Below are 430,054 nucleotides of genomic sequence, written 5' to 3'. Positions count from 1 at the left end.
GAAGGTAATAACCCTGTAATCGAAATGGCCGTCTCTCCGAGACGTACCCTGAGTACCGCGAGACACGTGAAACCTCGTGGGAAGCTGGGAGGACCATCTCCCAAGGCTAAATACTACCTGGCGACCGATAGTGAACCAGTACCGTGAGGGAAAGGTGAAAAGCACCCCGGGAGGGGAGTGAAAGAGAACCTGAAACCGTGTGCCTACAACTAGTCGGAGCACATTAACTGTGTGACGGCGTGCCTTTTGTAGAATGAACCGGCGAGTTACGGTTGCGTGCGAGGTTAAGGTGAGAAGCCGGAGCCGCAGCGAAAGCGAGTCTGAACAGGGCGAGTGAGTACGCAGCCGTAGACCCGAAACCGTGTGATCTACCCATGTCCAGGGTGAAGGTGCGGTAACACGCACTGGAGGCCCGAACCCACGCACGTTGAAAAGTGCGGGGATGAGGTGTGGGTAGCGGAGAAATTCCAATCGAACTCGGAGATAGCTGGTTCTCCCCGAAATAGCTTTAGGGCTAGCCTCGGATTTACTGTACCGGAGGTAGAGCACTGATTGGATGCGGGCCCCTCGCGGGGTACCAAATTCAGTCAAACTCCGAATGCCGGCTACAGATATCCGGGAGTCAGACTGCGAGTGCTAAGATCCGTAGTCAAAAGGGAAACAGCCCAGACCACCAGCTAAGGTCCCTAAATCTTCACTAAGTGGGAAACGATGTGGAGTTGCCCAGACAACCAGGATGTTGGCTTAGAAGCAGCCACCATTTAAAGAGTGCGTAATAGCTCACTGGTCGAGTGACTCTGCGCGGAAAATGTAACGGGGCTAAGTGAAGTACCGAAGCTGTGGCTTGACACCGTAGGTGTCAGGGGTAGGGGAGCGTTCCTGCAGCGGTGAAGCTCGACCGGAAGGACGGGTGGAGCGGCAGGAAGTGAGAATGCCGGTGTAAGTAGCGAAAAGAAGGGTGAGAATCCCTTCCGCCGAAAGCCTAAGGGTTCCTGAGGAAGGCTCGTCCTCTCAGGGTTAGTCGGGACCTAAGCCGAGGCCGAAAGGCGTAGGCGATGGACAACAGGTGGAAATTCCTGTACTACCTCTACTTCGCCCAGCCCTTTATATAATGAGGGGCCCCATGAAAGTAAATGAATCTGCTTCAAAGCCTTTTCATCACTTTCATGGGTATAGTGACGGAGGGACGCAGGAGGGTAAGGCAAGCAGACTGCTGGTTATGTCTGTCCAAGCAATGAGGCGTGTGTATAGGCAAATCCGTACACTGTAACGCCGGGTTGTGATGGCGAGGGAAATTTAAGTACCGAAGTTCCTGATCTCACACTGCCAAGAAAAGCTTCTAGCGAGAAGTAAGGTACCCGTACCGCAAACCGACACAGGTAGGCGAGGAGAGAATCCTAAGGCGCGCGAGAAAACTCTTGCTAAGGAACTCGGCAAAATGACCCCGTAACTTCGGGAGAAGGGGTGCCCCGCTAGCGTGATAAGCGTGAGGGGGCCGCAGTGAAAAGGCCCAAGCGACTGTTTAGCAAAAACACAGGTCTCTGCGAAGCCGCAAGGCGAAGTATAGGGGCTGACGCCTGCCCGGTGCTGGAAGGTTAAGGGGAGCGGTTAGCGCGCAAGCGCGAAGCTGTGAACCGAAGCCCCAGTAAACGGCGGCCGTAACTATAACGGTCCTAAGGTAGCGAAATTCCTTGTCGGGTAAGTTCCGACCCGCACGAAAGGCGTAACGACTTGGGCACTGTCTCGGCAAGAGACTCGGTGAAATCATACTACCTGTGAAGATGCAGGTTACCCGCGACAAGACGGAAAGACCCCATGGAGCTTTACTGCAGCTTGATATTGAATGCTGGTATGATTTGTACAGGATAGGTGGGAGCCTTTGAACCCGGACCGCCAGGTTCGGTGGAGGCATCCTTGGGATACCACCCTGATTATGCCGGCCTTCTCACTCGCATCCCTTATCGGGATGGAGGACCGTGTCAGGTGGGCAGTTTGACTGGGGCGGTCGCCTCCTAAAGTGTAACGGAGGCGCCCAAAGGTTCCCTCAGAATGGTTGGAAATCATTCGCAGAGTGTAAAGGCACAAGGGAGCTTGACTGCGAGACCTACAAGTCGAGCAGGGACGAAAGTCGGGCTTAGTGATCCGGTGGTTCCGCATGGAAGGGCCATCGCTCAACGGATAAAAGCTACCCTGGGGATAACAGGCTTATCTCCCCCAAGAGTCCACATCGACGGGGAGGTTTGGCACCTCGATGTCGGCTCATCGCATCCTGGGGCTGAAGTAGGTCCCAAGGGTTGGGCTGTTCGCCCATTAAAGCGGTACGCGAGCTGGGTTCAGAACGTCGTGAGACAGTTCGGTCCCTATCTGTCGTGGGCGCAGGAAATTTGAGAGGAGCTGTCCTTAGTACGAGAGGACCGGGATGGACGCACCGCTGGTGCACCAGTTGTTCCGCCAGGAGCATCGCTGGGTAGCTATGTGCGGCCGGGATAAGCGCTGAAAGCATCTAAGCGTGAAGCCCCCCTCAAGATGAGATTTCCCACAGCATAAGCTGGTAAGACCCCTTATAGATGATGAGGTAGATAGGTTCGGGGTAGAAGTGCGGCAACGCATGGAGCTGACGAATACTAATCGGTCGAGGGCTTAACCCAATTTTTAAGGAATTCCTAACGCATCGTTCCTTCCAATTCAGTTTTCAAAGTGTGAAATTTTGTCCCCGGAAGGTTACTCTCCGGGGTTTTTTTATGTCTTGGTTTGTTAGATGTTTATAATCATATAACAATTACTCATTAATCATTCTTTTAATTTAATAGGATAAATCCGACTATAAAAATAACGAAAATTTACTATTTTCAATACGATAATAATTGGATAAATGTTTTTGGGGGAGATAATGATGAGAATCTTAATTGTTACCCATCATTTAGATGACTTTGCCGGTTCAGAAACTTAACCTTTCGTTGATTTAGGCATTCGGAAAGTCGTTGCTGTGAGCACTGAGGTAAAACATCACCTTCAAAGGGGAATATTGGAAAGCATGGCTTGCGGGCGGTCTGTCATGGTCTACGACATGCATGGAGCTGATGGATTATTAACCGAGGAACTATTTTGGTTAAGTATGGAATGTAATTGTTCAGGAAGAAAATTTGCCCATATATTAAATTTTAAAGATATCGTTTATGAATTTAGTAAATATGATGCCAAGATGGGCGAAATTAACCGAACGATTATCGAGAACCACTTTACTTTAGAAAACCATGTGGACCAGATGTTAAGGGTATATGAGAATGCTATTAAATAAGTGCAATTTGGGCCGGTAAGTACTTACGTGTAATAAAAGCATAGGTGGCGATATTTCCGCCAGAGTTTGGCATACTAATCCCTGTGTCTTTTATTACGTGGACGAGGTGAACTTAGGTGATGAATAATTATAGGGATGCCGTGCAGGATTATAGGCAGAGCGTTGGAAATTTTGAGGAGATAAGCCCCGATTTTACTCAGGCATACAATGATTTTACAGGCATGTGTTTCAAAGACGGAACCATTTCTGAGAAAGATAAGCATCTGATCGCACTCGGAATCAGCCTGGCTTCGCAGAATGAATACTGCATTTTGTACCATACGCTTGAAGCGCTCCATAAAGGTGCAAAAGAGCAGGAGATATACGAAACACTCCAGGTTACAGCAGCACTGCGCGGCGGTTCGGCATTCTCCCAAATCACACTGGTCCAGAATGCGCTGGCAGAATTCGACAATACCGTTCACTAACGCTAATGGTTTGGCCTTCATGGAGGAAAGGGTATGAAGAAGTAAAGGATCATGAAGGAGGCCTGACAAATGGCTGATACAGATAAAAATCTGGATGAACAAAAAAATAGTGAAGATAGGCAGTGGGATCCACTAAATACTCCGCAGATCGCCAATTCCAAACGTGCGCAGCGCCGATTAGGACGTGGCGCACCCATGCCGGGCGTATATATCGGCAATGATAACCATGAAGGTGACGACGAGGAAGATGCTACGATAGATGAAAGGTTGTCATCCATTCAGAAAAACATGCAGCAGATTAGACAGGGAATGTCGGAAGAAGCGGAAAAAGCGAAAGATATCCTAGAAGAATTCCAGACCGCAGTAAAACGTGATAACGGTGAAAATACCGAGTAAATTCAGGCAGGGATGATGGATCCCTGCTTTTTTTTGATGCATAAAAACCACAAATTATTTTGGCGGGTTATGCCCTTTTTTTTGGCAGTGCAAAGCTAATTTGCACACTTCAACAGCTTCACTTGTCTGTTTTTCTTCTGTGCATGCGGTGCTCAGAATTGGCATATTTCTTGCATTTGATTAAAAGAAAACCTAACGGATAAAAAGAGCGGGAAAAACGAATAGTTTTCCTTGCCGCTTACTATATTGCAGGGGGGAATCCATATGCGTCAAACGAACAAGATTATAGAAAAAACAGAGAAATTCGGGGCCCACAACTACCATCCGCTGCCGATTGTCATTTCAAAAGCAGAAGGTGTATGGGTAGAAAGTCCGGAAGGTACGAAATATATGGATATGCTGAGCTCGTATTCTGCGCTTAACCAGGGACACCGCCATCCCAAAATTATTCAGGCACTCAAGGACCAGGCTGATAAAGTCACGTTGACGTCGCGGGCTTTCCACAGTGAAACGCTTGGCGATTTCTATGAAAAAGTAGCAAGCCTTACCGGCAAAGATATGGTGCTTCCGATGAACACAGGAGCCGAAGCGGTGGAAACAGCCGTTAAAGCCGTGCGCCGCTGGGCTTATGATGTAAAGAAAGTACCTGATAGCCTGGCAGAGATTATTGTCTGTGAGGGAAACTTTCACGGCAGAACGACAACGATCACATCCTTTTCTTCAAGCGAAGAATACAAAAGGGGATTCGGCCCCTTTACACCCGGCTTTAAAATTATTCCTTACGGTGATATTCAAGCGCTTCGGCAGGCTATTTCGCCGAATACGGCAGCTTTTCTTGTTGAACCCATTCAGGGTGAAGCAGGTATTGTGATTCCGCCGGAAGGCTTCCTGAAACAGGCAGCTGCGCTATGTCAGCAAAATAACGTTCTGTTAGTAGCGGATGAAATTCAAACCGGGTTTGGCCGTACAGGACGCCTTTTTGCGAGCGATTGGGAAGCGGTGACACCGGATATGTATATCATGGGCAAAGCGCTCGGAGGCGGTGTGTTCCCGATATCGGCAGTCGCAGCTAACAGGGACATACTCAGCGTCTTTGAGCCTGGTTCCCACGGCTCCACTTTTGGCGGAAACCCGCTTGGGTGTGCTGTTGCGATTGCCGCACTTCAAGTAATTGATGAAGAAAAGCTTGCAGAGCGCTCACTTGAGCTGGGGGCTTACTTTACCTACAAACTGCGTGCGATCCAAAATCCGCTGATTAAAGATGTGCGCGGGCGCGGCCTGTTCATTGGGGTGGAACTAACATCTCCGGCACGCCCGTACTGCGAGCAGCTTAAAGATCTGGGGCTTCTTTGCAAAGAGACCCATGAGAATACCATTCGCTTCGCACCTCCGCTCGTGATTACGAAAGACCAGCTCGACTGGGCACTTGAGCGCATTGTGCAAGTGCTGGGCAAGGCTTAAGTATTCCATACTTGAAAAAAAACGTATGTCGTTGTACGCTAATAAAAATGGTATACGGCGCAATAGGTGCCCTGATTTTCAGGGAGAATAGGGAAGTAATCACGCGGGCCCGCCACTGTAACCGGGGAGCTGCCGCAAGCCACTGGCTAAACGCTGGGAAGGCTGCGGCATAAAAGCTAGGATCCGGCAGCCAGAAGACCTGCCTATTGCAAGAAAAGCGTTTTTTGCGTGGACAAAAATCGCCGCCTATCTCTGGAAAATGGCAAGTCCAGGTCTTTTTTGGCCTGGGCTTTTTTGCGTCGGACACTCATTTTTCCATATTAAATAATGAATAATGGAGGAGAGACGATGATTGACAGTAAACATTCTATCCGGGAAGCACTTGAACGCATTGCCCCGCCTGATGCCAGCATCATGCAGATTGTCCAGGCCAGGGTGGACAACTTAACCAAACCCCCGGGAAGCCTGGGTGAATTGGAGCGAATGGCTGTGCGGCTCGCCGGCATTCAACAGAATGAACACCCCGTGCTTGATAAGCGGGCTGTCGTCGTCATGTGCGGAGACCATGGCATTGTAGAGGAAGGCGTAAGCGCTTTTCCAGCAGATGTAACGGGTATGATGATGGGAAACTTTGCGCGGGGCGGGGCGGCAATTAATGTGTTTTCCAGGCTGATGAACGCAGATGTACGTGTTGTGGATATCGGAAGCAAGCTTGAAGAACTTCCGGAAGGGATAATCCCCGCTAAAGTAAAAAAGGGGACCGGCAATATGGCTAAAGGTCCGGCGATGAGCCGGGAAGAGGCGCTAGCCGCAATCGAAACGGGGATTCAAATTGCGGAAGAGCTTGCGGATGCCGGGTACAAGGCCATTGCGCTTGGTGATATGGGGATCGGCAATACAACGCCAAGCGCAGCCATTATCGCTGCCATTACAGGTACGAGCGTTCCAGAAATTACGGGAAAGGGGACAGGCATTGATGAGGCCAGGCGGCTTGCTAAAGCGAAAACAATCGAGCGATGCCTTGCTGTCAACGGACTGGAAATGGGATCGGCAGCCTGTAAAGATGGTTTACAGGTGCTGGCCAAAGTTGGCGGACTTGAGATCGCCGGCTTAGTCGGCTTAATCATCGGCGGGGCCGCCAACCGTCAGGCGGTTATCGTAGATGGTGTGATTGCCGGAGCAGCTGCACTGGTAGCGTATGCAATGTGTCCAGAAGTAAAAGGATACTTATTTGCTTCACACCTGTCACAAGAGCCGGCGCACCTTGCAGCGCTTTCGTATATCGGAATTGACCCTGTGCTGCATTTAGGAATGAGGCTTGGCGAAGGATCCGGGGCCGTTCTGCTGTATCCGCTGCTGGATGCGTCGCTCCATATGCTCAATGAGATGGCGACATTTGCCGATATTGGGTTATAACAAACCATTCGTGTGACCCCCCGCTCGATTTGAGCAGCACAGCCCGCAACGTTTTTTCAGGCTTGGAGGTATGGACTAGATGAAGGAAAACAACGGCACATCGAATACCGGCGCATTTTATCCTATCCTGCTTGCTGTTGATCAGACAAAATGCGTCATCATCGGCGGAGGAGAGGTTGGTTCCAGAAAGGCTGCCGCTCTCGTAGAAGCGGGGGCTTGCCATGTTGTTGTTATAAGCCCGCAAGGAACCCAGAAGCTTCATATAATGGCTCGGAATGGGAGCTTGCAATGGAAGCAAAAAAAGTTTTCAGCTGATGATTTGATTGGGGCGGCTCTCGTTTTCGCTGCTGCGGATGACCCCAAGGTAAATATGGAGGTATACTGCGCTCTTTCACCGGGGCAGTGGATTAATATGGCGGACAGGCCGGATTTAAGCACGTTCACAGTACCGGCACATTTTAGGCGTGGAAAGTTGACAATCGCGGTATCGACAGGCGGGGCCAGCCCCGGCCTTGCCCGCAAGATTAAACAAACGCTTGAGCGCCAGTTTGGCGATGAGTTTGAACGCTACATTGCCTTTCTTGAAGAATGCCGGGCAGACGTACTTGCACGGGTCGGCAATCCCGGGGTGCGCCGCCGGATTTTCCAGCGGCTGCTCGATGAACGCTTTTTGGATTCTTTTCGTGCGGGTGATGAAGATAAAATAGAAGCTATGCTCAGAAGAATTTTGGACGAAGAAACATAGCAGAAGAGGAACTGGGGACTGATTGCTTATGAGAATTGAACAATATGGGCATGGCGGAGACCGGATAACCGCTGCGGAGGCTTTTAATAGAAGGGAAGACGAGTTTCTGGATTTCAGCGCCAACATTAACCCGCTCGGTCCGCCGCCCCATGTGCTAGCGCGAATTCAACATCACATTTCATCTATCATTCATTATCCCGACCCGGCCCACCGCTTGTTTAAACAACGGCTCGCGGATAGACTGCAAGTAGACGAATCCAGTCTGCTAGTTGGCAATGGGGCGGCTGAGTGCATGGCCTTGGCGCTTCTCGCATTCCAGCCTAAGAAGGTCGGCGTGATGGATCCATGTTTTTCGGAATACCGCAGTCTGGCAGAACAGTTTGGTGCGCAGGTGGAAAGCGTTCAGGGCCTGCCAGAGGAAGGATTTCTCCCTGAGCTTGAGCAAGTACATCCGTTGTTCTCCAGATGTGATCTGATTTTTGTGGGCCATCCTAATAATCCAACAGGGATGATGTACACCCTGGAAAGCCTGCAAACGATGGCGAGATGGGCAGAGGCATCACATACCTGGCTCGTTATTGACGAGGCATTTATTGATTTCTTGCCGGAAGCGCAACAACTAACGCTGCTTCATTCGCTGGATGTCTATACAAAGGTGATCCTGATTCGGTCCTTGACAAAATTTTATGCGATACCTGGCCTGCGCCTTGGCTTTTCGGCCGCGCACCCGGAGGCGATCCGCCGCATGAAGGGTGTACAGGTAACGTGGAGCGTGAACAGTCTGGCCCTGGCGGCTGGAGAGGCATGCCTTCAGGAGACTGACTATCACCAAAACACTCGTGAGCTTATCGCAACAGAACGCGACTACCTGTCCGGTAACATTCAAGAAGAGCTTGGCTGGAAGGTGTGGCCCGGCAAAGCAAATTTTCTGCTGGTGCGCCTTCCGGATGGCCTGACTGCAGAAGAGCTGCAACTTCGGCTGGGCCTGCAGGGGATTTTGATTCGAAACTGCAGCATGTACCGGGGGCTGACCGCCCATGATTTCCGGATCGCTGTCAGGAACCGGGAAGATAATGAAAAGCTCCTGCATGCTTTCATACAAACGGTGAACGAGCGGGCAGAGGGGGAAGCAGAATGAAGCTTATTGTGGTCACCGGCGGTGTGAGATCCGGCAAAAGCCTGTTCGCCGAACAACTGGCCGCCAGCAGTTCTGCACCTGTTCTTTATGTAGCAACCGGAGTGGTTACCGATAAAGAAATGGCCCACCGCATTGAGCGGCACCGTCTCCGAAGGCCTGATGAATGGGGAACGCTTGAAACTCCGGATAGCCTTGGGACGGTGCAAGTGTTCAGCAGCTATCACACCGTTCTGATAGACTGTCTGAGCACATGGATAACGAATCGGCTTGTGGACACCCCGGAAGCGCAAATTCGGAATGCTCAGGTTACACAAAGCATTCTGACTGATTTAAGGGAATGGCTGGAGGCTATGAAGAAGTATTCAGGCACGGTTATCCTTGTTACGAGTGAAACGGGCCTGGGAGGTATCGCCATGTCCCGCCTGGGGCGCTGGTTTCAGGACGTTCTCGGCGAAGCAAACCAGCTGCTGGCCGGACAAGCCAATGAAGTGTATGCGGTCCTCTCAGGGATTCCGTTAAAAATTAAAGGGGACCATGCTGTATGAATGCGTTCTTTCACGCGCTTGCGTTTCTCACCCGCATTCCGGTTCCGCATCTCTCGCAGTCAGCTCATCATTGGCAGAAGAGCGTTATTTTTTATCCGCTTGTTGGCGCTTTAATGGGCGGGCTGCTCTGCCTTTGCGGAATGGCCGCGTGCTTTCTTTTTCCCCGCGCTGTAGCTGCTGTCCTCATTCTCGTATGCTGGGTGTTCCTTACTGGAGGGCTCCATCTGGATGGGTGGATGGATCTGGCTGACGGAATCGGAAGCAGCCGTCCCAGGGAGAAGATTTTTGAGATTATGAAAGATAGCCGTGTAGGGGCCATGGGTGTTATCGCGGCTGTTCTCCTGCTGCTGGTAAAGGCAGCCGCATTGTATGAAATAATGGGCGAACAGCACTTAAGCTGGCTGATTGTTCCTCCGCTAATGGGGCGACTCGAACTCCTTATTGCGATCCGGTTCTGGCCTTACATAACAGAGAAGGGTCTAGGAACCGGGCTGCGGATGGGCTTAAGCAGATCGGCGTTGCTTGTCAATTTACTACTGGCCGCATGTGTGCTTTATGCGCTTAACGGGGCAGCAGGGCTCGTTGTATACGTGATGGCACTCGGTTTCACTGTTCTATTTATTCGGATGATTGTAAAAAAACTTGGCGGTTTAACCGGGGATTGCTATGGTGCCGTCGTAGAATGGACGGAAGCGCTATCGCTTCTGCTGATTGTGGCGGCAGGGAGGTGGATGTAATGAAGTGGATATGGGTCAGGCACGGGCAAACCGATATGAACGCGTCAGGAAAATATCTTGGGCATTACGATGCTTTTCTTAATCAAGAAGGGAGCAGGCAGGCCGAAGCCGCCGCGCAGCAGTTAGCAACGGTACACTTCCAGCACTTCTACTGCAGCGATTTAACGCGCTGCACCCAAACGGCGGCTATCGTTGGCGCCGCCCACGGCAAATCTGCTTCCCCTGTGCCCGCGCTGCGGGAACTTCACTTCGGGGAATGGGAGGGCAGGACGTATGATGAAGTATTGGAAATGGATGCGGAGAGGCTCAAGCAGTGGTATGCCCGGCCGCATCTGATCAGCCCGCCAGGAGGGGAGATGCTGCGCCATTTGCAACAACGGGTCGATGGTTGGTTGAATTGGCTGAAATGTGGCATGAAGCAGGATGAAACTGCGGTGCTTGTCAGCCACGGCGGCCCTATTCGCTGGTTTGAAGCCAAATGGCTGGAGGGTGATGCCGCGGCCTTCTGGAAAGTGGAAGGCGTGCGCCATGGCCGAATTCTTGCAGCAGAATGGGACGGGCATACATGGAGGGCAGAGCGTTTGTGAGAGGTTATGAGGATGAAAGGGGTGAGTGAGATGAAAGTAGGAGAGGGGCGTGCCTGCTATACATTTGGCGAATTGCTTCAGGGCCAGATTTGGGGATACCCCATGCTGGTATCTTTGCCTGTCGAGAGTTATGCGCATGCCGTCTTTTATCCGAGCTCATCTGCAGAGTTGCTCACTCCGGCCACTAAAGTAAAAGTGCGTCAGGCCGTCAATCAACTGATGCGGGACTATAAAATGGATTCGGGCGGAGTGTTCTTTATCGAATCCCCACTGCCTGAAGGTAAAGGTTTCGCGACGAGTACAGCCGATATGATAGCGGCCTGCCGCGCGGTGGCCAGCGTACATAACTTACGAATCTCTCCGCACTACCTTTCTTCTTTAATTGCGGAGATTGAGCCGACAGATGGAACGATGTACGAGGAAGTGGTAGCGTACAGGCATAGGCAGGGCAGACTGCTTGCCCGCCTCGGCCACCTTCCGCCCATGAAGGTAATTGGAATAGATCGGGGCGGCCATGTTGATACCCTTATATATAATGATCAAATGGTGGCCTACACGCAGGCAGAAGAACAAGTGTGCAGCCACCTATTGAAGCAACTGCAGAAGTCCATCGCTCTAGGGGATTGCCGGGGAATTGGAGCGGTTGCAACGCAGAGCGCGATCATGCATGAGCCCCGCTTATCCAACCCGTTCCTCCCAGCTTTGCTAGAACTTATGGAGGAGACAGGTGCGGCAGGCGTCGTCACCGCTCACAGTGGGACGGTTTCAGGGCTGTTGCTGGATGCAAGTTCTCCGTTTTGCGAAACACAGGCTAGCTACATTGTGAAGATAATGGCTGAATGGGGCTGTCAACTTTATAGCTTTGACACCATCAGCCGCACAGAAAGGGGAGTGGAAAATGACACAGCCGTTTCGGACGGGCAGCCTGTATATGCCTCGCATCTGGCCAGGCTTGTCGATTACACACGCTGACAGCCATTTGCTTATCCGCTCAGACCGCGCTCTGCAAACGGTCAGCAGTGCTTTATGGAATGGAGGTTCTGCCAGCGCAACCCACTTTGTTAATTGGCGGGTGCCGCTCACCTACCGCAGCGATGATCCGGTTGATATGGTGGGCAAGCAACTTGATAAATGGGGATACCCGGTGGATAAGACCATAGGGCTGGCAACAGCCGCTAAACTGGAACTTGGTTCGGTTATCGAAGAGATTGGTGATGAATTCGACATGGTGTGTCTGGCGACAGCCGGTACAGGAAACAGCTCACGGGCAGGGACCAGACGAAAGACATTCTCCGCTTACCAATGCTGTACGATCAATGTGTTTATTTTCATAGAAGGCAGCCTTTCTCCAGCGGCTATGATCAATGGGATTATTACAGCAACCGAAGCGAAGGCAGCCGCTCTGCAGGACTTAGCAATCCACGAAGAGAGCGGTGCGATTGCGACAGGCACAACGACCGATTCTGCGGTGCTGGCAGTAAGTCAAAATCCACAGCGCCCGGTCCATCCGTTCGCCGGGCCTGCGACAACGGTTGGCAATGCCATTGGCCGGCTTGTTTACGGGGCGGTATATGAAGCGGTTTCCGGCCAGTTCCAGAGAGAGGAGTCCATATGATACACGCATACCTCCTGCTGGCCGCTTATATCATAGACCTGATTGTAGGCGATCCACGGTTTATCCCCCATCCGGTTATTGTGATAGGCAGGGGGATTACATCTGTAGAGAAGATCATTCGCCGGCTGGCAGGAGAGCAGATGTTCAGGCTCGCCGGGGTCCTATTTCCGCTGATTTTTGTCGGGGGCAGTTATGTATTGACCGCTGTGCTGCTGAAAGTGCTGGCGGCCATTCACCCGTGGCTTGGATGGGCTGCGCAAGCCTGGCTTATCTCGACAACCATCGCCATCAAAGGGTTGGCCCAAGCTGGCATGGTAATTTATAGACACTTAACGAAAGGAAACCTTGAAAAGGCGCGCCGTTCATTGTCGATGGTGGTTGGCCGCGATACAGACTCGCTGGATGAAACAGAGGTGGTGCGAGGAGCGGTGGAGACGGTGGCTGAGAATATTGTGGATGCCATTATTTCACCTCTATTTTATGCGGCGATCGGCGGGGCTCCACTTGCCATGGCTTACCGCGCGGCGAATACGCTTGATTCGATGGTTGGCTATAAAAACGAACGGTACCGCCATCTGGGGTGGGCTTCAGCCAGATTTGATGACCTCGTCAATTACATACCGGCCCGGCTTTCAGCGGTTATTCTGGTGATCGTTGCTTGTTTATTGAAGCTTGACTGGCGGAGAAGCTGGAAGATTATCAAGCGTGACGCGAGGCTGCACCCAAGCCCGAACAGCGGTTTTACAGAGGCCGGTGTTGCAGGGGCGCTTGGCATCCAACTTGGAGGCCTTAATTACTATCAGGGAGTGGCTTCCAAACGGGCCAAAATGGGAGACAGGCTCCGTCTTATGAAGGCAGATGACATAAAAAAAACTGTCGCTATTATGCATGGTGTGGGCGGGGTTTTTTTGTTGATTTGTCTGGTATGTGCGATTTTCTTTTATCGTTTGTAGGCTGGCTGCATGCTGCCAGGCCGGACACTATGGTGCATACGCAAGATGGCTAGGCCTGCCACCTCTCTTATCTTCCTAGAATATCGTTGCGGTGTTGGTAAGCCCTCTCAAACAATTCAATCGATGAAAAGACGATGTCCCTGTAATCCGCGTACAGTTTTTCCACCATCCTCAGCTTTTCCGTGTCGTCTGCCTGTTTGATGTGGTTGAGACGCTCACGATCTTCTTCAGACAGGTTTTCTTTGGCTTCCATTTTATCTGTGAAAAAGATTTCATTCATATGCGTTATAAAGAAATTAAGCATATATTTCTTTGTTATTTCATGGGCATACTGCTCAGAATGCCCCTTGTCTCTCCTGTTGCAATATACGCCCAGCAAGTCGGCTTCATCGTCTCTATACATACCGTCACTCCTTCCTCCGTTTACCTTTCCTTCAATTATCGTTTAAAAAAGAAAATTTTTAAATATCCGATCACGAAAAGTGGAGCGACTTTCCTGTACCGAGTGCGTCAAATATTGGTAAGAGTAAAACTTTATGAAGTGCAGGTTCAGGAGGAGAGACAGGTTGGATAATAAACAAAAGATCCGCTATGCGCGGGAAGATGATAAGAAGACATCAGGCGCCGTCATTTACCGCTTGCCTTATGATCAAGTAGAACAGAAAAAAATCCGAGCTTTGCTTCCCGGAAAGAAAACAATAAAGAAAATTCGCAAGGGCGTTATTATGGCGGTTATCGCTATCTTGCTAATGGCAGGCGGCGGTATAGCGGGCAAGTTGCTTCCTGTTTCCTCACCCGTAGACAGCCAGACGATTATTCAACAAGTCAGGCAGTTATCTTACCTTACGACAGCTGAAGCCGTTATGACGACTACATTAGAGGAAGAGCAAGATTACACGTGGAATAACTTGAAAATTCCGGGGACAAATCGTTTCTACCATATGGATGTACCCGCCAAAATTCTTGCTGGCGTTGATTTATCCAAACTTAAGCCCGGCGATATCAGTATTGACCAGGACAGCAAGCAGATTACGATTGTGCTGCCGCACGCCCAATTTCTCCAGGAACCAAACATAGACATAAGCAAAGTCAAAATAATTACACAGCAGGGGATATTCAGCAAGCGGTTTACACCTAACGAAGAAAAACGTTTTCTTACAGAAGCGAGGGATAAGCTGCGCCAGGAAGCAGCGGCCAACGGAATTCTTCCATCTGCCGAAGACAGAGCTGTAAAAGTGCTTCAGCAGATCTATAAACCGCTGAATTACTCTGTAAACGTGGCTTTTAAATAATGATACTGAGGCTGCAGACGCACATTACAGCGACTGGCCTTTACTTTTACCTCGATGTTCAGTACTTGAACCATCGGGGTTTTTCTTTTGCATATAAGTATGAGAGATAAACTTACACACTAGCGGTATGAATTTATTTATTGTGTAACAATTAATTTTACTAAATCGAATAGGTATAGAATATTGCCACTTCTAATTATTTGAATATCATCGGAAAAGGAGTGTTTAACGTGAAACAACAAAAATTGTTGATTAATGGAGAGCGGTTAAAGAACGAGCTTGAACGATTTGCAAACTTTGGCCGTACAGAAAACAATGGCGTAACAAGGTTATCGTTATCAGAGGAAGATCGTTTAGCTAGAGATTATTTTTGCTCTTGTTGTGAAGAATTAGGTATGTCCATCAAGATAGACGACATGGGGTGTATTTATGCCACCCTTGAAGGCGTGGAAAATAAAAATCCTATCGTTATCGGTTCACATCTGGACACGGTAAAAAAAGGCGGCCGATTTGATGGCGTATTAGGAGTAGTAGCTGGTTTAGAAGTGGTCAGAGTGCTGGTAGAAAATAATATTCAAACCCAGACACCGATCACGATCGTTAATTTCACAAATGAAGAGGGGGCAAGATTTGAACCTTCTATGATGGCCTCTGGTGTGCTCTCAGGGAAATTCAAGAAATCTGAAATGCTGAAAAAAATGGATTCAGGTGGGATTACATTTGAGCAAGCTTTAAACCAGAGTGGGTATGCAGGTGATAGAGACAACCGCCTTACAGATGCTTCAGCGTTTTTAGAATTACATATTGAACAAGGTCCGATTCTTGAAAAGGAGTCTACTTCCATTGGCATTGTTGAATGCGTACTTGGCATGGTGTGTTATGAGATAGAAATTACAGGAGAATCCGATCATGCAGGGACAACTCCTATGGATATGAGAAAAGATGCCCTTTTTACGGCAAATAACTTAATAACTGAAATTCGGAAAAGATTGAGTGGCCTTGATAGTGAATTGGTGTACACCATTGGAAGAGTAAGCGTTCTTCCCAATATACACACCGTTATACCCAATCAAGTGAATTTTTCGCTAGAAGCAAGACATAAGAATCCAGACACAATCAGGTTGGTTGAGGAAATCATACAAGGGCTCCCTCAATCAGAAATGAAAGAAGGCTGCGAGGTCAAGACGACAAAACTATGGGATCGGGAGACCGTTTGGTTCAACGAAGAAATTTATCATTTGTTACAACAATCGGCGGAGTCATTAGGCTATTCGTATAAAAGAATGGTTAGCGGTGCAGGACACGACGCCCAGTTTATCGCAAGCTTTATACCGTCTGCGATGGTTTTTGTTCCAAGCATGAACGGAAAAAGCCATTGTGAAGAAGAGTTTACACATTGGAGGGATTGTGAAAAAGGCGTAAATGTACTATTAGAAGCGGTTCTTACGATGTTAGGTAACGAAAGGCAAGTTTAAGTTTAACTCCATAGCAAAAAAGAACAGTCAGGCAGAGCTCATTATCTGCCTGGCTGTTTTTCTGGGACTAAATCGGTCTATCAATCTCCCGATTTTCACACCACAACTATCTTACAAGTTCGATGTCAGCCTGTTTTGTTGTGTTGGTTAAATGAGGTGGAGCTTCCATAATGGTAATCTTCTCGTATTCACCCTGACTTAGAACACTTTTGTCGTCTTTCATTAGATAGGTGTAGGCAACAATCGCCGCGAATAAGCCAATTGTCCAAGCGTTATCCCATAAAAAATGAAGGCCGGGAATAAATACACCAAGTAGAGGGATGGCTACCCCGATCAAAAGCGCATAAACGCCATGTTTGTTAAACCCAGTCGTGTAATTGTAGCGGCCGTTTGGTTCATATAATTCTTTGAGGCTCATTTGTTTCCGGCGAACAAGCCAGTAGTCTGCAATAGCAATGCCATCAATGGGACCAAGTAATGCTCCATATGTTCCAAGCCATCCGAAAATATAGTTTCCAAAGTTGGACATGATGTACCACGGCTGCATCAAGATGGCGAATACCCCGGTGATCAGAGCGCCGATACCAAATGTAATGCGTTTTGGGTATAAGTTCTCGATCGCGCGGGCAGGCGCTACAATGTTAGCCCCCACGTTAATCGTTAAAGAGGATATGACAATCACGATGGTCCCCAAAAATATAACGAACGGTGGAAACTTAGCCAGCAATTGCACTGGATCCCAGATCGCCTGGCCGAAAACGACTACAGTTGCGGATGTAACGGCGATACCAATGAAAGAAAAGATACTCATGGTGAGGGGAAGGGAAAAGCTTTGCGCAATCATTTGTGATTTCTGGTTTTTGGCGTAACGACAGAAGTCGGGTATATTCAAGGCAAGTGTAGCCCAGAAAGCGATAACCCCTGTAAGCGCCGGAAAAAATACTTTTAAAAACTCAGCCGTGGTTTTAAATTTTGATGGTGTTGATAGAATAGGTCCCAAACCTCCCGAGTGGGTATATGCCCAAACGAAGAGTATGATGGAGGAAATACCTACTACAGGGGCGGCAATGAGGCCTAAAATTCTAATTGCCTCGGGGCCTTTATAGGCAACGCCGACATTTAGCGCCCAAAAAAAAGCAAAGACAATGGCCGTATGGCCGGAGAAGTTGCCCCAAATAGGGAATGAGGCTGTTAATAAAGTATCGATGGCACCCGTTCCAATCCACGTATTAATGCCGAACCATCCGGCAGCCACAATCGCACGGGCTAAAGCCGGAATATGCGCGCCTTTGGCTCCGAACCAGAGTCGTGCAAAAACAGGATACGGGATTCCGAATTTTGTTCCGGCATGTGAATTTAATAAAATCGGCACGAGGACAATGGCATTGCCGAGAAAAATGGTCAGAATAGCTTGCCACCAGTTCATTCCTAAAGAAATCATACCGCTGGCCATCGTGTAGGCCGGGATGCATAGACACATCCCGATCCACAAAGTAGCGAAGTTTAACCCTTTCCATGAATGTTCTGTAAGGGTTGTAGGCCGCAAATCATCATTCCACAATTCACTGCCACTCAATCTTGCCGTCACTTCTTGCGTTAACGTTACGATACCATTTTGTTCGATCTGTGTTTTCATAAAGCAGCCCCCTTTTCTGGCGCACTAAATCATTTGCAGTCCGGTGTATGTACCGGGAAGATGAACTGGACCTGTTGCTGGCGTGTTCCCATACATCGAATACTTGTGACGCTTTACGTACTTTCCATGTCCTTCTTTGCCAACAAATGTTTTGTTTCGAATAATACAGGTACCGCGTGAGAGAACGGTAATGACTTCTCCCTGGACTTCCATTCCCTCAAATGGATTGTAATCGACATTCATATGGTGGGTTTGTGCAGAAATCGTTCGCGTTACAGATGGATCAAACAGAACAAGATCGGCGTCTGATCCTATAGCAATGGTGCCTTTTTGCGGAAATAATCCAAATATTTTTGCTGCTTTTGTAGAGGTCATATCTACGAATTGGTTCAGGCTTAATCGCCCGGCTGCAACTCCTTCCGAGTACATGATGGACAGGCGATCTTCAATCAGCGGTCCACCGTTAGGGATTTTCGCAAAATTTCCTCTTCCCAGCTCTTTTTGGCCATTGAAATTGAAGGAACACATATCTGAACCAACTGTTTGTAAAATGCCGCTTTTTAACCCGTTCCATAGTACATCCTGGTTCCGCTTTTCCCGTAGAGGTGGTGACCAGACATATTTTGCACCTTCAAAATCCGGCTTTTGCAATGCTGTCTGGTCCAGTACAAGGTATTGTTGGCACGTTTCACCGTATACATCAATCCCTTTTTTTCGAGCTTCAGCAATCTTATCAACAGCTTCCGCGCATGATACGTGAACGACATAAAGCGGCGCACCTGCCAGAGCGGCTAATTCGATGGCTCTTCCTGTTGCTTCCCCTTCTGCTGCAGTTGGGCGGGTTAGGGCATGATAAATGGGCTCCGTTTTCTCTTCTTCCAATGCCTTGTTGACCAGGTAGTCAATCATATCTCCGTTCTCTGCATGTACTTGTACGATTGCGCCCAATTCTTTAGCGCGGACAAGTGTTTTGAACAGCGTTTCATCATCTGCTTGAAAAACGTTTTTGTAAGCCATGAAAACTTTAAAAGAGGAAATGCCCTGTTCCACTATGTCTGCAAGTTCAGCTAATACCTGCTCATTAATCTCTGAGATCATCATGTGGAAACCGTAATCGATCAATGCTTTGCCTTCTGCTTTTTTCCTCCAGATCTCGAGGGCATCATGGAGAGACTGTCCTTTGCTTGAAAGACAGAAATCGATGATTGACGTTGTTCCCCCGAACGCGGCTGCTTTCGTTCCTGTTACAAAATCATCTGCCGTTACTGTACCGCCAAATGGCATATCGAGATGGGTGTGCGGATCGATGCCACCGGGGAAAACGTATTGTCCTGATGCATCAATAATTTCAGCATCCGGGTCAGTCAAATGTTGGCCAATCGCGACAATTTTTTCCCCTTCAATTGCGATATCGGCGTTATAGATATCTGCAGCTGTTACAATGGTACCGCCTCGAATAATGGTTTTCATGATTATCCCTCCATTAATTAGTAGATAACAGTGCCTGTCTTTCATTCCAGGTAAGCGGTTTTTGATCAGTCGTTACTTCTACCATTTCAAGTGCCCCATCGACTGGGCATACGAGAGCGCACAGATTGCATCCTACACAGGTGTCTTCGTTAACGACTAGGGTGTCTTTCTTCTTTCCTTCTTTTTTAATCTTTAGAATACTCTGGTGGGAAGCGTGGTCACAGGAGACATAGCATTTATCGCAAAGGATACATTTATCTTCATTGATTTTTGCAACCACTTTGTAATGCAAGTTTAGATCTCCCCAGCTTCCATAACGTGGAACGGAACGGCCTACGATATCCATAACAGACGCGGTGCCTTTTTCATCTAAATAGTTATTCAGCCCTTTAATCATTTTTTGTACAATGCCAAAGCCATGGTGCATGACCGCTGTGCATACTTGAACACCGGTGGCTCCCATGAGAAGAAACTCCACCGCATCTTTCCAGTTGGAAATGCCCCCAATTCCGGAAATCGGAATTCCCACAAGAGGATCGCTCGCACATTCTGCCAGCATCCCTAAAGCAATTGGTTTGACGGCTGGGCCGCAGTAACCGCCATGTGTGCCTTTTCCGTTCACAGAAGGGATGGTTTCCCCCGTGTCAATATTCACACCCATTAAACTATTAATCGTGTTGATGAGGCTTATGGAATCGGCACCACCTTCACGTGCTGCCCGGGCCGTGTACCGAATGTCTGTGATGTTGGGCGTTAGTTTAACGATAACAGGGGTTTGCGCTACCTCTTTAACCCATTCCGTTTGCTGACGGACTAATTCAGGCTGTTGCCCGCTTGCGGCCCCCATGCCGCGCTCAGCCATCCCGTGCGGGCATCCAAAGTTTAACTCTAGGCCATCAACTCCGGCTGCCTCTACTTTCTTTACGATTTCGTGCCATTTGTCGCGAGTGGGCTCGACCATTAAAGAAGCGACAATGGCGTGATTGGGAAACATCCTTTTTGTTTGTTCAATCTCTTGTAAATTTATCTCTAGAGGCCGGTCGGTGATCAACTCTATGTTGTTGAGTCCTGCCATTTTGCGTCCCATATAGTTGAGAGCGGCAAAACGAGAGGAAACATTCATAATAGGTTCCCCTAGTGTCTTCCAAACAGCGCCGCCCCAGCCAGCATCAAACGCTTTTTGTACTTGATATCCAGAATTGGTAGGCGGAGCGGAAGCCAACCAGAAAGGATTCGGCGCAACAATTCCACCCAGATTAATTTGCAAATTTGCCATAATCTCACCATCCTAGTTTTTTAATAAGTTACTTTCCCTCCAATTATTCACGCTTTAATAACCTTTTGATGTATTGCGTACGATCAGAATAAAACAAAAACAATACAGCAAGACACTGTATTGTCAAATTATCTTACCTATAATTTTTTAAAAAAGGTAAATCACCGTTTTAAGTTCGAAACTCATCAAAGTAGAACATGATTGGCAAGTTTCTCAAATTAAAGAAGCGGTGAAAGGAGACGGGCGACAGATTCAAACAGCCGGTGATACCAGGGGCGGCTATGGAAATCTTCCAGCGTCAGCTCTTTGCTGTCCCTTAGGTCGAGGAGGAAGTCTTCCTCTAATTTATAAACAGAAAGTGTATTATAGAGAATAGCGTTTACTTCAAAGTTATGCTGGAAACTGCGAATATCCATGTTGGCGGTTCCAATAGAAGCAACCGTACCATCCACAAGCAGAATTTTTGCATGAATAAAGCCTGGCTGGTACATAAAGAAGCGGACGCCTGCCTCCAGTAGCTCCTGAATGTAGGAACGAGAAGCCCAGAAAACGGTATAATGGTCTGGACGGCTCGGCAGTAGAATGCGAACATCAAGGCCACTGAGCGCTGCAGTTTTTAGTGCCATGCTTATCGAATCATCCGGAATAAAATAGGGCGACGTAATATAGATCTTGTCCTGGGCTGTGGCGATAATGGAGAAGTACATCTGCCAGATGGATTCCCAGTCTGAATCTGGCCCGCTGGAGGCGATTTGAATCAGTTCTTTCCCGGCTTCCTCCTTAAATTCGGGAAAATATTGTTCCCCCTTAATGGTTTCATCTGTAACAAAGAACCAGTCCTTCAAAAAAATATTCTGCAGAAGATAAACCGATTCCCCTTCAATCCGAATATGGGAATCACGCCAGAAACCAAACCGGGTGTCTTTGCCCAAATATTCATCCCCAATATTCAAACCGCCCACAAATCCGATTTTCCCATCTATTACAATGATCTTGCGATGGTTTCGGTAGTTCACCTTATTGTTGAGAAACGGAAGGATAACAGGGAAGAAGCTTACCACTTCCACTCCCGCTTCCTCCAGCTCGGCTATATAGCGGTTATCAAGCGATATGCTGCCTACCCAGTCATAAATAACACGCACTTTTAGACCTTCCCGCGCTTTATCGATGAGAACCTGTTTGAACTGCTGTCCGGTTGCATCGTGGCGTATCGTATAGAATTGAAAATGAATATGATTTTTTGCTTCGGATAAGTCCTGAATCATCTGCCGGAATGTTTCGCTGCCGTTCGTAAGTACTTCGGATTTGTTATTGAGCGTGAATGGTGATTGGGAGACGTTAACCATCAGTTTCATTAACCTGCGTTTAGACGTAAGATCCGGATACTTCCACAGTTCATTCTCTTCCCAGAGAACCGTCTGCTGTTTTCCCAGATTCCGCAGCACTTCTGTATTATTAATGTATTTATTGCTAAATAGCTTGCGCTTGCGTACATTTCGCCCAACCAGCAAATAAAAAATAAAGCCTACAATAGGCTGGAAGTTAAGAATGAACAGCCAGGCAACCGTGCGTGATGGATTCCGGTTCTCAAGCACGATCAGGATGGCAAGTAAAAATACGCATACGGAAAAGACGAAAGTAAGATAAGGTTTAATCGCCCGCCATATAATGGCTGCTTCTTGTGTGTTTTGCTGGATAGAGTCCGGCATATGAGTCGGGAAAGATAAAAAAGCCGTCCATAAAATCTCGCTCATTGCACACCAACTTTACATGTTATCATGGTTATATTATATCCTTTTATAGCAGGAGAGGCGCTATTTTTTTCGAACCGTATAGATAAATTCCCCTATCCTACTGCCACTGAAACGCTAAAAATGTACCAGTAACAGCTTCGTCTAATGAAATATGCACAGAAAGGAAGTCCTATATGCTTCAGCGTTATCTAACTGTACGGCCCAGCGGGGAAGCCGAAATTGAAATCAACCGTTCCCGTTTTATCAGTTCTGTAAAACGTGTTGAATCACCTGAAGAAGCGATCAATTTTATTCAAGAAATAAAAAAGAAATATTGGGATGCTACCCATAATTGTTCCGCTTATATATGCGGGGGCAATGACCAATTTCAGAAAATGGATGATGACGGGGAGCCAAGCGGCACAGCGGGAAAGCCGATTCTTGAGGTCATCAAGCGCAACTCTGTCAAGGATACAGCTATTGTTGTTACCCGTTATTTCGGCGGCATTAAGCTGGGGGCGGGTGGCCTTATCCGCGCTTACGGCAAATCGGCCAGTGCAGGGCTTCGCTCAGCCGGTATCGTTGAACGCATTTTAACCCGCCAGCATCACTTTTCTTTTGATTATACATTCCTTGGCAAAATCGAAAATGAACTCAACGCGGCCGATGTTCAGATAATCGGCATTGAATATACGGATAAAGTAACCGTAACCGTTGGGGAAGAAGAAGGGAAAGAAGCCTGCCTGATTGAGCTTATTAACAATCTTACAAGCGGTCAGGCCACCTATGAGCCCGGGGATCTCGCATATATTGAGAAGCTTAAGAATGGCATTAACGAGGAGGAAGAGGAATAAAAAATTTTTGCAATCCTATGACTAATTTTGTGAAAAGGGGTATGCTTACCTGGGAGCCCTTTGTGCTTGCAAAAAATCATCTCAATCGGATAAAGTAAGGAGAGGTTGCAAAATGAAATTTGTTGCATTGTTGACTATTGTGGATCAGGAGAAAAACAAAGAAGTCAGACCGGCGCATCTTGATTATATTAATGGCCTTTTTAAAGAAGGCAAGGTTACGGCGGCCGGTCCGTTCACAGATGGAAAAGGCGGAATGGTTATTTATGAAGCGGATAGTTATGAGGCGGCCTTACAACTGGCGCAGAACGATCCGGTAGTAGTAGAGCAGGCTCGTACGCTTGAACTGCGAGAATGGAGCGCTCTTTCCTTTCCGCTCGATTGAATTAATATACTTACCAGAGTGGGGGTACAAGCATGGAAGTAATCAAAATATCGCCCCGCGGTTATTGCTATGGAGTAGTGGACGCTATGGTGCTCGCTCAGCAGACGGCCAGAAACTTTGACTTTCCGCGGCCGATCTATATACTCGGCATGATTGTGCATAACAGCCATGTAGTCAAAGCGTTCGAAGATGAAGGGATTATTACCCTTGATGGTGCAGATCGCATGGAGATCCTTGAAAAGGTTGACAAGGGAACGGTTATCTTCACCGCGCATGGTGTTTCTCCCGATGTGAAAAGGCGGGCAAGGGAAAAAGGTCTCACAGTAGTCGATGCCACCTGTCCGGATGTGACGAAGACACACGATCTAATCCGGGAGAAAACGGCGGAAGGCTATCAGGTAATATATATCGGCAAGAAAGGGCATCCCGAACCGGAAGGAGCCCTCGGCGTTGCTCCCGAATCCGTTCACCTCATCGAGCGTGAAGAGGAAGTGGATGCACTCGACATTGCCACAGACAAGATTATCGTGACAAACCAGACAACGATGAGCCAGTGGGACATTAAACACATAATGAACGCGGTTATTAAAAAGTACCCGCATGCCGAAATTCATAATGAAATCTGTATGGCAACCCAGGTTCGCCAGGAAGCGGTCGCGGAGCAGGCGGGCCAGGCAGACCTGCTTATTGTTGTGGGTGATCCGCGAAGCAATAATTCCAACCGGCTAGCTCAGGTTGCACAAGAAATTGCAGGCGTCCCAGCCCATCGCATAGCCGATGTAACGGAACTGGATATCGAATGGCTGAAAGGGAAGAAGAAAGTAGCCGTTACATCCGGCGCTTCCACCCCTACCCCTATTACAAAAGAGGTTATCCGGTATCTGGAACAGTTCGATGAGGCTGATCTTGACACATGGGCTATTGTAAGAACCGTTAACCCTAAAAAAATTCTGCCTGTATACAAAGGGTAGGTATAAAGTGGGCAAGCCTTACACAAGGTTTGCCCACTCTTTCGTTGTCATAGAAAGTAGATTTCGCTTTAAAATATGAAGTGATTTTCTGCTGGCACCGATAGGTCCCTTTCTCTTTGTTATATGTAAAGTTTATGTGCTTCACAGTGTTGAAGTGCCGTGAACGATTTTTTAAAAGGGACCTCCGGTCCCGAAACACCCAACAAAAACATCGTGAGGCGCATGTCCGCACCTTTCTTTCCCCCAGGCCGAAAGGTGTTTCGATTTTACCTTTCGGCATAAGTGCAACTTAGGTTGCTGCCTGCGCTATAGCTTGGCCGCAACCTAGTTTTCTAATGGAGCGTGTGGAACAGAGGGAGAAAAAGACCGGCAACTGTCTCCATCATTGATATACCCAGATGTTGCACCTAAACGGTATAAGCGCAGCTAAGGCCATCAGCAGCGCTTCGCTCGCAGCTGGCCAAGCTTTGCTAATGCCGGTCCGTCCGTCGTTCCACAAAGCGGCCGTAAAAACTTCCTGAGGGGAAAGGAGAGAGCGGCATGGCCCGCGATGTTTTTCTCAATAGGAGAGGTTGAATAAGCATGAAAAATACACAGGCTGCTGAAGCGATACAAATAAACGGTATGTTTACTTTTATTTATTTTTCTCTCGGTGCTATGTATCCGCTTCTGTCGCATTACCTCCAGAGTATTGGCATGAACGGAACCCACATTGGGCTAATTGTATCCGTGGGGCCTATCATAGCCATTGTAGCCGAGCCGTTCTGGGGAATGATGTGTGATCGCTTCCGAATCCCCAGGCAAATTCTAATGGGGATTCTCGCCATGACGGCTGTTATGTCTGTCATCATTCTCGACGGGAAAACATTTCTTTCCTTCGCTCTTTTATATGCCGTTTTACATTTTTTCCAGAGCGGGGTTGTTCCCATATCAGATGGAATGGCTCTTCGCTATGCTGCGCGGGAGGGGATTGATTTTGGGCGCGTCCGCCAGTGGGGCGCCATCGGTTTTGCCCTTGCCACGCTGATTGTAGGGTTATTAGCTCAGAAGTATTCTTTTCTGGTTATTTTTTATGTGTATGGCCTGGCCCAGTTAATCGCCCTGCTTTTTCTTTATCGCATGGATGTCGCTCAGGCGGGGGAGAAGGTCAATATTTGGAAAGGCCTTCTGCATCTTATCCGAATTCCCCGTTATATCTTGTTTTTGCCCAGCGCTTTTTTAATCTTTGGGCCGATAAACGCCCACAACGTTTATTTTGGACTGTTATATGACAAACTTGGCGGGAATATCGCGGGCATTGGCCTGGCTTTTCTCCTTTTTGCCGGCAGTGAAGCGCCCTTTATGAAGTTTTCGGGCTTTTTTATTAGAAGGCTTGGGCTGGAGCGTACGATTTTGCTGGCCGGCCTCATTTCATCGGTTCGCTGGTTTTGGTATGGCACAAGCCCAACGCCTGCGGCGGTACTGGCGCTGTTCTTTGTCCAGGGGCTCTCGGTCGGTTTGTACCTGGCTTCAGCCACCCAGTTTGTGAAGGAGAATACACCCGATTCGCTGCGCGTTACCGCCATTGCCATCTACACTTCGATGGGGCTGGGTCTCGGCTCGATGGCGAGTAACCTAATTGGCGGGATGATCCTTGACAAATGGGGGATCTTTGCAACCTACAAATTCTTCGGCCTGTTAACTGCGGTAGGGCTGATTCCGCTGTTTTATGTGTATATAATTGGCCGAAAACAGCAGGGAACTGTATTGCTATAATTTTCGAAAAACTGCTTGCTGTTCTATTACAGGCTGTGTTATACTACAAACAAGAAAAAATACGGCCTGGAGGGATTGTGTTATGAAACAGTATGTAGGGAATCAATATCGCATTTCACGAGAAATGAAAGCATTCCGTGTAGAGGAAGCGGATCGCCTGTTTTTTGCCTGCCGGTATGAAGGGTCGAATGAAGGCTTCGTTATCGAGAGAGATGTGTTTCACCGCCAAATGAATCGCGGCCGCATTGTGCCATCTATGAACGCTGATTCCGTAACCATTTAGGTAAAGGCGGAGCACCATCTGTTCACACCTTTTTTTCTCTGGCATATCCTGTGGAAAAAAGGGATGGTGGCGGATGGGAACAAGAAGTATGGGCAGTTGGCGCCAGGACCCCTGCAGACAGGTGCATACGGGGCATGTAGCCGTGCCGGAAGATTTTATTGCTATACAGCATTATGTTGACCGGGGAGGAAATCCCTGGAGACACGATCCTGTGCAAACAGCAAGAATAGTGGGAATGGCGCACCTCGGATTTACAGCTGACTACGTCTTTCGGTTTCGTCAGTATTATCGCGACTATGATTCCGGGCTTATGCACGCACTCGTTGATGCTACTAACGGGCCCTGTTTGTTTTTAGTGGAGCTTTATCAGCCTGTTAAACAAGGACGGGATGGAATCTGGGCGGTACTGAGTGTTACGGATTTAAGGTGATCGCTTAAGCATTGCAATAGGAAAAAAAGCACGGTACATAAAGTACGGTGCTTTTTCTCTGCCAACTAATTAACAATCAATTCACCCTTATATCCGGGTTCGGGGAATCCTGGAGTATCGGATATAATGGGAAAGGTTCCTTTTTTCACAGCCTTGAATTCCATGGTCGTCACTTCACCGGGCTTCAGGTCACGTGAAAAAATATAGTAATCCCGAATGATAAAATTATGTGTTTTGGAATCGATATTATGAACGGAGAGCGACACGGTGCCGCCTTGCCGGTAAACCAGTTTATTTGGGCTAAACCCTGCAGCTGTTATCGCAATTGCCTGCGGGGTGCTGGCATGCGTCTGCACGCGCTGAGCATGTTCCCGGCTGTATACGAAAAAAGCGGCATTTAGCACCAGGAGCATAACGGGCAGGATTAATTTTTTCTTCATACTTATCTGGCAGGGCTTTCCGGACCTGCTCCTGGTTGGGTTTTGCTGCGGAACTGTTCAGCAAGGTTAATCGTAAACAGGCGGTGTGTTGGATAGAAGTATACATACGGTTCAATGCGGCGGGACTGCGGATCAATCCGAATCATATACATATCGACAGTTGTCAGTATCCGTTCATTCATGCGAACGTTGAAATAGATGGTGTCCCTGTATCCGTTTTTATAGGAGAGAAGCGTGAGTTGCCCGTGCAGCCTGGCCAGCGTTTCGGTATAGCGCGGATCACGAATAACGGGTGCTGGAAAAGCCGGCGTGCGGCCGTTTGCATCTGTTTTTACCCGGTATCCATTCTCGCCCAGTACAACCTCGGTATTAGGGAGCGGAGCTCGTGTGTGAAAATCAAGAACACGTACCTGAAGCATCGCCCACTTGTCCCATTTCTTTGCCCCGGGAATATCAGGGCCTGGCTTAACCTCAGGCAAATAATTCAGTGCGCTGTTGCCCTGGCGCTTCTGAACCTCGTATTTATATTCCGGAAGCGGTGCTTTTTCAGCGTTTGCTGGTTTGGTGAATCCCTCAAAGCAAATCAGGAAAAGGCAGATGGTTAATAACACAAACCAAATTTTTTTTGTTTTCGGTATCATGGAATTCTCACCAGCTTTCGTCCTTCGTAGTAGAATTGAAGAATCTGCAGCATATTTTGGCCACGCTTATCGGCCAGGTACTGGGAACCGTTCTGGGACATTTTCTGAGCATTGCGGTACTGGTAATTCGGGTCATTCGGATATCCGGCGCGGTAGTTAAGCTCGATGATTTCATCGTTGGCCTTTACATACGCCAAATTTTCCACATCATCGAATGCTGCGTTTGTGCGGGGCATATCCGTACCCTCCCGGAATACCTGGAAGTTTACCGTGTTGTCCACATCAAATCTCTGGTTTTCCAGCGTAATCGGGTTCAGATGGTGGTACCAGGCAAACATTTTGATTGCAATGGCTCCTGCTTTAAGAGCTTCCGGTTCCCACGATGGCAGCCACTCATTTGGCAGTACATTACGCAGATACGTCTCTGTGGGGACCTCCTCCACGTACAGGATTCTTCCGCGCGGATTGGGCTCTCCCCCTGGCCTGCTTTCACGGATGGCGACACGGATGGAGCCGGGAAAAGGAGTTTCCCCAACCTTCGCTGTCTGCTGAGCCTGAGCTTTAGGAGCGGTTGTTAAAAAAACCTGAACAAGCAGCAGTCCGGTCAGCAGTACCGTTGCTAAAGTAATCATAGAAAAACGCATGAACTTTCCTCCTTTAATCCATTTGTAGCGCATGTCTACAGGGATAGTATGAGGAATATGCCAGAAATTGTTTCGTGTAAAAATTGGAAAATTGTTAAAGACAAATGAGGAGGGGTAGAAATTGCGGATTGAGATAAATGAGCACACGTTCATTCAGGATATTGAGGAAGAAGATGCTAATGAAATTTTTGCCGTGATTGATAGGGATCGGCAATACCTGCGAACTTTTCTCGGCTGGGTGGACTTCAACCAGAGCGTGGAGGATATAAAAGAATTCATTGAAATAGGCAAAAGAATGGAGAGGCTAAATAGTGGGGGAAACTATCTTATCCGCTATAATGGGAAGTTTGCTGGCATTGTCAGTTTGAATCAGATTAACTGGACAAACCATTATACAAGCATAGGGTATTGGCTGGCGAGCCATGCGCAGGGAAAAGGCATCATGACTGAATGTGTTAGGCAATTGATTCGGTACACGTTTGACGATTTGGGATTGAACCGGGCGGAGATACGCTGTTCAACGGCCAACCACCGGAGTGAGGCGATTGCAATCCGCCTCGGCTTTAAATGGGAAGGCAGAATACGAGAGGCTGAGTGGCTTTATGACCATTATGTGGACCACCAGGTGTATGGTTTGCTAAAAAGAGATTGGGTTCTTACCTAGAACAGCAGCCCTCGCTTGAGCAGGATGGGTAATCTCTTCAAGCCGTCCAATGGGAAAAGCTTTTTCCTCTTCGGATGTACGGAAGTGACCCCAGGCCATTACACCATTTAGATACCGGACGTAGAACGGCTCATCGTAGCCAATTACGCTATATTCCTGGCCGCTGAAATAATCGTCGGGATTAAGAAGATAGGAGCGTGCCATGAAAAACTTGGTTTCCAGGATGGATGCTTCTGATATATAACCGGCCTGGTATTTACGCATACCTTCTGCGCGGAGTTTCTGCATTTCGGATTGTATTTCGTCATGGGTCATTTCGCTGTAGCGTTTCGTCATATTAATACCTTCTTTCCTTTGATAAGCTATGTAGATTATAACATATTCAATTTATATTCAGGTTGATGATAGGCCGCAATAGGTTAATAATATAAGAAACATAAGTATGGAGGTAACTTAATGAACAACGAGGGTAAGGGAATACCGGATTTAGATGGTCTTCTGTACAAATTTACAGAGCTGCTAACCGGGGAGGCGGATGAACAGCGAGTTGAGATGGTTAAAGCTTGGGCCATCTACAGCCATTTGCTAAAAGTGATGCCGCCCGTTGTGAAGCATTGGACAACTGAACATCCGGAGGGAAAACAGGGGATGCGTAGCATATTTGAGCAAATTCAGGAATGGAATCAGGCGAATAAGGTTAAAATCCGCGAGCAGCAGAGCAAGTTTAATGCTGCCCAGGACCAACATAAGTGATCAGAAAAACATCGCAGGGATGACCGCGATGTTTTTGTGTTAAAGTGCTTTCAGCCATTTCTTAAATGGGGACCGCATGGTCCCCAAAACGCTAAAGAAAAACATCGTGAGGCGCATGTCCGCACCTTTCTTTCCCCTTGTGGAGCGTCTGGAACAGAGGGCGAATAAGACCGGCAACCGTCTCCATCATTGAGATACTTAAATATTTTGCCGGTCCGCCCGTCGTGACAGAAAGCGGCCGAAAAAACTTCCGTGGGGGAAAGGAGAGAGCGGCATCACCCACGATGTTTTTCTCATTGAAGTGGACTGGTATAGGGGAACTGGGAAGAATAGTTACTGAACTGGTTGAAGGTTTGGGTTAGTTTGGATTGGTCTTCTGCTTCGATTTTATACCAGCCTTTTTGGAACATCATTTCAAATGCATCGCGCGTGCATTGATGGGTTTCATTCAATATGGTCATAATATCCCGGTGAAGCTGGGCATGGCTTGCCTCGCGTGCGGCAATGTTGAACCCATCTGTGAGATATTTTTCGGTAGCCAAAATATCGTTCATGCGGTCGCGGTCATTCATCTGCGGCCCTTTAACTTTTGGCTCATTGGTAGGTTTTGGGTTCCCAATCATATTATTTTGCTGTGGCATGGCATGGCTCCTCCTTACTGTTGAGGCTGCGGCACGCTGGCCATTGCCTGTGTATTGTTATTCTGGCAGTGCTTGAGCAGCATGTTGTAATGCCGCTGGTGCATTTGTCCTGCTTTTGTGATGGCCTGTTTAATATCGGTGTCTGTACATTCACCGGCAAAATGGGCACATTTTTTCATAGCGAGAAGCAACCAGGACATTTGGTCTTTTAAGTAATTTAAATCCTTGGTTGAAATAATCTGGGGAGGGGCCATCATCAGCGGTTGCTGTTGCTGCTGGCCGATTTGTCCCATCTGCTGCTGCATGTAGAAAACTCCTTTCATATTCGAGTGATTACGCCCTTTAGTCTGCACACAAAAAAACCGGAGCATTCAGGCTCCGGCAAATGTCAGTTTGCTGATTCGCACATTAATGGCGTCCAGCTCTATATTCAAATGGTTAATATAGGCGTTATATATGCTATCAATAATCGTGTCGCTAAGCATGTGCAGCGATATCTTTTCATTTACTGTTACATGAATATCCACGTCTATATGCGGCAGATCGTTTAGCACAACGTCAATTTTTGAAAGTTCAATCCCGGTTATGTTGCGGCAGCTGAGCGATACAATTTTCCGCAAAACGTTCGGTGTCACGTGAATTCGGCCCGCCTGGAAATCCGGTTGCACGATCGTTGTCTCTCCGATCATCTCTTTCTTAGCGGAAAAAATTTTTTTGCCCTGAGATACAAGCCGCTGGAAAAAATGCTGATCGACCTCAATGTGCGGAATCGGAATGACATGTTTTCCTTCTGTTCTGCGCGTGTAGAGAGCAGCGCGGATTTCACTCGATGAACGTATATCTTCGATTGAAATATACGTATTTATCGGCCCTATACATAGTGCGTCTGCGATACGGTTCACCATCTTTTTGGACGTGCCTATAAGGAGAATTCTCGGTATATCTAACTGATTGATTGTTTTTTTGACATCTTCAGCATGCTCGTTATAGAAAAAAATGGCCCGTTTTACAGCCTGGATCGTGGTTTTCTCATACTTGGCGGATGTTCCCGCTATTTTTCTTCCTTTATAAATTAATAAACCATCATCGATAATAGCGGGAATATTGTATTTATGAGCAACCGCGAGCGCGCTGGTACTTTTTCCTGTTCCGCTGGGCCCATACAGTCCGTAAACATCCATAACGTTAGCTTCTCCTTTGGCTGGGTGTATTTTCAGCGGGAGGAAGCATGGGCAGAACTGTGGGCTGTATCTGCCCCCATTTCTTCCGAGCGTTCCACTGCGCGCCGTATACAGGCGTCCATCGCTTCTTGAAAGCGGTAGCGCTCCAGTATTTCAATCCCTGCTGCTGTTGTCCCATTGGGGCTTGTAACCTGCTTTCTAAGTACGGCTGGTTCTTCATTGGTCTCCTGCAGCATATGGGCGGCCCCGATAATCGTCTGTAGAATAAGACGGCGCGCGGTTTCTGGCGGAAGGCCAATTTTGTCCCCGGCAGCCTCCATAGCTTCTACAAGATAGTATACATAAGCGGGGCCGCTCCCGGAAAGACCTGTTACAGCATGCATTTCATTTTCAGTAACAATTTCCGCAATGCCAACGGCTTCAAACATGGCCAACGCATGTTCCAGGTCATCTCTTGAAGCATATTTGCCCGGTGAAATGCCAGTTGCCGAAAGCCCAATGGCCGCAGAAGTGTTGGGCATGGACCGGATTACAGGTGCATGATGGCCCAGGGAACGGGAAATCGCGTCGGTTGAAATACCTGCAAGTACAGAAATAAATAATTGATCAGGGCGGGTCCACTGCTTAATCTCTTCAATGGCTGTTTCGATATCTTTGGGCTTAACGGCAAGCACAATGATATCTGCTCTCGATACCGCTTCTTCTCTTTCCACGACTGCAATGCCATACTTGGCGGATAATTGCTCTAGCTTTTCCCTGCTGCCTCTGTTTAGCGCGCAAATCTGGCGCGGGTTGATTAGCTCTTTTGAAATCAGCCCGGAGATAAGGGCCTGGGCCATCGATCCGGCACCTAAAAAGCAAATGTTTTTGTCTTGAAGCATAATCGATCCTCCTCAGCGTATTTGGCCGGTGCCATAGATGACATATTTAGATGAAGTAAGCGCCGGGAGACCCATTGGGCCGCGGGCATGGAGCTTTTGTGTGCTGATGCCGATTTCAGCTCCAAATCCAAATTCAAATCCGTCAGTAAAACGGGTGGAAGCATTATGATATACGGCTGCTGAGTCAACCTGGCGAAGAAATTTATCTGCATTCTCCTTAGAACTTGTAACAATAGACTCCGAGTGGCGAGTGCTGTAGCGTGCGATATGTGTGATCGCTTCGTCTACAGAGTCCACGACGCGCACAGCCATCGTATAATCCAAATATTCGGTTTTAAAGTCGTCTTCCACAGCCGGAATAATGTCTATATCGGGAGCAAGCGCTCTGGAACGCTCACACCCATGCAGTTCTACACCCTTTTCTTTTAAAGCTGACAGAAGAGATGGGAGGTGCTGCTCTGCCCAGTTGTGATGAACCAGCAGTGTTTCTGCTGAATTGCATACAGCAGGCCGCTGTACTTTAGCGTTCACCGTAATCCGTTTCGCCATTTCGGGCTCTGCGGTTTCATCGATGTAGATGTGGCAATTGCCGGATCCTGTCTCAAGCACTGGCACTGTGGCATTGTTGACCACCGATTTGATAAGGCCGGCGCCTCCCCGCGGGATAAGCACATCAATGTATGCATTTAGTTTCAGCATTTGGTTAACTTCTTCGCGCGTGCCTTCCTCGAGAAGCTGCACAGCATCAGCGGGCAGTGTGGTGGTCGAAAGCGCTTGATGCAGTACCTCCACTATCGTCTGGTTGGAATGGAGGGCAGATGAACTTCCTCTTAGCAGCACGGCATTGCCGGTTTTCAGGCATAAGCCGGCAGCATCCACGGTTACATTCGGGCGCGCTTCGTATATGATACCGATGACGCCTAACGGCACGCGGACTTTCGTAATGTTGAGCCCGTTTGGCCTAACCCATGATTCAAGCTGTTCTCCAATTGGATCGGTCAGGCCAGCTACCTGGCGCAGTCCGTCTGACATATCCTTAATCCGCGCTTCCGTAAGCAGCAGGCGATCGACGAGGGAAGGCGACGTTCCGTTCTCCCTGGCAGCCCGGGTATCCGCCTCATTGGCTTCGAGGATTTTGTCCACGTTGTGTTCCAGTGCGCTTGCCATACTGAGCAGGGCTCTGTTTTTATCGTCTGTAGAGATAAGTGCCATTGTAGCCGCGGCCTTTTTTGCGCGTGCCGCTTTGTCAAGCAATGTCATTTAACCATCTCCTCCTTGTTTTCGTCTACATACAGTGTCACCCAGTTATCGCGGTGAACCACTTCATCGCGATCGATTTGGAGCAGTTCCCTGCTAGCGGCGGTTGATTTTCCTTTTATTTTCTGAAGCTGTGCGGATGAAAAATTGATTTCGCCTTTTCCAAGAAGCCGTCCATCCAGATCGGTTACTTCCACCACCTGGCCGGCTGAGAAGGTTCCCTGGACGCCAATGACACCGGATGGAAGCAGGCTTTTTCCCCTGTGAAGCAAAGCGCTTTCGGCACCGCTGTCTACCTGCACCATACCACTGCTTGGCGCATGAAACGCAATCCACTGTTTGCGGGATTTGAACGTTCCTTTTATGTCATTGCGAAAGTAGGTTCCAGCCCCACTTCCATTTAAAATATGAATCAATTTATCGGGTCCGCTGCCCCTGCCGACAAACACGTCAATGCCGAGCGATAGGGCAAGTTTCGCCGCGTTGATTTTCGAGCGCATGCCGCCTGTTCCGACGCTTGAACCTGCGCCGCCCGCCAGCTCTTCAATCTCCGGCGTGATTTCCTCGATAAGGTTGAATTTAACGGCATCGGGATGGGTTCGTGGGTCTGCAGAATACAGTCCGTCCGTATCGGTCAGAATGATTAGCCCGTCTGCATGCAGCAGTCCGGCTACGAGGGCCGAGAGCATATCGTTGTCCCCAAATGTTAATTCATCGACGGCAATGGTATCATTCTCATTAATAATCGGAAGGGCTCCTTTTTTTAAGAGGACCTGCAGCGCGCTGTATGCGTTATGGTAGCGATCTCTTCTGGAAAAGTCATTGCGTGTGAGCAGGATTTGTGCGCCGATTAAGCCATATTCCTGCAAACATTCATTATAGGCCTGGATAAGCATTCCCTGGCCGACCGCCGCTGCGGCCTGCTTGCCGTCAATGGATACGGGGCGTGCGGGAAAGCCAAGCGCTTTAAACCCCGCTGCTACTGCACCGGAAGAGACCAGAATCACTTCATGGCCTGCCTCCCGAAGCTTAGCCAGTGCAGCTGTATGGCCTTTTAATTCATCGAATGAAAGGCCGCCGGTCGGATTCGTAAGCGAGCTGCTGCCTATTTTGACTACTATGCGATTCTTCCGGGAACTGTCCACAGTTAACGCCACCCTTTAATTTCTTTATCGATAAAAAAAGCCTTTCATCCTTTTAAAAACAAAGGACGAAAGACTTTTAGCTTCCGCGGTACCACCTTCATTGGCGTTCAACAGGAACGCCCGCTCGTTTCTTTTTTGGTAACAGGGAAAGAAACCCTGGCCGGGTTATCGGCACTCCAGAGCGGGTTCCGTCAGTCCGTGCGGCAAATCTTCCACCATGTGATTTGCTCTCTGAACGCAGGTTTCTCACGTACTATTCTCCATCAACGTTTTTTTAATTATGATGAACCTTTACACTTTTGTCAATCTGTATGAAAAAAATTGCACTGCATATTTTACCAGTATATGCACAGCATAAAACTGATAGCAGGCAGGGGGGATTGCAGTGGCATTTCAGACACAAAAGGAACTGAAGAAACGAAAAGCTTTGCAGCTTCTTGACAAACCGCTTGAAGAAGTTGGCATCGATCCAGACACAGAAATAAATATGGAACTGCTGCAACAAATATTCCATGATATCGATGTTTTTATAACCCATCCGTTACTGATAGAGCCAAAACAGGAGCAAGTGGGTGATGGGCCGAACAAAACGCTCAAAGGGTCTGTTTTTTTTATGGACGACCTGGTGGACGAAAAAATTATTGATTTACATGTAATTCGTCCTATTTTAAACATGGATCCTGCCAAATTCGATGGACATCTTGAAGACACGATTATATCGGCTAAGAAACTAACTAAAATAAAGACGATAAAAGAAGCTGTACAATTTATCTCCATGGGTGTCACGTTTGTGCATGTAGATTCCATGGATTACGCGGTCGGCGTTATCGCCCCTTCGCTGCCAGCGCGTTCCGTAAGTGAGCCGGAAGCGGAACCGCTTGTGCGCGGCCCGCGTGAAGGTTTTACGGAAAAGCTGCAGGACAACACAGGCCTTGTTCGCAAAAGAATTCACTCACCTGATTTAAAATCCGAAACCATGAGAATTGGCCAGCGCAGCCAGACCACTGTTGTGCTCATGTATATGCGAGACCTTGTTGATGATGGCGTGCTTAAGGAGGCGAAGCGGCGCCTCAAGAATGTGGATTTGGATGTATTGATCGAAAGCGCTCAAATTGAAGAGGTGATAGAGGACAATGGTTTATCCCCTTTTCCACAAATCATGAACACGGAGAGGCCTGATAAAGTCGCGGCTGGTCTGGCGGAAGGGCGAGTGGCCATTTTGATGGAAGGAACGCCCTTTGCATTAATTATACCGAGCGTTTTCTCAGACTTTCTTCAGGCAAGTGAGGATTACTATCAACGCTTCTGGTTTTCCAGCGCGCTTCGGCTTCTCAGGATTTTTACTTTTCTTGTCGCTCTAACAGGGCCATCGCTTTACATCGCCATTACAACTTTTCACCAGGAATTAATTCCAACCCCGCTCCTTTTTACACTCGTGTCAGCGCGCAGCGGTGTTCCATTTCCAGCGTTGACTGAGGCACTTATTATGGAAGTTTCGTTTGAAATACTCAGAGAGGCAGGCGTACGGCTTCCTAGACCTGTAGGTTCTGCGGTTAGTATCGTAGGCGCACTCGTTGTAGGCCAGGCCGCTGTCCAAGCGGGTATTATCTCTCAGGCGATGGTGATTGTTGTGGCTTTTACCGGGATTGCGTCTTTCACGATTCCCGCTTTCAACCTGGCTATGACTACTCGTCTGCTTCGTTTTGCCATGATGCTTGCGGCAGCTGTACTTGGGCTGTTTGGGATAGCGTGCGGGCTGATGATCATTGGCCTGCATATGTGCGGTCTTCGTTCTTTTGGAGTTCCTTATATGGCCCCCCTAGCTCCAACCGAATTCCGTTCCTGGTCCAGTGAGGTATTTCTAGCCCCTTATTCGTGGCGAAAATACAGGCCGGGGTATCTGCAGCGAAAGGACATCCAGGAGCGCAGTGTCCGGGACAACGGGGAAAAAGAGAAGGACGGTGAGTAGCATGAAAAGAAAGTGGATCTTCATCGGCCTGTGTTGTTTGCTCATTCTCACTGCGATTACAGAATACGGATCGGCACAGAGCGGAAATCCTGTGAGAGAACTAAATGAGCTTAACATCGTGATGACTACGGGAATCGATTATAACCCAAACACAAAGAAATTTACGCTCACCATTCAATCTCTCAAGCCTGGCCGGTCCAAAGGCACAGCGCTATCCGAGGATAATATCTTTGTAGCCAGCATGGATGGACCCACCATCATGGAAGCGGCCAGAACGATGCGATCGAAAACATCCGGCAAACTTATCTGGTATCACAGCAAAAGCATTGTTCTGGGCCGGCGCCTAATTGACAGCAATAAGTTGAAAGAGGTGGTTGATTTCTTCGCACGAAACCGCGAAATACGGTATTCAAGCTGGGTGCTGATCGCCCAGAAAGATGCCAAAGATATATTAAATGCCAAGCCAATTAGTGAGGTCACCATTGGCGATGAGATATTAGGCATTATAAACAACCAGTCAGAGTGGAGCCGGACCGCTGTGCTCACCTTGCGGGAGATGATTAACCGCTTTAACGATCCAACCAGCGCTTTTATTACAGGCAGAGTGGTTCAGACCCCTACCAAGGATAGAAAGAATAAACAGATTGCAATAGAGGGCGCAGTTGTGATCCATAATGCCAAATATGCAATGGATTTAACCGGAAATGAAGTTCGCACGCTGCGACTGATTAATAAAATTACACCGCAGGAACCTGAAGTGCTTTACTCCATTGAGGAAGATACAAAGGCGGATGCTCCCGAGAATAATACCGCGGTTCAGGTAAAGATTCGGGATCGTACGGAAAATGTGACGATCAAAAACAATCTTCCTGCGATTCGCTTAAAAGTAACCATCGAAGGTACAATTATGGAAACCGGTACGGAGAAAAATTTAATGAGTAAGCAAGCAACAGATGAATTAAAGAGGAAAGTTTCAAACAAGGCCCAGGAAGAGGTATTATCTCTTACTAAAAAGTCAAAAGAGGCAAACGTGGATATCTTTGCGTTCGGCTCTCTCATTCATCGAAAGCAAAAAGATTATTGGAACGCCAATAAAACGCAGTATGGTTCGATATATCCCAGGATGCCGGTTAACGTGTCATTCGAATGGAGAGTTATTCGAAACGGAATGATCAATCAGCTGGGAGCAGGTGAAGCAAGGTGAAAGAATTTTATTTGATTATCGCCGCAGTTTTGATCTACTTGATATGGCAGGGAAATGAACTACACAGGGCGAAACGGCTAAAGGAATTTTGGCTATTTGCCCTGTTAAGTGCAGTTGCTCTCTATTACTTTATCGGCAGCAGGTATGTCTGGAACCTGTTTCACCCCATGCTTTATGTAAAGGAGTTTAGTGAACCACTCTCCAGATGGATGATCCGCTATGTATTCGGTGTAAACGTGTAACCCGGAGGTGAAAGGCATGTCAGACGACAAAATTTCCGCTGCACAATTTTTAATTCTGATACTTTTGTATATGACTTCCACTGCCAGCGTTTCGAATTTAGATATTTATTTCGCAAAGCAGGATGCGGTTTTCGCAAGTTTGTTTGCGATTCCTTTTGGATTGCTATCCTATTATATCATCGTCCAGCTGCAGAAACGGTATCCGGGAAGGACGCTTTATCAGTATAGCGAAGACATATTGGGACGCTGGGGCGGGAAAATTATTGGGCTCGTCTACATCTATCTTATGCTTGAAATTTCTGTCCTTTTTGTCAGGGCGTTCAGCGAGTTTATGGTATCGGTACTGAGTCCGGAGATGTCAACAGATGCTTATGCGCTTGCGATTATTATCATAAGCGTTTACGCCATGTTTAAAGGAATCGAGGCAATTGGGCGGATCGCACAGCTCATTTTTCCGTTTTATCTCTTCATTCTTCTGTTTATTGGTATTCTTCTTATCGGACAATTTCGGACGGAGAATATTTTTCCTTTGCTGGATACCCGGATAGGGAATGTGGCATTTGCCTCTTATTTGCAATATATTTTGCCGATGGGTGAAATTGTGCTTTTTTCCTGTGTATTGCCCTTTGTGAAAGATTCTAAAAATATTTTTTCATTAGGTGCGTTAGGCGTTGTGCTTTCCGGGTTGTTCCTGACGCTTCGGGCGTTCATTTCCTTAGGTGTGCTGGGGAGAGAAACAGCGGCCATTTCCAATTACCCATTTGTTTCAGCCATTCGTTTTATTAGAATAGGTGAGTTTGTCGAACGGATTGATATTCTCTACCTTGGGATTTATGTGATGGTAGGGCTTATCGAATTTATTATCGTGTTTAACATGTTTGTCAGAGGCGTTGCCACCTTATTTGATGTGAAAAATGAAAAACCATTGGCTGTTCCGCTAGGCTTGCTTGTAGCAGGTTTAGCCGAAACGGTTCTGCGCAGTACAGTGGACCTTGGAGATTACATTGTAAAAGTCAGAACAATAACCTCTCCGCTGTTTATGCTTGTGATCCCGCTGCTGCTTCTGTTCGTAAGCCGGATGCGCCATGGTAAAGGCCCTGTAAATAAAGTAAAATAGTCTGGTGTCCAATGAAAGGTAAGGAGGAATATCCGTGCATCGGACAGCTTCATCTGGCTACCGTTTTTTGATTCTCATACTGGTTGTTATTGTAGCAGGTGCCAGTCAAGGGCTGCTTCTGCCGCTGCTGACGATCTTGCTTGAGAAGTCCGGCGTTTCGTCCGGAACCAACGGGCTTAATGCCGCGGCTCTATATATAGGTACATTTCTGGCCATGTTGTGGATAGAAAAGCCTGTAAGACGACTGGGATATAAGAGAATCATCGGGGCGGGTATTACGCGCCGTGCCGTTAGCCGGCAATCATCCCTGCAGCTGTTTTCGTCCTGTTTTTGCTGGCGGGTGGGCTTGCATTTTACAAATTAACGATTTTTCCTTACAATGAAACAAAATAGCGGTGTTTGGGGAAGGAGCACTATTGTTGATCATTCAGGTAAAGAACTTGCACAAAAACTTTGGTGATCTTGAGGTTCTCAAGGGAATTGACTGTATAATCAATGAAAAAGAAGTAGTCAGCGTAATCGGCCCTTCCGGCTCCGGAAAGAGTACGTTTCTTCGATGCTTGAACGGCCTCGAAGAGCTGACCAGCGGGCAAATTATTATAAACGGGCATGATTTGTCAAATCCGAAGGTGGACATTAACCAGGTGCGCACAGAAGTGGGTATGGTATTCCAGCGTTTTAATTTGTTCCCGCACAAAACGGTAGTTGAGAATGTGATGCTCGCACCGATGAAAGTGCTAAAGGAAAATAAAGAAAGCGCTCGTAAAAAAGCGCTTGAGCTGCTGGAGAAAGTTGGCCTGCGTGATAAAGCTGACGTATACCCTGAGAAGCTGTCTGGGGGCCAGATGCAGCGGGTGGCCATTGCGCGGGCACTGGCCATGAATCCGAAAATTATGCTGTTTGATGAACCGACGTCGGCGCTTGATCCTGAGCTTGTAGGGGAAGTGCTCGCAGTTATGAAGGATCTGGCGCGCGAAGGGATGACGATGGTCGTTGTTACGCATGAAATGGGCTTTGCGCGTGATGTGTGCGACCGGGTGATTTTTATGGATCAGGGGATTATTATGGAAGAGGGGAAGCCGGAAGATGTATTCACACATCCGCAGAATGAGCGGACGCGTGAATTCTTGCGCAAAGTGATCGAGCTTCCTGAAGAAGTGAAGTAAACAGATAAACATCTGTTCCGGGAGAGGAAATCGTGACATATAAAGGGTTTTTACAAGGATTCAAGCACCGTTACGAGAATCCTGTTCAATATGTGCTGCCGCTCGGCGAACAGCAGATAAACATGAATGAATACATCGGCAACAAAGTGCGTTTGGCTTTTACAGGTAAGATGGAGTGCGTGAATTGCGGGCGTAAAATTAAAAAGACGTATAACAGTGGATACTGCTACCCATGTTTTACAAAACTGCCGGAAAATGATTTATGCATTGTTAAGCCCCATGAATGCCATTATCACTTAGGGACATGCCGTGATCCGGAATTTGCAATTTCCCACTGCATGATTCCGCATTATGTGTATCTCGCTATTAGCAGCGGTGTAAAGGTAGGACTCACTCGAAAAAATAATGAAAAGAAACGGTGGATAGACCAGGGAGCTGTACGGGCCATCCCCATTGCAGAAGTGCCGGACCGCAAAACCGCCGGTGAACTTGAAGTTTATCTGACCCAATTCCTTGCGGATAAAACAGATTGGCGTAAAATGCTTAAAGGCCAAATAGAATTAGTCGACCTTATAGAGCTTCGTGAGGAAATCCAGCAGAAATTCCCGGAGCGATTTCAGCCTTTTATCCTGAAAGAAGACGAATGGAATGAATTCGTGTACCCTGTGGCGGAGAAGCTTGATAAAGTCAAAGCTTATAATCTGGACAAGCAGCCGGAGATCGAAGATGAATTAATCGGAATCAAAGGTCAATATCTCATGTTCAAGAACGGGGTGCTAAACCTCAAAAAGTATTCCGGTTACGAAGTGGAATTCTCCGAAGAGTGACTGGTGCCTGTGCCCCAATGCGGGCCCAGGCGTTTTTTTAGTTGATAGGAAAGTATGCTTTCCTATCAACATAAGCGCAACTAAGGCTGTCGACCTTCGCCTGCGGCTTGGCGTCAGCCAAGTTTTCTAATAATGGAAAGGGGAAGAGAGTAGACGATGACAGGAAAAATGGGAGCACTATTCGTAATTCCGCTTGCAGCTGCCACTCTTGCTGGCTGTGGCAATCAAACACCTGACAAGCCAGCGCCACAAAGTCAACCGGCGGCATCTTCAAACGCGCAGGGCGGATTTCCGATGGTGATTAAAGACAGCACAGGCACAGATGTGAAAATTAATAAAAAGCCCGCGCGCATTGTGTCCATCATGCCGAACACAACGGAAATCGCCTATTCATTAGGACTGGACAGGGAAATTGTCGGAGTCTCTAATTATGATGATTATCCGCCACAGGTTAAATCCAAACCAAAAGTTGGGGATTTAAATGCAAGCGCAGAAAAAATAGTAGCGATGCAGCCGGATTTAATACTGGCGGATACCGGCAATGGAAAAACCATTCAATCGCTTCGCAAACTGGGGCTCCCCGTACTTGTTACAGGTGCCCAGAATATAGATGGCATCTATCAATCGATTGAAGAAATCGGACAGGCGACTGGAACTAAGAGCAAAGCAGATGGACTGGTAGGCAGGATGAAAAAAGATGTTCAATATGTTACGGATAAAACACGTGCACTGCCGGCCAACAAAAAACCAAAAGTATGGGTGGAAGTGGATCCAAACTTGTACACCTCCGGCAAAGGCACGTTTATTGACAGCATGATTAACATGGCCGGCGGCGTAAACATTGCTTCAGATATTAATGGCTGGAAGCAGATGTCAGAGGAGAAAATTATCCAGAGCAATCCGGATATAATACTGGAAACATACGGTTATTACATGAAAGGAGCGGTCGATAACATTAAACATCGCCCCAAATGGCAGAACATAACAGCTGTTAAAAAAGGGCAGGTGTACGAAGTGGATTCGAACACCGTCACACGCCCAGGAACGCGTATTACCGAGGGTCTCAAGCAAATTGCCGGCGATTTACACCCGGAACTTTATAAGAAATGAGCTATCCGCATAAAAACAGGAGGCATGCAAACTGGGCTGTGCGTCTTGCTTTCTGGGCTGTAATCATGCTGGCTGTACTTATCGTTGCGGTAGTGGCGAGCGTTTCATTTGGAAGCGTCCGCCTGCCCGTCGACGCAGTGTGGCGAATCATCTTCATCCATTCGAATGTGTTTTCGAATGGGGTGCAACAACCAGCCACGGCGGCGGATACGATCGTGTGGAGTATTCGAATGCCCCGCATACTGCTGGCTATGCTGATTGGTTCAGCTCTCGCTTCTTCCGGCGCTGTTTTCCAGGGTGTGCTGCGCAATCCCCTGGCTGATCCCTATATCTTAGGCGTATCGTCCGGGGCCTCTCTGGGTGCAGCGCTGGTGATAATGTTTAGCTCACAACTCGGACTTACCTGGAACGGGGTGCTTCCTCTTGTTGCTTTTCTCGGTGGCGTTTGTACATTGTTCGTGGTGTACAGGCTTGCCTCAGCTGGGAGCAAAGTCAGGATGGAAACGTTGCTTCTTTCCGGTGTTATCATTCAGGCCTTTCTTGGGGCCGGCCTGTCACTCGTTCTGGCTATGTCTCACGATAAAATGCAGCAGATTATCTATTGGCTGATGGGCAGTCTGACACTTAGCGATTGGTCGTCAGGAGCGGTGATTGCGCCTTATTCGCTTGCTGGGTTTGTCATCATGTACGGCTTTTCCCGGGAATTAAATATTTTGTCACTTGGGGAACGTAATGCCCACCATCTGGGGATGAATGTAGCCGCTGTCCGTTTTATTCTTCTTGCAGTTGCCTCGCTCACAGCAAGCGCGGCGGTTGCCGTTTCGGGTGTGATTGGTTTTGTCGGGCTGATTGTTCCGCATATAATGCGCTCACTGGTTGGCCCTGATTACCGTGTGCTGCTGCCTGTATCTGCGCTGGGCGGTGCCATTCTGTTAATTGTTTCAGACACGCTTGCCCGCACGGTTATGCAGCCGCAAGAACTGCCCATTGGCGTGATTACGGCTTTTCTCGGTGCTCCTTTCTTTGCGTATCTGCTCCGTACAAGAAAGCTTCAGCAATAGCAGGAGGTATCGGTAAACATGATCCATGTAAAAAACGTTCATTCCACGATTGGCGGCATAAGTATTTTGCGTAATGTTTCCTTTTCGATTGGGAAGGGGGAAATGGTCGGAGTCATCGGGCCTAACGGTTCTGGAAAATCAACGCTTATTCATATCCTCTCCCGCCTGCTTAAACCTGACTGCGGTGAGATTGAAATTGACGGAAAGCCGCTTCAAGCTTATTCGGTAAAAAGCCTGGCTCGCAAGCTCTCTGTCGTTTCCCAGGGCGGCTTTGAGCCGCTTGCGCTGACTGTGCAGGACGCTGTTGCGATGGGCCGCTATCCTCATCAGCATTTTTGGCGGCGCGACACAGCGCATGACAGAGCCATCGTAGAGGAAGTGCTAATAAAAACACAGCTTACAACTTTAGCGGACAAAAGGCTGGAGGAACTCAGCGGGGGTGAACGGCAGCGAGCAGCGATTGCCTGTGCATTTGCCCAGGAACCAGAGATTCTGCTTCTGGATGAACCGACTACCTACCTGGATATCGGCTATCAGGTGGCCATTCTTGATCTGGTGCGGGATTGGCAGAAAACCACCGGCGGAACCGCTGTGCTTGTGCTGCATGATTTGAATCTGGCCGCTCAATACTGCGAGAAGCTGCATCTTATGCAGCAGGGTACTTTAACATTTAGCGGATCGGCGGAACAAGTAATGGATGCTGGTCTGATCACACACATATACGGCACAGAGCCGCTCGTAGTAAGGCATCCTACGCTGGATATTCCACAGATTCTGCTGCAGCGGTCATCCTAAATCCCGCCATATTGTGTCTTCAGGCAGTTCGTTGTTGTGTTATTCTTTTGCGACTAAAGGAGAAGTGTATGATGACAGAAATTAAAGCGTATTTGTATAACAAATGTGGCACATGCAGAAAAGCAAAAAAGTGGCTCGATGAACAGGGAACCGACTATAAAGAAATTCCGATTGTCGAACAGCCCCCATCAGCGTATGAATTGCGCCAATATTGGAAGCAAAGCGGGCTTGATTTGAAGAAGTTTTTTAATACGAGCGGCCAATCGTACCGGGAGCTCGGCCTTAAAGATAGACTAAAGGAAATGTCTGAAGAAAAGATGCTTAACCTGCTTGCGTCTGACGGTAAACTTATCAAGCGTCCGCTGATCGCAGGAAACGGAAGGGTAACGGTGGGTTTTAAAGAAGAGGACATGGAAAACAATTGGAGTTCCCGCTGATTCAAAAAGCGGGCGTAGTGGTAATACCAAAGAGTGCCTATGGCCTGCCATGGCAAAGATAACTCCGAATCTTCTTTGTTAAACCGGCAGACGTGTTAGGAAAAGTTGCGCCGAACGGAAGAATCGGAATACTTCCCCGATAACGTGGCTAAACTATATAGCGGGTTTGAAGAAAACAGCTTAATTATAATAGTTGTTAGTTTATATTGACTATTATATGTTTACTTGTTATGATTTCTTCGGAAAGACTTTCCAGACCTTCGTGTTATGTTTTCCGGTTTCACCGGAAGTTTTAAATACTTTATGGGAGGTAGTTACATATGGCACAACGTTTTGTTGGCTTACCTGCACCAGATTTTGAAATGGAAACAGCATTGGGTGACGGGGAGAACTTTGGAACAGCTAAGCTCTCTGATTACAAAGGCAAATGGTTAATTATGTTCTTCTACCCGCTTGACTTCACTTTCGTTTGCCCGACAGAAATCACAGCAATGAGCGATGCCTACGATCAGTTTAAAGAGCTCGACGCTGAACTGCTGGCAGTTAGCACAGATAGTAAGTACTCCCATCGCGCCTGGATCAATACGCCTCGTGATGAAAATGGTCTCGGCAAGCTAAACTTACCAATCGCATCTGACAATACTCATAAAGTTTCTCAAGAATACGGTGTTTATATTGAAGAACAAGGTGTGGCGCTTCGCGGTCTGTTTATCATTGACCCAGAAGGTGTTGTTATGTACTCCGCTATCCACAACCTTGATGTTGGCCGCAGTGTTGATGAGACGCTCCGCGTGCTTCAGGCATTCCAATCCGGCGGTCTTTGCCCGGCTAACTGGAGACCTGGTCAGGCTCTCCTTAAAGGGTAATAAAAAAAACGGAGAGTTCTTCGTTTGTTTATACTCCAGGAAGGACCTAACCCATTGTTAGGTCCTTCTTTTCCAATCCAGTCAATCAGGGGGGCCGTACTGCGTGAAATTGCAAGAGGATATGCCTGAATTTTCAGGGGTTTCACAGTGGGTCAATGGAGAAGTGAAAAAAGCTAGTTTAAGGGGAAACCCTGTGCTTGTTCACTACTGGTCTATTAGCTGTCACTCGTGCAAAGAGACGCTTCCGCAGTTAATCGAATGGCGAGACCGTTACAAGCCTAAGGGGCTGCAGGTGATCAGCATCCATAAGCCCCGGTCGGACAAAGATACGAACATCTCGGCGATTAAGGAAGCAATCCAGCGCTATAAATTGACGCACCCGGTAGCGATTGACAATTCCTACAAGCTTGTCGATGCTTATCAGAACCAGTATGTGCCTGCTTATTATTTGTTTGGCGCAGATTTGAAACTTCGCCATTATCAGGCGGGGGAAAAAGGGCTAAAGATGCTTGAGAAGAGACTGGACAGAGTCTTTCACACTGATGCAGCTGAATAACAAATAGATAAATGAAATGTGATAAGGAGGGCCAGCCAGTCATGAACACACCGGGTAATCTTAAATACAGCAAAGAGCATGAATGGGTTCGTGTAGAAGGAAATAAAGCGTATATCGGCATATCTGATTTTGCCCAATCTGAGCTTGGGGATATTGTATTTGTAGAACTCCCATCAGTCGGTGCCGAAATCAAGCAGGATGATCCATTTGGCAGTGTCGAATCAGTAAAGACGGTATCTGAGCTATATGCTCCATTGAGCGGAAAAGTCGTAGAGGTAAACGGCGAACTCGAAGATTCTCCTGAACTGGTGAATGAATCCCCTTATGAAAAAGCGTGGATGATTGCCGTGGAAATCTCCAATGAAGCAGAGCTGCAAAAGCTAATGGATAGTGCGGCTTATGAAGAACTGGTAAAAGAATAACAACTGCCGAAAGGGGTGTTCATTTTGGGGCACTCCTTTTTTGCTACCCTTGCCGCTGCATGATGCATTCGCTGCCTGATAATTTAAGCAGGAGGATAAAATCTGCCGTGATACGGTAAAATAACATTATTATCATTTATCCTTAACTGAGGTGATCCTATGGCAGACGTATCCCGAATCGATATTACAAATCATGTTCGCGGTGAAATGACCGATGACTGCATTGTGCTCACTCATAATGGTGAGGAAATTGGCCACATTCCTTATGATAGCACCAATTTTGCTATGAATGCCGGGTTTGAGATGGATCAGCAGCGCATTTTCCGCATGAATAATGCGGACATTGTACAAGTAGACAGTTATGTAGAACATTGTGATGGAGGGTGGTGCTAACAGCACCTCCTCTTTTTTTGATGTGCCACCCGCTTTGCATAGTTACTCTTGTGTAGGTCCAGACACGCGGTGGTAAAAATTAAAAAACAAGCGTACCATATTTTAGGGCTGTTAAAAGTTATAAATAACGTTACAATAGGGTATGGGCGTTTAGAGGAGGAATCGAGATGAGTTTTTGTTGCGGAGCTAGCATGATTGGAACGTTTGGCAGTTTGCGCCATTTTAAAACGCAAATCCATAACGTACCCATTATGTATTGTCCGGTTTGCAGCCGGGTAGAAGTTCATCCCGAGATTGCAGAAGAGTATGATATTTTATCAGAGTACGCACATGCTGACATGGCCCCTGAAGTAGATTTTCGAGAGTATGTTTCCGGTGAAACTGTGGCCCAGATTTTTGAGAACTGCGTTTCAATAGATAACGGCAATTTATTGTTTATTCTTCGCAATCAGATTGATAATGCGCTTGATTTAATGACGATGGCCAAGCAATTGAATGATGAAGAATGGGTTGCTGCCTTAAAGGAACGACTGACCAAATTGAGCGAACGCTTAACGAGATGGGAAGCTCAACTAAATAAATAAACAGCCCTTACAATATAGAAAAGGCGGCCTGAGATCAGTTGCAGGCCGCCTTTTGTTGTTGTCACCCCCAAAAGCTGGGATAGAACTTCGAATACCTTTTTAGCGAGGTGAAAAAACAGTTGTTACTTACACTTTTTCTTGGAAAGAGAAAGCAAAAAGAGAAACCTCTGCAAATGGATCACAATAACTCTCTCCTACGGGCTGTAGCGCAAATTCAGGGAGGAGATGAACGGCTGCGCAATGAATTGCTGGATAACTATAAGCCGTTTATTGGAAAATGTGTGGCGGCAGTCTGCAAACGTTATATTTCTCAATCCAGTGATGAGGAATTCAGTGTGGGGCTGGAGGCTTTTAACGAGGCGATAACGCGGTATGACAGCACAAAAGGCAGTTTATTTCTTTCGTTTGCGGGTTTGGTTATTCGCAGGCGGGTGATTGACTATATCCGAAAAAATAAACGAAAAAACCTTCTGGTTCCCTTGGATAACGCTTTTGATAGCACATTTACAGACCGCGATCAGGAGTCAAATGGATGGGACGCCCGGCTATCACTGGAGGATTACCACAGACAACTGGAAGCGGATTATAGGCGGGAAGAAGTGCAGCACTACAAGGATCGGCTGGAGGAATTCGGGATTGAACTAGAGGATTTGCCTTATGATACACCTTCTCACACAGATGCACGGCAAAATATGATTCAAATAGCTGCCGTTATTGCAGAGCTTCCGGAACTACGGGAATTCTTTTTGCAAAAAAAGAAAATACCCGTAAAGCGCCTCATGGAACATATTTCATTTTCCAGGAAGACCATTGAAAGAAACCGAAATTACATAGTAGCCATCACGATTATTTTACTGGAAGATTACCGTTATTTACGTTCTTATATTCAGCCTAAGTCAGCAGGAAGGGAGGATGGGGCACATGATGAAGGGAGTTGTGCTAAAGACAGGGAAGCATCATTTGACCGTGATGGCGGCAGGAGGGGAATTTTATAAGGTTCATGCAGTTAATGGTTCCAAGAGAGAGGGGGATACCATTGAATTCTTTGCTGAACAAATTGTCCAAGGCCCGCGTCCCTTGAAGAGAACGGCCGCCATCCACTCTAAATCTTTTCTTACAGTTGCGGCCGTGGTTTTACTGCTGTTATTTAGCATTCCAATGTGGAATCGGGCTGAACCGGTATCTGCAGCGGTGTCTATCGATATAAACCCAAGCGTACAACTTGAAGTAGACAGTAGAGACCGCGTTATGGCAGCAACAGGAGAAAATGCTGATGGCAGCAGCCTGTTAGCCTCCATTGATTGGAAAAATCGCCCGATATTAGAGGTGACAGATCTAATCATCAATCAGGCCCAACGGGAGGGTTATCTGACGAAGGGGACCCATGACATACTCATCGTCCCCGTCGCAGTAGCCGACAACAAAGATGCAGCCAGTATAAAAAAGCTCTTTCAATTATCACTTCCCGGCCTTGCTGCTAAATTGGGCGATGGGACGACCATAACCTTTATGGAAGGCAATAAGGAAGAGCGAGAGCAAGCCGGTCGTGAAAAAATATCGATTGGAAAATATAAACTTTATGAACTGGCAAAACAAAAAAAGATTAACATGAGCAGCCGGCAAATGGCACAACTCAGTATTTCTGAGATTTCTTCCCGTCTGGGCGGCATCTCGGCAATCACTGGTGCCCTACAGTACACCGGGAAACAAGAGGCAAGCCCAGCGCTCAATCAAAAAAAAGCCAGCCAGCAGCACAAACGGACGGCAACCACAAAGCCTTTGGAGCATGTTCCTGTGAAAACGCCGCACCTGGTTAAGCCAGAGCCATCTGCCATATCGCCGCATCCTATTCAGGCTTCTGATGGCGCCGCTGTTAAGCCGGTTCATAATGCGCACGTTCATCCATTGCAGGGAGCAAAAGAGACGATGCCTGGGAAGAAACAAGAAGAGAGAAACAGCAGGGAACCGCAAGAGCATAGCTCGGGCAAAATCCAGCACGGCCGCGGGAAGGGAGAAGGTCGTCAGAAAAATGGCCATCTGCAAAGTGAGCATCCACAAAACGATCATGAACAAAGGCATCATGAACAGACTGATACTCAACAAAATCGCCATCATGATTAACTAAAATATTCACATAAAACAACGGTAAGGGAAAAATTCCTGCTAAAAATGACAATAAAACGGGAAGAGAGTAAAAATCTCTTCCCGTTTTATACTATGATGTAATAAAGTATCTAGTTTGTAAACGCAGCTATACTTTTTAAACAAAATTGTTTAAAAAATATAGTTATAGGTCTTTCGTTGATTTGCAAGTGTGTTATACTATATAGTATAAATGATATGCATGGTCAACTTGGACATAAATATGAAAATTTTATGGCAAGTTCAGCAGACAAACGGTAATGGAGGAATGTATTCATGGCTGGAACACCGCATTTAAAAATAGAAAATCTACATGTAGCAATCGATAGCAAGGAAATCTTAAAGGGCCTGAATCTCGAAATAAAAGGCGGAGAAGTGCACGCCATCATGGGACCGAACGGAACAGGGAAATCCACGCTTGCTTCAGCTCTGATGGGCCACCCGAAATATGAAATTACTGAGGGAAAGGTAAGCTTCGACGGCGAAGACTTATTAGAGATGGATGTAGACGAACGCGCGCGCAAAGGCTTATTCCTGGCGATGCAGTATCCAAGCGAAATAAGCGGTGTAACAAACGCTGACTTCCTCCGCAGTGCACTTAATGCCCGCCAGGAAGAGGGCAAAGAAATATCACTCATTAAGTTTATCCGGCAGATGGATAAACAAATGGATTATCTTGAAATGAACGAATCTTTCGCACACCGCTATGTAAATGAAGGTTTCTCCGGCGGGGAGAAGAAGCGGAACGAAATTCTCCAAATGATGGTGCTGAAACCTCGCATTGCCATTCTGGATGAGATTGACTCCGGTCTCGATATAGATGCTCTGAAAGTTGTAGCCAAAGGCGTTAATGAACTGCGCAGCCCTGAGATGGGCGTACTTATGATTACCCACTATCAGCGCCTGCTTAACTATGTAAAACCTGATTTTGTACACGTTATGATGCAGGGCCGCGTTGTTAAATCCGGCGGTCCAGAACTGGCTCAGAAGCTTGAAGAAAATGGATACGATTGGGTTAAGGAAGAACTCGGCATCAAGGACGAAACAGTAGGCGCGGAAGCGTAAGGCAGGGGGGAACGTAATGAGCGTAGAAGCCAACGTGCAATTCGATATTGAGACGGTTAACCGTATCTCTCAGGAAGGGCAGGAGCCTGAATGGGTGAACCAGCTTCGTGCTGACGGCCTAAATGGATATGAACAGCTCCCTCTGCCCAAACTTGAAAAAACGAAAATTGACAAATGGAACATTGACCGGCTTGTCCCTTATAAAAAGGAAGAAGCGGTAAATACCCTTGAAAAGCTGCCGGAAGAAATCAAACAGCTGCTTGATGAGGCGAATAAAAACGTAATCATTCAGAAACATTCATCCGTTATCTATTCCGGGCTTTCCGATTCCCTGAAACAACAGGGTGTCCTGTTCATGCCGCTTGCTCAGGCGGTTCGGGAGCAGGAAACGCTCGTAAAAAAATACCTATTCCAAAGCGGAGTAGAACAGCATAAAGTAACCGCTTTGCATCAGGCATTATGGAATGGCGGCGTTTTTGTTTATGTACCGCGGAATGTGGAAATTACCGAACCGCTTCAGATTGTCCTCTGGGCCGCAGAGGAAGAGGTGGCTCTGCTGCCTCACATTATTGTGGCAGCCGGAGTCAACAGCTCCGTAACGATCGTAGAGAACGTTGCCGGTATTCAGCATGAGAAACCTGTGGTAATGAACAGCATGGTTGAACTATTTGCAGAAGATGGAGCGAGAATCAGTTATTCATCTTTGCGCAACCAGTCGGCCAATGTTACAGATTATACGCACCGCCGCGCCATTGCGGCAAAAGATGCACGCATTGAGTGGCTGCTCGGCGAAATGAACAGCGGCAATACCGTATCCAATACGACCACAGTACTGGATGGAGACGGCTCGAATGCAAGTCTTAAATCGGTCGCAATCGGAACCGGAACCCAGAAAGAAAACTTTATGGCTCGCGTTCTGCATAAAGGAAAATCTACCGACAGTGATATCCTGGTCCGCGGCGTTATGCTTGATGAATCCACCGCCATTTTCAATGGACTGACGGAAATGAAAAAAGGCTGTGAGAAGGCAAATGGACAGCAGGCAGAAAACATCCTCATGATTGGCGATCGCGCCCGCGGAGATGCCAACCCGATGCTTTTGATTGATGAAGATGATGTAATGGCGGGACATGCCGCTTCAGTCGGACCGGTTAATCCGGAACAGGTGTACTATTTAATGTCCCGCGGGATATCACGGCGACAAGCTGAACGCCTTGTTATTATCGGATTCCTGTCACCTGTGCTCGATCAGCTGCCCATTGAAGGTGTGCAGAAACGACTTCTAGCTATTACAGAAGGGAAGTTATCCTAATGAATGCGAAGGAGATTCGGGAACTGTTCCCTATTTTGAAACAGGAAGTCAACGGACACCCGCTCGTGTATTTAGACAGTGCGGCTACTTCTCAGAAGCCGGTACAGGTGATCGAAGCCGTTGACCGCTATTACCGCGAATACAACTCTAATGTACATCGCGGTGTTCATACGCTCGGAACACTTGCTACGGATGGGTATGAAGGTGCCCGGGAAAAAGTCCGAGCGTTTATCAACGCACGTGCAATGGAAGAAATCGTCTTCACGCGGGGTACGACTACTGGATTAAACCTTGTAGCGTGGAGTTATGCCCGCAGCGTGCTTAAAGAGGGAGATGAGGTTGTAATCACTCAGGTTGAGCACCACAGCAACCTCATTCCCTGGCAGCAGGCTGCAAAAGCCATCGGCGCAACGTTAAAATATATTCCGTTGCAGCCTGATGGAACGATCACCCTCGAAGCTGCAGAACAAACCATTACGCCGAAAACCAAGCTGGTTGCCATGGGGTATGTGTCCAATGTTCTGGGAACGGTTAATCCGGTTAAAGAAGTGGCAGATATCGTCCACCGCAATGGCGGTGTTATGGTCGTCGATGCCGCGCAGGCTGCCCCGCACATTCGTGTAGATGTGCAGGATTTAGACTGCGACTTCCTCGCCTTCTCCGGCCATAAAATGGCGGGACCGACCGGAATTGGTGTACTCTATGGAAAGCAAAGCCTGCTTGAATCCATGGAGCCGATTGAGTTCGGCGGAGAAATGATTGACTTTGTTGAACTGTACGATTCAACCTGGAAGGAACTGCCCTGGAAGTTTGAAGGCGGGACGCCTATCATCGCCGGGGCAATCGGTTTAGGGGCAGCGATAGACTTTATCGAATCGATCGGCCTGGACGCTATCCGTGAGCATGAATTGAAGCTTGTAAAATATACAATGGAACAAATGCGTGCCATTGAGGGCATGACGATATATGGACCGGAAGAACGCAGTGGTCTTGTTACCTTCAATATTGAAGGGGTTCACCCACACGACCTTGCCACTGTACTGGATACGGAGGGCATTGCAATTCGCGCCGGACACCATTGTGCTCAGCCGTTGATGAAATTCCTTAAAGCTTCGGCAACCGCACGCGCAAGCTTCTATCTCTACAACACGGAAGAAGATGTGGATACTTTCGTTAAAGCATTACTTAAAACAAAGGAGTATTTCGGCAATGTCTTCTCTTGATGATCTGTATCGCCGCGTCATTATGGATCATTACCAAAACCCCCGCAACCGGGGTGCTTTTGAAGATGACGCGCTTACAATAAATATGAACAACCCAACCTGCGGAGACCGTATCTCTCTGCAGCTTAAAATAGACAATGGCAAAGTAAGGGATGCTAAATTTACCGGTGAAGGATGTTCAATCAGTATGGCTTCGGCTTCCATGATGACGGATGCCATCAAAGGGGTGGACGTTGATAAAGCGTTAAATATGGCGGACCTCTTCTCCCGCATGATGAAGGGCGAAGATGTAGAGGATGAACTGGACGAGTTAGACATTGGTGACATTGAAGCTCTTCAAGGCGTATGCAAGTTTCCAGCCCGGATCAAATGTGCTACGCTTGCCTGGAAAGCCATGCAAAAGGGCGTTAGTGAGACGGCAGATCACGACAAGGCGTAAAGGCGCCTTATAGGAGGAGATGCAAAGTGAGTAAAAAAGCTCCAGAATTGCAGGAATACCAGTATGGTTTCCATGATAGGGATATATCTGTATTCCGTGCCAAAAAGGGATTAACAAGGGAGATAGTTGAAGAGATTTCACGGATTAAGGGTGAAGAACAGTGGATGCTTGATTTTCGCCTGAAATCGCTTGAAATTTTCCAATCCATGCCTATGCCAACATGGGGCGGGGATTTAACTGAACTTGATTTTGAAACCATCACTTATTATGTAAAACCGTCTGAAAAACAAGGCCGCGATTGGAATGAAGTTCCGGAAGAAATTAAAAACACGTTCGACCGTCTCGGTATTCCGGAAGCCGAGCAGAAATTCCTTGCCGGTGTATCCGCGCAGTACGAATCAGAAGTTGTGTACCACAATATGCAGAAGGACCTGGAAGATATGGGTGTTATCTTCTGCGATATGGACACAGCCGTGCGTGAATATCCGGAGATTGTGAAAGAATACTTCAGCACGGTTATCCCGCCGACTGATAATAAATTTGCGGCATTGAATAGCGCAGTTTGGTCTGGAGGCAGCTTCATCTATGTTCCGAAAGGTGTTAAGTGCGAAACACCACTTCAGGCGTACTTCCGCATTAACTCAGAGAACATGGGCCAATTCGAACGCACGCTTATTATTGCCGATGAAGATAGCTTTGTTCACTATGTAGAAGGCTGTACAGCACCAATATACAGCACGCATTCTCTGCACAGTGCAGTAGTTGAAATCGTGGTGAAAAAAGGTGCGCGCACCCGCTACACAACCATCCAAAACTGGGCGCCAAACGTATATAACCTTGTTACGAAGCGTGCCGTTGCGGAAGAGGATGCCACAATGGAATGGATCGATGGCAACATCGGAAGCAAGCTAACCATGAAATATCCTGCCGTTATTATGAAAGGCCCTCGCGCCAAAGGCGTGGTTATTTCAATTGCGGTTGCCGGCAAAGACCAGCACCAGGATACCGGCACGAAAATGATTCACCTGGCTCCTGATTGCAGTTCAACTATTATTTCAAAGAGCATCAGCAAACATGGCGGTAAAACAACATACCGTGGATTAACTACTTTCGGCCGCAAGTCTGAAGGATCAAAATCCAATGTAAAATGTGATACCATCATTCTGGATAAACTCTCTACTTCGGATACGATTCCTTACAATGAAATCCTGAACAACAATATTACACTCGAACACGAAGCGACTGTATCAAAGGTAAGCGAAGAGCAGCTCTTCTACCTCATGAGCCGCGGCCTGAAAGAAGAGGACGCAACGCAAATGATTATTATGGGCTTCATCGAGCCGTTTACCAAAGAACTTCCAATGGAATACGCTGTGGAAATGAACCGCCTGATCAAATTTGAAATGGAAGGTTCAATCGGATAATAGCTTCCACATAAATGACGTGCGAACTTGAAACAGTTCAGCACGTCATTTTTTTTGCTGGATAAAAAAATCAAAGATGACTTCGAACATCCAGTGCTTGCCATTGTGCTTTCTTTTATTGTGGGAATCGTATCAAGTATGTTTGGTATTGGCGGGGGGACATTATTTTGTGGTTCTTTTATCTCACATAGGATACAATGATGAAAAGACGGCGTGATTTTAACACAGGGGGTAACACTGTTGAAACTTATTGAGGATATTTTCAACCTATATAGAGACCGGTTTACCGGAAACGATGATGATGTGATGACAGTTGTGATGGGCATTCTTCAGGAACAGAATAAAGAAGCCATGATCGACTGGATCAGTGACATGCAGGAGAGCGAAATTTATCAAATGCTAGGCCTTTATCTGATGGAGATGCTGCGCATTAAATTGTTGGAAGAAGGAATCGAGGCTCCCCAATCAACAGATAAATCGCCGTGGTATCACTAAACATTAGCGTAACCAAGCGCTGGTTGCCTTCATAGTATAGGGAGGAGCACACCCTTGTATGAAACATTTTACGGATGTTTGATACAGAATGAGGAGGCAGCCGTGTATGATAGAGATGAAGCCTATTGAGATGAATGGCAAACAGGTTATTGCCATATCTGTGCAGTTACCGAAGACCACCCTGCTTGTTGTAACAACAGATAAGGGATATATCATGTGCGGGGCATTGGATATTGCCCTGCTTAATGAGCGTCTCGCAGACCGAAACATTATTGCAGGCCGGGCCCTAGGGGTTCGGACAATTGATCAACTGCTGGAAGCACCGCTGGAATCGGTTACGTTTACAGCTGAACAGATGGGAATTGTACCGGGCATGAAGGGGAAGGATGCTATTCTTGCCATGCTTTGAAAGAAGGAGTTCCCTATTCAGGAACTCCTTTTCTATAAACACAGAGGATGAGGGTAGAGAGATGAGACTGATCGCTACAACTAAGTGCGAACCAGGGATGATACTAGCAAAGGCGTTATATACGGAGACAGGCTCTGTACTGCTTGCTAAAGATGTTGAATTGACGGGTAGTTTGCTAAAAAGGATAAAGCAGCTTGGCATTGATACATTATACATACGCGATAAGGCAACAGAAGATATTATCATAGGAGACCCCATATCCGATGAAACGCGCAGAGTGGTCTTGCATGCTATTTACGACAGTTTTACAACTTTGGTCAGGTCCGATAAGAAGTGGAAAGCGCGCCTTTCACCAACACATGTCAACAGTTTCCGTCAGGCTTTTGAAGGGATTTTGCAGGATCTTAAGACAAATAAAAACGCGATAAACCTGCTGACTAATATTTGTACATACGACCATTATATATACGCCCATTCTATGAATGTCGCTGTTTATTCCACTGCGCTTGGCATTCAGCAGGGCCTAAACGATAAAGAACTGGTGGAACTTGGCATGGGGGCAATGCTTCACGATATTGGAAAAATGTTGATTCCCTCTGAAATTTTACATAAAGAAGACCGGCTTACTGAAGAGGAATATGAAGTCATTAAAAGGCATACAGAATATGGGTTTGAAATGCTGCGCGCGCAGGAAGGCATATCGCTTCTATCCGCGCACTGTGCTTTCCAGCATCATGAAAAAATCGATGGGACAGGATATCCACGCCAGTTAAAAGGCGAAGAGATTCACAAGTATGCAAGACTCATGGCAGTGGGTGATGTGTTTGACGCTTTGACTACACACCGGGTGTACCGAAAGGCTATGCTGCCCCATGAGGCGATGGAAATATTGTATGGCGGGGCAGGGAAACACTTTGAAAGTTCATTCGTTGAAGGCTTTGGAAAAACCATTGCAATATACCCTATCGGTATTACCGTTACGCTGAATACCGGGGAAACAGGCGTTGTGGTGGATTATAATCGGCATCTTTCATCGCGGCCAATAGTCCGTATTATAAAGAATCCGGATGGAACCGATGTAGAGGAGTTGTACGAAATTGATCTATCCAAGGCATTAACTGCGTTTATCGTGAATTGCGAGTCAATTATTTAGTCTTATAAAAGGTGAGGGTATAGCATGGACGGATTAAAAAACTATGTAACGAGTACAGAGGATAACGTATACGCAATAAAAAATGTGCCAACCGAAGTGGCAGGTGCGGTTTTTGCCAAGGTAAGCCGCAGCCCGAAAAGCTTTCGGGATAATCTGTTTGACCTTATTAAGGAGGATATGCTCCGCCTGCCGGATGTCGATATGATTGCGATGTTCAAGGATTCCGCGGCACACGCCGGGGGCTTTATGAAGAAATGGGGCGTCGATTATGGCCATTCAAGCATCAAGGAACACGCCTTTGCCCAATTCTGTATTGAGGGTGTATCCCGGTGGTTTACGGAGGCGCTTGAAACCGTGCAGGCTGCTAAATGGCTATCTTTTACGGAATTCTCACTTCGTTATCAGAAGCCACAAGATTTTGTAGTACCGGCAGAGCTGGACATGCATCCTGAGTTAAAACAGAAATTTGTTTCTTTCGGCGAAAGCTGCTTTCAGAAGTACGAAGAACTGGTTCCCCTTTTTTTCTCTTTAATAAAGGCGAAAAATCCGGATATGAAGGATGGGGCAGCTGAAAAGCTTGCATATGAGAATGCCCGAAATGTACTGCCGCTGGCAACTAAGTCTAATGTTGCAGTAACAGGAAATGCCCGGGCCATCTCGGATGCCATCGCGGAGCTGCTTTCGCATGAAGGGTTTAACCAGGAATTTGTGGTGACGGCTGAAAAAATTAAAAAGCATACAACGGATGTGCTGCCTTCTCTTATCAGCCATACCGAAGCGACGCCTTTTATGCGTTCCTATACAACCAACTTTTATCGCCGCAGGCACACAGCGGCTGATCTTCCAATCTATAGTGGGCCTTTTCTTGAGGTGCAGGAAAATGCCGCCCACCTGGAATACCAGGCCGATGCAGAATTGAATCTGGGGGAACTGGGCGAAATGAACCGCTTTAGTGAGCTTCCTGCTACAATGCGGGCATTCGGTAAAATGGTGGCTGTTACCTGCTCAGAAGGATGCCACCATCAAATTATTCGGCATAGGGCGTTTGACTTTCAAATTCAGCTGCCGGATACAGCGTACGGTTTTATCCTGCCTATTGAAACAGTCGGAGCAGCCGGTAAGGCCGCCGCTGACCAGATCAATGAAATCCTTCTGACAATGAGAGCCCGTTCCCATGAACTTTATGAGGAGCTGCATGCTGTGGGCCTGCCCGGAATCGCCCCTTATGCTGTCCTTAATGGAAATGCGCGCCGGCTGCCATTCTATGCCAACATGTATGGACTGGCCCACTTTGTATCACTTCGGAAAGAAGAGTATGCCCAGGACGAAATCCGGAGTGTAGCAGCACAGCTTGAGAGAGTTTTCGCAGAGGAAGAAGCGAAGCTGGCCGGGTTCAACTTGGACCGCCATTTGAGAAAATAACGATTTAGGGATATGATGACTCTAGACAACCAGGTTGGTTGTCTTTTTTCTAACTGAAAGATGGGGAGAAAGATGATAACAAAACAAAATGTACTATTGGCCATTGTTACCCTGTTGGTTTTAGGTGTGTGTGCCTTGTCAGTTTTCTATATGTATTCATTTACTAACCAAAAAACAACGGTCCATCATTTTATCTATGAAGACCAACCTTATTTAGGTAAAGAAAATGCGCCTGTGCAAATCGTTGAATTTGGTGATTTTAGGTGTCCGGATTGTGCAACTTGGGAAAGAAGTTATTTTCCTCAATTAAAAAGAGAATTTATTGACACAGGAAAAGTGAAATTTACGTTTATGAATTTTCCGATTCTTGGCCCTGATTCTTATACGGCGGCCTTGGCCGGAAGAGCGATTTATCATCAAAATCCCAAAGCTTTTTGGCTGTTTTATTCTACCGTTTACAACCAGGGGAGCAAGGCTGAGAAGTGGACTACTCCGAAGAATTTAACGGGCATCAACTACAATCAGCTGCAAAAAGACATCATGAACCAAACATACCGGCGCGAAGTAGACCGGGATAAGGCGCAAGGCCAGGCGGCTTCGGTTCCAGGTACACCCGCCTTTTTTATCAACGGAAAGTTAGTAACGTCTATTAACTATACCGACTTTAAGACACTTATAGAAAGAAATTGAGAGTAACAAATAAATTTACATGCATTCTTAAAGTTCGTCGAATAGACGAACTTTTTCAGAGTGTGGAGTTCTTTACCACCATTAAATCTTTCAGATGCTGCGGAGTATTGGGGACATGCATTGAACCCCGAAGTGATTCTATTTGTCGCTAAAATAAACAATCAGATAGTTGGAAGTGTACAGCTACATTTATGTATAAAGCAGAACGGTGGTCACAGAGCGGAAATTGGTATCTAGTTATTTATATCTCCTCGCAACAAAAAATTCAGATAAAGGTCGCAGGACCAGTGTAAAACAAAGAATAACAAACAACGTTACATTTCCGAAATCATTCGCTCTCATAAAAATAATTCGATCTGCAATCCAAGCGAGAAACATCGTAACAATTAAAATATAATAAACGGACAGTTTAATTTGGTTAAGAAATCAGGCTATACTGAATGAGACAGCTGTAACAAAAATTGAAAGAGGGATTATTTAGCGATGAACAACCTTACGAAAATTAAAATATTCAAGCCAGCTCATGAAGTATTTGAAGCCTTCGTAGACCCTGTAAAAATCGGGAATTTTTGGTTCTCATCGAGTTCTGAAAGATGGGAACAAGGAAAGACGATTACATTGAGATATGACGAATACGATGCGCAAGGGGATATAAAAATATTGGAGATCGAAGAAAATAAGAAAATCGTTTTCCAGTGGGGTACAGATGGAAAAGGACATATTGTTACGATTACACTGAAAGAGTTGGATAACGACAGTACAATTATAGAAGTTAACGAAGCAGGTTTTAATGAGAATGATGAACAACTAATTGGTATTTTGTTAGATAACAAAGAAGGATGGGTTTATATGTTAACCTGTTTGAAGGGTTATTTGGAATTTGGCATTAATAAATTGAGAGCAGGATTAGTAAAGGATTGACACGTAAGGGAGCCATTCGGCTCTTTTTTTATGTAGTTTCTTCTTCAACTAAAGGGGCTCTCTACCTCGATAAGTTGGGCTGTTTCGGCGGTCCTTTTTTAATCCGGAAAAGGACAGGATAGCATATGTGGTAGGCTTATACTTACTTAAATAACTTATATTGGTTAAACTTGAGGAAAATAGGAGCATTATCCGAACAAGGGGCGGAGCTATTCTTCCTTCATTAACGAAGGAAGTCCTCAATTATGAACAACGATTACTTGATGAACCTAAAGGGAAAAGAGAAATTGGACGGTTAGCTGCCACCCTCATTAAGGACAATGAGTATTTAACATGAGGGGTTGTCCATTCCCGATGCAGAAGAAGCCTATTGGGTGAGAGAAATGATCCGAAGAGTTGACCAAGTTATCGTATTAGCAGATACTTCAAAGTTTGGTCGCAAACTTTTTCAGAATGTTTGCGGTTGGGGTAGCGTTGATATTTTGATAACAAATAATGAACCTGACTTTGAAATGAATGAAGTGTTAAATCGTCATGAAATAAATGTAATGGTGGTTGGATCTACGAATGATGACTAACTCTTTTGTCTCATTAATCGGGTAAACTTTATCAACCTAAAGGAAATAAAGATAATAAAAGATTGGAGTGAAAGGTATGATTCATAAAGAGTTAAAGTCATTTCCGACAAATTTTCTGTGGGGATCTGCATCAGCAGCATACCAGATCGAAGGTGCTTGGGATGAGGATGGCAAGGGGCCTTCCGTTTGGGATGTGTTTACTAAAATTCCCGGTAAAACATTTAAGGGATCGAATGGAGATGTAGCGGTAGATCATTACCACCGTTATAAAGAAGATATTGCGTTAATGGCGGAAATGGGTTTAAAGGCATATCGATTTTCTGTAAGTTGGCCCAGAATCTATCCCAAAGGAAAGGGCGAGGTTAATGAGGCGGGGTTACAATTTTATGATAATCTTATCAATGAGCTATTAGTTCATCATATTGAGCCAGTTTTAACGCTTTATCATTGGGATGTACCATACGCTTTAATGGAGGAATATGGCGCATGGGAATCCAGGCAAATTGTTGAAGACTTCAATAACTATTGTATTACTCTATATAAGCGATTTGGGGATCGTGTTAAATACTGGGTATCATTAAATGAACAAAATTATAACACGAATCATGGTTTTATCACGGCTATGCACCCACCGGGTGTAACAGATCGAAGGAGATTTTATGAAGCGAATCATATTGCATTTTTAGCAAATGCAAAAGCGATTGAATCATTCAGGAAGTATGTACCTGATGGGAAAATTGGACCTAGCTTTGCTTATTCCCCAGCGTATCCTCTAACCAGTGATCCAAAGGATATATTGGCTTATGAGAATGCGGAAGAATTTACGAACAACTGGTGGCTTGATGTGTATTCGTGGGGAAAATATCCGAAAATTCCATACCAGTATTTACTGGAACAGGGACTAGCCCCTACCATACAGAAAGGTGACCTTGAGTTACTTCAAAAAGGAACACCTGATTTTATAGGGGTCAATTATTATCAAACCATTACGTACGAATTTAACCCAATTGGTGGTGTGGCAGAGGGAAGATTCAATAGGACTGGAAAAAAAGGGAGTGGTGAAGAAACAGGAGTGCCGGGATTATACAAAACGAAGCGTAATCCTAACCTAGAAACTTCAAATTGGGATTGGGCAATCGATCCTATCGGTTTACGAGTAGGACTGCGACGGATTACTAGCCGATATCAACTCCCCATTTTTATTACTGAAAATGGTCTTGGGGAGTTTGATCTTCTAGATTCAAATCATTCAGTTGACGACGATTATAGGATTAACTATCTCCATTCCCACCTTGCGCAATGCAAACAGGCGATAAACGACGGTGTTGATCTGATTGGTTACTGTAGTTGGTCATTTACGGATTTGTTAAGCTGGTTAAATGGTTATCAAAAACGTTATGGATTTGTCTATATAAATCGTGATGAAACCGACGAACGAGATTTAAAACGTATCAAGAAGAAAAGTTTTTATTGGTATCAAGACATAATTAAAACAAACGGAGAGAAAATTTAACTCTACTATTATTATTGGAGATAGCTTTACCCTTAGTGGCAGATTTTGATCTGTCACTTTATTTTTTTTCAACTCGCGTTTTTCATCTTTTTGACATATTTATCGAAAAATTGTCATTCGGAATAACTAGACAGCGAAGTATAATTTAACTATAAATAACAAATCAACAGGTAATAAGTCCCTTATGAAAGGGGGAGATATACACGTTACAGAAAAGTGAAGTACAACTCCGTTTGCTTATTGCCAAGGTTTTCGAAAATTCGAGTGACGGCATCATGATTACAGATGCCCGGGGCGTTATTTTGTGTGTGAATCATGCTTTTACGCGTGTGACCGGATATGCAAGTGAAGAAGCCATTGGCCGAACCCCCCGCATGCTGAAATCAGGCAGGCAAAGCCAGGCATTTTACAAAAATATGTGGGCGTATCTTCTTAAAACAGGGAGCTGGCAGGGGGAAATCTGGAACCGGCGGAAATCCGGTGAGATCTATCCAGAGTGGTTAATGGTCGACGCGATAAAAGATGAAAAAGGAAGTGTCACCCATTATCTTGCTGTTTTTATGGATATAACCGAGAAGGAGCAGTTAAAGAAGGAATTGATACTTGCCGGAAAAATACAGGCAGAACTGCTGCCGCTTGATTTTGAAGAGAGAACTGCTACAGTTCGCACGATCTATCAGCCGTACCGTTATGTAAGTGGGGATTTATATGATTACAAGTGGAAAAAAGAAAGAACCATTCTCTTCGGTTATTTAATGGATGTAATGGGGCACGGTCTTGCAACAGCCTTGCAGACATCGGCCTTGCGCGTATTGTTTCACCAGATCATGAGTAAGGATGATTCGCTGACAGATAAGCTGTTCTATATTAATAATGAGGCTCTCCGTTTTTTTACAGATGATACATTAGCGGCGGCCATTTGCTTTGAATTTGACTTTGAGAAGCACACGCTAACGTATGCATCTGCGGGCATCAATTATTTCATCTCTTCAGCAGAACACCTTATTAAGATAGAGGGGACTTTTCTAGGCGTAATGGAAGATGTTTGCTTTGAACAGCACGTGCTTCATTTTAATGCAGGGGATTGTTTTTACTTTATGACAGATGGCTTATTCGATGCTCTCCCGCAATCTTTCCGCGGCACAGATAGTTTTGAAAGGACGGTTAAGGATTTATGCACGTATGCGGCCAATAAAGGATGCAAAGACGATGCGTCGGCAATTTGTTTAAAAGTAAACGACAATCACGTTGTACGAAGGAGCGGGTGAACCACGGTGTACGAATTACAATTTAGGTTTAAGGATCTTGGAGGATTTTCCTGTATCCGCCGCTGTATAAGTGAATATATACGGCAGGTGCTGCCAGAAGAAGGCTGTATGATGGATGTTGCTGTTAATGAAGCGGTTAACAACGCAATCAACAACGGCAGGCGGTCCGGCGAGAAATTTATCACCCTAAAAATGAGAATTATGAATGGAAATAAACTGATAATCCGGGTTAAGGACGAGGGCCCAGGTTTTGCGGCCAGGCGTACTGTAGAAACCTTTTCAAAACAGGGTTCCAGATTATTCGATAAAGGGCTCTTGGATGAATCAGGACGGGGGATAAAAATCATGCTTACCGTTGCGGATTCTATTCTTTACAACCGTATAGGAAATGAAGTAATGATAATTAAAAGAGTCCCTGCTGCCATCTTCCCATATATCCCGACCACCATGAGAAGAGAACAAAAAATGAGAGGATAAACATCATGAACAAGAAAATAACAGTAAAGTTAGTCCTGTCTTATATGGTCATTTCAACTTTGATTCTGATTGTTGGAATTTATTCTATTTTGTCGGTTGGACGTATCAATGCAAATGGCGAAAACATGTATCAAAACCGCGTAATTCCGTTGACCCAGCTTGCAAGCATTAGCCGACTTTCTGAAAATACACGGGTCAACATGCTTACCGCGGTAAATACAAAGGATCCTTCCTTTACAAATAAGGCTGAAGAAGATATAAACCAAATTACAAATGCCGTTGCGACGTATGGGCGAGGGCAAATGACCCCTGAAGAAAAACAGGTATTTGAAAACTTCAAAAAAGACTGGGGTGATTTTACGCAGATTGTAGCCGACAATATTCGTTTAATTAGAAGTGGCAATTACCCGGCAGCAAGCCAGGGCCTTAAAAAAGGTGGGGTACCTTTTACTAAGGCAAGTACGGAAGCACAACAGTTAATCCAAATCAACCAACAGGTAGCCGAACAATTGAAGGTGGACAACAGCAATGCCTATGCGTTTACACGCATGATTCAAATCGTTATGATGCTTGCGGCTACCGCCCTTGCTATCGCGATAGGCCTTCTATATGGAAGAGCCATTGGCCGCCCGCTTCGCGATCTCGCCAAGCATGCCAATTCGGTGGCTGAAGGAGACTTAACCGTTGATCCCCTAACTGTTAAAAGCAGCGATGAGATAGGCCAGCTGTCAGAAGCCTTTAATAAAATGGTGGAGAATCTGCACAGAATTGTGGCAAATGTGGAAAGAGCGGCAGATGAACTCGCCGCTACTTCGCAAGAAATGGCCGCTTCTACAGAGGAAGTTACTGCCGCAGTAACGGAGGTATCGTCCAGCATTTATACAGTTTCGGTAGATGCGGAAACAGGAAGTCAGTCGGTAGTGGATGCTTCTAAGGTGCTGCTTGAACTCTCCTCTCTGATTCAAATTGCAAAGGGAAAAGCAGCTTCGGCAGCAGACAGTTCTGAACTAACAATGGCCACCGCCTCGAAAGGAAAGGAAATTGTTAATGAAACCATTCAGCTTATGGAAAATGTGAAAACCCAGACCCGTGATACCGAGAGTCTCATGGCAACGCTGAATGACTATTCCACAGAAATAGGCTCGATAACCGATACCATTACGCAAATCGCTACCCAAACCAATCTTCTTGCCCTTAACGCTGCCATCGAAGCCGCCAGGGCCGGTGAAGCGGGAAAAGGGTTTGCTGTGGTAGCCGATGAAGTCCGTAAGCTGGCTGAACAGTCGAATGAGGGGGCCGGGCAGGTTGCGGAAATTGTTAGAAAGATTGCCCAGAGCACAGGGGTGGCGGCAGACTCTACCCGCCAGTCGCGGGAGGAAGTTGAAAACAGCGTAACGATTGTTTCTAAGGCAGGGCAGGCACTTGATGATATTCTATCGGCTGTAGACGGTACGGTTAAAGAAATTCGAAGTATTGTAGAAGTGACAGATGAGGAAGTAGCCGGGTCAGATAAAATTGTAGCTTTAATTCATTCACTTGCCTCTGTTGTCGAACGGACTTCTCATAACGCAAGCGAGGTGTCAGCTTCCGTCGAAGAAACGTCTGCAGCGATGGAAACCATTGCCGCCAGCTCACAGGAGACGAGTGCGATGGCTAACGAACTAAAGATAAGTGTGGAGACATTTAAAATTTAAACGACGAGAGGAAAGATACAGACATGATTCGGGATGTTAAAGTGTCCAATAACCAGGTTCTCGTTACACTTTCAGGAGAGATATATGTTGAAGAATCGACAGTTCTTCGAGAGCAACTCCTTCAATGTCTCGAAAAAGGGCTCAGTCATTTTGTTTTTAATTTATCAGAAGTGAACTACATTGACAGCTCAGGTCTGGGAGTTCTTGTGGCTATTCACAAACGGGCGCTGCAGAATAAAGGTCAAGTAACTATCCAGGGACTGAACGGATCGGTAAAAGAACTGTTTGAATTAACCCGGTTAACGAAGGTGTTCCCAACAGAATAAACACCTGTTATCAACAGGCCGTTGTTTAAAAAACAGCGGTTTTTTTCCATATGGCAACGGAGGCTTTCGTACACGCTGTCGCGCGGCGCAAACGCCGTGGTTTATGGTATAATTAGTTCAAAAAAAGAACAGGTCAACTTTTGTTCACATATTTATCTTTTCGTAGACTGAATCGGTTGATTTTTTGTAAAATAAGAGTAAGCAATGTGGATGCATTATTCGGAGGTGAGTCCCAAGCGGGCTGTAGATGGGGAGTATAATCAATTTACTGGGATCGGTTGGCCGATTGATAGGAATAAATCCGACAAAGGATGATGAAGAAGGGCAGCCGGAAGAGGAATTGCGTTTTATCCTGGATCAAAGCCTGGATAGAGGGGAGATCAACTCTAACCAATACACCTATCTGATGAATATTTTTAAATTTGAGGAGCGGGTCGCACGGGAAATCATGGTTCCGCGAACGGAGATGGTATGCCTTAACGTGGATGCTCCGCTTGAAGAAAACATCGTTGCCATAAAAAAAGAGGGATACACCCGTTTTCCCGTTATTGAGGGAGATAAGGACCACATCATAGGCATACTGCATACGAAAGACTTGTTTTTCCACTACCTAGACAATCCGCGCATCGATATAAAAACCTTAATTCGCCCGGCTATCTTTGCAAACGATGGGAGTCCGCTCCAATCACTTCTCCAAAGAATGAAAGAGGAGAGAGCATCGCTGGCTCTGCTTGTGGATGAATATGGCGGTACGGCAGGTTTGGTGACGATGGAAGATATTCTGGAGCAAATCGTCGGTGAAATTCACGATGAATTTGATCAGCATGAGACTGATCCGATTCAAATCATCGGAAATGACCATTTTCTGGTGGATAATAAAGTTCTGTTATCGGAAATAGAAGATTTGACAGGCATTGCGGCCGATCCGGAGTTTGATACGATTGGAGGATGGGTCGCGGCACAGGTTATGGACATTCAAGAAGGAAAGCAGGTTAAAGAAGACAACTGGCTGATTACCATAAAAAAAACCCGCGGTCTCACAATTAAACAAATCGAAGTCAAGCGGCTTGCAGAAAGCTGATGAACGGACAAAAGGCATACCCTGAAGGGCATGCCTTTTTCACATGTAAAAAAAAGACTCCCAATACGGGAGTGAGGGGAGGTGTAATCAGTTGTTCAAAGGGAGTTACTTATAATATTCCCTGTATAGAACTTGTTAAAACAACTTTTTTAAAAATTTTTTTGTTCTGTTCCTTTAATATGTCAGGTATAATAAGAAAGTTTTATAGGGTCAAATGAATAGGACATCAGGTTTCGGGGGTCTACTATGTATTACGTTACAGCCTATCTCGTGTTGCTGTTGGCCGTTCTGGTCAGTTTTTTCGGGGTCCGCAGGATTGTTGCCTATCGGAGGATGAAGAAACAGAAGCTATCATTCAGCCAGCCAAAGGATAAAGGCGATCTGGCTGTTGATATTCTAATCGTTGTCAACGCTGTTCTATGCATGTTTTTTATTGTTCATAATGTACTGCATGTTGTGTAGACAGCATACAGATGTGGGTTAAGCCGTACGATCACAGAATCTGCGGCCTTTTTTGCGTTTTTTTTTGCGCGTAGCTTTATAAAAAAATTTCTGGCGAATGTTTTTAAAAGATAAGCGGTATGTAACCAATAAATAATGGTCGGCAGCGCTTATTTTTGTGGCGGCATGAGAAAATTTGTCCGTTTATGTTAAAATATAAGGTAGAGGGAAAATATCCTTACTGTGTAGAATAGACCGAGGTGCGTTTATGATTGTAATTAAGACGAAAGAAGAAATTGCCCGGATGCGAGAAGCCGGTAAAATACTTGCAGCTTGCCACCAGGAGATCGCCCAACGGATTAAGCCGGGAGTGACGACACAGGAGATTGACCAGTTTGCGGAGCAGTTCATCCTTAAGCATGGTGCTACCCCTGAACAAAAAGGATATCATGGGTATCAGTATGCAACCTGCGCTTCTGTCAATGACGTGGTCTGCCATGGATTTCCAGGTAAGTACGAACTAAAAGATGGGGATATTGTGACCATTGATATGGTCGTTAATCTAAATGGCTGGCTTGCTGATTCCGCTTGGTCATATGGTGTCGGAAATATTTCTCAGCAGGCAAGGCACCTGCTGGACGTGACAAAGAAATCTCTTTTTCTAGGAATTGAGCAGGCGGTTGATGGAAACCGGCTTGGCGATATTTCGCATGCGATTCAGGTATATGCGGAATCGGAGGGCCTGTCAGTTGTCCGGGATTTTACTGGGCACGGAATCGGCCAGGAAATGCACGAGGACCCCTATGTGCCCCATTTTGGACCGGCCGGCAAAGGACCACGTCTGAAAGAAGGCATGGTCATCACCATTGAGCCGATGCTTAACACAGGCAAATTCCATACTAAAGTAGATGAAGACGGGTGGACAGCCAGGACCCGCGATGGCAGCCTTTCCGCTCAATACGAGCATACTATCGCGATTACGGCCGATGGCCCGGTCATCCTGACGGAATTGTAAACAATACGAAGAAGCTCCCGTTTGAATACCGGGGGCTTCTTTCATTCTTGCAGAGCAGAAGATGTTCTCACTGGGAATTGGCTACCTTACTATATAGATCTTCAAGTGTGTTAATATCCTTCCGGCGGCACTCCTCCAGTACATATAGCCATAATCGGCCTGTCATTTTCGCATCTCCCAGCGCAGTGTGCCGGTTTTCTTTGTCAATTCCAAAGTAATCCAGCGTTTCATCGAGATCTGTAAAAGTGCGTTCCCACATTTTTTCTACAATATTTTTTATTTCAATGATTCGCTGCGTTATACGAGTCCTGTGATGGTACCACAGATACGCGTTAAGGAACGTAATGTCATGGCTGATGTGATAACCTGCGATAACCCCACCGCTTACAAAGTGGAGAATGTCGTGGATTACATCGCGCAGACGAGGGGCATCCTGCAATGAAATATCGGATAAACCGGTAAGCTCTGTGATGTGTGCGGGAACAGAGGTAGAGGGTTTGACTAGCGTCTGATACACGTTGGTTGTCATCTCCCCGAAAATCACTTTCACAGCTGCAAGCGATATAATCTCATCTCCATGATAGGGATGAAATCCGGTTGTTTCCGTATCAAGGATAACAAAGGGAATCTCCTGCAGGGGCGTGCTTAATTTTATCTGATTTTTGTTTGCTTCTTTCATAAGGCTGCGGATAAGCGCTTCGATGTGAAAATTAGGGGAGCTGCCTTCGCTTCCTACGGGAATCTGATTTCGCTGTAAACCAAGTGACAACATACGGGAAATAAATTGTTTCCAGTTGCCCTGGTCCGGCGGTTGAGGATTCATCATGCTCACCCCTTATGAACGTTAAATGCGATTTTCGCTTTGCGCTGGAGAGCCCGGGCTGACTTTAAGGCGCGCTTCAGCGTGCTCATATCTCCTCTGGATAAGTGATTAGGGTTGATGTGATTGCGGTGTAGTCTATTATCTTGCTTCTGATTTAGATGATTCATAAGGCGTAAATACATCACATCCGTAAATGCTATTTCGGCCTCTTTCGCTTCTTCAGCCCGCCAGATATGCGAATCTTTCAGTCTGCTTATTCTGGAAAGGGTAGCTGTATCAGCAATTCCATTAGACAGCGACCAGAGACGCACACAGTTGACGAACTGAACATACGCGGCATATTTAATGTTTAACATCCCTGCATGTATTCCCCATTGCTCTGTAAAGATTTGCCCAAATAATCCGGTTGGAACGGTAGGCAGGGCCGCGTGTTTCGCAATAAGCTGAAGCAGATGAGGTTCATGCTGGAATAAGTTAAGAAATGACAGCTTTACTCTGTTTCCGATCGCCTTATTGCCCCGGAGTACCCGGAAATCAGCGGCTATCAGTAAAAATCGAACCGCTTCATCCGTTAAGGATCGAGCCCATGTTTCAAACGTGGTGATCCAATGTTCTTCCGGTCCGCACCATTTTTTATTCGTAGCCATAACATTGCCAGGGCATAAAGGGTATCCGATTTGCTCCAGGCAATCGACAGCGATCCTGGCCATGTGTTCCATATAGGCATCCACTTGCCGGGGGTTTTGATCCGGTGGATAGCTGTAAATAAGCCCGTTATCCTGGTCCGTCCATAAGGTTTGTTCCTTTCGGCCACCGCTGCCCATTACTACCCAGCAGAACTCCGGATGCTCTCCTGGAATCGTTTCTCTTACAAGGGACTCAGCATATTGTAATGCCTGCTGCATGAGTGCATCATGGATTTGGCTCACCTGTTGATATAACTCGATTGTTTTATCGCGGGTAAAAGAAACCGATCGTAAGTAATCAGGCAATGAATCATGAATTTTACGAAGCTCGTCAGGAGAGTTGGCCTGCCGAATTTTTGCCTGCAAGGAATCATAATTTTGGGTGTGTTCCATCGGGCACCTCATCCCTGAATAAATAAGCCGGGCTCTGCAACAGGGCCCGGCTTACAGTAAGACAGCTGCTAGACAGCTGATTTATTGGCGGAATCAGCCTGAAGTTGTTCAGGATAACCGTATGCGCCATGCTCGCTTAGATCAAGTCCAGTGATTTCCTCCTCAGCTGTAACCCGCAGTCCAATTGTCTTCTTTAAGAGGTATAGGATGACAAAACACACAACGGCCACGTACACGGAAGCTCCTACTACCCCGACTATTTGCACCCATAATTGATGCACACCGCCGCCGTAGAATAGGCCGGCTTGCCCAACACCTGTCTGTTTAACAAGGCGAGGTGAAGCGAAGAAGCCCGTTGAAAGCGTCCCCCATATTCCGGCAATTCCGTGAACAGAGAATGCGCAGACCGGATCGTCGATACCCCGGCGTTCGAAATAGATAGAAGTAAAGAAAGTTATAATGCCAGCGAGTGCGCCTATCACAACAGAAGCCCATGGTTCAACAAAAGCACAGGATGCAGTGATAGCCACCAGCGCGGCAAGCACACCGTTTAACATATACGTAATATCAGCCTTACCCAGAACCGTCCATGCCATAAACATAGCCGCAATGGCACCAGCCGCTGTGGCCAGGTTGGTTGTGAGCGCCACGTATCCAAAAAATCCATCCTTTACACTCATGGTGGAACCGGGGTTAAACCCAAACCAGCCTATCCAGAGAATGAGCACGCCAATAATCGAGTAAACCTGGTTGTGCCCCGGCAGAAGATTCGGTTTTTTATCTTTGGTGAACTTTCCAATGCGGGGCCCAAGCAGCATGGTTGCGATTAAAGCCGCGATCCCGCCCTGCAGATGAACAACCGTCGAACCTGCGAAATCCTGCATGCCCATTTGGCCCAGCCAGCCGCCACCCCACACCCAATGGCCGATGACGGGATAAACAAGGGTGGTAAACAAAGCGCCGAAGATAAGATATGCGGAAAGTTTTGCCCGTTCCGCGAAGCCACCCCAGGCGATAGCGATGGAGACTGCTGCAAAGGACAGCTGAAAAAGAAATTTAAGGGATAATGGCACGCCTGCCCAGGCAAGCGAAGCGAATACTTTATCTACCTGAGTATCCGGAACCTGCAGCGCCCAGCCGCTCAGCCCCATAAAGCTGTTGCCTTCCCCGAATGTAATGCCGAACCCAAACAGCCAAAAACATAGGCTGACAACAGCGAAGCTGATGACCTGTTTGCCGGCAACATGCCCCGCGTTTTTCATTCGGGTTGATCCGGCTTCCAACAGCGAGAAACCGATTTGCATGGAGATGACGAGCAGAGCTGCTACAAAAACGTAGAACGGGTCGATAAGCGTTAAGACCTCTTCCTTTTTCATTGTTCTCTCCTCCTGATTGTTAACTTTTATCACATTATAATAAAGGAGTTGAGCAGGTACATTTATATTGTGAGGAAATCTAACATACTTTTTAACAAATCTCCGTTCAACGTGATAGAGGCAGCTCTGTCAGCCAGTGGGCTTTTGCCCAACATTAAAGAGACCTTCCGGCCAGCGATGGCGGAAGGTTACATTTTGCGGGAGGGGAAAGCAGCGTTAAGCTGTCCTGCAATCATTTTGTCCCGGATTTGGGCATTCGTTTCTTTTAAATCCTGTTTTCTGATCTCTGAGGTTTGCCAGCCGTCCTCTATCTGATTGGCAATGCGGACGAGTTTTTCCACATCGTCAAAAGAGAATTTTCTTGTACCGCCCTTCGATCTGTCCGGGTGAATTAAGCGGCGCTCTTCGTAATAGCGGATCTGGCGTTCCGACAGACCGGTTAACTCTCGCATCAGAAATATTCAGTTTTTCGTAAAATTACTCTTGTCTTTTCCTATTATACTGTTACCCATCCACTTAAGCGGTCTATCGGTTTCGAATATTAGACTGAATTTAAACGGTCTATGTCCTAATTCAATTAAAACATACGTATTTGAAATTCAACAATTTTATATTGAGAGTAAAAATTAAATAATAATTCATTAATATAAATATTTTTTGAATATTGCGTGGCCGCGGACGCCACGGTTCACAGACCCCTTGCGTATCTCCGGGGAAATGTTGTCCTCTATGCATGAAGGGGGGGGATAGGCTATCGCCGGAGCGTATGTAAATATTTTCCATAATTCCGTTGGCTTTAAGGTTGGGGATGCTTTTGAGTGGATTTTCACATTGGGTTCAATTGGTTGATGTAGAAATCGATAAAAACATTATAGCATACTGGGAGGAGAATATGGTACGTCTAAAATTATATGATCCTACATTGGTAGGGAAAACGAAATGTGAAATTTTCGAGGTTAAAGGGGGTGAAGAAATTTCTCTAGGGTACTGCTTGCTAGATTTAAAATCTAAGAAAAACTTGATATTACTAATCGCTTGGATTGACGGTTACAGGGGGAAATCAAACGGGAAGATTTGGTCTCCGTTTAGGGGGAGGTTCCTTCGCACGTACAAGCTTGAGTCAGGATATAGAGTATTTAATTGCAAAGGCACTCAAATATCTGTACACCGCTTCAATTATCAATGCAAAGCAATAAATGAGCTAGAGGATGGGTTACGTTTGGCATCTGATGTGCAGAGCAAAAAGAAAGTGAAAAACAAATTTGTTAAACAGCTAAAGGAATTATTTGATAGTGAAAATTGCGTGGCCCATACAGGAGACACCAAGCATAATTATTACAGTGTTCTCACAGTGAAAACTAAAAAGGCTAACAGGAAAGAGCAAAGAAACCGCAGGAAAAGTAAAAGATTTACATTTTAATTTTGCGAGCCGTCCTCGCGGCGGCTCTGCGAGCCTACTGGTGCCTCTGCCAATCCGTTCGATATAATAGGTGCATTCCTTTAAGGAAGGAGGGGGGCGGAAAAAATTGACAATGGAAAATATTGGAATTTAAAATTAGGATAAGATGCTGACGGAAGGTTGAGTACAGGATGCTAAGAAAAAAAGATTTTTCCCGAATTCTAGGGGTAAGCTTGAATACAGTACAGTTCTACTTTGAGAAGGGACTTCCTCATTATGTACTTTCCAAAAATATAACTGTAATAAATCCTCAAGAAGCAGCTGAATGGTTCAATAAGTCGGCAAAATTTAGCAAGCATGCTCATGTACTTAAACAAAAACTAAATTCCTTACCCACCTGGCGGGGTGGGCAAGGAGGGAAGGAAACTAACAAATGAGTACTATTTCTATTGTAAATCAAAATAATAATCATGAACAAGAAGTAAAAGAAAAACATCAAGGAACAATGGTTGATTTGTTACAGGAAGAGGAGGCATTGCAACATAGTCAGGTAAGAATAAGCTCAGTCCTTCCCAATCATCCTATAAACATAGATTTAATCATCCCGGAAGGGTTTATGTTAAATCCAGCCAATGGTATTGTTCAACAAAAATTTGTTGAAGGAAAAATATATTCTAAGATAGCTTACCCTTCAATTGTACTGCCTTATCAAATAATTAAAGATTCTGCAGATACAACTGGGGACAAGCTAATAAAATTAATAAAGTATGATGCTGAAACTGGGACTTGGGAGCACCATCCATTTCCAGTGTCAATTAAACATTTGGTCTCTTCCAAAGAAATTATCAGAGTAGACGGTGCTGGTATTATCGTGTTTGGTGAAGACTATAAAAAACCAATGGCAAGTTTCTTTTTAAAGCTAATTCATAGTAATAAAATGCTCAAGGGCTTAAAAGTTGAAGAAGCAGTGTCAGTATGCGGCTGGACAAGCAAGGGAGATTTTTTCCCGTTCACTACTAAATCTGACATTACGTTTATTGGCGAAAAGGGAACAACTGTTTTTGAGATTGATAAAACTGTTAAAACTCTTCCAAAAGGAAATTATGTAGAGGCAATAGATGTTTTAACGGAATTACGTGATAATGCAGTTTTTCTCATAATGCTAGCTGGTTGCTTAGCTTCACCTCTTGTCTCTAAGTTAGAAGGTGTGCTTGATGAAAATATAGGTATTGACCTGTATGGAAAAACAACATCGGGTAAAACCACGATCCAAACCATAGCCATTAACCTAGTGTACGGGTTAGGAGATGCTCTCAAAAAAAGGTGGGGTAAGTCCACTCAAGCTGGAATATGGGGGTTTGCAAAAGAAGTTAATAACTTACCCTTTGTGCTAGACGATTCACACCGCATGAATGAAAAAAGGTATGAAGGGGTTCCGCACGATTTGATCAACGGAAATGAGGGTAGCAAGCAAGTTGAAACTGGAAAAGGAAGATGGCAGAGCAGGGCTTCTGGAGGTAGGGATTTTAACGGGGTAATTTTTTTTAATGGCGAGATATCAATTGCAACAAAAGTTGAGGCTACTTCTGCTGGCATTTTTGGTCGAATTTTGTTAGTAAATGAACCTCCTTTCCCCAAGGAATTTGACGCAAAGAAGGTAGAGGCTTTAAGCCTAAAGTCACTTCGTAATGGTGGACAGTTTGCAAAGACGTGGCTGAAGGAAATTGGAAAGTTAGACTCTGATGCGCTCATCAATCAGGTGCAAGAAGTTTCTAAATTGGTCTCTCAAGATGACGATGAGTCATTGGTGCAACGTCTTCGAATAAAAGCAGCTTTACTTATTTGGTCGTTGGAAAAATTTAAAGCGATGGTTGGCGTACAACTTAATGTCGAAGCTGCTGTAGACCTACTAAATCGGTCAATGAGAGCAGAAACAAAACAGGTAAATATTGCTGACCGCATTATGCGAGAAATTATCGAAAGGATATGGGGGATAATTACCGCTTTAAGTCCAAATATTAAAGATAAAGATTATATGATAGCTGTTAAAAATGATCTTAGCGTGGATACAATTGTATTCAATGGGATTCCTACCTTATATTACAAGACTGGAGAATTTCTTGTATTAAAACAAGAAATTGTTGAGTCCATACTTCAGAAAAAATATGGAGATATGACTCAAGTAAGACAGCTTCTGTATGTGGCTGGATTTATAAAAAGTAATAAATTACAAACAACACAGCGGCCTCGTGTAGAGGGAGAGACAGCACAAAATCCTAGAATTACGGGTATCAAATTCTTTTTTGACAGCTTTGAAAAATTCATCCCTAGAGATGAAGATGAGAATGGTAGTAGTAATGTACAGCAAGAAAAAGTAGATAACTAATAACCGTGGACTCTCTCCGGCATTGGAGGGAGTTCTTTTGTTACCATGTTTCTGTTTGGAAAAACCTTTCACATTTCTTATGTAACCATCCATAAACAAAGTAATCAACCGCCAACCCTTAGGCTTCTTCCACGTTTGTGTAACCTTCCTCAACAGTATCTTTATTCTAAACCCGGTTAACTTACCTGTCATGTGACTCCTCCTGTTTAACCCTTTAAAGACCAAAACTTTAAAATACCAAATGTTAAGCGTGTTTACCCAGCCACAGTAAAAATAGTTCATGTAACCAGAAGACTCACTTTCCTTGTGTCAGTTTAACTATTTACTTCTCCTCATTCCACAGATCCTACATGCGTTGTTCCTATCCTTACCGAGGCCAAACCAATGTTTCGAATCCAGCCACAACCCAACACCAAACAGCCTGATGATCATGTGTCCATCCACGAGCAATGACTAAATCAGATGCCCATCCACATGACATGGGCAGAAACATGTCAAAGATCCAGCCGCCATCATGGATGCAAAGATGGGCAGGTACAAATTGGTACAAGGTTAGTACAAAGCGAACGTTTGTTTGTATTGATATGTGTCTTTGACCTTGGGAGGACGGAAGACAGTTAAAGTACAAGGGTACAAGTAAGTACAAGTAAAAAGTAAAGGTTTTTGTGTTTGGGGATACGTATATTTGGTGGGATGGGGCTGAAAGAGGGGGGGTTTAGTTTCGGGCTTGTACACTTGTACCTCGCAAGATCCATCTTCTTAGCGTGTGAGGGAGTGTTGTACCCTACCTTGTACTACACTTGTACTAACTGTCCGTTGCCTCGTTTACATACTTGAGTGTTCTTGTAGATGAGAAGATGGAGGAGCAGCGGATCTATAGCCGGAGGCAGTGTGAGAGAGGCGCAACGGTGGTGCTGTGGTGGTTGAGTTTAAAAGCAAATCCAACAGAGGTTTTGACTAACTGGTGCGCATCATGAGTACCCAGGCACTGGAGTAGACTAGAGTGTGGCTGGGTCCACATAAAGTAAAATTCAAAGTCTTTTAGTTAAGCTAACTGGAGTATCCCGGTTTGATGTTACAGAAGCTACTGGAGAGGGAGATTTTAGGAAATACTCAAGATTAGGAGATCAATTGTTGGTAGCAAGGGAATCAATGTTTACACTAACGCTAGTAAAACCAATACCTTTCTGCACCAACTTAAGAATTACTTCTGCATGATCTGAGATTGTTTTCGCTCCATGTGTTTAACTGTTGCCAATCCATCCCAAGTATCTACACTTGACCCCCCATTTCTATCCGCATCCAGGCAGCTGGCTTGGTTAGGATTTACAAACTGAACCGCTGTTGTTCCATTCCGCTGTGTTCTTGTTGCTTTGTGGATGAGTTTAAAAGCAATACAAATTCCAAGGATGCTTTGATCAAACGAAGTGGCTCATGATTCTATATGTTGGTTAGGTTACTTTAGAGTGTGGCTGGGTTAACATCAAGTTTAAATTTAAGGTGTGTTAGCAAAATGACTGAAGTATCCCATTTTGTTGTCACAAAAGCATTCTAAAGGGGAGATTTTAGGAAATACTCAAGATTTGAGACTAGTTGTTGGACACAAGCAAAATCAATGTTTACTCTAACTCTAGTAAAACCAATACCTTTGAAGACTCACCATCAACTCAGTTTAACTTTCCCATAAGAAAATTTACTCAATCATCCCAGAATTGTGATATGGTAATTATAACCAGTTCCGTTGGACCTTTTTGAAATAAATCACAATGTCAAAAGGCAATGCTTATTAGGGATAAGGGGAGTTTATTTTTGTATTGACAGGAAGAGGTGTAACTATTGTTCGATAGATACATAGGAATTGATTATTCTGGAGCTGGTAACCCGCATAAATCAAATGAAGCTATTGCGGTAGCTGAAAATGATGCACACAATAATATACAAATAATTCCAAACCCAATAAAGAACAGAAAATGGTCTAGAGAAGACATTTATATATATTTAGAACAAGAATTCAAAACTAATAAAAAGCGCATTATTGCTGGAATAGATCACGGTTTTTCTTATCCAATCTCAATGCTTAAAGGATTTGCCAATTGGGATAAATTCTTAAAATGGTTTGATAGCCAATGGCAGACTTCGGAATATAGTGTAGCCGAATGTATGAAATCAAACGGTTATAAAAATTCCAATTACAGAAGATTGGTTGAAAAGGCTTATGCGACGAAAGCAAAAAGTGTTGTTGATCTTGATAGAAAGGTGCACGGGATGGTTTCTTATTCAACTCATGCAGGAATTCCTTGGCTATCGCGCCTAAGGAAATTAAAACATGCAGGGCATATAAAGCTTCATTTTTGGCCATTTGATGGAGTTGTAATTCCGGAGAATAGTCATGTACTGTTTGAGGCATATCCTTCTTTATATAAAAAGACAGTACAAATAACGGGCTGGTCAAATGAGCATGAGCGAGATGCTATGGCTATAGTCAGTTGGTTAAATTATCACGATCGACATAACACTTTAATAGATTACTTAAGTCTAAAAACATTAACACCGGCTGAAATAAAAATAAGTCAATTAGAAGGCTGGATTCTTGGTTGCTTGTAACCGGATAGGTATTGTAAGTGTTCTTAAAGGCTAGTTCAACACGGATACCAAGGAATGGCGTCGTTGGGTTTTTAAAGAAAAACAAACTTCAAAGAGGCTCTGGCCAACTCGAGCAGATCAGCAGTCTGCAACTGAGAGAGTATCTGGAGTGTGGCTGGGTCCGCATCAAGTTTAAATCCCAGGTCTTTTCGTGAGCTAATTGAGATATCCCAATTTGTTGTTTTAGAGGCACTTTTGCAGGGGGGATTCGAAGAAGTAGGAAAGGTTTAAATGTATCAGTTAGAAAATCAATCTTTGAGACTAACGTTGCTAAAACAACAACCTTTCTGTGCCCAGTTGAAATTCCTTTCTGTGTCAGTTAAAAATGTTTAACTTTTTCGTTCTTACATACCCCAAAATAAACTTTTCTTATAAGCGTTTAACTTTTAAGTTGTCCCTATTATGCCAGTTTAACCCTTTCTTCATTCAAATAGGTACATTCTAATCTGTCGCCAACCGACTGATAGGTGACTGTCGGATCAGCATACCTGTCTTAACTACACGAGTTTAACCAAAACTCATCGATGGCCAACAACCTGGGTTGTGCTTGTTTAAATATTTATTTGTGTTCTGATACCAGTTGCGTGTTTTTCGTTTATAAATTTTGCACGACTGGATTCGGTCTGTGGATGGGAAATTTTAAGGGGTAAATATGCTTCATATGCGAAAGCAAAACGAGATATTGCAAATGACTTTAATGTATGGTGTGTGGCTCAGCTTACAGGTAATAAAATCTTTTGCACTTTTGTGAGCTGGATTGGATCCTGAGATTAAAATTCGACGGAGAGGTGTAGGCTATGGTGGGTCGACTTGAAGTTGAGAATGAAACCTTTTAAGTGAGCAATGTGGGATGGCCTAATTTGATGTGCAGAAGCATTTGATAGGTAAGGTGTGAAGAAGTGGCCAAGATGAAAGGGTAATAGCCCCAAACTAAATTGAAGAATGTTTACGCTACATGACACTAAAGCAACACCAGTTCCAGTTTCCTGGCCCTCCTTTCATCCAAACATTTTTCACTTTGTCACGCGCACATGTCACCCTGTTAACCTAGTCCCACCGTAACTTTTTCAGTATCCGTGATGCTGTTTATCTTTCCTGATGGAAAGCGTAATTTGTAACACTGATCCTAGATTTTTTCCCACCCACATGCCATGTTGAGTACATGGCAAGGCTATATTTGAAGGGGTAGTTTTTGGTACCAATAGATTTTGCAGACTATAGTATAATGTTAAAGTGTGTTTTTGTTCCCTCGGACTAATGGTTCGAGGGATTTTTTGACCCCCGGGGTCTTAATTTTACGCGATAATAAAGTAGAATTTATACGACATTATCTGTAAAATTATTGTAAGAACATCTGTAAAACAGTACGAAATATGCAAAGTTATTTTAGTTGTTCAAGTTATAGTTGCGAAGCTAATTCAGAAATAATAGAGAACGCATTATTAAAAAAAGCTTTACCTGGAATGATTAAATGCATGGGGTGATGTGAAGGTATGGTTAATCAGAATCCAGAACAAATAGCTAGAGATAAAATTGATTTTATGTTAAAACAAGCAGGTTGGATTGTGCAATCAAAAAATAAGGTAAACTTGTCTGCTGGATTAGGCGTTGCTGTTCGAGAATATCCAACAGATGTAGGTCGGCCTGATTATGTTTTGTTTGTAGAGAGAAAACCAGTGGGTGTTATTGAAGCAAAAGAAGAAAAAGAAGGCCAAAGACTAACAGTTGTTGAAGACCAGTCAACAGGTTATGCAAATGCTAAATTAAAATATAACCTAAATAAAGAACCGCTGCCTTTTGTCTATGAAAGTACAGGAGTACTGACCAGATTTACTGATTATAGAGATCCCAAACCACGTTCAAGACCTTTGTTTCATTTTCATCAACCTTCAACACTGTTGGAATGGTTTGGTCAGAGTTCAACACTTCGAAGCCGCTTACGGAACCTTCCTAAATTAGATATAGAAGGGTTGCGTCCGGCACAAATAAAAGCAATTGAAAATCTCGAAACCTCTTTTAAAAACAACCGTCCTAAGGCGTTAATTCAAATGGCTACTGGTGCGGGTAAAACATTTACTGCATGTACCTTTGTATATAGACTATTAAAACATGCAAACGCTAAACGAATCCTTTTTCTTGTAGACACTAAAAACCTAGGAGAACAGGCAGAACAAGAATTTCTAAAATACCAGCCTATTGATGATAATAGAAAATTCACCGAATTATATAATGTACAGCGCTTAAGTTCCAGTTATATTGCTTCCGATAGTCAGGTATGTATATCAACCATTCAAAGGCTGTACTCCATATTAAAAGGGGAAGAGTTAGACGAGTCAGGAGAAAAAGAGAACCCTAATGAGAAAGGATGGCAGTGGCAAAAGAAAGAACCTTTGCCTGTAGAGTATTCACCAAAAAACCCTATTGAACAGTTTGATTTTATAATTATTGATGAATGCCATCGATCTATTTATAACTTATGGAAACAAGTACTTGATTATTATGATGCTTTTTTAATTGGCCTTACAGCAACCCCAGATAAACGAACATTTGGTTTCTTTAATGAAAATGTTGTAAGCGAATATACTTATGAAGAATCAGTAGCAGACGGCGTAAATGTGCCCTATGATGTGTTTACCATTGAGACAGAAATTACAAAGGCTGGGGCAAAAATTAAGGCGAAAGAATACGTTGATAAAAGAGAAAAACTAACTCGTAAAAAAAGATGGGAACGACTTGATGAGGATTACGAATATACAGCTAACAAGCTTGATAAGGATGTTGTTAACCCAAGTCAAATTAGGCAAGTTATAAAAGCCTTCAAAGAGGCACTGCCAACGATTTTTCCCGATCGCTTTGATGAAAATGGTGAATTTGAAGTACCTAAAACTTTGGTTTTTGCCAAAACGGACAGCCATGCAGACGATATCATTCAGATCATTCGGGAAGAATTTGACGAAAGCAATGACTTCTGTAAAAAGGTTACTTATAAGATTGATGAAGACCCTAAGTCGGTGTTGAACCGCTTTAGAAACTCATGGGCACCTAGAATGGCTGTAACGGTAGATATGATTGCAACAGGTACCGATGTAAAACCATTGGAAACTCTGCTCTTTATGAGGGATGTGAAAAGCATCAATTACTTTGAGCAGATGAAAGGTCGCGGAACACGAACTATAGGTTTTGATGATCTTAAACGAGTAACCCGTACTGCCAAACATACCAAAACCCATTTCGTAATCGTTGATGCTATTGGTGCTACTAAATCTAAAAAAACAGATAGCAGACCGCTTGAACGAAAACCAAGTACACCACTAAAGGATCTTTTGGGTGCGGTAGCTATGGGAGTACGAGATGAAGATTTGTTTACATCCTTAGCAAACCGATTGACCCGTTTGGAAAAACAACTTACAGACGATGAAAAGAGTAAATTTAAAGAACTAAGCGGTGGTAAGAATATAAGTACAATTGTAAAAGATCTACTAAATGCTTATGACCCAGATATTATTGAACACAAAACAAAAGCATTGGTTAATGAAGTTCCTGTGCAAGAATGGTCTCCTGTCAAAGAGGAAGAGTGTAAAAGGCAGGTTCAGGATGAACTTACAACTAATGCAGCTAGAACTTTTTCCGGGGAACTGAACGCGTATATTGAAAATGTCCGGAAGGTACATGAACAAATTATGGATACATTAAATATAGATAGGGTATTGCGCGCAGAATGGGATAGTTTTACAAAAGAAAAGGCAGAAGATATTGTAAAAAACTTTAAAGAATACATTGAAGCAAACAAAGATGAAATCGCTGCATTAAGTATTTTTTACGACCAGCCCTTTCGTAGAAGAGAAATAACATTTAAGATGATTAAGGATTTACTTGAAAAACTGAAATTGGAAAAACCTTTGTTGGCTCCGCATTATGTATGGGATGCATATGCTCAATTGGAAGAAGTCAAAGGTGATAGCCCTAAAAATGAGTTAGTAGCATTAGTATCATTAATCCGTAGAGTAACCGACATTGACCAACAACTCACTCCTTATAATAAAGTAGTGGATAAAAACTTTCAGGATTGGGTGTTTGGTAAACAGGCAGGGGCGTTAAAATTTAACGAAGAGCAGATGAACTGGTTAAGAATGATTAAAGATCATATAGCTACTAGCTTTCATGTTGAATTAGATGATTTGGACTATACACCCTTTGATGGACAGGGTGGAAGAGGTAAGATGTATCAACTATTTGGAGATAATATGAATGAAATTATTAATGAACTAAATGAGGTATTAGTGGCATGATGAGAGAAGGTTGGTTTGAAGTTAAGTTAGGGGATGTTTGTTTCACAACTTCAGGAGGAACACCAAGTAGGAAGATACCTGATTACTACAATGGTAATATTCCCTGGGTAAAATCAGGTGAACTTAACTACAATGTAATCAGAGATACAGAAGAACACATTTCAGACGATGCAATAAAAAATTCTAGTGCAAAGGTATTTCCTGAAGGCACACTATTGATAGCTCTTTATGGAGCGACTATAGGTAAACTCGCTATTCTAGGAATTCCGGCTGCAACTAACCAAGCAGTATGTGGTATTTATCAAAATGACCATTTTGAAACAAAATTTTTGTTTAATTACCTATTTCACAAAAAGCAGAAGTTAATTGAACAAGGAGCAGGCGGAGCACAACCCAATATCAGTCAGACAATCTTAAAGAAACTTTCTGTCCCGATTGCTCCCCTCCCAGAGCAACGGGCTATTGTAGCCAAAATAGAAAAGCTTTTTAGCGAGTTGGATAATGGTATCACCAATCTTAAGAAAGCTAAAGAGAAGCTTAAAATTTATCGCCAAGCTGTACTGCAAAAAGCGTTTGAGGGGGAATTAACGAAAGAATGGAGGCAGAAGAAGCCTAATTTGCCCACAGCAGATGAGCTATTGGAACAAATTCAAGAAGAACGGTTAAAACGGTATGAAAATCAACTCCAAGATTGGAAAGAAGCGGTTAAACAATGGGAAGATAATGGTAAGGAAGGAAAACGCCCTACGCGAATCTCAAAACATAATACATTAGATGGGCTCACTGAGACTGAGATTGAAAATTATGGTTGTTTGCCTGAAAAATGGAGTTGGACAAGGTTTTGCAACGTAACATATAAAATCGGTGATATAGATCATAAAATGCCAAAAGATTACCCCGATGGCATGCCCTACTTGTCAACTGGTAATTTGAAAGCGGATGGAACTATTGATTTTGATAATGCTAAAACCATTTCTCCTGAGGATTTTTATAGGCTATCATTGAAAATCAAACCTGAAAAGGGTGATATTATCTTCCCGCGATATGGTACTATCGGAAGAAATATATTGATTAATACTGAGAAAAAGTTTTTAGTATCTTACTCTTGTGCTATCATCAAGAACATCCTGAATTTTATGGATGAAAAGTTTGTTTATTACTATTCCGTATCTCCAATAGTTAAAAAAGAAATTAAAAGATATACAGTACAGACAACACAAGCAAATGTTGGAATATCGTCTATAGAAATGTTTGTTTTTCCACTTTGTTCAAAACAAGAGCAGATTGAAATCGTTAAAGAAATCGAAACTCGTCTTTCCGTTTGTGATAATATTTTAACTAATATAGAAGCTGGGCTTGAGAAAGCCGAGGCTCTTCGTCAGAGTATATTAAAAAAAGCATTTCAAGGTAGGCTACTAAGTGATGGTGAATTGGAAGCTTGTCGAAACGAGCCGGATTGGCAACTTGCAGAAAAGCTTTTAGATAGAATAAAACATGAAGGAAAGGGAATGGAGAAGTTAAAAGCATGAGTAATGAAACAAGTATAGTATCAAAAGTTTGGGGTTTTGCGAATATTCTTCGAGATGACGGAGTAAGTTATGGAGATTATTTGGAACAGCTTACCTATTTATTATTTCTTAAAATGGTCAATGAATTTGCGAAGCCTCCGTACAATCGTAAAATCAATGTGCCCGAAGGTTGTGATTGGGAAAGTTTAAAAAGTAAAAGAGGCGCAGATTTAGAATCAAGTTATACTGAAATTTTGAAACAACTTTCCAATACCAAAGGAATTTTAGGTCAAATATTTATCAAATCTCAAAACAAGATTCAGGATCCTGCTAAGCTTTATAAAGTTATTGATATGGTGGACAAAGAAAAGTGGAGTTTGATGGGAGCTGATCTTAAAGGGAAGATTTATGAAGGGCTTTTAGAAAAAAACGCCGAAGATACCAAAAGCGGAGCTGGCCAATACTTTACACCAAGATCACTTATAAAGGCAATGGTTTCTTGTATGCAGCCGGAACCAATGAAAACAATTGTAGACCCGGCTTGTGGTACGGGCGGTTTCTTCTTGGCAGCATATGACTATATTACAGATTATCATCAGTTAAATCGAGAACAAAAAGAATTTTTAAAGAATAAAACTTTTTATGGAAATGAGATCGTTGCCAATACACGTAGACTTTGTTTAATGAACATGTTCCTCCATAATATTGGTGAAATTGACGGAGAAACTTTTATTTCTTCTGCAGATGCTTTGGTAGCTGATGAAGGAAAACGATATGATTATGTACTTGCAAATCCGCCTTTTGGTAAAAAATCTAGTATGACAATTACCAACGAAGAAGGAGAACAGGAAAAAGAAGATTTGGTTTATAACCGACAAGACTTCTGGGTAACAACTTCAAACAAACAGTTAAACTTTTTGCAACATATCAGAACACTTTTAAAAGAGACTGGTGAAGCTGCAGTTGTTCTACCTGACAATGTCCTTTTTGAAGGCGGTGCAGGGGAAACCGTTAGAAAACAATTACTTGAATCAACAGAGCTACATACCATAATACGTTTACCAACCGGTATATTTTACAGACCAGGTGTAAAGGCAAATGTGCTTTTCTTTGATAACAGGCCTGGAGCAAAAGATGCTTGGACAAAAGAGGTTTGGTTTTATGATTATCGAACCAATGTACACCATACATTGAAGAAAAGTCCAATGACACTTGATGACTTGAAGGATTTTATTCGGTGCTATAATCCATCTAATCGTCATGACCGCACAGAAACCTGGTCGGAAAATAATCCCGAAGGAAGATGGCGTAAGTTTACTTATGAAGACATTGTAGCAAGGGATAAGACAAATCTTGATATCTTTTGGATTAAAGATAAAAGCTTGGCCGATTTGGATAATCTGCCTGACCCAGATCTTCTAGCAAATGCGATTATTGAAAACATTGAAGCCGGATTAGAGAGTTTCAGGGAGATAGTGGCGACTTTAAACGACAGTTCTGAAGATAAACAAGAAGAAGTACGTCTGAGACTGCTTAGCTAAAAAGGCACTTTGGAAACATGAACATGTATTTGATGATAAACCAACGGCTATTCTGAATGTACAAGAACAGGCAAAGGTACAGGCTGCTAATATGTAGGTGTTATAAATGGAAATTCAAAGGTCTATGATTAAGGCACTCACTTAGGGTGTCTTTTTCATTAGAGTAAAGACAATTGGTTCGTTGTATAATCTCTGCTGGATGAGCACTTTTTGGTAATGCGGGTTAAGACTATGAAAAAGACCTACCCCTGTCTCAAAACTGAAATGGATCCAACGACAGAGGAAGTAATATTTTATCAAAGGATGAAACTTTTAGTGCAAAGCTGGGAACCCGATGATGCTGCTGTATAGACGTGGTCTCTTTTTCTTGAGAAAAACAGTGATAAGAAGTAATAAATATCAACTTAATACGCAAGAGTTTAGCTACCTGTTGTATAATACTTAAATTTAACTAATCGAAAGAGTGAGCGGCTGAATTGAGTCATCCTTTTAATATCTTATGTTAGATCCCAGTAATAAGCTGAATACAATTTTTCGGTATGGAAAAAGCTTGTTCAACACTTTCGCTGAAAAACAAAATAAACTAGTCACCTATATTCATCGTAAATATACAGTGCAAATTTATATTCGTCGGGATAATTAAATATAATAATTGTCGGCTGTTTAACTGCATGGTAAAATTTTACTAGAGATATATTGATTGGAGGTATAGGAAGGTGAAGCTACTCAAAAAAAGGAATTGGCTACTGCTTTAGGTGTGCATCCTCGTACAATTGCTCGTTGGGTTAAACAACGATCATTGCCGGTTAATATAGGCAAGAACCATACATATTACTTTGACTTTGAGAAGGTTCAACAGTGGATGAGAAATGAATCAGAAGAAAGGCAAGGTGTTTACAAAAGTGAAAATATCTAAGATTGATGAGATAGTTCGACATGTAGGTGAGGAATATAAAGAAGTTTTAGAGTACTACTTAACTAGATTAGATGATGAAGACAAACGAAACAGGTACGAGCAAAAGGAATTCCTACATATATTTGTTGAGCTGGAAAATTTGAAGAATGTTAATTTTGACGAAAGCTTCGCTGTGTCAATAAGAGATTTAGGTAAACAAGATGATCCTGATCGTAAGGAAATTTTACTCCACATAGTTCATGGTGAAGGGCAAAAATTTATAAAAATTTATTCTCTAAACGATGCAAAAATCCAACCTATGATAGACAAAGTCATGGTGGATTATGCTAATAAATGGCACGATAATATGAAAAGAATGCTAGCACTTGAAACTGTAGAAGATGTAAGTCGAAAGAAAGTAAAACAATGAGAATGAAATCAGGTTGCCACTTGGAGTGGTAACAGCCGCAAAGCTAGCAGGGGCCCAAGTTAGTCCAGCCACTGTTGTTATAGTGGCTGGACTTTTTTCTTTTTAAGCCTAGATGTTTTTTTCAATAACCAAAAATAAATCATTCCCACTACGCTTCATTCCAAAAAGTTGCTAATGTTTTTCATGTATTAACCTTATATAATAGAAAGAAAACTCACCTCTTGCTTTGTGCTTGTTGAAATACACTTCGTAAGCACAACGGAGGAGGTGACAAAAGTGAAATTTACACATTTAATGCTTTATAAAGTGTTTTATTTCCTTACTACTTGGTATGGCACTGAGTTATCTGTAGTCCTATTATGGATGATTTTAATTCTAACTCGGTGATTAGTAAGGGGATGCTTTCTACCTTGTTGTAGAATGCATCTTATGATAACAATAAAACATTGTATAAAGTATTAAAATAAATGGGCAAAAACCTTGACCGCTGCCATTTATGGTGGCGGTTTTCTATGTTTTATGTAAAATCTCAAGCTTCTCCTTTTTACTAATCCAGGATCTCACTTAAATAAAAACACAATGTAAACGAAATGTTGAATACAACAAATACTTGCAACCAACCTCTTTGTTCTTTGTCCTAGTTGTAAAAAACTAATTAATCATAATTTTTAAGTCCATTCACAACAATATTGTTGTGAATGGACTGTATTTAGGATGAAATTCACTAGGGGATAGTAGTTGAAAAGAACCTTTGTTGGCTTGTTTTCTGTGACTAACTAAATGCTTTGTAACAAATTTGCCCAAGAATATTTTTGGCACGAGTAGGACCGGATTTCCACCCGAAATGCTTTGCTATGTCTATTAAATCGAGCCCCTGGATGAAAAACATATCATATACTTTAGATTCAAGTGTAGTTAGATTGTTTGGTTTTGGCATAAGTGAGAATCCTCCTGGTTACTTTTTTAGTGGCTGGACACCTACTGGAATGATTGTAGGAAAAGTGTTTGAAATAAACAATGAATGCCTTTGGACCCAACCACATGCCCTGTCAGGGGCCGCCTGCGCGGAAGGGAACCTCTTTTTAAAAGGCAAAAATATATCTATAGTTCTATGCTGTTTTGAAAATGTAACTCCAATTTACTTCTGAAAAGTAGGGAGTACGGATATTGTTCATTTTCATGAAAATTAAAGGAGACATCTAACTGATCGGACAAAAGGGGAAAATAATGGGCTCATTGAGCTTAGTAGATGCAAATTGATTTGTGATGAATCCTTCCGAAAAAAGCTATCGGTTTTTTGATTTTATTACGAGGCTTAACCGAGCTATATTATGAATAAGGAGTATGTTACAATTGGATATAAAAGGAATCAGTTATGATAGTGTAGAAGTAGTTTTAATACGAACTAATGGTTTATTCTCAACCACGAATTGCTTTAGGCAATTCTTACAGATAACACTTAGGTCTTTTTTTATGATTCACATTCAACATAAATACCCTACCTCAAAGAAAAAGGCCAATAGTAATTGCAAACTATCATCCATAATATATTAAAAAAAACATTATTTTTTATAAGGAGAGATAACCTTGCTAATTACACCAGGAACTATTGTATATGATGAGGAAGAAAACCTGTATGAAGTAAAAAGTTTTATAGGGAACGGAGCTTTTGGGCATGTTTATCGGATTGAGAAAAAGGATGATCAATCCCAGTGGGCTCTAAAAACTTTACCATCAACGTTTGCTTCCAATTCCAGTGTACAAAGTTTTATTAATGAAAGTAAGATGGCAATGCAAATTTGTCATGACAATGCCATTTCATACTTGTATGTTCACGATGGGCAAAGGTACAATAACCTTCCGCCATACATAATAATGGAATTCGCTGAAAATGGTACTTTGTTAGACATAATCAGGAATCATAAATCAACTGGTGAATTTATTTCAAATGGACAATTGAAAGATTATTTCATGCAGTTAATTAATGGAATGGAGCATATTAACAGTCATATAATTCACAGAGATATTAAACCGGATAATATACTGGTACAGAAAGATTGCCTCAAAGTATCTGACTTTGGTTTATCAAAAATTGTCTCAGAACAAACAAGAACTATGACCTTCAAAGGTGTTGGTCATATTCGTTATCAAGCACCGGAAGGTTGGAAGATGGACCAAAACACTATACAAATGGATATATATGCAATGGGAATTGTGTTTTATGAACTGGCTACATTAAAACATCCACTCTCCGTACAGCAGGAAGGTGATATTCAAGCATGGCGGGATGCCCATTTGTTTCAGAATCCAGTATCGCCACATTCTATTAATCGAAGTTTAACTTCCGTTATGAATCAAGTGATCCTAAAAATGATGGAAAAGAATACAACGCAACGTTTCCAAACTTGGGACCAAATTAGAACTCAATTATTAAAGGATGACGACCAACATACACCCAATACGACCATTGTAGATAATTTAATTAACATAAGGGTTCAAAAAGATAGTGCAAAAAAGGCCAAAGAATTAGAAGAACAAAAGAAAAATGAAGAAATGGTGGAGGGTTACAAGCTTGTACATTACCAATTTTCTAATTTTGTATATCAACCAATCAAGGACCTTATCGAAGAATTTAACCATAAATACGATGGAGGTCAAACTATTAGTATAACTACCTTTAATCCCTACAAAATGAACAATAAGAATTTTACTGTTCGTATCAACCTTATCTCAGGAAAATATCTAGAAATACGCATACAATGTCTGGTTGATGAGGATTTTTATAGAGATGTACCAAGTTATCCGTTTGGCAACATGGTAAAAAAATTATGTAGACCTACTTTAAACAATAAGAAAATACTTGCTTGGGGTTACTTAAAAGACATTGAAGATGGTGGTTTTAATATCATTCTTGTGCAAAACGAAGGAGAACTGTATGGGGAATGGTATACTTTATATAACACAAATAGCGGAATTACAAATCGCCCACGTCTTCCACAACCATTCTATTTTGACTTTAATGAAATAGAAAAAGAGTTACCATTAATTTATGCAACTCACATTTACAATACTGAGGTTAAGCCTTTACAAATGGACATGTTTTTGAGATTTCTCGCTCAGGAGATGTAGTTTGAACCCTAGATAACACCCCGTTCTTCTAAAAAAAAAATCGTTGTTTAAAGCTCTGGTTTGCAGCAAATGCTGTGGGTTGGAGCTTTGTTTATGCTTATGACCATATGCCTCGAAATGCAGCAAAAACCTACATATATCTGGATATGACAAAAAGGTAAAATTATACACCCGTAGAACTTTGAAACTTCAAAGCGATATATTAAGAAGTATTCTGATGAAGGAAACTGTCATCAAGCACAGCCACATACCCCAATTTGTCGGAGTACTAACTATGATTAATTCGAAACCAAAGTCTATTTAGTTTTCGTATGTATCTGGAAAATAATCCTTCCGAATTTTAGATGATGTTTGTCTGGCGTTTGTTGGCTAGTTCCAGGTCAACATTTTTAGCTTGGTTAGTGTAAAAGCCCGCCATTTTTCACGACTTCAAGGGCAAATTTTGCTCATGAACCCCCGAGCCAGGTTCACAAATCGGCCTGAGCCGCACCCTTGGAACAGAAGGTCTAGTAACTAAAAGTCTAAACTTACAAGCTGTATGCCTCAAAGTAGCGTGAAACTACAATTATGCAAACTTGAATAAGCCTCGGCATTCCTCCTGCTCTAGTACATTTGCAATCTTTAAAATATACTTTACTCCCTTGCTTGCTAACGTGTTTGGAATTGGAACTCGAATTGTACCGAGCCATACCTCCAAAGCTCTTCATCAGATTGCAAACCTATGGCGCTATCTGACTCACCAACTGGTCAAAAACTTTTAAACTCACACACAATATACTTTAAAGTGTCTCTGTGAAATGTGCTTTTGCTTGCTCATGTCCTTCAAATTTGCCCATCCACAAATATACTAGGAAATTGTGCGAAATTTGTAGTCGAAACCAAGTGCAAAAGGTACAAGCATGGTACAACTTAGGGTACAACAGCCTCTCAGCCGCAGACAAGGCGAATCAGGACATGTACAAGGGTATAAGTCGAAAACAAACATACCCATCCACAAACATCATCTATACGTAGCTCTACCACTCCAAAGAGTTTAATTTTTACTTGTACTTACTTGTCTACTTGTACTTTAACTGTCTTACACCCTGCCAAGGGCGCTTAGGCCAATATATACAAACGTTTGTTTGTATTGTACTAATGTTGTACCATCTTGTACCTTATCTTCTTTGCATCCATGATGGTGGCTGGATTGAAGTTTGGTATGTCTACTTGCTGTCTACTACTGTTCAGGACATAAGAGGCCCGTTGACAAGGCGATGTCTAGCTTCTGCCTTTTGCGCTCTCATTGCTACGTATCCTCTTTAAAGCAAGAAAAAACATTATTTTTAACTGGACAGACTACACAAGTAGACAACTTGTCTCTTGATCCCTTGTAGAATGAACAACCACAAAGTAGAGAACGAATGTTTGCCTAGACATGTACTAGACATGTACTAGACATGTACTCGACAAAGCTAGACACAACCTTAACAAAAAAGCGATGCACTTGTTGCTCATTGCTTGTGGCTGTGTAAAGTCTCTTTTTTGCATTGTTTGTGGTTGGGTTAATTCTTCTTGTTTTCCTAGTTGTCGGTGGACCATCTGATTGTCATTGGCTAATATTTGCCCCGTAACAGGGCCTTTTAGGAGATGGAACTCGACAGTACATTGTTACACTCAACCGGTTGAGGTAAAATTTGGATATAAATGGGATAGGAGGAAGTATATGAGACTAATTGGCAGGAAAACTATCGCAGCGTTTTTTGGAGTAAGTACAAGAACAGTTTCTGACTGGATGAAGATGGGGATGCCATACACAGAAGTTTTAAAAGATAGGCTTCTGTTTGTTGTAGTCGATTCTGATGAAGTAACAGCTTGGAAAAATTCAGGAGCACGCTTATCGCGACCACGTCCAGACAAGTTAAAAAGAAGAAACAAAAAGGGAGTTGGAAAACGATGAAGATCAAAAAAACCGTGCTAGTAGGAATGGGAACAGTAATTTTGCTAAGTGGGGCTGTATCTGCATCCGCAGCTAGTTTCAAAGATGTGAAGCAAAACGCTTGGTATGCATCTGCGATCAGTTGGGCAGAAAACACTGGGATAGTGGCTGGGTATCCTGACCATACCTTTCACCCTAACGCGCCTGTAACGGAAGCGGAGTTTGTGACGATGCTTCTCAAGTCTTACCCGTCAATTTCGATCCCTAAGACACAGTGGCCCCAAAACGTGTTCACTACAGCGAAGTCATTTAACTATCCGGTGCAAGCCTCTAACAGGCCGGTAAGTCGTCTGCATGTGGCTGAGCTAGTTGCTGCATCGCAAGGAGTTCTTTACCAAGGACGTGAAGCAGAGCAGTACATCCTGCAACAGGGTTTGGCTAACGGTAAGACTGGACTACTGACAATCAAGGGCTATGCAGGGTTTGACACTCTAACCCGAGCAGAAGCAGCACAATTCATCAAAACACTGGTAACAAAAGGTTTGCGTACTCCAACTCCGGCAGTTGCGCCTACCGAGCAGCTTACTCAAGTAACTGACACTCAGGTAATCGGAACCCCACATCCAGCGCCTTCTCCTGCGCCTAGCAGATCGAGTGACCTATCTATTGAACAGATGCTCCAACAGCTTAACGACAGCGTATACGATACTAAGCCGACTCTTCCTGCAGACCCAGCAACACAGCCTGTAGTAGACGCATTCGTAAAAAGCTTGAAAGTCGTTGGCGATAAAGTAACAGGTAAACTGCCAACTGCTTCACAAGGTTACACTTGGACAATTAACTACGTATTAGGAAACCAATATACTGCGTGGGGCAGTGGTGATGGCAAGAAAGGTCAGGATTTCAGCATTCCTCTTAATGCTAATGGAATCACATTGGGTATCTTCGACAACAGAGAGAATGGAGTTAACGGAGTGTCCGTCAAGTTTCCATCAATGAAAGTGGTATACGATGCTAAACAGTAAGCATCAATAGGAAGGGGAGTACACAAGCAATATGTGCAACATAAAAAACAGAATATCATCCGTATTGATCTCCGGTGTTCTCATGGCACAAGTGGCGTCACCTGCTTTTGCAGTGCAGCAAGACTATGGACCCGCATTCACCAACACCAAGGACACAGCATTGCCAACAGTGAAGGGAGATCTTTCCGGAGCGGGCTTGCAAGGTCAAGGCTCCTTCCGGAAGGCTATGCCAACATTTCATGGTCTGTCTTACTTCGATTACACAGCAAATGATGTAAACTTCAAGCCAGTTAATCCAAGTAAGTCTTCCACTATTGATGGTAGTGCTATGACCACTGCAGCAACGTATAATCTGGTAAAGAACGGACCAAATGACAATCTCCACACTGCTACTAATGGGTTCTTTGCAATGCCAGTGACAGAGGTTCCGCGTTACGTCGCCAGTGCGAAGGGCAACCCACAATTTGTCATGAGTAAGCTATTGGCTGCTCACTACAAGCTGCAGGCATCTGGAACCGCAACTGGATCGGTTAGCTATGATGGAGTCACATGGCGTTTCTACACAGTCAGCAACATTCTGTATGTAGACGTCCCATCAGTGATATGGGAAAGTGCCGGTACTAACTTGGCTAGTGATAGGAAAGGTGCGGAGAAGGTTCTCGATTACGTTGGTGGCGATGGGGTAAACACTCCTCAATGGTGGGCAACTTTCCCAACTACTGTTGCACCAACAATAGAAACCTATGCGCCAGTTATTCTTGGTCAACATGTTGACTACTCAACAGGCAATGTGAAGATCCCACCTATGAGCCAGAGCGATTATATTGATTTTTCTGGAACAACTTGGGGCTTCCTACGGAATACTGCTACTCTCACTTTGTGGACAAGTCCAGGAAAGCCAAAAAAATTATGGTCACCGGGCAATGGCCCAGCCAGCATCGGGCCAATGAAGGCAGGCAAATGGGCAGGGGTTGACACAGTACCGGGCAAAATTTACTTGCGAGATATTCAAGACATACTTCTACCCGGTAAGAATGTTGTTACTGTCAAATTGGATGATGCATTCGGACGATCTGTTACTAAGTCACTGGTGATCATGTACCAGCCTAAAAACAATCTTTGGGCAAAAAATATTTGGTATGCACCGGCCACAGTGAAGTCCGGTGCTAAAGTTACCATTTCTGCCGAATTGGGCAGTGACATGGGCGACACAGCCAGTGCACTCCAAGTATACGTGGATAAGAATGGTAACGGTAAGCTTGATCCTAGTGACATTATCGCTGCACCAAGCAATATAACAATTGAAGCTAATGGAACAAGGACAGCTGGATATTCGTTCTTTGCTCCAACAGACAAGCAGCAAATTCTCGTGGCGTTCAAGGTTAACCCAGGCAAAACCAAGCCAGATAACGAAAGTGACTGGAAGGATAATCTGGTAGCGAAAGAAATTCCAATTGAAATGCCTTGGGTAACGCCACCGATTGACGTTAACAATATCGATTACAACAATGCCACTCCGTACTGGGCATCCGTAGCGCAACCTCAGCGACTTGATCGTTACATTGTTGACTGTGGTACAATCAATGGTCCACTTTCGCAAAAGTACGTTGGCAAAGACCGGAATTTCCGATTAACTGGGCTTAGCCCAGGAACGACTTACAAATGTCAGATTCAGGCAATCTCAGTCACCAATCAAATTGGTGGAACTAAATCGACTACGTTCACCACACCTGACATACCAGCCAACACTGGAAGTGGGTACTGGGATGACTACGGAATAGTTCGCGAAAATCCGACTCCCCATGGTACTGCTCAGTCTATCAACTCGATTCCGGCACGTGGATACAATTACTACCAAGGTGCACCACAGAATATGAGGTCAATGGCAAATAGTTATAGTCCATACTTTGGCGAAGAAGTCTCGACTTGGGCGAAGCCAGTGATTAAGACCACATGGCATACTTGGAAGTTCTACTACACTTGTGGTAAAAGGACTTGCGTTGGTACAGACTCTTGCCCGATCTATTTCCCAGGCGCAGCCCCAGAAGCTTGGGCAGGTATCAGACAGAATCCATCTGGATTAACCATCAATGTGACAGGAAGTTGGACAGGCAGCACGTCTAAAATGGCAGTGACTGATTATCAGATGAAGCCATGTAGAGGATCGAATTCACTCGACCCCACACCATTCCAGTTCAATTACTATGTTCCAACAATGTACAGGGCAGTGCCAAATCTGCTGATTAACAAAGGATTTATTCCGCAAACGCAGACCATTGACCCTACTTTCCAGCACATGAACTTGAAGATTTACTCTAAAGCTATCTCCATTGATCGTAATGCTAACATGAGTGGCACTAGCATTACATCACCAGTTCCTTTCTCAATGTTATGGAGCAGGTACGGTACATTCTCAAGCGGTAGATAGAAGGAGGCCCATCCAGAACAACTCCTGTGGATGGGCCTCGCTCTTGGTGTGAAGCTTATTCCGAACGTTAAAGCAATTGCTCTGTTTGTCCTTTAGTGCCCAATTGATTTTTATGTTTTGGGCGCTAGCATTTCTTCAGTTATCAACCCTGTTAGTTGATTTTACTTCGGAAGTAGTTTGACTATACTTGACTATTGGACAAGATATCCAGTATACTAATGAAAGGAAAATGGAAAAAGGATGCAAAAGGTAGCCCTTTCCCATCCTTGGTGTTACTTATGTATTTTTGTTAATGTAGCAGTTATCATGATACATGAGATTACAGAGTAAATCAAGTTGGCTAACACATAGGAAAACAGATGGGGTCTTTTACAGACTTATCCACTTCCATCACATTGTAAAAAGGAGTGGTAAGGATGAGCCACAATGGAAACCATGGGATTGATCCTCGTCCCGACAAAGGTAATGACGGCAAAGGACATCAGGACAGCGGGAACCACGGAAAGCCTCACGTGAACCCTGTAGTCCCACACCCATCGCACGCGGCGGCTCCCGATGTTCGAATCCCTCGTCGATAAACTAGCGAGGGAGTACGACATCATCGGCACGAAACAAGAGGGTTGGTTTGTTGTGCGAATCAACCCTTTTCCTTCGCCCGAGGAACTCCCTCTAGTCGTGTCAGATATTGAGCATGTTCGTGTGGTCGGCGTGTCTGGTCAAGAGGTGTTACATTGGGAGCATTGCCAGTTTGAACATGATTTACCTGAACTGATAGCCCAAGTGTTACCTGCTCTTAAAAGTAGAACTTATACCCTTGCTGTGTATCCCTATGAAACCAGCGAACAGTTTCTAAGGAAGCAACCTGTCATCATTAGCTTAGATCCGGAGATTTCATACCGTAAGTACCCGGATCATCCTCACTTAAACGTACCGTTCACCGATACAAAGACAGGCTTTCATATGCCAGCTTCGTTCTGTTATACTGACAATCCAGATTTACTGGGCGATGACAACTATTCTCGGGTAAAATCGTCTTTGCAACAAGCGACGTTATGGTTGTTAAGGCATGAGGTTTGGTTGGAAACAAGGAAACGTGTGGCCAAAGGAGTTTGGATTGGTCCGAATGCTGAGTTACTGCCCTCTTGGGCATATCCAGGTATCATTGATACGGAAGGGAAGTGTCATTGTGGCAGTGGCAATCTTTATAAGCTCTGTCACTATGAACGAGACCTCAAAGAAAGGGAAGAACTATTATTTAAGGACTCCCCTGAACAAATGCATAGCATTAAGTACTTGAAAGACGATCCTCATTTATTTTGGTGTAAAGTAACGAATATACCATCCAGAAAGTCTCTGGATTGGCTTAGGTCATAGTGGTTAAAGACGCTACCGGCTGGTAGCGTCTTTACAGAGTGTTGAGAAACTTGCTTTTTTCGAATTTATATTAATTAAAGATAAACCCGTCTACCTAAGACGGTTTTTTTACTTGTGTTTTTGCTATTCAACTATCTGGCAGTTATCTCCAATAACTGTAAATGGATATGGGGAAAAAATGGGGTATCAATTGTTTGCAATTTTATATTGTCATCGTTTTATTAGAACACAGGCTCTTGACCATTATTGCGCATTTTGCATCCCTTTAAATAGGCAGTTGCATAGGATAAAGCGGTAAACAATTATGAGAGGGGAATGCATATGTTCAGTAATTCCTGCTGTCACTATCAATGGCATAATCCAATGCATAACAACTGGAATAACAATTGGAGTTATAATTGGAACCCTTATTATTACAATTGGAACCATAACAATTGGAATCCCTATTATGGAAACATCGAATTAGGAGATTATGGAACAAGACCATTTGTAGTGAATATTCACCAAGTAACTATGCGAAACAATACTTACCGCACCGCTTTATGGACAGGGAAACATCTTCAAGTGACTTTGATGAGTATTAATGTTGGAGATGACATCGGTTTAGAAGTACATCCAACAACTGATCAATTCATACGGATTGAAGCAGGTCAGGGACTTGTTCAAATGGGTGATAGAAAAGATAATTTAGATTTTCAAGAAATGGCGTATGATGGCTATGCAATTATGATACCTGCTGGAAAATGGCACAATGTAACCAACACGGGTAGTCAACCACTTAAAATTTACGTTATTTATGCACCGCCTCAGCATCCATATGGTACAGTTCATGAAACGAAAGCAATCGCAATGGCTTCTGAAAGAAACTACTGACATTAATCGATTGAAAAATGTATATAAGGATAGGGTAAAAGTTTTATTGTTTCTTGATATTCAACTAAAGGGAATCAATAATGGAGGAGTCAGTGTACTGGCTCCTTTTTTCGTTGTTCAACTACTGGGCAGTTATCTTCAATAACTATGTAAAGAAAAATTTATTTATTTGAGGGGACTGCAAAAGAAATGCCAGTATAGATATGACTTTTTTACTGATAATGTTGCATGAAGATGTTTCTGCGTTTGACTATATACCCCATGGAGTATACAATTGATTTGTAGTACACGTTGAGGAAGTGAGCAATTTGTTGTATTTATTTATCTTGTTAAACGTAGTTATAATCACCAGTCTGATTTACAACCGATATGCTCCAGTTCGAGGGATATCTTGTATAAAGATTGAAAACGCATTGGTTAATAAAAAGGTTGTATTAGTTGATTTGAGGGATTATAACGAAGCGGCAAAACAACCAGTATTCCAAGCGTTAAATATACCGTCTGCTTATTTAAAACGATATTATCACTCCATTAAAGATCAGGATATAATAATCATTACTGCGGATGAAATATCAAAAAATACAGGTATTCGTTTCCTGCGTCGTAAGGGATGTCACGTCGTCGCTTATTCATACGCGGTTAAAAGTGAAAAGCGACGTATAAATAAAAGTTGTCTGGAAGGCGGAATTGCAAGTGGAATATAATCAGCAGATGCGAAATCGATTAAAGCGGATTGAAGGGCAAATTAGAGGCATTATAGCTATGATGGAACAAGGGAAAGACTGCAGAGACCTTGTCACCCAATTATCAGCTGCACGCAGCGCCATTGATCGTACAATCGGCGTTATTGTGAGTTCCAATTTGGAACAGTGTATTCGTGAACAAATTGAAAAGGGTGAAGATACAGAGCAGCTAATTAAAGAAGCAGTCAATTTGCTCGTAAAAAGCCGATAGAAACGGCGAAATTTACCTGCTGGACAAATTTTTATTTACCATGTAATATACCCATGAGGGTATTTGATAATAAAAAATTTACATCGCGAAATACCCGTATGGGTATATGTGGTGCAACAAGCAGCCCGATAGTACGAAGGACATTTTTATTAAAGAAAAAACCTAAAGGGGAAATTAAAGGTGAGTCAGCAGAAGAAAAAAACAAACATTATCTTGTTTAGCGGTGATTATGATAAAGCGATGGCTGCCTATATCATTGCAAACGGTGCAGCAGCTTATGATCATGAGGTAACAATCTTTCATACGTTTTGGGGATTAAATGCGCTCCGTAAAGATGAATGGGTCCCGGTTAAAAAAGGATTTCTTGAGAAAATGTTTGGGAAAATGATGCCACGTGGCGCCAATAAAATGACTCTTTCCAAAATGAACTTTGTTGGAATGGGTCCCCAAATGATCAAACATGTGATCAAGAAACACAATGCTTTAACGCTGCCTCAATTAATTGAAATGGCACAAGAACAAGATATCAAACTAGTTGCATGTACAATGACGATGGATCTTCTAGGGTTGCAAGAAGCAGAGTTGCTTGACAATATCGTATATGCTGGTGTCGCTGCATATCTAGCGGATGCAGAGGATGGTAGGGTTAACTTATTTATTTAATGATATCCAACCAATTTTTTGAAACCTTTAATACCCTTTGGGGTATCAACTTAAAGCAGGGACAAATAGCCATGAAAGGAGCATTAACATGAGTGAAAAACAGCGAGAACTTTGGATCAATATTTTGCCTGAAGACGTTGAGAAAATGTTAGAAGACAAAGGTAATTTTCAACTAATTGACGTTCGAGAAGTGGATGAATATAAAGCAGGGCATATCAAGGGAGCTGTCCTAATTCCTCTTAGTCAATTAGATGTTCGACATTTTGAAATTGACCGTGATAAAGAAACGGTTGTAGTATGCCGCAGTGGTGGTCGCAGCACAAAAGCGTGTGAATACCTTTCGAGTCGTGGTCATTCCCGACTTAAGAATATGACGGGCGGCATGTTGAATTGGAAAGGCGAAACAGAGTAAAGGAGGAATGGTTATGGAAATTTCAGTGGATAAAATAGTGGATGCTAAAGGATTAGCTTGTCCGATGCCGATTGTCAAAACTAAAAAAGCGATGGACAGTATAGATGCTGGGCAGGTCTTAGAACTGCAGGCAACCGATCGAGGTTCTTTAGCTGACATCCAGGGCTGGGCAAAAAATACTGGACATCAGTATTTAGGTACAAGGGAAGAAGGTGATGTGTTAAAACACTATATTCGAAAGGCAAGGGCAGAAGAGACAAAAGAAGAAACCAAATATCCTCATACCATTCAAAATGAAGAATTGGAAAAGAAACTTCTAGAACATCAAGATATTACGGTACTGGATGTACGTGAACCTGCGGAATACGCGTTTGGTCGAATTCCCGGTGCGAAATCTCTTCCTTTGGGGGAATTAGAAAGCCGTATCCACGAACTTAATCCGGAAGAAAAAATACATGTCATTTGTCGCACAGGCACCCGCAGCGATTTAGCGTGCCAATTGTTAACTGAAAGAGGGTTTCTACATGTGACAAATACACTGCCAGGTATGTCGCAGTGGAAAGGGAACCTCGAAAAAGATTAAATAAACGGAGGAAACAAAAATGAGTACAAAAGTAGCGATTATTGCAAGTAACGGAAGTTTATTCGATGCGTATAAAGTCTTCAATATTGCAACTGCTGCCGCAGCCACAGACGCAGATGTGGCAATCTTCTTCACATTTGAAGGCTTAAATCTTATTCATAAGCAAGCGTACCAACAGCTTCCTATACCAGAAGGCAAAGAACATTTTGAAAAAGGCTTTAAAGCAGCGAATATTCCTTCGATCCCAGAATTGGTTGCCACCGCTCAAGAAATGGGCGTTAAAATTATTGCCTGTCAAATGACGATGGATGTCATGAATTTAAAGAAGGAAGATTTTATTGATGGAATTGATGTAGGCGGCGCTGTAACCTTTTTAGACTTTGCTAAAGATGCTAATACAACAGTAACCTTTTAAATAAGGGAGGGGCGTTTTATGAATGTTGTTAATAAGCTAACACCTATGTCCTCTGGAGAATTAATGCAGATTGTTTTAAATAAAGAGGAACTTTTTATCCTGGATGTCCGCAATGAGGATGACTTTAACGATTGGAAAATTGAAGGGGAAAGTATTGAAATCATTAACATACCCTATTTCGATTTGTTAGATGGTGTAGAATCTGCTCTAGAAAAAATCCCCGAAGATAAAAAAATCCTTGTGGTTTGCGCGAAAGAAGGCTCTTCAAAGTTTGTAGCTGAACAAATAGTGGAAGCGGGAAGAGGAAATATTTCTTACCTTATCGGGGGAATGAAATCCTGGAGCGAACATCTCGAACCTGTGAAAGTAGGAGATTTAAACGATGGCGGGGCGATTTACCAATTTGTCCGCATCGGCAAAGGCTGCTTATCCTATATGATCATATCAGATGGTGAGGCAGCCATTGTTGATACAGCGAGAATGACAGACGTTTATGAATCATTTGCTGACCAGCATCAAGTCAAAATAAAGCATCTGATCGATACACATCTGCACGCTGATCACATTTCCGGTGGTAGAAAACTTGCAGAGCAAATTGGAGCCTCCTATTGGTTACCGCCTAAAGATGCAACTGATGTGACGTTTACCTACAATCATCTTGAAGCTGGGCATCAAATCACAGTAGGAAATACGAAAGTAAAAATTTATCCGATTTATTCGCCAGGTCATACAATTGGAAGCACATCGTTAATTGTGGATGAACGTTATCTTTTCACGGGGGACATCCTGTTTGTTAGCTCTATCGGTCGACCCGATTTGGCAGGCAAGGCAGAGGATTGGGTTGCAGATTTAAGAAATACCCTCTACAATGTGTATTCCTCACTTTCAAAAGAGTTGGAGGTTTTACCCGCGCATTTCGGTACTGTAAAGGAATTAGGGGAACATGGAAGAGTATCTGCAAGACTAGGCGACCTCTATAAACAAAATCCTGGACTTAATATTGCGGTTGAGGAAGCATTTAGAAAGGCTGTAACCGAGAATTTACCTCCACAGCCGAATGCGTATCAGGAAATACGTCAAACAAATATGGGGAAGTTGGAACCAAACGAAGACGAACAACGCGAAATGGAAATTGGACCAAATCGCTGTGCTATACACGATAAATAAGGAGGACAACACGATGAAAAGTGACAAAATTCTAGATGCCAAAGGTTTAGCTTGCCCGATGCCAATAGTTAAAACAAAGAAAGCAATGGATGACCTGCAGAGTGGTCAGGTTTTAGAAATTCATGCTACAGACAAAGGCGCTAAAAATGATCTTGTTGGCTGGTCGAATTCTACGGGACATAAATTACTTGATAGCAAAGAAGAGGATAATGTCCTTAAATTTTGGATTCAAAAAGCATAATATAAGGCACCCCATATGATGGGGTGCTTGATTTCTTGTTTTAGTTTTTATAAATAATCCGTACTCCTAAATGATGATAAGTTTCTTCCGTGAAATGCCCATTTGGACAGGATTTTGTATAAAAAAGATGATTGCTGCTGTAGTTTAACGCATGGTTACACTCAGGGCAATTATCGATAAATAGTTTTTTAAATGAACGGAGCATAAGTTCCTCCTTCAAATCGCATTTGTTTACTTGGTATTATACTCCGTTTGTTGTTTTGAATACAATCTATTTTTTTACAGGACAGGCTAACTTTTGTAAAAGGGGGTGACCCTGTGACATTAATAGAGAACATTGTCTCACTGCTTATTGGCTTGGTGGGTTCCTTTTTTTCAGGCTTACTTGGGATAGGCGGCGGTATAATCAATTATCCTTTATTATTATATGTCCCTCATTTGTTTAGGTTAACGGGATATACACCTCATGAAGTCTCGTCGATAAGTATGTTTCAGGTTTTCTTTGCATCCTTAGCCGGAGTGCTTGCTTTTCGTAAACAAAAACAAAGTGGTAGCTCCCTGGTTCATAAAAAACTCGTTTTGGTAATGGGAGGCAGCATTTTATTTGGTAGTTTATTCGGTGGATGGGTTTCTGCACTTTTACCAAGTTTTGTGATTAATATTATCTATGGAACAGTTGCCATCGTTGCTGCTATTCTCATGTTGATTCCAAATTGTGGATCTGAGGGAGACACTGAGATAAATACCATTCCTTTTGATAAATGGGTCGCTTCTGTTTCTGCCTTTTTAGTAGGCATGATATCTGGAATTGTCGGTGCAGGAGGAGCTTTTATTCTAATTCCCATTATGTTAACGGTGCTAAAAATACCGACGAGGGTTACGATTGCTTCTTCTTTAGCCATCGTGTTTATATCTGCAGCAGCTGGAATTGTCGGAAAATTGACTGCTGATCATATTCCGATTTGGGCAACGTTATACGCGGTTGTAGGTAGTCTTATTGGCGCCCCCATTGGTTCATATCTAAGCCGCCGTATCAGTGCCAAGGGTTTAAGGGTTGCATTAGCCGTATTAATTGCTTTAACTGCCCTAAAGATATGGACGGATCTATTGGGGTAAAGCATTCTAAAATAGGTCAACATAAACGAAACGCATGTGTTGTTTAAAAGTCCCCAATTTAAATCCAAGGAGGGTTAACTGTGGATTTTCACTATACAGTGAGTACAACTAAAACCATTGAGGAAGCAATAATGACACTTGAGCAAAATTTAAAGCAACATAAATTTGGTATACTATGGCAACTGGATCTTCCTGCAAAATTGCAGGAAAAGGGAGTCCAAACTTTTTCTGCCCCCTATCGTATCCTTGAAGTATGTAACCCACATGAAGCAGCGAGAGTCCTAAATATAAACAAACAAGCCGGGTATTTTCTCCCTTGTAAAATCACGGTTTATGAAGAAGGAGAGACAACCTATATTGGGTTGCCTAAACCCACGGCTATGATTAATTTGTTGCATGATGCGCAACTCAAGGCGATTGCTGAAGAAATTGAACGGACGCTGATTAAAGTGGTGGAAGATAGTAAGTGAATTCATTAGGGGAATTTTGTTAGAATAACGTCCTAGTCGAATAGTGATCACAGTCTTAGCAATTGTATTGACTGCGATTACTATTCATGACCGGATGGAACATGGATCCATTTTATAATTGATTAAAAAGTGCATTCGTAAACTATATGATGCAAAAGGGAACTTGTGATTTATGGAATTTACTAGTTACTAAGCTAACGGGGATCAATAGTTCGATAAAACAGATATTGACAATAGCTTTTATGAAAATGGATTTTGATGGAATTTTATACATCGCTATACACTTAAATGTACAGTTTCTGAGAACCTGCAAAGACGCTACACGCTGGTAGCGTCTTTGATTTTCTATTTCCCAAGGATCACCTGCCCGAGTCCGTTGAAGATATGGCAGCTTCTTGCATAGGGTGAAAGGACAAAATCTGCACCCCTGCGACAACCTCAATGCCCATCCAGACAGTAATGTGGATGGGCTGCTTTGCGAGTGGTATAAATTTTGAGTATATATGTGTACTTTACAATTGAACTATGTCTTTCATGACTTGTTTTTCAACATAAGGGTGGATGCCAGTACCTACGTCTACCTTTCGCCCCAGCAAACTCTCTACTTCATTTTTAAAAGCGATGAGATCAAATAAGCTTTTTGTTTTCTCTATATCAACCAACAGATCCACATCGCTATCGGCAGTTTCTTCTTGTCTTGCCGCTGAGCCGTATATTCGAATGTTGGATACACCGTATTCACCAGCTATTCGAAGAATCTCATTTTTCTTGTGCCGGAGTTCATCTAGCAGACTCATGTGGGATCAATCTCTTGATTCCGATTGTTTGTCGCAACCATGGTACTAATGGCTTTAAGAGTCATTTTCAATTCGTTAACCTCATTCCTGATATCTTCAATTTCAGATTCCAATTGGGTGTATCTTTCAGCCTGTTCTCTGATCGCGAGACCTTTCAGTGTGGAATCATACTTTTCAAACGCTTCATTGATTCCTGCAATGAATGTTTCGTGAAAACTCGATTTTTGTGTACCAGAATTCACATGGAAAATCCTCTTTATGAATCTACCGATCTCTTCAACCTTATTATCTGGAATTTTTTCCAGCAGTTCCTGAATGTCCTGTCTAGTCATACGCATTGCTTCAGCCTCCTTATATTCGGTAGCATTAGTTAATTCTCCGCTAGAGAAATGAAGTGTAATTCCCTCACGTTCTACCTTTCGTTTAAGGAAGGGATTGACTTTTTTAGCTTGGACCCAGTCATGTTCGTTAAAATATAGGCAGCTTAGGCTCACACCATGTTTAACATTTATCTCAGCCGATAGATCAGACAACTTCCACTTGTTGTCATTTGTGTATAGGAGTTTTCCTAAAACAAGCAAATTGACGTCCGAGTACTCTGTGGCCTCGCCTCTAGCCCTTGATCCAAACAAAATAATTTTAGTTACATCCAATTCAGTGTGGGATTTTACAAATAGTTCTTCAATGGCCCGCTTTTGCAACCTATCAATCTGCATACAACATGCACCTCTATATGCTCTATGTCGCACAAATCCAAGTATTGTTTTAACGCCTAGACAGACCATCCACTTCACTTTTTATATGAAGTGGATATGCCCGTTCTATAGTACAAAAGTCAAAATACCACTTTCCAATCAGATGCTATTGTTTTGTGGTAAGCAAGAATTTTAATGAATAACCGTGTAATATGAGCATCACTGAGTGTCCCAGGAGGGACACTGTTATATAGACTGATTAAGCCGGCGAAAGCTCTAACCCTGATTGTTTGACCATTCCCAGCATTTCCACTAAGCTGTTTAATTTCATACAGATCACCCTCACCCAAGTAACTTATCCTAAACCATACACCTAATATTTTCCATTTTACTATGTGTTCAGCAAAAAATGGTAACTTCTGTTGGGAAAGTGTTTCTTGATCTAAATCAAGATTAATACCTTCCTTACGAATAGTATTTATTAGTTTGCTAGTGCGTCGTCCACCTTCGATAGTTTGCCAGGTCATAAAATGATTCAGGTAATTGAAATCAAAAAGAGCTGTTTTTTGACTAATGCGCCCAAAGAAGGATTTAATAACTATTGTCGAAGTTGCGTATTGATCCACTTCACATCCGGCGACAATCTCTCCATCTAGTGCCATGCAGTTGCGGCCGATTAATTCTATCCGTTCCTGTTCCCCAAGATACTTATTAATAAGTACTTCCAATGTGTGTCTGTCACTAACAAATGGTCCCACGCGCTTATTCCATTCATCAAATGCATGTGGAGATACCTTGATACATCTACATTTTGTGATAGTTGAGTAGTTTAATTCTGAAAATTTTACTGCTTTTTTTGAGCGCATGTTGAACATCTCCGCTTCATTAGGTGTACTGTAGATAAACATCACTGTTTTTTGCTATTGATCGTTGCTTTTGATTAAGATATCTTTTACAATTTGATAGAGTGTTATATTGTTGTAGACCCCCAGAAATAATTCCATATTTTGGGGTTAATCCGACGCAGATATCCGTCAAAACCGGGCCTACCTTTCTTACGCTCATAATCTATTAGCTGACGCATGGCTTTTAAGGCTAGGGGTGTTGCCAAAGTGTCTAGTTCTTTCATTAAAATGGTAAACTTCCATTTAGGTTTTTTCATTTTTTAAACCTCCTTAACTGTTTAGGACTTTATTCTAAACCCTTCTGTAAAGGAGGTAAAATTCGATATTGGTTCATTTTTGACCGTCATATTGGATCAAATTATTTGCAAATATTACCTTTCTACATCCGCTTACGTCCCGCCCGCGTCTGTCTCTTTATTGTAGAAACTTTTAGGAATTTTCTGTTATGTCTCCAATTCTTAAAATATCGCCCTGATTCCTCCGAAGTCCATGGCTTGCTTTGAAATCTATCAATTGCATTGTATTATCATTCGTTGAAGAGAGTTTGAACGTAGAATCTAATTTCAGAATCATCATCTTCAAATGTAATGATTAACGCTAGTTGTTGATTGTCTTGGTTGGGAACAGAAGTTGTTACCTCGCTAGGAAGAAGGACTTTTGCATTTTTCCAAAATTTAAATTTTACGCTGTTTTGAGTACCTTCAACCTCGAAACTTTCGTTGGTTCCGATTGGATCAACTCGATTGACTACTCCTAATATAAATTCAGCTTCGATAGGACCCTTAAGTTTGACATATATATCTTTCCCTTCTAACCCAAAGATCCTTGAAGCATAAAATAGTTCTTCTGCATTGTACATCCACAAGCAACTCCTTCATTTGTTAGTTGATTCTATAGTAGCCGTTTCATTTAAGAAAAGAAATTTTGATATTCGGGCATTTTTAACTGTTACAAAGGATTATCATAATGGGTGTTCACAACCTCTCTCGTCCCGCGAGCGTGACGCTTATAAATTCAAGACTCTATTTGAATTGCCTATTTCGTAATATTTAGGGCTAACTCTATTATTGACAGGAGTCTTACAATTGTGGTGGTCATGTAATTTAAAACTTTCCTGTGCCTGCGTCCGTATTTGTATGTTCTAAATGGATCGGGAAATATATCACTACCTTCCTCAAGGTGGTAACCCGAGAATATTTAAGAACTATTTAGGGAGCAAAATTAAGAAAGTATTTAAAACTCCCAGCTTTTGATGCCCCCCAATGTATCTTTGTAACAATCGGTTAAATTCTCCCAACGCAAGATTTAAAAGTGACTTTGTAAATTTTAGTTAGGTAATTCAAATTATCGTACACCCCTTTTAAACGTAGGTTCTTCCCAGGTTAAAAGCCCTGCACGTTAACTTCAACAGGGCTTTATGTATTTACATACCGGCAAGAGGGCTATTTTTCTCATGTTGTTCTATCAAGTCATTTTCGTTCATCTGAATGTATTTCCTTACCATGCTTAAGTCGTGATGTCCCAAAATCTTTTGCAAGGTAAAAGGATCACCCCCATTAAGAATGTATATTTTTGCAAAGGTATGACGGAAGGTGTGAGGGGAGATTCGCTTGTTTTGAATCTTAACCTTTTTTCCATATTTTTTAAGACGATTGTATGTTTGGTGATACTGTAACCTTTCCCCATAAACAGACAAGAAGATAAAGTTAGAGGACTTTTCAAAAGTCTGTTCATTGTTTTCCGTAATGAGCGTTGCTAAAAGTTCACCTGTCTTTTGGGTAAAAGGGACATTTCTGGCTTTACCGTTTTTAGCTTGCTCAGCAGGGATGTGGATGAGGTTATTGTTAAAATTAACATGATCAACTTTTAGGTGTAATACTTCACTAATTCGCATGCCCGTATCAAATAAAAGGTGCATCAGTACATAATCTCTGAACCCACAATATGTTCGTTGGTTAGGAGCTGAGAGGAGAGAAAAGATCTCTTCTTTTGAAAAAGATTCGATTGTATCTTCGGGCACACGTTGAAGTTTTATTCGCTCAGCCACATTATTTTTGAGATGTCCTTCACTGTGCAGAAAATGTAAGAAGCATTTGAGGGACTTTGTCCTAATGTTTACTGTACCTGGGGAAAGACCAACTTGGGAGTTGAATTTGTAGGCATCAGGGTGTCCTTCAAAGTGCTGATGTTCTTTTAGCATGTAATGAATGTATTCACGTATATGGTCAGCTGTTAGTTCTTCAAGTGATAGGAAAGGGTAACGTTCAACCAGCCATTGCTGCAGATATTTGTAATGATTTTTGTGATCCTGAATGGTTCGTGGTTTAAGGCCTTCAACTTGCTTTGCTCGAATGAAAAGGCCGAAGTAGTAATCAAATGGATGGAGGAAAGAAGTATTTACTTTGGTCATTCTTCCTTTGGCATACGTTTTATTGGTTTGTGGTCTGGACATTTACTTTACTCCTTACATTAAATTGTAAGGACATAAACGGCTTTAAAACGGTCTTAAATTGTGGATGGGTAATAGGTCAAGCGACAATATTAGGTTATTTTTGTTGATCCGGCTTCCAACAGCGAGAAACCGATTTGCATGGAGATGACGAGCAGAGCTGCTACAAAAACGTAGAACGGGTCGATAAGCGTTAAGACCTCTTCCTTTTTCATTGTTCTCTCCTCCTGATTGTTAACTTTTATCACATTATAATAAAGGAGTTGAGCAGGTACATTTATATTGTGAGGAAATCTAACATACTTTTTAACAAATCTCCGTTCAACGTGATAGAGGCAGCTCTGTCAGCCAGTGGGCTTTTGCCCAACATTAAAGAGACCTTCCGGCCAGCGATGGCGGAAGGTTACATTTTGCGGGAGGGGAAAGCAGCGTTAAGCTGTCCTGCAATCATTTTGTCCCGGATTTGGGCATTCGTTTCTTTTAAATCCTGTTTTCTGATCTCTGAGGTTTGCCAGCCGTCCTCTATCTGATTGGCAATGCGGACGAGTTTTTCCACATCGTCAAAAGAGAATTTTCTTGTACCGCCCTTCGATCTGTCCGGGTGAATTAAGCGGCGCTCTTCGTAATAGCGGATCTGGCGTTCCGACAGACCAGTTAACTCGCTTACAACGCCAATCGTGATCACCTTTTTATCCCGGTAGGACACCATACCAGCTCCTTTGTCGATTTTCTCTATGGTAAGAATATAACATGAATGTTAAGAAAAATCTTATGTATTGTTAGATTACCTGACATTGGATGCACCAGCGTCCTAATGGGTGCAGCTTTCGCATATAGTAGCACTATGGGAGGTGGAAGAATGATGAGAAACCGCCGAACAAGGAACAAGGCTCCAATACCTGCGAAATATATGTTTTTGTTTTCTATCATTATTTTTATTGGCCTGAGTCTGCAGACATTCTATTATGTGGAACGCAATTTAGCACCCGTTATTAAAGATATCGCCAGAATCCGTACAGAGCAGCTGGCCACCCAGGCCATTAACGACGCCATCAACAAAAAAATCGCCCAGAGTATCAACTTTAAGGCGCTGGTGGATTTCCAAAAAGACAAAAACGGCAACATACAGGCCGCAACGTTCAATTACAACGAATACTCAAGAATTGTAGGGGAAGCTACCATTACCATAGACCAATATAAAAAGGAGCTTAGTTGAACACCAGCTCCTTGATGTGTACGGTTTTAATTCGTTTTAATCGTTCTTCATTGTCTATTTCGATCGCCATCCGATTCACTAGGATGGATACGAGTTGTTTCTTCTCAAGTTTGGTTGCATGCGGCCAAACCTTTTTTATATTCATGATGATACTATGGATATCAGTGGGCGACAACGCCTTATCCTGAACTGTAAACTCGTTCAATTGTTCTTTTAGATAATTCTCCTGCTCACGAAGTTCATTGATACGGTCACGCAGTTCATCGATTTCAATTAATCCCTCAGAAAAGGCAATTTGCATCCTCTTCCTCTTATCTGTTATTTTGCTTAGTTCCTTTTCAATTTGCGAACGATTACCCTCGACCTTTTCCTTCTTAGGTTTTTTGCGAGAAGAAGTCTGAGCTGCTGATTCAAATTCATTAGCAAACTCTGTTAGGCGCTCGATAAAATACTTTTCTAGTAAATGCTCAGGCACCATGGGGGCATCGCACTTTTTCTTTCGCACGTTTACACAAACATAGTGATACATAGCATAATCTTTACTTTGATGCCGACTTGTCTTGCCGTTCATCTGCCCACCACAACGAGCACAATAGGTTTGCCCTGAAAATACAAAATCAGAGGCCAATGCACGCGGATGCTTGAGTTTACGACTACCGATGATAAACTGTACTCTTTCCCAGGATTCGCGGTCTATAATGGCGGGATGTACGTTATCGATGATTATCCACTCATCTTCAGGTTTTACTTTATTTCCCCGGCCACCGACACGGGTGTTCCACCTGAGGGCACCGTAATAGCTTTGGTTCTGAAGAATGTTCATGATCGTAGTTTTACTGAATTCAGCCCCGTTTCCGGTTCGGAAACCGAGTTGATTGCACTCTACAGCTGTTCCGTCGAATCCCACACCCGACAAATACCGGTCAAATATAAAGCGGACGATTTTAGCCTGGTCCTCGTTTATTTTCAGTTCACCATCTACTAGGTCATAGCCAAATGGGGGACGGCCACCCGGGCGTTTTGCCTGGTGCACCATTTGTTCCATACCGAATCGGACGCGTTCTGCTAGATTCTCGCGTTCCCATTGTGCCAAAGCAGCCACCAATGTAAGGAATAATCGTCCGATTGCAGATGTTGTATCGTAAACTTCGGTTGCTGATTTAAACTTAACATCGTATCGTTCGAATTCCTGCAGAATACTGTATAGGTCAAGCACAGACCGGGTTAAACGGTCCAATTTATAAACAAGCACGACATCTATTTTTCTCTGCCTTATATCGTTCATCAGTCGCTGCAGTTCAGGCCGGTTGGTATCTTTGGCGGACACACCTTCATCGATGTAGTAATCGAAGATATCCCAGTCCTGCGATTGAACATACTGAGTGAGACGTTCCTTTTGAGCAGGGATGGAGAAGCCTTCCTTGGCTTGTTCGTCTGTGGATACGCGAATATAGATTGCGGTTCTCATTTTGCACCTCCTTGTGGATATTGTGAATGTGGATAACCATGTGAATAACAGGAATGTATGTTCGAACTTTGTCGAAAAAAGAAAAGCCCTAAATAGGGCGTAGCTAGGCAGAACGGTTTGCTGGTGTTTCTGTTTCTGTTGCTTTGTTATCAAAACTAAGCGACTGTAGCAAAGCAATTATAGTAATGCAAAAGGCAGCGATTATGGCAACGATAAAGAAAAAATAAATTATGAATTGAGATGGGAAGGAGTTTGCGATATGGTTAGAAACATTAAAAGTGTACATGAAATATATGAATACTCCTAAACCGCCATACATAAGAAACATTACAGCAAAAACCGGCCCAAGTATTTTAGCAACCTTTAGAATTGTGTCGATAGCTTTGTCTGTATCCACTAATTAATGAACCTCCTATAAAGCTTATCTACAGAAAACAAAAAACCGGTTATTGAACACAAGATAAATGCAAAGAAAGAATCGGTTCGAGCAAGGGCAACTCCAAACATACATAATATGAGAAAAATTGTTGCGCTACTAAGGAAAAGGATGGTTGCAACATTCAAAGTCAAATTTATATAATTCAACGGAATCTTCATACCCGCTTTGTCTTCCTCCCTTCCTCTGTCTAATATACTAGGTTTTATTATACTATGGGAGGAATGGGGATTGTGTTTTATTTGCATCAGGTTGATCTCTGGTTCAATCACGACATCTTTTTCTATTTTCAGTATCCAGGTAACTTTCTCATCTGGATTAAGAGTTATCGACGGAAATTTAACAGTCTTATTTTCTCCTCCTGCCCGCACCGTAAATTGTTGATCGGTTGCAGCTTCTAAAATATTAACAGTTTGGGTAACTTCATCGTCTTTCTTTTTGAAAGTCTCTACTTTACCAAAGGGTTTAGTTTCATTAACAGGAGCATAAATTTTGTTTCGCTCCTGAAATTTAACAGGTTTCGTAGTATCGGATAATTGCCAAGCCAATTTAACTCTCCACTCCTTTTAGATAACGTTTTACATTATCGTTAAGAAACGTATCAGTATCAGTGAAAAGATTTTGTAATCGATTTTTATTAATATTACTTCTAAAAGAATCAATATCAACCAGCAAATTGTGATATAACGTTTCGATTTGACCTGTATTTGCTGCAGCTTCAAGTACTTGTTGATACCCAACAGTCATATTAAAGTGAACTTGACCCTTACGTCCTGAAAATTTAATTGCTGGGTTAGATATCTCATCGGCAATTAACGATGTATCTCTAGCATTTGAAGAAAAATATTTTTGGAAGATATATTGATTTATTTCATCGGCACTATTTATTTGTGCAGTTAAGAGAGAACGGATGCCTACACGAATATATGAGCCAATTTGAAGGATTTTAGATATGGTATTAACAACTGGCAAAGTGAAATTTGAAAAGTCTTTAAAAGAAATGGGGGCATCCCAATCTATAACCATTCGATTTATCTCTATATGTATTTGAAATCTTTTTTCAGTATTTAATAGGGAAAGCACCTCCGCTTGATCAGCATTGTAAGCTGTGTATTTATTTTTGAGGGCTTCTAAAATTTCGTATTTTTTGGTAGGGAGCGTAAATGCTTCACCATATCGGAGCTCGATAAAAATTTTACTAAAGTTCAAATTATCAATATCTAAATGCAACAAAATTTTTCACCTCGTTAACCATATTTTTTTGAAAAACAAAAATGCAAACCCTTTTCATTTGATCCCTGGTAAAAACGCGAGGGAAAGCTGTGTTGTTTGCGATAATTTTTTTATTTAAGCCCATCTGCGGCAGTTTCGCCAAAAAAATACATTTTTTATTTAACTACTTCACTAGGAACCCATACTTCTGCTCCTGCATATGGTCCCTCTGTAATCTTAGCTTCAGTTGTGATTAAACCTCGGTCTACGAGGAGAACTTTTGTTCCTTCGGGTAACATCAGTATTTCTCCGTTAACCACCATCTGTTTTACTGCATCTTGATTATTTCGCGCTATTACTTTGCCCATTAAATCATATGATTCCTGGCTCGTAGCTGCCAGTCCAGAAATCGTAGCATTGTCACCTGATATTTTTGGCGAAGAAGCTTGAGATGATTGATCAGTTGCATTTTGCGTATCTGGTTGAGAATTGGGTACCTTTGTATCGCTAGTTTGAGCTGATGGGCTGGATGCTTCTTTTGTATCGGTGGTTTTAGATTGGCTGCTTGATGTTTGTTCAATGTCGCCAAAAGTTGTGTGTACATAAGTTTTGGCTGGTTGCTCTGTAGTTGTACAACCAATTAATCCTACAGGAAAGATTAATGCACAAGTTAAACAAAATCTTTTCATTTTATTTCTCCTCCATTTTTTCAAATGTTTATTGTTTATCTGTAAACATTTCACGGTAAAACGTGTTCAAACCATCTTTATCATCCCAACACGGCCTTCGCCTCGAACAAGCATATCGGAAAACGGCTTGTAATACCCAACCAGCTCGACTGGAACCTCAGCTTTATTAGCAATGATGTGGTTGGTATCTCTTATTTCTATTAATGAGCTATCGATTAATAGAGCAGCGGCAAACTCATTCGCTTCTCGTTCAAAACGGCCAGGCGAGAATAGGGAATGCTCCTCGATAAAGCGGTAGCTGCTACCAGGGTGAAGAAAATGATGCCCCAGTTCATGCGCGCACACAGCACGCTGCTCGAAGTGATGCATTTCTTGATTCAGGATTATGTATTTTTGTCTTAATGCTTTTACAGCCATCCCCCTAATGCTACTTGGCAATTCTGAAAACTGTATATGTATTTTTTTATACTCTGCAATTTCGAAAGGATTGCGCGTTTTATACTGGGTGATTAGTTTTTTCACAACCTTCCCCACATCCATTGCCAATACCCCCAAGCTTTTCCAACCAAATGGTGTAAAAAAATGCGACACTATTTTAGTGCTTACAGTGTCGCTATTTTCTCTTGTTGCGCTTCTTTGCATCCATAAAGACAGCGGCCAAAACATTTTTCACTTTTTCCTTGTCCTCATCGGTAAGAGGAACACCCTGGAACATGACTTCTTCCCTGTCGAGGAATTCGGCCATATCCTTTGGACGAGGAGTATTTGCGCTTGTCCCGGCAGGATCGTCTGTAAATCCGCCGAGGTAGTCTGGGGTCACCCCAAGCAGGTTGGCTAAATTAAAGAGGGTAGTGGCACCCGGGAGTCTTTTAGGTTCATTCATAAGTTGTGTTATGTATTCAGGTGAGACGTCGCATTCTTCTGCAGCCTGTTCAATCGTTATGTTTTTATCATGAAACCCGTTTTTTAGGCGGGAGGAGAAGGTATGGAGGTTTATTTTTTGATCGTCATCATTGGATTTCGCATTAGATTCTCCGTTTAGAAGCCAGTCGTAACTTACTTTATATAATGCGGCCAATGTTTTTAGAGACTCCAAGTCAGGTTCGCTAACTCCGTTTTCATATCCACTAAGAGTTTTGTTATTTATACCAGTACGTTCCTTTACTTGGATTTGCTTAAGCCCTACTTTTTCGCGAGCAGAACGCAATCTATTTCCTAAATCAGACATTTTATTCTCACCTCCTAAGAAAAAGATAGCATGTTTCTTATTATTTTAGATAATTTTCTTAGATAATTAGAATTTCTTGTTGACTTCTTAGAAATTAAGAATTATTATATAAACATAAAGTTCTTAGATTTTAAGAATGGCGGTGATGCACATGAAAATGTATGAAAGAATTAGAAATTATGCAGAAGAAAATGGCCTAAGATTTAATCATCTTGCTGATAAAGCAAACATAGAGAGGAAAAGATTTTATCGAATTATTAATGGCCAAACGGCGATGACAGCAGAAGAGTTTGAAAAAATATTCATCAATGGGCTTTCTTTAGAAGAAAGAGATTTTTTTAACAAAAAGTTCTTAGTTTCTAAGAGTATAATGAATGATTCAGCCTAATTTTTTTATCTATCCTCGCTGGAATAACCATCCTCAACTGGAAGGGGGTGAGAAGGATGAATGAAATCGAGCAAACGATTGCCAGTTTAAATATGTGGATTCGTCGGTGTGTGGAAGAAGGTTCCTCCAGCGAAGAATTGAAAATCTTGCCGGAGGTTATTAAGGCAACAGCGGAATTACTAAAAGCTTCTAGATAACTATTCTTGGTTTCCCACAGTGTCCTTAATGGTTTGGTAAACGTTTTTGAACACTCTTACTGTAAATTCTTCAGCTGATTCTTTGGAGTAATTTAAGTTTGTTTTCTCAAGGATGTGCAAAGTTAATTCCTTAGCAGATTCAAGTATTTTTTCATCCATATGTCATTCACCACCTTCTGTCTGTGCCATTGGAAGAACGCCAACTCGCCAAAGTCCGGTTCTTCCGAATCTAATCATTCGACAGGTAAGTGGAAAATCCTACAAATTACAAGCCAGTAAGGTTGTCCGATCCCTTCCGGAGCATATCCATATACAAAGCGAAAGGGGAGAGGGAAGAATGAATAAACCAAAACAAAAGGTTGTGACTCACGAAGATGGTTCAATCACCGTTTTGCCAACAGAAGAAACGATGATTCGTTTTTTTGATTACATTATCGAAAACATCCTGCCCCGAATTGTAGCAGCAGAAAAGGAGGCACAAAGTGAAACGCCAGCTTGACCCAATAGCAGAGTCATCATTTCTACTGAAAGAAAAATGCAGCGAAGTAATTGACCTTCCTGCATCGGAACGGAAGCTGCAAGAACTCGACAGACTTGAACAATACACAACCAGCTTCGCGCACCACATACAACGCAAGAAGGGAGGTGAAGAAGTATGAATGAACTCCCCTTTGGTGTACAGCTAGCACTTCTCCATGGAACAAGAATGATGCTAGAGTGCTTTAACTCTTCGCTTTACCTAGCTGAAAACTCTTTGAAAGAGAAAGATTTCTACCGGCTTTATCTTGATGAAAGCTACAGAGAATTAAACGAAGCGTTAGAGTACCTAAAATCCTTGAACAATCTTGCTTATAAAGAGCAAATTAAAGGATTCGAGCCACTTCAGCAACGCTATCTAAAACTAAAAGAATCTTTGTTGACCGAGAGAAAGGCAGGTGAGCCAATTGGATCCCGTTGAAACCACCATCGCCGAAATGCGAAAAAAGCAGTTCTACTGGCAAAATTATTCGGACATGCAGCAGCTTACGATCTGCGAAATGATGTCTCTTGAACGTTGGCTTTATGTAGCAGAAATTGCTCCCGATCTAGTTGCTGTAAGTCAATCGTAACATGGCTGCTGTTCAAATTTGTTGACAAAGGAGGCCGGTAACAGTGTCTATCGGTGACAAAATTCGAAGCTATCGTCACAGCAAACGCCTAAGCACTCGTGAGTTTGGAGAACTGGTTGGTTATGACTATTCAACGATTTCGAGATATGAAAACGGAACGAGATCTTGGCAGGAAAGTAGTGACGCGCAGCTGGCTGCAGTAAGTTGGCAATTTGCCTTGGCGCTAGCTGATGAACGAACACATGGCTTTATCATTGATGTCCTGAAATACATAAATTTAGATTTGCATCCTGGGAACGTAAAGGACATGGCCATGAAGGAGTTGGAAGAGGGGCTTCAAGCCTTAGATGAGTATCGCGTTTCTGGCGTTTATCGAAAGCGGATCGTGAACGATCAGAAGGTTTGGCAGGAGCTAAAAGACGCGGCAATTTTTGCCCTCATCATGTGCGGTGTAATCGAAGAACGATATACGGCTACTGAAATTGAATCATGGAATAGGGAATACATTGAACGGATTAAATCCGGAACATTTTGAGGAGTGAACAAGGGTGCTCATAATTGCAAAAGATTGGTTAAGCATTCCTAAAAAGACACGACTGCTGATGCTTAAAGCAGTATCCGAACATCAAGCTAAAAATAGAAAAACCGCCTGCAGCGAACAGACGGCTTAAGCAAAAATATCGTTACTTGAATATTATCACAAAGTCGGATAAATGTCGAAACCTGCGCCCATTTGGGCGCGCGGTCCACCGGAGGTAGCCTACCGGTGCTGATGAGACAGGCGTAGAAAGAAGGTGAATAACATGAGCGTAAATTTTGGTACAAGCTATCCTCCCGGCGTTGAGACACTACCGTTTGACCCAGTCGGAAAGCTTACTAGATTTGGTCAGAAAATTGCTGATGTTGCCGACCAGGTTGCCGAGATCCTCTCAAAACGCTTGGCTGTGAATCTGCCCATTAGTGAGAGGGTGTTTACCCGGGTGCTTATCGACCTGGTAGGCATCAATGATGCGGAAGAGATTGGTGATCGGGTATACCGGCATCAAGTGATTCAGGATACATTCGACCAATACTTTGCGGAACTGGAGGAAATTCCTGAGACACCATACAATCCTTGGTACGAAACGGGAATGAGCCAGAGTGATTTTATATAAAAAATGACCTGCTCGCAACAGGTCATCTAATGCACAAATATATTTACCACTTTTAATCTACCACGGTTGAACTTTGAAAATCAAATAGGGAGTGATTCACATGCAAGCAAATGTACTGGTGTCCACATTAAACATGGACAGGCAATCATGGCTTGAAATCCGGAAGGGTGGCATCGGTGGATCCGACGCTGCAGCTATTGCCGGCCTGAGTAAATACAAATCACCGGTTGTTGTTTATCTTGAGAAAACGGGTCAGCTGAAACAGGACGAGCCCGGGGAAGCAGCTTATTGGGGCAATGTCCTTGAGGATATTGTCGCAAAGGAATTTTCCTCTCGTACAGGGCTCAAAGTAAAGCGCCGTAACGCAGTTCTGCAGCATCCAGAATATCCGTTTATGCTCGCCAATGTGGACAGGCTCATCGTTGGTGAACAGGTAGGCTTGGAGTGCAAAACGGCCTCTGCTTACCTCAAAGAACTGTGGGAAGGCGATGAGGTTCCCATTCAGTACCTGATTCAGTGTCAGCACTATATGGCGGTCACGGGCTTCCAATCTTGGTGGATTGCCGTTCTGGTCGGCGGCAACACGTTTATCCATAAAAAAATTGATCGTGACGAGGAATTAATCGCACAGCTCATCGATATTGAGAAAAACTTCTGGGAAAATCATGTGCTTGCACAGGTTCCCCCGGTTCTCGATGGTTCCGAGGCATCTACCGAACTGTTGAAGAAAATTCACCCGGTCGGAGAGCCGGAAAGTGAAACGGAACTTCCTCTCGAAGCTGATGATTTGCTTGAGAGACTCGACTATGCCAAGAGCGAGGCGAAGGCTGCTGAAGAGCGCGTGGCCGAGATTGAGAACCAGCTGAAAGCCATGATTGGTGACTTTGAAACAGGAATCGCTAGTCAGCATATTATCACCTGGAAAAACGTCGAAAGCCGGCGCATCGATTCAAAGGCGTTGAAAACTGAACACCCGGATATCTACGAAAGATTTGCTAAAGTATCCACCTCGCGCCGTTTTAGCGTGAAGGTAGCGAAATAGGAGGGCTGGATAATGGAATTATCAGTGATGCAACCGGCATTCAACCCGGAACTGCTAGGTAAAGCGGTTCGTATCAAGGGGCATGACGAGGAAGGGCAAATAATTGATAGCCTGTTTTTAGTGAAAAACATTGTAGCAGATAAACTCATTGTCACAGGTGTTTATGTAGAGGAAAGAAATTTTTATCTTTTCGAGTTTGACCAAGAAAGAGAATGGTTTTTAACACTTACTGTTTTGGAGGAAAACCTGAATGGCGACAAATAACGATGCAAAAAACGCATTAGCAAACAGGCAAAACGCCGCGGCAACAAAGCCGGCTACACCGGAGCAAACAATAGCAGCTTATCTAAAGAAGATGGCGCCGGAGATTGAGAAGGCCCTACCAAGTCACCTCAATGCTGAACGTCTTGGTCGAATTGCCTTAACAACGATTCGAACCACACCAAAGCTTTTGGAGTGTAACGTGCCCTCTCTCTTAGGTGCTGTTATGCAGGCTGCACAGCTTGGCCTTGAACCTGGATTAATTGGTCATTGCTACATCATTCCTTACGGACGAGAAGCGCAGTTCATTATCGGCTACAAGGGCATGATTGACCTAGCTCGTAGGTCCGGCCAGATTCAAAACATTTACGCACATTCAGTCTATGAAGCTGATGATTTTGATTATGAGCTGGGCCTTAATCCTAAGCTGGTACATAAGCCGGCTCCTGGACGCCGTGGTGAAATGAAATACGTATACGCCGTGGCTCATTTCAAGGATGGTGGCTATCAATTTGAAGTAATGGATACAGAAGAGATAGAGAGACGCAGACAGCGCTCCAAGGCGTCCAAGAACGGCCCCTGGGTGACGGACTATGAGGAGATGGCCAAGAAGACGGTTATACGGCATATGTGGAAGTACTTGCCGATCAGCATCGAGATTCAACAGCAGGCTTCCCAGGATGAAACGGTTCGTAAAGATGTAACCAGTGAGCCCCAGAGCGTTTACAGCGATGCAATTGATCTTGAACCGGCAGCTGCAGAGGATATTCGGGAGCCAGAGGTTGGACAGGTACCTGCTAACTCGCAGGAGCACAAACCGAAGGATGAATTGGATGAAGCTGCACAATTGAATTTTGACTAAGGAGCGCCTAAGCGCTCCGCTCTATCAATCTAATAGGGGGAGTAGGCTATGAAACAAGGGAAAAGGCCAACACGAAAACAGAAAGAAGCCATGCTGCTTGTACGTTTAAATCCTGAAAACTGGCTTGTTACCAAAAACGTATCGGACAAGCTGCACCTCGTTCATCGTGAGACTGACCGGGAACGTATTATACCGGCGTAGGGGCGAGCTACATGGAAGGGTGGATAAAACTTTACCGTAAAACTTTACGTAGCCCGATGTATAGACAGTTAAACAGCAAGCAACGGGATGTCATGATGACGGTTCTCTTGTTGGCAAATCACCAGTCAAACACATGGGAATTCAAAGGTGAAATCTATCAGGTGAAGCCAGGACAGTTTGTTACATCGCTAGAAAATCTGAAAGAAAACTGCGCTTCTGACGTCTCAATTCAAAACATAAGAACCGCATTAACCAAACTGGAATCACACGGTTTTCTAACAAACGTATCAACAAAGCGAAATAGGCTGATAACCGTTGTGAACTGGGCGTTTTATCAAGGTGATGATGAACCTGCTAACAAAGAGATTAACCATCAACTAACAAACAATCAACAGACAACTAACAGACAACTAACAACTAACAAGAATGAAAAGAATTTAAAAGATCTTAATACTACTACTCCTACACAAACCAGCGCACATGAAGATCTGAATCCAATAGTTGTTTATGAACAGGAGATAGGACGTTTTACAGACACCATTCGAGACAAAATGATTGATTGGTTAGACGGAGGTTACTTCGATGAACCAGATGCAATTGTGATAGCTGCCATTCAAGAAGCAGCCATTTACGAAAAGAGATCATGGGCTTACCTGGACAGGATTCTACAGGAATGCTTAGTGAAAAACATCCGGACAGTTGAGCAGTTCCGGCAGAAAAAAGCCGAAGCAGCTGCCTTGAAGGATAAAAAGCTGATTCATCTTCCGAAAGGAGAGCGAAATGAAAAGCCTGAAAGAGATTCTAAAGACTCCAAATACGAGTATAAGTGGTGAACAACTCGAGGCCTTTAAACGCCAGCGAGAAGCAGAGGAAAGGGAGATGCTGCAGCAAATCATGCGGGAAAATTTAGCTGCTCGCCAAACGAACCTGGAGCGAATCTTTGACGAAAACAGCCTAATCCCCCTAGCGCTCCGGAACGCAACTTTCGAAAACTACGAGTCAGCTAACATACACCTGAGAAGGGCAAAAGAAATGGCATATGGCTATGCGGAGACGTTTAAGGCTGACGAATCGAAAAACCTTTTACTCACAGGAGATTACGGAGTAGGCAAGTCTCATCTGGCTGTATCGGTTCTCAAGCGACTCATCAAACGGGACTTCACCGGCATCTTTATCACGGTACCTGAGCTGCTGACGAAAATCAGGTCCACCTACAACAAGGAAAGCAATCATACAGAGCTTCAACTCCTTGAAATTATCAAAGGCGTGGATTGCCTGGTACTCGACGACATTGGTACCGAGAACGGCAGCGATTGGGCAGTGTCCAAGCTGTTTGAGGTAGTGGATGGCCGGCTGGGCAAACATACGATTTACACCACCAACTTAGACAGTAAGGCCACGGAAAAGAAGATTGGTGAACGTAATTTTTCCCGGCTGATGTTTGATACGGTACCGGTTGTAATGACTGGTGAAGATTATCGGCGCCGTGGATTCGGGAGGGATGGACAGTGAACGAAGCAGAATACAGCATCCCGGCTAATGTACAGCTCGAGGAGGAAGTGCTGGCCAGCATGATTTTTGAGCCCGAGACAATCGGGGAAGTTGCCGGTACCCTTCAACCCGAACAGTTCTACTCGGTACCCAATCGCAAGCTTTACCAGGCGATTGTAGAAAACTGGGAAGAAGACTCTAACTCGATAAACCTAGTAAAGCTGGTACCGACATTTGAACAGCTTGATATTAGCGCCAGCCACTTAACTGATGTCGCAGGCTCCATCGCTTCGTTCTGGGAAATCAAACAGAGGGCTGAAAGGTTACAGCAGCTGGCCACACTGAGAAGCGCGATGAGGGCCGGCAACCAACTAATTGCTAACGCTCGTAATTGGCAGGCGATGGACCAGGCTGATATCCAAAAGGTTGTGGTAGACGCACAATCTTCACTAGAAAAAATCGGTGACGACAACGTTCGGAACACAATGCATAAGATTCGTGATGTGGTGATGGACTACGTAGACCGAATTGGTGAGAGATTGGACAACCCCGGTCCTGTGAGTGCGCTGGCAGGGATACCAACTGGCCTGAATGATCTGGACAAGCTTCTGGGTGGCTGTTCACCCACTGAGCTTATAATCTTAGCGGCTAGGCCATCAATGGGAAAAACGGCGTTGATGAATCAGTTGGTACTCAATATGGCCGGGAAAAGCTCAGGGGCAATACCGATCTTCTCACTTGAAATGTCAGCCGATAAGCTGGTGGCTCGGATGATTGCTAATCTCGGTAATCTGTACAATCTGGAAGGGCGAGAGATCACCGAACAAGATTACTTGAAGCTGACCATGGCTGCAGTTGATCTAGCAGAACGGAACATACTCATCGATGATGAGCCCCGACAGACGGTGGCCAAAATTAAAGCGAAAGCGCGAAGAGTTCAGCAGGAGCATGGCCTAGCTGCCATCTTCATCGACTACCTGCAGTTCATCGAATCGCCAGTAAGGGGCATGACCCGGGCAGAGGCCGTGAGTACGAATACAAAAGCGTTGAAGAACATGGCGAAGGAGTTTGGGGTTCCAGTGATTGCACTAGCGCAGGTTGGCCGCCAGGTTGAACAGAGGCAGGACAAGCGCCCGATGATGTCCGACTTGCGCGAATCGGGTGAGATCGAACAGACGGCCGACAAGGTCGCTTTTCTCTACCGCGACGATTATTACGACAAAAGCAGCGAGAAGAAAAACATCGTGGAAGTCATCGTGGCCAAGAATCGGGACGGAGCAGTAGGAACTGCTGAACTGGCTTTTCTCAAGGAGTACGGGAAATTCTTAAACCTGGAGGGACACCATGCTGAACAAATGGCATGTTTATAACGAGCTGATTGAACACTATCAGGCAACCAGGGAAGTGATGGATCCAAATACTTTTCAAAAGCGATTTTCCGGACAGGTATTGAGCAAAGATGCCATTGAGGCGTTATACGAGTTTGATAGATTTTTAGAAAAAAGCCGGGTGGTTACACAATGATTTGTCGGGTTTTGTTTCCAGAGAGAGCATGTGCTTCTCAGTTAGCCGTCTCTTTATCAAGTTTGGCTAACCAACTAGCAAAAGTAGACGCGCGGAACCGGCGTGTTACGGGGATGCGATTTAATAAGCAAGATAAAGCCATCGAAGTACAACTGGAGGAGATACCGGATGCCCAACTTTTATGACCGAGGACGTAATAGAACGCTGGTTCCTCGGGAGATTCGTGAAAATAACGCGCCGGGTGTTGTTCTTGAATACAAATTATCGCCGGCTGAATTAGAGAATTACCGGACGTTGCCAGTACCGAAAGGAAAGAAGCCAATGACGCTAGGGAGAGGAAGGAAGAAAAATGAACAAAAACTTAATGCGTGATGCAAATGCCAAGTTGCAGCTGCAGGTAATCGAGCTAAAACAGCAACGGACTGAAATACAGCGGAAACTGAATGATGCAAATGGAATGATAGAAAAATTGACGATGGAAAACAAAGGATTACTTGCTACCATCCGGGATACGGCAAGGCGAGAAATTCAACTTGGCAGGCAAATAGATTTGCTACAGGAGGAGATTCGAAAATTGGCCGGTGCTTCAAATGAGCAAGGCAGCCTGATGGAAGCTTACCGGAAAGTGCTCGGTGCCGAAATGACCCGGCAACCTCAACCAGTCCCTGTACATATCCTTTGGACCAAGCATGGAGGCGTAAACCATTGAGTCGGCGCTACATCGGGATTGACCCCAGCACCAAAACCGGATTTGTAGCCCTCTCGCCTTCTGGTAGCTTGCTGGATGCTCGGGAGATCGAAGGGAAGGGCAATGACCCCCGACGCATGTACAGCATCATACAGGCCGTTTCTGAGGCTGTTAAGCCGGATGATGTTATCTGCGTTGAAGGGTTTGGGTTTGCCTCTCAATCTGGCTTCCTGCTGGGTGGTATAGGCTGGGGGATTCGGATGGAATTGTACCGACGCGACCTAACTTATACAGAAGTAGCACCAGCTGCTTTGAAGAAATTCACAGGATCCGGGGGCAATGCCAGCAAAGAACAGGTTGCTGTTCATACTTGGAAATCATGGGGGTTTGAATGTAAATCCAATAACGTTACAGACGCTTTTGTTCTTGCCAGGATCGCTTTAGCCATGCATGAACCTGTGATGTTAAGAAAACATCAGTCACAAGTAATTGACGTAATAAAAAATCCACCACAGAAGATGAAAAAGGAGAGAAAAAAAGCATGAACGCAGATTTTAGAGCCCGAGTAGCCGGTCTGAATGTTACCGATAAAAAGCTGAAGTTAACACTAGAACTGGATGTTGAAATTAGACCGATAGCTCTTTCTTCCATCACACAGATGATTGGTGAGGACGTCACCGTCAACCTCGGCAGCCCGCAGATGGAAATGGATTTTGATGGACTTGACAATCATGAAATGGATTTTCAACCACATGAAGAACGGACAACCTACCAAACCGATGCATCTGGTGTAGTGGTTCATGTATTTCCATTGCCAGAATCCAAGCAAGAGGAGCAACAGAAAACAGAGGGCGAGAACATCATCGAGGGTGAATTTACAGTGATAACGGATGGAAAGGATATGGAACAATCGCCATCCGAAGAAGAAATCGAAGAGTTTATCCTCAGCGGTCATGCTCCTCTTTTCGATGACATCCCATTCGATTTTCCGCAGTTGCTGCACACTAAGAAAAATTTAGGCAGCTGGACGAAGGTAGCGGCCCACCTTGGGGAGTCTGTAGGCAAACTGCGACGTGATTACAACACTTATAAGGAACGCATCGCTGAGGAAATGCGTCGCGGGGATACGGCGTAATAGAATCGGTTGCCTGCCGGCGTCCTCCGGGGCGTTGGTGGGTACCTGCATCAAAGTTAAATTAGCCTGCATCAAAGTTGGGAGGGAGAAGAAGAAATGAGGATGCTAGATTTATTCTCAGGTATTGGTGGGATAAGCCTGGCAGCTGAATGGGCCGGAATTGAAACAGTGGCCTTCTGCGAGATTGAATCTTTCCCTCAGAAAGTGCTAAGGAAAAACTGGCCAGATGTACCGATTTTTGAAGATGTAGAAAAGCTATCAAAAAAAGCATTGATAGACGAAGGGGTGATAGACGATGAGCGAACAATTGACATTATTTGCGGAGGATACCCTTGCCAGCCTTTCAGTCATGCCGGGAAGCGAGGAGGCAAGGAAGATGACCGTCACCTCTGGCCAGAAATGTTTAGGCTTATTAAAGAGATCAGGCCCGCTTGGATTGTTGGAGAAAATGTTGCTGGACACATCTCTTTGGGGCTCGACGATGTACTTGCTGACCTGGAAGGTGAAGGCTACCAAGCAAGGGCGTTTGTACTTCCGGCTGCATCCGTCGGTGCTCCACATCGAAGAGACAGAGTGTTCATTGTGGCCGACTCCGAGAGCCAACGATGCACTGAAGCGAGGGAACATCAATGTCACCGATCCAAGGAACGGGCTTCCAGCAGCAGTGAAGAAGGCTTGGCCGACTCCAAAAGGAACGCTGAGAGGGGATTGTCCCTCGGAACGCGGGAGAAGGACGCCAGATTTGCATGCTGCAGTAAAGATGTGGCCAACTCCAGCGGCTCAAGATGGAAAGAACAGCACGTTTCCACCGAGTCAGATAGCAAGGGATACATTACCGGGTGCTCTGCTAAGGGCATGGCCGACACCCCAAGCTTCAGACAATCGGGACCGAGGGAATTTATCAAGCCCTTGCATTCAGAAAAGAGTAGAGAATGGAAAGCAGGTCGGTCTATCGATGTGCGCATCAGAAAAGAGCGGCCAACTCAATCCAGAATGGGTGGAATGCTTGATGGGATTTCCGAATGGCTGGACAGACATCAGTGGCCTGCAGGATTAGGGCAAGAACAATTTGGATGGGAGCCTCCAAGAGTAGCTACTGGAGCAAAAGATCGGGTCGGAAGGTTAAAAGGATTAGGAAACGCTGTAGTACCCCAACAAATTTATCCATTTTTCTTGGCGATAAAAACAATAAATGACATAGAAGTAAGGGGATTAGCATGATAAGCCAAATGACAAGTGAACAACTCAAATCACTGCGCTGGGAACTTTCCCAGCCATGGTGTCCGGATGTTAAGGCTGCTGTTGCATTAAGTCTTGTGGATGAAGTTGAGAAATTACAGGCATCGCGTGCAAAGATTATACATCTTAGCCAACTGTCTGCACTGCAACGAAATATGAAAGGGGAGAATGGAATGAACGTGAGTAATGCGGTATATGAAGCAACCAAGGTGCTAGCAGAGTGGAAGGAAAGCCAAAATAAATAACCCTTCTGTTGAACAGAAGGGAATCAGGGGGAGTAAGTTCTAGGGTGTTGCTTTACTATTACCCCTAAATATCTCACTTAAACAAAAAACGCCCCTTCCGGTCGGCCAACCGGTGAGGGGTTCCCTGCTTACTATCTAACAAGAATATTTTACCATGAGCAGGGGGAGTAGGTCATGCAAATCTCTTTTCTTCCTAAGATAAACAGAAAAGAAACACAACGACGGGTAGAGGAAGCACTGGACACTGCGAGGATTTATAGACGGATTGGATTTGTGCGGCGTGAGATTAAGAGTACTCCTTCATATGACCCTCGATATCACGGCCCTACCAATTTAACAAGCGATTCGGTTGGAGATAATGCTAGCTGGAACGTAGACGCCGAGGAGCGCATAAAGGAGCTCACTGAACGTGTGGAGCGAGCAGTAAATAAGCTGCCGAAGAGACAACGCGAAATTATTAAGCTGCGCTACCTGAACGATGATGTCGAGGGAAACTATGATTATATCGTCTGCATGGAGTTGGAGATATCGGAGCGCACTTATGGCCGTGAGAAATCTCGGGCTGTATATACTTTGGCCTTTATGTTGAAGCTGGAAGTTTTGGATGAAAGCCCGGATCCAGTGTCAGCATAAAAATAAGTGGCAGACTTTTGGCGGGAATATGGCGTGAAATTGGCTGGATTTTGGCAAGGTTTTGGCGCGGTGTTTGGAGGTGAACGTGTTACGATGGTAGTGTCAAAAGATAAGCGAAAGCGAAGGGGCCGTTCCTAAAAGGAGCGGTCTTTTTGTTTGCTTGAAAGTGGTGAGAACGATGTGAAGCGCACCAGATCAGAGAAAAAGGAACATAAGCAGCAGTTGGAGAAATGCCGAACATGCCCTTGGGGAACGAAGTTGGCTGGGAAGATTATGTGTATTCGGATCACATGCGTGAAGGGGGGTGAAAGCAAATGATAGGTTATGCATACATGAGTAAATCAGGTACGCTTCATATCGTGGACAAGCGATCAGACGCAGAGGAATTCAGTGTGAGTGGAAAAATTGTGGAGACTGATCTACCACATCGTGGGGGTTATGAAATCGATGCAGCCGGCGAAAATCTTATCGCGGAGGATGGCGTGGTACATATTGATGATGCACACGCAGCACCGGTGAGTCTGGATCGTTTCCCTGAATTAAAAGCGTTGTATGAGCAAGTAAAATAATTTTTCGAGTGTATGAGTGCACGTCAGGCCCTCCAGCCTGGCGTTGACTGCTCAACCAAATTAACTAGTGGTCGGGTTGAGTGGTCAACGGTTGGTTGAAATAATTCTTTGTAATCATCAGTTTCTAAGAAAGGGATGTGAGGCATAGGAAGCGAATAAATTAGACGAAGAGGTGAAAAATGGATACTTTTTTAGGTACTTTAATATTCCTGCTTCCGGGGTTAATGCTTTATTTTTGGCTACAATCATTTGGAATAAATCCAGTAGTAAAACATAATCCAACAGAATTTACAGCAGTCACAATACTTTTATGGTTTCCTGTTTCCCTTACGTCTTTATTAATTTTTAATGTATTATTAAAACATCAGATTATCCCTCAAACTCTAAAGCAGATCTGGACAATTACACAGTTTAAATCTGAATCTGATAACTTGTTATTTTTAATTTTATTCTTAGGAATAAGTTTATTAGTAAGTATTATTTATGGAACGATATGGGCTTTATGGTTAAATTCTATTCTTTTAAAGTGCGTTAATAAAATAAGGACCTGGAGAGGGATTGCTCCTCTATCCAAGACTGCTTCTGTATGGGATGAAGTATTTTTAAATAACGATGCACAGGTTATTGAATTTGGTAAGATAGATAAAGAGAACCATATGATTGGTGAAATAAAAAAAGCGTCCCGGCCATTTGAGCCTGAACGCAATCTATACCTTGAAGAAGTAGAGTTTTTTACAGATCTGGTCACAAAATACAAAATTCCAGTTTCAAATGTTTTTTATGACATAAAGTCGGGAACATATGTAAAGATATTTGATCCTGAATCTATAAAACAAGCTCAAATTGAGAATTTGAAAGAGAATGGCTCTACTTCTTCTGATCAGACGGAGAAGATTGACTGACTTTTGCTGAGGGTTTGTTAACTGAATAATCTTGTTTATAAATTTTAGCAGAAGGTTTTTCACAAGAATCAGTTACAGGCCTTTCTTTACTACTCATATATCCCACCTCCTTTTCAGAGATATCTTTTATTTTACTTTTTCTTTGTTGGCGGGGGTTTTAACCTTGCTGATGGCTTATCCACAGATCCGGTAACGCGTGCTGAAGGTTTATCAACTGATTTTCCTAAATCTTTTCCAATGAGCTTTGGATTAAATTTTTTATTCATCACTGTTCCTCCCTTCTTTGTTGTACGGTCTCAAAATTCGACGAATATAGGTGCATTTCCTTTTTAAGTAATAGGACAAAAGAAGAGATAGTGAGAGCAGGGGAGGTGATAATAGATGGAGCATCTTGATCAGGCTGATTGGGAAGGTATCCGAGGATACCGTGATCAAATATTTATGGTTGAAGCGGAAGGCATTGGAGGATATACACAGTTAGATGCGGTAGATAGAAATGCTCTCTTGTATGTGAGCAAATATGTAAGTTACGTAAACAAATCCTTTGTTCACGTACATGAAATTATTGACCGTGTTATTGATCAAAACAATAATCTTATCCTCTTTGTTAAAACAAACGGAATAGATTTAGATTTTAAGCCGCTCTTTTAGAGTGGTTTTTTCTTTTATTTTGCCTTAGGAGGTGGGTGATATGACATGAGCGACCAAATAAACGCCCGATCCTTTCAGAATAACATGCCAGAAACCGTAAAGGTATCAGTCGAAGTCAAGCCTGGCGAGTCCATTAAAGCATTCCGACCACGAATCTTTAAAAACTTCGACTTCACGATGGTTTTCCATGCTAATAACCGGGAACTGGTCCGCAATAAGAAGTTAAGCGATGACGAAAAGTCATTGCTTTTTTCTTTGCTCATTTATCTAGATTATGACCAGTATGTGAAGGACGAGAGCGCAATGTTCTTTAATGTAGGCCGGGTAGCTGAGCTTTTAGGATGGAGTAGGCAGCGTGCCGGCCGGGTTCTGGAGGGTCTGTGCAGCCACTCAAAAAGGCTACTTGCTTACACAAAAATTGGTCGAGAGAAGTATTACATGCTTAATCCTCATTTTATCTTCCGTGGCGATACTTCCAGCATGGATACGGCCATTAAACTTTTTGAGCAGTCGGCTATTGACATTGCTGAAAGTGACGTTCTCTAGTTTGGAAGCAGAATCCAATATGTTACGGTAACATAACTTATATGTTACGCTGGCATAACATATTTTTTGGCCAAAATGCAGTAATGACGAGGCTTCTGGCACTTTACCCTTTCTTATCCCCTATTGATGGGGGTTATTAAAATGCTGTAGAGCCTTAAAGAACTCTAAAAAGCACTAAAGAAACAGCCGTCGTCAGAAGAAAAATGGAGCCAACGAGGCCGAAGAAAATATTTTCTTTCAAGGCTGAGGAAGGCTAAAGCAAGCGAAGCGCGGTAGAAAAACGCGGCGCTTATTTTATTTCGGGTGGTGGTGATGATGTAGTGGCCAAGTGGACAGATGAGCAAAAACAAAAGGCACTGGAATTGGCTGCAGCTGCAACAATCAAACAGGCATCTGAAGAATTAGGCATTCCGGAAGGGACGATAAAACGGTGGCGGAATGAGACGCAATCTAAGCGAACCGAACCACAGAAAAATCAGCCTAAACCGAACCGAACCAAAAGCGAACCGAACCATGATAAATCGGAGCCGTTAGATGATTCTGGCTTAACACCCAAGCAGCGTCTTTTTGTGCAGGAATACTTAATAGACTTGAATGCTACTCAGGCAGCAACAAGGGCCGGTTATGCATCTGATTCGGCTCATGTACAGGGCGCACGCCTGCTAACGAATGATAAGGTTAAGCTAGCAATCGACGTGGCGCAGGAAGCCCGTCAGAAACGCACAGGCATCACGGCTGATCGAGTCGTTGAACAGATAGCCAAGATCGCCTTTGTGGACATTCGAGACATCGTAACTTGGGAGGAAGGAAAGATTCGAATTCGTCCCAGTGATGAGATTGACGGTACCGTTCTGGCCGAGATCAGCGAGACGATCTCTGAAGGTGGGGCTGTTTCTAAAAAAGTGAAAATCAATGATCGAATGCGTGCGCTTGATATGCTGGCTAAGCATACAGGGCTTTTGGATAGCCATCGGCGCAAATTGGAAGAGTCGAAAGAGAAAAGGGCCACTGAGAAGCACGCTTTGGATATGGCCAAAGCCAATGTGGACCAGGACACCGGAGATGTCGTGATAGTCGTGGACCTCGAGGATGATGACGATGAAAGTTAACGTCAAAATCAAAAAGAGTGTGTTCAATCCCTGTTACGTGCCGCTGCTTGAAGACCAAAACCGTTATCTGATTCTATACGGCGGTGCTGGTTCTGGTAAATCGGTATTTGCTGGCCAAAAAATTTTATATCGTCTGTTGTGTGAAGAAAAACACCGTTTCCTGGTGCTGCGGAAAGTAGCGCGTACTATTCGGAACTCGGTGTTTATGCTTTTTAAGGACACAATCAATGCCTGGGGATTGCAGAAGCTTTTCAAAGTCGTAGAGTCTAACATGGAAATTCGCTGCGCGAATGGTAATAGCATTATTTTCGCGGGGATGGATGATCCGGAAAAGCTAAAATCTATTACCGGCATCACTGGTATATGGGTGGAGGAAGCTTCTGAATTTGACCAGGCAGACATTCAGCAGCTGGACTTGCGTTTGCGGGGCAAAACGCGCAACTACAAACAGATGATTATCAGCTTTAACCCTATATCCCATCTGCACTGGTTGAAGCGCGTCTACTTCGACAGTCCAAAGGAAAACGCAACGGTAAAGCATACGACTTACCTGGACAATAAATTCATTGATGAAGCATATCGCCAGGTACTTGAGGACCTTAAAACGCAGGATTACACCTATTACATGGTGTACGCAATTGGACAATGGGGTGTGCTTGGGAACCTCATCTTTACGAATTACGAGGTTAAAGAGATTCCGACGGATCCGGAGTATTACAATGCCCGTTCAAACGGTCTGGACTTCGGGTTCGTGCATCCGAGTGCGTTCCTAAAGCTCGCATACAAAGAGGATGCCATTTATATTTTCGATGAGGTGTACGAAAGTCAGCTGACAAACCAGCAATTAATACAGCTGATAAAGCCCAAGAGTGGCAATGAATACACGATTGCTGATTCTGCCGAACCTGACAGGATAGCGGAGTGCCGGCAGTCTGGCATGCGGGTCGTTCCGGCTACAAAAGGGAAAGACAGCGTAAAAAACTCAATAGATTGGTTAAAGCGGAAGAAGATTTACATTCATCCACGCTGCATTAATACCATTCGCGAGATTCAGATATACAAATGGCGTGAGGATGCCAAGGGGAATGTGCTGGACGAGCCGGTAAATGTGAAAGACGATGCCATGGCTGCCCTGCGATATGGGTCAGAGCATTGGAGGAAGCAAGAAATGCTCACGAGTCAATCAGGCAAGCCATCTGCAAAAGTATCAGGTAGGATAACCACTGCCGATGTTGATTGGTAGTTTTGTTAGGAGGTGAAACAAGTGGAAAAATATCATCCGTTAATCGGGCAGATCGGTTCGCAGCTGTATACGACCTTCTTCATGTTCGACAACTGTATTTTAAATCCGGAGACCGTGCCAATTGATGAATACGAACGAATGGTTGATACGGATGAAACGGTGGCGGTCGGCATTCAATTTGTGATCTCGAGTGTTCTGATGAAGCTAGGAGAATATCAGCATTCAAACAAAAAGATAGCAGACTTTGTAAATGAAAACTTTGAGGAGATGAAGGGAAATCTTCATACTGCCTGTGAGGACATTTTATCTGCGCTTTGGTCTGGTTATAGTGGTACAGAGATTGTTTGGAAGAGTAGTGGCAGCCATATCGTGTTAGATCGGCTGGCTACTTACCATCCAAAAACCATTTACATTATGGTAGACCGTGAGACAGGGGAGTACCAAGGCTTTAAGCAATGGCGCTGGTTCGCTGGTAGCCCGATTGATATTCCTCCAGAAAAGGCCATTCTCCACACGTATAACCCACGTTTCGGGAACTTGTATGGCCGGAGCATATTAAAGCCGATCCGAAAAAACTGGCTACTAAAGGACCCTGTTCTTAAAATGTGGACCCGGGCACTTGATCGATATGGCACACCCCTTGTAGCCCTTTTCCTACCAGATGAGCAGATTGAGGACCCGGAAAACCCAGGAATCATGATCAATCAGATGGAATGGGGAAATCGGGTTTTAAAGGATATGCAGAACGGGACGGGATTCGTGTTCCGTAGCGGTTCTAAAGATTATGGTACCGAAACGAAAGCTGAAGCAATTACAGCTGGTGGTAGTGGTATTGGTGATGCCTTCGAAAAAGCCGTATCCTATTTCAATAAAATGATTTTGAGAGGCATGCTGGTCCCCTCGTTGGTATTTGATGAGGGTGGCAAAGGTAGCGGAAGTTATGCGCTGGGTCAGAGTCACTTTGGCATTTTCAATCTTGGTGTTAGCAACATGTATAACTCCATTACAGAAACGTTGCTTGATCAATTGGTTCGACGTCTGGTTGATATTAACTTTGGTCCACAAAAAGATTATGGATCATTCGTTGAAAACGAGATTGAATCAGAAGATATGAAACTGCTTTATGAGGGATTCATCGGACTAACAAATTCCGGGTTTATCGATCCGACTATCCAAGAAGATTTTGACGAGGTGCGCCATAAGATGGGGCTTCCTCAACGCAAGGTGGTGACACCGGATGAGAAAGTGGCTGCCGTGGCAGAGAACGAATATGCTCGCTACACGCAAGACGGTCGAGATATCGGAGACCCGCTTGCACAGACGAATGATGCGGGATCTGATGCAGCGGGAGAAGGAAACGCTCAAACGGCTTAAAATAGCCCTCACAGCGTTCATTCATCTTCCTGTTGTCTTTACTCATGAACAAGTCGTTTCGTGGTATCCTGCCCAGGCTGGAACGCTAGGTAAGATTTTAAAATTATACATCCATGACACATTCGGATATGGGCAGGCTCACGGGGATGTGCTGGTTCGAGATCTACATCGTCGATTTGATAAACGGATGTTGGCCAGTTGGCAGCCGTCTATTCGCTTAGCCGAAGATGACGAGCTCCCGTACTGGCAGGAAGATACCTGGTTTAAGCCAGAGAGGGCGATTAAGGCCTTAGAAGCTAGGGAGTTGGTGCTCGCCGGTTCATGGGAGTCCGATATCATAACAGCCGTTAAGCAGGTTGCTATTCAGGTACTGCACGGGATGCCACGAAAGGATGCGCAAGCGCAAATTCAGGACCTGCTTCAAAAAAATATCAATCGGGCATCGCTGATTGTTACAACAGAGACGACTTATGCGTATAATCGCGGTCGTCTTTCTTCGTTTAAAGCGAATCAGGTGGATTACGTAAGGTTTTCAGCGATTATGGACGCCAGAACAAGTCCACAATGCAGAAGCCGGAACGGATTGGTACTGTCAATGGATTCACCAGAACTTGGTGCCAATACACCTCCGTTGCATGGCCGTTGCCGGTCTGTGTTAACGCCAATTTATTCAGCTTATCAGCCAGAGCTTATCACACCTCAATTGCTGGATTGGTCAACAGTTAAACCGTTGCCGAAAGGCTGGAGGACAGCCTGAATTAATTATAAGAACTGAATTTGCCTTCTTTATACTCTTTTACCCAGCGATAGATTATAAAGCTGTTTAGCTGGTGTTTTCTTGCTACAGAGCTGGGTTTAGTCTCAAGCGCTTGCCTTATGATCTCGCGTTTAAACTCAACTGTATAGTGTTTTTTATGCATAGAAAGAACCCCTTTCGATAGTCCGGCCATCATAGTTGCGAACCTTAGATCCGTGACTTTGTGTCCTCACCTTTCGATGAGTTTACCTTTTCGATGGTTAAAATTTCATAGAAAAATATAACAAAAGAATGTTAATACAATGTAAATAGTGAAAAAGCTTATTTATTCGCAAAATTAACTCATCACTTTATATTACCCAGAAGGGAGGTGAATGAATTGGGAGTCTTAAAAATACCGTTCTTCCGTTTGGGAGAGTGGAAACACCCGGTATACGGAAAGCTTGAAGGAACGCAGCAAATGTTCTCGCAGATGATAGATAACTTCCGTCAGAATAAGCTTGGCCGTCCGCCATATGTGCGAATCGGCCATGACAAGGGCAATGAAACAACCTTTGGCGGAGTGGAAGCCCTTGGCTGGGTGCAGGACCTTGTAGAAGAGGATGGAGTGCTATATGGTCTTGCTGATCCAACCACACCACAGGCGGAAGAGTTTGTACGCGATAAGCGGTATCGTTTTGCTAGTGCTGAATACAACTCGAACTACACCGATAAAGAGACCGGGCTTTCTATTGGCCCTGTACTTACTGCAATTTCACTCACAAATGAACCGTTTTTAACCAGGCTGCCAGAAGCTGTTGTGCTATCTGAGCAGCCTGATTTATTTATCATGGATTATCAACTTGCGGATCCACCGCAAAAGAAGGAGGATGAGCCAAAAATGGGCGATGAAAGCAAAGGAATTTTAACAAAGCTGTCTGATATGTTTGCGGGATTTATGAAAAAGACGGAGGAAGTACAAACTGCGACCCAGACGCAGCTTGCGGAAGTGAACAAGCGTATGGAAGAGCAAGTGAAGTTGGCCCAACAACAGGCGTCTTTTTTTGAAACACAAGCCAAAGAGGCAGAGGCCAAACGTTTGCTGGCTGAAACAGACAAAGCAGCTGCAGATATGGTTGCGCAGGGAATACCTCCGGTGATGGTGGAGCAATGGAAACAACTTGCGTTTTCCGATCAAGGTAAAGCAATGGTGAAGCTTGCTGATAACAAGGAAGTCAGCACGGCTGAAAGCATGAAGCAAATGTTGCTGGCTATGCCAAAAGAAAGCCGTATTCCAATGGGCCAAGCCGGTTCACAAAGCACTGTCACTGAAGCAGAGAAGGTAGCTCTGGCAGCCCGTGAAGACATTATGGCGCTTGGCGGCAAAGTCTCAGAAGACGGTAAATTCATCATTTAAGGAGGAATTAACCAATGCCTAATACACCAGGTAGTTCAGATATTTATTCTTACCAGCGGAAAGAGATACGTGCCGTCCTTAAAGAGGACGTGCGATTGGGGATCACTATAGCCCCAACAGCTGCAGCCATTGATGTCGGCACAGTTTTAGGACTGGTGACAGCAAGTAATCACTATGTTCCCTATAACAATACGAATACCGATGGAAGTGAAGTGGCGCGTGTAATTCTCGCAGAACCGGTTGAAGCTTCTACAGGAACCCAAAACGTATCGGCCTTTGTTGAAGGTGTTTTCTATAAAGATCGATTAATCGGCCTGGATCCAGACGCGATCACAGACCTCAAAGCCCGCGAACCGATTCCAAATATTTTACTCATGTCTTAATCGTTTATAAAAAAAGGAGCGTGAAATTACGTGACATTACAATTTCCGACTACACAAGAGATTACCCACATTGTCCGAAACCGGGTTGTAGACCCTTCGATGTTTATTGGGCGTCAATTTTGCCCAATTGTTCCCGAGTATGTGCTGGATATTCAGTATGATGTGCTTTATCCATCCTTCGGTATGACTAAGCCGCATCAAATCGGTACCGAGCCGAGTACCATTAACGTGCCGGTAATGGATACGAAGCGTTTTGGTACGGCTTATTGGAAGGAAACATACCGCATTAATGAGCAGGAACTCCTGTATGCACGCCAAGCGGGATCCTACAACCAGCGTGCAGGGCGCGACCTTGTAGCTCAGCGCTCAATTCACATGGATACACGGCTGGAAACACGCCTGGAGTGGTTAACATGGCAGGCTGTAATCAACGGAACCCTAAACATTGACGATAATGGTGTGCAATACGCTGTGGATTATAAGATTCCTGACAGCAACAAGAAAGACATTAGTGCGGTGACAGGGCAAAAATGGAGTGATACCAAGAACTCCGACCCGATCGCGGACATTAACGACTGGATTCTGCTTTACAGGGGAACCGGGGCCAAGCCGCGCAAAGCGTATTTCAACGCATCGGTGGCAAAACTTCTGAGCACCAATGCCAACTTCCGTGAGCTACTGAAACGTTATAACGTACAGTTAACTGGCCTGTCTAATGTGGCCGAAGGTTTGAAAATCCTTATTCCGAACCTTGAATTTGAAATGTACGACGAGGGATACCTGGATGAGAGCAAGAACTTCCAGCTGTTTATCCCGGATAATCAATTTATCATCATTGGTGATTACCCGGGTGAAAAAATGATGGACTTCGTTTCAACAATCACACTCCACAATGGTGGTGTAGGAAATCCACAGCCAGGTAAATTTGCGTTGATTGAGGATAAATCACAGGCGGAGAAAAACCCACACCTTGACTTAACGGTTGGTATCTATGGCCTGCCTCGCATGTTCCATCCGAACTGGATTGTAACGGCGAAAGTAGCGTAGGTGAAGTGGGATGTACTGCCTACCAGCTGATGTAGAAGTGCTGAGTGAATTGTTTAGGGATGAAAATGATGATTACTTTACCTGGGCGATTAAAAAGGCGACTGATTTCATGGATAGTCGCCTGTCGCGACGGTATGTTACTCCCATTACGGCCCCTATTCCAGGAGTAATAGCAGTTGTATGCGCGGATTTAGCAGGCAGCTATATTTTAGATAAGTATACCGGCGAGCGGTCCAAGGAGCAGACCTATTATGGTGATTTACTCTTTAAGCGTGCTGTTAACACCATGGAAAGAATTATGGATAATGGGGAATTGGATTTTAATGTTCCCCTGTCCGCAGGTAAAGGGTCATCTAGCTATCGTCCGGCTGTTCGTTCAACCAACTATGGACAAAAAAGTTTGATAGATGAAGCCCTTGGAAGGTGGAACCATTGAATCTTCGTATTGTAGTTGAAGGCTTAACGGCTGTGCAGCTGCAGCTGGAGGAAATGGCTAGGCGTGGAATGAATATGCGTCCAGTGATGGGTGTTATCGGCCATATTATGCAGCAAAGTATTATGAAAAACTTTGAGCATCAGGGTAGGCCGGGGTGGAAACGACTTAGTTCTTTTACCCAAATGATTTATGAAGGCCAGGCAATAGATAAAGCCCGAAGCACGAAAGCTTGGCAGAAAGCTGGGGCAAAAGGGAAACAGGGGATTGAAAATAGAAAGATCGCAAGGGATGTAAGCGGGGGGAAGATTTTACAACGCTCGGGTGATTTGAAAAAGAGCATCACGGTTGGCAATGTCACCAATTCATCTGTAGAAGTCGGTTCGCCTCTGGTATATGCGAGAATACACCAAATAGGTGGCACAGTACGGCCCAAACGTTTTGATGCGCTATACATTCCTACGAGTAGGGGATATATACGTAAGATGCAGTCTGTGATACCTGCACGACCTTATCTGATGCTGCAAAATGAGGATCAAACATTTATCCTGCGGGCAGTTCAAGCCTACATGATTGGGGGTGATCAGGCATAGAAATCGTGGATCTTATTTATGATCACTTGAAGTCAGACCCAGCTTTTTCGGAAGTGAAGGACTGGAATAAAGCGAACGGGTTTATTTCGCTGAAAGATTCCGGGATTAGTCTGGGTATTCCCAAAGAAAAGTATGAATCTCTGAACCGTGATGAAGATACGAACAATACAACGGTAATGATTGTCTGCTGGCTTAAAAATAAGGATCAGGCAATCGGAGAGAAGTTAATCCGACAGCTGGCAAAAGAGATTCGCTTATCTCTGGGAAGTGACGATGGAAGGCTCCTTAATGGCGGTGTAATAGGCGGGTTTGTGAGTGAAATCAACTATTTAACAACCGAAGCACAAAACAGCTTACTTCTTCATCTTGCGGAAATCACATACGAAGTTGAGTATTACGAAAGCCGTATGCGCCCCGAACAGGCCAATACGGTTCTTTCTATTAGCAATGACATTGATATAGAGAGGTGATAGTAAGTGACACTAGATTATATCGTTCCTCGCGTAGGAATCGACGAATCAAACACAGGACCACGGCCTACGCCGGGTGTAAGTCTATCAAAGATTAGTATCGTCGGCGCTTTTCCAAAAGGTCCGGTAAACCAGCGCATTTCAGTCGGTTCTGCCGAGCAAGCGGCGTCCTTAATTGGTGAATATGACCCAGCTTTTAGTGGCTGGCTTTCCTTACAAGGATCCCTCAACCAAGGTGCTGCAGATTTCGACGTGGTACGTGTTGGCGGAACCGGAATAGCAACAGCAAAATTGACGCTGAAAGACGCAACGGGGGCTGACAGTGTAACCTATACGGCCAGTTCTCCTGGTAAGTGGGCCAACGGAACGGAATCAACGGGCATTAAGATTGCTGTAGTCAGCGGCACGTCAAATGGAACCGTAAAACTAGTTGTGATTTCAGGAGGTCAAAGTCGTTCCTATGACAACATTGATTTAACCAATGTAGATGGACTGAAAGATGGCCAAGATGGTGTATTTACACCACCCGGCCCGCCCCCCCTCCCTTCCCCCCTTTCTTCCCCCCCCCCCCCCCGGGGGTGGTTGAACCACCCCCCCGACGTTGACATCCTTAGTTCCATCGGGTCTGATGGGAGTCGAACAGGAGTGAGGATCGTTGAGCCGTGTAACACGTCCCTCGTGTTGGCGGCTCAACAGTCAAGTGCCGCCGTTCAAGCGGCCCTGCAGACTCATGCGGCTAACGCTGGACTTGAGGAAGGCCTGCGGATGGTAATTATTAATCCGGCGAAGGGGACAGCTCCTAATGATGCGGTTTCTTCAGTTGCAACCATGGACACCATGCGCGCCATTATGCCGTATCCTTGGCTAGAACCTCAGGAATACCAAGGAAACTATGTGGCTCCAGATGGGTATCTGGCGGGTCGCCTTGCAACACTGGCGGCTCATAACAGCCCAAGTAATAAAGAAATTACCGGTATTCTTTCCACTGAACGGCTTCTGACAGGGGCTGAATTGAAAACATTAACCACAGGGCGCATCATGCCGATTACCCCGGTTAACGGCCGTGGCTTCCGAATCCGTAATGGGGTCACACTTTCGAGTGATCCAGCGTGGAACCAGGTTAACATCCGTCGCATCTTTGACAAGATCGAAATGCAGGTGTACAGCGGCACACAGTGGGCCATCTCGGAAGATAATACTCCTGCTTTATGGGCAGCTATTGCGGATCAAATTGATATTATGCTCGCTATTATGAAAAGCAATGGTGAAATCTACGATTTTAAGCCAACCATTTGCGATTCGACTACCAACACACCCGAGCTGGTGCAGGCGCGCATTTGTAAATCAAAAATCCGTGTTCGCCCGATTTATGCGGCTGATTTTATCGACCATGGCATTACCCGCTTAGTCGGGAATGAATAGTAGGTGACCAAATGATTACAATTGGAGAACTTTGTACCGGATGCTGGGCATGTCTTGATTCTTGCCCGGTTTCTGTTTTGGTAGCAGATGGAGCAAAGGTCAAAGTTGAAGGAAATTGCATCGACTGCGGGCTTTGTATTCCAACATGCCCGATTAATGTAATTAGCATGGCACCGGTTGAAAAGGAAACAGTGACTGCTGGAAAGGTAGAGCCAGTGCCTCTAGGTATTATTAGCAAAGCAGTAGATCAGGTGAAGGAGGAGAAGCCGAATGAGCCAACAACCAATTCAGGGGTATGATGTTTCCGTTACTCTTGTCGGTCCAAACGGGCCGGAGCTCGTTGGAGAATTTCAGGAGTGCGACATCAATATTAAAAACGATACAGAGACCTACCTAGAGATGAATGAACGTATCTCTATGATTCTAGATGGTGAGATTACGATTGATGGCAAGCTGAAAAAGGGTTGGATTAACATGGACATTGTTCAGCGTGTTTATGGAACGCCTAGCATGCAACGTGGGGTGAAAATTCCTCAACAGCCTCGTTTCACCATGACAACATTGGTTGATGCACCTCAAAAGGGTTTAAACGGCCAAATTAAATTATTAAACGTAATCATTCCAGAACTAAGTCTGACAATGAAATCTGGTAAAGCTGTCGTCGATAGTGACTTTACGTATAAAGCCGAAGGTATTGCTTAATCTCAAAAACTAAAATCTACTAACTTTGGAGGATGAATAAACATGGCAGATCAAAAAGTATACGGACCACTCACATTACCATCTGGAGCAGAAGTTTATTTTCGACGCCCTACCGGATTAGACCGAGCAAACGTAATGGACGCCATTGAGATTAATGATGAGCAGTTTACCAAAGGCTCAATCCAAGTAGAGAACGGTATTCGAGCAAAATGTCTGGTGAAAGTGAACGGTGCGGATCCGGATGTAAACTTTAAAAATGTATTTAATGCCTGGGATGATGGAGACGTTCAATTTTATACAGAAGTTTTTGTTCAGATGTTTGGTATGACTGATGAAAAACGCTCATCTGCCAAGCAAGCTGCAGCTTTTTTGCTGGGGAGCTCGACCTCTACCGATTTATCCAACTCGACGGCCGGATCGACTACGACTGCTGGTTAACGCTTCCTGAGCAGCAAAAGGAAGCGATATGGGAATCATTCGAGTGGTTGTGTGAGGAAGAAGCAAAGCAGATAGAAAACGCGAAGGACGCCAATTGAGCGTCCTTTGTTTGTTTGAGCATTCATGTTCTGAGTGCTGAAGCAAGCAGTGGAGAAAGGAGGGACAGTATGGCAAGAGATTTTACCGTTTCACTTGTGCTACAGGCGAGGAATAATATGTCTCCATCGATTCGCCAGGCTGTTAACGATATAAGAGGTCTGAGAGATTCTACACGTAGTATGAGCAGTGAGATGGGAGGAAATAGCCCTTTTAAATCATGGCAGCAAGATATAAAAGAGGCTGGAAGTTTGCTGAAACAAGCATTTGCCGGTGTCGGCTTGGCATGGACCGGAAAAGAAATGCTCGGAGGCCTTTCAGAGCTGGCTAAAAAAGCAGGCGAAGTTCAGATGCAAATGGTCCAACTCAGCAGTGTGTATGGCTTAAATATTGATGATTCTAAACTGCAGGAGATTACAAAAACTGCACAGACGCTTTCCCAGCAAACTTTGTTTTCGCAGAAAGAAACATTGGGAATCGGGGTTGAACTGGCTCATGCCGGTATTTCGCGTCAAGCACTCCCTAAAGTAATGAAAGAATCTACCTACCTGGCAGAAGTAGAGGTAGGGATGGGGAAATCCTCATCGGCGAATCAAACGGCTTATAACTTTGCGAGGATGGCTGAGGACGCACGAATAACGAATAGCGAAGCTAGAATGGCTAAGTTTGCAGATACCATGAGCCGAGTCATTAGTGTTACCCACGCTTCTTCTGAATCGCTGGGTGAAACATTTAAATATTCCATGCCGGTAGTGAAAAACTTAGGGTGGAATGAAAATGATTTGCTAATGGCATCCGGTTTGGCGGCGCGCGCCGGTATGGAAGGGTCAATGGCCGGTACCCATATCAAAGATTTTGCGGAACGGATTAATCCCTACAAGTACCTAAATACTAAAGGTGGTCAAAAACAGTTAGGGGCCATGTATGAGGCGGGACTAATCGATAATGTTACTTTTGCAAAAGATAAAAAAGGTAAGTTAACCAACAATATTATTGGTTTTGGTAGTGCTGCCCTTCTTAAAAATCACGATCAACTTAAATCGTATGAAAGTATGATTCCAATACTGTCCCAAAAGCATGATGCCTACATAAAAAAGGGGCATGGCGAACTGGAATGGGCGGCTTTAATGAATAAAATTTACGGTGAACAAGGGCAAGATTTTGCTATTATTTCGTCTCATAAAGACATGTTTGAGAAGTTAAAACAGCAAATGAATGTTCAAAAGAGTCTCCATCAGCAAATTGCAATGATTCGCGGAACCTTTGTTGGTCAATCCCATATTGCACAATCTCAGCTTCAAACATTAGGGTTGCAGTTAGGTCAACCACTCATGCAGTGGGCAACACCGGCGCTAAAGACATTCACAGATGGTCTTTCGAAACTAATAAATGTTCTTCAAAACCACCCTGCCATTGCAAAATTCGCAGCGGCAACTGCTGGTGTCGTGGCCGGATTAGTGACCCTGACAGGAGTAGCTTTAAGTGTAGTAGCAAGCATTAAAGCCATTAAGTTGGCAGCTAAACTACTTAATCCAGTATCCTTGTTCAAAAGGCAGCCAGCTTCATCGGGTGGGCAGCGTGGCGTCAGACAGATGACTCGCAACCGTTTGACAAGCATGTCAGTAAATGCGGCTCGTGTTTATGTTAATGGTCCTGTATCTAGTGCGGTTGGCGCAAATAGGGGGAGAAACGTTGGTGGATCCGGACGCCGTGGTGCTGCTCAGCGTGAACCTATTACTTATCGTGAAAGGCGTCGTTTTACCGTGAGCCGTCCTCCTGAACCTCCACAAAGACGAACTCTTGCACAGCGTATCTTTCGAAGGAGGTCGGCTGTTCCCACCACAGGACTCGAGGCAAGGCAAATATCACGAGTTGCTAGAGCCGGAAGAGTTGCTGGTGTAGCAGGTGCAGTAGTAGGGGCTGGTATGACTGCTTACGGTGCCTACCAGGATTATAAACAAGGAGGATGGAAGCAAGCCATTTCCAACAATGGCGCGGCTGCCACGCTGGGTCTTATTGGCGGCGGAGTGGGCTTGCTCGGTGGACCGGTTGTATCAGCCCTCGCTGGCATGGCAGGTCAATATATTGGCTCCATGATTGACCAGAGTGGATTTACTAAGAAAATAGTAGACTCCATATCTGGCTGGTGGACCAAAGGGAGCAAAGATACCAAAGACGCTTCAAAGGACATGACACAAGTCCGCTTATCCACTGGACAAACTGCATCCTTCACCAAACAACAAGTGGTACAGCTGGCACAACAGTTTCACATGTCCACCGAACAAACCAAAGCGGCAATGAACCAGGTTTCACAAATATCTTCCCAGGGTAATGCATGGGGAACAAAGATGATATCCGGCATGACAAGTGGCGTTTTGGCAGGCCTTCCAGCATTTGAAGCAGCTTTGAGAAAGATGCAGGAAGCGGCGAATATTCACATTCAAATGCCAAGTTTCTCTACTTCGGACCCTGCATTAAATACACCAGCTCCTATGGCAGCATCAGCGTTTTATCATGGCGTGACGAACAAACCAACCGGTCCTTCTTACTTTCCAAAGATGCCGCGAATGAATGCCAACGGGAATATTCTTGGGTCTCATGGCGGCATTATTAACTCTGCTCATTGGGTTAGTCCTTATGATATTGCTGGGGAAGCCGGACCTGAGGCCGTGATTCCCCTGTCTTCAGGTCGCCGTTCTAGAGGGATCCAATTATGGCAGCAGGCCGGCCATTACTTAGGTGCCTTTAATAGCAAAGTCAATTACCACGCAAATGGTGCTATATTACGAGCAAGCGGACTGGGAAGCACAACGCTTATTGGCAGACAGACGGAGGGTTACACGAATCAACAGCAATATGACTGGAAAGACACCGTTTCCGGTCTTGTAGATGCCGCAAAAGAAGTGAGCGAATACGTGGGGCATGCTTCTTATGCCATGCTGAAAAGAGCCTCCATGCCTGTTGCAATCACCAGTGAGTTCATGGATATTGCGCAAGCCGGTAATAAGGCGAAAGCTGCGCTGGAATCCGTGTTCAGTCTTGGTGGTGCCCTGGCAGGAGCTCGGTATGGCGCTTCTCTTGGATCTAAATTTGCTCCTAATCCCATTTTAGGAACGGCTGTTGGAAGTATTCTAGGTGGAACAATCGGAGGAATAGCCGGTCGACTTGGCACACGGACAGCTGCTTCTGCTGCTATGAAACCGAAGGCAGCAAACAAGCAATTCGTTCCACGTGCACAGGCTGTTCACCATGACAACCGGAAGATTTCAATTGCGATTCACCCCACCAACGCCAAGGAAGCGGAAGAAGGCGTAGAAAAGGCGCTTATGCTTTCTCCCAAATATATTGCTTCCAGAGGTAAGAAAAAAGCTGCATGGGAGTTTTGATAAAAATGAGTACATTCCCTCAAGCAGGAATCCTTACGTCGCTTAATGTTGATTCAGCAGAAGCGAAGGTAGCGATTCCTCTTTTTAATTTTGAAACGGACTGGTGCCCGATAAGTACCCACTTGCTTTACCAAACAGATGTGGAGTTGAGTAATGTAACGCTTCAGAACGTTCAAATTGGTACGGTCAGTAGTGAATCCGGCACTATTGAGAGTTTAAAAGCCGAAAAAATCAAATTTAGTACGCTAAAAGTCGGTGATGAAGTCTTGCTGACCTTCTTAAACGGCGACATTCACCGGCCAATAGTAGTGGCTCGATTGTGAGGTGAAATAGATGGCTTCTGTTGTCTGCAAAGTTGGTATTTTCGTGTTTCCTCTGTCTCCAGAGCGTGAAATAGACATCAATGATAGTCGGGAAGTGGCCAAGCTGGATATTCCGGGCGCTCCCCCTAAGTACCAGGACATGGGCAAAGGGGAGAAAACCATTAGCTGGGACGGCGCGTTGGTGGGGGATAGCGCGATGGCTTATGCTACGGGGATCCAATTGGAGATGCACAAAGGGACTCGGCTCCATTTTACCTATGGTCCGTTAAACACAATGGTTCGAATTAAAAACTTTGACAAAAAAGTCCGGCGTTTTGATTACATCCGCTACTCCATTCAGTTGGTTGAGGATTTAATGGATCCTGTACAGCATACGGCGGGAACGGCGAATAATGTGATTAAGCCTAAAACGCCAACAGCTGTTAAAAAGGCCATTACTAAACCAAAAACGGTTCAGATTAAACAAGGAGAAACCCTTTCCTTGCTTGCTAAACGGTATCATACCACCTGGCAGACCCTCGCAAAGTTAAACGGCATCGTAAATCCTCGTAAAATACCGACAGGAAAGATTATAAAGCTGCCATAGTGAGGTGAAAAAATGAGTTATGAGAATCCAAGGGCCATTGTGGAAGTGGCTGGGGTTGATGTGCGTTGGTCAGAGCTGCAGACATTGCAGGTTGAAAATAATCTTTATATGGCAGCAGATTCCTTTGAAGCCACTTTCGACAACAGTGCAATGCTTTCGGATTGGTTTCGAAAAGAGCACGAAGTAAAAATTTATCTAGGATACGTTAAGGATCCGAATCAGTGGAGCAAAACAGAACTGACCCATGTGTTCACCGGTAAAGTGGATGGGGTTAAACCGAATTTTGGCAACCCAAATGTCGTTCAGTTAGTAGGGCGAGACTATGCTTCACGAATGATAGATACGCAGAACACAATGGCATTCAAAAATCAAAAGTCCGGTCAGGTAGCACAATATTTCGCGAAGAAGTATGGCCTTAAATTCGTTGGCCAGATGGGCGAGGCAGATTTAGATCAACAGCTGATCGTAGATAAAAAAGAATGGGATGTCCTACAGGCGCTCGCAGATCGCGAGGGCTTTATTTGTTATGTGGATAAAAACAAAAATCTTTATTTCGGCCCTCGTCAGGTCAGTGATGAAACATCTGTTGCAACATTTAGCCGGGTTGCTGGTCGGATTAATTGCAAGATTGATTATGATGACAGTTCTGTGGGGGTCATCACGAAAGTTACGGTGAAGCACTGGTTAAAGAAAAAGCTTATTCAGGCAAGCTCTGAAAACAAGGCATTGTCTAAGAGTCTAGGCCAGGTTAAGGAGCGCGTTGTTTACGATTCCAAAGCAAAGACGCCGGCGGCTGCGAAGAATATAGCGGATCAGAGACTAAAAGAATGGAGTCGCGACGTGGTGACCGCTAATGTCACCAGTGTTATGATCCCGGAGCTCATTGCAGAGAAAAAAGTTACTACCGAGGGTACAGGACGGTTTAACGGTCTTTATTACATTGACCATGTGACGCATAACATTTCAAAATCCGGAGCGACATCAGAAACCGAAATTACAAATCTGCGGCCGGACACCGCGGAGCAGTACCGCCAGGATCTATACAACACAAATGCTAAAACAATGTGAGGTGAATAGAAATGGAGGATGATTGGGCGGGAACCGATTTTTTATTAACCGATGACCTAAGTACTTCTAATCAGGGAGACTACGTGCTGATTGCGGATACGGATAATGTGGATCAAGCCGTTATTAGAAGGATCATGACGCCGTTAGGTTCCCTCTTTTATGATGATACCTATGGAAATGGCGTTTACGATATTCTGAGCGATCCCATGACCCCTGCTTGGGCAGCAGATGCACAGCAAAAGATGCAGGATTGTCTTTCTTATGAGGTACGCATACAAGTGATATCTGTGCATGTGGTCCTTTTAAATGAACAAAGAAAGGCCTTTTTTTCTATCATTTATCAATACGCCAATGGGGGAACCAATACACTGCAAGGAGGGATAACCGATGCCGGACTTTCAATTCAAAACGGCGGATGACATTACGGCTGATATTCTACAGTACCTGACAGATGCCGGAACTCCTGTTACCGATTGGTCATCCGGATCCTCAAACCGCACTTTTTGGGAATTGGTTGCGAAATTAGGTTCAGATCAGCAGTATATGTTGGAAAGACTGCTTAATCTTTTCTTTGCGGATAGCGATGAATTAACGGATAGTTACCTAGATCGTCGGGTCATGGAACGTGGTCTTACAAGGAAAATTGGAACACAGGCGTCGGGAAGTTTGACATTATCACGGTCAACTCCGGCGCCTTTTGATATTTTGGTACCTGCAGGAACCGTTTTTTCCACTGTTGATCGAACAGTTTCAGTAGAAACTTCACAGGATGTAACAATGGTAAACGGACAGCAAAGCGTCACGGTAAATGTAACGGCTTCTGATATTGGTGCAGCGGGAAACTTGGTAACAAACACCTCTTTGATTCAATCGGGCGTCGCTATCATGGGGGTTGAATCCATTGTTGTCGCTTCTCCAGGTCTATCAGGAGGTGCCAATACGGAAACAGACGATGAGCTGCGTGCTCGATATATTGAAGATATTCAGCATCCGGAAAACGGAGGCAGCATAAGTGACTATATCCGCTGGGCAAAACAAGTTTCCGGTGTAGAATCAGCAAATTGTATTGAGTTGGCCCGGGGTCCTGGCACCACTGATGTCGTCATTTTGTCAGCTAATGGGCTGCCATCCAGCGACCTCATTACTTCCGTTCAAAATTATGTAAACACAAAAAAACCGACCTGTGCGGATGTCCTTGTAAGAGGTCCGCAAGCTGTGGTGGTAGATATTACACTCACCTATTGGACAGACTCTGTTTCTCCGCTTGAACAAACGATTACGGATGCCATTCAGAAATATATTACGAGTGTGGGTGTTGGTGGAACGGTGCGCGTTTCTCAAATTTACAATATTGTCATGGATATACCTGAGATTAAGGATATGACGCTTACTGCTCCCACTCAAAATCTGGTTCTTACTCAGGATCAAATCGCAGAATTAGGCCATATCACGTTAACAAAGGGGACTTAGCTGCATGGATGAAAATATAAGCATGCTTGATTATATTCGCACCCTTTGGCCAGATGTGCCTGATTACTTTGGGGATACCACAAATGATACAACCCTACGAAAAAAGCTTTCTGTTCTCGGTAAAGTTTTTGAAAACAACGAAACCATGATTGAACAGGCCTTTGACGAAATCTTTGCTCGTTCTGCCTATGCGCTGCTTCAAAGGTGGGAGATTTTTGTTGGGCTTAACTCACAAAATGGACTGCCCGATGCAAACCGACAGGCTCGTATCTTGGGTAAAACGAGGGGGTCAGGGACAACAACTCCAGCATTAATCCAGTCCGTTGCTGAGGCATACAGCAATGGAGAGGTGCAAGTGATTGAGTACCCGGCTGAGTATCGTTTCGTTGTAAAGTTTACCGGGACACGAGGTATTCCCCCAAACCTAGATGATTTAAAAAAGACACTTCAGGAAATTAAGCAAGCTCATCTTGTAATGGATTTTGCATTCACATACACCGTTTGGAGCGAAGTAAAAGCTACCACATGGGGCAATTTAAAAAATTACACATGGAATGACGTGAAAACAAGGAGTTGGAGCTGATGCCAGATTTAACACCTAATATTGGATTAAAAAAGCCATTAGATACAGAGACAGCTGATATAAGCGTTGTGAATGGAAACATGGATATTATCGACACAAAACTCCATGATGCTCAACAGCAAGCAGCGGGAGCTATTCCTGCAACTGGCGGGGCGATGACCGGACCTCTGACACTAAGCGCGGATCCGACAGAGGCAATGCATGCCGTAACAAAACAATATGCGGATCAAAAGTTGAGTAATGCAGCGGGGGCCGTTGGGGATACCAACATTGGCGAACGCACAGCTGATCCGGCACAAGCACCAAGCGGGTTAACGGGCACACTGACCAATTGGCTTTCGTGGTTCACGAACCGAATTAAAGCCATTCTCGGCACAACTAACTGGTATGATGCACCTCCAACGACACTGACAGCAGCAAATAACCATATCAACAATACAAGCAATCCGCATAACGTTACACCTGCGCAAATAGGCGCTGCTACTGCTGCGCAAGGAACCAAGGCCGATAATGCACTCCCGGCATCCAGTTATACAGCAAGTGATGTACTAGCGAAAATCAAAACAGTTGATGGTTCTGGTAGTGGATTGGACGCAGATCTAGTACACGGATTAAACCTAAGTATAACTAATACACCCAGTACAATTCCTGTACGTGATTCAAACGGCAACATTGCTGGTGAGGAGGTTTTCTCTAAGTTCGCTGATATTTGGAATGATTTGGTTGTATCCGGCTTACTGCCTACTACAAGTTCCAATCTTACGACAACAACTCCTGCTGGATTGGCATATGTTTTAGGAAAGCGTGTAACTACGGGCAATGATTCGCATACCTATGCTGCTTCTTCGGACACCTATATTGACCTTAGTAATGCTGGTGGATTAAATTACATTGGAGTAGCAAACGGAGCGACTACGCCTGCTGTAACGGCAAATTCAATGCGTATTGCGAAAGTGGTTACTTCTGCAACCGCGGTAACTGGTGTAACGGATTTATCGAATAGGTTTATGAAAGTTAATGGAAAACTATCTACTCCATATAATGTGCTTGATGATGGCACCGGAAACATGGGGCTTGGTATTACCCCGACCTACGGACTACACCAACTCGGCGGAGGTGCTCGGGTACAGGCCCTTGTAGATCCGGCTGCTCCAACGGTAACAGCGTCGGGAACAACTGGCACGACTTCCTATACCTACTACATTGTGGCAAAAGATCGAAACGGAAGGACGACAAATGTTTCTCCTGCTACCACCATCGCAAACGGAAACGCAACACTAGGCGGAAGTAACTACAATCACATTACATGGACTGCCGTTCCGGGAGCCGTTTCCTATGACGTTCTAAAAGGGAGTACATCAACCGCATTGACAACTGGGTACTCTGGTGTTACAGCTTTTAATGACATCGGGCAGGCGACTTCTGCTTATACGGCTCCGACAAGGAATACAACGGGCGACGCGGCGATTGACGGTTCGCTATTTACACAAAATAACCATCTTGATGATGGAACTGTTAACGGTAATGCCTTTTTTAAAGGTGGTATTGCTTGGAACAATGGTAATTTAGGTGCGATTAATGCACCTGCCCTTACTACAGATCAGGGCGGCTCTATAGAGATCGGTAGCATAGGAACTACTGCCGTAACTCCTTATATCGACTTCCATACTGGTGTCGGGCAAAATGATTATGACGCAAGGATTCAGGCTACTGGAGGTACTAGCGGTAGTAATGGAGCAGGAAACATAACTATTGTTGCTAAGGTGCTACAACAAACCCTATTTGCCAGCGGAACAGCTGATGGCTTTAAAACGGTTGCCCCTGATAATAGACAAGTATTATTAGTTCCTAGTGCGGCTGTAGGCAACTATAACCCGATTACACTGGCAGGGGATTCACTAATCACAGGTGGACAAGGAGCGGCAGGTGGTGGACCAAACGGAACGAGTAGTATTTTAACAATTGCCCCTTGGTCTACTGCAAAAAGTGGTATACGTTTAGGCGGCGGGGGTACGGTTTACACAGCTAATAACACACTAGACGATGGGACAGGTAACGGCGTTGATCTTGGATGGGTACACATTGTGCCTAAAGGAGTGGCAGGTGCACCAGTTTCCCCTTCATTGGGGCAAGGTGCGTATCTGTCCTGGAACCATAGTGCAGGAACAGGAGAGACGAACTTCCTTAACCATCCGGGTACAGGTGGTGGCGGCTGGTATTTCAAACAAAGTGCCAACTCTACGACTTCGTCCTTTACTACCGAAGCCTATATTACAGGAACAGGCCAGGGGTATTTTAATGGAACGTATTCTATCTCTGATGAACGATTAAAAAAGGACATCGTACTGATTGATAACGCACTGGAGAAAGTAAAACAAATCCAAGGCGTGCATTATCGTTGGAATGAGAAGTACCTCGAAGCCTATCCATCCAGAGAAAATGCACTTCAAGTCGGGGTGCTGGCTCAGGAAGTCGAGAAGGTCCTGCCCGAAGCTATTACGGTCATGGAAGGAATCGAAATAGACGATGGAGAGGAATACAAAACGGTTGATTATGCTCGCCTTGTTCCTCTTTTAATCCAGGCTGTGAAGGAATTGAACGACAAAGTAGATAAGCTGACTAAAGAAGGAGGAAGTTAAATGGCTGATGCAACGATTTCTCTTTCTGTCACAGAATCTACAACGCAGGTCAGCGCATTAATTGTTACTGCTGAAACAAGTGACGGAAAGGACTACGCGCTGTCTTACACCATTGGGGAAACAAACGGAACGGTACAAACAAGCGCCGGTAAGGCTTCTCTCACACTCCAACCGGACGAATCCGTAGGTATGTTTTCTGTGCTTTTCACCGGGACCGGATTGACCGAAGCCTCTATCATGCTAAATCAATCATCTGCAAGCCCAGCTATTGATGTTAAGTACGTAACCAATGCTGATGGTTCTCTATGGGTGGTGCCGCAAGATCCCATCTATATGAAAACCTATTTCCAAAGGCAGCTTTCAAACGATACGTATGATTTAATTTCTGAGCTTACTTATGCTGTTCACATGCTGTATGACTGGATGATTATAAAAGACAGCGGCGCAACACCAACAGCAAACCAGCAGGCCACCATTGACGATATTAAAGCCAATTACGCTCCACTTTTATCCTTGACGCTGGAAAAAGCCATGCAAGCAACTGAGTGGAGGTACACCAAAGCATTAAAACCAACCACGCAGCTGATGAACCAGGTGCAGGCTGATTACTTGCAAAAAAAATTAAAAGCATATGGTTCCATATAGGAGGTCAGGTGTATGAACTTACAGCGCTATGACCTCTTATTTGTTAAGGGAAAATCACTGGTGAGCCGTACAATAGAGGGAGTCACGCATTCCCTCTATTCCCACGTAGCGATTGTGCTTGACGAATGGCACATCGCTGAGACGGACTGGCGCGTTCCACTGCAGGTGAAACACATCCACTACACGCCAACAGAGTATGACGTATTCCGCTATTCTGGTGAACTCACCTTTGCTCAGATGGATGCAATGGATACATTTTTACATGAGAAACTGAATACGCGCTATGACACGGTACAGGCGCTTTCAAACGGGTTATATCTTTTGACCGGCCTGCCAATTCGGGACGCACCAGATAAAATGGATTGCTCAGAAACAGCAGCCCGAATGTACGAAGCTGCGGGGATAAATCTTGCAGCTTTTTCGTGTACGCCTGGGGAATTAGCGAAGGTGATAAATCTAAAGATTATCTCATGATAGTTGCTCAACTTAGTTTTTCAATTAAATGTCCACTTAACTTTACCCTCCATGTTACACTAGGAGAAAAATCTTACTGGAGGGAAGGGAATGTTTCAAAGTTATAACCTGTATATATCTCTTGGAAATATTGTTGCTGTAGTAATCATAGTATTAACCCAATTTATTTGGTCAGACAAACCCGAGTTTATCCCCGGGTTCTCAGCAAAGGTGGGCAACATACTCTTTAATATTAGTATGTCTTATATAGTCAGTTATATATTTTATGTAATTGTCACTTATTTACCTGATAGAAAAAATAAGAGATACATCAATACTCATGTACAAAAGCTATTAGAGAGCGTAATCAGAGATTTTAAACAAGTAACAAACTATATGGAACAAGCAAGTAAGATAACTATTGATTTGGAACATCTTTCACAAAATAATATTGAAGATATGTTGAAAAATATTAACCCAAATTCACATGCACCTGTCATCACTTTTAATAATAATCTAATAGTAAATCTGAGTTGGTCAAATTATCTTCTTTCACACATAAAAAACGAAAAAGAAAATATAAATAAAGTATTTTTGTATATGCCGTTTTTAGATGCAAGATTGATTTTAAATTTAAACGAAATAATCTCATGTGATTTTTATCAGAGAGGAGAACAAATTTTTCAAATCCCGATTTCAAATACTGATTTAAGTACCTTTAAGCAAGAATTTTTTAATTATTGCAAGTTGATGATTCAATTTGAAAAAAAGACCAAAGGTTTAATTTAGGAGTCACTTCGGTGGCTCCTTTTAAATTTCCCCTGAAGGGGGTGAGGGAGTTGAGGGGATGAGGGAAGCTTTTACTCTTATGTTTGGCCTGTTGGCTAGCGCGGCCACGTACTTTTTTGGGGGGTGGTCGCAGTTGTTGGATGTACTGGTTTATATGGTTATCATCGATTACTGTACCGGATTTCTAGCAGCATGGATGGAGCAAAGGTTATCCAGTTCAATTGGGTTCAAAGGTATCGGTAAGAAACTGCTTATCTTTGTTGCTGTCACTGTCGCTCACAAACTGGATATTGCTTTAAACTCGGCCGGATTTCTTATGAATACGGCTATTTATTTCTATATTGCAAATGAGGGATTATCCCTGTTTGAAAACATTACTAGGGCTGGGCTACCTGTACCCCGATTTATACGGAATGCTTTAATTCAACTAAAGAAGCAGACGGATGGTGGCGAAAAATCACCAGAAGACAAGGAGGCGAGTTAAATGTTAGACAAAATCAAAACAATATGTATTGACCCTGGCCACGGCGGTTATGACCCGGGAGCGTGTGGCAATGGCCTAAGAGAAGCTGATTTAACAATGGCTATTTCGCTGGAAGTCTCACGAATACTCGGGGTAAATGGGATTACAGCCATTATGACCCGGACCAAGGATGTTTCGCCAAGCGGCGATAGCAATCTTGGCCATGAATTGCAGGCGCGCTGCGACATTGCGAATCGGGCAAAAGTTGATTTCTTCCTAAGCGTTCACATAAATGCGGGCGGTGGCCATGGTGCTGAAATCCTGGTTCACAATATGAACTCTCAGGCTGTACCTGTAGCCACTCGCATTGTCAATCGAGTCGGCAGTTTGATGGGACTCCATGGTGAACCGGTCAAAGTTTCAGATCGAAATTTATATGTTTTACGCGCTACCAACATGCCGGCTGCCCTGGTGGAAGTCGGATTCATCGATAGCGCAGGTGATGCTGCAAAAATTAAGGCGAACGTCCGACTGATAGCTAGGCTCATCGCTGAAGGTATCCTAAACAAGTCACTTGTTCCTCAGAATGCTGCCCCAGCGCCGGCTCATACGACAGAATCTGTGCATACTTGCAAAGTTAAAATAAACGGACAGCAGCTGCCACTTCCCGGGTACCTTCGTGGAGGGAAATCGTATTTACCGGTTCGATTAATTGGGGGTTTATCCGGTGCAGGTGTAGGTTGGGATGATAAAGCCCACCGGGCTTCGCTTGATGGAAAAGTGCTCGAAGATACGATTCTTATAGAAAGCACAGGGTACGCCTGGACATGGGATATTGCACAAGTACTAGGTTTTAAAATCGGCTGGGATGCTGATACAGGAACGGTCTTATTAACCAAAGGGGGATGTTAAGAATGGATAAATTTAAATCACGTAAATTTTGGATGGCTATCGTTGGGACACTTATCATAATCTTAAATCAGGGCCTAGGCCTGAACCTTCCAACTGATAGTGTAATGTCTGTGGCCGGTGTCGTGGTGGCTTATCTATTCGGCCAGTCTATTGTCGATGCGAAAAAAGCAGCGATTTCTCCAGGTGCATCAAATACCGTAGAAGTTCCAATTCACGATTTTGTGAATCCACCGGTTGCAACTACCGATGAAGAAACCACACAGCCGATTACTGAGCAGGCTGCTATTGCGCCACCAGCTGAAGTACAAGCGCAGCCGGATCCCAATCAGGAGAAACTGGCTAAAATCGCTGCGCTTCAACTACAGATTAACCAGCTCAAAGCCGAAGTTACACAATGACAAAGTGAAACCCGCTGCCCTTTTTGGGTGTCGGGTTTTCATATTATATAAAAGGGAAAATACACATTTAATGAGGTGATTCAAATGTTAGACATTGCTTTGGGTTTAAACAAAACGGAATATGGATTTGTCCTATTTGGAGTGAAAGATGATTATAGAATAGATAATGCAGATTGTTTTATTAAGCCCGTTTGGAAAACTGTCGAGCAAGAAGCTAGGAAAATGGTTGAACGGACTGCTAATCTAGGTGTTATTAATTTTCGTATCAAGAGTATTGAAAATCATCCCACCAGAGGAACGGTTGCGCATTTCAGTTGTGTTTATATTGATGGAATGTATACGGAGGGAACTGTCCCAATTGAACAGTGCGAGGAATCTTTTTTAGAGCTTCTTAAAGATTTAAAAAATATTATGTAATGATTTACTATTTTAATTTAATATTAGGAGGTGACAATTATGTTAGGGAGGAAGGAAAGGTATGAAAAAGAGAATTCCTGCAGTATTTTTTACCGGCGCGGGGGCAACAAGAGCAGATCCAATTAGTCTTCCGACAATGAAAGAATTTTTTCAGAGGATTATGGATGAAAATAGAGTTCCGAAATCACCTAGAATAAGGGATAGAGAATATTTTAAATTTATATTCGATACTCTTTATGGTGAAGATACTAACTATGATTTAGAGAGAGTAATGGGTGCTTTATATGAGCTTGCTGGGTTTACAGATAATGATTGTTGGAAAATATTCCACAATCCAGAAATCTTAGAAAACATAATGAACAAAATAAAACAGTCACAATATAGCGGACTTATGCATACATCAGGAGTTCAACATCCCATTGAAAATGCAAGAAATTTAATAAAAGTAGCCATTGATGAAACCCATGATAAGTATAAAGAAGCCGCCAAAAGGTTGATCTTTGATTTGGAATGGATCATCCGTGAAACTTATGAAGAAATTCCTAATGAACATATCCGAGCTGTTTATGAACCTTTGGTTGAAATACTAATAAAAAATGCCATAGAATGCGACGAAGAAATGGCCCCTTTAATCCCTTTCTTCACTACGAACTATGACATGAGTATCGACTGGTTTTTCCAACCTTATCATGATAAAGATATCACGACTCAAGAGGAATGGGAACGGCAATACAACAAAAATATTAAATTCATTGATGGATTTGCAAAAAGAGGATGGGATACAAGGGAGTATACATCACTTGATGAAAATAGCACTGATTCTATTTTTATTCCATATTTTAAACTCCATGGTTCTTTGTACTGGGAAAAAGTAGCCGGTCGTATAAAGGTCGGAACTAACACAGCAAATGATCCACACAATCCTAGGGATCTAATGATTGTATATCCATCTGATAAAAAAATTCTTTATGATGAGCCTTATCATTTTAACCATCGAAGTCTTGATTCGTATCTCAAGAGAACTGATAACTTATTCATTGTTGGTTTTTCGTTCAGGGATCCTGGTTTAGTAAGATCATTTGAGACAGCATTATTAGATAACGAAAATTTAAATATTTTTGTAATCTGTCCTGAATTTAATGAGGATTATTTCCCTGAAATGGCAAAATTCTTTAATCAACCTAGGGTAATACCCCTATATGGTTATTTTGGTACAGCAGAAACGAATGATCAGATTGCTTCACAATTATCACTACGGTTAATGGATAAACGATTGAAGATTATGAACTCACCACTGGTATAGTTTTTAATGAAATTGCAAATACCCGCTAACCTCATGGTCGGCGGGTTTCTATTACTTTATTTAGGATTTGTATTTGCTCATCGATGCTTAACCCTGATTGGTAAAGAACCTCATGCAACTGCAGCTCTACGTACATTAGTTTAATTCCCTTCGCCATTTCCTCTTCATTAAAAGCCTCAACTTTTTCCATTTCAACCTCACTTATGCCGGTAGTTTTATGATCTTAATAGTGCGTGGCTTTGTCGGATCCCTGTGAATGAACCCTTTCCTCTCCAGACGGTCCAGGTGGCCATGAACAGTAGAACTGGAAGCCAAGCCAACTGCTACCGCTATTTCCCTTACTGTAGGCGGGTACCCCTCAACTTCCACTTGCTCCTGAATGAATTTCATAATCTCAATCTGTCTCTTTGAAACCTTCTCCAATTCATTCACCTCTTTTACAAACGTTTGTTCTTATTTTATCTTTATTGAATGGAAAAAACAAGAATTACATTTTTGTTCGTTTTCGGATAAAATAGAAACAAATGTTCTTGTTTGGAAGGATCAATAATGAATGGAGCTATAGAAACGAACGGCAAGCTTTATCCTCCGGAATACGAAGAGTTTGCAAAGTTGGTGAAAAAACATATTGTCTATACACTTGTTCTGCGTGTACTTCCATCTGAGATACAAACGATTGGTCGAGCGCAAACTAGGCTTGGGAAAGGTTATATTTCTATTTTATTTAGCATCCAAGAGCCGGTATTAAAAGAACTGAACGCTACAAAGAAGCGCCTAAGGGAAATAGGGGGCAAAATCATTGAAGAGAAACAGGAGGAATATGTGCGGGTCGTTACATCAAGTCTTCAGGGTGATACATATACGCATCGTTTTGGGAATTATGTGCTTTTATCAGAGTCAGAGGAAACGGTGAAGTCTTTCATTCAGGGCAGGCAGCCGTCATTAGCGTAACAAATTAAAAGAAAAAATTAACAAACATTTCAAAATTACCCCAGTAATTAATTTCCTTTCCTGTTATAATTACAAAAAAAGGGAAGAGGGGGAAACATATGAAAGCGACAGGTGTAGTTAGAAAAGTAGACGAGTTAGGGCGTGTAGTGCTCCCAATTGAGCTTCGCCGAAACTTTGGAATCGAAATAAAAGACGGTCTCGAAATTTTTGTGGATGAAGAAAAGATTGTACTGAAAAAATATGCGCCAGCGTGTCTGTTCTGCGGATCGCTGGATGATATCCATTTGTTTCATGGTAAAAGAGTATGCGACCGTTGCATTGATGAGCTTGCAAATTTATAGGGAAATATGATCCCCTACGCCGGTGGGGGAACATTCTCTATTTACTAAAAGACATGTTTGTAATCACATACTCCAGAAGTCATCGTAGTCAACACCGCTATCCAATGTTTTAAGTGCGCTAATTATTTTTTTAGCGTTTTTAAAATTTGGTGTGTTTGCATCATCGCTGCATAGTCTGCTAATTGTTCCTCGGCTGACTCCGCTTCTTTTTTCTAATTCTTGTTGCGAAATACCCCTCCTGTCCAACCACTTACCTAACTTAGAACGCTTTTTCCCGAGTCCAAACCATTCCATTTGAAGCACCCCTTTTTTATTAACAGCCTGGACATTTTTTCAACTTTTGATACTCGTTTTAAAAAGTTGGAATTATGGACAACCAGTACCCCATATCCTAAAGCATGACATGATATTGCATGAGATGACACAGCATCACATGACATGGGGAGGGACCTAAATGGCTGTTATGAAGAATAAGCCGGTTAGTTTTAACCTGGAAAACGAAGAGGACAGAAGGCTGCATGAGTATGCTATACGAATCAAGAATTTTTCCGGATACATTAAGCAGCTCATGAAAGAGGAGATGAAAAAAGAAAAGTCCGAGGTGATTCGCACACCTGGGGGAGGCATCAAAATCACGCGAAATGGTTAAACATCTTCCCAACTGGAAAATTAAAGTAGGAACCCCGGCACAGAGTTCCTAACATTTTTCAAAAAAATTGAGGAGAAATTTATGAGTATAGGGGAGAAAAAGAGAAAAACGCGAAGTGACAAAAAGATATCGATCGCTCCGTTCATCGCAGACAGAGAGAGAGTATGGATCCATCGGATAGGGCGTTACATGGAACTTCCGGAAGGAGAAATTGGTTTTCGACTCCTTCAATCATCAATACAAAATGAGCGATGTATAGATTTTTTTGCTGCCTATTTTCGTCGGCCGTATCAATTTTCTGAAAGAGTAATTTTTCCCGGAAGAAGACATGCAGATAACGTTGAAGAATACATACAAATTGACGAGAACCAGAATCGTAGCCGTTTTAAAATAAAGGTGTCACAGGACTTTCACCTTGCCCTGAGTGAGTTCCAAATCGCGCTTGGTACTCCCTATTTGGCTCGCGGGACATACGCAATGCTAAAATACTCGCTTGTTGAAATGGACATCATCCAGAATGTCGCCCCCGGTATTCAAAAAAATCACATTTATGGCCCCGTAAAAACAGCTTCTCAACTAAATATGTCCCAGGTCTCCTCTAAGGCTTACAGTGTGTTAAAAAGTAGGAGGAATTGAATTGGGAATCTTTTATGATTTATTTCAGGAATCCAGAAAAACAAAATCCCTTCTGGTGAAGCTATCGCGTGCTGATTACTATAGATACACCCTAATTTGTGAGTCCATGAACAAGTCCCTCAATAATGAATATGACATTACTCCGGAAATGCTGGCTACGCGGATCCTCGAAACGTTTATAGAAGATGCGTATGAGGATAGTACAAATAAAATGGCGAAAAGGCTGCTATCGGATTTGTAGCCCTAAAACAAGCGCACAAACATTAAACATTGGTCTATGGTTAATGTAGGGGAAACCACAAACCGCGTAACGAACACACTGGATGACATGGAACAGGTACCGCAGACGATTCCACTTGGCCAGGTGCTCGGTAGCAACCTGCTTTCCCAGTTAGGCCCCAGCATCCCGATTACACTTATCCCTTATGGAACCGTGCAGGTTGACCTGGAAACGAAAATGCAAGAAGCCGGCATTAATATGGTACTCATCACAGTGGTCGTCGTCATTCAGGCCAAAGTAAAAATCGTGATCCCGTTTTCTACCGAGCCGGCCTATGTAAAATCAGAAATTCCGATCTCCAATGCATTGATAGTCGGCAATGTACCCCAGTTCTACTATGACGGCAATGGCAAAGCCATAGGCAGTGAGGTGCCGGGTGTTCCCGCTCCAAATATTGTGCCTCCCGTAAAAATAAATTCAACAAAGCCGCAGCAGTAACAGAAATGGAGCTGACCCAAAAGTTCTGAGTGCTCTTATTGTAGGGTCCTGGGTAAGAGCTTTTAAAAAACACAATGGTTGTTGATGTAAGCAAAACTAAATATATAATTTTGTATTTAACGCGCAGAAGATTGCGTATGGAGTCTTAGTGGCTTTTTTTTGTTTTGGATAGCGCGGTTAAAGTTCATTGTTTATTTTTTTATTTCAGGTAGGCGAGTGTCTATTCAAACCTGTTCACGGACTCATAGCATAACGTGAATAGGGAGGAATAAATCTATGGCAAACAATGACCAATCACTTTGTCGCCAGTTTGCAAAAATTATAGGTGGGCAACCTGGTTTTGCAGGTGGAAAATGTGTGGCTACAATAACACGTAGTGAAATAAAAGAAACAATTTTGGGGAAAAAGTTTATAGTCACGACTTCTTTCTCATTCGAATCAAAAAATAAGAGAAGTGGCAGAGCGTTATGTGTAGGAAGAATAGCACTATTACAAAAAGAGGTCCAGCCGTTTATTTCTGCAATTCGCGATCAAAAAATAAAAGTTTCGTCTGTGCACAACGAGTGGTTATTCGAAAATCCCCGTTTGATTTATGTTAACATCGAATCTGTTGAAAAACCATTGACGTTTGCGATAAAAGTCAAGAGAGCGTTAAGAGCTACTAATGGGAAGCGCTAGTTCAATAAACCGTCATCTAGTTTGGCATAACTGGTCAAAAATAAAAAAGACGTGCCGTTATTGACACGTCTCGTGTAGGGTGAATAGCCACAGCGTAAACAGAGGATGACCTTGAATATTATTTACGATTTGCTGTGATTATCAAGGATGGCCAGTGTTTTATGATTCAACAGTAACCCCACTTTTTATGTAACAGTATGGGCAAGGTTTAAAGGAACTGTAACCGTCTGAATAATCATCATTTGTGTCGATTCGGTGATTCTCTCTCATACTTGAGATCTTGCATTTAGCTGTAACATTCTCGCTGACATGGACTTCTTTCTTGTACACATTTACGATATAAGTAGCCAAATTCTCACCTCCTACTTGTTGCTTCGACAAAGGGAAGGAAATACCTTCCTTTTTGTAGAATAGTAAAGCAGGGAGGGATGAAAATGAAACATCACGCATTACACATGTATGATTATCATGTATGGGCGAATCAAAGAATCTTGAAGCATTTGAAAGAACTTCCGCAAGAAATTTACTCTCAGGAAATTAAAAGTGGATCTTCTGTTTCAAATATGTTACTGCATATTTATCAAACCGATACGTTATGGTTGAGCGTTATGAACGGTGACAGCTTTGAGGAAATAATGGTTGTGGTGAATCGACTATCAGAGGAAACAAAAGCTAAAGTGATAGAAGAAATGGAAACGAAGTTTTTGGACATATCACAACGATACAAAGAATTTTTCGACTGCCAAAAGGATTTGGATATAACCGTTTCTTGTGAACATCCTCATTTCGGAAGATTGGAAACCAAACTTTCCCAATTGGTTCAGCATGTAGTTAACCACGGAACGTACCATCGGGGGAATATCACCACTATATTACGTGAATTGGGGCACCCCAGTGTTTCGATGGATTACATTGTGTATTTGTATGAAATGGATAAGAAATGAAAACTTTTATGATTTAGGTTAAGCCTCTCAAGCGAGCCTTTTTTCATTTCATGAAACTAATCCATTTGTTGGTCGTATAAACATCATACAAATAAATCCAGGTGGTGATAGCATTGAGGAGATCCACTAAAATTGGGTTAGGAGTACTTTTTGCGGTTATTCTGATTATTGCTGGAGCTGTTTATTGGTATGTGAACACTGCATCTGGAGAACGCGCGATAAAGAATTTTAAGTCTAATAATTCTGGTGGGCTTGAACGAACAGTTAGAGTTTATGGTAATAATGGTCAACTAATCAAAGAGTATCAAGGAAAGTTAGATATTCAAGACACTCAATATGGAAACAAGGTATTGTTTGATCTGAATGGAAAACGAGTTGTAATATATAATGCAACCGTCATAACTGAAGAAAAATAGATGTAATGGTCACTCTCTGGAGTGGCCATTTTTTATTCCAAACAAAAAACCCTACCAATAAGTAGGGTCAAATACTTTTCTTCATGCCACACTTCCTGCATTCTCTGAGGAAAACATAATCCTTCACAGAACTTTTGAAGTGAGCGTTGCCGCAATTATCACAGCGTCCGCTAACAACATCAGGTTGTTCTTTGTAATCATAAATAATATTGGTGTCGTAACCTTTATACTCAACTGCTTCTGTTTCAGTACTCAATGTGATCACCTTCATGTTGAATTTACGTTATACATTTTAACAGATTAATAGAAGGGAGGTAAGCGATAATGTAGGGCGTTCCCGCTCCAAATATTGTGCCTCCCGTAAAAATAAATTCGACAAAGCCGCAACAGTGACACAAATGGACCCCTCAAGAATATGAAGGGGTCCATTTGAACTGGAGCTTATTTGCTGCTTAGGAAAGCAAGAATCTCATCAAGCGTTTGGCCTGCTTTTTCGGTGGTCAGGGGAGCAAATAGGTCGCCCTTATCTTTGATACGGTTGGGCATACTAAAAATGGTAAAATCAGTGGGATCAATACCATGCTGGACTTCTTCCCAGGTAACAGGGGTGGCAACCGTGGCCTGCTTAGTGGCTCTGACGGAGTAGGGAACGGCCAGGGTCCTTCCTGCCCACAGTTGCATCCAATCGAAATAAATCTTGTTCTCCCTTTTGTCTTTTACTCGTTCAATGGTTACAAGCTGAGACATTTTTTCTACAAGGAAATCTGCAATAAATTTGTTTATCGGTCTTACTTGTTCAAACGTATAGGTACATTCTGCAAGAGGCACATGGATGTGAAGCCCGGATTTGCCTGACGTTTTTGCCACACTTCTCAGCTGTAATTTATCCAGAACTTCTTTGACGGCAAGCGCAACTTCACACACCTGTTCAAAGCGATTTCCATCTCCATCGATATCGAGTATCAATTCGGTTGGATAGCCCGGGCAGTTTACTTTGTCGAACGGTACATGTAATTCTTTAATATTGCCTGATGCTACCCAAAGCAGCGTTTCCCGGTCATTGAGCAGCACACGAGTTTTTCCTTTGTATGTAATTGTGGCGAGCCATTCCGGTGCACGTTCTTCCGCTCTAATAGAGCGCCTCTCCACGCGTTTTCCAGTGAGGCCCTGTGGATAGCTAAACCACATCGCCATCCTATCTCTCGTATAAGGCAGGAGGAATGGGGCGATAAAGTGAAGATACCTTGTATACTCTGTTTTAGTTAAGCGTTGTTCTTTCTGAATTGTCGAATCCATTTACTCCCTCCTGTTCAACAATATGTTACGCAAACAATCCTTAAGTTAATCGCAAATAATAGGGCACCAGTTACCACTTCTTAAGAACTAATTTTTGTAAAAAAACATGTAAATAGATCGAATGATGTCGAAAAAGTACTGGTAATCTATTACTATTTATACTAGAATATTCAGTGTTTGGTATTTCTATATAACTACATTCCGATAATAGCAAACCTGTCGAAAGATAGGGACGCAAAGCCGCGGGTCTACAGCATTATGCCATGACAGCCGGGTTGCCGAAGAAGATAGATAAATACATCTTTTAAAGATGTTTAAGTCCACCTTTTTCGAGGTGGACTTTTTTAGTACTGGACCAAAAATACTAATGGAGGAACAGTTTATGCAAGTCGAGCAAAGCGAGATGGATGAATTTATTCAGGAAGATTATTTTTATCATTACTTTCAGCCCATATTTTGTCTTGAAAGAGGCGAAAGACAGGGGATGGAGGCGCTGCTACGTGCTAAAAAAGGCACACCGGATTTGATTTTTGAACATGCGAAAAAAACAAAAAGGCTTTATGAACTCGATATCAAGTCCATTTATAAAGCGTTAACTACCTGTTATTCGGCAGGCTACTTAAATAGAGAGGGTTTATTATTTCTAAATGTATTTCCTTCCACTCTTCTAAATCCTAATTTTCCTCAATTTGTCACCGATGTAATCGAAGAGCTTATGCCGCCCTGTCAACAGATTGTATTCGAATTAAACGAAACAGAGCAAACGTTTGGTGCGGAGCAATCCATCCTTCTAAAAGAAAGGATAGCCATTTTAAAAGACTATGGTTTTTTAATCGCGATAGATGATGTCGGCAAAGGATGGTCATCTTTAAGCACACTCATTGACCTTGAACCCCATTTTGCGAAATTGGATCTGTATTTTTCGAGAAATCTTTCCGTGTCAAAGAAAAAGCAGGCGATGATACAAGCTCTCATTCAATACTGCAGCAGCAATTGTATCAAGCTTATTTTAGAGGGGATTGAAGAAGAAATAGACCTTGATATGGCAAAAACGCTTGGGGTTCATTTTGGACAAGGGTATCTGTTGGGTAAACCACAATTATTAGATGTATAAATAAACACATCGAGAACAGCGCTTCATTTGGTAAAGGGATTGTGACAAGCAATCACTTTACCAAATGAAGCGTTTTTATATGACTTGCTTCTATCCATATATTCGGAGCGGTGTGGTTAACAACCGTTATTTTATTTGCTTATAGGTTAACGATAAGAACTATGTGAGAAAATCTCACGGGATTTTTTTAATTTTTCTGATAGATGTTAAAATATTTAACGTTACCTCGTTGATTTTGAATTTGCCGAAGGAGGGGAATTTTGGATGAAATTGACACTTCGTGAACAAGAGAAGCTGTTCATTGTTGTTGCGGCAGATTTGGCCAGACGCCGCAAAAATAGGGGATTAAAACTAAATTATCCGGAAGCGGTTGCGCTCATTACGTATGAAATTATGGAAGGTGCAAGAGATGGGAAGTCTGTAGCCCAACTGATGAGTGAAGGGGTAAATATCTTGCCGCGTGAAGATGTCATGGATGGCGTAGCAGAGATGATTCGTGAAATACAAGTGGAGGCTACGTTTCCGGATGGAACCAAACTTGTTACGGTACATGAACCGATCCGTTAATACAAAAAACGTAAAAAATAGGGGGATGGCCTTTGATTCCGGGGGAATTTGTATTGTTGAAAGATGATATTCTCTGCAATAAAGCAAAAAAGGCGGTTAAAATTACAGTCCTTAACAAAGCAGACCGCCCTGTGCAAGTGGGTTCGCATTTTCATTTCTACGAGATAAACCGTGCGCTGGAATTCGACCGTGGCCAGGCGTTTGGCATGCACCTTAACATTCCGGCAGGCACAGCCGTTCGTTTCGAACCGGGGGATGCGAAAGAAGTGGAACTTGTCCCTTTTTCAGGGTCACGGGCAGTGTATGGATTAAACAATCAAACCAATGGCCCGCTTGATTAGCGAAAGGAGAACCAAACCTATGAGCTTTCATATGTCAAGAAAGCAGTATGCCGATATGTTTGGACCTACTACCGGAGATGCTATCCGCCTGGCAGATACGGATTTATTCATTGAAATCGAAAAAGATTATACCGTGTATGGTGACGAAGTGAAATTCGGCGGGGGAAAGGTTATTCGCGACGGAATGGGCCAACATCCCCTGGTTACACGTGCGCAAGGGGCAATTGATGCTGTCATTACCAATGCGATTATCGTCGACTATACAGGAATTTATAAAGCAGACATCGGAATTCGTGATGGCCGGATTGCAGGGATTGGGAAAAGCGGAAACCCTCTGATAATGGATGGGGTAGATCTGGTGATTGGCGCTTCAACAGAAGTGATTGCCGGAGAAGGTATGATTGTTACCGCAGGGGGTGTGGATACTCATATCCATTTCATCTGCCCGCAGCAAATTGAAACGGCCTTAACCTCGGGGGTTACAACCATGATCGGGGGTGGTACCGGGCCTGCGACAGGAACGAATGCCACGACGTGTACACCAGGTGAGTGGAATATCCACCGTATGTTAGAGGCGGCTGAAGCGTTCCCTGTGAATCTTGGATTTTTAGGTAAAGGAAATGCTTCATCAGAGGCGCCATTAATTGAGCAAATCCGCGCCGGCGCCATCGGGCTTAAACTCCATGAAGACTGGGGTACCACTGCTTCGGCCATCGATCACTGTCTAAGCGTAGCCGATCAGCATGATGTTCAGGTTGCTATCCATACGGATACTTTAAATGAAGGAGGATTTGTTGAAGATACCCTGGCAGCGATCAATGGCCGGGTGATTCACACGTACCATACCGAGGGAGCAGGGGGAGGTCATGCTCCGGATATCATTAAAGTGGCAAGCTATCCCCATATTTTGCCGTCTTCGACCAATCCAACACGGCCTTATACGAAAAACACGTTACAGGAACATTTGGATATGCTGATGGTTTGCCATCATTTAGATCCAGATGTACCAGAGGATATTGCCTTTGCCGATTCCCGTATTCGCAAAGAAACGATTGCAGCAGAGGATATTCTCCATGATTTAGGCGTATTCAGCATGATCAGCTCGGATTCTCAGGCGATGGGACGAGTGGGAGAAGTCATCGTCCGAACCTGGCAGACAGCAGATAAGATGAAAAAGCAAAGGGGAAAGCTTTCCGAGGATACAAGCATTGGCGATAATGTTCGCGTTAAGCGGTACATAGCAAAATACACCATTAATCCGGCTATTACCCACGGTATTTCAGATGAAGTCGGATCGGTGGAAGTTGGGAAAATAGCGGATCTGGTAATCTGGGACCCTGCGTTTTTCGGTGTAAAACCAGAGATGGTGATAAAAGGCGGGATGATTGCCCACAGTCTGATGGGTGATCCCAATGCTTCTATCCCTACGCCCCAGCCTGTGCTGTACCGTCCCATGTTTGCAGCGTTTGGAAGAGCGAAACACGCAACTTCTATAACATTCTTATCGAAAGCAGCGCTTGAGCTGGGCGTCCATGAAAAGTTACACCTGCAAAAACAAATCAAACCTGTGCAGCGCATCCGTCAATTGACGAAGAAAGATATGGCGTTCAATTCTGAAACGCCAAATATTGAGGTGGATCCCCAAACATATGAAGTAAAAGTCAACGGTCAACTTATCACCTGTGATCCAGTTGACACGGTTCCCATGGCGCAGCGCTATTTCTTATTTTAGGAGGCAAATATGATTATAGAACGTATCGTCGGAAATATCGCGTATGCCGATGTAGATAATCGGCATGTTGAAAGAGTCTATTTGCGCAGTGATGACCTCGTTAAACGAGTTCAGCGGGTTACCACAGATTATGGCAATGAAATTGGCATTCGGTTAACAGAACGAAAAAATCTAACCGACGGCGATATTTTATATCTGGATGACCGGAATACGATTGTCGTGCATGTGATGGCAGACGATTTGCTTGTTATTCGGCCTGTCAATATGACCCAAATGGGGGATATTGCCCATCAACTGGGCAATCGCCATTTGCCCGCTCAATTTGAAGGTGACGAAATGCTTGTCCAATACGACTATTTAGTTGAAGAACTTCTAAAGCAGTTGGACATCCCCTATGAAAGAACGGAAAGGAAGGTAAAACAGGCCTTTCGCCATATCGGACACCAACATGGATAGCCGTTTGTTAACCTTACTGCAGCTATGTGATTCTAACTTCCCTTCAGGCGCTTTTTCTCACTCCTTCGGATTAGAAACCTACATCCAAGATGGGCGGGTACATAACAAGGCGACGTTTGCCCGCTGGTTGCAGACCTATTTACAGAAACAGCTGGTTTGTACAGATGGTCTGGTCTGCCGGCTTTGTTATGAAGCGCTGGAACAAAACCGGATAGAGGATATTTGGCAGCTGGACCAGCTTGTTACTGTACAAAATAGTGCGCGGGAATCCCGGGAGGCCAGCCGACGAATGGGGGAGAGGATGATTCGGCTAGGGATGGATTTGTTTTCCATTGCATCACTAAACGAATATGAAGAAAAGCTGCGCGCTAAGTATTGCTTTGGTCATCCGGCGATTGTGTTTACGATCATTGCTTATCATTTAACGATAACCAAGCAGGATGTACTGCTTTCCTTCTTATATTCCAGTATGGCAACGCTGGTTCAAAATGGGGTCCGGGGCATTCCGTTAGGCCAGACCGATGGGCAACGCCTTTTGCTAGAATTGCAGCCGTTTTTGCTTCAGGCGGCAAAAAGGATTCAAACAATGGACTCGGCTGATCTCGGGGTGGTATCTCCGGGGCTTGAGATTTCACAAATGCAGCATGAACGCCTGAATGTTCGCCTGTTCATGTCTTAAAATATCATTGCGGAAGGGCGGGAAAATATGAAACCGATACGTATTGGAATTGGCGGTCCTGTAGGGGCGGGAAAGACGATGCTGGTCGAGAGATTAACCAGATTTATGCATCATCAGTATAGTATGGGTGTGGTCACCAATGATATTTATACAAAAGAGGACGCTGAATTTTTAATTAAAAATAGCGTTCTGCCAGCCGAACGGATTATCGGGGTGGAAACAGGGGGATGTCCGCACACAGCGATTCGCGAGGATGCGTCTATGAATTTTTCTGCGATAGATGAATTGAAATCTAAACATCCTGACCTGGATCTCATCTTTGTAGAGAGTGGCGGGGATAATCTGGCAGCAACCTTCAGCCCGGAACTTGTAGACTGCTCCATCTACATCATTGATGTGGCCCAAGGGGAGAAAATTCCGCGTAAAGGCGGGCAGGGAATGATTAAATCAGATTTATTTATCATTAATAAAATTGATTTAGCCCCCTATGTCGGTGCATCTCTTGACGTAATGGAGGCCGATACGAAGGTTGCCCGGGTTAACAAACCTTATATTTTCACGAATTTAAAAGAGGATATTGGCCTGGAGGAAGTGGTGGATTGGATTAAGAAAAATGCCTTACTGGCAGGGCTTGATTAGGATGGACAATTGGACTGGATATTTAAGAATGGTATGTACGAAAAAGGATGAAAGGAGCATTATACAAGATTCCTATTTCGAAGGGGCTTTTAAGATCACAAGACCGGTTTATCTAGAACACAACGGTCAAGCCTATTTATATGTTATGAACCCTGGAGGCGGATATTTGGATGGCGATTCCTACAGAATGGAGGTGCATCTGCACCCAGAAGCAGAAGTCCTTCTTACCACCCAGTCTTCTACTAAAATTTATAAGACGTTAACATATCCTGTATTTCAGGAAACGGAGATCGTCTTGAAAAATAGAAGCCTATTAGAATATCTTCCAGATCCCATTATCGCATACGAGCAGGCGCGTTTTATGCAGCAAACAGTCATTCAAATGGAGTCGGGAGCATCGCTCGTGTATGCTGAACTATTCACTCCAGGCTGGGCGCCGGACGGCTCCTGGTTTCGTTATGATTTGCTTCAATCACGAATGAAGGTGTACATGGATGGTAAGCTTATCCTATTTGATCACTTAAAATTAGAACCGGATCAGGACATTCGTGGTTTGGGGCAGATGGAAGGTTATACGCATTATGGGTCGATGATCGTCATTAATGAGGATATCGATAGTCCGTTTATCGATCGGCTCACCCAAATGCTGCAGCCTTTTTCTGAGGCCGCGGTTGGATTGTCCATGCTGACAGTGCCAGGATTTACGCTGCGCGTATTGGCTCATCGGACGCAGGACGTTGAAAAGCTTTTTCATCTTTGCCATGGATTGTTTCGGGAGTGCAATCTCGGCAAGAACGCTTTGTTTTTGCGTAAATATTAAAACCTTTCCTGCAAAACGAGATATGAAAGGGCTGCTTCCACAATATGAGAAACCCGAAATTTGGCCGTGAAAGGCTAAATTTCGGGTTTCTGTGTTTTAGAATTTCTCTGCTTTAGAATTTCTGTGTGATAACCACAGTACGCACAGCAGGATTCCAATTTACATTGGCGCCGAGTGACTCGCTAATAAAACGAACTGGAACCATGGTCCTCTGATTTATCACCTGTGCTTTTTGGAGAAGTTTTATTGCTTTGCCATTTACAGATGCTGTGGGCGCTCCGACTTTTAACAACACATTGCGTGCACCCTTTTCAGCTTTTACCGTATTTGTTTTCGCATCCCAGTTGACTTTTACGCCAAGGTTTTCGAAAATTTCGCGTAAAGGAACGAGGGTTGTCCCATTAATGACGATTGGCTTCTGAGCAAAGGTAAGTGTTTTGCCGTTGATCGTTACCTTGATTTCATTGGAGATAACGATAGGTGTGTTAATGGAAATGGTATCTCCTGTGCTCGTGGTAGGAGTCACAGTAACTGTGTCTGAGGTTGTAGTAGGAGGGCTAACAATGATATCATCATCGGTAGTTTCGCGTTCTTCGTGTTTTTCCAGGTTTTTGCGAATCACTTGTTTTGCTCGTTCGTTTTTTACATGTGATAGAGCATTTGTAAGCCCGGTATATTTAACATAGCTGGCCGAACGGCTTTGTTCGTGTTCTTTTTCATGCTTCTGCTCGTGTGCGAAAACAGTTGAACTACTAACTAGCAGGGATGCGGTTACTAAACCTGTAACAAAATTTTTTTTCATGTTGATTGCTCCTTTTGCATATGTATTTCCTTACCCTAAATCATTCGGTCAAAGGAGAGAAATTGTGGGGGGTATCCCAGTTTATTCTTCTTTTATTTCAATAAACGTGATCATTTCCAAATGAAAATGAAAAGAAAGGCCGATTTCAAATGAAATCGGCCCGTATTTTATGCAGGGTGTTCCTGGCGGTCAAGTGAAGCTGGTGGCTGTTTTTTTCGGTTTGCCCGTTCTTTCATGCGAAGTTGAAAGCTTTCAAAAAGAGAGTACAGAACAGGTACTAATAGTAACGTAATAAGCGTGTGGAAAATCAAACCAAAAATAACGACCGTGGCCAGTGGCGCTTCCAGGGCACTTCCTTCCTCGTAAGCTAAAGCAAGGGGTAGCATGCCGAGAATGGCCGTTAACTTGGTCATCAGGATTGGCCGGACCCGGTTGCGTATAGCTTATAGCTGGCTGCAGCTCAATGCCGTCCCGGACACGCAGCAGATTGATACGGTCAATAAGCAGAATGGCATTCGATACGACAATGCCGATTAGCATGATGGCGCCTACCATCCCCAGTTCATTCAGCGTTCGCCCTGCTTCTTCAAATCGCCAACAGTTTCTATCTTGTAACCATTAGGAATGGAGAGAGATGGCAGCTTCTGTGAGATTAGCTTGGCAACTGTACCCACATCAGAGCCCACGAGTTCGGCCTGTACCGTCGCAACCCGATCCCCCTGCATGAGTCCTCCTTGTTATTTAACATTTTTATGCAATTTGTCAATTAACATGGATAATCATACCAATTGATTTGTGCTATATCCTCCGCCCTGAGGCGGATTACAAATTAAGGTCTTTTTTCAAAACACGTCTTACTTATGAATGGGTACTCCTCTAGGAATGCAAAAGAGCTTATAATAATCCAAAAGCACCATGAAAAATGATATAGATTTGTGAAAAATAAGTTAGTAATCTTCCGATATAATATAGTAGGCAGAAAAGAATAGGCAATTGAGGGTAAGGAAGGGAACAGATGTGGACGCAAAACAAATTAACTCAATTTTATATGGTACAAAGAGCATTCTCGAGGGTCACCTGGGGCTTAATGTAATAGCAGGACAACCTAGTTTACGGAAGGACCCGGTAGCTTCAGGGCAAGTGTCTGTTATTGTAGGGTTAACAGGCGACATGACAGGTGAACTTGTTCTCGGCATGGAAGAATTGACGGTTCGCACCATTATTGGTTGTATGTTCGGTGGCATGGAAATTAATGAGATTGATGATATGGGCTGGAGCGCATTTTCAGAGTTTGGGAACTGGGTAGGTGCTGCATGCTGTACCGAGCTAATCAACAATGGCTACAGCATTAATATAACGACACCTATCATTAATGAAGGACACACTAAATTCCACTCGGTGCACAATTTCATTAGTATACCGCTGCAACTGGACAGTAATGAAATCATGGTACATGTAAGTACACAGAATTAAGTGCGCAGGATAGAGAAGGTGATAGACTCTTTTCTTACGACAGACAGGGCATACAAACGTTGGCCGCGGATTCAGGGTGCGGCCATCTTTTTTTTGTGAACGGGAACGTATAGTTGATTTGAAGGGTATCGATTGACGTTTTCCTTCACTGCGTGCAAAATTGAAATTGCATAGATGGGTGGGTGCTGCGTATGAAACGAGAAAAGGAAAACGAGCGTCTGAAAAAGCTAATTAATATCTATCAATTTATCTTAAATACATTGAACGAAGGTGTTCATGCGGTTGATCAGGATGGCGTCTCTATCATTTATAACCAGAAGATGATGGAGATGGAATCCATGAAAAGCGAGGATGTGCTTGATAAGAATCTGGCGGACGTTTTTCAATTCTTAAGCGGGGAAGACAGCACGTTGCTCCAGGCTTTGCGGGAGAGTAAAACAACAGAAAATGTAAAGCAGACCTACTTTAACGATAAAGGGAAAGAGATAACAACTGTGAATAATACCTTTCCCGTAATGGATAACGGCCGCATTATTGGTGCCGTGGAGATCGCCCGCGATATTACCCGGATGGAGCAGTTATTGCGTCATAATGCCTCAAAACGCAGCGATACACGCTACACGTTTGAAAGTATTATTGGCACTAGCCAGGCTATTATGGAAGTAATAGAAAGTGGCCGGCGAGCAGCCCGAACTTCATCTTCTGTGCTCATCATCGGGGAAACAGGTACTGGCAAGGAACTGTTCGCCCAAAGCATTCATAGTGAGAGCGCGCGGGCAGCGTTTCCGTTTATTTCACAGAACTGCGCAGCTCTGCCTGAGACATTAATCGAAAGTCTCTTGTTTGGAACGGTAAGGGGTGCGTTTACAGGTGCTGTGGAGCGGGCGGGACTATTTGAAACGGCCAGGGGTGGTACGCTGCTGCTTGATGAAATTAACTCCCTGAGTCCGCAGCTGCAGGCAAAGCTTCTGCGCGCCATCCAGGAAAGAAAGATTAAGCGGGTAGGGGACACGAAAGAGATAGATGTAGACGTCAGGATTATCGCCACAATGAATGAAGACCCGGTGGATGCGATTACAGAAAACCGCCTGCGCAAGGATTTATATTACCGTTTAAGTGTGGTGAGCCTTTTTGTACCGCCGCTGCGTGATCGCCGCGAGGATATACCCGTGCTGGCGCGGCATTTTATCCACAAATATAACCGAATGTTCAATATGCAGGTGGCAGGCGTGAGCGACGAGGTTGAAGCCTTTTTCAACGCTTATAACTGGCCGGGAAACGTGCGTGAATTGGAGCATGCGATTGAGGGCGCGATGAATTTGATGGAGGGTGAAGAAATGATTACGTTCTCCTGCCTGCCTTACCAGTTGCGCAGGCGCTCCCAGCCCCCCGCCGTTCACACAGCTGAAAATGTAGCTGCTTTTCTGCCTGAAACCGTAAAGGTTGCCCCTGATCTAAAAGCGCAGTTGGAGGCGTTCGAGAGGCAGTATATTGATAACATCATGGAGAGCTGCGCCGGCAACGTATCGCGTGCTGCAAAGATTATGGGCATCAGCCGGCAGAGCCTCCAGTACCGGCTGCGAAAGTACGGGGTTAACGTTAAACCAGGATGATGGCAGCATTAATCAAATTAAGCTTCTGCCACTATTTCTGGACAAAAGAACATATTCTTTGAATGACTTGGCAGGGAACGGTTTCATCGCCTGTTCCGTGTATGAGCAGAACGTTTGCTGTGTAATTTTTCGCGCGGCCGAACACATCGATTTGCTGCAGGTCGTCCATTGGTTATGTTTGTTTTCCGTTAACCGACTTCACAATAGACTGTTCTTCTTCATTGACAAGCAGTTTAAAAATATCAGGCCGCGCATAGTGGCCTACAACATCGAAATCAAGCCTGCTATAAGGAATGAGACGCAAATCGAGGTCCGCTAGCAAGATATCTTCCTTTCCATAGACAGGCTTTACAACATACTCGCCAAGCGGTCCAACGATTGCGCTTCCACCGCAGGACATTTCCTCTGGAGATGTTTTGAGTTCCTCGTAACCGGCTAAATCCTCCGGGTACATATTTTTTGTCACAAACTGATTGCAGGATAATACAAAGCATCTGCCTTCCAGTGCAATATGACGAATCGTAGATTGCCACGTTTCCCGGGCGTCAGCTGTAGGTGCTATGTAGATTTCCACACCTTTTGCGTACATGGCAGTCCGTGCTAAAGGCATGTAATTCTCCCAGCAAATGAGGCCACCTATTTTTCCGAAAGGTGTTTCAATCACCGGAAGCGTGCTGCCGTCCCCTTCACCCCAAATTAACCGCTCAGACCCTGTCGGCTTTAACTTGCGGTGTTTCCCAAGAATCTTTCCATCTGGTCCAAAATAGAGGACGGTGCAGTATACCGTTCCTGAACTGAATTCCTGGTCTCTTTCGATAATTCCGATGACAAGATAAACGTTTGCTGCTCGTGCGGCTTCGCCTAAGATGGCGGTTGTTTCGCTGGGAACCGGTACAGAATTCTCCCAGTATCGCAGCCAGTCCCTTCGGCCGGATTCAGTTCGGCTCCCAACTTTCATCCCAAATGACAATCCGCGCGGGTAGCCGGGAATAAAAGCTTCCGGAAAAATGACGAGTTTGGCACCTTTGCCTGCAGCTTCATGGATTAAAGCTACAGCTTTCTCGGTTGTGGCTTCACGATCCATAATAACGGATGCGGCTTGTATTACTGCTACACGAACTTTATCTTGTTCCATCGTTATCCCTTCCTCCAAAACAAAAGTTATATGCTTGATTAGAATAAGAATAATAGAGGTACAAATAATTAGCAATAATTATCAATATATTCAATCATATTTAGTCATATTTAATTGAGAAACGTAGGTAAGAGTGCAAACCAGCCGAATTTCTCACAGGCACTCGGAAGGTTAAACACTGAAGCTGTTTTTGTTATAATGGGGAAAAAGGAGGTTGACAGGAATGAGACCACTCCAAATATCAGCGGAAACTGCCCTTAAATTATCAGAGAAGCTTAAACTGCCCGTTGAACAAATTATGCATATGCCCCAGCATATTTTAATAAAAAAACTTTCGGAAGCTGATGCCGCTGAGCAGCAGGCAAAAAGCGAAGAAAAGTAATTTTTTTTCGTATATGATGTTTGAAAGGGATTCAGAGGGGGAATAATAAATTTTAGTTGCATTAGCAATTTGTTTCTCCCTCTTTTCTCCCCCTAAAACTTGGCCACTGTTCTATGAACGGTGGTATTTTTTTATTATCATTCTGGCTTTAAAAAGGTCTCCCTATTCTCAATATCATGTTCCACTTTTTTAGCCCCGACTTCGATTAACTGGATGGTTACCTTTGGATAAAGACGGTGGAATTCCGCCAGCACTCTTGGAAAGAAATGAGATAAAATAAATACTTGCAATTCCATATATGCATTTTACCTATAGAGTTTTGAGATGTACAATTTTTAATATTGAACATCAGAAGGAGCGTAACCATGAAAAAAATAATCAAGGGAATTAGCCAGATCGGGATTCTTATTATAATATCTTTCCTCGGCAGCATGATATCGAATGCTCTTCATCTCGCTATCCCTGGAAGTATTATCGGGATGTTTATTTTGTTTGGGCTTCTGCAGACAGGGGTTCTCAAACTGAATTGGGTCGAAATGGGAGCAGGCTGGCTGTTGGCCGAACTTTTATTATTTTTTATTCCTTCGGCGGTAGGGATTATCCAGTATAAACAGCTGATGATCGAGCAGGGATCGAAATTCTTGCTTGTGATTGCAATCAGTACGTTTGTGGTAATGGCCGCAACGGGTTTGTGGGCGGAGTTTGTTTCGAAGTATAGCAAGTCTGACCGGACGGGATAATGAACCGTTTTCGGCTGCCGGTAAGTGAGATCAAAGGGGCATCAGCTGTAAGCGAACCGCTCTTTTTTGCTTTTATAATTGCTTTCCTGCCAAAGCTTTCTTACAATAAAAAGAAACAGCCTTAGTTGCACTTACACGGATAGGGGATATTTCTCTTATCTGCTAAAGAAATGGAGTGACGAGCGCATGACAGAACGCAAACCAGAGTGGTTGAAAATTAAATTAAATACAGGCGAGAACTTTAAAGATCTGAAAAAAATGATGCGTGGAAAAACACTTCATACTGTGTGTGAAGAAGCAAAATGCCCAAACATTTATGAATGCTGGGCGAATCGAACCGCAACATTTATGATTCTCGGGGATTTGTGCACACGCGCGTGCCGTTTCTGCGCGGTGAAGACAGGCTTGCCAACTGAGCTTGACCTGGCAGAACCTGAGCGGGTAGCAGAAGCAACTGAACAAATGCGTCTGCAGCACGTTGTCGTCACATCGGTAGCCAGAGATGATTTAAAAGATGGGGGAGCGGCTATTTTTGCGGAAACCATTAAGGCGATTCGCAAACGGACGCCGCTGACCAGCATAGAGGTGCTGATTCCTGATTTTATGGGGAACTGGGATGCGCTTAAACTGGTCATGGACGCTAAGCCGGACATTCTCAACCATAACATTGAAACGGTGGCGCGGTTATCGGATCGCGTACGCTCGAAAGCCAAATACGATCGAACCATGCAGCTTTTGAAGAAAGCGAAAGAAATGCAGCCCGCTATTCCTACAAAATCCAGTTTAATGGTTGGAGTAGGTGAAACAACCGAGGAAATCTTATCCACCATGGATGATTTACGTAAGGTTGGAGTCGATATCATGACGATAGGCCAATATTTGCAGCCAACTTCTAAGCATTTAAAGGTTTTGAAATATTACCATCCCGATGAGTTCGCCTGGTTAAAAGAAGAGGGTATGAAGCGTGGATTCAAACATGTCGAATCCGGCCCGCTTGTACGAAGCTCATACCATGCCCATGAGCAGGTAGAATCAGCCGCTGGTATTGCAAAATAATTGGAAACCCCGTCCATAAACAGACGGGGTTTTTTGCTGCTTTAACGGGTACTTGTGCTTCCGCCTGTTGGGCTTGCGCTCGCTTTGGTGCCGCTTGTTCCAGTTGTAGACGTAGTCGCGTGAGTTATGCGGGACGGGTATCCAATCATTTGCTCGAACTGCTTATCCGTCTTATTTGCATAAGCAGTAGGATTTTGGTGTATCTTGTTGGTAACCGTTCCATCGTTTGTGCTATACACTTTGTAGTAACGTGGGCAAACATTTTCAGAGGCAGTGTGCGCCTGGCGAAGTACCCGGTGAGCATCGGAAGCACTTAGTCCGGTCGTGTCACAGCCAACAAACGCTTGATTATCTGTTGTGAGAACGGTAGCTGCCTGGCAGCCTGGAACAGCCTTCACCGCATTTGCAATCGCATACGCAAGATTCTGGCGATCCACATACACCATTGGCGTGCCGTGCGGGGTCATTGTTTGACCTTGTGGACCGGTTGTACCAGCCGCAGTGCCTGCACCGCCGGTTGTACCAGCCGCAGTGCCTGCACCACCGGTTGTACCAGCTGTAGTGCCTGCACCGCCGGTTGTTCCGGTGATACCAGAGGCCATGCCAGTAGTGCCAGTTGTTCTAGAGGTAGAAGTTGTGCCTGTGCTGCGAGCCGTTGCGGACGTTCCGCCTCCCGCAGCCTGTGTTCCTTTAGCGCCAGTCGTTCCGGCGGTTTTGCCTATATAAACAAATCCCACCTGATGGCCTGCTGATTGGGTTGATGTGGTTCTGCCATCGTGCGCGCGGTAAACAGAATATCTATCCAGCCCTGTAGCTGCAGTGCCTGCTGATCCCCGGTAACGGTCCGGGGTTGTGCTATAGCCGCGGTAACCATTGGTTGTCGTTCCTGTGTTGTTAAATCCTCGAGTCTGGAACATTCCATCACGGGTATCCCTGACGTTTCCATACGTGTCTGTTCTGTAGCGGCCGGAATCACGGGTTCTGGGGTCATATCCTGGTGTTAAAGGATCGGTAGCTCCAGGACCAGGTCCCCCATAAATACCAGTGCCTGTACCATAATTGCCTGGTGTGGCTGTTCCGGTTCCAGTTATACCGGTTGTGCCGGTTGTACCTGCGCGGTAGCCCCTAGTGTCAGTTGGAGCCGTTCTTGTTCCGTTAACGCCTGTTCCAGGAAGTGCACGGGGAGCTGTATAGTTGGTGGCTCTTGTTCCCGTTCCCGTATTATCACGTGGCGTACATGCGGCAAGAGAGACGGCTAATGCTGCTGCTGATAGTACAGTAAATGTTTTTTTCATTTGAACACCTCCTGATAGTTAGGCTAACCAGATGGGGGGCAGACTTTTCGTGGCAAATTTGTGTGCTTTCCCGAAAAATGTGGTAAAATAGGAGGCAGTACACCCAGAGGAAGACAGGAGGGGATCGAAGTGATACGAGTCCAGGGAAACGTCTATGAACTAATTGAAGAAAACAAAGAAGGATTTAACCTTGAAGCATTCAAAGAGCGATACAGCGATATATTGGATAAGTTTGATTATGTGGCGGGAGACTGGGGATACGGACAGCTTCGATTGAAAGGTCTGTTTGAAGATACGAATCGCAAAGCCCCTTACGATTCCCGTTTGAGCTTTTTTGATGAATATATACTGGAATATTGCAACTTCGGGTGCTCTTATTTCCTGTTAAAGAAAAATAAAGAATTAAGCCAGGCCCTATCTGAAGAAACGGCCGATAAGGAATATGATAAATCGGAGAGTGCATCGGCTCATGCGGATAATCGAGCCAAGGATGGCCGCGAAACAAAGAAACGCGACAGACGGAGGCCGCGCCCACGAAGGAAGAATAAAGAACCGCGCGAACGTGTGACAGAATATACACCCCAACAATGAGCAGCCTAGCTTAAAGGCTGCTCATTATCTTCTGCAGGATTATCATGCATTGGGTGAGCCGGTTGTTCGTGTCTGGGAATACCTTCGTGGAGGCTGCGGTATTCATAAGCGTATGCCGACTGTGGCCTTTCCCCGGTCTCCCAGCTTTCTTTACCTAACTGTCCGGTAGAGGAGGCCGAGGTTCCGTACGGGCCTTCAGGAAATTCCTCCGGATACCGCGTATGCAGCATGCTGTATTCGGTTGACAGCGGCTTATACTGTTCACGCTTCGTCATAATAAAAACCCCTTTCCAACAAGCAGGAATAGGGGTAGTTTGCCCAAAATGACGGGAGTTAGATGCTTACATACAGAAATTCCCGCAATTCAGCGGCTTCGGTCTCGGACATGTTAAACACTTCTTCAAGATAACCCGGTTCATCCAAATCTTTCTGTCCCAGAATGGCCATTCTGTTGCTTTGAATATTCAGGACAATACTTTTTCCGTAAAAGTTACCTGTTTTAATAATAGCCAGGTCATAGCGGCCAACTTCACCCATAAAACTCACATATCGCGTTTTTGTTTCCTCAGAATGGTCGTACAGAAAATCCCAATTTTCATTTTGCATCAACAATTTTCCTCCTCAAGTGCCATGAATCATGTTTTATCTATATGCATTGTAACATACAGGAAACCGAAATCGTCCTAGTTTCCTCATGATTTTCCCGTTGTACTCGTGTATACTTAAGTAAGATAAAGTCCCATAACTTCAATTCGAGCTAAAGAAAAATAACAGGGAGAATCATCATGTATCAAGTTAATGTGTCGAAAATCGAGCAAACGCTTCAATATTTAGAACAAACGCTTGGTGTGATTGAACCGCTGCTCAAGCAAGAGCATGGTCCGCAAAGTCCAATAGAAAAGCTGGCTCTTCAGCGGGCACTCCACATTGCCCTGGAATCCATTGCAGATACCGGAAACGAATTGATTGACGGATTTATTATGCGGGATCCTGGCAGTTATGAAGATATAGTGGAAATACTTCGCGATGAAACCGTTATACCCGACGCAGCTTCAGCTGCTCTCAAAGACATCGTGAATGCCCGCCGCGATCTTGTAACCCATTTTATTCGCATGAACGATGGCAGAATTTTTGAGCTTCTTCAACGTCATTATGCAACCCTCCTCCAATTCCCACGGCAAGTTCGTGAATACCTGAATAAAGAACTATAGAAGTTATTAGCAACATTAGGATAGTTATTATATATATATTTATATAAATTTACTTATCCTGCACATTCGGGTACAATAGAGTAAGAGGAAGGTGAGGTAAGGATGAACAAAGACAAGTCCTCTTCTACACGCGATCAGATTTTGCACATGTTAAAAGTTAAAGGGTCTTTGACCGTTGGCGATATGGCCGAAGAACTGGGAATTACAGAGATGGCAGTCCGACGCCATTTAAATACGCTGGAGAGGGATAATTTAGTACAGACCCGCCTCGTCCGTCAGGCGATGGGCAGGCCCACGAATGTTTATTCCCTCTCTGAAGCAGCCGATAATATATTTCCTAAGAACTACCACGATTTATCCCTCGAGCTGCTGCAGGACATTCAAGAACTGCAGGGACCACAGATGGTGGAGGTTCTCTTCAACCGAAGAATGCAGCGCTTTGAAGAATCATATGCTGGCTCCGTTTCTGCGAATCCCAGCTTTGACGATAAAATGAAACGTTTAGCCCAATTGCAGAATGAAAAAGGGTACATGGTTCAAATTGAAAAAGATGAAAAGACCGGAAAATATTTTTTTGTTGAATCCAATTGCCCGATCTCAACCGTTGCTAAAGAATACAATTATGCATGCAGCTGCGAGAAAGCTTTATTCCAAAAAGTACTGGATGCTGAAGTAGAACAGGATTCATGTATGGCAACCGGTGCAGAAAACTGTGTATATGTAATACAAGAGAAAAAAAGCAATCAAATCGAGCAGCCAGAATAATGGTTGCTTTTTTTGATACATCAGAAAGAGAAGAAGGGTAAAGGAGTGGGATTTGATGGAGAAGAAGATGTACCGCGGATACTTGTTCGATCTTGATGGCACCGTATATAAGGGAGGACAGGTCATACCGGAAGCTGTAGATTTTATAGGAGAATGCCTGGCAAACAACATCCCCTACCAGTACGTTACAAACAACTCAGCCTTAACGCCTTATGAGCTCGCACAGCGCCTGTGCGGTATGGGAATAGAGGCGGTGCCAGAAGATTTTTTTACATCAAGTATGGCGGCAGCCGGATGGATACAAGAGAGGGAAGGGAAAAATGAGCATAATAACTTCGAAGCAGTTACCGTGCTCGCCATCGGTGAAAATGGCCTGCACACCGCTTTGAATCAGGCAGGTGTAAACCTGGTAGACAAAGCACCGGCAGATTATGTGGTTATCGGTATTGACAGGCAGTTTACATACGAGAAGATGAAGCAAGCTGCGCTGGCAATCCGCGGAGGTGCCGTTTTTATTTCCACCAATAGCGATCGCGCGGTACCTTCCGAAGAAGGGCTGTTGCCTGGAAATGGCGCACTTACCGCTTCGATCGCCACGGCAACAGGGACGGATCCAATTTTTGTAGGGAAACCGGAGACAGCCATTATCCAACTGGCGCTCGACCGGCTGAAGTTAACTGCCTCCGATGTCCTCCTCATCGGGGATAACCTTGAGACAGATATAGCAGCTGGACACAAAAGCGGGGTGGATACACTGCTTGTTTTTGGAGGGTTCAGCAGCAGGGAAGATGTAGAAAAATCGGCAATCAAGCCTACCTATACAGCAGAAACGCTGAAAGGATGGCAGCGATAAAATGATTTGAGTTTATTTATACGGGGTAACATACTGATTACCCCGTATTAACAGCTCCCGCAGAGAAAGAAGGAAAAATAATGAAACAAAACCTTATATTCGATTTAGACGATACATTGTCCTACTGCAACAAATACTTTGAGCTTGTCATTAATAAATTCATTGACCAAATGCTTGTGTATTTTAAGGATTATGCTTTGACAAGAGAAGAAATAAGAAAAAAGCAGCTCGAAATTGATCTCGCTTCCATTGATCAGAATGGATTAACTTCTCACCGGTTCCCGGATTCCTTTGTGCAAACGTATAAACATTATTGCACTAGCTTGGGCAGAGGGACTGTCAGCGCAGAAATGGACTTTCTGTGCGAGTTAGGGGAGAGTGTGTTTAAAATCAAAGTCGAGCCCCTTCCAAGTATGTATGAAACCCTGCAACAGCTTGTCAAGGAAGGGCATGAATTATATCTGTACACAGGTGGTGACGAAGAGAATCAGTGCAGAAAGATCAACCAGCTCGAGCTGTCGACTTTCTTCCACCACAATATTTTTATCAGCATTCACAAAGATACGAAGGCATTAAAACATGTGTTGGACACCATTCAAGCGGATCCGAAAAACACGTGGATGATTGGAAACTCGCTGAGAACCGATATCAAACCCGCGCTTGAACTCGGAATTAACGCCGTACATATTCCGGCAGCGCTGGAGTGGGAGTACAATATCGTCGATATCGATATTGAGCCAACAGGTGCTTTTCTCACCATTGATTCGTTGGAAAAGCTTCCCGGCGCTATCCGCGAATACATCTCAACCACTCGGAAGGAATATAATGGCGCAGGAATCACCCGGGAATTCGTAACAAATGCCGTAGCTGAAGAAGCGAAAGGATTTTAGGGCACCTTGATCAAGGTGTCTTTTTACTTCCCCTGCATGTGTTTAGCCAAAATGTCTTTACCCCCGGTTATTTCTAGGACTGCACCCGTTATGAAATCAGATTGCTCCATACACAAGAAAGAGACAGCTCTGGCGACATCCTGGCCAGATCCGGGACGTCCTACCGGCGTGTCGGGGTCATGTACCGAAGCTAGCTCCGCAATTGTTTTCTGTTTGGCTTCTCCAATAATATCGCCAGGACATATCATGTTTACAGTGATCCCGTACTCAGCTTCTTCCAGGGAAAGAGAACGGGTTAACGACACAAGGCCGACTTTGGCGGCGGCAAAGGCAGACCGATACAGCCATCCCGGTGCATTCATCGCCCTTTCAAATCCAATGGTTATAATTCGGCCCCAACTGTTCTTCCGCATGACAGGAATAGCGGCCCGGCATATATAAAAAGCGCTGGACAGGTTTCCGTTTATCATCGCATTCCACTCGTCATCCGTATAGTCCATGAGTTTTTTACGTTCTTTTATGTAAGGGCCGGCATTCAAAATCAGCATATCTAAGCGCCCCCAGCGTGTAACTGCGGTTTCTACCATGTTTGCTGCCTCATGTGGCCTGCTGACATCTCCCGGTATCAAGAGGACTTCACAGCCGTATGTATTTTCCAATTGTTGTTTGAGTGCCTCCGCCTCAGCAGCGCTGGAACGGTAATTAATAGCTATGCGGATGCCGCTTGCAGCCAGTTCATGGGCGATTTGGACACCGAGTCCTTTAGCGCTTCCCGTAATCAAAGCTGTCCGGTTTATTTTCAACGGAAACCATGCCTTTCTGCTTGGAATATTTGGTTGGGTCTGATTTAATTGTATTATAGAGAAAGTAAAGAAAGAAAGTCTGAAAGTGTGGCGACGGTCAGTGAGTTATTGTTTTTATGATAAAAGCGGGCATTTTTTCTCCCTCACGTTCAATGCAGAGAACTTCCGGGATGATGCCAAACACGTACTGGTATTTGTTTCTCCCAGAAACAATAAACAGCAGATGGTGTTAACCCGGCATAAAAGGCGGGGGTGGGAACTTCCTGGCGGTAAGGTAGAACCAGGGGAAACGCCTGCAGCCGCTGCGTGCCGGGAATTATTCGAAGAGACGGGTGTAAAATCAAATGATCTGCGCTGGATTGGGCAGTATGTAATTGACCCGGGAAAATGCGGCGAATTAATCGTTAAAAATATATACGCTGGTACAGTTTACGAGTGGTTGGATCTGCCGCCGGGATTTGAAACGCTCGAATCCCGTATATTTACCTTCAACCTTCAGCCTTTTGCCAGGGGATACAGTGATTTTATTCAGGATAACCTGTTCCCTCTAATTAAGCAGTTTTTGCTTAACCGCACTGAATCTAAACCCGGGGTAGCAGACTAGCGGAATGGGCTAAAGGCCAGGGCAAACGCTTGGATGCTTATGGTTTTTACGATGATTGATGCAAAAAGAGCCCTGTAAACAAAGTTTACAAGGCTCTTCTCAATTATATGCCAAACAGCAAATATTTTGATCTTAGAAAACTTGCTGTACTTCTGTAATTCCTTCCACTTCTTCCATTAGAGCGCGCTCAATACCCGCTTTAAGCGTAATTGTTGAGCTAGGGCAGCTGCCGCATGCACCATGGAGACGAAGCTTTACTACACCATCCTCAACGTCAACTAATTCACAGTCCCCACCGTCACGCTGTAGAAACGGACGCAATTTATCTAGAACTTCTTGTACTTCTTCTTTTTGAGTCATTTCAGTCATCGTTTTTTCACTCCTTTTCGGTACATACTTATATTATAATACCGTTTTATTTATAAATCCATGTTTTTGCGCCTTTTCGTTCCAGTTTGCAGGGGGGGAGTATTTATTCCTATAAGAATACTGTAGATTAACGCTTTCGATTTTAATATGATAAAATGATAGTGGTATTTTCAACAAACCTGAAAGGACGAATCCTATGAAGGTATTCAGCAACATTAAGGAGCTAATTGGGAACACCCCGATTGTTGAAATTACAACGTTTAGGCTTCCTCAAGGGGTTAGGCTATTTGCTAAATTGGAGTATTTTAATCCGGGTGGAAGTGTTAAAGATAGACTGGGTATTGAATTGATTCGGGACGCCGAACAACGCGGTGCATTAAAGACCGGAGGCACCATTATCGAGCCCACGGCGGGTAACACAGGAATCGGACTGGCGCTCGCTGCTGTAGGAACTGGCTACCGCGTCATGTTTGTCGTACCGGAGAAATTCTCCCTGGAAAAACAGGATTTAATGCGGGCGCTTGGAGCCGAAGTCGTGAATACACCTACCGAGCAAGGAATTAAAGGGGCTATTGCGAAGGCGCAGCAGCTTGCAGCTCAAATTGAAGGGGCATTTGTTCCGCAGCAGTTTGCCAATCCTGCGAATCCGGCTGCACACTACAAAACGACAGGCCCGGAGATTTGGGAGCAGATGGGCGGGAAAGTGGATGTTTTTGTCGCGGGTGCAGGATCTGGCGGAACCTTTATGGGATGCGCCCGGTATTTAAAAGAACAAAATCCGCACATTAAGACAGTGATTGTAGAACCTGAAGGATCGATCCTGGGCGGTGGGGAAGTTGCTCCGCATAAGGTTGAGGGAATTGGCATGGAGCTTATTCCAGATTTTATGGATAGATCATACTTTAATGCCGTTTACACGGTACCGGATGCTGAATCTTTTCGCCTGGTGAAGGAACTGGCTGCACAGGAAGGCATGCTAGTGGGCAGCTCATCCGGTGCGGCGATGTTTGCTGCACTTGAAGAAGCGAAGAAGGCAAAGCCAGGCAAACATATCGTGGTAATCTTCCCGGATAGCAGTGAGCGTTACCTAAGCAAAAAAATATACCAGGGGGGCATGTAATCATGCGCATGAAAACCAGGTTGATTCATGGCGGTGTTGACGGAGATCCGGCAACAGGCGCCGTAAGTGTACCGATCTACCAGGTAAGCACGTACAAACAGGAGGCAGTTGGAAAACATAAAGGGTATGAATATTCCCGAACAGGTAATCCGACGCGTTTTGCGGTGGAGCAATATATTGCCGATATCGAGGGCGGTATAAGAGGCTTTGCCTTCGGATCGGGTATGGCCGCCATTTCTTCGGTTGTGATGCTGTTTGACAAGGGCGCGCATTTTGTGGTGGGCAACGACGTATATGGCGGCACCTTCCGGGTGTTGAGCAAAGTGTTTAACCGGTTTGGCATCGAGGCGACGTTTGTCAATACCACGGATACCAACGCAATCAAAGCAGCTATTAGGCCCAACACAAAAGCAATTATGCTTGAAACACCAAGTAACCCGCTGTTAACGGTTACCGATATCGCTGCCGTATCTGAAATAACCCAGGATCAAAACCTGTACCTCATTGTGGATAACACATTTATGACGCCGTACTGGCAGAATCCGCTGGAATTAGGTGCTGACATTGTGGTTCACAGCGCAACCAAATACCTCGGCGGTCACAGCGATGTTGTTGCCGGTCTTGCAGTGGTAAAAGACCAGGCCCTAGGTGATGAGCTTCATTTCGTACAAAACAGCGTGGGAGCTATACTTGGGCCTCAGGATTCGTGGATTCTGCTGCGTGGCATGAAGACGCTAGGTGTGCGCATGGAGGAACACGAGAAAAACGCCCGTCGCATTGCGGCCTGGCTCTCGGAGCGAAAGGACATTACGAAAGTATTTTATCCGGGGCTGACTTCACATCCGGGGCATGATATTGCAGCCAGACAGGGTAGGGGTTTCGGTGGCATGATGTCTTTTGATGTGGGCAGTCTTGAACGTGCCAATCAGGTACTTTCACGCGTCAAACTATTCACGCTGGCAGAAAGCCTCGGCGCTGTAGAAAGCTTAATTTCTGTTCCTGCCCAGATGACCCATGCGTCCATTCCTGCGGAGCGACGGGCCGAACTTGGCATTACAGACGGCCTAATCCGTATTTCTGTCGGTCTTGAGGATGTGGAAGATCTCATTGAGGAACTTGAGCGGGCGCTCTCTTAATACGAGGTGATTAAATTTGGTTATTCGTGTATTCGGCGCAGAACAAATCTGTGCAAGCTGTGTGAATTTGCCGTCAGCTAAAGACACTTCCGAATGGCTTCAATCCGCTTTAGACCGCAAATACGGCCCCGGTATTGAAGTTCGGTATATTGATATATATAGCCAGCTTGAAGGGGAGGATGCGGAATTTGCCCGCCGGATTCAAGCTGACGAATACTGGTATCCGCTTGTCGTATTAAACGGTGAAGTAGTGGGTGAAGGAAATCCGAAGCTAAAGGAAATTAAGCAGGCCATAGAGAAAACGGGAATGCGCGCGATTAGCTAGGGAAGAAAGGGGGAGTTTGATTGCGCCCCATGGTTGAATTTTGTGTAAGCAACCTGTCCAACGGGAGCGACCGGGTTAAGAAAGTGCTGGAAGAGGAAGGGGAAGTCGATATTCTCGAATATGGCTGTCTTGGAAACTGCGGCCAGTGCTTTATCCAGCCGTATGCCCTTGTTGAGGGGAAATTAATTGCTGCAGATACGCCGGATGAGCTTTTGATTGCGATTAAGGAGTACCTCAAGCAGAAGCAGGATGAAGATAAGTTATGGGAAGAACTTGGATTTTAAAAAAGGGCAGCCGGCTGATGGCCTGGCTGTCCTTTTTTTATTTATAGCTAAAAAAGCTAGTATTCCTTTATTGCGTTGTAGAAAGTATCGCGTTCGATTGGTTGTCTGCCAGCGCCTTTAATGAGCCATACCAGTTCATCTCGGGTAAGAGCAGACTGTGTAAGGGCACCTACAGCATGGCTGATGCGCTCCTCAACAAGTGTACCATGAATGTCCGAAGAACCAAAGTTTATCGCCATCTGAGTAAGCTGTGTACCGATATTGATCCAGTACGCCTTCACATGCGGGAAATTATCCAGCATAAGTCGGCTGATGGCCATCGTTTTCATGTCATCAAAAGCAGAGTTCCTGCGTTTAATGGAAGCGGTAATTTTCTTAGGCTGGATGGCCAACGGGATAAATACCATAAATCCATTGGTTCGGTCCTGCAGCTCACGCAGACGAATCATATGTACAAGCCGCTCTTCTAATTTTTCGATGGATCCGTAAAGCATGGTGGCGTGGGTTTTCATTCCCATGTTGTGGGCCAGCTCATGCACGTGAAGCCATTGGTCAGTGCTGGCCTTCTCAGGACTCATTTTGGCCCGGTATTCTTCTGTCAGAATTTCAGCGCCGCCTCCAGGCATCGTATCCAGTCCTGCTTTCACTAATTCATTCAGTACTTCCTGTTCGGTAAGTCCGGAGATTTTAGCGAAGAAAACAATTTCAGCTGCTGTGTATGCTTTTATGGTAACATGCGGATAATGTTTTTTGAGGGTACGAACAGTATTCACATAGTACTCAAACGGAACGGTATGATTATGTCCGCCTACGATATGAAATTCGCGCAGAGAAGAGGAATAGCCCTTCTGAACGTATGCTAACAGCTCCTCTTCATTCATCGTGTAAGCGCCTTCTTCTCCGGGATCCCGGCGGAAACCACAGAATGAACAGTGGGCCTCACATACATTGGTCGGATTAATATACATGTTTTCGATAAAGTAAACATTGTTGCCGTTCTTCTGGGTGTTCACCCGGTTGGCCAGTTGTCCGATGGTTAGAATATCGTTCGAATTATAAAGCGCTAAACCATCTTCTAGAGTCAATCGTTCACCGTTTTCGACTTTCTCGATAACAGGAAGCAGGGTCTCATCCTGCACAAATTGTTTCACAAAAGTATTCATACTTTCACCTCTTAGCTTTAATAAACACGCTGCACGTAGACTCATCCATCTTCATTATTATAGAGATAATTTCCGATTCAAACAAGAGATGTACTGTATAGGTAAATTACATTTAGTTAGTAAACATTTTTGTTTGGTAATATTGGAAATCTTGAGCGGCCGGATTATATGGAGTATACTAAAGACAAAGGTTTCTTTTGAGGAACCACAAGGAGGGAATCTATCCAATGATTACACTTTCTGAGAGTGCTGGAATTAAAGTAAAAGAACTTTTGGCCGCTGAAGAGAATAAAAATCTTTTCCTGCGCGTAGGTGTTATGCCTGGTGGATGCAGCGGTTTTTCATATGGAATGGGTTTTGATGATGAGATGCGTGAGGGCGATACTGAATTCAACCAGCAAGGTGTGAAAATCGTTGTGGACAGCGAAAGCCACAAATATGTAGACGGTCTAAAAATAGATTACAAAGAATCGATGATGGGCGGCGGATTTGCAATTGATAATCCAAACGCGGTTGCAACATGCGGTTGCGGATCTTCTTTCCGTACCAAAGAAAATGCGGGTGCGCCAAGCGAGTGCTAACGTTTTGATTCGTTAACATCTTCGGACAATGTACGATAGTTTAGGCGGAGAGTTACGTATTCATTTGATGAGGGATGTAATACGTTACCCCGCAAATATATAGTGGTTAGGCTTTGTATAGCGCCTTTTGACGTATATCAGATACGTTAGGAGGTGCTTTTTTACGTTATGGCAGGGTCGCGTAAAGGATGATAAGCATGCAAGCGATGAAGGAACCTCGGGAAAAAGACATACAATCAGTTAAAGTGAATGGCGAATAAAAAGGGCACTATACAGCACCCTCTGAACAGCAAAGATAGTGCAGGATGCTATCGAATGTTGCACGTAACTTAGCCTAAGTATAAATCTGCAGCGAAAGACAGCCCTGCTGGATTAAACGCATTCGGCGGATCAATGTTATAGTTTACAGCTTCGAAGGATAGCACAACTTGAAAGGTGTCTCCATTGCGTGTATCTGGAACAGGAATGCTAGTGTTTGAATAATATTGAACGTTTAGCCAGTTAAAAGGAACATCGTCGGTAGTTCCAGTGTTGGGATCTAACATGCCATCTGAAAGATTGTCAGGTGGAGAAATAGTTGTAAATGTATCACTTTGAGTCAGATCAAAAACGTCAATTTGCACGTCATGGGCGTTATCACAAAATACCCATAAATCGATAAGAACCTGCTGCCCTGTCAACAACTGAAAAGTTGTTGATGATATAGCAAAGAATCTCATTTGCCCCGCGGTTGTATACGAGTCCCATACATAAGCAGGCTCAATCTTAGTAAAATTGCTGTTGTCATTTCTGTACGGCGTTAATTTGGGCCATCCTTGAAATACACGACCTTCGTCAGTTGCCACAGAATCGGCTTGAGCCACTAGTGCGAATGCCTGTTCACCTTGATTCGCTCTTGCTAGGGAAATAGCTGTAGGTCTATCTAATGCAACAAAAGTTCTGCGGGGTGCAGGTGTTGCTGAGCCGCTGCTGACTAGTCTCGTCAATGGAGTAATAGCCAATAAAATTCACCTCTTTCAATTGATGATTTATTTTATTCCATTGCTCGCTTGTTGGGACGGGCTATTGATTCAGATGATCTGTGCATTTTTTAAAGAAAAGGTAATTGTTAGGAAGTCTTATTGTGTGATTTGACTTTAAACGTAATCGTAGCAGAAAAAAGACACAGACTGGAGTCTGCGCCTGAGAGAAGGTATAAGGGTTGTTGCTAATTAGGGAGCAATTTCAATATAGCAAACCTTTATTAAGTAATTGTGATTGATTGTTTATAAATTTACGTCCTGGCCCCTATCAGAAGCTAACACTTTTTATTCCGGACAAGAAAGCTGAAAGAAACAGCGGGTTTCCCCGCTCCGTGATTACTCTTATATAAGTTCTAGTGAATTTGGTTTCTTTGCGCCTCTCGCAGTAAGTTCACGAAACATGTTGCGATACTGGACAATCGATAATTCACCTTGGATATATCTGCGTTGGATAAAATCTAACAAATCATTTGCATTGGAAGGTTGAATATTTTTGACCTGGATAAACTCGTTAATTAAATGTTCCATTGTCATAAAAAATACCTCCTAATTATTGTTAGTCCTTTCACTAATAATAACATTGAAAGCCGTTTATCTTCTTGTTTTTAAAAATTCAAACTTCCGACATATTTTTCTACTGTTTTTTAGGAAAACGATAAATTTGTCGTTTTAAACAAGTTATGTACGCCATTTTCCGGCTTCATTAAAAACAGGGCCGCCAGAATTTCCTGGATTGAAGCTTCCTGCAAGTTGAATGACGGGTCCATTTTCACTGTTTTTCTTCGCTGTAATGGAAGCATCTGAATAAGATGACACTAGCAGGCTTTTGTCATCCAGGAATCCCTTTAAATCCGCCGAACCCGGATATCCTGCGACGTTAGCCTTGTCAGATGTAAAAGGAAATAATTTTTTGTTTGTGCCGATATCATTTAGAGGGGGTGACAAAATTGAGGAAACAAAAAGAAAGGCTAAAGAAATTTGTTGGATTTATGTGGAGGCAATATCAGAAGATAGGTGCATCAGGGTTGGCGATGTATCACTAACATTTAAGTGTGCGCAATACATACATATCATGGGCCGGAACCAGAACACTCACACATACGCAGTGATGACTGAATAAACCTCTTAATAATGAGAAAGCGGAGGTGGCGACTTTTTTTCGTCCCCCCGCTCTTTTATTTAGTTGTGAAAATGCATTGACTAGTAAGAAGCTAAAAAGTTAGGACAGCGATTAGTCGTAAACGTCGGGACCCATCATTTCCTTCACCGTAAATGTCTGCTGGCGGCCGCAGTGAGGACAGCTTAGTACATGTATACATTCGTGGTGCGCCACATCCAGATAGCCATTAGACATCTTAATATCGTTCCGCTCCCGATAAGGAGTGTATGGACCGAAAAACTGTTCAATGTTGCCTGTGTCTTCCATCATGTGGCGGCAAGAGGGACAGGATTGTTCGAGGTGGGAAAAGCCATTGCAAATGGGACATATCGACATTGTGCCGCCCTCCTTTTTGATTAACTGCGCCTATTCAACAGGTTGGAATACAGCGTATAACTGAGCAGAATGCCAAATGCAAGCACAGCAGCTAGTATGCCCGATGGTTCGTCCGTGCCAAAAAACAGCAAGAGCGGGATGCCTACTGTAAGAAGTATAATAAATACAGCATAAACAGCTGAGATAGAACTGCGCGTCATGCTTACCCCCCTGGGTCGTTGGTTTTTTATGTTTTGCCACTATAAGATAGCCTATGCAAAAAAACCCGCCTTTTAAAAGGCGGGTTAGCTTGTTCGTATTTACTTTACATTTTTAAACTGGAACTGTGTGCGGGTTGAACTTTGGCATCCGGGTCCATATACGACTTGGCATTATTGACCGCTGTCGGTGCTTCGCCAAAACCTACAGCAATTAATTTAATCTTGCCCGGGTAGGTTGCGATATCCCCTGCCGCATAAACACCTGGGATATTGGTTTCCATTTTTGTGTTGACCTTGATAGAACCTTTCTCTAACTCAAGCCCCCAGTTTTTTATCGGGCCAAGGGAAGAAATGAAGCCAAAGTTTACTATCACAGCATCCACTTCTTCCGTTACAAGTTCTTCCGTCTTACTGTTGCGGATGGTGATCTTTTTAATTCTGTCTTCGCCATCTATTGAATGTAAATCATATGGTGTAAGAACGTTGACTTTAGATTTCATAAGGTTTTCAACGCTGTGTTCATGCGCCCTGAACTTGTCCCGGCGATGTATGAGGGTGACTTTTTCAGCAATTGGTTCAAGCATCAACGCCCAGTCAACGGCAGAATCGCCGCCGCCAAAAACAACGACTTTCTGTCCGGCAAATTTATTTAGATCATCCACAAAATAATGAAGGTTTGTTTTTTCAAAGCGCTCCGCACCTTCTAATTCGAGCCTGCGCGGTTCGAATGCTCCAACACCGGCAGTAATAATAACCGTTCGGGAGAAGTGAATGCCTTTATCTGTGGTGATTTCGAATACATCTTCTTTTTTTTCAATGCTTTGCACTTTCTCCTCGAGAGCACTGGCCGTTTCAAAATGCGCGACCTGCTCCTTTAAACGATCCACTAATTCTTGAGCGCGCACCTTTGGAAACCCCGCTACATCATAGATGAATTTTTCCGGATATAGCGCTGCTAATTGGCCGCCAAGCTGAGGCATACTTTCTATAATTTTGCAGCTAGACTGGCGCATACCCGCATAGAAAGCGGTAAACAGCCCGGTTGGTCCGCCACCGATTACCGTAATGTCGTAAGTTTTTTCATCCCGATAGAGATCCATATCTTACACCCCCGAAAATTTTAGAAAACTTGGCCCCAGGCCAAACTTTAACGCAGCCTGGCAATAGCTGTAGCTGCGTTTAGGATAAGAAAGGGTTGTACTTTCTTATTCATTAAGGAAAAGATGTCTCTCCAATTATATAACCGCTTCCCCGGGTTGGAAAGCTAAAGTTGGAATTTTTCAAAAGCGAATATTTTCTAATCAATTGTCCCTAATATTCGCGTTACAATCAAAATTATAACAAAATTGGCCCGCAACCAAGTTACATAAGGCGGTGAACCATAGTTTTCCCCATTTTTTGTATGGAATAGCTTAACTGTAGGCGATATAAAAAAACGTGTTTGTGCATATTTTCACTTGAAAAAACGTATAAACCGACTTATGATAAAAGTGTGAACAATTTAATGGAGACTGGGTAATTAATCCATGGGTGTGATTTTTTTGTCAGGGTATGCTAGTGAAAAAAAGCACAATGGATTTTCAAATACTTAAGGAAAGTGGTTGAGAAAGATGGCAAATCCAAAAATCCTAATTCTTGGCGGCGGTTACGGCGGTTTAATGACTGCAGTGAAACTGCAAAAAACCATGAATTACAACGAGGCAGATGTAACGCTGGTTAACAAGCATGATTACCATTACTTTACGACATGGCTGCATGAACCAGCAGCAGGTACGCTTGATCCGGATAAATGCCGGGTTGAAATTAACAGCCTTCTAGATTCCAGCAAAGTTAAGTTCCTCAAAGGAACCGTTGCTAGCATTAATAAAGATAAGCAAACCGTTACACTTGAATCTGGCGACGAGCTGTCCTATGACTATCTGGTCATCGGCCTCGGAAGCGAGCCTGAAACATTTGGCATTCAAGGTCTTAAGGAACACGCATTCAGCATTCGCAGCATCAACAGCGTGCGTGAGATTCGCGAGCATATTGAGTATAATTTTGCCCGCTACAAAAATGAAAGAAGCCCTGAGCTTATTACCTTTGTAATCGGTGGTGCTGGCTTTACCGGGATTGAATTCCTTGGAGAATTAACGGACCGTATCCCTGAGCTGTGTGAAGAGTTTGATGTTAATCCGAGCGACGTTAAGATCTATAACGTAGAAGCAGCCCCTACGGTGTTGCCGGGCTTTGACCCTGAACTTGTGCAGTATGCAATGGATATTCTCTCCAAAAAAGGTGTAGAGTTTAGAATTGCTACACCGATCAAAGAATGTACGCCAGACGGTGTAATTATCGGTGAGGGTGAAGAAATTAAATCCAAAACTGTTGTTTGGACTGGTGGTGTCCGCGGTAACTCTGTAATTGAGAAATCCGGCTTTGAAACCATGCGCGGCCGTGTGAAGGTGGATGAATACCTTCGTGCACCAGGGCATGATAATGTATTTATCGTCGGTGACAGCGCGCTTGTCATCAACGCTGCAACAGACCGTCCGTATCCGCCAACTGCCCAGATTGCTATTCAGCAGGGCGAGAACCTCGGGCAAAATCTTGTGGAGCTTATGCGCGGCGGAACGCCTAAACCTTTCGTATTCCATCTTAAAGGTACAGTCGCTTCTCTTGGTAAAGGGGAAGCCATTGGGCTGGTTGGAAATAAGAAAATCTTTGGTGGAACCGCAGCATTTATGAAAAAAGTTATTGATAATCGCTCTTTGTTTATGCTCGGCGGACTTTCACTTCTCACTAAAAAAGTGAAGCTGTAAGCTACAAATAAAAACGATCAAAAACCTTCCAAACATTCCATTTGGGAGGTTTTTCTTTATATACACTGATTTTCGCTTTCAAATAAGAAAATTTCGCTGCCACTCGTATAAACGGGTGTTTTTTTTATCCCCATGAGCGAAAACGCAAGGCCTGACGCGGTTAATTTTTTGTTCTGCATGTATAGGCTGCCCAAGTATGGGAGATTCTTAAGATAAGAGGAGGCTAAAAGAGTGAATTCGATCTTAAAAAATGTGAAACCTTCTTTGCCATATCTCTTCATCTCGATTGTGTTTACCATGCTTGGCCTATACATTCTGCTTGTACAGCCGCAGGCCACCAGGGAGCCCGCACATGGACAAAGTGTAAAGAAGACTGTTCAAATTGATAAACATAAATTAAAAACAGAGAAAATCCCGGCTAAACCGGTTTCAGGTGAGGGATTGACAATACCCGTTCAGTCGCTGGAGCAATATCCGAAAGTGTCTGTGGTGGCCACAGGCTACTATCCGGGTCCGGAGTCTACAGGGAAAGATGAAAGCCATCCTGCATACAAAATAACCTATTCTGGCGTCAAAGTGAGACGGGATAGAGTTTCCACCATAGCAGCAGATTTACACGTTTTTCCGCTGGGAACTGTTTTATATATTCCCGGATACGGCTACGGCATTGTAGCGGATATTGGTTCGGCTATTAAAGGCAATAAGCTGGATCTGTATTTTGAGAAGAAACAGGACGTCTTTAAGGAATGGGGTAAGAAGCAGGTAGACGTGTATATCATTGAAAAAGGAAAAGGAAAAGTGAGCGAAGCGATGGTACGGGATTTAAACCAAAACAGAAGCATTAGCAAGCAATAGCAAATGGTGAAAAGCCCTCAGGCTGTCGGTGTACTTGGACAGGCAGGGGCTTTTCTTTATTCTTGCGAGCCGGGGTGCCGTGTGCCGGCTGAGTTTATTTCCATAAGAAATAGATGACTGCGGATAAGATAATGCCGAGCCATGCTCCTACGAGCACTTCACTTGGCTGGTGCCCAAGAAGTTCCTTTAGTTTCTCTGCTTTCTCCCGCCTGGGGTTTATGCGCAGGGTCTTTAGTTCTTCGATCAACTGTTGAAAATCCTCTACGAGAAGGTTCAATACGGCAGCATGTGTTCCAGCATGTCTTCTTACACCGGCAGCGTCGAACATCACAATTATAGAAAAAACAACGGCTATCGCAAAGGAAGTTGAACCGATTCCATCGACAAAGCCGACTGCAGTTGAAAGGGCTGTAACAGCGGCTGAATGAGAGCTGGGCATTCCGCCAGTACTGAATAAAAGCTTTGCATCCCATTTTCTTGATCTAAAATACGCAATGGGGATTTTTATCGCCTGGGCCGCTACAATCGCAAGCAGGGCAGACCAGAGCGGATAATTCGAGAATAATGACGGCATCGATCTGTTCCTTTCTAGTTTTCTCTATCCTATTTTATCAAATCCCAGCAGCACATACATGCTGAAATCTTTCCTTTCATATTAATTATTGATAAAATTTTTGTGGAGGTGGGTATTAACAATGGAAATTAAAGTGGTTACAAAAGGACTTCTCACACAGCAGGCTGATTGTCTGGTTATCGGTATTGTTAAAGGGACCATAAAGGCAGAAGGCGCACTGGCGGAAGCCGATCAAGCGCTGGGTGGCAATATTGCCGCTTTATTCTCCGATAGTGAAATAAGCGGCGATCGAAACGATACTCAGTTTATACATACTTACGGCAAAATTGCCGCCCGCCGCATTCTTTTGGTTGGCCTTGGGGACGAGGCTGAGCTCTCTTTTGAAGAACTGCGCGAGGCAAGCGCACGCGCTGTGAAAGAAGCGCTTAAAGCGAAGCTGACCAAGCTGGCATTCGCACTTTCTGATGCTTGGAGCGGCCTCGACGCTAAGGAAGCTTCGCATGCGATCACCGAAGGCGTGCTGCTGGCTGACTACCGCTTTCCAGGCTACCACCAAAAGGAAGAATTAAAGCCGGCTCTGGAGTCCCTTGTTATATTCTGTGCTGAACAGGGTGCCGAGGATGCACGGGAGGGTGTTCGAATTGGCCAAGCTTTTGCTGAAGGTACGAATCTTGCCCGGGATCTTGTGAACATGCCCGGCAATTATTTAACGCCAACTGTACTTGCCGAGAAGGCGAAGGAAGTGGCTGAACGGTACGGCATGGAGGTTGAAATTCTGGAAAAACCCGATATGGAACGATACGGCATGGGCGGGCTGCTCGGTGTCAATCAGGGCTCGGTACAGGCGCCTAAACTTGTGGCGATTAAGTACCAGGGAACCGATAAGTGGGAAGATGTGCTCGGTTTTGTAGGAAAAGGGATCACTTTTGACTCGGGTGGTATTTCTCTGAAGCCAGGGCCCGGAATGGATGAAATGAAGGGGGATATGGGGGGCGCCGCAGCCGTAATTGGGGCTCTTGAAGTGATCGGCAGGCTGAAGCCAGACGTCAACATAGCCGCCGTTATCCCGACAACGGATAACATGCCAAGCGGGTCCGCTTTAAAACCGGGCGATGTGATTACTGCGATGAACGGAAAAACGATTGAAATATTAAATACGGATGCTGAAGGGCGTTTGATTCTTGCTGACGGAGTATGCTACGCCAAAGAAATGGGCGCTGACTATGTGGTCGATCTAGCGACTCTTACTGGTGCCGCCCTTGTTGCACTTGGAACCTGTACGACAGCTGCGGTGACCAATAATGAAGAATTTATGGAAGAAGTCATGATTTCGGCGGCAGAGGCAGGGGAGCTTCTCTGGAGGCTTCCTGCGTACAAACCGTATAAAGATCAAATTAAAAGTAAAATTGCTGATTTGAAAAATACCGGTGGCCGCAATGCGGGTTCGATTACCGCTGGCCTGTTTGTAGGTGAGTTTGCGGAAGAGACGCCGTGGGTGCATTTGGATATTGCGGGTACATCCTGGGCGGACAAAGACAATGATCTCTCCCCTGCAGGAGGGACCGGGGTCATGGTGCGTACGCTCGCCACGCTTGCCCAGCTTCGTTCGGTTAATGAAAAAGAAGAATAAACGAAAATTAACGAACACTTTCGTTATGAAAACCAATAAAGTTCGGATTTTTTAAATCCGAACTTTATTTTTTACCCTCTCTTCTGTATAATAAAAACTGCATTAAGCAAAATTCCATAGTTAACTCGTATAATCTTGGGGATATGGCCCAAAAGTTTCTACCAGGTTACCGTAAATGATCTGACTACGAGTGAAAATACTTGAGCCTAGCAGCAGGTAGACGCATCGTCTATTTGTGTTTTATTTTATGATCCGCGGGACCTTTTTTCACTTGTACAGAAAAAAGGGCCCCGCGGATTTTTTGTTTAACTAAAGAGAGGAGAACGAAAACATGGAGTTACTTAAAGCAGCAATCCGGGATGTCGGACAGGTGCTTAACGATAATGTACTGAAAGTTGATTCATTTTTGAATCACCAGATTGACCCCGCTTTAATGATGGCAGTAGGGGAGGAATTTGCCAGGCTGTTTGTGGATGAAGGCATCACCCGTATCCTAACCCTCGAATCATCCGGTATTGCTCCGGCGCTTACAGCCGGATTAAAGCTGGGGGTTCCGGTCGTTTTCGCCCGTAAAAAACGTTCAGCAATTATGAATGAGCAGGCCTATCATACACAGGTCTATTCATTTACAAAACAGGAAACGAATGAGGTCACTGTTCTTAAGAAGTTTTTGCCTGCAGGGGAAACCGTTTTGATAATTGATGATTTTCTGGCTAACGGAGAAGCTGCCCTGGGGCTTGCATCGCTCGTTGAGCAGGCAGAGAGCAGCGTGGCGGGCATCGGGATTGTCATTGAGAAAGCTTTTCAAAATGGCGGCGCAAAGCTAAAAGAAGCGGGTTATCGGGTTGAGTCTTTGGCACGTATTGCGTCTTTGTCAGGTGGACACGTTGCGTTTGTAGAAGATCTGGCACAAGTGAAATAAACAAAAGCTACAGGAGGAAGAGTAGTGAAGAACAAACAGGGATTTTTGAAGTTAGGTGCGCTTGGTTTTCAACATGTTTTAGCGATGTATGCGGGAGCCGTAGTTGTTCCTTTGATTGTGGGGCCGGCTATCGGGATGAATGCCGAGCAGGTAGCTTACTTAATTTCGATCGATTTATTTACATGCGGAATCGCTTCGCTGCTTCAAGTAATGGGCGGTAAATACTTCGGCGTAAAGCTGCCCATCTTAATGGGTTGCGCATTCCAGGCGGTCGGGCCGATGATTGCGATAGGGAAGATGCAGGGGATAACAGCTGTATATGGCTCGATCATTGCATCCGGAATCATCGTGCTAATCCTCTCACAGTTTATGAATAAGATTATCAGATTTTTCCCGCCGGTTGTAACCGGATCGGTTGTCACAATTATCGGGGCTTCTCTAATTGGTGTGGCGATGGGAAACATAGTTGGCCAGCCTAATTCACCAGGATACGCAAGCTCCTCAAACTTATTTCTGGCTGCCCTTACCTTCGTGTCCATTGTTCTGATGCAGCGCTTCTTCACGGGTTATCTTAAATCAATCGCTGTTCTCCTGTCATTGGTGGTAGGGACGGCTGCGGCTTTCTTCATGGGAATGGTTGACTTTTCGACAGTAGGCAGAGCGGGATGGTTTCATATGGTGACGCCGCTGCGCTTTGGTATGCCTACGTTTCACATAACAGCTATTATCAGCATGGTCCTGGTCGGAATTGTCAGCATGATTGAATCGACAGGTGTGTTTTTTGCGCTGGCAGATGTATGCGGGAAAAAATTAGACGGCGATGATATTAAGCGGGGCCTTAGGGCAGAAGGTCTGGCCCAGGTCATTGGAGGTATTTTTCAAGCCTTCCCTTATTCAACCTTTTCCCAGAATGTTGGGTTAGTGGCTCTGACAGGAGTGAAGACGAGAAAAGTTGTGGTTTCTGCGTGTGTAATTATTATGGGTTTAGGGCTCTTGCCCAAAGTCGCCGCACTCACTACCATTATCCCTAATCCTGTGCTTGGCGGTGCAATGATTCCGATGTTTGGCATGGTCCTGGCTTCTGGAATTAAGCAATTAACGACGGTAAACTTCAAACGGCTGGAGAACATGTTTATCGTGGCGGTTTCTGTCGGGGTTGGACTCGGTGTGTCGGTGACGCCAGCTGTGTTTGCCCATTTACCCGAAGGCCTACGCGTCATCATGGAGAGCGGAATTGTATCAGGCAGTCTCATTGCTATATTCTTAAACCTCTTGTTTAACGGTGTCAAGGGCCAAAGAATAGAAGAAAATACCACCATGTACGGGGAAGAACAAAGCCTTGTTAGCTGATGAAGCGAATGTTCCACATGAGGGAAAAAGCCCATTGCAACGCCCACTCTTACGGTCGTGGGAGTTTTCTAAAAAATTTTTAAAGTCAACCTGTTGACACAATGCAAAAGGGTGTCTATAATTGCAGATAATATAACAACTCGTTACAAAATTTAGATGAGATTGATAATTATAAAACAGTAGAACATTGATGAGGACGCGTATTCAGCCGCTGCTTAACAGAGAGTCCGGGAGGGTGGAAACCGGATAAGAATGCTGAATATATCTCACCTCGGAGTTGCTTTCTGAACGACATTTTGTCTAGTAGGAATAGCCGTACGCACGCGTTATGTGCTAGGTTTTATAACCTGCAGAGGTTGCCTGTCGGAAGGTGGGCAATAAACTTGGGTGGTACCGCGAAGCTCTTTCGCCCCAACTGACATGATAAAAGTCAGAGGGTGAAAGGGCTTTCTTTAATTTGTTGGGATAGCAGTGCACAGTCATAGTGGATACATGTTTTAGCAAAGATACAATTTTTTGATTATTTTTACTTTGGAGAGAGTTACAGGATTCCTAAGGAGGAGAAATCATGAGCACAGAGACGGCGATGGCTGAGCAAAAAGCCTCTTTTCCGCCAATCAAGATGGGAGAAGTAATGACCGGGGCAGATATGCTTTTACGATGCCTGCTACTAGAGGGTGTTGAGTATGTATTTGGTTACCCGGGTGGAGCGGTTCTCCCGATTTACGATTCCTTGTACAGCAGTCATCTTAAGCATATTTTAACACGCCATGAACAAGGGGCCGTCCATGCAGCGGATGGTTATGCACGAGCCACAGGGAAACCGGGGGTTGTCATTGCAACTTCGGGTCCCGGGGCAACAAACCTTGTAACGGGGATTGCGACCGCCCATATGGACTCCATACCGATGGTGTGCATCACAGGCAATGTTGCACAGAACCTCATTGGCACAGACGCTTTCCAGGAAGCCAATATTACCGGCATCACACTGCCGATTACCAAACATAACTTTTTTGTCAGAGATATTAAGGATTTGCCCCGTATTGTGAAAGAGGCTTTCCATATCGCAACAACCGGCCGCCCGGGTCCTGTGCTGATTGATATACCAAAAGACGTAAACAATGACAGTGCCCCATTCTATTATCCGGAAAGCGTGAAACTGCGCACGTATAATCCAACGGTCAAACCGAATACCATGCAGGTTGACCGAATGGTAAAAGCCATTGCCGCTTCTAAAAAGCCGGTTATTCTGACCGGTGGAGGCACCGTTACATCCGGAGCTGAGAAAGAACTTCTTGCTTTTGCTGAGAAGGCGCAAATTCCAGTGATCCCTACGCTTATGGGGCTTGCTGGTTTTCCAGGCACACACCCGCTGTGTCCGGGTATGCCAGGCATGCATGGTTCTTATGCATCCAACCAGGCTTTGCTGAATACGGACCTGGTGATCGCTATCGGCGCCCGGTTTGATGACCGGATTACGATGGGACGCACGAAGGAATTTGCTCCGAATGCGAAGATTGTCCATGTCGATATCGACCCGGCAGAAATCAGCAAAAATGTTGATACGTATATACCTATCGTAGGTGACGTAAAGAGCGTGCTCAACGCAGCGCTTGAAAAGATTGAAAAAACAGATTCAGATGAATGGGTAGCACAAGTGCAGGAATGGGGCCGCATGCATCCGTATAGCTACAAGAAGAGTGCTGCAGGAACGCTGAAACCCCAGCGTGCCATTGAAATCATGTATGAGACAACTGGCGGCAATGCAGTCGTAACTACCGACGTTGGCCAGCATCAGATGTGGGTGGCCCAGTACTACAAATTTAACCAGCAGCGTTCTTTTGTCACATCGGGCGGCCTGGGTACAATGGGTTTCGGTTTCCCGGCCGCTATCGGGGCGCAAATTGCAAATCCTGATAAGCTCGTTATTTCGGTAAGCGGGGATGGCGGGTTCCAGATGAACCTGCAGGAGATGGCCGTTGCATCCATTCACAACCTGCCAATCAAAATTGTTGTCATTAATAACAGTTGTCTCGGCATGGTCCGCCAATGGCAGGAGCTGTTCTATGATAACCGCTACAGCCATATTGATCTAAGTGAAAGCGTGGATTTCGTTAAGCTGGCAGAAGCGTATGGAATTAAAGGGCTGCGCGCTTCTACAGAAGAGGAAGCTGAGCGAATCTGGCAGGAAGCCCTGCAAACGAATGGCCCTGTGCTTGTTGAGTTCGTGGTAGAGCCCGAAGAAAATGTTTATCCAATGGTGGCCGCAGGCAAAACACTAGATCAGATGGTTCTGGGAGATGAGAAGTAAGATGGAACAAAAACATACCATATCCATACTCGTAAATGACGAGCCGGGAGTGCTAGCCCGGGTGGCTAATTTAATGGGCCAGCGGGGGTTTAACATTGACAGCATCACCGTTGGACAATCCGAGGAAAAAGGGCTTTCCCGCATGACAATCGTCACAAGCGCAGATGAGCGTATGCTGGAACAGGTGATCAAGCAGTTCCATAAGCTCATTGATGTTTATAAAGTGACCCATCTTAGCCAGGCTGCTTTTGTTGGCCGCGAACTTGCCCTCATTAAAGTGGAGGCTAACCCTGCCACACGCTCAGAAATTAACGGCATTATCGATCCGTTCCGTGCCAGCATAGTAGATGTCAGCCCGACATCTTTAATTATACAGGTTACGGGCGATTCAGATAAAAATGACGCCCTGATTGAGCTCTTAAAACCGTACGGAATTAAGGAACTATCCCGTACCGGTGTAACGGCCATCAGCCGGGGTGCCGCATTTGCAAGAGTATAGCCTTTACCGGGCTAATTCGTTTTAAAAAAAACAGAAAACATAATTCGGGAGGAACATCAAATGGTAACAATGTATTACGAAAAAGACGCGAACCAATCATTCCTGCAAGGTAAAACTATCGCAATCATCGGCTATGGCAGCCAGGGCCATGCACAGGCACAAAACCTCCGCGATAGCGGTTTAAAAGTAATCGTCGGCCTTCGTCAGGGCCGGTCCTGGAAGCAGGCTGAGAACGATGGTTTTGAAGTATATACAGTAGATGAAGCAACGGCTAAAGCAGAAGTCATTATGATCTTGCTTCCCGATGAACAGCAGGCGTCAGTATACCGTGATCAAATCCGCACTAATCTTAAAGACGGCGCTGCACTTTTCTTCTCGCATGGTTTCAATATCCACTTCGAACAAATTGTTGCGCCTGAAGGCACGGACGTTGTTATGGTTGCACCAAAAAGCCCAGGCCACATGGTTCGCCGCGTATACACGGAAGGCTTTGGGGTGCCAGCACTTCTTGCTATCTACCAGGATGGCACAGGCAAGGCGAAAGAACTCGGCCTCGCATATGCAAGCGGCATTGGCTGTACGCGTGCAGGTGTAATCGAAACAACATTCCGCGAAGAAACGGAAACGGATCTGTTCGGTGAGCAGGCAGTTCTTTGCGGTGGTACAAGTGAACTGGTAAAAGCCGGTTTTGAAACGCTGGTTGAAGCGGGATATGCACCTGAAATTGCTTACTTCGAATGCCTTCACGAGTTAAAGCTGATTGTGGACCTTATGTATGAAGGCGGTCTTGAATATATGCGTTATTCCATCAGCGACACAGCTGAGTTTGGCGACTACAGCATTGGAAAACGCATTGTAAATGACGATACAAAAGCAGAGATGAGAAAAGTCCTCAAAGAAATCCAGGAAGGAACGTTTGCGAAAAACTGGATTCTTGAAAACCAATCCGGCCGTGCAGCGTTCAGCGCACGCCGACGCATCGAAAAAGAGCACCAGCTGGAGACAGTTGGAAAACAGCTTCGTGAAATGATGGCCTGGATTAAGAAATAAACAGATAAGAGTTTTAAAATAGCTATACAAAAAACGCGGAGGTGGATAATATCATGCGGACAATAGAGATTTTTGATACCACTCTGCGGGATGGAGAACAATCCCCTGGAGTCAACTTGAGTTTGAATGAGAAACTGGAGATTGCGCATCAGTTAGAGCGCCTGGGGGTTAACCGGATTGAAGCGGGCTTTGCGGCCGCTTCACCCGGTGATTTACAATCAATCCGGGAAATCGCAAACCGCATTAAAAATTCCACCATTGTGAGCCTTTCCCGCTCTGTGCAGTCGGATATTGATAAGGCGTGGGAAGCGCTTAAGGATGCGGAATCAGCTTGTCTGCACGTCTTTATTGCGACCTCGCCGATTCACCGGAAACACAAGTTAAACATGACCAAAGAGCAGGTTATTGAAAACGCAGTAGCCGCTGTGAAATACGGAAAGAAATATTTTGATCTGGTAGAGTTCTCCTGTGAGGACGGGTCACGGACTGAAATTCCGTATCTAATCGAAGTCGTGCAGGCAGTTGTGGATGCGGGTGCCCGCATCATCAATATTCCGGATACGGTGGGATATACGACCCCTATGGAATATGGAAATATTTTCCTGAAGCTGTCAGAGAACGTACGAGGCATTGAGAATGTGAAGCTGAGCTGCCACTGCCACGATGACTTAGGTATGGCTGTAGCGAATACGCTGGCAGCTATCCAGGCCGGTGCTACCCAGGTCGAAGGAACCATTAACGGAATCGGAGAGCGCGCCGGAAATGCTTCGCTTGAAGAAGTGGCGATGGCCCTTGATACACGAAAAGATTTCTACCAGGCTCTAACCGCTCTGAAACTTGATGAAATTGCGCGCACGAGCAAGCTTGTCAGCCGATTAACGGGAATGATCGTGCCGCCGAATAAAGCCATCGTAGGCGCCAATGCTTTCGCCCATGAATCCGGTATTCACCAGGATGGTGTGTTAAAAGAGGTAACAACATATGAAATCATTCGCCCTGAAAAAGTCGGCATAAAGTCCAATAAACTTGTTTTAGGGAAACTCTCTGGCCGTCACGCCTTCAAAGAAAAGTTGGAAGAACTCGGTTACCATCTGGAACAGGAAGATTTGAATGATGCGTTCAAACAATTTAAAGAATTGTGTGACAAGAAAAAGGATGTTAGCGACGATGATATCATTGCACTGGTAGACTCTGAGCTGGCTGAAATCCCGGAAAAGTACAGCCTGGAAAACCTCCAACTTTCATATGGGAATAATTCTATCCCTACAGCTAGCATACGCGTTAAAAGAGCAGACGGTGTAGAGCTTGAGGAAGCGGCGACAGGCAATGGTTCCGTTGACTCTATTTATAAAGCGATCGATCGTGTGACGAATGAAGAAGTGGAATTGGAAGACTACAAGATTGTCTCCATCACACATGGCAGGGATGCGCTTGGAGAAGTGTACGTCCGCCTTAAGCAGAGTAATTTAACGGTACAGGGCCGCGGGGTAAGTACCGATATTCTTGAAGCAAGTGCAGAAGCTTATTTAAACGCAATTAATAAAATCATCGTACTTCGCGGCGACGTGGTTGAAGCGCTTGTATAAGGCTGGGAGGAAAAGACAAAATGGGTCAATCGTTTAAAATAACGGTACTTCCCGGTGACGGGATTGGACCGGAAGTAGTAGCAGAAGCCCTAAACGTATTGCAAGTCGTAGAAGAGCTTGAAGGTGTTTCCTTCAGCCTTGAGTATGCCAAACTTGGTGGCATTGCGATTGATGAAGAGGGCACACCGCTGCCCCAGGATACTATCGATAAAGCCCATCGCTCAGATGCAGTTTTGTTAGGAGCGGTTGGCGGACCGAAATGGGATAATAATCCGGCACATCTTCGCCCTGAAACAGGTCTGCTTGGCATTCGCAAGGAACTGGGGCTTTATGCAAATCTGCGCCCTGCTTTCATGCTCGATTGTATGGTAGGCGTCTCTTCTTTAAAAGAAGAGGTGGTTAAAGGCGTTGATCTCATGGTCATTCGTGAGCTTACCGGCGGCCTTTATTTCGGCGAGAAGAAGCGGTATGCAGAAGAAGGCGGAGAAGTTGCGTCTGATGAGATGATTTACCATGAACATGAGATCGAGCGGATTGTGAGAAGAGCGTTTGAAGTAGCCCGCCTCCGCAGCAAGCGGCTTGTATCTGTTGATAAAGCAAACGTTCTGGAGTCATCCCGCTTATGGCGCAAAGTGGTGGATCGCCTCGCACCGGAATACCCGGATGTTGAGCTGCGCCACCAGCTTGTGGACTCCTGCGCGATGGAATTGATCCGCTATCCGAAGCAGTTTGACACCATTGTAACGGAAAACATGTTTGGTGATATTCTGAGCGATGAAGCTTCTATGCTCACGGGATCCATCGGCATGCTCCCATCGGCTTCCCTGGCTGACGGCAATTTTGGCCTGTATGAGCCTGTCCATGGTTCGGCGCCTGATATTGCTGGAAAAGGCATTGCCAACCCAACGGCGACGATTCTTTCCGCAGCCATGATGCTGAAATACTCTTTTGGCATGGAAAAAGCGGCAGCAGCCATCGAAAAAGCGGTGCATAATGTACTGAACTCCGGTGTGCGCACCGGTGACATTGCTGAGAACAAGGAAGAAGCAGTCGGCACGAAGGAAATGACAAGCAAGATTATCGCAGAAATTCGTTCGATATACGTTCAAGCATAAAGTAATTTATGGTCCCCTTTGCCTAATCAGCGAAGGGGATTTTTACTTTTGAGAGTGTGATAGCATGTTTGGCAAGTCGTCATGATAAAAAAGATTTATTAAAAATAGGGAGTGTCTTTAAGCTAATTGCTAAATTTAATCGGTCAGTGTCATTTTTCAAATCGACTTGGCAAAGTCGCTCAATGGTTTCAATCCGATAACGCACTGTATTATGATGTACGAATAATTTTTTTGCCGTTAACCGGAAATTGCCTCCTGTTTCCAAAAATACTTGTAATGTAACAAGGAGATCGTTATTCTCTTTTTTATCTGATATGAGCGGTTCAAGCATCTCTTCACAAAATAACTTTAATTCCTGCCGAATTTCATCATGATACAAAATTCTATAAAGCCCAAGTTCGGAAAAGCTGATAATTTGATTTTTACCGAATATCTGGCTCCCTATTTTTAAAGCCTTCACCGACTCTTTATAGGTTGTCCGTACTCCCTCAAAGCCTGGATGGAATCTACCGTACCCAATACTGATTAGTGTTTTTTCTTGAGTCATTTCCTTAATAAGTTGAGTAATATTCAATTTCAACTCTCTAGTGAATTCATCTATCATGCATCTTGAAAGTGTTGTTGGATTTACAGGATGAAGGAAAATTAAATGCTGCTCTCCATCAAATCCACTTATTGTCGTGGAGGAAAATAAACGTGAACAGTTTCTTAGAATATACTCGTTGATATCCTGGATTGCCATTCTAGGTTGGTCATTTGATATTTGCTCTTCTAGTGCAACATCCACGGCGAAGACTAAATAATGTTCACCCAGTTCCCATCCCACCTCTCGAAACGACAATTTTGCCGATAGATAAGGTAAGGAATCATCTTCTAGAATGCGACGAAGAAGATGATGGCGGAGGTTGCGTTTGGCTTTTCGATGTTCTTCCATTTTCTCAATTTCTAAAGCTGCTACAATTGTCGCCTGTTCAAGAGGAATAATATCTTCTAAACAAAACGGCCTATTCTGTTCGAGAATAATGATATAACCCGTTTTCATTCCAGCTGCCTCAATTGGGGCAACTATTCGAGATTGCATACCGTGGATCCGGATAATTTCGGGAGTATGTTGAACCACGGTAAATGACTCACCCTCAAATAAGCGATAAAGTTCAGATGAAAGAACTGTTTCCGAAAGATTAGGCAATTTCGTGTTGGAAAACGGTTGATTGCTAGCCAAATCTATTATTGCAACTGGATTTTCAACAAACTCTTCCAGTATACACGCAATTTCACGAATTCCTCCTTGACCAAGCATTTGTTTGATAAGCCGCTTTCTTATTGTATCTGAACGTTGCAGTTGGGCTGCTTGTAAGTTAATAATTTCAGTCATAATTGGGTTAATAATATCGGTCCAGGAGGACTCATAAGGAATAGACACAATTGGAATTCCTAACTCATCAGATATAGCGCGCACAGATTCCGGCAAATGAGTCAAATAGCGGTTGAATTTGATTCCTAAACCACTTGCATTTGATTCTTTTAAAGTATGTATAATTTGACCCAAACTTTCTTCATTTCCCTGAAAGGCAAATCCAGTTGATAAAATAAATTCATTACCGCGTAACCACTGAAAGAAATCTGGAACATCCGTGACGGTTACGGAAGATATCTGGCATCGTAAACCGGAAGCCCCTGCTACAACTTGTGCTCGTTTAAGACATGGCATTTTCAGAACTTCAGCTAATGTTAACATGGGTTACCTCCCGACTTACACAATTTGTCACAGCAGAATGGTTATAAATTCTCTGAATACTACTTTTATTCCTTTTTATAATACATACTGATTGTATGCAAGTAACAAAAAATTATCATTAATCTTATATTCTTGCACAGTTGTAAAGAATATTTTGATTGTTATAATTAATTTATATCAAAAGGGGGTGTTGCAATTGACAAAGAAAGTAGTTTGGAGTAAGGATGCTCCTCAGCCGGTAGGCCAGTATTCTCCCGCCACGCGTTTTGGAAATCTGTTAATAGTAGGGGGGAATGGCCCTTTGGATCCCAAAACTGGTGAAGTTTTACGCGGTAATTTCGAAGAGGAAGTCCGTTTAACGTTAAAAAATATGCAAGCAGTTATAGAGGCAGGAGGTTCATCCTTAACCAAAGTACTAAAAGTAACTGCGTATTTAGAAGATATCAAAAATTTCGATGTTTTTAATAGAGTGTATTCGGAGTTTTTTCCAGATGCTCATACAGCGCCAACCCGTGCGGTCGTTGGGGTATCGGGTCTTTGGGGCGGTATTTCCGTGGAGACGGAATGCCTGGCTATTATCAACGACGAAGAGTAAAATTCTCATTTAATATGTTAATAAGGGGGCATATTCCGATGTCATTAGAAATTCGTATCATGAATCTTGGTGATATAGAAGCGGAATCAAGTTTTACAGTGTTAGGTCATGAACCAGGTAAAACAGTGAGGGTGCCTACGTATTCTTTTCTTATTTTAGGTGCAGAAAAACCGATTTTAGTTGATGCCGGATTTCGAAACACCGAAATTATGGGGCGCCTGGGGATGAAGGCTACTCAAACGGAAGAACAAAAACTCGAAAATCAACTCGCGAAATATGGCTTGGAGCCGAAAGATATCGGCCATGTCATCCTCACTCACCTGCATCTTGATCATGCAGGTCTGATTTATCAGTTTCCGGAGGCTCAAGCGGTTATTCAACGCAAGGAAATAGAAGCTGGTTTTAGTGGGGTAATGGTAGGCCAGTATGTCTATGAAGACATGGAACATATATTCCAGCGACTTTATAAACCAGGTTCCTTGTGGCTGTTGGATGGGGAAGAATCGGGGCCTATAAGTGTTGTTCCGGGTGTAAAATGCGTTTTTGCGAAAAGCCATTCTCCAGGAATGCAATTTGTCTACATCCAAACCTCAAAAGGAACAGCCGTAATTTGTAGTGACGCGATTTATAATATAGGTTTGCAAACCCGGCATTATCGAGAAATTTATGGGAATTACTGGCCAAGCGGCAATCATTATTGGACGAAACGAGATGAGATGGCTGCTGTTGCACGTGCCTGCAATGATGCTGATTTTCTGCTTGCCTCTCATGATTACGAGGTTGAGGAAAAATACGGGGATCGAATTGTCTAAATTAGTATTCCACAATTTAGATAGGGTACTAATCATCGGCTTTTGAAGATTTCTTAATGATAGAATGCCGAAAAAAGGTGGGATTTATTAATGGAAACGCTTACGAAAATCTACGAAGTGCAAACCGAAATCAATGTCCCGATTGTGATGCGAGACGGAGTAACGTTATATGCAGACATTTACTATCCCAAAGCAGATGAATGTTTTCCTGCTCTGCTTATGCGGGCGCCATATGATAAGACACATTCTGAATTTATGAGCTACCTCCATCCCGAATGGTATGCAAGGCAGGGATATATTGTAGTAACCCAGGATACAAGAGGCAAATTCCAATCGGAAGGAGAATTTCATCCTTATCATTATGAGCGTCAGGATGGACTCGATACCATTCAATTCGTTAAAAATTTGCCAAAGTGCAATGGAAAAGTAGGCATGTATGGATTTTCGTATGTAGGGGCGACCCAATTACAACCGGCTGTTGACAATCCTGATGGATTAACGGCCATTGCCCCAGCTTTTACCAATGATGGGTACTATGAAGATTGGTCGTATAAAAATGGAGCTCTCAAGCTTGCTTTCTTACAATCGTGGTCAGCTCTGCTGGCGTTGGATCAAGCTGTACGGAGAGGAAAACCGGAAGCGACCCGTCAATTAATAAAAATCAATAATAACAAGATTACTGAGGAGTATGATCATTTGCCGTTCACTGACCATCCAATGGTCGACCGTCATATTTCTCCTTTTTATTATGAGTGGCTCGAACATCCAACATTCGACGAATACTGGAAAACGTGGCATTTGGGAGATAAATACAATGAGATGAAGGTTCCTTCTCTACATATCGGCGGATGGTATGATACTTTCATTGAGGGAACCATTCGAAATTACATGGGCCTCACTAAAACGAATAGTAACCAGAAACTAATAATTGGTCCTTGGTATCATATGCCATGGGCTAATTTAGTCGGAGACGTTGACTTTGGTGAAGAAGCAAATAACGCAATTGATGACATTCAGGTTCGCTGGTTCGATTACTGGTTAAAAGAAAAGAAGAACGGTATTATGGATGAACCACCTGTTTCTATTTTTGTGATGGGTGAAAATAAATGGCGTAAGGAAAATGAATGGCCGCTGGCTAGAACACAATATACGCCATTTTTTATTCACAGTAAAGGAAGAGCTAATTCTCTTAGTGGAGATGGATATCTGAATTGCACGAAACCTGCTCAAGAGATAGCAGATATCTATGTTTATAACCCGCTGGATCCTGTACCTAGCATGGGTGGGCATAGCTGTTGTAATGCGGCCCTAACCCCAATGGGTCCTAAAGATCAACGTTCAGTAGAGATTCGAAACGATGTATTAGTGTTCACATCGGATGCTCTGACTGAAGAGCTTGAGGTTACCGGTCCTGTAGAAGCTATCCTCTTTGCCTCTTCTACGGCGGATGATACTGATTTTACGGTTAAACTCGTGGATGTCCACCCGGATGGCACGGCAATTAATCTATTAGAAGGCATTCAAAGGGCGAGTTATAGAGAATCAAATGAGAACCCAACCCCGATTGTTACCGGAGAAATTTATGAATATCGCTTTCATGTAGGCAGCACTAGTAATGTATTTAAACAAGGACATAAAATCCGTATCGAAATATCGAGTAGCAACTTCCCAGCTTTTGATCCTAATTTAAATTCTTTCAGGATTGATAAACAAGGAACTTATTCAGATGTAAAACTGGCAACCCAAAAAGTGTATCATGATGAACAGCATCCCACCCACCTAATTTTACCGATAATCCCACGTTCTCTTTAGATTATGATAACGATTTCAGAAATAAATAAACAGCTGCCCTGCGTTGATAACCGGATAGCTTAATTCATAACAACTGTCTTACAGGCTGACTCATAACCTTGTGTGTCAGCCTCTCTATCGTCATTGCTTATTGGAAAGACGTTATCATTGCTGTTCTCAGTATAAGATTGTACGTAAATATGAAATATCCGACGATCTGTGTTGAGACGGTGGATAAAGAATTATAATGTCATAGAGATTAATATCAGCATAACTTATTGAATAATTTACTCCTATTTCGGGTTAAAGGAGTCTGATCAATTTGTTTAAATCCCTTCTGATTGGAATTGGAATTTTAATGGTAATACTTATTTTGTCATTGATATCAAAGAATTTCACCTTTCTAATCTATGTTGCTGGAATTATTGGGTTAGTTTTTCTTTTATTAGCTGGAATTTTCTCTTACGCCTTTGTTAGTGGAGATCGTATGAGAGCAAACCAAGCTATCGAATCCACAATTGATCGTAATCAACGATTGAAATGGTCAGCTATCTGCTTTCTAATTGGATTACCGAACCTATTTGTAGCTGTATTAACGTTTATTTTATCCAAAGTATAAAACGTATCCGGTGAATTAATCACCGGATATGTTTTTCATGTGTTATGAATTTTTCTGAACATATAAAGTTAGATTCCATGAGGTTCCGTGCCCGTTAAGAGTTGCACTTGTTGTTATACCAAAATTTCTTGGCATATAAGTAGTTGAAACGTAGTAAACCGGCACCCAAGAAGATGGAGCAAAGTAATCAAATGTGTTTTGTGTTGGATAAAAAGAGGTGGCTTGTTGTTTATATCCATAATAACTATTACCGTTTTCACCCATATTTACTTTCTTATTTGTTACGCTTATTGTTGAATCTGTCGTCCAACCTCCAGTTGCTTCTTTTAGCTGTGTATAAAGATGACTGGGTTGATTCGAATAATAATAGTTATCCCAATAGATTGTTCCATATGCCTTAATAGTATAAGTTTGGGTATCATAAGCTGAATTAGAAGTTGAACCGTCATAAGACGCAGCCGAAACGGCTTGAGACGAAGCGATTTGAGCAGAATTAGTACTGGCAAGTTGAGGGACAGCGAATTCAGTTGTGGCATAGGAATCTACCACTCTACCATCACTTAACTTTTCGCTTTTAATATGTTGTGTAGTCTTAAATAGTTTTAAATGTTTTGAATCAATTTGTCCTTTCTCATCTTTTAATTCAGCTGTCAAGGGTATGTTGTCATTAATTAAATCAGTTTCACCTTTAAGAGCACGTTTAAAAAGGTTGTCAGGATTTGTTTCAACTTGTTTTTCAAACGTAACAATCGATTGTGTAGGATTATTCTCTGGTTGTGAGGCCATGGCCGATGTTGGGGCAAATAAGAGAGTGGACAAAACAGCCGCAGAAGAAAAGCCATTAATGAGCGATTTTTTCATAGTATTACCTCCTTGTGAATGTTGGCAGATATTATAAAAAGTGACCAGAGATCACCAATTACCTGATAAGGAATAATTTATAAATAATTCTATATAATAGTATAATATCGTAAACTTTAGGTAGGTTTATTTTCCGTTTTTTAGAAATTTTTTGATTCATTAGAGGTTTTTATAGTTTTTTAACCTTTTCCTACTATAAATATTCTTCTGTGCATATTTTAAGGTGAATTACAAAAAAGGATGGGAGCATTATTTTGAATAGTAAAATGGATTAAAGATTGGGTTGTGAAAAGCAGATTTGGCCACTGGATTAATTTGGTGCTGTAGTAGATTTAATTCTCAATCAATAATATTGGTTTGCGGGTACCGACGTTTGTGCGAAACTTAGATGACATGGCGCATGGTTGTCCAGAATACCTATCTGAAACTCTCATATGAAATGTCATGAATGGAGTAGTTGTGCAGACCACTCAATAAGGAAGCTGGGTCCTTCCACTACTCAAAATTGAATCAAAGAAGAGACTGCTGATGCCTAAGCCTAGAACTCCATGCTTCCCCATTTCATTAGAAAAAGCATCGGGAAAAGTGCTATACTGTCAAAAGTGAAGATTAGAGAAGAAGTTAAAAGGAAAATGAGGTTTATATATGAAAGTAACGGTAGCTACGCTTAATGCAAAATATATTCATACGTCGCTTGCCATACGTTATTTAAAAGCATACAGCGAGAAAGACTTTGATATTGATCTGGCTGAATATACGATTAAAGACCCGGTTATGAACGTTGTATCGGACCTGTTTGGGCGCAGGCCGGATGTGATCGGATTCTCCTGCTATATATGGAACATAGAGGAAACCATCCGCATCATCAAGATGCTCAAGAAAGTGATGCCTGAAGTAACCATCGTGTTAGGAGGACCGGAAGTCTCCTATGATGTGGAGCACTGGATGGACCGCATCCCGGAGGCCGATTTTATTGTAGTAGGCGAGGGAGAAGAATCATTTCATAACCTGTTGACTGAAATACAGGGTGAAGGAAAATATCACTTTGTTTTTGGCGTGGCCTATCGCAAAGATGGGAAAACCGTGATCAACCCGCCGAACCCGAAGCTGGATTTGAACGACATTCCGTCACCGTTTCATTTCGCTGAAGACCTGCCTAATTTAGCAAACCGGGTGACGTACTTTGAGACAAGCCGGGGATGTCCGTTTTCCTGCCAGTTCTGCTTATCCAGCATAGAGGTAGGGGTTCGCTATTTTGATATTGAACGGACGAAGAGAGAGCTGCTGTTTCTTATTGAAAGCGGAGCAAAGCTCATAAAATTCGTCGATCGGACATTCAATATCAAACGCGACTATGCCCTTGAAATATTTGATTTTCTGATTAAAAACCACCGGGGCTGTGTGTTCCAGTTTGAAATTACGGCGGACATTATGCGCCCGGAAGTGCTTGATTTTCTGGCGGAGAATGCACCGCCAGGTATTTTCCGCTTCGAAATTGGTGTCCAATCAACCAATGATGCCACAAACGAACTGGTAAAACGAAAGCAGAACTTTACGAAACTAACCCGGACGGTTACAAAGGTAAAAGAAAGCGGCAAAATCGATCAGCACCTTGATTTAATCGCCGGCCTGCCTGAGGAGGACTATAACTCTTTCAGCAAAACATTTAACGATGTATTCGCATTGGGACCGGAGGAACTGCAGCTTGGGTTTTTGAAAATGCTGCGGGGAACCGGGCTCAGGATTAACGCGGCTAAATACGATTATGTGTATATGGACCATTCGCCTTATGAAATACTGGGTAATAATGTGCTGCCATTTAGCGATATCGTCCGCATTAAAAGGGTAGAGGATGTGCTGGAGAAGTACTGGAACGCCCACCGCATGGATGCGGCTATCCACTATCTCATTGCGCATGAGTTCGCTTCAGCTTTTGATTTCTTTCAGGAGTTTGGCGACTTCTGGGAAGAGAGAGGCTGGTCGCGCATTGGACACCAGCTTGAGGATTTGTTTACGCGCCTGCATGCTTTTCTTCTGCAAAGAGGCACAAAAAACATGGATATAATAGAAGGTTTAATGAAATACAGCTATTTCCTGAACCATAAATATAAGCCGCGCAAAACATGGTGGCGTTATGATATGGACAAGAGTGTACAGACTGCGGCGATTAAGCTGGCGGCAGAAAGACCTACATTGTTCGGAGATGGCCTGGCATCGCTCGGTCTGGACGAGAAACAGCTTCACAAGCATGCGGTAGTGGAAACTTTGCCATTTGACCTGGAGCATTACGAGCACACCGGTGAATGCAGGCCGCGGCCAACTCTGCTGCTTGTCATTTACAATCCCGAAGAGTATGATAGGCCGTTAGCTTACACAGCTGGCCTGGATGCTTCAAACGTTACGGTTTCCAAAAATTAATTTTGTTTCCTCTAAGTAGTTGCCCTCCGATGTAACATGACAAAATGGTGGGCGACCCTTTCTATAATTCCGAGCGCGGCACCAGCAAAAACAGCCCCGGAAACGGATATATTGCTGCCTGGAAATAAGATGCCGGAAAGATACAAAATAGCCATTATGGCTCCAGCCCCCTGGATGGTGGAAGTTTCAACACCGAACAGCGGCAGTATCGTTTCGTCTGCCAGCACCCCGATTATGGTCAGCAGAATACATACAAACGCCAAATGCAGAACCCCAGAAAACGAAAGAATGCCTGGCATCGAAGCTGACATGCCTACAAGCACAGCGGGGAAAAATACAAGCTTATACAACGTGTTAACAACCATGCGAAGTTTCATAAAATGCGCGGCCTCCTTTTGCTTAGTATGGGCATAAATGGTAGGATAATAATGAATGCTAACGGTAAACCTTGGAATACTATACCAGATTAACAATTGGAGGGAAGACGATGGAGCAGCATGTTTCTATGTATAAGGAATTAACCGAAACACCTGGCGTTCCCGGCCATGAGGGCAAAGTGCGGGAAGTTATGAAAAAATACATAGCGCCGTTTGCGGATGAAATTACAACCGATAATTTAGGCAGCCTTATTGCGCGCAAAGGCAATAAAGGCCCGAAAATCATGGTTGCCGGCCATCTGGATGAAGTTGGCTTTATGATTACGATGATAACAGATAAAGGCTTCCTTAAATTCCAGACGCTTGGCGGATGGTGGGGCCAAGTTATGCTGGCGCAGCGTGTGGCGATCCAGACACGCAAGGGAGTGATTGAGGGGGTTATCGGTTCAGTCCCGCCTCACATTCTGCCGCCTGATCAGCGAAAAAAGACGGTTGAAATCAAAGATATGTTTATTGATATCGGGGCTTCGAGCAAGGAAGAAGCAGAAGAATTCGGGATCCGCCCAGGGGATACCGCCGTGCCTATTTGCCCGTTTACGGTAATGAACAATCCGAAAATCATGATGGCAAAGGCATGGGATAACCGCGTCGGAATTGCGATGGCCATTCAGACGCTGGAATCGTTAAAAGGCGTAGATCATCCGAATACGGTGTATGGTGTGGGCAATGTTCAGGAAGAGGTTGGCCTGCGCGGCGCGCAAACATCAGTAAACGTCGTTCAGCCAGATATCGCCATTGCGGTAGATGTGGGCATTGCGGGAGACACGCCCGGCGTTAAAGAACAGGATGCCCAATCTAAAATCGGCGAAGGGCCGCAGATTCTTCTATATGACGCTTCTATGATTCCGCACGAAGGGCTTCGCAATCTCGTGATTGATACCGCAAAAGAGCATAACATCCCGTTCCAATATGACGCGATGGCGGGAGGCGGGACCGACGCAGGTAAAATGCATCTGCACGGCAAGGGTGTACCTTCCATCGTGATCAGCATTGCAACCCGCTATATTCATAGCCATGCAGCTATTCTGCACCAGGATGATATTGATAACGCTGTAAAATTGATTCATGAGGTTATCAAAAAGTTGGATGAGGAAACTGTGGCCAAACTAAAACGTGGAGAGTATTAAAAAACATCGTGCCATTTTGCCAGTACAAAACCCGCAGCACAAACGTGTGCATGCGGGTTTTTGTAAAATAAAGCGGAGTGTCGGCTATTGTACTTGCTTTTGGATAACCTGGATCATTTTGTTTTTATCCTGTTCGCTCATCTGTCCCCAGGCAAGCTCGAATAGGACACCAAGCCCTGGCAATAACTTTTCTTCTCTGCTGGATATGGCATCCACAATTGTATGGCGGACATCTTCCTCGGATGCGCCCCGCATATTGTGAAGTATCGCATCGCGCAGATCTAAGTCAGCAATATTCATGTTAATCACTCTCCTGTTTTTTAAGGTAATGAATAACATTAGTTTGGCACAGTAGGCTTTTTTCATCCCTTCTAAAAGAAATAAGCAGACATAGGAGAAAATTGCAGTGGGATATACGCCCACGTTTGCAGTTGGAGGGCAATAATGGAGATTATAACGTCCGCGCAAAACCCGCGGGTTAAACAATGGAGTAAGTTACAAAAGAGAAAGGAACGGGAACAAGCCGGGCTTTTCTTAATAGAAGGCCCGCACTTGGTGGAGGAAGCATGCCGGTCCGGCGCAGACATCGAGTCGCTGCTGCTGGAAGAAGGAATGCAGATCCCTCGGTGGCTTGCAGAGTATCAAAGCATGGCGGGGCGAGCCCGCATGTATTGGGTAAGCGCGCACGTGTTATCTAAACTATCGGAAACCCAGGCTCCACAAGGGATAATGGCCGTGATTCGGATGCCGGATGATGGTGAACTGCAGTTGAAGGACAACCCCATGCTTTTGCTAGTGGACCGCCTGCAGGATCCAGGCAATCTGGGCACGCTAATCCGCACTGCCGACGCAGCCGATTTCGATGGAGTCGTGGTAGGGGACGGGAGTGTCGACCTCTATAACAGCAAGACTGTCCGCTCAACAATGGGCTCCTTGTTTCATATACCCGTCTGGCGCAAAAATCTGGCTGGGTTCATCGCAGCGGTAAGGAAACAGCAGCCATGCATTCGGGTGATCGGAACCAGTCTGCATGAATCTCTTCCCTATACGGAAATTGATTATTCCGGACCCATTATCCTGGTTATTGGGAATGAAGGAAGCGGAATGAGTGAGGATCTGCTGCAGATAACGGATCAGAATGTCATTATTCCGCTGTATGGCCGAGCGGAATCTTTAAATGCCGGAGCGGCTGGGTCGATTCTTATGTATGAGGCAGTGAGACAGCGGAATCTGAGAAAGATGAAATAAAGCTACCCGGCTGGGTCTTCCCGGGCAACTTTTTCTCTTTTCATGTCTTCGCGCATGGTTTCCCACTGATCACGGGCGGCTCGCACCATTTGCGGATCGGTGTCTTTTAGCTTGTGGTGGATAACAGAGGAGAAATAGTGAACGGCCTGCTGCGGGTTTCCGAGGTGGCGGTAGAGTTCCCCCACCAGATACAGAATCTTTAACTCTGTCATGTCTGTATTGGCGTAATCTCCTTTTTCAAGTGAGAGCTCATATTCGTGCCTGGCTACTTCGAGGAAATGATCTTCCTTCACTTTCTTCTTAAGGAAACGGTACATCCAGGCAAGCCGCATGCACAAGCCCGCCAGCACGCAGTGGCTTTCACCGCGCACATCTGCTGTAAATATTCCTAGTTTATAAGCAGCAATGGCTTCAGGGACGGTCCGCATACCGGTATAGTCCTTTTTTGTCCAATTGTCCGATATTTTTTCTTGTATCCGCTGTTCAACGGTTGGGTCCGGAATAAATGTCCGAAAATTATCGTTGAATGAAAATCCGCATTCTGGGCAGACTATTACGTGGTATAGCAGCGGATTCTCAGATTGGTTTGCATAATGAACACAAAAGTCGGGATCACGCTGAATTGGATGACCGCGTCGTAAGCGCACCTTCTTGCTGGTAAATTCGTGATCGCAGTGGGCACACTTGAATTTCTTATCGTAAAGAATGGTTTCGAGGTCCGCCATTCGTTCCTCCTCCTTCTGTGTCTTCGTTGTTGGGTAGCTATTCCGGTCTCGATTATAGTATATGATAAAATTTATTATTAAGGTAGGAATAAATAAGGACATATCCATTGCTGTAAGCTTGTAATTGACTCCGATCTTCCTTATAATAAAGGCTAAATGTTTCATCATTCATAATGTACAACGCGTTGACGGAGAGTAGTAAACCGGAATGCCACTGACAGGGAAAGGATGCCGCTGACTGAAAGCATCCTTGAGATAGGCGCCGCTTGAATTCACTCCTGAGCTGTCCCTTTGAAAATTGAAGTAGAAGGGGATCCGGATAGGCCGATCTATCCGTTATCAATGAAGAGATAAGAATGGAGTTGCATGCATTCTTACTAAGGGTGGTACCGCGACCTTTCGCCCCTTACCGGGTGGAAGGTCTTTTTTGTGTTCAAAATCGTAAAGGAGGTTTTACCGTTGCGTGAACGATTGGAAGAAGTAAAGAATCAAGCGCTGGCTGAGCTTGAATCGGTTCAGGAGTCCTCACAGGTTCAAGAGTTGCGTGTCAAGTATCTGGGAAAAAAGGGCCGTTTAACTGAAATACTCCGCGGGATGGGTAAATTATCGGCAGAGGAGCGCCCGCTAATCGGGCAGCTGGCTAATGAAGTGCGCGAAGCCGTGGAAAATGGTCTGGAGCAAAAGAAACAAACCATAGAAAAAGCAGAAATAGAAGCAAAGCTGGCGAAGGAAACCATTGATGTAACCCTGCCAGGCAGAATGATCCATACGGGCAACCGCCATCCGTTGACCCTGGTCATCGAGCAAATTGAGGACATCTTTCTGGGATTAGGGTTCACCGTTGCGGAAGGCCCGGAAGTGGAGTCTGATTACTATAACTTCGAAACGCTTAATCTGCCTAAGGAACACCCCGCCCGAGACATGCAGGATTCCTTTTATATAACGGAAGATATCCTGCTGCGTACGCATACTTCTCCTGTACAGGTGCGGACAATGGAGAAGATGCAGGGTAAAGTTCCCGTGAAAATCATTTGCCCGGGCCGCGTATATCGCCGCGATAATGATGACGCTACCCATTCACACGTATTTACACAGGTGGAAGGTTTGATGGTGGGCGAGAATGTCCGCATGAGTGACCTAAAAGGAATCCTGCTTGAGTTTGCCCGCCAGATGTTCAGCGATGATGCTAGCATCCGGTTGCGTCCAAGTTTCTTCCCATTCACAGAGCCAAGCGCTGAGGTGGACGTTTCCTGTATGTTCTGTGGCGGCCACGGATGCCGCGTCTGCAAGCATACAGGGTGGATTGAGATACTGGGCTCAGGGATGGTACACCCGCGCGTACTTGAGATGGCGGGATATGATCCGGAGAAATATACAGGATTTGCTTTTGGAATGGGTGTGGAGCGCATTGCGATGCTCAAATACAACATTGATGATATCCGCCATTTCTATACAAACGATCTGCGTTTCCTCAAGCAGTTCAACCGGGTTTAAGGAGGAGATAAAAAGATGAAAGTATCATATAACTGGTTAAGCCAATATATCGATTTGTCCGGAATTTCCCCGGAAGAACTTGCTGAGAGGCTGACGCGGTCCGGGGTAGAAGTTGACGCTGTTGAAGTCCTTAACAAAGGCATAACCAACGTAGTAGTCGGGTTTGTCAAAGAGAAAGAAAAGCATCCGAATGCAGATAAATTAAATGTGTGTCAAGTGGACGTGGGCACAGGGGAGATGCTGCAGATCGTATGCGGAGCCCCGAATGTCGCAGCCGGCCAGAAAGTGCCGGTAGCCGTTGTGGGAGCCCATCTGCCGAACGATGTGAAAATCAAGCGCGCAAAACTCCGCAGTGTGGAGTCGCAGGGAATGATTTGTTCAGCTAAAGAACTCGGCATGAACGATAAGCTGTTGCCGAAGGAGATCCAGGAGGGTATCCTGGTTCTGCCTGAGAATTTGGAGCTTGGCCAGCCTATCGAGCAGGTATTGAGCCTGGATGACACGGTGCTTGAGCTTGGCCTTACCCCTAATCGCTCCGACTGCTTAAGCATGATTGGTGTGGCCTATGAAGTGGCAGCTATTTTAAACCGGGAAGTAAAGCTGCCGGAAACCTCCCTCACTGAGACCGGCCCATCTATTGCAGATAAGGTTACCATTAAAATAGAGGCACCTGAACACTGCCGCCGTTATATGGCACGCATGATTTCGGGTGTTAAGCTTGCTCCATCTCCGCTGTGGATGCAGAGTCGGCTGATGGCAGCGGGTGTGCGGCCGATTAACAATGTGGTCGATATTACAAACTATGTGATGCTTGAAACTGGGCAGCCGCTCCATGCTTTTGACTACAGTGCGGTGGAAGGCGGAAATATTGTAGTCAGGCTGGCAGAAGAAGGCGAGACCATCACAACGCTCGATGATGTCGAACGTACGCTGGATGCTGACATGCTCCTCATTACGGATGGAACGAAGCCGATCGGCATTGCCGGTGTGATGGGTGGAGCAAATTCAGAGATTGGGGAAGATACTCGGACCATCCTGCTCGAATCTGCCCATTTTGCTGGACCATCTATCCGGCGGACGTCCCGAAAGCTGGGATTGCGTTCTGAAGCCAGCCTTCGTTTTGAGAAGGAAGTCGACCCGAAAGCGGTAGAATTGGCACTCGAGCGTGCAGCCCTGCTCATGGCAGAACTAGCTGGCGGGGAGATCGGCCAAGGTATTGCGGACTCAGTTGTTGAGATTCCGCAGGATAAGCGTGTTGCCCTTCGCATGGATCGCTTAAATACAGTTTTGGGAACAAACCTGTCCCGTGATGAAGCAGCAGCGATATTTGATCGTCTGTCTTTTCCGTATGACATCGACGGCGACACTTTCCATGTTACAGCGCCAACACGCCGCCAGGATATTGTCCGGGAAGTTGATTTGATTGAAGAAGTGGCCCGCCTGTATGGTTATGATAACATTCCGATTACTATGCCTTATGGCGAAGGCACGCATGGTATACTTACTCGTGAGCAGGAACTGCGCCGCTTAATTCGCGAGGTCATGAATGCGGTTGGTTTGGATGAAGTGAGCACTTACTCGTTTACTACCCCCAAAAACTTAAGCTCTTTTGCGAATTTATATGGAGATACCTGCGCTATTCCCCTTGCTATGCCGATGAGTGAGGAAAGAAGCGTTTTGCGGACCAATCTGATCCCGCACCTTCTGGAAACGGCGGCTTATAACATCAACCGCAATCAACGCGATATCATGATTTTTGAACTGGGTAATGTATTCTTGACGAATGAAGAGGTCCTAACCAAACTTCCTGAGGAAAAACTGACGCTTGGTGGACTTCTCACAGGAAACCAGATCGCAGAACATTGGTTAGATGCGACCCAGCCTGTTGATTTTTACCTTGTGAAAGGCATGCTGGATGTGCTTTTAAACCGGTTGGGTATAACAGGTATTCAGTACCATCCTGTCAAAAATTTGCCGGGCATGCATCCAGGGCGGACGGCTCAAATTGTTCTTCAGGGCCGGATTGCCGGTTACGTAGGGCAGGTTCATCCTGAAACGCAACAATCATACGAAGTTGAAGAAACGTATGTATTCCAGCTTGATGCAGGCTTACTAATAGAACTTGCCACCGTGCACCCGGGAATGGTTCCTCTGCCGAAGTATCCGGCTGTAAGCCGTGATATTGCGGTCGTAGTAGACAGGGAAGTCACGGCAGGCAAGCTTCAGGATACGATTGAGAAATCAGCGGGAAATCTTCTGGAATCGGTTCGCATTTTTGATGTGTACATCGACGACAGGTTGGGTGCCAACAAGAAGAGTGTTGCCCTGTCCTGCACATACCGGGATCCGGAAAAAACACTGACCGATGAAGAAGTACAGGCCGCCCATGAGCGGGTAGTGGAGGCTTTAGCTGCGGAATGCGGTGCAGAACTTAGAAAATAGGATGGAATAGGGAAAGAGGTTTCTACCCTCGTGGGGAGGAACCTTTTTCATCGTCAGAAATTGGATGTCGCTTAAAAGTTGTAAATTTTTTGTTACTTAAACGGGGACCATAGGTCCTCAAAACACCAGAGAAAAACATCGCGAGGCAATGCTCGCTCCTTACTTGACCCATGTGGAGCGTGTGGAACAGAGGGCGAAAAAGACCGGCAACTGTCTCCATCATTGGGTTACCCAGATGTTTTGCCGGTCCGCCCGTCGTTCCAGAAAGCGGCCGTCAAACTTATATGAGGGGAATGGACAGAGCGGCATGCCCGCGATTTTTTTCTTATTCTTGACGTACGGCGCTACTTTCTTTACTTTAATGTAGAGGATATAGTTAGAGGGAGAATAGATCTTAGCCGAGGGGGACTATAAACCGTGCAAGGAGACCAGAAAGAACGAGTGGTAGTTGAGATATACGGACAATACTATACGATGAAAGGCGAAAGCAGTTCTTCTCACATGCGCATGGTGGCAGGCTACGTTGATGATAAAATGAGGAGAATCGCGTCCGCCAACCCTAGATTGGATACAAATAAACTTGCGGTACTAGCCGCTTTAAATATGGCTGATGAATATTTTAAACTGCGTCAGGAATATGAGGAGTTAATTAAACTGCTCGAGAACAGTTCCCGTGCGGAAGAAGAGGAAGAAACACTTGAAATACCGGAAACGGAGAATCCGGATAAGGAGTAATCAACTATGAGTCTGCTGGATGTCGTATTGCTGCTTCTCTTAATTGGAGGCATATGGAGCGGTTACAGGCAGGGGCTTGTAGCACAGCTTGTTAAGCTTGTTGCCCTTGTGCTGTCGTTTGTTGTTGCTTTTATGTATCACAAATCGTTAGCGGCCGCGTTAATGAGCTGGTTCCCGCTTTCTAAAATCTCGGGAAACAGCAGCTTTTCATCACTTGCGGGAATGCTGCCTGTGGAAAGTGCGATCTATAACTCTGTCGCATTCTTTTTCCTGCTTATTTTTACAGGCTTTGTTGTAAGGTGGTTAGGTGGATTCCTGAATGGGATTGCGAAGCTTCCTGTGCTTTCCCTTATTAACAGGATTTTAGGCGCAGTCGTGGGCTTTCTTAAGAATGGTCTCATACTTGCCCTTATCATTGTTATCGCGAACGTTCTTCCAATATCGGCCCTGCACCAAACGCTGAACCGATCGGCTATTGCTTCGCTAATCACGAAGAACACGCCTTCTATAAGCCAGATTTTTACGGATATGACCAAAAAGCCTGTGAGCAAAGCGACCCTATAAGCGCTTCTCCAGGCTTTTTATTTTCGCATAAAATGACGCTTCCAAGGGAATGTTTTCCTTAACGACACTTGGGAGGACATTATGATTTTTAACACTGAACAACTACGAGCAAGGGCACACGAGTTTGCCTTGACCCATGAATTATGTACAACCAACCGGCCAATTGCTCGATTTTGGCCGGCCTTTCGGTCAGATATGGCCAGTTTGCACGCGTTTGCCGAGCATTTAAGCAACAGCAGAGTGCACTGTAAACAACCTGCAGAAGATTGGCTGCTTGATCATATCAACTTCCTGGAGACTCAAGCACAAGTTGTCATTCGAAAACTGCCCCGGGCAACGCTTCAACAGTTGCCAAGGTTGCGATCTACTGGAATGCCGCGGATATATGCTATTTGCAACGATTATTTGGAGCATGTGGACGGATGCTACGACGTGCACTCGTTTGAAAACTACCTGCAATCCTATCAGGAAGTTTCTGTTCTCAAAATTATGGAATGTTGGGCGTTACCGAGCGCCATGCGCGTTATCATTATTCGCCGTTTGGCGCAAGCGATGCGCAAGGTGCGGTATCACCATGAGGTATGTGATTCAATCGCATCCTTGCTTGAACGAATAGGCGTAAAGAACATGTCGGACGCCAAGATACGTTCCATATTGGAGCGAGAAGCACGAAAAAAACCGCTGGGTCCAATCGAAGTCGTACATTTCATCCGGCACTTGAGTGAATGGGAGCCAGATATTCGAGTGATCCACGAATGGCTTGCGGCCCATGTTGAGAATAGTGAATCCAGCCTTGAGCAGATGGTCTCGTTTGAGCATCAGCTTCAGGCAGAACTGCAGGTGACTTGTGGCAATTTGGTGCAAAGTTTACACGTTCTAGAGCGCCTGCCATGGCGATTAACGTTTACGAAGATTTCTCATGTGGAGCAAATTCTTCTTTCTGACACAAATAGCGAATATGAACATCTAGATTTTGCAAGTCGCGACTTACTACGTGGACGTGTTGCCGAATTTGCGCATCAACTAAATGTTCCGGAAACGTTAGTGGCCCAAACCGTCGTGCGGCTTGCCGAATCCAGACAAATATACCTAGATCAAGCAAATTTGCTGCCCCGGGATGGGTGTCTTGCTTATTATTTACTCGATGCGGAAGGAATCAGGGCTATGCGAGCAGCGCTCTGCACGGTGACGCGCCCGCGCCGCCTACCGCACCTTGCCATCCGTCGCCGGCCACTATCCGTATATTTGTTGAGCTTAATTTTACTGTTTGTTGGCCTAATGCTGCTTGCTGGGGGATGGGCGACGTACGGGACGACCGTTCGCCCTATATCTTGGATTGCGGTCGTAGCAGCTCTCGTTTTGCCTGTCAGTGAATGGGTTGTAACGATTGTACATGGAGTAATTGTTCGATGCTTGCGCCCTATTACGCTTCTGCGTTACGATTTTTCTGAAAAGCTGCCCGATGATGCCTGTACGATGGTCGTCATGCCGGTTATTTGGTCCAGCGTTGAAGAAGTGGATGACGTGGTCAATCGACTCTTGATTCACTACCTGGCAAACCGTCAACAGAACATTTTTTTCGGCATATTAGCAGACTTTTCAGATGCACCGACCGAGAGGCAGGCAGACGATACGAAGATTCTTACGCACGCGATCGGACGAATTGACGCTTTACGTAAGCAGTATGGAGCTGACAAATTTTTTCTATTTCACAGATCCCGCCTTTACAATTCAGTTGACAACATTTATATGGGCTGGGAGCGCAAACGCGGCAAACTCGTCGAGTTCGTCGAGCTTTTGTCGGGCAGTGACCATACCAGTTTTACAACGATACATGGACAAAAAGATATCCTGAAAAATATTCGTTATGTATTTACGGCCGATCACGATACACAACTTCCGATTGGTGTCGTGAGCCGACTGGCGGGTACCATTCATTTTCCTTACAACCGGCCGCGGCTCAATGACGCGGGAACGCGTGTGATCGCAGGGTTTGGTGTACTGCAGCCCCGTATTGGCGTAAATTTTGATTCGACACACACATCCCGTTTTGCCTCACTGTGGGCTGGTGAACCTGGTATTGATCCATACGCTTTTGCTGTCTCGAATGCTTATCAAGATCTGTTTGGCCATGCAATCTTTGTCGGCAAAGGCATCTTTGACGTTGAGGCATTTCACACGACCCTGGTGAACCGCATTCCGGATCATCATGTGTTGAGTCATGATTTACTTGAAGGAGGATTTCTACGCACTGGATTGACATCCGACATCGAAGTGGTCGAGTCGCACCCGGGCACATTTTATGCTTACGAGCGACGTGCGCACCGATGGATTCGGGGGGATTGGCAGCTCATTAAGTGGTTGGGCACGAGCTGTAAAGATCGCCATGGTGAGAGCCGACGAGTTGATTTGTGCGGGCTGACCCGTTGGCAAATCATTGATAATTTGCGCCGCAGCTTACTTGCGCCAGCCCTCTTATTGGTTGCACTGCTCGGACTGGGGGTGCTGCCTGGCCGGGTATGGGTGTGGGAAACAATTGTGCTGTTAACGATTTTTCTCCCATTTCTGCGGGCTATTCCACGAGGAGCGGTTGGCCGGAGCAGGAGCCGTACGATTGGCGTGACTTTCATGCAAAGTGCTGTACAGCTGTTGCCGCTGCCGTTTGCCGCTGTTCTTACCTTAGACGCCATTGTGCGAACGATTTACCGCCTGTTTATCAGTCGGCGCAATTTGCTGGAGTGGGTCACATCAGCCCAGACGGATCACAGTTCCGTAAAAGGACGCGTGTTTATGTTTGAGCCAGCCGGCTACATCGCCATTTCCTTATTTGCCGTAGTAGCTTGGCTTTCCGGTGGGATTTTTAATCGCGTGATTGGTGTTGTGGCTCTTGTCATTTGGCTTCTAGCCAGACCCGTCATGCAGCAATTGAACCGTCCGCAAAAAGTAGATGCTCGCACATGGCTGAATGTTGCGCGTCCTGAACTCAGGGAATTAGCGTTACAAATCTGGTCGTTTTATGAGCGATACGTTACGGCGGAAGAGTCTTGGCTTCCGCCCGACAATGTACAATATCATCCAAAGGAGATTGTTGCACATCGCACGTCGCCGACTAATATTGGACTCTACCTTGCTTCTGTCGTGGCTGCACGTGATCTGGATTTCATCGACACGCTTACGATGATCAAACGGATTGAAGCAACGATGAAAACCTTGGTAAGCATGGAAAAATGGAATGGGCATCTGTTGAACTGGTATGATACGCGTTCAGCTAAGCCTCTTGTACCTCGATACGTTTCCACGGTTGACTCTGGAAACTTAGTCGCTTACCTGATGGTCGTGCGGAAGGGAATACATGAATGGAGTCGTCGCAATATAAGTTTTCAATATAGCATGGAGAAAATCATCAGAGAAATCGACCAGTTCATAGAACAGACTAACTTCAAGGCGCTGTATAACTCGGATGAGCGACTGTTCTGTTTGGGCTATCATGTCGACACGAACCAAAAAGATACCATTCTTTATGATTTGCTGGCATCGGAAGCTAGACAAGCGAGCTTTGTCGCTATTGCATTAGGGCAAATTCCAGTTTCTCATTGGTTTACTCTGGGACGAACGATGACCATTTCCGGTAACTGTAAGACGCTGTTATCTTGGTCTGGCACAATGTTTGAGTATTTCATGCCGAGTCTTATTATGCGGACCTATCGAAACACGATCTGGGACTCTACTTACCGGGGTGTTGTTCATCGACAAAGGGTGTACGCGGCCAAACACCAGGTGCCGTTTGGCATTTCGGAGAGCGGCTATTATGGGTTTGACTATCAATTGAACTATCAATATCGGGCTTTTGGTGTTCCCGGACTTGGACTTGAACGTGGCTTGGAACGCAATTTGGTCGTTGCACCGTATGCCACCATCATGGGTCTGCCATATGCGGGGGATGCCGGGCTCGCAGCGTTGCGTAAGTTTGAAGATTATGGTGCGAAAGGCATGTACGGGTTTTATGAAGCTGTTGATTTTACAAAAACACGTCTGCCGCAGGGTAATCATCACCAGGTCGTGCAAAGTTACATGGCTCACCATCAAGGCATGAGCATGTTGACGCTTATCAATTTGTTGGCAGATGAAATCATGGTGAAGCGATTCCATACCGATCCACGCGTATGCGCAGCAGATTTGCTTCTACAGGAGAGGATACCTGTGAACGCAGCGCTGATTGAAGAGCCGATTGGGCTCCATGCGAAGGTGCCGGAATTTGAGGGCCAGTCGGCCGATGCGGAACGCACGTTTACTGAACCGACCCTTGTACCGGAAGTCAACGTGTTATCAAACGGCCGCATGACTAGTTTGAACACGAACGATGGAACCGGTACACTCACATGGAACGGCCTTGCGGTCACAAGGTGGCGGGAAGATCCAGTTGTTGATACATCAGGTGCTATTGTTTACATTCATGACGCCACGTCAGAGAAGACTTGGAGTATGACCAGATTCCCTTCCCAGGTGGTTAGAGACACGCGAGCCGTGTTTCGTCTCGATAAAACGACTTATGAAGGGACTTATAGCGACATTTCATCCAAACTTGAATTGACCATTTCTCCGGATGTTGACGCGGAGGTACGGCGTCTTCGATTGGTCAACAACAGCAGCGAAGAGCGTACGTTGGAAGTAACCTCCTTTCTAGAGTTAGCGCTGGCAAGCCCATCGGCAGACCATGCACATCCGGCTTTTAGCAAGTTATTCATAGAAACGGGCCACGACGCAAAGACACAATCTTTGTTGGCGAAGCGGCGTCCGAGAGAGGATGATGAGCAGGAGACATGGGCCGTTCACACCGTCTATGTCGATGGAAGTGAGACAGGCGATTATGAGTTCGAGACAGATCGCGCTCAGTTTATTGGCCGCGGTTATTCACTCCAAGCACCAAAGGCAATAAACGCACGACTACGTGGGTCCGTTGGTTCTGTAGTGGATCCAGCTTTTGTTATGCGCCGTTGTATTCAATTGGCACCGCAGGAGTCGGCTACGGTGTATATTGTGACAGGGGTTGCAGAAAGCCGTGAGCAAGCACTTGACATTGTACATCGCCTGCGTGAGCCGAAGCAAGCGGATCGAACTTTCCATTTGTCATGGGTACGCGCGCAAATCGATCTTCGACATCTACATCTTACGCCGATACAGGCATCAGATGCACATCTTTTGGCGGGCCGTCTCCTTTTTACACCGCCGCTTACGCCCGTGCGACGGAATGCAATCTCACACAATGCTTTAGGCCAGTCTGCCTTGTGGTCGCATGGAATTAGCGGCGACGCGCCAATTGTTGTGGTTTCAGTCAGCAACCTGGCGGATTTGCCTTTCGTCACTCAATTAGCACACCAACACCAGTATTTGTGTATGCTTGGATTGGAAGTCGACCTTGTGGTGCTCGATGAGACCATCGGTGGCTACCAGGATCAACTTATGAACCGTTTGCGGGACAATCTCGCTGCGCGAGGAATTGGACAGATGAAGCGAATTGTAGGATTGAAGGCGTCTCAACTGTCAGAGAATGAACGAACTCTTCTCACAGCGGTTGCACGTGTCTTACTGCGAGCGGGAGGGCCAAGCTTGCATGCGCAGTTGCGAGTCGACGAAGGGAAAATACGGCTTTCGCAGCGACGACCTGTACAAATCCGAGAAAGGCATCGGAATCAACAACAACCGTCCGGTATTTCCGCAGAAGGTGAATTTTTCAATGGTTGGGGTAGTTTCACCGAGGGAGGTCGAGCGTATCAAGTTCACGTACGGAATGAATCGTATCTACCGAAGCCGTGGAGCAATGTACTCGCCAATCCTCGTTTTGGTTGCATCCTTACAGAATTTGGAACGGGTTATACATGGTGGCGTAACTCACGGGAGTGTAAACTCACGCCCTGGACGAACGATCCGGTTCTTGACCGACCTGGCGAGTGTCTCTACTTGCGCGACCTTGACACCAATGAAGTCTGGTCGGCTGCCCCCAAACCAGCAGGTGGCGAGCGAACGTACAAGGTCAAACACGGATGGGGGTATAGTCAGATTGAACAACTGGATGGCGATGTCGTGCACACGATGGAGACGACAGTTCCATTGAACGATTCGCTGAAGCTTATCCAACTCCGTGTACGCAATACAAGCGAAGCCATAAAGCGGATTTCCATTACGTATTACGCTGAGTGGGTTCTTGGGGTTATGCGGGAAGCACAGGCACCCTTCATTGTTACCGAATGGGATAAGGAGCATAGCGCCTTGCTTGCTCGTAACACGTATCAAGAGACGTTTCGTGATGCGGTTGGCTTTATGCATATCGCACTGCCGGATCCGATGGCGAAGATACCGGAACAGCTCTATTCTTGGACTGGAGACCGAACAGAATTTATCGGTCGTGGTGGTACATTAGAGTGCCCGACAGCACTTTTAGAAGAAAAACTATCTAAGCAAACCGGTGCATTTTCCAATTCATGTGGGGCTCTGCAAACTGTGGTTGAACTCCCCGCAAAAGACGACATTACGGTTACTATTTTACTAGGCTGTGCGTCGTCGAAAGACGAGGTACATTCGCTTATTAGGCAGTATGGCCAACCTTCTGCCTACGAGGATACGCTTGCAAGTGTGACACAATATTGGAAGCGCGTTCTTGGGCAAGTGCAGGTGAAGACACCGGATCGCGCGATGGATTTGATGATGAACGGCTGGCTCTTGTACCAAACGCTGACTTGTCGATTGTGGGCTCGAACCGCGTTTTATCAGGCTGGCGGTGCATTTGGATTTCGAGATCAATTGCAGGACTCGCTTGCGTTCCTACATGCGGACCCGTCGATTGCCAGGAAGCAAATATTAATTAACGCTGCTCATCAGTATCAAGAAGGCGATGTCCAACATTGGTGGCACGAAGAAACACACAAAGGAATTCGTACAAGGTTTTCAGATGATCTACTCTGGCTCCCATATGCCGTATCTCGCTATCTAGAACAGACGGGAAACTTCGATATTTTGAAAGAGAACGTGCCATTCCTGCATAGCGATGTGCTTAAGGAGGGGGAATTGGAGCGATATGAAGATACGGTTAAGTCTGACGAAACGGGATCGCTGTTGGAGCACTGCCTGCGAGCCATTCGCCATGCTTTAAAATTCGGCGAACATGGGATTCCGCTAATGGGCATTGGCGACTGGAATGATGGGATGAATCGCGTCGGTGCGAAAGGGCGTGGGGAAAGCGTCTGGCTTGGCTGGTTCCTGCTGGACATCCTGAAGCGGTTTACGGGAATGGAAGACGGTATCATTCCTACTGATGCGGTAGACCAGTTTGAACAATCAGCGCGCGAACTGGAGCAGCACCTGAACGATTATGCTTGGGATGGCGCTTGGTTTCGCCGGGCGTACACCGATGCCGGAACATGGCTTGGCTCGATTAAGAACAAGGAGTGTCGAATTGACGCTATCGCACAGTCGTGGGCGGTCCTCTCGCAGGGGACATCTGCCGACCGGCAATCGCGGGCGATGCGCTCGTTTGATCGTGAGCTTGTGGATCGAGATTTGAATCTTGCGCGGTTGTTGACAAAAGCGTTTGATGAGACGCGTCCGAGCCCAGGATACATCCAGGGCTATCCACCGGGAATTCGCGAGAACGGTGGACAGTATACCCATGGTGTCATTTGGGGGATTGTTGCCTGGGCGATGTTGGGGCGGCGTGACAAGGCATTTGAGCTGTTTTCCATGCTCAATCCAATCTCACACACGCGAACATCCCGAGAAGTCCAGACGTATGCAAATGAACCGTATGTGATGTCGGCTGACGTGTACACGGCAAATCCTCATCAAGGTCAAGCTGGCTGGTCGTGGTATACAGGAGCTGCTGGTTGGATGTACCAGGCAGGGTTGGAGTATGTATTGGGTGTCAAGCGCCGGGGAGATCAACTGTATATTGAACCCTGTGTGCCGCCTGAATGGAAATCGTTCACCATCGACTACAGATACGGCGAAACAACGTATTCGATTGAGGTCTACTGTGGACAAAGTCTTAGAGTCCCTTTAACATGGATGGTTGACGGTAAGGTAGTTGGGAATCAGCCGTACTTGCAACTTGTGGATGATGGTAAAGTGCATCAAGTAGTCGTTCAAGCAAGTTTGGAGCGTTCAAGTACAGTAGGGTAACGGAACTGTGTGCAAGAGGAGCAAAATAAACAAGGGAGCCCTAGGGCTTCCCTTATTTTCAAATATTTACTTAACTTGAGAAGTGAAATAGATGAATACCACATCGAGTGTAAAGAGATTTACTTATATTTTCGTCAAAGCATTCGGAATTCTAAACTAGTCATTCAACTTCAAAAGTTAGGTGTTCCAGCAACATTACGCAACTGGAAGGCAATCATAAAGCTTAAAACTATAGTTGTGAATGAATATTAAATTTTCAAGCTTTGATTTTCCCAATAAGAATCGCGTAATACCGTTTTTAAAATTTTACCCGAAGGATTACGTGGGAGTTCATTGACAAAGTCTACTGATTTTGGTTTTTTATACCCGGCCAATTTTCTTTCACAGTATTGAATGATATCTTCTTCTGTGAGTTCTGCTCCTTCTCTTGCCACAACAACGGCTTTTACTTTTTTGTTTAACTAATAAGAGCATAAAACAACCTCTTTTTTTTTGAAGTTACTGTATATTATTGCCGCCTGACAGAAGATTAGGAACTTCAACAGCAGCTACGCGAGAAACCTGGGCTTAACATATAGAGGAAAACCGTAAAACGATCTCCAGATCGCTTTTTGACGGTATTGACGTTCTGCTATTGCCCACCGCTGCGGATGTCATACCAATCATTGAGGAGGCCTAGGTAAGAGGGGCGCAGGCGGTATCTGCAGCAAATACATTCTTCTGTAATTACTACGGCTTGCCAGCAATAAGCATACCTTGCAGTTAAATATTCTTATGAGCTCATTAACTCTACACTGAAAAGAGGGTCCGTGAGATAGATGACGATTTATATCGCGCTGTTACGGGGTATTAACGTAGGCGGAAAGAATATGATCAAGATGGCTGAATTGAAGCGCACTTTTGAAGAAATGGGCCTGAGTCGAGTTCAAACGTATATTCAAAGCGGCAATGTTCTGGGCCGAGATGTCTTCCTTTTATTCCGTCATAGCATACGCAATTCCAAGCTTGCCGACAACCTTCAGAAGCTAGATGTCCCAGCGACCGTGCGTAGCTGGGAAACGTTAAACAAGCTCGTGGCTCTGGCAAGTGCAATGGAGGTTTAATGTTTAAACAGAAATGAAATCAAGCTTCATACCGTCGACTAGAATCTGGCGTTCAAGTAAAGGCCCGCAATTGACAATTTACTTTTAAAATTTAAGGTTTCTCCACAACCTGGATATAAGGGGAACCCTAGGACCCCTTATTTTATGTGGTCTTCGATTGCAGCTCGCATCTGCTGTGTTTTTGTTTCACAATCTGTCTTGCTCGTTCCGCGTGCGGCCAAATAAGTTTTGAGCTTGGGTTCTGTGCCAGATGGACGAACCGCCATCCATGAACCATCCTCATATAAATACTTCAATACGTTGGAAGCCGGCAAAAGCAAAGCGTCTGCAGTAGAAGTTGGATTGCCCTCATCATCAGCGAGAATACGTTTCAATGTAAGGTAATCCTCAATAGCCACCAGTTTAAGCCCTTCGACTTTTGGCGTTTCCCGCCGTAATACGTCCATCACCAAGTCTGTTTGGTTCGGCGCATCTGCTCCTTTTAAGGTCAGGCTGAACAGCTCTTCTTTATAATAACCAAACCGCTGAAATAATTTCTCCAACGCGTCGATCAGCGTTTTGCCCAGGCCCTTGTAGAAGGATGTCATTTCAGCGATGGCCAAACAAGTCTGCACGGCATCCTTGTCGCGAACGATAGGCGAAACTAAATACCCGTAACTTTCTTCATAGCCAAACAAAAATGTATGTTCACCTGTCTGCCCATAACGAGTAATGCCTTCGCCAATATATTTGAACCCTGTAAGTGTATTTTCTGTCACGATGTCATAGGATGAAGCCACAGCCTGGCCAAGTGTAGAGGTGACAATGGTTTTGAAGACAATGCCGTTTGTGGGTAGTCGATTTTCCGCTTTTCGCCGGCTGAGAATGAATTCCATTAAGAGGGCACCCACTTGGTTGCCTGTAAGAAGGTGATAGGAACCGCTATTGTCACGGACCGCGATACCAACCCTGTCCGCGTCCGGGTCAGTTCCGATAACTAGGTCAGCTTGAACTTCGCCGGCGGTACGAATACCTAGTTCCAGTGCTTCCGGTTCCTCTGGATTCGGACTCTTTACAGTTGGAAAGTCACCGTCTGGTGCTTCCTGTTCTTTCACGATATGCACGTTGGCGTATCCAGTGGCATGTAATACCTCCCGTACCGGAACATTCCCTGTTCCATGTAGTGGCGTATAGACGACAGACAATGCCTTTCTTTGTTCATCGGTAACAGAAGGAAACTGTACTTCGTGGACCACTGCACGGATGTAAGTGTTTCGAACTTCTGGCGCAGTCCATTGGAATAATCCACGATGTATCGCCTCATCGAGAGCCATAGTCGGAATTTCGAATACATCTAGGTTTTCCAACATGATATTGTGTACATTCGTTGCTTCGTCAGGTAGCAATTGATAACCATTTGGACCATATGCTTTGTATCCATTGTACTCAGGCGGATTGTGGCTTGCGGTAATCATCACGCCTGCAGCTGCCTGGAGGTGACGAACTGCGAACGACACCTCAGGAGTTGGACACAAACACGGCGAGACGTATGCTTGAATGCCGACAGCGGCCATGGTAAGGCCTGCTTCACGTGCAAAATGTTGTGACATATGCCGAGAATCATATCCAATTACGACGCTGTACAGGTCTGCCCCTTTACCTTGACGCAGGATATACTCCGCTAGTGCCCAGGAGGTTTTGCGGACGGTATAAATATTCATACGGTTTAACCCTGCGCCGAGCACACCGCGAAGCCCAGCCGTTCCGAAATCAAGGGTGCGTCCGAATCGTTCTTCAATTTCCTCTTTGTTGCCCTGTATAGAAAGGAGTTCTTCGCGAAGCTTCTCGGGTAGCTCTTTGTAATCTAACCACTTTTGATATTCTTGTAATTCTTTCAATGTTCCAGCTCCTTGACATCAATTTGTACTACATCCACACATTTTGAGAGAATGCTGTATGGAACATTGGTATTCCACGAACAGCAATTGGAGTTTCAGATTCTGGCAATCGCTCTGCGGCGCTTGGAACTTCCCTCGGTTTGTATTCAATCACATGAGAGGAGTAAATCTTGATAGTCATACTGCTGCTTTCCTCAGTTTTAGTTCGAATCAGTATCGGCTGGTTGTACTTGTTTTGAAAGCGAAAATCAGGACCATACCAACTTATAGCAGCATAGCGACCGGGTGGCACATACGGGACACTCCTGCTATGGGAGTAGCGTTGAATGATTTTTAACCCGGTCTGATCGACGGCATTGAACAGCGTTGAAGATACCTGGCAAATTCCCCCGCCAATCCCTTCCGACAACTCGCCTTTGACGATCACTGGCGCCGGTAAATAACCCTTTTCCGGCGTTCGCTTGCCGACAACCTGGTTAAACGAAAATGTTTCGTTGGGAAAAACGACATAATTGTTGATCGCTTTAGAGGCAAGGGCGATATTGTGGGAACGGTTTTTGTTGTTGGTGTCAAAATACGTCGTATATTGCCCGATTTGTTTTTCCCGGATATGCGCAAGCAGTTCGCTGTCAACCTTGGGATATACGTCTAACTGAGGTACTTCTATCGTTGAAGGTCCGTTACTGAAGAAATATGTGTAAAATTGTTTCGTAAAAGCCTGTCGATAAAGCCTACGGCCTATCCTTCCCGGAATAATTTTCTCTTGGCTATCTATGATGGCATTACTAGCTGGCCGATAGATTTGCCGGTCCACATCGTCAATGAATTTTTGAAACTTATTAACGTCAATTGCCGACATGCCGGACAGAGGCAGGGCATACTGTGTGCGGTTAACAATAGCAATAGTCTGTCCTTGCCGTTGAACCAATAGGTTGTCAGGATGAGAAATTTGTTGAAATAACAGCAAAAGCCCAATACACCACGCATTTACCATGTCACGTAATACCTCCATATTTAGTATGAGCTGGGCCCATCATTTCATGCACGAATAACACGTATAGCCACATGTGATCACGCAGCTAAGATTATAAGGCATAAACGAAAAGCAGCTGATCTGGTTTATCCAAATCAACTGCTTTGTTTTGGCCGAAAATGCATATTACCGGGTTGATTCGTTTGTGAGGAGGTTATTCATAGCGCTTCCCTTTGTAGATGACAAATCCAACAGGATGGTGCGTAAAGTGAAGCACAGGATCTCCCGGGTTTCCTAAGGAAGGATAAGCATGATTTTTATCAATATATTCTCCTTGAAGCTCGATCAATTGTCCTTCTGCAAGCCCTTCAATGGGCTGCCCCAGGCCAAGTTTATCCCCATAACGAATGGCACAAAAACATTCGTCTGTTACGATCGATGGGTCGGCTCCTTTTATGCTGATTAGTTCGATATGATTGATAATAAGATGATAGTGGGAGGTACCGTGAAACGTAACATCGGGTTCCACTTTTTTAATGGTCCCTTTAAGGTGTACAAGCGGTCCGTGAAGAGACAACGGATTAACGTGAAAAGGCAATCGCTCGTTTGAAAGCGTATGTCCGAAAATAGGGTGTTTTTCTGCGGGAGCATGGCCAGACATAAGAATGCCTCCACTCGAAGTTTTGAAGCTTTGAAGTGCGTTGATTAAATTTGTACCATCTGGACTTCCGAGGCCGGTACAGGCATCCCAGCCGGGCCCGGCTGTATAAGCCCCGCTCTCCCGACTTGATTCATTGTTTCCAATTGTAATATCATAAAAGGCACTGCCACGAGTAGACAGAGCATAGAGAGTAGGGTTAACAAAACCTATCGGATGACCCAACTGCTGATTAATCAGGGCAATCAATCCTGCCCAGAGAGGGGCCACCGCGCTCGTTCCGCCAATTACAGTTCGCTGTCCATCTACTAAAATTTGATAACCGGTAGCGGGATCGGCGTCTCCCGCTACATCGGGAACACCTCGTCCTTTTCGGCCTTCTGGATTTGCTGAAGGGGGGACGTTGGCAGAGGTTTGCCAAACTGGCAGATCAAATACATCACTGACTCCGCCACCCGTGCTGCTGTCTGGACCTTCATTCCAAACGCTTTCCTGGGTAATGGTATCGCCTGACCCTTCCAGCCGTGTGCCACCGCATGCAAGAGCGAAGGGGCTAGAAGCAGGAAAATCCACATGCACGAGCCCATCGTTTACGCCATCGGCCGAGCCGCGATCCCCTGCTGCGCAGCAAATGGTTACCCCAACCGCTGCTGCATCCTGAAAGGCTCGATCCATAGCTTTCATAGCCTGAGTTGTCCATTGATTCTCCGCATTCCCCCAACTAATTGAAATCACCGAAGGCTTATTTTGGGTGTCGTGGATAGCGGTCGTAATTGCGTTAAGGAATCCTGCATCTGTGTTAGGGGCAAAATAAACCGCAATTTTTACTCCAGGTGCAACAGCTCCAGCTATTTCGATGTCTAATACGACTTCACCGTCAGGTCCATTGGCGTCTCCAGTCGGTTGATTGGTTGCCCCGTTCACGGATACGTTTGTAATCGCTGGCTCAGCAACTCCAAGAGAGGAGAAGTATTGTTGAAGCTCAGCAGGATTATAGCCGCCGCCTAATTCGATAATACCGATACACTGTTCGCTGCAATTTATATTCGAAGGAAAATTGTAAAGCTCCGCGATTTCGACTGGGGTATAAGATATTCTCGTCTTGTTGGGCCGTGCAAATTCTTCTGTTTCCTCAAAAACCTGAAAATGAGGCTTAAGCTGTGGCCGCTCATCCAGACCTAACACCGCTTCGACAATATCGGCAAGTTCCTGTGGGATGCTAACATGCCCAATGCGTCCACGGTAGGTAAAGTTGGGATGCTCATAGTGTGCGAGCTCAACAGCAAAGGCCTTACTAAAGGATGCTGCTGTTCCTGTAAGCAGCATGCTTCCGGCTGCCGGGTTCACTTCTTTAACCGCTAGGCCGTGGTTATGGGCGAATTTTTCGACTTTTTTCAGATCACTTTCGTTCGCACCATGAGCCGCAGCAAATTCCTCACGGGTAAAATGCTGGCCTAAAGAGAAAGGGGGAGTATCAGTTTTCTTTAGTAAACTGGGAGCTGGGGGGCGACGTACAAGTACAGTTACCGACATCTCTTCATCAGGATTGACCGGGCCTGTTTTTCTGGTATTGGGTAACGCGGTTCGCTCGCTCCCGGGTATCCTCACATAATGAGATCGCTGCTGGCCACTTAACGAACGATTGTCCTTGTCCATTCTTTTGTCCTCCTTACGCTTACTACAGAATTTATTTCCACTTTCAACTTATCAAAATTTTGAATTTGCAGCATGTTAAATAAGATTCATAGATTTACCATAGGATTGAGCCTAATAGACTTGATCCATGTGTGTTATTTGATCTACATTGAAGGTATTTTCCAAATTAAAAAAGAGATTCCGACTGGAACCTCTCACACTGCATCATTATTTTATTTAGTAGAATGGCGTCCCAGAAGAGATTCGAACTCCTGACACACGGCTTAGAAGGCCGTTGCTCTATCCAACTGAGCTACTGGGACAATCATGGCGGAGGGAGCAGGATTCGAACCCGCGTGGGCTTGCACCCTAACGGTTTTCAAGACCGCCCCGTTATGACCACTTCGGTATCCCTCCACATGTATGGTAGCGGCGGAGGGGATCGAACCCCCGACCTTACGGGTATGAACCGTACGCTCTAGCCAGCTGAGCTACACCGCCAATATTATAAGTTATGGTCGGGAAGACAGGATTTGAACCTGCGACCTCCTCGTCCCGAACGAGGCGCTCTACCAAGCTGAGCCACTTCCCGGTCACTGGCTGGGGTACCTGGATTCGAACCAGGGCATGACGGAGTCAAAGTCCGTTGCCTTACCGCTTGGCTATACCCCAAAAAGAATGTTAACAGCTCGTGTTAACGACAGTATTCATTTTATTACATTTTTTTATTACAATCAACTGCCATTTATTTTTGGATTAATTCTTCCGCACACCAGTTTTCAGCATGGGACACGGTAAGTAGAAGGAACTGGCGAAGGGCCGGGGACAACCACTTCTTTTTATGGTACACAAGCTGGGTCGCTATCTGATGGGAACTGTCATCCCACGCCAGTGCGCTCAGTTTTCTGTTGTCTAATTCGTTGCGCACCGCAATAAGCGGCAGAAAAGAAAGGCCAAGCCCCGACATAACGCAGTTTTTAATAGCTTCAATGCTCCAGAACTCAAGATCCGGATTCGGGAAGACGCCATGGCTGTTGAGATGCTTCTCAATTAGCGTGCGGTAACTGCACCCCGGTTCTGTGTGAAGGAGAGTCTCGTTTTTCAAATCTTCCGGCACGACGGCTTTTTTCTGAACAAAAGGATGGTCAGGTGGGGCTACCAAAGCAATTTTCTCATAGACAAGCGTATCTACCTGCAGATCCGGTTCTTCCACTTCAGGCTCAAGCAAAAAAGCGAGATCCAGATCGCCGCGCCTGACGAGGCCTCGCATCTCCCAGCACACGCCTGGTTTTAAAATGATTTTGACTTCCGGATAAAGGCTCCTGTATTCCTGGATAACCGCTGGCAAGCGAAAAGCGGCAAGCGATTCAGGAGCTCCGATCGTTAGCGTTCCGCTTACTTCTGCTGGTGATTGAATGGCGCTTTTGGCAAGATCATGCATCTGGATCATTTCGCTCGCGTGCGGAAGAAGCCGTTCCCCGGCACTTGTCAGCATAATTTTTTTGCCAAGCCTGTCAAACAGAGGCGTTCCTAATTCCTCTTCAAGTGCCTGGATTTGAGCGGTTACGCTGGACTGGGCATACCCCAGAATCTCCGCAGCTCTCGTAAACCCCTTCACTTCCGCAACGACCTTAAACGTATACAACTGGCGGAGCTCCATGCATACAACCTCCTGATCCATCGGTTAAACCGATTTAGATTATCGAAATCATCCGCTTTTACGATAGTACTATTATCTGCTACGATAGAAAAAAGAACAAGAGATACAGGGGGAAAAACGCATGAAAAATGACAGCGGGTTAAAAAGCACGATAGGCCTGCCGCAGGCTGTTGCACTGTATATTGGGGCGGTTCTTGGTTCAGGTGTTCTCCTGGTGCCGGGGTTGGCTGCTGAAATTGCAGGCCCTGCGTCACTTCTGGCCTGGGGATTGATGACACTGCTGGTACTGCCGATGGCATTGGCCATGGGGCTCTTATCAGCTAAATACCCCAATGCAGGCGGGGTATCCCATTTTGTTACGGTGGCGTTCGGCCCACACGCCGGTGCGATTGTCGGCTGGTTTTTTCTCATGTCCGTGCCGATCGGTGCGCCGGTTGCGGCAATAACCGGTGCCGGATATTTGACCGCCGCCATGGGATGGGGTGATCATGCCCGGGTGATCATATCCGCCGCGATTCTCCTATTTGGATTGCTGACGAATTTAACTGGTATGAAAATTGCCGGACAGGTGCAGATTGCGGTAGTTATATCCATCGTAGCTGTGCTTGTTCTCGCGATTATCGGGGCTTCTCCCCACATAGAGAAAATAAACTTTACACCCTTTATGCCCCATGGTTGGATCAGCGTAGGGCAGGCTGCAGCTATTTTATTCTGGTGTTTTATCGGCTGGGAGGCCGTTTCCCACCTGTCGGAAGAATTCGTTGATCCGCAGCGCGAGGCTGTAAAAGGGGTTACGATTGCTGCGATCATAGTCGGTGTGTTATATTTTCTTACCGCGCTGGCCACGGTTGGCACACACAGTTACCATGCCGCCGGATCTGATGCATCGCTTGTCATCGTGATCAGCCGTATGCTTGGTTCGGCGGGTGCAATAGTAGCGGGATTGACAGGCGTGTTTATCTGTACGGCCACCGTTATTGCCTACGCTGGGGCTGCTTCCCGACTGGCTTTTGCACTATCTCGCAGCGGGGAAGCACCGCGCTGGATGGGAATGTTCTCAGATAAATTCGGGACGCCAATTGGCGGGATTGCCTTTCTCGCATGCTGTTTTGCAGTTGTACTTCTATTGTATGGCAGCCATGCCGTATCCTTAACAACGCTCATACAGTTTCCGAACGCGACCTTTATCCTGACGTATCTTGGCGGTTGTGCGGCTGGTATCCGCCTGCTGAAAGGAAATGCCTGGGGTGTGCGGATCAGTTGGCTTTCGTTTCTGTTAACGGCTGTGATTTTTCCTTTTGTAGGTTGGGCCATACTCTATCCGGTCGTTATTATTGGCGTTTTTCTGGCGGCCGATAAGTTTAAACAACGGGCCTCACATGCACGTTCAGATGCACACTCAGAAAATACCTTTCCCCAGGCAAGCGGAGAAGCCAGGAGGTAATTCCTTTGCGAAGGACAGATGGTATAATAGGTATATTGGAGTTAACCTGTCCTTATAAAGAAAGGGGATTATATTGGAAGCACGGACACTTACAACACTGGAATTTAGTAAAGTAATTGATCAATTAGCAAAAGAGCTTCTTCCAGCCTTGGAAGAGAAAAAATAGAACAGCTTACACCCTCAACGGATCTCACGGAAGTCAAGCGTCGCCAGCAGGCCACGCAGGAAGGCAGAACCGTACTTCGCCTGAAGGGGAGCGTGCCGCTCGGCGGTATTCGCAACATTCGCGGTGCGCTTACCCGGGCAAGGCTCGGCGGTATGCTGAACACGGCGGAACTGCTGGATATTGCCTCCACATTATATGGCGGCGGGCGCCTGAAGACATTTATTGCAGGCATTACAGAGTCGGAACCGCTTCCGCTTCTGGATGAACTATTGGGACAAGTTGTGCGCCTGCGCGGCCTTGAAGAGGCCATTAACCGGGCTATCGATGAGAATGGAATGGTAATGGATTCGGCCAGCCCGGCGCTTTCCCAGGTTCGCAGCCAGATTCGAGGTGCAGAGCGGCGGGTCAGGGATCGCTTGGAGCAGATGATTCGCAACTCTAGTACACAGAAGATGCTGCAGGACCCAATTATTACCATTCGCAATGACCGTTTCGTTATACCGGTTAAACAGGAATACCGCCATTCGTTTGGTGGAATTGTACATGACCAATCCGCTTCGGGTGCGACGCTGTTTATTGAGCCGGGTTCAGTCGTTACCATAAACAATGAGCTGCGCGAGATGAAAATGAAAGAAGAGCGGGAAATTGAAAAGATACTGATGGCTCTTACCGCCTCCGTTGCGGAGGAAGTGGATACGCTGATGCATAATGTGGAGTGCCTGGCGGAAGCGGATTTTATTTTTGCCAAAGCGGCCTATGCGGATGACATCAAGGCAAGCGAGCCTGCTATTAACGATGAGGGGTACATTCGCATTAAGAAGGGGCGGCATCCGCTGATTCCGGCGCATACGGTCGTGCCCATAGACGTGGAACTTGGCAAACACTATACCACGATCGTGATAACAGGGCCCAATACCGGTGGTAAAACCGTGTCCTTAAAAACCATTGGGCTGCTGTCACTTATGGCGATGTCCGGGATGCAGGTGCCGGCGGATGAAGGAACAGAGCTTACCCTTTTTGAAGGGATCTATGCCGACATTGGGGATGAACAAAGCATTGAGCAAAGCCTTAGTACATTCTCCAGCCATATGACCAATATTTCACATATTTTAAAGCACATTAATCATCGCAGCCTGGTTATGTTTGACGAATTGGGTGCTGGAACCGACCCACAGGAAGGTGCGGCACTGGCGATGGCCATTATTGACTACGTCCACCAGCAGGGGGCGCGGGTGGTTGCAACCACTCACTATAGCGAACTTAAAGCTTACGCGTACGATCGCCCCGGTGTGATTAATGCGAGCGTAGAATTCGATGAAGAAACGTTAAGGCCCACCTACCGTTTGCTTGTCGGCATTCCAGGCCGCTCCAACGCATTCAGCATTGCAGCAAGATTAGGGCTGCCTGAACAGGTACTGAGCCAGGCACGGAGCATGGCCAGCAAGGAAGAAACAACGTTAGATACGATGATAGCTTCACTTGAGGAGAATCAGCGCCGGGCTGAAGCTGAACGCCGGGAAGCAGAGCATATCCTTAAAGAAGCGGAGACAGATAAACGCAAGCTTGAAACGGAGCTTGCAGAGCTTGAAGACAAAAGGGAACAGCTGTATCAGCAGGCAGAAGAGGAAGCGCGCCGTGCCGTTGATAAAGCCCGCAAGGAAGCCGATACGATTATTTCTGAACTGCGTCGTCTAGCCCAGGAGGAGCGGGCAGGCATTAAAGAACATAAACTTATTGAAGCACAGAAACGGCTTGAAGAAGCAAATCCCAAACTGCGCCGGAAAAAAACGAAGACTGCGCGCGTACCGGTTAACCAGCAGCCATTAGCAGTGGGGGATGAAGTGCGGGTCCTTTCACTCAACCAGAAGGGCGAAATCGTCGATAAGGTTAACGACAAAGAATTCCAGGTCCAAATCGGCATACTTAAAATGAACGTCAAAGCAGACGATCTGGAGAAGCTGAAAGCGGCCAAACCACAGCCAACCCGCCATGTTACCAAATTCCAATCCACCCGCGATCCGGTTAGAATGGAACTTGATATCCGCGGCAACAACGTAGAAGATGCGATTATTCTAATTGACAAATATTTAGATGAAGCGCTGATCGGCGGGCTTCAGAAGGTTTCGATTATCCATGGAAAGGGAACCGGCGCGCTGGGGCTGGGGGTGCAGAAATATTTGAAGAAGCATCGTCTGGTCAAATCGTTGCGCTATGGCGGACAGGGTGAAGGCGGTATTGGGGCAACTGTAGTTGAGTTGAAGTAATTCCCTGTAAACCTTCATTGATAGCGAGCAGGCAATGAAGTATAATGGCAAAGGAAGAGCGTGTGTTCGTCGCTCTTTTCTTTTGTTTATGATAAAATATATACGTTTTAAGTTTCCGAGAGGTCGGAGGAGAAGTTATAATGACAAAGTCACTGAACATTGCAGTAATAGGTTTAGGTTTTATCGGCCTGCCTTTATCGCTAAGTTATGCGCGTAAAGGCGCAAATGTAGTAGGGATAGACGTAAGCGAACCACTTATTCGTGATATTAATCAGGGGATTTCGCATCACTTAGAATATTTTGAAGGCAAGTCTCTTGCTGATATATTAAAAGACCAGCTGGCTGCCGGAAGATTTAAAGCAACTACCAGCTATGAAGAAGCTGCCAGCCAGGTTAATAATTATATTATTACCGTTGGTATTCCGGTTAAAAATGGTGACCCAGAGATGCGCTACTTAACCGCGGCCTGTGAATCTCTTGTAGGGGTATTGAAAAAAGGGGATACAGTTATCCTCCGCAGCACGGTTATCCCAGGATCTACAGAAGATTTAGTTAAACCGCTGCTTGAAAAAAGCGGACTGAAAGCAGGCGAGGATTTCTATCTGGCTTATGCTTCTGAGAGAATTGCGGAAGGCCGTGCATTTGAAGAGTTTATCAATATGCCGCTTGCCATGGGTGGAATTAATGAAGAAAGTGCCAAGCGCGCACATGAAGTGCTTACTTTTGTCACGGAAGCGGAAGTAACCATCTCTGATATAAAAGTTGTGGAAACTTCTAAAGTTATCGAGAATGTGCAGCGCGATGTAAATATTGCGATGGTTCAGCAGTTCGCCCGCTTTGCAGAGAAGGCCGGCATTGATACATTCGAATTGATTCGAGTAGCCAATACCCATAAGCGTGTTAACCTGTTAACCCCGGGACCAGGTGTTGGCGGATACTGTTTGCCTAATGCCCTGTATTACCTGCTTCCGAAGGCGAAAGAAATTGGTGTAAACCTCGATCTGCTGGAAACAGCGCGCCAGATCAATGACAGTGTACCGCGAATTCTGGTTAACATGGTGGGCGAAAAGCTGAGTGAGGCAGGGAAAACATTGGCAGGAAGCAAGGTTGCCGTGCTAGGCCTGGCGATGAAAGACTTCTCTAACGATGATCGCATCAGCCCTCCGCACCACCTTGTGCAGCTGCTTGAGGAAGCAGGTGCACATGTGGCCGCTTATGATCCGGCTGTTCCTGCACGCTACCCCTATAAAGTTGATTCGCTCGGTGATGCGGTAAGCGGGGCAGACGCCCTTATTTATGTAACAGTTCAGGAAGAATTTCTGGAGATTGACTGGGATGAAGTGCTGGGTAAAATGAATCAAAATCCGGTTCTGGTGGACGGAAAAAACCGAATTCCGCGTAGCATTTCGGAAAAAGCTGTACTTATTCGCATTTAATTGTCGCCAGCTCTGCACAATAATGGATACAAAGAATAAAAAGCGAAAGAAGCCGGCATTTCAGGCTTCTTTTTCTTAGGAAGGACGTTTACGTTACCATGAACGCTCGGAAAAAAATGCTGCTTGTTTCTTATTTATTCCCTCCGATTGGCGGCGGGGGTGTCACCCGCGCGGTAAAGATGGCCAGGTACCTGGCAGAGTCAGGCTGGGAGGTTCACGTGCTAACCGTGGAGAGTGCTTATTATGCGACGAAGGATGAGTCGCTGTTAAAAGAATTGCCCACAAATGTAACCATTCACCGTGCGAAAGAGTGGAATCCGCTGACAGGCATGCGTGCTGCCCGTTCTCAAAAGTCCGCGGGGGCGCAAACGCAGCCAGAAAAGAATGAGAAACAGCCTGCATCACAACCGGGCTTAAAGCAACGGATAAAGAAAAAAGCGGTTGCCTCATTAAAAAGCCTTAAAAATACGCTTATGATCCCGGATGATATGATTGGCTGGCTTCCGGATGCGGTCAAAGTTGGAGAGCAAGTCATTCGCCAGCATCATATTCCGATTATGTTTTCTACCTCGGGTCCTTATACCTGTCACCTCGTTGCCCGAAATCTGAAGCGAAAAACCGGGATTAAATGGATAGCTGACTTTCGTGATCCGTGGACCCAAAATATGCACCGGACAGGCATTGCCTGGAGAGAAGCGTGGGAGGAGCGGATGGAGCGGAGTGTGATGCGGGAGGCTGATGCCGTTACCACAGTGACCAATGGCTTCGCAGACAATTTCCAGAATAAGTTTGGCCAGGAAATTTCCCGCATTGAAGTGATACATAACGGATTTGATCCGAATGATTATACAAACATAGAGCAACTTGCAGATGACGGGAAGTTCACCTGCATCTATACCGGCATTTTGTACAGGGAGCGCAATCCCAGACTTCTGCTTGAAGCGGTGGCACAATTGATCGAGGAGCAAAAAGTGGATCGCATGCTGCTCAACCTTCAGTTTGCCGGTGTGTTTGATTATCCAGGATATACGGACAATATCGACTGCGTCCGCCGGTTTCACCTGGAAGACATCGTGGAGATCATGGGAAATCTGCCGCACAAGAAGGCGTTGGCAGCCATGAAAGCTGCCGATACGTTGCTGCTTATCGGGGATACAGCTCCGGGATCGGGCGTATATATTCCAGGTAAGCTATATGAATACATGGCGATTAACCATCCGATTCTTGCGCTATCTGTTGAAGGGGAATCCACCAAAATCATCAGGCAGTTTGGGCTGGGTGAAGTAGTGGATCCGAAAGATATCGATCAGATTAAAGCAGCGTTTCTGAAAATATATCAGGAATGGAAGGTTCAACAGGCAGAGAGGGAACATTCTTCTGCAAAACAGGAGCATGCATCGAATAGCGACAATAAAAACAACATCATCCAGCGTGCCTTTGACGGTGATCTTGCTATTTACAACCGCCAGATTCAGGCCCGTCAGCTGGGTGAGCTGATGGAGCAATTGATGTAGTAATTATTGGAACTATTCATTGTCTGTTGCATATATTCCTGTTATTTCAAAACCCCCGAAACGGCTATAATAGCCTAATTCGGGGGTTTTATTTAGTGGAGAGCGAAGTTAAGGATTTGCTGTGTTAAAGCCGAAGTCTTACAACCAGGATTAAGATGTGAAAAATCCTTCCAGGCCAGGATCTGGTCTGCGGTTTGGAATTTGGTCGTCCCATTCACAATCCACAATGTTCGAACATTTAACATGGAGTAACTCCACCTTCAGTTCTTTATCAAATGAAGTACCGATAATTCGGTACCTGTTGTAGATGGGCAGGCAATTCGGGCAGCACCCATTGGCAATGGCATCTAGTTGCTCATCCGTATAATCAACTGTGACTTTAGCCAATAAAGGTTTATCTAACATTTTTTATCACCTCTACTTAATATTTTTTTCTTTATATGAGTTAGTTTTTGTTTAACTGTTTCAAAAATATAGGTGACAAACGCAGATGCAAACATTAGGCTACGGTATTTTTTAAGATACCAATTTTTTCAATCTCAACTTCCACGACGTCGCCCTCTTGCAAGAATCGTGGAGGGTTAAAACCGATTCCTACACCTTTAGGGGTTCCTGTAGCAATGATATCGCCGGGTTGTAATGTAATGCCGGCTGAAATGGTTTTAATAATAGTCGGGATATCAAAAATGAGAAGTTCTGTGTTAGAATTTTGTCTTACTTCTCCATTTACTCTGCACTGGATGTTTAAATTCACAGGAGCAGCAATCTCATCAGCTGTTACAAGGTAAGGCCCCATAGGCCCGAAGGTGTCTAAACCTTTTCCCAGAAACCACTGGCTGTGCTTCTTTTGCAGGTCGCGTGCCGTTACATCGTTTATAATGGTGTAGCCTAAAATATAATCATAGGCTTCCTCTGCTGGAATGTTCGTTCCTTGCTTCCCTATTACAATGGCTAACTCTGCTTCGTAGTCAATTTGACTTGTCACATTACGATGACTTTTAACTTTTTGATTGGGCCCAATCACAGTGGTGGTCGCCTTCGTAAAAACAATGGGATTTTGCGGTACATTTTTTTCTGCTTCCATTGCTGTTGTATACTCAAGAGCATGCTCATGGTAATTGAGGCCTAAACAGATAATATCTCTTTTAGGATTAGGTATGGGAGCTTCGAGAGTGACATCAGATAAAGGCAATATGTAATCGGCAGAATCTTGCGATATTTTGCGGTGCAGTTGTCGCAGCCGCGTAACTGCTTCCTGGTTTTCAATTACTTCACGCAAGGTTCCAGGTAAGAATGCATCTGAAAAAAGCTGCTTTTCTGCTTCTACGGCATCAACAACAGAACGTTCGTCATTTGTTCGAAATCCATACTTGAGTTTGCCATCATGTGCATAAGATGCTAAATACATATACTCCGTCCTCCCAAATATAATTTAGAATAATTGGTACGTATATTTAATCATTGGTCTAACCATTTATTGATAACATCCTAACCCAAATCATCTTTGGCAGTCAAGAAGGATTTTTCGCGGTCTGTATTTGACGTAATGGTCAGCCAAAATGTATGATTTACTAAAACCATCATGGTGTGGTGTCCGGTATTCTCTAGGATTTCCTTGATGATAACTATAAAAATAGAGAGTGGAAGGAGAAAAATTGGTGAAAGCATTAGATATTACGTTCGCGCCCATTGGTGAGAATAAGGCCTTTCTTAATATTGCCAATCAAATTAGAAACCATATCGAAAAAGGCGTTCTAAAGGTAGATTCCAGGCTGCCTTCGGAACGTGAACTAGCGGAAAAGTTCCAGACGAGCCGTGCCACAGTACGCGAGGCTTTGCGGGCATTAGAGATCATTGGGATTATCGAAAGCAAGGTAGGGCAAGGCACCTTTATAAAGAATGTCAATTTTTCCAGTATGGATGGGTCGTTTGTTGAAATATCAAAACAAACAAGCCCGTCTGAAGTATTCGAAGCTAGATTTGCATTTGAGCCGTACTTAGCTAATTTAGCTGCTCTGAGAGCTACTCATCAGGATTTTGTTTCTTTAAAGGCGATATTAGATGAGTTTGATACGGCAATAGCGAATAGGGACATTCCACATTTCGAGAAATTGGATGGCCAATTTCATCATGTGATTGCCCTCTCGGCTAAGAATTCATTCTTGCTACACGTAGTTAATATTATCAATAACGTTCGGCTGGAAAAGTTATGGGGAACCCTAAAAGAAAGAAGCCTGAACATGGAACGGATGAAGCAATACCAAGTTGAACATCAGAATATATACCAGGCCATCTATGAACGTGATGCCGATCAGGCTTCACTATTCACTCTTAATCATTTAAAAAATGTTCGTGAAAATATGTTAGGACAGTGATTTATTCAATTTTATGCGGTTTAAATTCGTTGTGATACCAAGCTTAATTTTAAACAATTAGCTTGGTTTTTTTAGTTGCTGCGCAAGATATTTTTTGTTGCACGTAAGAGCAGTTAAGGTTATCGACCTTCACCTGTGGCTTTGGTATGTTGATTTTTCCAATATTTTTGAAAAATAAAAATCTTCTTGACGAAGAAACCTTTGTCCAGTAATATATGGATTGTAAACGTGGTTGGACCAATTTCAGCATTTTGACAACCGATTTCAATTCGAATCAAGGAGGAACATAGGTGCTTAGTCAAACGAAAAGCCTTCAAGTTAATTACGAAGTTAAGGGAACAGGTGAAGCGATCGTATTTGTCCATGGATTAGGCGGAAGTTTAAATATCTGGAACAGCCAGGTCAATGTTTGTTCGAGGTATTATAAAACGATAGCTTATGATTTAAGAGGCTCAGGGCGTACCGAAACCTCGATCCCTGAATACTCTATTAGCCAATTCGTAGAGGATTTAACCGATCTTCTTGAACAAGAAAGTGTTGAGTCTGCTCATTTTATTGGGCATTCGATGGGCACGCTCATTGTTCAGCACTTTGCTATTCGTTATCCAGAAAAGGTAAAAAGCCTTGCACTCGTTGGCGGTATTATTGAAATTCCGCCTGCAGGAAAAGATGGATTAGCGGCTCGTTCAGAATTGGTAAAAGAAAAAGGAATGGATGCCGTAGCTGACGCCATTACAGAGGGCGGCTTGTCCGCTTACACGAAATTTGCGAACCCTGCGCTGGTTGGCTTAGTGCGTGAATTATTGCAGCGCAATGACGCGGAAGGTTATGCGGCTTCATGCAGAGCGCTTGCAGATGCAAAAGCTATTGACCATCAGGAAGTTACCCAGCCGGTTCTCCTGGTTGTTGGGGATGAAGATAAGACGAGCCCCGTTCGGATGGCTCAACAGCTCTATAAAGGGTTTCCAAATGCCAAGCTAGAAGTTATTCCAGATTGTGGCCACTGGGCGACCATTGAAAAACCCAATGATGTTAACCGTGCTTTATTAAACTTTTTGACCACGCTTTAATCTGGATATAAACATTTATTGCGCCCCCTTAGGCCATAAATTGCGTGGTTATTAGGTTGTATTAAACTAATTTGCCTTTCTGTTATTCATTGCTTGTTCGGAAGCGTATTCGATAGCTTTCGGACTTGCAATGTAAACAATCAATATATTGAAAGGGCATACACTTCCAGGCATAATTCGCAAGTACCTTGTCCTTTTTTTTGAGAAATAAGTATGAATATTCAATATTTTAAGGGAGGTATTTTTATGAAGGCGAAATTATTGCGGAACGGATTGTTAATTGATGGCACGGGACAAACAGAAAAAGCTGGCGTTGATGTTTTAATCGAAGGAAATCGAATTACTGCGATTGGTTCTGGACTACAAGTTCCGTCCCAGTATCAACCTGAAGAAATTGATATCATTGAATTGAATGGTAAGACCATTATGCCGGGTATGACGGAAGCGCATACACACTTAACATGGAATAATTCTCTCTACATTCAAGATATTGATTTTGCTCCGATTGAAGAAACGATGGTAGCGGCGATTAAAAATGCAGAAATCATGATAAAGAGCGGATATACTTCTTGTGTTAGCGCTGCCGCCAGAGGCCGGGTAGACATTGCGATTCGTGATGCCATTAACCGTGGCACGCTTATTGGGCCTCGCGTGCTTGCCAACGGAGCTGAAGTCTCAGCAACAGGAAGCTTTACTGATTTACATCCGAGCCATGTACAAGTAAGCGGATTATCTATCCTTGCTGATGGTGAAGATGCGGTACGCCGCACAGTAAGAAGCTTATTTAAAGAAGGCGCAGACCTTGTGAAATTGAACGTCAGTGGTGAGAGTCTTACACCACATGCCCGCAATGAAATGACGCTGTATACGTACAAAGAGGTTCGGGCTGCTGTAGAAGAGGCGCACGCGCGCGGCAAAAGAGTTTATACACATGCCCGTTCATCTGACTCGGTTAAAATTTGTGTTGAAGCTGAAGTGGATATTATCGCGCATGCGGATTTTATTGATGATGAAGCATTTAATATGGTCGTGCAAAACAAAGATAGACTTTTCATTGTTCCAGGCCTGAATTGGCTTGTATCTACCATTGAAGAAGCCGCTCAATATTTTGGACAGGAAGCGATTGACGCTACTGGATATAAAGAGGGGCTCGAAATTGCTATTAAAAATATGCGACGTCTCTATAAAGCAGGCGTCCGCGTGCTGCCTGGTGGAGATTATGGATTTAAATGGTGCCCACATGGCGGATATGCACGGGATTTGGAGCACTTCGTGAAGCTTATTGGAATGGATCCGATGGATGTAATTGTCTCTGCTACAAAGTACGGTTCTCAAATCATGGAAATGGAAGATGAAATCGGAACCATTGAGGTTGGAAAGCTTGCAGATATATTAGTTGTAGATGGCAATCCGCTGGAGGATATTACAATATTACAAGACCACAGTAAGTTAGAAGTCATTGTAAAAGACGGAGAGTACATTACCAATCTGTTAGAAGTTGCCCACCAAGTAGGGGACACAGTAGCCTGAGGTCCCAAAACCATCGCTATTCTGGCGATGGTTTTAGTCTATGCATACGGATGTTCGTTCGTTTAACAAAAAACAAGCGTTGAAAGGAGTATGGACGCAAGATCATGAATGGCAGAAAAGAAAATGACAAAAAGACTTTGATTAACGAGTCCTGAAAAAACGATAGCAAAGATAAGGGAGCAGTACGGGAGGCACGCGAAAAACACACAAAATTTTATAGCAAACTGGAAGCGCAAGTGAATCGAACAATGGGGAGAAGTCGAAATAAGAAGTATGGATATTAAGAGGAGGAAAGACTGTGGAGCAATCCGTATTCTACTGTTTTCGGAATCGACTAAAAGAAATAGCAGACCAAATAAGAAAAACCGCTGAGGAGAAAGAGATTCCCTTATCCATCTCTCCTACCTATTGCATGAAATTATGTATGTTTTGTGAAGGCCAGCATGTTGCAATTGTAGACAAACAAGTAGTAATAGAAAAAGATAAGGACCAAGCCATTAAAAAAATTATTGAAAAGTTTTAAGGAGAGACGTACATCCAAAGGGATTCTATACAACATAAAGAAGAGTTAGAAGGGAAGAGTTTAAGGAATTCTTACTCCCCTAATGTATTTTTTCTGGCCATTCTCAGGTGCTGTATGGTAAACTCTGTAGCCTTACTAATATCTCGTTCCTTAATCGCTTCATAAACTAACACATGCTGGCGATAATATAATTCCATATTTTGTTTGCTTAAACTCCGGATCTTTAAGGTTCCCCACAATCTTTCGAGTCGCACTTTATTCAAAATATCAGCAAAGTTCAATAGCAGGGAATTTTTAGCGGCACAAGCAACCTGATAGTGAAAGTCCGCATCTAACTTTTCAAACTGATCGATATCCCCAATAGCCATCTCCATCTTTTGTAAACAAGTTTGCAGCGAAAGGAATTCCTCCTCAGTCGCATTAAGTGCGGCCAGCGTAGCCAGATAAGGTTCAATCGCAAACATAGCATCAAATATTTCATATGGACTTGTCTGATTCGCTATTTTTAAAATCTTGTCTTCATTAGAAAAATCGGATTTTTTTACATACGTTCCCTGGCCGACTTTGCTCTCTATTATGCCGTTGATTTCAAGTGCTCGTAAGGCCTCCCTGACTGTAGACCGGCTGGTTTGAAATTCTTCAGCAAGCACCCGCTCTGCCGGCAGCCTTGAACCCACTGTGAATTCATTGTTCATAATTCTTCTTTTTATCTCGTTCGCAACCTCTACGGATGCTTTCTTCTGATTGGTTGGCATGGACATGTCTGCAATCCTCCAATTATGTTGCTGCTTATAATTATAAGGCTAAGACTTACATTTTAACCAGCAGAGGATGGGATTAATTGAGGAAATTGAAATAGCCAGGCAGGCGAAGGTTTTAGTTATGCAAATAGTTTGTAAAGAAGTTTCCCTACTTTTTCCGTACGGGCAGTAAGAGAAATGGAACGGTTACATTCATAATCCTTGATTGGTTTAGCCTGAAGAGGCAAGTGACCGATATGCGCCGAAATTATGCGTGGAACCAGGGTAATCCCGGCTCCTGCTGCCACCATCCCTAAAATAAAATCGCGGAAGGATATTTGTTCAGCAATATTCGGCTCTACCCCGAATCTGTCAAACACTTCAACTACTGTTTGACGAATATCACATTCTGGCGGATACATAACCAGACGTTCTGAGATGAGGTCATTAACGAACACGCCTTGTTTACCACTAAGATGATGCGAGTATGGGTAAACCACATCATATGGTTCGGAAAACAATGGTTTACTCCACACATGGTTTGGAACCCATCGTTCCTCTATTAAACCTGCATCCAAATTTCCCGCTACCATATCATCAATGATTAGTTTGGATGTATCGTATACCCGGGTCTCGATGTGGATATCTGCATGTGCGGATTTGACCAGTTTTTCCGGGATATAAAAAGCGGCCAAACTGGGAAGCGATCCAAGTACAATGTGATTTGTTTTCCCGATGTCTCTTATTTCCGCTATCATGCAGTCGAATTCGGATAGTAAGGGTGTGATTCGCTGGCGTATCATACGCCCAGCTTCTGTCAATTCCACTCCTTGTGGGGACCGTTTTAATAGTTCTACACACAAAACGGCTTCTAATTTTTGAATTTGCTTGCTGACAGCAGGTTGGGTTAGATTCAGAAGTTCGGCTGCTTTAGATAAACTTTTCTGCTCGGCACAGAGGAGAAAACAGCGTATCCAATCAAGGTCCATCGATCGTTCCCCCCTTGTTCAAACTTTTCGTTATATCGTTCAAAAATATCGGAAGTTCATTGTCTTTTCCATAGTTGTTAAACTGATCACCAAGGAGGGGATATGCATGCTAATTGATTGTTCGTATGGGATTCCTGATCGTGCAGCCTTAATTATTGTAGATGTTCAAAAAGGGTTCGATGACCCACGCTGGGGCAACAGAAATAACTTACAAGCAGAAACGAACATAAGCCGTATTTTACAGGTATGGAGAAAGACGGGTCGCCCAGTCCTACACATTCAACATTTGTCCAAGAAGTTAAACCACCCGCTAAGGCCAGAGGCAAGTGGAAGTGAATTTAAAGAGTGTGTAGAACCATTGGGCAACGAACCAATCTTTCAAAAAAACGTAAACAGCGCTTTTATTGGAACAAATTTGGAACAATATTTAAGAGAACATGGTTATAACTGCGTTGTCATTGTCGGATTGACAACCGATCATTGCATTTCGACCACAGCACGGATGGCAGGAAATCTCGGTTTCAAAACATATGTCATATCTGATGCTACCGCTACTTTTGATCGAACTGGTCATGACAACAAGCATTATGATGCCGAAGATATTCACAACATTTCTTTGGCAAGTTTACACGATATGTTTGCTACAGTAGTCCGTACAGCCGATTTAATTGAACAGTTAATGATAAGCTGAGCTGTAATATTTTACAGGCCTTGTGGTGCAAGCTCCTGAAGCCGTTCTTTAACGTTGTGGTTGTAAAAGCCTCCATGATAACAGATCACAGATTCGATATCCAGTTCCGTAAATTTTCCGAGCGAACGAAGGGCCGTCTCCATATCCACTGTTGTTTGCTGTACAGGTCCACGCAGCACGCCGCCATAAACAATCATGGCGTCCGCCGCCACGAGTACTTTGCTTTGTTCTAAGTAAAGGCTAATGTGCCCGGGGGTATGTCCCGGCGTAAAGAGTACACGAATCCCCCCACACCAGGGCAGCAATTGACCGTCTGTAAGTGTTCGGTCCACTTTGGCGTGTGGGGGATTCTCACATAATTGCAACGCTGTTTTCCGTTCGTCTTCTGGCAGAGAATTCAAAACGGGGGCCATGCGAGCAGCGGTTGTCTTAATAAGGGGAAGTGTGCCTTCTATGTATGGTTTGTCGAGCTCATGTGCGTATACCTGGATGCTTCCCTCTGAGGCCTCTAGAACTTCTTCAATACCGCCAATATGATCAAGATCCTGGTGTGTTAGTATTACTGCTTGTAATTTGCCAAAAGGAATGCCGGCTTTCTCCATTGCAGAGCGTATTTGCTCTAATCCGCCAGGCATGCCGGTATCAACCAAAATGGCCATTTGATTGTCCCAAATTAATGTCGGGCACAGTGTTGAACGACCTCCAAAAGCTTCAGCCTCTAACTCAAGCATTTCGACTCCATTTGCTACTCGCATCATGTACCTCCCGTGAAATTTTGCATCATTGTGTTTTCATTAGGCATACATTTACTCAGGTTGACATGTCCTGGCACCTTAATAAACGTACCAATCAAAATAGGAACGTTGCGAATGAAGTCGGTCACAGTTGTGTTTCTGTTCTTAGCATAATACCCAACAGAATAATTTGTCAAATAAATTTAAATTATACCACAATTTATTAATTTTGTCAAGTTATTTATTGCTGGCTTAAAAATAGAGCAGCCATATACATGGCGACTCCCCAGATAAGTAATGCCGACACCCGGTTAATCATCTGCATCCAGCGCCCGCTTTGATCCATATGACGCAGCAACTTTCCTGCGATCGCCAGTCCAAAAAACCATAAGCAAGACACTGAGATACAGGCGAGCGTATAAGCCAGCTTCGCATTGCCTGCATAACCAAGCGAATTCGTGCTGATTACGCCGATCGTATCCATAATCGCATGCGGATTAAGGAGGGAAACAGAAGATGCGAACAGCATCTGCTTTTTGCCAGACAGTGGCGTGGCGTCTTTGCCGCTGTTCACGCCCACCGCACGCCAGGTTTGCCATCCGATATACAGCAGAAAGAAGAGGCCCACCAGAAACAAAAGCTTTTTTAACCAGATAATCTGGAATACGACCACCGACACACCAAGGACAGCTAACGTAATTAAAATCGTATCGCAGGCAAAAGCGGTGAGGATAGCCGGAAGCGCTAAATGGAACCTGGGCTGCACGGCACCCTGGTTAAAAATAAAAATGTTTTGGGCGCCGAGCGGCAGAATCAGGCCGAGCGCAAGGATAAACCCGTGGATAAACGCATGAATCATTTTTTACGCACCTTTCTTTGAAAACTTAAAATGAATCCGTTAGCGATTCTCATTTTACTGTTAATATAGTAAAATGTCTCCATCCAATTGGCTGGCTCTGAAACCAGCCAAATCAAAGAAGGTGGCACAATTGGAACTGCTGGATTGGAACATAGACAGGAAGAGCCACGTTCCGCTTTATCTGCAGATTGCATCTCTCATTAAAGATAAAATCGAAGCAGGGGAATGGACGGCAGGAAGCAGGCTGCCATCTGAGCGGTTGCTTGCAGCGGAACTTGGGGTGAATCGAAGCACCGTTACTGCGGCATACGCTGAGCTTACAGCAGAGGGGCTTACAGAAGGGCGCAGGGGAGGTGGAACTACGGTTGTCAACAACACATGGACCCTCCTGGCCGCCACGTCACCGCCTGACTGGAATAAATATGTGAGAGGAGGGATTCATTCACCTAATCTGCCCGTCATTCAGGAGATTAATAAAGCAGAGTTTGTGTCTGGCATTATCCGATTAGGAACAGGTGAGCTCGGACGCGAATTTTACCCGGCAGCCTTGATGCGCACCGCAATGGACAAGGTAGCGCGGGAACTCGATTCGCTCGGCTATGAAGAGCCTAAAGGAAATGCCGAACTTCGCTTGCAGATAAGCAGGCATTTGGGCAAGCTCGGAATAACCGTTACACCCGAATCATTACTTATCGTTTCCGGCTCCCTGCAGGCCCTGCAGCTTGTTTCCATCGGGCTGCTAGACAGAGGCTCGACCATACTCGTTGAGAAGCCGTCCTATTTGTATTCAGTGAACGTGTTTCAGTCGGCGGGCATGCAGTTAACCGGGCTTCAGATTGATAAGGGTGACGGGAACTTTTTATACAAACTCGAAGCCCTGCAAGCATCAAAAAAAGGCTCCCTGCTGTATACCATTCCTTCTTTTCATAATCCGAGCGGCAGGGTAATGTCCATGGACGACAGGAAAGCGCTGCTTAAAATAAGTGAACGTCATGCTCTCCCTATTATTGAAGATGATGCCTACCGAGAGTTATGGCTGGACGCTCCACCCCCGCCTGCTTTAAAAGCACTCGATAAAAGCGGCAGTGTCGTATACACGGGCACTCTATCGAAAACGTTGAGCCCTGGCCTGCGCATCGGCTGGATTGCAGGACCGGAACCTGTTATTAACCGGTTGGCTGACATTAAAATGCAAACCGATTACGGCGCGAGCTCTATTTCGCAGCGAATAGCTACGGAATGGCTGGCAAGCGGATTATATGAAGAACATGTAAGCCAGTTACGAACCAAGCTGAAGGAAAAAAGAGACTTCGTGCTTTCACTGCTTGAGAAAGAGTATGCGGATATAGCAGAATGGAACGTTCCAAGCGGAGGATTTTACATCTGGCTTGAAATTAAAAAAGACCTTTCATTAAACACGCTTTTTGGGAAAGTGCGGCAGAGTGGGATCCTAATCAACACCGGAAATATTTATGATCGAGAGGACCGGCGCCATCTGCGAATCTCCTACGCATTTGAATCCAATGAACGGCTTGCGCAAGGACTGATGACGCTTGCTGAGATAATCAGACGGCTTCCCTAATAGTAAGGCCTGCTGATTAAATGATTAGGGAGTTTTGCTGCTGCTAAGGTGCTGGCTAAAACAAACAGGCAACTTCCCTGAAACCGGGAGGCTGCCTCAATCCTTACATCTATTAAAAAAGAATATCCTTCAACTGCTCAACATACTGCTCCTGCTCCTCTTTATAGGCAGCAAGCCCGTTGGGAGGCGAGACAAGAGCGTCCCGGCATTTCGCAGCGAAATCGTGCGCGTCGCCATCAGCAAAAACAACCGTGCCGTTTGGCCGTTGGACGACATTGCTTGCGATGGCCGGTGTACCAAAGTAAAGCGCCTCCCGAATGGAGATTGCATCACCATCACTGCGGGTCGGCCGGACAAACAAAGCCGCTTCCTGGATGAGCGGGTAGAAAGGGATTTTCTCCTGCACGAACAGGAAACGATCAGAAAGCCCAGCATTTTGCAGTTTTTCTTTTGCAGCATGAACCATCGAATCATCCACTACGTGCGTAATACAGTACACATACCCCACATCCGGGAATTCATGCGCGAGTTCAATGAAAGCATCCACACACAAGTCCAATCCGTACAACTCGCTTCCATTATAAAGATTGCCCACCCCTCCGTTTGCCGCAATCACACGCGGATGTTTCGCAAAGAAATCCCATATAAAGGCCGGGATCGTTTCTTTCGCTAACGCTGCGTTAGACCCAGACGTATCAGGCGGTATAAAAGCAGGTATCACGCTGATCTTTCGGGCAGGAATCTTAAGTTCTACCAGTTTATCTTTAATTTCCGGACTTACCGCTACGAAATGGTCGGATAGAACCCCTGTCATGTATACCATCATCTTATGTACAGCGGACAGCTGTCCGCTGTCATTGCGCAGACTATGGATGGTATGCACAATTTTTTTCCCTTTTAACTTTAATAGAGAGAGAGTGAAGCGCATCTGCCAGCGCAGGAAGTGATTATGAATAATATCTTCATTTCGCTGAAATAGATAGCGCCATGACCATTTCTCGATGGAGGGAAGGGGCACAACCGGGCGGTCCTTGATCGCACTTTGTCCGCTGCCGTCGTAAATGATAAAGGGGCAGCCTTCCTGTTCAAGACGATCACACAATCGTTCAATATGTACAGAAATCCCCCCAACAGGTGGGGGGTAAACGCCAATTTCGGCGATAGACTTATTTGGCTTCATCTGTAATGTTCTCCTCCTGGCTGCGTATCATATTGTAGACAGCCGCCAGAATGCCGAGCAGAATCCAGAACATGAAATCGACGCGGTACTGGTGCCATACATCTTCTGTCATGCCGGCAAAAGCAATGGCGATGAGCGAACCGATACCGGCTTTGGCCGTATAGGATAGGAATTTATCCTTTCCATTATTCATAAACAAAGCAATGATCGGCGTCTTGAAACTCTGATAGAACATATAGAGCAGGGAGAGAATCGCCATAATTCCGCCGGTGACAAAGTTCATAATATAAATGTTGTGGAAATGATTTACCCGAATGTCAGGAAGCATGTAATCCGTGTAAACCTTTTTGAAAGTCGTGAGATCTGAACCGATACCGGTTACCCAGAAATCCCGGATCATCGCAAAAGCGGCTCCCCACATTTTAAAGCGGTAATCACTTGACGTATCCTTCGTTGGATTGAATGCCGAGGCCAGGCGGTTCATGATCACATCCGGTACCAGATGCAGCCCCACCGCGCCGGCAGCAATCAGCAGGCCTAACGCAACAATCCGTCTGCTGATCATACAGGCGACCAGTGCTAACGCCATGAATACCCCATACCATCCCCCGCGGGAATAGGTAAGGATAATGGCTGCGAAAATAATAAGGAATTGAGCGCTGAATAAAACCCGGTTGCCCCATGTTTTGGCGTAAAAAATAAGGGCAAAGTTAAACGGCAGGATCATGATGAGATACTGTACAAACAGGTTCGGGTTTTCAAACGTTGCAAAAATCCGCTTGCTTAAGCCCGGATTGTCCGCGACATCCACCCAGCTGGCAGATGTGAAATCCAGCGTGAAGTACTGGTAGATCCCGTACACGGATACAAGTGCCGCTGATAAGATAAGCGTCACGATAAAACGATAGAGAACTTCCCTTGTCGTTACCTTGGTAACGATCAGGATATAAAGCAGGAAGCTGACGAAATAGTATAACCCAAAGTTGGTTAAACTTTCTTTAACGTTTGCGGAGGTAAGAGCTGTTATCAGCAATACAACCAGAAAAAGAAAGACCGCAAAATTCAGGTGATTTTTCAAGTTGGCTTTCATTAAGCCGTAGTTCTGCTCGGTGACAAACAGCACCAGAACAAACACGACAATAAGAGCCAGCAGGGGCCTGTACGTTAGAATCGGCAGCGATAAGGCAAATAGGTAGAGGCCATATTCTGAACGGTAAAAGGTAATGCCCAGAAAGGCTGCCACCAGAAACAGCTCGCCCAGCAGTTCGCCTATCGTACCAAGAGACAGACCCGCGGCATATCTGTATTGTAATACACCCGCAACGATCCCAATGATCGATACGAGCAGCATTATAAGGCGTGTCTTCTTCATTGTATTCTACTCCCGGAACTACTTATTTGGATCAAACATCTGGCGCAATAATTTGCCAGGAAGGCTGTTCGCGGCGATTTTGGATAGGCGGGCGGGACCGGCAAATACGAGCAGAACGGCAGCCAATAGATCAAAGCCGAGAATGATCTTCATCTTTTTAAAGAACAGCAGGATAAAGACATTCGCCAACAGTAAAATGAATAAAGCCCATAGCCCTTCCTGTAAGGCGGGGTTATCTGCTTTTTGTTTGAGGCGGCCGAAAACGCTGCCGCTCCCGATTCGCCGGGAAAACTTCTCCATTACATTAATAAAACCATCTGCTATCCTGTGGATGAACCACGTATAAAACGATGTTTTCTTCACGTCCTCACCATCCTATTCTACATCTAGCACGCGCGAAGCAAATGTCGCTTGGTTCGTCTTGGCGGGAAGATATTGATTTACATAAAAAAACGTATCATCGATAATTGGGCTTCCGTTAAGCGATTTATAGCCGTGTGCTTTAATCGTTACATAAACATCTTCTGCTGCGGCAAACGGCATGTTTAAAATTCTGCCGTCTTTCGAGGTGATCGTTTTCTGAGCGGGCTTGGCAGATACAGAGACGACCGTGCCAAACGGTGATAGCGATCCTTTCTGGAACACTTTATCCCCTGGGCTTATTGCCTGATGATAGCCAGGATCGGCCGACTCAATGACAACAGAAACCATCATGTCCTGTGAAGGCATCTTTAAATGGCCTGCCAGGTTAAATTTTAAACCGGTAATGACTACTGCAGCGATGAGCAGCAGGGTTATGAACACATCTCCCAGGGTAAAAGAGAAGGAACGAGTATTCATTATTTCCCACCCAGATTAACGGAAGAGATCACCGTATCAATCATATATTTTGGCCCTTTGATAGAAACTTTATTGCCCGCTAGTAGGCCGAGATCCGCAACGACTGCTGTCTGGCTGGATACTGTTGCATTCGCCTTAACGGTGATGTGCACCATTTCTTTCTGCGGAACAGTAGCCAGGACCATCCGTCCGTCTGCCGTTGGAACAGCCTGCTTGCCCGGCCCTTTTTCTACGCTGACAACCTGGCCGATTTTAGTATTGGTGTCTTTGCTGCGGATTTGGTCGCCAGGTTTGATGGCATCCACTACAAACGGGTGCTCCGCACTGGAATAAAGGACATACGTAACTTCCTTTTGCTTAGCAGGACCTGTTCCAAGATCTTTGTTCTGCGTATATTTAAGGCCTGCAAATACAAGCGCAACAATCAGCAGAAGTATTAAAAACAGATCCAGAATATTAATGAGACCAAAGAATTTCCCTTTTTGATCAACAACTTTCATGACGTTGATTTCCTCCTACTCTTATATAAACACTTTCCTGCATAATCTTCATAAGAATATCACATACGAACATGCCCGACAACTTGAACCATTTAACAGATAAAAACCCGCCTGGAAAGCGGGTTTATCTTCGCCTGATCAAATTTTCGTATACTTGTTTGGTCCGTTCAGCCATATGGGTTAGCGTATAATCTTGCAAAACCGCCTGATAGGCTGATTCTGCTAGTTTCTCCCGCAGCGAAGAATCTTCTTTAAGGATCAAGATATTCTGCCTGATCTCCTCAGCTTCATGAACAGGGATGGCAATTCCTGTTTCATAATCCACGAGAAAGTCCTGAATGCCGCCAACCAGCGTAGAGATCACCGGTTTTTTTGCCGTCATCGCTTCCAGCAAGGAAAGGCCGAGTCCTTCTGAATACGAAGGGCTGACGAACACATCAATAGCCTGAAGAAGCCGGGGGATATCTTTGCGAAACCCGGTAAAATGAATATGATCGCTTATTCTTCTGCGGGCGGCTTCCGCTTCCAGTGATTCTTTCTCGGGTCCGTCGCCTACTGCCAGCCAGTGGATGTCCGGGTGTTCCCGGACAAGCGGTTCCATCGCATCCATTAGGTCATGGAGCCCTTTTACGGGAACCATTCGTGAAACTGTGCCAATAACAAAGGCGTTCTCAGGAATGCTGTATTCACGTCTAATTTCAGAAGGGTTGACATCTGCCTGCTGATAATCTTCAAGCGCAATTCCATGATGGATAAGCGTGATCTTTCCCGGAGGCACACCTTCTGATTCAAGCGACTTCATAATGGCGCGGGAGATTGCGATATAATGATCATTCCACTTGCGCGTTAAGAATTCCATCCGGGAGGCAAGGAAATAGGCCATGGGGTTTGGATAATCGTAACGCAGTATGCTGTGGATGGTCGTTAGAAGAGGAACGTTTAACAGGGAGCGGGCAGCTAACCTTGAGAAAAAGTTTGCTTTCACCCCATGTGTATGGATCAGATCAGGATTTTCTTCTTGAAACACACGGGTAAGCCCGCCAATCAGGCGGAAATCAAATCGCTTGTATATATCCAGCACAATAACAGGAATGCCTCTCTTTCGCAGTTCCTGGGCGAAAGTCGAATTGTAAAAGCAGACCACAACGGGATCTGCATCTTTCTGGGAAAGGATGGTAAGCAACTCCAGAATGTGCTGTTCAGCTCCGCCAAACTCGCCACCGCCTATAACGTGCAGTACTTTAATCTTCATCGTCCTCAGTTCACTTCCTGACTGTACAGCAGCTCAAACTACATCATGTCAATTATAGCTTATCAGGTATCTCTTATTCAATGTAAACTGCTTGATTTTTATGTAGGACTGTGTCGTAATTAATAGATGGATATTGCCCGCGTGAGGCTTTAAGTTAGGAGTACGGTATTTATGGTCCAAAGTGTCGTGCGTTCTGCGGCAGTCATTATGATTGTAACGTTAGTCGGACGCGTTATTGGCTTGGTGCGCGAATCGCTGCTGGCCAACCAGTTCGGCTTAAGTTTTCAGGCTGATGCTTACACATTTGCGTTTTTGACAGTTCCCAATACCATCTTTTTATTTGTGCCCGGTGCACTTAACGCAATTTTTGTTCCTTCTATTAAGGGAATGCTTGTCAACAACAAGGAAGCAGAGGCTCAACATTTATTTCGGAAGATGCTCACCTTTACTTTTCTGGTGTATCTAGTTATTACCATACTTGGCATTCTTTTTTCCCGGGAAATCATACAGATCGTAAGTGGCGGGGGATACACAGGTGTTAAACTGGAGGTTACCACCCGCATTATGCAGCTCATGTGGCCTTCTGCTGCGTTTATTGCTCTGATTGGCGTATTCCAGAGCACATTAAACGCTCACCATCAATTCTTTATCCCGACACTGAGTACCGTGGTAAATTCCATTGTGGTGTGCTTGGCTTATCCTTTGCTTGTGCCGCAATACGGCATTTATGGAGTTGCGATTGGTACGACCCTGGGTTTCGCGTTTGCAGCCCTAACGATGCTTCCGTCGATTCGGAAACAGAAGTACTCACTAAAGCCCGATTTGCGCTTGAACGACGCCGATATGAAAAAAATTGGGGAGAGGTTTGTCCCCATCATGTTCGGATCTTTGATTACGCAGTTGTACCCGTTTATTTACCCGGTGCTTGCTTCAGGTTTGTCAGATGGCAGCCTCGCCATTCTGCGATATGCCAATAATATTTACCAGCTACCCATGGCAATTTTTGTTGGGACGTTTACGCTGCCTATTTTCCCTTACCTCGTAGAGTATTATACCAACCGCGAAATGGGGAAGATGAAGCACTCTCTTACCCAGGGCATGCAGTATTTGCTCATTTTAACCATTCCAACAACGGTTGCTATGGTTGTCATGGGCAATTCACTTGCTTCGCTTCTGTATCACTTTAAAGATAGCAAATTTACGGTTCAGGATGCCCATATTACCGGGGTCGTTATTGGCTATTTAAGTCTTGGCTTGTTTTTCCTGGCCGCACGAGATTTATTAACCCGTGCCTTTTACGCCATGGAAAACACGAAAATAACGGTGATTGCCGCAGTAGCCGGCATGGTTGTAAATATAGTGGCAAGTGTTGCCCTCCGGCCTTTAATGGGCGTGTACGGTCTCGCGCTTGGGACGACCATTGGCTCATTTGCAAATGCTGTCTGGCTTGCCTATATTCTAAGAAAAGAGATTGGAAGCTTTCTGCTTGCTGCCTTTTGGAAGACTGCGATAAAGACGCTAGTTGGATCCGCAGTTATGGGAGGATTCCTGTATTTTGCGGGGAGTCTTTCCATCGATTCACTTCAGCTTGCTAAGCTATATATCGTACTGCAGATTGCTGTCGGTGCAGCTGTGTTCTTCGCTTCAATGGCAGTCATGCGCGAGCCGCTTGCACTGGCAATTATTGAACGCGTTGCAGGTAAAATTATTAAAAGAAAAAATAAGGAAATAGGTGAATAACATGAAGGTAGTCGTTACCGGAGGAGCCGGTTTTATTGGATCCCATATTGTCGACCAATGTATTCGCAAAGGGTATGAAGTCATTGTTATTGATAATTTGGCAACCGGCAAAAGACAAAATCTGAATTTAGAAGCTACGTTTTATGAAGCGGATATCGCTTCTCCGGCTGTTCGCACAATATTTGAGAAGGAAAAACCGGATTATCTTATTCATCACGCTGCACAGGCCTCAGTTCCGGGCTCTCTAAAGAATCCGGTAGCGGATGCAACAACCAATATTGTAGGAACAGTGAACTTGCTGGAAGCTTGTCGGCTCATGGGTGTGAAAAAAGTGATTTATGCTTCTTCTGCTGCAGCCTACGGGGAGCCGGAATATACCCCGCTGGATGAACGGCATAAGAAACAGCCGCTATCACCCTACGGTATTTCCAAATATGTACCGGAATATTACCTTCATGTGTACCATCACCTTTATGGCCTGCCTTATACGGCTTTTCGGTATGCAAACGTTTATGGAGAGCGCCAGGATCCGTACGGAGAAGGCGGTGTTATCTCGATTTTTGTGGATAGGGTCTTGGCGGGGCAGGAACTGCGTGTATATGGCAGCGGTGAACAGACCCGGGATTTTGTTTATGTGGAAGATGTGGCCAGAGCCAACCTGATGGCACTGGCCGCGGGAGACAACCAGATATTTAATATCAGTACGAACAAAAGGACAAGCGTCAACCAGCTGATTGAAGAATTGAACATTTTGGCGGCGAAACCGGTCACCGTCAAGCATGAAGCGCCGCGCGAAGGCGACATTATGCACAGCTACCTGAACAACGCAGGGGCTAAGGAAGGGCTGGGCTGGGAACCCCATTATTCACTTGCAGATGGGCTAGCGAAGACGATGAAGTATTATCAAAAGCTATCACAAAATCAGTAAGTGTTGATAAGCACCATGTGTAAAGGGTCTCGTGCGTTTCACCTGTAAAACTGGCAAAGGTATGCTCAAAACCGGTCCGGGGATCCACAGACACGAAGAAAATGAGCCAGGTACCTGTATTCTCAGTGATTTTAAATCGTATCATTTCGCCGGCCCGTTTCTTCCAGGAGAATAAATCAAATAAAATTTGCAGGTTGGCCTGATCATACCGTTTCATAAAAAAATTCCCCCTTCTAACTTTCCATAGGAGGGGGAATTCTTTATTGTTTTTTTGTTTCCTGCCGGCCCTACAAAACTAGTGGCTAACAGGCAAAACAAGTGTTTTTTCGTAATGGATTCGACAAATTAAAGTTTGCCGTCCTGCTTGAGCAATTCAACAGCGAGCAGGCTGCTTTTTTCCGCTTCCTGCACAAGTGTGCCTATACGCGCGGCAAGCAGGCTCCGGGTACCTTCTAAATCATTCATCAAAGGTTCTACATTAGCAAGCAGAGCATCCGCCTGCAAATCTTTGATATGGCCCGCGGACTTCATGCCGAGGCGCTGGACAAAACGGTCGAGCTTTGGATCGTAGGAAACAGCGGCAAAAGGGATGTTCATAACCGCCGCAAGAATAATGGAATGAAGCCTCATACCCAGTACGAACTGGCAGGCGCCTAGAAAGCTGAAGATTTGCTTGAAATTCATTTTTTCTTCCAGGATAACCGCATCTTTCTCATCCATTAATTCCTTTATATCAATGGACGGTGCCAGGTCTGCCGAATGCTGCATAGGCAGAAAAAATACCTCCCAGCCTCGCCGGATGGCTTCGTCCGCGAATTTAGCAATTTCCTCTTTATAAAGCTGTTCGTTTTTCCACGGTCTAACCGATATGGCCATGACGGGTTTCTTTAAATTGGGCCGGTACTGCTTAATCAGATCCCTGCCGAATGAGATGTCCACCTGATCAGGTGGGATTGTTACCGCCGGGTCGGCTGTGACATAAATCGGAACTTTTTTTACTCCGAAAGATTTTAGGTCTTCGCCTGACTGCTCGTCCCGTACAGTGATGGTATCAACCCGATTGACGATGAGGCGGATGATTTGTTTGCTAATGAACCGGGTAATGGGCCCAATCCCCTGTGCGTAGAATATCACAGGCTTTCCAAGTAGCTTGGCCAACCCTACAATTCCAAGATAATAAATTACACTGCGCGGGCTGGTCGCATCCTGCAGCAGACTGCCTCCTCCCATAACAAGAAGGTCCGAATTGCGGAGCTGTGAAATGATTGCACGCAAACTCCACCGGTTGAAAGCCGGGATGCCAAACAGTTTCCGCGTTTCATCCGGCGTGTTGGACAGTACAGCCAGTTGGACGCCGGGGATATGCCGGGTGAGGGAACTGATAATTCCATATAGAACTGTGTCGTCACCGGCATTCTCGAAACCGTAATACCCGGAGATCAATATTCTTGCCATGAAAGCGACCTTCTTTCAAACCGAACTAAACATGCACACTTTAGTATAACAGGTTGGCAAGTGGTTTGGAAGGGAAAGCCTGTAGAGGGTGTCGCACTTTGTTATTGGATACGATAGCATATGCGTATCCTTACGCATAAAAGCAACCAAGGCTGCGGCTTTCGCCTGCGGATTGGCGCCATCCGAATTTTCCCATTATTCAAAAAGCACTGCATCCCGGCAGGAAAACGGAGGAAGACTGGCGAATTTGTATCTATTCGGATGTAATTTGAATCTACATTACTTATTGACAACCTTGATTTTTTAGAATAAACTAAATTTGAGTGAATGCTCATTCAGTAATGGAAAAAGAGTTGAGGGGAAAGAATGGCGAAGAAAACAGGAGAAAAATATCAGGCAATTATCGAAGCGGCTGTTAAAGTGATTGCACGGTATGGCTACCATAACGCCCAGGTTTCTAAGATTGCGCGCGAGGCTCAGGTAGCGGATGGAACGATTTATTTATATTTTGATAACAAAGACGATGTTCTTATTTCTCTTTTCCGTGAAAAAATGGGCGCGTTTATCGATGTAATCCGCAAACAGATCCGCGAATATGAAAGAGCGGAGGATAAACTTAGACACCTGATCTATATGCATCTGCTGCTCCCTGCTCGAGATAGAAATTTCGCAGTTGTTACGCAGATTGAGCTCAGGCAGTCTAATCCGGCTGTTCGGGAAGGTATCAATAAAGTTCTTAAGGAATATTTAAACATCATTGACCGGATTATCGAACTTGGCAAAGAGCAGGGAATATTCCGGATGGATGTTGAAGTGAGAATTGCACGAAAAATGATTTTTGGCACGCTGGATGAAGCGGTTACATCCTGGATAATGAATGACAGGCAGTATGAATTAGCCTCCCTGACCGATCCAATCCTCAGCATATTTATCAATGGATTAAAGTCCAATTCGCAATAAATTGCAAAACACATAAAAAAAACAATCGTCAAATATGTACAAATATTATTATAATAGTCCATGTAACGAACGCAGTTACCTGTCCGAATAAATGTACATTACAATTATCCGGACATTTCATAAAACTCGCCGAACAAAAAAGGAGGATACATATGAACATTATCGTGTGTGTAAAACAAACGTTTGACACAGAAGAAAAAATCGTAGTTCAAAACGGTACGATCAGCGAAGACGGCGTGGAGTTTATCGTAAATCCTTACGATGAATACGCGGTGGAAGAAGCAATTAAGCTGCGTGATGAGCATGGCGGAGAGGTTACTGTTGTAAGCATTGGCCCTGACCGATCTGAAAGCGCTCTCCGCACAGCGCTGGCGATGGGCGCCGATAAAGCGGTCATTGTAAACAGCGAAGATATCGAATGCGATGAGTACAGCACAGCAAAAATACTTGCAGCTGTAATTAAAGACCGCGAATTTGACCTCATTATTGGCGGCAACATGGCGGTTGATAACGGCTCAGGGCAAGTAGGCCCCCGCCTTGCAGAGGAATTAAACATTCCCCAGGTCATCACGATTACCAAGCTTGATATTGACGGAGGAAAAGCGACTGTAGAGCGCGATGTGGAAGGTGACGTTGAGGTAATTGAAGTTTCGCTGCCTGTTCTTGTCACAGCCCAGCAGGGATTAAATGAGCCGCGTTATCCATCGCTGCCTGGCATTATGAAGGCTAAGAAGAAACCGATGGAGCGCCTTGAAATTGATGATCTTGGTTTATCAGAACAAGATGTGAAAGCGAAAACAACTGTAACTGAAATTTTCCTCCCGCCGAAGAAAGAAGCTGGACGCATTTTAAGCGGAGAGATTAACGACCAGGTCAAGGAATTAGTACAACTTCTTCGCACTGAAGCGAAAGTCATTTAAGGAGGAAGCCACATGAGTAAAAAAGTTCTTGTCATAGCAGAAACAAGAGACGGTAACCTGCGTAATGTTTCATTTGAAGCGCTTGCCGCTGCCAGCCGTGTGGCGGATGGCGGAGAAGTGAGCGCAGTAATACTCGGCAGCGATGCCGGCAATTATGTGGACCAGCTCGGCCAGTATGGCGCCAGCAAAGTGTACGTAGTATCCAATAATGCGCTTTCTTCTTATACAACAGATGCATACTTCCAGGCGCTGCGCCAGGCGATTGAAACCGTGCAACCGGATGCCATCTTCATGCCTCATACGGCCATTGGCAAGGACGTGGCGCCACGGCTTGCTGCCCGTCTTAACCTGGGCCTTGTGTCAGATGTAGTCGATTTGGAACTAAACGGCGATGATATTGTATTTACCCGTCCAATCTATGCGGGAAAAGCTTTTGAGAAAAAGAAAGTGTCTGAGGGCATTCCATTTGCGACCATCCGCCCCAATAATATTCAGGCAGGGGAGCCAGGGACATCCAGTGCGGAAAGGGTAGACCTTCCCGTAGAGATTAAAGACCTTCGCACAATCGTAAAAGATGTCGTTCGCAAAACCGCAGGCGGCGTAGATCTTTCCGAAGCGAAGATCGTTGTCTCCGGTGGCCGGGGCGTGAAATCAGCAGAAGGATTTAAGCCGCTCCAGGAACTCGCTGAAGTGCTTGGCGGTGCAGTGGGCGCGTCCCGTGGCGCGTGTGATGCGGAATACTGTGACTACGCGCTGCAGATCGGACAGACGGGAAAAGTTGTTACGCCTGATCTCTACATTGCGGCTGGCATTTCCGGAGCCATTCAGCATCTGGCCGGTATGTCTTCATCTAAAGTGATTGTAGCGATTAACAAGGATCCGGAAGCGCCGATTTTCCAGGTTGCTGACTATGGTATAGTTGGGGATTTATTCGAAGTGGTACCGCTTCTTACAGAAGAATTTAAGAAGGTTCTCGTTTAACGCGAGCACGTTTCGTTTAACAAAAAAGCATAAGGGGAAAAGGGACAGGAGATTTTCTTTCTGTCCCTTTTTGTGTGTATTTGTGCGGGTTATTAAATCGAATTTTATGGATGGATATTGGTGGTTAATAGTGGTATACTGTTAATGGTATTGAGGTACACTGTTGCTGATATATCGATTTTCCATGCATGTAAGGAATCATCCTATACAATAAAGGAGGAAGTTAGAATGGCTATTGTTCAAGTGAATGACAATACTTTCCAATCTGAAGTTGAAGGAACTGGCACAGTGCTCGTGGATTTCTGGGCACCTTGGTGCGGACCTTGCAAAATGATTGCGCCTGTTCTGGAAGAAATCAGCGGTGAGCTTGGCGATAAATTAAAAATCGCAAAAGTAAACGTTGATGAAAATCCAGCCTCTGCACAGCGGTTTGCTGTGATGAGCATCCCAACCTTAATGATCTTTAAAGACGGTGAAGCCGTTGATAAAGTTATCGGTTTCCAGCCTAAGGAAAACCTGATGAATACGATTAACAAACACCTGTAATTTCTACAGGCGTGTAGAAAGCCCTCCGGTTATGCCGGAGGGCTTTCATATTTTGGTCCATCCCGCATAAAAAAACGCCCCATGGGGCGCTAGTTCCTGCCTTCAAGCTTATATATTTTTTTATCCTGTTCCATAAATTTTAGGTCGTGGAAGCGCAAATGCGTTTTAATATCTTTGACGTCTTCTGCTAATTCGTTGACGGCCAACTGTGTTGCTTTAACCGTTCCTTCTATTGTTTCGAGCCGCTGGTCTACTGAATCAAAGCGTTTATCCATTGCATCAAGCCGCTGGTCTACTGAATCAAAGCGTTTATCAACTGCATCAAGTCGCTTGTCCATTGCGTCAAACCGCTTGTCCATTGCATCAAGTCGCTTGTCCATTGCGTCAAACCGCTTGTCCACTGCATCAAACCGCGTGTTGATTGCATCCAGTACCTTCTGCATCAGTGCGTTAGTGTCCATAAACCGCCCCCCTGACAACATTATAAAATGGTCCTCTCCTTTTGTATAGAAGGAGTGCCTTAAGTTCTTTTCTGTATGAACCGAGCCTGATCTCTTCCATCTCATGCACCGTTATCAGCATGCAACAGGCAGGCTCTTTTGCTGGGTAGAACCTATGTTTCCCTATCGTTTTATGGTAACATAATGAGGGGAGGAGAGGGAATGAAATGAACGCTTTATTAAAAGAAAAATTGAGCCTTCTGCCGGATAAGCCTGGCTGTTATTTAATGAAGAATAACGAGGGCACGATCATCTATGTAGGCAAGGCGAAGGTTTTAAAAAATAGGGTCCGGTCTTATTTTACCGGCAGCCACGACGGAAAAACCCAGCGTCTTGTGAGCGAGATTGTTGATTTTGAATACATTGTAACGTCCTCTCCTATGGAAGCTTTACTGCTCGAATGCAATTTAATTAAGCAGCATGACCCACGCTACAATGTCATGCTGAAAGATGATAAAACATATCCCTACATTAAAATAACGAATGAGAAGCACCCTCGGCTGGAAGTTACTCGCAGGGTATTAAAGGATGGAGCCAAATATTTTGGCCCGTATGCGAATGCCGGGGCTGCTCAGCAGACAAAGAAATTACTGGACCGTCTCTATCCGCTGCGCAAGTGCAAAAACCTGCCAAAGAATGTATGCCTGTACTACCATATGGGCCAGTGCCTCGCCCCGTGCGAACTGGAGGTCGAGCAGAAAGACTATACGGAAATTGTGGATCAGATCGCACGCTTTTTAAACGGCCACCAGGCTGAAATTAAGGCTACCCTGGAAAAGCAAATGGCGGAAGCGGCGGAGAGCCTGGATTTTGAGCGGGCAAAAGAATTGCGTGATCAAATCCGGGACATTGAAGCGGTCGCCCAGAAGCAGAAAGTGACCTTCTCAGACAATATAAACCGGGATGCATGGGGATTTTATACGGATAAAGGCTGGATGAGCATCCAGGTATTCCACGTGCGCCAGGGTAAACTGATTGAGCGAAACGTAGCTTCTTTTCCTTACTATGGGGAGGAAAACGAAGACTTTATCTCCTATGTCACACAGTTTTATTTCCGGGAACATGTCCGGCCAAAGGAAGTCCTGCTGCCTAAAGAAGCGGCATCAGATGGCCTGGAAGAATGGCTTGGCTCAAAGGTAATCGTCCCGCAGAGGGGCTCCAAAAAGCAGTTAGTTGACCTTGCGACTGAAAATGCGCAAATTGCCCTTCAGGAACACTTTGCTCTTCTATCCCGCGATGAGGCGAGGACGATACAAGCGGTTAAGAATCTGGGAGAAATCATCGGCATGGGCTACCCGCACCGCATTGAAGCGTTTGACAACTCCAATATTCAGGGGATTGATGCGGTTTCTGCCATGGTCGTATTCCGGGATGGCAAGCCGGATAAGAAAGAATACCGCAAGTACAAAATAAAAACGGTTGAAGGCCCTGATGACTATGGCTCGATGAAGGAAGTCATTCGCCGCCGTTATACGCGCGCCCTGAAGGAAAACCTAGAGCTGCCCGATTTAATTGTGATTGACGGCGGTAAGGGGCAGATAAGCGCCGCGGTCGATGTACTTGAAAATGAGCTTGGCCTGTACATTCCCGTCTGCGGTCTGGCAAAAGACGACAGGCACCGCACGGCTCAGCTGCTGGTTGGCGATCCGCCGATTCCCGTTGTGCTGAAGAGGGACAGCAATGAATTTTATCTCCTGCAGCGAATTCAGGACGAAGTACACCGTTTTGCCATTACCTTTCACAGGAATACACGTGGAAAAACGTTCTTTCACTCTGAGCTTGATGAGATACCGGGAATTGGGGAGAAGCGGAAGAAACATCTGCTCAAGCATTTCGGTTCGGTTAAAAAAATGAGAGAAGCGGGTGTAGACGAATTCCGCAACATAGGAATCGGTGACAAACTTGCCAGAGAGATTCTAGGCTACCTGAGGAAGGATAAACAACTTTCAGAGTCAGATTAGTATTGCCAGTTATTTTGAACTGTGGTACTATTTTAACCAGCAAAAATGAATAGATGAACACCTCACTTTTAAGTGAGGTAGAGGCGCGAAAACCATCAGTAACCTGTCGGAGGATTAGAGAGTCCGTTGAAAGCAGGAGAAAGGGGAATTCGCCGAAATGGCAGGCTGCTCGACACCTGCTGTTGGGTCTGCATTGAATAAATGCAGGACTGTCACCGGTATGTACCCCGACTGCCGGTGGAGGACTATCTCGCATGGGAAAAGGGAAGGTGGGCATTAGCTGATATCATAGCCGATAGGACAACAGCTAAGGTTTATACCTTACTTGTTGTCTTTTTTACGTGGATAGGAAAGCATATACTATCCTATCCATATAGCGCAACTAAGGCTGTCGACCTTCCCCTGCGGCCTGGCGACAGCCAAGTTTTCTAATTTTCCCTAATGCGATTGTACAGTGGGAATTTAGTAGATTACAGGAGGAAATGAAATGGCTCTAATCGTGCAGAAATACGGAGGGACTTCGGTAGGAATAGTAGAAAGAATCCAAAAGGTAGCCCAACGTATTATTTCTACCCGCAACCAGGGAAACGATGTCATCGCAGTTGTGTCAGCAATGGGCAAATCTACAGATGTGCTGGTAGATATGGCCTTGCAGATAGCCAGGGATCCATCTGAGCGTGAGCTGGATATGCTGCTGTCTACGGGCGAGCAGGTGACTATCGCCCTGCTCGCGATGGCTCTGGAGGCCCAGGGCTGCAACGCAGTATCGATGACAGGCTGGCAGGCAGGGATCCGGACAGAGGCCGTACATACAAGGGCCCGTATTCTTGAAATTGACAGCACCTCTGTAACGGATGCCCTGGCGGCCGGTAAAGTTGTCATAATCGCTGGATTCCAGGGCTTTACAGCTGACGGCCAGATCACAACGCTTGGACGGGGCGGATCAGATACAACAGCAGTTGCGGTGGCGGCAGCAGCCAAAGCGGACTTATGTGAAATTTATACCGATGTGGATGGGGTGTATACGGCTGACCCGCGGGTGGTTCCACAGGCGCGTAAACTTACTGGGATATCTTACGACGAAATGCTGGAACTGGCAAACCTCGGAGCGGGGGTTCTTCACCCTCGGGCGGTTGAGTGCGCGAAACAGCATAATGTGCCGCTTACAGTACGCTCAAGTTTTGGGGAAGAAGAAGGAACCTTGGTTAAGGAGGAAGCGGGAATGGAACAGAATTTAATTGTAAGTGGGGTAGCCAGTGATAAAAGCGTGGCGAAAATAACGGTTGCCGGGATGCCTGCACAGGTAGGATCGCTTTCCCGCCTATTCACCATCCTTGCACAAGAACATATTAATGTGGATATCATTATCCAGGGCACAAATGGCGATCAAAGCACGGACATCTCATTCTCAATCCACAGCGATCAACTTGCGAAAACGCTGAGCGTGCTTGAACAATCAAAAGAAACGCTGAAATTTGGTGAGATTCTTTTTGAGGAGGGGCTTGCCAAAGTATCCATTGTGGGTGCCGGCATGATTACGAATCCCGGTGTGGCCGCTGACATGTTTACATCGCTTGCGGAAGCGGGTGTTCCCATTAAGATGGTGTCCACATCAGAAATCAAAGTTTCCTGTGTGATCCCTGTGGAAACGACAGAAACAGCGGTGCGTAAGCTGCACACTTCGTTCGGGCTGGATGCAGTCGCGAAAGCGGTTGTACACAGTTTATAGTTAGAATCAATTAAGCATAAAACGTATCAAAAAGCAGGACAATCAACCGGTTTTTCAAAGGTGCCGGTTATTTGTCCTGCTATTTTCATGTAACGTTGTGTTGACATTATGCGGGGAACCCCGTACTATAAAAGTTAACGATTGAAAAAACGGAATATTTCTTATCCAGAGAGGTGGAGGGACTGGCCCGATGAAACCCGGCAACCCCGCAGACAATATGTGCGGATAAGGTGCCAATTCCAGCAGAACAGCTTTGTTCTGGGAGATAAGAGGCTATTTATAAAGCACACATTGGGCGCCTCTTCTTTTGGAGAGGCGCTTTTTTGCCTTTTATTGCACTTCATATAGAAGGGAGTGGCATGTGGAATGAAAGGGACTCATAGGATTGAGCACGTTACACTTGAATCCGGCCAGTGTCTGGAACAAGTTGAGATAGCGTATGAAACGTATGGCACGCTAACAGAGAAGAAAAACAATGCAATTCTGGTCTGCCATGCATTGACAGGAAATGCCCATGCGGTTGGTGATGATGAAACAACAGGATGGTGGGAGGGTCTAATCGGCCCGGGCAGATACATTGACACCGATAAATTTTTTGTCATAGCTTCTAATGTACTCGGGGGATGTTCAGGATCGACCGGTCCTGCTTCCATTAACCCGGCCACCGGGAAACCGTATGGATCTAATTTTCCCGTGGTAACCATACGGGATATGGTTCAAGTTCAGCATCATCTTGTACAGAGCCTGGGCATTAACAGGCTGTTTGCAATAGTGGGGGGTTCAATGGGGGGCATGCAGGTTTACGAATGGGCGGTAATCTACCCGGATATGATGGATCACATTATCCCCATTGCTACTTCTGCGCGCCTTTCTGCTGTGGCCATCGCTTATAACGATGTAGGGCGGCAGGCCATTATGGCTGACCCGGAATGGAAGAAAGGACAGTATTATCCGGAGGCTGGCCCAAAGAATGGCCTCTCGATAGCACGTATGCTTGGTATGATTACATATCGGACGCAGGAGCTTTTTGAACTTCGGTTTGGCCGCCGTCTTAAGGATGACAGAGATGTTACGCAGTTTGATTCCACCTTTCAAATTGAAAGTTACCTCCGTTATCAGGGCGACAAATTGGTGGAGCGTTTTGATGCAAATAGCTATCTCTATCTTCTTAAAGCGATGGACTCCCATGATATTGGCCGTGGCCGCGGTGGGATAAAAGCAGCCCTGGAGAAGATTCAGGCCAAAGTATTGGCCATTGCTGTATCGCGGGACCTTTTATATCCGGACGAACATCAGCGGGAGATTGCTGATATGCTTCGCGACGCTGGAAAGGAAATTACGTACCATTTCGTCGATTCGATATATGGCCACGATGGATTCCTCGTTGAATTTGTAAAAATTGGGCCGATAGTGGAAGCGTATGTAAACCGGGAGTTTGCACATGTCTGTAAAGTGCCTGCTGATGCCCGGAACTTGTAAGCATCAATCTAAAAAACCGCTGATCTTCCTTTTACAGAAGATCAGCGGTTTTCTTCTTTTAATTCCCCAAATTCCTAGCCTACGCTATTTTTTAGGAGCAGTGCCATTACCCATCGGCACCATTTTATTTCTTCCTCTTCTAACTGCAGCTTCCGTTGGAACAAAATGTAGCGTCCAAAGTGTATCGAGGTTGCGATTTCAGTTTCATCACCAAACTCTTGTTTCATTTTTTCAATTTCTGTTTTTCTGTATTCAATCTTCTTTTCATGTATCTGGATTCGTTCTTCGAAAAGCCTCTTTGCTGTGGCCACATCCGTTAACCTTATGCTGTACGCCTTAATCAGAAACTCATCCCGTATAACAGGGGCGGAGGGTGAATTTGCAATCCACTGTTGCAGAAGCGATTTTCCTTTGTCTGTAATGGAATAAATCTTTTTATCCGGCTTTCCTGTCTGTTCAACGTGAACAAAGGTCACATACTCTTCTTGTTCTAGTTTGGTAAGCAGGGGATAAATCTGGCTGTGTTTCGCCTGCCAGAATACCTCAAGCAGCTGGGTCAACTCATAGCCTGTACAGGGTTTTCGAACAAGCATGCCGAGCAAAGCATAACCAAGCGTATTCATAATAGCCTCCTAACAACACTCTGCATATATAAATATTGACATATAAATACAAATGAGATTATACTGGATACGTTAACTTATATATAAAAATTTACATATCCGCTATTTAAATTTAAACATATTTCAGCAAAAAATCATACTCATAAAATACTTAATTTGTTTTTATGGGTAACGCTAATCGTATGGGCATGCGGATATCGATAATCTAAGGGAGGAAGTGGCTATATTGGAAGATGATAATGTGGAGCTGATTAATCGAAAACGGCGCCGTGGTAAAATTATAACCGTTTTTGCTACGTTCCTTGCATTTATGGGAATTGGTGTCGTTGATCCGCTCCTGCCTGTAATTGCGGAACAAATTGGCGCCAGTTCAGCACAGGTAGAGTTGCTGTTTACCGCGTATATCTTTACGATGGCGATTATGATGCTGCCGTCAGGGCTCGCTGCCGGAAAAATCGGCGACAAGAAGATGATGGTGATCGGGTTAGGCATAGTGACGGTATTTTCGCTGGTATGCGGGTTTTCCAACAGTATCGCAGAACTGTCGATTTTCCGGGCAGGCTGGGGACTGGGCAACTCGATGTTCTTTGCCACTGCGATGACTTTGCTTATTGCGCTTTCCGATGACGTTAGCTCAGCGGTTGGTTTATACGAAGCAGCCATTGGATTAGGGATGGCGGGTGGACCGCTTGTAGGGGGGCTATTGGGCGGCGTTAGCTGGCGGTATCCTTTCTTTGCAACAGGTATTTTAATTTTTCTCGCATTTATTCTCGTTCTTTCATTCGTAAAGGAGCCGGCCAACATGCAGAGAAGGCAGGCCGCGGGCTTGCGCGAAATGGGCCGCCTCTTTACCAATAAACCGTTTATTCAAGGCGCGCTCGCCGGCATGCTTTATTATTATGGATTTTTTACCGTGCTGTCTTACTCGCCGATTGTCTTGCGACTATCAGCTATCCAACTTGGGTTTATATTCTTTGGCTGGGGCTTGTGCCTCGCCTATGGTTCTGCCGTTCTTTCTCACCAGTTAGAAAGAAGGTGGCAGCCAAGGTCGCTTATTCGTTTTGGATTGTTCGTTTTTGCTATTTTCCTGGCGTTGATGCTGTTCGTTAAAACCGTGTGGATTCTTGTTGTTCTTATTATCGCGTCCGGTCTTATTTCCGGGCTAAATAACGCATTGTTTACCAGCTATGTGATGGAGTGTTCCCCTTATGCACGGGGAATTACATCAGGCGTGTATAACTTTGTCCGCTGGCTTGGAGCAGCCATTGCACCCATTCTATCCGGTTATATCGGCGACACCTATGCGCCTCACACTCCGTTCGGTGTGACGGCCATTGTTGTTATCATAGGTTTTCTGCTTATGCTTATCCCTGTAAAAACAGCAAACAAGGAACGGTCGGAACGCAGTGATGATGAAAGTTCCCGGCTGGATGAAGAGTTCCGAAGCGCACTGCGTAATTTCCACCAGCCTCCTGTTCCGAAAGTGGAGAAGGTCGATGAACCTATGGGGGATTTGGACTACAGGAAAGCTCTGCAGCAGTTCCACCAGAGTGAAAAAGCTGTTTCTCAGGAGAGCCGGCAGCCAGAAGAAAAAAATGAGGATTTCACCGGCGATGCCGGATTTCGGAAGGCTCTGCGCAAATTGAAGGAAAGCGGCCAATAACGGTTGTCATTTAGAAGTGGAGATTGTTCACCTGGCTGGATTTGCAGCAGAAGGAATTTGCCATCTTGCCAATCGGGAAGGCTATGACCTAATTGTGATCGGGAGCAGGGGTTTGGGCGCTATTGGCGAAATGATTCTCGGGAGTGTAAGCCATAAAGTACTGCACCAAGCCTTGTGTCCGGTCGTAATCGTCAAGTAGGAAAGAGACTCGCCAGAGCAGCTGTATACATCTAAACATCGCAGCTGCTTTTTCTTTGTGCAAATTTAAGAAAGGGGCTGGATTTAATGAGGTTAAAGAAACAGTTCACTCCGGAATGGAAAGCGCACCTCTCTGCGGCCAAATTAAAAGGAATTGATGCTCTGGATATTCAGGCAATTAAAAGGAGATTACTAGAAGGGGAATCACCTAAAAGCATTGAAAAGGATTTCAGCATTAGCTATAGGACGATATACCGGATAAAAAACGGGCAATGGGATTATATGTAGGGAAGGCTCTCAACTTCGCCCTTTTTCTCTGAAAAATTTCGCCGTGATTCGACAACAGAGTAAGGCATTCCTTGACGCTTACCTCGTCTAGGAGTAAAATAATTTTGTCACAATCTGTTCATTTTCACCAAAGTGTAACAAGCTTTATTTAATAAGGATTTGTTCATATTAGAAGGGGGAGTCAGAGAAAATAGGAGTGGATAAAAAAGGAGAGTTCAAAAGAGAGAACTTTATTAGTTGAAACCGTTATGAAAAAAATCAAAGTATTTGCTGAAAACTTAAAGGGGGGATTGCTTCAATGGAAGGACATCGTCATTTCTTCAATCGAAAACTCCACTCCCTTTTGGGAGTTGTACCGATTGGTGCGTTTTTGTTTATCCATCTATTAACCAACTATTATGCGACTCGCGGTGAAGCTGCTTTTGAGACTCGTGTTTCATTTTTGGAAGGGCTTCCGTTTCTCTCGCTAATCGAAATTGTCTTTATCTTTTTACCAATCTTATACCACGGCATTTACGGATTATACATCGCTTTCCAGGCGAAAAACAACGTGGGAAATTACGGTTATTTTCGGAACGTAATGTTTATGCTGCAGCGTGTTACAGGTGTTATTACGCTTATCTTTATTGCATGGCATGTGTGGGAAACGAAAATTCAGCTTGTTATGGGAACAACGCAGGCAAGCGGTTTATTTAAAGCGATGAATGACATTCTGGCAAACCCGCTCATGTTAACTTTTTATATCATCGGCCTCCTGTGCGCGATTTTCCATTTTGCCAACGGGCTTTGGAGTTTTGGTGTTAGCTGGGGTATTACAGTAGGGCCGCGTGCACAGCGTATTTCTACTTATGTAACAATTATCATTTTCATATTAATGTCTGCCATGGGATTAATGGCACTATTTGCATTCGCACATCCGGTAGATGTAGCCCAGGCAATGCAACGTTAAGGAGGGGGAAGCATGAGTAAAGGTAAAATTATTGTTGTCGGCGGCGGCCTTGCTGGATTGATGTCAACCATTAAAGCAGCTGAAGCCGGCGTATCTGTAGAGCTGTTCTCTATTGTACCGGTTAAACGCTCTCACTCAGTTTGCGCACAGGGCGGTATTAACGGAGCGGTTAACACAAAAGGTGAAGGGGACTCCCCATGGATTCACTTTGACGATACAGTTTATGGCGGAGACTTCCTGGCGAATCAGCCTCCTGTAAAAGCTATGTGTGATGCTGCCCCTGGTATTATTTATATGTTTGATCGTATGGGTGTTATGTTTAACCGAACCCCGGAAGGTTTGATTGACTTCCGCCGTTTCGGCGGCACACAGCACCACCGTACAGCTTTCGCCGGGGCAACCACTGGACAGCAGCTGCTTTACGCGCTGGATGAGCAGGTACGCCGCTGGGAAGTAAGCGGACTGGTGACCAAGCATGAGGGCTATGAATTTCTTTCTGCTGTTATGGATGAAAGCGGCGTATGCCGTGGTATTACGGCACAGAATCTCAAAAGCATGGAGATTGAATCGTTTAAAGCGGATGCTGTAATTATGGCGACAGGCGGCCCCGGAATTATCTTTGGTAAATCTACTAACTCTGTTATCAATACCGGGACAGCTGCCTCGGCACTGTACCAGCAGGGCGTTAAATATGCTAACGGGGAATTTATTCAGATTCATCCTACTGCTATTCCTGGGGATGACAAGCTCCGCCTGATGTCCGAATCAGCGCGCGGTGAGGGCGGCCGTATCTGGACGTATAAAGATGGTAAGCCTTGGTACTTCCTTGAAGAAAAATACCCGGCTTATGGAAACCTTGTACCGCGTGATATTGCAACAAGGGAAATCTTTCATGTTTGCGTGGATGAGAAGCTTGGCATTAATGGCGAGAACATGGTTTATCTTGACCTCTCCCACAAAGATCCGCATGAACTTGATGTTAAGCTTGGCGGTATCATAGAAATCTATGAAAAATTCGTTGGCGACGATCCGCGTAAAGTTCCAATGAAAATCTTCCCGGCTGTCCATTACTCCATGGGCGGAATGTGGGTTGACTACAATCAAATGACCAATGTACCAGGCTTGTTTGCTGCCGGTGAATGTGACTTCTCACAGCACGGAGGAAACCGTCTGGGAGCTAACTCCCTGCTTTCCGCAGTATACGGCGGTATGGTGGCTGGGCCTAAAGCAATTGAATACATTAATGGCCTTAGCAAATCGTCTGATGATGTGTCTGATTCTGTGTTTAATAGTCAGGTTAAACAAGAGCAGGAGAAATATAACCGCCTTCTGAGTCTGGATGGCAAGGAAAATGCTTATATTCTTCACCGTGAGCTTGGTACCTGGATGACAGAGAACGTAACCGTTGTACGCTTTAATGATAAGCTGCAGCAAACGGATGAAAAAATCCAGGAGCTTATGGAACGTTACCAAAATATCAATATCAACGACACATCCAAATGGAGTAACGCAGGTGCATCGTTCACCCGCCAGCTCTGGAACATGTTCATGCTTGCCCGTGTTATTACGCTTGGTGCGCTTAACCGTAATGAGAGCCGCGGTGCCCACTACAAACCGGACTTCCCGGAGCGCGACGATCAAAACTTCCTGAAAACAACCATTGCATCTTACAATGCTGCAACGCAAGGGCCAGACATTTCATACGAAGATGTCGATATCTCTCTGTTGAAACCTCGTAAGCGTGATTATTCGACGAAGCACGAAGTTACTGAGAAAAAAGAGGTGTAATAACCGATGGCTGATAAAACTATCCATTTAATTATAACGCGTCAGGATGGACCTGACGGAGCGCCATATAAACAAGAATTCAAGATTGAATACCGTCCGAATATGAATGTAATTGGATGCCTGATGGAAATTCAGCGCAATCCTGTAACCGCAGACGGCACAAAGGTAGCGCCGATTACCTGGGAAATGAACTGCCTAGAAGAGGTTTGTGGTGCATGTTCCATGGTGATTAACGGCAAGCCGCGTCAGGCATGTACGGCACTTGTGGATCGCCTTGAACAGCCAATTCGCCTTGAACCAATGAGCACGTTCCCAATCAACCGCGACTTGGCTGTTGACCGCAGCCGCATGTTTAACGCACTCAAGCGCGTAAAAGCATGGATTCCGATTGACGGTACTCATGATCTGGGACCGGGACCTCGCATGCCAGAAGTTGATCGCCAGTGGGCGTATGAACTTTCCCGTTGCATGACGTGTGGTGTATGCCTGGAAGCATGCCCGAACGTAAACGATAAATCGCCGTTTATCGGCGCATTTGCTATATCACAGGTTCGTCTTTTCAATGAGCATCCAACAGGCAAAATGAATAAAGATGAGCGCCTGGAAGCCTTAATGGGTGAAGGCGGTATTACAGACTGCGGTAACTCACAAAACTGTGTGCAGTCCTGCCCGAAAGGCATTCCGCTCACCACTTCAATTGCCGCGATGAACCGCGCCACTACGGTGCAATCTATTAAAAACTTTTTCCGTAGCTAAGATAAACCAGCAGCGAATGCTACACAGAAAAAGAGCTTGTTCTCATAATGAGAACAAGCTCTTTTTTCATCAAATTACATGATGGCATGGAGTGGGATAAGCACCCTGTTAACGATTGCAGGAAGTCAACCCGGGGATAAGAGCCTGTTTTAATCTTCTGACACCTTCCTCTATCTCTTCCATGGTTAAGTTACCATATCCTAAAATCACTTTGTTGCGGTGTCGTCCTTTTTCAATCGTATGCAGCTCAACTGGATAAATTTTAACTTTATGTTCCTTCATTAATTCATTTACCTTTTCATTGGAAAATGTAATGTTGCTAAATTCAGCTATTAAGTGCAAACCTGTCGAGTCGCCGCTAACGTTCACTAGCGTACCAAACTGTTCTATTAAACATAGCTTTACATAATCCCGCCGCGTTTTATATACTTTTTTCATTTTTCTAATATGGCGTTCCAGGTACCGTTCGTCGATAAAATGTGCCAGGGTAAGTTGTTCAATGGACGGGGTATGAAGATCGGTAAACCATTTTAGATCTTTACATCGCTTGGTCAGCGCCGGCGGAAGAATCAAATAGCCCAATCGAAGGGCTGGTGACAGTATCTTGCTGAAGGTTCCAATATAAATTACTCTGTCCGGATCAAGTCCCTGAAGTGAATTTATTGGTGCCCCCTGGTAACGAAATTCGCTGTCATAGTCATCCTCAACAATGAAACAATCCACCGCCCGGGCATATTGGATCAGTTCAATCCGGCGTTGAATAGGAAGCACGCCCCCGAGCGGAAACTGGTGCGACGGCGTCACAAAAATAAAGCCTGGCGTCTTATGTAAGGGCAGTAAATCCGTTCTCATTCCCAGTTCATCGACAGCAATCGGATAGAGTACAGACCCGGGGGAAGAGAAAATGGTCTGGATTTCCTGCGTAATGGGATCTTCAATGATTACTTCGTCTCCTTGCGACAAAAGCAGATGGGCTACAAGGGATAAAGCCTGTGTGGCGCCAGCTGTTATCACGAGTTGATCCGGATGGCATTCCACCCCTCTTGTTCTCTTCAGATATCGGCATAATGTATGTCGTAAATGGTTGGTTCCCTCGGGATGCCCGTAGCCAAAAATTGAATTTGAGGTTTCCATACAGACTTGTTTAGCGGTTTGTCCCCACATTTGCCGCGGAAACATGTCCAAAGCGGGAAGGCCTGAGCGAAAATCGATGAGATCCGCTGTGTCTTGCTGTTCTTGCTCCGCTTCATATGTAGTGAACGACACTGTTTGTTCACGTTGAGCTAGGCAAGCGCCTTCCGCCACATATGTACCGGATCCCTGACGGGCTTCAATATATCCCTCTGCTAACAGTTGTTCATACGCTTCCACTATGATATTCCGCGACGTTCCCAAATGGGTGGCTAATTGACGGGTAGGAGGAAGGCATTCACCCGCAGCAAGCTCTGCGTGTAAGATTCGTCTGCGAATTTGCTCGTAAACCTGCCGCGTTAATGGGATCTCCAAAGATCGATCAATAGGTATCCAGAACATATTAGGCCCCCTTTTCTAATTGGTACCATAAAATACGCTCGCAATTGGTCCTTATCTCCATTATTTTATCATGTTAAATTTTAAAAGGGGAAAGGAAAGGTGAGCCGTATGAATCTAAAAAGAGATTTAGGATGGAAAGAAGCTACTGCTCTTGGCACTGGGGCCATGGTGGGAGCCGGTATTTTTATCCTTAGTGGTGTAGCAGCCGGAAAAGCAGGCCCGGCTGTCATGCTTGCTTTTGTCATAGCTGCGATCCTGGAAATTTTATTAGGGTTATGCTATGCGGAGTTAGCTTCCCGCTATCCCAGAGCCGGTGGAGCTTATGAATATGTAAGTCAAACAATGGGCCCCTTACTTGGAACGTTAATCGGATGGTCCTATTGGGGGGCATGGCTTGCAGCAAGCAGTTTCGTATCCCGGGGGTTCGGCAACTATCTTCATTCTCTAACCGGTGCGCCTTCGCTGCCAAGCGCAGTGGTGCTTCTTCTTTTCTTAGCATTTCTAAATGGGTTAGGGGTAAAATTCAGCGGTGCCGTTCAAGTGGGAATTGTAGTTGTGGAGATCCTAATGCTGGTTTTATTTTTTGCACTAGGATTTGGCCATGTTCATTACTCGTTGTATTCACCGTTTGCCCCCAATGGATTTAATGGCATCCTTGCCGCAGCATTAGTTGGTTTTCTTTCTATGGTTGGGTGGGATGTGATAGTGGACGCCGGGGAAGAAATGAAGACTCCTGGCAAAACCATTCCAAGAGCTATTCTTTCATCCATTCTGATTGTTCTCTTTCTATATTCGGGCCTTTTGTTTGTCTCAATCGGCCTTGTTCCCTGGAAAGAGCTAGGGCTATCCAAAGTGCCAGTTGCATTAGCAAGCCAGCAGTTTTTAGGGGATTTCGGCCCCACCTTAGTCAGTATGGTCATTGTGATTGCGTTGCCGGCCACAGCGAATGCTTTTATTATGTCTATTTCAAGAACGGCGTTTGCTATGGGCCGCAATGGATTTTTGCCTAAAAAAATAGGTGAAATTCATCCGCGTTTCCAAACGCCTGTCTGGGCCATCCTGCTGGGGGTAAGCATCCAAATTCTGTTTACACTGGCAAGCTCAATCAACATCGCGGTTAATGCGACGGGCTTTTTATACTTGCTGACTTTTCTATTTACGATGATGGCCTTTTTTATCTCGCGGAGAAAGGGAACGCTGGCAGAAGAATCGACTCCGTTTCTGGCTCCTTGTTATCCATTTTTACCAGCCCTGGCTTTTATCTTTATTCTTCTTTTATTGGTACCTGTTGGGGGATCCGGTTTTTTCACAGGATTGCTATGGCTGTCAATGGGGTTTGGTATTTACTTAATCCGCACAAAATCAAGGTACCACACGCGCGGTTCGGCAAACGGCCGGGTTCACTAGCTGGTGTGCGAAATTTTCGTAATTGACAGGTAAAATGTCTTCTATATATAATTAATGTTAACTACATCACGATAAAAGGTTAACAATTAATTAGGAGGCTTACCTATGAATACACAACAGTATGTACATGAAGTCGAATGGCAGGCGCTTGCGAATGAAGTTCTATCAGGAACCCACATCACACAGGAAGAGGCTTTGGCTATTTTAAATACTCCTGACGAAGACATTTTGCCTCTTCTCCATGGAGCCTACCGGATTCGCCACCACTATTATGGCAATAAGGTAAAGCTGAATATGATTATTAATGCAAAGAGCGGTCTGTGTCCGGAGAATTGCGGGTACTGTTCCCAGTCTATCGTTTCCAATGCACCTGTTGAGAAGTATCCGTTGCTGGAGAAGGATGTATTACTAGACGGCGCGCGCAAGGCGAATGAATTAAAGGCAGGCACCTATTGTATCGTGATGAGCGGCAGGCGTCCTTCTGATTCTGAAGTCAATAAAGTGGTTGAAGCCATTAAGGAAATTAAAGAAGAGTACGGTATGAAGATTTGCGCCTGCCTTGGACTTGTGACGCCGGAACAGGCGAAGAAGCTTCAGGCGGCAGGTGTGGATCGGTTTAACCATAATCTCAACACAGCTGAAAGCCACCATGACGCGATCACGACCTCCCATACATATGAAGACCGCGTAAATACAGTAAATGCTGTCAAAGAGGCGGGTATGTCTCCCTGCTCAGGTGTTATCGTCGGGATGGGGGAGACCGATGCACAAATCGTAGAGATGGCATTTGCCCTTCGTGAACTGGATGCCGATTCGATACCGGTTAATTTTTTAAATGCGATCCCCGGCACGCCTCTTGAAAATCTCAAGGAACTAAACCCGCGCAAATGCTTGAAGGTACTGGCCTTGTTCCGCTACGTTAATCCAACCAAAGAAATTCGCATTTCTGGCGGGCGTGAAGTGAATCTGCGTTCTCTGCAGCCATTGGGCCTGTATGCGGCTAATTCTATCTTTATTGGCGATTACCTTACGACAGACGGCCAGAAATCCTCTCTAGACCACCAGATGATTCAAGATTTAGGGTTTGAGATTGAAGAATGTGCGTATGACAGCGGTCCTCAAAGCCATTAAATTATACGAGCCTATACTAAATAAGCAGGCTGCTCACATAAGAGCAGTCTTTTCTGTTAAACTAAATATATAGAAAAATACAAACATGTGGATTGGAGACCAGTACGATGGCGAAACCAACATATATACAGCCTGACATGGAGAGTTGGGTAAAGAGATTCTATTTCTTTATGCCAATTAACGTCCGTTACTGTGAAACAGACATGTCTGGACACGTTAACAACATTAGCTATTTTATTTACTTTGAAGAGGGAAGAATCAATTATTTTAATAACTTGCCTGGAGGAAGGGAGCAAATCTTCGAGGAAGGATCGGATCTCATGATTGTAGCGGCTGATGTTGCTTGCCACTACTTAGCAGAAGTATTCATGGAAGATAAGGTGAAGCTGGGTGTCCGGGTAGCATCAATGGGCAGAAGTTCGCTGGAGTTTGAATACTGCTTAAAATTGGAGAACAGAGATGTTATCGCCACTACAGGAAGAGGCACAATCGTCCTTATGTCGAAAGCTACGCATAAAAGCGTAGCCATTCCGGAGAAACTTAAGAAGGAGATAGCGGTATTTGAGAAGCTGGAGATGGTGAAATAACATGTTTTTCCACGGCATAGATTATCACTATCTTGCCCGGCAGTACCCTGTTCTGTCTTCCCGCTACAGTGAAGGAAAGACAGAAGAGCAGGCTGCCGATCGAAGACATCTGCTTAAAAAGTTCGGCATTGAACCGGTTCATTTGCTCGAATACAACCGGCGGGAGTTCACCTTGAATGACTGCCTGAAATCTTGCTTTAACTTTGGAAATGTTGTTTTCGCTTTTCGCAGGCTGCCACTTCCGTTTTGGCAGTTAAGCACTAACGAAGTGGGGGTGGCCGCCTTAAGAATGGACAGCGCCAGGTGGATTTTTATAAAGGATGATACGTTGTTACGAGATTTAAAGAGCAAGTTTCCAATAATCCCCATAATCACAGTCAAAGGATGAATGAACCGCCACTCACAAGCGAGCGTACATAAATCACTCTACGGACAGTAAAACGGCTTTTGGAATCGCGGTCACACGCTTCTATACAGCTGAATATAATGTGTCGCAGGCCCAAATTCCCCCCGCCACCGCACCCTGCTTCTCCTCTGGTCATAAAATATGGTTGACTGTATCCCCGGCCTTGTACTTGAGAGCCCGAGCAAGGAGGGGTAGTTCATTTGGGTAACGACCAGAAAGCGAAGCCACTATTGACCAACCGAGAAAGGGAAGTTTTTGAATTATTAGTGCTTGATAAGACGACAAGAGACATTGCCCAGCAACTTTTTATTAGCGAGAAGACGGTGCGTAATCACATCAGCAACGTTATGCAAAAGCTCGGAGTAAAAGGTCGGTCACAAGCAGTTGTCGAACTGGTTCGTTTAGGAGAATTGCAAATTTAAAATGAACCGGTCGCTCACCTCCTGGTTATCAGGGGGTGATTTTTTGTTTGCACGAAAAGTGGGTAAATTACTATATAACGATTAGAAGGGAGAAGGCAGATGCAGGAACCCATAATCCACGATAAGAAGCTAGCAACAGCACAATGCCAGTTTATTTTCCCTTTCTCGATAAAACCCAACAAACACCAAGAGTTAAGAGCACAGCTGAAAAAGGACGAATACCAGTCGTTTTATCTTAGTCAAGTAGATTATGAGAAAGCTTTTTACGGTGAAGGGTACCGGGTTTCCCATCGAAGCCTTGAACGGCACTATCTGCCTTTCACATCCAGTTTCCTTTTTCCCAAGCGAGAGGATGATGAAGGGTTTCATCGATATACGCGTAAAATGGGTATCGATGTAAACTTTCGAAGCGGAAGCCACAATTTTACCTTTCGGATTCACTCCGTAGATATGATTGTCTGCCCGTTTGATCTTGGTTTGATGACAATAAGAACAGAGATTATAGCAGACGATTTAACCTATACGCAGGCCTTGGATTTTGCAGCCCAGTTGCGTGTGTTGGAGAATTTAACAGACAACAGGGAACAGTCCAGTGTTTCTTATGCGGGGCAGGAATTCAAAGAAGTAGAGGATTTTGTCTTTAAAGTGCTGGCCAAGAGTATTCTTCCTTATCTGGATACAGAGGGTGTAGAAGGGGCCTATTTCGAAACATTGCCTTTTTTTGTTGATGAAAGAATGTATGTTCAGGGCTTCTTTGCTTTTGAAGAGGACGCCACGATCGAGAACATAGACTTATATAGAGCCGCACACCTGGATGGTGTTTCCCACAAAGGCGAACCGTTTGTTAGTGCAGCGAACAATGATTATATTGATAATTATTGCAGTTCTGACCGGGTTTACAAGCGCTGGGCGCCCTATACACATTATGTTACGGCCGAGCATGCTTTCTGCTGCCTGACAAATCGAGGACCCGAAGAGTGCCAAAGGTTAGCTAATCAGATGTATGGGGAGTATTACTATACGGTGCTTCTTAATTTGTTCCACCATATCGTGCTCCTTAAGCTTTCGAATAGGCACTCTGACGTACGCGTTGATAAAGATAACAGGGAAATTGAATACCTCATTCGCTCCATTACTGATTTTTCAACCCGTTACTATTTCATAGAGGTCATCTCGCAGTCTCAGGGTAAGGATATTTTTCTCCAGTTGCGAAACCAGTTTGGCAACGACCGGTTATTTGAAGATGTCGAACAGACTCTCTCAAGTCTTTATCAATATCAGGAGAAATTCTCAGACAAACGACATAACCACTTGCTAATGATTCTAACCATCTATACAGTGATAAGCGGCATTTTTGGCATGAACCTTGTGATTGATGATCTAAAGGGAGGGATTCAGTGGAAGAAATTTTTATCCTATGGATTTTTTGATTACATCGCTCTGTTTGTAACGTTTACTGGAATTATCGTAGCGTTTACCCTTGGAGTAACGGCCCTTGTAAAATGGATCTCCGACAAGCGGAACGTTCATAGGTAGCGCTTTGATTTATGCGTATAAGCCAATCAAAATAATTAAAGCTGCAGCCAGCGCTTTAGGCGTGACTGCAGCCGAATTGTCTAAAAGGAAGTGGAAGATGGGGATGTTTGGTCCCATTTCCCGATAATTAACGTTGCATCGTCATTGATGGTTTCCATCTGGTGGATAATACGCTGCAGAACTTGCTGTGTACTCCCAGGTTCCGTCACGATGTACTCCCAGTTATCTGGCAGCTGGATCCCATCTGAATAGAGAACAATGGTGTCACCAGGATGAAAAGGAAAGCTTCGCTCAATAGCATGAAAAGAACGGCCGTTTAAGTAGCCAGGAACAGAGAGATAGTACTGCTTCTTACGCTGTGGAGTAATGGAGATACACGTAATATTGCCGATGCCTGCGTATTTGCATGAGCAGCTTCTCCAGTCAATGCAAGCAATGCCCACTACTGAACCGCGAGATCCCTGAAGGGTGCGATTGCTTAGCTCTAACAGTTGGAGGGGAGAATCCACATCGAAATTTGCTTCTATTTCTTTGACTGTTTTTTCAGCAGCAAAGCGAGCAGCCGGTCCACTGCCAAGCCCATCAGCGATGCTTAGAAGCATATAGTTCTCATGTTGCCTGGCAAAATAACAATCGCCAGATAAGGTATTAGGTTTTTTAGATGTGTTATGAATACTGTACGTAAATGTATTTCCATTCTCCACCTTCATCAAATCACTCCGAACTCTTTGTGTAAGCCTCTCTCATCTGTTCCAGTGTTTTACGCAAGATGCGGGATACCTGCATCTGGGAGATCCCAAGCTTCTCACCGATCTGCCGCTGGGACCATTCTTCATAATAAACATAGTGGATAACCATCTTCTGCTGCTCATCGAGTTTGTCGAGCAGGCCAGACAAATCCATTTTACGGTCTACATCTGCGTACCCTGGATCCTGATCCTGAATAACATCCATAAGAGTATGGGAATCCTGCTCCTGGCTATCCGCCTTCATGGGAGTATCAAGCGATAGAGCATGGATATTTCCTTTGTTTTCCATGATCTCCAATACTTTTTCTTCACTCAGTTCAAGCTTCCGGGCGATTTCATCAATGCGGGGGGATCTTTGAAGTTCGATGGTAAGTTCATCGATGGTTTTCTGGAGCCTGTAGCCCATTTCTTTAATTGTGCGGGGCACGCGTATGCTCCACGTCTTATCCCGAAGGTAGTGCTTCATTTTTCCAACAATCGTTGAAACAGCATAAGCGTCGAAATTGTTGCTGACATTGATGTCAAATTTATCGATTGCCCCTAGGAGAGCCATCATTCCAACCTGGTACAGGTCGTCTACCAGGTGAAAGTCCCGAGCCATCTTAGAGGCGAGCTTTCGAACTGTGGTTTGATAATTAAGCAGGATTTGGTTTAGTACATCTTCTGATTTTGAACTTTGGTACTCACGTATGCATTCCGCGATATCAAGATTGTTTGAGTTCCCGGTGGACGTCTGGCTCACTTTCGCTCACCTCATCCCTATTCAAATATTTGAGAAGTGAAACACGAACCCCCCCCTGGCTTGTATCATACTTAACCTGGTCCATGAGCGTCTTCATTAAATAAATGCCAAGGCCGCCAATTTCAATTTCATCAAGGTTTTTACCGTGCAGGGAAGCGGCTCCGCCCTCGATTTTGGTCACGTCAAAGGCGCCACCCTCGTCGCATACTTCTACTTCAAGATTATCTTCGCGAATGTGGAAGTGGATCGTAAGGACACCTTGGCTGTGATCGTATGCATGCCGGACGACGTTGTTACACGCTTCAGCAATTGCTACTTTAATATCTTCGATATCGTTGTAGGAAAAGCCCATCTGGTAGGCTAACCCAGATACTGTCAGACGGATAACACCTATATAATCGGCCCGGGCCGGTACAACAATTTTGACATAGTCATTTAAACTGGGCATTGAATAAACCCCCCTGGTAAGAAATTAAACCATTGTAAGATATTGATCGACACCTGAAATCTGGAAAATCCTCTGAATCTTATCCGGAACTTCTTCTAAATAAATTTCCGAATCAATGGAGTTGCGAAGTTTGAGGGCAGCAATAAATACACCAAGACCGGTGCTGTCCATATAATGAAGCTCTCTTAAATTCATTCGAAGAGGCTTCGTTTCTTTCTCCGCAAGCGGTAGCAGAACCTCTCTCAACTGGGGAGCGGTAGCCAGATCCAAATCACCGCTGATGAACAAGCGCACTTCATTATCAGACTCGACCTTATCTACAACGAAAGGTAACTGATTCATTCTCTTCACCTCAAATTGTTTATTTTAGCACACATCAGCACAACTACGGCTCACCACCCTTGAAAAGGCTTGTGGTCAGCCGAGTATAATCCCTGTCTGGAATGTTATCTTATGTACAGAATAATAATATTACTTTACCACGCTATCTAACCGGTTAAACGAAGATAAGAAAAGTTAATTTTATCCAGGATGCTATGTTTTCCTGATCATGACAATGGTATGGTCATCATCCAGCTGATAATCTTTTTTATTGATGATATACTGATATATTTTTTCTACAATTTCCTGGGATGTCATCGTCTTATCAACTGTGCTCAGCGCTTCACGCAGGATATGGTTGTCGTCAGGCATATCGGACCGCCTAAACTCGGTGACACCATCTGTGTAAAGAATGACATAATCTCCTGGATGCAACTGCAGGCTTTTCTCTTTGTACTCAACCTGAGAATCGACCCCAAGGATGAGACCTTTTGTGTTAAGGTCAGAGAACTTATCCGCCCGGCTGTCATAATAAAGCGCGGGTTCGTGGCCGGCCGATGAATAGGAGAGTATCGAGGTGAGAGGGTCATAAATCGTATAGAACATTGTGACAAATAAGCTGGGATCAGCATTTTTTATCATTAGCCTGTTAAGGTGATCCAGAATAAGGTTCGCTGGTTTCGCATCTCTTTCCAGCGTATCCATTGCATATTTGATCATCGACATACATAAAGCAGCCGGGATGCCTTTTCCGACTATATCCGCGATGAGTACACCAAGGCGATCGCGGTCATGATTAATAAAATAATAAAAATCACCGGACATCTCCCGAGCCGGCGTACTGATAAATCCAAGGTCAATGTCGTGAAAATTGTGGTTAAAATTGCTTGGGTATAGGTTTTTTTGCATCGAAATCGCTACGTTGATTTCGCTTTCAAACTGTTTTTTCTTGATCCGAAGGCTCTGCCGTTCCTGGTAGGCCATACCAAAGGAAACCATGATTTCTAAAAGAAATTGGAAAGACTTTTCCCAGTCGGAAGAGAGGGTGAAGCCGTTCTTCTTCATCGCGGTTAAATGTATAGATAAAATTTCTTCGGGTGAAACATCCTTCTCAATAAGCTGCTTACTTAGCTGCTGGCCAGCATAAAGCTGGTGTTCCCCCTGGTTTTGTAGAAAATGAAGCATAATTTTTTCGTAATACTCCATGACTTGTTTCAATAAAGCGCCTCCTCCCTAGAGCATTTTCCACTTTATCGCGTTGACTGTTGTTCCTTTCCCTTCAGCGCTCTCAATGCTGAAAACATCCATCAAACGCTTTACGCCGGGAAGGCCTGCCCCCAGTCCGCCGGAAGTAGAATAGCCATCTTCAAGGGCCCGGACTACATCTTTAATGCCAGGTCCTTCATCCCGCGACATAATGCGAATGCCAACTTTGTCATCCTCGTAAACCGAAGATAACTCAATCTCGCCTTTTTTAGCGTATAAATATATATTACGAGCCAATTCGGATATAGCGGTCGTTATCCGCGCTTGGTCTACTTCTCCGAATCCGAGGGATTTGGCGAGGTCCCGCCCCGTTTGTCGGGCAACAACGATATCCCACTCGTTATAAACGGTTATGTTAGGGTTGTTGTCCACCATTATCCCTCCAATAATTGCTGCAGTTTTTCCAATCCTTGTTCTAAATTCATGGCTGTTTTTACATTACGGAAAGTAATGCCAAGGTCGATAAGGGTAATGCTGACCGCTGGCTGTATGCCTGTAAATACAACTTCACTGCCAAGCAGTTCAGCCATTTTTACTACGTCGCCAAGCACTCTTGCAATATAGCTGTCGATCATTTGTACCGATGTCAAATCGATTACAACGCCTTTGGATCCGGTTTTATGGATCATTCCTAGTAAATCCTGTTGAAATTGAACAGCTGTGTTATCATCAAGTTCCACTTGTATGGAAACCAACAGATAATTGCCAAGTTTGAGTATGGGGATCCTCATTTAATTTTTCCTCCCTCAATGTCCGTAATTTTTTTCCCGGTCATGGATAATGCTTGCCGCAGACCCTGGCTCAAAGAACTCAGTGTTTGCAAACTGTCTAATTCTATGCCAAGACTGATCATTGTCTGTGCTATTTCCGGTCGAATCCCCACAACAATGCATTCAGCACCGATTAAGTGAATAGCTTCGGCAGCTTTTAGAATATACTGGGCAACCATGGTATTTACAACGGCCACGCCTGTAATATCGATGAGTACAACCTTACTTTCATTTTTGATTGCACCGTATAATAGATTCTCTGTGATATACTGCGCTCTATCCGTGTCAATTGTTCCGACAATCGGCATAACGGCGATATCCTCAAGCACCGGAATGAGAGGGGCAGACAGTTCCAGAATTTCAGAACGGTGTGCAAGCAGTTTCGCTTTCCAGGATAAAGCGTAGATATCATGAATCAAACCATTAAAATTAAAAAAGAAACGATCGACTTCTTTTATAAGTGATAAAAGAAGGGCCACATCTTCTGTTACCCCATCAATTTTAATAATAACATCCCGAATAAAGTAAAAGCTTTGTATGACTTCTCCTATAGGTACATCCGCTTCGGTACAGAGGGGAACATATTTATGGAATAGTTTCTCTATGCTAACAGCAGCTTCCTGCTGGATTTCAATTTCTTCTGAAAAGAACCCGGAAAGATGATCAAGAAAACCACCTTGTATCATATTTTGAATGAATAGCTCAAGGGTTCTGTTATTAGATGAAGAATCAGATACATTGCGCAGCCACTTCTCTCCAATACTGCTGCTGTTTTCTTCAATGAATTTTTGAGCCGTCTTCCTAAACATATTCGCACTCCCATCTTACACATTTCATAAAGTGTACCTCAATCGTACCATAAAATCCCTGTGTGGAGAGAAATCCATTCCTCTCTATTTTATCATAGTTTATGCATGAAAAAACACGGGTAAGGAAAACCAAACACCTTACAAGGAGGGATCGTAGATGCAGACAGCTATTATTATGGGTGTCATTGTCGTTGCATTTGCTATAGCGGCAATTGCGGTGATGCTCGTTTTATTCTTCCGCAATCTAAATGACCTGATCAAGCAGACCGATACAACTATCGCCCACCTTCAGATGAATGTCGACCAGATTATCGCCCGGGTGGACGTATCCCTTGAGGACCTGAATTCGATATCAAAAGATTTAACATTTAAAATGGACAAGCTTGACAGCACATTTGAAGCGGTGGATTCGATTGGACAGGGTGTGACCTCGTTATCAAACCATGTTCAGGATAAAGTGTCTGTTCCGCCCCGCTGGGCTGATCAAGTGTTAGAAATACTCACGGCAGGGTTCAGCGTCTATAAAGGCTTTAACGATATAAAATCCAAGTATACATCTGAGGGAAGGGGGCGCCAGCATGCCAAAGTCTAAAGTTAGCGCTGGGGCTCCGTCTTCCCCGTCCTCCTCGGATTCACCGCACGTGGAAAGCAGGTATAAAGAGCGGTTAAACTGGCTTTCAGCCCGGACAGAAAAATCCAGGATCACCGACTTCATCGAGAACTACCAGAACCCGAAGAGGGTGATTTGGATAAACATACTGGCTGGTGTATCTCGTGGTGTTGGCCTTACAATCGGCACCGCGCTTATCATCGCGCTTGTCGTGTATGTATTAAGTTTATTTGTTTCGATGCCGCTCGTTGGCAAGTATATCGCGCAGCTCTTGGATTGGGTTAACGCATTTAAAAATACCCGAGGGTAAAAAGCCGGCCTGACCGGCTTTTTTTAGTGGATAGGAAAGAATATATTTTCCTATCCACATAAGTGCAACTAAGGCTATCGCTTTCGCCTGCGGCTCAGCGCTAGCCAAGTTTTCTAATAGTCGGAAAAGACTCCCGGGCGAGCCCGGAAGTCTTCTGTATGGTTAGCCTGCCATTAGGCCCTTGCGTGCATTCCACTTGATATGTCTTTAACATGCAAGTCACGCAAACCGGAAAATTCCTGAACAAGCCAGCTGTTAAATTCACCCGGGCACTCTTCGTGCGGGTGAGAGCCGCATTTTTCTAACGTTATTGCCTGTGATTGGCGATCTGCGAATGAAAAGTCCTTATATCTGTTAGCTGGGACAGAACTGTATTCGCCAGTAACCAGCAACAGCGGGTGCTGAATAGAATGAAGAATTGATTCGTAATTCTCCTTTAGTTTGCCGGATCTGTATGCCATAGGCGCTTTATAGGCATTTGGTCCGCCGCTTAAGCTTGAATGGAAGGCGCGGTCCTGCATCTCGCGGTTTACAATATCCCGATGATACTTACTCTGCAGCTGTTTTTTCAAAGCAGGCTTCTGGGTGGACAGATGGTACATCGTATTACCGATTACCGGCAGATTTAAAATCTTTTCCGATAACTTTCCTGTAAAAGGCAGCCTTTCTCCTGCATGCTTGTCCATGAGCGGGCTGATTAAGCAGACTTTTTGGAAAAGCACTGGCTTTTTTTCAAGCGCCTGTAAAACAAACGGGATGCTGGCCGGGCTGACTACCACGTTTGCATAGTCCTTGACTACATCCTCGATAAAACCAATTAGCATATCGCTGAATAAGTCGGTTGTATACGATAAAGCTGGCTTTTCTGAATTCCCATAGCCAAGTAAATCGAGATTAAAAACCCGGAAATGTTCGGTTAACGGAGCAAAGTTTGCGCGCCATTCGTAAGAAGATGTTCCTGGCTCCAGCCCATGGATAAATACCAGCGAATCACCTGCTCCTTTGCGTATATAATGGATATCGCCAAAGCGCGAATGATAGACTCGTTCAATTGCCTCAAATGCATCAGGCATTCTTCTCGCTCTCATCTGGTTCGCCTTTGTAAAAAGGACTGGAAGCGTCGCGACTACAACACCTATTGCCAGCCCTTTTACTACTTTACTGGCCATCCCGGCATTCCCTCCTTTATAAGGTAGTTAAAACATAGTAACCATTACCACAGCCAGGGTAAGCTCAAACGGCCAAGCTCATGAGCTAAGCTTGTGAAAATAGCATCTTGCAATTCAGTAGGGAAACACGCAATATCATAAAGTGTGTGCGCGTTTAAACTAGAAGGCAAAAGGAAGCGAAATAATGAAACAAGGTATAGGCATTATCGATTCGGGGGTAGGCGGATTAACCGTTGCAAAGGAAGTCATCCGCCAGCTGCCCAGAGAAGATATTGTATATTTTGGGGATACGGCCAGGTGTCCGTATGGACCGCGGCCATATCAAGAAATTCGGGAATTTTCCCTGCAGATGATCGATTTTCTTCTGCTGAAATCTATAAAAGCACTGGTCATTGGCTGTAATACAGCAGCCGCCGTTGTTCTTGCCGAGGTGAGTGAGAAACTTGAGATTCCGGTTGTGGGTGTTATTGATCCGGGGGCAAGAACCGCTTTAAAAGAGACGAAGACGGGGAAAATTGCGGTTATCGGAACGAAGGGAACGATAGCCAGCGGTGCATACGAAAAAGCGTTAAAACGGTTAAATCCAAAGGCAAACGTCGTTAGCCTTGCGTGCCCCACTCTGGTTCCACTTGTAGAAAGCGGCCGATCGCATGACCCGGGTGGCGCTGAAATTGTACGTGAAGCGCTCGCTCCGCTTGCCGGAGAAGAATTTGATACGCTCATTCTGGGCTGTACGCATTATCCGCTCATCTCGCATTTTATCCAGGAAACAGTCGGTCCAGATGTTCGGTTAATCAGTTCCGCAGAAGAAGCCGCCCGTGAACTTAGTGTCGTTCTTGCTTACCGCAATCTGCTCGCTAACGGGGGAGATGTGGTGGATACGACGCACCATTTTTATACGAGTGGGGATCGCGAGTTATTTTCCGAGATTGCGCAGCAATGGCTCGGTGTTGAAGTGGCAGCTGAACGGGTTTCGCTGGAATAAAAGGGGGCCTTCGGACAAAGTATGTATAATTCCAAATCAGGCTCGTATACATAGTACAAACCAGAGACTGAGGAGGAATACGCATGTCACAAAAAATAATGATTACCGGAGCACTCATAGGCCTTTTAGTATTAAGCGGCTGCAGCATGTTCGGCCCAAACGATGTGTCAAGCACGCAACAAATTGATCCGCCGAAGTTGGACTCCCAGCCCGCGGGAAGTGAAAAGGTAACGGCGAATGGCCAGCCTCTGACAGACGTATCCGGCAAAACAGCTAAAGCAGAGGCCAAAACAATGATACAAAAGCTCTATGTAGTCGACACAGACGGTTATGTGGTACCCTGGGAAATGGAGTTTCCCAAAACACAGGGAATGGCCAAGCAGGTACTCAGCTATATGGTAAAAGGAAGCCAGGGGGAAAAAATGCTTCCTAAAGGGTTGCATGCTGTCCTTCCGCAGGGTACCAAGATAATTGGAATGACCATCAAGAATGGCGTGGCAACGGTCGATTTTTCTCCGGAATTTAAAAATTATAAAGCGGAGGACGAACAAAAAATAATTGATGCAATAACATGGACGCTCACGGAGTTCGATTCTGTAAAAGAAGTAAACATTCGGATTAACGGCCATGATCAAGAAGTAATGCCTGTCAAAGGAACACCTATCTCTCATTTGAGCCGTAAAAATGGAATTAATCTGGAACTTGCAGATAATGTGAAGATCGGGCAGACAACCCCGGTTACCCTTTATTTTGAAGGCCAGTTGCCGAATGATAAAACCTACTTCGTGCCTGTTACAAGACTCGTAACGGAGAAGGGAACCAAGGCTGAAACGGTTGTAAAAGAATTGGTGCGGGGGCCGCGCCAGGGATCTACCCTCGTATCTTCTATTCTGCCATCAGTTGGTGTCCTCAGCGTGAAAGAGAAGAACAATGTAGTCGTTGCGGACTTCGACAAACAACTTATCGCTTATAATCAGGGTGAGGCAAACCCGGATGCTATGACAGCTATTGTCCTTTCCTTAACAGAAAATACTGGCGCCAAGAAGGTACAAATCATGGTAGATGGAAAAAGCAAACTCAAAGCAGGAAACATGGATTATTCAAAACCTGTTTCAAAACCTGCCGTCTATAATACCCGGGCTTATTAAATCAAAGAGGTGAGTTTCTCACCTTTTTTTCTTTCCTTCTGATTGCCAATTAGGGTTGGCAAGCAATTGCATTTTTCTGCCAGTGATGTGCTATAATAAGCCAGATAAAGTCGTGGAGGTGCTTAAGTATGAGAATCGATAACCGGGAGAATAACCAGATTCGGCCCGTTAAAATTAACATGAACTATATCAAGCATGCCGAAGGTTCATTATTAATTGAGGTGGGCGATACCCGGGTTATTTGTACCGCGACTGTAGAAGAAAAGGTTCCGCCTTTTATGCGGGGCCAGGGAAAAGGCTGGGTGACAGCTGAGTACTCAATGCTTCCAAGGGCAACCCAGACCCGGAATGTGCGTGAATCAAGCCGGGGTAAGATTGGGGGCAGGACGATGGAGATCCAGCGGTTAATCGGCAGGGCCCTTCGTTCGGTCGTTGATCTTCAAGCACTGGGTGAACGAACGATCTGGATTGATTGTGATGTTATTCAAGCCGATGGTGGGACAAGAACGGCTTCGATAACAGGTGGATATGTAGCAATGTTGGCTGCAATGGGTAAGTTAATGGAGAGCAAGCCACTGCCTAAGATTCCTGTAACCGATTTTCTGGCTGCCACAAGCGTTGGCGTCGTAGATGAAGAACTGCGCCTTGACCTCTGCTATGAGGAAGATTCCCGGGCAAAGGTGGATATGAATGTCGTGATGACCGGAAACGGTAAATATGTGGAATTACAGGGAACCGGCGAAGAATCGCCCTTCAGTGCAGAAGAATTAAGCGGGCTGCTGCAGCTTGCCAATAAAGGAATTCATGAATTGATCGAACTGCAGCAGGAAGCGCTGGGCGAGCTTGCTGTTCAAGTGAGAAAAAGAAAGGAGGACATGATGTAGAGTGGATATCTCGTTGTTTCCCTGGAAACAAATTGTGTTTGCCACGCGTAACAAGGGTAAAGTGCGTGAATTCTCGCAAATGTTTGACGCATATCAGGTGGAAGTGAAGACGGTGGAAGACTTTCCGGGTCTGCCCGAGGTTGTCGAGGACGGCGAAACATTCGAAGCGAACGCAGTCAAAAAGGCAGAGACCATCTGCCGTGAGACCGGCATTCCCGCGCTTGCAGATGATTCAGGTTTAGAAGTAGATGCCCTGGAAGGCAAACCTGGTGTATACTCCGCCCGGTTTGCCGGTGAGCATGGAGATGACCAGGCGAACAACGCCAAACTGGTCGCTCTGATGCGGGATATTCCCGCGGGAGAGCGGGCAGCAAGGTTTGTTTCTGTACTTGCGCTGGCAATTCCTGACGGCGAGACGCTTGTGGCCCGGGGAACGTGTGAAGGAGAAATCGTACTCCTTCCAGCCGGCAGCAACGGATTCGGCTATGATCCGTACTTTTTCCTGCCTGAACAGGAAAGAACGATGGCTGAGCTGGAGCCTGAAGAGAAAAATGCGATTAGCCACCGGGGGAACGCCATGCGCAAGCTTCATGCGATTCTTCAGGAGCGGTATAGATAAATTTTGCAGCCTATTTTCGCACATGAGGCAGAAGGGAGGTTCGTTATGGAAAAAAAACACGGGAGCAAGGTGGTGCTGCTCCCGACCGTGATTGATGGCTATTTGGAAAAAGCTTTCCTGGCGCGGGGAAGCGGGGAGTTTAACCAGGCACTGGATTTTTTGAAACAAATTTTGCGCTTTGATCCTGACCATCCAACCGCCCTGTTCGCAGTGGCGCTTACTCTCTATGAGGCCAAGCGTTTTGTAGAGGCTTGCGAAATTGCCTGCAGGATGTGGACACAAGGATTGGGAGACAGAACAGCCGTCGTTAGGCTTTATCTGTCCAGTTTGATTCAGATGGAAGATTTCGCGACTGTAAGCCGTGTACTGGCTGAGGCGCAGGAGGAAGCCGGTGTGGAAATCACACAGGATTTGCTGGAGATTAAAGAAGCCTGTGATATGCTGCGTGACTCGGCAGATGAAGGAGACATCGAGTTATCGCGCGAGAGTGTATTGGATAAGATAGAGAAAGACCCCAATTACGCATCCCATCTGTACAGCCAGTTAGATTCCGGCTCTTTCGAAGAGCAGCTGAGCGCCATTGAACAGATGAAATACATACATACGCAGGAAACGGTATCTGTGCTGAAGGAATATCTTCTGCTAGTGGACCCTGACCCGCTGCTCAAAACATTCGCTGTTCGGGCATTAAAAGACATGGGTGAAAAGGGTCTGGTGTTTATACATAAATTTAGCAAGATTTACGAAACCAATATTGAAGATGTACCGCTACATGATAAAGAATTTCCTGAAAATGAACAACGCGTGATTGAAATGGTAAGCCGGATCGGTGGAAACTACGATGCTTCTTTTCCGCCATTTGCTATCCAGCTGTGGATGGAGTATCTTTTTTCGATTTTTCCGCTTCATCCCCCGGTCAAGAATGCTGCGGCGTGGGCTGCGGCTCTGCACTATGCTACGGCAAGGCTTCTGTACATAAAAGCTTCCCGGAAAGAAATCGCTTCTATTTATGAAGTGGGCATTTCTTCACTCAGCCGCAATTACAGGCATTTAAATGATATTTTGGAGTTCGAAATGAGAACGCCGTAAAAGGGCAAATTTTCATTTTTCTCATGAGTTGAAATGGAGTTTGGTTATGATATAATATAATGGCTATAAAGGTACTTAAAGTATGCCCATTTTTAACTACGGATGTATGATTGCCTTTTACAAAGCATGTAAAGCCAAATGTAAAGATCGGTAGCAATAGTTTGGTAGCATCTTCTCTCACGTTATTGTAAGATGCTGCGTTTTCATACATATCCGATCGTGTACCGTTGACGAACGGGAAACCAACCTGTGGAAACTGTAAGTTCGGAATCGGCGAAGCAGGAATCCATAAATTCATATTGGACATCGTCAAATTCTTAGGAGGGGAAAGCATAAAATGAAGGCAACTTGGGAAAAGTTAGAAAATAATCAAGGAGTTCTTACCGTTGAAGTAGAAGAAGGTAAAGTAGACAAAGCTATTGATCAGGCTTTTACAAAAGTAGTAAAGCAAGTGAATCTTCCTGGTTTCCGCAAAGGCAGAGTGCCTCGCAAAATTTTCGAAGCTCGTTTTGGTGTCGAATCTCTGTATCAGGATGCACTGGATATCCTTCTTCCAGAGGCCTATTCTGAAGCTGTCAACCAAACAGGCATTGATCCCGTTGATCGTCCGGAAGTAGATGTTGAGAACATTGAAAAAGGACAACCACTTGTCTTCAAAGCAACTGTAACGGTTAAACCTGAAGTGAAGCTTGGCGAGTACAAAGGATTAACGGTTGAACCTAAGGATTTCTCTGTAACGGATGAATCGATTCAGGAAGAACTGAAAACGATGCAGGATCGCAACGCTGAATTAGTAGTAGAAGAAGACGGCGCTATCGAAAACGGCGACTTCGCAATCATCGATTTTGAAGGATCCGTGAATGGTGAAACTTTTGAAGGCGGCCAAGCTGAGAACTATCAGCTGGAAATCGGATCTGGCACCTTCATCCCAGGTTTTGAAGAGCAGCTTCTTGGGAAGAAAAAAGGTGAAGAGTTAGAGGTTAACGTGACATTCCCTGAAGAATATCACGCTGCTGAACTCGCAGGAAAGCCGGCCGTATTTAAGGTAAAAATCAACGAAATTAAGCGGAAAAACCTTCCTGAGCTTGACGATGAATTCGCGAAAGATGTTAGCGAATTTGATACACTTGATGAGCTCAAAGCTGACATTAAAGCGAAGCTTGAAGAGAAAGCAAAGACTGACGCTGAGAATTATAAGAAAGAAGCGCTTATTGAACAGGCGACAGCAAACGCGACTATTGACATTCCCGAAGTTATGGTCGAACATGAAGTTAATCACATGGTTGATGATTTCTCTCAGCGCCTTCAGTACCAGGGGATGAACCTTGATCTGTACTACCAGTTTACGGGTCTGGATGAAGAAAAACTTCGTGAGCAGTTCCAGGCTGACGCTGAAAAACGCGTTCGCACTACACTTACACTCGAAGCTATCGGCAAGGATGCTGGTATTGAAGTAACGGATGAAGAAGTGAATGAAGAGTTAAGCCAGCTTGCTGAGCAGTACAATCGTCCGGTTGAAGAACTGCGCCGCATTTTTGAAGCGCAGGGCAACCTGGAAACACTGCAGAACGATATCCGTATCCGCAAAACAATCGATCTGCTTGTTGAGAACAGCAAGTAAGCATTTCATAATGAAACGGTGAAGTAAGGCACGAAGATTTGTTCGTGCCTTGTTTTTCAACCGAGAAAAGGGAGGTTTATGAATGTCTGTTATACCTTATGTTGTTGAAACAACTAACAGGGGAGAACGCGCATATGATATTTATTCCCGTCTGTTAAAAGATCGTATTATTTTACTGGGATCCGAAATTGACGACAATGTTGCGAACGCCGTTGTGGCCCAGCTCCTCTTTTTAGCAGCAGAGGATTCTGAAAAGGATATCAGCCTATACATAAATTCTCCCGGCGGGTCTGTCACGGCCGGCATGGCGATTTATGATACGATGCAATTTATTAAGCCGGATGTTTCCACTATCTGCATAGGTATGGCTGCCAGTATGGGATCATTCCTGCTGATGGCTGGTGCCAAGGGAAAACGTTATGCGCTTCCGCACAGTGAAGTGATGATTCACCAGCCTTTAGGTGGGGTGAGAGGCCAAGCAGCAGATATTAAAATCCATGCTGAGTGGATACTCAGAACAAAGCAAACTTTGAACAGGATCTATGCGGAGCGTACGGGGCAGCCTATTGAGCGCATTGAGCGTGACACGGACCGTGATAATTTTATGAGTGCCCTTGAAGCAAAAGAATACGGGTTAATTGACGAAGTCATCACCCGTAATGACCAAAAGTAAGGGGTGATTTCATGTTTAAATTTAACGATGAAAAAGGCCAGCTGAAATGTTCCTTCTGTGGCAAATCCCAGGATCAGGTCCGTAAACTTGTGGCCGGTCCCGGTGTATATATTTGTGATGAGTGCATTGAACTGTGTACGGAAATCGTAGAAGAGGAGCTTGGCACGGAAGAAGAGGTTGATCTTAAAGAGATTCCAAAGCCAAACGAAATCCGCAGCTTTCTTGATGATTATGTGATTGGGCAGGATGCTGCTAAGAAGTCGCTCTCTGTTGCTGTGTACAATCACTATAAGCGCATCAACACGGGTGCTAAAATTGACGATGTTGAGCTGGCGAAGAGCAATATTCTAATGCTGGGGCCTACAGGCAGCGGTAAAACACTGCTTGCCCAAACACTCGCCCGGATTTTGAATGTACCTTTTGCTATAGCCGACGCTACATCTTTAACGGAAGCGGGTTATGTCGGGGAAGACGTAGAGAATATTCTGTTAAAGCTTATCCAGGCTGCCGATTATGATGTAGAAAAAGCTGAGCGAGGCATTATCTACATTGATGAAATCGACAAAGTTGCGCGTAAGTCCGAGAATCCTTCGATTACGCGTGATGTATCGGGTGAAGGCGTACAGCAGGCCCTCCTCAAGATTCTGGAAGGAACAGTTGCCAGCGTTCCGCCGCAGGGCGGGCGCAAACATCCGCATCAGGAGTTCATTCAAATTGATACGTCCAATATTCTCTTTATTGTCGGCGGTGCCTTCGATGGCATTGAACAGTTAATCAAACGCCGCATCGGCAAAAAAGTAATTGGATTTGGTTCGGATTTAGAAGCGATTGGCCGCGATTTAAAACCCGGCGAGTACTTGCAGAAGGTGCTGCCGGAAGACCTGCTTAAATTCGGCCTCATCCCGGAATTTGTTGGCCGTCTTCCTGTTATTACAACACTTGAACCGCTGGATGAAGCGGCGCTGGTGCGTATTCTTACGGAGCCTAAGAATGCCCTCGTTAAACAGTACCAAAAACTGCTTGAAATGGATGATGCGGAACTTTCATTTACCGATGGAGCCCTTCACGAGATTGCGAAAGAGGCGATTAAACGCAATACGGGTGCACGCGGCCTGCGTTCCATCATTGAAAGCATCATGCTTGATATTATGTTTGAACTTCCATCCCGCAAAGATGTTGTGAAATGCATCATCACAGAGGAAGCCGTTAAACAGAAATCAAGTCCTGAACTATACACCGATAATGGTAAATTAATCGATGTAAGCAAGCCGGAAAGCGCATAGATTGTTCCCTTGAGAGGAGACGCCCTTAGCGTCTCCTCTTTTTGTTTATTCAGGATTACGTTCGGTAATAATACTTCCTAAGTGACAAAAAGAGGTGCTCGTTATGCATCCTCTATTATAGGAGGGGTACATAAGATGAATTGGACGTTTTTACTTACACTGGTTCAAGTATTTTTTGCGGTGGTAATTGGACTGTACTTCTGGAATTTATTGAAAAACCAGAGGAGCAGTCGATCAACAGTTGACCGGGAATCACGAAAAGAGTTGGAACAGCTAAGAAAGATGCGTTCGATATCATTAAGTGAGCCGCTCTCAGAAAAAACCCGGCCAGCTGTGCTGTCTGATCTCGTAGGACAGGAAGACGGAATTCGCGCGCTGCGCGCGGCATTATGCGGACCGAATCCCCAGCATGTGATTATTTACGGTCCGCCCGGCGTAGGAAAGACAGCTGCGGCCCGCGTGATACTAGAAGAGGCTAAGAAGAGTGTGACTTCACCTTTCAAAAGTAGTGCGCAGTTCACTGAACTTGATGCGACTACAGCCCGCTTCGATGAGCGTGGAATCGCGGATCCGTTAATCGGTTCAGTTCATGACCCCATTTATCAGGGGGCAGGTGCTATGGGACAGGCGGGCATTCCCCAGCCTAAACCTGGTGCGGTTACGAAGGCGCATGGCGGTATGCTTTTTATTGATGAGATTGGTGAACTGCATCCCATTCAGTTAAATAAGCTTTTGAAAGTTTTAGAGGATCGAAAAGTTTTTCTGGAAAGCGCTTATTATAGTGAGGAAAACCAGCAAATTCCCCGGCATATCCATGATATTTTTCAAAATGGCCTCCCGGCGGATTTTCGGTTGGTAGGTGCAACTACGCGTACACCGGATGAACTACCGCCGGCGCTTAGGTCCCGCTGTCTGGAAATTTATTTCCGTTCCTTGACACAGCAAGAGGTATTTCGCATTGCCACTACTGCCGTTTCGAAGATGAAGATGGCGATCGAAGATGGAGCGATTGAATTTTTAACACGTTATGCAACGAATGGCCGGGAAGCGGTTAATATGGTGCAGATTGCTGCCGGACTCGCCATCACAGAAGAACGGAACAAAATCCTCAAAGCGGATGTTGAGTGGGTTGTAAACAGCAGCCAGAAGTCTCCGCGTCCGGATAAGAAAGTGATAGGGACATCCCTTGTTGGCCTGGTAAACGGTCTAGCTGTATATGGCCCTAATATGGGAGCCCTGCTGGAGATTGAGGTTACCGCGTCGAAAGCGGAAAAGGGAACGGGAACTTTCATTATTACCGGTGTGGTAGAGGAAGAAGAAACCGGCGGAAGAGGCAGGACGCTTCGACGCAGATCCATGGCGCGCAGTTCGCTTGATAATGTGCTTACTGTGCTCCGCTTGAAAGGCATTCCGACCTCAGACTACAATCTCCATGTCAATTTTCCGGGAGGTGGGCCTGTAGATGGACCGTCAGCGGGAATTGCAATGGCCACCGCGATTTACTCTGCGATCCATAGTATACCAATCGACAATTATGTCGCGATGACCGGAGAGATTGGCCTATCTGGCGCGGTTAAACCGATTGGTGGCGTGGTAGCTAAAGTAGAGGCTGCCAAAAGCTCCGGCGTAAAAAAAGTGCTCATCCCCCAAGAAAACTGGCAGGATATTTTTAATGGGATTGAGGGCATTGAAGTGATTGCCGTTTCACATATCGATGAAGTGATGGAGCATGCTTTAGTGAAGGAAGAAAAAATGAATCCGCTTGAGCAGACCTTGATTAAAGCCAGTGAATTACTAAATCCGGCCCCTTCCTCTATCCAGGCGTAAAAAGCTTTGGATTGTGTTGATGGATTAGACAAGGAAGTTCAGTTAGGCTAAAATTAAATGAAGAAAAACCTTGTACTGGTAACCATTTCATATAGGGCTACAGGGGACATGGAGGTATACAAATGGGAATGAATGAAAAAGAGAGACAAATCCCTCTTCTTCCGTTGCGGGGGCTGCTCGTTTTTCCCACAATGGTACTGCATCTTGACGTGGGAAGACAGAAATCCGTTAAAGCGCTTGAAAAAGCAATGGTAGATGATAACCTCATCCTTCTGTCTACACAGGAAGAAGTAAACATTGAGGAACCAGATAAAGAGCAGATTTTTGAAATCGGTACAGTTGCAAAAGTCAAGCAAATGCTTAAACTGCCAAACGGAACAATCCGCGTGCTAGTCGAGGGATTGACCCGTGCAAAAATAGAACATTTCCTGCAGGAAGAAGAGTATTTTGAAGTGCAAATCTCCTTCCTCGAAGATGAACAGGGAGCAGGACCGGAACTAGAAGCGCTTATGCGCACGGTGCTTGCAAACTTCGAGCAGTACATTAATCTTTCAAAAAAAATTGTACCGGAGACATTTGCTGCTGTTGCGGACATTAACCAGCCCGGCAGGCTCGCGGATATTATCACTTCGCACCTCCCACTGAAAATCCGAGACAAGCAGGATATACTTGAAACCGTTCCGGTACAACAGCGCTTGGAAAAGTTGCTCGATATTCTGAACAACGAGCGCGAAGTTCTTGAATTAGAGCGTAAAATTGGCCAGCGTGTGAAGAAACAAATGGAAAAGACGCAGAAGGAATACTACCTGCGAGAACAAATGAAAGCCATTCAAAAGGAACTTGGCGATAAAGAAGGGCGCGCAGGCGAAGCGGACGAACTTCGCAGAAAGCTTGCTGAATCAGATGCTCCGCCCAATATTGTGGAAAAAGTCGAGCGGGAAATCGAACGCCTTGAGAAGATGCCTTCCACAAGCGCGGAAGGAAGCGTTATTCGAACCTATATCGATTGGCTGCTGAGCTTGCCCTGGACCAAACGCACAGAGGACAATCTCGATATTCATAATGCAGAGCGCGTGTTAGACGAAGACCATTACGGACTAGAGAAAGCAAAAGAGCGTGTTCTTGAGTATCTTGCTGTCCAGAAACTGGTCAATAAGCTCAAGGGACCTATTCTCTGTCTGGTTGGACCGCCAGGCGTAGGTAAAACCTCGCTTGCCCGTTCCGTGGCCCGCGCTTTAAATCGGGAGTTTGTGCGCATATCGCTCGGCGGCGTAAGGGATGAAGCTGAAATCCGCGGACACCGCCGGACGTATGTAGGCGCGATGCCGGGCCGGATTATCCAGGGGATGAAAACAGCTGGAACTGTCAATCCGGTGTTCCTGCTTGATGAGATCGATAAAATGTCCAATGATTTTCGGGGAGATCCGGGTGCCGCACTTCTGGAAGTGCTCGATCCCAATCAAAACGATACGTTTAGCGACCATTATATTGAAGAATCGTATGATCTTTCTTCGGTTATGTTTATTACGACCGCCAATGCGGTTCATAATATTCCCCGCCCATTGCTTGACCGGATGGAAATGCTGTATATCCCAGGCTATACGGAGATTGAAAAGCTCCACATCTGCCAGGATTACCTTCTCCCAAAACAAATGAAAGAGCATGGACTGGATAAAGACCGCCTTCGCGTTCAGGAAAAAGCGCTTCTTAAAGTTGTGCGCCAGTATACCCGTGAAGCGGGTGTACGCAATCTCAACCGCATGATGGAAACGATCAGCCGGAAAGCTGCACGCCGCATTGTCTCAGGGGATAAGAAAAAGGTAGTCGTTACCGAAAAGACACTGGAAGAAATGCTGGGTAAGCCTAAATTCCGATTTGGTGTGGCTGAAACGGAAGACCAGGTAGGAGCGGTGACGGGTCTTGCGTGGACGGAAGCAGGTGGCGATACGCTGACCATTGAAGTTTCCGTAGTTCCTGGCAAAGGCAAGCTGACCCTGACAGGAAAGCTCGGCGATGTGATGAAGGAATCGGCTCAGGCGGCATTCAGCTATATTCGCTCCCGCGCAGGTGAATTCGGAATTGACCCGGATTTCCATGAGAAAAATGATATTCATATCCACGTTCCAGAAGGCGCCATTCCTAAAGATGGCCCATCTGCAGGAATTACGATGGCAACTGCGCTTGTTTCTGCATTAAGCGGCATTCCTGTCTCCCGCGAAGTAGGCATGACCGGCGAAATTACGTTGCGCGGCCGGGTGCTCCCGATCGGCGGCTTGAAAGAAAAAGCGCTGGCGGCGCACAGAGCAGGCCTGAAAAAGATTATCATCCCGCATGATAACGAAAAAGACATTGAAGATATTCCCGAAAGTGTTCGCGCTGATTTGAAATTTATTCCTGTGGAACATTTGGATCAGGTGCTGGATACCGCGCTCCTAAAGGTGGCTTCCCAATGAAAGTAACGCAAGCTGAGTTTGTCATTAGCGCGGTGTCACCCAAGCAGTATCCGCCCGGCAATATTCCAGAAGTCGCTCTTGCCGGGCGATCCAATGTAGGAAAATCATCCTTTATTAATAAGATGATCAACCGAAAAAATCTCGCCCGTACCTCTTCCAAACCCGGGAAGACCCAGACATTGAACTATTACTTAATTAATAACGAGCTATTTTTTGTAGACCTTCCGGGGTATGGGTACGCCAAAGTTTCCAAAACCGAAAAGGCCAAATGGGGTCCCATGATGGACCAATATTTACAGGAACGTGAACCGCTGAAGGCTGTGATTCTTGTTGTGGATCTTCGCCACCCGCCGACCCGCGATGACCAGGGGATGTATGATTATTTAAAGCATTATGATATACCTGTGATTGTTGCGGCCACCAAGGCGGATAAAATTCCGCGGGGAAAGTGGCAGAAGCATCTAAAGGAAGTACGGACAACTCTTCAGTTATCGAAAGAAGACTCCCTGCTGATGTTTTCGTCTGAAACCGGCATAGGGCGTGAAGAAGCCTGGAAAGAAATATGGAAATTCGTAAACGGTAAGCAAGTTGAGCAAACACAAGAAAACAGTGTCGATTCAACCGAGTCAACAGCTACTGCTGTAGAACCGGAATAATTGTCAGTAGAATGCAATCTATAGAAAAAGGAGTTCTCAGCCCTTAAGAGACTGGAACTCCTTTTTTAATCGTTTATTTCTAATCTCGAAACATTTACATGTGATTCGAGTTCACTATTTCTTGCTGTTTGTTCCTTAATACTGTGCAATTCTTCTTTGATTTCTTTTAATTCTATCTCGATATTGGATTGGCCATACTTGAGGTCTCTTAAATGCAGCCTCGATATTGTGTTGAGCACCCTTGAGGTCTTTTATGTCTTTCGCCATTACGTTTAGCTGCTGCAGTATTTGTTTTAACGTGTCCTCCATCTTCCAATCCCCCCGATTGTGTTAGGTTTATTATAACACGTCATAATAGCTTCAAGATATTTTTTTTAATTTTTTCCAATCGGAGCACTTACCTTCTCTTTTACCCTGGCAATGATTTGATCAAGAGGCAGTTCAGCAAGGATCATACCAATAAAAATGCACAGGCAGCCAGCAAGTGAGCGCCCGGTCAGGACGTCGCTGGTGAAGAAATAAGCGGTAATGGCAGCAAATACCGGCTCCATAGCAAAGATAAGTGCAACGCGTGTGGGCGTCGTAAATTTCTGGCATTCTGTCTGGGCAAGAAAAGCGAGCGCAGTCGCAGGAATGGCGGTGATGAGCAAAGCCCAGTAAACAGCCGGCGTCATCATCGCAGCTGGCTTCAAGGCAACCTGCCAATTTTCAAAGAACAGGGCCCCGATGCTGCTGAGCACAGATACAGTAAGGATCTGTACAAGTGATAGCACAAGCGACGGAAATCGCGGGGCGTACCGCCCGGTTAGAATAATTTGCAGGGCAAACGAAATCGCGCATAAGAAAACAAGAAAGTCCCCTTTGTTGATGGTTAAGGAATCACTTAAGGTCAACAGGTACAGGCCAACTGTTGCGATTAGTATTCCGGCAACCGCGGCGACTTTGGGCCGCTGTTTTAACAGGATAAACGCGAAGAGAGGAACCAGCACGACAGATAAGCCTGTGATAAATCCTGCCTTCGATGTCGTAGTATACAGCAGTCCAACTGTTTGGAACGCATAGCCGCAGAACAGCCAAAAACCAAGAATAATGCCTGCAGCTAGCAATTTTTTGCCTATTATCCGAATTTGATCCCGGTAGAACATAATTAGAAAGAGAAATAAGAATGCGCTCGCCAGAAAGAATCGAATGCCATTAAACGTAAGGGGCGGGAGCGTGCTGATTGCATTTTGGACAACCACAAAAGTAGCACCCCATATTATCGTTATAAGAAGCAGGATCAGATCCGCAACCACATTTTTTTTCACAGTAGACTATCCCTTCTTTCCGGAAGTTTTGCAAATAATTTCTATTATACGTGATATTTGTGCAAATGAAAGGAAAACAATTTTCTGAATTTAATTATGAAAATTGGCAGGTTCTTATGTGCTCATTGAAGAATTCATTCTAAGGAAGGGGGAATGCAGATGAACAGAATGTTGAAATCGCGCAGCGCACGCAGTGGACTCGCTAAAGTCCAGCGTACGGCCAAATTAATTCAGCCGCTGCTGGCTGAGCAGGATTCCATTATTAAAAATCGGGACAAGATAAGAAAATTACTTGATGAGCAACTAAAACATGACGAATATTTTGTTTTAGTAAATGAAGAAGGTTTGGGTTTGGTCCATACAAACAGGCTTCGGGAAGGCAATCTGTTTTCGGATGAAGTGGGGCTTAAATCAGCAAAAACGAACAAACCGCTCCTGCAGTTGTATCCGCGCAATACAGGTGAGCTGTTGATTGATGCCTCCTGCCCGATTATGCATGAAGCAAATGGTAAGCGCTTTAATTTACGGATGGGTCGCATTGTGCACCGGCCATTTTTAGTACCTGCCATTTTCAGTCTCGGTTTTTTGCCATCGCTTGTGGCCATGGTTGTTCTTGCCCTGCAGGGAATCAAATCAGGTGGATCCTTTCTCGCACCTGGCGTTTCGTTAATCATGGGACTCGTTGGATCTTTCCTTTTATACAGGCAGATTACAAGGCCGCTTCATGATTGGTATACAGTCACTAGGAATATATCTGCAGGAAATCTGCTTGTGGCAGCCAGAAGCATGGGAAGAAACCAGTTTGCGCAGATGGGGTATGAATTAAACAAGGTTATCATTGGTACAAGAAATATTATTCAGGACCTTGCCCAGTCTACAGGGATTACAACTACAATAAGCGAGGAACAGGCGGCTAAGGCCCAGCAGCTTGCAGGGACTTTCGAACAGCTGGCGGCTGTGACTTGCGAATTTCGAGAGGGTACGGAAACGCAGTTAGGTTCACTTGAAGAGGCTTACTCCATGACAAATCAAATGATTGATGAAGTGAGAAGAATGCAAGATACAATAAGCCAGGCTGTTTCTCTTTCCCAGAAAGCATTGGAAAATGCTAATATCGGAAAGACTGCTGTTTTGAATTCGGAAGAGCAGATGGGCAGAATCCACCAGTCTGTCGCAGGAGCTGTGAATCTTATTTTACAAGTTTCCCGCCATACGGAGGAAGTTGTCGGCAAAGTATCACTGATTACCGGGATTGCCAGACAAACCAATATGCTTGCTTTGAATGCTTCAATTGAAGCTTCGCGCGCGGGGGAAACCGGACGGGGCTTCTCCATTGTAGCCGGTGAAGTACGCAAACTTGCCGAGAATACATCTCTTTTTGCGGTGGATATTCTGCAGACGCTTGAATTTGCGCGGCAGGATGTTAAGCTTGCCGTACAAAAGGCGGAAGACAGCATGCGGGCAATCGATAAGGGCAGAGAAATTGTCAACGTGGCCGGCGGGGCGATTAGAACAATGAGCGAGGTAGCTGAGCAAACCAAAGATCAGGTGATGCTGAACCATAAGCTATGCAGCCAGATTATCGAGGAAGGGGATGAAATGTGTTCGATTCTCGGCGGCATGCAGCGGATCGCGGAGGATTTTACCGATGCTGTAACAAGGGGAGATGCTGCAATGCGCGAGCAGGTCCAGAATGTGAACGACCTCGCCCGCGGAGCTGAGAAACTGTCTGAACAGTCCACCGGCCTGCTCACCGTCGTGCAGCGTTTTAATATTGTGGATAGATAGCGTGTCAAGACGCCGCCCTATTATTTACATGAAGTTAACATTAATTGATTAAAATATAAACAAATAACATTGTTGTTAGGTTGGTACAAGATGGATAAATATTATGCAGTCATCGACATGGGATCGAACTCGGTACGCCTTGTTATCTATTACCGGGAGGATGATCGGGTTTCAACTGAAGTCGATAATTTAAAAAGCACTATCCGGTTAAGCGACTATCTGGATGAAGACTTGAATATATCAGAAAAGGGTATGGCGATAGCGATTCGTACGCTGCAGCAATTTCGCCAGCTCTGCGAGGCGCGCAACGTCACAGACGTTATCGGAGTGGCTACTGCGGCGGTCCGGAGAGCCAAAAATAAAGAGGATTTTCTAAGAAGAGTCCAACAAGAAACGGGTTTTACCTTTCGTCTTCTATCCGGTGAAGAAGAGGCTTACTATGGGTACTTCGCTGTCGTCAATACGATGCCTGTAAACGACTGCATCACAATTGATATAGGCGGGGGAAGCACCGAGGTGGTTGAAATTAAGGACCGCAAGCTGCTTAACAGCCACAGTTTTCCGTTCGGCGCAGTGACGCTCACCCGGCAGTTTTTTCGTCAGGGAGTGCCAACCCAGGTTGAAATGCAATCACTGGAAACGTACTTGCGAAAACAATTTGATACGAAAGGCTGGCTAAAGAGCGCGGGAATTCGCCTGATTGGCATGGGGGGGACAGCGCGAAATCTGGGCAAGATCCACCAGAAAATGTCCGGCTATCCTTTTCCGAGCCTGCACGGTTACGAGATGAGCCAGCAGCAGGTGAGAGATGTTTTCGCAGCCATATCACCGCTTCCCTTAAGCAGGATTAAAGCAGCAGAAGGCATGTCAGAAGAGCGGGCAGATATTATTGTTGCAGGCATTGCCATTATTAAAGTACTGCTCGAATACGCGGGCTGCAATGAATTTATCATTAGCAGCAAAGGATTAAGAGACGGGATCTGGATGGAAAAGCAGATGGGACGACACGGCAAACAGTTGCTCGATGACATCGTTCCGTATCATATGCAATCTTTTATCAGGAGCTATCGGGTCAATGAGGCACAGGCGAGCCATGTTTCCGCGCTGGCCTCCAGTTTATTTGAACAAGCCGCAGAGCTCGGGCTTCTCAAATACAATGAACAGGAGAAACAGCTGCTGTGCATTGCCGCCCAGCTTCACGATATTGGCCATACGATTAGTTTCCGGGAATCTTACAGGCATACTTTCTATCTGCTTGTGCATGTCCTTCTGCCCGGGCTCACCCAGAAGGAGCGTCTGCTTGCCGCACTGCTCGCATCATACAAGGGAACGAAAAAGATGAGGCAGCTGGCTTTGCCTTATAAATCGTTGCTTACGGAGAAAGATTTTCAGACGATTGAAAGATTGGGGCTTCTCTTACTGATGGCCTACGCTCTGGATAGAACGGCCACGCAGCAGGTCTCATCCGCCCGCTTTGTGAGAAAAGATAATGGGATTACCCTGTTATGCCGCGGCAGAGGGGAGCAGCCGCTTGAGAAGGATACGATTGAAGAATATAAAAAGAAATTTAAAAAACAATTTGACAGGCCGCTGTCGATTGAGTGGGCAGCAAGTGCAACTATATAAAATAGAGGTGCGATTATCATGGGGGAGAAAATTGATTCACAACAACACGCACTACAAATTGATTTCGACTGCAAAGATTATTACATAAACCGGGAACTAAGCTGGCTTGCATTTAACCGCCGTGTGCTGGAGGAAGCAGAGGACAAGCACAATCCTGTCCTTGAACGGCTAAAGTTTCTATCCATAACCAGCTCTAATCTGGATGAGTTCTTTATGGTTCGGGTGGGGACGTTAAAGGACCAGGAGAAGCATATGGTTACATCACCGGAGAACAAAGCAGGAATGACTCCTGCCCAGCAGCTTGCCGCTATTTCCCGGGAAGCGCACCGGCTTGTTAAGCATCAGTACCACATTTTCAACCATGAAGTTCTTCCTGAGCTTGATCAGAATGGAATTTGTTTTCTCAAGCCAAAGCAGCTGACGACAGAGCAGGAGAGTTTTGTACACCGTTATTTCTATGACCGGATTTATCCGGTGCTGACTCCAATGGCTGTAGATGCCAGCCGTCCGTTTCCTCTTCTTTTTAATAAAAGTGTGAACCTCGCTATTTTGCTAGAAAGCGAAAAAGACGCAAAGACGAAGCTGCTGTTCGCAGTGGTGCAGGTGCCAGCCGTTCTGCCGCGGTTTATAAAGCTGCCCGGGGAACAAGGGAAAGCGGAATTTATCCTGCTGGAAGATATTATCTGCCACTATGCCGATTTCCTGTTTAAAGGCAACCGCATTCTGACTGTTCAGCCTTTCCGTATTACACGAAATGCAGATATGACGCTGGATGAGGAAGGTGCAGAGGATCTGTTAAAAGAACTGGAGAAAGAACTAAAAAAGCGCAAAAGAGGTTCTGCTGTACGTTTAGAGATTACGCATGACATGGATGAATACCTCAAAGGGATTCTGGCAGAATCGCTTGAAATTGAATCGTGTGATGTATACGAAGTAAACGGGCCTTTGGATTTAACATTCTTGATGAAGTTTTCATCACTGCCCGGTTATGAACATCTGCGCAATAAAGAGTTGCCTCCTCAGCCGCCAGCCGATTTTATTGGCGAAAATGACATTTTTGAAGCCATTGCCGACCGAGACATTATGGTCCACCATCCGTATGAATCTTTTGATCCGGTTGTTCATTTTGTTAAGCAAGCGGCAGACGATCCAAATGTGCTGGCCATCAAGCAGACGCTGTACCGGGTCAGCGGTGACTCTCCGATTGTAAACGCGCTTGCCAGGGCAGCGGAGAATGGCAAGCAAGTGACCGTGCTTGTGGAGTTAAAAGCCCGGTTCGATGAAGAGAATAACATCGTATGGGCCAAAAAGCTGGAGAAGGCCGGATGCCACGTAATTTACGGCCTTGTCGGACTAAAAACCCACTGTAAAATTACCCTTGTTGTCCGGCAGGAGGGCAGCGAACTTGTTCGCTATGTCCACCTCGGAACAGGCAATTATAATGATTCGACCGCGCGCATGTATACGGATTTAGGCCTTTTTACATGCGATGAGGAATTTGGAATCGATGCCTCGTACATTTTCAATCATTTGTCCGGGTATTCGAAGACGCCAAAGTGGAAAAAGATTGAGGCGGCGCCAGTGGGGCTGCGCAATAAATTTCTGGATTTGATAGATCAGGAAATCGACAAAAGCACGCCGGAAAAACCGGGACGCATTATTATTAAAATGAATTCCTTAACCGATAAGAAGCTCATTAAGGCCTTATTCAGAGCTTCTGCCGCCGGTGTGCAGATAGATTTAATTATCAGGGGTATTTGCTGCCTGCGGCCCGGTATTCCGGGCGTAAGTGAAAATATTCGTGTTCGGAGCATTGTGGACCGTTTTCTTGAACACAGCCGCATCTATTATTTTCACCACGGTGGAGACGAGCAAATCTATCTCTCCAGTGCCGACTGGATGACGCGGAACATGGAGCGGCGTGTGGAAATTCTGTTCCCGGTTGAGTCGGCTCCGCTAAAAAAACGCCTGAAAGAAATGCTGCATATCTATTTAAGAGACAATGTTAAAGCGAGAGAACTGCATCCGGATGGATGTTACACGCACATTGAACCGCAGGATGGGGAGAAACCCGTTCGCAGCCAGATTTACTTTTATGAGCAAGCCGTGAAAAATACAAGAAATATTCACAAAACCCCATACATGGAGCAGTTTAAACCGAAAACCCACCTTGATGAATAGCTGTTCTTTCTGGCCCCCCTGTTTGTTTAGGGGGGTGTTTGTTTTGCCATACTGTTAGTGCCTTCAAAAACTCTTCACATTTTCTTTTAATTATCCTCAACAGGAGTGGTATAATAAATGGGTACTTTAGAAAGTGCACAGGCACTTTAAACGGTTGGAGATAAAAGAGAGAGAATTCATTAAGCAGGATGGGGTGTCAATTATGCATATTCTATTAATTGGTTTGAACTACCGCACAGCCCCAGTTGAAATACGCGAACGGTTTGCCTTTAATGATGAAGACAAGCCTCGTGCTATATCTATGCTTCTCAATACGAAAAGCGTGCTTGAGGGAGTCGTGCTGGGAACATGCAACCGGACAGAGATTTATGCGGTGGTTGATCAATTGCATACGGGACGCCATTTTATCAAGGCCTTTCTTTCGCAATGGTTTGATGTTCCACGCGAGGATTTTATCGATCATATCTATATAAAAGAAAACGATCATGCTGTGCGCCACCTTTTCAGGGTTGCATGTGGCCTCGATTCTATGGTTCTTGGAGAAACGCAAATACTCGGTCAGGTGAAGGACGCCTTTCAGCTTGCTCAGGAACATAAAGCTTCCGGAACCGTGTTTAACACCCTTTTTAAGCAGGCCATTACCCTGGCGAAGCGCGCTCAGTCTGAGACCGACATCAATAAAAACGCGGTATCAACCAGTTATGCAGCGATTGAGCTTGGGAAAAAAGTATTCGGCTATTTCAACGATAAAACCGTGCTGGTGCTTGGAGCCGGCAAGATGAGCGAGCTGACAGCTAAACATCTCCATGCTAATGGGGCTGCAAACGTCATCGTTGCCAACCGGACTTATGAGAGAGCGGTTGCACTTGCGGAGAAATTCCGCGGTTCAGCCTACCCGATGGAGCGCCTGACGGACGGGCTGATTGAAGCCGATATCGTCATCAGTTCCACCGGGGCAGACGGATATGTTGTAACCAAACACGAGATTGCATCCATTATGCGAAAACGGCGCAATCGCACGCTTTTCATGATTGATATTGCCGTGCCGCGAGATCTCGATCCCGCTATTAACGAACTCGAAGGTGTTTATCTATACGATATCGATGACCTTGAGGGAATCGTCCAGTCTAACTTAAAGGAACGCGAGCTTGAGGCGGAGAAAATCGGGATAATGATCGGCCAGGAGCTGTACGCCTTTAAAAGCTGGCTAAATACGCTTGGCGTTGTACCGCTTATTACAACACTTCGCGAGAAACTGCTGAATCACCAGCAGGAAGCCATGCGCAATATCCAGAACAAATGCGCAGACTTAACCGAAAAAGAAATACGGATGATTAATAAACAAACGCGCAGCCTAATTAATCAGATTATGCACGATCCGATTGTTCGCATTAAAGAAATGGCGGGGCAGCCGGGATCTGAGGAAGCGCTGAATATGTTTATTAAACTGTTTGCGCTTGAGGATATGCTGGAGGATGGGGGACAGCAGGCTGACGCAAGGGAAGAATCGTATATTCCCGTGCTTCATCGCCGGGTTGTTACCGGACAGTAAATCCCTGTTCGCTCCTGATACGAGAGGAGTTATGCACATTGATCCGTGAAAGTTTAATTTACGGCTTAATCATATATTTATATGCAAGTAGTGTTCTCCTCTATTTTGCAGACTTCATGAACCGCAGCCGGAAGGTCAACCGAATTGCCTTCTGGCTGCTTGCTATTGTATGGGCGCTGCAAAGCGTCTTTTTTGTCATGAGTATGATTGAGAAAGATTATTTTCCTGTACTTACCTTGTTTGAAACGCTGTTTTTTTATTCATGGATACTTGTGACGTTATCGCTTGTCATCAACTACTTCTTCCAGGTTGATCTGCTTGTCTTTTTTACGAATGTATTAGGTTTTGCTGTACTGGCTGTTAATCTCTTCGCAAATCAGAATGCCTCTCCGCTTGTGGCAGAGCGGTTGACATCGGACCTTCTGTTCATTCACATAAGCCTGGCAATGCTAAGCTACGGTGCTTTCTCCTTGTCCTTTATTTTTTCCGTGATGTACATCGCAGAAGATAGAATGCTAAAGCAGAAAATATGGAACAAGTGGATGCGGCGCCTGCCGGGGCTTGGCCTGCTGGATATGTATTCTTACCGGCTGAACATGGTAGGGGTACCGATGCTTCTTATGGCTATTATACTTGGAGGACTCTGGGCACATCTTAAAGTGACCACGAATTTCTGGCTTGATCCGAAAGTGCTCGTGTCGGTTGGTGTGCTGATTTTTTATGCATGGTATTTATACCAGCGGGTCACATTCGGCTGGCAGGGCAGAAAGCTTGCCATGTGGAATATTGGCGCTTTTATGCTGGTGTTGATAAACTATTTGCTTTCCGGTTCGGTCTCATCATTTCATCAATGGCTGTGATTCGCCAACCATTATCATAATTAGAAGGAATGGGATAACGCATGAGAAAAATTATAGTAGGCTCAAGACAGAGTGCCCTGGCGTTAACGCAGACGAACTGGGTAATCGACCAGCTGGCAAGCTTCGGCCTGCCTTTTACATTTGAAGTGAAAAAAATCGTAACGAAAGGGGACAAAATTCTTGATGTCACACTATCTAAGGTAGGCGGTAAGGGCTTATTTGTGAAAGAAATTGAGCAGGCAATGCTTGATGGTGAAATTGATATGGCGGTGCATAGCATGAAAGATATGCCCGCCCAGCTTCCACAAGGTCTTATGATTGGCTGTGTTCCCAAGCGCGTCGACGTGCGGGATGTGCTGATCAGCAAAGACGGGAAGAAGCTCGCTGAACTTACTCAAGGTTCTATTGTGGGAACAAGCAGCCTGCGCCGGGCGGCACAGCTGAAGGCATGCCGGCCTGATCTTGTGATTAAACCGATACGCGGCAATATTGATTCCCGCATTCGCAAGCTAAAGGAGGAGGATTTCTCTGCTATTATTCTGGCTGCAGCCGGGCTTGAGCGCATGCAGTGGAAGGGCGAGGTAACCGAATACCTGCCGGTTGACGTCAGCCTTCCCGCTGTTGGGCAGGGGGCGCTTGGCATCGAATGCCGGGACAATGATAAAGAAGTGCTGGATTTGCTTTCGAGGCTGAATGATGTGGCTACGAATTTTGCCGTTCGTGCGGAACGTTCTTTCCTAAATACGCTGGAGGGCAGCTGTCAGGTTCCGCTGGCCGCCTATGCGGAAGCGCAAACGGATACCGTAAGGCTGAGAGGTCTGGTGGCCGAGGGGGATGGCAGTGTGATTCTAAAGGAGACTATGGAAGGATCAAACCCGGAACAGGTAGGCAAAAGCCTGGCAAACCGCCTAAAGGAGCGGGGAGCTGCTGACATTTTGCGCAGAGCGCGTGAGGAAAGTGCTGAATGACTGTCGCGAAGGAGCCTCTTTCCGGAAAGCGGATAGTGGTTACGCGTTCTTCCGGTCAGGCAAGGGACATGCAAACACTCATTGAACGGCTTGGCGGCACAGCCGTCATGTGCCCAGTTATGAAAATAGTGCCTCCGAAAGATCAGGCGGCTTTTGACGCAAGCCTGGCCCGTCTGGCATCATTTGACTGGATTATATTCACAAGTGCTAATGGCGTCCGGTTTTTCTTCCAACGGGCGGAGCAACTGGGGATTGAAGCCTTTGACACAGCCTGCCGCGCCAAAGTAGCGGCTGTAGGGAGCAAAACGGCAGAGGCACTTGCTGCACAGGGCATGCCTGCACGCTTTGTCGCAGATACGTTCACGGCAGAAGGCCTAATAGAGATCTTAAAAGATAAGGTGGCCCAAGGTGAGAAAGCCCTCCTTCCAAGGGCAAACATCGCCCGTAAAACACTTCCTTTGGCACTGGCAGCGCTTGGGCTGGACGTGACAGATGCACCGGCATATGATACGGTTGCTGCAGAGGAAAATTTTCTAGAGACGAAGGAGCTGCTTCGGCAGCGTCTTATCGATATCATCACATTTGCCAGCTCTTCAGCGGTTCGGTTCTTTCTCGCGGGGCTCGGCGAAGACAACAGGTCCCTTCTCGAAGGGGTTAAAATAGCTGTTATCGGGCCTGTAACGGCCAGAACGGCACATGAACAAGGACTGCACGTGGATATTGAGGCTGAGGAATATACAATTTCCGGCCTGGTTGACGCGATTGTGCGCCATTCCTGATTGTTGTCACACATTTAAGGAGGAATTACCATGGTAGACAATTTTAAACGGCATCGCCGCCTTCGTACAACAGCAGCCATGCGGAATCTTGTACGTGAAACTTCATTAGAAGTGAACGATTTTATTTATCCGATCTTTGTCGTTGAAGGCGAAAATATCAAAAAAGAAGTAAGTTCTATGCCAGGTGTTTACCACTATTCACTCGATCGCCTGGAAGAAGAAATAGAAGAAATAGCGGGTCTTGGCCTGCAGTCGATTATTCTGTTTGGCGTTCCTAACCAAAAAGATGAATGCGGATCCGAAGCTTTCAACGATGAAGGGATCGTGCAGAAGGCGACACGCAAAGTGAAGCAGTGGGCCCCTCACCTTGTCACGATTGCGGATACATGCCTCTGCCAGTATACAGACCACGGGCACTGCGGGATGATCCACGGCGATTATGTGGATAACGATTCAAGCCTTGAGCTGCTCGTTAAAACCGCTGTCTCCCAGGCAAAAGCGGGTGCGGATGTTATCGCGCCTTCCAATATGATGGATGGTTTCGTTGCTGCCATCCGTGCAGGGCTGGATGAGGCGGGGCTAACCAATGTGCCGATCATGTCGTATGCGGTGAAATACGCTTCCCAATTCTATGGCCCTTTCCGGGATGCTGCACATTCCACGCCGCAGTTTGGCGACCGTAAAACGTACCAGATGGATCCGGCTAACCGCAGAGAGGCCATGAGAGAAGCGGCTTCAGATGTAGAAGAAGGAGCAGATATTCTGATTGTGAAGCCGGCTATGGCATTTATGGATATCATTCGTGAAGTAAAAGACAATTTTGACCTTCCAGTGTGTTCTTACAATGTGAGCGGGGAATATTCTATGATTAAAGCCGCTGCACAGCGCGGCTGGGTTGATGAGAAAGCCATTACGCTTGAGATGCTTACAGGCCTCAAACGTGCCGGCTCTGATATGATTATTACGTATTCCTCGAAAGATGCGGCGCGCTGGCTGCGTCAATTAGACTAGCATACATGCGCCAAGGAGGCTGTCCACGTGGGTAAATCATTCGATAAATCAATTGAAAACTTTGCGGAAGCGAAGAAATATATGCCAGGCGGGGTAAATAGCCCCGTGCGCGCCTTTAAATCTGTCGGGATGAATCCCATTTACATGGACCATGGGGCCGGCTCGAAAATTTATGACATTGACGGCAATGAATATATTGATTTCGTCGGTTCCTGGGGTCCCCTGATTCTTGGGCACTGTCATCCTGAAGTACAGCGGGCGCTGCGGGAAGCGATGGAGAAAGGCACAAGTTTCGGCGCTCCAACAACCATCGAAACAGATATGGCCAGACTTGTATGTAAGATTGTCCCTTCCGTTGAAGTGGTTCGCATGGTTAACTCCGGCACAGAGGCAACAATGAGTGCGCTGCGCCTGGCGCGCGGCTATACGAAACGGGATAAAATTTTAAAATTCGAAGGTAGCTATCATGGGCATGGAGACAGCCTGCTTATTAAAGCCGGTTCCGGGGTGGCAACGCTCGGCTTGCCTGACAGCCCGGGGGTTCCGGAGTCGATTGCAGCCCACACGATCACTACAGCGTATAACGATCTGGACAGTGTAAAGGCCACCTTTGAAAAATTTGGCCATGAACTGGCTGCTGTCATTGTGGAACCCGTTGCGGGCAATATGGGTGTTGTGCCTCCGCAACCAGGATTTCTTGAAGGTCTGCGTCAATTGACTGAACAGCACGGGACAGTCCTCATATTCGATGAGGTCATGACCGGTTTTCGTGTGGATTACCACTGTGCCCAGGGACGGTTTGGTATTACGCCGGACCTGACCACCATGGGCAAAGTTATCGGTGGCGGCCTCCCGGTTGGGGCCTATGGTGGGAAAGAGGAAATCATGCGCCAGATTGCACCAGACGGACCGGTATATCAGGCGGGGACCCTCTCCGGCAATCCGCTGGCTATGACGGCGGGTTACGCCACACTCAAAGAACTTGGCAAGCCCGGGGTGTATGAAGAACTGGAGAGTAAAGCAGCCCGGCTGGAAGAAGGAATAGCGGCTAATGCCCGCGAGCTTGGCATTCCTGTCCATCTTAACCGGGTAGGTTCAATGGTGGGTATGTTCTTTACCGGTGAAAAGGTTGTAAACTATGAAACGGCCAGAACATCCAATTTGGAGCGTTTTAGCAAATACTTCCGCCTGATGGCGGAAGCGGGCGTTTCCCTGCCGCCATCTCAATTCGAAGGCATGTTTATCTCTACCGCACATTCGGCCGAGGACATCGAACGGACCATCCAGGCCAATTATGAAGCCTTTAAGCAACTATAATACAACACTTTAACGAAAGCCGTTCTCCTGTTCGTACAGGGGGATGGCTTTTTTGCAGTAGAAAGTTTATTCCACTTTAAAGTCTTAAAGTCATTTTCTGTTGGGATCGATAGGTCCGATTTTCTTTGTTGATGTGGAAAGTTAATGTGCTTCACAGTATTCAAGGCCGTCGGTGATTTTTTAAAAGGGACCTGCGGTCCCGAAACACCAAAGAAAACATCGTGAGGCGCATGTCCGCACCTTTCTTTCCCCTTGTGGAGCGTGTGGAACAGAGGACGAAAAAGACCGGCAACTGACTCCATCATTGAGATACCCAGATGTTTTGCCGGTCCGTCCGTCGTTCCACAAAGCGGCCGTAAAACTTCTATGAGGGGAAAGGAGAGAGCGGCATGGCCCACGATGTTTTTCTCCGGTTTTGGCATATCTATGATTTTCTCCCTATATATTTAATAAAGAAGTGAATCGTGAAAGGAGGAATAAGCAACATGAATCAGGGTAATCATAACATGCTTTCATTTCCTGTCCAGGACGCCTTTTTTGTCAACCATAACGAAAAGGAGATACAGGAAATCGATGAAATAGAACTGACCCCCGTTATCTCCATTCAAGAAACGGATGACGATATAACCATTTCAGGTTATCTGCTGCTGGCAGGCAAGTATATCGGCAAGCAGGAGGGTTCGGCTACCCCTTTTATGAATAACAATTCCCCCGAATCCCCTGGGTACATTGATTCAGTCAAATTTAATCCGTTTGCGATCGAACCGGTTGATTATACGGAAGAGGAGATTCCGCTTATTACCTTCTCGCACCGGACACCCGTGCACATTCGAATTCCGCGCGAACGGGTCAAAAACATTAAAGATGTGTTTGCGACGATTTCAGCTTTTGACTATGATATTCAATCTTCACGCAAGCTCACCATCACAGCGGAATTGGCCCTAAATGGGATTACACAATTTATCTCCCCGTCCGCTGCGGAACCGGAGGAAGTTGAAGAGGCGATTACTGATAAGGGAGAAGAAAGCCGGATACTCAGCCCGGGCATAAACGCAGAGTGGCTGGTTGCCGGGGATGTGTTTAGTCATGCTGAACAAGCAAAACAACCTGAAACAAAAGTGGACAATATAAGCGATACGTTAGAAGAACGGGCAGAGATTGAGTCAGACGAACAGGAGGAACAGGAAGAACAGGAAGTAAAAGCAGAAGAGGTAAGAGCAGAGCCTGCGAAAGCAGAAACAGCAAAAGCAGAAACAGCAAAAGCAGAACCGACGAAGGCAGAAGCAAATGAGGCAAAAACGGAATTGGCGATTATCAAAGACGCCATTCAAGAAGTAAAGGCGGAGAAAAAAGCTGAAGAAAGCCCTGCCGGGGACAACAACATTGCTTCCAAGGAGGCAATCTCGGAAGAGGAGCTTAAGCCTATTATAGAAGAAGAGAGGGCGCTCGTAAAAGGGGAAAGCCGGGAAGAAGTAGAGCAAAAGGTAGAGCAACAGAAAGAGGACGAGGAAGAGACAGAAGACCGAAGCGCAGAAGCCGTGGAAGAGGAGTCGGAACCAGAAGAGCAAACAAGGGAAGAAGTGAAAGTGGCTATCACCCTGAAAGGAACCAAATCCGAGCCGGTAACAGTTAATCCTTCTACTCTGTTTACGCCGAAACCTAATGGGCAGGACAGCCAGCAAGAAGCGCCTTCCGTAGCTTATGCGATGGAGAACCGCAATGAGAATGAAAATATAAGCACGGAAGAAGAAGAAGGGCCAGCCGCAAAAAATCGGGATAGTGCGCTTTATCTCACCACTTTTATGAGTCAGGAGGAAACTTATACAAGGCTGAAAATGTGCATTGCCCAGAATGATGAAACCCTGGATGCGATTGCCGAGCGCTATAGTGTAACACCTGCTGATATTGCCCAGGCGAATGGACTTCATACAAACGTAGCCATTGCCAAAGGCCAGGTTCTGTATATACCAGTCCGAAGTTAAACCCGATACATCAAAGGTGAGCCCTTTTCGTTCATGCCAATGGTGGCTGGTCCAAATACAGATTTTTAGGTAATTCGCTCCTTATCTTTCGGTAAGGTCTTGGTTGAGCCAGTGAACAAGCTGGTACAGGCAAAGGCTCCCTGCCATCACGAGTCCTTCCCACAACCGTAGAAAAATCCGGAAAGCAAAGGTTCTGTCCTACTCCCGAAGTAAAATATAGCTTCTTCCGTGGAAGGGTGGCGATATTTGTAATAGGGCAGAACCATATTTTTTAATTTTTTATGAAGCTGTTAAGGTAAGTCGTTTTTCTAGTATTCTTTTCACTTCTTTGTAAGGTGTAATTAGGTTGATTTCCTTATCCGTTTTGCGTTTTTTGATATTTTTGCTGGCATTGATATCGGCATGCATCGTACCGCATTTCTTGCAGGTGAATACATCTTGTTTACGTTCACCAAACGAATCACATTTATGGCAAACTTGCGAGGTATACGCTGCGTTTACAACAGTATGAGCCACATTCCATAAATTACACTTAAATTCTATCCGCTCTTGTATGTAATTAATCCAGCGCGACAGCTTACGCTTAATGTGCTTCGGAAATTTATCGTTCCAGCTGACAAAAGACAAATCTTCTGTTATAACCTCGCTTGGCTGTTCTACAAGATAAAACTGGTTCAAGCTAAAGTTTATATAGCTCTTTGCCGTTTCATCATGTTTATGTTTCAGGCGATTGTATTTCTTTCTGCCAAAATTGTTTAGTAGGATACGTTCGGCTTTCTCGTGATTTCCAGCTCGTTTATGCTTATCCATCAACGCCCATATCTGATTCCGTTTCCGGTTAACCTTGTTAAGGCGTTCCGTTTCCTTGTTCAACAACTCATTTAATTTTTGACCGTATAAATTGCCCGAAGAAGTAGAAATAAGCGTGCGATGACCTTTATCCAAACCCACTATATTTTTATATCTCCAGATTTGCTTCATTTTTGTTATTACACAATGATGAAGTTCTAATTGTTGGTTTTCTTTCATCACAATACGAAGAAGCAGATTATGTACATATTTTTCTCGTAGGATAAGAGAAGAAATTTTATGGGGTCTAGCAAACGACTTCCGTGTCAAAATGGCATAAAAACAGGGGGCCGCTTTTAACACATAGTAAAGGTATAACTTTTCATCTTCTGTCAGATGAGGATTTTTACGAATCGCAGAACGGATACTGTTTTTAGCATTTGACCAAAGATATTGCTTTGCAATATGGTGAACTTCTTCCCAATCGCTCACATGCGTACTATGTTGTTTGACGGTTCGTTCAAACCGTTTGATAACCTTCGGTTTTTGTTTTTCTTTGCCATCGTTAGACCCTTCTTTGAACCACATATTTGCCGAATCTACAATACTTTTATTTTATGGCTTCTACTTCCATAAAGTTTAGCGGAAAAAGCCGTGATAATGAAAAGAACATCTTCGACTAATTCTTCTTCATATCTCTTTTGTTCATCCTTATTCAAAATGACAATCTCCACACCGTGAATTCGACACATTTCAAAAATAATTTCACTACCATATCTAAGCCATTTACATAAGACAGAACATGACCCAAATTGTACCTTCTGTGCCCGCCAGATGTACGTTCTGATTTAATTTTGCCTTCCTTTTCCCAATGACGAACAGTATCAACTGTAACACCCACCGCTTCTGCCACTTTTCCAACATTAACCTGAATAGGGGAAACGCACCGTTTCTTTGTTGTTATCACTATTATAAAAAAAGCTATTGATTAATTCAATTGATTTGCATAACAATTCAGATATTTCATTTAGCTGTATTTTACCTCTTTTTTGTGTGTTAAACCCAATCAAGCAGTAGGGCAGCATACACTCCGATTAACACGAGGAGCAGAAGCACATCGAAGGAAGTAGGGAAAATAAGCGTGCGAACTAGCTGGAAAACGATAAAAGGAATTAACAGTTGAGTGGCTCCATATCGGATTTTTATATAGAAAGGGTGGCAGCGCCAGCCTTTTTTCATAAGATTCACCTACTTTTGTTATGCTCATACAGCTTATGAGGGAAATCGAGGGATGGTGAAAAATTTGCTGAAAAAAAGCTAGGTATTGTTGAATGTTGACTAACTTATAGGTAACTGGGTACAATAATACAATAAGTTTCATATGATCTTGGCAATGACGAGGAAGAGTATATCAGGAAGCCATACCAGAGAGCGGGCCGCCGGTGGAAGGCCGCATGGAAGTACTGATAGAAGGTAGCCTCAGAGCTGTCTGCTTGAAAGCTTAGTAGAGCAGACCGGAGTTTTCTCCGTTATGAGAATGAAGTGAACCTGCGTCTTTATGTGGCAGGTTAACAAAGGTGGTACCGCGAAATCAACTCCTTCGTCCTTTGGCCGGACGCAGGAGTTTTTTTATTGCTCATTTATATCTTTGTGGAGGTATTGGAATGTCCAGTCAGGAAAACAATCAGATCGAGATGCCAACGAAATACGACCCGAAGGCCGCTGAAGCCAAGTGGTACCCGTTCTGGCGTGATAATGGCTATTTTAAAGCGGAGCGAAATCCGGATAAAACGCCTTTTACTATCGTAATTCCGCCGCCAAACGTAACCGGTAATTTACATATTGGACATGCGCTTAATAACACACTGCAGGATATCATGATTCGCTTTAAGCGCATGCAGGGGTTTGACGCGCTCTGGGTACCGGGAATGGACCATGCCGGTATCGCTACCCAGGCCCGCGTAGAGGGCAAGCTTCGCGAAGAAGGCGTGTCCCGCTATGACCTGGGCCGCGAGAAATTTGTAGAAAAGGTATGGGAATGGAAGGATCGCTATGCGGATATTATCCGCCAGCAGTGGACAAAAATGGGGCTTTCGCTGGATTACAGCCGCGAGCGCTTTACGCTGGATGAAGGGCTGTCCCGCGCGGTTCGCGAAGTATTTGTGCGCCTCTATGAGAAAGGTTTAATCTATCGCGGAAAATACATTATTAACTGGGATCCGGCAACCCGGACCGCTTTGTCGGATATTGAGGTCGAATACAAGGACGTGCAGGGAGCTCTCTACCATCTTCGTTATCCGCTAAAAGACGGCACAGGCTCCATTGAAGTCGCGACAACCCGTCCGGAAACGATGCTCGGCGATACAGCGGTGGCTGTTCACCCGGAAGATGAACGCTACCAGCACTTGATCGGAAAAACCGTTATCGTTCCTATCGTAAACCGCGAGATCCCGATTGTGGCTGATGATTATGTAGATCGCGAATTCGGAAGCGGTGCGGTAAAAATTACCCCGGCTCACGACCCGAACGACTTTGAACTGGGCCGCCGCCACGATCTGGCGCAGATCCTTGTAATGGATGAGGCCGGCAAAATGAACGAGAATGCTGGTTCCTATCAGGGCCAGGACCGTTTTGAATGCCGTAAAAATATCGTGCGTGATCTGCAGGAGATGGGCGTTCTATTCAAAATTGAAGAGCACATGCATTCGGTTGGGCACAGCGAGCGCAGCGGCGCCGTTGTAGAGCCATACCTTTCTACCCAGTGGTTCGTGAAAATGGGTCCGCTCGCTGAAAAGGCGATTGCGGACGCAAAATCCAAAGAGGGTGTTGCGTTTGTACCAGACCGTTTTGAAAAGATTTATCTGCATTGGATCGAAAATGTACGCGACTGGTGTATTTCCCGCCAGCTGTGGTGGGGCCACCGCATTCCGGCGTGGTACTGCGAAGACTGCGGTGAAATCATCGTATCCCGTGAGGATGCTCACACCTGCCCGCACTGTCAGAGCAGCCGCCTAAAGCAGGATAATGACGTACTGGATACGTGGTTTAGTTCAGCCCTCTGGCCGTTCTCCACACTTGGCTGGCCGGATGAAACGGAAGATTTGAAGCACTTCTATCCAACCGATGTGCTTGTAACTGGGTATGATATTATTTATTTCTGGGTGGCCCGCATGATCTTTACGGCCCTTGAATTCACCGGGGAAAATCCGTTTAAATATGTATTGATAACCGGACTTGTCCGTGATGCGGAAGGGCGCAAGATGTCCAAATCGCTCGGCAACGGGATCGATCCGATGGAGGTTATCGAGCAGTACGGCGCAGACGCCATGCGCTATATGCTTGCTACTGGCTGCACACCTGGTAACGATCAGCGCTTCCGCTGGGAACGGGTTGAAGCGGCGCGCAACTTTGCTAATAAAATCTGGAATGCCTCCCGCTTTGCCCTGATGAATATGGAAGGCTTCACCTATGAAGATATCGATATTTCAGCAAACCTTGGCATTGCGGATAAGTGGATTCTTCACCGCCTCAATGAGACGGTGAAGGAAACGACCAGACTGCTCGATGCGTTTGAATATGGTGAAGTTGGCCGTGTGTTGTACAACTTCGTGTGGGATGAGCTGTGTGATTGGTATATCGAGGTGGCAAAACTTCCGCTCTACGGGGAAGACGAGGCAGCAAAGAAAACAACGCGTTCTGTGCTTGCATACGTGCTGGACCGCACCATGCGCCTTCTGCATCCTTTTATGCCTTTTGTAACAGAAGATATCTGGCAGCACCTGCCGCATAAAGGAGAAAGCCTCATTCGCGCCGAGTGGCCAACATACCGCGAAGATTTAGTGGACGAAGAAGCTGTGAAGCAGATGAATCTTCTTATCGATGTAATCCGCGGCGTGCGCAACATTCGGGCGGAAGTAAACGTGCCGATGAGCAAGAAAATTGAGTTGTTGATCAAGGCTGCTGATGCCAGTGTGCTTTCTTACCTGGAAGGCGGGAAAGCCTATATTGAGCGTTTCTGCAATCCGGAAGTGCTCCAGATGGGCACTGATTTAGAAGCGCCGGATAAAGCGATGACAGCCGTTCTCTCAGGTGCCGAATTGTACCTGCCGCTCGCCGGGCTTATTGATATAGGCAAAGAAGTAGCGCGTCTGGAAAAAGAACTCGAAAACCTGAATAAAGAAGTGGAACGTGTCCAGAAAAAGCTTGCGAACAAAGGTTTTGTCGATAAGGCGCCTGCTCGCGTTATAGAAGAAGAACGGGCTAAAGAAAAGGATTACCTGGATAAGCAGGCGAAAGTGCACGCAAGAATCCAGGAACTTAAAGGATGAGATCACGTTGAATTCCGAACATAACTTAACAGATGCGCTGGCCTGGCTAAACAGCCTTGAAAAAGCCGATATTCGGCCAGGTTTGGAACGCATGGAATATATGATGGAACGGCTCGGCCACCCGGAGAGGCGGTTAAAATTTATCCATATAGCCGGGACCAATGGAAAAGGGTCGACGTCGGCTTTCCTCAATCACATTCTGATGAAAGCCGGCCACCATGTTGGATTTTTTATGTCTCCTTATATTGAATCGTTTTATTCACGCATACAGTATAATGGGGAGCCTATTTCTCATGAAGATTTAACCTTGCTCACCCAGAGGATTCGTCCGATCGTTGAAGAAATGAATAATATGGAGGCAGGTGCCCCTACAGAGTTCGAGGTTGTAACGGCACTTGCTATCCTGTACTTCGCTACCGTCACCTTCCCGGATGTTGTCATCTGGGAAGCGGGACTTGGCGGCAGGCTGGATTCTACCAATATCGTCAACCCAATTGCTTCGGTCATTACGAGCATTGGCCTCGATCACATGAACATACTGGGGGATACCATCCCCTTAATTGCAGCTGAGAAAGCGGGAATTATTAAAAGCGGCGTGCCGGTTATAACAGGCGTACGCGATCCGCAAGCTCTGCAGGTTATCGAAGAGACGGCCAAACAGAAGCGCGCCGCGATCTATCGTCCAAACCGCGAATACCAGGTAAATCGCAACGGCAAGCAGAGCGATCCCCCAAGGGAAAGCTTTGATTTTCAAGGGCTGTTTGGATCACTGCAAGATTGCAGGATGAATATGGCTGGCCAGCATCAGGTTGAGAATGCGGGTGTGGCATTAATGACGCTGCAGGTGTTAAACCAGTACTATGCCATGTATGTCAATGAGCAACACATCCGCGAGGGCCTGCTTGAAACAGCCTGGCCGGGCAGATTTGAGAAGATAAGTGATGCACCCGTTATGATTCTCGACGGCGCGCATAATGTTGCCGGAACTCGTATGCTTCGCCAAACGATTGAGGAGTATTATCCCGAACGCAGAGTATCTCTTCTTTTCGGTGTACTGGCTGATAAGCAGTATGAGCAAATGATAGAGATTCTTGCACCAATATGCAGCGAAGTATGGGTTACCCGGATAGACAGCCCGCGGGCAGAATCACCCGAGAAAATCGCAGGCCTGTTCCGAAAACATTTGGATAGTGATAAGGTGCATGCGTTTGCTGACTGGAAGGAAGCTTTGCATGCTATTGTACATACATCAGAATCGGAATCACTGCTTCTCGCGACGGGTTCGCTTTATTTTATTGCAGATGTAAGAAAAGAGTGGCAAGAAAAGTATAAGAAAGCTGGTGAATAAGATGAACACATCGATTTCAAACCAACCAGAACAGGAAAGGCAGCATGTTCATTTTATCGGCATTGGCGGCTATGGCATGAGTGCGATTGCCAGGGTTATGCTGGATATGGGATACCAGGTGACCGGCTCCGATGTTGCGCAGAAAGAATTGACGGAAAAACTCAGCAAAAAAGGTGCTCAAGTGTTCATCGGCCACCATGCTGACAATGTCAAGGGAGCAGAATTAGTCGTCTATTCAACTGATATCCCGAGTAATAACGTGGAGCTGGCAGCGGCTAAGAAACAGGCGATCCCGCTGATCCACCGCTCCCAAATGCTCGCCCGCATCCTGAACGCAAAGAAAGGGGTTGCGGTGGCGGGAGCCCATGGGAAAACAACGACTTCCTCAATGATTTCACTCGTAATGGAGAAGGCGGGGACTGACCCGACTTATATTATCGGCGGCGAAATTATGGACGTCGGCAGTAACGCTAGAGCGGGTACAGGCGAATATGTTGTAGCTGAAGCCGATGAAAGCGATGGAACGTTCCTGGAGTATTATCCGCATATTGCGGTTGTTACCAACATTGAGCCGGACCACCTGGAAAATTACGACGGGGACTTTGAAAACCTGAAGAATGCGTACCGCCAATTTCTGTCCCAGGTTACAGATGGCGGAACGGCTGTAATATGCAGCGACGATAAGTATCTTCAGGAAATGCTCAAAGAGATAAAAAAGGAAGTTTCCATTGTAACCTATGGGCTTAATGGAACACCCGATTATCGTGCGGAAAACATCGAGCCGGGGGATAGGACCATATCCTTTGATGTGGTGTACAAAGGCGGTAAGCTGGGCCGCATGACGCTGTCAGTACCCGGCATCCATAATGTATACAACGCGCTCGCCACTACGGCTGTGTGTTTGAAGGCGGGGCTTACCTTTGATGCTATCGTGGAGGCCATTAAAAACTTTCACGGTGCCAAACGCCGCTTCCAGGTGATCGGGGAAGTTAACGATATACTCGTTGTGGACGACTATGCCCACCATCCAACCGAAATAGAAGCGACGCTTAGCGCGGCCCGCTCCACCAATAGGCGGACTATCGCGATCTTCCAGCCGCAGCGTTATACGCGGACGTTCTTCCTGCTCGATGACTTCAGCCGTGCTTTCAAGGAAGCCGATGAAGTGATCATCGTGGATATCTACTCGCCGGCCAACGATAAGCAGATTGAGGGAATCAGTGCGGACAAACTTGTTGAGCTGATCAAACAGAATAGCAATCCGAATGCGCGCTACCTTTCGACAAAGGAAGATGTGCTGGCTTACCTGGAACCGAACGTGAAACCGGGTGACCTCGTGCTCACGATGGGCGCCGGTGACATTTGGAAGGTTGCGGAGAAGCTGGTTGAGAAATTAAGAGAAAAATAGAACAGCAGGCAAAAGGCAGAAGCCCCCTTAATTCACAACTGTGAAATGAGGGGGCTTTGTCCGTTTACATAAAATTAATTGCTAGTTTGATCATTTAAGACCTTTATTGTAGTAACTAGTGTTTTTGCCGGAGACATACTTTTTCTTTCTCCAGATAAACCAACGATTTTATAATCAAATGTAATGGTTAACTGTACAAGACTTGGCGCTGTCTGATTAAATCCTACATCTGAAACGTTGGTGGCAATTGGGATTCCATTTGTATAAGTGGAATTTGGTGGGCTAGCTATTTGGTCTGCTGAATTTCCACTAAAGTTGTAAATCAATAGCGTATGATTGATGGAATTAAAATAGAGAGTTTTCCAAATCGGATTGCCTGAGTTGTCGTATACTTGAAATCGTAACTCTTTATTTTTGAAGGACGTGCTAGGTGGACTAGCAACTGCAACTTTTATAACATCACTCATATTAGTGGTTAAGGCAGAAGCGACCATTCTGTACTGGATATCATCCCCGTAGCGCTGTGATGAAGAATTGAATTCAAGATTAATCGTGTTAAATAGCGAAAACACTATAAATATAAAGATGGAGCTAATGGCAGTGGCCAACAATAATTCAAGTAAGGTTAATCCTTTCTCATTTCTCATATCTAGCTCCCCCACGAAACCGTTACTGCAATAATACATGGCACACTTCCGTCAACAACAACTGTGGATGAAGAAAGGTGATTTTTCCTCACAGGTGAAGGGGCTGGAAACGCAATTGTGGAACTTGAAGTGATAGATTGTTTATTCACGGTTATTGCAAATTTTTGGCCTGCATAGTTGGCGTTATTAATTTCAGCTATATCATTCGCAAGATTAGTAGAATTTCTCAATTGATTTAAAACACCATCTGTTTTAAGTATCGCTTGTGTTTGGTCATCACTTTTTATAGTACTTAATAACATGGAACCTGAGAAATTGCTGAAAATGAGTACCACAATACTTAGTATCACAATTGAACTTAAAATTTCTATTAACGAAAATCCTCTTTGGTTTCTATACAACACTGTTTTCCTTATTTTATTGCCTAGTAGGATTCCAAGGCGCCCCACTACCTCCACCTCCTCCAGTTGTACTGCTGTTAACGTCGCCGCCAGTAGTAATATTCATATTGTTCTTAAGAGTTATATTGCCCCCTACTGCAATATAACCTCCTGTGTTTAATGTTATCTGATTGTTTGCTGATAAATTATCTCTTACAAACAAATCACCTGTGGAACAATTTATAGTTGCCTGGTTGTTAGCTGTGATTGAGCCACATTCTATATCTTTACTAGCATTCAAAGTCAATTGATTGTTTAGGTTTAAGGCGTCACGAATGGCAACGCTAGTTGCTGACAGCGTAGCTTTGTTATTGGCGGTAATACTTCCAGCATATAGCGTTTGCCCGGCATAGATATTTGTGTTGTTGTTGAAAACAGCTGAACCTTGAATCCATAGGTTACTGTTATTTATTTGAGATGAAGATAATCCACTATTAAAATTAAAAGAATTATTAGCGTTAATATTATTCCGTACAATTAAAGTTCCGTTATCCATTTTAATGGATAAGTCATTATTCGCTGTTAAACTTTTTACAATTAGAACAACTTGGTTACCTCTTGGACTTACAAAATTGTAGTTGCCTCCGTTTAAAGTCAAATCACCAGCTTCAATAATAACAGGGTTATTTGTACTATTATTGATTATATTTATTATGTCGTTATAATTCATACATGGTTGTGCCTGACTAGCATAGGTGTTAATTTGAGTATTAATTGAATTAGATAAATTAATAATAGAATTTCCAATCGCCTGTTTAATCGTTGAATTTGGGTTTGGGGAATTACCAAGATAGGATCCGCCAACATATACCGTACCCTTATCAATTTTAGTGGGATTTGTTGTCGGATCAATAATCTGAGAGTTGTCGTTAACCGTGATAATATATTTTAAAGATTTGGTAACGGTTTTATTGGTGCCTGCAGTAGCCGTCATGGTCACCATATATTTGTTTGGATCATCAGACCTTGAATTTGTTAAGTTATAAATGATTTTATCGCCTTCTGGTAAAAGGATGGTTTTTGGCCCCCATCCCGGGTATGAATTAAAGTAAGCTTGCCGGCTTGTGCCTGTCGGTTTACTATTTAAATATTTAATAAAGCTTTCCATGCCACCAACCGCTACCGCATTCGCTCTTTTTTCATTAATAATTTCTCTATCGTATGACTGCCTGTTTACGGTCATACTGAATAACGGGATTGAAAAGATGGCAATCAAAATAAAAAAGAATAGTACAATTAATAATAACCCGCCACTCCCTTTTTCGTTTTGAAGCATGTTCCGTATCCTTTCTTTCTTATTTGTCATACAGGATCCCCTTAATATTTTATAAATAATTTAACGTAAGGTCCGTTTGTCTAGCTAGATTTATTACTACCAATTCAGTATTCTGTTTAGTAGATATTATCATGTTGTTTGTGAAAAAAAGGTTTTACGATAGCATGAACATAGGAAAAATGACAATGTTCATCCAAAAGGATGGTTTTTATGAATACTTCTAGCTTGCTGGTATACTTTCTTACCTATTTTTTTCTCACGTTACTGCTTTTTGTCTTATTTCGCAAGAGAATTCTTGAGCAGAATTCCTTACGTTATTTATTTCTTACTTCGGCTCTCTTCGGGGCCGTTGCGCCTTTTTTGTCGATTTTATTTGGCCCGTGGTTCACGGTTGCCCTGCTGGCGTGTTTATCCGTCGGACTGTCAGCCTTTTATGTCTTTTATACGCTGCGGGAGGAGAGAAAGGCACAAACCTGGGAAGAAGATTTTGTGACAGATATCCAAACATTGCCCTCCTATACCGAAACCTTTGATGAGGAAGAGAGTTCAATTAGAGAGGAAGAATTCCAACCGGTTAAAACAATCTCTTCAACTGAGAGTATACAGGTTAACCAACCGACTGAGATCCACCATGAAGTTTTAACAAAAGAAAAAATTCCTCTTGATGAATCACATGTTCCAGAACATACGCTGGGTGATAAGCAGCGAATACCGGTAACAGAGGTGGGTGAGACGGACGAATTATTGGCATTCGCATCCGATCAAGAGTTGAAATCTCTTAAATGGGATGAAGAAGAGACGAAAAGCACCCCAGCTGCAGCGTTGCCTTACAGCTTTATTGATCATGATGAAATGATAGATACAGAGATAGTGGAGAATGAACGGATTGATGATGAACCTGTGTCAAACTTGGATTCTCTCGCTGAATTCAGGTTTGAGGGGGAAAACATTCCCCCCTATCCCAATGAAGAAGCTGCTGCAAAAGAAAAACCCGAGCAACTAACTGTTACAGGTGCACAAGCCCAGCAACTACCGGTTACACATGAACAACATAAGAAACTTGCAGAATTACAGGATGATCAGGAAGAAGAGAAAGCCTATTATGCTTACCTGGAGGAAGTTCTGGAAGAGGAAGGGTTAATTGATACAGATAAGAATGATATAAGGAGGTGAGTCGCCATGTTTCTGCGTATGCACGTCAATCGTTTTTCATCAGTCGTAGCTGTAATTTTCTTACAAATGCTAGTCTTCACGATGATCGCACTTTTCCTTTCCGGCGGCTGGCAGGGACAATACAGTAAATCCCCTTTTTATCAAGATATGACGGTTGCGGGTATCCGGATCGGGGGGCTCACGGAAACGGAAGCAGAAGACAAGCTGCTCACCCTCACCACTAAAATACGCGCATCCACTCTGCAGGTAACTTTTGAGGGTCGATCCTATCCATTATATAAGAGGTCTATGAACATCACGTATGATATAGCCGGGACGCTAAACCAAGCGAAGCAGATATCCATGGAAATGAGCGGAATACGCGGATGGGTGGCGGGATGGGGAGGGCATTCGCCCTCTGCAGATGTTCCTTTAAAAGTGGCCTATAATGCGGACAATTTAAAAACGCAACTCGATATGATCAGCCAAAATGTGAATAGGCCGGCAGCACCCGCCACGGGTAGGGTGCAGGATGCCAGAATAACACTTGTCTCGGAAACGCCAGGCTACCGTGTAGACCTTAGTAAAACGATGGCCGCAGTGGACACAGAATTGAGAACGTATCAAAGAAATCTGCAGGTGCCACTTGTTGTAAATGCCGATTACCCAACCATAACGAAAAAAATGCTTAGTAATGTCCGTTTTATGCTGGCGGAGCAGACGGCTCAGATAACTGCGCCGGTCACCCTGGCCGACCTGCAGGAGGTCGTCAATCTCCTAAATGGAAAAATATTGCTGCCCAATCAAACTTTTTCCTTTAATGCCGCGGCAGCACCTTACATAAGAAATCGTTCTTTTCCGATGGCCATATCTGTGGAAGGCAAAATGAATAGCCGAATGGCCGCCGCGACAGAGGTGGCATCGCTGTTCTACATTGGTGCGGTCAAAAGTCACCTGACCATCATTGAACGCTATCCAGCAGTGCGCCCCGTAGGTTATGTACCAGCCGGTTTCGAAGCGTTCACGGATGGAAACGACATGGATTTGCGGTTTTCCAATCAGGGGCATGAACCGGTTTATATGGATGCTGAAATACATGGCAATCAGCTTCGTGTGGCTTTGTTCGGGGACAGATCCGGAAATGAAGCTGTAAATATGGTTGTGGGTACCCAGGAGCAGATTCCACCCGGAACTATTGTGCGGGATGATCCGACCCTGAGCCCTGGGCAGCAAAAGCTCATTCAGTTTGGTGAGGATGGCACCCGGGTTAAAATTTACACCACATGGGTCGCAAGCGACGGAAAAGTGAAAAAAGAACTGCTTTCTGATGATTACTACAAGCCTCTACCTTATGTGGTCTCTTCCGGTCCGCAGGCCAATGTGATTACCCCAACCGGTCCGAATCAGCAGGAAGTTTCATCAAGTCCGGCAGTTGCACCTGGTACCACTCCAGCAAGCGGACAACAGCAGCCACCGGGCGCAACTATTCCAGGGGACGGACAACAACAGGCTCCTGGTACAAGAACGGCCTCATCCAGCGTCCCATCTGCTTCTGCTGGGAACACGCATCAAAACAAACCCGCCCCGGATGTGAATACGATCACGCTGCCTTAACTTGAAATAGAGGTGTATAAAATGGCGCGAAAACGACTTGGGGACATCCTTGTAGAGAGCGGCATGCTGAAAGAGGAGCAGCTCCAGAAAGCCCTTGAAGAACAGAAAAAATCGAAACTAAAGCTCGGAGAATACCTTCTGCAGGCTGGATATATAACGGAACAGCAGCTCATTGAAATTCTCGAATTCCAACTAGGTGTTCCACATGTCAACCTTTACCGATATAAACTGGACTTCTCCTTATCGAGCATCGTACCGGAAGAAACAGCGAAAAGGTATTTGCTTGTTCCTTTAAAAAAAGAAGGCAATCAGCTGGTGCTGGCCATGGCTGATCCGCTGGATTACTATGCGATTGATGAAATTAGAATGAGCACGGGCTTTATCATCAGCCCCGTAATTGCCACGCAAAACGAAATCGAGCGGGCAATTGCCAGAATGTACAGTATGCAGGATTCCGTTAACCAATTAATGGAGGATATCCGGGATACGACAGAAATAGAGGAATCCGAACTGACAGACCAGGATTCTCCGATTGCCCGTGTGGTAAACGAAATGTTTGAACAGGCTGTTCAATTGCGGGCGAGTGATATCCATATCGATCCGTATGAAGAGGGCATCAGAATCCGCCTCAGAGTGGATGGCCTGATGCGGACCGAACGAACCCTGCCGCGAAATATGCTGGGGATTTTGACAGCCCGGTTAAAGATAATGGCTAACCTCAATATTACCGAGCGCCGAATGCCACAGGATGGACGGATGCAGCTGCATGTTCTTTTCAGGCATATAGATGTGCGGGTGTCTACCCTGCCTACCATTTTTGGCGAAAAAATCGTTATGCGCCTGCTAGATTTAACGTCTGCACTTGTTGCCCTGGACCAACTGGGTTTGACGAAAAGAAATCTGGCGGTTTTTGAAGAGCTGATCCAGCGGACAAGCGGAATTTTTCTCGTAACAGGCCCGACAGGCAGCGGGAAATCCACAACGCTTTACTCGGTGCTGCACCACTTAAACGATGAAAGTAAAAATATTATTACGGTCGAGGACCCGATCGAGTACCAGGTAGATGGCATTAATCAAGTACAGGTTAATGCAGCTATTGGGATGACGTTTGCCTCCGCGCTTCGCTCTATGCTTCGCCAGGATCCGGATATTATCATGGTTGGGGAGATTCGGGATACGGAAACGTCGGAAATTGCGATCCGGGCGGCGCTTACTGGCCACCTTGTTCTTAGTACACTTCATACAAACGACGCTTTGGGTACGATTACCCGCCTGAAAGACATGGGGATTCCGCCGTATATGCTTGCTTCTTCCATCAATGGTGTTTTGGCGCAGCGGCTTGTTAGAAGGATCTGTAATGATTGCAAAGAAGAATATGTGGCTTCCAGTTATGAAAAGGAGTTTTTTGCACAGCGCGGCCTAAAAGTAGAGGTACTATACAGGGGAAAAGGGTGTGTGCATTGCAGCCTTACCGGATACAGAGGGCGGGCCTCCATCCATGAAGTTTTTAAAATGGATGATAGCCTGCGCCAGATGATAACCCAAAACTATTCGGCTGTAGATTATGAAAAATATGCTAAGAAAAAAGGGATGATTCTTCTGGCAGATGATGGTTTAATTAAAGTAAAACGTGGTATAACTACCGTAGATGAAGTCCTAAGAGCGACATTAAATAAATAGGTATTTTTCTTTAACTTTACAAAAAAATAACACATTCATTAATTGCGATATAGTAATATATACATAGGAGAGGGAGTAATAGTGAACCTGGAAATTAAAAAATTATTGAAATATGCGTATGATACAAAGTCGTCAGATATGCACATCACAGTAGGTGCCCCTCCGATCTATAGAATTGACGGGGAGTTAAGGCGGCTGGACACACAGCCATTAACCCCGGCAGATACGGAGGCCATGGCGCGGGAACTGATCAAAGAAAATATGTATCAGACGTTTATCGACCGGGGCGAGCTGGATTTCTCCTACGGTTTACCTGGTGTATCCCGGTTTCGGGTCAATACGTATCACCAGCGCAATTGCATCAGCATTGTTGCCAGGGTGATTCCGACGGTTATACCGAGCCCGGAGTCACTTAACCTGCCTGATGTCCTGCGAAAGTTCTGCCACAAACCGCAGGGGCTGGTACTTGTTACGGGGCCAACTGGAAGCGGCAAATCCACCTCGCTTGCAGGCATGATTGACTATATCAACAGAACCATGCGCAAGCATATCATTACATTAGAAGACCCCATTGAGTATCTCCATAAGCATGGAAACTCGATTGTCAATCAGCGTGAAGTAGGGTTTGATACAAAGGATTTTGCGAGCGGACTGAGGTCTTCTCTTCGTCAGGATCCGGATGTCATTATGGTAGGAGAGATGCGGGACCTCGAGACCATCAGCACAGCGATTACGGCCGCTGAAACAGGCCATCTGGTTTTCGCCACGCTGCATACATCCAGTGCGCCGCAGACCATCGACCGCATTATCGACGTTTTCCCGGGGAACCAGCAGGCCCAGATGCGGATTCAGTTAGCATCCGTGCTTGTAAGCATTGTATCCCAGAGGTTAATCCCGAAAATCGGCGGCGGCCGCATCGCCGCGACAGAAATTCTGGTGAATACGCCGGCTGTCGCGAACCTGATCCGCATGGAGAAAGTGCATCAAATTAAAAGCATGATGCAGACAGGAAGGGATGTCGGCATGCATACGATGGAGATGTCGATTCAGGATTTAATTGCCGGTGATCTGATCACCCAGGAAGCAGGCCAGGAGCTCCTTGGCGAAAGAGTGGGCGAGTAGATGCCTACCTTTATTTACGAAGCAAGAGAGCGGAGCGGGAAGAAGGCACATGGCAAAATTGAATCGGTCAACCAGGGGATGGCATTGGCCGATTTAAAGAATCAGGGATTTTTCGTTTTTTCTATTAAGCAGGAGCAAAAAAGCGTTCTGCAAAAGGAATTAGTATTTGGCAAGCCGGTCAAGACAAAAGACTTTGTGGTGTTTCTGCGCCAGCTATCCACACTCATTAAATCGGGTGTGGCAATCGTCGATGCGATACGGGTGCTAGCCCTGCAGAGTGACAGCAAGGCGATGCGCAAAGTGCTTGTTGAGATCGAAGCGGACATTCGAAAAGGAACCCAGATGTCGGAATCGTGCGCGAAACACCCCAAGATATTCGATAGGCTGTTTATCGGCATGATTAGAGCCGGGGAAGCTTCCGGTAACATGGAACTCATTCTGGAACGCCTGGCCCAATTTTATGAAAAAAGTTATTACACGAAAGAAAAAATTAAATCGGCGCTTATGTACCCCATCAGCATGGTGATTCTCGCTGTAGTTGTGACGGTTTTTCTGCTCACAACGATTGTGCCGCGATTTGTCAGCATGTTTGCCAGCTTCAACGCGAAGCTGCCGAAGCTGACACAGATTGTTCTGGATTTCAGCAACAGCCTCGTGAATACCTGGTATTTTTACGCAGTCGGCGTTGGGCTGCTTATCGTATTGGTTCGGCTTGCATTAGGTACCTCGTGGGGCCGTTACTATATGGATTACATAAAGCTTAAAATGCCTGTTTTTGGCCAGCTGTTTCACAAAAGCTCACTGGCCCGCATGAACCGGACCATGAGTACATTATTTGCGAGTTCCGTCCCAGTGCTTCATTCGCTCACGATCGTGGAAGACATTGCCGATAATCAAGTTATCAAGGAGGCCGTTCAGACCTCCAAAGAAAGCCTGAAACAGGGCCGTCCCTTATCGGAACCGCTCAAGAAATCCTGGGTGTTTCCGCCTATGGTGGCGCATATGATTGCGATAGGGGAAGAGACAGGCTCGATCGACAGCATGATGGAGAAGATAGCCGATTTCTATGAGGCGGAAGTTGATAATCTGGTGGATCGCGTGAAATCTTTAATCGAACCGTTGATGATTGTTTTTCTGGCCGCTATCATCGGCACAATTGTGCTGTCTATTATGCTGCCTATGTTTAGTATATTTAACGTCGTCGACAACATGAAATAGTCGGCGGCTTTGATAATTTTTTAGATAAAGAAGGAGGAGTAGGAAAATGTTCAAGAGATTTATGAAGCGCTACTTGAAAAATGAGCGTGGCTTAACGCTCATTGAGTTGCTGGCCACTATTGTTATCCTGGGTATCATTTCGGCTATCGCTGTGCCGGCAATCGGGGGTTTGATTGACAATTCGAAGAAGGATGCCACAGTTGCAAATGCGCAGCAGATGGTAAATAGTACAAAGCTTCTTTTAGCAAGTGGTGCGGGAACCTTAAAAACTGGGTTTGTTACCGGTGCGACCAGTGACCAGCAGATTGGTGATATCATCAACAAGGGAGGCACAATTTATTTATCAGATTTATATGATCAAAAACAGCTTGAGATGATGAAAGATCCGTTTAATAGTAATAAGGATTATGACAGTACTGCTGGTACCGGTGGTTCTTATGTGAAGTTTATACCTGCACCAGCGGATGGATCAAAAGGTCCGGAATATGATGTATATCTCAAAGGCGGAACTGATAATCCAGTAGAGTATATTGCTGGTGCCAGTAGTGCACCACTAGATATAACAACAGTAACACGTTCAACAATAACTAAGACAAAAACAAATTGATTTTGTTTAAATAATCAAAAATAACTCCCTTACTCAATTTAGGGAGTTATTTTTGATTACCCAAATAAGGAAGTGTAGTTATTTTGATCAACCTGTTTTTTTTCCTATACGGTCTCATCCTTGGTTCCTTCTTTAACGTAGTCGGCTTGCGCCTTCCGAAAAAGGAATCCATCATCAGTCCGCCATCACACTGCACGAACTGTAATACACGGCTTACCGCACGCGATTTAATCCCGGTCCTGTCCTTCTTCATCAACGGGCGGAAGTGCCGGACATGCAAAACACCGATCTCACCGATTTATCCGGTCATGGAACTGATTACCGGGATTTTATATGCGGCCCTCTACTATACATACGGCTTCACCTGGGAACTCCTGATGGCCCTTCTGTTTGCTTCCATGCTGGTCATCATCACCGTATCCGATCTCGCCTACCGGATCATCCCGGATAAAGTGGTATTTCCATTTTTTGGTGTTTTTCTTATTCTGCGCTTTTTCATCCATCCGACCGAATCATTTATTTCTCACCTGATAGGCATGGTGCTGGCGTTTGGTATTTTTCTTCTTATTGCCATCATTTCCAGAGGCGGCATGGGGGGCGGAGATATCAAACTCTTTGCGGTTATCGGGCTGTATTTCGGCTACCCGCTCCTGCTTCTTACCATTCTTCTGTCTACCCTGCTGGGATCTATATATGGTATTCTATTGATAGTAACAAAAGGCGCTGGAAGAAAGACAGAAGTTCCTTTTGGACCCTTTATCGCCCTCGGCAGTTTATGTGCGCTTTTCTGGGGGTCTGATATTATTGATTGGTACGTACGTACCTTTTTGCACATTTATTAACGGAAACCTCTTGTAACCTTAGGAAGGTAAAAAATGAATGAAGCGTAAACGACAGAAGAAACCATTTTTTACATTTAGAAAAAGAAAAAGTGACTTAGGTATTGTTCTCGATGATAGAGGCATACGCTTCGCCGAGGTCCATAGCCAGAGCCAGACGGTGCGGGTTAAGAACCTCGGGGGCGTCAAGCTGGAAGAAGGCCTAATCCACGATGGCAGAATTATAGGGGAAGAAAAAATTGCGCTGCAGCTTGCATTAAGCCTAAAGGAGATCAACTATAAAAGAAAAAAAGCGGTTCTATCGCTTCCCTCTTCAGCTATCGTGGTCCGTAAAATCTCGCTGCCTAAAATGCGGTCTAAGGAGATTCGTCCGCTTCTCACAATTGAGCTGGAGACCACGATCCACCTGCCTTTTTCCCGGCCTTATTTTGATTTCTATAAATTGAACGCAACGGACGAGAGGCTGGCGGAAGAAGGGGAGGCGCAGGAAGAGTACTTAGTCGTCGCAGCCCCCGGGGATTTAATTGAATCATACTATCATCTATTTAAACAGGTAGGCATTGAAGTCAAAGCGATTGATATAGAACCGCTCGCCTTATACCGGCTGCTGCATCGGCAGGATCTGCTGCCTGAAGAAGATAATTATATGTTTCTTCAAATCGGAATGGAAAGTGTGGATGTTTCTTTTTTTGAGAGGGAAACACCTGAATTTATACGCAATATCCCACTGGATTGGTCCAGTTATAACGCTGCATCAGCCGGTCAGATGCAATCGCCCATTCAATCTTTCGCGGAAGATCTGCTGCGGGAGCTGGAGCGCATCATTAATTTTTACCAATTTAATGTTAAAGGCGGCGAAAAGCTTGTATCGGCGATTTATATCACCGGCAGCTTTCCTGTGCTAAGTGAGATCGTATATTTCGTCAAGGAACGCCTGCCTAATCTCAGCGTGTCCCTTTTACCGACAGAACATATCATACAACCTTCCTCCTATGAAAAAGTTATTCATGCGTATACGGTGCCTATTGGTCTTTCTATGAAAGGTTGACGAATAATGATTGAAATTAACCTCCTTCCACCGCGAAGGAAAGGGATAGAAAAAGAAACCCAGATTTTGATACTTTGCCTGCTACTCTGGGTGTGCTGCACAGCATACACCGGTTTTCTTTATTTTTCTAATAAAAAACAGGAAGCGATGCTGTACGCCCAGCTATCTGCCCAGCAGAAATTGATATACGATCAAAACAAAAAGAACCAGGAGACCTCAACGGTTTCTGTGGATGATTATATGAAACTGGCTGATTCACTACAGAATTTATTTTATCCTACTACTACGTTAATGGATGAACTGGCGCATAATCTGCCAGCGAATGCAAAGCTGACCCAAATTGCCTACAGTCTGGATGGAAAGGTCACACTTACCGGCACGTTTGGGGAGTATGACCAGATCGCCGCTTATTTGCATAACATACAGCTGTCACCCTACGTCATTACGGCATCTATTAAAAGCATAAGCGAGAATAATCAGCAATCAGGCAGCAATAAATCTTCTGGATCTTTAATTCTTCTCCCAAAGGGGATAGGTGTGGTGATGCCGCAGTACAATGCGACCATCGAGGCACAGATGATTACAATTGATACGAAGAAGCCGAGCGCAAAGCCAAACAGTCCCGGTGCTAGTAAATAACCGCTAAGGCTTGGCTGTACCTCGGCGCTGGCAAGGATTGAGGTGGCAACAAAATGGGAAATATGAAACAGCAGTGGATGCTGCCGATGCTAGCTTTAATGTTCGTGCTATTATTCGCGTGCTATTATTTCTATGTCAGGCCTGTACAGACAGACGTTCAAAATTTAAATCAACAGGTAAGCCAGGCCCAGGCTAGTCTGCAGAATGCGAGAAGCCAGGGGAAATCAAGGCAGGATAAGCCTGCATCCAAGTCGCTGCAAAGAATAGCTGAACTTATTCCTGTTACGCCTTATACCGACCAGTTGATAAAGGATTTGGGACGGCTGCAGTCCGTATCCCGCATTGAAATAACCAATGCTTCTTTCTCGGATGAAAATACGGTGAACAGTACAGATCTGGGGAAGAAGTTTATTCCTGTTCTTGATGCGAATAAAGTCACCATCCCGCAGGATAAGAAGATGCGCATAGCAGAACTGCAGAATACGGCCAATGCACTGCCGCCAGCTTCCATCCACACGATAGAAATAACATTGTCGGTAAAAGGCCGCTATGATGATATTTATTCCTTTCTATACGAAGTAGAGAATTTATCGCGGTATTTGAGGCTCGATACGCTTTCTTTTGGGGGAGCTGGAACTGGAAATGCAGAAGGGAATGGAAATAACGGCACAGCTGGCGGTGACGGCTCAAACGTGAACGCCGCAAACGGGACGCTTAATGGACAGACGAGCAGCCCTTCGACAGACAGCCGCGACCTGACAGCCAGCATTAAATTGACCACTTATTTTGTTCCACAGTTTGCATCCCTGCTTGATAAACTGCCGGCCGTACAGGTGGAACCACCGTCTGGCAAGTGGGATCCCACACAGTATCCGGTATTAAAGAAACCGGAGAAGTTTTCCGGCCAGCAGTAAAGGACATCGTCGAAATCTCTCTTTTTGCATAAAGAGAAGTCTCCCTTCATACAATCTAGTAATGATAGAGTTGAAGGGAGACACTTTATATGAAGAAAAGCCTAGCCTACAATATACGCAGCAAATCCGAAGTTTCATCTATTACACCACCTGCAGATCGACCCATTCCTGCTCCCGCCAGAAAGCCTAAAATTAAATTAAATACAACTCCGGTAGCGACGATACGCGATATACAATTGCCAAAACCGGCTCACTTGCAGCCGCTGTCGCAAAACGAGATCATGGACAGCAAACCAGAAAGGCCGTACTTGCGGGAAGTAAAACGTACAGAAACGTCTGGAATTCGCACAGTTTCACGGCCTCATTTGCGCCAGCAAAAGTTTCACTTTTCCTTAGTGGCAGGCAGTGCTATTTTGGTAGGTTTGATTTTTGGATACGTTTCACTGCATACGTTCACCCGGCAAGCAGATTTGAAAATAGAGAAGGCCATTGTCCCTGCCTCATCCGCAGCCGTGTCCGCAAACAAACCCGCCAATACGCCACCGTCTCCGGCAAATGGAGACAAGCATAGCCCGTCCCCCGCGCCAGGCATCACGCTTACCGTTCCGCAGATGCAGGCTTATTATGTACAATGTGGCGTATTTTCTGGTCCTCAGAGCGCGGATGCGGCCGCTGCTGCGGTGAAGAAAAAAGGGTGGAAGCCGCTCGTATCGCCGGAAGATGGCAAATATTATGTGTATGCAGCGGCAGCGGCAACCGGGCAGCAAGCTCAGGGTATCGCCAACATTTTGCACGCTGCTGGCCAGGATGTGTATATCAAAGAAAGAACGTTCCCTGCGGTACGCATCACTATTCAAGGCCAGGATGCGGCGAACCAAAAATGGCTTAGCATAGGCCAGGCTGAGTCCTTGCAGTTCCAGCGGCTCTCCACGATCACCTTCCAGGGGCTTACAGGGGCTAAGCCGGATGCAACATCTATTCAGCAGGCCGCGTCATTGCAGCAGGCTCTAGTTCAGCAGGGAAACGCGGCGGCATCGGCCAACCCGCAAGCGGGGAAATGGATTTTAAAGGAAGTAAGCGATTTGAATGGTGCGGCCCAGGCACTGGCGCAGCTTGGCAAAACGCCTGACAAAGGTGTCTTGTTCCGCACCCAGGCCAGTCTCTTGTCTTTCCTCGCCAACCGCCAGCAGTTAACAGCCCAATATGCCAAGTAGTCCTCGCCGTCTGCCCTTCCTGATAAAGGAAAAGGCAGACGGCTATTTATTGTTGTGCAGCCCTTGATACTTTGCTAAACTTTAAATGATGTGTGTCTGAAAGGGAGAAGAAGCACATAATACCTTTACCTATTCAAAAGCAGGTGGTTATTCATGGCAGAAAACAAAATCCCTATTATACTTGCATCTTCTTCACCCAGACGCAAGGAATTGCTGCAAGGTCTTGGCGTAGCGTTTTCCGTCATGCCGAGTCATGCTGATGAACGGGTGGAGGGAGACGTATCCCCCGGCCTTTTTGTAGAGACGCTGGCACAGCGCAAGGCACAACAGGTGGCGCATTCCTGCAGCGTGCGTTCACTCGTCATAGGATCCGATACAGTCGTTGTTTTAAACGGTGAAATTATGGGTAAACCTGCCGATGAAGACGACGCGTTTCGGATGCTGAGCATGCTTGCAGGCAACATGCACGAAGTCTATACCGGGCTGTGCGTAATCGATACTGCCGGGAAGCAAAAAAACGGGCATACAGCAACTCGCGTCTTTTTTCGTGAGCTTTCAGAGGAGCGCATCCGCAGATATATCGCCACGGGAGAACCAATGGATAAAGCCGGAGCCTACGGTATACAGGGATTTGGCTCTGCATTTGTTTCCCGGATAGAAGGTGACTATTTTTCTATTGTAGGATTGCCGCTTATTTTGGTAAGTGACTTTCTGGAAGAATTTGGTGTACAATTATTCTGAAGCGGTCATGCGGACAGCTTCAGGGTGCAGCATGCGGTGACAGCCAGAACCCTTTTCATAAACGATTGAGGGGGCGTACATTATGCTTGATAAAAATACGCTGCTGCCGGATGGCTACCATCCGATGATGCGCAATGTTCCGGAGTCAGAAAGGCCCAGAGAGCGAATGCTCAATTCGGGTGCCGCTTCCTTATCGAATGCCGAGCTAATCGCCATTCTTCTGCGGACAGGTTCCTCCAGAGAATCGGTCCTGTCGCTTGCTTGCCGCCTTCTGAATGAGGTAGGGGAGCTTCGGGGATTGAAATCCATCTCTTATGAGGAACTCACCGCGATTAAAGGAATTGGGCCCGCTAAGGCTCTGCTGCTTATCGCAGGGCTGGAATTAGGCAAGCGAATTTCCGGTGAATCCGGTTCTGTTCGTCCTGCCGTTCGCTCGCCACAGGATGTAGCAAATGTTATGATGGAGGAAATGCGGTTTCTTACGCAGGAACATTTTGTTTGCTTATACTTGAATACGAAAAATCAGCTTATTGGAAGAACAACAGTGTTTATCGGGAGTTTGAATTCATCGATTGTCCATCCGCGTGAAGTCTTTAAAGAAGCGATTCGCAAGAGCAGTGCTTCCGTCGTATGCCTGCATAACCACCCAAGCGGGGATCCGACCCCGAGCAGGGAGGATGTGGAAGTAACGCATAGGCTTCAGGAAGCAGGAAGGATACTAGGCATTGATGTTCTCGATCATGTGATCATTGGTGACGGGCGTTTTTACAGCTTGAAGGAGAAGGGACATTTCAAATGATTTCTTTTCAATTTTTCATTGAAAATACGCTCTGTTTCAGTATAATTGTCATGTTACGGTTACTACATACGGGCTTTACATGAAGGGAGACAACACAGTAATGTTTGGTAGTTTTAATAGAGATATGGGTATTGACCTCGGTACGGCCAATACTCTTGTATATGCGAAATCCAAAGGAATTGTAGTACGCGAACCTTCGGTCGTGGCCATCCGCACAGATACAGGGAGCATCGAAGCAGTAGGGAATTCAGCGAAAAGCATGATTGGACGCACGCCCGGCAACATCGTAGCTGTCCGCCCCATGAAGGACGGCGTAATCGCCGACTTCGAAACAACCGCTACGATGCTTCGTTATTTTATTGACCAGGCACAGAAAAAACGCGGCCTTTTCTCCCGCAAGCCGAATGTAATGGTCTGTGTTCCTTCTGGAATTACGGCTGTTGAGAAACGCGCCGTTGAAGATGCGACGAAGCTGGCCGGCGCAAGGGAAGCTTTCACGATTGAAGAGCCATTTGCAGCAGCCATTGGCGCCGATCTTCCGGTGTGGGAACCAACAGGAAGCATGGTAGTCGACATCGGCGGCGGTACGACTGAAGTTGCGATTATCTCACTTGGCGGAATCGTGACAAGCAAATCTATCCGCGTAGCAGGCGATGAGATGGATGAAGCCATCATTCAGTATATCAAGAAAAACTATAATTTAATGATCGGGGAACGCACAGCCGAAATGCTTAAAATGGAAATCGGTTCTGCCATCCCGCCTGAACAGAAAGAAACCATGGACATTCGCGGACGCGACTTAATCAGCGGCCTGCCTAAGACTGTTGAAATTACCTCTCAGGAAATTTCACGCGCATTGAGCGAGACGGTCACAAGCATCGTTGAAGCGGTGAAAATCACATTGGAGAAAAGCCCGCCGGAACTTGCGGCAGACATTATGGATCGCGGCATTGTGCTGACTGGCGGCGGTGCGCTGCTTCGCAACCTGGACAAGCTGCTGGCTGATGAGACAGGCATGCCTGTTCTTGTGGCGGAAAACGCGCTGGACTGTGTAGCGATTGGGACAGGACGCGCTTTAGAAAATCTGCATTTATTTAAATCCAAGTCCGGCATTACTGCGCGTTCGCAGCGCGCCAAGTAAGCAGGTGTTGTAGGTGGCCAATTTTTTTGGGAATAAACGATTGATTGCCTTGCTTGTAGGCTTGATTTTACTCATCATCGTAATGGGTGCTACCGTTAAGGAGCGCCCTTTTCCTACCCTGCCGGAGCGCTTTACCCGCGATTCGGTTTCTTTTATGCAGGGTGTTTTCTATCGGCCTACCAATGCAGTGGCAGGTTTTATAGACAATATCAAGCACATTTACAGGGTGTACGATGAGAATAAACAGTTGAAGGCGAATTTGGATCAGGCGGCTAAGGTAGAGGCGGAGCGCAACCAGCTTGCCTATCAGAACACGCAGCTGCGCGCTATGCTTGATATTAAACAGAATAAGCTCAAGGACTACGGCGTGCGGGCGGCGGAAGTCATCGCAAGAAGCCCCGATAGATGGAACCACTTGTTGACGATCAGTAAGGGCAGTAATGACGGGATCAAGCCGAATATGGCGGTTACCTCACCAGAAGGGTATTTAATCGGCCGCGTTCGAAGCGTATCCAATTTCTCTTCCCAGGTGGAACTGCTTATGGATGTCGAGAATGGAAATCATATCTCAGCTGTTATCAATGGACAGGGTCAGGCGCCGATTTACGGTGTCATTGAAAGCTATGATTTTGACCCGCAGAAAAACTGGCTGATTATGCGGAAGATTCCACCTCTTGTCAACATTAAGAAGGGCGATTATGTATCGTCTTCCGGTATGGGTGGTGTTATGCCGGCCGGGCTTATGATCGGGCAGGTAGCCGGTGTCACGAAGGGTGATTACGGATTAACGCAGACCGCTTATGTAACCCCGCTTGCAAATTTTTATCAGCTTGAGACAGTATTCGTTGTCGAACGCAGTTTTATTGTAAATGATACTCCTCCTAATCAGGCTCCGGCGAATACAGGAACCAAAAAGTAGCGGGAAGGGATGGGGGACTATGAGAACGGGCATTGTTTCAGTCATTATGTTTTTGTTGTTTCTGGTTGAAGGCACCATCGTACAGGTCTTTTCATCTGAAGCGTGGGGATTATCCTGGGTGATTATCCCCCGCTTTGTGTTAGTTGGCGTTGTTTTAATCGGCCTATACATAGGCAGAAGAAAAGCTGTATTGTTCGGTGTTATTTTTGGTTTTTTGTATGATATTGTTTATACCGATGTACTCGGTGTGTACGCATTTGCGATGGGGCTTACCGGGTACCTTGCCGGGCTCGCTTCCCGGTATTTCCACCAAAACTGGCTGATGGTGGCCATTACCATCGTCCTGGCTACAATCTTTAATGAATGGCTGGTTTATGTCTTCTATCATCTTTTCCATTTGGCAAATAGCGATTTAAATAATTTGATTTTCCGGGAAATGATCCCGACTGTAGCATTCAATGCGATCTTTGCGCTGTTGATACTGCGTCCGATGAGCAAGCTCTTGTCAGGCGGCGATAGGGAGCAGCAGATCGTTTAATCATTTGGCAGGAGATGGCGAGTTGCCTGGCGAATACTATTCAGATGGAGTGAGACTTTGGCTATGTCGAACAGAAAAAACAATGTAATAATCAAAGGCACGAAAGAGGGTCTCGTTTTCCATCTGGATGATACTTGTTCTCTTGATGATCTGTTTGAAGAACTGCGGGATAAGGTTGAAAACAGCCATCAGCGAATTCTGACAGGCCCCGTTGTTCGGATCACAGTTAAACTGGGGCGCCGCTATCTTACTGCCGAACAAGAACAAGAACTGACGGAAATCCTCCGCACACGCGGCAATTTAATTGTGCAGGCTATAGAGTCGGAAGTTATAACCAAAGAAGACGCATTGCACGACAAACTCTCATCACAAATAAGAATTTACCCGAAAACGGTACGCTCTGGGCAAATTATCAGCCAGCAGGGAGATCTGCTCCTGCTCGGGGATGTAAATCCAGGAGCGCTTATTTCCTGTACGGGCAGTATATTTGTGCTCGGTTCCTTAATGGGAACCGCTCATGCGGGCTGCGAAGGCAATACAGAGTCCATCATTGCCGCCTATCAATTGCTCCCTAACCAGCTTCGTATTGCCGGGGTTATCAGCCGTCCACCTGAAGAATGGGAAGACAAAACCATGAGGATGGAGTTTGCCTATTTACATAACGGACGTATGGCCATTGAAAAAATGACCCATATCCATAAAATTAGGCCTGAGCTGGGCGAAATTTTAATGAGATAAGGGCGATGGATAACGTGTAGGAAATCAATGAGGGGGAGTTATTTATGGGCGAAGCTATTGTTATTACCTCGGGAAAAGGCGGGGTCGGCAAGACAACGACTACTGCCAATATTGGGACAGCTCTCGCACAGCTTGGGAAAAAGGTTTGCCTGGTGGATACCGATATTGGCCTGCGCAACCTGGATCTGGTGATGGGCCTAGAAAACCGAATTATCTGTGATCTTGTGGATGTTATAGAGGGAACCTGCAAGCTTAACCAGGCGCTCATAAAAGATAAACGCTTTGAAGATTTACTTTATCTGCTTCCGGCAGCGCAAACCAAAGATAAAACAGCTGTAACCCCTGAGCAGATGGTCGCGCTCGTTGAACAGCTAAAAGCCGATTTTGATTTTGTTCTCATAGACTGTCCTGCAGGCATTGAACACGGATTTAGAAACGCCGTAGCCGGAGCAAGTAAAGCGATTGTGGTGACGACTCCTGAAATATCATCCATCCGCGATGCTGACCGCGTGATTGGACTGCTGGAGAAGGAAAACATGGAGGCGCTTTATCTCGTTGTCAACCGCGTAAGACAGCACCTGGTGAAAAGCAACGATGCGCTGGATGTGGATGATGTTGTTTCCATGCTATCGGTTGATCCGATAGGGTACGTACCGGATGACGAAGAAGTAATCAAACATCTTACCTTAAAAGAACCCGTTGCGATGAATCATGACGCACGGGCTGGTATTGCCTACCGCAACATCGCACGCAGAATGCTCGGAGATGCTGTACCGTTTATGAACCTCGAGGAACAGACAGGCTTCATGACCAAAGTAAAGCGCTTATTCGGCATCCGCTGACCCGCATTGTTGAACTGAATAGAAACATTTTCACTTAAGCCCCGCGTTTACTCGCGGGGTTTTTTCGTAATAAAAAATTATATGTTAAATAGGGAACGTACGGTCCCCAAACGCTAAAGAAAAACATCGCAAGGCGATGACAACTCTTTACTTTCCCCATGTGGAGCGTGTGGAACAGAGGGCGAAAAATACCGTCAACTGTCTCCATCACTGAGCTGCCCAGATGTTTTGACGGGCTCGCCCGTCGTTCCACAAAGCGGCCGTGAAGCTTCAGTGAGGGGAAAGCACAGAGTGGCATGCCTGCGATGATTTTCACAATCATACCCCTGTCCGAATTCTCATAACATGTACTAAGAGGATAAGGACAGGGGGAGAGCCGAATGAGCTATTCGGATAACGACGGAATTAAACGACGCCGGGAAGAACGGGTGCGCAGGCTGCGTGAACAAATGGAGGATACGTATTCGTCGTATTTTTTTGCAGAGGAAGAGCAGCCGCCGGTCCCTTACTACAGCGGCAGGCCTGTAATGGAGAGAGAGGAATTTGACTACCCGGTACCCCGGCATCCGTCTTCAAGTGCATCCACCCGCGAAAGAAAGAAAGGCCCGCTTAAACGAAAAGATAGATGGTTTATCCGTATCATGCTTTCTTTCTGCCTGCTCAGCGCAGCCTACGTGGTTCACAATGGCCAGTTCCCGGGTTCAGAAAAATACCGGAGCATGATGAATGAAATTATGAACCGCTCCTATGATTTTCAAGCGATGTCTGCCTGGTATGAAAAAAAATTCGGCGCAATCCCTACTATGCTGCCATCGCTTGGCTCGCTTGGCGGGGAAGCGCAGCCTGTCCTGACGAGCAACGTCATGCTATTAAAAGCGCCGGCACCTGGTCCGGTGATAAAACCGTATCAGGAACAGGGGAGCGGCCTGTATTTTCAACCGGCGGATAAAACCATTAAATCAGTTGATAAAGGCTGGGTAACGTTTGTCGGTGACAAACCTGGACTTGGCCGGACGATCGTGATTCAGCATGACGCCCATGGAACGGAAACGTGGTACGGCGGATTGGGCCAGGTCAATGTCTCGGTCAATGACTGGGTGGATGTGCAGACTAAAATCGCCACGGCTGCAGCGCAGGGAAATACCGTAGAGCCGGTATACTTTGCTGTTAAAAAAGACGGGAAATTTGTTAATCCGGCGGATGTGGTCCGTTTTGAAAAATAACGTTACCTTTCATGTCCACCCTTTGTTTTGGGTGATGATGCTATTTGCGCTCCTGGCCGGGCAGTTTGTTCAGGTTATCACAATTTTTCTGCTCGTTCTTTGTCATGAAGTGGGCCATGTAATAGCGGCAGCTGCCTGCGGCTGGCGGGTTCGCAGCATTGTGCTGCTCCCTTTTGGCGGAGTTGCCGAGATCGATGAATGGGGCACGACCCAGCCGCTCCATGAATTTATTGTCGATCTGGCCGGCCCTGCGGTGAACGGCCTGCTGTTTGTGTTGGGCTATGTGGGGAAACTCTACAACATATGGTCGTCTGAGTGGGCGGCCTTTTTTATGTACAGCAATATCATCATCGCGGGATTCAATTTACTTCCCATCTGGCCACTAGATGGGGGGCGGGTTTTACAAACGTTATGTACGTTTGTTTTTTCTTATCGAAACGCGGTTCGCCTATCCTTTTGTATCGGGATAGCCGGATCCATTGGGCTTATTTTCTGGAGTGCCTCCCAGCCGGTGCCGCAATTTAACGGAATTGCTGTAGCCTGCTATCTGCTTTTCTTGAATATTATGGCCTATCGCAAGCTTCCCTTTCACTACCTGCGATTTTTACTGATGCGCCACGAAGGAATCGAGCGCATTAAAAAACTGCCCGTGCGAAGTGTAAAGGTAGCCGGCCACCAGACCGTCTTTGAAATCACCAGAAAAATAAAAAGAAGCCATTATCACTTCTTTTATATAGAGAACAGGCCGTACCAAATGTTTTCGGAGGACTTACTGCTCCATCACTATTTCACCCATCCCCCCAATTATGCAGTGGAACACCTTTTGCGATAGAATAGGGAAAAAGCAACGACAGGGGGAGCATCTATGAAGCAAATCATCGTAAACTGCACCAGCCGGGAAACAAGAGTGGCGGTTATGGAGAATGGACGGCTGGCAGAACTTTTCATTGAACGGACTGCGGAGCAAAGAGCCGTAGGCAATATATACAAAGGCAAAGTAGAAAACGTGCTGCCGGGCATGCAGGCAGCCTTTGTCGACATAGGAACAGACAAGAATGCTTTTCTGTATGTGGATGACTGTCTGCCTCCGGAGAGCAGGCCGGCTGAGAGAAAGCCGGACATCAGGGAACTGCTGACGAAAGGGCAGGAAGTGCTGGTCGAGGTGAAGAAGGAACCTCTTGGTACAAAAGGAGCTCGGGTTACCGCCCAGGTGACGCTTCCCGGCCGGTACGTTGTGTATATGCCAAACGTTCGTTACATAGGGGTATCCCGCCGTATCAAGAGTGAAAAAGAACGGGAGAGACTGCGCACGATTGCTTTTGACAGCCTTAGCACGGAAGAAGGCGTCATTATCCGGACATTGGCTGAGGGAATAAGCAAAAAAGCCATTCAGCGGGACATTTTATTTTTACGGGCGCAGTGGCAGCAAGCCTGGGCAGCGTCTAAACATAAGAAGCCGCCTTATCTCGTCTATCATGATCTTAACCTTGTGGCCAGGCTGGTGCGTGATCTGCTGAGTGAAGAGGTGGATGAATTCATTATTGACAGCCGTCCGCGCTATTCGGAGGTGATGGAGCTTCTTACCCATTACAATCCCGAACTTAAAAATAAAATACGGCTTTATCCTGGTAAGGAGGATATTTTTTCCTATTTCGAGGTTGAGGGAGAAATCGATAAAGCGCTGCGGCGCAAGGTATGGCTGAAGAATGGCGGATATTTGGTAATTGACCAGACCGAAGCAATGACCGTGATCGATGTGAACACAGGAAAATTTACGGGTGATACTCAGCTGGAGGAGACGGTGGTCAAAACAAATCTCGAGGCGTGCGGGGAAATCGCGAGGCAGCTGCGGCTGCGGGATGTAGGCGGCATCATCATCATTGATTTTATTGATATGGCGCAGGAAGAACATCGTACGAGCGTATTTGCCCGGATGGAAGCAGAGCTTAAAAGGGATCGTACAAAAACCCACCTCCTCGGCTTTACCCGCCTGGGACTCCTCGAAATGACGCGCAAAAAAGTGAAACAAAGCCTCGGGGAAGCCATGCTCCGCCCGTGTCCGGCTTGCGGCGGTACAGGCCGGATATGGTCAGAGTCATCGGTGCTGGCCGCCTTGGAGAGGGAATTGCTTGGATTCAGCAGGGGAGCACATCCGGAAGCGATTCTGCTGGAGATGCATCCTCACCTATCCGGGCAGCTCACCAGCCATAAAAACGAGCGGCTGCATGAGCTGGAGGAAAAAGTAGGCATTTCCCTTTTTATCAGAGACAATGTGGCAATGGGGCAGCACCAGTACCGCATTTCCTTCACGGGTTCACTTGAAGAAGTCAAGCAGCGTGCGAAATAAACATTGCAATGAACAGGCCAATGTGGTATTCTGTTATTTGTTGAACAGTGTGCTTGACACCTCAAGCATACTACAACCGCACGAAACAGGTTGTAAGACGGGCAACCGCACCTGTGACGGCGAGTCTTAGTATATTAAAGGAGGTGCAGTTTATGTACGCAATTATCGAAACTGGTGGTAAGCAGTATAAAGTAGAACAAGGCACGGAGCTTTACATCGAGAAGCTTCCTCTTGCAGACGGCGAAACCGTTACTTTTGACCGTGTACTTCTTGTATCTGGAGACAACGGTGTGAAGATGGGTGCTCCTGTCGTTTCAGGCGCAACTGTTACTGGTAAAGTAGAACGCAGCGGTAAAGGTAAAAAAGTCATCGTTTATAAATACAAAGCGAAGAAAAACTACCGTCGCAAGCAAGGTCACCGTCAGCCGTACACTAAAGTTGTAATCGACGCTATCAACGCGTAAGTTGGATGATTACAGTTCGTGTGAAGCGGCGTCCTGATGGTGCAGTTTCGGCGGTTACGATAGACGGACATGCAGGTTTCGCTGATCCAGGGGAAGACCTGGTATGTGCGGCTGTGTCTGGCATTTCATTTGGCATGATGAATGCTATTGAAATGCTGCTGCAGACCCCGCTTCCGGCACATCAGGGAAAGAGCGGCTTTCTGCATTGTGAGGTTCCGGATGATTATCCGGAACAATCCCGTGAGAAGATGCAGCTCCTTCTGGAAGGCATGATCGCCTCCCTTCAGGCGGTGTCACTGGACTACGGTGAGTTTATTAAAGTACTTGATCAGAATAAAAAATGAGGAGGTGGCACATATGTTAAAAATGAACCTTCAATTTTTTGCCTCTAAAAAAGGGGTAGGTAGCACAAAGAACGGCCGTGATTCCATTGCGAAGCGTCTTGGCGCTAAGCGTGCAGATGGCCAGTTCGTTAAAGCGGGTAACATTCTGTACCGTCAACGCGGAACAAAAATCTATCCGGGTGCTAACGTTGGACGCGGCGGCGACGACACACTGTTCGCTTTAACAGATGGTATCGTTCGTTTCAAACGTCTTGGTCGTGACCGTAAACAAGTTGTTATTGAAACAGTAGCAACTGAAGCATAAATATAGCGATGATAAAGGCTGCTGGCTGATGCCGGCAGCCTTTATTTCTGTATAGGAAAGTATATTTTGCTTTAACGTGTTAAAGTGCGTTGGACGATTTTTTAAATGGGACCTCCGGTCCCGAAACACTGAAGGAAAACATCGTGAGGCGCATGTCCGCACCTTTCTTTCCCCTTGGAGCGTGTGGAACAGAGGGCGAAAAAGACCGGCAAACTGTCTCCATCATTGAGATACCCAGATGTTTTTGTCGGTCCGCCCGTCGTTCCACAAAGCGGCCGTAAAAGCTTCTATGAGGGGAAAGGAGAGAGCGGCATGGCCCGCGATGTTTTTCTCACTGTATAAAAGGGGTACAATAAAAAAACATCCAACAGATTAAGAAAGTAGCCGGCTCGTTATTGTTTATCCCAACCCTGTGGTAAAATAAGGAGAAGTGAAAGCAAAGGGGAAATTTGATGTGAACGATTTGGTTGAGGTCCTCAAATACCAGCGGCATGATTTCATGAACCATATGCAGGTTCTTCTTGGCTACTTAAAGTTGGAAAAATATACAGAGTGTGAGGCGTATATTCAGTTCTTGGTTGAACAGGCTGCAAGGGAATCGATTATATCGCAGCTGGATTATCCAAAGCTAACAAGCTTTCTCCTCAGCTTTAATGCTAAATATTCGGAAGTAGAACTTGAAGTGGAGATATCGGAGCCTTTCAATTTACACCAGGTGACAGACAACATTGTCTTCCTGGGGGACTTTATTATCGCCCTTGTCTTGCTATATCAGAAGTATGCCGCAGATAATGGCGGAGAACCGAACAAACTTGAATTAGTGCTAAGTCTTATACAGGGAGCGCTAGTGATAACAACGGATTATGATGGGCGGCTGAGTGCGGAAAAAATATACCAGGAGCTTTTCCATCTCTTTCACACCGCGTCTGATAGGGGAGCCGTTTGTAGAGTCGAAATACATACCGATACTGAATCGGTAGTCGAATGCCGTTTCCCGCTGGCTGCCCATCTAAAAAATTAAAGGTGGAATAAAAGAATGTTTGTAGATAGTGTTCGAGTGTACGTTAAGGGTGGTGACGGCGGCAATGGCATGGTTGCATTCCGGCGCGAGAAGTATGTTCCTAATGGCGGGCCTGCAGGCGGCGATGGCGGCCGCGGCGGCAATGTGGTATTTATCGTGGATGAGGGACTACGGACGCTTGTCGATTTCCGCTACCAGCGCCACTTTAAGGCCAAACCAGGTGAAAATGGCCGTACAAAAAGCCAGCACGGAGCCGCAGCAGAGGATATGGTCGTGCGTGTTCCGCCCGGTACAACTGTAATAGATGATGATACGGAACAAGTCATCGCCGATTTAACCATGAACGGCCAAACGGCGATTATTGCCAAAGGGGGCAGAGGTGGCCGGGGGAACACCCGTTTTGCCACACCATCTAATCCTGCTCCTGAAATTGCAGAGAACGGGGAGCCTGGTGTTGAGCGTTACATTCGGCTTGAGCTGAAAGTGCTGGCAGATGTAGGCCTGGTGGGATTTCCGAGCGTCGGCAAGTCCACGCTATTATCCGTTGTTTCGGCTGCCCGTCCTAAAATCGCGGAATACCACTTTACTACCATCACACCAAACCTTGGGGTAGTAGATATAGACGAGGAACGCAGTTTTGTTATGGCTGACCTTCCTGGTTTAATTGAAGGGGCGCACGAAGGTGTAGGGCTTGGCCACCAGTTCCTGCGCCATGTTGAACGCACGAGAGTTATCGTGCATGTAGTAGATATGTCCGGGACAGAAGGCCGGGACCCCTATGACGACTACGTACAGATCAACGAGGAATTGAAGCTGTACAACAAGCACCTTGAAGACAAGCCCCAAATCGTTGCCGCCAATAAAATGGATATTCCAGAAGCGGAGGAAAACCTCGCTGCTTTCCGGGCAAAAGTTGGGCCTGATGTGCCGGTTTTCCCTATTTCATCGGCAACCCGGCAGGGCATCCGTGAACTGCTCTTTGCGGTGGCTGATAAACTGGATGAAATCCCTGTGCTGCCAACAGTTGAAGAAGCGATCGACACGGAAACATCGGTTCTGTACAAAGCTGAGCAAGAACCCGCTGAGTTTATTGTCCGTAAAGATAATGAAGTCTTCGTAGTCGAAGGTGAAAAACTGGAGAAACTTGTGAAAATGACCAACTTAAACAGCCGGGATTCTATCCAGCGTTTCTCCCGCTTAATGCGCAACTTGGGCGTAGATGATGCGCTTCGTAAAAAGGGTGCAGAAAACGGAGATCTTGTACGTATTGGCAAACTGGAATTTGAATTTGTCGACTAAGGACCTGCAGGGGTCCTTTTTTTGTGCATAAAAGTAATGCTTTCCTAAGTTATTTTGTACTGGAATCGATAAGTCCCTTTCTCTTTGTTGATTTGGATAGTTTATGTGCTTCGCCGTGTTGAATTGCCTTGAGTGATTTTAAATGGGACCTCCGGTCCCGAAACACTGAAGAAAAACATCGTGAGGCACATGTCCGCACCTTTCTTTCCCCCAGGCCGAAAGGTGTATCGATTTTACCTTTCGGCATAAGTGCAACTTAGGTTGCTGCCTGCGCTATAGCTTGGCCGCAACCTAGTTTTCTAATGGAGCGTGTGGAACAGAGGACGAAAAAGACCGGCAACTGTCTCCCTCATTGAGATACCCAGATGTTGCACCTAAACGGTATAAAGGAATCTAGGGCCATCGCCTGCGCTTACGCTTGCCGCTAGCCAAGATTCCCTAATGCCGGTCCGTCCGTCGTTCCACAAAGCGGCCGAAAAACTTCTATGAGGGGAAAGGAGAGAGCGGCATGGCCCGCGATGTTTTCTCTTGTGCCTATTTTCTATTCTGCCTCTTGTTTAATTCTCGGTATCGTTCTATAATGTCCATTATACGTAAACACTTGTATTTTACAGGAGGACTCAATGCCAAAACAGGAAGAGGTATTTTATCTAATACGCGCTGACATCCTGCCTGAGTCCATTACGAAAACAATCGAAGCCAAAAAACTTCTAGAGTCAGGAGAAGCGGAGACCGTTCATGAAGCAGTTGATAAAGTAGGCCTCAGCAGAAGTGCGTATTATAAATATAAAGATGGTATTTTCCCGTTTAACTCGATGATGCGTGAAATGATCATTACGGTATCGATGAATCTGGAGCATCGTTCCGGTATTTTATCGCGGGTCTTATCTTTTGTTGCAGACAGGGGAGGAAATGTTCTTACGATTAATCAGACCATCCCGTTGCAGGGGATGGCGAATGTGGCGCTGTCCATCGACACCGGCAACCTCCAGCTTCCAACAAGCGAATTTTTGGATGAATTACAGGACCTTGACGGTGTTAAGCGGGCAGTTATCGTTGGAAGAGGATAAAAACCATGTAGTGAGAGGAGATAATAAAATATGAAATCATCGGTAAGAGTGGGTTTAATGGGATTAGGTACGGTAGGAACAGGTGTGGTAAGGCTTGTACAGGGCCACCAGAATGATTTGCAGAAACAGACGGGACTTTCTATTGAAATAAAGAAAGTGCTGGTGCAGGATTTGGATAAAGAGCGTTCCATTTCAATCGATAAGGAACTAATCACTACAGATCCATTGGACCTGGTCGCATCCGATGATGTCGATGTGATTGTAGAGGTTATCGGGGGGATTAACCCGGCCAAACAATACATTCTTGACGCGCTGGATAACGGCAAGCATATCGTTACTGCTAACAAGGATTTAATGGCACTGCATGGGGCTGAAATTTTAAAAAAGGCGGAAGAAAAAGGCTGCGATGTTTTCTATGAAGCGAGCGTAGCCGGCGGGATTCCGATTCTAAGGGCACTTGTAGAAGGATTTGCTTCTGACCGCATTACACAGATGATGGGCATTGTAAACGGCACGACCAACTATATCATGACCAAAATGAGCCAGGAGGGCGCCGACTATAATGAGGTGCTGAAGGAAGCGCAACAGCTTGGCTACGCTGAATCCGATCCAACTGCCGATGTTGAAGGGCATGACGCGGCCAGAAAAATGGCCATTCTTAGCACGCTTGGTTTCCACGTGGACATGAGCCTGGAAGATGTGGACTGCAAGGGGATTTCCCAGGTAACCTCTGAGGATATTTCGTACGCCAAAAAACTCGGTTACGAAATCAAACTCCTCGGCATCGCCAAACGCGATGATAATTTGATCGAGGTTAGCGTACAGCCAACACTTATTTCGAGGAAACACCCGCTCGCATCTGTCAATGGCGTCTTTAACGCGGTCTATGTATATGGCGAAGCGGTGGGTGAAACGATGTTTTACGGGCCTGGTGCGGGTGAACTCCCAACCGCGACAGCTGTCGTATCTGACCTGGTCACGGTTGTTAAAAATATGAAGCTTGGCGTTAACGGGCGCGGAAGCGTAGCCCCCTATATGGAAAAGCGGTTGAAAAATGATGAACAGATCATCTCCAAATATTACCTACGCCTGGTTGTAGCCGATAAACGGGGTGTTTTAGCTCAAATTACTCGCATTCTTTCGGAACATGATGTAAGCTTAGAACAAGTTCTCCAGCAGCCGTACAATGGGGGGGCGCAGGCAGAAATCATAATCGTTACCCATAAAGCCACACGCAAAGATATTTATGCTGTACGGCGTGAATTCGAAGGACAGGACAGTGTGCTTGAAGTAAAAAGCTTATACCGCGTAGAAGGTGGGGAAGAAGAATAATGGCTGGATTAATAGAGAGATACGAACAATACTTACCGATTACAGACAAAACACCGCGTTTAACGCTGCATGAGGGAAATACCCCGCTAATTTTTGCTCCAAAATTATCAGAACAATTAGAGTTAGAACTCTATTTTAAATATGAAGGGTTAAACCCAACCGGTTCATTTAAGGATCGCGGCATGGTAATGGCGGTTGCGAAGGCTGTAGAAGAGGGCAGCCATACGATTATGTGCGCTTCAACAGGCAATACCTCCGCAGCAGCGGCAGCCTATGCGGCGCGTGCCAACCTTCGCTGCATCGTGTTAATTCCAAATAACAACATCGCACTTGGTAAATTGGCTCAGGCAGCTATCTATGGAGCAGAAATTATTGCGATAGACGGGAACTTCGACCAAGCGCTTCGAATTGTGCGAGATATTACGGCAAACCATCCGATTACGCTGGTAAATTCCGTTAACCCGTATCGCCTTGAGGGGCAGAAAACAGCTGCCTTTGAAATCTGTGATGTGCTGGGCAAAGCACCCGATATCCTTGCTATACCGGTCGGAAACGCAGGGAATATCTCCGCCTATTGGAAAGGGTTTAAAGAATACAATCAGGGCGGTGTTGTTGGCAACCTGCCGCTCATGTTTGGCTTTGAAGCGGAAGGCGCAGCGGCTCTTGTCAAAGGCGAGGTGATTGAAAATCCAGAGACAGTGGCTACTGCAATTCGGATTGGAAACCCGGCAAGCTGGGAGCTGGCTGTGGCGGCGCAGAGGGAATCGAACGGCCGTATCGATATGGTCACCGATGAAGAAATATTGGCTGCCTACCGCATGCTTGCGTCAACGGAAGGCATTTTCGCAGAGCCGGCTTCAGCGGCTTCCCTTGCAGGTGTAATTAAAATGCGCAACGAAGGAAAGATTGAATCCGGCAAGCAGGTCGTATGCGTGTTGACCGGAAACGGGCTCAAAGATCCGAATATTGCACTCAAGGCTGTGGGCATTGAACCTGTTGTCGTCGAAAGCACGGAGGAAGCGGTCCTGGATGTAATCGCCCAGAAAGCGGGTGTTTAAGGTGATAGGCGGCAGAGTTGAGGTCAAAGTTCCGGCCAGTACCGCAAATCTTGGTCCGGGTTTTGACGTAATCGGCATGGCCTTTCAGCTTTATACCACCATCACGATGGAGTTGGCGGATAAAACCACTATCCGCCTTCAGGGGGATAAGCTGGAGGGATTGCCAACGGATAAATCAAATCTTGTTTATAAAGTTGCTGCTATGGTGTTCGAGCGGGCGGGACTGCCTGATCCTGATCTGGCCATTGAAATGCAATCTGAAGTTCCCCTAACGCGGGGGCTTGGCAGCAGTGCCGCTGCAATTGTCGGTGCGCTAATCGCAGCGAATGAACTAGCTGGTTCTCCCTTTTCCAGGGAAGAGCTGTATCTGATGTCCTCACAACTTGAGGGTCACCCTGACAATGTGGGTGCATCGCTATTTGGGGGCATTGTGGTGGCGTTTATCGAAGAGGAGCAGGTTCCTTTTGTTCGCCTTCCTGTTCCGAAGCATCTTGAAGCGCTGGCGGTCATTCCGAATTTTATGCTTTCGACTGAGAAGGCACGTGAAGTACTGCCATCTATGTATGGCCGCAAAGATTTGATCTATACCGCAGGCCATGCGGGCGTTTTGATAGCCGCTCTTGCAGCCGGGAATCTGAATCTTTTGCAGGCTGCGATGCAGGATGTTGTCCACCAGCCGTACCGGATGAAGTTAGTTCCCGGCCTGGAGGAGATTTTGCGCGATGCCCATCATTACGGGGCACTGGGAACGGCACTGTCAGGAGCAGGCCCAACCATTATTGCGCTCATCGATAACCGCAGCGATAATGATCCGCTGCACAAGTTTATGGTACAAACGCTTGCTGCGCACCAAATCGATTCGACAGTCCTTCATTTAATTCCGGATGAAGTGGGGGTAATCGTAAACAGTTTACGGGGCGCGACAGGGCAAAGGAGTTAAGGAGTAATGGAGAGAAAAATCGCATTTTTCGGGCCGCATGGTACGAACACAGAGGAAGCCGCACGGGTTATTTTTAATGGTGAGACAGATCGACTCTATCCTTATCGGACCATTCCTGACTGTCTGGAAGCAGTGGCTGACAATCAGGCAGATTTTGCGGTAGTACCCCTTGAGAATTCCATTGAGGGATCCGTCAATGTTACCGTTGACTGGCTTATCCACAAAGTAGATCTGCCAATCCGAGCTGAGATTTCCATGCCGATCGGCCAACATCTAATGGCGGGTAAGCGCAAAACTCCGGTTAACTATAAAGAAATTGAGAAAGTTTTATCTCACCCGCAGGCGATCGCCCAGAGCCATGATTACCTGCGCAAGTATTTGCCACAGGCTGAGATTGAATATACAACGAGTACAGCAGAGGCTGCACGAATTATAAGCAAGAATCCAGAGATGCCTTGGCTGGCGGTGGCACCGCGTCTTGCGCTGGATGTGTATCCGCTCACGATGGTTCAGGAACATATTGAGGATAATCAAAATAATTTTACGCGCTTTATAATCGTGGGAGAAAGCGGTCTGGCTTTGCCTTCTTCCGGCGCCAGCAAAACAAAAATACTGGTCGCTCTGCCAGCTGATTTTCCAGGAGCGCTTTATCAGGTGCTTGCTGCATTCGCCTGGCGGAAAATTAACCTTTCCCGCATTGAATCTCGTCCCACTAAAACAGGGCTTGGCAATTATCATTTCATTATCGACATTGAACAGGAAGCAGACGATGTGCTTCTCCCAGGAGCTTTTGCCGAAATTGAGGCGCTGGGGTGCCAGGTGCGGTTACTGGGCACCTATTCAGCTTTTATGAAGCAGGAAACTGCCTCTTTATCCTCTAATAAGTAGACCTAACAAACAAAGCCTGTTGCTGGCATTTCTAATTGGAAATGATGGCAACAGGCTTTAGCTTTTTAATTTAATAGCGCTTCTACTCTTCTGAAACATTCTGTAGCTTTATCATGAACCGACAAAAGGGAAAAGCTGGCTAATAAAGAAAGTGCTCATAACCTGAAAAAAACTCACGCCGCTTTTCCCAGTGCCGCATAATCAAGGAGAGGTAATACTCCACCCGACTGGCCCGGAATCCTTTTTTCTTGTCGTACAAGCCGCAGACTTCCCGCAAGTAGTTATCTGGAAAGCGAAGGAGCAAAAAGATAAGCGCTGCATCCTGCTCAGAAAGCGGCCGGATGGCACTGTAGGCATTAATGATGGCATCAAAAAGATCCAAATCCCATTCTTGCTGCACCATCACCCGGCTGACAAACTGGGAAAGATCCGCGATCGGTGTATCATAAGCAGCGGTATCCAGGTCAATAAGAGTGGCTCGCCCGGGCTTTCCGATGATAAAGTTATGGCTGGCGACATCTCTATGGATAACATGAAGATTCGAAATAGAACGGTAGTATTCCTGTGTAAGTGTAGAACGCCCCGCTATTATATAAGCGTAACGGGCTTCACGGAGTATAGCGTGGGATGCGGATTGAATCAAGCGCTCCAGCCGTCCATTTTGCCCGGTTCTCTTGATCTCAGACACAATCTGCTGGAACCGTTCGGTCCGCATGCTCCACTTAGACAGCAGCGGTATATTTCGCTCAGGCTCGGGTCCTCCTTTAATGTAAGCGGAAAGCTGGTGGAACCGTGCAAGTGTTCGGGTGGCTAACAAAATATCCTGCCTGTCAAAATAACTTGCGCTGCGACCGCTTTCCTTTCGCATGACGGTATAAGTCGTACCGTTCCAGGTGAAATAGGGAAAACCATCCCGCGTGTAAAGGTATTCAGTGACGTCTTGCATGCCGCGTGAAAGCAGGGTTTGGGATAAATGGGTAACCCACTGGGCTCGTTTGCTGCTTCGGTAGCCCTTTATCACCACACTTCCTTTATTGGAATTGCCGATTAGGACGACCTGCTTTTTTATTAACCCGCTAACTTTTAGCCCGAACGCTTTTTCGACCCTGCTGATAAAATCCTGCATCAGCTATTCCCCCATCTATTTACAAAATTTGGCTGAAGACAGGCCGTTACGCAGGCAGTCAACCAAGTTGCTTTTATGTGTATAAGAAAGTAAGGGGCTACTCTTGTGAGCCCCTTTTTCCATTAACCATTAGCAGGAAGAACTTTCGTGCTTAAGTTTCTTTTTCTTCTTAAACCCATGATGGTAGGGCATCGAACCCTGGGGGTAGAATGGCTGACCAGGAAAATGCTGGCCTCCCTGTGATGGGTAGGCGAACGGATTCATCATTTGGGCCGGTGAAACAGGAAAGTGCTCATAGGATTCCATGCCAGGTGCACCCGGTTGTGCCTGACCGCCATAATACGGCGCTTGCTGTGAGGCGTAAGGCCACGGCATGCCATATTTATTCCCTTTTTTGCCTCCTCCGGCATAAGATGAATCCGAGCTTTCTACCCCGACAGACTCTTCACATTCAATGGATTCTTTTACATTAACATTTGGCATGTGCTGCATTGGCAACTGCTGCGACGGCATGGCATATTGCGGCATCATTGTAGGCACCTGGGCAAAAGGCAGTTGGACGTTGGGCATCATAGCCGGTGACTGCGCCGTTGGAAGTTGGACGTTAGGCATCATAGCCGGTGACTGTGCCGTTGGCAGCTGAGCGTTAGGTGACATTGCCGGCAACTGAGCCGTTGGCATAGGTATTTGGTTAAACGGTCCCTGAGTGAACGGCTGATTCATGGTTGGAAGCTGTACCTGCGGCATAGAGAGGAACGGAGTTTGTTGCATAGTTGGTAATTGTGCCTGCGGCATGTATGCTCCATATGCCGGGTAAGGCATCTCATATGTGCTGGAGCTGCTGTCTCCATAATGATCCTCCTGGGCAGCAGGCATTTGCTGGAACATCGGACTTTGCGGAAAGTTAGTTCCTTTGTTTTGCATCATCGGTGAATAGATGTTCTCCATGGCAAAAGGAGCTTCAACATGAAAAGGCATCGGGCATAACGGCATCGTATACATTGGAAGCAATGGTAACGGCATCGGGTGTGGCATCATCGGGCCGGCAGCCTGGGCTTTTGGCGGCACAGGAGCGTAATTCCCTTTCATGAAAGGTGCCTGAGCAGTTGGCGGCAGAGAAACGTTCGGCCCTGTCGAGATAGGTGCCTGAGCAGTTGGCGGCAGAGAAACGTTCGGCCCTGTCGAGATAGGCGCCTGAGCAGTTGGTGGCAGAGAAACGTTCGGCCCTGTCGAGATAGGCGCCTGAGCAGTTGGCGGCAGAGTAACATTAGGCCCTGTCGAGATAGGCGCCTGAGCAGTTGGCGGCAGAGTAACATTAGGCCCTTTCATGATAGGCGCCTGAGCTGTAGGTGGCAGAGTAACATTAGGCCCTTTCATGGTAGGCGCCTGAGCTGTGGGCTGTAAAGGCGCGCTTGGTGCAGCCTTGCTGGGAGCCGGAGCCATTGACGGTGCAGGTGCGTTTGAAGATTTCGTCACCGGTCCAGTTTCAGCAGCCTGGGCTGTAGGTGCTGGCGTAGGCGCTGGCTGCTGAGCAGGTAATTCCGCTGCTGGCGGAGCGGGCGGCGGTGCAGGCATCCCCTTGCTTGGCACTGGCAATGTAACCGGACCCGGTTGTTTAGTTGCTTGCTCGGGCGCAGCCTTTGACATTGGATATTCTGCTGAAGGCAGCGGTGCATTTAGCTCAGCATTGGCATCCGCGCCATTCCCTGTACTGCTTCCGAAATCACTGCCTGTGCTGCTTCCGAAATCGCTGCCTGTGCTGGTCCCTAAATTTGAATGGGGAGACGTTGGAAGTTCAGCTTTAATATTAACGCCATCTGTCGGAATTTTAACCTTCATCCCCGGCATGATTTTATCCGGGTTCTTAATCTGCGCGTTAGCCTGTAGAAGTGTGGTGAAATCCACGCCGTATTTTTTGGCAATCTTCCACAGGGTATCACCCTTTTTTACGATATGGATCTTCATACGAAGCACCCTTCCTCTCTTCAAAATTACCCTAACATCGTATGCGCATCTGGGCGTTTTGCTACGATATTCTGAAAAGTACAGAATTTTTTGCATAAAAAATTCGGATCAGGAAAGGATAGAGAGAAAAAAGCAAAGTGGGGATTTCTAATGAAGTTTATTCATATAAAAGGTAAAATAACGATCTGGCTAGTAGCGATACTGTTGCTTTCCGGGTTTCTTTTGGTTGCCGTCCTGCAGGGTGCCTCCTGGATTAGAGGTGGAGCGGACAGGCAGGTAAATGTTCAGACGGTTCATGTCCTGCTGAAGAGAAGTTATCTTACAGGAGAAACAACGGAAGAGAGCCGCCAGGAATATGTGAATACCTCCGAAGATATTTTTAAGAAGTATCGCAATTGGAATTTCGTGTCCCAGCATGGGACAAACTTTACTTTTGAAATGAAAATGAATGATATTTCATCAAGAAGCAAGACAAAAGGATATTTTGGCGTCAACGACAAAGATGAGCTTACACTATATGAAGGGCAGCCGGAACAAGGAAAAGTAATCCAGACGTTTTTTCAGCTGGATACAAAAAAGTTAGAAACGAACCTGCCGCAGAAGGAAATTGAACGGCTACATAAAGGGATCCGCATCACCGATGTAGGGGAGTACAATTCCATTATTTCATCTTATAGTGAATTTGCGAGTGGGGAGAATGCGGAAGGCTGATGAATGCAGTAGCGGAGCCAGGAAGTTTATGGAATTGCGCATCCATTGCTTCGGGCTCTTTTTTTGGCATTGCCAGAGAAATGTATGTTCGTGTTTTTCAAGTTGGTGTACAATAGACAGATATAGTGTTATAAGGCAGGCGGGAGGATTTATTAAATGATTGATTTTATTGAGGGGACAATCGCCTATATTGAAGCAGATTGCATTATACTAAATGCAGGCGGGATCGGATACCGCATCTTTTCCGGAAATCCGTACAGCTACCGAGAAGAGCAGCAGCAAAAGGTACGGGTGTATACGCACCACTATGTAAGGGAGGATGCCATCTATTTGTATGGTTTCTCCAATCGGGAGGAGCGCGACTTGTTCCGCAAGCTGCTAGATGTATCAGGCATTGGCCCTAAAGGCGCTCTGGCTATAACGTCAGCGGGAACACCGGGGCAGATCATCTCCGCGATTGAGCTTGAGAATATTAACTTCCTTACGCGTTTCCCTGGGATAGGCAAGAAAACAGCGCAACGCATTATCCTGGATTTAAAAGATAAGGTGAAAGAATTAGCCCATATAAAAAAAACCGTGCGTGTCGTCGAAGGGCTTCCTAATGATGAAGAGATGTCTTTATTCCACGCTTTTGAAGAACCGAAGAAGGAAGCGGAAGAAGCCCTCCGTGCACTTGGCTACAGTGATGCGGAAGTCCAGAAAGTAATGAACAAACTTGAAGCGGAAGGCGCAGACCTGGCTTCTACCGATAAAATTATCAAGCGCGCTCTCCAGCTATTTTTAACGACCTGAGGAGGTATTCGCGGTGGATGAACGAATGATTTCGGCTCAGGTGCAGGACGAGGACTATATGGAATTCAGCCTCCGCCCTCGTTATCTGGCTGAGTATATTGGACAAAACCAGATTAAAGATAACCTGAAAGTTTTTATAGAAGCGGCCAAAATGCGCAGCGAAGCTCTGGACCATGTGCTCTTGTACGGGCCTCCGGGCCTGGGCAAAACCACGTTGTCTACCATCATTGCAAATGAAATGGGTGTAAATCTACGCACCACTTCGGGGCCGGCTATAGAACGGCCGGGAGACCTGGCAGCTATCCTGGCCGGCCTGTCCGAGGGGGATGTGCTGTTTATTGATGAAATTCACCGCCTCCATCGAAGTGTTGAAGAAGTGCTTTACCCTGCGATGGAGGATTTTGCGCTCGATATTGTGATCGGTAAAGGTCCGGGTGCCCGCTCGGTTAGGCTTGATCTGCCGCCTTTTACGTTAATTGGCGCAACAACCCGGGCCGGCATGCTGTCGGCGCCGCTGCGTGACCGATTCGGTGTGGTAAGCAGATTGGAGTACTACTCCGTTGATGAATTAGCTTACATTGTAACGCGTGCATCGGACATTCTGGATATTAAAGTAGTAGGGGAAGGTGCATCCGAAATTGCGCGGCGATCACGCGGAACCCCGCGGATAGCCAACCGGCTGTTAAAAAGGGTTCGCGATTTTGCCCAGGTGCAGGGAGACGGCATCATTACGGAATCGCTGGCCCGGGAGGCATTGGAGAGAATTCAGGTGGATAAGATGGGGCTGGACCACATCGACCATAAGCTGATCCTCGCCATCATGGACACGTTTGGCGGCGGACCTGTCGGTGTGGATACGCTGGCTGCAACGATCAGCGAGGAGACCGCCACCATTGAGGATATATGTGAGCCTTATCTTATGCAGATTGGCTTTTTAAAGCGGACACCGCGCGGGCGGATGGCGACAGCCATTGCTTATGCGTATTTTGGCCGGGAGGTGCCCATGGAATGAATCCGATAGCTAAAGGGATGATCATTCTCGGTGTGATTTTAATTGTAGCCGGGCTTCTGTGGCAGATAGGCGGGCGTTTTCTGCATCTTGGAAGATTGCCTGGCGATATCGTTGTGGAAAGGGAGAATTTCCGGTTTTATTTTCCGGTGGTAACAAGCATTCTTATAAGCGTCATTTTGTCGCTTGTTTTTTATTTGCTGCGATTTTTCCGGTAGTGTGAAGGAGAAGGTGTGAATGAGTGGCGATCAATTTTTATTGAATCAAAAAGAGTGGCGGATTATCGACCAGACGAAAACCCATCCGTCGTTTACGCCCCTTTATTCTTTTGCGATGGATGACACGCTGTGTGCATCTGTAAGCGAAGGGGTGAGCCCGGCCGTGATAAGGGGGTGGGTCCATCAGAACTTTGTTGTGCTCGGAAACAGGGACTACAGGCTTGCCCGTGTGCAGGAAGGCATGCAGTATCTGGCACAGGAAGGCTTTGAAGCAATCGTCCGCAATTCTGGCGGTGCCGCTGTTGTACTGGATGAAGGCGTGTTCAACCTGTCACTTGTTTTGCCGGCAGAGGGTGCGTTTTCAGCCATTAATGCCGGATACGATGCAATGGTGCGCCTTATCCGGCTGTTGCTTCAGCCTTATCAGGCCACAGTGGATACCGGCGAAATTCACGGCTCCTACTGTCCAGGCGATTATGACGTAAGCATAGGCGGGCGCAAATTCGGCGGATTAGCTCAGCGCAGGAGGAGGGGGGCGGTTGCGGTCCAGGCTTTCTTTCTTGTTAGCGGGAGCGGAGCGTCCCGCGCCAATATGGTTCGTGGATTCTATGAAAGGGCAGCAGGCGCTCACGATGAAGGATATCCTGTTGTCGTTTCTGATAGAGTGGCTTCGCTAGAGGAGTTACTGGCCGTGCCCCTCACTGTGGACGCACTTATGGCTAGTCTGCCTTCTATTTTAGAGAAACATGGAGCGTCTCTTTCATTCTCACAGCTTCTGCCTGATGAGACGCCAGAATTTAATAGAAACATTGAAAGGATGCAAGAGCGCAATCCTCATCTTCGTTAGAAAAGGCGCAGTGCACCGTAATTATCGACGGTTTATTGCGCCTTTTGTCATGAATTGCATCATATCCCTAGCAACTTTTTTATTATTTTAGCCATTAAGTGAAATCGGTTGGGTAATAGTAGCTATGTTTCTGGTAGAATGTACATAGAAAACTACCAATACATAGCAGAAAGGAATGGCGTTTGATGAAAGCAAGTCGGTTAGTCCTATTGTTGCTCTGCCTCTTTTTGAATCTGCCGTTTGCAGTAATCGCGCGTGCAGCAGAAAATCCGCAAATAATGAGGGTGGAAGTAACAGCGCCTTTTGGCTCGGCCGGCGCCATTCCTTCTACGATTAACTTTACCGTATTGGGAGATTATACGGCCGCCGATCAGACACTATCCACCGGCAGTAAATACGTAGTTACGGTTGAAAATGGAGCGCTCCAGCTCTATCAGATTGATAAGGATACGACGACTCCTATTTTAAAGGATCAAATTTCTATTATGCTGCAGCCCGCAGGGGATGCCGGGAACAGCATGGTAGAATTAGACGGAAAAAAAGTTTACAAATACCGGGAAGGCATGCAGTTTATGCTTGCCGGCGGAGCTAATTCTTCCATTGTTCCAATAAATATAATAAGCGTGGAAAACTACTTAAAGGGTGTCGTTCCGACAGAGATGAGCGATTCTTGGGAACTGGAAGCTTTAAAGGCTCAGGCGGTCGCTGCCCGGACGTACGCGATTAGCGAGATGAAGTCGGTTAAAGGCGATGGCTATATAAATGATACGGTTAAATACCAGGCGTATCAGGGCGTAAACATTGAAGGCGATCATGCGAACCAGGCAGTAGACAGCACTCAGGGTCAGGTGCTTACGTATAGCGGCAATTTGATATCTGCGCTCTACAGCGCGAGCAATGGCGGCTATACAGAAGCGTCGGAAAACGTCTGGAGCGGCAATGGAGCGCCCTACCTGATTGAAAAACAGGACCCGTATGACGCCAAAATCTCGCCGCATATGGGCTGGACGGTAACGCTGTCTGCTGCAGACATAGCGAAGAAGCTGGCGGCCGCCAATTTAAGTGTAGGAACCGTGCAGAACGTTCAATTGTTATCTTCCTATCCATCACAGCGGGTTGCAGACCTTGCCGTTGTCGGGGATAAAGGAACACAGCATATATCCAAGGATAGAGCCCGTACCGTTTTTGGCTTAAAAAGTGCGCTTTATACGATTACCACGCAAGGTGCGCAGCCGGCGGCGCCTGCAAAGGTAGCCATTAAGGGCAAAACAGGAACCGTGCAAAAGGCGCTCACTGGGTTAAGGGTTTATACCGCGCAGGGATTAAAAAATGTCACGTCAGCCGGCTCAGTTGTACAGGGAGCGAATCAGCGAATGGCTTACGCAAGCCAGCCTGCTGCGGGAAATGTCGTGTCGGTTACATTTACAGGCAGCGGGTGGGGCCACGGCGTCGGGATGAGCCAGTGGGGTGCCAGAGAGATGGCAAAAGAGGACAAGAACTATTTAGATATAACTGCTTTTTATTACCCAGGAGCCCAGCTTTCCCAAAATTACGGAAACTAGCGACCCTTTTCTTGCATAACAACCCAAAAATCGTTATTATAGATAACGTTGCTAAATCAATGATATAGAGGGATTGCCGTGAATCTTAATGATTTTGACTTTTACCTGCCTGAGTCGTTAATTGCCCAGAACCCGCTTCCGAACAGGACGGGCTCACGGCTGCTTGTACTTGATAAAAAGACCGGGGCTGTTCAACATAAGCAATTTACTGATTTGAAAAATTTCTTAAAAGCCGGCGACACGCTTGTGTTGAATAACACGAGGGTGATTCCTGCCCGGCTTTTTGGCATAAAAGAAGGGACGGGCGCGCATATCGAGGTTCTTCTGCTGAAACCGGTGGGCGAAGATCGCTGGGAGACGCTGGTGAAGCCGGGCAAACGTGTGCATCCGGGAAACCGAATCCAATTTGGAGACGGGCTTCTTACAGCGGAGTGCCTTGAAGAAACGGAAATTGGCGGCCGCCTAATGAAGTTTGAGTACGAAGGGATCTTTAACGAACTGCTTGAGCGATTGGGGGAGATGCCGCTCCCGCCATACATTAAAGCGCAGCTGGAGGACAAAGAGCGGTACCAGACCGTGTACGCTAAGCACAGCGGTTCAGCTGCCGCGCCGACAGCGGGCCTGCATTTTACAGAGGAGTACCTGGAAGAGCTCAAGCAAATGGGCGTTAATCTGGCGTTTGTCACCCTTCATGTTGGGCTTGGCACATTCCGCCCGGTTTCAGTAGAAGACGTGGAGAAGCACACGATGCACAGTGAATTCTACCGGCTCGATGAAGAAAATGCCCGCATGATAAACGAAACCAAGGCACGGGGAAACCGTGTTATCGCAGTAGGAACCACTTCCTGCCGGACCATTGAAACGATTGGCCATAAGCATGGCGGCGTTCTTAAACCGGAAGAGGGCTGGACCAGTATTTTTATTTATCCAGGATATCAGTTTAGTGTCATAGACGGCCTCCTTACGAATTTTCACCTGCCGAAGTCCACGCTTGTGATGCTCGTAAGCGCGCTGGCTGGCCGCGAAGCCATCTTGCATGCTTACAAGGAAGCCGTGGATGAGAAATATCGATTTTTCAGTTTCGGTGATGCCATGCTGATTATTTCGGAACAATAAAGGAAAATGCAAGCAGGAGGACGAAGAATTGGCTGTACGCTATGAATTAATCAAGACGTGTAAGCAAACCGGGGCGCGAATTGGCAAGCTGCATACACCGCATGGTACGATTGACACGCCAATATTTATGCCGGTGGGCACGCTGGCCACCGTTAAAACGATGAGCCCTGAGGAATTGAAGGAGATGGAGGCCCAGATTATTCTGAGCAATACGTATCATTTATTCCTGCGTCCCGGGCATGAGCTTGTCGAGGAGGCGGGCGGCCTCCACTCTTTCATGAACTGGGACCGCGCGATCTTAACAGATAGCGGCGGTTTCCAAGTGTTTAGCTTAAGCAATCTAAGGGAAATCGATGAGCATGGCGTATCTTTTCGTTCCCACCTGAATGGAGAGAAGCTGTTTATCAGTCCTGAGAAAGCCATGGAGATTCAAAATGCGCTGGGTGCCGATATTATTATGGCCTTTGATGAGTGTGCGCCTTATCCTGCGGAGCCTGATTATGTCAGGCCATCTATGGAACGCACCACCCGCTGGGCAGAACGCTGCCTGAAAGCCCATAAAAACCCGGATAAACAGGCCCTTTTTGGAATTGTGCAGGGTGGAATGTACCGGGAACTGCGGGAGCAGAGTGCGCGGGAGCTTACTTCGCTTGATTTTCCCGGGTATGCTATTGGGGGCCTCAGCGTTGGGGAGCCGCATTCGCTTATGTATGAGGTGCTCGACTACACAGTGCCATTATTGCCGGATAATAAACCGCGCTATTTGATGGGGGTTGGCTCTCCTGACGCCTTAATCGAAGGGGCAATGAGAGGCATAGACATGTTTGATTGTGTGCTGCCCACGAGGATTGCGCGCAATGGTACGTGCATGACAAGCCATGGGCGGCTCGTTATCCGAAATGCCAAATATGCCCGCGATTTTACACCGCTTGATCATCACTGTGACTGCTATACATGCCGCAACTTTACGCGCGCTTATATCCGCCATCTTTTAAAATGTGATGAGATTTTTGGTATACGATTAACCACTTACCACAATCTTTACTTCTTGCTCAATTTAATGAAGCAGGTTCGCCAGGCCATAATGGAAGATAGGTTACTTGATTTCCGTGATGAATTTTTTGCACAGTACGGATTGAATGATTCACGGGGATTTTGAATATAGCTTATATATAATAAAAAGGACAAGTAGGAGGTAAACGATGGGTTCATTAACACAAATTATTCCCCTGATTTTAATGTTTGCGATTTTTTATTTTCTTTTAATCCGTCCGCAGCAAAAGCGGGCACGCCAGCGCAATGCGATGCTGGGACAGCTTAAGAAGGGCGATAAAATCGTAACGATCGGCGGTCTTCATGGTACCGTTGACTTAATTAACGAAGAAAACAACACCGTTGTAGTCAATGCCGGAGGGCAGAAGCTGACCTTTGATAAGGCGGCAGTAAACAGTGTTGCCGGGGAAAAAGCTCCAACAGTAGACACCGCTAAATCAGAAAAATAAGAAAAGCCTGCGGAAGCAATCTCCGCAGGCTTTTCCTTTGTAGTGTGTTTAACTCAGGCGTGATAATAACTTCTGTGAGGGGAAAGAAGAGAGCGGTATCGCCTGCGATGTCTTTCTATTACTTATGGGATAGGTTGACGCCGATAATGCCGCCCAGTGCCGCGATAGCGAAGGCAAGCGCCGCATAATAAAGATTATGAAGGCCGAATGCAGCATTGTAGCCAAGAAAGCTGAACAAAACGATACACAAATAATAAAGCAGGCCGGTCATGCCACCGTAATACCAGCCTTTTTCCCCTGCTCTCTTTCCTGATGTAAAGCCTCCCGAAAAAAGGGCCAGGATATTAAACGTGTACACAAAGGTGGGCAGTGAAGATTCTTTAACAGAGGAGAAGGCTAAAATAAGAGAAGTTAGAATGGATCCTGCCACAACAATGCACACCGCGTACATGATTCCAGAGAGAATTGGGGGCTTAAAACGCTCCACTTTAAACATGTCATCACCTCACTATTTGTACAATCTTATGAGGCATTTGGACGCTTTATTACCCCTGAAATGGCCGCTTTTCATTCCGCTAAATATAGGGGAATAAAAATCACTTTTATTCTGATTGAAACCGATACGTTTTTCTCGTATGATGGAAGGGCAGGACAAGTAACCTGCTCTTTTTTTACGCAAAAAATCTGCCGATCCATACAGGGGGTGACAATTGTGATAAAAACGTATTTTTATAATCATTCCGAGCAGACGATGCACCACGATGTTGATCTCAACAAAGTGGATGAATTCCTGCGCTCACCCGAAGATTTGCTGTGGATTGACCTATATGACGTTGGAAACGATGAACTGCACTACGTAGCCAATATTTTTAACTTTCACCCGCTGGCGATTGAGGATTGCCTGCATGTCAGCCCCCGGGCAAAGGTTGACGACTATGAGGACTACTATTTTTTCGTATTTCATGCTTTGCGGTATAACGAAGAAAGCGACACCGAGATTACAACGCTGGAATTAAATGTATTTCTTGGACCGAATTATATTGTAACCATTCATCGCAAGCCCATGCCTACCATCGGGCGCATCGCAGCTACCAGTCTGCGAAGCAAGCTGTATATGAATAAAGGGCCTGATTTTCTGCTCTATTCAATTGTTGACGGAATTACTGACGAATACTTTCCAATCATGGACCGGATCAGCGTCCGGATTGATGAACTTGAAGATGAGATTTATGAACACCAGGTCGAAGAAATTACAGAAGAGTTCCTTGCGCTGAAGCGTACGATTATTTTGATCAGGCGCGTTATTATTCCGCAAAAGCGGATTTTCGCTAATATTAACGGGCGTCTGTCCTTTGATATTCGCGAGGAGAACGCTCCGTTCTATATCGACCTGGTAGACCATCTGGAGCGAATTTCCGATTCGACAGAAACGTTCCGCGACCTCGTAAACGGTGCACTCGACACGTATTATTCCATTGTCAGCGCCAAAACAACAGAGACGATGCGCGTGCTTACGATTATTTCAACGATCATGATGCCCTTAACATTTGTGACAGGTTTAATGGGGATGAACGTGAAAATTCCTGGACAGCAGTGGGGATTGAGCTTTTGGGCGATTATCGCTTTCCTAATGGGAGTCACAGCAGTTATGCTGCTTTACTTCAAAAAGAAAAGATGGTTATGAGAAAAGACGCCTGCAGCTGTCGGGCGTCTTTTATGCGTGGACAAGAGAGCGGCATGGCACACGATGTTTTTGTCATCTTTTGGGAAAATAGGGTGCAAGCGTCTTTCCTATCCAGGGGATTCGCTGAACATCCTGGCTGCCCAGTACCTTGAGCCAGATTAAAAACAGCATATACACCAGAAGGGAAAGCGAACAACTAAGCGGCAAGGCGCTGCTTAACGGCATGCGGTTCGACCAGAAATGGCACATGTAGAACGCGATGTAACTTGACAGGCATACACTGGCAAGAACTTTTACGAAATCATTGAGTTGAAGGGTGAACCCGCTGATCTTGCTGATGCTAAAGAAATGAAGGAGCGTTACGGATAGCATACTGATATTAACAGAAAGCACAGCGCCATCGACCCCAAATTCAGGCCGGGAACAAAGAACAATGATAGCTGCTGTTTTTAGAAGCGCGCCAATAATGGTGTTTCGCATGCTGACATTGGCATAGTTTAATCCCTGAAGAGCTGCCTGAAGGGGCCCCTGGAAGTAGAGGAACAGCGAATAAGGCGCCATCATTTTAAGAAAGCGCCCAACCTGTTCGTCGTGGTACAGCAGGCTGGAGAGCGGCTCAGCGAATACAAAAAGCAGCGCCGCAAACGGTGCACCGGCTACAAGTGCGATGCGCAGCGACTGGTAGATGCGGCGATGCACAAGGGCGTAATTTTTCTGGGCAGCCGCTTCAGCTACAGCAGGAACGAGTGAGACGGATAGAGAATAGGTTATGAATGTTGGGAAAACAAGCAGGGGGATGGCCATTCCTGCCAGCTGTCCGTAGAAGCGGGTAGCAACACCTGCCGAAATACCGGCGAAAGCAAGGCTCTGGGCAACGACAATCGGCTCAATAAAAAAGGTTAGGGACCCTACAATGCGGCTTCCTGTTACCGGCATCGCAATGTCCAGCAATCCCTTAAACACCTCTTTATTCCTTGCCAGCACCCCCCGTAAGGTCCTTCGCTGTAAAAGGTTGGGGATGCGCTGCATGCGAAATTGGACAAGCAGGCTTAACATGCCGAACAGTTCTCCAATCACAACACCGGCCATGGCACCCGCGGAAGCATATTCTACCCCTTTTGGCATTAGCCAGCTTGCAAATATAATCACGGTAAACATCCGAACAACTTGTTCCACTACCTGGGAAGAAGCGGTAGGCATCATATTTTGCCTTCCTTGAAAATATCCGCGAAGTACGGAAGACACGGCGACGATAGGGACGATAGGGGCAATCGCGATTAATGAGTAGTAGGCCCGCTGGTCAGTTAAAAAGCGGTGTGAGATAATAGAAGCGCCAGCAATCATAACGGTCGTGAATACAATGCTGAGGATTGAAACGATCAAAAGGGATATTTGCAGGATGGATCGGATTTTATCCCGATCCTGGTTGGCCTCAGCTTCCGCAACCATTTTCGAGATGGCTATGTTGAGGCCAAATGTGGCGAGTGAAATAATTAGAATGAGCGTTGGTACAGCCATTTGGTAGAGCCCGAGTCCCTCTGCACCGATAATACGGGCAAGCATAACTCTATTGATGAAACCAAGTATTTTTACAATTAGTCCGGCTGCCACCAGCACAAGTGTCCCTTGAATAAATGATTTCTTCATCGGTGGTTCCTTCCCCTTTTTTGCGGCTTTAAAGCTAGCATATGCATGTACTTCTCTTAAACATGCCTGGAATGAAACAACAAATAGGATGGTGTACGCATATGGATAAAGGTTCGCTACAGCAGGAGATCGATTATTTATGCCAAATGAAAAAGAACGAATTTTCGATGCTCGGTTATGAAGAGGCCAATTCTGAAGAGATATGGGAGTGTGTGTCAAAAAAGTATAAGGAACTTCCACCGCTTCACAAGCTGGCCAACGATATTCTTTCATTGAAACCGGGAGAGTGGATGAACTGGGTAACCGTTCAAACCTATAAGGAAGATTTCTTCGCAAGAAAAGGCAAAACCAGGTAAAAGATAGTTTTGTTACAAGCAATTATTTTGTTGTATAATGACAAAGTGCGTGTAATAGCAACCAATCAGGAATAATGAGAGTAGAAGTCATAGGGCTTATAAGAGACTTGGCATGTGCCAAGTTTTCTAATGTTAAAGGAGGAAGTACGGTTCATGATTAAATGGAGTAGAATCGTGACCTTTCTCCTCGTTACGGTTATCATATTTGCTGTAGTTGCCACAACGGGGATGAAAGTAGCGAGTAATACAACGCTTGGGCTCGACCTTCGCGGCGGGTTCGAGATATTGTACGAGGTGTCGCCTCTGGATAAAGGGGATAAATTGACGAGCCAGACGCTTTCTGCGGCTGTTGCCGCAATCAATAAGCGGGTTAACGTGTTAGGAGTGTCCGAACCTGACCTTCAGGTAGAAGGAACAAACCGGATCCGTGTTCGCCTGGCGGGGGTTTATGACCAGGAAAAAGCACGCAGCATCATAGGCAAGCCAGCCAGACTTACGTTCCGGGATGCGAAAGGGAAAATCTTAATGGATGGCAGGGATCTGGCACCGGACGGAGCAGGGGTTTCGTTTGACCAGACTACCCAGCAGCCTATCGTAACGCTCAAATTTAAAAATCCGGATAAATTTGCGAATGTAACGCGCCAGTATCTTGGGCAGCCGGTAGGGATTTTTCTGGATGACAAGCTGATCACCGCTCCTCGAATCAGTTCTGTGATCCCAACCGGAAACGCGCAGATAGATGGACAGCGTTCCGTACAGGAAGCACAGGATCTTTCGAAGATTCTGAATGCCGGGGCTCTTCCGGTGCAGATGAAAGAAATTTATTCCACAAGCGTAGGCGCGAACCTCGGTTCCCAGGCGCTGCATGCTGGGATTGAAGCCGGTATTGTCGGTACGATTATCGTACTCGTGTTTATGATTTTGTTCTACCGCATGCCGGGTGTTGTGGCGTGCATTACGCTTGTTGCGTATATTTACCTCCTTATGCTGTTCCAGAATCTCATGCATGCTACGCTCACCCTGCCAGGTATCGCAGCCTTTATTCTTGGGGTTGGGATGGCGGTGGATGCCAATATCATTATGTACGAGCGCATTAAAGAAGAACTGCGCAGCGGAAAAACCATTCTGTCCGCGATGCGCGCAGGTTCACAGCGTTCGCTAAGCACGATTCTGGATGCCAACGTAACGAGCATAATCGGTGCCCTTGTACTGTTTTACTTCGGCTCTAGCTCAATTCGCGGATTTGCCGTTACGTTAATTCTGAGTATTGTAGTCAGCTTGATTACCGCTGTAGCCGGTTCACGGTTTATGCTGAATCTGGCCGTACGCTCCAATGCATTTAACAAGCCGTGGTTTTTCGGGGTAAAGGAGCGTGATATCCGTGATCTTTAAGAATTTCGACTTTGTTAGCCACCGTAAATGGTACTTTATTTTTTCCGGCGCTCTTGTAATAATCGGTTTAATCTCACTTTTAACAATGGGCCTTAATTTGGGCGTAGATTTCCAGAGTGGTTCGCGCGTTCAGGTTGCTGTTGGACAGCCGTTCGCTGAAAGTGATATTAAACAAGCTGCTGAGAAGATCGGCATGCATCCCGGCAGCATTACGACCGAGGGACAGAATAAAGACCAGGCCGTTCTTATGTTTCCGTCAACCATTACCAAAGATCAGTATGCCGCATTGAAGAAAGAAATGCAGGCTAAGTACGGAAGTAAGGTGGACATGCAGGAAAGCACGGTTAACCCGATGGTTGCCCGTGAACTGGCCCGTTCGGCTCTCTATTCTGTACTGTTTGCTGCGATCGGGATTGTCATTTATGTTACGATTCGATTTGAATTTAAATTTGCCATTTCGGCGATTATCGCGCTCCTGCATGACGTGCTGCTCGTTATTACGATGTTCAGCCTGTTCAGGATCGAGGTGGATCTGCCGTTTATCGCGGCTGTTCTCACGATCGTCGGCTATTCGATCCATGATAACATTATCATCTTTGACCGGATACGTGATAATCTGAAACATGCGAAACTGAAGACTGTGCAGGACGTGGAAGATCTCGTGAACAAAAGTATCCGTTCAACCTTTGTCCGGTCAATTAATACCGTTATAACCGTGTTAATCACAGCTCTCGCTCTTTATATATTCGGCGGTGATACCATTCGCCACTTTACGATAGCGTTAATCATCGGACTCGTATTTGGTGCGTATTCCTCTATCTTTATCGCCAGCCAAATCTGGGTTTCCTGGAAGGAATCCGAAATCAAAAAGAAGAAATCGGCCTAAACAGGCATAACCCAGCCGAAAACAAGGCTAACCGCTGCTCATTCTGGCAGCGGTATTTCTTTATCGTAGAAAGTATACATCGCTGAAATGCCTTGAGCGATTTTTTACATGGGACCTCCGGTCCCGAAACACCCAAGAAAAACATCGCGAGGCGCATGTCCGCACCCTTCTTTCCCCCTGTGGAGCGTTTGGAACGGAGGGCGGAAAAGACCGGCACCTGTCTCCATCGTTGAGATACCCAGATGTTTTGCCGGTCCGTCCGTCGTTCCACAAAGCGGCCGTAAAACTTCTATGAGGGGAAAGGAGAGAGCGGCATGGCCCGCGAAGTTTTTTCTCATTGTTCCTGCCAAGCCTGTCTTGTATAATATACGAGTATTAAAAGAGAGGTGGAAGACGCTTGTTACGGTCAAAGACACGCTGGATAATGGAGAAACAAGATGAGGACAAGGTTCTGGAACTTCAGCGCGAACTGCAACTATCACCACTGTTGGCAGGCCTTTTAACCAGCAGAGGGATCGATACACCGCAGAAGGCACGCAAGTTTCTTCACGGTGGTACAGCAGACTTCTATGACCCATTTCTTCTCAGCGGTATGGATAAAGCGATTAGCCGGACGAAGGAAGCGATACATCAGGGAGAACCTATCCTTATTTACGGGGACTATGACGCTGACGGTGTAACCAGCACCAGCATTATGATACATACCATGCGGTTGGCCGGTGCGACTTTTCAGTATTATATACCGAACCGCTTTACCGAGGGCTACGGCTTAAACGTGGAGGCACTTATCAAAGCGGCGGGAAACGGGTTTGGCCTTGTTATAACCGTCGATACTGGCATTAGCGCTGTTGAGGAAGTAGAGAAGGCAAAAGAGTTAGGCCTTGATATTATCATTACAGACCACCATGAGCCCCCGAGTGAGCTGCCGGATGCCTATGCGGTCGTCAATCCCAAGAAGCCGGGGTGTACCTATCCTTTTGATATGCTCGCCGGGGCAGGGGTTGCTTTCAAATTCGCCCATGCACTTCTTGGCGAGTTTCCGCATCAGCTGCTTGATATTGCAGCCATTGGAACGATAGCTGACCTGGTGCCACTTATTGATGAGAACCGTCTGATTGCTAAGCTGGGCCTTCAGGCGATTGACCAAACGGCTAACCCGGGTATCCAGGCACTGAAAAAAATATGCGGTGTTGAAGGGAAGTCGACCGCTTATGATATTGGTTTTGGCATGGGTCCGCGCATTAATGCTACTGGACGATTGGAAACCGCCGATCGGGCAGTGAAAATGCTTGTGACAGATAAACCGGAAGTGGCGGAGAAGTACGCGGAAGAATTGGACGCGCTGAACAAAGAACGGCAAGAGCTGGTTGAAAGCATAGCCGAGCAGGCCATTGCGATGGTGCTTGACATGCCGGAAGATGAGCGGAATGTTATCGTTGTGGCTGGTGAGGGCTGGAATGAAGGGGTAATTGGCATAGTCGCATCCCGCCTCGTAGAGAAGTTTTACAGGCCTTCAATCGTTCTTAGCATTCATGAAGACGGCTTGAAAGTGAAAGGTTCAGCTCGCAGCATTGCCGGGTTTAATATGTATGAAGCACTTGTAACGTGTGATGATATATTGCCCCACTACGGCGGCCATCCAATGGCTGCGGGCATGACGCTAGCTTTAGCTGATGTACCGGAGCTTCGGCAGCGCTTGAATCAGGTGGCAAGTGAATGGCTTACAGAGGAAGATTACACGCCTGTTACCCGGGTAGACGCGCAATGCAGCCTGCAGGATGCAAGCCTCGATACAATTGATCAGCTCCAGCTTCTCGCTCCATTTGGCATCGGAAACCCCAGCCCGCGGATTTTAATAGAGGAAGTGGAACTCGCGAATACACGGACAATCGGGCGGGATAAAAACCATCTCAAATGTGAGATCCGCCAGGGAGAGCATTCGCTTGATGGCATCGCTTTTAAGATGGCGGATATCATCACGGATCTTTCCTTAATGCCGGAAGTCAGATTGGTCGGCGAATTAAATGTGAATGAATGGAATAACACCCGGCGTCCGCAGATAACCATAAAGGATATCGAGGTTCCAGGCTTGCAAATTTTCGACTGGCGTGGCAGCCGCAGCAGGGAGGAGCGGCTTGATCAGCTGGATGGTGATGTACCCGCCGGCCTGTTTGTTTTCCGCAAGCATAACCTGGAAGCCCTGCAGCAAAAAAAGCCCCGCTGGCAGAACATCAAACTCTGCCCTGTTTCCACCGGGACGGGCGCTTTGGATGTGCGGTATATCATTTTGTATGATTTGCCCCGTTCGCTTGCGGAGCTTAAAAGCAGTCTCGCTGACTATGCTAATGCGGAGCGGATTTACTGTTTATTTAGCGAGGAGAAAAATGCCCTGCAAGCAATACCCTCGCGCGAACATTTTAAAGAGATTTATAAAGCAATGGCTCAGCATAAATTTGTAAAAAAACAGGATATTGCGCAGCTCGCCCGCGCAAAAGCGCTTGAACCGGGAGCCGCCGCCTTTATTCTTGCGGTGTTTGCTGAACTCGAGTTCCTGAATAAGAGTGAAGAGGGTTACCGGCTGGCTGATCAGCCGGCCAGAAGAGATTTAACTGAATCCTCTTTATACCAGCTGCAGCGGGAAACGCTTGAGCTGGAAACCGAGTTACTTTACTCATCCTATGCATCTTTACAGCAATTCATTAAACAGCGCTGTCTCAAGCAGGCAGCCCAGGAGGAAATGGTTCATGGACTTTAAAGAAAAAATCCGCGTGATTGAGAATTATCCGCAGGAGGGCATCAGCTTTAAAGATATTACAACGCTTTTGCAGGATGGGCCTGCCTACAAGGCTGCTATTGGGCAGCTGGCAGACTTCGCACGTGATAAAAAGGTAGATATTGTAGTGGGCCCTGAAGCGCGCGGCTTTGTCATTGGCTGCCCGATTGCCCTTGAATTAAATGCTGGATTTGCCCCTGTCCGCAAGAAGGGAAAGCTGCCTGCTGAAACCATTCAGGCGAGCTACAGCCTGGAATATGGCAGCGATGTGCTGGCGATGCATAAGGATGCGATTAAGCCAGGCCAGCGTGTGCTTATTGCCGATGACCTGCTTGCGACTGGCGGCACGATCAATACAACGATCGACCTTGTAAAGCAGCTCGGCGGTGAAATTGTAGGCCTTGCTTTCCTGATTGAGTTAGATCTTGGCGGCCGTGAAAAAATAGGCACCGGATACGATATTTTCTCCCTAATCAAGTACTAAATCATTACAGTAAAACAAATAGCCTGCCCCCATCTTTGTTTTCTAAGAAGGAGGCAGTTTTTTTTCGACACAAACCCCGTTATTCCTCTGTGCATCCCCTTTACTTTCCCTTACATTTGAAAGATAATAAAGGGTAATAGTTTACGGAGTGGCAAAGGAGATAATTCTAATGAGTACCGAGACGGCGATAGAAACCGCTATCGATCATGTCATAGATAATGCGAAGAAGTATTTACCTGTCGAAGATACCGAGTTTCTTATTCGTGCGTATGAATTTGCCAGAAAGGCTCATGATGGCCAGGCCCGCAAATCCGGGGAGCCTTACATTATCCATCCGATCGCGGTTGCGGGCATTTTAATTGACCTGCAGATGGATGCGGTAACAGTAGCTGCCGCCTTTCTACATGATGTTGTAGAAGACACAGAAGTTACTGAACAACAAATTCAGGAAAACTTCGGCCAGGAGGTTGCACAGCTTGTAGACGGTGTAACCAAACTCGGCCGTATTAAATTTAAATCAAAAGAGCAGCAGCAGGCGGAAAATCACCGTAAAATGTTCCTTGCCATGGCTAAGGATCTGCGGGTTATGATGATTAAGCTGGCTGACCGCCTTCATAATATGCGTACGCTTAAACATCTGTCTGAGGAGAAGCAGCGACAAATATCGGACGAAACACTGGAAATATTTGCACCGCTGGCACACCGGCTCGGGATAGCTTCGATTAAATGGGAGATGGAAGACACCGCGCTCCGCTATATAAATCCCCAGCAGTATTACCGCATCGTTAATCTAATGAAGAAAAAACGTGCGGAGCGGGAGAAATATATTGAGCTGGTTATACAGACGCTCTTAGACAGAATCCATGAAATAAAAATCGACGGTGATATTTCCGGGCGTCCTAAACACATCTACAGCATTTATCGTAAAATGGTTAAGCAAAATAAGGAATTTAACGAAATTTATGATTTGCTTGCGGTGCGGATCATTGTGGAGAATATCCGCGACTGCTATGCGGTGCTTGGCATTGTCCACACACTGTGGAAGCCGATGCCCGGCCGCTTTAAAGACTATATTGCGATGCCTAAGGCAAATATGTACCAGTCGCTGCATACAACCGTTATTGGACCAAACGGTGAACCTTTAGAGGTGCAAATCCGCACAGCTGAGATGCACCGGATCGCTGAATTTGGTATCGCCGCCCATTGGGCTTATAAGGAAGGCAAAGCAGCTGCAAGCGAGAGCGGCTTCGAAACGAAACTTTCATGGTTCCGTGAAATTCTGGAATGGCAGCAGGAAACGAAAGACGCCCATGAATTTATGGAATCGCTTAAGATGGATTTGTTCTCTGACCTTGTGTTTGTGTTTACGCCCAAGGGTGATGTTATCGAACTGCCAAAGGGTTCTGTCCCGCTCGATTATGCCTACCGAATCCACTCAGAGATCGGCAATCGAACCATCGGGGCCAAGGTCAACGGGAAGATTGTTCCGCTCGATCATAAGCTCAATACGGGTGACATTGTTGAGATTCTTACTTCGAAACACAGCTTTGGGCCGAGCCGCGACTGGCTAAAAATCGCCAAGTCATCCCATGCCCGCAATAAAATCAAGCAGTGGTTCAAGAAAGAAAAACGCGAAGAGAATGTCGCCAAAGGCCGTGAGTTGGTTGAAAGCGAGATTCGCCGCAACAACTTTGAACCTAAAGAAGTGATGACGGCTGACAACCTGCTTGAAGTTGCGGGAAAGTTTAATTTTCAAAATGATGAAGATATGTTTGCAGCGGTTGGTTATGGCGGCATTACCGGCGCACAGATAGCAACCCGGTTAACGGAAAAGCTGCGCAAAGAACGGGAAGAACAGCGCCCTAATGTAACGGAGATCAGGAATGAAATTACCCGACGGCGCCCTGATCAGGGTGTAGTGGTAAAAGGCGTGGATAATCTATTACTGCGTTTCTCCCGCTGCTGCAATCCGGTACCCGGAGATGACATCGTGGGCTTTATCACGCGGGGACGCGGGGTTTCTGTCCACCGTGCCACATGCCCAAACGTTACGCACTCATCTGAAGAAGAAAAAGAGCGGCTTATCCATGTAGAATGGGAGGGCGATCTGAGCCACGAATATAATGTGGAGATTGAGATCATGGGCCATGATCGCAGCGGCCTGCTTAACGAAGTGCTAGCTGCCGTAGCGGATATGAAAACAAATATTTCTTCTGTATCGGGCAAGTCGGATAAGAACCGGGTAGCCAAAATCAACATGGCCATATCTATCCACAACGTTGACCACCTTCATAAAGTGGTGGAACGCATCAAGAAAATCCGGGATGTTTATTCCGTTCGCCGTGTGCTGAACACGTGATAGTAGGCGATTACGCGAAAAAACATCCAGGTGGGAAGAGGAGTATACGGTATCTATGCGTATTGTCGTTCAGCGCTCAAAGCAAGCAAAGGTCACAGTTGAAGGACAGGTAACAGGCCATATCGAAGCTGGCCTTGTCCTCCTTGTTGGCATCACACACACGGATAGGGAAGAAGATATTGCGTATGGAGTTGAGAAGGTGGCCAATCTTCGTATTTTTGAAGACGAACAGGGGAAAATGAATCGTTCTGTCCTTGATGTGGGAGGAGAGATTTTATCGGTTTCACAGTTTACCCTGTATGGAGATACGAGAAAAGGCAGGCGGCCAAGCTTTATAGAGGCGGCCCGTCCCGAATACGCAAAACCACTTTATGAACGATTTAATGAGAAGCTCAGAAGCGCCGGGCTCCGGGTCGAAACCGGTGTCTTTGGCGCTATGATGGAAGTTTCGCTTGTTAATGACGGACCTGTGACGCTCATTGTTGAGAGCCGGTCGTCAACCGAATAAGACAGACACGTCCCTAGTTGGTTGACGCCATCCTGCAGCATGGCTCACCCTCCGGCCCAGGCTATTCATAGCCTGGTTTTTTTATTGTTAGGCTATGTTAAATTCTAATGTTGATATTTGACCATAAGAAAACCGCCTTGGTAAAATGGCGGTTTATTGAGCTATCGTTCTCTGTTAGCACAACCTGGAAACAAAAAACTGGTAGTTTATGCTGATGGTCTATGCTACAGTCACTATGATCGGCTGATTCTTTGTAATTATAATAGTGTGCTCCTGTTGTGCCACAAAGCTATTGTCAGGCACACATAACGTCCACCCATCCGTTTGCTCAACGACATACCCTGCACCTGTAGATAAAAAGGGCTCGATTGTAATGACCAAACCCTCGTTCAAAACACGTTTATCGTGCTTGTTATAAACAGGTAGAATCTCTTTGGGGGTCTCGTGCAGGGATTTCCCAATACCGTGACTACACAGATTCCTAATAACATTATAGCCGCCTTTTTTAGCCTCGATTTCAATAATCCTTCCAATTTCGTTCAGTTTTACTCCATGCTTAAGTGAAGAGATTACTTTCATCGTCGTATTGTGTGTGTATCGACAGAGACGCATTAATGATGGGTTGAATGGAGGTATCGGAAAAGAATGTCCCGCATCCGCATAATAGTCTCCCAATTCTGCCGAAACATCGATGTTTATTAAATCACCCGGTTGAATGATTCGATTTCCCGGTATTCCGTGGGCAACTTCATGGTTAATGCTAATACATGTGTTGCCCGGGAAATTGTATGTTTTTTTAGGTGCCGGTACAGCCCCATGCCTTTTCAAAAACCTTCCTCCAATATCATCCAGTTCCCTTGTCGTAATTCCGACACGTGCGTGTCGTTTCATTTCACTAATCGTCAATGCAACGATTTTGCCAATTTCCTTTAGAGCATCGATATCGTTTTGAGATCCTATTGTCATAAAATCCCCTCCATTTTCCAGATGACTTTATTTTACCACATAAAAGGAAAATTCCATTATCCTGCCCGTTAGCTTAACAAGAATAAGCAGAAAGCCTAAGTTTTGTATTCGTGTCGGTCACTGTAAACAGGCACGATTTGACCAACATATTTTTCTTATTCGATAAGGTATTCTCATATTCCTTGCTGTCTATATAACAAAACCAAGCTAAATAATGTTGCAAATATTTGGTAGCAACACCATTAAAGCGGTCCATCCATTTCTTCAAGCGGCTGTGGTAGCTGTTTACGTTTTGGATATGATACACGCCGCTGAATGCTCTCCACGAATCAGTGCATAGCACGTTTGAGTCAGATATATGACCACCAATCGCTTCATCCAATTTTGTAGTCCGAATACGTCCACGCCCGAGAACGCCAGAATAAGTCATTTTCTGACGGTCACGGGCAACGAGTACACATACTTGGTCATTACTAATGCCACGATACTTGGCTTTTCCGCCACGTTTACGTGGCTTACGTTCGACAATATTCCGCTTGCATTATCGTCCAACGTATCAGCAAGCTTTTTCAGTTCCTTTAAATCCATAGGCAAATCATCTCCGAACAATGATATTACCCTTATTATAGAACGTTAGTTCGCAATCATCAAATATCAACAACAAAGTTTAACATAGCCTATTGTTAAAGAGATTATATGTTAATTTAAAGTATTAAAGTATTTGTTTTTTCTTAAATGGGGACCGTATGGTCCCCAAAATGCTAAAGAAAAACATCGCGAGACAATGCCGGCTCCTTACTTTCACCTTTAGGAGCGTCTGGAGCAGAGGGCGACAAACACCGGCAACCTGTCTCCATCATTGAGATACCCAGATGTTTTGCCGGTGCGCCCGTCGTGACAGAAAGCGGCCGAAAAGGCATGTCCGCGATGTTTATTCTTCTAATGGAATCTTAATCCATGTGGTATACACTTACATAAAAAACGTTAGATCGTATAGAGGAAAAGATGAAAACTAGAGGAAAACCTGACTATTTGTTGTTTTGCTTAACCTTGCTGCTTGTGGGATTTGGAATCGTTATGGTATACAGTTCGAGTTCAATTTATGCTTATGCCTTTCAAAAAGGGGATGCCGCCTACTACGTAAAAAAGCAATGCTTGTGGGTGCTGATCGGCGGCATCAGCTTGCTTTTTACGATGAATATTCCGTATGCCTTTTTTAAAAAACATTATATAAAAATCGTAGGGGCTGTGTTTATCGTTCTCGTAGCAACGCTTGTGCCCGGAATCGGCTCTGTTCATAAAGGCGCAAGGAGCTGGATTGATTTTGGCCCGGTTTCCCTTGAACCTGCTGAATTCGCCAAGCTGGCGATTGTCATTTATCTGTCTGGCATCATCTCCAAAAAACAAGACAGGTTTCGTGACTTTGGCAAGGGCCTCTTGCCAGCTATGATTGTTGTAGTGGTATTCTTCCTGGCTATTGCCCTTCAACCGGCATTCGGAATGGCTGGCATTTTCCTGATTACCGCTGTTACTGTTATTTTGGGTGGCGGCGCCAACATGAAACATCTCGCGTTTATGGGCTTGCCTGTGCTTGGTTTCAGTGCCCTCTATACACTATTTTCTCCTTACAGGCTGCAGCGGATCCTTAATTTCCGGGATCCCTGGAATGACGGGATGAACGGCCTTGGCAACGGCTATCAGCTTGTGCATTCGTATTTCGCGCTGGCACATGGCGGTGTTCTGGGTGCGGGCCTTGGAAAGAGCATCGAAAAATATCTGTACTTGCCTGAATCACAGACAGATTTTATTTTTGCGATTATAGGGGAGGAGCTTGGGTTTATCGGGGCAGCCATCTTCCTGCTGGTGTATCTGCTCTTTCTCTGGAGAATTATACTGATCTCCTTGCGCACCGAGGATGTATTTGCAAGACTTCTGGGAGTTGGGATTATGGCCATGACGTTTATTCAGGCCTTCATCAACATAGGCGGAGCGGAGGGGATAGTTCCAATAACAGGTGTTCCCCTGCCATTTGTCAGTTATGGAGGCTCTTCTATTCTGCTGTACATGACGTCTGTTGGCATCGTACTGAGCATTTCAAGAGAGTTGTCTAAGCGGAATCTCGAAATGCTGATTAAACAGAAGCGGCAGGAAGGGGACGGCAATAAACAGCCAAGCCATAACCTTAACACGGCGAAATAATCGGTGAATAAACAAGGAGTAGGGGATAACCCTACTCCTTGTTAGTGGAAAGGAAAGTATATGCGTATCCTATCCACATAAGGGCAACTAAGGCTGTCGGCCTTCGCCTGCGGCTTGGCTACCCTAAGTTTTCTAATGCTCTCTCTTCTCGTAATCCTCGCAGGCTGTTTCTACCGCTTTGGTACTTTCTTTGTAAAGAATCCCGATATGGTCTTTCAGGCAACTATCACCTTTTCCCCAGTACTCACAAGAATCCACGATACAGCGTACTTCCGGATGGATGCCTGCGTCCGTTTTGCCGTCATCGGTTAATAAATTTTCAAGCAGTTTATTTTTATCCGGATTCATCTGGATTTCCGGTTCGCGGGCCGCAAATGTTAAGCATATCGTTTCATCGACTGTAGAGGCGGCCCGGCCTTCCTGATTATTCGTTACATCAATATGGCCGGCGTCACAGTAATTCCCCGGAAGCCAGAATACGCAATTCTCAGCTACACATTTTACTTTTGTCATGGATGATCCTCTCCTTCATAGTCTGTAAGTTGGACTTCGGTGGGCTACGAGATTAAGCGCGCCAGCCCAAAGGCCGCGGCTGCAGCCAATCCACCGACGATGGTTGTCTGGAATGCATTCTTCCATGGAGCTGTACCAGTGAACCTTCCTTTTACATACCCAAAAATCATCAAAGCAATGAGTGTAATAACTGCGGAAATCGTTAAAGCGGAGGCTGGCCTGGAGATAAGCAAATACGGTAGCAGTGGAATAAGCCCACCGACTATATAGGAAATCGCGATGGTTAGGGCACTGTTTCTTGCGCGGCTTGGGTCCGGCTCCTCCAGTCCGAGCTCAAAGCGCATCATGAAATCGACCCACTTGTCCGGGTGATTGCGCATGGTTGCCACTATCGACTGCACCTCGGGTTCTTCAAGTCCGTACTGGCGAAAAATGTGAGCGACCTCCTCTTCCTCCCTCTCCGGAACCTCTATCACTTCCTGCTGTTCACGTTGGAATTCCGTTTCATAATGTTCAGCATCCGTGCGCGCCGCAAGATAGCCACCCAGCCCCATTGCAATCGAGCCTGCAGCTATTTCAGCGCCGCCTGCTGCAAGAATTAGAGTGGTGGAATCTACTGAACCGGATAAGCCGGCCGCGAGTGCAAAAGGAACCGTTAGGCCGTCGGACATCCCGATGACGATGTCACGTATTAATTCTGATGCGGTGAAGTGCCTTTCAACATGGTGGTGCTTATGCATCCTCGTCACATTCTTCTCTCCTCCCATTAAACGACTGAATTGTACCTCCCAACAACCCAACGTGTCCAGCTATATGCTTCTTTTATTACCTCATATTTATGAAAGAAAACCTAGAAAATTAAAGAAAACGAGAGATAAATAAAGATAATCAATCTCAATTACCGAAATTGATCGGCTCAATTGAATACGGGAATAATGAGCGGAGAAAATGGCCCAGGCCAGGACCTGGTAGGTATTTTACCTGAGTGAATGCAGATAAAAAAGGGAATGATTATAGAGATAATGCAAGAGTACAAAAGAGGAGGAAATAGAAATGCGGCTTGCCACCAAACCAGCAGCTGTTTGCCAGATAAACAACAAAATTTTCGCAGTTGATTTTCACTCTTCTATCGAAAAACAAATGGAAATATCGGATATCGAGCTTGCCCGGGAAATGGGTCTGACACAACATGAAATTCAGTTATTAGAGGGAAAGCTTAGCAGATGATTTGCAACATACACGGTCTTCTTCCTGGCAGGGCAACACGTTATCTTTACAGAGCCTTATTCCCTGTACTATAATGCTTTAAGCAAAGGGAGGGAGTGCCCGCATGATAATAGACCTTTATTGTTACGGCCATGACTATACGAGAGACATCGAAAACATTCTTCATCTTTTTTTTGAAGAAGTTGAAGCTGTTTTTCACATAAATGAAACGGAAATAAACGGAGAGCGAGCACAGCAGGTTCCTTTGTTGCGTATAGAAATTAGCGGGCAAAACCCGATCCAAGCCGCCGCAGAGTACCGGCTGCCGGATGGAAGGAACTACACCTATACACGAGAAAGCGAAGCGGATACCGCCGATGGCACAGAGTGGCGGAAAACGGCGAAGCGCGCGATGAATTACGCGCTGCTTAATGTGCTTGGGCAGCAGACAGGTATTGTTCAGCCATGGGGTATTCTTACCGGCATCCGTCCTACTAAGCTTCTTCATACGATGCTTGTGCAGGGGAAAAGCCAGAAGGAATCCCACCAGGTTCTTCGCGAGGAAAGGCTCGTAACAGAAGAAAAAATTGAACTCATTCAAAGCATCGTTGACCGCCAGCTGCAGGTTATTCCGGACCTCCACGAATTAAACCGGAAAGAGGTAAGTCTATATATCGGTATCCCTTTCTGTCCGACCAAATGCGCGTACTGTACGTTCCCTGCCTATTCAATCCAGGGGCAGCAGGGCTCCGTCGCGGAGTTCCTGAAAGGCCTAGACTACGAAATACAGGAGACAGGCCGCTGGCTTAAGCAGGCGGGGCTCGGTGTCACAACGGTATATTTTGGCGGGGGAACACCGACGAGCATCACAGCCGAGCAGATGGATGCGGTCTTTAACCAGATGCATGCGAGCTTTCCCGGTATGGAGAACGTGCGGGAGCTGACAGTGGAAGCAGGCCGCCCCGATACGATAACGCCGGATAAAATTGAGGTTATGAAGAAGTGGAAGACAGACAGAATTAGCATCAATCCGCAGTCGTTTACCCAGGAAACGCTGGATATTATAGGCCGCCACCATACCGTAGAAGAAACGGTGGAGAAATACCATATGGCACGGCGTCTTGGCCTTTCCAATATTAACATGGATCTAATTATCGGGCTGCCGGGTGAAGCAAGCGGGCAGCTTGAAGATTCGCTGGCAAACATTGAGAAATTGATGCCAGCCTCTCTTACCATTCATACGCTTTCTTTTAAGAGGGCTTCTGCCATGACTAAGAACAAAGGCAAGTATAAGGTGGCTGGGCGGGAAGAAATTGGGCGCATGATGGATATCGCACGCAGCTGGACTGCGGGCCATGGCTATGTCCCCTACTATCTATACCGGCAGAAAAACATTCTGGGTAATCTAGAAAATGTCGGATATTCTCTGCCCGGGCAGGAAAGCCTGTACAATATCATTATCATGGAAGAAAAGCAGACGATTATCGGGCTGGGGTGCGGAGCGGTTAGCAAACTGATTGAGCCGGGAACGGATAAAATTACCCGTTTTCCAAATCCTAAGGAACCGCGCAGCTATATTGAAACCTACCGGAAACTGGTTGAAGACAAAATCAATATCCTCAATCAATTGTACGGCTTGACAAAAGCGGGCCAGCCAAGTAATATTTAAAACAATTGTTACACATGTATACGGATCTGATGAAGGGAAAAGTAATCAGGACTTGTCTGCAGCACCCAGAGAGGAGAGGCCATGGCTGAAAGCCTTCCCTGCAACACTTGATGAAAAGACAACCTGGAAGACGGGTGGAAAACACCATGCGTTTAATCCCGCGTTAAGGGATGCAGAGTGGGATTAATAATCCAATTAGGGTGGTACCACGGGAATTTTCACAATCTCTCGTCCCTGACGATACAGTCAGTGGCGGGGGATTTTTTTAATCAATAAAGAAAGTATATATGTTACTTTAAACATCGCGAGGCAATGCCGGCTCCTTTCTTTTCCCTTAAGGAGCGTCTGGAACAAAGGGCGATAAAGACCGGCAACATGTCTCCATCATTGAAATACCCAGATGTTTTGCCGGTCCGCCCGTCGTGACAGTAAGCGGCCGAAAAAACTTCTGCGTGGGGAAAGGACAGAGCGGCATGTCCGCGATGTTTATTCTTATTTCACTATAGGAAGAGGGATTTTTTCATGATGCAGGTCCCAAGAGGTTGCGCCGATGTACTGCCAGGCGAAATCGAATTATGGCAGTATATTGAAGATAGGGCGCGTGATATTTGCCGCCGCTATAACTATGCGGAAATAAGAACACCCATTTTTGAACATACCGAACTTTTTCACCGCGGAGTAGGTGAAACGACGGACATTGTCGAGAAGGAGACGTATACCTTTACTGATAGGGGAGGGCGCAGCCTTACACTTCGGCCGGAAGGTACGGCTTCTACCGTGCGTTCTTATGTGGAGAACAAAATGTACGGTTCGCCGCAGCAGCCGACCAAGCTTTACTACATAGGCCCCATGTTCCGCTATGAGCGGCCGCAGGCAGGACGGATGCGCCAGTTTACCCAGTTTGGGATAGAGGCAATCGGCAGCAGTGATCCGGCAATCGACGCGGAAACCATCGCGCTTGCCATGCGTTTCTACGGTGAACTTGGCTTGAAAAATCTGCATGTGGAACTCAATAGCCTAGGAGATGCCGAGAGCCGTGCGGCCCATAGGGAAGCCCTTGTCAAACATTTTACGCCGCACATTGAGGGATTTTGCGCTGACTGTCAGTCGCGACTCCACCGCAATCCGCTTCGCATCCTCGATTGCAAAAGGGATGCGGACAAGCCGCAAATGAAGACCGCTCCTGTCATTTTGGATTATCTGAATGCGGAATCGGCCGCTTATTTTGACGCGGTGAAAAAACGCCTGGATCTGCTGGGCATTCACTATGAGGTTAATGCTCACCTGGTGCGCGGGTTAGATTACTATACACACACCGCTTTTGAAATCATGGAGCAGGGCATCGGCGCAGTGAGTACGATATGCGGCGGCGGGCGCTACAATGGCCTGGTGGAAGAAGTCGGCGGGCAGGATATGCCAGGCATCGGCTTTGCCATGAGCATCGAGCGTGTCCTTCTTGCGTTGAAGACACAGGGCATCGAGCTTCCAGTTGAGCAGTCGATCGACTGCTATGTAATCGGGCTAGGCGAGCAGGCGGATGAAAAAGCATTTGAACTGCTTGATAAAATCCGCACAGCCGGACTTTCTGCAGATAAGGACTACCAGGGGCGAAAAATGAAAGCCCAGTTAAAGTCCGCTGACCGCCTGCAGGCCAGAGCGGTTGTCATCATTGGAGAAGACGAGCTTTCCCGCGGGGTAGCCGTGGTGAAAAACATGGCCAATGGCGAGCAGCAAGAGATTGTATTTGATGATGTGATTCAAACCCTTACACATATAACCCAGATTGGAAGGTAGGAGAAAGAGAATGGAATTCCAGCAACGAACTGTTTTTTGCGGAACACTCCGCAAATTTGATGTAGGCACCACGGTAACGCTTAATGGCTGGGTGCAAAAGCGCCGCGACCTTGGCGGTGTTATATTCGTAGATTTGCGTGATCGGACAGGTATTGTCCAGGTGGTCTTTAATCCAGAGATTAATGAAGCAGCGCATACGATTGGCGATAAAGTACGCAGCGAATACGTTATCGGCGTAAAAGGTAAAGTGGTAGAGCGGGACCCGGAGACGGTGAACCCGAACATGCTTACCGGAGAAATCGAAATTCAAGTAGAAGAAATTGAGATTATTAATGCATCCAAAACACCACCTTTCCAAATCGAGGATGACGCGGATGTGGATGAGCAGGTTCGCTTAAAATACCGCTATCTGGATCTCCGCCGTCCGAATATGTTTAAGAACATTCAACTGCGCCACAAGGTTTCAAAAATGTTCCGGGATTTCCTGGATGGGGAAGACTTCCTGGAAATCGAAACACCAATGCTAACGAAGAGTACGCCGGAAGGGGCGCGCGATTACCTCGTACCAAGCCGTGTGCATCCGGGTGAATTCTTCGCTCTGCCGCAGTCTCCTCAGCTGTTTAAACAGCTTCTGATGGTTGCCGGGTATGAGCGGTACTTCCAGATTGTACGCTGCTTCCGTGACGAAGACCTTCGAGCTGACCGCCAGCCTGAATTTACCCAGGTAGATATTGAGACCTCTTTCCTTGGCATGGAAGATCTGCTTACCATGATGGAAGAGCTGATGGCAAAGATTGTAAGGGAAACGGTGGGCGTACAAGTTGAGACCCCATTCCAGCGCCTAACGTATGCAGAAGCAATGGGCCGTTTCGGTTCTGATAAGCCTGACCTGCGCTTTGGCATGGAGCTTGTGGATATATCGGACATCGCAGAGAACTGCGGATTCCAGGTGTTCAGCGGTACAGTTAAAAAGGGCGGACAGGTAAAAGGCATTAACGTGAAAGGCTGTGCGCATTATTCCCGCAAAGACGTGGACGACCTGATGAAATTTGCCGGGAAATACGGAGCCAAAGGGCTTGCCTGGATGGCATTCAAAGACGAGGACATAAAAGGCCCAATCGCGAAGTTCTTTAACGAGCAAGAAGTGGCAACGATCAAAGATCGCCTGCAGGTGGCAAACAATGATCTGCTGATTTTCGTAGCAGACAGCCCGAAAGTTGTTGCGGATTCGCTCGGCGCACTGCGTCTTAAATTCGGTAAAGAACTTGGCTTGATTGACCAGAGCAAATTTGCCTTTGCATGGGTCGTCGACTTCCCGCTGGTAGAATGGGATGAACAGGCGAAGCGTTATGTGGCCCTCCACCATCCGTTTACCCGCCCGCGCAGCGAGGATCTGGAGCTGTTTGATACGGATCCAGGAAAAATACGCGCCCAGGCCTATGACATGGTGCTGAACGGATTTGAAATCGGCGGCGGCAGCATGCGGATTTACAAGCGTGATGTACAGGAGAAAATGTTTAAGGCACTTGGCTTTACACCGGAAGAAGCCTACGAGAAATTCGGCTTCCTCTTAGATGCATTTGAGTACGGAACGCCGCCTCATGGGGGCATCGCGTTTGGCCTTGACCGAATTGTGATGATTCTGGCCGGATCCACCAGCCTGCGTGAAGTGATCGCCTTCCCGAAAACAGCCAGTGCGAAAGATTTAATGACGAATGCGCCGGACGTTGTAGACCCGAAGCAGCTTGAAGAGTTGTCTATCCGGGTTTCCATGCCAAAGCCTGTAAAGTCATAAGTCCTGTCTTGCTTGCTCCTTTCATTCGGGTATATTTGCCCGTTGCAATCGCTTTCAGTATCGTGTAAAATAAAGATAAGAAATAAGAACCCTGCAATGTACGTGAGGCTTCCCTATTGTTTTGAGCCAACATCTTAACATAGGGAGATCGGAGTCTCGTGACCAATGAGAAGCCGCCATGAGCGGACCTCTGAAGTCGACGGGTAGAAGCTCCCACCTGCTCAAGCAGGTTCAAAACACAGGTCATCACGGCATTCTGGGGTTCTTCTCTTTTGCATTACATATTCGCTCGGTATCCCGCAGGCTCTACGGCCGGCGGGTTTTTGCACGTATAAAGATGTTTCATAAGTTATTTCCCCATTCGAAACACTAACCAAAAAGGAGATTTACCTTTATGCTTAATCAATTTTCCCGGACAGAATTAGCTGTAGGGCCTGAAGGAATTGAACTTTTTAAAAATAGCACAGTGGCCATCCTCGGTGTCGGCGGTGTGGGATCGTTTACGGTAGAAGCGCTGGCCCGCACAGGAATCGGCAAACTGGTGCTTATCGATAAAGATAATGTAGATATTACAAATGTGAACCGGCAGCTCCCGGCTACGCTTGAAACGATCGGTCAGCCTAAAGCAGAATTGATGAAGCAGCGGATTAAGACCATTAACCCGGAGTGCGAGGTTATTACGAAAAAGATTTTCTACAATGAAGAAACAGCGGACCAGCTGTTTGCACATAACCCTGATTATGTGGCAGATGCGATGGATACGGTATCAGCTAAGCTACACCTGATTCTCCAGTGCCTGGAGCGCGATATTCCGCTGATCTCCAGTATGGGCGCCGCTAATAAAATGGATCCGACGCGATTTAAAGTAGCCGATCTGTTTAAGACTTCGTATGATCCAATCGCCAAAGTACTCCGCCGCGAACTCCGGAAGAAAGGCATCAAAAAAGGCGTAAAGGTTGTGTATTCTACAGAATCGCCGATTATTTCCCGCGAAGAAGTGCGAACGGACATTGTGCAGGATCCGAATTCCCCCATTCGAAAAGCTGTGCAGCCACCGGCAAGCAATGCATTTGTTCCATCTGTATGCGGGCTTATTATGGCCAGTGTCGTGGTGAACGATTTATTACAAAAAGCAGGAATTGAAGTAAGGCGGGCGGATTAATCCCCGTCTTTCTTTACTTACTTGTGGCTTTTTCCTATAATTTGGGTAGGATTTACGATTCGAATTTTTTTAATAACAACAGAGCGGGAGGGTGCACAGATTGGATTTATTCTCTTTCGCTGACGAAGAAGAGAGAAGTTCAGGAAAAGGCAAAAATCAACCGCTGGCTGATCGCATGCGGCCGCGGACACTCGATGAGTTTGCCGGCCAGCAGCATATTCTTGGACCTGGCAAGCTGCTCCGCCGCGCCATTGAAGCCGACCGAATTTCTTCGCTTATTTTTTACGGGCCGCCAGGTACCGGAAAAACAACGCTGGCGCGCATTATTGCACGGACCACACAAACCTATTTTACTGATATTAACGCCGTTACAGCAGGAGTTGCTGATATTCGCAGGGTTGTGGATGAGGCAAAACAGCGCCACGCGATGTATGAACAAGGCACAACGCTTTTTGTGGATGAGATTCACCGCTTTAATAAGTCTCAGCAGGATGCGCTGCTTCCTTATGTTGAGGATGGGACGATCCGCTTAATTGGGGCTACCACGGAAAATCCCTTTTTCGAAGTAAACCCTGCTCTTCTTTCCCGTTCCCAGCTTTTTCAGCTCTATTCACTTTCAGAGGAAGCAATGGGGGAAATTCTTGAACGCACTTTGCGTGATAAGGAACGTGGATATGGTGAGTTGCCTGTACGTATGGACCCGGAAGCAGCCAGCCATCTGATCCATTACGCAGAAGGGGACAGCCGCAGACTGCTTAATGCTCTTGAATTGGCCGTTGCCACCACGCCGCCGGATAAGGAGGGGCTCATTCTAATAACGCTTGAGGTGGCCGTTGACTCTATACAGCGGCGCGCTGCGCGCTATGATAAATCAGGAGACAACCATTACGATACGATCTCTGCTTATATCAAGTCCATTCGCGGCTCTGACCCCGATGGTGCCCTTTACTGGCTGGCCCGAATGATAGATGCAGGGGAAGACCCCCGGTTTATCGCGAGGCGCCTCGTTATATCCGCTTCTGAAGATGTAGGCAATGGCGATCCGCGGGGCTTGCAGGTGGCGGTATCTGCTTTGCAGGCCCTGGAGCTGGTAGGCATGCCGGAAGGGAGGATTCCTCTGGCACAGGCTACCACATACCTTGCCGGTGCACCGAAAAGCAATGCGGCATATACCGGGATTAACAGGGCGCTGGCAGAAGTCCGCCGCAACGGGCATGGAACTGTCCCTGTGCATTTGCGCGATAAAAGCTACAAAGGGGCTGAAAAACTTGGCCACGGCAAGGGCTATTTATACCCACATGACTACCCGAATGGCTACGTTGAACAGCAGTACCTGCCTGATAACGTAAAGGGCGGTTTCTATGAGGCTAAGGACATTGGTTACGAACGCCATATCAAAGAATACTTGCGTACCATTCGAAGGGAGAAATAAAAAATACTGCTGTTTCGTATTAATTGTAGGCAGAATAAGAAAAAGAGGTGAACTGTTTGAAGATATCAACCAAAGGCCGCTATGGCCTGACAATTATGATGGAGTTGGCCAAACGGTATGGTGAGGGACAGGTTTCCTTAAAGTCCATCGCCCAAAAGAATGGCTTATCTGAGCATTACCTGGAGCAGCTCATTGCGCCGCTGCGCAATCACGGCCTTGTCAAAAGCATTCGCGGGGCTTACGGTGGGTACATTCTGGCCCGTACACCGGAAGAGATCACCGCCGGGGATGTTATTCGTGTATTGGAGGGGCCTATTAGCCCGGTCGAATTTGAAGAAGAAGAAGACCCGGCAAAGCGCGACTTATGGCTTCGGATTCGTGATGCAATCAGCGAGGTGCTGGATTCTACTAGCCTTCAGGATTTAATTTCGTATGAAGATAAAGGCAACATGGATTCGTATATGTTTTACATTTAGATCACAGCCAGGAGATGGGATAAACACCATGCAGCATATTTATTTAGATCACGCGGCAACGACTCCACTACACCCGGATGTACTTGAAGCCATGCTGCCTTATTACAGGGAGTTTCACGGCAACCCTTCAAGCCTACATAGCTTTGGGCAGCGCACCCGCCACGCTGTAGATGAAGCGCGTTCGGTTATCGCTGAAAGCCTGCATGCCTTGCCTTCGGAAATTATTTTTACGAGTGGCGGTACAGAAGCGGATAATACAGCGATTATGGGTATTGCAACCGCTCTAAAGGATAAAGGCAGGCACATTATTACGAGCCAGATCGAGCACCATGCCGTAATTGATACATGCGCTTTTCTTGAGAAAAATGGGTATGACGTTACATACATTCCGGTTGATAAACAGGGCAGAGTGTCTCCCGAAAGCGTCAGGCAAGCCATACGGGAAGATACGATTCTCATCAGCATTATGTATGGAAATAATGAGGTCGGGACGGTTCAACCGATTTCGGAGATTGGCGCAATCGCCCAGGAGAAAGGCATTTATTTTCATACCGATGCGGTGCAGGCCTATGGAATGGAAAGAATGGATGTGCGGAGCTTGCCGGTTGACTTATTGTCGATCTCTGCCCATAAAATTAACGGTCCAAAGGGTATGGGTGCGCTCTACATCGGAAAAAACGTCAAAATCAACCCGCATCTGCACGGAGGCAACCAGGAGAAAAAAAGGCGTGCAGGCACGGAGAATGTAGCTGGAATAATCGGTTTTGCCAAAGCCGCAGAAATTTCCGGCCGTACACTTGAGGATCACCGGATGCAGTATGAGAAATACCGGAGTATCATGCTGGAAGCATGGAGCGAAATGAACGTACCGTTCACGGTGAACGGTAGCCTGGAGCACTATCTGCCTCATATTTTAAATGTAAGCTTTCCAGGGACCCGCACAGAAATGATGCTCATGAATTTAGATATTGCCGGTATCGCCGCAGCAAGCGGTTCAGCTTGCACGGCAGGCTCCTTTGAGGTGTCCCACGTGCTGGAAGCGATGGGTGTTGCTCAGGAGATTTTGCAATCAGCATTGCGCTTCAGCTTCGGCTACGGAAATACGGAAGAACAAATACATGAAGCAGCCATCAAAACTGGTGAAATCGTACTTCGGGTCAGCAAAGCCGAGCGATAAGCGAAGAAGATGGACCGCTTGCGAAAGGGGGACGCTTGTGTGGATAAAAATGCGGAAGAATTGAATGATTTAGGCCTTCAGGAACTAGCGCAGGGACATGTTGAAGAAGCGCTCAAGCTGTTTGAGAAGTCGCTCGAAGCGGATGAATCCTATGCCCAGCCGTACTGTAATATAGGCAATATACTTGCAGCCACCGGGAACGAGGATGATGCGCTGCAGTGGTTTACGCGGGCGATCCAGCTGGATCCGGGCCTGGAACTGGCCTACTATGGATTAGGCAATTCATTTTTCAATGTGGGCAACTACGAGTCAGCCCGGGCTTCTTTCCAGAAAGCGAAAGATCATGGAATGAAGCACCAAGATCTCGATTTTATGATTGCGATGTCTTATATGCAGTCCGAGCAGTTGGACAAGGCTATACTCGCTTTTGATGATTGTTTGCGGGTACAGCCGAATGATGTGGAGGCACATTTTAACCGGGGCATGTCGCTGGCGCGGCTCAATCGCCTGGAAGAAGCGAGGGATGAATTTGCCCACACAATCGAACTTGCTCCCGACCATGACGATGCCTTTTATAACCTTGGTATCGCGTATGCTTTTCTCGATGATATCGAAGAGGCTAAGGGTGTCCTGCGCCGTGCCTTAGAAATAAACCCGGGCCATATTCTGGCGCAAAACGCTCTAGCTGAAATTGACAAATGATAACAGACATGCCGCCCATTCGATTCCCCAATACTAAGGTGCGGAGACTGCAAGTTTCCTACTTACAGGTTGGAGAGAAAAGGGTGGGCTTTTCTTTGCCGTACTGTAAATGAGGCAGCGACGACCTTTCCATGTTTTTTCGGGTGGGCCGCTTGATTCTCCTGTTTGAGCGTTTATTGCCAGGCCAGGTTTACTTTGCCATGAATGAGGGCAAAATGGTAGAGAATAACAGAACCGGATAGCGTAAAGCGCACAGTTAGCTGTGTACAAGGAACAGGAGGAAATGCATATGTTGGCCTGCCCGAACTGCCAAACTAAAAACATTGGAAAAATTGGCTCCAACCAGTACTACTGCTGGAACTGTTTTGTAGAGTTCGTTGCCTCGGGAAACAAAGTGTCTTCCGTATATCAGGTGGAGGAAGATGGAAGTCTCCATTCCTTAAATGATTTGTTTTTCGAAAACTGCCCACCGCCTTTTGAGACCAATATGTGAGGAGTTGGGGTAAATGAGACGTTCGCTCTTAGTGGGAGGGTTTGTGCTGGCAGTATATGCTCTTGTTAGAATGTTTAACGGCAGAAGAAACCGGTACGGCAATTTTGGGGGAATGGGCAGGATCTTGCGGTATATTGATCCAGCAACCCTGAGGGATTCATCACGAATCCTGGCCCGCACAGGGATGTCCATGTTCCGAAAAATGGCCCGTTAGTTTGACCAGCCTGCTGATTACAACAATCAGCAGGCTTTTTTCTCCTATAAGTATATTTCGCTTAAAAGCATTAAAGTTATTTTCTGCGGGGACCGATAGGTCCCTTTCTATTTGTCGATATGGAAAGCTTATGTGCTTCACAGTGTTGAAGTGCGATGTTTTTCTCAGCGTTTCGCTGAATGATTGTGCGTCACCTGTGCAGACTAAAGAGTGGGCCTGCTCTATAATAGCTGAAATTGGCGGGAAATTTTGAAACCAGAGGTGAGCGGAATGAAGTTGGACAGGAAAAAGTGGATAGAACGCCTTACGCTTATCCTTCTCTTACTACTGGTTATTTTCACGGCAGGTAAAGTTAGTGGATTTCTAAAAGACATCCTCATAGGGATAAAAAAAGTAACCACCCCCTTTTTTATTGGGCTTATTATTGCTTATCTGCTAAATCCCATTGTGAACGCGCTTAACAAACGCCATTTTCCACGCAGTGTGGCTATTCTGCTTATTTATTCGTTGTTTTTTCTGTTTATCGCGTTTATTGTCATTAATTTTGGTCCTGTATTGGAGAGACAGTACCAGGACTTAGGGCAGAAATTGCCTGCCCTTCTGGGTACATACCGCACCTGGGTTGACCATATTCGCATCCAGCAGGCAGCCCAGCCTTTTTCCCTTCACAGTGGCATGGCTGAAACGGTCCGGACCATGGAGGCGGCCGTTACGAGTTATATTACTGGGCTTTTTTCCGGAGTGAATCACCTGGTCGATAAGCTCATGCTTATTCTTATCGTTCCTTTTGTCGTATTCTATTTACTCAAGGATATGCGGTCCATTCAGCGCGGGGTGTTGGTGATGATTCCGATGAAGCACAGGCTTGAGGTGATGCGCGCACTGCGGGAAATGAATGTCGCCCTCGGAAGATATGTGCGCGGTCAGTTAATGGTGTGTGCGGTGATGGGAATTGTCGTATACATCGCTTACTTTTTTATCAATCTGCCATACGCCATCTTATTTGCAACCCTAACGGCCCTGACTAATATCATTCCGTACCTTGGGCCGTTTATCGGAGCGGTCCCTGCCATTCTTTTTGCGATGACCGTTTCCTGGAAGATGGCATTATACGCCGTGATCATCAATGTTGTCGTACAGATGCTCGAAGGCAATGTATTTTCTCCGCTTATCGTAGGGAGATCGCTAAATATTCATCCTCTGGCGATTATATTATCCGTAATGGTTGGGGGGGAGGTCGCCGGAATTGCCGGTTTGATCCTGGCCGTACCGTTTGTCGCGGTACTTAAAGTCATTATTCACCATATGTATCCTCATTTTCAAAAAACGGGCTGATTCTCACCTAGGATAGATTTGACATGAGCCTATTTGCCTCTGTATAATGAATGTTGTTTAATGAATGGAAAAGAGCCTTAAATTGTTGATGGAACGAAGTAGGCAGTAGCCCTTCTACAGAGAGAATGCTCCACGGTTGAGAGGGTATTCAGAAGAAGAATTGCTGAAAGCTGCTCCTGAGAGCAGGGCAAACCCTGCCGGGCTGTAAGACTCGTTACTTCTTATGGTAAGGAAGCGATCCGACGCAAAGCCTGGGGCTGGAGCCGGATAAGCAGGGTGGTACCGCGTGAGAATCAAGCTCTCGTCCCTGAGGTTTATTCAGGGTGGGGGCTTTTTGGTGTACAGCAAAGTGCTTCTTTAAGTTAAACAATATTTTGAGAAGCCATTAATGGGACCGTACGGTCCCTAAATATGAAAGAAAAACATCGAGAGGCGATGTCCGCACCTTTCTTTCCCCTATGGAGCGTGTGGAACAGAGGGCGAAAAAGATCTGCAACTGTCTCCATCATTGAGATACCCAGATGTTTTGCCGATCGTCCGTCGTTCCACAAAGTGGCCGTAATAACTTCTCTGAGGGGAAAGGAGAGAGCGGCATGGCCCGTGATGTTTTTCTAAGTGTACATAATTATTATTGCCGGAGGGATACCAGATGAAAGCTATGACATCTGCTGAGATACGCCAGAGTTTTCTTGATTTCTTTAAAAGTAAAGGCCATTCAATTGAGCCCAGTGCTCCGCTTGTGCCGGTCGATGATCCCACACTTCTGTGGATCAACAGCGGGGTTGCAACCCTTAAAAAGTATTTTGATGGCCGCGTGATACCGGAGAATCCTCGCATTACGAACTCGCAAAAATCAATTCGTACGAATGACATTGAAAACGTAGGCAAGACCGCTCGCCACCATACATTCTTCGAGATGCTTGGTAATTTTTCGATAGGTGATTATTTCAAAACAGAAGCCATTCATTGGGCATGGGAGTACCTGACATCTCCTGCGTGGGTTGGGTTTGATCCAGACAAGCTATCTGTGACGATCCACCCGGAAGATGATGAAGCGCATGAAATCTGGCATAAAGAAATCGGTATACCGGAGGAGCGTATCATCCGATTGGAAGGAAACTTCTGGGATATCGGGGAAGGGCCGTGCGGACCAAACAGCGAGATCTTCTATGACAGGGGCGAAGCGTTTGGCAATGATCCGTCTGACCCTGAATTATATCCCGGAGGAGAAAACGAGCGGTACCTTGAAATCTGGAACCTTGTTTTTTCCCAGTATAACCACAACCCGGACGGTTCTTATACGCCGCTGCCGAAGAAGAACATCGATACAGGCATGGGGCTTGAACGGATGGCTTCCGTTATCCAGAACGTGGATAACAACTATGAAACCGATCTTCTTTTTCCAATCATTGAAGAAACCTGCAGAATTGCGGGTGTAAAATACGGCGAAAAGACGGAACTTGACGTAGCACTTAAGGTGATTGCCGACCACTCCCGAACCGTTGTATTTGCGATTGGCGATGGCGCGTTGCCATCTAACGAAGGGCGCGGCTACGTTATTCGCCGCCTGCTTCGCCGCGCTGTACGGTACGGAAAAGTGCTGGGCATCGAGAAGTCTTTCCTCTATGCGCTGACAGAAACGGTGGGTAGGATTATGAACGCCTACTATCCGGAAGTGCTGGAGAAAAGGGAATTTATTGAACGGGTTATTAAAAATGAGGAAGAGCGCTTTAGTGAAACGCTCAATGAAGGACTGCTTATTCTCGAGCAGATGGTTGAACAGGCTAAAAAAGAAGGGCGCTCACAAATTAACGGCGAACAAGCATTCAAGTTGTACGACACATACGGTTTTCCGTTTGATTTAACAGAGGACTTTGCCATGGAGCAGCAGATGACCGTGGATCGCGAAGGCTTTGATGATGCGATGGAAGAGCAGCGGGCCCGTGCGCGTGCAGCCCGCCATGATGAAGAGAGCATGAAGGTGCAGGGTGGCGTGCTGGGTGATATCACCGTAAAAAGTGAGTTCGTAGGCTATTCCGAAACCGTAACGAATGCTAAAGTATTAGCACTTGTACACAATAACGAATCGGTTGACATGGTAGGGGCAGGAAACGAATGCCAGGTTATCCTTGACCGGACGCCTTTCTACGCTGAATCAGGCGGACAGGTTGCCGATAAAGGATTACTTGATGGCAGCAAAATGAAGGCGGTTGTACAGGACACACAGAAAGCGCCAAATGGGCAGCACGTGTCCACGATCCTTGTTGAGTCCGGCACGATTAAACTCGGGGATACCGTCAACGCAGTTGTCAATAATGCTTCCAGAAGCGATATTACGAAAAACCATACCGCAACCCATCTTCTTCATCAAGCGTTAAAAGATGTGCTGGGCACCCATGTCAACCAGGCCGGTTCACTTGTAGCCCCGGATCGCCTGCGCTTTGACTTCTCACACTTCGGTGCGATTACGGAGGAAGAGCTTGAGAGGATTGAACAAATTGTAAACGAACAAATCTGGAACTCGCTTGGTGTGACGATTTCGCATAAATCTCTGCAAGAAGCGAAAGCTATGGGGGCTATGGCCCTGTTCGGCGAAAAATATGGAGAAGTCGTGCGCGTTGTTAAAGTAGGTGATTTCAGCCTTGAACTTTGCGGAGGCTGCCACGTTCATAATACGGCGGAAATCGGACTCTTCAAAATCATTAGTGAATCAGGCATTGGGGCAGGTACCCGCCGAATTGAAGCTGTCACCGGACGCGGTGCTTATCAGTACCTGAATCATCAGCTGGCCATCCTCAAGGCTGCTGCTGATGAACTGAAAACATCGATTGCCAATGTTCCGCAGCGCATCGAAGCCCTGAAGCTTGAAATGAAGGATAAAGAACGTGAAAATGAATCGCTGCGTGCGAAGCTTAGCAACCTGGAAGCTTCATCTCTTTCGGACAATGTCGAACAAATTGATGGCGTTAATGTTTTATCCGCTAAAGTCAACGGTGTAGATATGGACAACCTTCGGAATATGGTTGATGACCTTAAGCAAAAAATTGGTTCCGCTGTTGTCGTTCTCGGCTCTGTGAAAGAGGGCAAAGTAAACATTGTTGCGGGTGTTACACCGGACCTTGTTAAAAAAGGCCTGCAGGCGGGTAAATTGGTGAAAGAAGTGGCATCACGCTGCGGAGGCGGCGGGGGCGGACGCCCAGATATGGCACAGGCGGGCGGTAAAAATCCGGAACAGCTCCAGGATGCACTGGATTATGTAAACGATTGGGTTCGTAAGCAGCTATAAAAAAGGAATTGTGAGCATTAGGGCGAATAGTAATTAGGGATAAGAACCTTGGAAAGAGGTGCTGGACAAGTGAGTTCCATGGATCATACGATGAAGTTTAATTTTAAGCAGGATGACGTGGAAGTCGACGCCCGCGAAGTACTGCTAAGCGTCTATGCGGCGTTGGAGGAGAAAGGGTACAACCCGATCAATCAAATTGTTGGCTATTTGATTTCAGGTGATCCTGCCTATATTCCCCGTCATAATAACGCGCGTACACTGATTCGTAAGCTGGAGCGAGATGAGTTGATAGAGGAACTTGTTCAATCTTATCTTCGCCAGCACCGGTAGGTTCATGTTGTCCCGAATCAAGAGTATGCCCGTGGTGGATAGGAAAGCTTATGCTTTCCTATCCACAAGCTGCGGTTAAGGCTGTCGACCTTTGCCTGTGGCTTGGCTACCCTAAGTTTTCTAATAAGTTAGGAGACAGGCATGAGGATAATGGGACTTGATGTGGGCGATAAAACAATCGGAGTCGCTGTTAGTGATGAATTAGGCTGGACCGCCCAGGGAATCGAAACGGTCCGGCGGGAGAGCAAAAAAAGGATTTTACACGATTAGAAGAGCTAATTAAGCAGTATAATATTGAAGAGATTGTTGTCGGCCTTCCCAAGAATATGAACGGCACGATTGGTCCGCGGGGGGAATCCTGCAAGGCTTTCGCTGACTCACTCCGGGCCAGGACAAATCTTCCTGTTCACATGTGGGATGAACGCCTCACGACCGTAGCAGCTGAACGGATGCTTGTTTCCGCAGACGTAAGCCGGAAGAAACGAAAACAAGTGATTGATAAAATGGCAGCGGTAATGATATTACAAAATTACCTTGATGCTGCGAAATAGGAGGAGGCCCTACATGGACTTAGAAAATGGAATTGACGTTGGTGAAGTAATCACCCTGACAGATGATGAAAGCGGCCAGGATATCGACTTTACTGTGATGTATATTTTTGAGATTGAAGACCGTACTTATCTTTGCCTTGTTCCGGTGGATCAGGAGGAAGAAGAGGAGTACGAGGTTCACTTCCTGCGCTACGATGGAACCGACACGCTTCATCCAATCGAAAGTGATGAAGAGTGGGAACAGGTTGAAGCAACATTTGAAACCATCATGGAAGAATTGGAAAAAGAAGACGAGTAATCGCCGGCAGACAAGCCGCAGTCATTATCTGACTGCGGCTTTTTTGTCGTACAGGAAAGTATATTTTGCTTTAACATGTTGAAGTGGGTTGACCGATTTTTTTAAATGGCAGCCCGCTAATTTTGTGCGATTTTGTTATAATAGGACGAGTAAATACGTGCAGTTTATAAGAGAGAGGAGTTAAGGCATGACCAGTCTCTACGGGAGGAGAACGGGACGAGTTAAAGTCCTTGTTATTCTTGGTATTATTCTGCTTGTACTTGTAGGCGGAGGAGGTTTTTACATTTGGTCAAACCTTCAGCCTGTATCCAATACGGGTGAACAAAAAGTGATCACCATTCCGCCCAGAACGTCTACGAAACAGGTAGGAAAAATTCTGGAAGAGAATCATTTAATTCGAAACGCCCAGATTTTTGCGCTTTATTCTACCGCTAAAGGGTTAGGTGCAAAAATCAAAGCTGGAAAATACAAAATTACCGTGGGAGATTCAATTGATTCAATAGTCGACAGGATGGCGGCAGGCAGGGTATACGATGACAGCTATACGGTAACCATTCCAGAAGGATATACACTTGAGCAAATTGCGGAGCGCGTTGCTGAGAAGGGTGTCATTCCTAAAACCGATTTCATCAAAGAAGCGGATAAGGGTATATTCAGCGAGGAGCTAATCAAGAACATACCTTCCCATTTAAAAGTAAAGCATCGTCTGGAAGGCTATCTGTTTCCCGATACATACCATTTTAGCCGGGATGAAAAGGCCCACGACGTTATCGACGAGATGCTGAAGCGTACCGACCAAGTCTGGAAAAAAGATTGGGATTCCAGGTTCAAGGCGCATAAGCTAACCCGACATCAGGCGTTGACGCTTGCATCGATTATAGAGCGGGAGGTGCGATCGCCTAAAGAGCGGCCGATCGTTGCGGGGGTGTTTTACAATCGGCTTGCTAAAGGGATGCCGCTCCAGGCTGACGCTACTCTTCAATATTTATTTGGAAAGCAGAAACAAGTGGTGACCTACGCCGATTTAAAAATAAACAGTCCATATAATACGTATAAAAATACAGGGCTGCCGCCGGGACCTATCGCGAGTCCGGGAATCGCTTCGATCGAAGCGGCCGCAAACCCACAAAAAAGTCAGTACCTGTATTATGTGACGAAAAAAGATGGAACAGGCGAGCATTATTTTGCTGTGACGTACCAGGATCACTTGAAAAACATAGCGCGAAGCAATCAGCATAAAAAATAGATTTTGCAGCGCCCGTATGGTATTATGGAGAAGTTTTATTAAGGATTATACAATGGAGTTGAGCTTATGATTACCGCCGCCAAAATTAATGAGTATTTGGAGACACTGATTCCGGAGCGGACCAAACTGCTGAGTAGGATGGAAGACGAAGCAGCCCGGGAGCGGATCCCGATTATCCAGCTGCCTAGCATGCAGCTGATCCATTTTCTGCTTCAGATGCACCGTCCGAAAAAAATTCTCGAAGTCGGCATGGCAATCGGGTACTCAACGATTCGGTTTGCGCAGTCCGCACCTGATGCGCATATTACCTCCATTGAAATCTCGGAAGAAATGGTTGAGCGAGCGGCCCGGAACTTTGCGGAAGCGGGGTTGGCAGACAGAATCACGGTCTTGCACCAGGATGCCCGTGAAGGCCTTGAGGGCAATCAGACATTCGATTGTATTTTTATAGATGCCGCCAAGGGGCAGTATCAGGTCTTCTTTGAGCAGTATTATCCGCTGCTTCGAGAAGGGGGGTTGTTGATCTGTGATAATGTGCTCTACCAGGGGATGGTTGCGGAGGAAGAATTGCCGCGCAAGAAAAGAGCCATGATTACGAAATTGCAGGTTTTCAATCGTTTTTTGGCCAGTCATCCAAGCCTCGACACGACCTTTGTGCCGGTTGGCGACGGACTCGCTTTATGCTTAAAACGGGGTGAATGAAGTGAAGAAAACAGAACTGCTCTGCACGGCAGGATCATTTGACGAAGTGAAAAAGGTGATTGAGGCCGGGGCGGATGCAATAAACATCGGCAATGAACGATTCGGTTTGAGGCTTCCTGGCAACTTTTCATTGGATGAAATTAGACAGGCTGTTGCTTATGCGCACCAGCATAACGTTCGTGTCTATGTTTCCGTAAATAAAATCTTTCATAATGATGATTTGCATGAGTTGCCCGGTTATATAAAAGCGCTGGCAGAAGCGAATGTCGATGCTGTGGTTTACGGCGACCCGGCGGTGCTCATGACGGTTCGCCAGGTGGCGCCGAATTTAAAGCTACACTGGAACGCGGAGACGCTAACAACCAATGTGGAGACGATCAACTACTGGGGCCGCAAAGGGGCGGTTAGGGCTTACCTTGCCAGGGAATTAAATATGGACGCCATCCTGGAGATTAAGGAACAGGCTGACGTGGAGATACAGGTCCAGGTTCAAGGTATGACCTGTATCTTCCATTCGCGCCGTGATCTGGTGTCCAATTACCGCGAGATTCAGGGGGCGGACGACCGCGAATTCGGACTAAAGCGAGGCATGTCCATTACAGAAGAGAAAAGGCAGGACCTGCACTACCCCATCTATGAAGATCACAACGGAACCCACATCATGAGTGCGGAAGACACGTGTATTCTGGAGAATCTGGACGAACTGCTTGATGCGGAGATCGACAGCGTAAAGATAGAGAGTGTCATGAAGAATGCTGAGTACAACGCACGCATGGTTTCGGTGTACCGCCGGGCCATTGATGCATACTATGAGACTCCGGAAACTTTTTCCGATAAGGCTACGAAATTAATGTTGGAAATTCATAGCTTCCATCCGCAAGATCGGGCACTGACCACAGGATTTTTCTTTAAAGAGCAAGTTTATTAAAGAGGTGAATCAAATGGCGGATACAAGCGTCATTTCAAGTCAAATTATAACTCCGCGCGGCCCACTGCTGCAGAAGCCGGAAGTGCTTGCCCCGGCTGGCAACCTGGAAAAATTAAAATATGCGGTTCGCTACGGTGCTGACGCTGTTTATATTGGCGGCCAGAGCCTTGGCCTGCGCGCAAATGCGGACAACTTTTCTTTTGAAGAAATGCAGGAAGCCGCGGAATTTGCCCATGGCTACGGATCCAAAGTGTACGTGGCGACCAATATTATTGCACATAATGAAGACCTGCACCAGGTAGATGACTTTATGCGCAACCTGGAACGTGTCGGCATTGACGCGATCATTGTAGCGGACCCCGCTTTAATCGAAAGAACGAAGCAGGCAGCACCCGGGCTTGAACTGCATTTGAGCACACAGGCTTCTACAACGAACTGGCAGACGGTTCAGTTCTGGAAGGAAGAGGGGTTAAGCCGAATCGTGCTGGCCCGGGAGGTATCCCTTAAAGAAATACGTGAAATTAAGGAGCATGTAGACGTGGAGATCGAAGCCTTTGTCCACGGAGCGATGTGCATCTCCTACTCAGGGCGCTGCGTTCTGTCCAACCACTTCACCGCCCGCGATTCAAACCGCGGCGGATGCTCACAGTCATGCCGCTGGAAGTATGACCTGTTCGAATCGATGCCCAAAGATGATGCCGGGTATGGCCGCATTGGCAAGAAAAGCCTGCCCATGTTCGGGGAGAACGATGATGAATTTACCATGAGCTCGAAAGATATGTGCATGTTGGAGTACCTTCCGGATATGATACGGGCAGGGGTGGACAGTTTTAAAATCGAGGGGCGGATGAAGAGCATTCACTACGTCGCCACGGTGGCCAATCAATACCGCCGTGCGGTTGACGCTTTTTGTGCGGATCCGGATCACTACACGACAAAGCCAGAATGGATGGAGGAGATCTGGAAAGCTTCTCACCGTTCCATGACAACCGGTTTTTTCTACGGTGTTCCGACTGGAGTTGATCAGCTTTTTGACGAGAATGAGGATATCCCGCAGTATGATTTTGCAGGTCTCGTAACGGGATATGATCCCCGCTCAGGCATTGCCACCATCCAGCAGCGCAATAAATTCAGCATTGGTGATACCGTCGAGTTTTTTGGTCCAAAGATGGAGCGTTATGGGATGGTGGTCAGTGAGATGTGGAACGAAAAAGATGAACCCATTACATCTGCTCCGCATGCCATGATGACGGTGAAGCTTCGCGTGGATAAGCCAGTAAGTGAACACGACATGATGAGAAAGGGCAAGAAGTAATATGAGCAGACCTGTTGTTATTGGCGTTGCAGGCGGAACAGGCTCCGGCAAAACGACAGTTGCCCGGGAGATTTTTGGACAATTCGCCGACAGAAGCGTCGTGATGATTGAGCAAGATGCCTACTATAAAGACCAGAGCCACCTCTCTTACGAGGAACGGATTAAAACGAATTATGACCACCCACTGGCGTTTGACAATGATCTGCTGATCCAGCATCTGGGCACACTTCTTGACCGGGAACCGATCGAGAAGCCGATTTATGATTACAGGCTGCATACGCGATCAACCGACCGGGTCATTGTGGAGCCGAGAGATGTCATTATTCTGGAGGGGATTTTGATCCTTGAGGATGAACGGCTCCGCAGCTTGATGGATATTAAGGTATTTGTGGATACAGATGCCGATGTGCGCATTATTCGCCGCCTTATTCGGGATATCGAAGAGCGGGGAAGAACCATTGAATCGGTGGTTAGTCAGTATATGGACGTTGTTAGGCCGATGCATATGCAGTTTATTGAGCCTACTAAGCGCTACGCTGACATTATTGTGCCGGAAGGCGGCCATAATCGGGTGGCGATAGACCTGCTGACCACTAAAATCCATACCATCCTTGGTGGTTAATAACGTATAAAGCCCCTTTCCATCCGGCAAAACTTGGAACAAACAAGTTTCGCTGGGGAAGGGGCTTTTTTTATGGAGGTAACAAGAACAGAAACGAAGAGAAAAAAGCGCAGAGTGCTGCTTGTTCTTCTTCTCGTCACTTTTCTTTTTGTAGGGCTGCTCTCCCGCCTCGCATGGATTCAGGTTTTTAGCACAAGGTCCTTTTCCTCGCACCATGTTGATTTGTTAGAGAGAGCGGTGGCTCAGCGAAGGGAAAAGCTTGTGCTGGATACCGGAAGAGGCATGATTTATGACCGGAATGGAAAACCGTTAACAGGTGAGGAGTATACCGGGCTGGCTGTTTTTCCTTTTGCCCGCTATGGACTGGAACAGCAAGACAAAGTCCAGAAGCTCGCTTCCATTCTGGGCGTGGATAGCCAGATCATCAAGCCTACCGTGATATCTATGAAGCATGCTGATTTCTGGAATGAACCAAATGGAAAAAGGCTCATGTTGAACCCTGCCCAAGTTCAGTCAATCCATAACCTGGATTTTCCCGGCATTATGCCGCTTACCGTTACTGAACGCGTTCCTGAAGGCAGTGTGGCGCACCATGTGATCGGGTTTATCGCACAGAACCCGGAACTTATTAAGAAACAATTTCAGGATGAATTAAAAAACGGGATGCTGACTACCACAAGTCGAGTAGGTGTAACAGGCCTTGAGCGGACATTTCAATCCTTTCTCGGCGGTATTGGGGAGAAATCCGTATCCTTCTATGTAGATGGACGGGGAACACCACTCGGAGGGCTTGATATACGGATGCAGGAACCCCACAATTCTTACTTTCCTCTCTCTGTTACCACAACTCTGGATAGGGACATGCAGCAGAAGATGGAGCAGGCCTTTGATCGTTCGCCTGTGAAGACAGGCGCAGCCGTTGTGCTGGATGTTAAAACAAGGGAAGTGCTGGCTATGGTATCCAGACCGGATTATAATCCGAATCAACCCAACCAGGCAGGATCTTCTGCATGGGAAAATCAAGCGCTGAAACAGATGACGCCGGGCTCGATTTTTAAAGTTGTTGTAGCTGCGGCTGCATTGCAAGAAGGGCTGTTTAAACCGACTGACAAATTTGTCTGTAAGGGTGAATACGGCAAATACGGTTTTTCCTGCTGGAAAAAGGGCGGCCATGGCGTGATTTCGCTGGAAGATGCCTTTGCCGACTCCTGCAACATAACATTTGGTGAGGTAGCGGCTAAGCTTGGGCGGGATAAAATTCAGCAGTATGGCAAAAAGCTGGGGCTAACCCAGCAGATAGGCTGGGAAAAAACGCCTTTCTTCAAAATGGGCACCTTTAAACAATTTGATAGGGAAAACAACGGCCAGGTGTTTGCCCCAACCACGACATCGAATGATGAAGGCATGCTTATGCAAACCGGCATTGGGCAACGGGATGTACAGGTAACACCCCTTCAGGCAGCGAATATGGCGGCAACCATTGCCGATGATGGAAAAAAGGAAAAGGTGCGGATTGTTCAGTCGATTAATTATCAGAATGGAACAAGCTTCTACCGTTTTGAAGATAGTCCCCTTGATGGTGCTGATATATCGTCGCAGACCGCCCAGACGCTGCGTCGTTTTATGGAACGGGTTGTAGATGACGGAACAGGAATGTCACTTAAGCAGTCCAAGTGGCCGATTGCGGGAAAGAGCGGGACTGCACAGACGCTTGTGAATACGCGGCAAAAGAACAACCAGTGGTTTATCGGTTACACACCGCGGGATAATCCGAAATATGCAATCGCTGTTGTGGCCGAGCAGCAGCCGACCACAGGCATAAATCAGGCGACTAAAATCTTTGGCGATTACGTCAACAGTCTGGCGGAAGCGCAAGCAAAAGCAGTAAAAAGTAAGTAAACATGCTACGACGAGGCACGTTCACCCTCCTCTGCGGGTTTTCTTGCAAACTATTTGGTATAATGGGTAATGGAATCCAGCAGCAACAGTAATCATACATAGAATGAAGGAGATGACGAACGAATGAGTGAAGCGGTTAATACGCTTGAGGGCTGGTATGCCCTGCATGATTTCCGTTCCATAGATTGGGCGGCGTGGACTTCTTTAACGGAAGAAGACCGCACGGCTGCGGTAGATGAATTACTTACGCTTACCCGCGAGTGGGCTTCGGTAGAGGAAGGCAAGCTGGGCAGCACCACGATGTTTACCGTTGTCGGCCACAAGGCGGATCTTGCATTTATGCACCTGCGCCCGACCCTGGAGGAGCTTGAGGCCGTAGAAGCAGCATTTAACAAAACGCTTTTTGCATCTTTTACTGTGCAGAATTATTCCTATGTCTCTGTTGTGGAACTCAGCAGCTACGTATCGAAAGCAGAAAACCCTGAAGAAGACCCGGCTATCCAGGCGCGCCTGAAACCTGTTCTTCCAAAAACAAGCCATGTGTGCTTCTACCCGATGAACAAGAAGCGGGAAGGCAATGACAACTGGTACATGCTTTCGATGGAAGAGCGGCGCGGCATGATGCGCAGCCACGGCATGATTGGGCGTTCCTACTCTGGCCGCGTCACGCAGATCATCACCGGTTCCGTAGGTTTTGATGATTGGGAATGGGGTGTTACGCTGTTTGCGGATGACCCTATCGTATTTAAGAAGCTGGTATATGAAATGAGATTTGATGAAGCAAGTGCCCGTTTCGGTGAATTTGGTTCTTTTATTATCGGCAACCGTCTGACAGAAGAAAGAATCAACCAGTACCTTTCCGTTCGGTAATTCATTTAAGATGTACAGGCTTCCGGTTACTCCGGAGGCCTTTTTTGATGGATCAAAGAAGCGTCAAGCGGCAAACTCCGTATACATGCTTATAGATAAAAGGCATGCCAGCTATCGAGTAAATATATTTTACCTATATATACGCGTGCGTTACACTTTTATTTGTTGTATAAAATAAACCATAGAAGAAGGAATTGACAATGGACGCATTGGGTTTCGGCTGTTTAATCCTAACGATTTTAATATATATTGGCTCGAAAAAGCTCTACGCCAGATTTAAGACAGGTTTCTTCTCCCCGATTCTTATATCGCCGCTGGTACTGGTCGTCCTGCTGACACTACTTGCGGTACCCTACGGGCATTACAGCTCGGGCTCGAAGTTGCTTACCTACTTACTTCAGCCGGCAACCGTCGCCTTTGCGGTCCCGCTGTATAAGCACTTCAACATGCTGAAGAAGCATGCTGTACAGATTATATCGAGCGTGCTTCTCGGCTCCGTTGCTGCACTCGCATCCTCTATTTTTTTAGCGGCATTGCTCAACGTAAGCCCCAGAACCATAGACAGCCTGGCTCCGCGTTCTATCACAACGCCAATTGCCATGAATGTCTCGCGCGCCATTGGCGGTGAACCAACGATGACCGCCGTGTTTGTTATCGTCACGGCGCTGGTTAGCCTGGTGATAGCCCCTCTTATCCTGCGATATCTCCCCATCCACAATCGAATCGCGCGTGGCCTCATGCTTGGCACAGGCGCCCATGGAATCGGAACATCGAAAGCTTTTGAAATGGGGGCCATTGAAGGGACCATTGCAAGCCTTGCAATGATTATTGCAGCAGGATTCACCTTGTTCCTGGCACCTTATGTCGTTCCGTTTATGGTGCAAGTTTTCTAATTGTATATAATTCCGCACTTGTCTCCTTTCTCAAAGGAGACAGTTTCATAAGATAGTAGTAATTTCAAGAGATTAAGGAGACGGGTGCGATGACCAAACGATATTTACTTCAAGCGAAAAAGAGTGTGAAAAACACCTGTGATGTGTGTACGCAACAAGGCGGAATAAAAATACTCCACACCCACAAATACCTTCCGCTTATCATAGCCGAAGCAAACGATGTAGAGAAATTCGAAAGGAATACCGAGATTGTCTATTATGAAGAAGATTTCAGCATCCGGCTGCACGAAGCGCTACCAGTAAGCAAAGACAGGAAACTAGCGAATGTACCGTGGAATATTAGGGAGATTCAGGCACCAGCCGCGTGGCCTAAAACGAGCGGCAAGGGCGTTCGGGTAGGCGTGCTTGATACGGGGATTGATTCGGGCCATCCTGCCTTGCGCGGGCGGGTAGCTGGCGGTTATAACGTTATTACGGACACTGGCAATTTTAAGGACGATAACGGCCATGGCACGCATGTCTCCGGGATTATTGCGGCTTCAGCCAGTAGAGCCCATGTATATGGTGTAGCCCCCCAGGCTTCCCTTTATGGAATCAAAGTGCTGGACAGCTCCGGAAGTGGCAGTATCAGCCACATCGTAAAAGGGATAGAGTGGGCGGTGGATCATCATATCCAGGTGCTTAACATGAGCCTCGGCAGTAACCAATATTCCCGGTCACTGGATCTGGCCACACAATTTGCTGCCCAGAAAGGCATCATACTGGTAGCTTCCGCAGGCAATGACGGAAACAATCGAGGATCCGGGAATACGTTGGATTATCCAGCTCGCCTTCCCTCGGTAATTTCGGTCGGAGCGGTGGATCAAAGCAAACAGCGTGCCGATTTCTCTAGTACAGGCAGAGGGCTGGACATCATGGCTCCTGGCGTAGACATAAGGAGCACATGGATCGGAGGCGGCTATAAAACGCTTAGCGGTACATCAATGTCAGCCGCCCATGTCAGCGGAGGCGCAGCCCTGCTGCTCGGCCTCTACCCAAATAGAAAAAACGGAAGAAACGGGCGGGCAATTGTCCGCTTAAGCCAAAAGCTAGGCCCTTCCCGCCTTTATGGACGGGGACTATTAAATCTCGCTCCTCTTTCTCGATAGCTCTTTAAAAAATACTCCTAGCCAACTGCTTCAGTCGGCGGGAGCTTTTTTGTTGTATAACCAGAAAGTATTGTGTTGAAGTGCCTTGAGCGATTTTTTAAATGGGACCTCCGGTCCCGAAACACCCAAGAAAAACATCGTGAGGCGCATGTCCGCACCTTTCTTTCCCCCAGGCCGAAAGGTGTATCGATTTTACCTTTCGGCATAAGTGCAACTTAGGCTGCTGCCTGCGCTTACGCTTGCCGTTAGCCAAGATTCCCTAATGCCGGTCCGTCCGTTGTTCCACAAAGCGGCCGTAAAAACTTCTATGAGGGGAAAGGAGAGAGCGGCATGGCCCGCGATGTTTTTCTCATTGCTGTATATGAACTTATCTTATGAATAGGAAGTCCCTTAAATTATAATGATTAAAGAGAGTAAACGGATAGGTTAAACGGCAGGTGTCTGGGGGTGGTACTGTGTGGAGAGTGAGTTATACACAATAGTCAGGAAGGCCAAGCAGGGGGATCATGAAGCCTTCAGACAGCTAATTGCCCGCTTTAAAGGACAGGTATTCAGGCATGCGTTTGCGATGCTGCACGATAGAATGGAAGCGGAAGATGTGACTCAGGAGGCTTTCGTCAAAGCCTATTACTCCCTGCATTCGCTGGATAGTGAATATGCATTTGCCTCGTGGCTTACACGCATTGTCACCAACCTCTGTTACACGCGTGCCCAGAAGAAAAAACGAGAAGCTGCCTGGATTACCGAGAATACGGATGTAATATCTACGACTGTATCCGGCGGCATTGGACCCATTGAACGCAAGCAGATGCAGATGACCATTGAAGAAGGTATGGAGCGATTATCTGTGGACCATCGAACTGTGATTGTTCTGCGGGATATTCAGGGATTTACATACGAGGAAATCGCCAACATTCTGCAAGTGCCGGTGGGAACCGTAAAGTCACGTATTTCTGCGGCCCGTCTGTCACTGAGAAAACACCTGGAAACTAGGGAGGATTGTTAGTATGAACAACCATGTGGAAGAACAGTTGTCAGCCTATCTTGACGATGAACTGCCCCTGGCAGAAAGTATAGATGTAAAAAGGCATTTAGACGCCTGCGTTTCCTGCAGAACAGTCCTGCAGGAACTATCGTCTATGCAGCGTAATATACTTGCCGCTTACCGATCTGTCCTCTTACCAGAAGATTTGGAGGAGCACATTCGCCTTGCAGTGTTTGATGAGAATAAATCGGCATACCCATCCAGGCGGTATGCAGGGCTGTTTAGCCTTCCGATTATCAGTGCCATCCTTTTGTGTGCTCTGCTGGTACTGGCAAGAGCAATATTCCCGCCATTTTTCTCCCTTTTATTTGCCCTCCTGCATGCTATCTGCATTGTTGTATCTGCGGTTCCCCTGCTTTCTGATGGACTAGCCGTGCTATCGATTGCCGTTGCGCTACTTTCTGTCTGGTCTCTGTTGCGCCTGTCAGGACATGCAGGAGTATCAGGCCGGGTGGAACAGAGCTGATGATCAGGAGCCGCCTAATTTTGCTGTGCATGTTGTGTATGGCGTTTGTGTTTAGCGCGGTTGTCCCTGCATCGGCCGCATACGGTGATTGGTTACGCCATCAGGATATGATCGTCCCAGCAGGGCAGCAGGTCGAGAATGTTGTCGTGGCCGGAGGGGATGTAGAGATACGGGGGACCGTGCGCGATATGGTGCTTGTGCTAAATGGCAATTTGACCATTAAAAAAACAGCCCGGGTTAATGGAGCGGTGTTCGTATTTGGTGGTCTGATCAGCCAGGAACCTGGTGCCAGTCTCACCGATAACGTTGTGAATGTATCATTGGACACACCAACGCAAAGCAATCTATTCGCTGCAGGTGCAGCCCTTGTAGGATACTGGTTTGTAAAGCTTGCCGTAAGCTTAATCCTTATTATTGTTTCACTATTTATTGCCATCGTCGCAAGAGATAGAATGATGGTGTTCACAGATCATATCCAGCGTTCATTTCGCCAGCTTATATTAATAGGCATGGCTGTTACCCTGCTGCTGGGATCGCTTGTTGTGCTGCTGTCGCTCACTGTAATCGGGATACCTGTTGCCTTAGTTATACTCGCTGTGTTACTTCTTTTCTTTTTTATTGGCCTCGCTTCAGCCGCTGTATGGATTGGGCGAATGATTCCTGCATTAGAAAGTAATTTGCCTCTTTCATCGCTGGCAGGTGCGGCCGTACTTATTGCAGGCTTTAATTTTCCTTTTTTCGGACTCATTCTCTTCTGCCTGGTTCTTTGCTTGTCGTTGGGTATGATGGGTCTGTGGGTGCGCGGGAAGGTTCGTCAACTGAAAAGAAACAGAGAGGTATAGAAGGAATAAGCCTTCTTTTACTGGGAAGCCTATAGAAGAGGAGGTGGAAAGTATGGCAAAAATCGGTGTAGAACAATCTCTTACAGATGTGAAAGACGCCCTTCAGAGTAGAGGATACCAGGTGACAGAGCTGGCCCGTGCGGAAGACGCCCGGGGATGTGACTGCTGTGTTATTACCGGACTTGACCAGAATATGATGGGCATTCAAAATATCGCAGTGGATGGTCCGGTGATCAATGCGCACGGTTTAACCGCGGAGCAGGTCTGCCGGGAAGTGGAATCACGCATACAATAGTAAATAGAGGCTCCTGCTCAGAGCATCTGCTGCAGGAGCCTTTTTTTATCCAAAGAACGTCTGCCAGATAAGAAAAATATTGAGGCCGATGATGATCAGCGCACAAAGGGTAGATAAAACCGTGGTTATCTTCTTATTCGTTAAGACCCCCATAATCGCTTGGCGCCGGGTGAAATAGATCAAGGCAATAACAGGGCATGGAAGTACGATGCTGAGGATCACCTGGCTGATGACGAGCGTTTGGGTAGGATTGATACCGAGGGCGACAATAATAACTGTCGGTACCATTGTAATCACCCGCCGCAGCCACAGTGGAATAGAGAATCCAACGAACCCTTGCATAATCACCTGCCCAGCCATCGTGCCTACAACCGAGCTTGAGATACCCGAAGCCAGCAGTGATACCAGAAAAACACTGGCTGCGGCTGAACCTAATAGAGGCGTTAGCGTTTGGTAAGCAGTTGTAATGTCCCCGACCTGTACATGGCCAGTTGTGTTAAATATAGAGGCAGCCATGTACATCATAGAAAGGTTTACGAACCCCGCTATGGCCATCGCAAGAATGATTTCCGCCGTGCTAAATTCGTTAATTTTATCCGCTTCCTTATCGTTGCGCGGAATAATCCGATCTTTTGTCAGATTGGAATGAAGATAAATCGCATGAGGCATAACAGTAGCCCCGATGACGCCAACCGCTAGCATCAAACTATCGCGATTTCCTAACCAGGGTACAACGCTGTGATAAGCGATTAATGAAAAATTCGGTTTAGAGAGAAATGTCTCCACGATATAGCATAAACCAATTAGTAAAGAGAAGCCGGCAATAAGCTTCTCCAGGGGGCGAAATCCGAATTTATCGAGAGTCAGAAATAGATAGGTAGCAACACCGGTAAGAAGCGTCGCATACAGCATTGGAATGCCGAACAGAAGGTTCAATCCAATCGTAGCGCCTAAAAATTCAGCGACATCCGTGGCCATTGCTGCGATTTCAGCAAATATCCACATGATAATGTTTAGCCACTTCGGAAAATGGTCCCAGCATAGTTCCGGCAGATTCTTGCCGCTTGCTATGCCGAGTTTAGCTGACATATTTTGCAGCAGCATCGCTATTAGGTTGGCTATGACGACAACCCAAAGCATTTTGTAGCCGAATCTCGAACCCGCCTGGATGTTTGTGGCGAAATTCCCGGGGTCAATATAAGCGATAGAGGCGATAAACGCGGGTCCGATAAAGGGAAGGATGGCGCGGATTCCTTTTCGTTTTCCCGCGATCGCCGCCCTGGCTTCTTTAACCGTCTTATTTTTATCCTGGTTATAGACCTTGCTTGGATGAGTTTTAACGTCTGATGGCATCTAGATACTCCCTTCGATTAAAGTAATATCTCCGCTGATTTGGGTAGGGGAAGAGTGGATTCGAAAGAGTGTACTATAGCTTGTTTCCACATTTGATGCTTTCGTAATCCGGTAGAAGTGTGAAAGGGTTTATTCAATTGCTGCAAAGGGAGTATCAAAACCATTATGGTAATCGCTATGAACTTTTGTTGGGAGAATAATGGATGAGCTACATATATCCGAGTTTGCGCAAAACATGGGCTTATCTTTATGGTTTCTGAATCATACCGCCTTTTATTAATACCTCCAGGTGCATCGTTTTTCGTTCACCATTGAAGTCGATTTCAACCAGATCTTTACCTTTGTCGCAGATGATGCCTCTGCCAAAGTCCTTGTGAATGATCTCATCGTTTAACCCATAGAAAGCCTTTTGCTTTTTTGTTTCGAATATATCCATATAGAGCCCTCCCAATTAACATTGTACATAAAATTTACCCCATCTATCGACTGTAAAAACAGAAATTTCTTACTAATATACGTGGAAGGGTTAAGCGGGCAGCGTGTAATCAACAAAAAAGGATAAGCAATATTATGCTTATCCCTTTTCATGCCAGGTTTATTTATCCTGATCCAATTCAAAGTTGCAGTCCTGGAGCGAAACGACCTTGGTTTTCTTACTCCATTTGTAACCAAACCAGATCAGCAGGAACAGCGGGAGGCCGATATACGAGACCGCGATGCCGTTCCAGTCAATCTTATCACCGGTAAACGCGCCGTAATTTTGGCCGAGAATAACAATGAGACATAATACAAAAGCAAAAATTGGGCCAAACGGAAACCAGCGTGCCTTAAAAGGCAGATCTTCCAGATTTCTGCCCTGAGCCACATACGCTTTGCGGAACCGGTAATGGGTCATCGCAATACCCAGCCAGGCGATAAAACCGGACATCCCGGACGCATTAAGAAGCCACATGTAAACCGTTCCCTGGCCGAACAAAGACGCGAGAAAGGCAAACATTCCAATGGCTGCTGTGGCAATAAGGGCATTCACAGGTACGCCGCGCCTATCTACCTTGGCAAACAGTTTAGGCGCCTTACCTTCTTTCGCAAGCACCCACAACATGCGGGTACTTGCATACATCCCCGAATTTCCGGCGGAAAGCACCGAAGTTAGAATGACCGCATTCATTACAGATGCCGCCAATGCAAGGCCCGCCCTTTTAAAAACAAGGGTAAACGGGCTGACTGCGATATCTTTTAAATCTGAGCTTACCAGATTTGGGTTGGTGTAAGGAATAAGAAGGCCTATAACGAGAATGGCAGCCACGTAAAACAGAAGGATTCTCCAGAAAACCTGGCGGATAGCCTTCGGTACATTTTTCTCCGGATTCTCACTTTCACCAGCTGCAATCCCCACTAATTCTGTACCCTGAAAAGAGAAACCTGCCACCATAAAGATGCCAAGAATGGCCAGAAAACCACCGTGAAAAGGTGAATGGCCCGCTGTGAAATTAGTAAATCCGACCGGTTTGCCGCCCATAATGCCGAGAATAAGCAGCAGTCCGATTATCAGGAAAATGACGATGGTAACAACCTTGATCATGGAGAACCAGTACTCCGATTCCCCGTATGCTTTTACAGATAAATAATTAAGCCCGAACATGATAACCAGAAATAGTGCGCTCCATAAAAACGTAGAGCTGTGCGGAAACCAGAATTTCATGACCAGCGAGCCGGCGGATATTTCAACTGCGATTGTGATGGCCCAGTTATACCAGTAATTCCAGCCAAGCGCAAAGCCAAGCGAGGGATCGATAAACCGGGTAGCATAGGTGCTAAATGATCCCGATTCCGGCAGAAAGGCAGCCATCTCCCCAAGGCTCATCATCAGCAGATAGACCATTAAACCAATCGCGATATAAGCGAGAAGCGCTCCGCCCGGACCGGCATCATGGATGGACGCACCACTTGCCAGGAACAGCCCCGTACCAATCGAACCGCCGATTGAAATTAATGTCAGATGCCGTGCTTTTAGGCCGCGTTTTAACTCCCCGCCATTTGTTTTTTGATGATCTCTGATCATTTTCTAATGCACCCCTTTAAAAATTGAAGTCTTGCTAGCAAGGGATAAGAGGGAACAAAAAATACCGCCCAAAATAATGCAGCGGTATTCGTAAAGCGCCCATCATACCTTCGCTGAAGATAGCGCATCACACCTGGTTGGCTGCCAGCCGTGACAGTTCTGTCCCTTATCGGGTACAGCCCCAGCCAGTCCGCCCAAGAGAACCCGGACCAGCTTCGGCGACTTTTCCTTTCTTTCGTATTCATCGATTTTCTCTGAATCTCGTACGACGTACTCTTAAAAGCCGCGACCTCTACCTCACCGTAATTGATGAGGGTCTGCTATTTAATTGATTCACAACGTTAATCAGTATATACAATCCAGACAAAGGATTCAAGAGGATCCTTAGAACTTAAACAGCCAAGAAATTTTTTTATGGAAAACATAGGCAAGTTATCCTGAATATCTTGGATAACAGAGGGAAAGGAGTTGATTTCACTGGATGTACACAGCTTATTAGCTATCATTGCGATTGGAATTGCCTCTAACCTTGACAATGCTGGAGCGGGCATTTCATATGGCGTAAGGAAAATACGGATTTCCACATTCGCTAATTTCATAATTGCATTGATGGGCTTTATTCTGGCAATGGTGGGAGGTCTTTTTGGCAGGTGGATTGCCCTTTGGATTACTCCTTTTGTGGGAAATGTAACGGGCATGATCGTGCTTTCTATAATCGGCATATGGGTGCTTTGCCAGCCCTTTCTTGAGACCCCTGTGGAACAGCCGCAGACGAGTCGGGGTTCTTTCCTTAGGATTTTGCGAAATCCGGAAGAAGCAGATTTAGACAGGTCAAAGACGATTAGCTTTGGGGAATCCATCATACTGGGAATCGCTTTGTCCGTTAACAACCTGGCTGGAGGCTTTGATGCCGGTATTACGCATCTAAATATCCTGGTAACCTCTATCATTTCTGGTGTGTTAAGTTACCTCTGTGTCGGTGTCTGTGCTTATCTAGGTTCAAGATTTGTCGCTGATAAATTAGGGAAGCACGCCAGTGTTGTCGCCGGCATTTTACTTATCCTAGTCGGGCTGCACCAGGTGCTTTAACACACTGTATAAATGAGCGTAAAAAAATAAACAAAGGCCTGCTGACTGTGATATGCTCCCAATAAAGTAGACAGATGAAATAATAAAAATCTGTTTATTTTATTGGGGGCTTTTTCTATGGCAAAAAATCCTTTTTCTGCACATAAAAAGGATACGCTAATTGCTATCGTTATGAAACGTATGGAATGGATGGACTTCATCATTCCAGTGGATGGAAAGGGTACTCCAAAGAGCTGAAAAAGTCCGAACATTGAAGTGTGAGAAGATTATCTAAACAAGTACACCCGTTTGAAGAATTAAAGAAAGACATTGAGGAATACATACAGTTTTATAATCATGAACGATTACAAAAAAGACTAAACGGCCTTAGCCCCTTGGAATATAGGGTTAAAGCCGCCTAGCTTTGTTTATTTATTTCCGTTGTCTACTTGACAGGGGGCAGTTCAAGGATCAACAGGCCTTTTGTTTACTTTTTGAGCCGGTAAGGCACGGTAGCGATTTTAACATCCTGCCGGGCAAACAGATAAGCCCGCAGCAGCAAGCTGGTCTGGTTGTGCAGCAAATTGTGCCACCATTTCTTCGTGATAAACTGCGGGATCATGACCGTGACATGGTCTGTGGCAGATGTTTTCCACTCGACCGTGTCAATGAACTTGAACAGCGGTCTAATAATGCTTCGGTAGTGGGACCTCAGCACAACAAGGCGGATGCCCGGATCCCAGTCGTTCCACTTTTGTTCCATTTTCCTAATCTCATCCTCGTTGAACCCTACGTAGACGGCAATGATATTATCCGACAGTGACTGGGCATAGCTAATAGTATTGCGCACCACCTGCGTGATACCGGCAACAGGAATTACGATAATGCTGCCTTTTTTCTCAGGTTTCTCAACATGAATATCAATACGCAGCTGGTCGGCCAGATCCTGGTAATGACCATGAATTTTGTAGAAGACGAAAATGACAGCAGGAAGAAACAGGAAAATGATCCACACCTGCGTAAACTTTGTGACAAGGAAAATTAACGTGATGGTTAAAGTGGTTAACATTCCGATGGTATTAATCGTAAAAGGAAGCTGCCAGCCAGATGGCCGTTTGGTGAACCACCTTTTCATCATTCCAGCCTGAGACAGCGTAAAGGGAATAAATACACCCACTGCATACAATGGTATTAATTGGTCAGTGCTCCCGCCGGAAATAACAATGAGAAGGGCGGAGAGAGCACCGAGGAAAATGATACCGTTGGAGAATCCAAGCCTGTCGCCGCGTACTTTGAACATGTTAGGCAAGAATTTATCCTGGGCCAGCATAAATGCCAGCAGCGGGAAGGCGGCAAAGGCGGTATTGGCGGCTAAGAAAAGAATGACAGCCGTTACAGCCTGTATAAAATAGTACATGACTCCTCTGCCGAACGTCGCTGCGGCGATTTGGGAAACAACCGTTTCCCGGGTATTTGGGGCCACCCCATATACGTATGCGAGAAAGCTAATCCCCATAAACATTATCCCGAGAATAATGCCCATCATCATCAGTGTTCTTGCCGCATTTCTTTCTGATGGGATCTTAAAATTAGGAATTGCATTGGACACCGCTTCAACGCCTGTTAAGGCCGAGCAGCCTGAACTAAAGGCTTTTAACAGCAGAAAGACACTAATTCCAGGGACAGATATGCCATAAGCGGCCCTAACGTGGTGAACATGCCCTGTCAACCATTCATATCCGCCGCTAATGATGAGAATAAAAATGGCTAAAACGAATAAATAAACCGGATACATTAATATGGAGGCCGATTCGGTGATCCCGCGCAGATTTAAAATCGTAAGAGCTAAAATAAGAACAAGAGCGATGAGTACGCGGTGACTGTGCAAAACGGGGAAGGCGGATGTAATGGCATCCGTTCCTGCTGAAGAACTAACGGCAACGGTTAGTATGTAGTCAACCAGCAGTGAACCTCCCGCGACAAGCCCGGTTGCCGTTCCAAAGTTATCTTTGGATACAATGTAAGCCCCTCCGCCTGATGGGTAGGCGTATATCGTTTGGCGGTATGAAAGAATTAAAACAAGCAGCAACCCAAGTACCGCTAATGAAATAGGGATCGAATACCAAAGACTGGCGAAGCCAACGGCCATGAGAACCAGTAGAATTTGTTCGGTACCGTAAGCGACAGAAGATAAGGCATCCGAGGATAAAATAGCTAATGCCTTGAGTTTCGTTAGCTTCTCTCCCGCTAATTCGTGTGATTTCATCGGCCGCCCTATTAAAAAACGCTTTAATTTAGAAATCATATAATACCTTCTCCTGATATTTTTTATTATATTCCCCCGTAATATGTTTATAACACAAAGAAAACGCAGAGTGTTATTGAATAAAAATTCAGAAAAATTACGAGAGAAACCAGATTGCTTGAATGAACGCAAAGGAAATGTGCTTAGATAACAGGGACAAACACAATGCCAAACTAACAAATTTTAACCAAAGTAGCAAAACAATTACAAAGAATCGACTAACACACAAAATATCTCTGCAGCCTCAGAAGAAGCCACTATCTGATTCTCAGAAAGTCGCTTTTATGTTATCCCCGTAAAACCCGTTCAGTGAAAATTAATTTAGTACAGACACCCATCAAGTACCCGCTTCATACGATAGTGATAAGTCTTTCAACTAACCTGGAGGTGACCGCGATGTCTGGAATTTTTGCTGCTATCACCATGTTTGTCAAAGATTTGATGTTTTTTGTCTCCTATATCAAAAACAACGCTTTCCCGCATCCCCTGAACGAACAAGAAGAAAATGAATACTTAGAACGAATGAAGAGGGGAGATCGTGATGCTCGGAACATGCTGATCGAACATAACTTACGACTAGTGGCCCATATA

General features: G+C 45.6%; 449 protein-coding genes, 5 tRNA genes, 1 rRNA gene, 2 other RNA genes, 10 pseudogenes, 7 riboswitches and 5 other annotated features (2 of these 479 only partly in view). Of the genes and pseudogenes, 344 read left to right on the top strand and 123 right to left on the bottom strand.

Annotated features, from left to right (window positions below):
* The 14 genes from PP175_RS22180 to cbiB form a co-directional block, all read left to right on the top strand.
* Nucleotides 1–2,648, top strand: a 23S ribosomal RNA gene (locus PP175_RS22180); it begins 366 nt to the left of the window's first position.
* Between the two features lie 386 nt (nt 2,649–3,034).
* Nucleotides 3,035–3,298: a glycosyltransferase gene (locus tag PP175_RS22175; protein WP_272440396.1), complete on the top strand. Its 264-nt coding sequence runs from the start codon at nt 3,035–3,037 to the stop codon at nt 3,296–3,298.
* A 119-nt stretch (nt 3,299–3,417) separates the two neighbouring features.
* Nucleotides 3,418–3,765 (top strand): carboxymuconolactone decarboxylase family protein, encoded by a 348-nt coding sequence (locus PP175_RS22170; RefSeq protein WP_272440395.1) that lies wholly within the window; start codon nt 3,418–3,420, stop codon nt 3,763–3,765.
* A gap of 69 nt (nt 3,766–3,834) precedes the next feature.
* Nucleotides 3,835–4,161 (top strand): hypothetical protein, encoded by a 327-nt coding sequence (locus PP175_RS22165; RefSeq protein WP_272440394.1) that lies wholly within the window; start codon nt 3,835–3,837, stop codon nt 4,159–4,161.
* 264 nt (nt 4,162–4,425) lie between these two features.
* Nucleotides 4,426–5,622, top strand: a complete 1,197-nt coding sequence (locus tag PP175_RS22160) for an ornithine--oxo-acid transaminase (protein WP_272440393.1) — start codon at nt 4,426–4,428, stop codon at nt 5,620–5,622.
* A gap of 47 nt (nt 5,623–5,669) precedes the next feature.
* A riboswitch (cobalamin riboswitch) is annotated at nt 5,670–5,843 on the top strand.
* A gap of 127 nt (nt 5,844–5,970) precedes the next feature.
* A complete protein-coding gene (gene cobT, locus PP175_RS22155; RefSeq protein WP_272440392.1) occupies nt 5,971–7,038 on the top strand; it encodes a nicotinate-nucleotide--dimethylbenzimidazole phosphoribosyltransferase in 1,068 nt (355 codons plus the stop codon).
* 79 nt (nt 7,039–7,117) lie between these two features.
* On the top strand, nt 7,118–7,783 hold the full coding sequence (locus PP175_RS22150; RefSeq protein ID WP_272440391.1) for a precorrin-2 dehydrogenase/sirohydrochlorin ferrochelatase family protein: 666 nt from the start codon (nt 7,118–7,120) through the stop codon (nt 7,781–7,783).
* Between the two features lie 28 nt (nt 7,784–7,811).
* Complete coding sequence (gene cobD, locus PP175_RS22145) at nt 7,812–8,921, top strand: threonine-phosphate decarboxylase CobD (RefSeq protein WP_272440390.1); 1,110 nt, start codon at nt 7,812–7,814, stop codon at nt 8,919–8,921.
* Nucleotides 8,918–9,466 carry a bifunctional adenosylcobinamide kinase/adenosylcobinamide-phosphate guanylyltransferase gene (gene cobU, locus PP175_RS22140; protein ID WP_272440389.1) on the top strand — a complete coding sequence of 183 codons (549 nt, stop codon included), beginning with the start codon at nt 8,918–8,920 and terminating at the stop codon, nt 9,464–9,466. The genes cobD and cobU overlap by 4 nt, the downstream gene beginning before the upstream one ends.
* Complete coding sequence (gene cobS, locus PP175_RS22135) at nt 9,463–10,203, top strand: adenosylcobinamide-GDP ribazoletransferase (protein WP_272440388.1); 741 nt, start codon at nt 9,463–9,465, stop codon at nt 10,201–10,203. Before cobU ends, cobS begins: the two co-directional genes overlap by 4 nt.
* Entirely contained in the window at nt 10,149–10,790 is a 642-nt protein-coding gene (locus PP175_RS22130; RefSeq protein ID WP_272440387.1) for a histidine phosphatase family protein, read from the top strand. Before cobS ends, PP175_RS22130 begins: the two co-directional genes overlap by 55 nt.
* Nucleotides 10,791–10,820: 30 nt before the next feature.
* Nucleotides 10,821–11,762 carry a GHMP family kinase ATP-binding protein gene (locus PP175_RS22125; protein ID WP_272440386.1) on the top strand — a complete coding sequence of 314 codons (942 nt, stop codon included), beginning with the start codon at nt 10,821–10,823 and terminating at the stop codon, nt 11,760–11,762.
* Nucleotides 11,689–12,405, top strand: a complete 717-nt coding sequence (locus tag PP175_RS22120) for an adenosylcobinamide amidohydrolase (protein WP_272440385.1) — start codon at nt 11,689–11,691, stop codon at nt 12,403–12,405. Before PP175_RS22125 ends, PP175_RS22120 begins: the two co-directional genes overlap by 74 nt.
* Nucleotides 12,402–13,358 (top strand): adenosylcobinamide-phosphate synthase CbiB, encoded by a 957-nt coding sequence (gene cbiB / locus PP175_RS22115; RefSeq protein WP_272440384.1) that lies wholly within the window; start codon nt 12,402–12,404, stop codon nt 13,356–13,358. Before PP175_RS22120 ends, cbiB begins: the two co-directional genes overlap by 4 nt.
* 67 nt (nt 13,359–13,425) lie before the next feature.
* On the opposite strand, the gene PP175_RS22110 is transcribed toward cbiB, so the two are convergent.
* Nucleotides 13,426–13,761, bottom strand: coding sequence for a hypothetical protein (locus tag PP175_RS22110; protein WP_272440383.1), 336 nt, complete (start codon nt 13,759–13,761; stop codon nt 13,426–13,428).
* 163 nt (nt 13,762–13,924) lie between these two features.
* Between PP175_RS22110 and PP175_RS22105 the strand changes: the two genes are divergently transcribed.
* Together PP175_RS22105 and PP175_RS22100 are read left to right on the top strand one after the other, a co-directional pair.
* A complete protein-coding gene (locus tag PP175_RS22105; protein WP_272440382.1) occupies nt 13,925–14,650 on the top strand; it encodes a DUF4230 domain-containing protein in 726 nt (241 codons plus the stop codon).
* 230 nt (nt 14,651–14,880) lie between these two features.
* A complete protein-coding gene (locus tag PP175_RS22100) occupies nt 14,881–16,125 on the top strand; it encodes a Zn-dependent hydrolase (RefSeq protein WP_272440381.1) in 1,245 nt (414 codons plus the stop codon).
* Nucleotides 16,126–16,231: 106 nt separating this feature from the next.
* Here the strand turns inward: PP175_RS22100 and PP175_RS22095 are convergent, their stop codons facing one another.
* The 4 genes from PP175_RS22095 to cls all read right to left on the bottom strand — a co-directional run bounded on the left by PP175_RS22095 (nt 16,232) and on the right by cls (nt 22,261).
* Entirely contained in the window at nt 16,232–17,761 is a 1,530-nt protein-coding gene (locus tag PP175_RS22095; RefSeq protein WP_272440380.1) for an NCS1 family nucleobase:cation symporter-1, read from the bottom strand.
* 24 nt (nt 17,762–17,785) lie between these two features.
* Entirely contained in the window at nt 17,786–19,231 is a 1,446-nt protein-coding gene (gene hydA / locus PP175_RS22090; RefSeq protein WP_272440379.1) for a dihydropyrimidinase, read from the bottom strand.
* A gap of 13 nt (nt 19,232–19,244) precedes the next feature.
* Nucleotides 19,245–20,507 (bottom strand): NAD-dependent dihydropyrimidine dehydrogenase subunit PreA, encoded by a 1,263-nt coding sequence (gene preA / locus PP175_RS22085; RefSeq protein ID WP_272440378.1) that lies wholly within the window; start codon nt 20,505–20,507, stop codon nt 19,245–19,247.
* Between the two features lie 218 nt (nt 20,508–20,725).
* On the bottom strand, nt 20,726–22,261 hold the full coding sequence (gene cls, locus PP175_RS22080) for a cardiolipin synthase (protein WP_272440377.1): 1,536 nt from the start codon (nt 22,259–22,261) through the stop codon (nt 20,726–20,728).
* A gap of 173 nt (nt 22,262–22,434) precedes the next feature.
* Between cls and PP175_RS22075 the strand changes: the two genes are divergently transcribed.
* The 6 genes from PP175_RS22075 to PP175_RS22050 all read left to right on the top strand — a co-directional run bounded on the left by PP175_RS22075 (nt 22,435) and on the right by PP175_RS22050 (nt 26,915).
* Nucleotides 22,435–23,094: a YigZ family protein gene (locus PP175_RS22075; RefSeq protein ID WP_272440376.1), complete on the top strand. Its 660-nt coding sequence runs from the start codon at nt 22,435–22,437 to the stop codon at nt 23,092–23,094.
* 112 nt (nt 23,095–23,206) lie between these two features.
* Nucleotides 23,207–23,476 carry a YciI family protein gene (locus PP175_RS22070; RefSeq protein WP_272440375.1) on the top strand — a complete coding sequence of 90 codons (270 nt, stop codon included), beginning with the start codon at nt 23,207–23,209 and terminating at the stop codon, nt 23,474–23,476.
* A 32-nt stretch (nt 23,477–23,508) separates the two neighbouring features.
* Nucleotides 23,509–24,447 carry a 4-hydroxy-3-methylbut-2-enyl diphosphate reductase gene (locus tag PP175_RS22065; RefSeq protein ID WP_272440374.1) on the top strand — a complete coding sequence of 313 codons (939 nt, stop codon included), beginning with the start codon at nt 23,509–23,511 and terminating at the stop codon, nt 24,445–24,447.
* Nucleotides 24,448–25,029: 582 nt separating this feature from the next.
* On the top strand, nt 25,030–26,202 hold the full coding sequence (locus tag PP175_RS22060) for an MFS transporter (protein ID WP_272440373.1): 1,173 nt from the start codon (nt 25,030–25,032) through the stop codon (nt 26,200–26,202).
* 82 nt (nt 26,203–26,284) lie between these two features.
* Entirely contained in the window at nt 26,285–26,485 is a 201-nt protein-coding gene (locus PP175_RS22055) for a hypothetical protein (RefSeq protein WP_272440372.1), read from the top strand.
* A gap of 73 nt (nt 26,486–26,558) precedes the next feature.
* The gene (locus PP175_RS22050) at nt 26,559–26,915 is read left to right on the top strand and encodes a hypothetical protein (protein WP_272440371.1); all 357 of its coding nucleotides are present in this window, start codon (nt 26,559–26,561) and stop codon (nt 26,913–26,915) included.
* Nucleotides 26,916–26,980: 65 nt separating this feature from the next.
* On the opposite strand, the gene PP175_RS22045 is transcribed toward PP175_RS22050, so the two are convergent.
* Genes PP175_RS22045 through PP175_RS22035 form a run of 3 tightly spaced genes read right to left on the bottom strand, consistent with a single transcriptional unit; the run spans nt 26,981 to nt 28,640 of the window.
* Nucleotides 26,981–27,355 (bottom strand): cupredoxin domain-containing protein, encoded by a 375-nt coding sequence (locus PP175_RS22045; protein WP_272440370.1) that lies wholly within the window; start codon nt 27,353–27,355, stop codon nt 26,981–26,983.
* A 2-nt stretch (nt 27,356–27,357) separates the two neighbouring features.
* Nucleotides 27,358–27,996, bottom strand: coding sequence for a hypothetical protein (locus PP175_RS22040; RefSeq protein WP_272440369.1), 639 nt, complete (start codon nt 27,994–27,996; stop codon nt 27,358–27,360).
* A complete protein-coding gene (locus PP175_RS22035) occupies nt 27,993–28,640 on the bottom strand; it encodes a SpoIID/LytB domain-containing protein (protein WP_272440368.1) in 648 nt (215 codons plus the stop codon). Before PP175_RS22035 ends, PP175_RS22040 begins: the two co-directional genes overlap by 4 nt.
* A gap of 121 nt (nt 28,641–28,761) precedes the next feature.
* Here PP175_RS22035 and PP175_RS22030 point away from each other — a divergent pair, with 121 nt between their 5' ends.
* A complete protein-coding gene (locus PP175_RS22030; RefSeq protein ID WP_272440367.1) occupies nt 28,762–29,304 on the top strand; it encodes a GNAT family N-acetyltransferase in 543 nt (180 codons plus the stop codon).
* On the opposite strand, the gene PP175_RS22025 is transcribed toward PP175_RS22030, so the two are convergent.
* Nucleotides 29,278–29,640: a DUF1811 family protein gene (locus PP175_RS22025; protein ID WP_272440366.1), complete on the bottom strand. Its 363-nt coding sequence runs from the start codon at nt 29,638–29,640 to the stop codon at nt 29,278–29,280. The genes PP175_RS22030 and PP175_RS22025 overlap by 27 nt on opposite strands.
* A 120-nt stretch (nt 29,641–29,760) precedes the next feature.
* On the opposite strand from PP175_RS22025, the gene PP175_RS22020 reads away from it, so the two are divergent.
* Nucleotides 29,761–30,057: a DUF2573 family protein gene (locus tag PP175_RS22020; protein WP_272440365.1), complete on the top strand. Its 297-nt coding sequence runs from the start codon at nt 29,761–29,763 to the stop codon at nt 30,055–30,057.
* Nucleotides 30,058–30,350: 293 nt separating this feature from the next.
* Here PP175_RS22020 and PP175_RS22015 read toward each other — a convergent pair whose 3' ends face one another.
* The 6 genes from PP175_RS22015 to proB all read right to left on the bottom strand — a co-directional run bounded on the left by PP175_RS22015 (nt 30,351) and on the right by proB (nt 35,162).
* Nucleotides 30,351–30,698: a spore coat protein gene (locus PP175_RS22015; RefSeq protein ID WP_272440364.1), complete on the bottom strand. Its 348-nt coding sequence runs from the start codon at nt 30,696–30,698 to the stop codon at nt 30,351–30,353.
* A 14-nt stretch (nt 30,699–30,712) separates the two neighbouring features.
* Nucleotides 30,713–31,003 (bottom strand): hypothetical protein, encoded by a 291-nt coding sequence (locus PP175_RS22010; RefSeq protein ID WP_272440363.1) that lies wholly within the window; start codon nt 31,001–31,003, stop codon nt 30,713–30,715.
* A 66-nt stretch (nt 31,004–31,069) separates the two neighbouring features.
* Nucleotides 31,070–31,879: an AAA family ATPase gene (locus tag PP175_RS22005; RefSeq protein ID WP_272440362.1), complete on the bottom strand. Its 810-nt coding sequence runs from the start codon at nt 31,877–31,879 to the stop codon at nt 31,070–31,072.
* 32 nt (nt 31,880–31,911) lie between these two features.
* On the bottom strand, nt 31,912–32,760 hold the full coding sequence (proC, locus tag PP175_RS22000; protein ID WP_272440361.1) for a pyrroline-5-carboxylate reductase: 849 nt from the start codon (nt 32,758–32,760) through the stop codon (nt 31,912–31,914).
* A gap of 12 nt (nt 32,761–32,772) precedes the next feature.
* The gene (locus PP175_RS21995; RefSeq protein ID WP_272440360.1) at nt 32,773–34,020 is read right to left on the bottom strand and encodes a glutamate-5-semialdehyde dehydrogenase; all 1,248 of its coding nucleotides are present in this window, start codon (nt 34,018–34,020) and stop codon (nt 32,773–32,775) included.
* Complete coding sequence (gene proB / locus PP175_RS21990; protein WP_272440359.1) at nt 34,017–35,162, bottom strand: glutamate 5-kinase; 1,146 nt, start codon at nt 35,160–35,162, stop codon at nt 34,017–34,019. The genes PP175_RS21995 and proB overlap by 4 nt, the downstream gene beginning before the upstream one ends.
* Before the next feature lie 58 nt (nt 35,163–35,220).
* Nucleotides 35,221–35,438: a binding site (T-box leader), on the bottom strand.
* Between the two features lie 109 nt (nt 35,439–35,547).
* Between proB and PP175_RS21985 the strand changes: the two genes are divergently transcribed.
* The 39 genes and pseudogenes from PP175_RS21985 (at nt 35,548) to map (PP175_RS21795) (ending at nt 68,999) form a co-directional block, all read left to right on the top strand.
* Nucleotides 35,548–37,131, top strand: coding sequence for a spore germination protein (locus PP175_RS21985; protein WP_272440358.1), 1,584 nt, complete (start codon nt 35,548–35,550; stop codon nt 37,129–37,131).
* Nucleotide 37,132: 1 nt separating this feature from the next.
* Complete coding sequence (locus PP175_RS21980) at nt 37,133–38,335, top strand: Ger(x)C family spore germination protein (protein WP_272440357.1); 1,203 nt, start codon at nt 37,133–37,135, stop codon at nt 38,333–38,335.
* Nucleotides 38,332–38,577, top strand: a complete 246-nt coding sequence (locus tag PP175_RS21975; RefSeq protein ID WP_272440356.1) for a hypothetical protein — start codon at nt 38,332–38,334, stop codon at nt 38,575–38,577. The genes PP175_RS21980 and PP175_RS21975 overlap by 4 nt, the downstream gene beginning before the upstream one ends.
* Before the next feature lie 16 nt (nt 38,578–38,593).
* On the top strand, nt 38,594–39,694 hold the full coding sequence (locus PP175_RS21970) for a GerAB/ArcD/ProY family transporter (RefSeq protein WP_272440355.1): 1,101 nt from the start codon (nt 38,594–38,596) through the stop codon (nt 39,692–39,694).
* A 34-nt stretch (nt 39,695–39,728) separates the two neighbouring features.
* Nucleotides 39,729–40,058: a hypothetical protein gene (locus PP175_RS21965; RefSeq protein WP_334314175.1), complete on the top strand. Its 330-nt coding sequence runs from the start codon at nt 39,729–39,731 to the stop codon at nt 40,056–40,058.
* Nucleotides 40,059–40,113: 55 nt separating this feature from the next.
* Nucleotides 40,114–40,860 (top strand): amino acid ABC transporter ATP-binding protein, encoded by a 747-nt coding sequence (locus PP175_RS21960; protein WP_272440354.1) that lies wholly within the window; start codon nt 40,114–40,116, stop codon nt 40,858–40,860.
* Between the two features lie 32 nt (nt 40,861–40,892).
* Entirely contained in the window at nt 40,893–41,687 is a 795-nt protein-coding gene (locus tag PP175_RS21955; RefSeq protein ID WP_272440353.1) for a DUF2797 domain-containing protein, read from the top strand.
* Between the two features lie 156 nt (nt 41,688–41,843).
* Entirely contained in the window at nt 41,844–42,797 is a 954-nt protein-coding gene (locus PP175_RS21950; RefSeq protein WP_272440352.1) for an ABC transporter substrate-binding protein, read from the top strand.
* The gene (locus PP175_RS21945; protein WP_272440351.1) at nt 42,794–43,858 is read left to right on the top strand and encodes a FecCD family ABC transporter permease; all 1,065 of its coding nucleotides are present in this window, start codon (nt 42,794–42,796) and stop codon (nt 43,856–43,858) included. The genes PP175_RS21950 and PP175_RS21945 overlap by 4 nt, the downstream gene beginning before the upstream one ends.
* Before the next feature lie 18 nt (nt 43,859–43,876).
* The gene (locus tag PP175_RS21940) at nt 43,877–44,653 is read left to right on the top strand and encodes an ABC transporter ATP-binding protein (RefSeq protein ID WP_272440350.1); all 777 of its coding nucleotides are present in this window, start codon (nt 43,877–43,879) and stop codon (nt 44,651–44,653) included.
* 68 nt (nt 44,654–44,721) lie between these two features.
* On the top strand, nt 44,722–45,090 hold the full coding sequence (locus tag PP175_RS21935; protein WP_442870398.1) for an arsenate reductase family protein: 369 nt from the start codon (nt 44,722–44,724) through the stop codon (nt 45,088–45,090).
* Nucleotides 45,091–45,410: 320 nt separating this feature from the next.
* Complete coding sequence (locus PP175_RS21930) at nt 45,411–45,956, top strand: peroxiredoxin (RefSeq protein WP_272440349.1); 546 nt, start codon at nt 45,411–45,413, stop codon at nt 45,954–45,956.
* Nucleotides 45,957–46,059: 103 nt separating this feature from the next.
* Complete coding sequence (locus tag PP175_RS21925) at nt 46,060–46,512, top strand: redoxin domain-containing protein (protein ID WP_272440348.1); 453 nt, start codon at nt 46,060–46,062, stop codon at nt 46,510–46,512.
* A 41-nt stretch (nt 46,513–46,553) separates the two neighbouring features.
* A complete protein-coding gene (gene gcvH, locus PP175_RS21920; RefSeq protein ID WP_272440347.1) occupies nt 46,554–46,934 on the top strand; it encodes a glycine cleavage system protein GcvH in 381 nt (126 codons plus the stop codon).
* A gap of 159 nt (nt 46,935–47,093) precedes the next feature.
* Nucleotides 47,094–47,327, top strand: coding sequence for a DUF2553 family protein (locus PP175_RS21915; RefSeq protein WP_272440346.1), 234 nt, complete (start codon nt 47,094–47,096; stop codon nt 47,325–47,327).
* A gap of 167 nt (nt 47,328–47,494) precedes the next feature.
* A complete protein-coding gene (locus PP175_RS21910) occupies nt 47,495–47,911 on the top strand; it encodes a hypothetical protein (RefSeq protein ID WP_272440345.1) in 417 nt (138 codons plus the stop codon).
* Nucleotides 47,912–48,030: 119 nt separating this feature from the next.
* A complete protein-coding gene (gene sigI / locus PP175_RS21905) occupies nt 48,031–48,906 on the top strand; it encodes an RNA polymerase sigma-I factor (protein WP_272440344.1) in 876 nt (291 codons plus the stop codon).
* Entirely contained in the window at nt 48,833–50,032 is a 1,200-nt protein-coding gene (locus PP175_RS21900; protein ID WP_272440343.1) for an anti-sigma-I factor RsgI family protein, read from the top strand. Before sigI ends, PP175_RS21900 begins: the two co-directional genes overlap by 74 nt.
* Before the next feature lie 297 nt (nt 50,033–50,329).
* Nucleotides 50,330–51,118, top strand: a complete 789-nt coding sequence (gene sufC, locus PP175_RS21895; RefSeq protein ID WP_272440342.1) for a Fe-S cluster assembly ATPase SufC — start codon at nt 50,330–50,332, stop codon at nt 51,116–51,118.
* 16 nt (nt 51,119–51,134) lie between these two features.
* A complete protein-coding gene (sufD, locus tag PP175_RS21890) occupies nt 51,135–52,430 on the top strand; it encodes a Fe-S cluster assembly protein SufD (RefSeq protein WP_272440341.1) in 1,296 nt (431 codons plus the stop codon).
* Nucleotides 52,430–53,653, top strand: a complete 1,224-nt coding sequence (locus tag PP175_RS21885; RefSeq protein WP_272440340.1) for a cysteine desulfurase — start codon at nt 52,430–52,432, stop codon at nt 53,651–53,653. Before sufD ends, PP175_RS21885 begins: the two co-directional genes overlap by 1 nt.
* Nucleotides 53,640–54,092 (top strand): Fe-S cluster assembly sulfur transfer protein SufU, encoded by a 453-nt coding sequence (sufU, locus tag PP175_RS21880; protein WP_272440339.1) that lies wholly within the window; start codon nt 53,640–53,642, stop codon nt 54,090–54,092. Before PP175_RS21885 ends, sufU begins: the two co-directional genes overlap by 14 nt.
* Nucleotides 54,093–54,118: 26 nt before the next feature.
* Entirely contained in the window at nt 54,119–55,516 is a 1,398-nt protein-coding gene (gene sufB / locus PP175_RS21875; RefSeq protein ID WP_272440338.1) for a Fe-S cluster assembly protein SufB, read from the top strand.
* Between the two features lie 240 nt (nt 55,517–55,756).
* Nucleotides 55,757–56,011 (top strand): DUF6154 family protein, encoded by a 255-nt coding sequence (locus PP175_RS21870; protein WP_272440337.1) that lies wholly within the window; start codon nt 55,757–55,759, stop codon nt 56,009–56,011.
* A gap of 106 nt (nt 56,012–56,117) precedes the next feature.
* Complete coding sequence (locus PP175_RS21865; RefSeq protein WP_272440336.1) at nt 56,118–56,420, top strand: YunC family protein; 303 nt, start codon at nt 56,118–56,120, stop codon at nt 56,418–56,420.
* A 61-nt stretch (nt 56,421–56,481) separates the two neighbouring features.
* Nucleotides 56,482–57,573, top strand: coding sequence for an HD-GYP domain-containing protein (locus PP175_RS21860; protein WP_272440335.1), 1,092 nt, complete (start codon nt 56,482–56,484; stop codon nt 57,571–57,573).
* A gap of 24 nt (nt 57,574–57,597) precedes the next feature.
* Nucleotides 57,598–58,995: an FAD-dependent thymidylate synthase gene (locus PP175_RS21855; RefSeq protein ID WP_272440334.1), complete on the top strand. Its 1,398-nt coding sequence runs from the start codon at nt 57,598–57,600 to the stop codon at nt 58,993–58,995.
* Between the two features lie 72 nt (nt 58,996–59,067).
* The gene (locus PP175_RS21850; protein ID WP_272440333.1) at nt 59,068–59,685 is read left to right on the top strand and encodes a DsbA family protein; all 618 of its coding nucleotides are present in this window, start codon (nt 59,068–59,070) and stop codon (nt 59,683–59,685) included.
* Nucleotides 59,686–59,757: 72 nt separating this feature from the next.
* Nucleotides 59,758–59,913, top strand: a pseudogene (locus PP175_RS21845) (GNAT family N-acetyltransferase); the annotation flags it as partial.
* A gap of 255 nt (nt 59,914–60,168) precedes the next feature.
* Complete coding sequence (locus PP175_RS21840) at nt 60,169–60,606, top strand: SRPBCC family protein (RefSeq protein ID WP_272440332.1); 438 nt, start codon at nt 60,169–60,171, stop codon at nt 60,604–60,606.
* Nucleotides 60,607–60,947: 341 nt separating this feature from the next.
* Nucleotides 60,948–61,184: a DeoR/GlpR family DNA-binding transcription regulator gene (locus PP175_RS21835; protein ID WP_272440331.1), complete on the top strand. Its 237-nt coding sequence runs from the start codon at nt 60,948–60,950 to the stop codon at nt 61,182–61,184.
* A 76-nt stretch (nt 61,185–61,260) separates the two neighbouring features.
* Nucleotides 61,261–62,697: a glycoside hydrolase family 1 protein gene (locus PP175_RS21830; RefSeq protein ID WP_272440330.1), complete on the top strand. Its 1,437-nt coding sequence runs from the start codon at nt 61,261–61,263 to the stop codon at nt 62,695–62,697.
* A 233-nt stretch (nt 62,698–62,930) separates the two neighbouring features.
* Entirely contained in the window at nt 62,931–63,965 is a 1,035-nt protein-coding gene (locus tag PP175_RS21825) for a SpoIIE family protein phosphatase (RefSeq protein WP_272440329.1), read from the top strand.
* A 6-nt stretch (nt 63,966–63,971) separates the two neighbouring features.
* Nucleotides 63,972–64,442: an ATP-binding protein gene (locus tag PP175_RS21820; RefSeq protein ID WP_272440328.1), complete on the top strand. Its 471-nt coding sequence runs from the start codon at nt 63,972–63,974 to the stop codon at nt 64,440–64,442.
* 5 nt (nt 64,443–64,447) lie between these two features.
* Nucleotides 64,448–66,136 carry a methyl-accepting chemotaxis protein gene (locus tag PP175_RS21815; RefSeq protein WP_272440327.1) on the top strand — a complete coding sequence of 563 codons (1,689 nt, stop codon included), beginning with the start codon at nt 64,448–64,450 and terminating at the stop codon, nt 66,134–66,136.
* A gap of 23 nt (nt 66,137–66,159) precedes the next feature.
* Nucleotides 66,160–66,462: an STAS domain-containing protein gene (locus tag PP175_RS21810; RefSeq protein ID WP_272440326.1), complete on the top strand. Its 303-nt coding sequence runs from the start codon at nt 66,160–66,162 to the stop codon at nt 66,460–66,462.
* A 247-nt stretch (nt 66,463–66,709) separates the two neighbouring features.
* On the top strand, nt 66,710–67,543 hold the full coding sequence (locus PP175_RS21805) for a hemolysin family protein (RefSeq protein WP_272440325.1): 834 nt from the start codon (nt 66,710–66,712) through the stop codon (nt 67,541–67,543).
* A gap of 246 nt (nt 67,544–67,789) precedes the next feature.
* Nucleotides 67,790–68,005, top strand: a complete 216-nt coding sequence (locus PP175_RS21800) for a hypothetical protein (protein WP_272440324.1) — start codon at nt 67,790–67,792, stop codon at nt 68,003–68,005.
* Nucleotides 68,006–68,252: 247 nt separating this feature from the next.
* Complete coding sequence (gene map, locus PP175_RS21795) at nt 68,253–68,999, top strand: type I methionyl aminopeptidase (RefSeq protein WP_272440323.1); 747 nt, start codon at nt 68,253–68,255, stop codon at nt 68,997–68,999.
* A 67-nt stretch (nt 69,000–69,066) separates the two neighbouring features.
* On the opposite strand, the gene PP175_RS21790 is transcribed toward map (PP175_RS21795), so the two are convergent.
* The 4 genes from PP175_RS21790 to PP175_RS21775 all read right to left on the bottom strand — a co-directional run bounded on the left by PP175_RS21790 (nt 69,067) and on the right by PP175_RS21775 (nt 72,729).
* Nucleotides 69,067–69,825 carry an exonuclease domain-containing protein gene (locus PP175_RS21790; RefSeq protein ID WP_272440322.1) on the bottom strand — a complete coding sequence of 253 codons (759 nt, stop codon included), beginning with the start codon at nt 69,823–69,825 and terminating at the stop codon, nt 69,067–69,069.
* Between the two features lie 2 nt (nt 69,826–69,827).
* Nucleotides 69,828–70,901, bottom strand: a complete 1,074-nt coding sequence (locus PP175_RS21785) for a DUF294 nucleotidyltransferase-like domain-containing protein (protein ID WP_272440321.1) — start codon at nt 70,899–70,901, stop codon at nt 69,828–69,830.
* 68 nt (nt 70,902–70,969) lie between these two features.
* Nucleotides 70,970–72,277 carry an ammonium transporter gene (locus PP175_RS21780; RefSeq protein WP_272440320.1) on the bottom strand — a complete coding sequence of 436 codons (1,308 nt, stop codon included), beginning with the start codon at nt 72,275–72,277 and terminating at the stop codon, nt 70,970–70,972.
* Nucleotides 72,278–72,465: 188 nt separating this feature from the next.
* Nucleotides 72,466–72,729, bottom strand: coding sequence for a MerR family transcriptional regulator (locus PP175_RS21775; protein WP_272440319.1), 264 nt, complete (start codon nt 72,727–72,729; stop codon nt 72,466–72,468).
* 362 nt (nt 72,730–73,091) lie between these two features.
* On the opposite strand from PP175_RS21775, the gene PP175_RS21770 reads away from it, so the two are divergent.
* From PP175_RS21770 to PP175_RS21735, 9 genes are all read left to right on the top strand, one after another.
* On the top strand, nt 73,092–73,697 hold the full coding sequence (locus PP175_RS21770; RefSeq protein WP_272440318.1) for a hypothetical protein: 606 nt from the start codon (nt 73,092–73,094) through the stop codon (nt 73,695–73,697).
* 212 nt (nt 73,698–73,909) lie between these two features.
* Nucleotides 73,910–74,113: a hypothetical protein gene (locus PP175_RS21765; protein WP_272440317.1), complete on the top strand. Its 204-nt coding sequence runs from the start codon at nt 73,910–73,912 to the stop codon at nt 74,111–74,113.
* On the top strand, nt 74,110–76,062 hold the full coding sequence (locus PP175_RS21760; RefSeq protein ID WP_272440316.1) for a DUF927 domain-containing protein: 1,953 nt from the start codon (nt 74,110–74,112) through the stop codon (nt 76,060–76,062). The genes PP175_RS21765 and PP175_RS21760 overlap by 4 nt, the downstream gene beginning before the upstream one ends.
* A gap of 1,836 nt (nt 76,063–77,898) precedes the next feature.
* Nucleotides 77,899–78,666 (top strand): hypothetical protein, encoded by a 768-nt coding sequence (locus tag PP175_RS21755; protein WP_272440315.1) that lies wholly within the window; start codon nt 77,899–77,901, stop codon nt 78,664–78,666.
* 1,532 nt (nt 78,667–80,198) lie between these two features.
* Entirely contained in the window at nt 80,199–82,994 is a 2,796-nt protein-coding gene (locus PP175_RS21750; protein WP_272440314.1) for a type I restriction endonuclease subunit R, read from the top strand.
* Nucleotides 82,991–84,523, top strand: a complete 1,533-nt coding sequence (locus PP175_RS21745) for a restriction endonuclease subunit S (protein WP_272440313.1) — start codon at nt 82,991–82,993, stop codon at nt 84,521–84,523. The genes PP175_RS21750 and PP175_RS21745 overlap by 4 nt, the downstream gene beginning before the upstream one ends.
* Nucleotides 84,520–86,043, top strand: coding sequence for a class I SAM-dependent DNA methyltransferase (locus PP175_RS21740; protein WP_272440312.1), 1,524 nt, complete (start codon nt 84,520–84,522; stop codon nt 86,041–86,043). Before PP175_RS21745 ends, PP175_RS21740 begins: the two co-directional genes overlap by 4 nt.
* Nucleotides 86,044–86,782: 739 nt before the next feature.
* Complete coding sequence (locus tag PP175_RS30140; RefSeq protein WP_442870397.1) at nt 86,783–86,959, top strand: helix-turn-helix domain-containing protein; 177 nt, start codon at nt 86,783–86,785, stop codon at nt 86,957–86,959.
* A complete protein-coding gene (locus PP175_RS21735; RefSeq protein WP_272440311.1) occupies nt 86,913–87,368 on the top strand; it encodes a hypothetical protein in 456 nt (151 codons plus the stop codon). Before PP175_RS30140 ends, PP175_RS21735 begins: the two co-directional genes overlap by 47 nt.
* A 772-nt stretch (nt 87,369–88,140) precedes the next feature.
* Here PP175_RS21735 and PP175_RS21730 read toward each other — a convergent pair.
* A complete protein-coding gene (locus tag PP175_RS21730; protein ID WP_272440310.1) occupies nt 88,141–88,305 on the bottom strand; it encodes a hypothetical protein in 165 nt (54 codons plus the stop codon).
* Nucleotides 88,306–88,955: 650 nt separating this feature from the next.
* Between PP175_RS21730 and PP175_RS21725 the strand changes: the two genes are divergently transcribed.
* The 16 genes from PP175_RS21725 to PP175_RS21650 all read left to right on the top strand — a co-directional run bounded on the left by PP175_RS21725 (nt 88,956) and on the right by PP175_RS21650 (nt 104,136).
* Nucleotides 88,956–90,497, top strand: a complete 1,542-nt coding sequence (locus tag PP175_RS21725) for a serine/threonine-protein kinase (protein ID WP_272440309.1) — start codon at nt 88,956–88,958, stop codon at nt 90,495–90,497.
* Nucleotides 90,498–92,351: 1,854 nt separating this feature from the next.
* Nucleotides 92,352–93,440 carry an S-layer homology domain-containing protein gene (locus PP175_RS21720; RefSeq protein ID WP_272440308.1) on the top strand — a complete coding sequence of 363 codons (1,089 nt, stop codon included), beginning with the start codon at nt 92,352–92,354 and terminating at the stop codon, nt 93,438–93,440.
* Between the two features lie 82 nt (nt 93,441–93,522).
* Nucleotides 93,523–95,868, top strand: a complete 2,346-nt coding sequence (locus PP175_RS21715; RefSeq protein WP_272440307.1) for a hypothetical protein — start codon at nt 93,523–93,525, stop codon at nt 95,866–95,868.
* Between the two features lie 416 nt (nt 95,869–96,284).
* Nucleotides 96,285–96,446, top strand: a complete 162-nt coding sequence (locus tag PP175_RS21710; protein WP_272440306.1) for a hypothetical protein — start codon at nt 96,285–96,287, stop codon at nt 96,444–96,446.
* A gap of 97 nt (nt 96,447–96,543) precedes the next feature.
* Entirely contained in the window at nt 96,544–97,242 is a 699-nt protein-coding gene (locus PP175_RS21705; RefSeq protein ID WP_272440305.1) for a hypothetical protein, read from the top strand.
* Between the two features lie 321 nt (nt 97,243–97,563).
* Nucleotides 97,564–98,115 carry a cupin domain-containing protein gene (locus PP175_RS21700; RefSeq protein WP_272440304.1) on the top strand — a complete coding sequence of 184 codons (552 nt, stop codon included), beginning with the start codon at nt 97,564–97,566 and terminating at the stop codon, nt 98,113–98,115.
* A 308-nt stretch (nt 98,116–98,423) separates the two neighbouring features.
* Nucleotides 98,424–98,819: a sulfurtransferase gene (locus tag PP175_RS21695; protein ID WP_272440303.1), complete on the top strand. Its 396-nt coding sequence runs from the start codon at nt 98,424–98,426 to the stop codon at nt 98,817–98,819.
* Nucleotides 98,809–99,069, top strand: a complete 261-nt coding sequence (locus PP175_RS21690) for a metal-sensitive transcriptional regulator (RefSeq protein ID WP_272440302.1) — start codon at nt 98,809–98,811, stop codon at nt 99,067–99,069. Before PP175_RS21695 ends, PP175_RS21690 begins: the two co-directional genes overlap by 11 nt.
* 180 nt (nt 99,070–99,249) lie before the next feature.
* Nucleotides 99,250–99,732, top strand: coding sequence for a DsrE/DsrF/DrsH-like family protein (locus PP175_RS21685; RefSeq protein WP_272440301.1), 483 nt, complete (start codon nt 99,250–99,252; stop codon nt 99,730–99,732).
* A gap of 88 nt (nt 99,733–99,820) precedes the next feature.
* The gene (locus PP175_RS21680; protein WP_272440300.1) at nt 99,821–100,144 is read left to right on the top strand and encodes a rhodanese-like domain-containing protein; all 324 of its coding nucleotides are present in this window, start codon (nt 99,821–99,823) and stop codon (nt 100,142–100,144) included.
* A gap of 13 nt (nt 100,145–100,157) precedes the next feature.
* On the top strand, nt 100,158–100,727 hold the full coding sequence (locus PP175_RS21675) for a sulfurtransferase TusA family protein (protein WP_272440299.1): 570 nt from the start codon (nt 100,158–100,160) through the stop codon (nt 100,725–100,727).
* 19 nt (nt 100,728–100,746) lie between these two features.
* The gene (locus PP175_RS21670; protein ID WP_272440298.1) at nt 100,747–101,142 is read left to right on the top strand and encodes a DsrE/DsrF/DrsH-like family protein; all 396 of its coding nucleotides are present in this window, start codon (nt 100,747–100,749) and stop codon (nt 101,140–101,142) included.
* A 45-nt stretch (nt 101,143–101,187) separates the two neighbouring features.
* Complete coding sequence (locus tag PP175_RS21665) at nt 101,188–102,309, top strand: MBL fold metallo-hydrolase (protein WP_442870492.1); 1,122 nt, start codon at nt 101,188–101,190, stop codon at nt 102,307–102,309.
* Between the two features lie 13 nt (nt 102,310–102,322).
* Nucleotides 102,323–102,550 (top strand): sulfurtransferase TusA family protein, encoded by a 228-nt coding sequence (locus tag PP175_RS21660; RefSeq protein ID WP_272440296.1) that lies wholly within the window; start codon nt 102,323–102,325, stop codon nt 102,548–102,550.
* 318 nt (nt 102,551–102,868) lie between these two features.
* A complete protein-coding gene (locus PP175_RS21655; RefSeq protein ID WP_272440295.1) occupies nt 102,869–103,666 on the top strand; it encodes a sulfite exporter TauE/SafE family protein in 798 nt (265 codons plus the stop codon).
* An 80-nt stretch (nt 103,667–103,746) separates the two neighbouring features.
* The gene (locus PP175_RS21650) at nt 103,747–104,136 is read left to right on the top strand and encodes a DUF302 domain-containing protein (protein ID WP_272440294.1); all 390 of its coding nucleotides are present in this window, start codon (nt 103,747–103,749) and stop codon (nt 104,134–104,136) included.
* A 512-nt stretch (nt 104,137–104,648) separates the two neighbouring features.
* Here PP175_RS21650 and PP175_RS21645 read toward each other — a convergent pair.
* The 8 genes from PP175_RS21645 to PP175_RS21610 form a co-directional block, all read right to left on the bottom strand.
* Entirely contained in the window at nt 104,649–104,933 is a 285-nt protein-coding gene (locus PP175_RS21645; RefSeq protein WP_272440293.1) for a nucleotidyltransferase family protein, read from the bottom strand.
* The gene (locus tag PP175_RS21640; RefSeq protein ID WP_272440292.1) at nt 104,930–105,649 is read right to left on the bottom strand and encodes a nucleotidyltransferase family protein; all 720 of its coding nucleotides are present in this window, start codon (nt 105,647–105,649) and stop codon (nt 104,930–104,932) included. The genes PP175_RS21645 and PP175_RS21640 overlap by 4 nt, the downstream gene beginning before the upstream one ends.
* A 119-nt stretch (nt 105,650–105,768) precedes the next feature.
* Complete coding sequence (locus PP175_RS21635) at nt 105,769–106,494, bottom strand: hypothetical protein (RefSeq protein ID WP_272440291.1); 726 nt, start codon at nt 106,492–106,494, stop codon at nt 105,769–105,771.
* A 104-nt stretch (nt 106,495–106,598) separates the two neighbouring features.
* On the bottom strand, nt 106,599–106,790 hold the full coding sequence (locus PP175_RS21630; RefSeq protein ID WP_272440290.1) for a hypothetical protein: 192 nt from the start codon (nt 106,788–106,790) through the stop codon (nt 106,599–106,601).
* A gap of 269 nt (nt 106,791–107,059) precedes the next feature.
* On the bottom strand, nt 107,060–107,392 hold the full coding sequence (locus PP175_RS21625) for a hypothetical protein (protein ID WP_272440289.1): 333 nt from the start codon (nt 107,390–107,392) through the stop codon (nt 107,060–107,062).
* A 564-nt stretch (nt 107,393–107,956) separates the two neighbouring features.
* Complete coding sequence (locus PP175_RS21620) at nt 107,957–108,943, bottom strand: tyrosine-type recombinase/integrase (RefSeq protein WP_272440288.1); 987 nt, start codon at nt 108,941–108,943, stop codon at nt 107,957–107,959.
* Nucleotides 108,944–109,074: 131 nt separating this feature from the next.
* Complete coding sequence (locus tag PP175_RS21615; protein ID WP_272440287.1) at nt 109,075–109,197, bottom strand: hypothetical protein; 123 nt, start codon at nt 109,195–109,197, stop codon at nt 109,075–109,077.
* Nucleotides 109,198–109,385: 188 nt separating this feature from the next.
* On the bottom strand, nt 109,386–109,688 hold the full coding sequence (locus PP175_RS21610) for a MerR family transcriptional regulator (protein WP_272443345.1): 303 nt from the start codon (nt 109,686–109,688) through the stop codon (nt 109,386–109,388).
* A 153-nt stretch (nt 109,689–109,841) separates the two neighbouring features.
* Here PP175_RS21610 and PP175_RS21605 point away from each other — a divergent pair, with 153 nt between their 5' ends.
* Nucleotides 109,842–110,198 carry a hypothetical protein gene (locus tag PP175_RS21605; protein ID WP_272440286.1) on the top strand — a complete coding sequence of 119 codons (357 nt, stop codon included), beginning with the start codon at nt 109,842–109,844 and terminating at the stop codon, nt 110,196–110,198.
* Here the strand turns inward: PP175_RS21605 and PP175_RS21600 are convergent.
* From PP175_RS21600 to PP175_RS21570, 7 genes are all read right to left on the bottom strand, one after another.
* A complete protein-coding gene (locus PP175_RS21600) occupies nt 110,191–111,666 on the bottom strand; it encodes a recombinase family protein (RefSeq protein WP_272440285.1) in 1,476 nt (491 codons plus the stop codon). The genes PP175_RS21605 and PP175_RS21600 overlap by 8 nt on opposite strands.
* 103 nt (nt 111,667–111,769) lie before the next feature.
* A complete protein-coding gene (locus PP175_RS21595; RefSeq protein ID WP_272440284.1) occupies nt 111,770–112,063 on the bottom strand; it encodes a hypothetical protein in 294 nt (97 codons plus the stop codon).
* A complete protein-coding gene (locus PP175_RS21590; RefSeq protein WP_272440283.1) occupies nt 112,063–112,650 on the bottom strand; it encodes a hypothetical protein in 588 nt (195 codons plus the stop codon). Before PP175_RS21590 ends, PP175_RS21595 begins: the two co-directional genes overlap by 1 nt.
* A gap of 1 nt (nt 112,651) precedes the next feature.
* On the bottom strand, nt 112,652–113,332 hold the full coding sequence (locus PP175_RS21585; protein ID WP_272440282.1) for a hypothetical protein: 681 nt from the start codon (nt 113,330–113,332) through the stop codon (nt 112,652–112,654).
* A 158-nt stretch (nt 113,333–113,490) separates the two neighbouring features.
* Complete coding sequence (locus PP175_RS21580; RefSeq protein ID WP_272440281.1) at nt 113,491–114,003, bottom strand: hypothetical protein; 513 nt, start codon at nt 114,001–114,003, stop codon at nt 113,491–113,493.
* 66 nt (nt 114,004–114,069) lie between these two features.
* Entirely contained in the window at nt 114,070–114,543 is a 474-nt protein-coding gene (locus tag PP175_RS21575) for an ImmA/IrrE family metallo-endopeptidase (RefSeq protein ID WP_272440280.1), read from the bottom strand.
* Nucleotides 114,544–114,616: 73 nt separating this feature from the next.
* Nucleotides 114,617–115,231 (bottom strand): helix-turn-helix domain-containing protein, encoded by a 615-nt coding sequence (locus PP175_RS21570; RefSeq protein ID WP_272440279.1) that lies wholly within the window; start codon nt 115,229–115,231, stop codon nt 114,617–114,619.
* A 151-nt stretch (nt 115,232–115,382) separates the two neighbouring features.
* Here PP175_RS21570 and PP175_RS21565 point away from each other — a divergent pair, with 151 nt between their 5' ends.
* Together PP175_RS21565 and PP175_RS21560 are read left to right on the top strand one after the other, a co-directional pair.
* Nucleotides 115,383–115,619 carry a helix-turn-helix domain-containing protein gene (locus PP175_RS21565; RefSeq protein WP_272440278.1) on the top strand — a complete coding sequence of 79 codons (237 nt, stop codon included), beginning with the start codon at nt 115,383–115,385 and terminating at the stop codon, nt 115,617–115,619.
* 56 nt (nt 115,620–115,675) lie between these two features.
* A complete protein-coding gene (locus tag PP175_RS21560) occupies nt 115,676–115,816 on the top strand; it encodes a hypothetical protein (RefSeq protein ID WP_272440277.1) in 141 nt (46 codons plus the stop codon).
* Here the strand turns inward: PP175_RS21560 and PP175_RS21555 are convergent, their stop codons facing one another.
* Nucleotides 115,817–115,975, bottom strand: a complete 159-nt coding sequence (locus tag PP175_RS21555; protein ID WP_272440276.1) for a hypothetical protein — start codon at nt 115,973–115,975, stop codon at nt 115,817–115,819.
* A 178-nt stretch (nt 115,976–116,153) separates the two neighbouring features.
* On the opposite strand from PP175_RS21555, the gene PP175_RS21550 reads away from it, so the two are divergent.
* The 26 genes from PP175_RS21550 to PP175_RS21425 all read left to right on the top strand — a co-directional run bounded on the left by PP175_RS21550 (nt 116,154) and on the right by PP175_RS21425 (nt 128,871).
* Nucleotides 116,154–116,315, top strand: a complete 162-nt coding sequence (locus PP175_RS21550; RefSeq protein WP_272440275.1) for a hypothetical protein — start codon at nt 116,154–116,156, stop codon at nt 116,313–116,315.
* On the top strand, nt 116,299–116,475 hold the full coding sequence (locus PP175_RS21545; protein WP_272440274.1) for a hypothetical protein: 177 nt from the start codon (nt 116,299–116,301) through the stop codon (nt 116,473–116,475). Before PP175_RS21550 ends, PP175_RS21545 begins: the two co-directional genes overlap by 17 nt.
* Complete coding sequence (locus PP175_RS21540; RefSeq protein WP_272440273.1) at nt 116,472–116,774, top strand: hypothetical protein; 303 nt, start codon at nt 116,472–116,474, stop codon at nt 116,772–116,774. The genes PP175_RS21545 and PP175_RS21540 overlap by 4 nt, the downstream gene beginning before the upstream one ends.
* Nucleotides 116,761–116,925, top strand: a complete 165-nt coding sequence (locus PP175_RS21535; protein ID WP_272440272.1) for a hypothetical protein — start codon at nt 116,761–116,763, stop codon at nt 116,923–116,925. Before PP175_RS21540 ends, PP175_RS21535 begins: the two co-directional genes overlap by 14 nt.
* Nucleotides 116,926–116,968: 43 nt before the next feature.
* The gene (locus PP175_RS21530) at nt 116,969–117,460 is read left to right on the top strand and encodes a helix-turn-helix domain-containing protein (RefSeq protein WP_272440271.1); all 492 of its coding nucleotides are present in this window, start codon (nt 116,969–116,971) and stop codon (nt 117,458–117,460) included.
* Nucleotides 117,461–117,473: 13 nt separating this feature from the next.
* Entirely contained in the window at nt 117,474–117,596 is a 123-nt protein-coding gene (locus tag PP175_RS21525; RefSeq protein ID WP_272440270.1) for a hypothetical protein, read from the top strand.
* A gap of 43 nt (nt 117,597–117,639) precedes the next feature.
* Nucleotides 117,640–117,712: hammerhead ribozyme type II (locus PP175_RS21520), an RNA gene on the top strand.
* Nucleotides 117,713–117,728: 16 nt separating this feature from the next.
* Nucleotides 117,729–118,079 (top strand): hypothetical protein, encoded by a 351-nt coding sequence (locus tag PP175_RS21515; RefSeq protein ID WP_272440269.1) that lies wholly within the window; start codon nt 117,729–117,731, stop codon nt 118,077–118,079.
* A 100-nt stretch (nt 118,080–118,179) separates the two neighbouring features.
* Complete coding sequence (locus PP175_RS21510; protein WP_272440268.1) at nt 118,180–119,121, top strand: YqaJ viral recombinase family nuclease; 942 nt, start codon at nt 118,180–118,182, stop codon at nt 119,119–119,121.
* A gap of 12 nt (nt 119,122–119,133) precedes the next feature.
* Nucleotides 119,134–119,385, top strand: a complete 252-nt coding sequence (locus PP175_RS21505) for a hypothetical protein (RefSeq protein ID WP_272440267.1) — start codon at nt 119,134–119,136, stop codon at nt 119,383–119,385.
* On the top strand, nt 119,372–120,244 hold the full coding sequence (gene recT / locus PP175_RS21500; RefSeq protein ID WP_272440266.1) for a recombination protein RecT: 873 nt from the start codon (nt 119,372–119,374) through the stop codon (nt 120,242–120,244). Before PP175_RS21505 ends, recT begins: the two co-directional genes overlap by 14 nt.
* 48 nt (nt 120,245–120,292) lie before the next feature.
* On the top strand, nt 120,293–120,445 hold the full coding sequence (locus PP175_RS21495; RefSeq protein ID WP_272440265.1) for a DUF6906 family protein: 153 nt from the start codon (nt 120,293–120,295) through the stop codon (nt 120,443–120,445).
* Nucleotides 120,446–120,456: 11 nt separating this feature from the next.
* Nucleotides 120,457–121,278: a DnaD domain-containing protein gene (locus tag PP175_RS21490; protein WP_272440264.1), complete on the top strand. Its 822-nt coding sequence runs from the start codon at nt 120,457–120,459 to the stop codon at nt 121,276–121,278.
* On the top strand, nt 121,226–121,957 hold the full coding sequence (locus tag PP175_RS21485) for an ATP-binding protein (RefSeq protein WP_272440263.1): 732 nt from the start codon (nt 121,226–121,228) through the stop codon (nt 121,955–121,957). The genes PP175_RS21490 and PP175_RS21485 overlap by 53 nt, the downstream gene beginning before the upstream one ends.
* Nucleotides 121,954–123,306, top strand: coding sequence for a replicative DNA helicase (gene dnaB / locus PP175_RS21480; RefSeq protein ID WP_272440262.1), 1,353 nt, complete (start codon nt 121,954–121,956; stop codon nt 123,304–123,306). The genes PP175_RS21485 and dnaB overlap by 4 nt, the downstream gene beginning before the upstream one ends.
* Nucleotides 123,281–123,460: a hypothetical protein gene (locus PP175_RS21475; RefSeq protein ID WP_272440261.1), complete on the top strand. Its 180-nt coding sequence runs from the start codon at nt 123,281–123,283 to the stop codon at nt 123,458–123,460. The genes dnaB and PP175_RS21475 overlap by 26 nt, the downstream gene beginning before the upstream one ends.
* Nucleotides 123,457–123,645 carry a hypothetical protein gene (locus tag PP175_RS21470; protein WP_272440260.1) on the top strand — a complete coding sequence of 63 codons (189 nt, stop codon included), beginning with the start codon at nt 123,457–123,459 and terminating at the stop codon, nt 123,643–123,645. Before PP175_RS21475 ends, PP175_RS21470 begins: the two co-directional genes overlap by 4 nt.
* The gene (locus PP175_RS21465; protein WP_272440259.1) at nt 123,629–123,832 is read left to right on the top strand and encodes a hypothetical protein; all 204 of its coding nucleotides are present in this window, start codon (nt 123,629–123,631) and stop codon (nt 123,830–123,832) included. Before PP175_RS21470 ends, PP175_RS21465 begins: the two co-directional genes overlap by 17 nt.
* Nucleotides 123,810–124,169 carry a hypothetical protein gene (locus tag PP175_RS21460; RefSeq protein ID WP_272440258.1) on the top strand — a complete coding sequence of 120 codons (360 nt, stop codon included), beginning with the start codon at nt 123,810–123,812 and terminating at the stop codon, nt 124,167–124,169. The genes PP175_RS21465 and PP175_RS21460 overlap by 23 nt, the downstream gene beginning before the upstream one ends.
* On the top strand, nt 124,166–124,693 hold the full coding sequence (locus tag PP175_RS21455; protein ID WP_272440257.1) for a RuvC family protein: 528 nt from the start codon (nt 124,166–124,168) through the stop codon (nt 124,691–124,693). Before PP175_RS21460 ends, PP175_RS21455 begins: the two co-directional genes overlap by 4 nt.
* Nucleotides 124,690–125,283, top strand: coding sequence for a hypothetical protein (locus PP175_RS21450; protein ID WP_272440256.1), 594 nt, complete (start codon nt 124,690–124,692; stop codon nt 125,281–125,283). The genes PP175_RS21455 and PP175_RS21450 overlap by 4 nt, the downstream gene beginning before the upstream one ends.
* Nucleotides 125,284–125,379: 96 nt before the next feature.
* Complete coding sequence (locus PP175_RS21445) at nt 125,380–126,504, top strand: DNA cytosine methyltransferase (RefSeq protein WP_272440255.1); 1,125 nt, start codon at nt 125,380–125,382, stop codon at nt 126,502–126,504.
* Nucleotides 126,501–126,767 (top strand): hypothetical protein, encoded by a 267-nt coding sequence (locus tag PP175_RS21440; protein ID WP_272440254.1) that lies wholly within the window; start codon nt 126,501–126,503, stop codon nt 126,765–126,767. The genes PP175_RS21445 and PP175_RS21440 overlap by 4 nt, the downstream gene beginning before the upstream one ends.
* 174 nt (nt 126,768–126,941) lie before the next feature.
* On the top strand, nt 126,942–127,400 hold the full coding sequence (locus PP175_RS21435) for an ArpU family phage packaging/lysis transcriptional regulator (protein ID WP_272440253.1): 459 nt from the start codon (nt 126,942–126,944) through the stop codon (nt 127,398–127,400).
* A gap of 314 nt (nt 127,401–127,714) precedes the next feature.
* On the top strand, nt 127,715–127,969 hold the full coding sequence (locus PP175_RS21430) for a hypothetical protein (RefSeq protein WP_272440252.1): 255 nt from the start codon (nt 127,715–127,717) through the stop codon (nt 127,967–127,969).
* 179 nt (nt 127,970–128,148) lie between these two features.
* Complete coding sequence (locus tag PP175_RS21425) at nt 128,149–128,871, top strand: hypothetical protein (RefSeq protein WP_272440251.1); 723 nt, start codon at nt 128,149–128,151, stop codon at nt 128,869–128,871.
* Nucleotides 128,872–129,002: 131 nt separating this feature from the next.
* On the opposite strand, the gene PP175_RS21420 is transcribed toward PP175_RS21425, so the two are convergent.
* Nucleotides 129,003–129,137, bottom strand: a complete 135-nt coding sequence (locus PP175_RS21420) for a hypothetical protein (protein WP_272440250.1) — start codon at nt 129,135–129,137, stop codon at nt 129,003–129,005.
* 115 nt (nt 129,138–129,252) lie between these two features.
* Between PP175_RS21420 and PP175_RS21415 the strand changes: the two genes are divergently transcribed.
* The 6 genes from PP175_RS21415 (at nt 129,253) to PP175_RS21390 (ending at nt 134,551) form a co-directional block, all read left to right on the top strand.
* Nucleotides 129,253–129,522 (top strand): hypothetical protein, encoded by a 270-nt coding sequence (locus PP175_RS21415; RefSeq protein ID WP_272440249.1) that lies wholly within the window; start codon nt 129,253–129,255, stop codon nt 129,520–129,522.
* Nucleotides 129,523–129,567: 45 nt separating this feature from the next.
* Entirely contained in the window at nt 129,568–130,068 is a 501-nt protein-coding gene (locus PP175_RS21410; protein ID WP_272440248.1) for a hypothetical protein, read from the top strand.
* 320 nt (nt 130,069–130,388) lie between these two features.
* Complete coding sequence (locus tag PP175_RS21405; RefSeq protein ID WP_272440247.1) at nt 130,389–131,177, top strand: terminase small subunit; 789 nt, start codon at nt 130,389–130,391, stop codon at nt 131,175–131,177.
* The gene (locus PP175_RS21400) at nt 131,167–132,420 is read left to right on the top strand and encodes a PBSX family phage terminase large subunit (protein WP_272440246.1); all 1,254 of its coding nucleotides are present in this window, start codon (nt 131,167–131,169) and stop codon (nt 132,418–132,420) included. The genes PP175_RS21405 and PP175_RS21400 overlap by 11 nt, the downstream gene beginning before the upstream one ends.
* Nucleotides 132,421–132,441: 21 nt before the next feature.
* Nucleotides 132,442–133,794 carry a phage portal protein family protein gene (locus PP175_RS21395; RefSeq protein ID WP_272440245.1) on the top strand — a complete coding sequence of 451 codons (1,353 nt, stop codon included), beginning with the start codon at nt 132,442–132,444 and terminating at the stop codon, nt 133,792–133,794.
* The gene (locus PP175_RS21390) at nt 133,733–134,551 is read left to right on the top strand and encodes a minor capsid protein (protein ID WP_272440244.1); all 819 of its coding nucleotides are present in this window, start codon (nt 133,733–133,735) and stop codon (nt 134,549–134,551) included. Before PP175_RS21395 ends, PP175_RS21390 begins: the two co-directional genes overlap by 62 nt.
* 1 nt (nt 134,552) lies before the next feature.
* Here PP175_RS21390 and PP175_RS30135 read toward each other — a convergent pair whose 3' ends face one another.
* A complete protein-coding gene (locus PP175_RS30135; protein ID WP_442870396.1) occupies nt 134,553–134,714 on the bottom strand; it encodes a transposase in 162 nt (53 codons plus the stop codon).
* Nucleotides 134,715–134,727: 13 nt separating this feature from the next.
* Nucleotides 134,728–134,811, bottom strand: a riboswitch (cyclic di-GMP riboswitch).
* A 119-nt stretch (nt 134,812–134,930) separates the two neighbouring features.
* Here PP175_RS30135 and PP175_RS21385 point away from each other — a divergent pair.
* From PP175_RS21385 to PP175_RS21260, 26 genes are all read left to right on the top strand, one after another.
* Nucleotides 134,931–135,947 (top strand): phage protease, encoded by a 1,017-nt coding sequence (locus tag PP175_RS21385; protein WP_272440243.1) that lies wholly within the window; start codon nt 134,931–134,933, stop codon nt 135,945–135,947.
* 14 nt (nt 135,948–135,961) lie between these two features.
* Nucleotides 135,962–136,330: a head decoration protein gene (locus tag PP175_RS21380; RefSeq protein WP_272440242.1), complete on the top strand. Its 369-nt coding sequence runs from the start codon at nt 135,962–135,964 to the stop codon at nt 136,328–136,330.
* 30 nt (nt 136,331–136,360) lie between these two features.
* On the top strand, nt 136,361–137,377 hold the full coding sequence (locus tag PP175_RS21375; RefSeq protein ID WP_272440241.1) for a major capsid protein: 1,017 nt from the start codon (nt 136,361–136,363) through the stop codon (nt 137,375–137,377).
* Between the two features lie 10 nt (nt 137,378–137,387).
* Nucleotides 137,388–137,813 carry a phage protein Gp36 family protein gene (locus PP175_RS21370; protein WP_272440240.1) on the top strand — a complete coding sequence of 142 codons (426 nt, stop codon included), beginning with the start codon at nt 137,388–137,390 and terminating at the stop codon, nt 137,811–137,813.
* Nucleotides 137,810–138,403 (top strand): phage virion morphogenesis protein, encoded by a 594-nt coding sequence (locus PP175_RS21365; protein ID WP_272440239.1) that lies wholly within the window; start codon nt 137,810–137,812, stop codon nt 138,401–138,403. The genes PP175_RS21370 and PP175_RS21365 overlap by 4 nt, the downstream gene beginning before the upstream one ends.
* Before the next feature lie 5 nt (nt 138,404–138,408).
* On the top strand, nt 138,409–138,873 hold the full coding sequence (locus PP175_RS21360; protein ID WP_272440238.1) for a hypothetical protein: 465 nt from the start codon (nt 138,409–138,411) through the stop codon (nt 138,871–138,873).
* Nucleotides 138,874–138,879: 6 nt separating this feature from the next.
* Complete coding sequence (locus PP175_RS21355) at nt 138,880–140,295, top strand: phage tail sheath C-terminal domain-containing protein (RefSeq protein WP_272440237.1); 1,416 nt, start codon at nt 138,880–138,882, stop codon at nt 140,293–140,295.
* Nucleotides 140,296–140,306: 11 nt separating this feature from the next.
* Complete coding sequence (locus tag PP175_RS21350) at nt 140,307–140,594, top strand: DUF362 domain-containing protein (protein ID WP_272440236.1); 288 nt, start codon at nt 140,307–140,309, stop codon at nt 140,592–140,594.
* Nucleotides 140,566–140,997, top strand: coding sequence for a hypothetical protein (locus PP175_RS21345; protein ID WP_272440235.1), 432 nt, complete (start codon nt 140,566–140,568; stop codon nt 140,995–140,997). The genes PP175_RS21350 and PP175_RS21345 overlap by 29 nt, the downstream gene beginning before the upstream one ends.
* A 42-nt stretch (nt 140,998–141,039) precedes the next feature.
* The gene (locus tag PP175_RS21340) at nt 141,040–141,435 is read left to right on the top strand and encodes a hypothetical protein (RefSeq protein ID WP_272440234.1); all 396 of its coding nucleotides are present in this window, start codon (nt 141,040–141,042) and stop codon (nt 141,433–141,435) included.
* Nucleotides 141,436–141,602: 167 nt separating this feature from the next.
* Complete coding sequence (locus tag PP175_RS21335) at nt 141,603–144,917, top strand: phage tail tape measure protein (RefSeq protein WP_272440233.1); 3,315 nt, start codon at nt 141,603–141,605, stop codon at nt 144,915–144,917.
* 5 nt (nt 144,918–144,922) lie between these two features.
* Nucleotides 144,923–145,240, top strand: a complete 318-nt coding sequence (locus tag PP175_RS21330; protein ID WP_272440232.1) for a thioredoxin domain-containing protein — start codon at nt 144,923–144,925, stop codon at nt 145,238–145,240.
* A gap of 10 nt (nt 145,241–145,250) precedes the next feature.
* Nucleotides 145,251–145,826, top strand: coding sequence for a LysM peptidoglycan-binding domain-containing protein (locus PP175_RS21325; RefSeq protein ID WP_272440231.1), 576 nt, complete (start codon nt 145,251–145,253; stop codon nt 145,824–145,826).
* Between the two features lie 12 nt (nt 145,827–145,838).
* Nucleotides 145,839–146,894, top strand: coding sequence for a phage late control D family protein (locus PP175_RS21320; RefSeq protein WP_272440230.1), 1,056 nt, complete (start codon nt 145,839–145,841; stop codon nt 146,892–146,894).
* Between the two features lie 11 nt (nt 146,895–146,905).
* Nucleotides 146,906–147,313, top strand: coding sequence for a GPW/gp25 family protein (locus tag PP175_RS21315; RefSeq protein ID WP_272440229.1), 408 nt, complete (start codon nt 146,906–146,908; stop codon nt 147,311–147,313).
* A complete protein-coding gene (locus PP175_RS21310) occupies nt 147,282–148,364 on the top strand; it encodes a baseplate J/gp47 family protein (RefSeq protein ID WP_272440228.1) in 1,083 nt (360 codons plus the stop codon). The genes PP175_RS21315 and PP175_RS21310 overlap by 32 nt, the downstream gene beginning before the upstream one ends.
* Nucleotides 148,365–148,368: 4 nt before the next feature.
* Entirely contained in the window at nt 148,369–148,947 is a 579-nt protein-coding gene (locus PP175_RS21305; protein ID WP_272440227.1) for a putative phage tail protein, read from the top strand.
* Complete coding sequence (locus tag PP175_RS21300) at nt 148,947–151,586, top strand: tail fiber domain-containing protein (protein WP_272440226.1); 2,640 nt, start codon at nt 148,947–148,949, stop codon at nt 151,584–151,586. The genes PP175_RS21305 and PP175_RS21300 overlap by 1 nt, the downstream gene beginning before the upstream one ends.
* On the top strand, nt 151,587–152,231 hold the full coding sequence (locus PP175_RS21295) for a hypothetical protein (RefSeq protein ID WP_272440225.1): 645 nt from the start codon (nt 151,587–151,589) through the stop codon (nt 152,229–152,231).
* Between the two features lie 12 nt (nt 152,232–152,243).
* Nucleotides 152,244–152,705, top strand: coding sequence for a C40 family peptidase (locus PP175_RS21290; RefSeq protein WP_272440224.1), 462 nt, complete (start codon nt 152,244–152,246; stop codon nt 152,703–152,705).
* Between the two features lie 90 nt (nt 152,706–152,795).
* On the top strand, nt 152,796–153,473 hold the full coding sequence (locus PP175_RS21285; RefSeq protein ID WP_272440223.1) for a hypothetical protein: 678 nt from the start codon (nt 152,796–152,798) through the stop codon (nt 153,471–153,473).
* 58 nt (nt 153,474–153,531) lie between these two features.
* The gene (locus PP175_RS21280) at nt 153,532–153,957 is read left to right on the top strand and encodes a phage holin family protein (protein ID WP_272440222.1); all 426 of its coding nucleotides are present in this window, start codon (nt 153,532–153,534) and stop codon (nt 153,955–153,957) included.
* On the top strand, nt 153,958–154,848 hold the full coding sequence (locus PP175_RS21275; protein WP_272440221.1) for an N-acetylmuramoyl-L-alanine amidase: 891 nt from the start codon (nt 153,958–153,960) through the stop codon (nt 154,846–154,848).
* Between the two features lie 2 nt (nt 154,849–154,850).
* Nucleotides 154,851–155,246 (top strand): hypothetical protein, encoded by a 396-nt coding sequence (locus PP175_RS21270; protein WP_272440220.1) that lies wholly within the window; start codon nt 154,851–154,853, stop codon nt 155,244–155,246.
* A gap of 84 nt (nt 155,247–155,330) precedes the next feature.
* A complete protein-coding gene (locus tag PP175_RS21265; RefSeq protein WP_272440219.1) occupies nt 155,331–155,663 on the top strand; it encodes a hypothetical protein in 333 nt (110 codons plus the stop codon).
* A 61-nt stretch (nt 155,664–155,724) separates the two neighbouring features.
* The gene (locus PP175_RS21260) at nt 155,725–156,966 is read left to right on the top strand and encodes an SIR2 family protein (protein WP_272440218.1); all 1,242 of its coding nucleotides are present in this window, start codon (nt 155,725–155,727) and stop codon (nt 156,964–156,966) included.
* 31 nt (nt 156,967–156,997) lie between these two features.
* Here the strand turns inward: PP175_RS21260 and PP175_RS21255 are convergent, their stop codons facing one another.
* Together PP175_RS21255 and PP175_RS21250 are read right to left on the bottom strand one after the other, a co-directional pair.
* Nucleotides 156,998–157,156 (bottom strand): hypothetical protein, encoded by a 159-nt coding sequence (locus PP175_RS21255; RefSeq protein WP_272440217.1) that lies wholly within the window; start codon nt 157,154–157,156, stop codon nt 156,998–157,000.
* A gap of 23 nt (nt 157,157–157,179) precedes the next feature.
* Nucleotides 157,180–157,389, bottom strand: a pseudogene (locus PP175_RS21250) (helix-turn-helix domain-containing protein); the annotation flags it as partial.
* A 126-nt stretch (nt 157,390–157,515) separates the two neighbouring features.
* On the opposite strand from PP175_RS21250, the gene PP175_RS21245 reads away from it, so the two are divergent.
* Both PP175_RS21245 and PP175_RS21240 read left to right on the top strand, forming a co-directional pair.
* Nucleotides 157,516–157,917: a YhjD family protein gene (locus PP175_RS21245; protein ID WP_272440216.1), complete on the top strand. Its 402-nt coding sequence runs from the start codon at nt 157,516–157,518 to the stop codon at nt 157,915–157,917.
* A gap of 98 nt (nt 157,918–158,015) precedes the next feature.
* The gene (locus PP175_RS21240; protein WP_272440215.1) at nt 158,016–158,258 is read left to right on the top strand and encodes an AbrB/MazE/SpoVT family DNA-binding domain-containing protein; all 243 of its coding nucleotides are present in this window, start codon (nt 158,016–158,018) and stop codon (nt 158,256–158,258) included.
* Between the two features lie 63 nt (nt 158,259–158,321).
* Here the strand turns inward: PP175_RS21240 and PP175_RS21235 are convergent, their stop codons facing one another.
* Nucleotides 158,322–158,552: a helix-turn-helix transcriptional regulator gene (locus PP175_RS21235; RefSeq protein ID WP_272440214.1), complete on the bottom strand. Its 231-nt coding sequence runs from the start codon at nt 158,550–158,552 to the stop codon at nt 158,322–158,324.
* Nucleotides 158,553–158,712: 160 nt separating this feature from the next.
* On the opposite strand from PP175_RS21235, the gene PP175_RS21230 reads away from it, so the two are divergent.
* From PP175_RS21230 to PP175_RS21210, 5 genes are all read left to right on the top strand, one after another.
* Entirely contained in the window at nt 158,713–158,907 is a 195-nt protein-coding gene (locus PP175_RS21230; protein WP_272440213.1) for a hypothetical protein, read from the top strand.
* A 189-nt stretch (nt 158,908–159,096) separates the two neighbouring features.
* Nucleotides 159,097–159,543 (top strand): hypothetical protein, encoded by a 447-nt coding sequence (locus tag PP175_RS21225; protein ID WP_272440212.1) that lies wholly within the window; start codon nt 159,097–159,099, stop codon nt 159,541–159,543.
* 1 nt (nt 159,544) lies between these two features.
* Nucleotides 159,545–159,784, top strand: coding sequence for a hypothetical protein (locus PP175_RS21220; RefSeq protein ID WP_272440211.1), 240 nt, complete (start codon nt 159,545–159,547; stop codon nt 159,782–159,784).
* Nucleotides 159,785–159,820: 36 nt separating this feature from the next.
* On the top strand, nt 159,821–160,261 hold the full coding sequence (yunB, locus tag PP175_RS21215) for a sporulation protein YunB (protein WP_272440210.1): 441 nt from the start codon (nt 159,821–159,823) through the stop codon (nt 160,259–160,261).
* Between the two features lie 276 nt (nt 160,262–160,537).
* Nucleotides 160,538–160,939 carry a DUF1259 domain-containing protein gene (locus tag PP175_RS21210; protein WP_272440209.1) on the top strand — a complete coding sequence of 134 codons (402 nt, stop codon included), beginning with the start codon at nt 160,538–160,540 and terminating at the stop codon, nt 160,937–160,939.
* A 159-nt stretch (nt 160,940–161,098) separates the two neighbouring features.
* Here PP175_RS21210 and PP175_RS21205 read toward each other — a convergent pair whose 3' ends face one another.
* A complete protein-coding gene (locus PP175_RS21205) occupies nt 161,099–161,290 on the bottom strand; it encodes a hypothetical protein (RefSeq protein ID WP_272440208.1) in 192 nt (63 codons plus the stop codon).
* Nucleotides 161,291–161,373: 83 nt separating this feature from the next.
* Here PP175_RS21205 and PP175_RS21200 point away from each other — a divergent pair, with 83 nt between their 5' ends.
* Both PP175_RS21200 and PP175_RS21195 read left to right on the top strand, forming a co-directional pair.
* Nucleotides 161,374–161,883 (top strand): DinB family protein, encoded by a 510-nt coding sequence (locus tag PP175_RS21200; RefSeq protein WP_272440207.1) that lies wholly within the window; start codon nt 161,374–161,376, stop codon nt 161,881–161,883.
* Nucleotides 161,884–161,996: 113 nt separating this feature from the next.
* A complete protein-coding gene (locus PP175_RS21195; RefSeq protein WP_272440206.1) occupies nt 161,997–162,299 on the top strand; it encodes a hypothetical protein in 303 nt (100 codons plus the stop codon).
* A 67-nt stretch (nt 162,300–162,366) separates the two neighbouring features.
* On the opposite strand, the gene PP175_RS21190 is transcribed toward PP175_RS21195, so the two are convergent.
* Nucleotides 162,367–162,555 (bottom strand): DUF8096 family protein, encoded by a 189-nt coding sequence (locus tag PP175_RS21190; protein ID WP_442870395.1) that lies wholly within the window; start codon nt 162,553–162,555, stop codon nt 162,367–162,369.
* A 185-nt stretch (nt 162,556–162,740) separates the two neighbouring features.
* Entirely contained in the window at nt 162,741–163,595 is an 855-nt protein-coding gene (locus PP175_RS21185; RefSeq protein ID WP_272440204.1) for a DNA polymerase domain-containing protein, read from the bottom strand.
* Between the two features lie 199 nt (nt 163,596–163,794).
* A riboswitch (cyclic di-GMP riboswitch) is annotated at nt 163,795–163,878 on the top strand.
* 99 nt (nt 163,879–163,977) lie between these two features.
* Between PP175_RS21185 and PP175_RS21180 the strand changes: the two genes are divergently transcribed.
* The 8 genes from PP175_RS21180 (at nt 163,978) to PP175_RS21145 (ending at nt 169,943) form a co-directional block, all read left to right on the top strand.
* On the top strand, nt 163,978–164,709 hold the full coding sequence (locus PP175_RS21180; RefSeq protein ID WP_272440203.1) for an EAL domain-containing protein: 732 nt from the start codon (nt 163,978–163,980) through the stop codon (nt 164,707–164,709).
* Between the two features lie 264 nt (nt 164,710–164,973).
* Entirely contained in the window at nt 164,974–165,276 is a 303-nt protein-coding gene (locus PP175_RS21175) for an urease subunit gamma (protein WP_272440202.1), read from the top strand.
* Nucleotides 165,277–165,308: 32 nt separating this feature from the next.
* Nucleotides 165,309–165,617, top strand: coding sequence for an urease subunit beta (locus PP175_RS21170; RefSeq protein WP_272440201.1), 309 nt, complete (start codon nt 165,309–165,311; stop codon nt 165,615–165,617).
* Nucleotides 165,618–165,636: 19 nt separating this feature from the next.
* Nucleotides 165,637–167,349: an urease subunit alpha gene (gene ureC, locus PP175_RS21165; RefSeq protein WP_272440200.1), complete on the top strand. Its 1,713-nt coding sequence runs from the start codon at nt 165,637–165,639 to the stop codon at nt 167,347–167,349.
* 9 nt (nt 167,350–167,358) lie between these two features.
* On the top strand, nt 167,359–167,805 hold the full coding sequence (gene ureE / locus PP175_RS21160; RefSeq protein ID WP_272440199.1) for an urease accessory protein UreE: 447 nt from the start codon (nt 167,359–167,361) through the stop codon (nt 167,803–167,805).
* On the top strand, nt 167,798–168,484 hold the full coding sequence (locus PP175_RS21155; RefSeq protein ID WP_272440198.1) for an urease accessory protein UreF: 687 nt from the start codon (nt 167,798–167,800) through the stop codon (nt 168,482–168,484). The genes ureE and PP175_RS21155 overlap by 8 nt, the downstream gene beginning before the upstream one ends.
* Nucleotides 168,485–168,511: 27 nt before the next feature.
* Complete coding sequence (ureG, locus tag PP175_RS21150; protein WP_272440197.1) at nt 168,512–169,123, top strand: urease accessory protein UreG; 612 nt, start codon at nt 168,512–168,514, stop codon at nt 169,121–169,123.
* A gap of 1 nt (nt 169,124) precedes the next feature.
* Entirely contained in the window at nt 169,125–169,943 is an 819-nt protein-coding gene (locus PP175_RS21145) for an urease accessory protein UreD (RefSeq protein ID WP_272440196.1), read from the top strand.
* A gap of 112 nt (nt 169,944–170,055) precedes the next feature.
* Here the strand turns inward: PP175_RS21145 and PP175_RS21140 are convergent, their stop codons facing one another.
* The 3 genes from PP175_RS21140 to PP175_RS29780 form a co-directional block, all read right to left on the bottom strand.
* On the bottom strand, nt 170,056–170,745 hold the full coding sequence (locus tag PP175_RS21140; RefSeq protein ID WP_272440195.1) for a copper amine oxidase N-terminal domain-containing protein: 690 nt from the start codon (nt 170,743–170,745) through the stop codon (nt 170,056–170,058).
* A gap of 167 nt (nt 170,746–170,912) precedes the next feature.
* Nucleotides 170,913–171,158, bottom strand: coding sequence for an efflux RND transporter permease subunit (locus PP175_RS29785; protein WP_334314174.1), 246 nt, complete (start codon nt 171,156–171,158; stop codon nt 170,913–170,915).
* A 153-nt stretch (nt 171,159–171,311) separates the two neighbouring features.
* Entirely contained in the window at nt 171,312–171,470 is a 159-nt protein-coding gene (locus tag PP175_RS29780; RefSeq protein WP_334314173.1) for a hypothetical protein, read from the bottom strand.
* A gap of 292 nt (nt 171,471–171,762) precedes the next feature.
* Here PP175_RS29780 and PP175_RS21130 point away from each other — a divergent pair, with 292 nt between their 5' ends.
* Together PP175_RS21130 and PP175_RS21125 are read left to right on the top strand one after the other, a co-directional pair.
* Complete coding sequence (locus PP175_RS21130; RefSeq protein ID WP_272440194.1) at nt 171,763–172,218, top strand: chemotaxis protein CheX; 456 nt, start codon at nt 171,763–171,765, stop codon at nt 172,216–172,218.
* A gap of 191 nt (nt 172,219–172,409) precedes the next feature.
* Nucleotides 172,410–173,831 (top strand): sigma-54 interaction domain-containing protein, encoded by a 1,422-nt coding sequence (locus PP175_RS21125; RefSeq protein WP_272440193.1) that lies wholly within the window; start codon nt 172,410–172,412, stop codon nt 173,829–173,831.
* A 172-nt stretch (nt 173,832–174,003) separates the two neighbouring features.
* On the opposite strand, the gene PP175_RS21120 is transcribed toward PP175_RS21125, so the two are convergent.
* Nucleotides 174,004–174,966, bottom strand: a complete 963-nt coding sequence (locus PP175_RS21120; RefSeq protein ID WP_272440192.1) for a carbon-nitrogen hydrolase family protein — start codon at nt 174,964–174,966, stop codon at nt 174,004–174,006.
* A gap of 223 nt (nt 174,967–175,189) precedes the next feature.
* Between PP175_RS21120 and PP175_RS21115 the strand changes: the two genes are divergently transcribed.
* Nucleotides 175,190–175,348: a YycC family protein gene (locus PP175_RS21115; protein WP_272440191.1), complete on the top strand. Its 159-nt coding sequence runs from the start codon at nt 175,190–175,192 to the stop codon at nt 175,346–175,348.
* Nucleotides 175,349–175,512: 164 nt separating this feature from the next.
* Here the strand turns inward: PP175_RS21115 and PP175_RS21110 are convergent.
* Nucleotides 175,513–175,620, bottom strand: a pseudogene (locus tag PP175_RS21110) (LysR family transcriptional regulator); the annotation flags it as partial.
* A gap of 93 nt (nt 175,621–175,713) precedes the next feature.
* On the opposite strand from PP175_RS21110, the gene PP175_RS21105 reads away from it, so the two are divergent.
* Together PP175_RS21105 and lipA are read left to right on the top strand one after the other, a co-directional pair.
* Nucleotides 175,714–176,088: a CidA/LrgA family protein gene (locus PP175_RS21105; RefSeq protein WP_272440190.1), complete on the top strand. Its 375-nt coding sequence runs from the start codon at nt 175,714–175,716 to the stop codon at nt 176,086–176,088.
* A gap of 186 nt (nt 176,089–176,274) precedes the next feature.
* Entirely contained in the window at nt 176,275–177,144 is an 870-nt protein-coding gene (lipA, locus tag PP175_RS21100; RefSeq protein WP_272440189.1) for a lipoyl synthase, read from the top strand.
* 41 nt (nt 177,145–177,185) lie between these two features.
* On the opposite strand, the gene PP175_RS21095 is transcribed toward lipA, so the two are convergent.
* Nucleotides 177,186–178,439, bottom strand: coding sequence for a YhcN/YlaJ family sporulation lipoprotein (locus PP175_RS21095; protein ID WP_272440188.1), 1,254 nt, complete (start codon nt 178,437–178,439; stop codon nt 177,186–177,188).
* Between the two features lie 129 nt (nt 178,440–178,568).
* Between PP175_RS21095 and PP175_RS21090 the strand changes: the two genes are divergently transcribed.
* Entirely contained in the window at nt 178,569–179,030 is a 462-nt protein-coding gene (locus tag PP175_RS21090; RefSeq protein ID WP_272440187.1) for a YutD family protein, read from the top strand.
* A 5-nt stretch (nt 179,031–179,035) separates the two neighbouring features.
* On the opposite strand, the gene PP175_RS21085 is transcribed toward PP175_RS21090, so the two are convergent.
* Together PP175_RS21085 and PP175_RS21080 are read right to left on the bottom strand one after the other, a co-directional pair.
* Complete coding sequence (locus tag PP175_RS21085) at nt 179,036–179,305, bottom strand: cytosolic protein (RefSeq protein ID WP_272440186.1); 270 nt, start codon at nt 179,303–179,305, stop codon at nt 179,036–179,038.
* 58 nt (nt 179,306–179,363) lie between these two features.
* On the bottom strand, nt 179,364–179,636 hold the full coding sequence (locus PP175_RS21080; RefSeq protein WP_272443344.1) for a DUF3055 domain-containing protein: 273 nt from the start codon (nt 179,634–179,636) through the stop codon (nt 179,364–179,366).
* A gap of 179 nt (nt 179,637–179,815) precedes the next feature.
* On the opposite strand from PP175_RS21080, the gene PP175_RS21075 reads away from it, so the two are divergent.
* From PP175_RS21075 to PP175_RS21060, 4 genes are all read left to right on the top strand, one after another.
* Nucleotides 179,816–180,241 carry a DUF86 domain-containing protein gene (locus PP175_RS21075; RefSeq protein ID WP_272440185.1) on the top strand — a complete coding sequence of 142 codons (426 nt, stop codon included), beginning with the start codon at nt 179,816–179,818 and terminating at the stop codon, nt 180,239–180,241.
* A 102-nt stretch (nt 180,242–180,343) separates the two neighbouring features.
* Nucleotides 180,344–181,006, top strand: a complete 663-nt coding sequence (locus tag PP175_RS21070) for a helix-turn-helix transcriptional regulator (RefSeq protein ID WP_272440184.1) — start codon at nt 180,344–180,346, stop codon at nt 181,004–181,006.
* Nucleotides 181,007–181,061: 55 nt separating this feature from the next.
* Complete coding sequence (locus PP175_RS21065; protein ID WP_272440183.1) at nt 181,062–181,859, top strand: TIGR01457 family HAD-type hydrolase; 798 nt, start codon at nt 181,062–181,064, stop codon at nt 181,857–181,859.
* 80 nt (nt 181,860–181,939) lie between these two features.
* Nucleotides 181,940–182,749 carry an HAD family hydrolase gene (locus PP175_RS21060; protein ID WP_272440182.1) on the top strand — a complete coding sequence of 270 codons (810 nt, stop codon included), beginning with the start codon at nt 181,940–181,942 and terminating at the stop codon, nt 182,747–182,749.
* Nucleotides 182,750–182,772: 23 nt separating this feature from the next.
* Here PP175_RS21060 and PP175_RS21055 read toward each other — a convergent pair whose 3' ends face one another.
* The gene (locus tag PP175_RS21055; protein ID WP_272440181.1) at nt 182,773–183,552 is read right to left on the bottom strand and encodes an SDR family oxidoreductase; all 780 of its coding nucleotides are present in this window, start codon (nt 183,550–183,552) and stop codon (nt 182,773–182,775) included.
* Between the two features lie 100 nt (nt 183,553–183,652).
* On the opposite strand from PP175_RS21055, the gene PP175_RS21050 reads away from it, so the two are divergent.
* Complete coding sequence (locus PP175_RS21050) at nt 183,653–184,156, top strand: NUDIX domain-containing protein (protein ID WP_272440180.1); 504 nt, start codon at nt 183,653–183,655, stop codon at nt 184,154–184,156.
* Nucleotides 184,157–184,288: 132 nt separating this feature from the next.
* Here the strand turns inward: PP175_RS21050 and PP175_RS21045 are convergent, their stop codons facing one another.
* Nucleotides 184,289–184,525 carry a NifU family protein gene (locus PP175_RS21045; RefSeq protein WP_272440179.1) on the bottom strand — a complete coding sequence of 79 codons (237 nt, stop codon included), beginning with the start codon at nt 184,523–184,525 and terminating at the stop codon, nt 184,289–184,291.
* 196 nt (nt 184,526–184,721) lie between these two features.
* On the opposite strand from PP175_RS21045, the gene cysK reads away from it, so the two are divergent.
* The 4 genes from cysK to PP175_RS21025 are packed head-to-tail and all read left to right on the top strand — an operon-like array spanning nt 184,722 to nt 187,390.
* Nucleotides 184,722–185,645 (top strand): cysteine synthase A, encoded by a 924-nt coding sequence (cysK, locus tag PP175_RS21040; RefSeq protein WP_272440178.1) that lies wholly within the window; start codon nt 184,722–184,724, stop codon nt 185,643–185,645.
* Nucleotides 185,646–185,647: 2 nt separating this feature from the next.
* Nucleotides 185,648–186,781: a bifunctional cystathionine gamma-lyase/homocysteine desulfhydrase gene (locus PP175_RS21035; RefSeq protein ID WP_272440177.1), complete on the top strand. Its 1,134-nt coding sequence runs from the start codon at nt 185,648–185,650 to the stop codon at nt 186,779–186,781.
* 16 nt (nt 186,782–186,797) lie between these two features.
* On the top strand, nt 186,798–187,106 hold the full coding sequence (locus tag PP175_RS21030) for a YuzD family protein (protein WP_272440176.1): 309 nt from the start codon (nt 186,798–186,800) through the stop codon (nt 187,104–187,106).
* Nucleotides 187,107–187,135: 29 nt separating this feature from the next.
* Nucleotides 187,136–187,390 carry a YuzB family protein gene (locus tag PP175_RS21025; RefSeq protein WP_272443343.1) on the top strand — a complete coding sequence of 85 codons (255 nt, stop codon included), beginning with the start codon at nt 187,136–187,138 and terminating at the stop codon, nt 187,388–187,390.
* 56 nt (nt 187,391–187,446) lie between these two features.
* Here PP175_RS21025 and mqnE read toward each other — a convergent pair whose 3' ends face one another.
* Nucleotides 187,447–188,553: an aminofutalosine synthase MqnE gene (gene mqnE, locus PP175_RS21020; protein WP_272440175.1), complete on the bottom strand. Its 1,107-nt coding sequence runs from the start codon at nt 188,551–188,553 to the stop codon at nt 187,447–187,449.
* A 227-nt stretch (nt 188,554–188,780) separates the two neighbouring features.
* Between mqnE and erpA the strand changes: the two genes are divergently transcribed.
* Nucleotides 188,781–189,134: an iron-sulfur cluster insertion protein ErpA gene (gene erpA / locus PP175_RS21015; protein WP_272440174.1), complete on the top strand. Its 354-nt coding sequence runs from the start codon at nt 188,781–188,783 to the stop codon at nt 189,132–189,134.
* Between the two features lie 329 nt (nt 189,135–189,463).
* Here erpA and PP175_RS21010 read toward each other — a convergent pair whose 3' ends face one another.
* From PP175_RS21010 to PP175_RS20985, 6 genes are all read right to left on the bottom strand, one after another.
* A complete protein-coding gene (locus tag PP175_RS21010; RefSeq protein ID WP_272440173.1) occupies nt 189,464–190,135 on the bottom strand; it encodes a hypothetical protein in 672 nt (223 codons plus the stop codon).
* Between the two features lie 363 nt (nt 190,136–190,498).
* A complete protein-coding gene (yppF, locus tag PP175_RS21005) occupies nt 190,499–190,690 on the bottom strand; it encodes a YppF family protein (protein WP_272440172.1) in 192 nt (63 codons plus the stop codon).
* Between the two features lie 144 nt (nt 190,691–190,834).
* Nucleotides 190,835–191,134, bottom strand: coding sequence for a trypsin-like peptidase domain-containing protein (locus PP175_RS21000; RefSeq protein ID WP_334314224.1), 300 nt, complete (start codon nt 191,132–191,134; stop codon nt 190,835–190,837).
* A 253-nt stretch (nt 191,135–191,387) separates the two neighbouring features.
* Nucleotides 191,388–191,651, bottom strand: a complete 264-nt coding sequence (locus tag PP175_RS20995; protein WP_272440170.1) for a hypothetical protein — start codon at nt 191,649–191,651, stop codon at nt 191,388–191,390.
* A gap of 20 nt (nt 191,652–191,671) precedes the next feature.
* The gene (locus PP175_RS20990; RefSeq protein ID WP_272440169.1) at nt 191,672–191,851 is read right to left on the bottom strand and encodes a hypothetical protein; all 180 of its coding nucleotides are present in this window, start codon (nt 191,849–191,851) and stop codon (nt 191,672–191,674) included.
* A 104-nt stretch (nt 191,852–191,955) separates the two neighbouring features.
* Nucleotides 191,956–192,951, bottom strand: coding sequence for an NAD(P)/FAD-dependent oxidoreductase (locus PP175_RS20985; protein WP_272440168.1), 996 nt, complete (start codon nt 192,949–192,951; stop codon nt 191,956–191,958).
* Nucleotides 192,952–193,461: 510 nt separating this feature from the next.
* Between PP175_RS20985 and PP175_RS20980 the strand changes: the two genes are divergently transcribed.
* Together PP175_RS20980 and PP175_RS20975 are read left to right on the top strand one after the other, a co-directional pair.
* Entirely contained in the window at nt 193,462–194,652 is a 1,191-nt protein-coding gene (locus PP175_RS20980; RefSeq protein WP_272440167.1) for an NAD(P)/FAD-dependent oxidoreductase, read from the top strand.
* Between the two features lie 231 nt (nt 194,653–194,883).
* Nucleotides 194,884–195,507 carry a 3D domain-containing protein gene (locus PP175_RS20975; protein ID WP_272440166.1) on the top strand — a complete coding sequence of 208 codons (624 nt, stop codon included), beginning with the start codon at nt 194,884–194,886 and terminating at the stop codon, nt 195,505–195,507.
* A 94-nt stretch (nt 195,508–195,601) separates the two neighbouring features.
* Here the strand turns inward: PP175_RS20975 and PP175_RS20970 are convergent, their stop codons facing one another.
* Nucleotides 195,602–196,081 (bottom strand): divergent PAP2 family protein, encoded by a 480-nt coding sequence (locus tag PP175_RS20970; RefSeq protein ID WP_272440165.1) that lies wholly within the window; start codon nt 196,079–196,081, stop codon nt 195,602–195,604.
* A 121-nt stretch (nt 196,082–196,202) separates the two neighbouring features.
* Here PP175_RS20970 and PP175_RS20965 point away from each other — a divergent pair, with 121 nt between their 5' ends.
* The 8 genes and pseudogenes from PP175_RS20965 (at nt 196,203) to leuB (ending at nt 206,544) form a co-directional block, all read left to right on the top strand.
* Nucleotides 196,203–197,711, top strand: a complete 1,509-nt coding sequence (locus tag PP175_RS20965) for a leucyl aminopeptidase (protein WP_272440164.1) — start codon at nt 196,203–196,205, stop codon at nt 197,709–197,711.
* Nucleotides 197,712–197,816: 105 nt separating this feature from the next.
* Nucleotides 197,817–197,918: riboswitch (purine riboswitch) on the top strand.
* Nucleotides 197,919–198,042: 124 nt separating this feature from the next.
* Entirely contained in the window at nt 198,043–198,633 is a 591-nt protein-coding gene (locus tag PP175_RS20960) for a xanthine phosphoribosyltransferase (protein ID WP_272440163.1), read from the top strand.
* Between the two features lie 24 nt (nt 198,634–198,657).
* Entirely contained in the window at nt 198,658–199,983 is a 1,326-nt protein-coding gene (locus PP175_RS20955; protein ID WP_272440162.1) for a nucleobase:cation symporter-2 family protein, read from the top strand.
* 178 nt (nt 199,984–200,161) lie between these two features.
* Nucleotides 200,162–200,400, top strand: a binding site (T-box leader).
* 151 nt (nt 200,401–200,551) lie between these two features.
* Complete coding sequence (ilvB, locus tag PP175_RS20950; RefSeq protein ID WP_272440161.1) at nt 200,552–202,294, top strand: biosynthetic-type acetolactate synthase large subunit; 1,743 nt, start codon at nt 200,552–200,554, stop codon at nt 202,292–202,294.
* Nucleotide 202,295: 1 nt separating this feature from the next.
* A complete protein-coding gene (gene ilvN / locus PP175_RS20945; RefSeq protein ID WP_272440160.1) occupies nt 202,296–202,793 on the top strand; it encodes an acetolactate synthase small subunit in 498 nt (165 codons plus the stop codon).
* Nucleotides 202,794–202,826: 33 nt separating this feature from the next.
* A pseudogene (gene ilvC, locus PP175_RS20940) lies at nt 202,827–203,843 on the top strand (ketol-acid reductoisomerase); the annotation flags it as partial.
* 41 nt (nt 203,844–203,884) lie between these two features.
* Nucleotides 203,885–205,429 carry a 2-isopropylmalate synthase gene (locus PP175_RS20935; protein WP_272440159.1) on the top strand — a complete coding sequence of 515 codons (1,545 nt, stop codon included), beginning with the start codon at nt 203,885–203,887 and terminating at the stop codon, nt 205,427–205,429.
* A gap of 20 nt (nt 205,430–205,449) precedes the next feature.
* Nucleotides 205,450–206,544 (top strand): 3-isopropylmalate dehydrogenase, encoded by a 1,095-nt coding sequence (gene leuB, locus PP175_RS20930; RefSeq protein ID WP_272440158.1) that lies wholly within the window; start codon nt 205,450–205,452, stop codon nt 206,542–206,544.
* A gap of 79 nt (nt 206,545–206,623) precedes the next feature.
* Here the strand turns inward: leuB and PP175_RS20925 are convergent, their stop codons facing one another.
* On the bottom strand, nt 206,624–208,282 hold the full coding sequence (locus PP175_RS20925) for a PucR family transcriptional regulator (protein WP_272440157.1): 1,659 nt from the start codon (nt 208,280–208,282) through the stop codon (nt 206,624–206,626).
* Between the two features lie 196 nt (nt 208,283–208,478).
* On the opposite strand from PP175_RS20925, the gene PP175_RS20920 reads away from it, so the two are divergent.
* The 4 genes from PP175_RS20920 (at nt 208,479) to PP175_RS30130 (ending at nt 212,099) form a co-directional block, all read left to right on the top strand.
* Nucleotides 208,479–208,877 (top strand): RidA family protein, encoded by a 399-nt coding sequence (locus PP175_RS20920; RefSeq protein ID WP_272440156.1) that lies wholly within the window; start codon nt 208,479–208,481, stop codon nt 208,875–208,877.
* 38 nt (nt 208,878–208,915) lie between these two features.
* On the top strand, nt 208,916–209,689 hold the full coding sequence (locus PP175_RS20915) for an N-acyl homoserine lactonase family protein (protein ID WP_272440155.1): 774 nt from the start codon (nt 208,916–208,918) through the stop codon (nt 209,687–209,689).
* Between the two features lie 90 nt (nt 209,690–209,779).
* Nucleotides 209,780–211,501 carry a CocE/NonD family hydrolase gene (locus PP175_RS20910; protein ID WP_272440154.1) on the top strand — a complete coding sequence of 574 codons (1,722 nt, stop codon included), beginning with the start codon at nt 209,780–209,782 and terminating at the stop codon, nt 211,499–211,501.
* 337 nt (nt 211,502–211,838) lie between these two features.
* Nucleotides 211,839–212,099 carry a DUF5316 domain-containing protein gene (locus PP175_RS30130; RefSeq protein ID WP_442870491.1) on the top strand — a complete coding sequence of 87 codons (261 nt, stop codon included), beginning with the start codon at nt 211,839–211,841 and terminating at the stop codon, nt 212,097–212,099.
* Nucleotides 212,100–212,141: 42 nt separating this feature from the next.
* On the opposite strand, the gene PP175_RS20905 is transcribed toward PP175_RS30130, so the two are convergent.
* The gene (locus PP175_RS20905) at nt 212,142–212,960 is read right to left on the bottom strand and encodes a hypothetical protein (protein ID WP_272440153.1); all 819 of its coding nucleotides are present in this window, start codon (nt 212,958–212,960) and stop codon (nt 212,142–212,144) included.
* Nucleotides 212,961–213,605: 645 nt separating this feature from the next.
* On the opposite strand from PP175_RS20905, the gene PP175_RS20900 reads away from it, so the two are divergent.
* The gene (locus PP175_RS20900) at nt 213,606–215,378 is read left to right on the top strand and encodes a B12-binding domain-containing radical SAM protein (protein ID WP_272440152.1); all 1,773 of its coding nucleotides are present in this window, start codon (nt 213,606–213,608) and stop codon (nt 215,376–215,378) included.
* 11 nt (nt 215,379–215,389) lie between these two features.
* On the opposite strand, the gene PP175_RS20895 is transcribed toward PP175_RS20900, so the two are convergent.
* A complete protein-coding gene (locus PP175_RS20895) occupies nt 215,390–215,755 on the bottom strand; it encodes a hypothetical protein (protein ID WP_272440151.1) in 366 nt (121 codons plus the stop codon).
* A 110-nt stretch (nt 215,756–215,865) separates the two neighbouring features.
* Here PP175_RS20895 and PP175_RS20890 point away from each other — a divergent pair, with 110 nt between their 5' ends.
* A complete protein-coding gene (locus PP175_RS20890; protein ID WP_272440150.1) occupies nt 215,866–216,942 on the top strand; it encodes a M42 family metallopeptidase in 1,077 nt (358 codons plus the stop codon).
* An 84-nt stretch (nt 216,943–217,026) separates the two neighbouring features.
* Here the strand turns inward: PP175_RS20890 and sspI are convergent, their stop codons facing one another.
* Nucleotides 217,027–217,242: a small acid-soluble spore protein SspI gene (gene sspI, locus PP175_RS20885; protein ID WP_272440149.1), complete on the bottom strand. Its 216-nt coding sequence runs from the start codon at nt 217,240–217,242 to the stop codon at nt 217,027–217,029.
* Nucleotides 217,243–217,386: 144 nt separating this feature from the next.
* On the opposite strand from sspI, the gene PP175_RS20880 reads away from it, so the two are divergent.
* The gene (locus PP175_RS20880) at nt 217,387–218,190 is read left to right on the top strand and encodes a TrmH family RNA methyltransferase (protein ID WP_272440148.1); all 804 of its coding nucleotides are present in this window, start codon (nt 217,387–217,389) and stop codon (nt 218,188–218,190) included.
* A 2-nt stretch (nt 218,191–218,192) separates the two neighbouring features.
* On the opposite strand, the gene PP175_RS20875 is transcribed toward PP175_RS20880, so the two are convergent.
* On the bottom strand, nt 218,193–218,915 hold the full coding sequence (locus PP175_RS20875; protein ID WP_272440147.1) for a DUF2225 domain-containing protein: 723 nt from the start codon (nt 218,913–218,915) through the stop codon (nt 218,193–218,195).
* 176 nt (nt 218,916–219,091) lie between these two features.
* Nucleotides 219,092–219,325 (top strand) — a binding site (T-box leader).
* 85 nt (nt 219,326–219,410) lie between these two features.
* Here PP175_RS20875 and pheS point away from each other — a divergent pair.
* The 5 genes from pheS (at nt 219,411) to PP175_RS20850 (ending at nt 232,322) form a co-directional block, all read left to right on the top strand.
* Entirely contained in the window at nt 219,411–220,409 is a 999-nt protein-coding gene (gene pheS / locus PP175_RS20870; RefSeq protein ID WP_442870490.1) for a phenylalanine--tRNA ligase subunit alpha, read from the top strand.
* Nucleotides 220,410–220,424: 15 nt separating this feature from the next.
* Nucleotides 220,425–222,851, top strand: coding sequence for a phenylalanine--tRNA ligase subunit beta (gene pheT, locus PP175_RS20865; protein ID WP_272440145.1), 2,427 nt, complete (start codon nt 220,425–220,427; stop codon nt 222,849–222,851).
* A 417-nt stretch (nt 222,852–223,268) separates the two neighbouring features.
* The gene (gene zapA / locus PP175_RS20860) at nt 223,269–223,586 is read left to right on the top strand and encodes a cell division protein ZapA (protein ID WP_272440144.1); all 318 of its coding nucleotides are present in this window, start codon (nt 223,269–223,271) and stop codon (nt 223,584–223,586) included.
* Between the two features lie 6 nt (nt 223,587–223,592).
* The gene (locus tag PP175_RS20855; protein ID WP_272440143.1) at nt 223,593–224,150 is read left to right on the top strand and encodes a CvpA family protein; all 558 of its coding nucleotides are present in this window, start codon (nt 223,593–223,595) and stop codon (nt 224,148–224,150) included.
* An 81-nt stretch (nt 224,151–224,231) separates the two neighbouring features.
* On the top strand, nt 224,232–232,322 hold the full coding sequence (locus PP175_RS20850; protein WP_272440142.1) for a glycoside hydrolase family 94 protein: 8,091 nt from the start codon (nt 224,232–224,234) through the stop codon (nt 232,320–232,322).
* 248 nt (nt 232,323–232,570) lie between these two features.
* On the opposite strand, the pseudogene PP175_RS20845 reads toward PP175_RS20850, so the two are convergent.
* Nucleotides 232,571–232,759, bottom strand: a pseudogene (locus PP175_RS20845) (AMP-binding enzyme); the annotation flags it as partial.
* A 381-nt stretch (nt 232,760–233,140) separates the two neighbouring features.
* Between PP175_RS20845 and PP175_RS20840 the strand changes: the two are divergent.
* Entirely contained in the window at nt 233,141–233,425 is a 285-nt protein-coding gene (locus PP175_RS20840) for a DUF1697 domain-containing protein (protein WP_272440141.1), read from the top strand.
* Between the two features lie 137 nt (nt 233,426–233,562).
* Here the strand turns inward: PP175_RS20840 and PP175_RS20835 are convergent, their stop codons facing one another.
* The 9 genes from PP175_RS20835 to PP175_RS20790 form a co-directional block, all read right to left on the bottom strand.
* On the bottom strand, nt 233,563–235,302 hold the full coding sequence (locus PP175_RS20835; RefSeq protein ID WP_272440140.1) for a phospho-sugar mutase: 1,740 nt from the start codon (nt 235,300–235,302) through the stop codon (nt 233,563–233,565).
* Nucleotides 235,303–235,330: 28 nt separating this feature from the next.
* Entirely contained in the window at nt 235,331–236,296 is a 966-nt protein-coding gene (locus PP175_RS20830) for a VanW family protein (RefSeq protein ID WP_272440139.1), read from the bottom strand.
* A 193-nt stretch (nt 236,297–236,489) separates the two neighbouring features.
* Nucleotides 236,490–238,589, bottom strand: coding sequence for a S53 family peptidase (locus PP175_RS20820; protein WP_334314172.1), 2,100 nt, complete (start codon nt 238,587–238,589; stop codon nt 236,490–236,492).
* 225 nt (nt 238,590–238,814) lie between these two features.
* Nucleotides 238,815–238,891: transfer RNA gene (locus PP175_RS20815), tRNA-Arg, on the bottom strand.
* A 5-nt stretch (nt 238,892–238,896) separates the two neighbouring features.
* Nucleotides 238,897–238,985: transfer RNA gene (locus PP175_RS20810), tRNA-Ser, on the bottom strand.
* A 7-nt stretch (nt 238,986–238,992) separates the two neighbouring features.
* Nucleotides 238,993–239,069, bottom strand: a tRNA-Met gene (locus PP175_RS20805).
* A 14-nt stretch (nt 239,070–239,083) separates the two neighbouring features.
* A tRNA-Pro gene (locus PP175_RS20800) sits at nt 239,084–239,160 on the bottom strand.
* Between the two features lie 5 nt (nt 239,161–239,165).
* Nucleotides 239,166–239,240, bottom strand: a tRNA-Gln gene (locus tag PP175_RS20795).
* A gap of 73 nt (nt 239,241–239,313) precedes the next feature.
* Nucleotides 239,314–240,228 (bottom strand): LysR family transcriptional regulator, encoded by a 915-nt coding sequence (locus tag PP175_RS20790; RefSeq protein ID WP_272440138.1) that lies wholly within the window; start codon nt 240,226–240,228, stop codon nt 239,314–239,316.
* 121 nt (nt 240,229–240,349) lie between these two features.
* Here PP175_RS20790 and PP175_RS20785 point away from each other — a divergent pair, with 121 nt between their 5' ends.
* The 4 genes and pseudogenes from PP175_RS20785 (at nt 240,350) to PP175_RS20770 (ending at nt 247,052) form a co-directional block, all read left to right on the top strand.
* Nucleotides 240,350–241,672, top strand: a complete 1,323-nt coding sequence (locus PP175_RS20785; protein ID WP_272440137.1) for an amino acid permease — start codon at nt 240,350–240,352, stop codon at nt 241,670–241,672.
* 73 nt (nt 241,673–241,745) lie between these two features.
* A pseudogene (locus PP175_RS20780) lies at nt 241,746–244,102 on the top strand (endonuclease MutS2).
* Between the two features lie 140 nt (nt 244,103–244,242).
* Nucleotides 244,243–245,538: a nucleotide sugar dehydrogenase gene (locus PP175_RS20775; protein ID WP_272440136.1), complete on the top strand. Its 1,296-nt coding sequence runs from the start codon at nt 244,243–244,245 to the stop codon at nt 245,536–245,538.
* A gap of 98 nt (nt 245,539–245,636) precedes the next feature.
* Complete coding sequence (locus PP175_RS20770) at nt 245,637–247,052, top strand: glycosyltransferase family 4 protein (RefSeq protein WP_272440135.1); 1,416 nt, start codon at nt 245,637–245,639, stop codon at nt 247,050–247,052.
* 150 nt (nt 247,053–247,202) lie between these two features.
* Here the strand turns inward: PP175_RS20770 and PP175_RS20765 are convergent, their stop codons facing one another.
* Both PP175_RS20765 and PP175_RS20760 read right to left on the bottom strand, forming a co-directional pair.
* A complete protein-coding gene (locus PP175_RS20765) occupies nt 247,203–247,457 on the bottom strand; it encodes a hypothetical protein (protein ID WP_272440134.1) in 255 nt (84 codons plus the stop codon).
* Nucleotides 247,458–247,551: 94 nt separating this feature from the next.
* The gene (locus PP175_RS20760; protein WP_272440133.1) at nt 247,552–248,460 is read right to left on the bottom strand and encodes a fumarylacetoacetate hydrolase family protein; all 909 of its coding nucleotides are present in this window, start codon (nt 248,458–248,460) and stop codon (nt 247,552–247,554) included.
* 250 nt (nt 248,461–248,710) lie between these two features.
* Between PP175_RS20760 and PP175_RS20755 the strand changes: the two genes are divergently transcribed.
* The 4 genes from PP175_RS20755 (at nt 248,711) to PP175_RS20740 (ending at nt 252,550) form a co-directional block, all read left to right on the top strand.
* Entirely contained in the window at nt 248,711–249,427 is a 717-nt protein-coding gene (locus PP175_RS20755; RefSeq protein ID WP_272440132.1) for a FadR/GntR family transcriptional regulator, read from the top strand.
* A 290-nt stretch (nt 249,428–249,717) separates the two neighbouring features.
* Nucleotides 249,718–250,497, top strand: coding sequence for an alpha/beta fold hydrolase (locus PP175_RS20750; RefSeq protein WP_272440131.1), 780 nt, complete (start codon nt 249,718–249,720; stop codon nt 250,495–250,497).
* A gap of 246 nt (nt 250,498–250,743) precedes the next feature.
* Nucleotides 250,744–252,027, top strand: coding sequence for a metal-dependent hydrolase family protein (locus PP175_RS20745; protein WP_272440130.1), 1,284 nt, complete (start codon nt 250,744–250,746; stop codon nt 252,025–252,027).
* A 298-nt stretch (nt 252,028–252,325) separates the two neighbouring features.
* Nucleotides 252,326–252,550: a hypothetical protein gene (locus PP175_RS20740; RefSeq protein WP_272440129.1), complete on the top strand. Its 225-nt coding sequence runs from the start codon at nt 252,326–252,328 to the stop codon at nt 252,548–252,550.
* Nucleotides 252,551–252,621: 71 nt separating this feature from the next.
* On the opposite strand, the gene PP175_RS20735 is transcribed toward PP175_RS20740, so the two are convergent.
* Nucleotides 252,622–253,311: a FadR/GntR family transcriptional regulator gene (locus PP175_RS20735; protein WP_272440128.1), complete on the bottom strand. Its 690-nt coding sequence runs from the start codon at nt 253,309–253,311 to the stop codon at nt 252,622–252,624.
* Nucleotides 253,312–253,430: 119 nt separating this feature from the next.
* Nucleotides 253,431–254,279 (bottom strand): LysR family transcriptional regulator, encoded by an 849-nt coding sequence (locus PP175_RS20730; RefSeq protein WP_272440127.1) that lies wholly within the window; start codon nt 254,277–254,279, stop codon nt 253,431–253,433.
* Between the two features lie 106 nt (nt 254,280–254,385).
* On the opposite strand from PP175_RS20730, the gene PP175_RS20725 reads away from it, so the two are divergent.
* Entirely contained in the window at nt 254,386–254,970 is a 585-nt protein-coding gene (locus PP175_RS20725; RefSeq protein ID WP_272440126.1) for a cysteine hydrolase family protein, read from the top strand.
* 11 nt (nt 254,971–254,981) lie between these two features.
* Here PP175_RS20725 and PP175_RS20720 read toward each other — a convergent pair whose 3' ends face one another.
* Nucleotides 254,982–255,725 (bottom strand): MBL fold metallo-hydrolase, encoded by a 744-nt coding sequence (locus PP175_RS20720; RefSeq protein ID WP_272443340.1) that lies wholly within the window; start codon nt 255,723–255,725, stop codon nt 254,982–254,984.
* A 220-nt stretch (nt 255,726–255,945) separates the two neighbouring features.
* Nucleotides 255,946–256,563: a LysE/ArgO family amino acid transporter gene (locus PP175_RS20715; protein WP_272440125.1), complete on the bottom strand. Its 618-nt coding sequence runs from the start codon at nt 256,561–256,563 to the stop codon at nt 255,946–255,948.
* 130 nt (nt 256,564–256,693) lie between these two features.
* Here PP175_RS20715 and PP175_RS20710 point away from each other — a divergent pair, with 130 nt between their 5' ends.
* Complete coding sequence (locus tag PP175_RS20710; RefSeq protein WP_272440124.1) at nt 256,694–258,145, top strand: aminotransferase-like domain-containing protein; 1,452 nt, start codon at nt 256,694–256,696, stop codon at nt 258,143–258,145.
* A gap of 112 nt (nt 258,146–258,257) precedes the next feature.
* Here PP175_RS20710 and PP175_RS20705 read toward each other — a convergent pair whose 3' ends face one another.
* The 6 genes from PP175_RS20705 to PP175_RS20680 form a co-directional block, all read right to left on the bottom strand.
* Nucleotides 258,258–259,325, bottom strand: coding sequence for a glycosyltransferase family 4 protein (locus PP175_RS20705; RefSeq protein WP_272440123.1), 1,068 nt, complete (start codon nt 259,323–259,325; stop codon nt 258,258–258,260).
* Complete coding sequence (locus tag PP175_RS20700; protein WP_272440122.1) at nt 259,312–260,697, bottom strand: O-antigen ligase family protein; 1,386 nt, start codon at nt 260,695–260,697, stop codon at nt 259,312–259,314. Before PP175_RS20700 ends, PP175_RS20705 begins: the two co-directional genes overlap by 14 nt.
* An 18-nt stretch (nt 260,698–260,715) precedes the next feature.
* Complete coding sequence (locus tag PP175_RS20695) at nt 260,716–261,060, bottom strand: hypothetical protein (protein WP_272440121.1); 345 nt, start codon at nt 261,058–261,060, stop codon at nt 260,716–260,718.
* A gap of 12 nt (nt 261,061–261,072) precedes the next feature.
* The gene (locus tag PP175_RS20690) at nt 261,073–261,537 is read right to left on the bottom strand and encodes a DUF4330 family protein (protein ID WP_272440120.1); all 465 of its coding nucleotides are present in this window, start codon (nt 261,535–261,537) and stop codon (nt 261,073–261,075) included.
* Nucleotides 261,537–262,037: a DUF4330 domain-containing protein gene (locus tag PP175_RS20685; protein WP_272440119.1), complete on the bottom strand. Its 501-nt coding sequence runs from the start codon at nt 262,035–262,037 to the stop codon at nt 261,537–261,539. The genes PP175_RS20690 and PP175_RS20685 overlap by 1 nt, the downstream gene beginning before the upstream one ends.
* A 124-nt stretch (nt 262,038–262,161) precedes the next feature.
* A complete protein-coding gene (locus PP175_RS20680; RefSeq protein WP_272440118.1) occupies nt 262,162–263,289 on the bottom strand; it encodes a glycosyltransferase in 1,128 nt (375 codons plus the stop codon).
* Between the two features lie 171 nt (nt 263,290–263,460).
* On the opposite strand from PP175_RS20680, the gene murJ reads away from it, so the two are divergent.
* Entirely contained in the window at nt 263,461–265,029 is a 1,569-nt protein-coding gene (gene murJ, locus PP175_RS20675) for a murein biosynthesis integral membrane protein MurJ (RefSeq protein ID WP_272440117.1), read from the top strand.
* Between the two features lies 1 nt (nt 265,030).
* Nucleotides 265,031–265,957 carry an NAD-dependent epimerase/dehydratase family protein gene (locus PP175_RS20670; RefSeq protein WP_272440116.1) on the top strand — a complete coding sequence of 309 codons (927 nt, stop codon included), beginning with the start codon at nt 265,031–265,033 and terminating at the stop codon, nt 265,955–265,957.
* A 345-nt stretch (nt 265,958–266,302) separates the two neighbouring features.
* Here PP175_RS20670 and csaB read toward each other — a convergent pair whose 3' ends face one another.
* Nucleotides 266,303–267,412 carry a polysaccharide pyruvyl transferase CsaB gene (csaB, locus tag PP175_RS20665; protein WP_272440115.1) on the bottom strand — a complete coding sequence of 370 codons (1,110 nt, stop codon included), beginning with the start codon at nt 267,410–267,412 and terminating at the stop codon, nt 266,303–266,305.
* A gap of 366 nt (nt 267,413–267,778) precedes the next feature.
* Here csaB and PP175_RS20660 point away from each other — a divergent pair, with 366 nt between their 5' ends.
* The 4 genes from PP175_RS20660 (at nt 267,779) to trxA (ending at nt 270,819) form a co-directional block, all read left to right on the top strand.
* The gene (locus PP175_RS20660) at nt 267,779–268,372 is read left to right on the top strand and encodes a fatty acid metabolism transcriptional regulator FadR (protein ID WP_272440114.1); all 594 of its coding nucleotides are present in this window, start codon (nt 267,779–267,781) and stop codon (nt 268,370–268,372) included.
* Between the two features lie 152 nt (nt 268,373–268,524).
* Nucleotides 268,525–269,292, top strand: a complete 768-nt coding sequence (locus PP175_RS20655) for an electron transfer flavoprotein subunit beta/FixA family protein (RefSeq protein WP_272440113.1) — start codon at nt 268,525–268,527, stop codon at nt 269,290–269,292.
* Nucleotides 269,293–269,304: 12 nt separating this feature from the next.
* Nucleotides 269,305–270,273, top strand: coding sequence for an electron transfer flavoprotein subunit alpha/FixB family protein (locus tag PP175_RS20650; RefSeq protein WP_272440112.1), 969 nt, complete (start codon nt 269,305–269,307; stop codon nt 270,271–270,273).
* Between the two features lie 228 nt (nt 270,274–270,501).
* Complete coding sequence (trxA, locus tag PP175_RS20645; protein WP_272440111.1) at nt 270,502–270,819, top strand: thioredoxin; 318 nt, start codon at nt 270,502–270,504, stop codon at nt 270,817–270,819.
* 89 nt (nt 270,820–270,908) lie between these two features.
* Here the strand turns inward: trxA and PP175_RS20640 are convergent, their stop codons facing one another.
* The gene (locus PP175_RS20640) at nt 270,909–271,280 is read right to left on the bottom strand and encodes a hypothetical protein (protein ID WP_272440110.1); all 372 of its coding nucleotides are present in this window, start codon (nt 271,278–271,280) and stop codon (nt 270,909–270,911) included.
* A gap of 206 nt (nt 271,281–271,486) precedes the next feature.
* Between PP175_RS20640 and uvrC the strand changes: the two genes are divergently transcribed.
* The 3 genes from uvrC (at nt 271,487) to metX (ending at nt 276,488) form a co-directional block, all read left to right on the top strand.
* Nucleotides 271,487–273,280 (top strand): excinuclease ABC subunit UvrC, encoded by a 1,794-nt coding sequence (gene uvrC, locus PP175_RS20635; protein ID WP_272440109.1) that lies wholly within the window; start codon nt 271,487–271,489, stop codon nt 273,278–273,280.
* 70 nt (nt 273,281–273,350) lie between these two features.
* Nucleotides 273,351–273,536, top strand: a riboswitch (Lysine riboswitch).
* A 231-nt stretch (nt 273,537–273,767) separates the two neighbouring features.
* Nucleotides 273,768–275,009, top strand: coding sequence for an aspartate kinase (locus PP175_RS20630; protein ID WP_272440108.1), 1,242 nt, complete (start codon nt 273,768–273,770; stop codon nt 275,007–275,009).
* 158 nt (nt 275,010–275,167) lie between these two features.
* Nucleotides 275,168–275,281: riboswitch (SAM riboswitch) on the top strand.
* A 94-nt stretch (nt 275,282–275,375) separates the two neighbouring features.
* The gene (gene metX / locus PP175_RS20625) at nt 275,376–276,488 is read left to right on the top strand and encodes a homoserine O-acetyltransferase MetX (protein ID WP_272440107.1); all 1,113 of its coding nucleotides are present in this window, start codon (nt 275,376–275,378) and stop codon (nt 276,486–276,488) included.
* 74 nt (nt 276,489–276,562) lie between these two features.
* Here the strand turns inward: metX and PP175_RS20620 are convergent, their stop codons facing one another.
* Nucleotides 276,563–277,111, bottom strand: a complete 549-nt coding sequence (locus tag PP175_RS20620) for a PadR family transcriptional regulator (protein WP_272440106.1) — start codon at nt 277,109–277,111, stop codon at nt 276,563–276,565.
* Nucleotides 277,112–277,361: 250 nt separating this feature from the next.
* Between PP175_RS20620 and PP175_RS20615 the strand changes: the two genes are divergently transcribed.
* The 6 genes from PP175_RS20615 (at nt 277,362) to sdhB (ending at nt 282,753) form a co-directional block, all read left to right on the top strand.
* Complete coding sequence (locus PP175_RS20615) at nt 277,362–278,774, top strand: MFS transporter (protein WP_272443339.1); 1,413 nt, start codon at nt 277,362–277,364, stop codon at nt 278,772–278,774.
* A gap of 16 nt (nt 278,775–278,790) precedes the next feature.
* Nucleotides 278,791–278,973, top strand: a complete 183-nt coding sequence (locus PP175_RS20610; protein WP_272440105.1) for a universal stress protein — start codon at nt 278,791–278,793, stop codon at nt 278,971–278,973.
* 86 nt (nt 278,974–279,059) lie between these two features.
* Nucleotides 279,060–279,260: a helix-turn-helix domain-containing protein gene (locus tag PP175_RS20605; protein ID WP_272440104.1), complete on the top strand. Its 201-nt coding sequence runs from the start codon at nt 279,060–279,062 to the stop codon at nt 279,258–279,260.
* 298 nt (nt 279,261–279,558) lie between these two features.
* Nucleotides 279,559–280,209, top strand: coding sequence for a succinate dehydrogenase cytochrome b558 subunit (locus PP175_RS20600; RefSeq protein ID WP_272440103.1), 651 nt, complete (start codon nt 279,559–279,561; stop codon nt 280,207–280,209).
* Between the two features lie 12 nt (nt 280,210–280,221).
* On the top strand, nt 280,222–281,997 hold the full coding sequence (gene sdhA, locus PP175_RS20595) for a succinate dehydrogenase flavoprotein subunit (protein WP_272440102.1): 1,776 nt from the start codon (nt 280,222–280,224) through the stop codon (nt 281,995–281,997).
* Nucleotides 281,998–282,003: 6 nt separating this feature from the next.
* Nucleotides 282,004–282,753: a succinate dehydrogenase iron-sulfur subunit gene (gene sdhB / locus PP175_RS20590; RefSeq protein ID WP_272440101.1), complete on the top strand. Its 750-nt coding sequence runs from the start codon at nt 282,004–282,006 to the stop codon at nt 282,751–282,753.
* 108 nt (nt 282,754–282,861) lie between these two features.
* Here sdhB and pdxR read toward each other — a convergent pair whose 3' ends face one another.
* Nucleotides 282,862–284,286 (bottom strand): MocR-like pyridoxine biosynthesis transcription factor PdxR, encoded by a 1,425-nt coding sequence (gene pdxR / locus PP175_RS20585; protein WP_272440100.1) that lies wholly within the window; start codon nt 284,284–284,286, stop codon nt 282,862–282,864.
* A gap of 108 nt (nt 284,287–284,394) precedes the next feature.
* Here pdxR and PP175_RS20580 point away from each other — a divergent pair, with 108 nt between their 5' ends.
* The 6 genes from PP175_RS20580 (at nt 284,395) to PP175_RS20555 (ending at nt 289,775) form a co-directional block, all read left to right on the top strand.
* Nucleotides 284,395–285,693, top strand: coding sequence for an APC family permease (locus PP175_RS20580; RefSeq protein ID WP_272443338.1), 1,299 nt, complete (start codon nt 284,395–284,397; stop codon nt 285,691–285,693).
* A gap of 105 nt (nt 285,694–285,798) precedes the next feature.
* Nucleotides 285,799–286,824 (top strand): biotin synthase BioB, encoded by a 1,026-nt coding sequence (gene bioB, locus PP175_RS20575; RefSeq protein ID WP_272440099.1) that lies wholly within the window; start codon nt 285,799–285,801, stop codon nt 286,822–286,824.
* Nucleotides 286,825–286,931: 107 nt separating this feature from the next.
* Nucleotides 286,932–287,411 carry an acyl-CoA thioesterase gene (locus tag PP175_RS20570; RefSeq protein WP_272440098.1) on the top strand — a complete coding sequence of 160 codons (480 nt, stop codon included), beginning with the start codon at nt 286,932–286,934 and terminating at the stop codon, nt 287,409–287,411.
* Between the two features lies 1 nt (nt 287,412).
* A complete protein-coding gene (locus tag PP175_RS20565; protein ID WP_272440097.1) occupies nt 287,413–287,799 on the top strand; it encodes a hypothetical protein in 387 nt (128 codons plus the stop codon).
* A gap of 218 nt (nt 287,800–288,017) precedes the next feature.
* Entirely contained in the window at nt 288,018–288,239 is a 222-nt protein-coding gene (locus tag PP175_RS20560) for a helix-turn-helix domain-containing protein (protein ID WP_272440096.1), read from the top strand.
* Between the two features lie 99 nt (nt 288,240–288,338).
* Nucleotides 288,339–289,775: a magnesium transporter CorA family protein gene (locus PP175_RS20555; protein ID WP_272440095.1), complete on the top strand. Its 1,437-nt coding sequence runs from the start codon at nt 288,339–288,341 to the stop codon at nt 289,773–289,775.
* 80 nt (nt 289,776–289,855) lie between these two features.
* Here the strand turns inward: PP175_RS20555 and PP175_RS20550 are convergent, their stop codons facing one another.
* From PP175_RS20550 to PP175_RS20515, 8 genes are all read right to left on the bottom strand, one after another.
* Nucleotides 289,856–290,485 (bottom strand): SpoIIE family protein phosphatase, encoded by a 630-nt coding sequence (locus tag PP175_RS20550; RefSeq protein WP_272440094.1) that lies wholly within the window; start codon nt 290,483–290,485, stop codon nt 289,856–289,858.
* A 4-nt stretch (nt 290,486–290,489) separates the two neighbouring features.
* Nucleotides 290,490–291,266, bottom strand: coding sequence for a sigma-70 family RNA polymerase sigma factor (locus PP175_RS20545; protein ID WP_272440093.1), 777 nt, complete (start codon nt 291,264–291,266; stop codon nt 290,490–290,492).
* Nucleotides 291,229–291,714: an anti-sigma B factor RsbW gene (gene rsbW, locus PP175_RS20540; RefSeq protein ID WP_272440092.1), complete on the bottom strand. Its 486-nt coding sequence runs from the start codon at nt 291,712–291,714 to the stop codon at nt 291,229–291,231. Before rsbW ends, PP175_RS20545 begins: the two co-directional genes overlap by 38 nt.
* A gap of 24 nt (nt 291,715–291,738) precedes the next feature.
* Nucleotides 291,739–292,056 (bottom strand): STAS domain-containing protein, encoded by a 318-nt coding sequence (locus tag PP175_RS20535; protein WP_272440091.1) that lies wholly within the window; start codon nt 292,054–292,056, stop codon nt 291,739–291,741.
* A gap of 192 nt (nt 292,057–292,248) precedes the next feature.
* On the bottom strand, nt 292,249–293,253 hold the full coding sequence (locus tag PP175_RS20530; protein WP_272440090.1) for a PP2C family protein-serine/threonine phosphatase: 1,005 nt from the start codon (nt 293,251–293,253) through the stop codon (nt 292,249–292,251).
* Nucleotides 293,254–293,268: 15 nt separating this feature from the next.
* Nucleotides 293,269–293,676 (bottom strand): anti-sigma regulatory factor, encoded by a 408-nt coding sequence (locus PP175_RS20525; RefSeq protein WP_272440089.1) that lies wholly within the window; start codon nt 293,674–293,676, stop codon nt 293,269–293,271.
* Nucleotides 293,676–294,032: an STAS domain-containing protein gene (locus PP175_RS20520; protein ID WP_272440088.1), complete on the bottom strand. Its 357-nt coding sequence runs from the start codon at nt 294,030–294,032 to the stop codon at nt 293,676–293,678. The genes PP175_RS20525 and PP175_RS20520 overlap by 1 nt, the downstream gene beginning before the upstream one ends.
* Nucleotides 294,029–294,880 carry an STAS domain-containing protein gene (locus PP175_RS20515; protein WP_272440087.1) on the bottom strand — a complete coding sequence of 284 codons (852 nt, stop codon included), beginning with the start codon at nt 294,878–294,880 and terminating at the stop codon, nt 294,029–294,031. Before PP175_RS20515 ends, PP175_RS20520 begins: the two co-directional genes overlap by 4 nt.
* 157 nt (nt 294,881–295,037) lie before the next feature.
* Between PP175_RS20515 and PP175_RS20510 the strand changes: the two genes are divergently transcribed.
* Nucleotides 295,038–295,472: a DUF948 domain-containing protein gene (locus tag PP175_RS20510; protein ID WP_272440086.1), complete on the top strand. Its 435-nt coding sequence runs from the start codon at nt 295,038–295,040 to the stop codon at nt 295,470–295,472.
* A complete protein-coding gene (locus tag PP175_RS20505) occupies nt 295,459–295,800 on the top strand; it encodes a DUF5665 domain-containing protein (RefSeq protein ID WP_272440085.1) in 342 nt (113 codons plus the stop codon). Before PP175_RS20510 ends, PP175_RS20505 begins: the two co-directional genes overlap by 14 nt.
* A 173-nt stretch (nt 295,801–295,973) precedes the next feature.
* On the opposite strand, the gene PP175_RS20500 is transcribed toward PP175_RS20505, so the two are convergent.
* Entirely contained in the window at nt 295,974–296,969 is a 996-nt protein-coding gene (locus PP175_RS20500) for an alpha/beta fold hydrolase (protein WP_272440084.1), read from the bottom strand.
* A gap of 184 nt (nt 296,970–297,153) precedes the next feature.
* On the opposite strand from PP175_RS20500, the gene racE reads away from it, so the two are divergent.
* The 11 genes from racE to yihA all read left to right on the top strand — a co-directional run bounded on the left by racE (nt 297,154) and on the right by yihA (nt 310,207).
* A complete protein-coding gene (gene racE / locus PP175_RS20495) occupies nt 297,154–297,954 on the top strand; it encodes a glutamate racemase (protein WP_272440083.1) in 801 nt (266 codons plus the stop codon).
* A gap of 83 nt (nt 297,955–298,037) precedes the next feature.
* A complete protein-coding gene (locus tag PP175_RS20490) occupies nt 298,038–299,102 on the top strand; it encodes a GerMN domain-containing protein (RefSeq protein ID WP_272440082.1) in 1,065 nt (354 codons plus the stop codon).
* A gap of 128 nt (nt 299,103–299,230) precedes the next feature.
* Nucleotides 299,231–299,986: a ribonuclease PH gene (gene rph, locus PP175_RS20485; protein WP_272440081.1), complete on the top strand. Its 756-nt coding sequence runs from the start codon at nt 299,231–299,233 to the stop codon at nt 299,984–299,986.
* Nucleotides 299,987–299,993: 7 nt separating this feature from the next.
* Nucleotides 299,994–300,605, top strand: coding sequence for an XTP/dITP diphosphatase (locus tag PP175_RS20480; protein ID WP_272443337.1), 612 nt, complete (start codon nt 299,994–299,996; stop codon nt 300,603–300,605).
* Between the two features lie 45 nt (nt 300,606–300,650).
* Nucleotides 300,651–301,694: a tetratricopeptide repeat protein gene (locus tag PP175_RS20475; protein WP_272440080.1), complete on the top strand. Its 1,044-nt coding sequence runs from the start codon at nt 300,651–300,653 to the stop codon at nt 301,692–301,694.
* 337 nt (nt 301,695–302,031) lie between these two features.
* Nucleotides 302,032–303,315, top strand: a complete 1,284-nt coding sequence (tig, locus tag PP175_RS20470) for a trigger factor (RefSeq protein ID WP_272440079.1) — start codon at nt 302,032–302,034, stop codon at nt 303,313–303,315.
* An 82-nt stretch (nt 303,316–303,397) separates the two neighbouring features.
* The gene (gene clpP, locus PP175_RS20465; RefSeq protein ID WP_272440078.1) at nt 303,398–303,988 is read left to right on the top strand and encodes an ATP-dependent Clp endopeptidase proteolytic subunit ClpP; all 591 of its coding nucleotides are present in this window, start codon (nt 303,398–303,400) and stop codon (nt 303,986–303,988) included.
* Nucleotides 303,989–303,999: 11 nt separating this feature from the next.
* Nucleotides 304,000–305,271 (top strand): ATP-dependent Clp protease ATP-binding subunit ClpX, encoded by a 1,272-nt coding sequence (clpX, locus tag PP175_RS20460; RefSeq protein WP_272440077.1) that lies wholly within the window; start codon nt 304,000–304,002, stop codon nt 305,269–305,271.
* Between the two features lie 135 nt (nt 305,272–305,406).
* The gene (lonB, locus tag PP175_RS20455) at nt 305,407–307,098 is read left to right on the top strand and encodes an ATP-dependent protease LonB (RefSeq protein ID WP_272440076.1); all 1,692 of its coding nucleotides are present in this window, start codon (nt 305,407–305,409) and stop codon (nt 307,096–307,098) included.
* 122 nt (nt 307,099–307,220) lie between these two features.
* Complete coding sequence (gene lon / locus PP175_RS20450) at nt 307,221–309,551, top strand: endopeptidase La (protein ID WP_272440075.1); 2,331 nt, start codon at nt 307,221–307,223, stop codon at nt 309,549–309,551.
* A complete protein-coding gene (yihA, locus tag PP175_RS20445) occupies nt 309,548–310,207 on the top strand; it encodes a ribosome biogenesis GTP-binding protein YihA/YsxC (RefSeq protein ID WP_272440074.1) in 660 nt (219 codons plus the stop codon). The genes lon and yihA overlap by 4 nt, the downstream gene beginning before the upstream one ends.
* 135 nt (nt 310,208–310,342) lie before the next feature.
* Here yihA and PP175_RS20440 read toward each other — a convergent pair whose 3' ends face one another.
* Both PP175_RS20440 and PP175_RS20435 read right to left on the bottom strand, forming a co-directional pair.
* Nucleotides 310,343–310,516, bottom strand: coding sequence for a hypothetical protein (locus PP175_RS20440; RefSeq protein ID WP_272440073.1), 174 nt, complete (start codon nt 310,514–310,516; stop codon nt 310,343–310,345).
* A 65-nt stretch (nt 310,517–310,581) separates the two neighbouring features.
* Nucleotides 310,582–311,514 (bottom strand): DMT family transporter, encoded by a 933-nt coding sequence (locus PP175_RS20435; RefSeq protein ID WP_272440072.1) that lies wholly within the window; start codon nt 311,512–311,514, stop codon nt 310,582–310,584.
* Between the two features lie 159 nt (nt 311,515–311,673).
* On the opposite strand from PP175_RS20435, the gene PP175_RS20430 reads away from it, so the two are divergent.
* The 10 genes from PP175_RS20430 (at nt 311,674) to PP175_RS20385 (ending at nt 325,578) form a co-directional block, all read left to right on the top strand.
* Entirely contained in the window at nt 311,674–313,302 is a 1,629-nt protein-coding gene (locus PP175_RS20430; protein ID WP_272440071.1) for a methyl-accepting chemotaxis protein, read from the top strand.
* Nucleotides 313,303–313,392: 90 nt separating this feature from the next.
* Nucleotides 313,393–314,928 carry an exopolyphosphatase gene (ppx, locus tag PP175_RS20425; RefSeq protein WP_272440070.1) on the top strand — a complete coding sequence of 512 codons (1,536 nt, stop codon included), beginning with the start codon at nt 313,393–313,395 and terminating at the stop codon, nt 314,926–314,928.
* An 18-nt stretch (nt 314,929–314,946) separates the two neighbouring features.
* Nucleotides 314,947–317,109 (top strand): RNA degradosome polyphosphate kinase, encoded by a 2,163-nt coding sequence (locus PP175_RS20420; protein WP_272440069.1) that lies wholly within the window; start codon nt 314,947–314,949, stop codon nt 317,107–317,109.
* Nucleotides 317,110–317,311: 202 nt separating this feature from the next.
* Entirely contained in the window at nt 317,312–318,661 is a 1,350-nt protein-coding gene (gene hemA / locus PP175_RS20415; RefSeq protein WP_272440068.1) for a glutamyl-tRNA reductase, read from the top strand.
* A 38-nt stretch (nt 318,662–318,699) separates the two neighbouring features.
* The gene (locus PP175_RS20410) at nt 318,700–319,521 is read left to right on the top strand and encodes a cytochrome C assembly family protein (RefSeq protein WP_272440067.1); all 822 of its coding nucleotides are present in this window, start codon (nt 318,700–318,702) and stop codon (nt 319,519–319,521) included.
* 41 nt (nt 319,522–319,562) lie between these two features.
* Complete coding sequence (gene hemC, locus PP175_RS20405; RefSeq protein ID WP_272440066.1) at nt 319,563–320,489, top strand: hydroxymethylbilane synthase; 927 nt, start codon at nt 319,563–319,565, stop codon at nt 320,487–320,489.
* On the top strand, nt 320,486–321,268 hold the full coding sequence (locus PP175_RS20400) for a uroporphyrinogen-III synthase (RefSeq protein WP_272440065.1): 783 nt from the start codon (nt 320,486–320,488) through the stop codon (nt 321,266–321,268). Before hemC ends, PP175_RS20400 begins: the two co-directional genes overlap by 4 nt.
* A 30-nt stretch (nt 321,269–321,298) precedes the next feature.
* Nucleotides 321,299–322,279 (top strand): porphobilinogen synthase, encoded by a 981-nt coding sequence (gene hemB, locus PP175_RS20395; protein WP_272440064.1) that lies wholly within the window; start codon nt 321,299–321,301, stop codon nt 322,277–322,279.
* Nucleotides 322,280–322,306: 27 nt separating this feature from the next.
* On the top strand, nt 322,307–323,596 hold the full coding sequence (gene hemL / locus PP175_RS20390; protein ID WP_272440063.1) for a glutamate-1-semialdehyde 2,1-aminomutase: 1,290 nt from the start codon (nt 322,307–322,309) through the stop codon (nt 323,594–323,596).
* Nucleotides 323,597–324,081: 485 nt separating this feature from the next.
* A complete protein-coding gene (locus PP175_RS20385) occupies nt 324,082–325,578 on the top strand; it encodes a LysM peptidoglycan-binding domain-containing protein (protein WP_272440062.1) in 1,497 nt (498 codons plus the stop codon).
* Nucleotides 325,579–325,857: 279 nt separating this feature from the next.
* Here PP175_RS20385 and PP175_RS20380 read toward each other — a convergent pair whose 3' ends face one another.
* The 4 genes and pseudogenes from PP175_RS20380 to PP175_RS20370 form a co-directional block, all read right to left on the bottom strand.
* Nucleotides 325,858–326,955: a zinc ribbon domain-containing protein gene (locus PP175_RS20380; RefSeq protein WP_272440061.1), complete on the bottom strand. Its 1,098-nt coding sequence runs from the start codon at nt 326,953–326,955 to the stop codon at nt 325,858–325,860.
* A gap of 11 nt (nt 326,956–326,966) precedes the next feature.
* A pseudogene (locus PP175_RS20375) lies at nt 326,967–327,149 on the bottom strand (IS607 family transposase); the annotation flags it as partial.
* On the bottom strand, nt 327,083–327,280 hold the full coding sequence (locus tag PP175_RS30125) for a MerR family transcriptional regulator (protein ID WP_442870394.1): 198 nt from the start codon (nt 327,278–327,280) through the stop codon (nt 327,083–327,085). The pseudogene PP175_RS20375 and the gene PP175_RS30125, both read right to left, overlap by 67 nt.
* 143 nt (nt 327,281–327,423) lie before the next feature.
* Complete coding sequence (locus PP175_RS20370) at nt 327,424–327,606, bottom strand: hypothetical protein (RefSeq protein ID WP_272440060.1); 183 nt, start codon at nt 327,604–327,606, stop codon at nt 327,424–327,426.
* Nucleotides 327,607–327,751: 145 nt separating this feature from the next.
* Nucleotides 327,752–327,978 (top strand) — a binding site (T-box leader).
* Between the two features lie 53 nt (nt 327,979–328,031).
* Between PP175_RS20370 and PP175_RS20365 the strand changes: the two genes are divergently transcribed.
* From PP175_RS20365 to murC, 3 genes are read left to right on the top strand one after another with little or no spacing between them, the layout of a single operon-like run.
* Nucleotides 328,032–330,695, top strand: a complete 2,664-nt coding sequence (locus tag PP175_RS20365) for a valine--tRNA ligase (protein WP_272440059.1) — start codon at nt 328,032–328,034, stop codon at nt 330,693–330,695.
* Nucleotides 330,696–330,702: 7 nt separating this feature from the next.
* The gene (locus PP175_RS20360; protein ID WP_272440058.1) at nt 330,703–332,043 is read left to right on the top strand and encodes a bifunctional folylpolyglutamate synthase/dihydrofolate synthase; all 1,341 of its coding nucleotides are present in this window, start codon (nt 330,703–330,705) and stop codon (nt 332,041–332,043) included.
* Between the two features lies 1 nt (nt 332,044).
* Nucleotides 332,045–333,451: a UDP-N-acetylmuramate--L-alanine ligase gene (gene murC, locus PP175_RS20355; RefSeq protein ID WP_272440057.1), complete on the top strand. Its 1,407-nt coding sequence runs from the start codon at nt 332,045–332,047 to the stop codon at nt 333,449–333,451.
* Nucleotides 333,452–333,525: 74 nt separating this feature from the next.
* On the opposite strand, the gene PP175_RS20350 is transcribed toward murC, so the two are convergent.
* The 3 genes from PP175_RS20350 to PP175_RS20340 are packed head-to-tail and all read right to left on the bottom strand — an operon-like array spanning nt 333,526 to nt 335,844.
* Nucleotides 333,526–334,098 carry a prepilin-type N-terminal cleavage/methylation domain-containing protein gene (locus PP175_RS20350; protein WP_272440056.1) on the bottom strand — a complete coding sequence of 191 codons (573 nt, stop codon included), beginning with the start codon at nt 334,096–334,098 and terminating at the stop codon, nt 333,526–333,528.
* 2 nt (nt 334,099–334,100) lie between these two features.
* Nucleotides 334,101–334,547, bottom strand: coding sequence for a type IV pilus modification PilV family protein (locus PP175_RS20345; RefSeq protein ID WP_272440055.1), 447 nt, complete (start codon nt 334,545–334,547; stop codon nt 334,101–334,103).
* Nucleotides 334,516–335,844 carry a hypothetical protein gene (locus tag PP175_RS20340; protein WP_272440054.1) on the bottom strand — a complete coding sequence of 443 codons (1,329 nt, stop codon included), beginning with the start codon at nt 335,842–335,844 and terminating at the stop codon, nt 334,516–334,518. Before PP175_RS20340 ends, PP175_RS20345 begins: the two co-directional genes overlap by 32 nt.
* 180 nt (nt 335,845–336,024) lie before the next feature.
* On the opposite strand from PP175_RS20340, the gene PP175_RS20335 reads away from it, so the two are divergent.
* The 31 genes from PP175_RS20335 (at nt 336,025) to pheA (ending at nt 365,869) form a co-directional block, all read left to right on the top strand.
* Nucleotides 336,025–336,987, top strand: a complete 963-nt coding sequence (locus PP175_RS20335) for a hypothetical protein (RefSeq protein WP_272440053.1) — start codon at nt 336,025–336,027, stop codon at nt 336,985–336,987.
* A 6-nt stretch (nt 336,988–336,993) separates the two neighbouring features.
* Nucleotides 336,994–338,580: a VanW family protein gene (locus tag PP175_RS20330; protein WP_272440052.1), complete on the top strand. Its 1,587-nt coding sequence runs from the start codon at nt 336,994–336,996 to the stop codon at nt 338,578–338,580.
* A gap of 21 nt (nt 338,581–338,601) precedes the next feature.
* Nucleotides 338,602–340,260 (top strand): GspE/PulE family protein, encoded by a 1,659-nt coding sequence (locus tag PP175_RS20325; RefSeq protein WP_272440051.1) that lies wholly within the window; start codon nt 338,602–338,604, stop codon nt 340,258–340,260.
* Nucleotides 340,261–340,341: 81 nt separating this feature from the next.
* A complete protein-coding gene (locus PP175_RS20320; RefSeq protein ID WP_272440050.1) occupies nt 340,342–341,382 on the top strand; it encodes a type IV pilus twitching motility protein PilT in 1,041 nt (346 codons plus the stop codon).
* A complete protein-coding gene (locus tag PP175_RS20315; RefSeq protein ID WP_272440049.1) occupies nt 341,383–342,600 on the top strand; it encodes a type II secretion system F family protein in 1,218 nt (405 codons plus the stop codon).
* Nucleotides 342,601–342,646: 46 nt separating this feature from the next.
* A complete protein-coding gene (locus PP175_RS20310; protein WP_272440048.1) occupies nt 342,647–343,207 on the top strand; it encodes a pilus assembly FimT family protein in 561 nt (186 codons plus the stop codon).
* 80 nt (nt 343,208–343,287) lie between these two features.
* Nucleotides 343,288–344,049, top strand: coding sequence for a prepilin peptidase (locus tag PP175_RS20305; protein WP_442870489.1), 762 nt, complete (start codon nt 343,288–343,290; stop codon nt 344,047–344,049).
* Nucleotides 344,050–344,086: 37 nt separating this feature from the next.
* A complete protein-coding gene (gene pilM / locus PP175_RS20300) occupies nt 344,087–345,094 on the top strand; it encodes a type IV pilus biogenesis protein PilM (RefSeq protein ID WP_272440046.1) in 1,008 nt (335 codons plus the stop codon).
* A 6-nt stretch (nt 345,095–345,100) separates the two neighbouring features.
* A complete protein-coding gene (locus PP175_RS20295) occupies nt 345,101–345,733 on the top strand; it encodes a PilN domain-containing protein (RefSeq protein ID WP_272440045.1) in 633 nt (210 codons plus the stop codon).
* Nucleotides 345,734–345,786: 53 nt separating this feature from the next.
* On the top strand, nt 345,787–346,647 hold the full coding sequence (locus tag PP175_RS20290) for a hypothetical protein (protein ID WP_272440044.1): 861 nt from the start codon (nt 345,787–345,789) through the stop codon (nt 346,645–346,647).
* A gap of 89 nt (nt 346,648–346,736) precedes the next feature.
* Nucleotides 346,737–347,861 (top strand): SPOR domain-containing protein, encoded by a 1,125-nt coding sequence (locus PP175_RS20285; RefSeq protein ID WP_272440043.1) that lies wholly within the window; start codon nt 346,737–346,739, stop codon nt 347,859–347,861.
* Between the two features lie 153 nt (nt 347,862–348,014).
* Nucleotides 348,015–348,602 carry a Maf family protein gene (locus PP175_RS20280; protein WP_272440042.1) on the top strand — a complete coding sequence of 196 codons (588 nt, stop codon included), beginning with the start codon at nt 348,015–348,017 and terminating at the stop codon, nt 348,600–348,602.
* Nucleotides 348,603–348,726: 124 nt separating this feature from the next.
* Nucleotides 348,727–349,401: a RadC family protein gene (gene radC / locus PP175_RS20275; protein ID WP_272443336.1), complete on the top strand. Its 675-nt coding sequence runs from the start codon at nt 348,727–348,729 to the stop codon at nt 349,399–349,401.
* Nucleotides 349,402–349,501: 100 nt separating this feature from the next.
* Nucleotides 349,502–350,542, top strand: a complete 1,041-nt coding sequence (locus PP175_RS20270) for a rod shape-determining protein (RefSeq protein ID WP_272440041.1) — start codon at nt 349,502–349,504, stop codon at nt 350,540–350,542.
* Between the two features lie 13 nt (nt 350,543–350,555).
* Complete coding sequence (gene mreC, locus PP175_RS20265; protein WP_272440040.1) at nt 350,556–351,461, top strand: rod shape-determining protein MreC; 906 nt, start codon at nt 350,556–350,558, stop codon at nt 351,459–351,461.
* Nucleotides 351,462–351,480: 19 nt separating this feature from the next.
* Nucleotides 351,481–351,999 carry a rod shape-determining protein MreD gene (gene mreD / locus PP175_RS20260; protein ID WP_272440039.1) on the top strand — a complete coding sequence of 173 codons (519 nt, stop codon included), beginning with the start codon at nt 351,481–351,483 and terminating at the stop codon, nt 351,997–351,999.
* 63 nt (nt 352,000–352,062) lie between these two features.
* Nucleotides 352,063–352,737, top strand: a complete 675-nt coding sequence (gene minC / locus PP175_RS20255; RefSeq protein ID WP_272440038.1) for a septum site-determining protein MinC — start codon at nt 352,063–352,065, stop codon at nt 352,735–352,737.
* Between the two features lie 44 nt (nt 352,738–352,781).
* Nucleotides 352,782–353,579: a septum site-determining protein MinD gene (gene minD / locus PP175_RS20250; protein ID WP_272440037.1), complete on the top strand. Its 798-nt coding sequence runs from the start codon at nt 352,782–352,784 to the stop codon at nt 353,577–353,579.
* 380 nt (nt 353,580–353,959) lie between these two features.
* Complete coding sequence (locus PP175_RS20245; RefSeq protein ID WP_272440036.1) at nt 353,960–354,802, top strand: M23 family metallopeptidase; 843 nt, start codon at nt 353,960–353,962, stop codon at nt 354,800–354,802.
* A complete protein-coding gene (locus tag PP175_RS20240) occupies nt 354,792–355,634 on the top strand; it encodes a M50 family metallopeptidase (protein ID WP_272440035.1) in 843 nt (280 codons plus the stop codon). Before PP175_RS20245 ends, PP175_RS20240 begins: the two co-directional genes overlap by 11 nt.
* A 33-nt stretch (nt 355,635–355,667) precedes the next feature.
* Complete coding sequence (locus PP175_RS20235) at nt 355,668–357,149, top strand: Rne/Rng family ribonuclease (RefSeq protein ID WP_272440034.1); 1,482 nt, start codon at nt 355,668–355,670, stop codon at nt 357,147–357,149.
* Between the two features lie 64 nt (nt 357,150–357,213).
* Nucleotides 357,214–357,286: a sequence feature (ribosomal protein L21 leader region), on the top strand.
* Between the two features lie 15 nt (nt 357,287–357,301).
* Nucleotides 357,302–357,613, top strand: a complete 312-nt coding sequence (gene rplU / locus PP175_RS20230; RefSeq protein ID WP_272440033.1) for a 50S ribosomal protein L21 — start codon at nt 357,302–357,304, stop codon at nt 357,611–357,613.
* Between the two features lie 5 nt (nt 357,614–357,618).
* A complete protein-coding gene (locus tag PP175_RS20225; RefSeq protein WP_272440032.1) occupies nt 357,619–357,957 on the top strand; it encodes a ribosomal-processing cysteine protease Prp in 339 nt (112 codons plus the stop codon).
* Nucleotides 357,958–357,970: 13 nt separating this feature from the next.
* Nucleotides 357,971–358,261, top strand: a complete 291-nt coding sequence (gene rpmA, locus PP175_RS20220) for a 50S ribosomal protein L27 (RefSeq protein WP_272440031.1) — start codon at nt 357,971–357,973, stop codon at nt 358,259–358,261.
* Nucleotides 358,262–358,715: 454 nt separating this feature from the next.
* The gene (locus PP175_RS20215; protein ID WP_272440030.1) at nt 358,716–359,282 is read left to right on the top strand and encodes a Spo0B domain-containing protein; all 567 of its coding nucleotides are present in this window, start codon (nt 358,716–358,718) and stop codon (nt 359,280–359,282) included.
* A 15-nt stretch (nt 359,283–359,297) separates the two neighbouring features.
* On the top strand, nt 359,298–360,581 hold the full coding sequence (obgE, locus tag PP175_RS20210; RefSeq protein WP_272440029.1) for a GTPase ObgE: 1,284 nt from the start codon (nt 359,298–359,300) through the stop codon (nt 360,579–360,581).
* 623 nt (nt 360,582–361,204) lie between these two features.
* A complete protein-coding gene (locus tag PP175_RS20205; protein ID WP_272440028.1) occupies nt 361,205–361,651 on the top strand; it encodes an ACT domain-containing protein in 447 nt (148 codons plus the stop codon).
* 30 nt (nt 361,652–361,681) lie between these two features.
* Nucleotides 361,682–362,983, top strand: coding sequence for a homoserine dehydrogenase (locus tag PP175_RS20200; RefSeq protein ID WP_272440027.1), 1,302 nt, complete (start codon nt 361,682–361,684; stop codon nt 362,981–362,983).
* Nucleotides 362,983–364,041 carry a threonine synthase gene (thrC, locus tag PP175_RS20195; RefSeq protein ID WP_272440026.1) on the top strand — a complete coding sequence of 353 codons (1,059 nt, stop codon included), beginning with the start codon at nt 362,983–362,985 and terminating at the stop codon, nt 364,039–364,041. The genes PP175_RS20200 and thrC overlap by 1 nt, the downstream gene beginning before the upstream one ends.
* A gap of 1 nt (nt 364,042) precedes the next feature.
* Nucleotides 364,043–364,981 (top strand): homoserine kinase, encoded by a 939-nt coding sequence (gene thrB, locus PP175_RS20190; protein WP_272440025.1) that lies wholly within the window; start codon nt 364,043–364,045, stop codon nt 364,979–364,981.
* A gap of 6 nt (nt 364,982–364,987) precedes the next feature.
* Nucleotides 364,988–365,869, top strand: coding sequence for a prephenate dehydratase (gene pheA / locus PP175_RS20185; RefSeq protein ID WP_272440024.1), 882 nt, complete (start codon nt 364,988–364,990; stop codon nt 365,867–365,869).
* 139 nt (nt 365,870–366,008) lie between these two features.
* Here the strand turns inward: pheA and PP175_RS20180 are convergent, their stop codons facing one another.
* A complete protein-coding gene (locus PP175_RS20180; protein WP_272440023.1) occupies nt 366,009–366,995 on the bottom strand; it encodes a phosphotransferase in 987 nt (328 codons plus the stop codon).
* 129 nt (nt 366,996–367,124) lie between these two features.
* Complete coding sequence (safA, locus tag PP175_RS20175) at nt 367,125–368,960, bottom strand: SafA/ExsA family spore coat assembly protein (RefSeq protein WP_272440022.1); 1,836 nt, start codon at nt 368,958–368,960, stop codon at nt 367,125–367,127.
* Between the two features lie 150 nt (nt 368,961–369,110).
* Here safA and PP175_RS20170 point away from each other — a divergent pair, with 150 nt between their 5' ends.
* The 9 genes from PP175_RS20170 to yajC all read left to right on the top strand — a co-directional run bounded on the left by PP175_RS20170 (nt 369,111) and on the right by yajC (nt 376,717).
* Entirely contained in the window at nt 369,111–369,671 is a 561-nt protein-coding gene (locus tag PP175_RS20170) for a BofC C-terminal domain-containing protein (RefSeq protein ID WP_272440021.1), read from the top strand.
* Nucleotides 369,672–369,827: 156 nt separating this feature from the next.
* Nucleotides 369,828–370,463 carry a Holliday junction branch migration protein RuvA gene (ruvA, locus tag PP175_RS20165; protein WP_272440020.1) on the top strand — a complete coding sequence of 212 codons (636 nt, stop codon included), beginning with the start codon at nt 369,828–369,830 and terminating at the stop codon, nt 370,461–370,463.
* A 25-nt stretch (nt 370,464–370,488) separates the two neighbouring features.
* On the top strand, nt 370,489–371,475 hold the full coding sequence (gene ruvB / locus PP175_RS20160) for a Holliday junction branch migration DNA helicase RuvB (RefSeq protein ID WP_442870488.1): 987 nt from the start codon (nt 370,489–370,491) through the stop codon (nt 371,473–371,475).
* Nucleotides 371,472–371,690: a DUF2905 domain-containing protein gene (locus tag PP175_RS20155; protein WP_272440018.1), complete on the top strand. Its 219-nt coding sequence runs from the start codon at nt 371,472–371,474 to the stop codon at nt 371,688–371,690. The genes ruvB and PP175_RS20155 overlap by 4 nt, the downstream gene beginning before the upstream one ends.
* Before the next feature lie 19 nt (nt 371,691–371,709).
* A complete protein-coding gene (locus tag PP175_RS20150; RefSeq protein ID WP_272440017.1) occupies nt 371,710–372,537 on the top strand; it encodes a lipoate--protein ligase family protein in 828 nt (275 codons plus the stop codon).
* Between the two features lie 185 nt (nt 372,538–372,722).
* The gene (locus PP175_RS20145) at nt 372,723–374,099 is read left to right on the top strand and encodes a SpoIID/LytB domain-containing protein (protein WP_272440016.1); all 1,377 of its coding nucleotides are present in this window, start codon (nt 372,723–372,725) and stop codon (nt 374,097–374,099) included.
* A gap of 78 nt (nt 374,100–374,177) precedes the next feature.
* The gene (gene queA / locus PP175_RS20140) at nt 374,178–375,215 is read left to right on the top strand and encodes a tRNA preQ1(34) S-adenosylmethionine ribosyltransferase-isomerase QueA (RefSeq protein ID WP_272440015.1); all 1,038 of its coding nucleotides are present in this window, start codon (nt 374,178–374,180) and stop codon (nt 375,213–375,215) included.
* A gap of 28 nt (nt 375,216–375,243) precedes the next feature.
* Nucleotides 375,244–376,374 carry a tRNA guanosine(34) transglycosylase Tgt gene (tgt, locus tag PP175_RS20135; protein ID WP_272440014.1) on the top strand — a complete coding sequence of 377 codons (1,131 nt, stop codon included), beginning with the start codon at nt 375,244–375,246 and terminating at the stop codon, nt 376,372–376,374.
* A gap of 43 nt (nt 376,375–376,417) precedes the next feature.
* Nucleotides 376,418–376,717: a preprotein translocase subunit YajC gene (gene yajC, locus PP175_RS20130; protein ID WP_272440013.1), complete on the top strand. Its 300-nt coding sequence runs from the start codon at nt 376,418–376,420 to the stop codon at nt 376,715–376,717.
* 118 nt (nt 376,718–376,835) lie between these two features.
* Here yajC and PP175_RS20125 read toward each other — a convergent pair whose 3' ends face one another.
* Nucleotides 376,836–377,213 carry a TIGR04086 family membrane protein gene (locus tag PP175_RS20125; RefSeq protein WP_272440012.1) on the bottom strand — a complete coding sequence of 126 codons (378 nt, stop codon included), beginning with the start codon at nt 377,211–377,213 and terminating at the stop codon, nt 376,836–376,838.
* A gap of 216 nt (nt 377,214–377,429) precedes the next feature.
* On the opposite strand from PP175_RS20125, the gene corA reads away from it, so the two are divergent.
* Nucleotides 377,430–378,401: a magnesium/cobalt transporter CorA gene (corA, locus tag PP175_RS20120; protein ID WP_272440011.1), complete on the top strand. Its 972-nt coding sequence runs from the start codon at nt 377,430–377,432 to the stop codon at nt 378,399–378,401.
* 72 nt (nt 378,402–378,473) lie between these two features.
* Here the strand turns inward: corA and spoVB are convergent, their stop codons facing one another.
* Nucleotides 378,474–380,048 carry a stage V sporulation protein B gene (spoVB, locus tag PP175_RS20115; RefSeq protein ID WP_272440010.1) on the bottom strand — a complete coding sequence of 525 codons (1,575 nt, stop codon included), beginning with the start codon at nt 380,046–380,048 and terminating at the stop codon, nt 378,474–378,476.
* 101 nt (nt 380,049–380,149) lie between these two features.
* Between spoVB and PP175_RS20110 the strand changes: the two genes are divergently transcribed.
* The 7 genes from PP175_RS20110 (at nt 380,150) to dtd (ending at nt 388,806) form a co-directional block, all read left to right on the top strand.
* Nucleotides 380,150–380,404 carry a post-transcriptional regulator gene (locus PP175_RS20110; protein ID WP_272440009.1) on the top strand — a complete coding sequence of 85 codons (255 nt, stop codon included), beginning with the start codon at nt 380,150–380,152 and terminating at the stop codon, nt 380,402–380,404.
* A 153-nt stretch (nt 380,405–380,557) separates the two neighbouring features.
* The gene (gene secD / locus PP175_RS20105; protein ID WP_272440008.1) at nt 380,558–381,796 is read left to right on the top strand and encodes a protein translocase subunit SecD; all 1,239 of its coding nucleotides are present in this window, start codon (nt 380,558–380,560) and stop codon (nt 381,794–381,796) included.
* Entirely contained in the window at nt 381,786–382,682 is an 897-nt protein-coding gene (gene secF, locus PP175_RS20100; protein WP_272440007.1) for a protein translocase subunit SecF, read from the top strand. Before secD ends, secF begins: the two co-directional genes overlap by 11 nt.
* A gap of 397 nt (nt 382,683–383,079) precedes the next feature.
* Entirely contained in the window at nt 383,080–385,437 is a 2,358-nt protein-coding gene (recJ, locus tag PP175_RS20095) for a single-stranded-DNA-specific exonuclease RecJ (RefSeq protein ID WP_272440006.1), read from the top strand.
* Nucleotides 385,427–385,939, top strand: coding sequence for an adenine phosphoribosyltransferase (locus PP175_RS20090; protein WP_272440005.1), 513 nt, complete (start codon nt 385,427–385,429; stop codon nt 385,937–385,939). The genes recJ and PP175_RS20090 overlap by 11 nt, the downstream gene beginning before the upstream one ends.
* Before the next feature lie 169 nt (nt 385,940–386,108).
* On the top strand, nt 386,109–388,298 hold the full coding sequence (locus PP175_RS20085; RefSeq protein ID WP_272440004.1) for a RelA/SpoT family protein: 2,190 nt from the start codon (nt 386,109–386,111) through the stop codon (nt 388,296–388,298).
* Between the two features lie 55 nt (nt 388,299–388,353).
* Nucleotides 388,354–388,806 (top strand): D-aminoacyl-tRNA deacylase, encoded by a 453-nt coding sequence (dtd, locus tag PP175_RS20080; protein WP_272440003.1) that lies wholly within the window; start codon nt 388,354–388,356, stop codon nt 388,804–388,806.
* A gap of 219 nt (nt 388,807–389,025) precedes the next feature.
* Here the strand turns inward: dtd and map (PP175_RS20075) are convergent, their stop codons facing one another.
* Nucleotides 389,026–389,772 carry a type I methionyl aminopeptidase gene (map, locus tag PP175_RS20075; RefSeq protein ID WP_272440002.1) on the bottom strand — a complete coding sequence of 249 codons (747 nt, stop codon included), beginning with the start codon at nt 389,770–389,772 and terminating at the stop codon, nt 389,026–389,028.
* A 73-nt stretch (nt 389,773–389,845) separates the two neighbouring features.
* Nucleotides 389,846–390,310 (bottom strand): annotated as a pseudogene (locus PP175_RS20070) (IS1595 family transposase); the annotation flags it as partial.
* 467 nt (nt 390,311–390,777) lie between these two features.
* On the opposite strand from PP175_RS20070, the gene ftsW reads away from it, so the two are divergent.
* Nucleotides 390,778–391,971 (top strand): putative lipid II flippase FtsW, encoded by a 1,194-nt coding sequence (ftsW, locus tag PP175_RS20065; protein WP_272440001.1) that lies wholly within the window; start codon nt 390,778–390,780, stop codon nt 391,969–391,971.
* 132 nt (nt 391,972–392,103) lie between these two features.
* Here the strand turns inward: ftsW and PP175_RS30120 are convergent, their stop codons facing one another.
* Together PP175_RS30120 and PP175_RS20050 are read right to left on the bottom strand one after the other, a co-directional pair.
* Nucleotides 392,104–392,484, bottom strand: coding sequence for a DUF1540 domain-containing protein (locus PP175_RS30120; RefSeq protein ID WP_442870393.1), 381 nt, complete (start codon nt 392,482–392,484; stop codon nt 392,104–392,106).
* 44 nt (nt 392,485–392,528) lie between these two features.
* Nucleotides 392,529–393,224 (bottom strand): VIT1/CCC1 transporter family protein, encoded by a 696-nt coding sequence (locus PP175_RS20050; RefSeq protein ID WP_272443334.1) that lies wholly within the window; start codon nt 393,222–393,224, stop codon nt 392,529–392,531.
* A 313-nt stretch (nt 393,225–393,537) separates the two neighbouring features.
* On the opposite strand from PP175_RS20050, the gene PP175_RS20045 reads away from it, so the two are divergent.
* From PP175_RS20045 to PP175_RS19900, 30 genes and pseudogenes are all read left to right on the top strand, one after another.
* Nucleotides 393,538–393,711 carry a hypothetical protein gene (locus tag PP175_RS20045; protein WP_272440000.1) on the top strand — a complete coding sequence of 58 codons (174 nt, stop codon included), beginning with the start codon at nt 393,538–393,540 and terminating at the stop codon, nt 393,709–393,711.
* Nucleotides 393,712–393,814: 103 nt separating this feature from the next.
* Nucleotides 393,815–395,359, top strand: a complete 1,545-nt coding sequence (locus tag PP175_RS20040) for a coproporphyrinogen III oxidase (RefSeq protein ID WP_272439999.1) — start codon at nt 393,815–393,817, stop codon at nt 395,357–395,359.
* Nucleotides 395,360–395,881: 522 nt separating this feature from the next.
* On the top strand, nt 395,882–397,153 hold the full coding sequence (gene hisS / locus PP175_RS20035) for a histidine--tRNA ligase (RefSeq protein WP_272439997.1): 1,272 nt from the start codon (nt 395,882–395,884) through the stop codon (nt 397,151–397,153).
* 10 nt (nt 397,154–397,163) lie between these two features.
* Nucleotides 397,164–398,948, top strand: coding sequence for an aspartate--tRNA ligase (gene aspS, locus PP175_RS20030; protein WP_272439996.1), 1,785 nt, complete (start codon nt 397,164–397,166; stop codon nt 398,946–398,948).
* Nucleotides 398,949–399,033: 85 nt separating this feature from the next.
* A non-coding RNA gene (gene ssrS / locus PP175_RS20025) (6S RNA) lies at nt 399,034–399,215 on the top strand.
* A 127-nt stretch (nt 399,216–399,342) separates the two neighbouring features.
* Nucleotides 399,343–400,110: a tRNA threonylcarbamoyladenosine dehydratase gene (locus PP175_RS20020; RefSeq protein ID WP_272439995.1), complete on the top strand. Its 768-nt coding sequence runs from the start codon at nt 399,343–399,345 to the stop codon at nt 400,108–400,110.
* Between the two features lie 100 nt (nt 400,111–400,210).
* Nucleotides 400,211–401,542: an AAA family ATPase gene (locus tag PP175_RS20015; RefSeq protein WP_272439994.1), complete on the top strand. Its 1,332-nt coding sequence runs from the start codon at nt 400,211–400,213 to the stop codon at nt 401,540–401,542.
* 56 nt (nt 401,543–401,598) lie between these two features.
* Nucleotides 401,599–402,018: a cysteine metabolism transcriptional regulator CymR gene (gene cymR, locus PP175_RS20010; protein WP_272439993.1), complete on the top strand. Its 420-nt coding sequence runs from the start codon at nt 401,599–401,601 to the stop codon at nt 402,016–402,018.
* Between the two features lie 28 nt (nt 402,019–402,046).
* Nucleotides 402,047–403,195: a cysteine desulfurase family protein gene (locus tag PP175_RS20005; protein WP_272439992.1), complete on the top strand. Its 1,149-nt coding sequence runs from the start codon at nt 402,047–402,049 to the stop codon at nt 403,193–403,195.
* Nucleotides 403,196–403,234: 39 nt separating this feature from the next.
* A complete protein-coding gene (locus PP175_RS20000; protein WP_272439991.1) occupies nt 403,235–403,897 on the top strand; it encodes a tetratricopeptide repeat protein in 663 nt (220 codons plus the stop codon).
* A 289-nt stretch (nt 403,898–404,186) separates the two neighbouring features.
* The gene (locus tag PP175_RS19995; RefSeq protein WP_272439990.1) at nt 404,187–404,390 is read left to right on the top strand and encodes a hypothetical protein; all 204 of its coding nucleotides are present in this window, start codon (nt 404,187–404,189) and stop codon (nt 404,388–404,390) included.
* A 13-nt stretch (nt 404,391–404,403) separates the two neighbouring features.
* The gene (locus tag PP175_RS19990; RefSeq protein ID WP_272439989.1) at nt 404,404–404,604 is read left to right on the top strand and encodes a hypothetical protein; all 201 of its coding nucleotides are present in this window, start codon (nt 404,404–404,406) and stop codon (nt 404,602–404,604) included.
* 270 nt (nt 404,605–404,874) lie between these two features.
* Nucleotides 404,875–405,939, top strand: a complete 1,065-nt coding sequence (locus PP175_RS19985; RefSeq protein ID WP_272439988.1) for an AI-2E family transporter — start codon at nt 404,875–404,877, stop codon at nt 405,937–405,939.
* Between the two features lie 649 nt (nt 405,940–406,588).
* On the top strand, nt 406,589–409,225 hold the full coding sequence (gene alaS, locus PP175_RS19980; protein WP_272439987.1) for an alanine--tRNA ligase: 2,637 nt from the start codon (nt 406,589–406,591) through the stop codon (nt 409,223–409,225).
* 69 nt (nt 409,226–409,294) lie between these two features.
* Nucleotides 409,295–409,555, top strand: a complete 261-nt coding sequence (locus PP175_RS19975) for an IreB family regulatory phosphoprotein (RefSeq protein ID WP_272439986.1) — start codon at nt 409,295–409,297, stop codon at nt 409,553–409,555.
* A 141-nt stretch (nt 409,556–409,696) separates the two neighbouring features.
* Nucleotides 409,697–410,106: pseudogene (ruvX, locus tag PP175_RS19970) on the top strand (Holliday junction resolvase RuvX).
* Between the two features lie 13 nt (nt 410,107–410,119).
* Nucleotides 410,120–410,404 carry a DUF1292 domain-containing protein gene (locus PP175_RS19965; RefSeq protein WP_272439985.1) on the top strand — a complete coding sequence of 95 codons (285 nt, stop codon included), beginning with the start codon at nt 410,120–410,122 and terminating at the stop codon, nt 410,402–410,404.
* 187 nt (nt 410,405–410,591) lie between these two features.
* Nucleotides 410,592–411,650, top strand: a complete 1,059-nt coding sequence (gene mltG / locus PP175_RS19960; protein WP_272439984.1) for an endolytic transglycosylase MltG — start codon at nt 410,592–410,594, stop codon at nt 411,648–411,650.
* Between the two features lie 66 nt (nt 411,651–411,716).
* Nucleotides 411,717–412,352: an O-methyltransferase gene (locus PP175_RS19955; protein WP_272439983.1), complete on the top strand. Its 636-nt coding sequence runs from the start codon at nt 411,717–411,719 to the stop codon at nt 412,350–412,352.
* A 1-nt stretch (nt 412,353) separates the two neighbouring features.
* Nucleotides 412,354–413,280, top strand: coding sequence for a peptidase U32 family protein (locus tag PP175_RS19950; protein WP_272439982.1), 927 nt, complete (start codon nt 412,354–412,356; stop codon nt 413,278–413,280).
* 13 nt (nt 413,281–413,293) lie between these two features.
* Complete coding sequence (locus tag PP175_RS19945; protein WP_272439981.1) at nt 413,294–414,595, top strand: peptidase U32 family protein; 1,302 nt, start codon at nt 413,294–413,296, stop codon at nt 414,593–414,595.
* Between the two features lies 1 nt (nt 414,596).
* Nucleotides 414,597–415,217, top strand: coding sequence for a uridine kinase (udk, locus tag PP175_RS19940; RefSeq protein ID WP_272439980.1), 621 nt, complete (start codon nt 414,597–414,599; stop codon nt 415,215–415,217).
* Nucleotides 415,218–415,289: 72 nt separating this feature from the next.
* On the top strand, nt 415,290–417,116 hold the full coding sequence (locus PP175_RS19935; protein ID WP_272439979.1) for a peptidoglycan D,D-transpeptidase FtsI family protein: 1,827 nt from the start codon (nt 415,290–415,292) through the stop codon (nt 417,114–417,116).
* A 123-nt stretch (nt 417,117–417,239) separates the two neighbouring features.
* Complete coding sequence (hemQ, locus tag PP175_RS19930; RefSeq protein ID WP_272439978.1) at nt 417,240–417,986, top strand: hydrogen peroxide-dependent heme synthase; 747 nt, start codon at nt 417,240–417,242, stop codon at nt 417,984–417,986.
* 200 nt (nt 417,987–418,186) lie between these two features.
* Complete coding sequence (locus PP175_RS19925; RefSeq protein ID WP_272439977.1) at nt 418,187–418,879, top strand: LrgB family protein; 693 nt, start codon at nt 418,187–418,189, stop codon at nt 418,877–418,879.
* A gap of 89 nt (nt 418,880–418,968) precedes the next feature.
* Nucleotides 418,969–420,027 carry a S8 family peptidase gene (locus tag PP175_RS19920; protein WP_272439976.1) on the top strand — a complete coding sequence of 353 codons (1,059 nt, stop codon included), beginning with the start codon at nt 418,969–418,971 and terminating at the stop codon, nt 420,025–420,027.
* A 457-nt stretch (nt 420,028–420,484) separates the two neighbouring features.
* Complete coding sequence (locus tag PP175_RS19915; protein WP_272439975.1) at nt 420,485–421,033, top strand: RNA polymerase sigma factor; 549 nt, start codon at nt 420,485–420,487, stop codon at nt 421,031–421,033.
* A gap of 1 nt (nt 421,034) precedes the next feature.
* Complete coding sequence (locus PP175_RS19910; protein WP_272439974.1) at nt 421,035–421,538, top strand: anti-sigma factor family protein; 504 nt, start codon at nt 421,035–421,037, stop codon at nt 421,536–421,538.
* Nucleotides 421,538–422,380 (top strand): hypothetical protein, encoded by an 843-nt coding sequence (locus PP175_RS19905; RefSeq protein ID WP_272439973.1) that lies wholly within the window; start codon nt 421,538–421,540, stop codon nt 422,378–422,380. The genes PP175_RS19910 and PP175_RS19905 overlap by 1 nt, the downstream gene beginning before the upstream one ends.
* A gap of 52 nt (nt 422,381–422,432) precedes the next feature.
* Nucleotides 422,433–422,675, top strand: a complete 243-nt coding sequence (locus PP175_RS19900) for a YkuS family protein (RefSeq protein WP_272439972.1) — start codon at nt 422,433–422,435, stop codon at nt 422,673–422,675.
* Between the two features lie 45 nt (nt 422,676–422,720).
* Here the strand turns inward: PP175_RS19900 and PP175_RS19895 are convergent, their stop codons facing one another.
* The 3 genes from PP175_RS19895 to PP175_RS19885 all read right to left on the bottom strand — a co-directional run bounded on the left by PP175_RS19895 (nt 422,721) and on the right by PP175_RS19885 (nt 426,090).
* On the bottom strand, nt 422,721–424,028 hold the full coding sequence (locus PP175_RS19895; RefSeq protein WP_272439971.1) for an Nramp family divalent metal transporter: 1,308 nt from the start codon (nt 424,026–424,028) through the stop codon (nt 422,721–422,723).
* Nucleotides 424,029–424,275: 247 nt separating this feature from the next.
* Nucleotides 424,276–424,464 carry a hypothetical protein gene (locus PP175_RS19890; RefSeq protein ID WP_272439970.1) on the bottom strand — a complete coding sequence of 63 codons (189 nt, stop codon included), beginning with the start codon at nt 424,462–424,464 and terminating at the stop codon, nt 424,276–424,278.
* Between the two features lie 159 nt (nt 424,465–424,623).
* Nucleotides 424,624–426,090: an amino acid permease gene (locus PP175_RS19885; protein ID WP_272439969.1), complete on the bottom strand. Its 1,467-nt coding sequence runs from the start codon at nt 426,088–426,090 to the stop codon at nt 424,624–424,626.
* Nucleotides 426,091–426,202: 112 nt separating this feature from the next.
* Nucleotides 426,203–426,393, bottom strand: a riboswitch (Lysine riboswitch).
* A gap of 174 nt (nt 426,394–426,567) precedes the next feature.
* Here PP175_RS19885 and ytaF point away from each other — a divergent pair.
* Both ytaF and PP175_RS19875 read left to right on the top strand, forming a co-directional pair.
* Nucleotides 426,568–427,179 carry a sporulation membrane protein YtaF gene (gene ytaF / locus PP175_RS19880; RefSeq protein ID WP_272443333.1) on the top strand — a complete coding sequence of 204 codons (612 nt, stop codon included), beginning with the start codon at nt 426,568–426,570 and terminating at the stop codon, nt 427,177–427,179.
* A 293-nt stretch (nt 427,180–427,472) separates the two neighbouring features.
* Nucleotides 427,473–427,580, top strand: a pseudogene (locus PP175_RS19875) (IS3 family transposase); the annotation flags it as partial.
* A 65-nt stretch (nt 427,581–427,645) separates the two neighbouring features.
* Here the strand turns inward: PP175_RS19875 and PP175_RS19870 are convergent.
* Nucleotides 427,646–429,463 (bottom strand): APC family permease, encoded by a 1,818-nt coding sequence (locus tag PP175_RS19870; RefSeq protein ID WP_272439968.1) that lies wholly within the window; start codon nt 429,461–429,463, stop codon nt 427,646–427,648.
* Nucleotides 429,464–429,859: 396 nt separating this feature from the next.
* Between PP175_RS19870 and PP175_RS19865 the strand changes: the two genes are divergently transcribed.
* A protein-coding gene (locus PP175_RS19865; protein ID WP_272439967.1) for a sigma-70 family RNA polymerase sigma factor crosses the window boundary here: on the top strand, nt 429,860–430,054 show its 5' portion. It continues 165 nt past the right edge of the window; the window shows 195 of its 360 coding nt (coding positions 1–195); the start codon lies at nt 429,860–429,862; its stop codon lies beyond the right edge, outside the window.

Origin of the sequence: Aneurinibacillus sp. Ricciae_BoGa-3 (assembly GCF_028421645.1) — a bacterium.
In the GTDB taxonomy this organism is placed as follows: Bacteria; Bacillota; Bacilli; order Aneurinibacillales; family Aneurinibacillaceae; genus Aneurinibacillus_B.
The sequence above is the reverse complement of the archived record's forward strand: the minus strand, read 5'-3'. Positions and strand labels throughout refer to the sequence as shown.

Bases quoted from the DNA above. Each gene is read 5' to 3' on its own strand.
- PP175_RS20180 (WP_272440023.1), bottom strand. From the start codon at position 366,995: ATGCAGGATTTTATCAGCAGGGTCGAAAAAGCGTTCGGGCTAAAAGTT.
- PP175_RS21315 (WP_272440229.1), top strand. From the start codon at position 146,906: ATGGAGGATGATTGGGCGGGAACCGATTTTTTATTAACCGATGACCTA.
- PP175_RS20045 (WP_272440000.1), top strand. From the start codon at position 393,538: ATGCGGCTTGCCACCAAACCAGCAGCTGTTTGCCAGATAAACAACAAA.
- minC (WP_272440038.1), top strand. From the start codon at position 352,063: ATGTCGAACAGAAAAAACAATGTAATAATCAAAGGCACGAAAGAGGGT.
- PP175_RS20725 (WP_272440126.1), top strand. From the start codon at position 254,386: ATGCTAATTGATTGTTCGTATGGGATTCCTGATCGTGCAGCCTTAATT.
- PP175_RS20660 (WP_272440114.1), top strand. From the start codon at position 267,779: ATGGCGAAGAAAACAGGAGAAAAATATCAGGCAATTATCGAAGCGGCT.
- PP175_RS29785 (WP_334314174.1), bottom strand. From the start codon at position 171,158: ATGACCAAGTTAACGGCCATTCTCGGCATGCTACCCCTTGCTTTAGCT.
- murJ (WP_272440117.1), top strand. From the start codon at position 263,461: ATGGTCCAAAGTGTCGTGCGTTCTGCGGCAGTCATTATGATTGTAACG.
- PP175_RS21420 (WP_272440250.1), bottom strand. From the start codon at position 129,137: ATGAATAAAAAATTTAATCCAAAGCTCATTGGAAAAGATTTAGGAAAA.
- PP175_RS29780 (WP_334314173.1), bottom strand. From the start codon at position 171,470: ATGCAGGGGGATCGGGTTGCGACGGTACAGGCCGAACTCGTGGGCTCT.
- PP175_RS20285 (WP_272440043.1), top strand. From the start codon at position 346,737: ATGAAGAAAAGCCTAGCCTACAATATACGCAGCAAATCCGAAGTTTCA.
- aspS (WP_272439996.1), top strand. From the start codon at position 397,164: ATGGAATTCCAGCAACGAACTGTTTTTTGCGGAACACTCCGCAAATTT.
- recT (WP_272440266.1), top strand. From the start codon at position 119,372: ATGGCGACAAATAACGATGCAAAAAACGCATTAGCAAACAGGCAAAAC.
- PP175_RS21310 (WP_272440228.1), top strand. From the start codon at position 147,282: ATGCCGGACTTTCAATTCAAAACGGCGGATGACATTACGGCTGATATT.
- PP175_RS21380 (WP_272440242.1), top strand. From the start codon at position 135,962: ATGCCTAATACACCAGGTAGTTCAGATATTTATTCTTACCAGCGGAAA.
- PP175_RS21730 (WP_272440310.1), bottom strand. From the start codon at position 88,305: ATGCCAAAACCAAACAATCTAACTACACTTGAATCTAAAGTATATGAT.
- sufD (WP_272440341.1), top strand. From the start codon at position 51,135: ATGAGCGTAGAAGCCAACGTGCAATTCGATATTGAGACGGTTAACCGT.
- PP175_RS21240 (WP_272440215.1), top strand. From the start codon at position 158,016: ATGAAAGCGACAGGTGTAGTTAGAAAAGTAGACGAGTTAGGGCGTGTA.
- PP175_RS20855 (WP_272440143.1), top strand. From the start codon at position 223,593: ATGAGTCTGCTGGATGTCGTATTGCTGCTTCTCTTAATTGGAGGCATA.
- PP175_RS22005 (WP_272440362.1), bottom strand. From the start codon at position 31,879: ATGGATGTTTACGGACTGTATGGGCCCAGCGGAACAGGAAAAAGTACC.
- PP175_RS21285 (WP_272440223.1), top strand. From the start codon at position 152,796: ATGTTTCAAAGTTATAACCTGTATATATCTCTTGGAAATATTGTTGCT.
- PP175_RS21625 (WP_272440289.1), bottom strand. From the start codon at position 107,392: ATGTACAATGCAGAAGAACTATTTTATGCTTCAAGGATCTTTGGGTTA.
- PP175_RS20770 (WP_272440135.1), top strand. From the start codon at position 245,637: ATGAACGCTCGGAAAAAAATGCTGCTTGTTTCTTATTTATTCCCTCCG.
- sufU (WP_272440339.1), top strand. From the start codon at position 53,640: ATGTCTTCTCTTGATGATCTGTATCGCCGCGTCATTATGGATCATTAC.
- PP175_RS21950 (WP_272440352.1), top strand. From the start codon at position 41,844: ATGACAGGAAAAATGGGAGCACTATTCGTAATTCCGCTTGCAGCTGCC.
- PP175_RS20900 (WP_272440152.1), top strand. From the start codon at position 213,606: ATGAAAGTAACGGTAGCTACGCTTAATGCAAAATATATTCATACGTCG.
- PP175_RS20730 (WP_272440127.1), bottom strand. From the start codon at position 254,279: ATGGACCTTGATTGGATACGCTGTTTTCTCCTCTGTGCCGAGCAGAAA.
- hemB (WP_272440064.1), top strand. From the start codon at position 321,299: ATGGTAGACAATTTTAAACGGCATCGCCGCCTTCGTACAACAGCAGCC.
- PP175_RS20205 (WP_272440028.1), top strand. From the start codon at position 361,205: ATGCCAAAACAGGAAGAGGTATTTTATCTAATACGCGCTGACATCCTG.
- PP175_RS20690 (WP_272440120.1), bottom strand. From the start codon at position 261,537: ATGAATACTCGTTCCTTCTCTTTTACCCTGGGAGATGTGTTCATAACC.
- PP175_RS19895 (WP_272439971.1), bottom strand. From the start codon at position 424,028: ATGCCATCAGACGTTAAAACTCATCCAAGCAAGGTCTATAACCAGGAT.
- PP175_RS22045 (WP_272440370.1), bottom strand. From the start codon at position 27,355: ATGAAGAAAAAATTAATCCTGCCCGTTATGCTCCTGGTGCTAAATGCC.
- PP175_RS21780 (WP_272440320.1), bottom strand. From the start codon at position 72,277: ATGAAAAAGGAAGAGGTCTTAACGCTTATCGACCCGTTCTACGTTTTT.
- PP175_RS21180 (WP_272440203.1), top strand. From the start codon at position 163,978: ATGCAAGTCGAGCAAAGCGAGATGGATGAATTTATTCAGGAAGATTAT.
- clpP (WP_272440078.1), top strand. From the start codon at position 303,398: ATGTCTGTTATACCTTATGTTGTTGAAACAACTAACAGGGGAGAACGC.
- pdxR (WP_272440100.1), bottom strand. From the start codon at position 284,286: ATGTTCTGGATACCTATTGATCGATCTTTGGAGATCCCATTAACGCGG.
- PP175_RS21345 (WP_272440235.1), top strand. From the start codon at position 140,566: ATGAGCCAACAACCAATTCAGGGGTATGATGTTTCCGTTACTCTTGTC.
- PP175_RS21970 (WP_272440355.1), top strand. From the start codon at position 38,594: ATGTCAGACGACAAAATTTCCGCTGCACAATTTTTAATTCTGATACTT.
- rsbW (WP_272440092.1), bottom strand. From the start codon at position 291,714: ATGCCCAGTTTAAATGACTATGTCAAAATTGTTGTACCGGCCCGGGCC.
- PP175_RS21935 (WP_442870398.1), top strand. From the start codon at position 44,722: ATGATGACAGAAATTAAAGCGTATTTGTATAACAAATGTGGCACATGC.
- PP175_RS30135 (WP_442870396.1), bottom strand. From the start codon at position 134,714: ATGCATAAAAAACACTATACAGTTGAGTTTAAACGCGAGATCATAAGG.
- PP175_RS21260 (WP_272440218.1), top strand. From the start codon at position 155,725: ATGAAAAAGAGAATTCCTGCAGTATTTTTTACCGGCGCGGGGGCAACA.
- PP175_RS21120 (WP_272440192.1), bottom strand. From the start codon at position 174,966: ATGGAACAAGATAAAGTTCGTGTAGCAGTAATACAAGCCGCATCCGTT.
- PP175_RS20315 (WP_272440049.1), top strand. From the start codon at position 341,383: ATGCCTACCTTTATTTACGAAGCAAGAGAGCGGAGCGGGAAGAAGGCA.
- PP175_RS21605 (WP_272440286.1), top strand. From the start codon at position 109,842: ATGATGAGAAACCGCCGAACAAGGAACAAGGCTCCAATACCTGCGAAA.
- PP175_RS20745 (WP_272440130.1), top strand. From the start codon at position 250,744: ATGAAGGCGAAATTATTGCGGAACGGATTGTTAATTGATGGCACGGGA.
- PP175_RS20640 (WP_272440110.1), bottom strand. From the start codon at position 271,280: ATGGACACTAACGCACTGATGCAGAAGGTACTGGATGCAATCAACACG.
- yihA (WP_272440074.1), top strand. From the start codon at position 309,548: ATGAAAGTAACGCAAGCTGAGTTTGTCATTAGCGCGGTGTCACCCAAG.
- PP175_RS20270 (WP_272440041.1), top strand. From the start codon at position 349,502: ATGTTTGGTAGTTTTAATAGAGATATGGGTATTGACCTCGGTACGGCC.
- PP175_RS21510 (WP_272440268.1), top strand. From the start codon at position 118,180: ATGCAAGCAAATGTACTGGTGTCCACATTAAACATGGACAGGCAATCA.
- PP175_RS22070 (WP_272440375.1), top strand. From the start codon at position 23,207: ATGAAATTTGTTGCATTGTTGACTATTGTGGATCAGGAGAAAAACAAA.
- PP175_RS20400 (WP_272440065.1), top strand. From the start codon at position 320,486: ATGACTGTCGCGAAGGAGCCTCTTTCCGGAAAGCGGATAGTGGTTACG.
- PP175_RS21620 (WP_272440288.1), bottom strand. From the start codon at position 108,943: ATGACCAAAGTAAATACTTCTTTCCTCCATCCATTTGATTACTACTTC.
- PP175_RS21490 (WP_272440264.1), top strand. From the start codon at position 120,457: ATGGAAGGGTGGATAAAACTTTACCGTAAAACTTTACGTAGCCCGATG.
- PP175_RS22120 (WP_272440385.1), top strand. From the start codon at position 11,689: ATGACACAGCCGTTTCGGACGGGCAGCCTGTATATGCCTCGCATCTGG.
- PP175_RS22040 (WP_272440369.1), bottom strand. From the start codon at position 27,996: ATGATACCGAAAACAAAAAAAATTTGGTTTGTGTTATTAACCATCTGC.
- PP175_RS22010 (WP_272440363.1), bottom strand. From the start codon at position 31,003: ATGCAGCAGCAGATGGGACAAATCGGCCAGCAGCAACAGCAACCGCTG.
- obgE (WP_272440029.1), top strand. From the start codon at position 359,298: ATGTTTGTAGATAGTGTTCGAGTGTACGTTAAGGGTGGTGACGGCGGC.
- radC (WP_272443336.1), top strand. From the start codon at position 348,727: ATGATGCGCAATGTTCCGGAGTCAGAAAGGCCCAGAGAGCGAATGCTC.
- bioB (WP_272440099.1), top strand. From the start codon at position 285,799: ATGAATACACAACAGTATGTACATGAAGTCGAATGGCAGGCGCTTGCG.
- PP175_RS21295 (WP_272440225.1), top strand. From the start codon at position 151,587: ATGGCTGATGCAACGATTTCTCTTTCTGTCACAGAATCTACAACGCAG.
- PP175_RS19905 (WP_272439973.1), top strand. From the start codon at position 421,538: ATGATCAGGAGCCGCCTAATTTTGCTGTGCATGTTGTGTATGGCGTTT.
- PP175_RS21915 (WP_272440346.1), top strand. From the start codon at position 47,094: ATGGCAGACGTATCCCGAATCGATATTACAAATCATGTTCGCGGTGAA.
- PP175_RS21330 (WP_272440232.1), top strand. From the start codon at position 144,923: ATGAGTACATTCCCTCAAGCAGGAATCCTTACGTCGCTTAATGTTGAT.
- hemQ (WP_272439978.1), top strand. From the start codon at position 417,240: ATGAGTGAAGCGGTTAATACGCTTGAGGGCTGGTATGCCCTGCATGAT.
- murC (WP_272440057.1), top strand. From the start codon at position 332,045: ATGAACACATCGATTTCAAACCAACCAGAACAGGAAAGGCAGCATGTT.
- PP175_RS21515 (WP_272440269.1), top strand. From the start codon at position 117,729: ATGAGCGTAAATTTTGGTACAAGCTATCCTCCCGGCGTTGAGACACTA.
- PP175_RS21555 (WP_272440276.1), bottom strand. From the start codon at position 115,975: ATGGATGAAAAAATACTTGAATCTGCTAAGGAATTAACTTTGCACATC.
- PP175_RS20150 (WP_272440017.1), top strand. From the start codon at position 371,710: ATGAGTGGCGATCAATTTTTATTGAATCAAAAAGAGTGGCGGATTATC.
- alaS (WP_272439987.1), top strand. From the start codon at position 406,589: ATGAAAGCTATGACATCTGCTGAGATACGCCAGAGTTTTCTTGATTTC.
- PP175_RS20965 (WP_272440164.1), top strand. From the start codon at position 196,203: ATGGAAATTAAAGTGGTTACAAAAGGACTTCTCACACAGCAGGCTGAT.
- yajC (WP_272440013.1), top strand. From the start codon at position 376,418: ATGGGTTCATTAACACAAATTATTCCCCTGATTTTAATGTTTGCGATT.
- PP175_RS21760 (WP_272440316.1), top strand. From the start codon at position 74,110: ATGAGTACTATTTCTATTGTAAATCAAAATAATAATCATGAACAAGAA.
- PP175_RS20110 (WP_272440009.1), top strand. From the start codon at position 380,150: ATGGATAAAGGTTCGCTACAGCAGGAGATCGATTATTTATGCCAAATG.
- PP175_RS22175 (WP_272440396.1), top strand. From the start codon at position 3,035: ATGGCTTGCGGGCGGTCTGTCATGGTCTACGACATGCATGGAGCTGAT.
- PP175_RS20785 (WP_272440137.1), top strand. From the start codon at position 240,350: ATGAAAAATGACAGCGGGTTAAAAAGCACGATAGGCCTGCCGCAGGCT.
- PP175_RS19870 (WP_272439968.1), bottom strand. From the start codon at position 429,463: ATGATTTCTAAATTAAAGCGTTTTTTAATAGGGCGGCCGATGAAATCA.
- pheA (WP_272440024.1), top strand. From the start codon at position 364,988: ATGGAGAGAAAAATCGCATTTTTCGGGCCGCATGGTACGAACACAGAG.
- PP175_RS22015 (WP_272440364.1), bottom strand. From the start codon at position 30,698: ATGCCACAGCAAAATAATATGATTGGGAACCCAAAACCTACCAATGAG.
- PP175_RS21425 (WP_272440251.1), top strand. From the start codon at position 128,149: ATGGATACTTTTTTAGGTACTTTAATATTCCTGCTTCCGGGGTTAATG.
- PP175_RS21175 (WP_272440202.1), top strand. From the start codon at position 164,974: ATGAAATTGACACTTCGTGAACAAGAGAAGCTGTTCATTGTTGTTGCG.
- PP175_RS21900 (WP_272440343.1), top strand. From the start codon at position 48,833: ATGATGAAGGGAGTTGTGCTAAAGACAGGGAAGCATCATTTGACCGTG.
- PP175_RS21430 (WP_272440252.1), top strand. From the start codon at position 127,715: ATGATAGGTTATGCATACATGAGTAAATCAGGTACGCTTCATATCGTG.
- PP175_RS21105 (WP_272440190.1), top strand. From the start codon at position 175,714: ATGAAAAAAATAATCAAGGGAATTAGCCAGATCGGGATTCTTATTATA.
- cobU (WP_272440389.1), top strand. From the start codon at position 8,918: ATGAAGCTTATTGTGGTCACCGGCGGTGTGAGATCCGGCAAAAGCCTG.
- PP175_RS21800 (WP_272440324.1), top strand. From the start codon at position 67,790: ATGTATTACGTTACAGCCTATCTCGTGTTGCTGTTGGCCGTTCTGGTC.
- PP175_RS21660 (WP_272440296.1), top strand. From the start codon at position 102,323: ATGAAAAGTGACAAAATTCTAGATGCCAAAGGTTTAGCTTGCCCGATG.
- PP175_RS21200 (WP_272440207.1), top strand. From the start codon at position 161,374: ATGAAACATCACGCATTACACATGTATGATTATCATGTATGGGCGAAT.
- PP175_RS21885 (WP_272440340.1), top strand. From the start codon at position 52,430: ATGAATGCGAAGGAGATTCGGGAACTGTTCCCTATTTTGAAACAGGAA.
- pheT (WP_272440145.1), top strand. From the start codon at position 220,425: ATGAAAGTATCATATAACTGGTTAAGCCAATATATCGATTTGTCCGGA.
- rph (WP_272440081.1), top strand. From the start codon at position 299,231: ATGAGAATCGATAACCGGGAGAATAACCAGATTCGGCCCGTTAAAATT.
- PP175_RS21470 (WP_272440260.1), top strand. From the start codon at position 123,457: ATGATTTGTCGGGTTTTGTTTCCAGAGAGAGCATGTGCTTCTCAGTTA.
- PP175_RS19885 (WP_272439969.1), bottom strand. From the start codon at position 426,090: ATGATCAGAGATCATCAAAAAACAAATGGCGGGGAGTTAAAACGCGGC.
- PP175_RS19920 (WP_272439976.1), top strand. From the start codon at position 418,969: ATGACCAAACGATATTTACTTCAAGCGAAAAAGAGTGTGAAAAACACC.
- PP175_RS21745 (WP_272440313.1), top strand. From the start codon at position 82,991: ATGATGAGAGAAGGTTGGTTTGAAGTTAAGTTAGGGGATGTTTGTTTC.
- PP175_RS21645 (WP_272440293.1), bottom strand. From the start codon at position 104,933: ATGAGTCTGCTAGATGAACTCCGGCACAAGAAAAATGAGATTCTTCGA.
- PP175_RS21340 (WP_272440234.1), top strand. From the start codon at position 141,040: ATGGCAGATCAAAAAGTATACGGACCACTCACATTACCATCTGGAGCA.
- PP175_RS21225 (WP_272440212.1), top strand. From the start codon at position 159,097: ATGGAACTTCCGGAAGGAGAAATTGGTTTTCGACTCCTTCAATCATCA.
- mltG (WP_272439984.1), top strand. From the start codon at position 410,592: ATGACCAGTCTCTACGGGAGGAGAACGGGACGAGTTAAAGTCCTTGTT.
- rplU (WP_272440033.1), top strand. From the start codon at position 357,302: ATGTACGCAATTATCGAAACTGGTGGTAAGCAGTATAAAGTAGAACAA.
- PP175_RS22125 (WP_272440386.1), top strand. From the start codon at position 10,821: ATGAAAGTAGGAGAGGGGCGTGCCTGCTATACATTTGGCGAATTGCTT.
- PP175_RS22160 (WP_272440393.1), top strand. From the start codon at position 4,426: ATGCGTCAAACGAACAAGATTATAGAAAAAACAGAGAAATTCGGGGCC.
- PP175_RS21445 (WP_272440255.1), top strand. From the start codon at position 125,380: ATGAGGATGCTAGATTTATTCTCAGGTATTGGTGGGATAAGCCTGGCA.
- PP175_RS20555 (WP_272440095.1), top strand. From the start codon at position 288,339: ATGCAGGAACCCATAATCCACGATAAGAAGCTAGCAACAGCACAATGC.
- yppF (WP_272440172.1), bottom strand. From the start codon at position 190,690: ATGACAATGGAACATTTAATTAACGAGTTTATCCAGGTCAAAAATATT.
- PP175_RS20680 (WP_272440118.1), bottom strand. From the start codon at position 263,289: ATGAAGATTAAAGTACTGCACGTTATAGGCGGTGGCGAGTTTGGCGGA.
- PP175_RS21860 (WP_272440335.1), top strand. From the start codon at position 56,482: ATGAGACTGATCGCTACAACTAAGTGCGAACCAGGGATGATACTAGCA.
- PP175_RS19965 (WP_272439985.1), top strand. From the start codon at position 410,120: ATGGACTTAGAAAATGGAATTGACGTTGGTGAAGTAATCACCCTGACA.
- PP175_RS20820 (WP_334314172.1), bottom strand. From the start codon at position 238,589: ATGGACAAGGACAATCGTTCGTTAAGTGGCCAGCAGCGATCTCATTAT.
- sdhB (WP_272440101.1), top strand. From the start codon at position 282,004: ATGGCTGATAAAACTATCCATTTAATTATAACGCGTCAGGATGGACCT.
- PP175_RS20990 (WP_272440169.1), bottom strand. From the start codon at position 191,851: ATGACGCGCAGTTCTATCTCAGCTGTTTATGCTGTATTTATTATACTT.
- PP175_RS21155 (WP_272440198.1), top strand. From the start codon at position 167,798: ATGGATAGCCGTTTGTTAACCTTACTGCAGCTATGTGATTCTAACTTC.
- PP175_RS21065 (WP_272440183.1), top strand. From the start codon at position 181,062: ATGGAGAAGAAGATGTACCGCGGATACTTGTTCGATCTTGATGGCACC.
- PP175_RS19900 (WP_272439972.1), top strand. From the start codon at position 422,433: ATGGCAAAAATCGGTGTAGAACAATCTCTTACAGATGTGAAAGACGCC.
- PP175_RS20650 (WP_272440112.1), top strand. From the start codon at position 269,305: ATGAGTAAAAAAGTTCTTGTCATAGCAGAAACAAGAGACGGTAACCTG.
- ruvA (WP_272440020.1), top strand. From the start codon at position 369,828: ATGATTGATTTTATTGAGGGGACAATCGCCTATATTGAAGCAGATTGC.
- PP175_RS22060 (WP_272440373.1), top strand. From the start codon at position 25,030: ATGAAAAATACACAGGCTGCTGAAGCGATACAAATAAACGGTATGTTT.
- map (WP_272440002.1), bottom strand. From the start codon at position 389,772: ATGACAATAGGATCTCAAAACGATATCGATGCTCTAAAGGAAATTGGC.
- PP175_RS21275 (WP_272440221.1), top strand. From the start codon at position 153,958: ATGTTAGACAAAATCAAAACAATATGTATTGACCCTGGCCACGGCGGT.
- PP175_RS21125 (WP_272440193.1), top strand. From the start codon at position 172,410: ATGAAACGAGAAAAGGAAAACGAGCGTCTGAAAAAGCTAATTAATATC.
- tig (WP_272440079.1), top strand. From the start codon at position 302,032: ATGAAGGCAACTTGGGAAAAGTTAGAAAATAATCAAGGAGTTCTTACC.
- PP175_RS21910 (WP_272440345.1), top strand. From the start codon at position 47,495: ATGAGTTTTTGTTGCGGAGCTAGCATGATTGGAACGTTTGGCAGTTTG.
- cobS (WP_272440388.1), top strand. From the start codon at position 9,463: ATGAATGCGTTCTTTCACGCGCTTGCGTTTCTCACCCGCATTCCGGTT.
- PP175_RS20790 (WP_272440138.1), bottom strand. From the start codon at position 240,228: ATGGAGCTCCGCCAGTTGTATACGTTTAAGGTCGTTGCGGAAGTGAAG.
- PP175_RS22035 (WP_272440368.1), bottom strand. From the start codon at position 28,640: ATGCGTTTTTCTATGATTACTTTAGCAACGGTACTGCTGACCGGACTG.
- PP175_RS20525 (WP_272440089.1), bottom strand. From the start codon at position 293,676: ATGGTGGACAACAACCCTAACATAACCGTTTATAACGAGTGGGATATC.
- sdhA (WP_272440102.1), top strand. From the start codon at position 280,222: ATGAGTAAAGGTAAAATTATTGTTGTCGGCGGCGGCCTTGCTGGATTG.
- PP175_RS19945 (WP_272439981.1), top strand. From the start codon at position 413,294: ATGGCGGATACAAGCGTCATTTCAAGTCAAATTATAACTCCGCGCGGC.
- PP175_RS21995 (WP_272440360.1), bottom strand. From the start codon at position 34,020: ATGACATTGCTTGACAAAGCGGCACGCGCAAAAAAGGCCGCGGCTACA.
- clpX (WP_272440077.1), top strand. From the start codon at position 304,000: ATGTTTAAATTTAACGATGAAAAAGGCCAGCTGAAATGTTCCTTCTGT.
- PP175_RS21815 (WP_272440327.1), top strand. From the start codon at position 64,448: ATGAACAAGAAAATAACAGTAAAGTTAGTCCTGTCTTATATGGTCATT.
- PP175_RS21410 (WP_272440248.1), top strand. From the start codon at position 129,568: ATGAGCGACCAAATAAACGCCCGATCCTTTCAGAATAACATGCCAGAA.
- PP175_RS20145 (WP_272440016.1), top strand. From the start codon at position 372,723: ATGAAAGCAAGTCGGTTAGTCCTATTGTTGCTCTGCCTCTTTTTGAAT.
- PP175_RS20890 (WP_272440150.1), top strand. From the start codon at position 215,866: ATGGAGCAGCATGTTTCTATGTATAAGGAATTAACCGAAACACCTGGC.
- PP175_RS21630 (WP_272440290.1), bottom strand. From the start codon at position 106,790: ATGAAAAAACCTAAATGGAAGTTTACCATTTTAATGAAAGAACTAGAC.
- ruvB (WP_442870488.1), top strand. From the start codon at position 370,489: ATGATTTCGGCTCAGGTGCAGGACGAGGACTATATGGAATTCAGCCTC.
- lon (WP_272440075.1), top strand. From the start codon at position 307,221: ATGGGAATGAATGAAAAAGAGAGACAAATCCCTCTTCTTCCGTTGCGG.
- PP175_RS21550 (WP_272440275.1), top strand. From the start codon at position 116,154: ATGAATAAACCAAAACAAAAGGTTGTGACTCACGAAGATGGTTCAATC.
- PP175_RS22055 (WP_272440372.1), top strand. From the start codon at position 26,285: ATGAAACAGTATGTAGGGAATCAATATCGCATTTCACGAGAAATGAAA.
- PP175_RS19990 (WP_272439989.1), top strand. From the start codon at position 404,404: ATGAGACGTTCGCTCTTAGTGGGAGGGTTTGTGCTGGCAGTATATGCT.
- PP175_RS20830 (WP_272440139.1), bottom strand. From the start codon at position 236,296: ATGGTAAATGCGTGGTGTATTGGGCTTTTGCTGTTATTTCAACAAATT.
- PP175_RS22150 (WP_272440391.1), top strand. From the start codon at position 7,118: ATGAAGGAAAACAACGGCACATCGAATACCGGCGCATTTTATCCTATC.
- PP175_RS20960 (WP_272440163.1), top strand. From the start codon at position 198,043: ATGGAGTTACTTAAAGCAGCAATCCGGGATGTCGGACAGGTGCTTAAC.
- PP175_RS20720 (WP_272443340.1), bottom strand. From the start codon at position 255,725: ATGCGAGTAGCAAATGGAGTCGAAATGCTTGAGTTAGAGGCTGAAGCT.
- racE (WP_272440083.1), top strand. From the start codon at position 297,154: ATGAAACAAGGTATAGGCATTATCGATTCGGGGGTAGGCGGATTAACC.
- PP175_RS19910 (WP_272439974.1), top strand. From the start codon at position 421,035: ATGAACAACCATGTGGAAGAACAGTTGTCAGCCTATCTTGACGATGAA.
- preA (WP_272440378.1), bottom strand. From the start codon at position 20,507: ATGGCAAATTTGCAAATTAATCTGGGTGGAATTGTTGCGCCGAATCCT.
- PP175_RS20580 (WP_272443338.1), top strand. From the start codon at position 284,395: ATGAATCTAAAAAGAGATTTAGGATGGAAAGAAGCTACTGCTCTTGGC.
- PP175_RS20605 (WP_272440104.1), top strand. From the start codon at position 279,060: ATGAGGTTAAAGAAACAGTTCACTCCGGAATGGAAAGCGCACCTCTCT.
- PP175_RS21230 (WP_272440213.1), top strand. From the start codon at position 158,713: ATGGCTGTTATGAAGAATAAGCCGGTTAGTTTTAACCTGGAAAACGAA.
- PP175_RS20290 (WP_272440044.1), top strand. From the start codon at position 345,787: ATGGGAAATATGAAACAGCAGTGGATGCTGCCGATGCTAGCTTTAATG.
- PP175_RS21775 (WP_272440319.1), bottom strand. From the start codon at position 72,729: ATGCGAGAGTTAACCGGTCTGTCGGAACGCCAGATCCGCTATTACGAA.
- PP175_RS21320 (WP_272440230.1), top strand. From the start codon at position 145,839: ATGAGTTATGAGAATCCAAGGGCCATTGTGGAAGTGGCTGGGGTTGAT.
- PP175_RS21025 (WP_272443343.1), top strand. From the start codon at position 187,136: ATGGTTGAATTTTGTGTAAGCAACCTGTCCAACGGGAGCGACCGGGTT.
- PP175_RS21210 (WP_272440209.1), top strand. From the start codon at position 160,538: ATGGCAAACAATGACCAATCACTTTGTCGCCAGTTTGCAAAAATTATA.
- PP175_RS21670 (WP_272440298.1), top strand. From the start codon at position 100,747: ATGAGTACAAAAGTAGCGATTATTGCAAGTAACGGAAGTTTATTCGAT.
- PP175_RS21675 (WP_272440299.1), top strand. From the start codon at position 100,158: ATGGAAATTTCAGTGGATAAAATAGTGGATGCTAAAGGATTAGCTTGT.
- PP175_RS20085 (WP_272440004.1), top strand. From the start codon at position 386,109: ATGAGTACCGAGACGGCGATAGAAACCGCTATCGATCATGTCATAGAT.
- PP175_RS22130 (WP_272440387.1), top strand. From the start codon at position 10,149: ATGGACGGAAGCGCTATCGCTTCTGCTGATTGTGGCGGCAGGGAGGTG.
- PP175_RS21335 (WP_272440233.1), top strand. From the start codon at position 141,603: ATGGCAAGAGATTTTACCGTTTCACTTGTGCTACAGGCGAGGAATAAT.
- PP175_RS20655 (WP_272440113.1), top strand. From the start codon at position 268,525: ATGAACATTATCGTGTGTGTAAAACAAACGTTTGACACAGAAGAAAAA.
- PP175_RS21305 (WP_272440227.1), top strand. From the start codon at position 148,369: ATGGATGAAAATATAAGCATGCTTGATTATATTCGCACCCTTTGGCCA.
- PP175_RS20905 (WP_272440153.1), bottom strand. From the start codon at position 212,960: ATGAAAAAATCGCTCATTAATGGCTTTTCTTCTGCGGCTGTTTTGTCC.
- PP175_RS21185 (WP_272440204.1), bottom strand. From the start codon at position 163,595: ATGGATTCGACAATTCAGAAAGAACAACGCTTAACTAAAACAGAGTAT.
- ureG (WP_272440197.1), top strand. From the start codon at position 168,512: ATGAAACCGATACGTATTGGAATTGGCGGTCCTGTAGGGGCGGGAAAG.
- gcvH (WP_272440347.1), top strand. From the start codon at position 46,554: ATGAACACACCGGGTAATCTTAAATACAGCAAAGAGCATGAATGGGTT.
- PP175_RS22095 (WP_272440380.1), bottom strand. From the start codon at position 17,761: ATGAAAACACAGATCGAACAAAATGGTATCGTAACGTTAACGCAAGAA.
- cobT (WP_272440392.1), top strand. From the start codon at position 5,971: ATGATTGACAGTAAACATTCTATCCGGGAAGCACTTGAACGCATTGCC.
- cls (WP_272440377.1), bottom strand. From the start codon at position 22,261: ATGAGCGAGATTTTATGGACGGCTTTTTTATCTTTCCCGACTCATATG.
- PP175_RS21740 (WP_272440312.1), top strand. From the start codon at position 84,520: ATGAGTAATGAAACAAGTATAGTATCAAAAGTTTGGGGTTTTGCGAAT.
- PP175_RS20505 (WP_272440085.1), top strand. From the start codon at position 295,459: ATGCCAAAGTCTAAAGTTAGCGCTGGGGCTCCGTCTTCCCCGTCCTCC.
- PP175_RS19935 (WP_272439979.1), top strand. From the start codon at position 415,290: ATGGAGGTAACAAGAACAGAAACGAAGAGAAAAAAGCGCAGAGTGCTG.
- PP175_RS22170 (WP_272440395.1), top strand. From the start codon at position 3,418: ATGAATAATTATAGGGATGCCGTGCAGGATTATAGGCAGAGCGTTGGA.
- PP175_RS20490 (WP_272440082.1), top strand. From the start codon at position 298,038: ATGTCACAAAAAATAATGATTACCGGAGCACTCATAGGCCTTTTAGTA.
- lonB (WP_272440076.1), top strand. From the start codon at position 305,407: ATGAATTGGACGTTTTTACTTACACTGGTTCAAGTATTTTTTGCGGTG.
- PP175_RS20155 (WP_272440018.1), top strand. From the start codon at position 371,472: ATGAATCCGATAGCTAAAGGGATGATCATTCTCGGTGTGATTTTAATT.
- PP175_RS20715 (WP_272440125.1), bottom strand. From the start codon at position 256,563: ATGATTCATGCGTTTATCCACGGGTTTATCCTTGCGCTCGGCCTGATT.
- PP175_RS20170 (WP_272440021.1), top strand. From the start codon at position 369,111: ATGAAGTTTATTCATATAAAAGGTAAAATAACGATCTGGCTAGTAGCG.
- PP175_RS21840 (WP_272440332.1), top strand. From the start codon at position 60,169: ATGAACAACCTTACGAAAATTAAAATATTCAAGCCAGCTCATGAAGTA.
- PP175_RS20705 (WP_272440123.1), bottom strand. From the start codon at position 259,325: ATGAAGCCAAATAAGTCTATCGCCGAAATTGGCGTTTACCCCCCACCT.
- PP175_RS21080 (WP_272443344.1), bottom strand. From the start codon at position 179,636: ATGCAAAATGAAAATTGGGATTTTCTGTACGACCATTCTGAGGAAACA.
- PP175_RS21680 (WP_272440300.1), top strand. From the start codon at position 99,821: ATGAGTGAAAAACAGCGAGAACTTTGGATCAATATTTTGCCTGAAGAC.
- PP175_RS21635 (WP_272440291.1), bottom strand. From the start codon at position 106,494: ATGCGCTCAAAAAAAGCAGTAAAATTTTCAGAATTAAACTACTCAACT.
- PP175_RS30130 (WP_442870491.1), top strand. From the start codon at position 211,839: ATGGTAATACTTATTTTGTCATTGATATCAAAGAATTTCACCTTTCTA.
- metX (WP_272440107.1), top strand. From the start codon at position 275,376: ATGAAAGGGACTCATAGGATTGAGCACGTTACACTTGAATCCGGCCAG.
- PP175_RS20760 (WP_272440133.1), bottom strand. From the start codon at position 248,460: ATGTATTTAGCATCTTATGCACATGATGGCAAACTCAAGTATGGATTT.
- PP175_RS20535 (WP_272440091.1), bottom strand. From the start codon at position 292,056: ATGAATCAGTTACCTTTCGTTGTAGATAAGGTCGAGTCTGATAATGAA.
- PP175_RS21850 (WP_272440333.1), top strand. From the start codon at position 59,068: ATGATAACAAAACAAAATGTACTATTGGCCATTGTTACCCTGTTGGTT.
- PP175_RS20020 (WP_272439995.1), top strand. From the start codon at position 399,343: ATGCTTAATCAATTTTCCCGGACAGAATTAGCTGTAGGGCCTGAAGGA.
- minD (WP_272440037.1), top strand. From the start codon at position 352,782: ATGGGCGAAGCTATTGTTATTACCTCGGGAAAAGGCGGGGTCGGCAAG.
- PP175_RS21415 (WP_272440249.1), top strand. From the start codon at position 129,253: ATGGAGCATCTTGATCAGGCTGATTGGGAAGGTATCCGAGGATACCGT.
- PP175_RS20370 (WP_272440060.1), bottom strand. From the start codon at position 327,606: ATGAAAAAAGGCTGGCGCTGCCACCCTTTCTATATAAAAATCCGATAT.
- PP175_RS30120 (WP_442870393.1), bottom strand. From the start codon at position 392,484: ATGACAAAAGTAAAATGTGTAGCTGAGAATTGCGTATTCTGGCTTCCG.
- PP175_RS22025 (WP_272440366.1), bottom strand. From the start codon at position 29,640: ATGACGAAACGCTACAGCGAAATGACCCATGACGAAATACAATCCGAA.
- PP175_RS22075 (WP_272440376.1), top strand. From the start codon at position 22,435: ATGCTTCAGCGTTATCTAACTGTACGGCCCAGCGGGGAAGCCGAAATT.
- ppx (WP_272440070.1), top strand. From the start codon at position 313,393: ATGGATAAATATTATGCAGTCATCGACATGGGATCGAACTCGGTACGC.
- PP175_RS21235 (WP_272440214.1), bottom strand. From the start codon at position 158,552: ATGGAATGGTTTGGACTCGGGAAAAAGCGTTCTAAGTTAGGTAAGTGG.
- PP175_RS20090 (WP_272440005.1), top strand. From the start codon at position 385,427: ATGGACTTTAAAGAAAAAATCCGCGTGATTGAGAATTATCCGCAGGAG.
- PP175_RS21325 (WP_272440231.1), top strand. From the start codon at position 145,251: ATGGCTTCTGTTGTCTGCAAAGTTGGTATTTTCGTGTTTCCTCTGTCT.
- PP175_RS20875 (WP_272440147.1), bottom strand. From the start codon at position 218,915: ATGGCGGACCTCGAAACCATTCTTTACGATAAGAAATTCAAGTGTGCC.
- PP175_RS20565 (WP_272440097.1), top strand. From the start codon at position 287,413: ATGTTTTTCCACGGCATAGATTATCACTATCTTGCCCGGCAGTACCCT.
- hemA (WP_272440068.1), top strand. From the start codon at position 317,312: ATGCATATTCTATTAATTGGTTTGAACTACCGCACAGCCCCAGTTGAA.
- ftsW (WP_272440001.1), top strand. From the start codon at position 390,778: ATGAAAACTAGAGGAAAACCTGACTATTTGTTGTTTTGCTTAACCTTG.
- PP175_RS21575 (WP_272440280.1), bottom strand. From the start codon at position 114,543: ATGGATGTGGGGAAGGTTGTGAAAAAACTAATCACCCAGTATAAAACG.
- spoVB (WP_272440010.1), bottom strand. From the start codon at position 380,048: ATGAAGAAATCATTTATTCAAGGGACACTTGTGCTGGTGGCAGCCGGA.
- PP175_RS21505 (WP_272440267.1), top strand. From the start codon at position 119,134: ATGGAATTATCAGTGATGCAACCGGCATTCAACCCGGAACTGCTAGGT.
- PP175_RS21485 (WP_272440263.1), top strand. From the start codon at position 121,226: ATGAAAAGCCTGAAAGAGATTCTAAAGACTCCAAATACGAGTATAAGT.
- dtd (WP_272440003.1), top strand. From the start codon at position 388,354: ATGCGTATTGTCGTTCAGCGCTCAAAGCAAGCAAAGGTCACAGTTGAA.
- hisS (WP_272439997.1), top strand. From the start codon at position 395,882: ATGATGCAGGTCCCAAGAGGTTGCGCCGATGTACTGCCAGGCGAAATC.
- PP175_RS20040 (WP_272439999.1), top strand. From the start codon at position 393,815: ATGATAATAGACCTTTATTGTTACGGCCATGACTATACGAGAGACATC.
- PP175_RS21085 (WP_272440186.1), bottom strand. From the start codon at position 179,305: ATGACGAAGCGTGAACAGTATAAGCCGCTGTCAACCGAATACAGCATG.
- lipA (WP_272440189.1), top strand. From the start codon at position 176,275: ATGACAGAACGCAAACCAGAGTGGTTGAAAATTAAATTAAATACAGGC.
- PP175_RS21045 (WP_272440179.1), bottom strand. From the start codon at position 184,525: ATGACTGAAATGACTCAAAAAGAAGAAGTACAAGAAGTTCTAGATAAA.
- PP175_RS20125 (WP_272440012.1), bottom strand. From the start codon at position 377,213: ATGTTTAAAGTGGAGCGTTTTAAGCCCCCAATTCTCTCTGGAATCATG.
- PP175_RS21350 (WP_272440236.1), top strand. From the start codon at position 140,307: ATGATTACAATTGGAGAACTTTGTACCGGATGCTGGGCATGTCTTGAT.
- PP175_RS20630 (WP_272440108.1), top strand. From the start codon at position 273,768: ATGGCTCTAATCGTGCAGAAATACGGAGGGACTTCGGTAGGAATAGTA.
- PP175_RS20570 (WP_272440098.1), top strand. From the start codon at position 286,932: ATGGCGAAACCAACATATATACAGCCTGACATGGAGAGTTGGGTAAAG.
- PP175_RS20910 (WP_272440154.1), top strand. From the start codon at position 209,780: ATGGAAACGCTTACGAAAATCTACGAAGTGCAAACCGAAATCAATGTC.
- PP175_RS20335 (WP_272440053.1), top strand. From the start codon at position 336,025: ATGAATACTTCTAGCTTGCTGGTATACTTTCTTACCTATTTTTTTCTC.
- PP175_RS21865 (WP_272440336.1), top strand. From the start codon at position 56,118: ATGATAGAGATGAAGCCTATTGAGATGAATGGCAAACAGGTTATTGCC.
- PP175_RS21115 (WP_272440191.1), top strand. From the start codon at position 175,190: ATGAGACCACTCCAAATATCAGCGGAAACTGCCCTTAAATTATCAGAG.
- PP175_RS21700 (WP_272440304.1), top strand. From the start codon at position 97,564: ATGTTCAGTAATTCCTGCTGTCACTATCAATGGCATAATCCAATGCAT.
- PP175_RS21945 (WP_272440351.1), top strand. From the start codon at position 42,794: ATGAGCTATCCGCATAAAAACAGGAGGCATGCAAACTGGGCTGTGCGT.
- PP175_RS21750 (WP_272440314.1), top strand. From the start codon at position 80,199: ATGGTTAATCAGAATCCAGAACAAATAGCTAGAGATAAAATTGATTTT.
- PP175_RS20440 (WP_272440073.1), bottom strand. From the start codon at position 310,516: ATGGAGGACACGTTAAAACAAATACTGCAGCAGCTAAACGTAATGGCG.
- PP175_RS20350 (WP_272440056.1), bottom strand. From the start codon at position 334,098: ATGAGAAATGAGAAAGGATTAACCTTACTTGAATTATTGTTGGCCACT.
- PP175_RS21465 (WP_272440259.1), top strand. From the start codon at position 123,629: ATGCCCAACTTTTATGACCGAGGACGTAATAGAACGCTGGTTCCTCGG.
- cobD (WP_272440390.1), top strand. From the start codon at position 7,812: ATGAGAATTGAACAATATGGGCATGGCGGAGACCGGATAACCGCTGCG.
- sufC (WP_272440342.1), top strand. From the start codon at position 50,330: ATGGCTGGAACACCGCATTTAAAAATAGAAAATCTACATGTAGCAATC.
- PP175_RS19985 (WP_272439988.1), top strand. From the start codon at position 404,875: ATGAAGTTGGACAGGAAAAAGTGGATAGAACGCCTTACGCTTATCCTT.
- mreD (WP_272440039.1), top strand. From the start codon at position 351,481: ATGAGAACGGGCATTGTTTCAGTCATTATGTTTTTGTTGTTTCTGGTT.
- pilM (WP_272440046.1), top strand. From the start codon at position 344,087: ATGAAGCGTAAACGACAGAAGAAACCATTTTTTACATTTAGAAAAAGA.
- ilvB (WP_272440161.1), top strand. From the start codon at position 200,552: ATGAGCACAGAGACGGCGATGGCTGAGCAAAAAGCCTCTTTTCCGCCA.
- PP175_RS20915 (WP_272440155.1), top strand. From the start codon at position 208,916: ATGTCATTAGAAATTCGTATCATGAATCTTGGTGATATAGAAGCGGAA.
- PP175_RS21980 (WP_272440357.1), top strand. From the start codon at position 37,133: ATGAAAAGAAAGTGGATCTTCATCGGCCTGTGTTGTTTGCTCATTCTC.
- PP175_RS21495 (WP_272440265.1), top strand. From the start codon at position 120,293: ATGAAACAAGGGAAAAGGCCAACACGAAAACAGAAAGAAGCCATGCTG.
- PP175_RS20380 (WP_272440061.1), bottom strand. From the start codon at position 326,955: ATGTGGTTCAAAGAAGGGTCTAACGATGGCAAAGAAAAACAAAAACCG.
- PP175_RS22020 (WP_272440365.1), top strand. From the start codon at position 29,761: ATGAACAACGAGGGTAAGGGAATACCGGATTTAGATGGTCTTCTGTAC.
- PP175_RS22065 (WP_272440374.1), top strand. From the start codon at position 23,509: ATGGAAGTAATCAAAATATCGCCCCGCGGTTATTGCTATGGAGTAGTG.
- PP175_RS20980 (WP_272440167.1), top strand. From the start codon at position 193,462: ATGGCAAATCCAAAAATCCTAATTCTTGGCGGCGGTTACGGCGGTTTA.
- PP175_RS20985 (WP_272440168.1), bottom strand. From the start codon at position 192,951: ATGGATCTCTATCGGGATGAAAAAACTTACGACATTACGGTAATCGGT.
- csaB (WP_272440115.1), bottom strand. From the start codon at position 267,412: ATGGCAAGAATATTGATCTCCGGGTATTACGGTTTCGAGAATGCCGGT.
- PP175_RS20895 (WP_272440151.1), bottom strand. From the start codon at position 215,755: ATGAAACTTCGCATGGTTGTTAACACGTTGTATAAGCTTGTATTTTTC.
- PP175_RS21710 (WP_272440306.1), top strand. From the start codon at position 96,285: ATGAGCCACAATGGAAACCATGGGATTGATCCTCGTCCCGACAAAGGT.
- PP175_RS21400 (WP_272440246.1), top strand. From the start codon at position 131,167: ATGAAAGTTAACGTCAAAATCAAAAAGAGTGTGTTCAATCCCTGTTAC.
- PP175_RS21370 (WP_272440240.1), top strand. From the start codon at position 137,388: ATGTACTGCCTACCAGCTGATGTAGAAGTGCTGAGTGAATTGTTTAGG.
- PP175_RS20670 (WP_272440116.1), top strand. From the start codon at position 265,031: ATGAAGGTAGTCGTTACCGGAGGAGCCGGTTTTATTGGATCCCATATT.
- PP175_RS21930 (WP_272440349.1), top strand. From the start codon at position 45,411: ATGGCACAACGTTTTGTTGGCTTACCTGCACCAGATTTTGAAATGGAA.
- PP175_RS21140 (WP_272440195.1), bottom strand. From the start codon at position 170,745: ATGAAAAAAAATTTTGTTACAGGTTTAGTAACCGCATCCCTGCTAGTT.
- PP175_RS20235 (WP_272440034.1), top strand. From the start codon at position 355,668: ATGAAGCAAATCATCGTAAACTGCACCAGCCGGGAAACAAGAGTGGCG.
- PP175_RS20385 (WP_272440062.1), top strand. From the start codon at position 324,082: ATGAATCAGGGTAATCATAACATGCTTTCATTTCCTGTCCAGGACGCC.
- PP175_RS20685 (WP_272440119.1), bottom strand. From the start codon at position 262,037: ATGAAAGTTGTTGATCAAAAAGGGAAATTCTTTGGTCTCATTAATATT.
- PP175_RS20325 (WP_272440051.1), top strand. From the start codon at position 338,602: ATGGCGCGAAAACGACTTGGGGACATCCTTGTAGAGAGCGGCATGCTG.
- PP175_RS20840 (WP_272440141.1), top strand. From the start codon at position 233,141: ATGACGATTTATATCGCGCTGTTACGGGGTATTAACGTAGGCGGAAAG.
- proC (WP_272440361.1), bottom strand. From the start codon at position 32,760: ATGCTTCAAGACAAAAACATTTGCTTTTTAGGTGCCGGATCGATGGCC.
- PP175_RS20925 (WP_272440157.1), bottom strand. From the start codon at position 208,282: ATGTTAACATTAGCTGAAGTTCTGAAAATGCCATGTCTTAAACGAGCA.
- PP175_RS21475 (WP_272440261.1), top strand. From the start codon at position 123,281: ATGCTGAACAAATGGCATGTTTATAACGAGCTGATTGAACACTATCAG.
- uvrC (WP_272440109.1), top strand. From the start codon at position 271,487: ATGAACGCTTTATTAAAAGAAAAATTGAGCCTTCTGCCGGATAAGCCT.
- ilvN (WP_272440160.1), top strand. From the start codon at position 202,296: ATGGAACAAAAACATACCATATCCATACTCGTAAATGACGAGCCGGGA.
- PP175_RS20520 (WP_272440088.1), bottom strand. From the start codon at position 294,032: ATGAGGATCCCCATACTCAAACTTGGCAATTATCTGTTGGTTTCCATA.
- PP175_RS20775 (WP_272440136.1), top strand. From the start codon at position 244,243: ATGACAAAGTCACTGAACATTGCAGTAATAGGTTTAGGTTTTATCGGC.
- ureE (WP_272440199.1), top strand. From the start codon at position 167,359: ATGATTATAGAACGTATCGTCGGAAATATCGCGTATGCCGATGTAGAT.
- PP175_RS20050 (WP_272443334.1), bottom strand. From the start codon at position 393,224: ATGCATAAGCACCACCATGTTGAAAGGCACTTCACCGCATCAGAATTA.
- PP175_RS20310 (WP_272440048.1), top strand. From the start codon at position 342,647: ATGTTCAAGAGATTTATGAAGCGCTACTTGAAAAATGAGCGTGGCTTA.
- sspI (WP_272440149.1), bottom strand. From the start codon at position 217,242: ATGAATATTGCTGACTTAGATCTGCGCGATGCGATACTTCACAATATG.
- leuB (WP_272440158.1), top strand. From the start codon at position 205,450: ATGGGTCAATCGTTTAAAATAACGGTACTTCCCGGTGACGGGATTGGA.
- mqnE (WP_272440175.1), bottom strand. From the start codon at position 188,553: ATGAATACTTTTGTGAAACAATTTGTGCAGGATGAGACCCTGCTTCCT.
- PP175_RS20510 (WP_272440086.1), top strand. From the start codon at position 295,038: ATGCAGACAGCTATTATTATGGGTGTCATTGTCGTTGCATTTGCTATA.
- PP175_RS21805 (WP_272440325.1), top strand. From the start codon at position 66,710: ATGGGGAGTATAATCAATTTACTGGGATCGGTTGGCCGATTGATAGGA.
- PP175_RS22050 (WP_272440371.1), top strand. From the start codon at position 26,559: ATGGGAACAAGAAGTATGGGCAGTTGGCGCCAGGACCCCTGCAGACAG.
- PP175_RS19925 (WP_272439977.1), top strand. From the start codon at position 418,187: ATGGACGCATTGGGTTTCGGCTGTTTAATCCTAACGATTTTAATATAT.
- PP175_RS21070 (WP_272440184.1), top strand. From the start codon at position 180,344: ATGAACAAAGACAAGTCCTCTTCTACACGCGATCAGATTTTGCACATG.
- PP175_RS21830 (WP_272440330.1), top strand. From the start codon at position 61,261: ATGATTCATAAAGAGTTAAAGTCATTTCCGACAAATTTTCTGTGGGGA.
- PP175_RS21255 (WP_272440217.1), bottom strand. From the start codon at position 157,156: ATGGAAAAAGTTGAGGCTTTTAATGAAGAGGAAATGGCGAAGGGAATT.
- PP175_RS20295 (WP_272440045.1), top strand. From the start codon at position 345,101: ATGATTGAAATTAACCTCCTTCCACCGCGAAGGAAAGGGATAGAAAAA.
- rpmA (WP_272440031.1), top strand. From the start codon at position 357,971: ATGTTAAAAATGAACCTTCAATTTTTTGCCTCTAAAAAAGGGGTAGGT.
- PP175_RS21940 (WP_272440350.1), top strand. From the start codon at position 43,877: ATGATCCATGTAAAAAACGTTCATTCCACGATTGGCGGCATAAGTATT.
- secD (WP_272440008.1), top strand. From the start codon at position 380,558: ATGATTAAATGGAGTAGAATCGTGACCTTTCTCCTCGTTACGGTTATC.
- PP175_RS20340 (WP_272440054.1), bottom strand. From the start codon at position 335,844: ATGACAAATAAGAAAGAAAGGATACGGAACATGCTTCAAAACGAAAAA.
- PP175_RS21600 (WP_272440285.1), bottom strand. From the start codon at position 111,666: ATGAGAACCGCAATCTATATTCGCGTATCCACAGACGAACAAGCCAAG.
- PP175_RS21810 (WP_272440326.1), top strand. From the start codon at position 66,160: ATGATTCGGGATGTTAAAGTGTCCAATAACCAGGTTCTCGTTACACTT.
- PP175_RS20550 (WP_272440094.1), bottom strand. From the start codon at position 290,485: ATGAAGGTGGAGAATGGAAATACATTTACGTACAGTATTCATAACACA.
- PP175_RS20850 (WP_272440142.1), top strand. From the start codon at position 224,232: ATGATTTTTAACACTGAACAACTACGAGCAAGGGCACACGAGTTTGCC.
- thrC (WP_272440026.1), top strand. From the start codon at position 362,983: ATGGCTGGATTAATAGAGAGATACGAACAATACTTACCGATTACAGAC.
- PP175_RS21440 (WP_272440254.1), top strand. From the start codon at position 126,501: ATGATAAGCCAAATGACAAGTGAACAACTCAAATCACTGCGCTGGGAA.
- trxA (WP_272440111.1), top strand. From the start codon at position 270,502: ATGGCTATTGTTCAAGTGAATGACAATACTTTCCAATCTGAAGTTGAA.
- PP175_RS21540 (WP_272440273.1), top strand. From the start codon at position 116,472: ATGAATGAACTCCCCTTTGGTGTACAGCTAGCACTTCTCCATGGAACA.
- cbiB (WP_272440384.1), top strand. From the start codon at position 12,402: ATGATACACGCATACCTCCTGCTGGCCGCTTATATCATAGACCTGATT.
- PP175_RS20700 (WP_272440122.1), bottom strand. From the start codon at position 260,697: ATGAAGAAGACACGCCTTATAATGCTGCTCGTATCGATCATTGGGATC.
- PP175_RS21435 (WP_272440253.1), top strand. From the start codon at position 126,942: ATGCAAATCTCTTTTCTTCCTAAGATAAACAGAAAAGAAACACAACGA.
- ureC (WP_272440200.1), top strand. From the start codon at position 165,637: ATGAGCTTTCATATGTCAAGAAAGCAGTATGCCGATATGTTTGGACCT.
- PP175_RS22110 (WP_272440383.1), bottom strand. From the start codon at position 13,761: ATGTATAGAGACGATGAAGCCGACTTGCTGGGCGTATATTGCAACAGG.
- PP175_RS20420 (WP_272440069.1), top strand. From the start codon at position 314,947: ATGGGGGAGAAAATTGATTCACAACAACACGCACTACAAATTGATTTC.
- PP175_RS19955 (WP_272439983.1), top strand. From the start codon at position 411,717: ATGATTACCGCCGCCAAAATTAATGAGTATTTGGAGACACTGATTCCG.
- PP175_RS20995 (WP_272440170.1), bottom strand. From the start codon at position 191,651: ATGTCGATATGTCCCATTTGCAATGGCTTTTCCCACCTCGAACAATCC.
- erpA (WP_272440174.1), top strand. From the start codon at position 188,781: ATGATTACACTTTCTGAGAGTGCTGGAATTAAAGTAAAAGAACTTTTG.
- PP175_RS20430 (WP_272440071.1), top strand. From the start codon at position 311,674: ATGAACAGAATGTTGAAATCGCGCAGCGCACGCAGTGGACTCGCTAAA.
- PP175_RS21460 (WP_272440258.1), top strand. From the start codon at position 123,810: ATGAACAAAAACTTAATGCGTGATGCAAATGCCAAGTTGCAGCTGCAG.
- PP175_RS21640 (WP_272440292.1), bottom strand. From the start codon at position 105,649: ATGCAGATTGATAGGTTGCAAAAGCGGGCCATTGAAGAACTATTTGTA.
- PP175_RS21565 (WP_272440278.1), top strand. From the start codon at position 115,383: ATGAAAATGTATGAAAGAATTAGAAATTATGCAGAAGAAAATGGCCTA.
- PP175_RS21855 (WP_272440334.1), top strand. From the start codon at position 57,598: ATGGACGGATTAAAAAACTATGTAACGAGTACAGAGGATAACGTATAC.
- PP175_RS20880 (WP_272440148.1), top strand. From the start codon at position 217,387: ATGGAGATTATAACGTCCGCGCAAAACCCGCGGGTTAAACAATGGAGT.
- PP175_RS21145 (WP_272440196.1), top strand. From the start codon at position 169,125: ATGGACAATTGGACTGGATATTTAAGAATGGTATGTACGAAAAAGGAT.
- PP175_RS21095 (WP_272440188.1), bottom strand. From the start codon at position 178,439: ATGAAAAAAACATTTACTGTACTATCAGCAGCAGCATTAGCCGTCTCT.
- PP175_RS20330 (WP_272440052.1), top strand. From the start codon at position 336,994: ATGTTTCTGCGTATGCACGTCAATCGTTTTTCATCAGTCGTAGCTGTA.
- PP175_RS20475 (WP_272440080.1), top strand. From the start codon at position 300,651: ATGGAAAAAAAACACGGGAGCAAGGTGGTGCTGCTCCCGACCGTGATT.
- hydA (WP_272440379.1), bottom strand. From the start codon at position 19,231: ATGAAAACCATTATTCGAGGCGGTACCATTGTAACAGCTGCAGATATC.
- PP175_RS20515 (WP_272440087.1), bottom strand. From the start codon at position 294,880: ATGTTTAGGAAGACGGCTCAAAAATTCATTGAAGAAAACAGCAGCAGT.
- PP175_RS20970 (WP_272440165.1), bottom strand. From the start codon at position 196,081: ATGCCGTCATTATTCTCGAATTATCCGCTCTGGTCTGCCCTGCTTGCG.
- PP175_RS21300 (WP_272440226.1), top strand. From the start codon at position 148,947: ATGCCAGATTTAACACCTAATATTGGATTAAAAAAGCCATTAGATACA.
- udk (WP_272439980.1), top strand. From the start codon at position 414,597: ATGAGCAGACCTGTTGTTATTGGCGTTGCAGGCGGAACAGGCTCCGGC.
- PP175_RS21570 (WP_272440279.1), bottom strand. From the start codon at position 115,231: ATGTCTGATTTAGGAAATAGATTGCGTTCTGCTCGCGAAAAAGTAGGG.
- PP175_RS21665 (WP_442870492.1), top strand. From the start codon at position 101,188: ATGTCCTCTGGAGAATTAATGCAGATTGTTTTAAATAAAGAGGAACTT.
- PP175_RS19890 (WP_272439970.1), bottom strand. From the start codon at position 424,464: ATGGATATATTCGAAACAAAAAAGCAAAAGGCTTTCTATGGGTTAAAC.
- PP175_RS20365 (WP_272440059.1), top strand. From the start codon at position 328,032: ATGTCCAGTCAGGAAAACAATCAGATCGAGATGCCAACGAAATACGAC.
- PP175_RS20005 (WP_272439992.1), top strand. From the start codon at position 402,047: ATGCAGCATATTTATTTAGATCACGCGGCAACGACTCCACTACACCCG.
- PP175_RS21035 (WP_272440177.1), top strand. From the start codon at position 185,648: ATGCGCATGAAAACCAGGTTGATTCATGGCGGTGTTGACGGAGATCCG.
- PP175_RS20500 (WP_272440084.1), bottom strand. From the start codon at position 296,969: ATGGCCAGTAAAGTAGTAAAAGGGCTGGCAATAGGTGTTGTAGTCGCG.
- PP175_RS20280 (WP_272440042.1), top strand. From the start codon at position 348,015: ATGGCAGAAAACAAAATCCCTATTATACTTGCATCTTCTTCACCCAGA.
- PP175_RS20245 (WP_272440036.1), top strand. From the start codon at position 353,960: ATGAGCTATTCGGATAACGACGGAATTAAACGACGCCGGGAAGAACGG.
- PP175_RS21735 (WP_272440311.1), top strand. From the start codon at position 86,913: ATGAATCAGAAGAAAGGCAAGGTGTTTACAAAAGTGAAAATATCTAAG.
- PP175_RS21270 (WP_272440220.1), top strand. From the start codon at position 154,851: ATGGATAAATTTAAATCACGTAAATTTTGGATGGCTATCGTTGGGACA.
- PP175_RS20600 (WP_272440103.1), top strand. From the start codon at position 279,559: ATGGAAGGACATCGTCATTTCTTCAATCGAAAACTCCACTCCCTTTTG.
- PP175_RS21290 (WP_272440224.1), top strand. From the start codon at position 152,244: ATGAACTTACAGCGCTATGACCTCTTATTTGTTAAGGGAAAATCACTG.
- safA (WP_272440022.1), bottom strand. From the start codon at position 368,960: ATGAAGATCCATATCGTAAAAAAGGGTGATACCCTGTGGAAGATTGCC.
- PP175_RS21715 (WP_272440307.1), top strand. From the start codon at position 93,523: ATGGCACAAGTGGCGTCACCTGCTTTTGCAGTGCAGCAAGACTATGGA.
- PP175_RS20765 (WP_272440134.1), bottom strand. From the start codon at position 247,457: ATGTTAGATAAACCTTTATTGGCTAAAGTCACAGTTGATTATACGGAT.
- PP175_RS21450 (WP_272440256.1), top strand. From the start codon at position 124,690: ATGAACGCAGATTTTAGAGCCCGAGTAGCCGGTCTGAATGTTACCGAT.
- PP175_RS21075 (WP_272440185.1), top strand. From the start codon at position 179,816: ATGTATCAAGTTAATGTGTCGAAAATCGAGCAAACGCTTCAATATTTA.
- hemC (WP_272440066.1), top strand. From the start codon at position 319,563: ATGAGAAAAATTATAGTAGGCTCAAGACAGAGTGCCCTGGCGTTAACG.
- PP175_RS20225 (WP_272440032.1), top strand. From the start codon at position 357,619: ATGATTACAGTTCGTGTGAAGCGGCGTCCTGATGGTGCAGTTTCGGCG.
- PP175_RS21615 (WP_272440287.1), bottom strand. From the start codon at position 109,197: ATGAAAAAGGAAGAGGTCTTAACGCTTATCGACCCGTTCTACGTTTTT.
- PP175_RS22165 (WP_272440394.1), top strand. From the start codon at position 3,835: ATGGCTGATACAGATAAAAATCTGGATGAACAAAAAAATAGTGAAGAT.
- PP175_RS21580 (WP_272440281.1), bottom strand. From the start codon at position 114,003: ATGAAAAGATTTTGTTTAACTTGTGCATTAATCTTTCCTGTAGGATTA.
- PP175_RS21265 (WP_272440219.1), top strand. From the start codon at position 155,331: ATGTTAGACATTGCTTTGGGTTTAAACAAAACGGAATATGGATTTGTC.
- PP175_RS21790 (WP_272440322.1), bottom strand. From the start codon at position 69,825: ATGATGAATCCTCAACCGCCGGACCAGGGCAACTGGAAACAATTTATT.
- PP175_RS20620 (WP_272440106.1), bottom strand. From the start codon at position 277,111: ATGAATACGCTTGGTTATGCTTTGCTCGGCATGCTTGTTCGAAAACCC.
- PP175_RS21560 (WP_272440277.1), top strand. From the start codon at position 115,676: ATGAATGAAATCGAGCAAACGATTGCCAGTTTAAATATGTGGATTCGT.
- yunB (WP_272440210.1), top strand. From the start codon at position 159,821: ATGGTTAATGTAGGGGAAACCACAAACCGCGTAACGAACACACTGGAT.
- PP175_RS21280 (WP_272440222.1), top strand. From the start codon at position 153,532: ATGAGGGAAGCTTTTACTCTTATGTTTGGCCTGTTGGCTAGCGCGGCC.
- PP175_RS20200 (WP_272440027.1), top strand. From the start codon at position 361,682: ATGAAATCATCGGTAAGAGTGGGTTTAATGGGATTAGGTACGGTAGGA.
- cysK (WP_272440178.1), top strand. From the start codon at position 184,722: ATGAAGGTATTCAGCAACATTAAGGAGCTAATTGGGAACACCCCGATT.
- PP175_RS19995 (WP_272439990.1), top strand. From the start codon at position 404,187: ATGTTGGCCTGCCCGAACTGCCAAACTAAAAACATTGGAAAAATTGGC.
- PP175_RS21785 (WP_272440321.1), bottom strand. From the start codon at position 70,901: ATGGAACACACCCAAAATTATGATTCCTTGCAGGCAAAAATTCGGCAG.
- PP175_RS20735 (WP_272440128.1), bottom strand. From the start codon at position 253,311: ATGTCCATGCCAACCAATCAGAAGAAAGCATCCGTAGAGGTTGCGAAC.
- map (WP_272440323.1), top strand. From the start codon at position 68,253: ATGATTGTAATTAAGACGAAAGAAGAAATTGCCCGGATGCGAGAAGCC.
- PP175_RS21245 (WP_272440216.1), top strand. From the start codon at position 157,516: ATGAATGGAGCTATAGAAACGAACGGCAAGCTTTATCCTCCGGAATAC.
- PP175_RS21060 (WP_272440182.1), top strand. From the start codon at position 181,940: ATGAAACAAAACCTTATATTCGATTTAGACGATACATTGTCCTACTGC.